This window comes from Schaalia naturae (assembly GCF_042665795.1).
GTDB classification, from domain to species: domain Bacteria; phylum Actinomycetota; class Actinomycetes; order Actinomycetales; family Actinomycetaceae; genus Pauljensenia; species Pauljensenia naturae.
In genome coordinates this window covers 1033091-1494463 of the sequence record NZ_JBHTEF010000001.1, presented here as the reverse complement: position 1 = coordinate 1494463, position 461373 = coordinate 1033091, and the positions used below count along the sequence as shown (strand labels likewise).

389 protein-coding genes, 7 tRNA genes, 3 rRNA genes, 1 other RNA gene and 20 pseudogenes (2 of these 420 only partly in view) are annotated in these 461373 nt (G+C 71.2%); 281 read left to right on the top strand and 139 right to left on the bottom strand.

Going from position 1 to position 461373, the window contains the following annotated elements; translation table 11 throughout:
• The 4 genes from ACFQWG_RS06605 to ACFQWG_RS06590 form a co-directional block, all read left to right on the top strand.
• Positions 1-2142 carry the 3' portion of a DNA translocase FtsK gene (locus ACFQWG_RS06605; RefSeq protein ID WP_380973412.1) on the top strand. The gene continues 462 nt to the left of window position 1, outside the view, so only the last 2142 of its 2604 coding nucleotides appear in the window; its start codon lies beyond the left edge, outside the window; it ends in the stop codon at positions 2140-2142.
• Positions 2143-2194: 52 nt separating this feature from the next.
• Positions 2195-2833: a CDP-diacylglycerol--glycerol-3-phosphate 3-phosphatidyltransferase gene (gene pgsA, locus ACFQWG_RS06600; RefSeq protein WP_380973409.1), complete on the top strand. Its 639-nt coding sequence runs from the start codon at positions 2195-2197 to the stop codon at positions 2831-2833.
• A 239-nt stretch (positions 2834-3072) separates the two neighbouring features.
• Positions 3073-3390 (top strand): helix-turn-helix domain-containing protein, encoded by a 318-nt coding sequence (locus ACFQWG_RS06595; protein ID WP_380976266.1) that lies wholly within the window; start codon positions 3073-3075, stop codon positions 3388-3390.
• A 17-nt stretch (positions 3391-3407) separates the two neighbouring features.
• The gene (locus tag ACFQWG_RS06590; RefSeq protein WP_380973406.1) at positions 3408-3635 is read left to right on the top strand and encodes a DUF3046 domain-containing protein; all 228 of its coding nucleotides are present in this window, start codon (positions 3408-3410) and stop codon (positions 3633-3635) included.
• Positions 3636-3689: 54 nt separating this feature from the next.
• On the opposite strand, the gene ACFQWG_RS06585 is transcribed toward ACFQWG_RS06590, so the two are convergent.
• Both ACFQWG_RS06585 and ACFQWG_RS06580 read right to left on the bottom strand, forming a co-directional pair.
• Positions 3690-3893 (bottom strand): helix-turn-helix transcriptional regulator, encoded by a 204-nt coding sequence (locus ACFQWG_RS06585; RefSeq protein ID WP_380973403.1) that lies wholly within the window; start codon positions 3891-3893, stop codon positions 3690-3692.
• A gap of 4 nt (positions 3894-3897) precedes the next feature.
• Positions 3898-4284 (bottom strand): hypothetical protein, encoded by a 387-nt coding sequence (locus ACFQWG_RS06580; protein ID WP_380973400.1) that lies wholly within the window; start codon positions 4282-4284, stop codon positions 3898-3900.
• 387 nt (positions 4285-4671) lie between these two features.
• Between ACFQWG_RS06580 and recA the strand changes: the two genes are divergently transcribed.
• From recA to miaB, 4 genes are read left to right on the top strand one after another with little or no spacing between them, the layout of a single operon-like run.
• On the top strand, positions 4672-5793 hold the full coding sequence (gene recA, locus ACFQWG_RS06575) for a recombinase RecA (protein ID WP_380973397.1): 1122 nt from the start codon (positions 4672-4674) through the stop codon (positions 5791-5793).
• Between the two features lie 13 nt (positions 5794-5806).
• The gene (locus tag ACFQWG_RS06570) at positions 5807-6406 is read left to right on the top strand and encodes a regulatory protein RecX (protein ID WP_380973394.1); all 600 of its coding nucleotides are present in this window, start codon (positions 5807-5809) and stop codon (positions 6404-6406) included.
• Between the two features lie 4 nt (positions 6407-6410).
• Positions 6411-6893: a CinA family protein gene (locus ACFQWG_RS06565; RefSeq protein ID WP_380973392.1), complete on the top strand. Its 483-nt coding sequence runs from the start codon at positions 6411-6413 to the stop codon at positions 6891-6893.
• 45 nt (positions 6894-6938) lie between these two features.
• Positions 6939-8495: a tRNA (N6-isopentenyl adenosine(37)-C2)-methylthiotransferase MiaB gene (miaB, locus tag ACFQWG_RS06560; protein ID WP_380973389.1), complete on the top strand. Its 1557-nt coding sequence runs from the start codon at positions 6939-6941 to the stop codon at positions 8493-8495.
• A gap of 28 nt (positions 8496-8523) precedes the next feature.
• Here miaB and ACFQWG_RS06555 read toward each other — a convergent pair whose 3' ends face one another.
• Both ACFQWG_RS06555 and ACFQWG_RS06550 read right to left on the bottom strand, forming a co-directional pair.
• A complete protein-coding gene (locus tag ACFQWG_RS06555) occupies positions 8524-9075 on the bottom strand; it encodes a histidine kinase (protein WP_380973386.1) in 552 nt (183 codons plus the stop codon).
• On the bottom strand, positions 9068-9514 hold the full coding sequence (locus tag ACFQWG_RS06550; RefSeq protein WP_380973383.1) for a YbjN domain-containing protein: 447 nt from the start codon (positions 9512-9514) through the stop codon (positions 9068-9070). The genes ACFQWG_RS06555 and ACFQWG_RS06550 overlap by 8 nt, the downstream gene beginning before the upstream one ends.
• 81 nt (positions 9515-9595) lie before the next feature.
• On the opposite strand from ACFQWG_RS06550, the gene ACFQWG_RS06545 reads away from it, so the two are divergent.
• Genes ACFQWG_RS06545 through ACFQWG_RS06535 form a run of 3 tightly spaced genes read left to right on the top strand, consistent with a single transcriptional unit; the run spans position 9596 to position 12764 of the window.
• Entirely contained in the window at positions 9596-10819 is a 1224-nt protein-coding gene (locus ACFQWG_RS06545) for a GNAT family N-acetyltransferase (RefSeq protein ID WP_380973380.1), read from the top strand.
• Positions 10816-11811, top strand: coding sequence for a tRNA (adenosine(37)-N6)-dimethylallyltransferase MiaA (gene miaA, locus ACFQWG_RS06540; protein ID WP_380973377.1), 996 nt, complete (start codon positions 10816-10818; stop codon positions 11809-11811). The genes ACFQWG_RS06545 and miaA overlap by 4 nt, the downstream gene beginning before the upstream one ends.
• Positions 11808-12764: a diaminopimelate epimerase gene (locus ACFQWG_RS06535; protein ID WP_380973374.1), complete on the top strand. Its 957-nt coding sequence runs from the start codon at positions 11808-11810 to the stop codon at positions 12762-12764. The genes miaA and ACFQWG_RS06535 overlap by 4 nt, the downstream gene beginning before the upstream one ends.
• 302 nt (positions 12765-13066) lie before the next feature.
• On the opposite strand, the pseudogene ACFQWG_RS06530 reads toward ACFQWG_RS06535, so the two are convergent.
• Both ACFQWG_RS06530 and ACFQWG_RS06525 read right to left on the bottom strand, forming a co-directional pair.
• A pseudogene (locus ACFQWG_RS06530) lies at positions 13067-13123 on the bottom strand (hypothetical protein); the annotation flags it as partial.
• Positions 13124-13141: 18 nt separating this feature from the next.
• The gene (locus tag ACFQWG_RS06525) at positions 13142-13774 is read right to left on the bottom strand and encodes a class I SAM-dependent methyltransferase (RefSeq protein WP_380973371.1); all 633 of its coding nucleotides are present in this window, start codon (positions 13772-13774) and stop codon (positions 13142-13144) included.
• Between the two features lie 95 nt (positions 13775-13869).
• Between ACFQWG_RS06525 and hflX the strand changes: the two genes are divergently transcribed.
• The 3 genes from hflX (at position 13870) to ACFQWG_RS06510 (ending at position 18527) form a co-directional block, all read left to right on the top strand.
• Complete coding sequence (gene hflX, locus ACFQWG_RS06520; protein ID WP_380973368.1) at positions 13870-15402, top strand: GTPase HflX; 1533 nt, start codon at positions 13870-13872, stop codon at positions 15400-15402.
• 76 nt (positions 15403-15478) lie between these two features.
• Positions 15479-17392, top strand: coding sequence for an ATP-dependent DNA helicase (locus ACFQWG_RS06515; protein ID WP_380976265.1), 1914 nt, complete (start codon positions 15479-15481; stop codon positions 17390-17392).
• Positions 17393-17534: 142 nt separating this feature from the next.
• Positions 17535-18527, top strand: coding sequence for an L-lactate dehydrogenase (locus ACFQWG_RS06510; RefSeq protein WP_380973365.1), 993 nt, complete (start codon positions 17535-17537; stop codon positions 18525-18527).
• 93 nt (positions 18528-18620) lie between these two features.
• Here the strand turns inward: ACFQWG_RS06510 and lexA are convergent, their stop codons facing one another.
• On the bottom strand, positions 18621-19295 hold the full coding sequence (gene lexA, locus ACFQWG_RS06505) for a transcriptional repressor LexA (protein WP_380973362.1): 675 nt from the start codon (positions 19293-19295) through the stop codon (positions 18621-18623).
• Positions 19296-19507: 212 nt separating this feature from the next.
• Here lexA and ACFQWG_RS06500 point away from each other — a divergent pair, with 212 nt between their 5' ends.
• Positions 19508-20008 carry a LysM peptidoglycan-binding domain-containing protein gene (locus ACFQWG_RS06500; protein ID WP_380973359.1) on the top strand — a complete coding sequence of 167 codons (501 nt, stop codon included), beginning with the start codon at positions 19508-19510 and terminating at the stop codon, positions 20006-20008.
• A gap of 4 nt (positions 20009-20012) precedes the next feature.
• The gene (gene nrdR / locus ACFQWG_RS06495) at positions 20013-20648 is read left to right on the top strand and encodes a transcriptional regulator NrdR (protein ID WP_449329131.1); all 636 of its coding nucleotides are present in this window, start codon (positions 20013-20015) and stop codon (positions 20646-20648) included.
• A 14-nt stretch (positions 20649-20662) separates the two neighbouring features.
• Here nrdR and ACFQWG_RS06490 read toward each other — a convergent pair whose 3' ends face one another.
• The 3 genes from ACFQWG_RS06490 to ACFQWG_RS06480 all read right to left on the bottom strand — a co-directional run bounded on the left by ACFQWG_RS06490 (position 20663) and on the right by ACFQWG_RS06480 (position 26158).
• Positions 20663-22519: an AMP-binding protein gene (locus ACFQWG_RS06490; RefSeq protein WP_380973356.1), complete on the bottom strand. Its 1857-nt coding sequence runs from the start codon at positions 22517-22519 to the stop codon at positions 20663-20665.
• A 110-nt stretch (positions 22520-22629) separates the two neighbouring features.
• Positions 22630-23835, bottom strand: a complete 1206-nt coding sequence (serA, locus tag ACFQWG_RS06485; protein ID WP_380973353.1) for a phosphoglycerate dehydrogenase — start codon at positions 23833-23835, stop codon at positions 22630-22632.
• Positions 23836-23839: 4 nt separating this feature from the next.
• Positions 23840-26158: a HelD family protein gene (locus tag ACFQWG_RS06480; protein WP_380973351.1), complete on the bottom strand. Its 2319-nt coding sequence runs from the start codon at positions 26156-26158 to the stop codon at positions 23840-23842.
• A 237-nt stretch (positions 26159-26395) separates the two neighbouring features.
• Here ACFQWG_RS06480 and ACFQWG_RS06475 point away from each other — a divergent pair, with 237 nt between their 5' ends.
• On the top strand, positions 26396-27562 hold the full coding sequence (locus ACFQWG_RS06475; RefSeq protein WP_380973348.1) for a PAC2 family protein: 1167 nt from the start codon (positions 26396-26398) through the stop codon (positions 27560-27562).
• Positions 27563-27589: 27 nt separating this feature from the next.
• A complete protein-coding gene (locus tag ACFQWG_RS06470; RefSeq protein WP_380973346.1) occupies positions 27590-28867 on the top strand; it encodes an MFS transporter in 1278 nt (425 codons plus the stop codon).
• On the opposite strand, the gene ACFQWG_RS06465 is transcribed toward ACFQWG_RS06470, so the two are convergent.
• Entirely contained in the window at positions 28836-29774 is a 939-nt protein-coding gene (locus ACFQWG_RS06465) for a spermidine synthase (protein ID WP_380973343.1), read from the bottom strand. The genes ACFQWG_RS06470 and ACFQWG_RS06465 overlap by 32 nt on opposite strands.
• 89 nt (positions 29775-29863) lie before the next feature.
• Between ACFQWG_RS06465 and dinB the strand changes: the two genes are divergently transcribed.
• From dinB to dnaE, 22 genes are all read left to right on the top strand, one after another.
• Positions 29864-31147, top strand: a complete 1284-nt coding sequence (gene dinB, locus ACFQWG_RS06460; protein ID WP_380973340.1) for a DNA polymerase IV — start codon at positions 29864-29866, stop codon at positions 31145-31147.
• A gap of 25 nt (positions 31148-31172) precedes the next feature.
• Positions 31173-31556, top strand: a complete 384-nt coding sequence (locus ACFQWG_RS06455; RefSeq protein ID WP_380973337.1) for a DUF3040 domain-containing protein — start codon at positions 31173-31175, stop codon at positions 31554-31556.
• 444 nt (positions 31557-32000) lie between these two features.
• Positions 32001-32432 carry a division/cell wall cluster transcriptional repressor MraZ gene (gene mraZ, locus ACFQWG_RS06450; RefSeq protein ID WP_380973334.1) on the top strand — a complete coding sequence of 144 codons (432 nt, stop codon included), beginning with the start codon at positions 32001-32003 and terminating at the stop codon, positions 32430-32432.
• 114 nt (positions 32433-32546) lie between these two features.
• A complete protein-coding gene (gene rsmH / locus ACFQWG_RS06445) occupies positions 32547-33527 on the top strand; it encodes a 16S rRNA (cytosine(1402)-N(4))-methyltransferase RsmH (protein WP_380973332.1) in 981 nt (326 codons plus the stop codon).
• Positions 33524-33922 carry a hypothetical protein gene (locus ACFQWG_RS06440; RefSeq protein ID WP_291496121.1) on the top strand — a complete coding sequence of 133 codons (399 nt, stop codon included), beginning with the start codon at positions 33524-33526 and terminating at the stop codon, positions 33920-33922. Before rsmH ends, ACFQWG_RS06440 begins: the two co-directional genes overlap by 4 nt.
• 16 nt (positions 33923-33938) lie before the next feature.
• A complete protein-coding gene (locus ACFQWG_RS06435; protein WP_380973329.1) occupies positions 33939-35702 on the top strand; it encodes a peptidoglycan D,D-transpeptidase FtsI family protein in 1764 nt (587 codons plus the stop codon).
• 46 nt (positions 35703-35748) lie between these two features.
• Positions 35749-37149 (top strand): UDP-N-acetylmuramoyl-tripeptide--D-alanyl-D-alanine ligase, encoded by a 1401-nt coding sequence (locus ACFQWG_RS06430; RefSeq protein WP_380973326.1) that lies wholly within the window; start codon positions 35749-35751, stop codon positions 37147-37149.
• Entirely contained in the window at positions 37146-38231 is a 1086-nt protein-coding gene (gene mraY, locus ACFQWG_RS06425; RefSeq protein ID WP_380973323.1) for a phospho-N-acetylmuramoyl-pentapeptide-transferase, read from the top strand. The genes ACFQWG_RS06430 and mraY overlap by 4 nt, the downstream gene beginning before the upstream one ends.
• Positions 38213-39685, top strand: a complete 1473-nt coding sequence (gene murD / locus ACFQWG_RS06420; protein WP_380973320.1) for a UDP-N-acetylmuramoyl-L-alanine--D-glutamate ligase — start codon at positions 38213-38215, stop codon at positions 39683-39685. The genes mraY and murD overlap by 19 nt, the downstream gene beginning before the upstream one ends.
• Positions 39682-40980 carry an FtsW/RodA/SpoVE family cell cycle protein gene (locus tag ACFQWG_RS06415; RefSeq protein ID WP_380973316.1) on the top strand — a complete coding sequence of 433 codons (1299 nt, stop codon included), beginning with the start codon at positions 39682-39684 and terminating at the stop codon, positions 40978-40980. Before murD ends, ACFQWG_RS06415 begins: the two co-directional genes overlap by 4 nt.
• Entirely contained in the window at positions 40977-42092 is a 1116-nt protein-coding gene (locus tag ACFQWG_RS06410) for a UDP-N-acetylglucosamine--N-acetylmuramyl-(pentapeptide) pyrophosphoryl-undecaprenol N-acetylglucosamine transferase (RefSeq protein ID WP_380973313.1), read from the top strand. Before ACFQWG_RS06415 ends, ACFQWG_RS06410 begins: the two co-directional genes overlap by 4 nt.
• On the top strand, positions 42089-43495 hold the full coding sequence (gene murC, locus ACFQWG_RS06405) for a UDP-N-acetylmuramate--L-alanine ligase (protein ID WP_380973310.1): 1407 nt from the start codon (positions 42089-42091) through the stop codon (positions 43493-43495). Before ACFQWG_RS06410 ends, murC begins: the two co-directional genes overlap by 4 nt.
• Positions 43492-44478: a cell division protein FtsQ/DivIB gene (locus ACFQWG_RS06400; RefSeq protein ID WP_380973307.1), complete on the top strand. Its 987-nt coding sequence runs from the start codon at positions 43492-43494 to the stop codon at positions 44476-44478. Before murC ends, ACFQWG_RS06400 begins: the two co-directional genes overlap by 4 nt.
• A gap of 135 nt (positions 44479-44613) precedes the next feature.
• Complete coding sequence (gene ftsZ, locus ACFQWG_RS06395; protein WP_380976261.1) at positions 44614-45900, top strand: cell division protein FtsZ; 1287 nt, start codon at positions 44614-44616, stop codon at positions 45898-45900.
• Between the two features lie 9 nt (positions 45901-45909).
• Positions 45910-46656, top strand: a complete 747-nt coding sequence (locus ACFQWG_RS06390) for a polyphenol oxidase family protein (protein ID WP_380973304.1) — start codon at positions 45910-45912, stop codon at positions 46654-46656.
• Between the two features lie 132 nt (positions 46657-46788).
• Positions 46789-47256 carry a cell division protein SepF gene (locus ACFQWG_RS06385; RefSeq protein WP_380973302.1) on the top strand — a complete coding sequence of 156 codons (468 nt, stop codon included), beginning with the start codon at positions 46789-46791 and terminating at the stop codon, positions 47254-47256.
• Positions 47257-47259: 3 nt separating this feature from the next.
• Positions 47260-47574 (top strand): YggT family protein, encoded by a 315-nt coding sequence (locus tag ACFQWG_RS06380; RefSeq protein ID WP_380973299.1) that lies wholly within the window; start codon positions 47260-47262, stop codon positions 47572-47574.
• A gap of 192 nt (positions 47575-47766) precedes the next feature.
• Positions 47767-48363, top strand: coding sequence for a DivIVA domain-containing protein (locus tag ACFQWG_RS06375; RefSeq protein ID WP_380973296.1), 597 nt, complete (start codon positions 47767-47769; stop codon positions 48361-48363).
• Between the two features lie 72 nt (positions 48364-48435).
• Positions 48436-48945, top strand: coding sequence for a signal peptidase II (gene lspA, locus ACFQWG_RS06370; protein WP_380973293.1), 510 nt, complete (start codon positions 48436-48438; stop codon positions 48943-48945).
• The gene (locus ACFQWG_RS06365) at positions 48938-49858 is read left to right on the top strand and encodes an RluA family pseudouridine synthase (protein ID WP_380973290.1); all 921 of its coding nucleotides are present in this window, start codon (positions 48938-48940) and stop codon (positions 49856-49858) included. Before lspA ends, ACFQWG_RS06365 begins: the two co-directional genes overlap by 8 nt.
• Complete coding sequence (locus ACFQWG_RS06360; protein WP_380973287.1) at positions 49855-50367, top strand: GNAT family N-acetyltransferase; 513 nt, start codon at positions 49855-49857, stop codon at positions 50365-50367. Before ACFQWG_RS06365 ends, ACFQWG_RS06360 begins: the two co-directional genes overlap by 4 nt.
• A 9-nt stretch (positions 50368-50376) precedes the next feature.
• The gene (gene dnaE, locus ACFQWG_RS06355; RefSeq protein WP_380973284.1) at positions 50377-53928 is read left to right on the top strand and encodes a DNA polymerase III subunit alpha; all 3552 of its coding nucleotides are present in this window, start codon (positions 50377-50379) and stop codon (positions 53926-53928) included.
• Here the strand turns inward: dnaE and ACFQWG_RS06350 are convergent.
• Together ACFQWG_RS06350 and ACFQWG_RS06345 are read right to left on the bottom strand one after the other, a co-directional pair.
• On the bottom strand, positions 53915-54178 hold the full coding sequence (locus ACFQWG_RS06350) for an RNA-binding S4 domain-containing protein (RefSeq protein WP_380973281.1): 264 nt from the start codon (positions 54176-54178) through the stop codon (positions 53915-53917). The two genes, dnaE and ACFQWG_RS06350, sit on opposite strands and share 14 nt — an antisense overlap.
• Before the next feature lie 36 nt (positions 54179-54214).
• Entirely contained in the window at positions 54215-55102 is an 888-nt protein-coding gene (locus ACFQWG_RS06345) for a fructose bisphosphate aldolase (RefSeq protein WP_380973278.1), read from the bottom strand.
• Positions 55103-55244: 142 nt separating this feature from the next.
• On the opposite strand from ACFQWG_RS06345, the gene hisD reads away from it, so the two are divergent.
• From hisD to thiL, 12 genes are all read left to right on the top strand, one after another.
• A complete protein-coding gene (gene hisD / locus ACFQWG_RS06340; protein ID WP_380973275.1) occupies positions 55245-56561 on the top strand; it encodes a histidinol dehydrogenase in 1317 nt (438 codons plus the stop codon).
• On the top strand, positions 56558-57709 hold the full coding sequence (locus ACFQWG_RS06335; RefSeq protein ID WP_380973272.1) for a histidinol-phosphate transaminase: 1152 nt from the start codon (positions 56558-56560) through the stop codon (positions 57707-57709). The genes hisD and ACFQWG_RS06335 overlap by 4 nt, the downstream gene beginning before the upstream one ends.
• The gene (gene hisB / locus ACFQWG_RS06330) at positions 57706-58311 is read left to right on the top strand and encodes an imidazoleglycerol-phosphate dehydratase HisB (RefSeq protein ID WP_291496163.1); all 606 of its coding nucleotides are present in this window, start codon (positions 57706-57708) and stop codon (positions 58309-58311) included. The genes ACFQWG_RS06335 and hisB overlap by 4 nt, the downstream gene beginning before the upstream one ends.
• Positions 58312-58341: 30 nt before the next feature.
• Complete coding sequence (locus ACFQWG_RS06325) at positions 58342-59013, top strand: hypothetical protein (protein ID WP_380973269.1); 672 nt, start codon at positions 58342-58344, stop codon at positions 59011-59013.
• 7 nt (positions 59014-59020) lie between these two features.
• The gene (hisH, locus tag ACFQWG_RS06320) at positions 59021-59659 is read left to right on the top strand and encodes an imidazole glycerol phosphate synthase subunit HisH (RefSeq protein WP_380973267.1); all 639 of its coding nucleotides are present in this window, start codon (positions 59021-59023) and stop codon (positions 59657-59659) included.
• 46 nt (positions 59660-59705) lie between these two features.
• The gene (priA, locus tag ACFQWG_RS06315; protein WP_380973264.1) at positions 59706-60434 is read left to right on the top strand and encodes a bifunctional 1-(5-phosphoribosyl)-5-((5-phosphoribosylamino)methylideneamino)imidazole-4-carboxamide isomerase/phosphoribosylanthranilate isomerase PriA; all 729 of its coding nucleotides are present in this window, start codon (positions 59706-59708) and stop codon (positions 60432-60434) included.
• Positions 60431-61174 carry an SseB family protein gene (locus tag ACFQWG_RS06310; protein WP_380973261.1) on the top strand — a complete coding sequence of 248 codons (744 nt, stop codon included), beginning with the start codon at positions 60431-60433 and terminating at the stop codon, positions 61172-61174. The genes priA and ACFQWG_RS06310 overlap by 4 nt, the downstream gene beginning before the upstream one ends.
• A gap of 419 nt (positions 61175-61593) precedes the next feature.
• Positions 61594-62256 (top strand): translation initiation factor IF-3, encoded by a 663-nt coding sequence (infC, locus tag ACFQWG_RS06305; protein ID WP_380973259.1) that lies wholly within the window; start codon positions 61594-61596, stop codon positions 62254-62256.
• 45 nt (positions 62257-62301) lie between these two features.
• Complete coding sequence (gene rpmI / locus ACFQWG_RS06300; RefSeq protein ID WP_291496173.1) at positions 62302-62496, top strand: 50S ribosomal protein L35; 195 nt, start codon at positions 62302-62304, stop codon at positions 62494-62496.
• Positions 62497-62529: 33 nt separating this feature from the next.
• Positions 62530-62913: a 50S ribosomal protein L20 gene (gene rplT, locus ACFQWG_RS06295; protein ID WP_291496175.1), complete on the top strand. Its 384-nt coding sequence runs from the start codon at positions 62530-62532 to the stop codon at positions 62911-62913.
• 15 nt (positions 62914-62928) lie between these two features.
• On the top strand, positions 62929-63870 hold the full coding sequence (locus ACFQWG_RS06290; protein ID WP_380973255.1) for a TrmH family RNA methyltransferase: 942 nt from the start codon (positions 62929-62931) through the stop codon (positions 63868-63870).
• A complete protein-coding gene (gene thiL / locus ACFQWG_RS06285; RefSeq protein WP_380973252.1) occupies positions 63857-64843 on the top strand; it encodes a thiamine-phosphate kinase in 987 nt (328 codons plus the stop codon). Before ACFQWG_RS06290 ends, thiL begins: the two co-directional genes overlap by 14 nt.
• Positions 64844-64929: 86 nt before the next feature.
• Here thiL and rpmB read toward each other — a convergent pair whose 3' ends face one another.
• Positions 64930-65121: a 50S ribosomal protein L28 gene (gene rpmB, locus ACFQWG_RS06280; protein WP_380973249.1), complete on the bottom strand. Its 192-nt coding sequence runs from the start codon at positions 65119-65121 to the stop codon at positions 64930-64932.
• Between the two features lie 225 nt (positions 65122-65346).
• On the opposite strand from rpmB, the gene ACFQWG_RS06275 reads away from it, so the two are divergent.
• The 8 genes from ACFQWG_RS06275 (at position 65347) to ACFQWG_RS06240 (ending at position 73023) form a co-directional block, all read left to right on the top strand.
• On the top strand, positions 65347-66933 hold the full coding sequence (locus ACFQWG_RS06275; protein WP_380973246.1) for a hypothetical protein: 1587 nt from the start codon (positions 65347-65349) through the stop codon (positions 66931-66933).
• On the top strand, positions 66930-69110 hold the full coding sequence (locus tag ACFQWG_RS06270; RefSeq protein ID WP_380973243.1) for an ATP-dependent DNA helicase RecG: 2181 nt from the start codon (positions 66930-66932) through the stop codon (positions 69108-69110). Before ACFQWG_RS06275 ends, ACFQWG_RS06270 begins: the two co-directional genes overlap by 4 nt.
• Before the next feature lie 52 nt (positions 69111-69162).
• Positions 69163-69747 (top strand): 16S rRNA (guanine(966)-N(2))-methyltransferase RsmD, encoded by a 585-nt coding sequence (gene rsmD / locus ACFQWG_RS06265; protein WP_380973240.1) that lies wholly within the window; start codon positions 69163-69165, stop codon positions 69745-69747.
• Between the two features lie 9 nt (positions 69748-69756).
• Positions 69757-70275 carry a pantetheine-phosphate adenylyltransferase gene (gene coaD / locus ACFQWG_RS06260; protein ID WP_380973237.1) on the top strand — a complete coding sequence of 173 codons (519 nt, stop codon included), beginning with the start codon at positions 69757-69759 and terminating at the stop codon, positions 70273-70275.
• 1 nt (position 70276) lies between these two features.
• The gene (locus tag ACFQWG_RS06255) at positions 70277-71014 is read left to right on the top strand and encodes a hypothetical protein (protein WP_291496229.1); all 738 of its coding nucleotides are present in this window, start codon (positions 70277-70279) and stop codon (positions 71012-71014) included.
• Positions 71001-71591 (top strand): YceD family protein, encoded by a 591-nt coding sequence (locus ACFQWG_RS06250; RefSeq protein ID WP_380973235.1) that lies wholly within the window; start codon positions 71001-71003, stop codon positions 71589-71591. The genes ACFQWG_RS06255 and ACFQWG_RS06250 overlap by 14 nt, the downstream gene beginning before the upstream one ends.
• The gene (rnc, locus tag ACFQWG_RS06245) at positions 71591-72319 is read left to right on the top strand and encodes a ribonuclease III (protein ID WP_380973232.1); all 729 of its coding nucleotides are present in this window, start codon (positions 71591-71593) and stop codon (positions 72317-72319) included. The genes ACFQWG_RS06250 and rnc overlap by 1 nt, the downstream gene beginning before the upstream one ends.
• Before the next feature lie 89 nt (positions 72320-72408).
• Positions 72409-73023 carry a response regulator gene (locus tag ACFQWG_RS06240; protein WP_291496231.1) on the top strand — a complete coding sequence of 205 codons (615 nt, stop codon included), beginning with the start codon at positions 72409-72411 and terminating at the stop codon, positions 73021-73023.
• Positions 73024-73067: 44 nt separating this feature from the next.
• Here ACFQWG_RS06240 and ACFQWG_RS06235 read toward each other — a convergent pair whose 3' ends face one another.
• The 5 genes from ACFQWG_RS06235 to ACFQWG_RS06215 form a co-directional block, all read right to left on the bottom strand.
• On the bottom strand, positions 73068-74750 hold the full coding sequence (locus tag ACFQWG_RS06235; RefSeq protein WP_380976259.1) for a sensor histidine kinase: 1683 nt from the start codon (positions 74748-74750) through the stop codon (positions 73068-73070).
• Complete coding sequence (cydC, locus tag ACFQWG_RS06230; RefSeq protein ID WP_380973230.1) at positions 74750-76510, bottom strand: thiol reductant ABC exporter subunit CydC; 1761 nt, start codon at positions 76508-76510, stop codon at positions 74750-74752. Before cydC ends, ACFQWG_RS06235 begins: the two co-directional genes overlap by 1 nt.
• Complete coding sequence (gene cydD / locus ACFQWG_RS06225) at positions 76507-78294, bottom strand: thiol reductant ABC exporter subunit CydD (RefSeq protein WP_380973227.1); 1788 nt, start codon at positions 78292-78294, stop codon at positions 76507-76509. Before cydD ends, cydC begins: the two co-directional genes overlap by 4 nt.
• Positions 78295-78388: 94 nt before the next feature.
• Positions 78389-79510: a cytochrome d ubiquinol oxidase subunit II gene (gene cydB / locus ACFQWG_RS06220; RefSeq protein WP_380973224.1), complete on the bottom strand. Its 1122-nt coding sequence runs from the start codon at positions 79508-79510 to the stop codon at positions 78389-78391.
• A 14-nt stretch (positions 79511-79524) separates the two neighbouring features.
• Positions 79525-81063, bottom strand: coding sequence for a cytochrome ubiquinol oxidase subunit I (locus tag ACFQWG_RS06215; protein ID WP_380973222.1), 1539 nt, complete (start codon positions 81061-81063; stop codon positions 79525-79527).
• 389 nt (positions 81064-81452) lie between these two features.
• On the opposite strand from ACFQWG_RS06215, the gene ACFQWG_RS06210 reads away from it, so the two are divergent.
• The 10 genes and pseudogenes from ACFQWG_RS06210 (at position 81453) to ACFQWG_RS06165 (ending at position 89861) form a co-directional block, all read left to right on the top strand.
• Complete coding sequence (locus ACFQWG_RS06210; protein WP_380973220.1) at positions 81453-83891, top strand: Rne/Rng family ribonuclease; 2439 nt, start codon at positions 81453-81455, stop codon at positions 83889-83891.
• A gap of 209 nt (positions 83892-84100) precedes the next feature.
• Complete coding sequence (rplU, locus tag ACFQWG_RS06205; RefSeq protein WP_291496197.1) at positions 84101-84421, top strand: 50S ribosomal protein L21; 321 nt, start codon at positions 84101-84103, stop codon at positions 84419-84421.
• Between the two features lie 34 nt (positions 84422-84455).
• A complete protein-coding gene (rpmA, locus tag ACFQWG_RS06200; RefSeq protein ID WP_291496199.1) occupies positions 84456-84716 on the top strand; it encodes a 50S ribosomal protein L27 in 261 nt (86 codons plus the stop codon).
• A gap of 80 nt (positions 84717-84796) precedes the next feature.
• Positions 84797-86338, top strand: a complete 1542-nt coding sequence (obgE, locus tag ACFQWG_RS06195) for a GTPase ObgE (RefSeq protein ID WP_380973215.1) — start codon at positions 84797-84799, stop codon at positions 86336-86338.
• Positions 86335-87437 (top strand): annotated as a pseudogene (gene proB / locus ACFQWG_RS06190) (glutamate 5-kinase). The gene obgE and the pseudogene proB overlap by 4 nt, the downstream one beginning before the upstream one ends.
• Before the next feature lie 83 nt (positions 87438-87520).
• Positions 87521-88120 carry a nicotinate-nucleotide adenylyltransferase gene (gene nadD, locus ACFQWG_RS06185; RefSeq protein ID WP_380973212.1) on the top strand — a complete coding sequence of 200 codons (600 nt, stop codon included), beginning with the start codon at positions 87521-87523 and terminating at the stop codon, positions 88118-88120.
• A 119-nt stretch (positions 88121-88239) separates the two neighbouring features.
• A complete protein-coding gene (rsfS, locus tag ACFQWG_RS06180; protein WP_380973209.1) occupies positions 88240-88638 on the top strand; it encodes a ribosome silencing factor in 399 nt (132 codons plus the stop codon).
• Positions 88635-89330 carry a histidine phosphatase family protein gene (locus ACFQWG_RS06175; RefSeq protein WP_380973206.1) on the top strand — a complete coding sequence of 232 codons (696 nt, stop codon included), beginning with the start codon at positions 88635-88637 and terminating at the stop codon, positions 89328-89330. Before rsfS ends, ACFQWG_RS06175 begins: the two co-directional genes overlap by 4 nt.
• Before the next feature lie 88 nt (positions 89331-89418).
• Positions 89419-89491, top strand: a tRNA-Ala gene (locus tag ACFQWG_RS06170).
• A gap of 130 nt (positions 89492-89621) precedes the next feature.
• A complete protein-coding gene (locus ACFQWG_RS06165; RefSeq protein WP_380973203.1) occupies positions 89622-89861 on the top strand; it encodes a hypothetical protein in 240 nt (79 codons plus the stop codon).
• Positions 89862-90104: 243 nt separating this feature from the next.
• On the opposite strand, the pseudogene ACFQWG_RS06160 reads toward ACFQWG_RS06165, so the two are convergent.
• From ACFQWG_RS06160 to ACFQWG_RS06125, 8 genes and pseudogenes are all read right to left on the bottom strand, one after another.
• Positions 90105-91091, bottom strand: a pseudogene (locus ACFQWG_RS06160) (recombinase family protein); the annotation flags it as partial.
• 236 nt (positions 91092-91327) lie between these two features.
• A complete protein-coding gene (locus ACFQWG_RS06155) occupies positions 91328-91555 on the bottom strand; it encodes a hypothetical protein (RefSeq protein WP_380973201.1) in 228 nt (75 codons plus the stop codon).
• Positions 91556-91559: 4 nt separating this feature from the next.
• A complete protein-coding gene (locus ACFQWG_RS06150) occupies positions 91560-92117 on the bottom strand; it encodes a hypothetical protein (protein WP_380973199.1) in 558 nt (185 codons plus the stop codon).
• A 19-nt stretch (positions 92118-92136) separates the two neighbouring features.
• Complete coding sequence (locus ACFQWG_RS06145; protein ID WP_380973197.1) at positions 92137-92577, bottom strand: single-stranded DNA-binding protein; 441 nt, start codon at positions 92575-92577, stop codon at positions 92137-92139.
• Positions 92578-92657: 80 nt separating this feature from the next.
• Positions 92658-94412 (bottom strand): type IV secretory system conjugative DNA transfer family protein, encoded by a 1755-nt coding sequence (locus ACFQWG_RS06140; RefSeq protein WP_380973194.1) that lies wholly within the window; start codon positions 94410-94412, stop codon positions 92658-92660.
• A gap of 20 nt (positions 94413-94432) precedes the next feature.
• Positions 94433-94984, bottom strand: a complete 552-nt coding sequence (locus tag ACFQWG_RS06135) for a hypothetical protein (RefSeq protein WP_380973192.1) — start codon at positions 94982-94984, stop codon at positions 94433-94435.
• Complete coding sequence (locus ACFQWG_RS06130) at positions 94981-96465, bottom strand: ATP-binding protein (RefSeq protein WP_380973189.1); 1485 nt, start codon at positions 96463-96465, stop codon at positions 94981-94983. Before ACFQWG_RS06130 ends, ACFQWG_RS06135 begins: the two co-directional genes overlap by 4 nt.
• Entirely contained in the window at positions 96462-97295 is an 834-nt protein-coding gene (locus tag ACFQWG_RS06125) for a hypothetical protein (RefSeq protein ID WP_380973186.1), read from the bottom strand. The genes ACFQWG_RS06130 and ACFQWG_RS06125 overlap by 4 nt, the downstream gene beginning before the upstream one ends.
• Positions 97296-97402: 107 nt before the next feature.
• On the opposite strand from ACFQWG_RS06125, the gene ACFQWG_RS06120 reads away from it, so the two are divergent.
• Complete coding sequence (locus tag ACFQWG_RS06120) at positions 97403-98620, top strand: hypothetical protein (RefSeq protein WP_380973183.1); 1218 nt, start codon at positions 97403-97405, stop codon at positions 98618-98620.
• Between the two features lie 10 nt (positions 98621-98630).
• On the opposite strand, the gene ACFQWG_RS06115 is transcribed toward ACFQWG_RS06120, so the two are convergent.
• The 16 genes from ACFQWG_RS06115 to ACFQWG_RS06040 form a co-directional block, all read right to left on the bottom strand.
• Complete coding sequence (locus ACFQWG_RS06115) at positions 98631-100100, bottom strand: PrgI family protein (protein ID WP_380973180.1); 1470 nt, start codon at positions 100098-100100, stop codon at positions 98631-98633.
• 3 nt (positions 100101-100103) lie between these two features.
• Positions 100104-101402 carry a conjugal transfer protein TrbL gene (locus tag ACFQWG_RS06110; protein WP_380973178.1) on the bottom strand — a complete coding sequence of 433 codons (1299 nt, stop codon included), beginning with the start codon at positions 101400-101402 and terminating at the stop codon, positions 100104-100106.
• A 102-nt stretch (positions 101403-101504) separates the two neighbouring features.
• Positions 101505-101825 carry a DUF6112 family protein gene (locus ACFQWG_RS06105; protein ID WP_449329130.1) on the bottom strand — a complete coding sequence of 107 codons (321 nt, stop codon included), beginning with the start codon at positions 101823-101825 and terminating at the stop codon, positions 101505-101507.
• Positions 101826-102021: 196 nt separating this feature from the next.
• Entirely contained in the window at positions 102022-102288 is a 267-nt protein-coding gene (locus ACFQWG_RS06100; RefSeq protein ID WP_380973175.1) for a DUF6112 family protein, read from the bottom strand.
• Between the two features lie 269 nt (positions 102289-102557).
• The gene (locus tag ACFQWG_RS06095) at positions 102558-104213 is read right to left on the bottom strand and encodes a M23 family metallopeptidase (protein WP_380973173.1); all 1656 of its coding nucleotides are present in this window, start codon (positions 104211-104213) and stop codon (positions 102558-102560) included.
• A gap of 20 nt (positions 104214-104233) precedes the next feature.
• Positions 104234-104944, bottom strand: coding sequence for a hypothetical protein (locus tag ACFQWG_RS06090; protein ID WP_380973170.1), 711 nt, complete (start codon positions 104942-104944; stop codon positions 104234-104236).
• Positions 104945-104988: 44 nt separating this feature from the next.
• The gene (locus tag ACFQWG_RS06085; RefSeq protein ID WP_380973168.1) at positions 104989-106008 is read right to left on the bottom strand and encodes a ParB N-terminal domain-containing protein; all 1020 of its coding nucleotides are present in this window, start codon (positions 106006-106008) and stop codon (positions 104989-104991) included.
• Positions 106009-106014: 6 nt separating this feature from the next.
• A complete protein-coding gene (locus ACFQWG_RS06080) occupies positions 106015-106905 on the bottom strand; it encodes a hypothetical protein (protein ID WP_380973165.1) in 891 nt (296 codons plus the stop codon).
• A gap of 6 nt (positions 106906-106911) precedes the next feature.
• A complete protein-coding gene (locus ACFQWG_RS06075; protein WP_380973162.1) occupies positions 106912-107304 on the bottom strand; it encodes a hypothetical protein in 393 nt (130 codons plus the stop codon).
• Positions 107301-108080 carry a helix-turn-helix domain-containing protein gene (locus tag ACFQWG_RS06070; RefSeq protein WP_380973159.1) on the bottom strand — a complete coding sequence of 260 codons (780 nt, stop codon included), beginning with the start codon at positions 108078-108080 and terminating at the stop codon, positions 107301-107303. Before ACFQWG_RS06070 ends, ACFQWG_RS06075 begins: the two co-directional genes overlap by 4 nt.
• Positions 108080-109033 carry a bifunctional DNA primase/polymerase gene (locus ACFQWG_RS06065; protein WP_380973157.1) on the bottom strand — a complete coding sequence of 318 codons (954 nt, stop codon included), beginning with the start codon at positions 109031-109033 and terminating at the stop codon, positions 108080-108082. Before ACFQWG_RS06065 ends, ACFQWG_RS06070 begins: the two co-directional genes overlap by 1 nt.
• Positions 109033-110151, bottom strand: a complete 1119-nt coding sequence (locus ACFQWG_RS06060; protein WP_380973154.1) for an ArdC-like ssDNA-binding domain-containing protein — start codon at positions 110149-110151, stop codon at positions 109033-109035. The genes ACFQWG_RS06065 and ACFQWG_RS06060 overlap by 1 nt, the downstream gene beginning before the upstream one ends.
• A 251-nt stretch (positions 110152-110402) precedes the next feature.
• Positions 110403-111311 carry an AraC family transcriptional regulator gene (locus tag ACFQWG_RS06055; RefSeq protein ID WP_380973151.1) on the bottom strand — a complete coding sequence of 303 codons (909 nt, stop codon included), beginning with the start codon at positions 111309-111311 and terminating at the stop codon, positions 110403-110405.
• A 296-nt stretch (positions 111312-111607) separates the two neighbouring features.
• Complete coding sequence (locus ACFQWG_RS06050; protein ID WP_380973148.1) at positions 111608-112390, bottom strand: MerR family transcriptional regulator; 783 nt, start codon at positions 112388-112390, stop codon at positions 111608-111610.
• 13 nt (positions 112391-112403) lie between these two features.
• Positions 112404-113180, bottom strand: coding sequence for an ABC transporter permease (locus tag ACFQWG_RS06045; RefSeq protein ID WP_380973145.1), 777 nt, complete (start codon positions 113178-113180; stop codon positions 112404-112406).
• The gene (locus tag ACFQWG_RS06040; RefSeq protein WP_380973142.1) at positions 113177-113998 is read right to left on the bottom strand and encodes an ABC transporter ATP-binding protein; all 822 of its coding nucleotides are present in this window, start codon (positions 113996-113998) and stop codon (positions 113177-113179) included. Before ACFQWG_RS06040 ends, ACFQWG_RS06045 begins: the two co-directional genes overlap by 4 nt.
• A gap of 1106 nt (positions 113999-115104) precedes the next feature.
• Here ACFQWG_RS06040 and ACFQWG_RS06035 point away from each other — a divergent pair.
• From ACFQWG_RS06035 to ACFQWG_RS06015, 5 genes are all read left to right on the top strand, one after another.
• Positions 115105-116022 carry an ATP-binding cassette domain-containing protein gene (locus ACFQWG_RS06035; protein WP_380973139.1) on the top strand — a complete coding sequence of 306 codons (918 nt, stop codon included), beginning with the start codon at positions 115105-115107 and terminating at the stop codon, positions 116020-116022.
• Positions 116019-116822: an ABC transporter permease gene (locus tag ACFQWG_RS06030; RefSeq protein WP_380973136.1), complete on the top strand. Its 804-nt coding sequence runs from the start codon at positions 116019-116021 to the stop codon at positions 116820-116822. The genes ACFQWG_RS06035 and ACFQWG_RS06030 overlap by 4 nt, the downstream gene beginning before the upstream one ends.
• A gap of 365 nt (positions 116823-117187) precedes the next feature.
• The gene (locus tag ACFQWG_RS06025) at positions 117188-118012 is read left to right on the top strand and encodes an ArsR/SmtB family transcription factor (RefSeq protein ID WP_380973128.1); all 825 of its coding nucleotides are present in this window, start codon (positions 117188-117190) and stop codon (positions 118010-118012) included.
• 430 nt (positions 118013-118442) lie between these two features.
• Positions 118443-122054, top strand: a complete 3612-nt coding sequence (gene mobF / locus ACFQWG_RS06020; RefSeq protein WP_380976255.1) for a MobF family relaxase — start codon at positions 118443-118445, stop codon at positions 122052-122054.
• 198 nt (positions 122055-122252) lie between these two features.
• Positions 122253-123251, top strand: coding sequence for an AAA family ATPase (locus ACFQWG_RS06015; RefSeq protein WP_028707539.1), 999 nt, complete (start codon positions 122253-122255; stop codon positions 123249-123251).
• A gap of 80 nt (positions 123252-123331) precedes the next feature.
• On the opposite strand, the gene ACFQWG_RS06010 is transcribed toward ACFQWG_RS06015, so the two are convergent.
• The 4 genes from ACFQWG_RS06010 to arsD all read right to left on the bottom strand — a co-directional run bounded on the left by ACFQWG_RS06010 (position 123332) and on the right by arsD (position 128949).
• Positions 123332-124660 (bottom strand): integrase core domain-containing protein, encoded by a 1329-nt coding sequence (locus ACFQWG_RS06010; RefSeq protein WP_449329129.1) that lies wholly within the window; start codon positions 124658-124660, stop codon positions 123332-123334.
• Positions 124661-124972: 312 nt separating this feature from the next.
• Positions 124973-125905, bottom strand: a complete 933-nt coding sequence (locus tag ACFQWG_RS06005; protein WP_380973124.1) for a helix-turn-helix domain-containing protein — start codon at positions 125903-125905, stop codon at positions 124973-124975.
• A 41-nt stretch (positions 125906-125946) separates the two neighbouring features.
• Complete coding sequence (gene arsA, locus ACFQWG_RS06000; protein WP_380973121.1) at positions 125947-128490, bottom strand: arsenical pump-driving ATPase; 2544 nt, start codon at positions 128488-128490, stop codon at positions 125947-125949.
• A 12-nt stretch (positions 128491-128502) separates the two neighbouring features.
• A complete protein-coding gene (arsD, locus tag ACFQWG_RS05995) occupies positions 128503-128949 on the bottom strand; it encodes an arsenite efflux transporter metallochaperone ArsD (RefSeq protein ID WP_286265602.1) in 447 nt (148 codons plus the stop codon).
• 89 nt (positions 128950-129038) lie between these two features.
• Between arsD and ACFQWG_RS05990 the strand changes: the two genes are divergently transcribed.
• The 6 genes from ACFQWG_RS05990 to ACFQWG_RS05965 all read left to right on the top strand — a co-directional run bounded on the left by ACFQWG_RS05990 (position 129039) and on the right by ACFQWG_RS05965 (position 133382).
• A complete protein-coding gene (locus ACFQWG_RS05990; RefSeq protein WP_380973117.1) occupies positions 129039-129413 on the top strand; it encodes an ArsR/SmtB family transcription factor in 375 nt (124 codons plus the stop codon).
• A gap of 149 nt (positions 129414-129562) precedes the next feature.
• Positions 129563-130540: a thioredoxin-disulfide reductase gene (trxB, locus tag ACFQWG_RS05985; protein ID WP_380973114.1), complete on the top strand. Its 978-nt coding sequence runs from the start codon at positions 129563-129565 to the stop codon at positions 130538-130540.
• On the top strand, positions 130537-130860 hold the full coding sequence (gene trxA, locus ACFQWG_RS05980) for a thioredoxin (protein WP_286265596.1): 324 nt from the start codon (positions 130537-130539) through the stop codon (positions 130858-130860). The genes trxB and trxA overlap by 4 nt, the downstream gene beginning before the upstream one ends.
• On the top strand, positions 130857-131972 hold the full coding sequence (gene arsB / locus ACFQWG_RS05975; RefSeq protein ID WP_380973111.1) for an ACR3 family arsenite efflux transporter: 1116 nt from the start codon (positions 130857-130859) through the stop codon (positions 131970-131972). Before trxA ends, arsB begins: the two co-directional genes overlap by 4 nt.
• Entirely contained in the window at positions 131969-132961 is a 993-nt protein-coding gene (locus tag ACFQWG_RS05970; RefSeq protein ID WP_380973109.1) for a metalloregulator ArsR/SmtB family transcription factor, read from the top strand. Before arsB ends, ACFQWG_RS05970 begins: the two co-directional genes overlap by 4 nt.
• 16 nt (positions 132962-132977) lie before the next feature.
• Complete coding sequence (locus tag ACFQWG_RS05965; protein WP_286265590.1) at positions 132978-133382, top strand: arsenate reductase ArsC; 405 nt, start codon at positions 132978-132980, stop codon at positions 133380-133382.
• Here ACFQWG_RS05965 and ACFQWG_RS05960 read toward each other — a convergent pair.
• Positions 133379-133696: an ArsR/SmtB family transcription factor gene (locus ACFQWG_RS05960; protein ID WP_380973107.1), complete on the bottom strand. Its 318-nt coding sequence runs from the start codon at positions 133694-133696 to the stop codon at positions 133379-133381. The two genes, ACFQWG_RS05965 and ACFQWG_RS05960, sit on opposite strands and share 4 nt — an antisense overlap.
• A 231-nt stretch (positions 133697-133927) precedes the next feature.
• On the opposite strand from ACFQWG_RS05960, the gene ACFQWG_RS05955 reads away from it, so the two are divergent.
• Positions 133928-135352 (top strand): IS1182 family transposase, encoded by a 1425-nt coding sequence (locus ACFQWG_RS05955; protein ID WP_380976253.1) that lies wholly within the window; start codon positions 133928-133930, stop codon positions 135350-135352.
• 151 nt (positions 135353-135503) lie between these two features.
• On the opposite strand, the gene ACFQWG_RS05950 is transcribed toward ACFQWG_RS05955, so the two are convergent.
• Both ACFQWG_RS05950 and ACFQWG_RS05945 read right to left on the bottom strand, forming a co-directional pair.
• Entirely contained in the window at positions 135504-135761 is a 258-nt protein-coding gene (locus ACFQWG_RS05950) for a hypothetical protein (protein ID WP_380973104.1), read from the bottom strand.
• Positions 135762-135836: 75 nt separating this feature from the next.
• Positions 135837-136295 (bottom strand): annotated as a pseudogene (locus ACFQWG_RS05945) (transposase); the annotation flags it as partial.
• A 162-nt stretch (positions 136296-136457) separates the two neighbouring features.
• On the opposite strand from ACFQWG_RS05945, the gene ACFQWG_RS05940 reads away from it, so the two are divergent.
• Genes ACFQWG_RS05940 through ACFQWG_RS05930 form a run of 3 tightly spaced genes read left to right on the top strand, consistent with a single transcriptional unit; the run spans position 136458 to position 139605 of the window.
• Entirely contained in the window at positions 136458-137678 is a 1221-nt protein-coding gene (locus ACFQWG_RS05940; protein ID WP_380973072.1) for a site-specific integrase, read from the top strand.
• Entirely contained in the window at positions 137675-138616 is a 942-nt protein-coding gene (locus ACFQWG_RS05935; protein ID WP_380973075.1) for a tyrosine-type recombinase/integrase, read from the top strand. Before ACFQWG_RS05940 ends, ACFQWG_RS05935 begins: the two co-directional genes overlap by 4 nt.
• The gene (locus ACFQWG_RS05930; protein ID WP_380973077.1) at positions 138613-139605 is read left to right on the top strand and encodes a tyrosine-type recombinase/integrase; all 993 of its coding nucleotides are present in this window, start codon (positions 138613-138615) and stop codon (positions 139603-139605) included. The genes ACFQWG_RS05935 and ACFQWG_RS05930 overlap by 4 nt, the downstream gene beginning before the upstream one ends.
• Before the next feature lie 81 nt (positions 139606-139686).
• On the opposite strand, the pseudogene ACFQWG_RS05925 reads toward ACFQWG_RS05930, so the two are convergent.
• Positions 139687-140502 (bottom strand): annotated as a pseudogene (locus ACFQWG_RS05925) (IS256 family transposase); the annotation flags it as partial.
• Positions 140503-140612: 110 nt separating this feature from the next.
• Here ACFQWG_RS05925 and ACFQWG_RS05920 point away from each other — a divergent pair.
• The 4 genes and pseudogenes from ACFQWG_RS05920 to ACFQWG_RS05905 all read left to right on the top strand — a co-directional run.
• Positions 140613-141325, top strand: a pseudogene (locus tag ACFQWG_RS05920) (transposase); the annotation flags it as partial.
• Positions 141326-141749: 424 nt separating this feature from the next.
• Positions 141750-142921: pseudogene (locus ACFQWG_RS05915) on the top strand (IS30 family transposase).
• A gap of 35 nt (positions 142922-142956) precedes the next feature.
• Positions 142957-143415 (top strand): annotated as a pseudogene (locus ACFQWG_RS05910) (IS3 family transposase); the annotation flags it as partial.
• 57 nt (positions 143416-143472) lie between these two features.
• The gene (locus ACFQWG_RS05905) at positions 143473-144666 is read left to right on the top strand and encodes a zinc ribbon domain-containing protein (RefSeq protein WP_380976251.1); all 1194 of its coding nucleotides are present in this window, start codon (positions 143473-143475) and stop codon (positions 144664-144666) included.
• A 2-nt stretch (positions 144667-144668) separates the two neighbouring features.
• Here ACFQWG_RS05905 and ACFQWG_RS05900 read toward each other — a convergent pair whose 3' ends face one another.
• Positions 144669-145040 carry a sulfate permease gene (locus ACFQWG_RS05900; protein WP_380973102.1) on the bottom strand — a complete coding sequence of 124 codons (372 nt, stop codon included), beginning with the start codon at positions 145038-145040 and terminating at the stop codon, positions 144669-144671.
• Positions 145041-145236: 196 nt separating this feature from the next.
• Here ACFQWG_RS05900 and ACFQWG_RS05895 point away from each other — a divergent pair, with 196 nt between their 5' ends.
• Both ACFQWG_RS05895 and ACFQWG_RS05890 read left to right on the top strand, forming a co-directional pair.
• Positions 145237-146229 carry a DNA-processing protein DprA gene (locus ACFQWG_RS05895; protein ID WP_380973100.1) on the top strand — a complete coding sequence of 331 codons (993 nt, stop codon included), beginning with the start codon at positions 145237-145239 and terminating at the stop codon, positions 146227-146229.
• Positions 146230-146364: 135 nt separating this feature from the next.
• Positions 146365-147738, top strand: a complete 1374-nt coding sequence (locus tag ACFQWG_RS05890; protein WP_380973098.1) for an IS1380 family transposase — start codon at positions 146365-146367, stop codon at positions 147736-147738.
• A gap of 113 nt (positions 147739-147851) precedes the next feature.
• Here the strand turns inward: ACFQWG_RS05890 and ACFQWG_RS05885 are convergent, their stop codons facing one another.
• From ACFQWG_RS05885 to chrA, 3 genes are read right to left on the bottom strand one after another with little or no spacing between them, the layout of a single operon-like run.
• The gene (locus ACFQWG_RS05885) at positions 147852-148349 is read right to left on the bottom strand and encodes an FAD-dependent oxidoreductase (protein ID WP_380973095.1); all 498 of its coding nucleotides are present in this window, start codon (positions 148347-148349) and stop codon (positions 147852-147854) included.
• Complete coding sequence (locus ACFQWG_RS05880; protein WP_380973093.1) at positions 148346-148987, bottom strand: aquaporin; 642 nt, start codon at positions 148985-148987, stop codon at positions 148346-148348. Before ACFQWG_RS05880 ends, ACFQWG_RS05885 begins: the two co-directional genes overlap by 4 nt.
• Before the next feature lie 38 nt (positions 148988-149025).
• Positions 149026-150195, bottom strand: a complete 1170-nt coding sequence (gene chrA, locus ACFQWG_RS05875) for a chromate efflux transporter (RefSeq protein WP_380973091.1) — start codon at positions 150193-150195, stop codon at positions 149026-149028.
• Between the two features lie 101 nt (positions 150196-150296).
• Here chrA and ACFQWG_RS05870 point away from each other — a divergent pair, with 101 nt between their 5' ends.
• Positions 150297-150968, top strand: coding sequence for an arsenate reductase/protein-tyrosine-phosphatase family protein (locus ACFQWG_RS05870; protein ID WP_380973089.1), 672 nt, complete (start codon positions 150297-150299; stop codon positions 150966-150968).
• 114 nt (positions 150969-151082) lie between these two features.
• On the opposite strand, the gene ACFQWG_RS05865 is transcribed toward ACFQWG_RS05870, so the two are convergent.
• Entirely contained in the window at positions 151083-152033 is a 951-nt protein-coding gene (locus ACFQWG_RS05865) for a TetR/AcrR family transcriptional regulator (protein ID WP_380973087.1), read from the bottom strand.
• Between ACFQWG_RS05865 and ACFQWG_RS05860 the strand changes: the two genes are divergently transcribed.
• From ACFQWG_RS05860 to ACFQWG_RS05845, 4 genes and pseudogenes are all read left to right on the top strand, one after another.
• On the top strand, positions 151916-152584 hold the full coding sequence (locus ACFQWG_RS05860; RefSeq protein WP_380973084.1) for a Crp/Fnr family transcriptional regulator: 669 nt from the start codon (positions 151916-151918) through the stop codon (positions 152582-152584). The genes ACFQWG_RS05865 and ACFQWG_RS05860 overlap by 118 nt on opposite strands.
• Positions 152585-152838: 254 nt before the next feature.
• Positions 152839-153075, top strand: coding sequence for a heavy-metal-associated domain-containing protein (locus ACFQWG_RS05855; RefSeq protein ID WP_146836307.1), 237 nt, complete (start codon positions 152839-152841; stop codon positions 153073-153075).
• A 100-nt stretch (positions 153076-153175) separates the two neighbouring features.
• Positions 153176-155089: a heavy metal translocating P-type ATPase gene (locus ACFQWG_RS05850; protein ID WP_380973079.1), complete on the top strand. Its 1914-nt coding sequence runs from the start codon at positions 153176-153178 to the stop codon at positions 155087-155089.
• A 518-nt stretch (positions 155090-155607) separates the two neighbouring features.
• A pseudogene (locus ACFQWG_RS05845) lies at positions 155608-156438 on the top strand (IS256 family transposase); the annotation flags it as partial.
• An 81-nt stretch (positions 156439-156519) separates the two neighbouring features.
• On the opposite strand, the gene ACFQWG_RS05840 reads toward ACFQWG_RS05845, so the two are convergent.
• From ACFQWG_RS05840 to ACFQWG_RS05830, 3 genes are read right to left on the bottom strand one after another with little or no spacing between them, the layout of a single operon-like run.
• Positions 156520-157512, bottom strand: coding sequence for a tyrosine-type recombinase/integrase (locus tag ACFQWG_RS05840; protein ID WP_380973077.1), 993 nt, complete (start codon positions 157510-157512; stop codon positions 156520-156522).
• Positions 157509-158450, bottom strand: coding sequence for a tyrosine-type recombinase/integrase (locus ACFQWG_RS05835; RefSeq protein ID WP_380973075.1), 942 nt, complete (start codon positions 158448-158450; stop codon positions 157509-157511). Before ACFQWG_RS05835 ends, ACFQWG_RS05840 begins: the two co-directional genes overlap by 4 nt.
• Entirely contained in the window at positions 158447-159667 is a 1221-nt protein-coding gene (locus ACFQWG_RS05830) for a site-specific integrase (protein ID WP_380973072.1), read from the bottom strand. Before ACFQWG_RS05830 ends, ACFQWG_RS05835 begins: the two co-directional genes overlap by 4 nt.
• Positions 159668-159829: 162 nt before the next feature.
• Between ACFQWG_RS05830 and ACFQWG_RS05825 the strand changes: the two are divergent.
• A pseudogene (locus ACFQWG_RS05825) lies at positions 159830-160276 on the top strand (transposase); the annotation flags it as partial.
• A gap of 58 nt (positions 160277-160334) precedes the next feature.
• On the opposite strand, the gene ACFQWG_RS05820 reads toward ACFQWG_RS05825, so the two are convergent.
• Complete coding sequence (locus ACFQWG_RS05820; RefSeq protein WP_380973070.1) at positions 160335-160649, bottom strand: recombinase family protein; 315 nt, start codon at positions 160647-160649, stop codon at positions 160335-160337.
• Here ACFQWG_RS05820 and ACFQWG_RS05815 point away from each other — a divergent pair.
• Positions 160595-160801 carry a hypothetical protein gene (locus ACFQWG_RS05815; protein ID WP_380973069.1) on the top strand — a complete coding sequence of 69 codons (207 nt, stop codon included), beginning with the start codon at positions 160595-160597 and terminating at the stop codon, positions 160799-160801. The two genes, ACFQWG_RS05820 and ACFQWG_RS05815, sit on opposite strands and share 55 nt — an antisense overlap.
• 626 nt (positions 160802-161427) lie before the next feature.
• On the opposite strand, the gene ACFQWG_RS05810 is transcribed toward ACFQWG_RS05815, so the two are convergent.
• Entirely contained in the window at positions 161428-162417 is a 990-nt protein-coding gene (locus ACFQWG_RS05810; protein ID WP_380973067.1) for a LacI family DNA-binding transcriptional regulator, read from the bottom strand.
• Positions 162418-162733: 316 nt separating this feature from the next.
• Here ACFQWG_RS05810 and ACFQWG_RS05805 point away from each other — a divergent pair, with 316 nt between their 5' ends.
• The 4 genes from ACFQWG_RS05805 to ACFQWG_RS05790 all read left to right on the top strand — a co-directional run bounded on the left by ACFQWG_RS05805 (position 162734) and on the right by ACFQWG_RS05790 (position 167693).
• Positions 162734-163921, top strand: coding sequence for a Gfo/Idh/MocA family protein (locus ACFQWG_RS05805; protein ID WP_380973064.1), 1188 nt, complete (start codon positions 162734-162736; stop codon positions 163919-163921).
• 48 nt (positions 163922-163969) lie between these two features.
• Positions 163970-164971: a sugar phosphate isomerase/epimerase family protein gene (locus tag ACFQWG_RS05800; protein WP_291497125.1), complete on the top strand. Its 1002-nt coding sequence runs from the start codon at positions 163970-163972 to the stop codon at positions 164969-164971.
• Positions 164972-165116: 145 nt separating this feature from the next.
• Positions 165117-166724, top strand: coding sequence for an MFS transporter (locus ACFQWG_RS05795; protein ID WP_380973061.1), 1608 nt, complete (start codon positions 165117-165119; stop codon positions 166722-166724).
• A 102-nt stretch (positions 166725-166826) separates the two neighbouring features.
• Positions 166827-167693, top strand: a complete 867-nt coding sequence (locus ACFQWG_RS05790; RefSeq protein ID WP_380973058.1) for a sugar phosphate isomerase/epimerase family protein — start codon at positions 166827-166829, stop codon at positions 167691-167693.
• Positions 167694-167908: 215 nt separating this feature from the next.
• On the opposite strand, the gene ACFQWG_RS05785 is transcribed toward ACFQWG_RS05790, so the two are convergent.
• From ACFQWG_RS05785 to ACFQWG_RS05765, 5 genes and pseudogenes are all read right to left on the bottom strand, one after another.
• On the bottom strand, positions 167909-169105 hold the full coding sequence (locus ACFQWG_RS05785) for an aminotransferase class I/II-fold pyridoxal phosphate-dependent enzyme (protein ID WP_380973056.1): 1197 nt from the start codon (positions 169103-169105) through the stop codon (positions 167909-167911).
• The gene (locus ACFQWG_RS05780) at positions 169102-170019 is read right to left on the bottom strand and encodes a 2-dehydropantoate 2-reductase (protein ID WP_380976249.1); all 918 of its coding nucleotides are present in this window, start codon (positions 170017-170019) and stop codon (positions 169102-169104) included. Before ACFQWG_RS05780 ends, ACFQWG_RS05785 begins: the two co-directional genes overlap by 4 nt.
• A gap of 47 nt (positions 170020-170066) precedes the next feature.
• On the bottom strand, positions 170067-170582 hold the full coding sequence (locus ACFQWG_RS05775; protein ID WP_380973054.1) for a YbaK/EbsC family protein: 516 nt from the start codon (positions 170580-170582) through the stop codon (positions 170067-170069).
• 127 nt (positions 170583-170709) lie between these two features.
• Positions 170710-170781 (bottom strand): annotated as a pseudogene (locus ACFQWG_RS05770) (hypothetical protein); the annotation flags it as partial.
• 250 nt (positions 170782-171031) lie between these two features.
• Positions 171032-171358, bottom strand: a pseudogene (locus tag ACFQWG_RS05765) (PhzF family phenazine biosynthesis protein); the annotation flags it as partial.
• A gap of 94 nt (positions 171359-171452) precedes the next feature.
• Between ACFQWG_RS05765 and ACFQWG_RS05760 the strand changes: the two are divergent.
• Positions 171453-171938, top strand: a complete 486-nt coding sequence (locus tag ACFQWG_RS05760; RefSeq protein WP_449329128.1) for an Lrp/AsnC family transcriptional regulator — start codon at positions 171453-171455, stop codon at positions 171936-171938.
• A 49-nt stretch (positions 171939-171987) separates the two neighbouring features.
• On the opposite strand, the gene ACFQWG_RS05755 is transcribed toward ACFQWG_RS05760, so the two are convergent.
• The 6 genes from ACFQWG_RS05755 to ACFQWG_RS05730 form a co-directional block, all read right to left on the bottom strand.
• Complete coding sequence (locus ACFQWG_RS05755) at positions 171988-172149, bottom strand: hypothetical protein (RefSeq protein WP_380973049.1); 162 nt, start codon at positions 172147-172149, stop codon at positions 171988-171990.
• Positions 172150-172206: 57 nt separating this feature from the next.
• Positions 172207-172479, bottom strand: a complete 273-nt coding sequence (locus ACFQWG_RS05750) for a metal-sensitive transcriptional regulator (protein ID WP_291497109.1) — start codon at positions 172477-172479, stop codon at positions 172207-172209.
• On the bottom strand, positions 172476-174203 hold the full coding sequence (locus ACFQWG_RS05745) for an FAD-dependent oxidoreductase (protein ID WP_291497107.1): 1728 nt from the start codon (positions 174201-174203) through the stop codon (positions 172476-172478). The genes ACFQWG_RS05750 and ACFQWG_RS05745 overlap by 4 nt, the downstream gene beginning before the upstream one ends.
• 145 nt (positions 174204-174348) lie before the next feature.
• A complete protein-coding gene (locus ACFQWG_RS05740) occupies positions 174349-175374 on the bottom strand; it encodes a zinc-binding dehydrogenase (protein WP_380973045.1) in 1026 nt (341 codons plus the stop codon).
• 11 nt (positions 175375-175385) lie between these two features.
• Entirely contained in the window at positions 175386-176486 is a 1101-nt protein-coding gene (locus ACFQWG_RS05735) for an NADH:flavin oxidoreductase/NADH oxidase (protein ID WP_380973042.1), read from the bottom strand.
• A gap of 69 nt (positions 176487-176555) precedes the next feature.
• Positions 176556-177251, bottom strand: a complete 696-nt coding sequence (locus tag ACFQWG_RS05730; protein ID WP_380973039.1) for a type 1 glutamine amidotransferase domain-containing protein — start codon at positions 177249-177251, stop codon at positions 176556-176558.
• 155 nt (positions 177252-177406) lie between these two features.
• Here ACFQWG_RS05730 and ACFQWG_RS05725 point away from each other — a divergent pair, with 155 nt between their 5' ends.
• Positions 177407-178354, top strand: a complete 948-nt coding sequence (locus ACFQWG_RS05725) for a LysR family transcriptional regulator (RefSeq protein WP_380973036.1) — start codon at positions 177407-177409, stop codon at positions 178352-178354.
• On the opposite strand, the gene ACFQWG_RS05720 is transcribed toward ACFQWG_RS05725, so the two are convergent.
• Positions 178330-178764, bottom strand: a complete 435-nt coding sequence (locus ACFQWG_RS05720; RefSeq protein ID WP_380973033.1) for a hypothetical protein — start codon at positions 178762-178764, stop codon at positions 178330-178332. The two genes, ACFQWG_RS05725 and ACFQWG_RS05720, sit on opposite strands and share 25 nt — an antisense overlap.
• Positions 178761-179456 (bottom strand): TetR/AcrR family transcriptional regulator, encoded by a 696-nt coding sequence (locus tag ACFQWG_RS05715; protein WP_380973030.1) that lies wholly within the window; start codon positions 179454-179456, stop codon positions 178761-178763. Before ACFQWG_RS05715 ends, ACFQWG_RS05720 begins: the two co-directional genes overlap by 4 nt.
• A 543-nt stretch (positions 179457-179999) precedes the next feature.
• Between ACFQWG_RS05715 and ACFQWG_RS05710 the strand changes: the two genes are divergently transcribed.
• Positions 180000-183722, top strand: coding sequence for a DUF7927 domain-containing protein (locus ACFQWG_RS05710; protein ID WP_380973027.1), 3723 nt, complete (start codon positions 180000-180002; stop codon positions 183720-183722).
• Between the two features lie 116 nt (positions 183723-183838).
• Here ACFQWG_RS05710 and ACFQWG_RS05705 read toward each other — a convergent pair whose 3' ends face one another.
• Entirely contained in the window at positions 183839-184744 is a 906-nt protein-coding gene (locus tag ACFQWG_RS05705; RefSeq protein ID WP_380973024.1) for a hypothetical protein, read from the bottom strand.
• A gap of 335 nt (positions 184745-185079) precedes the next feature.
• Between ACFQWG_RS05705 and ACFQWG_RS05700 the strand changes: the two genes are divergently transcribed.
• The 4 genes from ACFQWG_RS05700 to ACFQWG_RS05685 are packed head-to-tail and all read left to right on the top strand — an operon-like array spanning position 185080 to position 192491.
• Complete coding sequence (locus ACFQWG_RS05700) at positions 185080-186399, top strand: helix-turn-helix transcriptional regulator (RefSeq protein ID WP_380973021.1); 1320 nt, start codon at positions 185080-185082, stop codon at positions 186397-186399.
• 59 nt (positions 186400-186458) lie between these two features.
• Positions 186459-189902 (top strand): ATP-binding cassette domain-containing protein, encoded by a 3444-nt coding sequence (locus ACFQWG_RS05695; RefSeq protein WP_380973018.1) that lies wholly within the window; start codon positions 186459-186461, stop codon positions 189900-189902.
• Positions 189903-189927: 25 nt separating this feature from the next.
• Entirely contained in the window at positions 189928-190395 is a 468-nt protein-coding gene (locus ACFQWG_RS05690; protein ID WP_380973015.1) for a GNAT family N-acetyltransferase, read from the top strand.
• 53 nt (positions 190396-190448) lie between these two features.
• Positions 190449-192491 carry a S9 family peptidase gene (locus ACFQWG_RS05685; RefSeq protein ID WP_380973012.1) on the top strand — a complete coding sequence of 681 codons (2043 nt, stop codon included), beginning with the start codon at positions 190449-190451 and terminating at the stop codon, positions 192489-192491.
• A gap of 23 nt (positions 192492-192514) precedes the next feature.
• Here the strand turns inward: ACFQWG_RS05685 and ACFQWG_RS05680 are convergent, their stop codons facing one another.
• A complete protein-coding gene (locus ACFQWG_RS05680) occupies positions 192515-193039 on the bottom strand; it encodes an NUDIX hydrolase (protein WP_380973009.1) in 525 nt (174 codons plus the stop codon).
• A 57-nt stretch (positions 193040-193096) separates the two neighbouring features.
• On the opposite strand from ACFQWG_RS05680, the gene ACFQWG_RS05675 reads away from it, so the two are divergent.
• The 3 genes from ACFQWG_RS05675 (at position 193097) to ACFQWG_RS05665 (ending at position 194312) form a co-directional block, all read left to right on the top strand.
• A tRNA-Leu gene (locus ACFQWG_RS05675) sits at positions 193097-193178 on the top strand.
• A 62-nt stretch (positions 193179-193240) separates the two neighbouring features.
• Positions 193241-193831, top strand: a complete 591-nt coding sequence (locus tag ACFQWG_RS05670; RefSeq protein ID WP_380973007.1) for a DUF805 domain-containing protein — start codon at positions 193241-193243, stop codon at positions 193829-193831.
• A 4-nt stretch (positions 193832-193835) separates the two neighbouring features.
• Positions 193836-194312, top strand: coding sequence for a peroxiredoxin (locus ACFQWG_RS05665; protein WP_380973004.1), 477 nt, complete (start codon positions 193836-193838; stop codon positions 194310-194312).
• A gap of 19 nt (positions 194313-194331) precedes the next feature.
• On the opposite strand, the gene ACFQWG_RS05660 is transcribed toward ACFQWG_RS05665, so the two are convergent.
• Both ACFQWG_RS05660 and ACFQWG_RS05655 read right to left on the bottom strand, forming a co-directional pair.
• Entirely contained in the window at positions 194332-194889 is a 558-nt protein-coding gene (locus tag ACFQWG_RS05660) for a hypothetical protein (RefSeq protein WP_380973001.1), read from the bottom strand.
• Positions 194890-194972: 83 nt separating this feature from the next.
• Positions 194973-195045 (bottom strand) — tRNA-Lys (locus ACFQWG_RS05655).
• 106 nt (positions 195046-195151) lie between these two features.
• On the opposite strand from ACFQWG_RS05655, the gene ACFQWG_RS05650 reads away from it, so the two are divergent.
• On the top strand, positions 195152-195907 hold the full coding sequence (locus ACFQWG_RS05650) for a metal-dependent transcriptional regulator (RefSeq protein WP_380972998.1): 756 nt from the start codon (positions 195152-195154) through the stop codon (positions 195905-195907).
• Here the strand turns inward: ACFQWG_RS05650 and ACFQWG_RS05645 are convergent, their stop codons facing one another.
• Positions 195908-196354, bottom strand: a complete 447-nt coding sequence (locus ACFQWG_RS05645; protein WP_380972996.1) for an HIT family protein — start codon at positions 196352-196354, stop codon at positions 195908-195910.
• Between the two features lie 146 nt (positions 196355-196500).
• On the opposite strand from ACFQWG_RS05645, the gene leuS reads away from it, so the two are divergent.
• Positions 196501-199461 carry a leucine--tRNA ligase gene (gene leuS, locus ACFQWG_RS05640; protein ID WP_380972993.1) on the top strand — a complete coding sequence of 987 codons (2961 nt, stop codon included), beginning with the start codon at positions 196501-196503 and terminating at the stop codon, positions 199459-199461.
• Positions 199454-200359 (top strand): Fpg/Nei family DNA glycosylase, encoded by a 906-nt coding sequence (locus tag ACFQWG_RS05635; protein WP_380972990.1) that lies wholly within the window; start codon positions 199454-199456, stop codon positions 200357-200359. The genes leuS and ACFQWG_RS05635 overlap by 8 nt, the downstream gene beginning before the upstream one ends.
• On the opposite strand, the gene ACFQWG_RS05630 is transcribed toward ACFQWG_RS05635, so the two are convergent.
• From ACFQWG_RS05630 to ACFQWG_RS05615, 4 genes are all read right to left on the bottom strand, one after another.
• Positions 200356-200889, bottom strand: a complete 534-nt coding sequence (locus ACFQWG_RS05630) for a GNAT family N-acetyltransferase (protein ID WP_380972988.1) — start codon at positions 200887-200889, stop codon at positions 200356-200358. The genes ACFQWG_RS05635 and ACFQWG_RS05630 overlap by 4 nt on opposite strands.
• A gap of 49 nt (positions 200890-200938) precedes the next feature.
• The gene (cysE, locus tag ACFQWG_RS05625) at positions 200939-201547 is read right to left on the bottom strand and encodes a serine O-acetyltransferase (protein WP_380972986.1); all 609 of its coding nucleotides are present in this window, start codon (positions 201545-201547) and stop codon (positions 200939-200941) included.
• Positions 201547-202479, bottom strand: a complete 933-nt coding sequence (cysK, locus tag ACFQWG_RS05620) for a cysteine synthase A (protein WP_380972983.1) — start codon at positions 202477-202479, stop codon at positions 201547-201549. Before cysK ends, cysE begins: the two co-directional genes overlap by 1 nt.
• Before the next feature lie 195 nt (positions 202480-202674).
• A complete protein-coding gene (locus tag ACFQWG_RS05615) occupies positions 202675-203364 on the bottom strand; it encodes an IMPACT family protein (protein WP_380972980.1) in 690 nt (229 codons plus the stop codon).
• A gap of 162 nt (positions 203365-203526) precedes the next feature.
• Between ACFQWG_RS05615 and rpmF the strand changes: the two genes are divergently transcribed.
• Together rpmF and ACFQWG_RS05605 are read left to right on the top strand one after the other, a co-directional pair.
• Positions 203527-203697 carry a 50S ribosomal protein L32 gene (gene rpmF, locus ACFQWG_RS05610; RefSeq protein ID WP_291497061.1) on the top strand — a complete coding sequence of 57 codons (171 nt, stop codon included), beginning with the start codon at positions 203527-203529 and terminating at the stop codon, positions 203695-203697.
• 190 nt (positions 203698-203887) lie between these two features.
• On the top strand, positions 203888-204733 hold the full coding sequence (locus tag ACFQWG_RS05605) for a siderophore-interacting protein (protein WP_380972978.1): 846 nt from the start codon (positions 203888-203890) through the stop codon (positions 204731-204733).
• Positions 204734-204830: 97 nt separating this feature from the next.
• Here the strand turns inward: ACFQWG_RS05605 and ACFQWG_RS05600 are convergent, their stop codons facing one another.
• On the bottom strand, positions 204831-205631 hold the full coding sequence (locus ACFQWG_RS05600; protein WP_380972976.1) for a PfkB family carbohydrate kinase: 801 nt from the start codon (positions 205629-205631) through the stop codon (positions 204831-204833).
• 206 nt (positions 205632-205837) lie between these two features.
• Here ACFQWG_RS05600 and ACFQWG_RS05595 point away from each other — a divergent pair, with 206 nt between their 5' ends.
• The 3 genes from ACFQWG_RS05595 (at position 205838) to ACFQWG_RS05585 (ending at position 208240) form a co-directional block, all read left to right on the top strand.
• Positions 205838-206566 carry a GNAT family N-acetyltransferase gene (locus ACFQWG_RS05595; RefSeq protein ID WP_380972973.1) on the top strand — a complete coding sequence of 243 codons (729 nt, stop codon included), beginning with the start codon at positions 205838-205840 and terminating at the stop codon, positions 206564-206566.
• 101 nt (positions 206567-206667) lie between these two features.
• Positions 206668-207591 carry a DUF4357 domain-containing protein gene (locus tag ACFQWG_RS05590; RefSeq protein ID WP_380972970.1) on the top strand — a complete coding sequence of 308 codons (924 nt, stop codon included), beginning with the start codon at positions 206668-206670 and terminating at the stop codon, positions 207589-207591.
• Positions 207592-207838: 247 nt separating this feature from the next.
• Positions 207839-208240, top strand: coding sequence for an arsenate reductase ArsC (locus tag ACFQWG_RS05585; protein WP_380972968.1), 402 nt, complete (start codon positions 207839-207841; stop codon positions 208238-208240).
• A gap of 15 nt (positions 208241-208255) precedes the next feature.
• Here ACFQWG_RS05585 and ACFQWG_RS05580 read toward each other — a convergent pair whose 3' ends face one another.
• Positions 208256-208645, bottom strand: a complete 390-nt coding sequence (locus tag ACFQWG_RS05580) for a DUF1304 domain-containing protein (RefSeq protein ID WP_380972965.1) — start codon at positions 208643-208645, stop codon at positions 208256-208258.
• A 100-nt stretch (positions 208646-208745) separates the two neighbouring features.
• On the opposite strand from ACFQWG_RS05580, the gene ACFQWG_RS05575 reads away from it, so the two are divergent.
• The gene (locus tag ACFQWG_RS05575) at positions 208746-209330 is read left to right on the top strand and encodes a TetR/AcrR family transcriptional regulator (protein ID WP_380972963.1); all 585 of its coding nucleotides are present in this window, start codon (positions 208746-208748) and stop codon (positions 209328-209330) included.
• Between the two features lie 608 nt (positions 209331-209938).
• On the opposite strand, the gene ACFQWG_RS05570 is transcribed toward ACFQWG_RS05575, so the two are convergent.
• Positions 209939-210011: transfer RNA gene (locus ACFQWG_RS05570), tRNA-Arg, on the bottom strand.
• Positions 210012-210305: 294 nt separating this feature from the next.
• Here ACFQWG_RS05570 and ACFQWG_RS05565 point away from each other — a divergent pair.
• The 8 genes from ACFQWG_RS05565 to ACFQWG_RS05530 all read left to right on the top strand — a co-directional run bounded on the left by ACFQWG_RS05565 (position 210306) and on the right by ACFQWG_RS05530 (position 219731).
• Positions 210306-211235 (top strand): methylenetetrahydrofolate reductase, encoded by a 930-nt coding sequence (locus ACFQWG_RS05565; protein WP_380972961.1) that lies wholly within the window; start codon positions 210306-210308, stop codon positions 211233-211235.
• Positions 211236-211297: 62 nt separating this feature from the next.
• Positions 211298-213727 carry a 5-methyltetrahydropteroyltriglutamate--homocysteine S-methyltransferase gene (gene metE / locus ACFQWG_RS05560; RefSeq protein ID WP_380972959.1) on the top strand — a complete coding sequence of 810 codons (2430 nt, stop codon included), beginning with the start codon at positions 211298-211300 and terminating at the stop codon, positions 213725-213727.
• A gap of 148 nt (positions 213728-213875) precedes the next feature.
• Positions 213876-214325, top strand: coding sequence for a winged helix-turn-helix domain-containing protein (locus ACFQWG_RS05555; protein ID WP_380972956.1), 450 nt, complete (start codon positions 213876-213878; stop codon positions 214323-214325).
• Between the two features lie 338 nt (positions 214326-214663).
• Positions 214664-215545 carry a MurR/RpiR family transcriptional regulator gene (locus tag ACFQWG_RS05550; RefSeq protein ID WP_380972953.1) on the top strand — a complete coding sequence of 294 codons (882 nt, stop codon included), beginning with the start codon at positions 214664-214666 and terminating at the stop codon, positions 215543-215545.
• A gap of 57 nt (positions 215546-215602) precedes the next feature.
• Complete coding sequence (gene murQ / locus ACFQWG_RS05545; protein WP_380972950.1) at positions 215603-216532, top strand: N-acetylmuramic acid 6-phosphate etherase; 930 nt, start codon at positions 215603-215605, stop codon at positions 216530-216532.
• Positions 216533-216568: 36 nt separating this feature from the next.
• Positions 216569-218038: a PTS transporter subunit EIIC gene (locus ACFQWG_RS05540; protein ID WP_380972947.1), complete on the top strand. Its 1470-nt coding sequence runs from the start codon at positions 216569-216571 to the stop codon at positions 218036-218038.
• The gene (locus ACFQWG_RS05535) at positions 218035-219216 is read left to right on the top strand and encodes a MupG family TIM beta-alpha barrel fold protein (protein WP_380972945.1); all 1182 of its coding nucleotides are present in this window, start codon (positions 218035-218037) and stop codon (positions 219214-219216) included. The genes ACFQWG_RS05540 and ACFQWG_RS05535 overlap by 4 nt, the downstream gene beginning before the upstream one ends.
• Positions 219213-219731: a PTS sugar transporter subunit IIA gene (locus ACFQWG_RS05530; RefSeq protein WP_380972943.1), complete on the top strand. Its 519-nt coding sequence runs from the start codon at positions 219213-219215 to the stop codon at positions 219729-219731. Before ACFQWG_RS05535 ends, ACFQWG_RS05530 begins: the two co-directional genes overlap by 4 nt.
• Before the next feature lie 30 nt (positions 219732-219761).
• Here the strand turns inward: ACFQWG_RS05530 and ilvA are convergent, their stop codons facing one another.
• On the bottom strand, positions 219762-221072 hold the full coding sequence (ilvA, locus tag ACFQWG_RS05525) for a threonine ammonia-lyase IlvA (RefSeq protein WP_380972940.1): 1311 nt from the start codon (positions 221070-221072) through the stop codon (positions 219762-219764).
• A 135-nt stretch (positions 221073-221207) separates the two neighbouring features.
• On the opposite strand from ilvA, the gene orn reads away from it, so the two are divergent.
• The 3 genes from orn (at position 221208) to ACFQWG_RS05510 (ending at position 224154) form a co-directional block, all read left to right on the top strand.
• Positions 221208-221816 (top strand): oligoribonuclease, encoded by a 609-nt coding sequence (gene orn, locus ACFQWG_RS05520; RefSeq protein ID WP_380976247.1) that lies wholly within the window; start codon positions 221208-221210, stop codon positions 221814-221816.
• 237 nt (positions 221817-222053) lie between these two features.
• On the top strand, positions 222054-222662 hold the full coding sequence (locus ACFQWG_RS05515) for a single-stranded DNA-binding protein (protein WP_380972937.1): 609 nt from the start codon (positions 222054-222056) through the stop codon (positions 222660-222662).
• Complete coding sequence (locus ACFQWG_RS05510; protein WP_380972936.1) at positions 222610-224154, top strand: Cys-Gln thioester bond-forming surface protein; 1545 nt, start codon at positions 222610-222612, stop codon at positions 224152-224154. The genes ACFQWG_RS05515 and ACFQWG_RS05510 overlap by 53 nt, the downstream gene beginning before the upstream one ends.
• Before the next feature lie 48 nt (positions 224155-224202).
• Here ACFQWG_RS05510 and acpS read toward each other — a convergent pair whose 3' ends face one another.
• The 5 genes and pseudogenes from acpS to ACFQWG_RS05485 form a co-directional block, all read right to left on the bottom strand.
• Positions 224203-224673 (bottom strand): holo-ACP synthase AcpS, encoded by a 471-nt coding sequence (gene acpS, locus ACFQWG_RS05505; protein ID WP_380972933.1) that lies wholly within the window; start codon positions 224671-224673, stop codon positions 224203-224205.
• Positions 224670-234013 (bottom strand): annotated as a pseudogene (locus tag ACFQWG_RS05500) (fatty acid synthase subunit beta domain-containing protein). Before ACFQWG_RS05500 ends, acpS begins: the two are co-directional and overlap by 4 nt.
• A 56-nt stretch (positions 234014-234069) precedes the next feature.
• Positions 234070-235683, bottom strand: coding sequence for an acyl-CoA carboxylase subunit beta (locus ACFQWG_RS05495; protein ID WP_380972931.1), 1614 nt, complete (start codon positions 235681-235683; stop codon positions 234070-234072).
• Positions 235680-237509 carry an acetyl/propionyl/methylcrotonyl-CoA carboxylase subunit alpha gene (locus ACFQWG_RS05490; RefSeq protein ID WP_380972929.1) on the bottom strand — a complete coding sequence of 610 codons (1830 nt, stop codon included), beginning with the start codon at positions 237507-237509 and terminating at the stop codon, positions 235680-235682. Before ACFQWG_RS05490 ends, ACFQWG_RS05495 begins: the two co-directional genes overlap by 4 nt.
• Positions 237510-237562: 53 nt before the next feature.
• Positions 237563-238423, bottom strand: coding sequence for a biotin--[acetyl-CoA-carboxylase] ligase (locus ACFQWG_RS05485; protein WP_380972927.1), 861 nt, complete (start codon positions 238421-238423; stop codon positions 237563-237565).
• Between the two features lie 441 nt (positions 238424-238864).
• Here ACFQWG_RS05485 and ettA point away from each other — a divergent pair, with 441 nt between their 5' ends.
• Entirely contained in the window at positions 238865-240547 is a 1683-nt protein-coding gene (gene ettA, locus ACFQWG_RS05480; RefSeq protein ID WP_380972925.1) for an energy-dependent translational throttle protein EttA, read from the top strand.
• Positions 240548-240593: 46 nt separating this feature from the next.
• Here ettA and ACFQWG_RS05475 read toward each other — a convergent pair whose 3' ends face one another.
• Complete coding sequence (locus ACFQWG_RS05475) at positions 240594-241544, bottom strand: acyl-CoA thioesterase (RefSeq protein WP_380972922.1); 951 nt, start codon at positions 241542-241544, stop codon at positions 240594-240596.
• Between the two features lie 125 nt (positions 241545-241669).
• Between ACFQWG_RS05475 and ACFQWG_RS05470 the strand changes: the two genes are divergently transcribed.
• The 4 genes from ACFQWG_RS05470 to ACFQWG_RS05455 all read left to right on the top strand — a co-directional run bounded on the left by ACFQWG_RS05470 (position 241670) and on the right by ACFQWG_RS05455 (position 244932).
• Positions 241670-241951, top strand: a complete 282-nt coding sequence (locus ACFQWG_RS05470) for a PTS transporter subunit EIIB (RefSeq protein ID WP_291497347.1) — start codon at positions 241670-241672, stop codon at positions 241949-241951.
• A 41-nt stretch (positions 241952-241992) separates the two neighbouring features.
• Positions 241993-244143 (top strand): 4-alpha-glucanotransferase, encoded by a 2151-nt coding sequence (gene malQ, locus ACFQWG_RS05465; protein WP_380972919.1) that lies wholly within the window; start codon positions 241993-241995, stop codon positions 244141-244143.
• A gap of 88 nt (positions 244144-244231) precedes the next feature.
• Complete coding sequence (locus ACFQWG_RS05460; protein ID WP_291497351.1) at positions 244232-244477, top strand: PTS glucose/sucrose transporter subunit IIB; 246 nt, start codon at positions 244232-244234, stop codon at positions 244475-244477.
• A gap of 2 nt (positions 244478-244479) precedes the next feature.
• On the top strand, positions 244480-244932 hold the full coding sequence (locus tag ACFQWG_RS05455) for a PTS sugar transporter subunit IIA (protein WP_380972916.1): 453 nt from the start codon (positions 244480-244482) through the stop codon (positions 244930-244932).
• A 22-nt stretch (positions 244933-244954) separates the two neighbouring features.
• Here ACFQWG_RS05455 and pepN read toward each other — a convergent pair whose 3' ends face one another.
• On the bottom strand, positions 244955-247540 hold the full coding sequence (gene pepN / locus ACFQWG_RS05450) for an aminopeptidase N (protein ID WP_380972913.1): 2586 nt from the start codon (positions 247538-247540) through the stop codon (positions 244955-244957).
• Between the two features lie 189 nt (positions 247541-247729).
• On the opposite strand from pepN, the gene ACFQWG_RS05445 reads away from it, so the two are divergent.
• The gene (locus ACFQWG_RS05445) at positions 247730-247927 is read left to right on the top strand and encodes a hypothetical protein (protein ID WP_380972910.1); all 198 of its coding nucleotides are present in this window, start codon (positions 247730-247732) and stop codon (positions 247925-247927) included.
• A gap of 45 nt (positions 247928-247972) precedes the next feature.
• Here the strand turns inward: ACFQWG_RS05445 and ACFQWG_RS05440 are convergent, their stop codons facing one another.
• Complete coding sequence (locus ACFQWG_RS05440) at positions 247973-249985, bottom strand: M13 family metallopeptidase (RefSeq protein ID WP_380972907.1); 2013 nt, start codon at positions 249983-249985, stop codon at positions 247973-247975.
• A 39-nt stretch (positions 249986-250024) separates the two neighbouring features.
• A complete protein-coding gene (locus ACFQWG_RS05435) occupies positions 250025-251815 on the bottom strand; it encodes a cation:proton antiporter (RefSeq protein ID WP_380972904.1) in 1791 nt (596 codons plus the stop codon).
• A 263-nt stretch (positions 251816-252078) separates the two neighbouring features.
• Here ACFQWG_RS05435 and glpA point away from each other — a divergent pair, with 263 nt between their 5' ends.
• The 6 genes from glpA to ACFQWG_RS05405 all read left to right on the top strand — a co-directional run bounded on the left by glpA (position 252079) and on the right by ACFQWG_RS05405 (position 258618).
• A complete protein-coding gene (gene glpA / locus ACFQWG_RS05430; RefSeq protein WP_380972901.1) occupies positions 252079-253683 on the top strand; it encodes an anaerobic glycerol-3-phosphate dehydrogenase subunit GlpA in 1605 nt (534 codons plus the stop codon).
• On the top strand, positions 253680-254990 hold the full coding sequence (gene glpB, locus ACFQWG_RS05425) for a glycerol-3-phosphate dehydrogenase subunit GlpB (protein ID WP_380972898.1): 1311 nt from the start codon (positions 253680-253682) through the stop codon (positions 254988-254990). The genes glpA and glpB overlap by 4 nt, the downstream gene beginning before the upstream one ends.
• The gene (locus ACFQWG_RS05420) at positions 254987-256228 is read left to right on the top strand and encodes an anaerobic glycerol-3-phosphate dehydrogenase subunit C (protein WP_291501270.1); all 1242 of its coding nucleotides are present in this window, start codon (positions 254987-254989) and stop codon (positions 256226-256228) included. The genes glpB and ACFQWG_RS05420 overlap by 4 nt, the downstream gene beginning before the upstream one ends.
• Positions 256229-256412: 184 nt before the next feature.
• Complete coding sequence (locus ACFQWG_RS05415; RefSeq protein ID WP_380972895.1) at positions 256413-256598, top strand: hypothetical protein; 186 nt, start codon at positions 256413-256415, stop codon at positions 256596-256598.
• 41 nt (positions 256599-256639) lie between these two features.
• The gene (locus ACFQWG_RS05410) at positions 256640-257566 is read left to right on the top strand and encodes an isoaspartyl peptidase/L-asparaginase family protein (protein WP_380972892.1); all 927 of its coding nucleotides are present in this window, start codon (positions 256640-256642) and stop codon (positions 257564-257566) included.
• A 113-nt stretch (positions 257567-257679) separates the two neighbouring features.
• Positions 257680-258618, top strand: coding sequence for a VOC family protein (locus tag ACFQWG_RS05405; protein WP_380972889.1), 939 nt, complete (start codon positions 257680-257682; stop codon positions 258616-258618).
• Between the two features lie 72 nt (positions 258619-258690).
• Here the strand turns inward: ACFQWG_RS05405 and ACFQWG_RS05400 are convergent, their stop codons facing one another.
• The gene (locus tag ACFQWG_RS05400; RefSeq protein WP_380972887.1) at positions 258691-260325 is read right to left on the bottom strand and encodes a DEAD/DEAH box helicase; all 1635 of its coding nucleotides are present in this window, start codon (positions 260323-260325) and stop codon (positions 258691-258693) included.
• Here ACFQWG_RS05400 and ACFQWG_RS05395 point away from each other — a divergent pair.
• The gene (locus tag ACFQWG_RS05395) at positions 260324-261493 is read left to right on the top strand and encodes an ATP-binding response regulator (RefSeq protein WP_380972884.1); all 1170 of its coding nucleotides are present in this window, start codon (positions 260324-260326) and stop codon (positions 261491-261493) included. The genes ACFQWG_RS05400 and ACFQWG_RS05395 overlap by 2 nt on opposite strands.
• On the opposite strand, the pseudogene ACFQWG_RS05390 reads toward ACFQWG_RS05395, so the two are convergent.
• A pseudogene (locus tag ACFQWG_RS05390) lies at positions 261409-261693 on the bottom strand (anaerobic glycerol-3-phosphate dehydrogenase subunit C); the annotation flags it as partial. The gene ACFQWG_RS05395 and the pseudogene ACFQWG_RS05390 overlap by 85 nt on opposite strands.
• A 208-nt stretch (positions 261694-261901) precedes the next feature.
• Between ACFQWG_RS05390 and ACFQWG_RS05385 the strand changes: the two are divergent.
• Positions 261902-262657, top strand: coding sequence for an SDR family NAD(P)-dependent oxidoreductase (locus tag ACFQWG_RS05385; protein WP_291500643.1), 756 nt, complete (start codon positions 261902-261904; stop codon positions 262655-262657).
• A gap of 85 nt (positions 262658-262742) precedes the next feature.
• Positions 262743-263045, top strand: coding sequence for a DUF2249 domain-containing protein (locus ACFQWG_RS05380; protein ID WP_291500642.1), 303 nt, complete (start codon positions 262743-262745; stop codon positions 263043-263045).
• A gap of 22 nt (positions 263046-263067) precedes the next feature.
• On the opposite strand, the gene ACFQWG_RS05375 is transcribed toward ACFQWG_RS05380, so the two are convergent.
• The gene (locus tag ACFQWG_RS05375; RefSeq protein WP_291500850.1) at positions 263068-264339 is read right to left on the bottom strand and encodes an MFS transporter; all 1272 of its coding nucleotides are present in this window, start codon (positions 264337-264339) and stop codon (positions 263068-263070) included.
• A 109-nt stretch (positions 264340-264448) separates the two neighbouring features.
• On the opposite strand from ACFQWG_RS05375, the gene ACFQWG_RS05370 reads away from it, so the two are divergent.
• The 7 genes from ACFQWG_RS05370 (at position 264449) to ACFQWG_RS05340 (ending at position 273543) form a co-directional block, all read left to right on the top strand.
• Complete coding sequence (locus ACFQWG_RS05370) at positions 264449-265378, top strand: DUF4349 domain-containing protein (RefSeq protein WP_380972880.1); 930 nt, start codon at positions 264449-264451, stop codon at positions 265376-265378.
• Positions 265379-265397: 19 nt separating this feature from the next.
• On the top strand, positions 265398-266030 hold the full coding sequence (locus ACFQWG_RS05365) for a TetR/AcrR family transcriptional regulator (RefSeq protein ID WP_380972877.1): 633 nt from the start codon (positions 265398-265400) through the stop codon (positions 266028-266030).
• Positions 266027-266644 (top strand): NAD(P)H-dependent oxidoreductase, encoded by a 618-nt coding sequence (locus ACFQWG_RS05360; RefSeq protein WP_380972875.1) that lies wholly within the window; start codon positions 266027-266029, stop codon positions 266642-266644. Before ACFQWG_RS05365 ends, ACFQWG_RS05360 begins: the two co-directional genes overlap by 4 nt.
• Positions 266645-266945: 301 nt before the next feature.
• Positions 266946-270200 carry an isoleucine--tRNA ligase gene (gene ileS, locus ACFQWG_RS05355; RefSeq protein ID WP_380972871.1) on the top strand — a complete coding sequence of 1085 codons (3255 nt, stop codon included), beginning with the start codon at positions 266946-266948 and terminating at the stop codon, positions 270198-270200.
• A gap of 85 nt (positions 270201-270285) precedes the next feature.
• Complete coding sequence (locus ACFQWG_RS05350) at positions 270286-270975, top strand: TetR family transcriptional regulator (protein WP_380972868.1); 690 nt, start codon at positions 270286-270288, stop codon at positions 270973-270975.
• Positions 270972-271892 carry an ABC transporter ATP-binding protein gene (locus ACFQWG_RS05345; RefSeq protein ID WP_291501159.1) on the top strand — a complete coding sequence of 307 codons (921 nt, stop codon included), beginning with the start codon at positions 270972-270974 and terminating at the stop codon, positions 271890-271892. Before ACFQWG_RS05350 ends, ACFQWG_RS05345 begins: the two co-directional genes overlap by 4 nt.
• A gap of 82 nt (positions 271893-271974) precedes the next feature.
• A complete protein-coding gene (locus ACFQWG_RS05340; RefSeq protein ID WP_380972865.1) occupies positions 271975-273543 on the top strand; it encodes an ABC transporter permease in 1569 nt (522 codons plus the stop codon).
• Between the two features lie 25 nt (positions 273544-273568).
• Here ACFQWG_RS05340 and ACFQWG_RS05335 read toward each other — a convergent pair whose 3' ends face one another.
• Together ACFQWG_RS05335 and ACFQWG_RS05330 are read right to left on the bottom strand one after the other, a co-directional pair.
• The gene (locus ACFQWG_RS05335) at positions 273569-274267 is read right to left on the bottom strand and encodes a response regulator (RefSeq protein ID WP_380972862.1); all 699 of its coding nucleotides are present in this window, start codon (positions 274265-274267) and stop codon (positions 273569-273571) included.
• A complete protein-coding gene (locus ACFQWG_RS05330) occupies positions 274264-276771 on the bottom strand; it encodes a sensor histidine kinase (protein WP_380972859.1) in 2508 nt (835 codons plus the stop codon). The genes ACFQWG_RS05335 and ACFQWG_RS05330 overlap by 4 nt, the downstream gene beginning before the upstream one ends.
• A 449-nt stretch (positions 276772-277220) precedes the next feature.
• On the opposite strand from ACFQWG_RS05330, the gene ACFQWG_RS05325 reads away from it, so the two are divergent.
• The 25 genes from ACFQWG_RS05325 (at position 277221) to ACFQWG_RS05205 (ending at position 303131) form a co-directional block, all read left to right on the top strand.
• Complete coding sequence (locus ACFQWG_RS05325; RefSeq protein WP_380976245.1) at positions 277221-278891, top strand: bifunctional folylpolyglutamate synthase/dihydrofolate synthase; 1671 nt, start codon at positions 277221-277223, stop codon at positions 278889-278891.
• A 94-nt stretch (positions 278892-278985) separates the two neighbouring features.
• Positions 278986-279978, top strand: coding sequence for a dihydroxyacetone kinase subunit DhaK (gene dhaK, locus ACFQWG_RS05320; RefSeq protein ID WP_380972857.1), 993 nt, complete (start codon positions 278986-278988; stop codon positions 279976-279978).
• Between the two features lie 12 nt (positions 279979-279990).
• The gene (gene dhaL, locus ACFQWG_RS05315) at positions 279991-280641 is read left to right on the top strand and encodes a dihydroxyacetone kinase subunit DhaL (RefSeq protein WP_380972854.1); all 651 of its coding nucleotides are present in this window, start codon (positions 279991-279993) and stop codon (positions 280639-280641) included.
• Positions 280638-281426 (top strand): dihydroxyacetone kinase phosphoryl donor subunit DhaM, encoded by a 789-nt coding sequence (gene dhaM, locus ACFQWG_RS05310; RefSeq protein WP_380972852.1) that lies wholly within the window; start codon positions 280638-280640, stop codon positions 281424-281426. The genes dhaL and dhaM overlap by 4 nt, the downstream gene beginning before the upstream one ends.
• A 113-nt stretch (positions 281427-281539) precedes the next feature.
• Positions 281540-281998: a nucleoside-diphosphate kinase gene (ndk, locus tag ACFQWG_RS05305; RefSeq protein WP_291495888.1), complete on the top strand. Its 459-nt coding sequence runs from the start codon at positions 281540-281542 to the stop codon at positions 281996-281998.
• 64 nt (positions 281999-282062) lie between these two features.
• Positions 282063-285569: a chromosome segregation protein SMC gene (smc, locus tag ACFQWG_RS05300; protein ID WP_380972849.1), complete on the top strand. Its 3507-nt coding sequence runs from the start codon at positions 282063-282065 to the stop codon at positions 285567-285569.
• A gap of 87 nt (positions 285570-285656) precedes the next feature.
• Positions 285657-285992, top strand: a complete 336-nt coding sequence (locus tag ACFQWG_RS05295) for a hypothetical protein (RefSeq protein ID WP_380972846.1) — start codon at positions 285657-285659, stop codon at positions 285990-285992.
• 77 nt (positions 285993-286069) lie between these two features.
• Positions 286070-287284: a signal recognition particle-docking protein FtsY gene (gene ftsY / locus ACFQWG_RS05290; protein WP_380972844.1), complete on the top strand. Its 1215-nt coding sequence runs from the start codon at positions 286070-286072 to the stop codon at positions 287282-287284.
• Positions 287285-287380: 96 nt separating this feature from the next.
• Positions 287381-288643: an ammonium transporter gene (locus ACFQWG_RS05285; RefSeq protein WP_291495883.1), complete on the top strand. Its 1263-nt coding sequence runs from the start codon at positions 287381-287383 to the stop codon at positions 288641-288643.
• Positions 288644-288654: 11 nt separating this feature from the next.
• Positions 288655-288993, top strand: a complete 339-nt coding sequence (locus ACFQWG_RS05280; protein WP_291495881.1) for a P-II family nitrogen regulator — start codon at positions 288655-288657, stop codon at positions 288991-288993.
• A gap of 18 nt (positions 288994-289011) precedes the next feature.
• A complete protein-coding gene (locus tag ACFQWG_RS05275) occupies positions 289012-290817 on the top strand; it encodes a [protein-PII] uridylyltransferase family protein (protein WP_380972840.1) in 1806 nt (601 codons plus the stop codon).
• A 123-nt stretch (positions 290818-290940) separates the two neighbouring features.
• On the top strand, positions 290941-292545 hold the full coding sequence (ffh, locus tag ACFQWG_RS05270) for a signal recognition particle protein (protein ID WP_380972837.1): 1605 nt from the start codon (positions 290941-290943) through the stop codon (positions 292543-292545).
• Position 292546: 1 nt separating this feature from the next.
• Complete coding sequence (locus tag ACFQWG_RS05265) at positions 292547-293665, top strand: amidohydrolase family protein (protein ID WP_380972834.1); 1119 nt, start codon at positions 292547-292549, stop codon at positions 293663-293665.
• A 199-nt stretch (positions 293666-293864) separates the two neighbouring features.
• Positions 293865-294302 (top strand): 30S ribosomal protein S16, encoded by a 438-nt coding sequence (gene rpsP, locus ACFQWG_RS05260; RefSeq protein ID WP_291495873.1) that lies wholly within the window; start codon positions 293865-293867, stop codon positions 294300-294302.
• 2 nt (positions 294303-294304) lie between these two features.
• A complete protein-coding gene (locus tag ACFQWG_RS05255) occupies positions 294305-294544 on the top strand; it encodes an RNA-binding protein (RefSeq protein ID WP_291495871.1) in 240 nt (79 codons plus the stop codon).
• 105 nt (positions 294545-294649) lie between these two features.
• The gene (rimM, locus tag ACFQWG_RS05250) at positions 294650-295189 is read left to right on the top strand and encodes a ribosome maturation factor RimM (protein ID WP_380976243.1); all 540 of its coding nucleotides are present in this window, start codon (positions 294650-294652) and stop codon (positions 295187-295189) included.
• Complete coding sequence (trmD, locus tag ACFQWG_RS05245; RefSeq protein ID WP_380972830.1) at positions 295189-296595, top strand: tRNA (guanosine(37)-N1)-methyltransferase TrmD; 1407 nt, start codon at positions 295189-295191, stop codon at positions 296593-296595. The genes rimM and trmD overlap by 1 nt, the downstream gene beginning before the upstream one ends.
• 178 nt (positions 296596-296773) lie before the next feature.
• Positions 296774-297133, top strand: a complete 360-nt coding sequence (gene rplS, locus ACFQWG_RS05240) for a 50S ribosomal protein L19 (protein ID WP_380972827.1) — start codon at positions 296774-296776, stop codon at positions 297131-297133.
• Between the two features lie 77 nt (positions 297134-297210).
• Positions 297211-297942 (top strand): signal peptidase I, encoded by a 732-nt coding sequence (lepB, locus tag ACFQWG_RS05235; RefSeq protein WP_380972824.1) that lies wholly within the window; start codon positions 297211-297213, stop codon positions 297940-297942.
• 62 nt (positions 297943-298004) lie between these two features.
• A complete protein-coding gene (locus tag ACFQWG_RS05230; RefSeq protein ID WP_380976241.1) occupies positions 298005-298625 on the top strand; it encodes a ribonuclease HII in 621 nt (206 codons plus the stop codon).
• A complete protein-coding gene (locus ACFQWG_RS05225) occupies positions 298622-298924 on the top strand; it encodes a DUF2469 domain-containing protein (RefSeq protein WP_291495860.1) in 303 nt (100 codons plus the stop codon). Before ACFQWG_RS05230 ends, ACFQWG_RS05225 begins: the two co-directional genes overlap by 4 nt.
• A 108-nt stretch (positions 298925-299032) precedes the next feature.
• Positions 299033-299437, top strand: coding sequence for a YraN family protein (locus tag ACFQWG_RS05220; protein ID WP_380972821.1), 405 nt, complete (start codon positions 299033-299035; stop codon positions 299435-299437).
• A complete protein-coding gene (locus tag ACFQWG_RS05215) occupies positions 299434-300999 on the top strand; it encodes a YifB family Mg chelatase-like AAA ATPase (protein WP_380972818.1) in 1566 nt (521 codons plus the stop codon). Before ACFQWG_RS05220 ends, ACFQWG_RS05215 begins: the two co-directional genes overlap by 4 nt.
• Positions 300983-302185: a DNA-processing protein DprA gene (gene dprA / locus ACFQWG_RS05210; RefSeq protein WP_380972816.1), complete on the top strand. Its 1203-nt coding sequence runs from the start codon at positions 300983-300985 to the stop codon at positions 302183-302185. The genes ACFQWG_RS05215 and dprA overlap by 17 nt, the downstream gene beginning before the upstream one ends.
• Positions 302169-303131 carry a tyrosine recombinase XerC gene (locus tag ACFQWG_RS05205; RefSeq protein WP_380972813.1) on the top strand — a complete coding sequence of 321 codons (963 nt, stop codon included), beginning with the start codon at positions 302169-302171 and terminating at the stop codon, positions 303129-303131. Before dprA ends, ACFQWG_RS05205 begins: the two co-directional genes overlap by 17 nt.
• A gap of 20 nt (positions 303132-303151) precedes the next feature.
• Here ACFQWG_RS05205 and ACFQWG_RS05200 read toward each other — a convergent pair whose 3' ends face one another.
• From ACFQWG_RS05200 to ACFQWG_RS05190, 3 genes and pseudogenes are all read right to left on the bottom strand, one after another.
• The gene (locus tag ACFQWG_RS05200; protein ID WP_380972811.1) at positions 303152-303655 is read right to left on the bottom strand and encodes a M23 family metallopeptidase; all 504 of its coding nucleotides are present in this window, start codon (positions 303653-303655) and stop codon (positions 303152-303154) included.
• Positions 303656-303751: 96 nt separating this feature from the next.
• Positions 303752-304573: a DMT family transporter gene (locus ACFQWG_RS05195; RefSeq protein ID WP_380976239.1), complete on the bottom strand. Its 822-nt coding sequence runs from the start codon at positions 304571-304573 to the stop codon at positions 303752-303754.
• Positions 304549-304704 (bottom strand): annotated as a pseudogene (locus tag ACFQWG_RS05190) (DMT family transporter); the annotation flags it as partial. The pseudogene ACFQWG_RS05190 and the gene ACFQWG_RS05195, both read right to left, overlap by 25 nt.
• Positions 304705-305039: 335 nt before the next feature.
• Between ACFQWG_RS05190 and rpsB the strand changes: the two are divergent.
• The 14 genes and pseudogenes from rpsB (at position 305040) to ACFQWG_RS05120 (ending at position 319485) form a co-directional block, all read left to right on the top strand.
• Positions 305040-305957 (top strand): 30S ribosomal protein S2, encoded by a 918-nt coding sequence (rpsB, locus tag ACFQWG_RS05185; RefSeq protein ID WP_380972809.1) that lies wholly within the window; start codon positions 305040-305042, stop codon positions 305955-305957.
• A 30-nt stretch (positions 305958-305987) separates the two neighbouring features.
• The gene (gene tsf / locus ACFQWG_RS05180; protein WP_380972806.1) at positions 305988-306818 is read left to right on the top strand and encodes a translation elongation factor Ts; all 831 of its coding nucleotides are present in this window, start codon (positions 305988-305990) and stop codon (positions 306816-306818) included.
• Between the two features lie 96 nt (positions 306819-306914).
• The gene (gene pyrH, locus ACFQWG_RS05175) at positions 306915-307682 is read left to right on the top strand and encodes a UMP kinase (RefSeq protein WP_380972804.1); all 768 of its coding nucleotides are present in this window, start codon (positions 306915-306917) and stop codon (positions 307680-307682) included.
• Positions 307683-307684: 2 nt separating this feature from the next.
• Positions 307685-308242 carry a ribosome recycling factor gene (gene frr, locus ACFQWG_RS05170; RefSeq protein ID WP_380972802.1) on the top strand — a complete coding sequence of 186 codons (558 nt, stop codon included), beginning with the start codon at positions 307685-307687 and terminating at the stop codon, positions 308240-308242.
• Positions 308242-309132: a phosphatidate cytidylyltransferase gene (locus ACFQWG_RS05165; RefSeq protein WP_380972799.1), complete on the top strand. Its 891-nt coding sequence runs from the start codon at positions 308242-308244 to the stop codon at positions 309130-309132. Before frr ends, ACFQWG_RS05165 begins: the two co-directional genes overlap by 1 nt.
• 7 nt (positions 309133-309139) lie before the next feature.
• The gene (gene rlmN, locus ACFQWG_RS05160) at positions 309140-310444 is read left to right on the top strand and encodes a 23S rRNA (adenine(2503)-C(2))-methyltransferase RlmN (RefSeq protein WP_380972796.1); all 1305 of its coding nucleotides are present in this window, start codon (positions 309140-309142) and stop codon (positions 310442-310444) included.
• Entirely contained in the window at positions 310441-310992 is a 552-nt protein-coding gene (locus tag ACFQWG_RS05155) for a DivIVA domain-containing protein (RefSeq protein ID WP_291495835.1), read from the top strand. Before rlmN ends, ACFQWG_RS05155 begins: the two co-directional genes overlap by 4 nt.
• Before the next feature lie 2 nt (positions 310993-310994).
• Positions 310995-312271: pseudogene (gene dxr, locus ACFQWG_RS05150) on the top strand (1-deoxy-D-xylulose-5-phosphate reductoisomerase).
• Positions 312268-313512 carry a M50 family metallopeptidase gene (locus ACFQWG_RS05145; protein WP_380972793.1) on the top strand — a complete coding sequence of 415 codons (1245 nt, stop codon included), beginning with the start codon at positions 312268-312270 and terminating at the stop codon, positions 313510-313512. The pseudogene dxr and the gene ACFQWG_RS05145 overlap by 4 nt, the downstream one beginning before the upstream one ends.
• Positions 313513-313617: 105 nt before the next feature.
• A complete protein-coding gene (locus ACFQWG_RS05140; RefSeq protein ID WP_380972790.1) occupies positions 313618-314715 on the top strand; it encodes a 2-hydroxyacid dehydrogenase in 1098 nt (365 codons plus the stop codon).
• A 3-nt stretch (positions 314716-314718) separates the two neighbouring features.
• Positions 314719-315558 (top strand): class II fructose-bisphosphate aldolase, encoded by an 840-nt coding sequence (locus ACFQWG_RS05135; RefSeq protein ID WP_380972788.1) that lies wholly within the window; start codon positions 314719-314721, stop codon positions 315556-315558.
• A 134-nt stretch (positions 315559-315692) separates the two neighbouring features.
• Positions 315693-317027: a GntP family permease gene (locus ACFQWG_RS05130; RefSeq protein WP_380972786.1), complete on the top strand. Its 1335-nt coding sequence runs from the start codon at positions 315693-315695 to the stop codon at positions 317025-317027.
• Between the two features lie 40 nt (positions 317028-317067).
• A complete protein-coding gene (locus tag ACFQWG_RS05125) occupies positions 317068-318591 on the top strand; it encodes an FGGY-family carbohydrate kinase (RefSeq protein ID WP_380972783.1) in 1524 nt (507 codons plus the stop codon).
• Positions 318592-318666: 75 nt separating this feature from the next.
• Positions 318667-319485: a DeoR/GlpR family DNA-binding transcription regulator gene (locus ACFQWG_RS05120; RefSeq protein ID WP_380972780.1), complete on the top strand. Its 819-nt coding sequence runs from the start codon at positions 318667-318669 to the stop codon at positions 319483-319485.
• Positions 319486-319535: 50 nt separating this feature from the next.
• Here the strand turns inward: ACFQWG_RS05120 and upp are convergent, their stop codons facing one another.
• Positions 319536-320174 (bottom strand): uracil phosphoribosyltransferase, encoded by a 639-nt coding sequence (upp, locus tag ACFQWG_RS05115; RefSeq protein WP_291495820.1) that lies wholly within the window; start codon positions 320172-320174, stop codon positions 319536-319538.
• A gap of 82 nt (positions 320175-320256) precedes the next feature.
• Between upp and ACFQWG_RS05110 the strand changes: the two genes are divergently transcribed.
• The 7 genes from ACFQWG_RS05110 to ACFQWG_RS05080 all read left to right on the top strand — a co-directional run bounded on the left by ACFQWG_RS05110 (position 320257) and on the right by ACFQWG_RS05080 (position 326955).
• On the top strand, positions 320257-321528 hold the full coding sequence (locus tag ACFQWG_RS05110; protein WP_380972777.1) for an alpha-amylase family protein: 1272 nt from the start codon (positions 320257-320259) through the stop codon (positions 321526-321528).
• A 154-nt stretch (positions 321529-321682) separates the two neighbouring features.
• The gene (gene ispG / locus ACFQWG_RS05105; protein ID WP_380976237.1) at positions 321683-322819 is read left to right on the top strand and encodes a flavodoxin-dependent (E)-4-hydroxy-3-methylbut-2-enyl-diphosphate synthase; all 1137 of its coding nucleotides are present in this window, start codon (positions 321683-321685) and stop codon (positions 322817-322819) included.
• Positions 322820-322877: 58 nt separating this feature from the next.
• Entirely contained in the window at positions 322878-323507 is a 630-nt protein-coding gene (locus tag ACFQWG_RS05100; protein WP_380972775.1) for a hypothetical protein, read from the top strand.
• A 44-nt stretch (positions 323508-323551) separates the two neighbouring features.
• Positions 323552-325393 carry a proline--tRNA ligase gene (locus tag ACFQWG_RS05095; RefSeq protein ID WP_380972772.1) on the top strand — a complete coding sequence of 614 codons (1842 nt, stop codon included), beginning with the start codon at positions 323552-323554 and terminating at the stop codon, positions 325391-325393.
• 4 nt (positions 325394-325397) lie between these two features.
• Positions 325398-325889, top strand: coding sequence for a peptide deformylase (def, locus tag ACFQWG_RS05090; RefSeq protein WP_380972769.1), 492 nt, complete (start codon positions 325398-325400; stop codon positions 325887-325889).
• A 132-nt stretch (positions 325890-326021) separates the two neighbouring features.
• Positions 326022-326522, top strand: coding sequence for a DUF3145 domain-containing protein (locus ACFQWG_RS05085; RefSeq protein ID WP_380972767.1), 501 nt, complete (start codon positions 326022-326024; stop codon positions 326520-326522).
• 22 nt (positions 326523-326544) lie between these two features.
• Positions 326545-326955, top strand: a complete 411-nt coding sequence (locus ACFQWG_RS05080; RefSeq protein ID WP_380972765.1) for an acyl carrier protein — start codon at positions 326545-326547, stop codon at positions 326953-326955.
• 42 nt (positions 326956-326997) lie between these two features.
• On the opposite strand, the gene ACFQWG_RS05075 is transcribed toward ACFQWG_RS05080, so the two are convergent.
• Both ACFQWG_RS05075 and aceE read right to left on the bottom strand, forming a co-directional pair.
• On the bottom strand, positions 326998-327912 hold the full coding sequence (locus ACFQWG_RS05075) for an SDR family oxidoreductase (RefSeq protein WP_380972762.1): 915 nt from the start codon (positions 327910-327912) through the stop codon (positions 326998-327000).
• A gap of 64 nt (positions 327913-327976) precedes the next feature.
• Positions 327977-330721 (bottom strand): pyruvate dehydrogenase (acetyl-transferring), homodimeric type, encoded by a 2745-nt coding sequence (gene aceE, locus ACFQWG_RS05070; protein ID WP_380972760.1) that lies wholly within the window; start codon positions 330719-330721, stop codon positions 327977-327979.
• A 301-nt stretch (positions 330722-331022) separates the two neighbouring features.
• Here aceE and ACFQWG_RS05065 point away from each other — a divergent pair, with 301 nt between their 5' ends.
• The 7 genes from ACFQWG_RS05065 (at position 331023) to ACFQWG_RS05035 (ending at position 338460) form a co-directional block, all read left to right on the top strand.
• Positions 331023-331421 (top strand): DUF3052 domain-containing protein, encoded by a 399-nt coding sequence (locus ACFQWG_RS05065; RefSeq protein ID WP_291495806.1) that lies wholly within the window; start codon positions 331023-331025, stop codon positions 331419-331421.
• Positions 331422-331491: 70 nt separating this feature from the next.
• Positions 331492-331568: transfer RNA gene (locus ACFQWG_RS05060), tRNA-Val, on the top strand.
• Positions 331569-331870: 302 nt separating this feature from the next.
• The gene (locus ACFQWG_RS05055) at positions 331871-332089 is read left to right on the top strand and encodes a hypothetical protein (RefSeq protein ID WP_380972757.1); all 219 of its coding nucleotides are present in this window, start codon (positions 331871-331873) and stop codon (positions 332087-332089) included.
• Between the two features lie 341 nt (positions 332090-332430).
• Entirely contained in the window at positions 332431-334851 is a 2421-nt protein-coding gene (locus ACFQWG_RS05050; protein WP_380972754.1) for an AAA family ATPase, read from the top strand.
• Positions 334852-335741: 890 nt separating this feature from the next.
• A complete protein-coding gene (locus ACFQWG_RS05045; protein ID WP_380972752.1) occupies positions 335742-335987 on the top strand; it encodes a DUF2200 family protein in 246 nt (81 codons plus the stop codon).
• The gene (locus ACFQWG_RS05040; protein ID WP_380972751.1) at positions 335987-336853 is read left to right on the top strand and encodes a DUF4232 domain-containing protein; all 867 of its coding nucleotides are present in this window, start codon (positions 335987-335989) and stop codon (positions 336851-336853) included. The genes ACFQWG_RS05045 and ACFQWG_RS05040 overlap by 1 nt, the downstream gene beginning before the upstream one ends.
• Positions 336854-336948: 95 nt before the next feature.
• Positions 336949-338460: a C69 family dipeptidase gene (locus ACFQWG_RS05035; protein ID WP_380972748.1), complete on the top strand. Its 1512-nt coding sequence runs from the start codon at positions 336949-336951 to the stop codon at positions 338458-338460.
• 15 nt (positions 338461-338475) lie between these two features.
• Here the strand turns inward: ACFQWG_RS05035 and ACFQWG_RS05030 are convergent, their stop codons facing one another.
• Together ACFQWG_RS05030 and ACFQWG_RS05025 are read right to left on the bottom strand one after the other, a co-directional pair.
• Positions 338476-339816, bottom strand: coding sequence for an NAD(P)/FAD-dependent oxidoreductase (locus tag ACFQWG_RS05030; protein WP_380972745.1), 1341 nt, complete (start codon positions 339814-339816; stop codon positions 338476-338478).
• A 66-nt stretch (positions 339817-339882) separates the two neighbouring features.
• Positions 339883-340986, bottom strand: a complete 1104-nt coding sequence (locus ACFQWG_RS05025; protein WP_380972742.1) for a lactonase family protein — start codon at positions 340984-340986, stop codon at positions 339883-339885.
• Between the two features lie 136 nt (positions 340987-341122).
• On the opposite strand from ACFQWG_RS05025, the gene ACFQWG_RS05020 reads away from it, so the two are divergent.
• Together ACFQWG_RS05020 and rnpB are read left to right on the top strand one after the other, a co-directional pair.
• Entirely contained in the window at positions 341123-341860 is a 738-nt protein-coding gene (locus tag ACFQWG_RS05020; protein WP_380972740.1) for a zinc ribbon domain-containing protein, read from the top strand.
• A 23-nt stretch (positions 341861-341883) separates the two neighbouring features.
• Positions 341884-342260, top strand: an RNA gene (gene rnpB, locus ACFQWG_RS05015) — RNase P RNA component class A.
• A gap of 22 nt (positions 342261-342282) precedes the next feature.
• On the opposite strand, the gene ACFQWG_RS05010 is transcribed toward rnpB, so the two are convergent.
• From ACFQWG_RS05010 to panB, 4 genes and pseudogenes are all read right to left on the bottom strand, one after another.
• Complete coding sequence (locus tag ACFQWG_RS05010; protein ID WP_380972738.1) at positions 342283-342942, bottom strand: hypothetical protein; 660 nt, start codon at positions 342940-342942, stop codon at positions 342283-342285.
• A 281-nt stretch (positions 342943-343223) separates the two neighbouring features.
• Positions 343224-343976, bottom strand: coding sequence for a polyphosphate--glucose phosphotransferase (gene ppgK, locus ACFQWG_RS05005; RefSeq protein WP_380972735.1), 753 nt, complete (start codon positions 343974-343976; stop codon positions 343224-343226).
• 86 nt (positions 343977-344062) lie between these two features.
• Positions 344063-344948, bottom strand: a pseudogene (gene map / locus ACFQWG_RS05000) (type I methionyl aminopeptidase).
• A gap of 67 nt (positions 344949-345015) precedes the next feature.
• Positions 345016-345876: a 3-methyl-2-oxobutanoate hydroxymethyltransferase gene (panB, locus tag ACFQWG_RS04995; protein ID WP_380972732.1), complete on the bottom strand. Its 861-nt coding sequence runs from the start codon at positions 345874-345876 to the stop codon at positions 345016-345018.
• Between the two features lie 194 nt (positions 345877-346070).
• Between panB and pheS the strand changes: the two genes are divergently transcribed.
• From pheS to ACFQWG_RS04950, 9 genes are all read left to right on the top strand, one after another.
• Entirely contained in the window at positions 346071-347156 is a 1086-nt protein-coding gene (pheS, locus tag ACFQWG_RS04990) for a phenylalanine--tRNA ligase subunit alpha (RefSeq protein WP_380972730.1), read from the top strand.
• 1 nt (position 347157) lies between these two features.
• The gene (gene pheT, locus ACFQWG_RS04985) at positions 347158-349818 is read left to right on the top strand and encodes a phenylalanine--tRNA ligase subunit beta (protein WP_380972727.1); all 2661 of its coding nucleotides are present in this window, start codon (positions 347158-347160) and stop codon (positions 349816-349818) included.
• 96 nt (positions 349819-349914) lie between these two features.
• The gene (locus tag ACFQWG_RS04980; protein WP_380972724.1) at positions 349915-350418 is read left to right on the top strand and encodes a flavodoxin domain-containing protein; all 504 of its coding nucleotides are present in this window, start codon (positions 349915-349917) and stop codon (positions 350416-350418) included.
• Between the two features lie 68 nt (positions 350419-350486).
• Positions 350487-351548 carry an N-acetyl-gamma-glutamyl-phosphate reductase gene (gene argC, locus ACFQWG_RS04975; protein WP_380972722.1) on the top strand — a complete coding sequence of 354 codons (1062 nt, stop codon included), beginning with the start codon at positions 350487-350489 and terminating at the stop codon, positions 351546-351548.
• Positions 351545-352726, top strand: a complete 1182-nt coding sequence (argJ, locus tag ACFQWG_RS04970; RefSeq protein ID WP_380972720.1) for a bifunctional glutamate N-acetyltransferase/amino-acid acetyltransferase ArgJ — start codon at positions 351545-351547, stop codon at positions 352724-352726. Before argC ends, argJ begins: the two co-directional genes overlap by 4 nt.
• Positions 352723-353637, top strand: coding sequence for an acetylglutamate kinase (gene argB, locus ACFQWG_RS04965; RefSeq protein ID WP_380972717.1), 915 nt, complete (start codon positions 352723-352725; stop codon positions 353635-353637). Before argJ ends, argB begins: the two co-directional genes overlap by 4 nt.
• Positions 353634-354869 carry an acetylornithine transaminase gene (locus tag ACFQWG_RS04960; protein WP_380972715.1) on the top strand — a complete coding sequence of 412 codons (1236 nt, stop codon included), beginning with the start codon at positions 353634-353636 and terminating at the stop codon, positions 354867-354869. Before argB ends, ACFQWG_RS04960 begins: the two co-directional genes overlap by 4 nt.
• Positions 354866-355408, top strand: coding sequence for an arginine repressor (gene argR / locus ACFQWG_RS04955; RefSeq protein ID WP_380972712.1), 543 nt, complete (start codon positions 354866-354868; stop codon positions 355406-355408). Before ACFQWG_RS04960 ends, argR begins: the two co-directional genes overlap by 4 nt.
• Positions 355409-355445: 37 nt before the next feature.
• Complete coding sequence (locus tag ACFQWG_RS04950) at positions 355446-356684, top strand: argininosuccinate synthase (RefSeq protein WP_380976235.1); 1239 nt, start codon at positions 355446-355448, stop codon at positions 356682-356684.
• 90 nt (positions 356685-356774) lie between these two features.
• Here the strand turns inward: ACFQWG_RS04950 and ACFQWG_RS04945 are convergent, their stop codons facing one another.
• The gene (locus tag ACFQWG_RS04945) at positions 356775-357992 is read right to left on the bottom strand and encodes an arginine deiminase (RefSeq protein ID WP_380972710.1); all 1218 of its coding nucleotides are present in this window, start codon (positions 357990-357992) and stop codon (positions 356775-356777) included.
• Positions 357993-358081: 89 nt separating this feature from the next.
• On the opposite strand from ACFQWG_RS04945, the gene argH reads away from it, so the two are divergent.
• The 5 genes from argH to rrf all read left to right on the top strand — a co-directional run bounded on the left by argH (position 358082) and on the right by rrf (position 366470).
• Positions 358082-359539: an argininosuccinate lyase gene (argH, locus tag ACFQWG_RS04940; protein WP_380972707.1), complete on the top strand. Its 1458-nt coding sequence runs from the start codon at positions 358082-358084 to the stop codon at positions 359537-359539.
• A 62-nt stretch (positions 359540-359601) separates the two neighbouring features.
• On the top strand, positions 359602-360864 hold the full coding sequence (gene tyrS, locus ACFQWG_RS04935) for a tyrosine--tRNA ligase (protein WP_380972705.1): 1263 nt from the start codon (positions 359602-359604) through the stop codon (positions 360862-360864).
• A 466-nt stretch (positions 360865-361330) separates the two neighbouring features.
• A 16S ribosomal RNA gene (locus ACFQWG_RS04930) occupies positions 361331-362883 on the top strand.
• A 224-nt stretch (positions 362884-363107) separates the two neighbouring features.
• Positions 363108-366219: ribosomal RNA gene (locus tag ACFQWG_RS04925) — 23S ribosomal RNA — on the top strand.
• 133 nt (positions 366220-366352) lie between these two features.
• Positions 366353-366470, top strand: a 5S ribosomal RNA gene (gene rrf, locus ACFQWG_RS04920).
• The 16S, 23S and 5S rRNA genes sit together here, the layout of an rRNA operon.
• 332 nt (positions 366471-366802) lie before the next feature.
• On the opposite strand, the gene ACFQWG_RS04915 is transcribed toward rrf, so the two are convergent.
• A complete protein-coding gene (locus ACFQWG_RS04915) occupies positions 366803-367345 on the bottom strand; it encodes a hypothetical protein (protein ID WP_380972702.1) in 543 nt (180 codons plus the stop codon).
• Positions 367346-367474: 129 nt separating this feature from the next.
• Between ACFQWG_RS04915 and ACFQWG_RS04910 the strand changes: the two genes are divergently transcribed.
• The 16 genes and pseudogenes from ACFQWG_RS04910 to ACFQWG_RS04835 all read left to right on the top strand — a co-directional run bounded on the left by ACFQWG_RS04910 (position 367475) and on the right by ACFQWG_RS04835 (position 384043).
• A complete protein-coding gene (locus ACFQWG_RS04910) occupies positions 367475-369403 on the top strand; it encodes an HAD hydrolase-like protein (protein ID WP_380972699.1) in 1929 nt (642 codons plus the stop codon).
• Positions 369384-369536 carry a hypothetical protein gene (locus ACFQWG_RS04905; protein ID WP_380972697.1) on the top strand — a complete coding sequence of 51 codons (153 nt, stop codon included), beginning with the start codon at positions 369384-369386 and terminating at the stop codon, positions 369534-369536. The genes ACFQWG_RS04910 and ACFQWG_RS04905 overlap by 20 nt, the downstream gene beginning before the upstream one ends.
• A 1-nt stretch (position 369537) precedes the next feature.
• Positions 369538-370377 (top strand): TlyA family RNA methyltransferase, encoded by an 840-nt coding sequence (locus tag ACFQWG_RS04900; RefSeq protein WP_380972694.1) that lies wholly within the window; start codon positions 369538-369540, stop codon positions 370375-370377.
• Positions 370374-371228, top strand: a complete 855-nt coding sequence (locus ACFQWG_RS04895) for an NAD kinase (protein WP_380972692.1) — start codon at positions 370374-370376, stop codon at positions 371226-371228. Before ACFQWG_RS04900 ends, ACFQWG_RS04895 begins: the two co-directional genes overlap by 4 nt.
• The gene (gene recN, locus ACFQWG_RS04890; RefSeq protein WP_380972690.1) at positions 371228-372901 is read left to right on the top strand and encodes a DNA repair protein RecN; all 1674 of its coding nucleotides are present in this window, start codon (positions 371228-371230) and stop codon (positions 372899-372901) included. The genes ACFQWG_RS04895 and recN overlap by 1 nt, the downstream gene beginning before the upstream one ends.
• On the top strand, positions 372898-374082 hold the full coding sequence (steA, locus tag ACFQWG_RS04885) for a putative cytokinetic ring protein SteA (protein WP_380972687.1): 1185 nt from the start codon (positions 372898-372900) through the stop codon (positions 374080-374082). Before recN ends, steA begins: the two co-directional genes overlap by 4 nt.
• A gap of 9 nt (positions 374083-374091) precedes the next feature.
• Positions 374092-375033, top strand: coding sequence for a copper transporter (locus ACFQWG_RS04880; RefSeq protein WP_380972684.1), 942 nt, complete (start codon positions 374092-374094; stop codon positions 375031-375033).
• A gap of 59 nt (positions 375034-375092) precedes the next feature.
• Positions 375093-376838, top strand: coding sequence for a CTP synthase (locus tag ACFQWG_RS04875; protein WP_380972682.1), 1746 nt, complete (start codon positions 375093-375095; stop codon positions 376836-376838).
• A complete protein-coding gene (locus ACFQWG_RS04870) occupies positions 376835-377485 on the top strand; it encodes an NUDIX domain-containing protein (protein ID WP_380972679.1) in 651 nt (216 codons plus the stop codon). Before ACFQWG_RS04875 ends, ACFQWG_RS04870 begins: the two co-directional genes overlap by 4 nt.
• Positions 377486-377597: 112 nt before the next feature.
• On the top strand, positions 377598-378293 hold the full coding sequence (locus ACFQWG_RS04865; protein WP_380972676.1) for a helix-turn-helix transcriptional regulator: 696 nt from the start codon (positions 377598-377600) through the stop codon (positions 378291-378293).
• 48 nt (positions 378294-378341) lie between these two features.
• On the top strand, positions 378342-379790 hold the full coding sequence (gene sufB / locus ACFQWG_RS04860; RefSeq protein ID WP_380972673.1) for a Fe-S cluster assembly protein SufB: 1449 nt from the start codon (positions 378342-378344) through the stop codon (positions 379788-379790).
• 1 nt (position 379791) lies between these two features.
• Complete coding sequence (sufD, locus tag ACFQWG_RS04855) at positions 379792-381012, top strand: Fe-S cluster assembly protein SufD (RefSeq protein ID WP_380972670.1); 1221 nt, start codon at positions 379792-379794, stop codon at positions 381010-381012.
• Positions 381013-381102: 90 nt separating this feature from the next.
• A complete protein-coding gene (gene sufC, locus ACFQWG_RS04850; RefSeq protein ID WP_380972667.1) occupies positions 381103-381855 on the top strand; it encodes a Fe-S cluster assembly ATPase SufC in 753 nt (250 codons plus the stop codon).
• 7 nt (positions 381856-381862) lie between these two features.
• Positions 381863-383163: pseudogene (locus tag ACFQWG_RS04845) on the top strand (SufS family cysteine desulfurase).
• On the top strand, positions 383163-383633 hold the full coding sequence (sufU, locus tag ACFQWG_RS04840) for a Fe-S cluster assembly sulfur transfer protein SufU (protein WP_380972664.1): 471 nt from the start codon (positions 383163-383165) through the stop codon (positions 383631-383633). Before ACFQWG_RS04845 ends, sufU begins: the two are co-directional and overlap by 1 nt.
• A gap of 2 nt (positions 383634-383635) precedes the next feature.
• On the top strand, positions 383636-384043 hold the full coding sequence (locus ACFQWG_RS04835) for a metal-sulfur cluster assembly factor (protein WP_380976233.1): 408 nt from the start codon (positions 383636-383638) through the stop codon (positions 384041-384043).
• A 16-nt stretch (positions 384044-384059) separates the two neighbouring features.
• Here ACFQWG_RS04835 and ACFQWG_RS04830 read toward each other — a convergent pair whose 3' ends face one another.
• The 3 genes from ACFQWG_RS04830 to ACFQWG_RS04820 form a co-directional block, all read right to left on the bottom strand.
• Positions 384060-385874 carry an AMP-binding protein gene (locus ACFQWG_RS04830; RefSeq protein WP_380972662.1) on the bottom strand — a complete coding sequence of 605 codons (1815 nt, stop codon included), beginning with the start codon at positions 385872-385874 and terminating at the stop codon, positions 384060-384062.
• A 111-nt stretch (positions 385875-385985) separates the two neighbouring features.
• The gene (gene tgt / locus ACFQWG_RS04825) at positions 385986-387263 is read right to left on the bottom strand and encodes a tRNA guanosine(34) transglycosylase Tgt (RefSeq protein WP_380972660.1); all 1278 of its coding nucleotides are present in this window, start codon (positions 387261-387263) and stop codon (positions 385986-385988) included.
• Positions 387260-387946 carry a queuosine precursor transporter gene (locus ACFQWG_RS04820; protein WP_380976231.1) on the bottom strand — a complete coding sequence of 229 codons (687 nt, stop codon included), beginning with the start codon at positions 387944-387946 and terminating at the stop codon, positions 387260-387262. Before ACFQWG_RS04820 ends, tgt begins: the two co-directional genes overlap by 4 nt.
• A gap of 113 nt (positions 387947-388059) precedes the next feature.
• Between ACFQWG_RS04820 and ACFQWG_RS04815 the strand changes: the two genes are divergently transcribed.
• Entirely contained in the window at positions 388060-389673 is a 1614-nt protein-coding gene (locus tag ACFQWG_RS04815) for an ABC-F family ATP-binding cassette domain-containing protein (protein WP_380972658.1), read from the top strand.
• A 34-nt stretch (positions 389674-389707) separates the two neighbouring features.
• On the opposite strand, the gene ACFQWG_RS04810 is transcribed toward ACFQWG_RS04815, so the two are convergent.
• From ACFQWG_RS04810 to ACFQWG_RS04790, 5 genes are all read right to left on the bottom strand, one after another.
• Complete coding sequence (locus tag ACFQWG_RS04810; protein WP_380972656.1) at positions 389708-390514, bottom strand: amino acid ABC transporter ATP-binding protein; 807 nt, start codon at positions 390512-390514, stop codon at positions 389708-389710.
• A complete protein-coding gene (locus tag ACFQWG_RS04805) occupies positions 390511-391458 on the bottom strand; it encodes an amino acid ABC transporter permease (protein ID WP_380972654.1) in 948 nt (315 codons plus the stop codon). Before ACFQWG_RS04805 ends, ACFQWG_RS04810 begins: the two co-directional genes overlap by 4 nt.
• A gap of 75 nt (positions 391459-391533) precedes the next feature.
• Positions 391534-392487, bottom strand: coding sequence for an ABC transporter substrate-binding protein (locus ACFQWG_RS04800; protein ID WP_380972652.1), 954 nt, complete (start codon positions 392485-392487; stop codon positions 391534-391536).
• A 130-nt stretch (positions 392488-392617) separates the two neighbouring features.
• The gene (locus tag ACFQWG_RS04795; RefSeq protein ID WP_380972649.1) at positions 392618-393325 is read right to left on the bottom strand and encodes a DUF4191 domain-containing protein; all 708 of its coding nucleotides are present in this window, start codon (positions 393323-393325) and stop codon (positions 392618-392620) included.
• Between the two features lie 7 nt (positions 393326-393332).
• Positions 393333-394583 carry an MFS transporter gene (locus ACFQWG_RS04790; RefSeq protein WP_380972647.1) on the bottom strand — a complete coding sequence of 417 codons (1251 nt, stop codon included), beginning with the start codon at positions 394581-394583 and terminating at the stop codon, positions 393333-393335.
• A gap of 198 nt (positions 394584-394781) precedes the next feature.
• On the opposite strand from ACFQWG_RS04790, the gene ACFQWG_RS04785 reads away from it, so the two are divergent.
• Positions 394782-395960: a protein kinase domain-containing protein gene (locus ACFQWG_RS04785; protein ID WP_380972645.1), complete on the top strand. Its 1179-nt coding sequence runs from the start codon at positions 394782-394784 to the stop codon at positions 395958-395960.
• An 82-nt stretch (positions 395961-396042) separates the two neighbouring features.
• Here ACFQWG_RS04785 and sucB read toward each other — a convergent pair whose 3' ends face one another.
• Together sucB and lpdA are read right to left on the bottom strand one after the other, a co-directional pair.
• Positions 396043-397794, bottom strand: a complete 1752-nt coding sequence (sucB, locus tag ACFQWG_RS04780) for a 2-oxoglutarate dehydrogenase, E2 component, dihydrolipoamide succinyltransferase (RefSeq protein WP_380972642.1) — start codon at positions 397792-397794, stop codon at positions 396043-396045.
• 26 nt (positions 397795-397820) lie between these two features.
• Positions 397821-399194 (bottom strand): dihydrolipoyl dehydrogenase, encoded by a 1374-nt coding sequence (gene lpdA / locus ACFQWG_RS04775; protein WP_380972639.1) that lies wholly within the window; start codon positions 399192-399194, stop codon positions 397821-397823.
• A gap of 200 nt (positions 399195-399394) precedes the next feature.
• On the opposite strand from lpdA, the gene ACFQWG_RS04770 reads away from it, so the two are divergent.
• A complete protein-coding gene (locus tag ACFQWG_RS04770; RefSeq protein ID WP_380972636.1) occupies positions 399395-399895 on the top strand; it encodes a hypothetical protein in 501 nt (166 codons plus the stop codon).
• Positions 399896-399906: 11 nt separating this feature from the next.
• On the opposite strand, the gene ACFQWG_RS04765 is transcribed toward ACFQWG_RS04770, so the two are convergent.
• The 3 genes from ACFQWG_RS04765 to ACFQWG_RS04755 form a co-directional block, all read right to left on the bottom strand.
• Positions 399907-400368 carry a tRNA (cytidine(34)-2'-O)-methyltransferase gene (locus tag ACFQWG_RS04765; protein ID WP_380972634.1) on the bottom strand — a complete coding sequence of 154 codons (462 nt, stop codon included), beginning with the start codon at positions 400366-400368 and terminating at the stop codon, positions 399907-399909.
• Positions 400369-400424: 56 nt separating this feature from the next.
• The gene (locus ACFQWG_RS04760; RefSeq protein ID WP_380972631.1) at positions 400425-401261 is read right to left on the bottom strand and encodes a Pr6Pr family membrane protein; all 837 of its coding nucleotides are present in this window, start codon (positions 401259-401261) and stop codon (positions 400425-400427) included.
• A gap of 173 nt (positions 401262-401434) precedes the next feature.
• A complete protein-coding gene (locus tag ACFQWG_RS04755) occupies positions 401435-401974 on the bottom strand; it encodes a YbhB/YbcL family Raf kinase inhibitor-like protein (RefSeq protein ID WP_380972628.1) in 540 nt (179 codons plus the stop codon).
• Positions 401975-402244: 270 nt separating this feature from the next.
• On the opposite strand from ACFQWG_RS04755, the gene ACFQWG_RS04750 reads away from it, so the two are divergent.
• The 5 genes from ACFQWG_RS04750 (at position 402245) to ACFQWG_RS04730 (ending at position 408950) form a co-directional block, all read left to right on the top strand.
• On the top strand, positions 402245-402679 hold the full coding sequence (locus ACFQWG_RS04750; RefSeq protein WP_380972626.1) for an iron chaperone: 435 nt from the start codon (positions 402245-402247) through the stop codon (positions 402677-402679).
• Positions 402680-402736: 57 nt separating this feature from the next.
• The gene (locus tag ACFQWG_RS04745; RefSeq protein ID WP_380972624.1) at positions 402737-403288 is read left to right on the top strand and encodes a hypothetical protein; all 552 of its coding nucleotides are present in this window, start codon (positions 402737-402739) and stop codon (positions 403286-403288) included.
• A gap of 2 nt (positions 403289-403290) precedes the next feature.
• The gene (locus ACFQWG_RS04740; RefSeq protein WP_380972621.1) at positions 403291-405036 is read left to right on the top strand and encodes a Y-family DNA polymerase; all 1746 of its coding nucleotides are present in this window, start codon (positions 403291-403293) and stop codon (positions 405034-405036) included.
• A gap of 82 nt (positions 405037-405118) precedes the next feature.
• Complete coding sequence (locus tag ACFQWG_RS04735) at positions 405119-405742, top strand: thymidine kinase (protein WP_380972619.1); 624 nt, start codon at positions 405119-405121, stop codon at positions 405740-405742.
• A 43-nt stretch (positions 405743-405785) separates the two neighbouring features.
• Positions 405786-408950, top strand: a complete 3165-nt coding sequence (locus ACFQWG_RS04730; protein WP_380972616.1) for a DEAD/DEAH box helicase — start codon at positions 405786-405788, stop codon at positions 408948-408950.
• 63 nt (positions 408951-409013) lie between these two features.
• On the opposite strand, the gene ACFQWG_RS04725 is transcribed toward ACFQWG_RS04730, so the two are convergent.
• Both ACFQWG_RS04725 and ACFQWG_RS04720 read right to left on the bottom strand, forming a co-directional pair.
• Complete coding sequence (locus tag ACFQWG_RS04725; RefSeq protein ID WP_380972614.1) at positions 409014-411956, bottom strand: choice-of-anchor M domain-containing protein; 2943 nt, start codon at positions 411954-411956, stop codon at positions 409014-409016.
• Positions 411957-412073: 117 nt separating this feature from the next.
• A complete protein-coding gene (locus ACFQWG_RS04720; protein WP_380972611.1) occupies positions 412074-412766 on the bottom strand; it encodes a hypothetical protein in 693 nt (230 codons plus the stop codon).
• Between the two features lie 594 nt (positions 412767-413360).
• Here ACFQWG_RS04720 and ACFQWG_RS04715 point away from each other — a divergent pair.
• Complete coding sequence (locus ACFQWG_RS04715) at positions 413361-416687, top strand: error-prone DNA polymerase (protein ID WP_380972609.1); 3327 nt, start codon at positions 413361-413363, stop codon at positions 416685-416687.
• A gap of 13 nt (positions 416688-416700) precedes the next feature.
• Here ACFQWG_RS04715 and ACFQWG_RS04710 read toward each other — a convergent pair whose 3' ends face one another.
• Positions 416701-418023, bottom strand: coding sequence for an AI-2E family transporter (locus tag ACFQWG_RS04710; RefSeq protein ID WP_380972606.1), 1323 nt, complete (start codon positions 418021-418023; stop codon positions 416701-416703).
• 110 nt (positions 418024-418133) lie between these two features.
• On the bottom strand, positions 418134-418802 hold the full coding sequence (locus ACFQWG_RS04705) for an HAD hydrolase-like protein (RefSeq protein WP_380972604.1): 669 nt from the start codon (positions 418800-418802) through the stop codon (positions 418134-418136).
• A gap of 134 nt (positions 418803-418936) precedes the next feature.
• On the opposite strand from ACFQWG_RS04705, the gene ACFQWG_RS04700 reads away from it, so the two are divergent.
• A complete protein-coding gene (locus tag ACFQWG_RS04700; RefSeq protein WP_380972601.1) occupies positions 418937-419401 on the top strand; it encodes a MarR family winged helix-turn-helix transcriptional regulator in 465 nt (154 codons plus the stop codon).
• Positions 419402-419498: 97 nt separating this feature from the next.
• Here ACFQWG_RS04700 and ACFQWG_RS04695 read toward each other — a convergent pair.
• Positions 419499-419585, bottom strand: a tRNA-Leu gene (locus tag ACFQWG_RS04695).
• A 169-nt stretch (positions 419586-419754) separates the two neighbouring features.
• Between ACFQWG_RS04695 and ACFQWG_RS04690 the strand changes: the two genes are divergently transcribed.
• The 5 genes from ACFQWG_RS04690 to ACFQWG_RS04670 all read left to right on the top strand — a co-directional run bounded on the left by ACFQWG_RS04690 (position 419755) and on the right by ACFQWG_RS04670 (position 425193).
• Entirely contained in the window at positions 419755-420441 is a 687-nt protein-coding gene (locus ACFQWG_RS04690; RefSeq protein ID WP_380972599.1) for a DsbA family oxidoreductase, read from the top strand.
• A complete protein-coding gene (locus ACFQWG_RS04685) occupies positions 420441-421502 on the top strand; it encodes a GNAT family N-acetyltransferase (RefSeq protein ID WP_380972596.1) in 1062 nt (353 codons plus the stop codon). Before ACFQWG_RS04690 ends, ACFQWG_RS04685 begins: the two co-directional genes overlap by 1 nt.
• 69 nt (positions 421503-421571) lie before the next feature.
• A complete protein-coding gene (locus ACFQWG_RS04680) occupies positions 421572-423665 on the top strand; it encodes a M3 family metallopeptidase (protein ID WP_380972594.1) in 2094 nt (697 codons plus the stop codon).
• Positions 423666-423697: 32 nt separating this feature from the next.
• Positions 423698-424795 carry an FAD-dependent oxidoreductase gene (locus tag ACFQWG_RS04675; RefSeq protein ID WP_380976229.1) on the top strand — a complete coding sequence of 366 codons (1098 nt, stop codon included), beginning with the start codon at positions 423698-423700 and terminating at the stop codon, positions 424793-424795.
• A gap of 77 nt (positions 424796-424872) precedes the next feature.
• Entirely contained in the window at positions 424873-425193 is a 321-nt protein-coding gene (locus tag ACFQWG_RS04670; protein WP_380972591.1) for a DNA primase, read from the top strand.
• Positions 425194-425215: 22 nt separating this feature from the next.
• Here ACFQWG_RS04670 and ACFQWG_RS04665 read toward each other — a convergent pair whose 3' ends face one another.
• Positions 425216-426163, bottom strand: a complete 948-nt coding sequence (locus tag ACFQWG_RS04665; protein ID WP_380972589.1) for an aldo/keto reductase — start codon at positions 426161-426163, stop codon at positions 425216-425218.
• A gap of 88 nt (positions 426164-426251) precedes the next feature.
• Here ACFQWG_RS04665 and ACFQWG_RS04660 point away from each other — a divergent pair, with 88 nt between their 5' ends.
• Both ACFQWG_RS04660 and ACFQWG_RS04655 read left to right on the top strand, forming a co-directional pair.
• Complete coding sequence (locus ACFQWG_RS04660; RefSeq protein ID WP_380972586.1) at positions 426252-427124, top strand: undecaprenyl-diphosphate phosphatase; 873 nt, start codon at positions 426252-426254, stop codon at positions 427122-427124.
• A complete protein-coding gene (locus ACFQWG_RS04655; protein WP_380972583.1) occupies positions 427121-427837 on the top strand; it encodes an HAD family hydrolase in 717 nt (238 codons plus the stop codon). The genes ACFQWG_RS04660 and ACFQWG_RS04655 overlap by 4 nt, the downstream gene beginning before the upstream one ends.
• 62 nt (positions 427838-427899) lie before the next feature.
• On the opposite strand, the gene ACFQWG_RS04650 is transcribed toward ACFQWG_RS04655, so the two are convergent.
• Entirely contained in the window at positions 427900-428799 is a 900-nt protein-coding gene (locus ACFQWG_RS04650; RefSeq protein WP_380972580.1) for a RecB family exonuclease, read from the bottom strand.
• Between the two features lie 128 nt (positions 428800-428927).
• On the opposite strand from ACFQWG_RS04650, the gene ACFQWG_RS04645 reads away from it, so the two are divergent.
• From ACFQWG_RS04645 to ACFQWG_RS04570, 16 genes and pseudogenes are all read left to right on the top strand, one after another.
• A complete protein-coding gene (locus tag ACFQWG_RS04645) occupies positions 428928-429998 on the top strand; it encodes a tRNA (adenine-N1)-methyltransferase (protein ID WP_380972578.1) in 1071 nt (356 codons plus the stop codon).
• Positions 429999-430060: 62 nt separating this feature from the next.
• Complete coding sequence (arc, locus tag ACFQWG_RS04640) at positions 430061-431614, top strand: proteasome ATPase (protein WP_380976226.1); 1554 nt, start codon at positions 430061-430063, stop codon at positions 431612-431614.
• Positions 431611-433175 (top strand): annotated as a pseudogene (gene dop / locus ACFQWG_RS04635) (depupylase/deamidase Dop). Before arc ends, dop begins: the two are co-directional and overlap by 4 nt.
• 59 nt (positions 433176-433234) lie before the next feature.
• Complete coding sequence (locus ACFQWG_RS04630) at positions 433235-433417, top strand: ubiquitin-like protein Pup (RefSeq protein WP_291497859.1); 183 nt, start codon at positions 433235-433237, stop codon at positions 433415-433417.
• 1 nt (position 433418) lies between these two features.
• Positions 433419-434807: a Pup--protein ligase gene (gene pafA, locus ACFQWG_RS04625; RefSeq protein ID WP_380972575.1), complete on the top strand. Its 1389-nt coding sequence runs from the start codon at positions 433419-433421 to the stop codon at positions 434805-434807.
• Positions 434804-435823 (top strand): FKBP-type peptidyl-prolyl cis-trans isomerase, encoded by a 1020-nt coding sequence (locus tag ACFQWG_RS04620; RefSeq protein WP_380972572.1) that lies wholly within the window; start codon positions 434804-434806, stop codon positions 435821-435823. Before pafA ends, ACFQWG_RS04620 begins: the two co-directional genes overlap by 4 nt.
• A gap of 9 nt (positions 435824-435832) precedes the next feature.
• A pseudogene (gene hisF, locus ACFQWG_RS04615) lies at positions 435833-436605 on the top strand (imidazole glycerol phosphate synthase subunit HisF).
• A 72-nt stretch (positions 436606-436677) separates the two neighbouring features.
• Positions 436678-437037, top strand: a complete 360-nt coding sequence (gene hisI / locus ACFQWG_RS04610) for a phosphoribosyl-AMP cyclohydrolase (RefSeq protein WP_291497867.1) — start codon at positions 436678-436680, stop codon at positions 437035-437037.
• Positions 437034-438671, top strand: coding sequence for a chorismate-binding protein (locus ACFQWG_RS04605; protein WP_380972568.1), 1638 nt, complete (start codon positions 437034-437036; stop codon positions 438669-438671). Before hisI ends, ACFQWG_RS04605 begins: the two co-directional genes overlap by 4 nt.
• A 36-nt stretch (positions 438672-438707) precedes the next feature.
• Entirely contained in the window at positions 438708-439553 is an 846-nt protein-coding gene (gene trpC, locus ACFQWG_RS04600; protein WP_380972566.1) for an indole-3-glycerol phosphate synthase TrpC, read from the top strand.
• Between the two features lies 1 nt (position 439554).
• Positions 439555-440862: a tryptophan synthase subunit beta gene (gene trpB / locus ACFQWG_RS04595; protein ID WP_380972564.1), complete on the top strand. Its 1308-nt coding sequence runs from the start codon at positions 439555-439557 to the stop codon at positions 440860-440862.
• Positions 440859-441668, top strand: a complete 810-nt coding sequence (trpA, locus tag ACFQWG_RS04590; protein ID WP_380972561.1) for a tryptophan synthase subunit alpha — start codon at positions 440859-440861, stop codon at positions 441666-441668. Before trpB ends, trpA begins: the two co-directional genes overlap by 4 nt.
• Positions 441665-442639 carry a prolipoprotein diacylglyceryl transferase gene (lgt, locus tag ACFQWG_RS04585; RefSeq protein WP_380972559.1) on the top strand — a complete coding sequence of 325 codons (975 nt, stop codon included), beginning with the start codon at positions 441665-441667 and terminating at the stop codon, positions 442637-442639. Before trpA ends, lgt begins: the two co-directional genes overlap by 4 nt.
• Positions 442640-442728: 89 nt before the next feature.
• On the top strand, positions 442729-444174 hold the full coding sequence (gene pyk / locus ACFQWG_RS04580) for a pyruvate kinase (protein ID WP_380972557.1): 1446 nt from the start codon (positions 442729-442731) through the stop codon (positions 444172-444174).
• Positions 444175-444496: 322 nt separating this feature from the next.
• The gene (locus ACFQWG_RS04575) at positions 444497-444724 is read left to right on the top strand and encodes a hypothetical protein (RefSeq protein ID WP_380972554.1); all 228 of its coding nucleotides are present in this window, start codon (positions 444497-444499) and stop codon (positions 444722-444724) included.
• A gap of 193 nt (positions 444725-444917) precedes the next feature.
• Complete coding sequence (locus ACFQWG_RS04570; RefSeq protein WP_380972552.1) at positions 444918-447029, top strand: heavy metal translocating P-type ATPase; 2112 nt, start codon at positions 444918-444920, stop codon at positions 447027-447029.
• Positions 447030-447210: 181 nt separating this feature from the next.
• On the opposite strand, the gene ACFQWG_RS04565 is transcribed toward ACFQWG_RS04570, so the two are convergent.
• Positions 447211-447284, bottom strand: a tRNA-Leu gene (locus tag ACFQWG_RS04565).
• Between the two features lie 64 nt (positions 447285-447348).
• On the opposite strand from ACFQWG_RS04565, the gene ACFQWG_RS04560 reads away from it, so the two are divergent.
• Positions 447349-447939, top strand: a complete 591-nt coding sequence (locus ACFQWG_RS04560; RefSeq protein ID WP_380972550.1) for an ANTAR domain-containing response regulator — start codon at positions 447349-447351, stop codon at positions 447937-447939.
• A gap of 74 nt (positions 447940-448013) precedes the next feature.
• Here the strand turns inward: ACFQWG_RS04560 and ACFQWG_RS04555 are convergent, their stop codons facing one another.
• The gene (locus ACFQWG_RS04555) at positions 448014-448484 is read right to left on the bottom strand and encodes a PaaI family thioesterase (protein WP_380972547.1); all 471 of its coding nucleotides are present in this window, start codon (positions 448482-448484) and stop codon (positions 448014-448016) included.
• Positions 448485-448503: 19 nt separating this feature from the next.
• Between ACFQWG_RS04555 and polA the strand changes: the two genes are divergently transcribed.
• From polA to ACFQWG_RS04525, 6 genes are all read left to right on the top strand, one after another.
• A complete protein-coding gene (gene polA, locus ACFQWG_RS04550) occupies positions 448504-451260 on the top strand; it encodes a DNA polymerase I (protein ID WP_380976224.1) in 2757 nt (918 codons plus the stop codon).
• A gap of 131 nt (positions 451261-451391) precedes the next feature.
• Entirely contained in the window at positions 451392-452852 is a 1461-nt protein-coding gene (rpsA, locus tag ACFQWG_RS04545) for a 30S ribosomal protein S1 (protein ID WP_291497883.1), read from the top strand.
• A gap of 95 nt (positions 452853-452947) precedes the next feature.
• Positions 452948-454279, top strand: a complete 1332-nt coding sequence (gene coaE / locus ACFQWG_RS04540) for a dephospho-CoA kinase (RefSeq protein WP_380972545.1) — start codon at positions 452948-452950, stop codon at positions 454277-454279.
• 67 nt (positions 454280-454346) lie between these two features.
• The gene (gene uvrB, locus ACFQWG_RS04535) at positions 454347-456458 is read left to right on the top strand and encodes an excinuclease ABC subunit UvrB (protein WP_380972542.1); all 2112 of its coding nucleotides are present in this window, start codon (positions 454347-454349) and stop codon (positions 456456-456458) included.
• 205 nt (positions 456459-456663) lie between these two features.
• Positions 456664-457689, top strand: coding sequence for a TerC family protein (locus ACFQWG_RS04530; protein WP_380972540.1), 1026 nt, complete (start codon positions 456664-456666; stop codon positions 457687-457689).
• Positions 457690-460086, top strand: coding sequence for an HAD-IC family P-type ATPase (locus tag ACFQWG_RS04525; protein WP_380972538.1), 2397 nt, complete (start codon positions 457690-457692; stop codon positions 460084-460086).
• Here the strand turns inward: ACFQWG_RS04525 and ACFQWG_RS04520 are convergent.
• On the bottom strand, positions 460034-460318 hold the full coding sequence (locus ACFQWG_RS04520) for a YciI family protein (RefSeq protein WP_380972535.1): 285 nt from the start codon (positions 460316-460318) through the stop codon (positions 460034-460036). The two genes, ACFQWG_RS04525 and ACFQWG_RS04520, sit on opposite strands and share 53 nt — an antisense overlap.
• 42 nt (positions 460319-460360) lie before the next feature.
• Between ACFQWG_RS04520 and ACFQWG_RS04515 the strand changes: the two genes are divergently transcribed.
• The gene (locus ACFQWG_RS04515; RefSeq protein ID WP_380972533.1) at positions 460361-461167 is read left to right on the top strand and encodes an alpha/beta fold hydrolase; all 807 of its coding nucleotides are present in this window, start codon (positions 460361-460363) and stop codon (positions 461165-461167) included.
• Between the two features lie 36 nt (positions 461168-461203).
• On the opposite strand, the gene ACFQWG_RS04510 is transcribed toward ACFQWG_RS04515, so the two are convergent.
• On the bottom strand, positions 461204-461373 hold the 3' portion of the coding sequence (locus tag ACFQWG_RS04510; protein WP_380972531.1) for a YciI family protein. The gene runs 151 nt beyond the window's last position; 170 of the gene's 321 nt are visible here — the last part of the coding sequence; its start codon lies beyond the right edge, outside the window; its stop codon occupies positions 461204-461206.

The following is a 461373-nucleotide window of genomic DNA, read 5'->3' as shown; positions in this document are numbered from 1 at the left end:
ATCGAGCGCGCCGGGGGGGTGGCGGGGTGGTTCGTCGGCCGCCCGCTGGCCAATCTTCTGTCCCCCTGGGGCGCGGCCGCGGTCCTTGTGCTGCTGCTCGTCTACTCGGTGCTGCTGGCGACCCGCACGCGCGTCGCCGACATCCCGGACCGGTGCCGTGAGGCCCTCGCCTGGTTCCGCCGGCGGCCAGCCGGGAAGGCGGATGCGGGCGAGGGGGGCGCCGGGGCCCGCAGGCGGCGCCGCAACCGCGAGCAGCTGGCGACCGGGGACGATCCTGTCCTGGACGCCTATGACGCGGACGAGGCCTTCCGCCGGGCCCACGACACGACCGCCGTGTGGGAGGGAGACGCGCATCCTGCCGCGCCCGAGGAGCCGGCGCCGCCCTCGTCGGCAGACGAGGCGCCCACGGAGGCGATCGAGGCGGTGGGGGAGGTGCTTCCCATCCCTCCGACCAGCGCAGATCCTGGTCTGCCGACCCAGCCGGAGCTGGACGAGTCGATCGCCTACCAGCTGCCCGACGAGGATCTCCTCGTCCGCGGCGCCCCGCACAAGACGCGCTCGGCGGCCAACGACCACGTGGTCGAGGCCCTCCAGCAGGTGCTCTCCGAGTTCAACGTCGACGCCCGGGTCACGGGCTTCTCCCGCGGGCCGACGGTCACGCGCTACGAGGTCACGCTGGGACCGGGCGTCAAGGTCGAGCGCATCACGGCGCTGTCGAAGAACATCGCGTACGCCGTGGCCAGCGCCGATGTCCGCATCCTCAGCCCCATCCCCGGGAAGTCGGCCATCGGCATCGAGATCCCCAACACCGACCGGGAGACGGTCGCCCTGGGCGACGTCCTGCGCTCCGGGGCGGCCAGGCGGAACCACCATCCGCTCATGGTCGGCGTCGGCAAGGATGTCGAGGGCGGCTACGTGGTGACGAACCTCGCGAAGACCCCGCACCTCCTGGTCGCCGGCCAGACCGGCTCCGGCAAGTCGAGCTTCGTCAACTCGATGATCACCTCGATCATGATGCGGGCCACCCCGGCGCAGGTCCGCATGATCCTGGTCGACCCCAAGCGCGTCGAGCTCACCGTCTACGAGGGCATCCCGCATCTCGTCAGCCCGATCATCACCGATCCGAAGAAGGCCGCGGAGGCGCTGGAGTGGGTCGTGCGGGAGATGGACGCCCGCTACGACGATCTCGCGACCTACGGGTTCAAGCATGTCGATGATTTCAACAAGGCGGTGTCCTCCGGACAGGTGAAGGCGCTGCCGGGCCTCAACCGGGAGCTCCACCCCTACCCGTACCTGCTGGTGGTCGTCGACGAGCTCGCGGACCTCATGATGGTCGCCCCGCGCGATGTCGAGGCCTCCGTCCAGCGGATCACGCAGCTGGCGCGCGCCGCCGGCATCCATCTCGTGCTCGCCACCCAGCGGCCGTTGGTGGACGTGGTGACGGGGCTGATCAAGGCCAACATCCCCTCGCGCCTGGCCTTCGCGACCTCGTCGCTGGCGGATTCGCGCGTCATCCTCGACCAGCCGGGCGCCGAGAAGCTCGTCGGACAGGGCGACGCGCTGTACCTGCCGGCGGGCGCCGCCAAGCCGCTGCGCGTGCAGGGGGCCTGGGTCACGGAGTCGGAGATCCACGCCGTCGTCGCCCACGTGAAGTTGCAGATGGAGGCTCATTATCGGTCCGATGTCGTGGCCCCGGCCAAGCAGGCGAAGGTGGCGGAGGACATCGGGGACGATCTCGACGACCTGCTCCAGGCCGCGGAGCTCGTCATCTCCACGCAGCTGGGCTCGACCTCGATGCTCCAGCGCAAGCTGCGGGTCGGCTTCGCCCGCGCGGGCCGTCTCATGGACCTGTTGGAGTCGCGCGACATCGTCGGCCCCTCCGAGGGGTCGAAGGCCCGTGAGGTGCTGGTTCCCCCCGAGTCGTTGCCCGAGGTGCTGGCGATGCTGCGCGGGGAGACCCCGCCGCCCGAGGCGCCTGCGGGAAACGAGGCCGGCGCTCCCCGGGACGCGCAGGACGAGGCGGGCGGCGTCCCTTCGGCGGGCGACCCGTACGCGGGGCACGACTTCGGAGGGCAGGGGCCGCGGTTCGAGGACGAGGAGTCCGAGGACGGCGAGGACGCCTGGCAGCTGACCGGCCGATGACGCCGGCGCCGGGCCGGCGGGTCGGGCCTGCGCGGCGGGTAGGATCGACGGGATGAATGAGTCGAATGTGTCCAGGCGCCAGGAGCCCGGCGTTCCGGTGGTGAACGTGCCGAACGCCCTGACGGTGCTGCGCCTGGTGCTTGTGCCCGTCTTCGTGTGGCTCATGGTCCGCGACGGCGAGGGCGCCCGGTGGTGGGCCCTGGGGGTCTTCTGCGTCGCAGCGGCGACGGACCAACTCGACGGGCACATCGCACGGGCGCGGGGTCTCATCACCGATTTCGGGCGCATTGCGGACCCGATCGCGGACAAGGCGCTGACGTTGGGCGCCTTCGTCATGCTCAGCGTCGACGGTCTGGTGCCCTGGTGGTTCACCGTCCTGGTCGCCGTGCGCGAGCTGGGGATCACGGCGCTGCGTGCCGTCCTGCTGCGCCGGGGGATCGTGGTCTCGGCGAACAAGGGCGGCAAGCTGAAGACGGTCCTGCAGATCCTGTTCATCACCCTCATGCTCGTGCCCTGGGCCGCGTGGCTCGCGCACGCGGGCCTGGGGGTGCGCGGCGGCCTGCCGGAACCCGTCTTCTGGATCGCCTGGGCCGTCGGGGCGGCGGCGCTGGCTCTCACGTTGTGGTCGGGCGCCGTGTACTGCGCCGAGGGCGTCCGCCTGTCCCGGGCGGGCGGCGGGGCGCGGGCGTGACCGTTCGCCGGGCGGATCCTGCTCGCGGCGGGTTAGACTTGAGCCATGGAGACGCAACTTACACGGGTCCGGATGTCGGACGGTGGAATAGCGCCGATGGAGGGGACGTTGAGATGGTCATGACGAACAGGACTCCCTCCAGGAACATGTCGGTCCGGGCCACCCGGCCCGCGCCGAACCGGCCCGTCGGGGATCTGCGCATCCGGGCCCTCAACACGAAGAAGGAGGACGCCCGGACGATGGCCGCGACCGATCCGACTGCGCAGCCTCTCCTGCGCCGGGAGATCGGCGACGTCCTACGCACCGTGCGCCAGCAGCAGCGGAGGACTCTGCGCGAGGTGTCCTCGCAGGCCCAGGTGTCGCTGGGATACCTCTCCGAGGTCGAGCGCGGGCAGAAGGAGGCGTCTTCGGAGCTGCTCGAGGCCATCACCGGCGCGCTCGGCGTGCCGCTGTGGTTCGTGCTGCGGGAGGTGTCGGACCGCATGGCCGCCGCCGATCGCGCACTGGTCCCGGACACCGTTCCGGACGACCTCATGCCCGTCGCCCTCATCGGCTGAACGGCCGGGCCGGGTCGGTGACGCTCTCCGAGTTCTGGGACGCCCTGGAACGGGTCTTCGGATCCGTTCTGGGGCGTTCTCTCGTCGCCGACCTGTACCTGCCGGGCCTGCGCGCCACGGCGCAGGAGGCTCTGGATGCCGGGCGCGCCCCGGACGAGGTCTGGGAAGCGCTGGTGCGCGAGTCCGGCCGGGGCGAGGAGGCGCGCTGGGCCCATCGCCGCCCCCTGAGGAAGGGGGGGCGCTGACGGTTCCCGGCCGCGTTTCCGGCACCGGCGGACCGCAGTGGGGCGGCCGGACCCTCACGGTCCGGGCGGATCCGGGGTGAAGACGTCCTCGACGCGCAGGCCGAAGGCGGCGGCGATCTGGAAGGCCAGGGGAAGGGAGGGATCGAAGCGCCCCTTCTCGATGGAGATGATCGTCTGCCGGCTCACGCCGAGGATCTCGGCGAGCCGCTCCTGGGAGAGCCCCTCGTCCTGGCGCAGTCGGCGCAGCCGGTTCCTCATCGTCTCACCGGTGCGTGCGGATGAGGTAGCTGACGGCGAAGAAGAGCGCCGCGATCGCGAACACGGCGACGAACGTCCACGACACCGGTTCCGGGGCCCACAGGCCCGCCGTGGCCGCTCCGAGTCCGCAGAGGACGAGGGCAGCGTGGAACGCGTCCTCCGCGGCCCGCGAGTACCAGGGGCTCTCCACGCTCGCCTCCGGGTGGGGGAGAGCGCCGGGCAGCGTCGACCTGTCGACGATGAGCGCCCAGACCAGCGGGATCGCGCAGGGGGCCAGGGACGCCGCCAGGATCGCGACGGCCATCCACGTGGCGGGCCCCTCGGGGTTGCCGAGCACGACCTTCGGAGCTGCGAGGCCGAGGGCGAGGAGCAGGCCGACGGGCACGGCCACGCGCAGCGCTGGAACGCCGCCCGCCTTCGCGCGCCCGAACCGGTTCGCGTCGTGCCGTCTGCGTGGGGGACATCGTCCGCCTCTCGTGCGGGTATGCGTCCGGCCGAATCTGTCAAGCGAGCTTTACGTACGCGCCCATGTGATGTCAAACGTCCTTGACGTCGCGCCGTGTCTGCGGCGTGTCGGGGCGCATCGAACAAGCGTTCCATCTACGCTGTCCACCAGATGCGACTGGGGCGCGTCCCGTCCACAACCGGATGAGGCGCGCGACCCAGGTGCCGATGGTCGGGCATACCGTCATCCATGCGCCCCGGAGAGGGGACCGCATGACACCAGACCAGCCAAATCGGGTGGGCCGGAGAGGCCCCAGGACGCGAGGAGACCACAATGGCCAAGGCGATGGCGCGCGCGGGCGCGAACGGGACCACGGATCGGAACAAGGCCCTGGAACTGGCCCTGTCCCAGATCGACAAGCAGTTCGGCAAGGGCTCCGTCATGCGCCTGGGGGACGAGGTCCATGCCGGCATCGAGGTGATCCCCACGGGCTCCCTGGCCCTCGACGTGGCGCTGGGCATCGGCGGGCTGCCGCGGGGCCGCATCGTCGAGATCTACGGTCCCGAGTCCTCCGGCAAGACCACGCTGGCCCTCCACGCGGTGGCCAACGCGCAGAAGGCCGGGGGCAACGCCGCCTTCATCGACGCAGAGCACGCCCTGGACCCCACCTATGCGAAGGCGCTGGGGGTGAACACGGACGACCTCCTGGTCTCCCAACCCGACACCGGCGAACAGGCCCTGGAGATCGCGGACATGCTCATCCGGTCCGGCGGCATCGACATCATCGTCATCGACTCGGTGGCGGCCCTGGTCCCCAAGGCGGAGATCGAGGGCGAGATGGGCGACTCCCACGTCGGCCTCCAGGCGCGCCTGATGAGCCAGGCCCTGCGCAAGCTCGCGGGCGTGCTCTCCTCGACCAGGACGACGGCGATCTTCATCAACCAGCTGCGCGAGAAGATCGGCGTCTTCTTCGGCTCGCCGGAGACGACCACAGGGGGCAAGGCCCTCAAGTTCTACGCGTCGGTGCGCATCGACGTGCGCCGGATCCAGACCCTCAAAGAGGGCGACCAGGCCGTCGGCAACCGCACGCGGGCGAAGGTCGTGAAGAACAAGATGGCCCCGCCCTTCAAGCAGGCCGAATTCGACATGCTCTACGGCAAGGGAATCTCCCGCGAGGGCTCCATCATCGACATGGGAGTCGACAACGGCATCATCCGCAAGTCCGGTTCCTGGTTCACCTACGGGGACGACCAGCTGGGGCAGGGCAAGGAGAACGTCCGTCAGTTCCTCGTCGACAACCCCGCGCTCGCCGATGAGATCGAGCACAGGATCCTGGTGGCCGTCGGCATCGCCGCAGACCCCGAGCAGAAGGGCGGGGACGAGCCGTCATCGGCGGCGGGGACCGCGGGCGGCCCGGGCGCGGAGGCCGATCCGTCCGAGGATGCCGGTTTCTGAGAGGGAGGAGCCGGTGGTCCGCTACGTCGATCCGGAGACCCATCCCGAGGGGCAGGAGGAGGCCGACCGGAGGCGCACGACGCCCGGGGAGAGACTCGCCCGGGCGCGTGAGCGCAATGCGGCGCTGACGGGCGCCGCGGCGGTGGAAGCGGCCCGAGAGGTGGCACTGCGCCGGCTCGACGCCCGGTCCTGCTCGCGCGGGGAGCTACGCCAGTTGATCCTCCGGCGGGGCTTCGCGCCGTCCGTCGCCGAGGACGTCCTGGACAGGCTGGAGCGCGTCGGCCTGATCGACGACACCGCCTATGCCGCGGCCCTGGTGCGCGACCGGTTCCGTTCGGGCAAGGTGGGGCAGGCCGTCGCCGAGGAGCTGCGTCGCAGAGACGTCGGCGACGGCGACATCGCCCGAGCCATGGCCCAGGTGGGCCGCGACGACCAGTATGCCCGTGCCGAGGCCCTCGTGGCGGCCCGGCTGCGCTCGATGCGCGGGATCGGCCGCGACGCCGCCTTCCGGCGCCTCACCGCCATGCTCGCACGGAAGGGATACCCGGGCGACGTGTGCGTCTCAGTCGTCACCGAGGCGCTCAACGGCCGCGATGCGGAGGATCTAGCCTGAGGTCATGTCCGTCGATGCCACCGCGCTGGTCCGTCTGCTGATCCGCCGCCGCCTCACCATCGCGACCGCGGAGTCCCTGACGGGCGGCGCGCTGTGCGCCCGGATGGTCGACGTGCCCGGCGCCTCGGAGACGGTGCGCGGAGGGGTGTGCGTCTACGCGACCGAGCTCAAGGCGCAGGTGCTGGGCGTGGACCCCCGGCAACTGGCGCGCACCGGCCCTGTCGACCGGGAGGTCGCCCTACAGATGGCGCGCGGGGCGCGCCGCCTGATGGGCGCGGACGTCGCGCTGTCGACCACCGGCGTCGCGGGGCCCGGTCCCTCCGACGGCCGTCCCGCAGGCACGGTGCACATCGCCTGCGTGACCCCCGAGCGCGAGGTCCACCGCGAGCTGCGTCTGCCGGGCGACCGCTCCTCGGTCCGCGCAGGCAGCGTGGAGGCCGCCCTCAGCCTGCTCGCGGACGCGCTCGGCGTCGAGGGGCGGGCCTGAGGAGGGCGGGACGCCCTCGTCCATCCCCCGGGTAGAATCTCGCGGGTGAGCGACACCGCTATCCCGACGACCCCTCGCCTCCGCGCCTCGTCCGGCTCCCCCGTTCGCACCTACGCGGTGCGCACGCTCGGCTGCCAGATGAACGAGCACGATTCCGAGCGCATGGCGGGCCTGCTTGAGGCCGAGGGCCTGCTCCCCGTCGAGGAGGTCCCGGACGCGGCCGCCCGCGCGACCGAGGCCGGAGACATGGGCGCCGACGTGGTCGTCATCAACACCTGCTCGGTGCGCGAGAACGCCGCCACCCGGCTCTTCGGCAACCTCGGCCAGCTCGCCGCCGTCAAGCGCGCGCGGCCGGGCATGCAGATCGCGGTCGGGGGATGCCTCGCCCAGCAGATGCGCGACGGGATCCTGGAGAGGGCGCCGTGGGTGGACGCCGTGTTCGGCACGCACAACATCGACGTCCTGCCCGCCCTGCTGCGCCGGGCCGCGCACAACCGCGAGGCCGCCGTCGAGATCGAGGAGTCGCTCAAGACCTTCCCCTCGACGCTGCCGACGCACCGGGAGAGCGCCTCCTCGGCCTGGGTGTCGATCTCCGTGGGGTGCAACAACACCTGCACCTTCTGCATCGTGCCGCACCTGCGCGGACGGGAGCGCGACCGCCGTCCCGGCGAGATCCTCGACGAGGTGCGCGCCGTCGTGGCCGAGGGAGCCCTCGAGGTGACGCTGCTCGGGCAGAACGTCAACTCCTACGGGGTGGGCTTCGGCGAGCGCGGCGCTTTCGCGCGGCTCTTGCGCGAGGTCGGGGCGACACCCGGACTGGAGCGCGTGCGCTTCACCAGTCCCCATCCGGCTGCCTTCACCGACGACGTCATCTCCGCGATGGCCGAGACTCCCGCCGTCATGCCGAGCCTGCACATGCCGCTGCAGTCGGGGTCGGACGCCGTGCTGCGCCAGATGCGCCGCTCGTACCGCCGCGCCCGGTTCCTCGGCATCCTGGAGCGCGTGCGCGCCGCGATCCCCGACGCCGCGATCACCACGGACATCATCGTCGGCTTCCCCGGCGAGACCGAGGACGACTTCCGCCAGACCCTCGAGGTCGTCGAGCAGGCGCGTTTCTCCGGCGCCTTCACCTTCCTCTACAGCCCCCGGCCGGGCACGCCCGCCGCCGACAGAGCGGATCAGGTGCCCCCCGAGGTCGCCTCCGAGCGCTACCAGCGCCTCGTCGCCCTCCAGGAGCGCATCTGCGCCGAGGACAACGCCGCCCTCGCGGGCCGCGAGGTCGAGGTGCTCGTCGCCGAGGGCGAGGGGCGCAAGGACGCCGGCACCCACCGGATCTCCGGTCGCGCGCGCGACAACCGGCTGGTCCACGTCGCCCTGCCGGCCGGACTCGATCAAGAGGCCCGGCCCCGGCCCGGCGACGTCGTGCGGGCGGTCGTCACCCACGGCGCCCCGCACCACCTCATCGCCGACTCGGCGCTGACGCCGGGGGGCCTGTTCGCCGTGCGCCGCACCCGCTCGGGCGACGCCTGGCAGGCCCGCCAGTCCCGCGAGGAGGATCCGCGGGTCGCCCTGGGCATGCCGCGGCTGCGCGCGGAGGCCTGACTCGGCCCGCCGGCGCCGGACAGGCGGGTCAGGCGTCCTCGGGCGGCGTGACCAGACCTGGCAGCTGACGCGCGGCCTGGAGCGTGACGACGATCCCCCGCGCGATCATGAGGTGGATCTGGCGGTCCGAGAGCCCCTCGCCGACGAAGAACCGCGTCGAGAGATGGAAGAAGAACCGCTCGTCGCTGCGCGCCGGGATGACCGTGGGCTGCAGATGCTGGGAGTTCCAGGTGTTCGCGGTCTGCTGGAGGTCGAAGGGATCCGGGGCGCCCTCCTCCATGCCGTCGGGCAAGGGCACGCGCGCCTCGAACTGGGCCCAGGGGGCGTCGGCTGGCTCCCGGTGGAGGCGCATCGGCAGGGAGTTGATGAGCACTCCGATCGCCGCCTCGTCACGGGTCACGGGGAATCCGTCGCCCTGCACGACCCGGGCCGCGCGCTCCAGGGTGAAGGGCGTGACCTCCGTCCCCCATCTCTCGGCCGCATCAGGAGGCAGGGGCCTCCCTGGTTCGTCGCCGCCCCCGTCCCCGTGCGGCTCCTTCCCGGATGCTCCCCCCAGCGACCAGGTCTTCCACTCAGCCATCGCTGTCCTCCTTCGCCCAGGGGTCCGGGAACTTCGCGTCGAGCGTGTTGAACGCGGCCAAGCTGGCGAGGATGAACTGCCGGACCTCGGCGGAGGCCTGCGCGTCGGTGGCGCCGCCGCCCCAGTTGAAGGTGTGCTGGAGCAGGACGCGGATCTGGCCGCGGTCAGTGACGGTCGTCGTCATCTTGGGCAGGTAGGTCGTCGCGTTGAACTGGCGAACGACCTCGGCGATGGCGGGCGCGTGGCGGATGGCGAGCGAACGCGGCCACTCGGCGACACCCTGCGGAGGGCGTCCCTCGGGCACCACGATGCGCACGACATGCCGCGGCACGATGGCCGCCACCTGGTCGGAGTCTCCGAGGAAGGGGATGAGCCCAGCCCCGCGCACTGCCGTCGCCACCCGGTCGCGGGTCATGGGGGCGGGGATGCTGGCAGTCATGCCTCCACCCTAGATGATCCCCTCCAGGCGGTTCGGCGCGGGTGGGCGTGGCGGCCGGAGGGAGGCCCCTACACTGTGGCCATGACCGCGACGATCCGCTTGGCGCGCCTGCCCGATGCCGGCGAGGCGGAGGCTCCGAGGGTCTTCTCGGAGGGCCTGGAGGGGCTGAGCCGGGCGCATTCCCTGCGCCTGGTGGGCCGAGAGGACCTCACGACCTCGGCTCAGGAGTACCGAGCGCTCGCTTCCGATGCGGACACCAGGCGCCTCCGCGTGGTGGCGGTCCTCGACGGGGGAGGACGGGGCGTGGACGAGTGGCTCGCCCGGGTGGGTGGCGCCGGTGCCCCGTCCCCGGACGAGGCCGTCCCCGCTTGGGATCCCGGATCGGCGGCGCCGGAAACGCCGGCCGCGGTCGTCGGCGGCGTGGAGGTCAGCGCGTCGTTGATCAGCGATCCCCGCAGGGCCGAGATCGACGTCATGGTGGCCCCGGGCTGGGGCGGTTCCCGGCTCCCCGACCTGCTGACGGCCCTCGGCGAGACGATCGCGGCGGCATGGGGGCGCCCGGTGCTGCAGGTGTGGACGGACTGCCCCGGCTGGGCGCAGACCGGCTCGCCCCAGGCCGTCTCCGGGGTGGCGACACCGGTTCCCGGCGACGGGGACGTGGCCTCTCCGATGCGCACGGGGTTCACCGACCTGCTGCGCGCGCGGGCCTACCGCCCGGTGCACGCCGAGTGGGTCACCTGCCTCGACGTCGCCGGGACGGAGGAGCCTGAGGGGGACGGAGCGCCCTTGGGCGAGGCGAGCGGCTACGAGGCCGTGTCCTGGTCCGGGCCGCGCAGCCCCGAGCATCTCCTGGACCAGCTGGCCCGCATCTACGCGCTCGCAGCCACGGACATGCCCTCGGGCGAGATGACGGTGGAGCCGGGAGCCTGGGATGACGGGCGTGTCATGCGCAGGGAGGCCCTGGCCGAGCGATGCGGCCGCGAGTGGGTGACCACGGCGGTGCGCCCCGTGGGCGGCGAACTCGTGGGCTGGACGACGCTCATGGTCCCGCCGGGCCTGCCCGAGGTCGTGTTCCAGCAGGGCACCCTGGTGCGGGTCGACCACCGCGGGCACGGGCTGGCCGGATGGATGAAGCGCGTGAACCTCCGGGAGCTGCTCGCCCGTCATCCCGGCGTCCGCCGGGTCTACACGTGGACCGAGGGCGAGAACACGCCGGTCATCGCCATGAACACGCGGATCGGTTTCCGGCCGGTCGCCGTGAGCGTGTGCTGGGAGAGGACCGCCGCCGGGGAGGCCGGGGGATGACGGAACCGCGCGACCTCATCGTCGCGGTGGTCGGGCCGACGGCCTCGGGGAAGTCGGGCCTGGCGCTCGACCTCGCCGGCATGCTGCCGGGGACGCTGGGCGCATCCGCCCCGGCGGAACTCGTCGGCGCCGATGCGATGCAGCTCTACCGCGGCATGGACATCGGCACCGCGAAGACCCCTCCCGACGAGCGCCGCGGCATCCCCCACCACCAGGTCGACGTCCTCGACGTCACCGACGAGGCCTCGGTGGCCGCCTACCAGCGCGAGGCCCGGCACGACGTCGGGGCCATCCACGGGCGCGGCGGCGTCGCCCTCGTCGCCGGGGGATCGGGACTGTACCTGCGCGCCCTCCTCGACGTCATCGACTTCCCCGGCACCGACCCCGGGGTCCGTGCGCGCCTGGAGGCCGAGGCCGAGGGACCGGAAGGGCCCCGGGGCCTGCACGCGCGCCTGGAGGTCCTGGACCCGGATTCGGCCGCGCGCATCGACCCCCGCAACGCGCGCCGACTGGTCCGGGCGCTGGAGGTCATCGAGCTCACCGGGCGGCCCTACTCCTCGCACATGCCGCGTCGGGAGTTCCAGGCCCCCGCCGTCATGATCGGGGTGCGGCGCCCCTGGGAGGAGCTGGACCGGCGCATCGGCGCCCGAGCCGCCGCGATGTTCCGGGACGGGCTGGTCGAGGAGACGCGAGGGCTGATCGCCGCTGGCCTGCGGGAGGGGCGCACAGCGCGCCGGGCCACCGGGTACGCCCAGGCGCTCGCGGTCATCGACGGCGAGATGGGCGAGGACGACGCGGTGGGCTCCGTGGCGCTGTCCACCCGGCAGCTGGCCCGCCGCCAGGCCAAGTGGTTCCGGCCGGATCCCCGCATCGTGTGGCTCGAGGCCGGCGAGGGCGCGGGAGGCGCCGACGCCCGGGGACGCGCGCTGGCCGACCGCGCGGTGGACGTCGTGCGCTCCGCCGCCGAGGGGCTCGGTAGCGTGGGGGCATGACCGCGCACTTCGGGCTGCCCGCGGGCACCCGTCTGACGAAGGCCCACGGCACGGGGAACTGCTTCCTCCTCCTGGACGATCCTGACGGCAGGCTGGACATCCCGGCCTCCTCGGTGGCGGCGCTGTGCGCGGTGTCGACCGGCATCGGGGCGGACGGCCTCATCCGCTGCGTGCGCGAGGGCGGCACCTGGTTCATGGACTACCGCAACGCCGACGGATCGATCGCCGAGATGTGCGGGAACGGCATCCGCGTCTTCGTCGACCACCTGCGCCGTACGGGCCTCGCGCCGTTGGAGACGGGAGAGGCGCTGCCCGTCCGCACGCGCGGGGGGATGCGCCGGGTGAGGGTTCTGGGGCCCGGGGGGATCCGCGGGGCCGGGGGCGCACGCGGCGACTGGTACAGCGTCGACATGGGGCCCGCGGCGACCTCGGGGGTCGCTGACATGCGGGTCGGCGTGGTCGGGCTCCGCGGCGCGTTCGACGCGATCCGCGTCGCCCTGCCGAATCCCCACGCCGTCATCGACGTGCGCACGCGCGAGGCGCTCGAGGCGGCGGTGCTGCCGGGCGCCGACGTCCTCGCGGCCCCCGCGGGCCTGCGGCCGTCCTACGACCCGTGGCCGGCGGAGGGCGTGAACCTGGAGCTGACGGTGGACGTCACGGAAGGCCGGGCCGGCCGGGGCGCCGGCTCCCGGGCGGGGGGCCATGCGGAGCAGGGCCATCTGGTGATGCGCGTCCTCGAGCGTGGCGTGGGGGAGACGCAGTCCTGCGGCACCGGGTGCTGCGCGGCGGCCGTGGCGGCCGCGATCCGGCGCGGGGGCGTGGAAAGGGGCGCGCCGGCCGACTGGCGGGTCGACGTCCCGGGCGGCACCGTGGGCGTCCGGCTCCCCGCGGAGCCGGACGGATCCGTGATCCTCTCGGGTCCCGCGGTCGAGATCGCCGAGATCCGGCTCTGATCCGCCGTGCTCCCCGCCGGTCGCGGCGGCACGCGCGAAACGCCGGCCGGGCACCAGCCGCACGGCCCCCATCGCGGCGTCGACGACGACCGATGCCACCGGTGCCGTCCAAGAGAGGGCCACTCCCAGCGCATCGAGCGCGATCGAGATCCAGGACTTCCGATCGGGGCCCAGCACCTGGCGGATGCGGTCCGTGGGATCGGCGAGGGCGAGGGCGTGCTCGAGGATCCGCCAGAGGTCCCCGACCCCGCGAGGTCCGGCCGCGACGAGCCCTCCGGCGGGCGGAGCTCCAGCACCATGATCGTGAGCACGATGGCGAGCACGCCGTCGGTGAACGCCTCCACGCGTGAGCTCTGCATGGCGTGAAGCGTCGTCCGTCACATCTGCCGGACAGGTCCGCCCGGGCGGACCTCGAGGATGCGATAGCCCTTCTTCGAGGCGACGGTCCGCGTGGGCAGCCCGCTCCCGTCCAACCAGGCTCTCAGCGAGTCCGCGCCGAGGTTGCGCTGGACGACGAGGTAGGCCGCGCCGCCCTCGGCCAGGAGCGCCAGCCAGTCGGCGAGCATCCGGTGCAGGGCGGCCTTCCCGATCCGCACCGGCGGGTTCGACCAGATGAGGTCGAAGCGCAGGCCGTCCCGGCGGGCCCGCTCGAACGCCTCCGCGGCGGGGAGGGCCCGCACCCCCGACGCGCCGTTTGCCGCGGCGTTGCGCGCGGTGAGGTCGACGGCCCGAGAGTTGACGTCGACGGCCCAGATCTCGGCCTGGGGCGCCTCGAGGGCGAGGACGACGGCGAGCGGGCCCCACCCGCATCCGAGGTCCAGGAACCGGCCCGACGGGGGAGGAGCCGGCGCCTTGTCCAGGAGCTGCGCCGTGCCCAGGTCCAGCCGGTGGCTCGAGAAGACCCGTCCGGAGGTCTGCATGCGGAGCTCGCGGCCCCGCGTGCGCACGGTCAACGTGCGCAGCTCGTCCTCGTCCGCCGGCGCCGAATCGGTGAAGTACTGGTCGTCCACAGCCCTGAGCGTACTGGAGCGGGGGACGGGGGCTCGCCGTGACAGACTGGGGGCACCCTCGCGACAACGGCGGGGCGGGGCATCCGGGAGGACCGATGGACGACGACACGACGGCACCGCGCACGACCACGGGCGGCGGCGAGGACGGACTGCGTCGCGCGGAGGACGTGGTCGCGCGGATCCTCGCCCGACGGGGGACGGCCCTCGCCTCGACGGAGGGGCAGGACCACGCCCACGACGCCGGGGAGCTGGAACGCGAGGCGCGCGAGGGGACCCGGCGCGTCCAGGGGCTGTCCACGGAGCTCGAGGACGTCTCAGAGGTCGAATACCGGCAGATCCGCCTGGAGCGCGTGGTGCTGGTGGGCCTGAGGACGTCGGGGAGCGAGGAGGACGCCGAGGTCTCCCTGCGCGAGCTCGCCGCGTTGGCCGAGACCGCGGGATCGCAGGTTCTCGACGGCCTCATCCAGCGTCGCCCCGCTCCCGACCCGGCCACCTACCTGGGGTCCGGCAAGGCGCGGGAGCTCGCCGAGACCGTGGCGGCGAACGGGGCGGACACTGTCATCGTCGACGGAGAGCTGGCCCCCTCGCAGCGGCGCGGGCTCGAGGACGTCGTCAAGGTCAAGGTCGTGGACCGCACGGCCCTGATCCTCGACATCTTCGCCCAGCACGCGAAGTCCAGGGAGGGCAAGGCCCAAGTGGAGCTCGCCCAGCTGGAGTACCTGCTGCCGCGGCTGCGCGGATGGGGCGAGTCGATGTCGCGTCAGGCCGGCGGCCGCGTCGCCGGGGGCGAGGGCATCGGCTCCCGCGGCCCGGGCGAGACGAAGATCGAGCTGGACCGGCGCCGCATCCGCACGCGTATGGCGAGGCTGCGCGCCCAGATCCGGGACATGGAGCCCTCGCGGCGGACCCAGCGCGCCTCGCGGCGGCGCGGGGGCGTGCCCTCCGTGGCGATCGCCGGATACACGAACGCCGGGAAGTCGACGCTTCTCAACCGCCTGACCGGTTCCGACGCCCTGGTCGAGGACGCGCTCTTCGCGACGCTGGATCCCACGGTGCGGCGCACGACGACCCCGGACGGACGGGTGTACACGCTCACCGACACCGTCGGATTCGTCCGCAACCTGCCGACGCAGCTGGTCGAGGCGTTCCGCTCGACACTGGAGGAGGTCGGCGAGGCCGACGTCATCCTCCACGTCGTCGACGCCGCGCACCCGGATCCCACCGGGCAGGTCCAGGCCGTGCGCTCCGTGCTTGACACGATCCCAGATGCCGGCGGCATCCCCGAGATCATCGTCCTCAACAAGGCGGACCTGGCCGCGCCCGAGCAGCTCGCGGTTCTGCGCACCGCCTATCCCGAGGCGGTCCCCGTGTCGGCGTGGACGGGCGAGGGCATCGACGCGCTGCGCTCGCGCCTCCAGGAGGTCCTGCCGCGCCCGCGCGTCCTCGTCGATGTCGTTGTGCCCTATTCCCGCGGCGATCTGGTCCACCAGGTCCACGAGGACGGCGAGGTGGCCTCCGAGGACTATGCCGACGCCGGAACGCACCTGGTCGCCCGCGTCGACGACGCCCTGGCGGCGCGCCTGGGCGAGGTCAACGCCGCCCCGGCACCGGACCTCGACGGTGAGTGAGGAGGCTGCCGCGCCCCCGTCCGAGCAGTCCGCCCCGGACCTGCCCCGCCGCGTGCTCGCCCGCGTCGTCGTGGCGATGGGCGGGGGAGACCGCGAGGGGCAGCAGCGCATGGTGGACGAGGCCGCCGCAGCCCTCGGCTCCGGCGCGCATGTCATGGTGCAGGCGGGCACGGGCACCGGCAAGTCGATCGGATACCTCGTCCCGGTGCTCACCGCCTGCGCGACGCAGGGCAGGCGGGCGCTGGTCACCACCGCCACGCTCGCGCTCCAGCGCCAGATCCTCGTCAAGGACGCTCCGGCCGTCGTCGACGCCGTCGAGGCTGAGTGCGGCGTCCGACCCGAAGTCGCGCTGCTCAAGGGCTGGAACAACTACGTGTGCCTCCACCGCGTCAGCGGCGGGTATCCGGAGACCGGCACGCTCTTCGACGCCGCGGAGGCCCCAGGCGGCGGGAGCGGAGCGGAAGCCCCCGCCACGGACCTGGGGCGGGAGGTGATGCGGGTGCGCGAATGGGCTGCCTCCACCGACACCGGCGATCGCGACGACCTGGTTCCCGGCGTCTCCGACCGCGCGTGGCGGCAGGTGTCGGTGACCAAGCGTGAGTGCCTGGGGCGGGCGTGCCCGGTCGCCGACGAGTGCTTCGCCCAGCGCGCGCGCGACCGGGCCTCGGAGGCCGACCTCGTCGTCTCCAACCACTCGATGCTCGGCATCCAGTCGATGGGTGCCCTCGACCTCTTCCCCGACATCGACGCGGTCGTCGTCGACGAGGCTCATGAGCTCGCCTCCAGGGTACGCGACCAGGCCAGCTGCGAGGTCTCCCAGCCCCTCGTCCAACGTGTCGCGCGCTCTGCTCGGGCCCACGCGAAGGTCGACACCGCCGCGCTGGACACGGCCGGCGCCGCACTGGGAGCCGCGATCGCGGGCCTGGACGACGGCCTGCTCCTCGACCGGCCGCATCGGCTGGGCGCCGCGATGGCGGCATTGGACGCGGCCGTGCGCGACGCGCTCACCCAGGTCGAGGGCTCGTCCGCCGACCAGGCGTCGAAGCTCCTAGCCAAGGGGGCCCTTGACGAGCTCTCGGGCGCGATGGACGCCTGGTCCCGCCCGCCCGAGCAGTCGATCACTTGGGCCTCGCGTCCGGCGCCCTCCGCCCGGGACGCCACGGAGCGGCTGATCATCGCGCCCCTCGACGTCGCGGCCGGCATCGGGACGGTCGCGCTGGGCGCCCGGCCCGCCGTGCTCACCTCGGCCACCCTGGCGCTTGGCGGGTCCTTCGACGCGCTGGCGCGCGAGACCGGTCTCATGGTCTCGGGCGTCCCCTGGCACGGGGTGGACGTCGGCTCGCCCTTCGACGCCGCCAGCCAGGGCATCCTCTACACCGCGGCCCACCTGCCCGTCCCCGGGCGCAACGGCCCGGAGCCCCAGGCCCTGGAGGAACTGGTCGCGCTCGCGGAGGCCTCCCGGGGCGGCGTGCTCGCCCTGTTCTCCTCCTGGCGCGGGGCGCAGGCGGGGGCCGAGGCCCTGCGCGGGGAGACGGACCTGGAGGTCCTCCTCCAGGGCGAGGAGACGACCTCCGCGCTGGTCGCGCGTTTCCGGGACCGGCGTGACTCGTGCCTGGTGGGAACGCTGTCCCTATGGCAGGGGGTGGACGTGCAGGGCCCCTCGTGCCGGCTGGTCGCCATCGACCGGATTCCCTTCCCCCGCCCGGACGACCCTGTCGCGAGGGCCCGGGCGATCGACGCCGAGCGGCACGGGCTGTCAGGATTCCGCGCCGTGTCCCTCTCCCACGCCGCCCTGCTCATGGCCCAGGGGGCTGGGAGGCTGCTGCGCTCGCGGGAGGATCGCGGCATGGTGGCGGTCCTGGACCCGCGCCTCGTCACGAAGGGGTACGGATCCTTCATCCGCCACTCGATGCCCGCGATGTGGCCGACCACCGACCCCGCCGTCGCGCGGGCGTCCCTGGAGCGGCTCGCGGACGCCCTCGACGGGTGAGGGGATCCACAGGGGGCCGCGGGAGGCGCGGAATCCGGCCCGGGGGCGGGCAGGCAGGGACCGAAGCACCTCGTCCGTCGGCCGCCCGTCTGGAAAGATGGGGGCATCGGCCAGAGCACAAGCCCACATCTAGGAGGACATCGTGCCGGAGTCACATGCGAAGAGTCTCTACCCCGCCACATCGGCGGGCCACCCATCGAAGATCGCGATCATCGGGGCGGGCGCCGTGGGAACGGCGGTGGCCTACGCCTGTGCGATGAGGGGGGACGCCCGCAGCATCGTCCTGCAGGACATCAACAAGGCGAAGGTCGAGGCCGAGGCCCTCGACATCGCCCACGGCATCCAGTTCACCCCCACCGGCTCCGTCGAGGGATCGGACGACGTCGAGATCGTCTCCGGGGCCGACCTGGTCATCGTCACGGCGGGCGCCAAGCAGAAGCCGGGCCAGAGCCGTCTGGAACTCGCCGAGTCGACCGTCGCCCTCATGAGGAACATCGTCCCGAGCCTGCAGAGGGTCGCGCCCGATGCGCGCTTCATGTTCATCACGAACCCGGTTGACGTCGTCACCTACGTCGCCCTCAAGCTGACCGGCCTGCCGCGCAACCAGGTGTTCGGGTCGGGGACGGTCCTGGACACCTCGCGCCTGCGCTACCTGGTCTCACTGCAGACGGGGGTCGCCACCCAGAACATCCACGCCTATGTCGCCGGCGAGCACGGCGACTCCGAGGTCGCCCTGTGGTCCTCGGCCGAGATCGGCAACGTCCCCGTCCGCCACTGGGGCCCGACCCTGTCCGGGCGGCTCTTCGACGCCGAGCTGCGGTCGGAGATCGCCCAGGAGGTCATCCAGTCCGCCTACAAGATCATCGAGGGCAAGGGCGCGACGAACTACGCGATCGGCTTGGCGGCGTCGAACATCGCCGGCGCCGTGTTGCGCGACGAGTCCCGCGTGCTGACGATCTCCACCCTGCTGGAGGACTGGGAGGGCATCTCCGACGTCTGCATGGCGGCGCCGACGATCGTCGGCCGCCCGGGGGCCGGTCGCGTTCTCAACCCGCCGCTGACGCTGGCCGAGCGCGACGGGCTCACCGCCTCCGCCCAGCGCCTCCGCCAGGTCGCGCGCGACCTGGGCTTCTGAGGAGCCGCGCCCGCACCGACGGCGCCGCCCTCGTCCATCCCGACGGGATCGACGAGGGCGGCGCCGGATCGCGGGGAGGAACAGGCTCCACCGTCACAGGGATCGCAGGACGGTGACCACCCGGCCGAGGATGACGGCCTCATCGCCGGGGATGGGGGAGTAGCCCGCGTTGCGCGGCAGGAGCCAGACGTGCCCGTCGGCACGGGAGAGGACCTTGACGGTGGCCTCGCCGTCGATCATGGCGGCGACGATCTCGGAGTCCTCGGCCGTGGGCTGGGACCGCACGACCACGTAGTCACCGTCGAGGATGCCGGCCTCCACCATGGAGTCGCCGTGGACCTCGAGCATGAACAGCGTTCCGCGTCCCGTCAGGCGCGTGGGGAGTTCGAAGACGTCCTCGACGTACTGCTCGGCCGTGATGGGGGCTCCCGCGGCGATGCGTCCGACGAGGGGCACGGCGGCCGCGCCCTCGCCCTCGGCGAGGGCGACCGGCAGCTCGATGGTGGTCACGGTCGAGGCGGGACGCGCCTCGGGGGCGGCGGGCGCCGCGGGAGTGACCTCCAGGGCGCGGGGCCGGCCCGGGACGCGCTGGAGGTAGCCCGCTTTCTCGAGGGAGTCGAGGTGGTGCTTGACGGTCGAGGGCGACGCCAGGCCGACGGCGTCGGCGATCTCGCGCACCGAGGGCGGGTAGCCGTGCTCCCCGACGCTGGCGCGGACCAGCTCGAGGATCTGCTGCTGGCGTGCCGAGAGCGGCGGACGGTCGCTCATCGTGGTCTCCTCCTGTCGCCCGGGGAACGCCGCCGGCGCGAGGGGCCGCGTCCGCAGATGCACATGGGTGCTGTTCCACTGGTCTCAGGCTAGGCGACGAACCCGCCGATGTGAAACACATGTTCGAGCGGGTCTCGACAACGGGCCCCAGATGGCGATATCGTACAGGTGTTCGACGAACGTGTGTGCGACTGAGTGGCAAGGAGACAGCAATGAGCGCTCTGATCATGGCATCCGGAGGCGCGCCGGCGCGCGCCCCGCGTCCGCGTCGTCTCCGGGCGGTTCCCGACGCCCCGTTGGCCGACGTGCGCGACATCTCCACGGCGCCCTCGGCCGCGCGTCGGCGCGAGGCGGTCCTCGCCGAGGATCCCGCCGCCCAGCGCCGTCCGGCGGGCGGGGCGTCCGTCCGCGTGGGGGCGGGCGCGCGGGAGGCGGCGGGCCGTCGCTCCCCCGTTCTGCGCATCGTGACGGGGATGGCGGCGGTGGTCGCCGCGACAGGCGTCGCCGTGGCCGCCGGCATTGCGGCCCAGCCGGACCCGTATGCCGGACCGACGTTCACGCACTCGGTGAGCGCGGGGGAGTCCGTGTGGGGCCTGGCCGCGCAGCTGGGCTCCGACCGTCCCCTCGACGAGGTCGTCCACGACATCGAGCGGCTCAACGACCTCGACAGGGGACTCTCCGCCGGTCAGGAGGTCACGCTGCCGGTGGAATGAGCCCGTGGCCCCTGTGGCCAGTGTTGCACGTGGGCAGGTCGAAACGTACCGTTGGGGCGGTCAACCCCTGGAGGCCCACGTGCACTGCCCCTACTGCCACAACGCGGATTCCCGCGTCGTCGACACCCGGATCGCGGACGACGGCGCCTCCATCCGCCGTCGCCGTGAGTGCACGGCCTGCAAGAGACGGTTCACCACGCTGGAGACCTCGTTGTTCCAGGTGGTCAAGCGCTCCGGGGTCATCGAGCCCTTCTCCCGGGACAAGGTCGTCAACGGGGTGCGCCGGGCCTGTCAGGGGAGGCCGGTGTCGGAACAGGATCTCGCCCTCCTCGCCCAGCAGGTCGAGGAGACGCTGCGCGCCAGCGGCGTGTCCATCGTGTCCTCGGAGGAGGTCGGCAAGGCGATCCTGCCCTACCTCTCAGACCTCGATCAGATCGCCTATCTGCGTTTCGCCTCGGTGTACCGCGGCTTCAAGACCCTCGACGACTTCGAGGCCGCCATCGCGGAGCTCCGAGGGCGCCGGGACGCGCCGGACCCGGCTCCCGACGGGGACTCGAAGGCTCCGGGGGCGCGCCAGGCGCGCCGCCGCCCGCGGCGGACGGCCGCGGCCCCCGAGGAGCCCACGCTGCTTGACGGATGACATCGGCCCCATCTTCAGTCCGCGGTCCCGTCGCCCCGGTCGCTCTCGGAGCCGGCGGCGTCCGATCCCGTCGTGCCGGAGGGGGAGGGGCCGCGCTCTGACTGCTCGCGGAGGTCCCGCAGCCCCTTGAGGCGTTCGGCGGCCTCGGCGGCCACCGCGTTGACGGCGATCTGGGCCTGGTCGGCGAGGCCGGCGACCCGCTCCTGGACGCCCAGGATCTCCTCGCGCACGCGGCGGCGCATGACCTTGCCGATCTGGCTGCGCGGCAGTTCCTTCATCACCACGATCTGACGGGGGAGCGCATAGTGGGCGAGGGACTTCTCCGCCCAGGTGCGCACGTCCTCCAGGGTGACCGACGCGCCGGCTTCCAGGACGATGGCGGCCACGACGCTCTCGCCGGAGGCGCCGGCGGGGACGCCGACCACGGCGATGTCGCGCACCCCCGGCATCGAACGGACAGCGTCCTCGACCTGGCTGGGATAGACGTTGAAGCCCTGGGCGTTGATCATCTCCTTGCGGCGGTCGGCCATGACGAGGAACCCGTCGTCGACGCGGGCCAGGTCACCGGTGCGCAGCCAGCCGTCGCGCAGGGCCTCGGCCGTCTCCTCGGGGCTGTCCCAGTAGCCGGAGAAGACCTGGGGCCCGCGGGCGATCAACTCGCCGACCTCGCCGGGAGCGACGTCGCGGGACGGATCCTCGGGGTCGACGAGGCGGACCTCGGTGGAGGGGAAGGGCACTCCCAGGGCTCCGGGGCGGCGCTCGGGCGACACGGGATTGCCGACGATGACGGGCGAGGCCTCCGTCATCCCGTATCCCTCGATGATGAGCCCCTCCGAGGCCTTCTCCCAGCGGCGAGCCAGGTCGCGGTCCAGGGCCATGGCCCCCGAGAGCGTGTAGCGCATGGAGGTGAGGTCGGCGCCCAGTTCATCGGCGCCGGCCAGGAGGCGCTCCAGCATCGGGGGGACCCCGACGAAGAACGTGCACGGCAGACGCTTCTGGGAGGTGAGGACCATGGCGACGTCGAACTTCGGGAAGAGGGCGATGGTGGCGGCCAGGCGGATCCCGGCGAGCATCGAGATCCCGAAGCCGAAGGCGTGGAACAGGGGGAGGGCGCAGTCGAAGACCTCTGCGGCCTCGTGGAGCTCGGGCACCCACGCGATGTCCTGGGCGACATTGGCGCACAGGTTGCGGTGGGTGAGGGTCGCCGCTTTGGGCACGCCCGTTGTGCCGCCCGTGTGGATGAGCAGGGCAGGGTCGTCGGGTCCGGCCGGGCAGCTGCCCTCCCACCGGGACGCTCGGGCGACGCCGTGGTCCCAGGAGCGCACTTCCGGAGGCGTCGGCGCCGACAGGTCGGCGCGACGGCGCCGGGCGGCGGGCAGGGGCAGGCGGAGCAGGGCGCGGGAGGCCAGGGGGAGGGCGTCGGCCAGGGACACCCCGAAGACCACCACCCCGGGGTCCAGGAAGCCGAGCTTCTCCACCGAGTTCTCCCAGGCCACGACCACGCGCGCGCCGTGACGGCGGAACTCGGCTTCGAGCTCCCGCGCGGGGGCCAGGGGGTTGTGCTCGACAGCGATGGCGCCCAGCATCATGGCGGAGAAGACGGCGGTGACGTGCTGCGGGCAGTTCGGCATGACCAGCGCCACGCGATCGCCGGGACGCACCCCCGCCTGGGCCAGCAGCGCGGCACCGCGCCGGACCTGGTCCGCCAGCTGCCGGTAGGAGGTCGTGCGGGAGAAGAAGTCCAGGGCAGCGCGATCGGGGTGGCGACGGGCCGAGTCCTCAAGAAGATCCGGGACCCGCTGGTCCGTGACGTTGACGGTGAAGGGAACACCGGGCGCGTACCCGGCGCGCAGCTCATCCGTGAGGGACATCTGACCTCCAGCCTCGTGACGCGTGGTGACGGAATCCTACGGTAGCGTAGGTCGCTCTCCTGCGTTCGCCCGGGGCGCGAGGACGTCCCCCGCCGGGCCGCGGCGGCGGCTCACAGCGGGGTGACGGTCAGGCGGACGGTGTCGGGCATCGTCGAGATCGCCTCGAGGGCCTCCATCGGGAGCTCGGAGGAGATGTCCGTGATCGCATAGCCGATGCCGCCAGCCGTGGAGAGGATCTGACCGTCGATGTTCGCGCCGGACTCGGCGAAGGTCTGGTTGACCAGGGCGAGCACGCCGGGGGTGTTGCGATGGATGAGGCGGATGCGGTAGCGGCTGGAGGCAGAGGGCCGCAGCTGCAGGTCCGGCAGGTTCACGCTCATCTCCGTGGATCCCGTGTCAAGGTAGTCGGCGAGCTTCGTGGACACGAACCGGCCGATGTCGAGCTGGGCCTCCTCCGTGGAACCCCCGATGTGGGGGGTGAGGATCACATTGTCCAGCCCGGTGAGAGGGGACTCGAAGGCTTCCCCGTTGGCCCGCGGCTCCTCGGGGAACACGTCGATCGCGGCTCCGCCCAGATGCCCGGAGACCAGGTGGTCGTACAGGGCCGTAATGTCCACGACGAACCCGCGGGACAGGTTGATGAACAGCGCTCCCTTCTTCATCTGCGAGAACTCGCGATCCCCGAAAAGGTTCGTGTTGCGGGACGACCCGTCGACATGGATGGAGACGATGTCCGCCTCGCGCAGCACGGACTCCATGGTCGGCATCTGGGTCGCGTTGCCCAGCGAGAGCCGCTCCACGGTGTCGAAGTAGATGACGTTGAGGCCCAGGGCCTCGGCCAGCACCGACAGCTGGGTGCCGATGTTCCCGTAGCCGATGATCCCCAGGGTGTGCCCGCGGACCTCGTGGGATCCCTCCGCGGACTTGTCCCACACTCCGCGGTGCATCCGCGAGTTCTTCACCGTCACGCGCCGGGTGAGGTCGATGATCTCCCCGACGGCCAGCTCCACGACGGAGCGGGTGTTCGAGTAGGGGGCGTTGAACGCGGCGATGCCGTGCCGGGTCGCCGCCGCCAGGTCGATCTGGTTCGTCCCGATGCAGAAGGCGCCGATGGCGGCGAGATGAGGGCGGGCGTCGAGGACGCGGGCCGTGACACGCGTCTTCGAGCGGATCCCCAGGACATCGACGCCGTCCAGGGCGCCGATCAGCTCATCCTCGTCGAGGGCGCCGCGGACCCGCGTCACCTCGATCCCCCGGGAGGCCAGGATGCGATCGGCATCCGGATGCGGGTTCTCCAGGAGCAGTGCGCGCGTCATGGTCTCATCGTGCCAGAGCCCGGATCTGAGGATCGGCCGTGTCCATCGCCGAGGGGAGTGCCCCGGCGGCCACCACGTGGAGGCGCCGGGTGGACCGGGTCATCGCCACGAAGAGGTCGCCGGTGCCGTCCTCGAGGATCTCGGAGGGCTCGATGAGGATCACGTCGTCGAACTCGAGGCCCTTGACGCTCACCGCGGACAGCAGCGACACCCGCTGGTCCAGACCCGAGTAGCCGACCGAGTCGGCCCCCCAGGCGCCGGCGCGCCGCGTGGCGACGACGACCGCCAGGCGCCCCCGTCCCGTGCCCGCCGTGGCGTCGAGGCGTCGGGTCTCCTCGGAGAGGACGCGCTGGACGTGCCCCCACATCGGGTCCTTCTCGCGGGGCGCCGCCTCGCGAACGCCCCCGGGCACCCGGGTGAGCGCGTAGGCGTCGGGGACGTCGCGCACGGCCCGGACGGGGTGGCGCACGGGATCCCCGACGTCCGCCATCGTGCGCTCCGCCAGCTTGATGAGGGTGGCCGGGGTGCGGTAGGAGATCGAGAGCACCTTCTCATCGGCGAGCGCCCGCGCGGCGGGGCCCAGCGCCGCACGCCACGTGCGCGGACGGCGATGTCCGCGACGCTGATCGAGGTCCCCGACGACCGTGAGGCTGAGAGAGGGGCACCGGCGCAGCAGCGCGCGCCAGGCCATGGGGGAGAGCTCCTGGGCCTCGTCGACGATGATGTGGCCATAGGTCCACGACCGGTCGGCCGCGGCGCGTTCGGCCAGGGGCGCCACCGTCCCCGCCTCCTCGACGGTGGCGGCCAGCGCGTCGGCGGTGACGGGGCTGTCCTCGAGCCCCATGTCCTCCAGCGTCGCCTGCGCGCGCCCGAGCTCGAGGTCCCGACGCCGGGCGCGCTCGGCAGCCTCGCGGGCGCCCACCGCCGCCGAGGGGCCGAGCAGCTCCTCCAGCTCGTCGACCAGAGGGATGTCGGAGACCGTGAGCGGCGCCCCCTTCGGGCGCGCGACCAGGGCGAGCTGCTCCGCGGACAGCCGCGGGGACGCCGAGGCATTGAGCCGGGCCAGACGGTCCGGGCGCGCGTAGAGGCGCTCGAGCAGGGCCGTTCCCGAGGTCGGCATCCACGCGAGGTTGATCGCGCGGCGCGCATCCACGGACTCGCGGACCTCCTGGCGCCACAGTTGGAGCTCCTCGGGATCGCGCTGGACCTGGGCGGCGTCGTCCTCGTCTGCGGCCTCCGTGAGCACCCGCTGGGCGAGGAGGTCCACGAGGCCCAGGGCGAAGGACTCCCGGGCGACGTTGTGCGGCTTCCCGCTGCGGCGCGCCCGCGTGCGGGCCGCAGCGACGTCGGAGACCGCCAGGGTGACCGGGTGCCCCCCGATGTCGAGCACCTGGTCGCGGTCCGGGAGGCGCTCGAGGTCGCGCACGGCGGCGGCGAGGACCCCCGCCCAGGCGGGATCCCCCTTCGCCCGGTCGACGTCCTCGGGGTCGACCGCGCCCGCGTGGACCCCCGGGACGAGGTCGCCGAGCGTCGTCGCCACCACGCCGGACTCGCCCAGGGAGGGGAGGACCTGCTCGATGTAGCGGAGGAAGACGCGCGAGGGGCCGACGATGAGGACACCGGAGCGCTCCAGGCGTTCGCGCTCCGCGTAGAGCAGGAACGCCGCGCGATGGAGGGCCACCGCCGTCTTGCCGGTCCCGGGCCCGCCCTCGACGACCAGGAGCCCGCGCCCGGGGGCGCGGATGACGCGGTCCTGCTCCGCCTGGATCGTGGAGACGATGTCCGTCATGCGCCCCTCGCGGGCCTGGGACAGCGCCGACATGAGCGCGCCCTCGCCCTGCAGTTCCAGCCCCTGCTCGCGGGCCGAGTCGGTGTCGAGCAACTCGTCCTCCAGCCCGGTGACCACCCGGCGTCGCGTGGCGATGTGGCGGCGCCTGGCGATGCCCTCCGGATGTGCGGCGGTCGCCTGGTAGAAGGCGCGTCCGGCCGGCGCCCTCCAGTCGATGAGCAACGGCGCCCCGTCCTCGTCCGAGATCCCGATGCGGCCGATGTAGCGGGATCCGCCCTCGCGCGGGTCGAGGCGCCCGAAGACCAGGCGCTCCTCCACCAGCCCCAAGCGCTCGATCAGCTCCCCGAAGTGGGAGGCGATGACGTCACGCTCGCGGTCGCCCTGCCCGGTGCCCACGCCATGGGAGGCGTTGACCTCGCGCAGGCTCGATCGGTACCCCTCGCGGATGCCGTCGAGCCGGGCGTACACCCGGTCGACGATCTCCTGCTCGATCCGCACCTGGTCCCCGAAGCCTGCGCTCCGCTCCTCGTCCACGCGATCGCACCCTTCCTCACCGGAAAACCGGTCCACTATTCTGCCCCATCGCGGCCGTGCCGCGCGCCGCGCGTTCCAGGACGGACGTTCCGGTCGGACGGGGGACCGCCCGATTCCACCCGTGGCGCAATCCGCGGGCCAGGCCTCGCCGCGGGTGCGCCCGCCGGGTACCGTGGGCATCGGGGACGGCAGTCCCCGCAGACAGCGACATGCGGGGCGACAGGGAGGAGGCGCGTGATGGGCAACACGGCACGGACAGGACGGGGAGTCGGGTTGTACCGCGAGGGGCCCGCCTCGGGCGCCCACGCCCCGATCCTGGTCACGCACTTCGACGGCGCGATGGACGCGGGCGCGGCGGGCGGCCTGGCGATCGAGCAGATGATGCGCTCGCTAGGCTCCCAGCGCGTCGCGACCTTCGACTCCGACCTGCTGATCGACTACCGCTCCCACCGGCCGGTCATGTCCGTGGAGAAATGGGTGACGACGGACATCGAGATGCCCGAGATCGCGCTGGACCTCATCCACGACGACATGGGGCATCCCATCCTGCTGCTGCACGGCCCCGAGCCCGATGCGCGGTGGGAGTCCTTCGGCGACGCGGTGACGGCCCTGGCGCGGGCGGCCGGCGTCGAGATCAGCTTCTCCCTGTACGGCATCCCGGCCGGCGTGCCGCACACGCGCCCGACCCCGGTCCACGTCCAGGCCACGGACGACTCGCTGATCCCGGATCAGCCGCAGATGCCGGGCACCATGCAGTTCCCCGCGCCCGTGTCGGGCTACCTCCAGGACCGGCTCGCGGGCGAGGGGATCGAGGGCGCGACCCTCATCGCGGCCGTCCCCTACTACATGGCGGAGAACTCGTATCCGCGCGCCGCGTCCGCCCTGCTCACCCGCCTGTCCGACTACGCGGACCTGTCGCTGCCGGTCGGCGACCTGGAACGCGGGGCCGCCGAGGAGATGGAGCAGGTCGCCTCCCTCATCGAGGGCAACGCGGAGGTCACGCGCACCGTGGAGGCCCTGGAGCACCACTTCGACGCCCTCGAGGGCGGCGACGACGCGGGGTCGGCCCCGACGCTGCCCGAGGACGCCTGGGACGGGTCCTCACCGGAGGACATCGGCGACGTCATCGAGGCCTACCTTGCGAACCGGGACCGACGTGAGCGAGAGTCTGACGGTGATCAGACGAGCGAGGCGAGCCAGGGGCAGACGGAGGACGGCGCCCGCACGGGCGGCGGGACGGCGATGGAGGAGCCCCGCCGCGAGCCCGCCGGGACGGAGCCTCGCCGCCCCGAGACGATCGAGGACGTGCTGCGGCGCCTCGGCGGCGCAGGCTCCGACGGGTTGCGTCGTGCCCGGCACCGCGCCGAGAACCCATGGGACCAGACGGGGTCCGAGCAGCCCTGAGCAGGCGGCGCGCGGGCGGCGCGCCCGGTGAGCGCCGCACCTGCGCGCCCCGCGCCGGCGTCGCGGGCGCTGGCGGTCTGGCTGGGCGCGATGACGGCCTACGTCTGCGCCGTGGCGGCCCGCACCTCCCTGGGCGTGGCCGGCGTCGAGGCGATGGACCGTTTCTCGATGTCGGCCGGCGTCCTCGCCTCCTTCTCCACCCTGCAGATCGGGGTCTATGCCGCGGCCCAGATCCCGGTCGGCATCGCCCTGGACCGGTGGGGTGCGCGCCGGCTGCTGGCCACCGGCGCCGTGCTCGTGGCCGTGGCCCAGACCGGGATGGCCCTGGCCACCGGCCTGCCCGCCGCCCTGTCCGCCCGCGTCCTGCTGGGGATCGGGGACGCGACGGCCTTCGTCTCCGTGCTGCGCCTGCTGCCCTCCTGGTTCTCCCCCTTCCGCATTCCCCTGTTCACGCAGCTCACCTCCATCATCGGCCTGCTCGGGCAGGTGATCTCGGCGGTCCCCTTCGTCTGGGTGCTCCACCGGGCGGGCTGGTCCGCGGCCTTCGCGATCATGGCGGGACTGGGCCTCGCCGCGGCGATGGCCGTCGGGGCGCTGGTCCGTGACGCGCCCGCCCCGGAGGCGGCCGGGGACGGCGCCGCCCGCGCGAGGACGAGGGAGCCGGTGCTCCTCACCGTGCGCCGGGTGCTGTCCTCCCCCTGGACATGGCTGGGGTTCTTCACGCACTGGAGCGGGGCCGGCCCCTCGACGGTGTTCACGCTGCTGTGGGGCGTGCCGTTCATGACGCTGGGCATGGGGATGACGAAGGCGCAGGCCTCCGCCGTACTCGTGGCCAACACGGCGGCGGGCATCGTCCTGGGGCCGCTGGTCGGCCAGCTCACCGCGCGCCACCCCCGCGGGCGTGTTCCCGGCGTGCTCGGCGTCGCCGGCGCGGTCGCCGTGGCCTGGAGCGCGGTCCTGGCGCCGGCCGCTCCCGCTCCCGCATGGGCGGCGCCGGTCCTGGTCGTCGTGCTGGCCGCGTCGGGCTGCGCGTCCTCCATCGGGTTCGACTTCGTGCGCCAGGGCGTCGAGCCGCATCGGCTGGGCACCGCGACGGGCGCGACGAACATGGGAGGCTTCGCGGCCGCGCTGCTGAGCGTCCAGCTGATCGGATGGCTTCTGGACCGCGGGTCGGCGGACCGCGCCTACGCCTGGCCCGACTTCCGGCTCGCGATGGCCGTCCAGGCGTTGGCCTGGGCGGTCGGCGTCGTCGGCGTCGCCGTCTCCGCCACCCTCATCCGGCGCCGGGCAGGCCGGGTGGTGTGAGCCCCGGGCCTGGGCCCGTCGGCGCGTCCTCGCGCGGTCGGGCACCAGCCAGCCAGCGCTCCAGGGCGGGACCCCGGACGGCGCGCGCGGGCAGGGGCAGTCGGCGCAGGAGCCGGTCCAGCTCCTCGGGGTCCATCCGGGGAGGACCCGCCCGACCCGGATCCGGGTGCGCCCCGGCGCCGGGTTCCCACGAGGGATCCGGCTTCTGGGCGACGATGACGACATTGCCCTGACGGGCGGCCCGCCCGACCTTCGGATCCCACACGGCGCAGGCGCCCGGAAGGACCGAGCAGACGGCTGCCACGTCGGGGCGCGCGTCGCGCGGGCCGCCATGGACGGCATTGGCCAGGTAAAGGCCGCCGGGACGCAGCGCCCGCGCCGCCGCGCGCACCGCTCCGGCGGTGAGGAGGGAGCCGGGCACCCTGCCGTGGTCGAAAGCGTCGCGCACGACGACGTCGCAGGAGCCCTCGCGGGCGGCCTCCAGCACGCCGCGACCGTCCCCCACCCGGATGCGCAGGCGAGGGCTTCGCGGCAGGGGGAACCATTCGCGGACGGCGACGGCCAGCGCGGCGTCGACCTCGACGGCGACCTGACGGGAACCGGGCCGTCGAACGTCCCAGGCCCAGGGCAGGGCGCAGGCGGCCGCCCCCAGGTGCAGGGCGCGCACCGGGGCGGGTTCGGGCAACCAGGCGCTCAGGGCCTGCGTCATCTGCTGCATGTACTCGAACTCGAGCTGGCCGGGATGGTCGACATCCACGCAGGAGGACTCGACGCCGTCGAGGAACAGGGTCGCGCGCGGCCCGTCCCACCACAGGGAGGCCGTGCCCGAGTCGACGGTTCGCTGCGCCTCCGCGGCATCGTCCCGGTGGGCGTCCCGGCCTCGCCCTCGTCCCTGTCGCGTCGTCACAGGGGAACCCTAGAGGACGGGCCCGGCCGCGGGGGCGAGGACGACTCCCGCCGCGGCCCGTACGATGGAAACGAGCGGAGGTGGGGCGCATGTCGAAGGCGCCACGGGATGGGCGCGCCCGTCGCGATTGGGGGGCGGATGACTCCGCGACGCCCGTGCTCCACGTCGACATGGACTCCTTCTTCGCCTCCGTCGAGCTGGCGGAGGATCCGTCTCTTGCCGGCCGCCCGCTGGTCGTGGGCGGAATGGGCACGCGGGGCGTCGTCACCTCGGCCACCTATGAGGCCCGCGCCGCAGGCGTCCACGCCGGCATGCCGACGGGCCGGGCGCGGGCGCTGTGCCCGGCGGCCCGATTCGTCCCGGTGCGTCACGGCGTGTACGGCGAGTACTCGCGCCGCGTGATGGCGATCCTGGGCCAGGTCACGCCCCTGGTCGAGCAGGTCAGCATCGACGAGGCGTTCCTCGACGTCTCCGGGTCGCGCCTTCGGCTCGGGCCGCCCGTCCGGATCGGCCGGGAACTGCGTCGCCGCATCCGCGCCGAGGTGGGCCTGCCGGCCTCCGTGGGCATCGCCGCGACGAAGGGGGTCGCGAAGATCGCCTCCTCCCATGCCAAGCCGGACGGACTGCTGCTGGTCCCGGCCGGGGCGACCGTCGACTTCCTGCACGGTCTGCCCGTCGGCGCGCTGTGGGGCGTCGGGGGACGCACCGGGCAGGTGCTCGAACGTGAGGGGATCGACACGGTCGGCGATCTGGCGCGCGCCGATGTCGGGCGCCTCACCCGGCTGTTCGGACCGGCACTGGCGCATCATCTCCACGACCAGGCCTGGGGGATCGACCCGCGCCGGGTGACGCCGGGCCGCGCCGAGAAGTCGGTGGGAACGGAGTCCACGTTCGACGTCAACGTCTCCGATCGCGCCCAGATCGAGCAGTTCATCCTCGGCGCCGCACACCAGTGCGCGAGGCGCCTGCGCGCCTCGGGGCTGGTCGCGTGGACGGTCGGGATCAAGATGCGCGACGCCGACTTCCACACGGTGACGCGCTCGACCACTCTGGCCGCGCCCACGGATGTCGGCCGCGAGATCGCGCGCGCCGCCGCCGCGCTGTTCGCCCGCGAGCCGATGCCCACCGGCGGCGTCCGCCTGTTCGGCGTGCGCGCGGAGAACCTCCAGGCCCGCGCCGGTGGCATCGCCGTGACCCTGGACGATGATCGGCGCCCCTTGGCGGCCGAACGGGCGATGGACGCGGTAGTGAGCCGCTTCGGAGGGGGAGCGATCCGTCCGGCGTCGCTGCTGGGCGAGTCGGATGGGGCGGGGGAGACCGCGACGAATGGTCCTGGGTCTTCCCGGGGCACTAGAATGGAACCGACTCGTTGACCGGTCCCGGCGCAGGAGGTGTGACGTGGCACTCTCGGAGCATGAGAGGGAGGTCCTCCAACAGATGGAGGACGACCTCCGCCGCGCGGACCCGGATCTGGCCTCGACGATGTCCTCCCATCCGTCCGACGGCACCCGGGCGCCCGCCTCCGGCGGACGGCTGGATCCGCGTCGCGTCGCGGCGGGCGCGGTGCTGGCCGTCGCCGGTCTGGGCGTCGTCCTGGCAGGGGTCGCCATCGGATACTCGATCTGGTCGATCCTCCTGGGGATCCTGGGCTTCGCGATGATGGTCGGCGGGGTCATGCTCGCCCTCCACACGGACGGCGGCCGCCGATCGCGCCGGGGCGGCGGATGGTCGCGTTTCGTCGCCCGCCAGGAGGACCGCTGGGACAAGCGCCAGGATTCCTGACGCCTTCCTCCGCCGGCGTGCCGCGTCTGAGGCCGCGCTGACGGCCTTCCCTCGCGCTGACCGCGGTCAGGGCCGAGAGCGGCTCGCGCCGGGCGGCGAGCCTTCCCCACTTCGCCCCACCCGTGGCTCCATCTCATCGGCCGCTCCGGTCGGCCACGGACGCCCGTCACGATCGGAATGGGATCCGACCTGCGAAGACGCGGGATCCTCGCGTGGCGGCCGCTACCGCCTGACGGCGGGCGCATCGCCCCGATGAGGCGGGCGCGGCGACGCGCCGGCACCGTCCCCGCCGAATTCCCTCCACCACGCTCCACCGGGTAGATCTGTGGGAATTCCAGGGAATTCTCCGGACGAGCCACGCCGAATTCCGCTCTTTGCGCGATCTGGTGGGGGGAAGTGGGTTAAAGTGGGGCAACCGGCCACGGAGTGGGGGAGGTGTGGCGCATGTTCCTCGGCACGTACGAGCCCCGGCTCGATGACAAGGGGCGTGTGATCCTGCCTGCCCGGTTCCGTGACGACATGGAGGGAGGGATCGTCCTCACCCGCGGTCAGGAACGCTGCGTCTACGCGTTCCCGGCCCAGGAGTTCGAGTCCATGACCGCGGACCTGCGCCGCGCGCCGCTGTCCTCGAAACAGGCGCGCGACTGGATCCGCGTGATGCTCTCGGGCGCCTACAAGGAGGTTCCGGACAAGCAGGGGCGCATCGTCGTCCCCGCCGATCTCCGTGCCTACGCAGGGCTCGACCGCGACCTCGCCGTCATCGGCGCAGGCTCCCGAGCCGAGATCTGGAACGCCGAGTCCTGGCGCGAGTACCTCGCCGTCCAGGAGGACGTGTTCTCCAACACCGCAGAAGAGATCATTCCCGGCATGTTCTGAGCGCCGACCGGGGTCTCCGCCCGCTGCCCTGACGTCACTTCCCCGACGGCAGGTCGCGGTGGGGGACCCCGGTCCGCGTCCCGGCCGGCCCGACGGACACCCAGGAGGTGAGGGATGGGCGCAGAGCGCACCGCGCGGGACCTCCACGTCCCCGTCCTCCTCGAGGAGTGCCTGGATCTCCTGGCTCCGGCTCTGGCCTCGTCGGACGCCGTGCTGGTGGACGCGACGCTGGGGATGGGCGGACACGCCGAGGGGGCGCTCCGGCGCTTCCCGGGCCTCAGGGTCGTCGGCATCGACCGCGATCCCGAGGCCATCTCGCTCGCCTCACGCCGTCTCGCCCCGTTCGGGGAGCGCTTCGCCGCCGTGAGGACCACCTACGACCATGTCGACGAGGTCGCCGCGGCCCACGGACGCGAGGGTGTGGTGGACGGCGTGCTCATGGACCTCGGCGTCTCCAGCCTCCAGCTCGACGAGGCCGAGAGGGGGTTCTCCTACAGCCATGACGCCCCGCTGGACATGCGCATGGACCCGACCGGCGGCCCGTCGGCCGCCGACCTCCTCGCCTCGGCGGACGAACGCGAGCTGACGCGCATCCTGCGCGACTACGGCGAGGAGCGCTTCGCGCAGCGGATCGCCCGGGCCATCGTCTCCGAACGCCGTGAGCGCCCGCTGACGCGGACCTCGCAGTTGGCGGACCTGGTGCGCGGCTCGATCCCCGCCCCGGCCCGGCGCACCGGCGGCAACCCCTCGAAACGGACGTTCCAGGCGCTGCGCGTGGCCGTCAACGACGAGCTGCGCCTCCTCGAGGACGCCCTCCCACGCGCGCTCGCCCATGTGCGCGTCGGCGGGCGGGTCGTCGTCGAGTCCTACCAGTCCCTGGAGGACCGCATCGTCAAGACGGTGTTCCGACAGGGTTCCGAGGACCGCGCGCCGGCCGGCCTCCCGATCGTGCCCGAGGGACTCGAACCGCCCCTGCGGCTGCTCACCCGGGGCGCCGCGCGCGCCGATGAGCGCGAACTCGCCCGCAACCCCCGTTCCGCGTCGGTCCGGCTGCGCGCCGTCGAAGTGGTCTCACCCTGGAGGAGTCGCCCATGAGCGCCAGCTCCGCGGCGCGGACGCGCCCCACATCGCGCCCCGACCATCTGCGCGCCCCGGCCGTCCCCGAGCTCCGGGTCGTCGAGGGCACGCTTCCCGTCAGGTCGGCGGTCCCGCTCGCCGTCGTCGCGCTCCTGGTGCTTCTCATCTCCATCATCGCGCCGATGGTCATCAACACCCAGATGGCGGAGACCTCCTTCGAGATCCGCGATCAGCAGCTCCAGCTCAATGAGCTGGACGCGGAGGCCTGGTCCCTCCAGTCCCAGCTCCAGCAGGTGAGCTCCCCCGTGGCCCTGGAGGAGGCGGCCCGCGCCCACGGGATGGTGCCCGCCGGACCCACCGGCTTCATCTCGCTGGAGGCCGGGACCGTCGAGGGCGGCGAGGCCGCGCAATGAGCGGGGGCCGACCGTCATGACACAGGCCAGGCGCGCCCGGTGGATCCTGGTGGTCGTCACCGTGGCGCTGCTGGTGTGCGCGGCACGGCTCTTCCAGCTCCAGATCGTCGAGGGGCCGACGCTCGCCGCAGAGGGGCAGGCCGTGCGCACCTCGGCCACCCAGGTCAATCCCCGCAGAGGCTCCATCGTCGACGCGACGGGAATGGTGCTGGCCGACTCGATCCAGACCTACCATATCGCCGTCAACCAGCGGAACATCCGTCAGTACGTCCACACCGAGACCCAGGAACAGGCCGACGGCACGACGGCGACGGTCACGGTGGGGCGCGGGCCGGCGGAGGCGGCCCGCCAGCTGTCCTCCCTGCTCGGGATCGACGCCGTCGAGCTCGGGGGGATGATGGTGGGCGACCAGACCTACGCCTACCTCAAGAAGAACGTGGACGCCGTCACCTACCGGAAGATCCGCGCCCTCGACATCTACGGGATCGAGTGGGAGGCCGTCTACCAGCGCACCTATCCCAACGGCAACACGGCAGCGCCGCTCATCGGGACCGTCGACGCGGAGGGGAGCGGCTCCTCCGGCCTCGAAGCGTCGATGGAGGACCTCCTCACCGGGACCCCGGGCGAGGAGGCGTTCGAGATCGCGCCCAATGGGGCGATCATGCCCGGCGGCAAGCAGACCACGGTCGAGCCCACGGACGGGGCCACCGTGGCGACGACGCTGCGCGGAGATCTCCAGCACTCCGTCCAGGAGATCCTCGACAACCGGGTCGCCGAGCACGACGCGGACTGGGGCGCCGTGGTCATCACGGACCCCTCGACGGGGCACATCCTCGTGATGGCGGACTCCGACTCCGTCGAGCCCGACAACGCCGCGCCCCAGACGGCGCGCGCCGTCCAGTACGCCTTCGAGCCCGGCTCGGTCGGCAAAGTGATCACCATGGCGACGGCGCTGGAGAAGGGCACCGTGACCCCCACGACCGTCTTCACGGTCCCGTACGCCCTCACGGACCTGCCCGACCAGGGGGAGCCCATCACGGACTTCCACGAGCACGAGACCGAGCAGCTCACCGCGACGGGAATCCTCGCCGAGTCCTCGAACACAGGGTCCGTGCTGGTCGGCCAGACCGTCACCGACCAGGACCGCTACGAGATGATGCAGGCCCTGGGCCTGGGGCAGTCCACCGGCGTCGAGCTGGCGGGCGAGTCCGCCGGGGTCCTCCAGACTCCCGACAAGTGGGCGGGGCGGGACCGCTATGTCTCGATGTTCGGGCAGTCCTACATGATGACGGCCCTCCAGGAGGCGACGCTGATGGCGACGATCGCCAACGGCGGAGTGCGCGTCCCTCCCAGGCTGGTGACGTCGTGGACCCTGCCCGACGGCACGGTCGGCACCCCCGACCCGGTCACGCCCGTCCAGGCGATGTCGGCGACGACCGCCTCCGAGTTGATCCGCATGATGGAGTCGACCGTGGACACCGACACGGGCACCGGACAGGCCGCCCGGGTGGACGGCTACCGGCTCGCTGTGAAGACCGGCACAGCCGACATCGTCGTCGACGGGCAGTCCATCGTGGTCTCCACGGTGGCGGGGATCGTGCCCGCGGAGTCGCCGAAACTGGCGGTCGCCGTGGTGCTCTACAATCCCAAGGTCGGAACGCTGTCCTCGGACTCGGCCGCGCCGCTGTTCAGCGAGGCGGTGACCCAGGCGGTGCGCAGCCTGGCCATCCCGGCCTCGACGACGCCTGCGGATCTGTATCCGACCAGCCCCGATGAATGAGCGGAGATCCGCACCAGGGGACCCTTTGGCCCCCGGAGGGAGGACGATGGACAGGCGCGCGAGCTGGATCGCCACGGCAGTGGGCGGCCGGTTGCTCGGAGACGACGTGACGGTGGGCGGCCCCGTCGTCACCGACTCCCGCGAGGCGTCCCCCGGCAGCCTCTATGTCGCGCGCCGCGGCGAGCGGGCCGACGGCCATTCCTTCGTCGCCTCCGCGGCCGGACGCGGCGCGGTCTGCGCGCTGGTCGAGCACGAGGTGCCCGGAGCCGGCCTCGCCCAGATCGTGGTCCCCGGGTCCACGGCCGCGCTGGGCGCCCTCGCCCATGCCCATCTGGAGGACCTGCGCCGCGAGGGCCCCCTCGACGTCATCGCGATCACCGGCTCCGCCGGGAAGACGACGACGAAGGACCTCCTGGCCCAGGTCCTCACGCGCCGGGCCGCCACCGTGTGGCCCCGGATGTCCTTCAACAACGAGGTCGGCGTCCCCCTCACCGTGCTCGGGGCGGACGCCGCCACCCGCCACCTCGTCCTCGAGATGGGCGCCTCAGCTGCGGGCGACCTCGCCTCCCTCACCCGCATCGCCGCTCCCGACGTGGCCGTGGAGCTCATGGTCGGCACCGCCCACCTGGGCGGGTTCGGGTCCCGCGAGGGCATCATGGCCGCGAAGGCGGAGCTGGTCGAGGGGCTCCGGCCCGAGGGCACGGCCGTCCTCAACGCCGACGACGACATGGTCATGCGCATGGTCCCCCTCGCCCCCGGCCCCGTCGTCCGCTTCTCCGCCTGCCAGGGGGTCGCCGCCGAGATCCGGGCGCGCGCCATCGACGTGGACGAGGACGACCGGGCCTCCTTCACGCTGGAGGCCCCCGACGGGACGGCCCGGGTGCGGCTGCGTCTCGTCGGCCGCCACCACGTCCGCAACGCGCTGGCCGCGGCGGGCGCCTGCCACGTCCTGGGGATCGGTGTGGAGGAGGCGGCCGCGGGCCTGTCCGCCGCAGGCCCACTCTCCCCCCACCGCATGGCCGTCTCCGACCTGGTCCTCGACGGGCGCCGCGTCACCCTGGTCGACGACTCCTACAACGCGAACCCGGACTCGATGAGGGCCGGCCTGGAGGCGCTGCGTTCCCTGTCGCGAGGACGGCGGATGGTCGCCGTGCTCGGCGAGATGTTGGAGCTGGGCCCCGACGCCGATCGGCTGCACCGCGAGGCGGGGCTGCGCGCCGCGGAGCTCGGCATCGGCGTGGTGGTCGCCCTCGGCCCGGGCGCCGGAGCGCTCGCCGGCCCGGAGCTCGGAGGCAGGCGCACCGCGCATGTCGACACCCCGGAGGCGGCGATCGATCTCGTCGGCGGAATACTGGAGGATGGGGACGTGGTCCTGGTCAAAGGATCGAACGGATCGGGCGCCTGGCGGGTCGCCGACGCCCTCGTGCAGGCGGGGGGTGCGCGATGATCGGCGTCATCGTCGCCTTCGCCGTGGGCCTCGTGCTCTCTCTGGGGCTCACCCCGCTCTACATCCGTTTCCTGGTCGCCCACCACTTCGGACAGTTCATCCGCCAGGACGGCCCCACGGAGCACCTGGCCAAACGCGGCACGCCCACGATGGGCGGCGTGGTCTTCATCCTGGCGACCGTGTTGGCTTGGCTGGCGGGCTCGCTGCTCAACGGGCACTGGCCGGACTGGTCGTCCACGCTCCTGGTCCTCCTCTTCGTCGGCCTCGGCGTCATCGGCCTGCTCGACGACGGCATCAAGATCCGCCAGGAGCGCTCCCTGGGCCTGCACGCCGGGGCGAAGGTCATCCTCCAGATCGCCGTCGGCACCGTGTTCGCGGTGCTGGCGCTCACCCGGCCGAACGCCCACGGGATCACCCCTGGATCCACGTCCGTCTCCGTGGCGCGGCCGACATCGGTGGATCTCGCCTGGGCCGGCGCGGCCGTGGGCGCCGTGCTCTTCGTGATCTGGGTGAACTTCCTGGTCGCGGCCTGGTCGAATGCTGTCAACCTCACCGACGGTCTGGACGGGCTGGCCACCGGGTCCTCGATCTTCGTGTTCGTCGCCTACATGCTCATCGCCCTGTTCCAGAACACGCAGTCGTGCTGGGGGCCCACGATCAACCAGGCGAACTGCTACGCGACGCGCGACCCCCTGGGGCTCGCCGTCTTCTGCGCGGGCCTGGTCGGGGCGCTCGCCGGGTTCCTGTGGTGGAACGCCTCGCCCGCCCAGATCTTCATGGGCGACACGGGATCACTGGCCCTGGGAGGGGCCGTGGCGGGTCTGTCCGTGCTGACCAACACCGAGTTCCTCGCGGTCGTCATCGGCGGGCTCTTCGTCGTCACGACGATGTCCGACGTCATCCAGATCGGCGTCTTCAAGCTCACGCACAAGCGCGTCTTCCGAATGGCCCCGCTCCACCACCACTTCGAGCTCAAGGGGTGGAAGGAGATCACCATCGTCATCCGGTTCTGGCTGATCGCCGCCTTGTTCGCCGTCATCGGCATCGGGCTGTTCTACGCGGAATGGGCGTCACAGCTGTGAGCGCGACGATGGAGGGCATCGCGGGACCCGTCGCCGTCGTCGGGTGGGGGCGCTCCGGCCGGGGGGCGGCCCACGCGCTGGCGTCGCGCGGGTACGAGGTCGTCGCCTTCGACCAGCGCGAGCGCTCCGACTCGGACGGGGAGGAGATCACGGACGTCGAGGTGCGCGTGGTCCCCGGGGACCGGGAGATCGCGGACGCCGTGGTGGCGATGGGCCCGGCGCTCGTCGTGGTCTCCCCGGGCGTCGCCCCGCACACGCCCGTGTGGCGGGCGTCCCTCGCCGCCGGCCTCCCCCTGTGGGGCGAGGTCGAGCTGGCCTGGCGGCTCCAGGAGTCGGGCCCCCACGCGGGGCGCCCCTGGCTGACCGTGACGGGCACGAACGGCAAGACCACCACCGTGGGGATGCTGGGCTCCATGCTGCGCGCGGCTGGGGAGGACGCCCTGGAGGTCGGCAACATCGGGACGCCGATCACCCGCGCCGTCGACTCCGAGGCGGCCGTCTTCGCCGTCGAGCTGTCGAGCTTCCAGCTGGCGACGGCCCTGACGGTGTCCCCGCAGGCGTCCGTGTGCCTCAACGTCGACGCCGACCACCTGGACTGGCACGGCAGCGAGGAGGCCTACGCGCAGGCGAAGGCCCGCGTCTACGAGCGCACCCGCCTCGCGTGCGTCTACCCGGCGTCCGACCCCCGCATCGAGCGCATGGTCGAGGAGGCCGACGTCGTCGAGGGCGCTCGAGCGATCGGGACGACGTTGGGCGCGCCGGATGTCTCGCAGGTCGGGATCGTCGAGGACGCCCTCGTCGACCGCGCGTTCCTGGACAACCGGCGTCACGAGGCCCTCCACCTCGCCTCGTTCGCCGACCTCGCCCACATCGCGGGCGCCGATCCCTCACCGGCCCTCCTGGCCGACGCCCTGTCCGCCGCTGCCCTGGCGAGGGCCCACGGCGCGGCCCCGGACGCCGTCTCCCAGGGCCTGAGGGACTTCCACCCGGCGGCCCATCGCCGCGCCGTCATCGGCCGGGCCGCGGACCTGCTGTGGATCGACGACTCGAAGGCGACGAACGCCCACGCCGCCGCCGCCTCCCTGGCGGGCATCCGGCCGGGCACGGCCATCTGGGTGGCGGGAGGGGACGCGAAGGGCCAGGACTTCGACCGGCTCGTCGAGCGCGTCGCGCCGCTGCTGCGCGGCGTCGTCCTGATCGGCGTCGACCGGGAGCCCCTGCGCTCATCCCTGGCGCGTTTCGCCCCGTCCGCGCCGGTCGTCGAGGTCGGGGCCCATCCCGACTGGATGTTCTCCGTCGTCAACGAGGCCGTGGGCCTCTCACGCCCGGGGGACACGGTGGTCCTCGCGCCCGCCTGCGCCTCCTGGGACCAGTTCGACGACTACGGCCAGCGCGGGGACGCCTTCACGGGAGCGGTCCGCCGCCTGGCCGAGCAGTGGGGGGAGCGGACGTGAGCGGCTTGCGCCGGCGTCCGCGGCTTCCGCGCGTCGAGTTCGGGACAGCGCATCCCGCTGCCGCGTCTCCGGTGGCGACGTTCTACCTGATCGTCATCCCCGCCCTCATCCTGTGCGGCTTCGGGCTGCTCATGGCGTTCTCCGCCTCGGCCGTCACGAACATCGCGGCGGGGGCGAGCCCCTATGAGGCCTTCCTGCGCCCGCTCCTCATCATCGTGGTGTCGCTGGCCTGCGCCGCCGTCGTCCAGCTGGTGCCCGAGCGGATCTGGTCGCGCGGAGCCCCCTGGGTCTTCCTCGCGGCGCTGATCATCCAGTGCCTGGTCGTCACGCCGCTGGGCGCCACGGAGGGGGGCAACCGCAACTGGATCCACATCCCCGGCGTGCCGACGCTCCTCCAGCCCTCAGAGTTCCTCAAGCTGGCGCTCGCCTTGTTCCTCGCCGCCTCGCTGGCCCGGCCCGGCGCCCGCCTGCGCGACTGGCGCCAGATGGCGGCCACCGCGGGGCTCCCGGTCCTGGCGGCGCTGGGCGCCGTGATGCTGGGGCACGACCTGGGGACCGCGCTGGTCGTCTTCGCCTGCGCGCTTGGCGCGTTGTGGGTGGCTGGGCTGCCCGGCGGGTGGTTCGCCGTGCTGGGGGGCGCGTCCGTGCCCGCCCTGGCCTTCTTCATCGTGCAGAACCCGACGCGCCTGCAGCGCGTCATCGACGTCCTGCCCGGACACGGCGCCTCCCGGTCGACCACGGCTCCGGAGCAGATCGACCACGCCCTGTGGGCCCTGGGATCGGGAGGTCTCCTGGGCCTGGGCCCCGGGGCCTCCCGGGAGAAGTGGGAGTACCTCCAGGCCGCCCACACCGACTTCGTCCTCGCGATCATCGGCGAGGAGTTCGGCCTGCTGGGGACGTTGACGGTTCTCGTGTGCCTGGGGCTGCTCGTGTGGGGGATGATCCGCGTGTGCCGGGAGAGCACCTCCGGGTTCGCGCGCGTGACCAGCGGCGGAGTAGCCGCATGGATCGGCGCGCAGGCCCTGCTCAATATCATGTCCGTGACGGGGATCGGCCCCGTCATCGGGGTCCCGCTGCCGCTGGTGTCCTACGGCGGATCCTCCTTCCTGTTCACGGCGTGCGCAGTCGGGATCGTCGCGTCCTTCGCCCGCGCCGACGCCGGGATGCGGATGATCGGCTCGCCCGCTGAGGGACCTGCCGGCCGCGACCCGCGCCGCCCGCCCCGACGCAGGAGCCCGGGACGCCCCGGCGCGCACCGGGCCGCGCCCGCGACACCGAAGGAGGCACGCCCATGAGCCCGAGAGTCGTCCTGGCGGGCGGGGGAACCGCAGGCCACGTCAACCCGCTGCTGGCCACCGCCGGCGAGCTGCGCTCGCGCGGGTGCGACATCGTCGTGCTGGGCACCGCGCAGGGGCTGGAGTCCGAGCTGGTCCCCGGTGCCGGGTACCCTCTGGTCGCCATCCCCCGCGTGCCCCTGCCGCGCCGCCCGACGCCGGCCCTGCTCACGCTGCCCGCGCGCTTCCGCGGCGCCGAGAGGCAGGCCCGCCAGGCGATCCGCGGCGCAGACGCCGTGGTGGGCTTCGGCGGCTACGTGTCCACACCCGCCTACCGTGCGGCGCGGGCCGAGGGCGTCCCCGTCGTCATCCACGAGCAGAACGCCCGCCCCGGCCTGGCCAACCGGTTGGGGGCCCGGACGGCCGCGGTGGTGGCCCTCACCTTCGCCTCGACGCCGCTGCGGGCCCGCGGCGGACGGACCGTCACCGTCGGCCTGCCGCTGCGCCCCGCGATCGCCTCCCTGGCCCGCGCCCGGGCGACCCCCCAGGGGAGCGCGCGGGCGCGCCGGGAGGCGGCCGCCCGGCTCGGCCTGGACGCCGGGGCCCGGACGCTGCTCGTGACGGGCGGGTCCCTGGGAGCCCAGCACCTCAACGAGGCGGTGACGCGGGCCGCCCCGGCGCTGCCGCCCGGCGCGCAGGTCCTCCACCTCACCGGGCGCGGCAAGGATCGGGAGGTCCGCGAGGCCGTCGCCCGGGCGGGCGCGGGCGAGCGTTGGAGGGTCCTCGACTACCTCGTGACCATGGAGGACGCGCTGGCCGTCGCCGACCTGGTGGTGTGCCGCTCGGGGGCGGGGACCGTCGCCGAGCTGCAGGCCCTGGGGCTGCCGGCCGTCTATGTGCCCCTGCCCATCGGGAACGGGGAACAGCGCCTCAACGCCGCGGACCACGTGGCGGCCGGCGGAGCCGAGCTGGTGGCGGACGCCGACCTCACGCCGCAGGTCGTCGTGGAACGCGTGTTCGCGCTGCTGGCGTCCGACAAGCTGGGCCGCATGGCGCGGGCGTCGGCGGCGCTGGGATGCACCGACGCCGCGGGCGCCCTCGCGGACCTGGTGCTGGGCCTGATCGGGGCATGACGACGGAGGGAAGAGGACAGATGACGGACCGGGCGTTCCATTTCATCGGCGTCGGGGGGGCGGGGATGTCGGTGGTCGCCGAACTGCTGGCGGACCGCGGGATGAGGGTGAGCGGCTCCGACCAGGCCGACGGCCCCGCCCTCGACCACCTGAGATCCCTGGGCGTCGACGTCCACGTCGGCCATGACGCGGCGAACGTGCCGCCCGGGGCCGTGGTCGTCGTCTCGAGCGCCGTGCGCGACTCGAACGTGGAACTGGCCTGCGCGCGGGGACGGGGGCAGCGGGTCCTCCACCGTTCCCAGGCCCTCGCGCTGGCGGCCTCCGGGATGCGCTTCGTCGCCGTGGCCGGCGCCCACGGGAAGACGACGACCTCGGGGATGCTGGTCATCGCGCTGCGCGAGGCCGGCATGGACCCCTCGGCCGCCATCGGCGGCGTGGTCCCCCAACTGGGGGCCGGGGCCCTCCTGGGGCGCGGCGACGTGTTCGTCGCCGAGGCCGACGAGTCGGACGGGTCCTTCCTCAACTACAGCCCCGCGGTGGAGGTCGTGACGAACGTCGAGCCCGACCACCTCGACCACTACGGCACGCGGGAGGCCTTCGAGCAGGCCTTCGCGGACTTCGCCGACCGTCTGGGCCCCGGCGGCGTCCTCGTGTGCTGCGCAGAGGATGCGGGCGCCCGGCGCCTGGCGCTCGCGGCCGCCGCGAGCGGACGCGCGGTGCGCACCTACGGCCGGCCCGAGCGCTGCGATCCCGCTCCCGACGTGCGCGTGGAGGAGGTCCGGGAATCCTCCTCGGGGTCCCGGGCGGCGCTGGTCGACGGCGCCGAGCGCGTCGGGCTCACCGTGTCGGTCCCGGGCGCGCAGAACGTGCTCAACGCGGCGGGGGCGTGGACGGCCGGCGTGGCGCTGGGCGTGGCCCCGGAACTCATGGCCCGCTCGCTGGCCGCCTTCCGCGGGACGGCCCGGCGCTTCGAGGCGCGTGGGCGCGTGGGCTCGCGGCGCCTCTTCGACGACTACGCGCACCACCCCACCGAGGTCGCCGCCGCCCTGGCGGAGGCCCGGCTGGTCGCCGGGGACGGGCCGGTGACCGTCGTGTTCCAGCCGCACCTGTACTCGCGGACCCGCGCCTTCGCGGACCGCTTCGCTCGCGCCCTGGGCGCCGCGGACGCCGTGGTCGTCACCGGCATCTACGGGTCGCGCGAGGACCCGATCGAGGGCGTCGACTCCTCCCTGATCACGGACCGGCTGCCCGGCGCGCGGCTCGTGCCCGACCTTCACGAAGCCGCCCGGGCGGGCGCGCGCCTGACCGGCGACGGAGGGATCCTGGTGACCATGGGCGCCGGCGACATCACGACGGTCGGCGACGACGTCCTCGACGAGTGGCGCAGGGAGGACCAGGCGTGAGGCAACCGCCCCGTCCGAGGAGCACGGCCTCCCCCGAGGGGACCGGACGGTCCGCGGGGGAGCAGGCCGAGCGCGGGCGGGCCCCCGGAGTCGGGGACGGAGCCCCGCAGCCGCGCACGCGGACGGAGGAGAAGAAGGCGGCGGGGCGCCGGCGCGTTGAGGTCGCCCGCGTCCGCCACCCTGTCCGGATGGAGGGGCCGGTCGGCGCCGCGGACGCCGCGGAGATCCTGGGATCCCACGAGGAGGGCGTCTCGGAGGGTCTGCCCGCCCGCCTGGAGGAGCGCCGCCGGGCCCGCCGGCACCTGAGGGCCGTCCGCGCGGCGGTCCTCGTCGCCATGCTCGGCACCGTCGCGGTCGTGGTGTGGGCGGTGTTCGCCTCCCCCCTCCTCCGCCTGAGCGGGGACGCCGTCGAGGTCCAGGGTGCGACGGGCGCCCTGTCCGCCGACGAGGTGCGCGCCGCGGTCGAGCCCTTCGAGGGCACCCCGCTGGTCCTCCTGGACACCGACGAGGTCGCCCGCGCCGTCTCGGCCCTGCCCCTGGCGCGCGACGTCACGGTGGCGCGTGACTGGCCGGACGGGGTGAGGGTCGGCGTGACCGTGCGGACCGCTGCCATGGCCGTGTCTGCGGACGGCGGCGTCCAGCTGGTCGACGACCAGGGGGTCGTGGTGGGCGAGCAGGCGGAGAGGCCCGACGGGCTGCCGCTGGCGGTCCTGCCCGACGACGGGCAGGCGCAGGCGCGGACCCAGGCGGCCGGTCAGATCGGGACCGTGTGGGCGGCCCTGCCCGAGGACCTGCGCGCCCAGGTGGGCACGATCTCCTCCGACGGCGCGCAGGTCACGCTCTCGTTGGCGGGCGGGCAGACGGTGCGGTGGGGGACCGAGGAGGACTCCGACCTCAAGGCCCGCGTGCTGGCGGTGCTGCTCGCCCAGCGGCCGGCGACGACCTATGACGTCTCCGTCCCGACGCGCCCGGTGACCTCATGAGGCGCGGTGTCCCGACACGCCCGGGGCTGGCCTTGAAGGACGGGCCGGGCTTCCCTACCTTCTTCCCGGCAGAGGGCAGGCTCAACCTGAACCGTGAAGCAGAGCTTGAAGGTTGACGAGGCGTTGGGGGATGACGTGGCGACACCGCAGAACCATCTGGCAGTGATCAAGGTCGTGGGCGTCGGCGGCGGCGGCGTCAATGCCGTCAACCGGATGATCGAGGTCGGCCTCAAGGGGGTCGAGTTCATCGCCGTGAACACGGACGCCCAGGCGCTGCTCATGTCCGACGCCGAGACGAAGCTCGACATCGGGCGGGACCTCACCCACGGCCTGGGGGCCGGCGCGGACCCGGCCGTGGGCCGCCAGGCCGCGGACGACCACTCCGATGAGATCGCCGACTCCCTGGAGGGGGCCGACATGGTCTTCGTCACCGCCGGGGAGGGCGGCGGCACGGGCACGGGCGGCGCCCCGATCGTCGCGAAGATCGCCCGCACCGCGGGGGCACTGACCGTCGGCGTCGTCACGCGGCCCTTCTCCTTCGAGGGCAACCGCCGCGCCGCCCAGGCCGACGCCGGGGTGGAGGCCCTGCGCTCCGAGGTCGACACCCTCATCGTCATCCCCAACGACCGGCTCCTGGAGATCTCGGACCAGAACATCTCGGTGCTGGACGCCTTCCGCGCCGCCGACCAGGTGCTGCTCTCCGGCGTCCAGGGCATCACCGAGCTCATCACGACCCCCGGCCTGATCAACGTCGACTTCAACGACGTGAAGTCCGTCATGAAGGACGCGGGATCGGCGCTCATGGGCATCGGCTCCGCGACCGGCGAAGACCGCGCCCTGCGCGCCGTGGAGACCGCGATCTCCTCCCCGCTGCTGGAGGCCTCGATCGACGGGGCGCATGGCGTGCTGCTGTTCTTCCAGGGCGGCTCGGACCTGGGGCTCCAGGAGATCTTCCAATCCTCCCTGCTCGTGCGCGAGGCCGCCCACCCCGAGGCGAACATCATCTTCGGCAACGTCATCGACGACTCCCTGGGCGACGAGATCCGCGTGACGATCATCGCCGCCGGTTTCGACGACTCGGGCGAGCCGCCCGCACCCGCCGCCCAGTCCTCGGCCGCGCCGGCCCCGGCCGCGGTCCCCGCCCCGGCCCCCTCCGCGATGGAGCCGGCGCGCCCGGCTGCCGTCCCGCAGGAGTCGCGCCCACTGGGCACGCTGCCCCAGACGGGCAGCGGACACGGGATCCACCGCGCGGTGCCCGAGGTGCCCACCCGCACCGGGTCCCTGCCCCTGGGTCATGTCCCCCCGCCCGCCCCGCCGCGCCGGGAGGCCCGCGAGGAGGACAAATCCCTTGAGGTGCCGCGCATCTTCGACGAGGACGAGGCCGGCGGCGACGATCTCGACATCCCGGAGTTCCTCCGCTGACCGGCGGACATGGACACGCGTCTTCTTCTCGGCGCCGCTCCGGCCCTTCTCACCGCGGCCGGACCGGGCGGCGGCTCCCTGCGCGCGAACCTGGCTCTGAACGTCGGCGACGATCCGGCCCTGGTGCACGGCCGGCGGGCCGGCCTCTCGCGGCGCCTCGGCCGGGCGGTCGTGTGGATGGCGCAGACCCACTCGACGCGCGTCGACGTGGTGTCCGGCTCTGACGCCGGACGGTGGGAGGGCCCGGAGTGGGGCCCCTTGGAGTGCGACGGGGTGGTGGTCGACGCGCGCGACTGGCCCGGCGCGCCCGCTGTGGCCGTGGTGGTCGCGGACTGTCTACCGGTGCTGCTGGCCACCGCCGACGGGATGACCGTCGCCGCCGTGCACGCCGGGCGCCGGGGGCTCGCCGGGGGCATCCTCACCGAGGCGGTCGCCCGTCTGCGCTCCCTGCGCGGGGAGAGCGCCGAGGTGCACGCGGTGATCGGGCCCGCGATCTGCGGGCGCTGCTATGAGGTCCCCGACTCGTTGCGCGCCGAGGTCGCCCGCACCCATCCGGCCGCGTGGGCGACGACCTCATGGGGCACGGCCTCCTTGGACCTGCCCGCCGCGGCGCGCGAGGAGCTCGCCGGGCTCGGCGTGGACGTCCGGGCCGTCCGGGCCGTGGGGGCCTGTACGCGCGAGACCCCGGTCCTGCACTCCTACCGGCGCGACCCCGCCTGCGGCCGCCAGGCCGGGGTGATCGCGCCCGCGCGGTGACAGCGGAGCGGATGACGGGCGTTCGCCGGGCGGCGCGCCCGACCAGCGACATGCCGAGCGCGCCGCCCCGAGCGGCGCCCGCCGGTGCGTTAGCGTGACACCACGGGATCTCAGGCAGGTGAGGAGACGCAGATGGGTGACTCGTTCGGCAACAGGGCGCGGAGGTTCATGGGCTGGTACTCCCCCGAGGACGTCGAGTCCGAGGAGGAGGGCTTCGGGGCCTTCGACGAGGTCGCTGAGGAGGACCCGGCGGACTCCGGCGTCGTCAGCCCCCTCAGGCGCGAGGCCGATCGCCCGCGCGCGGCGGCCGCTCCGGCGGCGGACCTCAGCCGCATCGTCACGGTGCATCCCGGCTCCTACAACGACGCGCTGCCCATCGGGGAGTCATTCCGCAAGGGCGTGCCCGTCATCATCAACCTCACGGACATGTCCGAGGCCGAGGCCCGCCGTGTCATCGACTTCGCCGCCGGCCTGACCTTCGGCCTCCACGGCGTCATCGAGCGCGTGACGAACCGCGTGTTCCTGCTCTCGCCGCACACCGTCGAGGTGAGCGGCGACATCACGGGCGCGCGGCGCGGCGCGCTGTTCAACCAGGGCTGAGCCATGGCCCTGGTCATCCTCGGCGGTCTGATCCGCGCGGCCGCCGGCCTGTACCTGCTGGTCATGCTCGTGCGGATGGTCATCGACTGGGTCCGCATCCTGTCCCCGCAGTGGCGTCCCTCCGGAGTGATCCTGGTCGTCGCGAACGTCGTCTACGCCCTGACCGACCCGCCCCTGCGGGCGTTGCGCCGCCGCATCCCTCCGCTGCGCCTGGGGGGAGGGATCGCCCTCGACGTGGGGTTCATGGTCCTCTTCCTCGCGGTGATCGTCGTCCAGTGGCTCGGCGGGCTGCTGCAGGTCATGGGGCAGACCGGCTGATCCGGGGGCGGATCTCCCCCGGCACGGGCCGTGTCGGTGTGACGCGTGTGAAAGCAGTTGCCGAAGGTGCACACGTGTCGACTATCATTCGAATAGTCTGACTGAAAGTCATCGGTCCCAACCGGTGAGCCGGACGCCTGGGTCCCTGTCCCGAGCAGGGCTCGGGCCCAGTGAGCAGCGAAGGGTGAGGCAATGGATCTTCTCACGACAGAGGACGTCCTGAACAAGAAGTTCACGTACGTCAAGTTCCGCGAGGGGTATGACCAGGTCGAGGTCGACGAGTTCCTCGACCAGGTCGTCGGCACGATCTACGCCCTTCAGGTCGAGAACCAGGATCTGAAGGAGAAGCTCGAGGCGGCCGAGCGCCGCATCGCGGAGCTCTCCTCGGGCGCTCCGGCTCCCCAGGAAGCCCCGGTCCCGGTCCCGGCCCCGGAGGCCGAGCCGGCGCCCGCCGTCGTCCAGGCTCCCGCCCCGCAGGAGGTACCGGCCTCCGAGTCGGAGTCGGCGACCTCGATGCTGGCCCTGGCCCAGCGCGTCCACGACGAGTACGTGCGCGACGGCCGCGAGGAGTCCGAGCGCATCATCGCCGAGGCCCGCTCCAAGGGGGACGAGATCGTCGCCGACGCCCAGCGCCAGCACGAGCGCATCCTGGCCCAGCTCGACCAGGAGCGCGGCCTGCTCGAGACGAAGATCAACGAGCTGCGCAACTTCGAGAGCGACTACCGCACCTCGATCCGCGAGCATCTCCAGAGCCTCCTCGCCCAGGTCAACCAGGGCCCGGAGAACTGACGAGGCGGCCGGCCGAGCCGCGCCCAGCAGCACAGTGTCCCACGGGCCTGCGCCCGTCACCCGGAGGTGCCCGTGACTGAGGTTCCCGCGCGTCGGCGCGGATGGCCGGTGATGCTGGTCGTCGCGGTGGCTGCGGCCGCCGCCGACCAGGCGACGAAGCACTGGGCCGTGGGTGCGCTCGCGGAGGGGGAGACCCGCCCGCTCGTCGGGGACGCCCTCACCCTCCAGCTCGTCCGCAACTCCGGCGCGGCCTTCTCGCTGGGAGCGAACGCGACCTGGATCTTCACGATCCTCTCCGCCGCGATCGTGGCAGGCATCGCCGTGTGCGCCCCGCGCATCGCCCACCTGCCCACAGCCGCGGCGCTCGGCCTGTTGGGGGGCGGAGCCGTGGGGAACCTCATCGACCGCCTGATCCGTCCCCCGGCCTTCGGACGCGGGCACGTCGTCGACTTCATCAACTACAACGGGTGGTTCGTGGGCAACATCGCCGACGTCTGGATCGTCGTCGCCGCCCTGTGGCTGGCCGTGATGTACGCGACCGCCGGCCCGCGTGGGGGGCGCGAGGGCGCCGACGATGAGTGACGCCCGCCTGCTGCCCGTGCCCGAGGGACTCGCGGGCGAGCGCGTCGACGCCGCCCTCGCGCGCCTCCTCGGGCTGTCGCGCAGCAGGGTGGAGGACCTGGTCGCCTCCGGGCACGTGCGCGTCGGCGGCCGGGTCGTGCGCAAGTCCGACCGCCTGGAGGCTGGCTCCCTGGTCGAGGTCGTGATCCCCCCGCCCGACCGCACGCCCCCGCCCGTGACCGGCATGGCGATCCTCTACGACGACGAGGACATCGTCGTCGTGGACAAGCCGGTCGGCGTGGCCGCCCACACGGGTCCCGGATGGTCCGGCCCCACGGTCCTGGGCAACCTCGAGGCGGCGGGCTTCAGGGTCTCGGCCTCGGGGCCGCCCGAGCGCCAGGGGATCGTCCACCGGCTGGATGTCGGCACGTCCGGGGCGATGATGGTCGCGAAGTCTGAGCTCGCCTACTCGGTGATGAAGCGCGCCTTCAGGGAGCGCACGGTCACGAAGATCTACCACGCGGTGGTCGCGGGCCATCCCGACCCGGACTCGGGCACCATCGACGCGCCGATCGGGCGCCATCCCTCGCGCGAGTGGCGCATGGCGGTCATCGACGGCGGGAAGAGGGCGGTGACGCACTACGACACCCTGGAGCTCGTGCCCGGCGCCGCGCTGCTGCGCGTCCACCTGGAGACCGGGCGGACCCACCAGATCCGCGTCCATATGGCCGCGATCCGCCACCCCTGCGTCGGTGACGTGTTCTACGGGGCGGACCCGGTCCAGGCCCGCCGCCTCGGACTCGGCCGCCAGTGGCTGCACGCCGTCGAGCTCTCCTTCGCCCATCCGCGCACCGGGCTCCCGCTCACGGTGCGCTCGCCGTACCCTGAGGACCTCCAGCATGCGTTGGACCTGCTGAGGAGAGGACCGGCGTGAGCGCCGTGCATGTCGTGGAGGCGACCTCCCGGGAGTTGCGGATGGCGGAGATCGCCATCCGCTGGGACGTGTTCGTCGTCGAGCAGGGAGTGGAGCCGGTCCTGGAGATCGACGCCCGGGACTTCCGCGACGACGTCGTCCACCTCGTCGCCCTGGAGGACGGCACCGAGCGCCCGCTCGGCGTCGTCCGCCTGATCCCCGACGGAGACGACCACTACCACCTCGGGCGCCTCGCGGTGCGCATCGAGGCGCGGAGGAGCGGGGCGGGGGCCGCGCTGGTCCGCGCCATCCACGACCTGGTGGCGCGTCGCACACCGGCGGGGCGGGAGGGCCTCATCACCCTGGACGCCCAGATCCAGGCCATGGGCTTCTATCGGCGCCTGGGATACGCGGAGGCGGGAGGCGAGCCGTTCCTCGACGCCGGGATCTGGCACCGAACCATGTCGCGCATCGTCCAAGGGCAGGCGTCGCCCTCGTCCGCCCGTGCCCCCGGGGTGGCGCTCCTCTAGGATCGGGGCATGGGCTCCAGTGACTCCTTCGTGCACCTGCACAATCACTCCGAGTACTCGATGCTGGACGGCGCCGCGAAGATCACGCCGATGGTGCAGGAGGCGGCCCGGCTGGGGCAGCCGGCCCTCGGGCTGACGGACCACGGGTACCTCTTCGGGGCCTACGAGTTCTACACGGCCTGCCAGAAGGCCGGAATCAAGCCGATCATCGGCCTGGAGGCCTACGTCACGCCCGGCACCTCCCGATTCGACCGCCACAAGGTCCAATGGGGAGAGGCGTGGCAGCGTGGCGACGACGTCTCGGGCGGCGGCGCCTACAACCACCTCACGCTCCTCGCGTACTCCACGGAGGGCATGCTCAACCTCTTCCGGCTGGGATCCCGCGCCTCCACGGAGGGACAGTTCGGCAAGTGGCCGCGCGCGGACAAGGAGCTCCTGGAGGAGTACCACAAGGGTCTCATCGTGTTCACGGGCTGCCCTTCGGGCGCCGTCCAGACGCGCCTGAGGCTCGGCCAGTGGGACGAGGCCGTGCGCGAGGCCTCCGAGCTGCGCGACATCTTCGGGCCCGAGAACTTCTATGTCGAGGTGATGGACCACGGCATCGACTTCGAGAGGCGCACGGCCAAGGACCTGCTGCGCCTGGCCCGTGAGCTCGACGCCCCCCTGGTGGCCACCAACGACGCCCACTACGTGAAGAAAGAGGATCGCGACATCCAGGACGCGCTCCTGTGCATCAACTCCGGCTCCCGCCTGGCGGACCCCGACCGTTTCCACTTCGACGGCGACGGCTACTACATCCGCCCCTCCCAGGAGATGCGCGCGGTGTGGTCGGAACTGCCCCAGGCGTGCGACTCGACCCTGGAGATCGCCGAACGCTGCGACGTCCACTTCACCACGACCGACGAGGGCGCGAACTACATGCCCGACTTCCCCGTGCCCGAGGGCGAGGACAAGACCTCGTGGTTCATCAAGGAGGTCGACCTCGGGCTGCGCGGGCGGTTCCCGGAGGGGGTCCCCGACGCCGTGCGCAAGCAGGCGGAGTACGAGGAGAACGTCATCGTCCAGATGGGCTTCCCCGGCTACTTCCTCACGGTGGCCGACTACATCAACTGGGCGAAGTCCCAGGGCATCCGCGTGGGACCTGGACGAGGCTCCGGCGTCGGCTCGATGGTCGCCTACGCGATGAACATCACCGAGCTCAACCCGATGGAGCACGGCCTGATCTTCGAGCGCTTCCTCAACCCCGAGCGCATCTCGATGCCCGACATCGACGTCGACTTCGACGAGCGTCGGCGCGAGGAGGTCATCGAGTACGTCAAGCGCCGCTACGGCGAGGACCGCATCAGCCAGGTCGTCACCTACGGCCGGATCAAGACGAAGCAGGCCCTCAAAGACTCCGCGCGCATCATGGGCAAGGACTTCAAGATGGGCGAGCAGCTCACGAAGGCGCTCCCGCCCTCCGTCATGGGCAAGGACATCTCCGTCAAGGGCATCTTCGACGAGTCCGACCCCCGCTACGCCGAGGCCGCGGAGTTCCGCAAGCTCTACGAGGAGAACCCCGACACCCATGAGGTCGTCGACATGGCCCGCGGGCTGGAGGGCCTGACCCGCCAATGGGGCGTCCACGCCTGCGCCGTCATCATGAGCTCCCACACGCTCACGGACATCATCCCCATCATGAAGCGCCCGCAGGACGGCGCGATCATCACCCAGTTCGACTACCCCACCTGCGAGGGGCTGGGGCTGCTCAAGATGGACTTCCTGGGGCTGCGCAACCTCACGGTGATCTCCGACGCGCTGGAGAACATCACGCTCAACGGCAAGGAGCCCCTGGACATCGACCACGTCGCCCTCGACGACGCGCGCACCTACGAGATGCTCGCCCGCGGGGACACGCTGGGCGTCTTCCAGCTGGACGGCTCCGGCATGCGCGAGCTCCTCAAGCTCATGCGGCCCGACAACTTCGAGGACATCACCGCGACCAACGCGCTGTACCGCCCCGGGCCCATGGGCGCGAACTCGCACACGAACTACGCGCTGCGCAAGAACGGGCGCCAGGAGATCACCCCGATCCACCCCGAGCTCAAGGACTCGATCAAGGACATCCTGGAGACGACCTACGGCCTCATCATCTATCAGGAGCAGGTGATGCAGATCGCCCAGCGGGTCGCCGGGTACTCGCTCGGACGCGCAGACATCCTGCGCCGCGCGATGGGCAAGAAGAAGAAGTACATCCTGGACCAGGAATTCGAGCCCTTCAAGGCCGGCATGATGGAGCACGGGTACTCCGCCGAGTGCGTCCAGACCCTGTGGGACGTCCTGGTCCCCTTCTCCGGCTACGCGTTCAACAAGTCCCACGCCGCCGGGTACGGCCTCGTGTCCTACTGGACGGCCTACCTCAAGGCGAACTACCCGACGGAGTACATGGCGGCGCTGCTCACCTCCACGAAGGACAACAAGGACCGGCGAGCCCTGTACCTGGCCGAGTGCCGCCACATGGGCATCACGGTCCTGCCCCCGGACGTCAACACGTCGATGGGCACCTTCGCGCCTGTCGGCAGGGACATCCGGTTCGGGCTGTCCGCCATCCAGAACGTCGGGCAGAACGTCGTCGACGCGATCGTCCGGGCGCGCAAGGAGAAGGGGCCAGCGACCTCCTTCCAGGACTTCCTGGACAAGGTCCCCGCCGTCGTGTGCAACAAGCGGACCATCCAGTCCCTCATCAAGGCGGGCGCCTTCGACTCCCTGGGCCACACGCGCCGCGCGCTGCTGGCCCGCAGCGACGAGGCCGTCGACGCCGTCACGGACGTCAAGCGCAATGAGGCCGTGGGCCAGTTCGACCTCTTCGGAGGGCTCGGCGGGGACGCGGGCGAGGTCGCAGCCGGCTTCGCCATCGAGATCCCGGACCTCCCGGAGTTCGACCGTCGCCACAAGCTCGCCGACGAGCGCGAGATGCTCGGCCTGTACGTCTCCGACCACCCGCTGCGCGGTGTCGAGAGCGCCCTGGCGCGCTTCCAGGACGTCGAGATCGCCGCGATCGTGGGCGGCGAGGAGTCGATGGGCGACCGGGTCGTGCGGATCGCCGGCCTGGTGTCGGGCGTCCAGACGAAGGTGACGAAACAGGGCAATCCGTGGGCGATCGCGACCGTGGAGGACCTGTCCGGGTCCATCGAGGTGCTCTTCTTCCCGCGCTCCTACGAGACCATCCAGTCGGTCCTGGCCCCCGACATCATCGTCCAGGTCGAGGGCAAGGTGAACATCCGCGACGACCAGGTGTCCGTGTACGGGCAGTCGCTGACCGTCCTCAACCTGCGCGACGACCAGGACGTGCCCCTGGACCTGGAGCTGGCGGCGAGCCGGTGCACGACCGACCTGCTGACGGAGCTGCGCGGCTGCCTGGAGGCCTTTCCCGGGGCGTCGCCGGTGCGGCTGCACCTGCGCCAGCCCGGACGCACGACCGTCGTGGAGGTGGATCCCCGGCTGCGCGTGTCCCAGACCAGCGCGTTCTTCAGCCAGGTCAAGGCGATCGTCGGGGTGGGGGGCGTCCTCACGCAGAGGTGACCCGGGCGCGGAGGACCCCTGCCGGGGTCGCGACCTCGATGAGGTCTCCTGCGCTCAGCTGGCGGCCGCGCCGCGCCTCGGGGGCGCCGTTGACCGACACGTCGCCTCCGCGCACGATCTCGCGGGCCTGCGCCCCGTCCTCGGCCAGGCCGGCGAGCTTGAGGAACTGCCCGAGCCGGATCACCCCGGTCACGCCGACGCCCGGCACGGCCTCTCCGCCGCTGGTCCCGCTCCCGCGCTCATCCCCCATGGACCCAGTGTGGGCCATGGGGGAGGCGGGCGCGAATCAGCTGGCCGACGCCCGGGCGATCGTCTCGATGGAGGCGCCCAGCGTCTGGGAGAACTCCTCATCCGACTGGTCCGCCCGCAGGCCCTCAAGCAGGGCCCGGGAGAAGGAGGCGATGAGGCCGTGGTTGAGGGCGAGACGCTCGCAGGCCTCGTCGCGGCTGTAGCCGCCCGACAGCGCCACGACGCGCACGACGCGCGGGTCGGCGATGAGCGGGGCGTAGAAGTCCGGGCGCGCGGGGATGGTCAGCTTGAAGATCACCCGCTGGCCGTCCTCGAGCGTGTCCAGGCCCGCGCGGATCTCGGTGAGCAGGACCGTCTCGGCGACCTCGCGGTCTGGGGCGTGGATGTCGACCTCGGGCTCCAGGATCGGGACGAGATCGTGGGCCAGCACCGTGCGGGCGAGGTCGAACTGCTGCTCGACGATCGAGCGGATCCCGAGGGTCTGCGGTTCGAGGATGACCGAGCGCTCCTTCGTCCCGAAGATCCCGCCCTCCGCGGCGTGGCCGAGGACCGCGTCGACGTCGGGGATCGGCTTCATCAGCCGCACGCCGCCCTGGGCGTCCTGGAGCCCCTTGTCGATCTTGAGGATCGGGACGATGCGCTTGCGCTGCCACAGGTAGGCGGCCGTGGGCAGGCCCTCGACCTCGGAGTCCATGGTCCGCTGGAACAGGATCGCGGCGAGGATGTGGTCGGCGGTGAAGGCGGGATCCGTGATGACGCGGGTGCGCATCCGGTGGACGAGATCGAACATCTCGTCCTCGGTCTGCCACGCCCCCTCCGTGATCCCGTAGTTCGCCAGCGCGCGCGGCGTCGAACCGCCGGACTGGTCGAGGGCCGCGATGAACCCAGCTCCGTGGCCCATCCGGGTGAGTTGTTCGTCGTTCACGAGTCACTCCCTCCCAAGCGGTGGCGCCGGATGCGTCATCGCCCTTCCAGTGTAGGGGCGGCGCCTCCGCGCGGAGAGGGCATCGGCGTCCGGTTCCCGGCCCTGCCCGCTCCCGATGGCGCCGAGCCCCTAGGCTGGGCGCATGAGACGCATCGACCTGCGGGGGAGCACCCCCCAGACCTCGGAGTTGCGCACCGTCCTGCCGCGAGCCGCCGTCGACACCGCCGCGGCCGCGCAGGTGGTCCGCCCGCTCATCGACCGGGTGAGGGACGAGGGCGCCCCCGCCCTCTACGACCTGGCTGAGCATTTCGACCATGTGCGTCCTCGCCGGCTGCGCGTGCCCGCCGAGGAGATCGAGCGGGCGCTGGCCGAGCTGGACCCGCGGGTCCGCGCGGCCCTGGAGCTGTCCATCGCCCACAACCGCGTCGGGCACCTCCAGCAGATGCCCCGCCCGGGCTCGGTCGAGGTGGTCCCCGGCGGCGTCGTCTCCCAGCGGTGGGTCCCCGTGTCGCGCGTGGGCCTGTACGTGCCGGGCGGGTTGGCGGTGTACCCCTCCTCCGTCGTCATGAACGCCGTGGCAGCCCAGGTCGCGGGCGTCGGCTCGATCGCGCTGGCCTCCCCGCCCCAGGCCGCATTCGGCGGTCTGCCCCATCCGACGATCCTCGCCGCCTGCGCGCTGCTGGGCGTCACCGAGGTGTGGGCCGTGGGAGGCGCCCAGGCCATCGCGGCGCTGGCCCTGGGCTTCGAGGACGGCGGCGACGTCTGCGAGCCGGCGGACGTCATCACCGGCCCGGGCAACATCTACGTCGCGGCCGCCAAACGGCTGGTCAGAGGCATTGTTGGGATCGACGCGGAGGCGGGCACCACCGAGATCGCCGTGCTCGCCGACGGCTCAGCCGACCCGGCGCTGGTCGCGGCGGACCTCATCAGCCAGGCCGAGCACGACCCTGCGGCCGCCTCGGTCCTCATCACCGACTCCAGCGCCCTGGCCGACGCCGTCGAGGCCCGGATCCCGGGCCAGGCGGCCGCGACGCGCCACACCGAACGGATCCTCCAGGCGCTGTCGGGCCCGCAGTCGGGGATCGTCCTGGTCGACGACATCGACGCGGGCCTTCGGGTCGTCGACGCCTACGCGCCGGAGCACCTGGAGGTCCACACCCGCGCCGCCGCAGACGACGCGAGCCGGGTCCGCAACGCCGGGGCGGTCTTCGTCGGCCCATCCTCGCCGGTCCCGCTGGGCGACTACATCGCCGGGTCCAACCACGTCCTGCCCACGGGGGGAACCGCCCGCTTCTCAAGCGGGCTCAACGTCATGCAGTTCCTGCGCTCCCAGCAGGTCGTCGAGTACTCGCCCGACGCCCTGGCCTCCGTGGCAGCGCCCCTGGAGGCCCTGGCCGAGGCGGAGGATCTGCCGGCGCACGCGGCGGCGGTGCGCATCCGGACGGGGAGGGAGTCATGAGCTCGCCGGCCACCCCGCCCCTTCCCCTGCGCGAGGACCTCGAGGGGCTGGAGCCCTACGGCGCCCCCCAACTGGATGTCCCCGTGCGGCTCAACGTCAATGAGAACCCGTACCCCCCCTCCGACGCCGTGGTGGCGGACATCGCGCGGGCGGTGGAGGAGGCGGCCCGCGGCCTCAACCGCTACCCGGACCGGGACGCGCCGGAGCTGCGGGCCGCGCTCGCGGACTACCTGGCAGTGGAGTCCGGAGTGCGGGTGGACCCCTCGCTCGTGTGGGCCGCGAACGGGTCGAATGAGGTGATGGTCCAGCTGCTCCAGGCCTTCGGAGGCCCCGGGCGCACGGTTGTCGGCTTCGCCCCCACCTACTCCATGTACCACGAGTACGCCCGCGACACGAACACCCGATGGGTGCAGGGGCAGCGCGGGGACCGCTTCGCGCTCGACCTCGACGAGGTGGAGCGGGTGCTCAGGGCCGAGCGGCCCTCGGTGGTCCTGCTGGCCAGTCCCAACAACCCGACGGGCACCTCCCTGGAGGCGCCGGACCTGCGGCGCGTCCTCGACCTCGCGCGCGACCTGGGCCCGCAGGTCGCCGGGACGCGCCGGGCCGCCGTGGTCGTCGTCGACGAGGCCTACGGGGAGTTCCGGCGCGAGGGTGTCCCCTCGGCTTTGGAGCTCCTGGCCGGGAACCCCCACCTGGTGGTCTCGCGCACCATGTCGAAGGCCTTCGGGATGGCGGGCCTGCGCCTGGGGTACTTGGCGACCGCCAGGGAGATCGTCGACGCCCTCATGCTGGTGCGCCTGCCCTACCACCTGTCGGCGACCACACAGGCGACGGCCCTGGCCGCTCTGCGACACCGGGAGGAGCTCATGGCCCAGATCGCCGGCCTGCGCGGGGAGCGCGACCGGCTGGCCGCGTGGCTGCGCGGCCGTGGTCTCGAGGTGGCGGACTCGGACGCGAACTTCGTCCTCTTCGGGACGTTCGCGGATCGCCGGGCGGTCTTCCATGCTTTGCTGGACCGGGGTGTGCTCATCCGCGTCGTCGGGCCCGAGGGCTGGCTGCGGGTGTCGGTGGGCACGCCGGAGGAGATGGAGGCCTTCCGCGTCGCCCTGGACGACGTGGCGGCACGACAGTCAGGAGGGGCGCTGTGAGCGGGAACCGGGTGGCAGTCATCGACCGGGCGACGTCGGAGTCGACGGTGCACATCGAGATGGACCTCGACGGGAGCGGGGTCACCGACATCCAGACCACGGTGCCCTTCTACGACCACATGCTCAACGCCCTCGGCAAGCACTCCCTCATCGACCTGACGGTGCGCGCCCACGGGGACACGGACGTCGACGTCCACCACACGGTGGAGGACACGGCGATCTGCTTGGGCCTGGGCCTCAAGGAGGCCCTGGGGGACAAACGCGGGATCCGCCGTTTCGGCGACGCCACCGTCCCGCTGGACGAGGCGCTGGCCCGGGCCGTCGTCGACGTGGCAGGCCGGCCCTACATCGTCCACGAGGGCGAACCGGCCGGTCAGGAGTACCACCTGATCGGCGGCCAATTCACCGGATCGCTCACCCGCCACGTCCTGGAGTCGCTGGTCTTCAACTCGGGGATCTGCCTGCACATGACGGTCCTCGCCGGACGCGACCCCCACCACATCGTGGAGGCCCAGTTCAAGGCGCTGGCCCGCGCCCTGCGGGCCGCGGTGGAGCCCGACCCCCGCGTCAGCGGCATCCCCTCGACCAAGGGCTCGCTGTAACATGGTCCGGTTCGCCGGGAAGGAGCGGTCATGAGCGAGCGCGACGACGACATCGACCGGGAATTCCAGGACCTCATCGCCCAGTTCGACGAGCCGGCGCTGGTCCCCCCCGGAGAGGACCTCTCGGATCTCGGGCGCCTGCCGGGGAACGGGGAGGATCTGGACACCCCCGTCGACGAGTCCCTGCACCTGGAGGGCGGTCGCCTCTCCGTGGGTCTCGTCCTGGCCCCGGTGTCCTCGCCGGAGGCCCTGCACGCGCTGCTGGGGCTGGCGGGATTCCGCGAGACGGTGGTCCGCCTGCGCCCCTGGACGGCGGTGTGGCTGCGCGTCGAGACGGTTCCCGCACCGGAGGACGAGTTGGAGGAGCTGTTGGGCGGCGGCCGGACGATGCCCCCGGCGGTCGACCGCGTGGCCCGCGTCGTCTCGCGGCTGTCGAGGTTCGGCGCCGTCGCCATGATGTCGTGGCTCGTGGAGGGCGAAGGGGTGGAGCCCGGGGTCTCCGGGCAGATCAGCGCGCGACGCTACGTCCGGGGCGAGCCCGAGGACGACATCCCGGCCGGTGTGCTCCTGGGCGCCATGCCGCCCGCCACGGAGGACCTGCTGCTCGGGCGCACCGAGCCCCGCGACTACCCGGACTCCGTGACGTCCGACGGGGCGACCCGGCGCCGGCGCGGGCCTCTCGACTGGTTCCGGAGGAAGTGATCACGCGATGACACCGCCTCGCGTCGTCGTCCTCGACTACGGGTCGGGCAATGTGCGTTCCGCGTGCCGCGCGCTCGAGCGCGTCGGCGCGGAGGTGTCCCTGAGCGCCAGCCCCGGCGAGGTCCTCGCCGCCGACGGGCTCGTCGTCCCGGGGGTCGGCGCCTTCGCAGCGGTCATGGACCAGCTGCGCGCCGTCGGCGCCCCACGGCTCATCGAGCGCAGGCTCGCGGGCGGACGCGCGGTGCTGGGCGTGTGCGTTGGCCTGCAGGTGATGTTCGAACGCTCCACCGAGAAGGGGGAGCACGCGGGCCTGGGCGAGTGGCCCGGCACCGTCGAGCGGCTCGACGCCCCCGTCGTGCCCCACATGGGGTGGTCCGAGGTCGCTCCGCCCGCCGGGACCCGGTTGTTCCGCGGCGTGGAGGACCAGCGCTTCTACTTCGTCCACTCCTTCGGCGTCCTGACGGATCCCGCGGCCGGGGCCGCGGACGGGCCCTCCGCGCCCCCGCTGACGACCTGGGCCGAGCACGGGTCGCGTTTCGTCGCCGCCGTCGAGGACGGGCCCCTGTGCGCGACCCAGTTCCACCCGGAGAAGTCCGGGGAGGCCGGCGCCCGGCTGCTCACGAACTGGCTGGGCATGCTGGCCTGACGCCCGCTCCGCCCTCGTCCACGCCCGCCCCCTGGAAGGACACCCGATGACCACGCCCCTGACCCTGTTGCCCGCCGTCGACGTCGTCAGGGGGCAGGCTGTGCGCCTCACCCAGGGGGAGGCGGGGACCGAGACCTCCTACGGGTCGCCCCTGGAGGCCGCCAGCGCCTTCGCCCGGGCCGGCGCCTCCTGGCTGCACCTGGTGGATCTGGACGCGGCCTTCGGGCGCGGTTCCAACGCGGACCTGCTGGCCGGGATCGTCGCCCGCGTGCCCCTGGACGTGGAGCTCTCGGGCGGGATCCGCGACGACGCCTCGCTGCGCCGCGCCCTGGACGCCGGCGCCCGGCGCGTCAACCTGGGGACGGCCGCCCTCGAGGACCCCGATTGGACCGAGCGGGTTATCGCCGAGTTCGGGGACCGCGTGGCCGTCGGCCTGGACGTGCGCGGCGAGACGCTGGCGGCGCGCGGGTGGACCCACGAGGGCGGCAACCTGTGGGAGGTGATGGAGCGCCTGGACGCGGCGGGGTGCCGGCGCTACGTCGTCACCGACGTCACGCGCGACGGGATGCTGGCCGGTCCCAACCTGGGGCTCCTCGAACGCGTGTGCCGGAGGACCCCGGCGGCGGTCGTCGCCTCCGGGGGAGTGTCCTCGCTGGCCGACATCGCCGCCCTGCGCGGGCTCACCGGCATCGGCGTCGAGGGCGCGATCGTGGGCAAGGCGCTCTATGCCGGGGCCTTCACGCTGGAGGAGGCGCTGGAGGTGGCGCTCGGATGATCTCCGAGGAGCAGCGGGCGCGGCTGGCGCAGCGGCTGTCGCGCCGCGTGGACACGACGGACCGGGGCGATGCGCTCCCGTTGACTCGGCAGGCGTTGGCGCTGGGCGAGGGGACCCCCGAGGCCGAGCGCGCCCGCCTGGAGGGCCTCGTCGAGGCGCTGTCCGCCGAACGCGTGATCCTTCCCGTCGAGGTGGAGGTCCTCCCCGACCCCGGCGCGGCGGGCGCGGTGCATGCGGGAGGCCGCTCGGAGGCCTCCTTCACGCGCTCGGAGACCCCCGTCGGACCGGCGCTCGCCGTGTACTCCTCGGCGCGCCGCCTCCTGGCGGACCGGCCGGACGCCCGACCGATGCCGGCGCCCGTCAGCCGGGCGGCGCTGGCCGCCCTCGTCGACACCGGGGGGCACCTGGTCGTCGACCCCGGCGGCGCGGCGGTGGTCCTCCCTCGGCCCGCCACGGCGGCGCTCGCCCAGGGGGACAGATGGCTGCCCGCGTGGCGCGACGCCGAACTGCGTGAGGACCTGCTGGACCGGGCCGCGCAGGCAGGCCCCGTCGCCGACGTCCGCGTCGTCTTCGGAGGAGGGGTCCTCACCCGCGTCGAGCTCGCGGTGCCCGTCGGGGGCGACCCGGGCGAGGTCCGGGCGCGGCTCGCGCTGGCGCTGCGGCGCGTGGGAGCCTCGCCGCGGCTTCGGGCGGCGGCGGACCGCGTCGAGCTGGTCCCCGTCCCGGCGTCCCCGGTCTGAATCCCGGCCGTTGAGGAGTGAGTAGCGCCGAGTGCGCGGTTCGGCGGTCCAATCGGCCTGCAGACTCCTCCGGGGGACGTCGAACCTTGCGCTGGGCGCTCGCCGTCGCCTTGAGCCGGCCCGCGTGAGCGAGCGCACCCCGCAGATCGGAGGCGGAGCTGGAGGGCGGCGCGGCGGGGATGGTATCCTGGACGCCGACCGTCCGGGCACATGCCCGGGACGCAAGCGGAGATCCTCCCACCTGGATGCCCGTCGGTGTGCGACCACTTCGCCGCACGCGGATGCGCGCAGGCGACATGCCGGCGCAGGGAATCGGGTCAGACGGTCCCTCCACCACAGGTGGCGGGGTGCCGGATCGGACAGGCCTTCGCGCGCGTCGCCGCACGGGGGCCTTCTCCCGTTCCGGCACACCGATCACATTGTGGAAGTGGAAGGAGTCACCCATCAGCGAGCCTCGCATCAACGATCGCATCCGGGTCCCCGAGGTGCGCCTCGTGGGCCCCGGCGGGGAGCAGGTGGGCATTGTCCGTGTGGAGAATGCCCTGCGTCTGGCCGAGGAGGCCGGACTGGACCTGGTCGAAGTCGCGCCCGACGCCAAGCCCCCGGTCGCCCGGCTCATGGACTACGGCAAGTACCGCTATGAGGCCGCCCAGAAGGCCCGCGACGCCCGCCGCAATCAGGCGAACACGCAGCTGAAGGAGATCCGCTTCCGGCTCAAGATCGATGACCATGACTTCGCCGTGAAGAAGGGCCACGTCGAGAGGTTCCTCGGCCAGGGCGACAAGGTGAAGGTCATGATCATGTTCCGCGGCCGCGAGCAGTCGCGTCCGGAGGCGGGCGTGCGCCTGCTGCAGCGCCTGGCCGAGGAGGTCTCGGAACTGGGGACCGTCGAGTCGATGCCCCGCCAGGACGGCCGCAACATGACCATGGTGCTGGCCCCGACTCGGCGCAAGGCCGATGCGGTCAACGAGCAGCGCAAGCGCCGCGAGGCCGAGCGCGCGGCGCGACGCGGCAAGCAGGCCGAGCGCTCCAGCAGGGACCAGGCGCGTGGCGCGGGCTCCGCTGAGCAACAGAAGGACTGAGGCACCGGCCGCTGGCCGGCGCCGAGAGATGAGGAACGAAGAGACATGCCGAAGAACAAGACGCACTCCGGGACCAAGAAGCGCTTCCGCCTGACCGGGTCCGGCAAGATCATGCGCGAGCAGGCGGGCGGACGGCACCTGCTGGAGCACAAGTCCAGCCGTAAGACCCGCCGGATCGCCTCCGACCAGGTGGTCGCCCGCGCCGACGCCAAGCGGGTCCGCACCCTGCTGGGCAAGTGACCGGCACGTTCTGAGACATAAGGAGCACTGGAAATGGCACGTGTCAAGCGTTCCGTCAACGCGAAGAAGAAGCGCCGGGTCGTCCTCGAGCAGGCGTCGGGCTACCGCGGTCAGCGTTCGCGCATGTACCGCAAGGCGAAGGAACAGGTCACTCACTCCTTCACGTACAACTACCGTGACCGCAAGGCCCGCAAGGGCGACTTCCGCCGGCTGTGGATCCAGCGCATCAACGCCGCGGCCCGCGCCAACGGCCTCACCTACAACCGCTTCATCCAGGGGCTGAATCTGGCGGGCATCGAGGTCGACCGCCGCATCCTCGCCGAGCTCGCGGTCAGCGATCCTGGCGCCTTCACGGCCCTGGTCGAGGCGGCGAAGACGGCTCTGCCCGACGACGTCAACGCCCCGAAGCCGGCCTGACCCTTCCGGGCACCCGTGTCTGCAGGGAACTCCTCCGAGCGCCCGCCTCTCCTGGACAACCCGCGCGCCGAACGCGTGCGGCGGGTCCGCGGACTGGCCGGGCGCTCGGCGCGCGAGCGGAGCGGGCGGATCCTGGTCGAGGGCCCGCAGGCCGTGCGCGAACTGGTCCGCCACCGCGCCCCGTGGGTCCTCGACGTCTACCTGACGGCTCAGGCCCGGGAGCGCCATCCAGAGATCGACGAGGCCGCGCTCTCCGCGACCCGCTGGGTCCATGAGATCTCAGAGGACGTCGCCCACGTGATGTCTGGCGAGGCGCAGGGCGTGGTCGCCGTGGCGGACGCCGGGGCGATCGGGGGGGCGGTGCCAGGCCGCGGAGCCCTGGCCGCGCGGGTCGCGGGGGCGGCGCCCGTGGCCGGAGCCGTCCCGGACCGGGGCGCCCCAGGGGTTCTCGCCGTCCTGGCGGAGGCCCAGGACCCCGGCAACGCCGGGACGATCATCCGCACGGCGGATGCGATGGGGGCGGCGGGCGTCGTGGTCGCCGCCGGATCCGTCGACGTGCGCGCGCCGAAGGTCATCCGCTCCTCAGCGGGATCCGTCTTCCACCTGCCCATCGTCACCGGGTGGCCCCTGGACGAGGCGGTTCGAGCGCTCCACGAGCAGGAGTGCGTCCTCGTCGGCACCTCCGGCTCGGACGGCTCCCTCGATCTGGCGGAGCTTCTGGAGGACGGCCTGGTCCGTGCCCCCTCCGTCCTGGCGGGCCCGGTCGCCTGGATGATGGGCAACGAGGCCCGGGGCCTGTCCGCCGACCAAGAGGCCCTGTGCGACCTCCTCGTGCGCATCCCCATGACCGGGCAGGCGGAGTCCCTCAATGTGGCCTCGGCGGCGGCCATCTGCCTGTTCGCGTCCCAGACGGCGGGTTCGCGAGCCCGATACGCTGGTGGGCATGCGCATCCGTGAGCTCGACGAGACTCAGCTGATCGAGAGCTTCCAGCGCCTGCTGCCGTCGGGCGGACGCACGGTGGTGGGCCCCGGCGACGACTGCGCGATGGTCGCCGCACCCGAGGGGGCCTTCCTGGTCACCACCGACGTGCTCGTGAGCGGGGAGCATTTCCGCCTGGACTGGTCCGCCCCGGATGAGATCGGAGCCCGGGCGGCCGCCCAGAACCTGGCGGACATCGCCGCGATGGGCGGGCGGACGTCCTCGCTGGTCGTCTCCCTGGTGCTGCCGCGCGACCTCGACGTCGACTGGCTGCTCGCCCTGGTCGCGGGCTTCGGGGAGCGGGCGCGCGCCGCGGGCGCAGGCGTGGTCGGAGGCGACCTGGCGGCGGGGGAGCAGCTGACCATCGCGGTGACGGCCCACGGGTGGGCGTCCGCGGCGCCGGTGCTGCGGACGGGCGCCCGTCCCGGCGACACGCTGGCGGTGGCCGGGACGCTCGGGCGATCGGGCGCGGGACTCGAGCTGCTGGGCCGGGGCCTGGTCGCCGGGAGCGAGCACGACCCGACGGTGCTCGGGGGTCTCTCCGAGGCGATCCAGGTCTACCGCGCGCCCGTCCCTCCGCTGGAGGCGGGCCCCGCGGCCGCGGCCCATGGGGCCCACGCCATGCTCGACGTCTCCGACGGGCTCGTCATCGACGCCGGACGGATGGCCAGGGCCTCCGCCGTGGTGGTGGAGCTGGACTCCTCGTTGCTGGGGCCCGATGTCTGGGCCCTCGAACCCGCCGCGCGCCTGTGCGGGCACCCCGCACTGGACTGGGCCCTGTTCGGGGGGGAGGACCACGCGATGCTGGCGGCCTTCCCGCCCGCCGTCGTCCTGCCCCAGCCCTTCCGCCCCATCGGCGTCATCGGGGCGGTCGAGCCGGCGGCCGCGCCGCGCGTGCGGCTGGATGGCCGGGAGGTCTCCGGCGGGTGGGACCACTTCCGCCGATCGTGACGGAGGCCCGGAGCGGGGGACGCGAGAAAGAGGGCCCGCGAGGATCTCTCCCCACGGGCCCCGCCGGTCCCGGGCCGGCCCGGCGATCAGATCGCGCGGATGACCTTGTCGGATTTCAGGCAGGTGGTGCACACGTTGAGGCGCCTGGGGGTCCCGTTGACCAGGGCGCGCACGCGCTGGATGTTCGGGTTCCACCGGCGGTTCGTGCGCACATGAGAGTGCGAGACGCTCTTGCCGAAGCCCGGCCCCTTGCCGCAGACGTCGCAAACGGAAGCCACGATGTTCTCCTCGATGACAGTGTCGGTGATCCCGCCGGGGCGAGATGGTCGGCCCGCGTGGAGGATCCAGCACGGGCAACCACAACAGGATAACGGACAGGAGGGCGCCGGTCCAAGCAGCTGGGCGCCTTCCCGCGTGTCAGGTGGCACACAGCGCGGCCCCCGCCGACAATTGGCGGGTCGCGGGCCGCACGGTCCGCCGTCCGACGACTCCCGGAGGGGACCGTGCCACTGACCGCAGCCACGTGGGCGGCGACGCTGCGCCTCGCCGCGGAGGAGCTGGGCCGGATGCGCGTCTTCATCGACGACCTGGACGGGTGGGATGGTGAGGACGGCGACACCGGGTCGAACGCCCACCTCACGGTCGCGGCGATGGAGCACGCGGTGGCGTCCCTGGATCCGTCGGCCCCGCTGGACGCCGCGCTGGAGGCGTCGGCCGTCGAGGGCCTGCGCGGGGGCGTCGGGCACGTCGGCGTGCTGCTCGCGATCGTCGTGTCGGCCTGGGCGCGCGCCGTCGGCGCCTCCCAGCCCGTCACCCCCGTCTCGCTGCGCCGGATGCTGCGGGCGCTGCCCTGGGAGGTCCCGGACGCGCACCTGGAGTGGACGGTCGCCGTGGAGGCCATGTTCGACGAGGCCACGTCCGAGCTCGACACGTTGGGGGAGACCCTCCCCGATGAGGCGGGCATCGTCTCCCGGTTCTCCGCCCAGTCCCAGTACGGCCTCGTCAACGCCACCTCGGAGCGGACGGGGCGGGTGGATGCGGGCGCCGCGGTGCTCGCCGTGCTCGTCGCCTGCCTGGACGCCGCCGTGAGGGAGGACCACGCGATGCTCGACTCCCTGGCCAGGATGCTCGCGGAACTCGCCGGGTCGAACGCGCCGCCCTCACCGCGCCCGCAGGCGCCGGCCCCCGGGCGCGCGTTCACCGTCGACATCCTCCTCCAGGGATCCCGCTCCGACGCCGGCTCCGCCCGCGCCGCCCTGGACGCCCTCGGCGTGCGCTACTCCTGCGCCGGGCACATCGACCTCTTCGGAGTCGGCACCTGGCGTCTCCATGTCGACACCTCCGCGCCGCTGGCGGTGAGGCCGCGCGCGGGCGCGGTGCGGCGCTTCCAGGTCCGTGACGCGCGGCCGGACGAGATGATCGGCCAGGACGCCCTCTCCGATGGGGTCACCCACCGTGGGGTGCGCCTGCTGGAGCGGCGCACGCTGCGCCGGGTCGAACGCGCCGCCGTCGTCGCCCTCACCCGCGCGCCCGGTCTGGTCGAGGACCTCGCTCAGGCCGGGGCCGTGGTCCTGCTGGATCCCGATCCCGCCGACCTCGGGGTCGTGGACGCGCTGGCCCGCAGGTCCTCCGCAGGCGTGTGCCTGGTCGTGCCCGGGTCGGGCGTCCTCCCCGGGATCGACGAGAGCGACCCGGCGCGCATCGTCGTGGCCGGCAGCCGGGACGACCTCTCGGCGCTGGCGGTCGCCCAGGCCTGCGGCCCCCTGTTCCTCCCCCAGCCCGGCGGGCCGGAGGCCGCCGCCCTCGTCGCCCAGATGCTGCGCGGCACCGCCGACCAGGCCCTGGCCCGGTCCACGGTGGTCCCTCTGCCCGGAGACGCCGACGGCCCCCGGGTCCAGGCGGCCGTCCGGGAGGTGCTCGCCGTCCAGCCACGCGCCTGCCGCGTGCTGGTGGCCGCGGGCGACGGGCCGATGCTCGTGGCCGTGCTCCGGCAGGTCCTCGCCGGCGCCGGGCCCGAGCCGCCGGCGCCCGACCTCGAGGTCATGGACGGAGGCCAGGAGGGGCCCAGCCTCCTGCAGGGGATCCGATGAGCGCGCTGGACATCCCCCTGTCCCTGCGTCTGCCCCGGGCGACCGCCCGGAAGCTCGACGCCGTCGGGATGCGGACCGTCGGCGACCTCCTGTCCCTGCCTCCCCGGCGTTACGACCACTGGGGGGCGCTCACCCGGATGTCCGGCCTGCGCGAGGGCGAGGACGTCACCCTCCTCGCCGAGGTCGTCTCGCAGCGCCTCATCCCCAACCGGTCGCGCGCCGGCGTGCGTCTGGAGGTCACGCTGACGGACGGCGCCGACCAGATGGCCGCCACCTTCTTCGCCCACTCCGAGTACCGCCTGGCCCCGCACCGCCGCCTCCTGATCCCCGGATCCACGTTCCTCTTCGCCGGCAGGGTCGGGTCCTTCCGCGGAAACCTCCAGCTCACCCACCCGCAGTTCGAGGGCGCCGAGGACGAGTCCGAGGACGACATCCGCCGCCGGCAGGAGCGCCCGATCCCGATCTACCCGGGAGGGTCGGGACTGACCTCCTGGGTGATCGCGCGCGCCGTCGCCATGGTGCTCGACCAGCTGGACGACGCCGACGTCCCCGACCCGGTGCCGGAGGAGGTCCGCACCCGTCGGGACGTCCTGGCGCACGCCGAGGCCCTGCGGCTGCTCCACGCCCCGAGCAGCGACCTGGACCATCGGCGAGCCCGCCAGTCGCTGGCCTTCGAGGAGGCCTTCGTCCTGGAGGCGGGTCTGCTGGCCGCCCGGGCCGGCGTCAGCGGCGAGCAGGCCCCCGCCTGCCCGGTCTCGGACAACGCCGTCCTGGAGGCGCTGCTCGGCCACCTGCCCTTCACTCTCACCGAGGCCCAGCGCTCGGCTCTCGCTGAGATCCAGGAGGATCTCTCCCTCACGCGCCCGATGCAGCGCCTGCTCCAGGGGGACGTCGGCTCCGGGAAGACGGTCGTGGCGCTGGCGGCGATGTGCCAGGTCGTGGGCGCCGGCCACCAGGCGGCCCTGCTGGCCCCCACCGGCATCCTCGCCCAGCAGCACGCGGAGTCCCTGAGACGCCTCCTCGAACCGGTGCGGCAGGCGGGCCGGGAGGTCCCCCTGCGCGTCCTGACGGGCGCGTCGGGTGCCCGGGCCCGGCGCGAGGTCGACGAGGTGGTGCGCGGGACGGATCCCGCCATCGTCGTGGGCACGCACGCGCTGCTCCAAGACACCGTCCGCTTCGCGGACCTGGGCCTGGTCGTCGTCGACGAGCAGCACCGCTTCGGCGTGGCCCAGCGCGACCGCCTGCGCCGCCCCTCGGGGGCGGACGGGGACTCCCGACGGGTCGCCCACCAGCTCGTCATGACCGCCACCCCGATCCCCCGGACCGTGGCGATGACGGTCTTCGGCGACCTCGATGAGACCCGCATGACGGGGCTGCCCCCCGGCCGGACCCCTGTGCGCACCTATCTGGTCGATGCCGCGAACGCCGCCTGGATGGACCGCGTGTGGGCCCGCGCACGGGAGGAGGTCGCCTCCGGCGGGCGCGTGTACGTCGTGTGCCCCCGCATCGACGAGGACGACGCCGTCGCCGACGCCGACGCGGAGGCGCCGGGGGGCTCGCGCCCCCCGCTGGCGAGCGTCGCGGCCGTCGCCCAGAGCCTGCGGGCCTCGACGCCGTTGGCGGGGCTGGGGATCCAGGAGCTGCACGGGAAGATGCCGCAGGCGCGCAAGACTCAGGTCATGGAGGACTTCACGTCGGGTCGCGCCCCGGTGGTCGTGGCCACCACCGTCGTCGAGATCGGCGTCGACATCCCCGAGGCGTCGCTGATGGTCATCCTCGACGCCCAACAATTCGGGCTCTCCCAGCTCCATCAGCTGCGAGGGCGCGTCGGACGCTCCGAGCGCGAGTCGGTCTGCCTGGCCGTGCACCGCCACGAGGCCGGAGCCGCGACCATGGAACGGCTGCGCGCCTTCGAGGGCACCACGGACGGCTTCGAGCTGGCCAACGAGGATCTGCGCCTGCGCCGGGAGGGCGACGTGCTGGGCGCCGACCAGTCGGGGCACACCTCTGGCCTGCGCTTCCTGTCCGTGCAGCGCGACGAGGCCCTCATCCGCGTCGCCCGGGAGGAGGCCGCGGACGTGGTGGCCCGGGACCCGCGCCTGGCGGGCCACCCGGACCTCGCCGCATCCGTCCGGGCTCGCTCCGGAAGCGACCTCGTGTGGATGGAGCGGTCATGACGGGCGGGGACGCCCTCGTCGATGTCTGTGGAGGACCCCGTACAGTGGAGCCATGACGCGGATCGTGGCGGGTGAGGTCGGCGGGCGCACCCTCAAGGTCCCCCCGCGCGGGACGCGTCCCACCTCCGAGCGCGTGCGCGAGGCCCTGTTCTCCCGGCTCGAGCACCAGGGCGCCGTGGATGGGGCCCGCGTGCTGGACCTCTACGCGGGATCCGGCGCGCTGGGCCTCGAGGCCCTCTCCCGGGGCGCCGAGCGGGCGGACCTCGTCGAGCGTTCGCGCGCGGCCGCCCAGGTGGTGGCCGCCAACATCCGGACGACGGGATTCGGCGACCGCGCCCGCGTCCACACCACCGACGTCCGGACGTACCTGCTCTCCCGGTCCGGGGAGACGATGCTGGGCGGCGACGTGGACCTCGTCCTGGCGGACCCGCCCTACGACATCGGGGATCAGGAGCTGGCAGAGGTCCTGGACCTCCTGGCCGCCTGGATCGGGCCGGAGGCCCTAGTCGTCGTCGAGCGCTCGACGCGCAGCCCCGAGCCCCAGTGGCCCGGCCACCTGGTCCTCGAGGACCGCCGCACCTGGGGGGAGACGGCCGTCTGGTCCGCCTCACCCGCGCCGGGCGCGGGCCCTGCCTAGACTGGGCCCATGACGACCGCCGTGCTGCCGGGCTCCTTCGACCCGATCACCCTGGGGCATGTCGACCTGGCGCGACGCGCCACGCGCCTGGCCGACCACGTCGTCGTGGCCGTCGGCGTGAACGCGGGCAAGCGCGCGCTGCTGCCCGTGGATCTGCGCGTCGACCTGGCGGCCCAGGCGGTCGCCGGCATCGAGGGCGTGAGCGTGCGCGGTTTCGACGGGCTGCTCGTCGACCTGTGCCACGAGCTCGGGGCCGACCTCGTCGTCAAGGGAATCCGCGACAGCGCGGACGTCGCCTGGGAGACGACGCAGGCGAGCGTCAACCGCGAGATCGGCGGCGTCGAGACGGTGTTCCTGCCCACCCGGGGAGAGCTCGCCCACGTCTCGTCCTCGATCGTGCGGGAGCTGGCCTCCTTCGGAATGGACGTCTCCCGGTATGTCCCCGCCGCCGTGGCGCGCGCCCTGGCGGACAATGGGCCATGGGACGGACGGGACGGACACGGGTCGCAGGGAGTGGACGATGACTGAGATGGCTGAGCAGCAGCAGGACGCGGGGCCCGACGGCGCCGCCGCAGGAGGGGACCAGGACTGGTCGGGCGACCAGACGGTCTACGGCCCCTCGACGGTCATCGCCGCGCTCGACCAGATGGAGGATCTCATCAGCCAGGCGCGGGCGGTGCCCCTGTCCGCCACGGTGATGGTGAACCGCGCGGAGTTCGTCGACCTCATCGAGCAGGCCCGGGAGGCCCTCCCGGAGGACCTCGTGGCGGCCGACGCCGTCGTGGCCGACGCCGACGCCGTGCTCGGCCGAGCGGACTCCGCCGCCGAGGTCACGATCGCGGAGGCGAACGCCCGGGCGCGCGCCACGATCGACGCGGCGCGGGAGAAGGCCGAGCAGATGCTCGCCGAGGCCCGTGAACAGGCCGACCACCTGGCGGCTCGCGCCGCCGAGGACGCGGAGAACACGCGCGCCCAGGCGCGGGCCGACGCGGAGTCCGCCCTGGCCGACGCGAGCGCGCAGGCCGAGCGCCTCGTGTCCTCGGCGACGATCACGCAGATGGCGGAGGATCGCGCCCGCCAGATCGTCTCGGAGGCGAAGGATCGCGAGCAGAGGATGCGCAGTGGCGCCGACGAGTATGCCGCGACCTCGTTGGGCGAGCTCTCCCGGCTGCTCTCCGACCTCCAGCGGCGCACGGACGCGGGCCGGCACGCCATCGCCGAGCGCAACGGAATCGACCAGACGGACATCAGCATTGACCACGACTGACACCCCCTTGCTCCTCACCCTGACCGATCTGCCGCGGGCGATCGGCTCCACGGTCCACCGGTCGCTCGCCTGGACCGCGCCCGATGACCTCGGCACCTCCTCGATGCGCGTCGAACCCGGGACCGAGCTGGCTCCCGAGGTCGACCTCACCTCCGTCGACGACGGGGTTCTGGTGCGCCTGACCATGGCCGTCGACCTGATCGGGGAGTGCGTGCGCTGCCTGGACCCGGTGCGCGCCCACCACGACGTCGAGGCGGCCGAGGTCTACTTCGAGCCCGGCGACCCCCGCCACCGCCGCGCACGCCAGCAGGCGGAGGACGAGCCGGAGGAGGACGACGTCGCCCGGATCGGGCCGCACGACACGATCGACGTGGAGCCGTTGGTCCGCGATTCCGTGGTCACGCTCGTCGATCCGCTGCCCCTGTGCCGCCCGGACTGCCCCGGCCTGTGCCCCGTGTGCGGCGAGAGGCTCGCGGACCTGCCCGCCGGCCACCGCCACGAGGACGTCGACCCGCGCCTGGCGGGCCTCGCCGCCCTCCTGGAGGACGCCCCCGGCTCGGAGGGGGACGCGCGCTGATGCCACGCACGCCGCGACTGCCCGTCCCCCCCAACGACGACCCCGCGCAGCTTCTCGCGCGGTGGGGAGCCGACATCGATCCCGAACTGCTGGAGCTCGCCCTCACGCACCGCAGCTACGCCTACGAGGCGGGCGGCATCCCGCACAACGAGCGCCTCGAGTTCCTCGGCGACGCCGTCCTGTCGATCGTGGTCGCGGACAGGCTCTTCCGCGACCACCCGGACCTCCCCGAGTCCGATCTGTCGCGGATGCGCGCGGCGACCGTCTCCCAGGAGCCCCTGGCGATGGTCGCGCGCTCCATCGGGCTGGGCGACTTCATCCGGCTGGGGCGCGGCGAGGGGCTGACGGGAGGCCGCGACAAGGACTCGATCCTCTCCGACACCGTCGAGGCCCTCATCGGCGCCACCTACCTGTCCCACGGCCTGGAGGCGGCGCGCTCCGTCGTCCTCCGCCGCCTCGCCCGCCTGCTCGACCACGCGGTCGAGAGGGGCCAGACCCAGGACTGGAAGACGATCCTCGTCGAGTACGCGCACGCCCAGGGGCTGGAGGAACCGGTCTACGCGGTCGAGGGGGAAGGGCCCGACCACGAGCGCGTCTTCACGGCGCGCGTGTCCTTCGGCGAGGGCGAACCCGCTGGCCGTGCCACCGAGACCTCGAAGAAGCACGCGGAGAACATGGCCGCGCGCGACGCCATGAAACGCCTCGACCCGCAATGGCTGCCCTCATGAGCGGTCCGGCGTCAGCACTGGGACCTTCGCCCCGGTACGATGGGGGAGTGATCGAGAACGTGAACCAGCCTGGCAGCCCCGTGCGCGTCATGATCGTCGACGACCACGAGATCGTGCGCCGGGGCATCGCCGAGATCGTCGACCGCTCGGACAATCTCGAGGTCGTCGCCGAGGCCGGCACCGTCGCCGACGCCCTGCGCCGCGCCGACCTGGTCCTGCCGGACGTCATTCTCATCGACCTTCAGCTGCCCGACGGCACGGGCATCGACATCATGGACGAGCTCAGCCACAGCCATCCGGAGATCAAGCCGATCGTCCTCACGTCCTTCGACGACGACGAGGCGCTGGCGGAGTCCCTGCAGAAGGGGGCCCGCGCCTACGTTCTCAAGACCGTGCGTGGGGCGGAGATCACCGACGTCATCAAGGCGGTGGCGGCCGGACGCGTCCTGCTGGACGAACGGACGGTGACGCGCCGGCGCGCCGATCACGACGACCCGACGGCGGATCTCACCCCTTCGGAGCGCAAGGTCCTCGAGCTCATCGGGGACGGCCTGAGCAACCGCGAGATCGGGGAGAAGCTCGGCGTCGCGGAGAAGACCGTCAAGAACCACATCACCTCGCTGCTGTCCAAGATGGGCCTCCAGCGCCGCACGCAGGTCGCCGCATGGGTGGCCGGCCAGCGCGCCGCCGCCTGGCGCAACTGACCGGATCCCCGGAGCCGCTCGCCCCCGCAGGCGGGGCCCGCGGGTCACGGTTTCGCCAGAGGCGCCCTCCACGCGATCTCCGTGCCGAGCCCGTTGATCCCGGGGTGGAACTCGAAGGTGCCGCCATGGCGGCGCGCGCGGGCCGCCAGGTTGCCCAGCCCCGAGTTGCGCGTGCGGTCCGGGTCGATGCCGGTGCCGTCGTCGGCGATGGCCACGGTGAGGGTCCCCGTCTCCTCGTGGCCCTCGATCTCGACCGTCACCCGCGCGGCGGTCGCGTGGGCGTGGCGGGCGATGTTGGACAGCCCCTCGCGGACGACGGCGACGACGTCGTCGGACAGGTCGTCGTCCACCCGGCCCTCCGCCTGCTCGGTCATCGTCTCCTCGCGGTCCTCCACGGCGTTGATGGCCTGGCCGTCCAGGGAGATGACCAGGGAGGGGGCGAAGCCCAGGAAGTTGCGGGCCAGCGACGCCTCGCGCCGGATGCGCTCGACCACCCCGACGTTCTGGTCGCGTTCGCGCAGATTGTGGACGATCGCCCGGATCTGGCGCACGGCCTCGTCGACGGAGGCCAGGGAGTCGTCCAGGGAGGAGATGATCTCCTCGCGGGTGAGTTCCCCGCCGGCGACCTTCTGCTTCGTGGCGTCCAGCTGCATGCCGGCGGCGAAGAGCTGCTGGATCGCGAAGTCGTGGAGGTCCCGCCCGATCCTGTCGCGCTCGTCCAGAAGGTTCGCGACGTCCTCGGCGTGGCGGGCGGACGCCAGCTCCAGCGCCAGGGTCGCCTGGGAGGCCAGGGACTCGGCGAGCGGCAGGTCGGAGGAGCCGAACTCGGAGCGGCCTTGGCGGCGCAGCAGGATGAGGACGCCGATCGACTTGCCCCGGGTGCGCAGCGGCGCGTAGAGGGCGGGCCCGAACTCGGAGAGCTCGGGCACCCGCATCGTCTGGGCGCGGGCCAGGGAGTCGACGATCATGCCAGTGCCCTCATGGAGGACGGACATCGCGCGGCCCTCCGGCGGGAAGACGACGCCGACGAGGCGCTCGGAGTGGTAGCCGTCCGCGATCTCCCCCGCCCAGGCGTCGCCGACGGAGGGGAGCACGATGAGCGCCGTGTCCGCCTCGGAGACCTCGCGCACCGAGTGCGCGATGAGGGCGAGGGCCTCCTCCTCGTCGGCGCCCTCGAGCATCGTCGTCGTGAGGTTCTGGGAGGCCGCGATCCACCGTTCGCGGTTGCGGGCCTCCGCGTAGAGCTCGGCGTTCTCCACGGCGACGCCCGCTGCCGAGGCGAGGGCCGTGACGATCTCGACATCGGTCTGGTCGAAGCCGCCGAATTTGTCGGTGAGGTAGAGGCGGCCGTAGACCTGCTCGTGGACCAGGACGGGCACGCCCAGGAAGTTCTCGATGCGGGGGTGGCCCGGGGGGAGGGGCACGGGCGAGTGGTCCGAATGGGCGACGTCGTTGACGATGAGCGAGCCCTCGGTGGGGATCTCCCCGATGAGCCCCAGCCCGACGGGCGGGTGCCCCATCTGGGCGGCCCGGCCGGTCGAGAAGCCGTGCTGGATGAACATCGAGGTCTCGCCCCAGTTGTCCAGGACGGACAGCGCGCCGTAGCGGGCGCCCGTCTGGCGGCAGGCCTGGTCGACGAAGTTCTGCAGGGCGGGTCGCAGGTGCAGGTTCGAGGTGAGGTCCAGGGCGGCTTCCAGCAGCCGGAAGTCCTGGCGGTCCGTGGTCATCATGCCTCCTGTTCGACAGCCCAACGGTAGCGGTCGCTGCGCCGCGTGAGCTCCTCGTGGGTCCCGCGGGCGACGACCCGGGCGGGGGCGCCCGGCGCGGGGCGGTCGAGGACGAGGACGAGGTCGGCGCCGCCCAGGGCGGACAGCCGGTGGGTGGCGACGACGACGCCGCGCCCGCGGGATCCGGTCGCCAGCAGGACGCGCATCAGCGCGTCGGCGGTGGGGGGATCCAGGTGCTCCGCGGGTTCGTCCAGCAGCATGAGCGGCGCCGGGGCGGCAACGGCCCGCGCCAGCAGGAGACGCCGACGCTCGCCCCCCGACACGGCGGTGCCGCCCGGGCCCAGCAGCGTGTCGAGGCCGCCGGGCAGTCGGTCCAGCCACTCGCCGAGGCCCGCGGTCGCCAGCAGCCGCGTCGCCTGTTCGGCGGTGAGCCCGGGGTCGGCGACGCGGAGGTTCTCCAGGACCGTCGTGTCGAAGACGTGGGCGTCCTCGGCGGTCATCGTGACCCGGGCTGTGACGTCGGCGCGGTCCCCGCCCCACACGTCGCACCCGTCCAGGGTCACCGTGCCCTCGACGGGCGCGAGCAGGCCGGCCAGCGTGGCGAGCAGCGTCGACTTCCCGATCCCGGAGGGGCCGACGAGCGCCAGGCGGGATCCGGGGCCCACCTCGAGGTCGATCCCGCGGGCGACGACGGGACCGCCGGGCCATCCGACCGCGAGCCCGCGCGCCACCAGGCGGGGGCCGTCCGGGCTCGCGGGGACGGGGTGGGCGGCCACCGGCGTGTCGTGGCCCAGCAGCTCGTCGATGCGCACGGCGGCCGAGGCCGAGCGCACGAGCTGCGTGGCCGCCCCGGACAGCTCGGCCGTGCCCTCGAAGGAGGACAACGGGGTGAGGACCAGGACGGCCAGGGCGACGGCGGCGACCTGGCCGGAGGCGGTCTGGGGGACGCCGACCAGCAGGGCGCCGACCACGGCCGCGCCCATCGCGATGCGGTCGATGCCCGAGGCCGCGCCGGACAGGCGCGCCGCGCGGGAGGCGGATCGGCTGAGGGCGTCCTCGACGTCGCGCAGGTGGCGGTGGAGGCGGGGGAGGGCCCCCGAGATCTGCAGTTCCGCCGCCCCGTCCATGACCGACATCGCCGTGGCCGCCAGGTCCGTGCGCGCCGAACGGGACTCCTCCTCGGCGACGCGGGCCGCTCGCATGAGGAGGAGGGGGGTGAGGACACCGGACACGACGAGGCATCCGGCCAGGATCAGGGCGCTCGCCGGGGACAGGAGCGCGATCCCGGCGACGGTGCCCGCTCCCACGATGGCGGTGACCGCGGCGGGCAGGAGAGCCTTGACCACGAGGTCGCCGACGTCGTCGACGTCGGCCCCGGTGCGGGCCAGGAGATCCCCGCGGCGCAGAGCGGCGACGCGGTCGACGCGGGCGGAGGCCAGGGCGTCGTAGAGGTTCTGGCGCAGCGCGTCCATGCCGGTGAGCGCCACGCGGTGGCTGGCGAGGCGCTGGAGGTAGCGCATGAGGGCGCGCGAGATGCCGAACATCCGCACGGCGACGGCGGCCACGGTCAGCGAGAGCACGGGGGGCTGCTGGGAGGCGCGGGCGATGAGCCAGGCGGAGGTCGCGGCCAGCCCGATCGCGGAGCCCAGCCACAGGACGCCGAGCAGGACGGACACGGCGACACCGCGGGCGTCGATCTCGAGGAGCCGGAGGACGCGGCGCAGGGCCCGGCGTTCGGCGCCGGTGAGGAACAGGGTCATCGCCGGGCGCTCCCCTGCTCGTGCGCCTTGTCCGCAGCGGCCTGGTCGGGATCCAGGAAGCCGGGGAGGCTGACGGAGACGTCGCCGAGGCGCTCCACGCGGGACAGCTGCGGCCACCGGCTCTCCTCCTGGGGGGTCGCCGCCCGCCAAGGCACGTCGATGATCTGGTCGGCGGCGGCGACGACGGCGGCGCGGTGGGCGATGACGATGACGATCCGCCCCTGGTCCCGCAGTCGCGCGAGCGTGCGCACCACGGTGGCCTCGCTCATGGCGTCCAGGTGGGCGGTGGGCTCGTCGAGGACCACCAGGCGCGAGTCGTCCAGGAGGGCGCGGGTGAGGGCCAGGCGCTGGCGCTGTCCGACGGACAGGCCGACGCCTCCCTGGCCGACGGGCGTGTCCCATCCCTGCCCGAGGCCGTCCACGACCGTGTCGAACCCCGTGGCCTGGGCCGCCTCGGCGAGAGTCGCCGGATCGGCGTCCCCGGGGAGGTTCGACCGCGCCGTCCCGGGCACCAGCTGCGGCGTCTGGGGCACCCAGGTGACGCCCGCCCACCACGAGGCCGGGTCGATGTCGGCCAGGCCGGTGGGCGTGCCCTCGGCGCGCGGGCGCACGAGGACCCGTCCGCGCGTGGCGGGCTCCAGCCCCAGCAGGACCATCGCCGTCGTGGACTTCCCCGAGCCGGACGGGCCGCGCAGGGCGGTGACGGTGCCGGGGGAGAGCACGGCCGACAGTCCCGCGGGCGCCCACGCGCCCCGCGCGGCCACCCAGAGGTCGTCGAGGACGATGTCGGCGTCGGCGAGACGGGGCGCGGCCGACGAGCCGCGCGGCGGCTCCTCAGCCTCCAGCACGTCGAAGGCGGCGGCCGCGGCCGCCACGCCGTTGGCGGAGGCGTGGAACTGGGCGCCCACCTGGCGCAGCGGCTCGAAGACCTCCGGGGCGAGCATGATGATGACCAGCCCGGTGGCGAGGCCGACGTGGCCGTAGACCAGGCGCATACCGACCTCGACGGCCACGAGCGCGACGGACAGCGTCGCCAGGAACTCCAGGACGCCGCCCGAGAGGAACGCGACGCGCAGGGTCGCCATCGTGGTCCGGGTGTTGTCTCGGCCCAGACGGCGGATGTGATCGCGGGGGGCTCCTTCGCGCCCCAGCGCCCGGAGCGTGGGCAGCCCCGACATGAGGTCCAGCAGCTGGGAGCCCAGGCGCTCCATCGCCAGCAGCTTCTTCTCCGAGGATTCCTGTGTGAAACGCCCGATGAGGATCATGAACACGGGGATCAGCGGGACGGTGAGCGCCGAGATCAGGGCGGACCAGAAGTCCTGGAGGAGGATCGTGACGAGGGCCAGCGGGGTGACGGTGACGACCAGCACCAGCTGGGGGAGGAACTTGACGAAGTAGGGCTCCAGGTCGTCGAGCCCGCGGGTGACCAGGGTGGCTGTGTCGGCGCCGTGGCGGGCCCGCCACCGCGGCCCCAGGCGCTCGGCCTTCTCGACGAGGGCGGATCTCAGCTCGCGGATCGTCCCCTCCGCGGCGCGGCGGCCCCAGGCCTCCCGCAGGCCGACCGTGAGGCCGCGGGCGAGGACGATCGCGGCCAGCGCCGCGATGGGGCGGCGCACGTCGCCCAGCGTGGCGGTGCCCTCGATGACGGGGCTGGCCGCCCGGGAGATGAGGAAGGCCTGGACGATGACCAGGACGGCGGTGAGGAGCCCCAGGACGGCGATGGTGAGGATGTAGCGGCGCGCGGAGCGCGCGTACGTCATCAACCGCGGGTCGAAGGGCTTCACGTGACCATTCTGTCAGGGTCTGCCTGCCGGGGTGCGGGGCGGGGGCGGGGCCGGGCGTCCGGCCCCGCCCCCGGCAGGTGGGAGGGCGGCGGTCTCAGCCGACCAGGAAGTTGCGGCCGAGCCGGATGGAACGGGGCGGCAGCCCCGCGTTCTCCTCGACGTCCTGGGCGGACACGCGGCGGCGGAACGTCCAGTAGGACCAGGCCGTGTAGACGAGGACGACGGGGACGAGGACCAGCGCCACGACCGACATGATCCGCAGCGTGGGACCGGTGGCCGAGGCCTGGTCGATGGTCAGCGAGTAGGCCGGATCGATGCTGGACTTCATGACGGCGGGAGCCATCGCGCAGAAGATCCAGGAGACCACGCCGGCGATGCCCACGGCGGACAGCGCGAAGGACGGGCCTTCGCGTCGCGTCGCCCGCTGCGCGAGAGCCGCGGAGGCGATGAGCGAGAGGGCCGCGATGACCAGCGGGATCCACGCGTAGACGTTGCTCGCGTAGGCGAACTGCCCCCACAGGGCGACGACCGCCACCAGGGCGACGGCCACGACGGAGACGGGAGCGGCCAGCGTGTTCGCCCGCTCGCGCACCGGCCCCTGCGTCTTGAGCGCCAGGAACTGGGCGCCCAAAGAGACGCACAGGGCGACGACGGCCACGCCGGTGAGCAGCGTGAAGGGGGTGAGCAGGCTGAAGAACCCGCCGGTGAGCTGGTGGGCGGAGGTGGCGGTCGCAGCCTCGACGTCCGCCGTGGGCACGACCTGCTGGGTCGCCCGGTCCACGACCTCGATCCTCATGCCCTGGGCGAGGTTGCCGAAGGCGACCCCCAGCAGGAGGGGCACGCCCACCGCGGCGGCCGTGTGGAACCCGTCCCACACCGCGCGCCACTTCTCCGTGGCGATCTTCGAGCGCCACTCGAGGGCGGAGATGCGCAGGATGAGCAGGACGAGGATGAGGAAGAGGGCCAGGTACATGCCCGAGAACATCGTCGCGTACCACTCGGGGAACGCGGCGAAGGTCGCCCCGCCGGCCGTCAGCAGCCACACCTCGTTGCCGTCCCAGTGCGGGCCGATGGTACGCACGACGGAGGTGCGCTCGCGGTCGTTCTTCGCCACGACGTGCAGCAGCATGCCGACGCCGAAGTCGAAGCCCTCGAGGACCAGGTACCCGGTCCACAGGACGGCGATGAGGATGAACCAGAGGATGCTCAGTGTCATGGGAGTCTCCCTGCTCAGTAGCCGAAGGACAGGGCGCCCACGGACTCGTCGTCCGGCGTCGTGTCGGCGGTGGAGGAGTGGATGCCCTCACGGGCGTAGCGCCGCATCAGGCCGATCCAGACGACGGCGAGCGCCAGGTAGAGCAGCGTGAACACGATGAGCGTCGCGAGCACCTGCCCGGCGGGCACCGCGGTCGAGATGCCGGCCTGGGTGAGCATGAAGACCGACCCCCCGCTGGCCAGGTCCTCCAGGTTCGGCACGACGACCCACGGCTGGCGTCCCATCTCGGTGAGGATCCAGCCCATCGAGGCCGCGATGAAGGGCGTGGGCACGGTGATGAGCGCGAACGTGCCGAGCTTGCGGTCCGTGGGCACGCGGCCCCGTCGCACGGCCCACAGCCCCCACGCGGCCAGGACCGCGGCGAAGGCGCCGAGGCCGATCATGAGTCGGAACGACCAGAAGGTGACGGTCTGGGGCGGGCGGAAGTCGTAGTCGGCGGCGTCGCCGTACTTCGCGACGAAGTCGGGGTTCGCGTTGAGCGTGTCGACGAGGTCCCGCTGGATGTCGGCCACGCCCTGGATCTCGCCGTGTGGGTCGTTGGTGAACAGGATCGAGGACACGTAGGGGATCTCGATGAACTTGGTCGGCTCCCCCGAGTCGTCGGTCGGGCAGGACCCGAATTGGGCGACCGTCATCGCGACCTCGGTGTCGGAGACGCACACGCCGTCGGCGGCGGCCATCTTCATGGGCTGGACCCGGGCCACCTCCTGGCCCTGGATGTGGCCCGTCCCGATGGTGAGCACCCCGGAGACCAGCATGATGACCAGTCCGAACACGGCGACGGGACGCCACGTCTCCTGCGCCTCCGCGTGGCCCGCCTTCCCGCCCTCGCGGGCGGCGCGGGTCATCCACCAGATTGAGATGCCGGCGACGAAGGTCGCGGCGATGAGCCACGCGCTGACGATGACGTGCGTGAACTCCCAGACCAGGACCGAGTTGGTGATGACCTCGAGGAATCCGCCGACGCCGTCGAGCTCGGCGCGGCCGGTCTCCGCGTTGTACACGGTGCCGACCGGGTGCTGCATCCAGGAGTTCGCCGCCAGGATCCACAGGGCGGAGAGCATCGTGCCGATGGCCACGAACCAGATGCACGCCAGGTGCCAGCCTTTGGACAGCCGGCCCCAGCCGAAGATCCACAGTCCCAGGAACGTCGACTCCAGGAAGAAGGCGAGGAGAGCCTCGACGGCCAGGGGGGCGCCGAAGATGTCGCCGACATAGCGGGAGTACTCCGACCAGTTCATGCCGAACTGGAACTCCTGGACAATGCCGGTGGCCACGCCCAGCGCGAAGTTGATGAGCAGCAGCTTGCCGAAGAAGCGCGTGGCTTGGAGCCAGGCGTCCTTGCCTGTGCGGTGCCAGATCGTCTGCATGATGGCCACCAGCAGGGACAGCCCGATGGTGAGCGGCACCAGGAGGAAGTGGTAGACGGTCGTGATCCCGAACTGCCACCGCCCCACGGCCACCGCATCGAGTGCCGCAGGAACCAACGTCATGGTGACGGCCTTTCGTGTCGGAGGGGATGGACGAGCGCACCGTCCCGGACCGGGGACCAGGATCGTGGCGCGATGTCACCAACCTATCGCACCGACCGAACGGTCAGGAACTGTTTGGGGCGTGTCCTCGCGATGAGGTGTGGGCAGACGCTCAGCGGCGCTCCGGGACCGCGCGCGATGTCTGTGCCACAATGAGAGGACAACGGACGTCGCGGGCGCACCCCCGCGGCGGGAACCGGGTGAGCCTGTGGGCCGGAGACGGCCCTGGCCCCGTGTGTCGCCGCGAACCCCGCGGTCCTGGAGGATTTCCGCCCCGAGCGGGCGAGCCGCGGCGCAGGCCGGTGCGGGCCCGGCGCCCACACAATTGGAGAACTGTGAGTACTTCCGACATGACATCGGCACCTGAGACCCCGGCGTCCTCGTTGCTGTTCCAGGCGCCGGCTTTTCAGGCCCCTGCCTTCGCCGAGCCGTCCTTCGACGGCGAGTCCTCCTCCTCGCGCGGCCCGGGCCGCACCCGCACGGAGGACGATGGGGACCGCGAGGAACCCGCTCCGCGCGGGCGGCGGCGCAGGCGCGGGGCAGGATCCGCCCAAGAGGACGCGCCGGCCCCCGCCCCGGCCTCAGACGCATCCGACCCCGAGCAGGGCGAGCCGGAGGAGCAGGAGGCCGCGCCCAAGCGCCGGTCGCGCCGCTCGCGCCGCGCCCGCTCCGCCGAGCAGGAGCCCGCCTCCCAGGAGTCCCCGGCGGAGGAATCCTCCTCCGAGGGGGACAGCGGGGCGGAACCGGAGGCGGGACAGCCGGAGGAGGAGCCCGCGGGCTCGTCCTCGTCCGCCCCGGCTGAGGAAGAGGAGGGCCAGGGCTCGGCGACGCGCAGGAGGCGCCGCCGCCGTTCCCGCTCCTCCTCCCCGGACGCGGAGCCGGAGGACCTATCCGACCAGGTCAAGGCCCTCAAGGGCTCGACCCGCCTGGAGGCGAAGAAGCAGCGACGCAAGGAGGGGCGCAAGGAGGGGCGGCGCCACCACGTCATCACGGAGTCGGAGTTCCTCGCCAGGCGTGAGTCCGTGACGCGCGAGATGGTCATCCGCCGCCGCGATGGCCTGGACCAGATCGCGGTGTTGGAGGACGGGCTCCTCGTCGAGCACTATGTCGCCCGCCACACCCAGCAGTCGGCGGTCGGCAACATCTACCTCGGCCGCGTCCAGAACGTCCTGCCCTCGATGGAGGCCGCCTTCATCGACATCGGGCGCGGGCGCAACGCCGTGCTCTACGCCGGCGAGGTGAACTGGGACGCCGTCGGACTGGAGGGTCGCCCCCGCCGCATCGAGAGCGCGCTGAGGTCCGGCGACGCGGTGCTGGTCCAGGTGACGAAGGACCCGATCGGCCATAAGGGCGCGCGCCTGACCAGCCAGATCACGCTGGCCGGACGCTACCTCGTCCTGATCCCACACGGCTCGATGATGGGGATCTCCCGCAAGCTCCCGGAGAACGAGCGCCAGCGTCTGAAGAAGATCCTCAAGAAGGTTGTGCCCGGCCACGCGGGCGTCATCGTGCGCACCGCCGCCGAGGGCGCGTCGGAGCAGCAGCTGTCCGACGATGTCGCGCGGCTCACGCGGCAGTGGGAGGACATCGAGAAGAAGCAGCAGAGCACGAAGGGCGCGCCGAAACTGCTGCGCGGCGAGCCGGAGCTCGCCGTGCGCGTCGTGCGCGACATCTTCAACGAGGACTTCACGGAGCTCGTCATCCAGGGCAAGGAGACCTACCAGACGGTCGCCGACTACGTCGCCGAGCTGTCCCCGGAGCTCTCCGACCGCGTCCAGCTGTGGACCGGAACGGACGACGTCTTCCACGCCCACCGCGTCGACGAGCAGCTGGCCAAGGGCATGGACCGCAAGGTGTGGCTGCCCAGCGGCGGCACGCTGATCATCGACCGCACCGAGGCGATGACGGTCATCGACGTCAACACCGGCAAGTACATCGGCAAGGGCGGCACCCTGGAGGAGACCGTCACCCGCAACAACCTGGAGGCCGCGGAGGAGATCGTCCGCCAGCTGCGCCTGCGCGACATCGGCGGCATCGTCATCGTCGACTTCGTCGACATGGTGCTGGAGTCCAACCGCGACCTCGTGCTGCGCCGCCTCGTCGAGTGCCTGGGACGGGACCGCACGCGCCACCAGGTCACGGAGATCACGTCGCTGGGCCTGGTCCAGATGACCCGCAAGCGCGTCGGCGAGGGCCTCGTCGAGGCCTTCTCCACCCCGTGCGAGGTGTGCGAGGGCCGCGGGTTCATCGTCCACGACCACCCCGTCGAGCACGCCGGGTCGGAGGAGCCCGCGGGGGAGTCGCGCCCGAACCGCCACTCCCGCAAGAAGGCGGCCGAGGAGCCTCGCCGCATCGACGAGGGCCCGGAGCGCGAGAAGGCCCGCGAGGCCATGTCCGCCATCGCCGCCGCGTCCGGTCACGGGCACAGGGACGAGGGCGACGCCGCGGGGGAGGGCGCCGCAGCTGACGGGGCCGCCGAGCCGGGGCAGATCCAGAAGGGGACCGCCCAGGCCGCGGGGCCGGAACCGGAGAAGCCGGCCTCGTCCTCGTCCTCCCGGCGTCCGCGCCGGCGCCGCGCGGCCACGGCCAGCGTCGTCGAGCCGCCCGCGGAGGCGGCGCCCGCCGGGGTCCAGGAGACGACCTCCGGGTCGGCCCAGGCGCACCGGGTGACCTCCCTCGAGGAGATCGCGCTGCCGGATTCCCACGCCGAGGAGCCCCGCGCGCCCCAGACCCGCAGGCGCCACCGCCGCGCGGTCTCCTCCGGGGTCGTGGACACCGACCAGGGCTGAGGCCTCTCCTCCCCGCCCCTCCCCGGGCGCGGGCGCGTGTGGAATCGCACAGGTCCCAGGGCCGGCGCGGACTCCTCGCGGCTTGCCCGGGCTCGGGGCCATCGACTAGATTGGATCGTCGGCGCACACAGGCGCCAACGGGAACCGCCCCTCCTCCGGGTCCACCCTCGGCCGATGTCCGGGGAGCTCCCGTTCCGAACAAGACAGAGATGAGCTCCAACGTGGTCTACGCGATCGTCAAGGCCGGCGGCCGGCAGGAAAAGGTGTCCGTCGGTGACGTCGTCGTCGTCGACAAGCTGGCCGACGAGATCGGCTCCAGCATCGAACTCCAGCCGCTGATGCTGGTCGACGGTGGCACGGTCACCACCGACAGGTCCGCTCTGGAGAAGGTCACCGTCCGCGCGGAGGTCGTCGACTCCGCCAAGGGGCCGAAGATCTCCATCATCAAGTTCAAGAACAAGACCGGTTACCGCAAGCGCATGGGGCATCGTCAGAAGATGTCGGTCGTCAAGGTCACCGAGATCGCCTGATCCACCTCCCCCCGAGCAGAAAGCATCCACTGAAATGGCACACAAGAAGGGCCTCGGGTCCTCCCGCAACGGCCGTGACTCGAACGCACAGCGCCTCGGCGTCAAGCGCTTCGGTGGCCAGGTGGTCAACGCCGGCGAGATCATCGTCCGCCAGCACGGCACGCACTTCCACCCCGGCGACGGCGTGGGCATCGGCAAGGACGACACGCTGTTCGCGCTGCGCCCCGGCGCGGTCCGTTTCGCCACCCGCCGCGACCGCCGCGTCGTCGACGTGGTCGAGCCCGTCGAGGCCTGACCCGGTCCGCGCACTCGGGCAACGGGGCGTCCGGCTTGTGCCGGGCGCCCCGTTCGCACACCGTCCCACAGGAGTTGACAATGGCCAGTTTCGTCGATCGGGCGATCGTCCACGTCGCAGGCGGCGACGGAGGCAATGGAGTGGCGTCGGTGCACCGTGAGAAGTTCAAGCCGCTGGGCGGGCCCGACGGCGGGGACGGCGGGAATGGCGGATCCGTCGTGCTGGTTGTCGACCCGCAGGTCACGACCCTGCTCGGCTACCATCACCGTCCCCACCGCCGTGCCGGCAACGGCACGCCCGGCATGGGCGACTTCCGCCAGGGACGCACGGGCGGCGACGCGGTGCTCCCTGTCCCCGAGGGCACCGTGGTGAAGTCGGTCGACGGCGAGCTGCTGGCCGACCTCACGGGCGAGGGCGCCTCCTTCGTCGCGGCGCAGGGCGGGCGCGGCGGCCTGGGGAATGCGGCGCTCGCGTCGAGGAGGCGCAAAGCGCCCGGATTCGCGCTGCTGGGGGAGCCCGGCGAGGAGCGCGACATCGTCCTGGAGCTGAAGTCGGTGGCCGATGTCGCCCTGGTCGGCTTCCCATCCTCGGGAAAGTCCTCCCTCATCGCCGCCATGTCCGCGGCGCGTCCGAAGATCGCCGACTACCCGTTCACGACCCTGGTGCCCAACCTCGGCGTCGTCGAGGCGGGGGAGACCCGCTACACCGTGGCGGATGTGCCGGGGCTCATCCCCGGGGCCTCCCGGGGCAAGGGACTGGGACTGGAGTTCCTCCGCCACATCGAGCGCTGCGCCGTCATCGTCCACGTCGTCGACACGGTGGCCGTGGAGTACGAGCGCGACCCCGTCTCCGACATCCGGGCGATCGAGACGGAGCTCGGCGCCTACCAAGGGGACCTCGGCGAGGTCGAGGGATACGTCCCGATCATGGACCGGCCCCGCGTGGTCGTCCTCAACAAGGTGGACATCCCCGACGGGCGCGAACTGGCGGAGCTCATGCGCCCGGCGCTCGACGAGTTCGGATGGCCGGTCCTCGAGGTCTCCGCCGTCACACACGAGGGGCTCAGGGAGTTCTCCTTCGAGCTCGCCGGGCTCGTGCGCCGCCAGCGCGAGCTCCTGCCCTCCCTTCCCCAGCGGCGCCCGGTCATCACGCCCCGCGCGGTGGGGGCGCTCGACGCGATCACCGTGGAGCGCCGCAGCCTCGGAGGCGAGGCCGTCTACCAGGTCCGCGGCGAGAAGCCGGAGCGCTGGGTGCGCCAGACGGACTTCTCCAACGACGAGGCGGTCGGCTACCTGGCGGACCGCCTGGCGGCCGCCGGCGTCGAGGAACGGCTGATGGAGGCGGGCGCGGCGGCCGGCGACACCGTGGTCATCGGGCCCCTGGAGGGCGGCGTCGTCTTCGACTGGGAGCCGACGCTGACCACGGGGCCAGAGCTGCTGGGGTCGCGTGGGACCGACCTGCGCCTGGACCAGTCCGATCGGCCCTCGCGCAAGGAGCGCAAACACCAGCACCACGAGACGATGGATGCGAAGACCGCGGCCCGCGAGGAGCTGTGGAACGAGCGCGAGGCCGGGCTGTGGACGGACGCCGGGCAGGATGAGCCGGGGAGAGGGACGCGATGAGCGCCGGTCTGGCCCAGGCCCGGCGCGTCGTCGTCAAGATCGGGTCCTCGTCGCTGACACGCGAGGACGGAGGCCTGGACCTCAACCGGATCGACGTCGTCGCGCGGACGGCGGCCCAGTGGTGCCGCGGAGGCCGTGAGATCGTCATCGTGTCCTCGGGAGCCGTGGCCGCGGGACTGGAGCCTCTGGGCCTCGCCGCCCGCCCGAGGGACCTGGCCACGATCCAGGCGGCCGCCGCGATGGGGCAGGGGCTTCTGGTCGCGCGCTGGTCGTCGGCCTTCCAGTCCCATCACCGTCACGTCGCCCAGGTGCTGCTCACGACGGATGACGTCATGCGGCGCGAGCACTACACGAACGCGCGTCAGGCGCTGGAGAGGCTGCTGGGATTCGGCGTGGTGCCCATCGTCAACGAGAACGACACGGTGGCCACGCGCGAGGTCCGCTTCGGCGACAACGACCGCCTGGCCTCCTACGTCGCGCAGATCATCGCGGCGGACGCGCTGATCCTCCTCACCGACGTCGACGGGCTGTACACCCTGCCGCCCGACCGCCCCGGCGCCCGGCTGATCCCGGTCGTCGAGGACGCCGAGGCGCTGCGCCCCGTCCTCGTCACGGGCGCGGGATCGCGGGTGGGGTCGGGCGGCATGGTGACGAAGGTCCAGGCGGCCACGATGGCGGCGGCCTCGGGCGCGGGCGTGCTGCTCACCCGGGCCGACGCCCTGGAGGCGGCGCTGGCCGGCGAGCAGGTGGGCACGTGGTTCCCCCCGACGGAGTCGCGCCCGGCCTCGCGGACCCTGTGGATCGCCTACGCCGCGCCCTCGCGGGGGAGCTGCTGGTGGACCAGGGGGCGGCCGACGCCCTCACAGGGGGCAAGAAGTCGTTGCTGGCCGCCGGCGTCCGCCAGGTCATCAGTTCCTTCGAGTCCGGGGACGTCGTCGACATCGCGGGTCCGTCGGGGCTGGTGGGGCGTGGGATCGTCGCCTACGACTCCGACTCCGTGGCGGCGATGGCGGGGATGTCGGCCCGCGACCTCCTCGCCCAGGGATGGGAGAACCCCAGGCCCGTCGTCCACCGCGACGACCTGGCGATCCTGGCCTGACCGGCCAGTACAGCGGTACCCTGTCAACCCGTGAGTGGGCGGCCGACGCCGTCCGTTCGACCCACCCGTGTGAGGAGGCCCTCATGGACGCCATCACCCGCCGCCCGTCCATCGGCATCATGGGCGGCACCTTCGACCCGATCCACCACGGGCACCTGGTCGCGGCCTCGGAGGCGATGAACGTCTTCAACCTGGACCAGGTGATCTTCGTGCCCGCCGCCATGCAGCCCTTCAAGGCGGGGCGGCGCGTCACCCCCGCGGAGCACCGGTATCTCATGACGGTCATCGCGACGGCCTCGAACCCGCGTTTCGACGTCTCCCGGGTGGACATCGACCGCGGCGGCTGGACCTACACGATCGACACGCTCACGGACATCGGGCGGCAGTACCCCGATGCGGACCTGTTCTTCATCACGGGCGCCGACGCCCTGGCCCAGATCGCGGAGTGGAAGGACTCGGACCGGCTCTTCGAGATGGCCCACTTCATCGGCGTGACGCGCCCCGGCCACGTCCTGCGCGCCACCGGCCTGCCCAGCCGGTCGGTGTCGCTGCTGGAGGTGCCGGCCATGGCGATCTCCTCCACGGACTGCCGCGACAGGGTCCGCCGGGGCAAGCCCGTGTGGTACCTGGTCCCCGACGGGGTCGTCCAGTACATCGCGAAGTACCGGCTCTACCAGATGTAGCGGCGGCGCCCGTGAGGTCGGCGGGTCGGGAGACCGGGCGCCGTGCCGTGTCATTCCGGCGTGCACGAGCGGGGCGTGGCAAACTGGGGGTGAGGGATCACCGACGGACGGGAGACACCGTGACAGTGGGCCGCGACACCCTGGACATCCTCTCAATCGCCGCGGAGGCCGCGGCCGACAAGCTCGCCACCAAGCCGGTAGTCGTCGATGTGTCAGGGCGTCTGGGCATCTCCGACGCCTTCCTCATCGCCTCGGCCCCCACAGATCGCCAGGTGAGGGCCATCGCGGAGGAGGTCATGGACCGCGTGAGCCGCGACCGCGGCGTTCTTCCCCTTCGCATCGAGGGCCGCGTCGACGCCCGGTGGGTCCTCCTGGACTACGGGATGGGCGTCGTCCATGTCCTCACCGAGGAGGACCGCGAGTACTACGCCCTGGAGAAGCTGTGGGGGGACTGCCCGCAGGTGGCCGCGGAGGAACTGGCGTCGGCGGATCTGGCCTGGTCGCGGGCGGCCGTGTGAGGACAGCGACAGCGGCGCGTGTCGTCCTGCTGCGGCACGGCCAGACAGACTTCAACGCCCAGGGACGGTTCCAGGGCGCCTCCGACATCCCCCTCAATGACACCGGCCGGGCCCAGGCGCGCTGCGCGGGCCGACTGCTGGCGCACCGGCTGGGGAGCGGGGGCACACGCGCGCGCATAGCGTGCTCACCGCTCGCGCGAGCGCGGGAGACCGCGCGGATCGTCGCGGGGGAACTGGAGGCCGCGGGGATCCGGCCCGTGGACGAGGGCGGCGCCGTGATGCCGGGGCCGGCTGTCGACGACCGCCTCATCGAGCGTTCCTATGGGCTGTTTGAGGGATTGACCCGGGCCGAGATCGAACGGGAGATGCCGGACGCCTTCGCGACGTGGAGACGGACGGGGGAGTGCGCGGAGGCGGACATCGAGTCCTCCCAGTCGGCGGGGGAGAGGATGCGCGCGGCCGTCGAGGCCCACGCTCGCGGCTGGGCGGGCGGCACCCTGGTCATCGTGTCCCACGGGTCCGCGATCGTGCGGGGGGTCGAGATGATGATCGGGCTGGACCCCTTGACGTTCACCGGCCTGCGCGGCCTGGACAACTGCCACTGGTCGGAACTGGTCCCCGGCCAGGCGGGCGACGGCTGGCGGCTGGCCGCCCACAACCTGGGGCCGATCGAAGAGGTTCTGCGCGCGTGAGCACCCGCACATCACAGCGGTTTTGCCGCTCGGGTCGGGTGTCGGTATAGTTGACGGGTCGCCGCGGCAACGCGGGGACGCTCGGCTTGGGGCTATGGCGCAGTTGGTAGCGCGCTTCCATGGCATGGAAGAGGTCGGGGGTTCGAATCCCCCTAGCTCCACCCCACGCACAAGGCTCGAACCCTTGCCAACGGAAACGTTGGTTGAGGTTCGGACCTTGTCGGCGTCTGCGGCCCAGGTCAGGGCGTTGGCGTTGACCTGCGGATCGAGGAGCATCTCGAAGGGCCGGTTGTGCTCGACGCGCAGCTCGTTGTCCTCGTCGATGAAGACCTTGGTGAAGAACGCCTGGTTGCACAGCCGCCGGTTGGTGTCGTCGCAGCGGGTGTAGATATCGGCGCAGTTGGCGAGCAGGCCGAGGGCGTCGTCGAGGTGGGCGCGGGCGTCGGCGTAGTCGCCGTGGTGGGCGTCGATGCGGCGGGTCACTTGGTCGAGTTCGGCGACGATCCGATCCTGTTCGCGCTTGAGCACTGAGAGCGGGATCGCGTCGGCGTAGTGCGCCTGCATGAGACGGTCCTGCTCGCCTTCGAGCCGGTCGCGGTTGGTGGTGAGTCGTTCCAGTTCTTCGGTTTCGGCGGCCATGAGTCGGTCGAACTCGTGGTGGAGCATCGCTGCGAGGGCGTCTTGCTGGGCGGGCGTGATCTGGACGCGGGTGTAGTAGTCCTCGACGAGCTTCTCGACGTCTTCGATGAGCATCGCCTGGCGCGTGCAGTCGGTGCGCTTGGAGTGCCGACCCGAGCACACGAAGTAGCAGTAGACGTTGCCGTGCCGGTTCTTCGCGTTCGAGACGATGAGCCGGGACCCGCACTGGCCGCAGTGGACGGTGCCTTTGAGGTAGTGGCCGTGGACTTGGGTCGCCTCGACGGCGCACTGGTGCGCGGTGAGCACGGACTGGACCTGGTACCAGACCTCGGCAGGCACGAGCGCCGGGTGGTTGCCCTTGTAGCGGGTGCCTCGGTAGATGACATCGCCCTTGTAGTACGGGTTGGTCAGGAGCCGATGGATGGTAGACACCGCCAACGGCTTCGCCGGCCGCTTCGGCGTCGGCAGGCTGCGCAGCCCCCGCGAGGTGAGTTCGTCGTGGAGCTGGCTCACGCTCCAGTTACCTGAGGCGTACGCCTTGAACGCCCACTCGATCATCGGCGCCCGCTCAGGATCGAGCTCGATGGTGCGGACTTCACGCCCGAGCTCGTCGCGCTTGCGGACGTTCAGATAGCCGATGGGCGCGCGCCCGTTCGTGCCGCCACCGATGGCCTTCTGGGTCATGCCCTTGGCGACCTCGGTGGCGAGGTTCCGAGAGTAGAACTCGGCGATGGTGGACATGATGCCGTGCAGCAGCATCCCGGAAGGGGTCTCGTCGATGTTCTCCGACGCGGACACAAGCATGACCCCGCACTGTTGGAGTGCGAGGTGGATGCTCACGTCGTCGGCGCGGTTCCTGGCGAGCCGGTCGACCTTGTGAACGATGCAGTACGCGACCTTGTTGGCCTTGACGTACTGGATCATCCGCATCAGCTCGGGCCGGTCGGACGACTTGGCTGAGGCTCCCGCGTCGACGAACTCCTCAACGATGCCGGCACCGAGCTGTTCGGCCTTGCGCCGGGTCGCTTCGCGCTGGGCCGGGATCGAGAAGCCCTCGTCGGTCCCGCCCTTCTCGGCCTGCTCGCGGGTCGAGACCCGCAGGTACGACACGGCGGCGGCCATTGTCCTGGGCGGGTCGATGAGGCTGGCAGCCGGATCATCGGCAATGGTGGTCATCGGGGGCTCACTCTCACGCGGTTCGACCCTCGCGCTCCCAACTGTTCGTGGGAGGGGTGTTGATCGTGAGAGCAGCCGATGAAGGCTGTAGGGCGAGACCCGATGATCTCGGTGCGTGTTGCCCGCCGAGCGGCGAGGTTTAGGCCACAACACCCCGCATCGCGAGGCTTGCACGGTTGATTCTACCGGGCGGCTTCTGGGGCGGCCAGGACATCCGTCGGCGCCCGGTAGGTGTCGGGGACCCGATCGGCCGCGCGGGCCGCGCGGCTCTCGCCGGTCTCCTGCAACGTCAGCCGGATGAGAACCTCGGCGAGCTTGTGCAGGTCGGCGCGTTCGCGGTGGATGGCACGTACGGAGAACGACCGCTCCTCATACGGGCGTCGATCGGTCTTCTTGGCGTAGCGGCTCATCGGTCTACGGCGCTTCGTCGTCGGCCAGGCTGGCGTAGAACTCGTCTTCGGCCTCCTGGCGCTTGCGGACTTGGGCGATGACGAACTCGGCGAACTCGGTGTCCCGGTCGGTGAAGGTGAAGTCCTGGATCGCGGGTGCCGGGTCCTCACCGGGCCAAGCAGCTTGCCGGGTCGGGCGGTCACGATCGCCACGCGTGCCGCAGGCGGTGACCCAGTAGCGAAGGCGCTCTCGTGCGTCGGCGAAGTCGCGGTGCCAGCCGAGCGGCGCGGATGCGTTCTGCTCGGGGTCGTAGGCCCCCAGCCAATGCAGGTGCAGCGCCGACAGCTCCCAGACCATCTCCGGGTGGTGGTGCCAGAACGGCGGCACCACCGCGACGGTGAGGCCGTAGGTGCGCCGCAGCCAGTCAACCCACCGGTTCAGCGCGAGCCATTCCTGCTCCAGTTCGTGCGCCGTCAGCAGGTTCCAGTTCACGGGGTGAGGCGGCTCGGGCATGTCCGCGTTCGTGACGCGGGGCGGTCCGTCGAAGACGTCCGGCTCATCCATCTCATGCTGATCGCTCATGGTGCTTCGGCTCCCGAACTCACATGCTGACCGGGGCGTGCGCCGCGGTCGCTGCTCGTTGCGTCGGCTCGTACGCCGCTGCGCCCCGGCCGACTCCGCTACGCGGCGTGCGATCCACTTCGTAGCGGGTTCGCGCGGCGTCATGGCCGATCTTCTTGGCGACGAACTCTTCGCCTTCGATCGCCTGACCGTTGCGCTCGTAGTTGACTGGCCGCGTGTAGCCCTCGGCGACGAAGTTGTCGCCCTGCGCGAAGTTCGCGTGCGCATGCTCAGCGGAACGCCCGAACATTACCAAGTGGTGGTAGGTCGTCTCGGTCTGCGTGAAAGAGCCGTCGTCCTCGCGGCGGAAATGCTCCTTGCCGATACGGGCGAAGAACCTGGCGTCTCCCTTGGCCGTCTCGGTGAGCAACGGCTCCGACGCGATGAAGCCTGACAGCGATTCCTGCGTGTGAATGGCCATGATGGCCTCCTCCTGACTCGGGCGACCAACTGCGTGTGGGTCGCTCTGTCAGGCAGGTGCACCCCGATTCCCAAGCGCCGTCAGGCTGAGGGACGGTGGCGCAGCAGCGCTTCGAGTTCGTCGCGATCGCTGCGGAGCTGCGCGGCGTCGGGCCGGGTCGGCCAGGCGCGCAGGTCGGTGACGATGGGTGGCGCGGAGCGCAGCATCGTGATGCCGGTGCCGAATGGCAGGGTGCGGATGCGGTCTGGCGGCAGGATCGGGACGCGGCGGATCGAGCGCTGGTTGGAGCGGGTGCCGTGGTCGCCGAGGGTCACGCTGTCGGTGTACTCGTCGCGTTCTCCGATGAGGGTGGAGAGGTCTTGGAGGTCGCGGCTGTTGGATGCGCCGCCGAGGATGATCTTGACGATGCTGGCGTCCCAGATCGCGCTGGCCTGGTGCTCACTCCACCGGTCACGGGCTTGGGCGAGGGATTGCAGGACGGGCATTGTTGTGATCCCGGTGCCTCCGCCTTCGGCCATGAGTGTCGGCAGTGACGGCAGCGGGGCCAGGTTCCCGATCTCGTCGAGCGCGAGCAACAGTGGCGGGTCAAGCCGGGCTCCGGGTGAGCGTGCGGCGAGTCGCCGGGCGGTTTCGATGAGGTCTTCGACGAACGCCGCGACCAGCGATGCGGAGGCTCCTGCTCCGGCACCGGTGGCGAGCAGGTAGAGGGTGCCTTGTTCGGTGAGGAAGGTTTCGGGGTCGAAGTGTTCGTGCGGGTCTGGTGTGACGGCATCGAGCACGCGGGGGTCGGCAAGTGCGGCGAGCGCGAGGGAGACGCCTTGCCAGATGCTGTCGCGGGTCTTGGGGTCGGCGTCGATCATCGCGGCCAGGGAGTCGTCCCAGCCCATCGCCGCGTTCGGGTGGGAGTTGAGGATCGCGACGGCCTCCGACGCCGCGCTGGGGTCGAGGGTCCACCTGAACAGCTCGGCCGGCTGGCGGCCGTCGAGCGCGGCAGCGTGCAGCAGGCTCTGGAGTGCGGTGCGGGTCTTGCCCTCCCAGAACCCGCCGGACTCGACCCCTCCGGTGGACAGTCCCGTGGCGGCGGCGAGTCCGTTGGCGCGGATCATCGCGGTCAGCGGATCATCGCACCCGCGTATCGGTGACCACCGGAGCCCGGCGGGGATGCCTTCGGCGAGGTGTTGGGGGTCGAACACGGCGACCGGTCCGCCCTTGCGGCGTCGGGCGCGAAGGGTCGCGGTGAGGTTGTCGGGCCTCGTGCTGGTCGTGACGACTGCGCCGGGTGCGTCGAGGATCGCGTTGATGACGACATGCAGGCCCTTGCCGGAGCGGGGCGGGCCGATCAGCAGGATCGAGTCCTCCACCGACGCCCAGACCTTCGTGCCACGACTGGCACCGAGCAGGTAGCCGACATCCTGCGGTGCTGGCGACTCCAAGGAGGGCCGTAGCGTGGTCGCGCGGTGAAGTAGCGCCTTCGCGGATGCTGCGGTCTTGACCTCATGGCTGGTCGCGATCCCGGCCAATCGGTGTGGGTCGGTCTCGGTCTTCCGCGTGTGGCGGCGCAGCACGATCCAGACCCAGACGATCCCGGCGGCGAGTCCGCCGAGCAGTGCCGTGCTGACGAGCCAGTACACGAGCGGGTCGAGCCCGTCGGCACCGAGCGCGGTCGCAGGGTCGCCGGGGTTGAACAGCGCGGCGAGCCCTGCCGCTGCGCCGGCGTCCGGCTGCGTTGTGCCGGTGAGGTACGCGGCGACGCTGCCAGCGGCGCGGAGGACGAGAGCGATCCCGAACATGCCGATCAGGCCGATGAGGGCGGCGTTGGTGGGTTCGTCGCCCATGCCTCCGGCTTGCCGCTGGTTCATGTCAGCCGCCGCACCGCGAGCGTGCCCGAGATGCGCCCGAGCAGGATCACCTCGGGCGTGCTTCCGTCGGGTAGGTCGTCGAGGTCGATGAGCGCACGGGCCTCCCCGGTCCCGGTGGCGTCGGTATGGGAGACGATCGTCGCGACAGCGACATCCTCGCCCGGCACGAACCCGCCCGCGGTGACCTCCGCCAAGCGCGGCACCCGGCGGGCGTGACGACTCCGACGAGTCTCCGGCACCGGGGTCTCGGACGGGGCCGCTGAGCGTCGGGGCTTGCGGGTGCGGAGGATGTCGGTGAAGACGCTCCCGTCGCTCTCGCGCACCTCGACCCGGACCGCGATGGTGCGGTCCCGGGTGATGGCATCCATGAGCGGCCCGAACGTCGCCCGCGTCCACGCGCCCGCGTCCGGCGACGGGAACGGTGTTCCATCGACTGTCGCGGTGAGGGTGCCGTCTGCGGCGACAGTGACAAGGACGTGCGGCAGCTCGACGGGAGTCATCGCCTCGTCATCGTTCGGACCGGATCGGCGCAGGCCAGTGAGGTTCATCGGTGACCTCCCGCTGCGCGGCTGCTGGTGTCGAACAGGGCGAGTTCGTCGGGGTGGAGCTGGTGCTGGCAGACGAAACTCCTGGCCTTGATCCGCCACAGGCCCTGGCCAACGCCAAGGTTCGGCAAGAGCTGCTGCTCCGTCCCGGTCAGACCGAGCGCGGTCGCGGTCGGGCCGAGCTGGTCGGACTCCTGCCGATACACGATCCGCGTCTCCGCATTCGCCAGCAGCGAGTTCGCTAGGGAACGCATGGCGGAGCCCTGGTCTCCCACGTTGTCGAGGTCGGTGAGCTTGTGGAAGATCAGCATGTTCGCGATCCCGTAATGCCGCGCGAGCCGCCAGTGCGCATCCATCCGCCGTAACAGCGCCGGGTGGGACATGAGCCGCCATGCCTCGTCGTAGATCACCCACCTCTGCCCACCGTTCGGGTCGAGCAGTGCGGACTCCATCCACGCCGACGAGCACGTCATCAGCACCGAGATCAGGGTCGAGTTCTCGGTGACCCGCGAGAGGTCGAGCGAGATCATCGGTAACGACGGATCGAACGCGACCGTCGAAGGCCCGTCGAACAGCCCGGCCAGGTCGCCGGCGACGAGACGGCGAAGCGCGTGGCCGACGAGCCTGCCGTCCTCGGCCAGCCGGCCGTCGGCATCCGCGCTCGGGGCGAGGATGCGGTCAACGACCATCGGCAGGATCGGCACATCGTTCTCCCGCACCGTCTGCGTCAGGGCGATGTCGATCGCGGTGTGCTCCAACGGCGACAAGCCGCGCGCGAGCACGGTCTCCGCGAGAGCGCCGATTAGGTCACGCCGCCGGGCTGCGACAGTGGACGCCCATTGCCCGTCCGAGAGACCGCTGGGCCGGTGGCCTTCGTCGAGTGGATTCAGGCGCGTGTTGAGGCCGTGGCCGAGGACGATGGCGCGTCCGCCGACGGCGTTAGCGACGGCGGTGTGTTCGCCCTTCGGGTCGCCGGGCACGTACACGCGCCGCCCGAACGGCAGCGACCGCGTGTAGAGCGACTTGGCCAGACTCGACTTGCCGGAGCCGACGATCCCGGCCAGCACCACGTTGGGGGCGGTGATGATCCCGCGCGCGTAGAGCACCCACGGGTCGTAGACGAAACTGCCGCCCGAGTAGAGGTCTTGGCCGACGAACACGCCATCGGCACCGAGCCCGCCCTCGGCGACGAACGGGTACGCGCCCGCCAGCGTCGCCGATGTGTCCTGATGCCGCGTCAGATGGAACCGGCCCGGAGTGCGCAACTGCGCGGCACCCGGTTCTCCCGACTTCGGCAGGTAGATCGTGGCGCGCCGCTCGGCACGCTCCTCCTCGGCCTTCGCCTTCGCGGTGGCGAGCGCGGTTCTTCGCTGCTCGGCGTGGAGTCGGGCCTCGGCTTTGCGGCGCTGCTTGCGGAGCCTCCGCCGCTCCTTCCACGGTGCCACCAGAACGGCAGTGTGCAGCCGCGCGCGATCCTCGGTCACAGCACCAGCCCCCGCGACTGCTTGGCCGCCGTGATCTTCGCCGGCTCGAACCACGACCCATCCCGCTTCGCCGCAGGTAGCTCGGCCCGCTCCGGGACACCCGGCGACGAGTACGACACCAGCAGCTCCGGCCCAGCCTGCACCGGAGAGATTCCGACTGGTTTGGCGGCCTGGGTCTCTGCCTCCGGTTCGGTGTAGCGGCGCAGCAGCGAGACGTAGCCGACGTGCGGGTTGACGACCAACGCGTAGTCGCCCGAGAGCGCCACCCGGTCGTTCGTGCCCTGGCTGGGCTCGTCGTAGACGTACCCGTTCTCCAGCGCAGCCTGTGTGGTCTCGTCGCCGTAGTCCCACTGGACGAGGAAGTCCACCGCATCGACATGCCCCAGCTCGCCGAGGATGCGCAACGGCCGGTCGGCCTCCTCGCCCTGGAGGAACACCACGCTGACCCACCGCGACGGCGCGGCCTCCTCGACGGCGGGCTCAGGATGCCAGGCGATCCGCCCAGCCGCGATGAACCCATCCGAGAGTCGGTCGTACGCCCGGTCGACGAGAGTCGCCGCTTGACGCAGCTCCTCCGCAGCGGCGAGCGCGTCGCGCATTCCTGCCTCGTGGCTCCCGTCATCGTTGAAGGCATGCGCGGCCTTGCGCTCGTGAACATCGGCGATCTGGTCGAGCGCCTGTCGCAGCGAGCGCATCCCCGAGGACAGATCACCGATCACCCCGTACATCTCGGCGGGCTGATCGAATCCACGGCTCGCGTGGGCCAACGCGCGCAGCGCCTCGGACGCCTCAGCGGCATCGGCAGTCGAATCGAAGAACGTGGGCATCATGGACCTCCTGGCGCGTCGTGTGTCTTGGAGGTGCGCAGGACTCCCACCCGGCTGTCGGCGGTCACGAATACTCTTGAGGTAGGAAGCAGACAGAGGAGGAGCGGCAGGTGGCTGACGAGATCGAGTTGATCCATGACGGCGAAGGGCTGGCTGTCATCGGCAACCCGTCGGCCGTCGAGCGCTTCCTTGATTCAGTGGGGCTGTTGCCCTTCTCCCGTGAGCTTCGTCTCGACAGGCTCGGATCAGCGCTCGACACGGGGTCGAAGATCGCGGAAGCGGCGTCCAACATCGCGGAGAACGCTGGCCGGTACGTGAGATTCACCAAGGAGTCGGCCGAGCAGGTCAAGGAGTTCGGCCTGATGCCTACAAAGACCAAAGGCATCAGTCACGCGATGCTGGGCGACCCCGGCTCCATCAGCAAGTGGATTCAGATCGAGGATGGTCCGGCGTCTCTTCTCATGAACCCCGCGATCCTCTCCGGTGCTGCCGGAGTAATGGCTCAGCTTGCTCGGAAGCAAGAGGCACAGGAGCTGAAACAGCTCCTCGTCGCCATCGACGGGAAGCTCGACGACGTACGCCGTAGGCAAAGAGACGAAGTCCTCGCCAAGATGGATCGAGTCAGCTTCGTCATCGACGAAGCGATGGCGATACGGGAACACGGAGGGGATCGCGAAACCGCTTGGGACAAAGTCAAGACCGAGGTGGGCACAATCGCCGAGGTTCAAGCAGACGCACTACGTGCTATGGAAGCACTCGCCGACAAGGCCAACGACCAGTCAGGCGTGGGCGCACTCGCAAGGGCGACCCAGGATATTGAGGCAGAGGTCGGCGTCTGGCTCGCTGTGCTTGCGCGATGCTTCCAGTTGCAGAACGAGTATGCGGTGCTGGAGTTGGATCATGTCTTCGACACAGCGCCGGCTTCGCTGGATGGACATCGGATCGGTCTCGATGCTGCACTCCAGCAACGGCGCAGCAAGATCGTCCTGAAGACAGGGCACCTCATGACTCGCCTCGATCAGGCTGGTGGTGTCGCGCGCGAGAATGTCGTGCTGCATGCCCGCGCCGCACGCAAGGTAATCAACTCGATCAACACCGTCAGCGACTCCATTGATGACTTCCATATGCCATTCGCGATCGAGTCTGACCGGGAAGCGCTGACCAGCACTCGTTGGAGAGACGCAGTGCGCGATCCGCAGCAGTTGCGAAACGCCGCAGCAGAGGCTGGGCCGAAGGTTGCTGTGGGTGTCCTGGGCATCGGGACCCTCGTCGTCGGGGCGGTCCTCAAGAACGGCGACTCGAAGGGATCATCTGGCGGAGACGCCTGAATGACTGAAGTCACACCCTCCGGCACAGCGGGAGCGCGGCGGCGGTGAACGCGGCTGCTTGCTGGCCGACGAGCAGCCGGGTCTCGCACGAGGCTTGGATCGCGGCTTGCTCGATGGCGGCGACGGCGGCGTCGAGTTCCTCGATGGTGGGTGCGGAGACGGCGATGAGGCCCGTGTAGCGGAGGATGCCGTGTCCGGCGGTTAGGTCGGCTTCTTGCTGGAGCACGTCGTGGTACTCGGCGGTCTGTGAGGCGTCTTCGATCTGGCCGATCTTCGCGCGCTGGGCGTGGTCGGAGATGTGCTCGACCTTCTTCTTGCGGATGTCACGTGCGGCCTGGTCGGAGCGCATCGGGGTGCAGATCAGCGAGAACGACCGCTGGATGCCGGTGGACAGCAGTACCGGTGACAGGAACCCCGGATAGACCAGCGACCTGGGCCACTCGCTGACCCAGAGCACCGCGTGATGGGCGGAGTCGGTGCGTAGCCTGCCCCAGGTCTCGGTGACGGCGACCGGCCCCGCAGTCGCGAGTGACTGGCCGAGCCTTCCGTGGCGCTCCAGGGTGGCGGCGATAGCGGGGTCGTAGGCGGAACGCAGCATCACCGCGATCTGCCCTGGTGTTAGCCAGCCCGACGGCGAGAGGTCGGCGGAGCGGAGCGCGGCGACGAGGGTGTTCATTTCCTGGCGCAGCACGGCGGCGGCCCCGCGTATCCCTCCTCCGGCGGTTCTGGTCTGCCGAGCGCTGGTCTTCATGTCCAGTGACAGCGAGAGTGTGGTGGCGTGGCGTTCGCCGGCGGGTCCGGCGCGGTCGATGAGTTCGGCGTATGTGTTGGCGGCCCACGAGCCGTCCGGGGTGCCGTGGGTGGCCCACCATTCGGCCAGTCCGGTGCCGGAGTCAGGGAGGGTGCGTTCGAGGACTTGCAGCGTCGCGATCCGCCCCGAGCGGCAGACGGTGGCCAGAACGCGGCCCCAGGAGCTGACCCGGCGTTCCTGCTCGCCGGGATCGAGGAGCACGAACGCGGGATGGGTGACCTCGCACACCACGGTCAAGGTGGCGGCCTGGGGGTCGTGGATCATCCCAGCTCCGGTGTCGGGGTCGGTGTACTCGCGCAGGCGCGCCATGTCGCCGGGCAGCGCGAGGGTGCCGACGGGGCGCGGGACGACGATCCTGCGCCGGTACAGCAGTTGCCCTCCGGTGGTGCGCCACAGCCACCAGCAGGCGACGGGCAGCCACTCCACGCTGGGCCGGCCCGCGATGGGTATCCAGGTCAGCGCGGCGGCGAGTACCCAGATGGGGGCGGTGTAGGCGAGCAGCATCCCGCCGCCGGCGTAGAACGCGCCGATGAGTGTGGCTCCGCCGATGGCGAGCATGATGAGCTGGGTCAGCGACAGGCCGAGGAGGACACCCCGGCGGGTGAGGCGGGAGAACTTCACCGGCACGAGTTCGCCCGCGGTGGGACGGTCGTGGTTCGTGCTGCTCATCGTCTACTCCTTCGGTGGGCGTGGCGCGGGCGGCGGGGGCTGCTTCGGCGGCTGTGACGGGTCGGTGCTCGGCGGTCGTGGTGCCGGGCTCGACGGCGGTGCCGCAGGTGAAGCGGCGGGCGGTGGCGGTGTCTGCGCGGCTGCGTCGGCGGCGTGCTCGCCCTGGGCTCCCAGCGCGGTTCCGGCCTTCGGCCCGGCGGTCGCGGCGCCCTTGGCGACACCCGCGCCGATCACGACCCCGGCGGCCACGGGTCCAGCTGCGGCTGCACTGCCTCCGCTTGCTGCCGCCCCTCCGCCGCTCGCGGCGAGTGCCGGTGCCGGGGTCTTCGGCGGTGGCGGGGCGCTGCTTCCTCCACCGGAGCTTCCGCCCGTGTTCCCGCCGCCGCTGCTGGTTCCGTCGAGGACCTTCTTCGGCTCACCGCCGCCGTTGCCGCCGGGCTTGGACGGCACCGGGACGGGACGGTTGAGAGCGTTCTTCGCGTCCTGCTCGGAGCCGATCGCGTGGTACATGTCGAACCCGACGAACGCGATGAACTTGTACGTCAGATACGGCGCGAACGCGGCCATCGCCATCAGTACGATCCCCGCAATCGGATCACTGACTGAGGCCAGGTCCCCATCGATCGCCGCGGACACCTGGGTGACGGCGACGAGGAACATCACGACCAGGACGAGCTTGGAGCAGATCAGGGCGATGACGAACATCGCCCACTTGCTGATCCACCCCCGACTGGCGTCCCAGGAGGCGCCGGAGAACGCCAGCGGGGCGAACACGATCGCCACGAGCAGCAGCGCCTTACGGACCAGCAGGGAGAGCCAGACGATTGCGGCGGCGGCGATGGCGAGGCCGGCGAGGAAGATGGTGATGATCGCCCCGACGCCCGGGGCGGCGATGTTGATCCCGACCAGGCCGGCGGCGAGCAGGGCGATCTTGTCGCCCATGCTCTCGGTGGTCTCTCCGGCGGCTTGGATGATCCCGATGCAGAGCTGGTCCACGATCTCCAGCAGCAGGGCGGTCAGGGTGATGACCACGAACGACCCGAGCACCGATTTCGCCAACCCCAACGCCGCTCGGGAGAGTGCGGTGGGGTCTCGGCGGATGAGGCCGGTGATGAGCTGGAGGCAGAAGAAGATCAGCATCACGAACACGGCGATGCCGAACAGGATGTTGTAGACGCTGACGTACTCCTCGCTGGTGACATCCACGAGGGTGGTGGTGTCGAACACCGCCCAGACGGCCTCGAACAGCCAGCCGGCGGCCGCGCCCATCGCTTGGGCGAGCCAGTCGAACGGTGCCGCCACCAGACTGGCGGCGCCTTCACCGACCGCGTCGCAGACGGAAGAGATGACAGGGACGTCGCAGACGCCCATCACAAGACCTACTTCCTGACGTATGGATGGGTGCTAGACCTGCTGGCCGACGTTCCAGAAGAAGTTGATGAGCGTCACCGATGCGCCGCAGATCACCGCGGCGCCGCAGGAGACGAGGACGCCGACCTTGCCCCTGCCCGCGAGATGGGGATTGCTGGAGTTGGCGCCGAAGCCCCACACGATCGCGCTGATGATGAGCGCGAGGACGGAGAGGATGAGGCCGACCGTCATGACGGCGCCGACGATGGTGCGAAGCTGCGCAATGCCGGGCAGGCCGTCGCTGTTGGGGTCGATGTCGATGTCCATCGGCAGCACGAGCGGTGCGGTGAGAAGGGTGGTGGCGAGGTCGAACACGATGGGCTCCTGACAGATGCGGACCCGCCGGCGAGGGCGGGGGAACACGGACGGGTTCACGTGTCAGGTGCGCCCACACATCCACTCGCCGAGTCCCACCGCTCAGAGACCCGCAACACGCCGATGCCGCCCTGCCCCGGAGCAGGGCAAGATGGCACCGGTAGCAATGACGATGACGACGAACGACGGGCGGGGGTCAGAACTGGTCCCCGAGGGCGATGAGCCAGTTCATCCAGGCCACCCCGCAACCGGCCAGTGCGGCGGTGCACACGGCGACGAGCACGCCGGTGCGGGCCTTACCGGCCATCGCGTGGTTGCCGTTCGCGGCGGTGATGGCCCACACGATCGCGGAGACGATCAGCATCAGCACCGCGACGATCAGTACGAACGTGAGCAGCGCGCCGATCACGGCCCGGAGGTCGCCGATGCCGCCGAGCCCGTCGAAGTCCGGGAACACGTTCATGCCGCATCACCACGGGCGCGTTCTTCGCGGGTGCAGCGAGTGAACGCGATGCTGGTGGTGTCCGATGATCGAAGTGACGCAATAGCCCTCATACCGGGAGGTGCGACCCGCTGACCCAGCCACGCCGGGACCGCCCACCTGCTCCGGCGGAACGCCACGGTCTTCGCTCGGATTACCGGCGCCACCTCAGCGGCCGCTGTGACCGGGACGGTGACCGATCCGCCGCCTACATCCGATGCATGATTCGTGCATCAGATGTAAGCGAATAATCACGGATTCTGAGACACGGTGACGTGCAGGTGGTCGTAGTGTCCGCCGGTCACGTCGCCGGGGTCGTGCATGCCGCCGCCGTCGTAGGGACGCCAGCCCTCGGCGTCGCGGGCGAGGGACCAGATGCGGCCGTCCCAGATCAGGTACTCGACGCCCAGGGCTTCGGCGTGGGTCTTCATCCAGTTGGTGACGTCCCAGCCGAGCTCGCGCTGTGCCGGGGTGGGGTGGGAACCGATGGCGTTGCCGAACGTGCCGTCGCAGGCCCGGCCGAGGGGGTGCTCGGAGAGGGTGCCGGGGCGCGGTGAGTAGCAGACCCAGCTCGTGTTGGGGAACGCGGCGATGGTCTGGGTGTACAGGTGCAGCATCCGGGCGGTGATCTGCCCGCCTGTGGTGGGGTCGTCGACCATCTGGTTCGGGTCACCCTCGAACGGCTCCGGCGCCCCACCAGGCGCACCTCCGTTCTCGGGCTCACAGTCCTGGCCCGGGGTGCCGGTCTCGGGTTCGGGCAGGTCGGCCGCGTCATGGGAGTTGAGCCAGGCGGCGGGATCGGTGTGCGAGCCATCGGTGCCGCCGAGGCGGACCTCGAAATGCAGGTGCGGACCGGTCGAGTTGCCGGAGGAGCCGATGTCGCCGATGTGCTGCCCGGCGGTCACGGTGTCGCCGGCTTGGACGTGGATGCCGTGCTCCCACATGTGCGCATAGGCCGTCGCGACGGTCTGGCCGCCGATGGTGTGCTCGATGACGATGAGCCCGCCGTAGCCGCCGGAGAACTCCGCCACCGTGACGGTGCCATCGGCTGCCGCGAGCAGCGGAGTGCCGTCCGGGGCGGCGAAGTCGGTGCCGGTGTGGAAGGAGTTCTCTCCGGTGATCGGATGCACTCGCGGCCCGTACTCGGAGGTGAGGACCCAGGTGCCCTCCGGGACCGGGAACACCACCCGTGACGACTCCGGCCCGCCGGTCTGCGCGACCGGAACGACCCCAGCGTCACCCGTACTGGCCGTCGTGGTGGTGAGGGTGCTGAGGATGGTCTCAGCGACCGGCTCGTAGTTGCGATACCGGTCCGGGTACGCGCTGACTTCGACGGCTTGGGCGGCCTCGCCCTTATCCATCTCCTCCGAACCGGGGATGTCCAGCAGCCCCCTGGGGCTCGGGTGGTTGGGTCCGGTGGGTCCGCCGAAGAACGCCTGCGTCTGGTAGACGGGGTCCATCAGCTCGGCGACGGTTCCCCACCCGGACTGTGGCCGCATCTGGAACAGGCCCAAGCTGTCGTTGTCCGAGCCGTCGCCGTCGTTCGGATAGTCCGCGCTCTCGGGATAGGCGCTGGTGTTGGACAGCATCCGCAGGGTGGACTCGGTGAGCGCGGCCATCAACGCGATCACCAACCCGTCGCGACTCACGCCGTCGATGCCGGAGCCGGTCTCGATGATCGTGGCGGCGTGGGTGAGCTGGGTCTGGTTCAGGGTGAAGGTCTCACCGTTGGCGGTGGTGACCTCCAGCTCGTCGGGGACGTCTCTGACCGTGACTCCGCCCCCGTTGACGGTGCAGGTGGCGGTGGCGGTTGCGGCGGGGTTCATCAGCACTCCGACTGAGAGCAACGCCAAGGCGGGTCCGAAGAACACCAGGATCAGTGCGGCGACGGCGACCTTCTTCAACATGAGCACTCACCCCCAGGCGGCTATCGGAGGGGGTTGTCGAGCTGGGACAGCCGCAGCAGATGGCAGGTGTCATATGTGGGGCCGCAGACGATGAACACGGTGAACGACACCGCATGCTCGGAGGTCACTTGCTCGTCGTTCCAGACGCCGGTGCGGTGGCGGGTGCCATCGATCGTGTAGGCGATGGTGCCTTCGGCGAGCTGGCCAGGTTGGGCCTGTTCCACCGCGGTGTCCCACGCCTCGGGGACGAAGGCGTTCTCGATCGTGAGGCGCTGGGTGGTGGCGTACTGCCTCAGCTCCAACCACGCATCTCTGGTCGGGAGGTAGGCGGCGACATCGGAGGCGAGTCCGGCCTGCTCCGCACCCGAAGGGTCGCCCATGCCGAGGACCACCGCGCTGTAGTCCAAGGGCATCAACCCGGAGGCGGTGTCCCAGGCGAACAAGGTCTCGGCGACGTTGCGGGCGAAGGTCTCCGGGTCCTCCGACGCCTCGACCTCCGGCAGAGCTGGGAGGGACGGGGTTCCGGTCGGCGTCGGCTCGCCAGGAGTGGTGACGACCGGCCCCGGCCGCGTGTCGCCGCTACGGTCGGGGCTGTGATCGCTCGTGGGCGGTCCGGTCAGGAGCCCGTAGACCCCGACCCCGGCGAGCACCACGATCGCGACGAGAGCGGCGACCAGGGCGATGAGCCGGTGACGGGAACGAGGATCAGAGACGGCGAGGGGAGTCTTCATACCCGAGAGGTGCGCGCACCTTTCCCTCACCCTCAGTGCGACAGTCAGAGGGCGCGCAGATGACCGCGCGCCGAGGGGGCGTCGTCGGCTGCCCGGCGATCACAGGCGGCGCGCAGTTCCTCGGCGAACCCGCTTGTACCCTCGGCCGTGTCCAAGAAGCCAGCGATCTGCTCCTCGCTCAGCTCGGCGGCGAGCTGAGCGGCGTCGTAGTGGGTCCACCACTCGGTCAGCTCGCCCCAGGTGTGGATGAACGCCCGCACCGGATACCGCACCGGCTCCCCATCGGTACCGGTCAACGGCACCGGTCGGCGCGCCGACGTCTTGCCCTTCTGCTTCTTCGCGGCAGTGGCGCGGGCGACAGCCTCATCCGCCATCTGGTGCAGGTCGGCCTCCCGCACGTCCTGCGCAGCGATCGCCGCGTCGCGAACCGTCTGATAGATCGGGTGCACCGGGGCGCCGTTCTCGATCCGCTCCAGCCCTGCCTGTGCCTCAGTGCGCAGGCTCTCGGGCTGTGCGGGGTCGGCGACGATCTGTTCGAGGTAGCCGACCTTCTCCACCGTCTTGTAGGACGCGCCGCCGGGGATCATCGCGGCCGCCTGCTCGCGGGCATCACCGTGCGCGGTTGACGGTCCCGGAAAATTTCCGGGACCGTCACTCCCCGGCTGGTAGTCGCTGCTGAACTGCGTGGAGGCTTTGCGCCGGGTGGCGTCTTCGGCCATCACCTGCTTCAGCTCCCGATACAGGGCGGCGGTTTCGCGTTGGGTGAGCGGCTTGTGGAGCATGTTGTCGTCCTGCTCGGCCAACAACTGCCCGAGCCGGTCGGAGAGGCCGGAGCGGACCCACACGTTCACCTTCTTCTCCCCAAGCCTCTTGATCGCTGCGAGCCTCCTCGCGCCGCAGACGAGCACGCCGTCCGGGGTGACGGTGATGGGCTGCAACAGTCCGTCGCGTTCGATGGAAGCGGCGAGTTCGTCGATGTCGCCCAGCTCGGTACGGTGCCGGCGGCCGACCCGGATGGAATTGACCGTCCACTCCAGCTCGATATGTCCTGGATCGAAACTCACCGCCGCTCACCCCCCCGCGGGACGGCGCCGCGGTGCGGCCAGCGACAGGGAGAGCACGAGGTCGTCATCGCGCAGCAGCACCGGCAGCGTCTCGCCGATCAACAGCCGCAGCAGCACCCCCTTGCCCGCACTCGTGGCGGCGTAGGCGGGATGCGGGTTGCCGAGCAGCGCCCGCAGCAGCACCGTCCACGAGGCGCGGGGCAGGTCGAGCAGGGCGCGCGCGTGCCGGTCCCGCCTCAGGCCCTCATAGGCGGACTGCCGGGTACCGGCCCGCATCAGCGCCCCGCAGACATGCTCCACCGACGCGCGCGCGGTCTCCGGCGCCCAGCCCAGCAGGCACAACAGCCCGATCGCGTCCTCGCTCGCCGACTCAGCCGACATGCACGCCCGATCCGAACCGCCGGAACCGCCACCGTCGCCCGCATCGGCGCTGGTGCCCGTCTCGGCGTCTGCCGAGCTGGGGTCGGTGACGTGGAAGGCAGGGTGATAGTCCGTCAGCGGGTTGTCCCGGTCGCCGAACCGCTCCGGGTCGTGGAACGCCGACACATGCGGTCGCCGTGCTTGGTGGACCGAGCAGAGCAGTCCCTGGGCGCGTTCCTCGAAGATGCAGGTGATCCGCACTCCGTGGGTGACCATCGCCCACGGATCATCCGCCCTCCGGGTGGAGGCGTACTGCATCGCGTCAAACGCCGCCGATGCCGCCTCCCACGGATCGAGACCGTGCTTGCGCGCCAACGGGGTGTACTTCTCCGCCGCGAAGGCCATCAACTCTCGTGCGGCCGGGTCGGAGGCCCACGCTCCCTTGCCCGCCTCGTACAGCCGGTTCAGCAGGGCACGCAGGCCCTCTCCGGTCGTGAAATCTGCGCCATCGTGGTCTTGGTTTGTTGTGGTGCTCATGGCCGGTCACCTGTTCATCCCGAGACCAGAGCGCACCGGCCGCGTGGGGCTGGTGGTGCTGCGGCCGAAGGCGGACAGCGGCGGCAACCGGCGCGCCCGGTCGGCGAGGTCGTGGACACGGTTCGTGATCGGGGCGCGGGCGCCGCGGGCCAGCTCGGCCTCGAAGTCGATACCCCGCCCCGACAGCGTCGCCCCATGCCGCGCGATCAGATCGGTGGGGCGCACCCACTCCGCACCCCTCGCCCGCATCCCAGTGGGAGTGTGCTCATGGTCGTCGCGGCGAACAGTGGCGACTTCCACCGCATCCGGCGTACTGGTCGCGTCGACCGGTCCGCGCTCACGTTCGGGCTCGGGGACCGGCCGTCGCTGCTCGTGCTGTTTGTGTAAGTTCCCGTTCATCGGGTCGCCTCCTCACCATCGTTGCTGTCAGGAAGGTGCGCATCGGCGAACCAGCGCCCGACCGTGGACGGATGCACGCCGAGTTCGCGGGCGATGCGCTTGTTCGACCAACCGTGCCGGCGCAGCTCAGCCGCCCGGTTCCTGCGCTTCAGAACTGCTGTGCGCCCCAGAGCCCCTATTGCTGTGGGGCTGTCGGGCGCGTTCGCGCCCACCACCTGCGCGAGGTCGTGGCCACCACGTCGCTCCGTCAGCTCTCGCGGCTGTGACGGCGCCGGTGCGTCGAGGACCGCACGACGTGGTGCCGCGAGGCCGGGTGACGCCTCATTGGGACCGGCGGTGCCGGGCGCCGGGCGGGTAAGGATGACGGTCAGGTGGGTGATCGCGAGCAGCACCACCGGCGGCACCGCCGCCACCGACGCGGCCAGTACCCCGGGCACATCGGCATCGGCAGCGACCACAGCGTGGATGGCGTTGGCGGTCACCGACACCGCGGCACCGCCGATCAGCAGCACCCACGGATACCACGCGGCCTTCTGACCGGCCAGCGCGACGACCGCGACGGTGGCCACGACGATGATGCCGTCCACGATCAGCGGCCACGCCCACGCTTGCCCCGCACCGACACCGCTTCGCGCGGCGAGGTCCGCGAGCGCCGTGAAGGACAGCCAGAACGCGCCGGCGGCGATGAACACCGTCCCGGATACCGCCGTCACCACCGCCCACCGACCCCCCGTCGCCCTGTTCGCGACCGTGCTGCTCGTGATCGGGGTGGTCATCACAGCCCCCGCACCTTCGATGTCCCCCGTGTCCTGCTGGCGTCCCGGCGGAACCAGCCGTCCGCGGACAGCGGCGAGTCACCGCGTGCCGGGGACGACGATGGGCCGCGTCGGGCTGGTTCGCCGCGGACCGTGCGGTAGGCGGACCGGACTGTGGCGGTGATCTCCCGTGGCCCGAAGTCCGACTTCGCGGCCGTCAGCACGGCGTCGAGGGCATCGGTGAGCGGGACGCCGCCCTCGGCGAGACGGCAGGACGCCCAGAACAGCTTCAAGTTGCGGTCGGTCTCCTGCCGGTCCAGCCACTCCGCCAACCGCTGCGCATCCTCCCGTCCTACCGGCTGCCAGGTCTCGGGCAGGGGTCGAGGTGCGGGGCGGGGGTCGAGGAAATCCCGCAGCGTGTCGGAGTCGAGCAGGCCGGCGGGGCGGGTGTTGATCGTCTCAACCTCGTAGCCGACCGTGGTGCCCTCGATGGAGCGCAGCGAGGGTGGGACGATGATGTAGCCGCCGTCGCCGCGGAAGTCGATCCCGGCCCGACCGGCCTGCCACGACCGCTGCTCCGTGCCGGGGGTCGCCGGGTAGTAGGCGTGCAGCCCGCCGGTGGGCGTGCGCACCAGCAACTCCCACCTGTTCACCAATCCGGCGCGGGCGGCGCGGTCAAAACCGGTCCGGCCATCAACGGGGCCGTGCAGGTCAACATCGACCACGATCGCGCCCGAGGCTGCCCCGGTCGGGACACCGATGTTCGCGCCCGGTGACTGCCGCCACCAGGCCTCGATCTGATCCAGGTTCGTGGTGGCGTCGTGGAAGCCGTGTCCGGTGGCCGGCCGCTTCCCATACGCCGCACAGGGGAAGACCGGCACTCCCGCCGACGCGAACTCCCGCGCGGCCGCCGACAGCGACCGCGTCCCGGTCATCCGCAGCAGGACTGAGGAGACCGTGCCGTGCTCGGCCATCAAAGCCCCCGTCCCTCGAACGCCGGCACCGGGACGGGTCGCGCACCTGGTTCAGGCAACGACGCCACCCGCCGCGACGGCGCTGGCTCCGCTGCCGGTACCGGTCGAACGTGCGCGGGCGCAGCACGGCGGGTCGTGTCCCGCTCCAGACCCGGCGGGGTGCCATCGCCGATCTGCGCGGTGTCGAGCTGGTCCAGGATCGCGAGGGCGGTCTTGCGGACCTGCTCACCGGTCGCCTTGACCACCTCGACCGGGTCCTTGCCGTCGACGCGGGCCGCCCAGGTCGAGACGTACGGGATCGTGTAGCTTCTGGTGTCCATCCCGTGTGCGGCGCCGACCATCAGCGCGACAGACTCGGCTTCGACCTCCCCGATGCCGCGATGTTGCCGCGCCTCGTCCTGATCGTGCCCGTGAAGCAGGACGTGACCGAGTTCGTGGGCGAGGGTCTTGACCTGCGCGGCGCGGTCCATGTTCTCTCGCACCGCCACGGTGTTCGCGGTGTAGTCGGTCATCCCGTTCGCGCCGTGGATCAGGCCCTCGTGCGGCACACGCAGCACCGCAAACCCGCGCTCCTCAATCTGCGCGGCCAGGCCGTCCCACAACCCCGCGGGCGATTCGCCTTCCAGTAGACGTGGTGCCGGGGGTTCGGGGATCGGGTCGCCGGTGGTCTGGCTCGCGTCCCACACATACGCCGGTCGGACGCCTACCATCTTCGAGCGCACCACCTCACCGGCACGCGGCTTCTCACCCTTCCCGAGACGGCGCCACGACTCCGCGTCCGCGGGGTTGGCCGAGGCAAACCGGCCGGTCACCGGCGCGAGAATCTGGTAGCCGGGCTGGCCCTTCTCCACCTGCCGGCCGAGGGCCTGCCACTGCTTGTAGCCGGCTACGTACGACGGGAAGGGCTCCGGTACCCGGCCCTGCTCGAAGGCGCCCTGGTGCTGCTCCCAGATCAGCAGCGTGTTGGAGAACGATCTGGCCCTGAACCGTGCCGCGAATGCGAGCGCACGTGCCCAATCCGGACCGGACACGAGCCGTTCGACCGCGCCGGTCAGGCGCTGGTGCAGTTCATCGAGCTTCGCCTCGCGTGCTTCGCGGGCTTCCTGCCTCGTTGCCATCTGGTCTGGCCTCCTCCCGGCGTGGACCGCGCCCAGGAGCGGGGGCGGTGCACCAACGAGGTGCGCCAGGAGAACCAGCAGGTGTGTCGAGACGGTCAGTGGACTACGAGGTCGGTAGGTTGGCCGTCAGGAGAACTCGTGGTGCGCCTGACGTAGGACATACCGGCCTACCAGGAAGCTCGTGATCAGTGGGGTCCGGTGCCGGGATGCTCCCGATATCCCACTCGTGATGCTCAGATCGGGAGCGGGGTTCAGCTCGGTCGAAAGGTCAGTTGCCGGTACCGCGCGGGGGTGAGCCCGACGTACTTGCGGAACTGCTGTGCGGCGTGCCCGCGACTGCGCCAGCCGACTTGCCGCATCGCGTTCTCGATTGGCAGGTCGGTCTCCCGCAACGACTTGGCAAGGTGCTCAGCGCGCAGCATCGTCAGGTACGCCAAGGGCGTCTTGCCGTAGGCGTCGGTGAACACCCGGCTGAGTTGCGAGGGCGACAGATGCACTCGTGTGGCCAGACCGTCGAGGGTCCAGTGTTCCTCCGGTGCCTGGTGCAGCAATTCGGCGGCCCGGCGGGCCTCGGCACGCAACGGCGCGAACTGGCGATGCCGCGGGAGTGTGGGCCGGATGTGGGCACGCTGCGACGCCGTAATCCGTACCGGGGAGACCTTGACGAACGGGGCGACCACGTGGGCGATGCTGAACCAGAGCGCCTGCATCCGGTAGAAGTTCCGGGTGAAGCCGCCCTTGATGCTGCGCTCGACCAGCTCATCCAGCCACGGCATCAGCATCCCGGCGCGGTCCTCACCCAGGTGCAGTATCTGGGCCGGCTCGGAGTAGACCATTTCGGCGAGTCCCTGGGCTTCGAGCCGGTCCTGCAGCTGCCCGGCGTGCTGCCAGAACACCTGATCGATGACGTAGTCGGTGTCCAGGTAGATCGTGGTGACGGTGATGTGTCCCTCGGGCTCCGAGCCGCACAGCACGTTCGCGCCGAGGATCACCGCGTCGCCGACGTTGACGGGCTTCTGCCCGAACTCGCTGAACAGAATCGCCGATCCCGACCTGACGACGATCACCTTGACACAGTCGTACGCCACCGGGCCGACCGGGGAACGGATCGTCCACGTCCGCGCCAGGATCGGCTGATGACGGCTCGATCGGGACGGCATCTGGCCTCCCTCGCTACGATGGATCGATCCTTGTGGTGGTGAGGGCTGCGCGCGATCGTCACGAGTGCTCAGTCCTGCCCTCGCCACGAGGCGTCTAGGACCTCGAACGCCTTCAGGTCACTCGGGGATTCAGCGGATCAACGCCGTAATGTTCCGCATTCCCATCCGGCGCCCGGCGCTTACCGAGCATCGCAAGGACGCGCCCTGGGTGCTGGTTCTGCTCTCTCGCGAATCTGGCTCTGTATCCTGAGCTTTCGTGGCCGCGCCATATGCGGACACCGCTACATTTGGTGGGGCTAATCAGGGGGGCGTGCGGAGGGGGTTGGTACGCGCTCGACGCGATTCCAGCCCTGCCAGCCCCGCTGTTCAAGAAGCGCCATTAGCCGCCCTGCCGCAGGTGCAGAGGCACGCATGGTGTCGTCGAGGAGGTCGACGAATTGGTCGTCGAGACCATCAACGTTGAGCGTGTTGGACTGCGTCGCCTTCGTGTACAGCCGGCTCAGGATGTCAGCCGCTTCGACGACGCGGGGATCGTCGGGTGAGACATCTGGGGCGTCGTTCACGAGCGCGTAGAGCCGTCGCACGTCGGGGTCGTCCAGATCCTGATGTTTGCGGGCAATGATGGTGTCGATTCGATCGGGCACCTGGGCTGCGATCATGATCCAAGCGTCACGTTCCATCGCGAGGTAGCGCTCTTCAACCCCCAGACCTCGGAGCCGGTCAAGGTAGCCCACCACACTCGCAGGGAGGGCCATCTGGTCCCCGGCGGCAAGCTTCGCCAGGCGTTTCCTGCTGCGTTGCATCCGCCCGATCTCTGCGCGGAGATTCTTGTCGATTTCCTGAACCGTCTCCGTGAGCTTCTCGGCACTCGCGTCGAGGACCTCCTTAACTTGCGCCAGTGGCACGCCCGAGCTGGCCAGCACGTTGATGCGGATAAGCCGCACCACCGCTGCAGCGTCATAGGTGCGATAGCCCGAGTGGTTGCGACGGGGTTCGGGTAACAGTCCGAGCTTGTGGTAGTGACGGACTGCTTTCACCGTTACTCCGGCGTAGTTGGCGAGTTGACTGATCGTTAGCATTGGTTGGATCCACTCACATGATTTTGCGTCGGTAGACGGCCATCGCGATGAGGTATGCGGCAAGGAGGATGCCGAGGCACCACGCGAGGGCAACCCAGATTTCATCTCCGATTGGCTGCTGCTCAAAGAGGTTTCGGATCGTGTTGACAATGGAGGTGACCGGTTGGTGCTCGGCGAACCACCGCACCGGCCCGGGCATTGTGTCGGTCGGGACGAACGCGGAACTGATGAACGGCAAGAACAGGATCGGATAGGAGAAAGCAGTTGCTCCGTCCGACGTTTTCGCCGCCAGGCCCGCGATGATCGCGATCCACGTCAGTGCGAGTGTGAATAGCAGCAGGATGCCTACTACGGCCAGCCACGCAAGAACGCCCGCTCCTGTCTTGAAGCCAATGAGAAGCGCGATCGCCACGACGATCGCCAGAGATAGCACGTTCCCTGCCAGCGAGGTTAACGCGTGCGCCCATAGCGCGCTCGATCGCGCGATCGGCATGGACTGGAATCGCTCGAAGATCCCGCCTTTCATGTCTGCGAAGAGCCGGACCGCGGTGTAAGTGATCCCCGAGCCGACTGTGAACAGCAGCACACCGGGCAGCATGTAGTTCACATATGAAGATGCTCCCGCACCGGCGCCCGTATCAACGGCGCCGCCGAGGACATAGACGAACATCAGCATGAGCGCGATCGGGATGAGGGCGGTCGTGATGATGGTGTCGAGGCTGCGAGTGATGCGTCGCATGGACCGTCCCGTAAGAACCGCCGTGTCTGAGAAGAAGTGCGTGGTGGTCACGGTCCCCCCACCTCCGATCCGACCCTGCCCGCAACGTCGGCGTCACGGTCGCCCCCTCGCGCGCCGACGACGGCGAGGAAGACCTCTTCCAGGCTGGGCTGCTTCTTGACATACTCCACTTTTGCTGGTGGCAGAAGCTTCTTCAGTTCGGCGAGGGTGCCGTCCGCGATGATGCGTCCCTGATGCAGGATCGCGATCCGGTCGGCCAATTCTTCCGCTTCCTCCAGGTACTGCGTTGTCAGCAGTACCGTCGTGCCGCGAGAAGCAAGAACCTTCACCGTCTGCCACACCTCGATACGCGCCTCGGGGTCGAGCCCCGTAGTCGGCTCGTCAAGAAAGATGACCGGCGGACTCCCGATCAAACTCATCGCGATATCCAAACGGCGCCGCATGCCACCCGAATATGCGGCCACCCGCCGCCCTTCCGCAGCGGTGAGCTGGAAACGAGCGAGCAGATCATCGGCGATCTTCCCCGGGTCTTTCATGTGGCGAAGCCGGGCGATGAGGATCAGGTTCTCTCGTCCGGTGAGGACGTCGTCCACTGCGGCGAACTGCCCGGTCAAACTGATCGACTCCCTCACCCGCGCTGCCTGCGCCACGACGTCCAACCCGTTCACCATCGCCGTCCCCGCATCCGCCTTCAGCAGTGTCGCAAGGATCTTCACCGCCGTGGTCTTGCCGGCACCGTTCGAGCCGAGCAGAGCAAACACGGTGCCCGGCTCGACGTCCAAGTCGACGCCACGCAACACCTCCAGCGTGCCGTACGACTTCTTCACGGCCCGCATACGGATCGCAGCATCCACCGCAGGAGCCATCATGCTCGTGACCTCCCGTCCTCAACGCACCCGGGCGCTGCCAGCACCCAGCTCGCAGCATCTCTGAAACCGATAGACCATCCTCGGCTCGTCTCGTCACCTGTTGTCATCGTCAGTCGCTTCCTTGATGGGGCCCTTACACACCGCGTGAGAGAGACTCCACCACCAGGATGCAAGGTTGACCCTAGGGCAATGTCAAGGCAGGCGGTTCCGCAACGAGACCCGGACGGTCTGGCCCTCCGCTGGGGGAGTCCGGGCGTTGACCAGCGCGCGAGAGGTATTCGACGCGTGCCGCGGACGACTCTGCTCCGCCTAGCCGGCAGAAATTGATCCTCGGATGGCAGTGCGGTGCGGGCTGAGCTGAGGGCGTGGAGGGACCGGAGGGTCGCTCGCAGGCCTAGTTTCCAATGCCGCATCGGACTTCTCTCCCGCGACTAGGGGCACCCACGGAAACAACCTCCAGGGACTCGCCGCGCACGATATCGAGACGCGAACAACCGCACTCGGCCAGGACTATTCGCGTTCGAGGCGGGGGCAGACACCCGGAGCCATCATGGCGGTTTCCGGCTGCACCCGGCACAGTCGAGGGGACAGCCGGGTCTGACGGCCGGGGCAGGAGAGCGAGTTTGTTAGCAACCCGATTCCTTGCGCAAGACGCTTGACCCTGACCCAGGGTCAAGCTCGCACACTGTGATCGGGCTCCTGCCTGCTTGAGGGTGAGGTCCCGCAGACTAAGAGTGCATCGTGCCCACGCAGGCAGGACAGGAGCAGTATCGAGTGTTTGTAGCAGCATCCGACTTAAGAAGCGATATGGCGCCGGGAGCGTCACGCGTGTTCACCGCGGTGGGTGTCGGCTTCGAGCCCAAACCGAACCGCGTCGGCGTGATCCTGGGGAATGAGCCGTGGCTCGCCCAGGCGTCACAACACGGCCCGTCCGAAGCCATATCCGGCCAAGAGGCCATGCTGCACTCGATGCCGCCGTCGTCTCGGCCAGATCCCGGTCACCGCCATGGGTCAGGCACAGGTCATCACCCCGACGACAGCCGCACAGGTCATCACCTCGACGACAGCCGCAGCAGCGGCACCCACAGGCAAAGGAGGCAGATCCCATGATTGAGGTGAGGGGAGTGACGAAACAGTTCACGGAGACCAAAGCACTCGATGACCTGACCTTTTCGGCGAAGCCGGGCAGGGTGACTGGCTTCCTTGGCCCCAACGGCGCCGGCAAAACCACGACGCTGCGCGTGATCCTCGGCCTGGTCGCCCCCACTCACGGCACGGCCACCATTGGTGGCCGCCACTTCACCGACCTTCCGTCCCCGATGCGGGAGGTCGGCGCATTGCTGGACGCGCATGCCCTCCACGGAGGTCGACGCGTCCAGGACCACTTGCGCTGCCTCGCCACGAGCAACGCGATCCCGCCTCACAGGGTCAACGAGGTGCTGGATCTGGTCGGACTGGGTGATGTCGCGGACCGTCGGATACGGACCTTCTCCCTGGGCATGTACCAGCGGCTCGGCATCGCGGCAGCGCTGCTGGGCGATCCGGCCACGATCATCTTCGACGAGCCGAACAACGGGCTGGACCCCGAGGGAATCCTCTGGGTCCGCACACTCATCAGGTGCTTGGCCGATGAGGGACGCGCGGTCCTGGTGTCCAGTCACCAGATGAACGAGATGGCATTGACCGCAGACCGACTGGTGATCATCGGCAAGGGGCGACTGCTCGAAGACACCAGCACCGAGGCCCTCCTGGCATCGCGTCCAGTCTCCAGCGTGCTTGTCCGCTCCGCACAGACCGCGCATCTTGCGTCCCTGCTCACGGAGGCCGGCGCCTCGGTCCAAGCCGCCCCGGATCGTTCCTTGCGGGTCACTGGCATGGACTGCGCAACGATCGGACAGATCGCCGCTGGTCACAGCGTTGCGCTCTCCGAGCTCGCCCCCCGGCGGGCAACCCTTGAGGACGTGTTCATGCAGCTGACCCGCAACAGTGTCCAATTCGGCGGAACACAGGGAGCGGCACGATGACCACCCACACCACGCCTGTCCCCCTCACGGATCAGGTCACGCTCGCTGACGCGTTCCGTGCCGAGTGGGTGAAGTTTCGAACCCTCCCGTGGTCGCGCTATGCCCTGCTGTCGACAGTCGTCCTTGGATTGGGCATGGCCGTCTTGTACACGGCTAGCGTCGGTGAGGGATACAAAGAGCTGACAGCGCACGAGCAAGCCGAGTTCGATCCCACACAGGTTGCCCTCCTCGGCGCAACGATGTTCGCCCATCTCGTGATCGGAGTGATCGGGGCGCTCGTGGCTGCGGGCGAATACGCCACCGGGATGATCTCCACCAGTCTAACCGTCATGCCGCGCCGCACCCGACTATTCACCGCCAAGGCAGTCCTTACCGGGACGGTCGCTCTGGCGCTCGGACTCGTCATCGCCTTGCCAGCATTCCTGCTTGGCCAGTTCGTCCTCACCAAGCTGCGCGTGCCACACGCGACCCTCGAGCATCCTCACGTGCTTCGGGCGCTGCTGGGCGCCGGGTTGTACTTCGCGTTGGTGGGATTGCTCGGACTCGCCCTCGGCTTCCTCGTCCGATCCACTACGGCCGCCGTCATCCTTCTGATCGCGACGACGCTCATCGTCCCGTACTTCCTCGGACCCTTCCTGCCCGCTGTCGTCAGGATGTCCTGGCCAACGGTCGCCGGCACCAACATTCTGGTCGGTAGCACCGGCGGTCTTGCACCGTGGGCCGGACTCGGGGTCATGGCCGCAGAAGTGGCCGCCGCCCTTGCCGCAGCGTTCACGCTGTTCCGACACCGAGACGTCTAGCAGGCCAGCTGCTCGCCCTGGCGTGGCTGGCGGGAGGAACAAATAGGTCGCGCAGGGCAAAGGTCTCGCCATCGTTCACCTCCCACACCAGCCCAGCGGCTGATCACCGGGGCCCCCGCCGGCTCGACATGCGCTTCGCTGCACAGCGGGGCCCCCAGAGGCCGGGAACAGGCGACTGACCACACGTCCTTGGCAGCTGGGCAACGTGCCCTACCGTGACCTGCTCACCGACCCGTGTCCACCACGACCGGCCCGAGACGCAGACACTCGTCGGTTCTGCACGATGGCTTCTGGTCGAGCAACCTGAGATATGGCACCTGGGGGCCCGGTTGCATAGGCAGGCGCGCGCCTGCATAATGGTCTTCGTGAGTTCCGAGGACGTGTTCAGGGCGCTGGCAGATGCCGGAAGGCGTCGACTCCTTGACATGCTGCACGAGCGGTCAGGGCAGACGCTCGGTGAGCTGTGCGAGGACATGGACATGCGCCGCCAGTCGGTGAGTCAGCATCTGGACGTCCTGGAGGTCGCGGGACTCGTAACTTCGGTGCGAGACGGTCGGCGAAAGCTGCACTACCTGAACCCTGTTCCTATTCACGACATCCAGCGGCGCTGGATCTGGAAGTTCGAGGCGCCACGCCTGGCCACCATCGACGCCATCAAACAACGAGCTGAGGAGTACGCGATGAATGAATCAGGCCCCGAGACGATTCCCGATTTCGTCTACACGACTTACATCCGGGCTACAGCTGATCAGGTTTGGGAAGCGCTCACCAGCGCAGAACTCAGCGCCCGATTCTGGGGCCATTCGCAGGTTTCTGATTGGCATGTAGGTAGCAGAGTCGACCATGTACGAGTGGACGGATCCGGCGTCGCCGACGCCTCCGGCACGGTGATCGAAGTCGATCGGCCACGCCGCCTCGTGTTCGGATTCGACGCTCCAGATCGCCTGGACGACCCGTTGTTCGAGCCTAGCGTAGTCACGTTCGACATCGAGCCGGGCCGCGACATCGTCAGACTCACAGTGACCCACGCCTCGTTGGCCACGATGGGCGACCGTGAAAACATCGCCGATGGCTGGGCTGCCGTACTTGCGAACCTCAAAACCCTGCTGGAAACCGGTGACGTGCTGCCCGAGGAGCCGTGGGGCCTCCAAGCAGACAACCGCGATGATGTGCTGACGGAGAGCGACTAACCCCGACTAACCCGCCGAAGAGCACCTCGACGGGCTCAACCAATGCCACTCGACAGACCTGATTTCGACCAGGTTCAGCACGAACCAGCCAGTGAAAGGCGAGCACGCGAGCAACTGCCCGACTGAACTCAGAGAACTCACGCCGTGCATCCATAGCCAACAGCTCGGCTGGGGGCACGACGACTCTGGCAGATCGGTGCACCCTGGCCGAAACACTCGCCGAGACTCCGGAGCGGGCTAATCACCCGTCGGGTGCATGATCTGTCTCCACTCGACCAGTCCCTGCCCTCGCCCATCTCGACGTCACATCGTCCGTGGAGCCGCGTCTCGGAGCCACCACGCGTCTTGCAGATCGAGGTTGACCGAGCATTCCCGCGGCCGAGATCACCGGGTGCGGGTGCTCACCTGCCCGGCAGGAGCGGAGGTGAGCATGACGGTTTCGATGCGTGTGATGTCGGCGGGTGATGGCTACAAGTACCTGCTCAAGACGGTTGCGGCAGCCGACGGGAACAGACCACTCTCCACGCCGCTCACGCGCTACTACATGGAGGAAGGCACCCCGCCTGGTCGTTGGCTCGGCGCGGGCGTAGCGGCCCTCGGCAAGGGCGAGATTCAGCTGGGCGACCGAGTATCGGAGCACCAGCTCCAGCTCCTGATGGGGACTGGCCATGATCCGATCACCGACGAGCCGCTCGGTCGTGCCTTCCCGACCTACAAGAGCCAGGAGCAGCGAATCGAAGCGCGGATCGCCGACCTCGACCCGACGATGACGCCTGGGGCCAAGGGTGAGGCTGTCGCGCAGATCGTGGCCGAGGAGACTGCCCGGAGCACGCGACGTGCGGTGGCGGGCTTCGACTTCACCTTCTCCATCCCGAAGTCCGCATCAGTGCTGTGGGCAGTCGCCGATGCCGGAGTGCAGGCACTGATCGCCGAGGCGCATCATCGCGCGGTTGCGGAGGTGGTTGCGTTCATGGAACGTGAGGTTGCAGCCACCCGCACGGGCGCAACCGCCGGGGACGGCGCGGTTGCACAGGTCGATGTCACCGGGCTCATCGCGACCGCGTTCGATCACTTCGACTCCCGCGCCGGCGACCCTCACCTCCACACGCACGTCGTCATCAGCAACAAGGCCAAGACCGTCCTCGACGGGAAGTGGCGCTCGCTTGACGGCAGACCGATGCACGCCGCCGTCGTCGCGCTCTCCGAACTACACGAAGCTGTGTTCGCTGACCACATGACCCGCACCTTCGGCGTCTCCTGGGAGGCGCGCGAGATGGGCCGCGACCGGAACCCAGCGTGGGCGATCACCGGCGTGCCGGAGAAGCTGGTCGCGGAGTTCTCCACCCGCGCCCGCCACATCGACGCAGAGAAGAACCGGCTCATCGACGAGTACGTTGCCCAGCACGGACGCCAACCATCGAACGCGACGATCCTCAAACTGCGAGCCCAAGCCACACTCGCGACCCGCCCCGAGAAGCAGGTCCGATCCCTTGCTGACCTGACCGCCGAGTGGCGAACGCGAGCGAGCAAGACCCTGGGCCAGGACGCGACGTCGTGGGCGCGCGAGGTCACCGACAACGACAAGCCGATGCTCCTGCGTGCCGACGACGTGCCGCTCGACGTGATCGGCGAGCTGGGGCGTACGGTCGTCGAGGTGGTCGGTGAGAAGCGGTCGACCTGGCGGCGATGGAATCTCATGGCCGAGGCGTCCCGGCAGACGATGGGGTGGCGGTTCGCCACCATGCAGGACCGGGAAGCGATCGTCGCGATGATCGCCGACGCCGCCGAGCTCGGCTCGCTGCGGCTGACGCCACCTGAGCTCGCCACCTCGCCGGTCGTGTTCCGTCGCCCCGACGGCACCTCGGTGTTCCGTCCGAAGAGCTCGACCGTGTTCACCTCCGAGTCCCAGCTCGCGGCCGAGGACAGACTCCTCGAACGAGCCGCCAACCTCGGCGGACCGACGGTGACGCTTGCCACGGTCGAGAAGATCACGTACAGACCCGACGCGGACGGTCGGATGCTCGGCGATGACCAAGCCGATGCCTTGACCCGGATCGCGGTGTCGGGTCGGATGCTCGATGTCCTCGTCGGTCCCGCGGGGGCGGGCAAGACAACCGCTATGAACGCGCTCCGCCGCGCGTGGGAAGCCGAGCACGGCTCCGGGGCCGTCGTCGGGCTCGCGCCGTCAGCGGTCGCTGCCCAGGTTCTCGCCGACGACCTTGGAATCGCGACTGAGAACACGGCGAAGTGGTGGCAGAACCACCTCGTCCACGGCACCACGTTCGAGGCGGGACAGCTCGTCATCATCGACGAAGCATCCCTCGCCGGCACCCTGTCACTGGACCGCATCACCCACCTCGCCCAAGACGCTGGCGCGAAGGTGCTGCTGGTCGGCGACTACGCCCAACTGCAATCCGTGGACGCCGGCGGTGCGTTCGCGATGATCGCCAGAGACCGGGCCGATACCCCCGAACTGGTCGATGTTCACCGCTTGACCCACGCCTGGGAGAAGACCGCTTCACTCGAGCTTCGTCACGGGCGTACGGCGGCTATCGACACCTACCTCGCCCACGAGCGCATCACCGACGGCGGCGTCGAGGCCATGACCGATGCCGCCTACAACGCCTGGCGCGCCGACCGCGACGCGGGACTGGTCTCGGTACTGATCGCCGAAACCCACGAAGACGTGACCATGCTGAACCGACGCGCCCGAGCCGACCTGATCCTCAACAAGACCCTGAAACCCGACCGCGAAGTCGAGCTGCGCGACGGCACCGCCGCCGGCGTCGGGGACACCATCATCACGCGCCTCAACAACCGGAACCTCCGCACCCTGGCCGGACGGGACTGGGTACGCAACGGCGACATCTGGACCATCACCGCCGTCGGCGACGACGGGACCATCACCATCGCACGCGACTACGGGACCGGCACCACCGTCCGCGACGACGGAACCATCAGGGCTCGCAGGCGTGGGCGCAGGTTCGGCGGCAGCATCGTCCTCCCAGCGGCGTATGTGGATGAGCATGTCGATCTCGGCTATGCAGTCACCGCCTACCGCGCCCAAGGCATCACGACCGACACCGCGCACGTCCTGGTCGAACCGACCTCGACGAGAGAGACCTTCTACGTCGCGATGACCCGAGGACGGCACGCGAACCACGCCTACGTGACCCTCGACCGCGCCGACGACCACGCGCAGCCACACCCCGGCGACGACCCGCACGCCACCGCACGAAGCGTGCTCTACGGCGTCCTGCAGCACAGCGGGGCCGAACTCTCGGCGCACGAGACCATCGTGGCCGAACAGGAACTTTGGGGCTCGATCGCCCAACTCGCCGCCGAGTACGAGACCATCGCAGCCGCAGCCCAACACGACCGCTGGGCCACCCTCATCCGCGCCTCCGGGCTCACCGACGAACAGGCCGAGAGCGCCATCGAGTCCGAAGCGTTCGGCCCGCTCGCGGCAGAACTCCGACGCGCCGAAGCCAACCACCACAACGTCGAAGCGCTGCTGCCGCGCCTCGTCGCCGCGCGTGGGTTCGGCGACGCCGACGACATCGCCGCTGTCCTCCACTACCGGGTTGAGCGGGCGACCGCGCGTCCCGCAGGCTCAGGCAGGACACGCAAGCCATCGCGGCTCATCGCCGGCCTCATCCCGCAGGCGCATGGAGTCATCGACGCCGAGATGCGAGCCGCTCTCGACGAGCGAGAAGCACTGATCGAGGCGCGCGCCGACGCCGTACTCGATGGCGCGCTGACCGTGAGCGCGCCGTGGACGAATGCTCTTGGGGCGCCGCACGCCGAGCGACGACGAGCCGCGACCTGGCGCAAGGCTGCCCGGGTGGTCGCGGCCTACCGAGACCGCTACCGCCTCACCGACGACACACCCTTCGGCACCGCGCCAGAGTCTGCCGCGCAGAGGATCGACGCTGCGAGGGCGCGATCCGCGCTGACGCAGGCGACCGAAGTCGCAGGTACGCGCACAGGACGTAGCATGCCCCAGCCGGTCGAGCACAGATCGCCCGGCCGCTCGCTGTAAGTCCTGTGGCAGGCGGGCGACCTGCGGAGGATAGCGTCGTCCACCTGCCTGGAACTGACCCGTGTCGTGGGTGGAGGGAGCATCTGGCACGACCTTGTCTCTCTCGGCAGGTACTCCCCGCAGCGAGAGGTCGCTACCGGTACGCTTAGAAGATCACCACCCGGCTTTGGAGGCGTGCCAATGAGAGGAGGTCCCCTGATGGCGACCAACGATCAGCTCAAGGCACTCGTAAAGAGCCACGCCGACGGGGACGACCCGCAGTTTTACGCGGTGGCCATGCAGGTCGCAGCCAAAGCCGCACGCGCCGGGCAGTCGAAGTTCGCCCAGGAGCTTCGCGACCTCGTCAACGACCTCCGTGAGCGATCTGGTCAACGCGCCCGCATCGCCGCCGTGGTTCCGTTCGCTCAGCCGAAGGGTGAGCTCGGGGCGCTGCTGAACGTCTCGTACCCCGAGGCCAGACTGAGCGATCTTGTGCTCACGGACAAGCTTCACGAACGACTGACGCACGTACTGCTGGAACAGCGACAGCGTGACGCGCTGGCACGACATGGCCTGACCCCTGCCCGGCGTCTTTTGCTCACGGGGCCGCCAGGCACCGGGAAGACATCTACTGCGCGCGTGATCGCGGGCGAACTAGGACTTCCGCTGTTCTCGATCAGACTGGATACAGTGCTGACGAAGTTCATGGGAGAGACTGCCGCGAAACTGCGTCTTGTATTCGATGCGCTCGCCGAGACTCGTGGTGTCTACCTCTTCGATGAGGTTGACGCGCTCGGTGGCGACCGCGCCGCACAGAATGACGTAGGGGAGATTCGTCGAGTACTCAACTCGTTCCTACAGTTCCTCGAAGAGGACACGTCAGACAGCGTCATCATTGCTGCAACGAACCACCCCAGCCTGTTGGACAACGCGCTGTTCCGCAGGTTCGACACCGTGATGGACTTCGCTCTGCCGGACGACGCGGCAGTGGAGTCAGTTATCAAGAACCGGCTCGCGTCATTCCACATCTACAACCTGAGCTGGACACGAATCATCCCGGCAGCTCGTGGTCTGAGCCACGCTGAGATCGCGACAGCAGCCGAGAATGCCGCTAAGCGAACCGTCCTTGGTGGACGCACCCAAGTGCGTACCGATGATGTTGTCATCGCTTTGGAAGAACGTCCCCGCTCCAAGCGTCGGACTGACGGGGCAAACTAGCGGAGATGGCTGAGCGAGACTGTGATGTCTCGGGACTTCGGTGACAGTTCTGTGTCAGGACATCGGTGACATTCGATGTCTCAGGACTTCGGTGTCACTTGCGTGGGGTGGGGGTTCTTGCGGGGTCGTCCTCCGCGGTTGGTGGTCTCCCCGGGCGGGTGGGTGGAGACGTAGGTGACGCCTGTGGGGGGCCAGTCGTGTTCGACGAGGACGATGGCGTCACTGTCGCAGAAGGTGACCCCGTGAGTGTCCCATGCGGCGTGGATGACGTGTCCGGCTAGGGGATGGGCGATCAGGAAGTTGACTCCCCTGAGACTGACAGTCCCGTTGGCGCCGACAGTGATCTCGCGAGTCCCCTTCTCGGGGAAGCGCCGCGGGTGCGGGTTCCTCGCCCGGCGGGGCTCCTGGGGTGAGGTGGGCATCGGTCGAGGTACCGGGGGATCGGTGGGGGCAGGCTGGGGTCGTGGGGCCGGGGCTGGGGGTGTGGCATCCCAGGCCTGCTGGGGGGTGAGGCGTCCGGGGAGTCCTTGGTGGGGGCGCTGGGTGTTGTAGACACGATCGAAGTCGTCGACTTGGGCTTGAAGTTCCTGGAGGGTGTGGGCCAAGGGCTGCTTGTCCAGCCACCGGAGGAGTGTCTGGTGGAATCGTTCGTTCTTGCCTTGAGTCTGGGGGTGGTAGGGCTTGCCCGTGATCGCCTCCACTCCCAAGGAAGCGGCGTGTGCGGCGAGCTGGCCGACCCAACTGCGGCGATGGGGGTTCAAAGCCATCCCATTGTCGGTGAGGAGACGCTGGGGTACTCCTCGCGCTGCCACGCCCTTGTCGAAGACTGCCAGGGCCCCCTCACTGGTCTCAGCGTCTGCGACGTGGGAGGCGACCGCCACCCTGGAATGGTCGTCTTCAAGTTGGAAGATCACGCACTTGCGTCCCGCGACGAGGACGTACTCGGTGGCGTCAAGTTGCCAGCAGCAGTTGGGCGCGGGGTAGACGAAGCGACGGTAGGAGGAACGGGGACGCTTCTTCGGTTCTGACCTCGCCACCCCTCGTTGTCTGAACAAGCGCGCCAAGGACGCCACGGATGGGGCATCCAGGCCCATGGAACGCATCCGCTCGAACACACTGATCGGGCCGTGATCCAACCCGGAGGCCTCCAAGGTGGCTCTCACATCCAGGGCCTGGGTCTTGACGTCATCACTGATGCGGCTCGGACTGGAATGGGGGCGCCTGGACTTCGGTTCCAGCACCGCTGCTGGGCCTTCAACTTCGGCTCGCTTGCGCAGGGCGTAGAACGTCTTGCGCGAGATGCCCACCTCCAGGCAGAAGGAGGACACCGTGCCGCGAGGCGCGTCATCCCTCCACTGCGAGATCGCCAGGCGGATACGAGGGTCAACGGGCTCATTGTTCTTCTTCACCCGCCAAGTCGACCCGAGCCCACCCACTCAGCATTCAGCCCGCGACGACGTCCTCACAAGTGTCACCACCAACACCCCCAGAAGTGTCACCGATGTCCTGACACAGAACTGTCACCGAAGTCCAGCGACATGACACTCCGGGATGGAGGCGGTGTCCGGAAGGTGCGCCAAGGCAACCTGGAGGGGACGGTCAGCAACACAGAGAAGGGGTGCCGAGAGTCGTGGCGGCAGGGAACCTGGCGTCATCCCTGCCTATCCGACGCGTGGACCAGGCGGCGAGACGGCGGGCGTCACGTTGGCGCGATACCGACGCTACGCGTCGTGATCCCGACCACGCACCATCTGCCGGTACCCTTCGGGTGTCATTCCCGTTGACATCGCGAACACTGACCGAGCGTGGCTCCGGCTCCGCCAACCTACGGCTCTGCTCATTTCGCCGACTGTCATCTCGGTGTCACGAAGCATTCGGGCCATCTCCTTGGTGCGCAACAGGCCCAGGAAGGTGATCGGGGACACGCCCAGCGACTCAGCGAACACTCGCTGTAGTTGCCGCACCGATAGATGTGCCGTCGTGGCCATCTCCGCGACGAGCCAACGGTGGGCTAGATCACACTGGATGGCGTTGCGGACCTGTAGCACCTCGCTGCGCACGGGCCGCGTGGCGGTGCGACGGGCCACCATCGCCGCGATCCCGTGTGTCAGGATTCGTAGCGACGGCGCCGGGCTCCACGGCAACAACTGCCCGAGCAGGTGCAAGACCTCGGCAAAGGCGGCCTGCATCCGATGGAACTCTCTCATTGTCTGCGCCCGCTCGATCTCATCGATTCTCGCGGCGAAGGTGGCTGCCAGCGGGCCGTTCAGACGGATCATGATTGCGCCCGTCCCGAACGCGCGTTGCATCACGGTCTCGGCTGCCGTCCGGTCCTGCAACACATCGGCGTAGCGCCAGTACACCTGATCCATTACGTAGTCTTTGTCGGCAAAGATTGTCGAGGTCGTTGCCGTCCCGTCCGGCGCGCCACCGATAGCCAAGCCTGAGCCCACCAGCATCAGATCGCCCATGCGGAACCGACGCTCGCCCCAGTCACCGGTGATAGTCCCTGAGCCCTCGCGGGCTAGCAGGAACTTCACACAGTCATATACCTCCGGCGCTACAGGGTGCGCGTAGTGGCCGGTCTCGACGCGCACCGGCCACCGAACCACGCCGCTCGCTGCGCTGTCGATCTCACCGCTGCTTGCCTCCATGGCTCATCCCCAGCGAGCTCACTCTTCGAAGGTTCCGGAAGCTAACGCACCAACTTCGTCGCGCGGATGATCGCTGAGTGCATGTCATCGGCGACTTGGTGGGTGAACTCGACGGTAGGGTCGGTGAATCCGGCTGCGGCGAGGCCCTGAAGGTATTCACTCTTGGAGAGCGCGCCGGCGATGCACCCCACGTATGAACCGCGCTCGGCTCGTTCGGCCGGGGTGAGATGGTCTTCGGCGACGACATCGGAGATGCCGATTCTTCCGCCGGGAGCGAGCACACGGAACATCTCCGCCAGGGCGGCCGGCTTGTCTGTGGACAGGTTGATGACGCAGTTGGAGATCACGACGTCGACTGCGCCGTCGGGTAGGGGTACATCCTCAATAGTGCCTTTGAGGAACTCGACGTTGGTCGCTCCCGCGTTCGCGGCGTTGGTGCGTGCCAGGTCGAGCATCTCGTCGGTCATGTCAACGCCGTAGGCGAATCCGGACTGGCCGACACGGCGTGCGGAGAGCAGGACATCGATTCCGCCCCCGGAACCGAGGTCTAGGACGCGCTCGCCCTCGCACAGCTCTGCGACCGTGGTTGGGTTGCCACATCCCAGACTCGCCTCGATCGCCTCCAGCGGCAACTCGGCAGCCTCCGTCGCGTCGTAGAGCCCGGCCCCGAAGCCACCGATGTCAGCGTTGGGATTGCCGCAGCAGGAAGCGTGTGAGCAGCAGGTACTGTCCGCCAGCAGGTCGGTGTTGTGAGCGCCGGCGCGGACTGCCGTTGCGGCTTGCGCGTAGCGGAGGCGTACCTGCTCACGGACAGCGTGACCGGCGTCCCGGTCCGAGGCGGTGGAGAGCTGGCGAAGTTGGTTCACACCCACGGGAGGGGTGTCGCTGTAGGGCACGACGGCGACCCGGCCGGTCTGCGCCTGGGCCTCTCGCAGAGGTGTTTGTTCGGCGTTGATCCGTTCGGCCAGCAGGGGGCTGGTGGTGTCGGTCGGGGTGAGGGAGCGGTTGACGATCCATCCCCAGGTGGTGATGTTGGCTCGGGTGAGGTCGGCGGCCAGGCCGGTGGCCTCGAGGACGGGGGTGGTCTCGGGCAGTGTGACGACGATGACGCTGGTGTTGTCGGGGTCCTGGAGTCGGGCCAGCGGCGTGAGCCCGGCCTGCTCGGGCAGGTTGCGGACGACCTCGCGGTGGTAGGAGCCGGTGGCGTCCATGAGGAGCAGGGTGTGTCCGGTGGGGGCGGTGTCCATGACCACGAACCGGTGGGCGGATTGCTCGACGGCTGCGGCGAAGGCCTGGAAGACGGCCACCTCTTCGGTGCAGGGCGAGCGAAGGTCCTCGGCGAGGTTGGCCCGACCGTCGGCGTCCAGGCCCGCGCCCTTGGTGTCCATGACGTGGCGCCTGTAGTCGGCCACCGCCTGGACGGGATCGATACTGGAGACCTCGAAGGGCGCCGCTTCGCCGACCGTCCAGGCGAGATGCGCGGCCGGGTCGGTGGTGGTCAGCAGCACGTCCTTGCCGCGGTCGGACAAACCGACGGCGATCGCCGCAGCCATCGTCGTCTTCCCGACGCCGCCTTTCCCCACGACCATGATCAATCCGTGGTCCTTGGCCGCCAGCTGCTCGATCGTCGCGGCCAGAGAATCCGACGAGCCGGCGGGGGCGTTGGCGCGCGGTGCGGCTAACGCCGGGGTGTGGTCCGGGGCCTCGGAGAGCAGCGTGGTGAGGGCGTCGAGGCCCATCACGTCGCGGGAGCGCAGCGGGAGCCGGTCGATCGCCAGCCCGGCGAGGTTGACGGGCATGGCGGCGATGGCGGCGGTCTCCTCGGCGCGGATCGCGTCGGCCAGGACATCGGAGATGGGTTCGCTGGGGAGGATGCCGTTGATGACCAGGTGGGTGGCGTGGACGCCTGCTTCGGCAAGTTCGTCGGCGGTGCGGGACGCCTCGGCCAGCGACGAGGTTTGTGGGCGGGCAACCAGGCCCAGTCTCGTCACGGACGAGTCGGCCAGGGCGGTGAGCGCGTCGGCGTAGGTGGTGCGGGTCTTGTCAAGGCCGGCCATCGGACCGAGGCAGGACGCATCGCCGAGCCCGTCTTCGAGGAAGGAGGTCCATTCGCCGGGGAGCTTGAGCAGCCGGACGGTGTGGCCGGTCGGGGCGGTGTCGAAGACGATGTGGTCGTAGCCTCGCGCGATGTCGTTGCCGGCCAGGAAGGCGGTGAACTCGTTGAACGAGGCGATCTCGGTGGTACAGGACCCGGAGAGCTGCTCGGTGACGTCGGCGAGGTCCTTGACCGAGAGGAAGTCCCGGATCGGGGCGAGTGCGCGTTGGCGGTACTCCTCGGCGGCGGCCTCGGGGTCGATCTCCAGCGCGTCGAGCCCGGCAACGCCGACAATCGGGGTGATCGCGTACCCGACCCGCTGGTCGAAGACCTGGCCGACATTCGAGGCCGGGTCGGTGGAGACCAGCAGGACCCGGTTGCCCCGGCGGGCGAGGTCGACCGCGGCGGCGCAGGCGATGCTCGTCTTCCCGACACCGCCCTTCCCGGTCAGGAACAGGAACCTCGGCGGGTTGTGCAGCAGTTCGATCATCTCCGATCAGCCCTACGCCTGAGAACCGGACTGGATGGTCACCGACTGGTCCGAACCGCAGCATCCCGACGACACCGGGGCCTCGTCGCCACAGCACACCGACGCTGCCGGGGTGGACGGTGCGCTACCGCAGCACCCGGTCGCCGTGTTCTCGGCGGGCGCCTCGACGCCGGCGATCCGGGCCAGCTCGGCGCGGGAGGGGTAGCGTCCGGTGGCAACCGTCACGTCGTCGGCCACGATCAGCGGCAGCCCGGACGCGCCGACCTTCTGCACGAACGCCCGCGCGACGGCGCTGTCAGCGAACGCGGCGGGGTCCTGGGCCAGGTTCGCCCGGCGCACCGACACGCCTTGCCGGGTAAGCCAGTCGAGGTCGGCGGTGAAGTCGACCAGCGCCTGGTCGGGGTCGGGGCCACACACCCCGGTGTTGCAGCACAGCGGGCCTTCGAAGACCTGGATCATGAGGACGCCTCTCTCGGATTGATGTTCGTCAATATGAAGGCTAGGGCTCATATCGACGTCTGTCAATTTGAGGTGGTAGGCTGGCGCGCATGGTTCAGCACCTCCCGATCATCGACTGCGCCCCACGGGGCGCGTCGGCGCTCGCCGACGAGGAGGCCGAGCGGGTCGCCGCCACCTTCAAGGCACTCTCCGATCCGGTCCGGGTCAAGCTGCTGCATCACATCTCGGCGAACTGCTGCTCCAGCGTGTGCGCCTGTCACATGCCCGACAGTCTTGGCATCAGCCAGCCAACCCTCTCCTACCATCTGGCCCGGCTGGTCAAGGCCGGGCTCATCAGCCGGGAGATGCGCCACAAGTGGGCGCACTACCACGCCACGCCGCAGGGCCTGGCGACCGTGCGAGCGTTCCTCGCCGGACTGCCGGACCCGGACAACTGCTCGGCGGACCCGTCGATCACCTACTGACCCACCAGGCCCACGACATCCCTCCCAACCGACTCCGCCTCGAAAGCCGCGACGCCGGGGCGGGGCGACCAGCCTGCCCATGGCGTCCGAACAGCACCCGCCGCCGCTCCCGGGTTGCATCTTGCTTCGATCTCCTTCAATATAGATACATGTCGATGCAAGATGTGGAACTAGTGATCGTAGGGTCCGGCCCAGCCGGATACACCGCAGCTGTCTACGCCGCGCGAGCAGGCCTCGCGCCGGTCGTCCTGGCTGGATCGGTGACGGCCGGCGGAGCGCTGATGACGACCACGGAGGTCGAAAACTTCCCCGGCTTCACCGACGGCATCCAAGGCCCCGAGCTGATGGAAGCGATGCGCGCCCAGGCAAAGCGCTTCGGCGCCCGCATCATCTATGACGACGCGACCTGTCTTGCACTCACCGAATCCACGAAGGTCATCGAGACCAGCAGCAGCGGAACCTTCCAGGCGCGCGCCGTGATTCTGGCGATGGGGTCCGCATATCGCAAGCTCGGTCTCCCTGAGGAAGCGCGACTCTCGGGACATGGCCTGTCATGGTGCGCGACCTGCGACGGCTTCTTCTTCCGTGACCGGGAGATCGCGGTCATCGGCGGTGGCGATTCCGCGATGGAAGAAGCACTGTTCTTGACGCGCTTCGCTGCCAAGGTCACGCTCGTCCACCGGCGCGGCGAGTTCCGGGCGTCCCGGATCATGGCCGAGCGGGCATTGGCCGACCCCAAGATCGAGGTCGCATGGAACAGCGAGGTGGCCGCGATCCTCGGCGAGGCGAACGTCACCGGTCTGCGCCTGCGCGACACGATCACAGGCACCGAACGCGTGCTGGATGTGTCGGGCACTTTCGTCGCAATCGGGCACGACCCGCGCTCCGAGCTTGTCGCCGAGCAGGTGTCCACCGACGCCGAGGGGTACGTCATCGTGGCCCATCCAACGACACGCACCAACGTGGCCGGCGTGTTCGCCGCCGGTGACCTGGTGGATCACAACTACCGGCAGGCGATCACGGCCGCTGGCACCGGCTGCGCCTCTGCCTTGGACGCGCAGCACTATCTGTCGACTCTCGATCTGCCCACCCAGATCGAGAGTCCCACTCTGGAGGTTTCCGCATGAGCATCACCCCCGTCACCGACGCCACGTTTGTCAGCGAAGTGCTCGAATCAGAGCTTCCGGTCGTAGTTGATATCTGGGCTGCGTGGTGCGGCCCATGCAAGGCCATCGCTCCGATCCTGGAGCACTTGGCCGCCGAGTATGCGGGCCGGGTCAAGATCGTCAAGATCGACGCGGACGCCAATCCCGAGACCGTGACCACAGTTGGTGTCACCTCGATCCCCACTCTTTCCTTCTACCGCGACGGCGAGCGGGTCGACATGCTGATCGGCGCGCACCCAAAGCCGTCCATCGCCGCGAAGATCGACGGACTCCTGGCATGACCGTGACCGCAACGGCGCCCACACGCGCCACTCCGAAGCGCCTGTCCGCCCTCGACCGTTGGCTGCCGCTGTGGATCGGACTGGCGATGGTCGCGGGCCTCCTACTCGGTCGTCTCGTCCCCGCCGTCTCCGATGTGCTCGCTCACCTGGAGGTGGGAGGCATCTCGGTACCGATCGGGCTGGGGCTGCTCGTGATGATGTACCCCGTGCTCGCAAAGGTCCGCTACGACAAGATCGCGGCCGTCACGGGCGACAAGCGTCTCCTCGTCTCATCCCTGGTGCTGAACTGGATCATCGGCCCGGCAGTCATGTTCGCCCTCGCCTGGCTGTTCCTGCCTGATCTGCCGGAGTACCGAACGGGGCTCATCATCGTGGGACTGGCCCGCTGCATCGCGATGGTCGTGATCTGGAACGACCTGGCCTGCGGCGACCGAGAGGCCACCGCCGTGCTGGTTGCGATCAACTCCATCTTCCAGGTCGTCGCATTCTCGCTGCTCGGCTGGTTCTACCTCACCGTACTGCCCGGCTGGCTCGGCCTCGATACCCAAGGTCTGGAAGTGTCAGTGGGGCAGATCGCGCTGAACGTCCTGGTCTTCCTCGGCGTCCCGCTCATCGCAGGGTTCGCCTCGCGGTGGATCGGCGAGAAGCGCCGGGGACGCGACTGGTACGAGAACCGATTCCTCCCCAGAGTGGGGCCGTGGGCGCTCTATGGGTTGCTGTTCACCATCGTGCTGCTCTTCGCACTCCAAGGCGAAGCGATCACATCCAGTCCGTTCGATGTCGCCCGGATCGCCCTGCCGCTACTGGTCTACTTCGCGCTGATGTGGTTCGTCGGGCTCTTGCTCGGCAAGGGTCTCGGACTGGGCTATGCCCGCTCCACCACACTGGCGTTCACGGCGGCGGGCAACAACTTCGAACTCGCCATCGCGGTCGCGATCGGCACCTTCGGCGCGGCATCCGGACAGGCCCTCGCAGGGGTCGTCGGCCCGCTTATCGAAGTTCCCGTGCTCGTCGGCCTCGTCTACGTCTCGCTGTGGGCCGCACGCGCCTGGTTCCACACCGACCCCTACGCTCCGGACACCGCTACGACCGACCTGAGGAGGACACCATGACCGAAACACCCACAACGGTCGAGACGTGCGCACCTGCCGAGGCGCGCGCAATCGGCCTCGACGTCGCTACCACCGTGGCCAACACGTTGAAGGCGCTGGCCGACCCGCTCCGGCTCCGGATGCTGTCGGCCATCGCCACCGACCCGCGCGGCGAGTCCTGCGTCTGCGACCTCGCCGAACTCGCCGACGTCTCCCAACCCACCATCTCCCACCACCTGAAGGTCCTGAAGGACACCGGCCTGCTCAGCTCCCAACGGCGCGGCACCTGGGTGTACTACCGCCTCGTCCCCACCCGACAGGCGGCCGTCACCGCCCTCCTGGACGGCTTCGCATCCACGGTCGCCGCCGATCCTGCAGAGGATCGGCCCGAGTCGCCGCGTGAGGTCGACTCGCACGTCATCGATCGCCTCGCCGAAGAACTGGCCGACGAATACGACACGCTGAGTCGCGACCTGGTGGTCACGATGGTGCGGGAGTCCTACGCCGGTCTCCTCCGATCCGCGAAGATCGCCCGACACCTGGTGCCGCTCACCGAGCGCTTCGCCCGCCAGCGCCTCACCGACCTCACCCGCGACCGCGGGACGGGTGTGCCGCAGGTGTTGTTCGTGTGCGTACAGAACGCCGGCCGATCACAGCTCGCGGCCGCGCTGGTCAACCAGATGGCCGATGGCAAGGTCGTCGCCCGCTCCGCCGGATCGCGACCGGCGCCAGACGTCCACCCGCACGTGCGCTCGCTGCTCACCCAGATCGAGGGCGAGGACGCCGCTACCGAGCGATTCCCCAAGCCGCTTACCGACGACGCGGTCCGCGCCGCCGATGTCGTCATCACCATGGGCTGCGGCGACGTCTGCCCGATCATCCCCGGCGTCCGCTACGAGGACTGGGCGGTCGGAGACCCGGCCCTCGCCTCTGCCGAGGGCGTCGAAGCCATCCGCGACGACATCGCCGCCCGCGTCCGCACCCTGCTCGACTCCCTCACCACCCACTAACGAAAGAGACCCGACCATGACCGACCCCAAGCCGTCCGTGCTGTTCGTCTGCATCCACAACGCCGGCCGCTCCCAGATGGCAGCCGGCTACCTCCGCCACCTCGCCGGCGACCGGATCGAGGTCCGCTCCGCCGGCTCCATGCCCGCCGACCAGATCAACCCCATCGCCGTCGAAGCCATGCGCGAAGAGGGCATCGACATCGCCGCGGAGCAGCCCAAGGTGCTCACGCCTGAGGCCGTCCAGGCCTCGGATGTGGTGATCACGATGGGGTGCGGCGACGCCTGCCCCTACTACCCGGGCAAGCGCTACGAGGACTGGAAGCTCGACGACCCCGCCGGGCAAGGCATCGATGCTGTGCGGCCGATCCGCGACGACATCCGTGCCCGTATTGAGGGGCTGATCGCCTCTCTCGCCAGCTAGGAATCGCCCGCTCCCGTTGGCGGGCAGCAGCGTGCAAGGAAGTCGCCCAGCACCTCCAGCTGGTCACTGATCCGGCTCGGGTCCGCCCGATACCGCACCTGCTTGCCCGCCCGCGTTAAGGTCACCAGACCCCCCTGTCTCAGGATCGTCAACTGCTCCGAGGCGGTGGACTGCCCGATCCCACACCTCTCAGCGATCTCACCGACCGTCAGTGCCGCGCCGGTGGCGAACTCCTGCATGATCTGCTGTCGCGTCTCGCTGGCCAGCGCCTTCAGGAACGCCTGCGTCTCCGCCAGGAACAACGAACCACTCATGACTTCATTCTAGTCTCGTATCGTCACTTCGGGAAATGACGATACGATGCGATCGTGGACATGACGACGACAGACACCTTGGTGATCGGCGCCGGGCAGGCCGGCCTAGGTGTGTGGGTCAGAATCTGTTTGTTGGCGCGCCGGGGGTGGGTTGGGGGTGGTGGGTGGGGTTCTGGGTGAATTTCGTTTATGACGCTCAGTGGTGGCGGGGGCTTGTTCGGGGTTGAGTCTGTGGGGTCGGTTCCTGGTGGTGGGGCGGCCCCGGTAGGGGCGGGGAAGACGTTTCGTGCCTATGACCAGCATCAGTCCTTCTTGTTGCCCCCGAGTCTGGATGAGTGGCTGGGGGAGGATGACGAGGCTCGGTTCGTGTCCGAGATCGTTGATGATGTCCTGGACCTGTCCGCGGTGTATGCCTCGTATGGGTCGGCGTCGGGTGCCCCGCCGTATGACCCGCGGATGATGCTGAAGGTGTTGTTGTTCGCGTACTCGACGGGGGTGACGTCGTCGCGGGAGGTGGAGCGGCGGTGTCGGCGGGATGTCGCGTTTCGGTGGCTGTCGGGCAATCAGACACCGGACTACCGGTCCCTCGCCCGGTTCCGGCGTCGTCACCTGGAGGTGTTGCCTGGGTTGTTCGCCCAGGTGCTGGGGGTGTGCGCGCAGGCGGGGCTGGTCAGCTTGGGGCGGGTGGCGTTGGATGGGACGAAGCTTCACGCTGCCGCGTCCAAGCACAAGGCGATGAGCTATGACCGGATCGTGCCCAAGATCAGCGAGCTTCAAGCCGAGGTGGATGCTCTGCTTGCCGAGGCGGAGCAGGTCGACCGGGCTGAGGACGCGGAGCATGGCCCGGATCGGCGTGGGGATGAGATCCCCCAAGAGCTGGCGCGCCGCCGGGGCAGGTTGGCGAAGTTGCGGGCCGCGAAAGAACAGATCGAGGCCGACGCCGCCGAGAGGGCGGCCGCGGCGGAGCGGGAGAAGGCCCGCAGCAAGGGCAACAGCCATCAGGACACTGAGCAGGCCGCGGCCCAGGCGGGCGCGAAGGCGCAGCCCAAGCCCGAGGCGCAACGCAACTTCACCGACCCGCAGGCACGGATCATGAAGACCAACCATGGGTTCGATTACGCGTTCAACGCGCAGGCCAGCGTCGATGAGGACCACCAGGTGGTGCTGGCCGCGCAGGTCACCCAGCAGGCCACCGACGTGCAGCAGTTCGAGGCGATGATGACCCAGACCGCGGGCAGTCTCGCCGCCGCGGGTATCGAGCAAGCTCCCAGTGTTGTGCTCGTGGATGCGGGGTACTGCTCGGAGAGCAATCTGGCCGCAGCTGAGGGAATGCCGTCAACGGTGCTGATCGCGACGGGCAGGCAAAGACACAACGAGACCTTCCCCACGGGCGTCGCCGATGGTCCGCCCCCGCAAGAGGCCAGCCGCCGGGAGCAGATGGCCCACCTGCTGCGCACCCGCGAGGGGCACGCGGATTACGCGCGCCGCAAAGCGATCGTGGAGCCGGTGTTCGGGCAGATGAAGACCCGCCAGAACGCTGGACGGCTCCGGCTGCGTGGCTTGGTCGGCGCGCAAGGCGAATGGCTCCTCCACGCGCTGGTCCACAACCTCCGCAAGCTCCGAAACGCGAAGATGGCAGGGATCGCTCCCGCGTGACACCCCCCGGGGGGCGCCTTCTGGCCAGCCCAAGACTCCCATGAGCGCACTCACGGCACTCCCATCCCGTGAGGCGCCACCACCAAGACCTCACCCACCCAACGCTCGAACCGGCCAGATGCTCAACCCCGAACACTCTCCACAACGCCAATCACCAAGTTCTGACCCACACACCTAGGAAAGCCTTGGCGTCGAGACGGTCGGTGAACTGTTCTGCGTATTGCCAGAACACCTGGTCGATCCCGTAGTCGCGGTCCAGGTACAGCGTCGTTGTCGTGACCCAGCCTTCGGGCTCCGCCCCGCAGAGCGTGTTCGCCGCGAGCACGATGAGATCGCCAACGTTGACGTGTCGCGTGCCGAACTCGCTGAACAACAGTGCGCCACCGGCTCTCACGACGACGACTTTCACACAGTCATAGGCGACCGGGTCGATCGTCGAGTGAGTAGGGGTCTGTCAAGCGAACGGTGTAACTGGGTTGGGGTGTTAGGCTCGGACGGCGCTGAGGCGGCCGTCGAATCGGATGTCGAACGCATTGAGTGCTTGCTTCCAGCGTTGGGTCCATCGGGCTCTGCCCTTGCCGGTGGGGTCCAGGGCCATCACGGCGAGGTAGACGCACTTGAGCGCGGCCTGCTCGTTCGGGAAGTGTCCCCGAGCTCGCACGGCCTTCCGGATCCTCGCGTTTACGGACTCGATCGCGTTCGTGGTGCAGACGATCCGGCGGATCTCGCGGTCGAAGCCGAGGAACGGTACGAACTCAGCCCACGCGTTCTCCCAGAGCCGCATGATCGCGGGATACTTGCCGCCCCATGCTTCGGCGAACTCGAGGAACCGTTCTTCGGCCTCGGCGACAGTCGCGGCCTGGTAGACCGGCTTGAGGGCCCGGGAGATCGCGTCCCAGTCCTGCCGAGCGGAGTACTTGAAGCTGTTGCGGATCAGGTGGATGTTATGCCGATGTCGGCATAACGTGCATTATGCCGATGTCCGGGTTATGCCGATGGTGCGGGTGGTTCCCTTGGGGCGCGTGGGTTCCGCGCTGGCGAGGTCGGCATAATCCGGTGATCTGATCGACGCTCTTCTCATCCGTTCTTGGAGAGGAGAAGAGTCATGGTCAAGGTGTTGCGTTCGATCGTGTGCGGCCCGTTGGAGCCGTATGCGGCCGGGTTCGTGGGTGAGTTGCTTCGTCGCGGCTATTCGAGTGGTGGTGCCGATCAGCAGGTGTGTTTCGTTGCCCATCTGGATCGCTGGATGCTCGCCGAGGGCGTCGGCCTGGGCGGGTTGAGCACGCCGACGCTGCAGCGGTATCTGGGACAGCGGCGCGCGGCGGGGTATCGGGAGTACTTGTCGATGAAGGCGCTCGCGCCTCTGCTGGAGTATCTGTCGCCGTTGGGTGTGTTGCCGGTAGAGGAGCCTGCCGCGCTCGGTCCGGTCGAGGAGCTGCTGGAGTCCTACCGCAGCTACCTGCTCGTCGAGCGCGGAGTGACCGCAGGGACGGCTCGCGGCTACGTGGACAACGTCCGCCCGTTCGTGACCACCCGGCTGCGCGGCAGCGCGCTGGATCTTGCTGGGATCAGCGCGGCCGACGTCACCGGCTTCATTGGGACGGTCTGCCCGGGTAGGGCGATCGGTTCGGCGAAGCTGATCGTCTGCGCGCTGCGGTCGCTGCTGGGATGGCTGTACCTGACCGGGCAGCTGCCGGTGTCGCTGGCTGGGGCGGTGCCGTCGGTGGCGGGGTGGAAGCTCTCCAGTCTGGCGAAGGGACTGGAGCCGGGTCAGCTCGCGCGGCTGCTGGGCAGCTGCGACCGGCGCACGCCGACGGGTCGAAGGGACTATGCGGTGATGCTGCTGTTGTCCCGGCTGGGACTGCGTGCCGGGGAGGTCGCGCGGCTCGGGCTGGATGACATCGACTGGCGGCGCGGCGAGCTCACCGTTGTCGGGAAGGGCAACCGGAGCGAGAAGCTGCCGCTGCCACCCGACGTGGGGAGGGCGATCGCGGCGTATCTGCGTCACTGCCGCCCGGCCAGCGCGGAAGGGCGCAGCGTGTTCGTCAGGGTCCACGCGCCGCTACGCGGGTTGACCGCCGGCGGGATCACGATGATCGTGTTCGACGCTGCGCAGCGCGCGGGGCTCCCGAAGATGCACGCGCATCGGCTGCGGCATACCGCTGCGACTGCGATGCTCCGCGCCGGCAGCCCACTGCCGGAGGTCGGGCAGGTGCTGCGTCACAGGTCCGTGCTGAGCACCGCGATCTACGCCAAGGTCGACCGCGACGCGCTCCGCGCGCTGGCCAGACCCTGGCCGCGCATCGTCGAGGACGGTGTGTCATGACCGGGCCGTTGAGGGATCAGCTCGCCGACTACCTGACGCTGCGTCGCGCGCTGGGCTACCGGCTGGAGCGACCGGAGAAGCTGCTCAACCAGTTCCTGGAGCACCTCGAACACCATGGCGAGGAGGCGATCACCGTCGCCGGCGCGCTGGACTGGGCGCGGCAGCCGGCAAGTGGAGCGTCGAACTGGTGGGCCTACCGGCTGGGTGTGGTCCGCGGTTTCGCGACCTATCTGCATGCGATCAACCCGGTCCACGAGGTTCCCGCGCGAGGGCTGCTGCCGCAACGGCCGCTGCGCGCCAGTCCGTATCTGTACTCCGATGTCGAGATCGCGGCGCTGATCGCCGCCACCCAGGCGCTGCGCACCCCGCTGCGGCAGGCCACGTTCGCGACGCTGATCGGGCTGCTCGCGACCACCGGGATCCGGATCGGGGAGGCGATCGGGCTGGACCGTGGCGACGTCGACCTTGCAGACGGGCGGCTCACGGTGCGGTCCGGGAAGTTCGCCAAGACCCGGGAACTCGCACTGCATCCCAGCACGATAGACGCGCTGCGCGCCTACCGTCGGCTGCGTGACAGGTCCGCGCCGCGGACGGGAACACCGGCGTTCTTCGTCTCCACCGCCGGGACTCGGCTGATCTACTGCAACGTCCACAACACATTCCACCGGCTCGTCCAGGGCGTCGCCCTGACGCCGCGGTCGCCATCATGCCGGCCACGCATCCATGACCTGCGACATACTTTCACCGTCAACACGATGCTCGACGCCTACGTCGCAGGTGAAGACGGGCAGGCCCGGCTCACGCTGCTGTCGACATGGCTTGGTCATGTCCACCCCCGCCACACCTACTGGTATCTGTCCGCGGCGCCGGAGCTGATGGCCCTGGCCGGGCAACGCCTCGAAGCCCACCTGACCGGCGAATCGAGGGCACGATCATGAGCGCCCTCGCACCCACCCTGCAGGCGTTCTTCACCGACCGGCTGATCCGGCAACGAAACGCCAGCGATCACACCATCGCCGCCTACCGGGACACCATGCGGCTGCTGCTCGGCTACGTCACCGCGCAGACGGGCACCGCACCGTCACGGCTGGACATCGACCAGCTGGACGCACCGATGATCGGCAGCTTCCTGGATCACCTCGAGCACGAGCGCGCAAACAGCGTCCGCACCCGAAACGCCAGACTCTCCGCGATCCACTCCCTGTTCCGCTACGCGGCGCTGACCCATCCCGAGCACGCCGACAGCATCGCCCGGGTCCTCGCAATCCCGCCCAAACGGTTCGACCGGGCCGTGATCGCCTACCTCACCGAGGACGAGGTCGACGCGCTGTTGGCCGCCTGCGACGCGGGCACCTGGACGGGGAGGCGCGACCACGCCCTGCTGCTGCTTGCCACCCAGACCGGGCTGCGGATCTCCGAACTGCTCGCCCTCACACCACACGACGTGCACCTCGGCGCAGGGCCGCACGTCGCCTGCCACGGCAAAGGCCGCAAGGACCGGATCACCCCGCTCACCCAGGCCACCGTCACCGTGCTGCGCGCCTGGATCGCCGAACTCGGCGCGGACCCGGACGCCCCGCTGTTCCCATCGCGGCGCGGCACCCGGCTCAGCCGGGACGCGATCGAGCGCCGCCTCGCGCACTACACCACCCAGGCCAGCAGCGCCTCCCCGTCGCTGCGCGGCAAGACCGTCACCGCGCACGTGCTCCGGCACACCACCGCGATGCGACTCCTGCACGCCGGCGTCGACACCAGCGTGATCGCACTCTGGCTCGGACACGTCAGCGTCGAAACCACACAGATCTACCTGCACGCAGACATGACCCTGAAAGAGAAGGCCCTCGCCCGCACCAGCCCACCCGGCCGGCCGCGAGACAGCCGATACCGACCCCCAGACACCCTCCTGGCCTGGCTCGAAGCCCTCTGATTATGCCGACCTCGCCAGCGCGGAACCCACGCGCCCCAAGGGAACCACCCGCACCATCGGCATAACCCGGACATCGGCATAATGCACGACGCAGGTCTGCACGATCGTGTCGGCCCAGACCGTGTTCACGCTGTCGGGCAGGCCGCGCAGTCCGTCGCACACGACCATGAGGACGTCTTCGACGCCGCGGTTCTTGATCTCGGTGAGCACGCCCAGCCAGAACTTCGCGCCCTCGCCGCCGTCCCCGGCCCACAACCCGAGGATGTCCCGGTTGCCCTCGACCGTGACGGCCAGGGCGATGTAGATGGGCCGGTTGGCGACCTGCCCGTCACGGACCTTCACGTGGATGCAGTCGATGAACACCACCGGGTAGACCCGGTCCAGCGGCCGGTTCTGCCACTCGGTCATCTCCTCGATCACCTTGTCGGTGATCTTCGAGATCGTGTCCTTGCTGACGCTCGCGCCGTAGACGTCGTCGAAGTGCGCCGCGACCTCACCAGTCGTCAGCCCGCGCGCGGTCAGCGACAGGACAATCTCGTCGATCCCGTCCAACCGCCGCTGCCGCTTGCGCACGATCTTCGGCTCGAAGCTGCCCGCACGATCCCGCGGCACGTCAATCTGGACCGGCCCCGCCTTGGTGAGCACCGTCTTGGACCGGGTCCCGTTGCGCGCGTTCTCACCGATCGAGGACGCGTGCTTGTCGTAACCGAGGTGCTCGGTCATCTCAGCTTCCAGCGCGGTCTCCAGCACCGTCTTCGTGAGCCCGCCGAGCAGGCCTCCCGGCCCGACGAGGCTGACTCCCTGCTCCTTGGCCTGCGCGAGCAGCTGCTCGGCGATCTGTTGCTGATCGATGATCTCTCCTGTCACAGGATCGATCATCTCGATGGTCTGGCTCATAGCCCTTCCTTTCGGTCAGGCCAGTCCCAGATCCACCGTTCTCCTGACAGTCCCGGTTTGGTTGACTCTGAGAGTGCATGGTTTTCGGGCCGTGCGGGAGGATGTTGATCATGCCAAGGAAGTTCAGTGATGAGTTCAAGGCCGACGCTGTCGGGCTGGTGGAGTCGGGGATCGCTCAGAAGCAGGTGTGCGCGGATTTGGGGGTCTCGAAGTCTGCTCTGCAAGCCTGGATCCGCAAGGCTCGTTCTGCTGCTGTGGGCCTGCCGACGAGCGGTGACGCGGAAACGATGAAGGCGTCTGCTCAGGCGTTGAAACGGATCCGCGAGCTGGAGATGGAAAACGAGGTACTGCGCCGGGCTGCGGCCTACTTGTCTCAAGCGAACCTGAGGCTCCCAAAATGATGTACCCGCTCCTCCGCGAGCTGGCCGCGGTTGGTGCCCGCCTGCGGGTGACGGTCGCGGTGACGTGCAGGGTGCTGGGCTTTTCCAAGCAGGGCTACTACCAGTGGCTGGCCTCGCCGGTTTCGCAGCGGGACTGGGATGACGCTCACTTGGCTAACGCGGCCCTGGACGTGCATGCGGACGACCCGGAGTTCGGATACCGGCTCATCGCCGACGAACTCGAACACGATGGCTACCGTGCCTCCGAGAGGCGGGTCTGGCGGGTCTGCAGTATCAACGGGATCCGCTCGGTCATCACCGGTAAGAGCAAGCGAAAGGGATCGTGGGGCCCGCCGACCGCCACCGACAAGGTCCGCCGTGACTTCACCGCGGACGGCCCGAATCAGCTCTGGCTCACTGACATCACCGAGCATAGGACCGCTTGGATTCCAGCAGTCGTTGCAACACCAGCGGCGAGGAGCGGAGATGCCGGCGAGGAAGTACACGGAGCAGCAGAGGTTGGCGTTCTTGGGGTTGATCGATCGGGGCGGATCGGTGCGGGCAGCTGCGCTGGCCGTCGGCGTGAGTCCGGATCGCGGCTACCGATGGATGAAGCAAGCGGGGCTGTCGACGCCGCGGAGCACGCAGCGCAAGCACGCCCCGGAGGACAAGGCGGAGTTCTTCAGACGGCTCGCTGTGAGCGGCAACGTCTCGGCGGTCGCACGCGAACTCGGCTTCAACCGGGTCACCTGCTACGCCTGGGCGCATAAGGCGGGGATCTTCACGGGCGCTTACGCGGACGCGAAACGGCAGGAGTTCCTTAAGCTTCGACGTGAGGGCGTATCACGCCGCGAGGCCGCTCAACGGCTGGGCGTCGAATCCCACCAGGCGCTGGACTGGGACAAGGGCATCCGTGTGTTCTCGAAAGGCCGGATCTACCCTGACGGCAGAGTGGTGCTCTACCGGCCTGAGGAGGTCCTGGCGAACGTGAAGAATCCGAGAACTGCATGGGTCCAAGGCGAACGCGTCCCCGTTGCCCGTGTCGAGCAGGTCATCGATGCCCGCTACCTCAGCCTCCTCGAGCGAGAACGGCTGAAGGACCTGATGATGATGGGCCTGTCAAGATCGCGGCGATGATGGGGCGGGCGCCTTCGACGATTAGCCGTGAAGTGAGACGCAACACCGTCAGCAGGATCGGCTATCTGCCTCACACGGCGCATCGTGTCTCCGTGAAGCGGCGTGAACGCCCGAGGGCAGCAAAGCTCGCGGTCGATGGCCCTCTGCGGGATTACGTCGCCGCCAAGCTCAAGAAGCGATGGTCGCCGGAGCAGATCTGCCATCGGCTTCAGCGAGACTTTCCCCATGACCCGGGGATGCGCGTGAGCTGCGAGACGATCTACCAGGCCATCTATGTCCACGCGCATGGAGAGCTGAGACGCGAGTTGGCAGGCTCGCTGCGTCGCGGTCGTTCGCGCCGCAAACCCCACCGTGACCCGCAGATGCGCACGAGCAGGTTTATCGACGAGATGACACCGATCTCCCAGCGCCCCGCCGACGTCGAAGGTCGCACGGTCCCAGGGCACTGGGAAGGCGACCTGATCGTTGGCGCCGGCAGTGGTTCAGCCGTCGCGACACTCGTTGAAAGGACCACGCGCTACGTGGTCCTAGGTCATCTTCCGATCGAGCGTACTGCCGATGCTGTTCGCGACAGCCTCGTCTCCGCTTTGCAGGGGATGCCGCCCGCGCTGAAGAAGACCCTCACCTGGGATCAGGGCGCGGAGATGAGTGAGCACCGGGCCTTCTCCCTCGCCACGGACATGGCGGTCTACTTCTGCGATCGGGCTTCACCTTGGCAGCGCGGCACGAACGAGAACACCAACGGGCTGCTCCGGCAGTATCTTCCCAAAGGCACAAACCTCCGCACCCACGACGCCGGGGCCCTCGCCGCGATCGCCGACGAACTGAACGACCGGCCGCGCAAGGCGCTGAACTGGGACACTCCGATGGAGCGGATGAGTGCTTTACTGGGCTCGGGATAGTTCACACCGTTGCAACGACTGCTGGAATCCAAGCGAGCGAAGGCAAGATCTACCTGTGCGCGGTCAAGGACGTGTTCTCCAACCGGATCGTGGGCTACTCCATCGACTCCAGAATGAAAGCCCGACTGGCCGTCAATGCTCTGACTGACGCCATCACACGCCGCCAGCCAGCACCAGGCCTGGTGGTTCATAGCGACCGGGGCAGTCAATTCCGTTCACGGAAATACCGCCGGGTCCTGGCCGCTCACAGCCTCACCCAGTCGATGGGCGCGGTCGGGACTTGCGCGGACAACGCCGCCATGGAATCGTTCTTCAACTTGGTCCAGACCAACGTTTTGGATCGCAAGAAATGGGCCACCCGCCAGGAGCTGCGCCTCGCGCTCGTCCGCTGGATCAACGCCACCTACAACAGGCGCCGACGACAAAGAGCCCTCGGAAAGCTCACCCCACTCGAATACGAGATCACCTACCAGCCAGCTGCAACCGCAGCATAAGGAAAACAGTCAACCAAACCTTCAGCAGACCCATACGACCACTACCTCAAAGGCACCCTGTACTGCTCCTGCGGCGCCAAACTCATGATCGAACGCCCCCGCGACAAGGCCGGGGACCGCTACGAGTACTTCACCTGCTCCGGACGCCGCAAGAAGAAAGGCTGCACACGCAGTGCCGTCCTCGCCGAGCGCATCGAGGAACGCGTCGAGAACACTTATGGCACGAACGGGCTCACCCCCGCCCAGGCCGAGCAGGTCAAAGGCGTTCTCCACGAGGTCTTCGACCAGCTCGAAGCCTCCTCCAGCGACGAACGCGCCCTCCTGGAAGCCCAGAAGAACCGCCTCGAAGACGAACGACTCAAACTCATCCAAGCCCGCTACGCCGAAGCGATCCCCCTCGACCTCCTCAAGATCGAACAAGACCGCATCCAGACCAGCCTCATCACCATCACCAACCGGCTCGACTCACTGGCCACCACCTACACATCCGCCCGCAAGGGCCTCGACCAGATCACCGACATCCTCACCAACCTCGGAGCCCTCTACGCCAAATGCGACCCCGCCGAACGGCGCCTCCTCAACCGGGCACTGTTCACCAAGATCATCGTCGATGATGACGAGAACCTCACCTACGAACCCGTCCTCGCCGTCGCAGGCATCCACGCCCACCTCGACGCCATCCTGCCCGACCAGATCACCCCAGAAACAAAACTGCCCCGCCAGGAAGCGGGGCAAGTTTCGAATACGGCATCTTTGGTGGACCTCCGTAGAGAGTTTGAGAACCCCTGCCCACACCTGAAAACCTTGTCTTTGCGCAGGTCACGGCGCTACTACGATGAGGACCAGCGCTCCTCTGAGCCTACTGTGTCCGACTCCAGGGGGCGAGTGGTGCGATCACTTGGGATGGCTCAAACCCTCCTTCGCCCGGAGCAGGTCGACGATCTGGTGGCGCAGTACCGCGAGGGCGCAACGCTCGTGGAACTGGCATCCGTGTTCGGCGTGAACCGCCGCACGGTCGCCACCCACCTCACCCGGCGGGAGGTGACGATCCGCCGCGGACGGTTCGATCCCTCCCGCATCCACGAAGCAGCCGACCTCTACCTCAGCGGGTTGACGCTGGTAGAGGTCGGCTTGAAGGTTGGGACGGGGCCTCAGGCTGTCCGGCAAGCGCTCGCTTCGCACGGTGTCGTGATCCGGCCTGGCGGACGCCGTGGTTCTCGCATCACGGCAACCGCTGCCGTGAGCGGTTGAGCCTAGACACGAAGAGCTGGCTCACGGGGGCCTGCCTCGACAAGCGAGTCGCGGCGCTGGTGACGACGGATCGCGGCCTCGCGCAGGCGCGCGCGGATGAGCAGAACGACGCTCACGGGCCCCATGATGATGAACTTGAGCGCATTCCAGCATGCCCACAGCACGATGAGGTGGAGCCAGCCGGGGCCGCCGTCGGCTGCCGAGGTAGAGCAGATGCTGGCGATCAGCATGTACGGAAGCGCGACCAGCATCGCGGGTATCCCCCACTTGAGTCCGCGACGGGTGCGGATGGCAGCGAGCAGGCGGTTGCTCGGCATGTAGCGGTGTAGGTAGTCGCGGGTGCGAACGCTGAGCGTCCAGATAAGGCGGAACATGGCGGGCCTCTCGTCACACGTGTTACTCCGTCGAGGAGGCAGAACGTGTGTGAGTGCCCGAAGGCCGTCCCAGAGGACCCGCAATATGAGGAGAACCTGCCTCACCATCCACTGTACGCCGGGGTCGGCGTTCACGGAACCCTCCGGCTCCCGCGTCGCCGCGCGCACCTCTCTGTAGGAGTGAGAGGAGGCGGCGATGACGATCTTGAGCCAGGTAGTCCAGGACGAGCGCACGGCGCGGATGGCGCTGTCGATGATCGTCGAACCAGACGACGCCGTGACTGGCCGTCTCCTCCGCGAACTGGGGACGCTTGAGCTGTTTCGGCTCGCCGAGGGTGATGAGTCGATGCCGGGCCTCAGCGTCGTCGATGCTCAGGTGTGGCGTGCCCAGTTCCAGCGCTCAGATGCTCGGACACTTGAGCAGAACCTTGTCGCAGCTGAGCGCGCCGGTATCGGCACGCTGATTCCCGGCGACAACGAGTGGCCAACTGCGCTCGACGATCTTGGCGACCGACGGCCATACGTCCTGTGGACTCGCGGCACGACATCGTTCCTCGCGCGACCGCTCAGTGATCTCGTCACGATCACCGGAGCAAGGGCTTCGACTTCCTACGGCGAGCATGTGGCCGGGCAGCTTGCCTCCGACCTCGCCAACGCGGAACGGCTTGTCGTGGCCGGCGGTGCGTACGGCATCGAAGGGGCTGCCCATCAAGCGGCGTTGGCCTCCGGTGGCGACACGATCGCGGTCATGGCGAACGGCGTTGACCGCATGTACCCGATGGGTCACCGTGAACTGCTTGAGCGGGTGGCTGACCTCGGCCTCCTTATCAGCGAGGTTCCGCCAGGCGCCGTGCCGACGCGCCATCGCTTCATTGCTCGGGCGCGGTTGATGGCCGCGCTCTCCACAGCGACTGTCGTTGTCGAGGCCGGAGCTCGCTCAGGATCAATGAAGGTGGCGGAAAGCGCCCAAGAGTTGGGACGGATGGTTGGCGCGGTACCCGGTCCGGTGACCAGCGCGACAAGCGCAGGGCCGCACCGCCTGCTGCGCGACAAGGACTGCGCCGTCATCACCGATGCCACTGACCTCTACCTCGCGTTGGAGACCCGCGACGTCGAGCGCGGGAGTTCTGCATCTCTGTTGATGCCTGAACGCACAGTCTCCAGCGCTCGCGACGTTCGGCAGATGTAGGCCGCTGTCTCAGCCCTGATCCACCGTTGTGGGGGTGGTTTTGGGGTGTCGGAACAGAGAAGATGCCCCTTCTGATCTGGGACAATGGGTGTTGGTAGACAATCCATTTGACCAGGTCGAGGGGGCATCTTCGAGGTGCAATCGTCTCACACTCACACCCGCCGTTTCACGCCCGTCTTCGATGAGGATCACTTGGTGTCGGCTGGGGGCCTGCCTGCGGTGATGGGCCTGGCCGAGCGGGCAGGCTTCACAGGTCTGCTGAAGGCGCGCCTCACGGTGGCATCCCCCAACGCGCCCGTGAAGGTCCGCGCGCTGGTGTCGGGCATGCTGGCCGGGGCTGATGACATTGACGGCATGGATGTCTTGCGGTCAGGAGGAACAGCGAAAGTGCTGGGGGCGGTGCGTGCTCCTTCCACGTTGGGGACGCACCTCAGGTCCTTCACCCATGGTCACACTCTCCAGTTGGGGGCCATCAACCGGGATCTCCAAGCCAACCTCGCACACCTGGTCCCCACCCTCTTCGGCAGTGATGAGCTGGTGATGGTCGACCTCGATGACACCATTCGCGAGGTGCACGGGTACGCGAAGCAAGCGGTGGCGTATGGGTACAACCATGTCAAGCGTCTCAATGCCCTGGTTGCCACCATCAGCACCGAGCACTCTGCGCCCGTCATCGCTGGGGCCCAACTGCGTCGCGGCAACGTGAAGTCGGGGGATCATGCTGCCTGGCATGCCACGAGAGCCCTCACCCTGGCGAAGAAGGTCCGCCCCGCAGCCCAGATCATGGGTCGGGCTGACAGCGCGTTTTGCACCTGCACCTTCGTCCACGCCTTCCAAGACGCCGGGTGCTGGTTCTCCGTCACGGTGCCCCAATGGTCGAGCGTGATCCGAGCCATCACCATGATCGAGGAAGATGCCTGGGTGGGGATCCACTACCCGGACGCCATCTTCGAAGAAGACACCGGAGAGTGGATCAGTGACGCTGAGGTCGCTGAAGTCCCTTTCACCGCCTTCACCTCCCACCCCAAGAAGGACCAGGTGACGTGCCGCCTGATCGTGCGACGCGTCAAGCGGTTGAACACGAAGGCTCATACGGGTCAGGGGGAACTCTTCGACACGTACAGGTACCACCCCTTCATCACCAACTCCACCCTGGCCATGCTGGAAGCCGATGAGCGCCACCGAGGCCATGCCATCATCGAACAAGTCATGGCCGAACTGAAGGGCAACGCCTTGGCCCACCTGCCCTCAGGCCGCTTCACCGCCAACGCCGCCTGGCTGCAGCTGGCCATCCTCGCCTTCAACATCTCTCGCGCCGCAGCCCACAAGGCGGGCATGAACACCGCCCGCATGCCCACCATCCGCCAGCGCCTGGTCATGGTGCCAGCCCGCATCGCCCACCGCTCCAGGCGCCGATTCCTGCACTACCCCACCCACTGGCCCTGGCAGCAGGAGTTCATGGACCTGTGGGACCACGCCACCGGCAGCGACCCGCCCATCGCGGCCTGACCACCACCCACACAGCCCCACCGGGCCCAACCCCGAGGAACCCCAGGACAAGCCGACACCAGCGGTCGGAGAACCAGTCACACCCACACCCCTCCACGAGACCTCCCACGGGATCACTCGACCCACCCACCCCAAAACGGTGGATCAGGGCTCAGGCTGCCGGGTGTAAGGTCGCGGTGGAGAGCGAAGGTGTCGCCCATCGAGTGGATGACATGCACCCCATCTGCCGGAGTGAGCCGGTCGAGACCGGTGATGCCGACGCGGGAGGGCAGGGCGCCGGTGCCGACGATCAACTCGTCGTAGGCGATCTGCTCCGTCGCCCCGGCCGGGGTGCGGACCTCCAAGCGCTGCCCGGTCACGTCGATGCCGGTCGCGTAGGTGTTCAGCCGCAGCGTCATGCCAGTGGCTTCGAGATCTGCGCTCGTGCGGTGTGCGAGGGACCGCCAGGGGGCGACCTCGCCGGTGAAGTAGTACGGGATGCCGCAGATGGAGAAGTTCGGGTACTCGTCCGCCACGACCACGGTCACGTCGGTGGTGGGGTCGAGTTCGCGGGCGCGCAGGGCGGCGGAGATGCCGGCGTCGGAGCCGCCGATGATGGCGAGATGAGTCATGAACGGGCCTTTCGAGGAAGCGGGAACAGAAGCAGGACGAGACCGACGCCGAGCGCGGCGCCGACGAGCTGTGCAGCCAGGAACGGCCAGGCGGAGGCAGGGGCGATGCCGGCGAAGGTGTCGGTGAAGATCCGCCCGATCGTGACGGCCGGGTTGGCGAAGGAGGTCGAGGACGTGAACCAGTACGCCGCCCCGACAAAGGCCCCCACCGCAGGACCTACCAGGGCTGCCCGGCCGGTGCGGACCAGGGCGAAGATCAGCAGGATGAGGCCGGCGGTGGCGACGACCTCCCCGAGCAGATGCCCCGCCGTCGCCCGCTCGGTGGTGGAAAGCGCGGTCGCGGCGCCGAACATGGCGTTCGCGAGCACCCCGCCACCTATCCCGCCGATCACTTGCGCCGCGACGTAGGCGACGATCGTCCCGACCGAGCAGGAGGCGCCGAGCGTGCGGTCGGCGAGGGTAACGACGGGGTTGAAGTGTGCACCGGAGACCGGCTGGAAGATCAGTATGAGCACCGCGAGCCCGAGCGCCGTGGCGCTTGAGTTCTCCAGTAGTTGCAGGCCAACGTCGCCTGGTGAGAGGCGCTGGGCGGCGATGCCGGAGCCGACCACGACCGCCACGAGCAGCCCGGTGCCCAATAACTCGGCGGTCGCGCGGCGCCAGAGAGGTACAGAGGTCACAGTGCAATCCATCCGATGAGAGCGGCGGCGATGACTACGGCCCATGCCGGGGTCTTCCACATCGTCAGCGCGACGAATGCAGCCGCAGCCAAGGAGAGGGTCCCGGCTCCCGTGATGCCCTGGGTAAAGACGGGCGTGTAGAGGGCGGCGGCGAGGATGCCGACCACGCCCGCATTCACCCCGGCCAGGGCACGTTGCGCGTGGCGGGCATGGCGCAGACGCTCCCAGAACGGCAATGCACCGCTGATCAGCAGCGCCGAGGGGAGGAAGATCGCCACGAGCGCGATCGTGGCCCCGGCGATCCCAGTCGGGCCCGTGGTCGTGACCGCGCCCAGATACGCCGCGAAGGTGAACAATGGCCCTGGTACGGCCTGCGCGGCACCGTATCCGGCGAGGAATGCATCGTGTCCGACGAGGCCGGTCTGCACCGTCTCCGCTTCCAGCAGCGGCAGGACGACATGCCCGCCGCCGAACACGAGAGACCCAGCCCGATAGAACACATCCACCAGCCCGACCGCACCATTCCCGGTCACCGTGGCCAGGATCGGCAGGATCGCCAGCAGCAGTGCGAACACGATCAGACTCCCGATCGCCACCGTTCGCGGCACTCTGGCCGAAAACGCATCTGCCCCCTGCGCCGGCGCGATGGAAGGACGCAGCCATGCCCATCCGGCGATCGCGGCGGCGATGATCGCAGCGACCTGTGCCAGAACCCCCGGGATCAGCAGCACCAGGGTCAGCGCGCCGACCGCGATCGTCGCCCGCCGCGCGTCCGGGGTGAGGGTCTTCGCCATCCCAAGGACCGCGTGGGCGACCACCGCGACCGCAGCCGCCTTCAACCCGACCAGCCACCCGGACCCGATCGCGTCGCCAAGGGACGCTGCACCATAGGCGAAGCCGACCAACAGAATCGCCGACGGCAACGTGAACCGCGCCCATGCCGCGAGCAGTCCGAGCATCCCCGCCCGCTGCAGGCCGATCGCCATGCCGACCTGGCTCGAGGCTGGGCCGGGCAGGAACTGGCACAGCGCGACCAGATCCGCATATGCCCGTTCCGTCAACCACCGGCGGCGCTCCACGAACGCCTCCCGGAAGTACCCCAGATGCGCCACCGGCCCACCGAACGACGTCACTCCGAGACGCAGGAACACAAGGAACACCTCCATCACTGCACCCCAACGACGGGCAGCAGCAGAACGGGGCGCGGGTAACGTGTTCATCACGACCAGTCTTGACGACAACCAGTACCTCAGTCAAACTTGAGGCAATGAACACTGAGCAAATGTCCCTGGAGAGCAGAGTGGCGAGACACGCCGCCCTCGCCGACCCGGTGCGGTTACAGATCATCGATCTCCTCACACTCGGCGATCGTTCCCCGGGTGAGCTACAAGCCCAGCTTGGGCTGACCTCGAACCTCCTCGCCCACCACCTCGGCGTCCTTGACCGGACGGACTTGATCGCCCGATCTCGCTCGGAAGGTGACCGACGCCGCAGCTATATCCGCCTCCGGCCCTCGGCACTCGACGGACTCCTTACTGCACCGGCGCTCACCGCCCAACGCGTCGTGTTCGTCTGCACCGGTAACTCAGCCCGTTCCCCATTGGCTGCGGCGCTCTGGGCGCTGGTCAGCCCGATCCCCGCCACCTCGGCAGGCACGCACCCCGCCGCGGCGACATCCGTGAAGGCGATCACGGCGGCGGAGAGGCGAGGTCTCCCGTTCGACCCGCACACGCCGCGCGACCTCGACGGAGTCATCGGCGAAAGCGACCTCGTCGTCACCGTCTGTGACCGCGCTCACGAAGAACTCCACCATGCCGACGCGCTGCACTGGTCGGTGCCGAACCCCGGTCGCATCGGCACGGACGCCGCCTACGATGCTGCATTCGATGAGATCGCCAGGCGCGTCGCCCACCTGAGCCCGCAAGTATCCGCTAAGTGAGCGCCTAGTGGCAGGAGCCATCGACCGACACAAGCCACAGATCGCAATGCGGGAGTTCCCCATTTAGCCCTGACTAGCCCGACGTGGAGTTCACGCATGGACGACGGCCGGGGATCACTCCTGACTCTCCGAGTCGCTGCTCGCTGTCCCATATGCAACGGCGCTGAGCGTGGCGTGCACCAGATCGGCGTCGACCTCGCCGGGAAAGAAGTAGCGCTGCAGGGTCAGTCCTTCTCGCACCGCATTCAGGGCCCGGCCGTTGAGGCCGGGGAGCTGACGCTCGATAGCCGCTTGGGATCGCTCCGTCCATCGGCGCATCAGCGCCGCATACCGCTCATCGCGGAATGCCAGCACATACATCTCGGCCAGCAGAATGCGTTCCCGCGGCTGATCGTTGAACTCTGAGACCACCATCTGCGTCAATCGCTCCACCGGATCGCCCACCCCGGCAGAGGTGGCCGAGTCCAGATGGGAAAAGGACTCCTCGGCGAACCTCTCGAACGCCGCCAGCACCAGCTCGTCCCGGCTCGTGAAGTGATACGTCATCGACCCCAGCGGCACATCTGCGGCCTCGGCGATCAGCCGGTAGGTCGCACCGGCCACACCACGCGCGATGATCACCTCCAACGCCACCTGCAGCAACCGGTCACGCCGACCCGGCTCCGAACGCCTCTGACGCACCCTCACACCCGCCTTCGAACCGACGTCCTGAGGACTATCAGAACGTTTGGATATACTAGTGCTTGGACGAGGTGAGGGTCGACCTTCCCGTGACGACTGCCTGCACGTGCTTGCGGGGACCCGCGCCGCGTGGCGTCCGGCTGATCCGGGGCCTGCTCTAGCCTTGAGACAGACGAAAGGGGGCCGAGGTGGCACAGAGACGAAGCACACCCTTGGTGGTCCCCACCGCCGACCCTCATGTCTGCACACCGGGCGTGCGGTTGCGGATGCTGGCACGTGTGCCGTTGTTCGCGGACCTGGACGTTCACGATATCGCCCAGGTCGATCGGCGCTGTCAGGCTCATGCCTTTGAGGCTGGAGCGGTCGTGTATCACGCCGGAGCATCGGCGACAAGGATGTATGTCGTGGCCACGGGGGCCGTCAAGGCGGTACGCCCAGCCCTCGATGGCCGCGAGACGATCCTCGACCTGTGCGCTCCGGGCGACTTCCTCGGTGCTGTTCCCGCGTTGGGCGAGGACGTCTACTCAGACACCGCCTGGGCGGTCTCCGCCTCGTGCCTGTTGGGCCTAGAGGCTCATGACTTCGACGCGATCATGGAGAGGTTCCCCGCCGTGGCCAGGGCCACCCTCAGGGGTGTCTCCCGCAGGTTGAGCCAGGCACAACAGGCGGTCCATCTGTTGGCGGGCGCACCGTTGGAGCAGCGCCTAGCGGCCATGCTGCTGCTGATCGCGGACAAGATGGGCCGCCCCTGGGACGGCGGCACCCTGCTCGATGTGCCGCTGACACGTGAGGATTTGGCCTCGATGACCGGCGCTGCGCCTGAGTCGGTCAGCCGGCTGTTGAGCGGGTGGCGACGAGAGGGCCTCATCGACTCGGGCCGACGATGGATCGCCGTGCGCGACCCCAAGGCCCTCCACTCGCTGCGCGACGCCTGACCATCTCCGGTCGGACACCCGACCCTTCTCATGCACAACTGAGGTCAGTGCGGCTGCACGCGTGGGTGCAGAACCCTCCGCCAACCGAGCGGTCTCAGACGACTCGCCGAGTTCACCCGGAGCACGATGAACCCGATCCTGGGAGGAATCTGCGGTTACTTGATCTGCGTCATGGTGACCCTGCCGGACCGTTCGTAGCGTCATGAGTACCAGCCCAACTCCGGGCGGAACCGTCATCGAAAGGGATGATGATCATGACGACGAACGCTTCTTCCACACGCACCGTCCTGCGGGCCGAGGGCTTCTCCTGCCCCTCGTGCGTGGCCAAGATCGAGAAGCAGGTGGGGCGCTTGGACGGCGTGTCGGCGGTGAAGGTGCACTTCGCCTCGGCTCGCATTGAGGTCGACCACGATCCGGCGCTGGCGAGCGTCGAGGACTTGGTGGCTGCGGTGGCCAAGGCCGGCTACGTGGCACGACCGGCCACCTTCTAGCCCAGCCCTGATCCCGAAGTCGGCGCCTACGGATACCCCTGGGCGCCGACACCCATCGATCCGAAGTGAACCGCCACCCAAGAACGCGAAGGAAACCACCATGAGAACACTGACCGCACTCCTGCACCGCCGCTGGGCGATCCCCGGCGTCTCGGGTCTGCTGATCGTCGTCTCCATCCTGGCCGAGCGGCTGTTCGACCAGCAGCTCATCGTGAATGCGCTGATGGTGGCTGCGGCAGCCGTTGCAGGCACCCCCATCGTCATCAAGGCCACCCGCGCCCTGCTCACTCGCGCGATCGGGATCGACCTGCTGGTCAGCGTAGCCGCGATCGGAGCGATCATCATCGGCGAGTACTGGGAGGCTGCGGCCGTCACCTTCCTGTTCGCCGTCGGCCACGCACTAGAAGCGGCCACGCTGAACAAGACACGTTCAGCATTGGCCGAGCTGGTGGCCGTTGCTCCCGATGCGGCGGTCGTGCTGCGGGACGGCCATCAGGTCGAAGTCCCTGCCAATGAGGTCGCGATGGGCGAGATCGTGCTGGTCAAGAACGGCGCCAAGGTCCCCGTCGACGGCGAGGTCGTGGCCGGCACCGGGAGCATCGACGAGGCCTCGATCACCGGCGAATCGATCCCGGTGGAGAAGTCCGAGGCCGATCACGTCTTCGCCGGCACCGTCTCCCGTAGCGGCTTCTTGCAGGTGCTTGCCACCGGCGTCGGGGCCGACACCACCCTGGCCAGGATCATCCACCGGGTCGAGGAGGCCCAGGACGCCAAGGCCCGCACCGCCCAATTCATGGACCGCTTCTCAGCCTGGTACACCCCCGCCATCATGGTCGGCGCACTCGCCGTCGGCCTGATCACCTCCGACGTCGTGCTGGCGCTGACCCTGCTGGTCATCGGCTGCCCCGGCGCCCTGGTGATCTCCATCCCGGTCTCGATCGTCGCCGGGATCGGCCGCGCCGCCCGGGACGGCATCCTCATCAAGGGCGGGGAGTTCCTGGAGACCTCAGCCAAGATCGACACCGTCGCGGTCGATAAGACCGGGACCCTCACCGAAGGCCGACCCCAGCTCACCGACGTCATCGTGCTCAATCCAGCCCTCGACCGCACCGGCGTCCTGCGATGGGCCGCGCTCGCCGAGGCCGGCTCCGAACACCCCCTCGCCCGCCCGATCCTGGACGCCGCGGCCGACGCCGGCGTCGCCCCGGTCGGGCTCGCCGACCACACCGAGCCCGTGCCCGGCAAGGGCATCGCCGCCACCACCGGCCAGCACCGGGTCCTGATCGGCAACGCCGCGCTGCTGGAGCACTACGACCTGCCTGACACCCTCCAAGCAACCCGCGTCGCCGAAGAACTCGCCGCCGCCGGGCAGACACCGATGATCGTCGCCATCGACGACACCGTCGCAGGCGTCATTGCGGTCGCCGACGCTCTGCGGACCGATGCCGCAGCGATGGTCGACCGCCTGCACCACTCTGGCGTGCGCACCGTCGTCATGCTCACCGGCGACGCCCCCCAGGTCGCCCACGCCGTGGCCACCGCGACCGGCATCGACGAGGTCCACGCCGGTCTGCTGCCCGAGGACAAACTCGACGCCGTCGCCGCGCTGCAACGCCGCGGACACACCGTGGCTATGGTCGGAGACGGCGTCAACGATGCCCCCGCCCTGGCCACCGCCAACATCGGTGTAGCCATGGGCGCCGCCGGATCAGCCGTCGCCGTCGAGACCGCCGACATCGCCCTCATGGGCGACGACCTGCTCAAACTCCCCGAAGCGATATCGCTGGCCAAACGCACCGTCAACAACATGCGCCAGAACATCACCATCGCCATGATCACCGTCACCCTGTTGCTCGTCGGCGTCCTCTTCGGCGGCGTCACAATGGCTATCGGCATGCTCGTCCACGAAGCATCCGTCCTCATCGTCATCATCAACGCCATGCGCCTCCTACGCCGACGGGCCCCCACCACCCAGAAAGCATCGGTCCGGATCAGGGCCGAGCTCACGGGCTAAGCCCGGAAAGGCAGTATCCATCGCGGTGACTGCTGGAGCCTCGGCGGACCGAACGCTCTCGGCGCTACGCACCGCACACAGCATCGCAGGTCGGTATGAAGCGCGATCAGGACTCCACGACAACGTTCACGCCGGCCGCCGAACACAGTTCCTACTCGCACCTAAGCGCGCAGGGGCGCGTCGAGTCACCGAACTACCTGGTGCTGCACGGTCAGAACGGGCGCCCCTTGGATGGCTCGCCACAGCCGTGCACCTGAAGCTGGCTCGATCCAGAGTGTCTCTGACCGGATCAACTCGTCGCCCTGGCCCGAACTGGTCACCTCGGCGCAAAGTGCTTGATGCTCATTCGGGTCTGCCGTGAGCTGCGCATGCACTCGACGGCTGAGCTTAGCTCGCTCCAATTCAGCCCGCTCCTGGCGAGAACGCAGACTACTCACGGGACTGTACTTTCAACGGTGTAACTCCGATCAAGGAGGAACACGATGAGCAAGCAAGTGACGGCGGTCCCGGTGGCCGTGATGGAAGGGGTCGAGCCGAGCGTGGCGACGACAGTGACGGAGCCGGTGATGCCGGCGGTTGACAGAGGGCTGGTCGCGCAGCTCGTGGGCGACGCGCAGCGTCAGGGGCTCCCGGTCGATGGGGAGGGTGGTCTGCTGGCCGAGCTGACGAGGCTGGTTTTGGAGTCTGCGTTGGAGGGCGAGATCACCGATCACCTCGGCTATGACAAGCACGAGCGTGGCGGGTCGGCGGACGGGAACGCCCGCAACGGTACCCGGTCCAAGACGGTGCTCACCAAGGCGGGGCCGGTCCAGATTGACGTGCCGCGGGATCGTGCGGGCAGCTTCGAGCCGAAGATCGTGCGCAAGCGGCAGCGGCGGTTGGACGGGATCGACGAGATTGTCCTGTCGCTGACCGCGCGCGGGCTGACGACTGGTGAGGTCGCGGCGCACTTCGACGACGTCTACGGCGCGAGCGTCAGCAAGGACACGATCTCGAAGATCACCGACAAGGTGATCGAGGAGATGACCGAGTGGCAGAACCGGCCGCTGGACCGGGTCTACCCGGTGGTGTTCATCGACTGCATCCACGTGAAGGTCCGTGACGGGCAGGTCGCCAACCGGCCCATCTACATCGCCCTGGCCGTCACGGTCGAGGGCAACCGGGACATCCTCGGGTTGTGGGCCGGGGACGGCGGCGAGGGCGCGAAGTTCTGGCTGGGCGTGCTCACCGAGATCAAGAACCGCGGCGTCGAAGACGTCCTCATGGTCGTGTGCGACGGACTGCGCGGCCTGCCCGACAGCGTGAACACGGTCTGGGCCGACACGATCGTGCAGACCTGCGTCGTGCATTATGCCGATGTCCGGGTTATGCCGATGGTGCGGGTGGTTCCCTTGGGGCGCGTGGGTTCCGCGCTGGCGAGGTCGGCATAATCAGAGGGCTTCGAGCCAGGCCAGGAGGGTGTCTGGGGGTCGGTATCGGCTGTCTCGCGGCCGGCCGGGTGGGCTGGTGCGGGCGAGGGCCTTCTCTTTCAGGGTCATGTCTGCGTGCAGGTAGATCTGTGTGGTTTCGACGCTGACGTGTCCGAGCCAGAGTGCGATCACGCTGGTGTCGACGCCGGCGTGCAGGAGTCGCATCGCGGTGGTGTGCCGGAGCACGTGCGCGGTGACGGTCTTGCCGCGCAGCGACGGGGAGGCGCTGCTGGCCTGGGTGGTGTAGTGCGCGAGGCGGCGCTCGATCGCGTCCCGGCTGAGCCGGGTGCCGCGCCGCGATGGGAACAGCGGGGCGTCCGGGTCCGCGCCGAGTTCGGCGATCCAGGCGCGCAGCACGGTGACGGTGGCCTGGGTGAGCGGGGTGATCCGGTCCTTGCGGCCTTTGCCGTGGCAGGCGACGTGCGGCCCTGCGCCGAGGTGCACGTCGTGTGGTGTGAGGGCGAGCAGTTCGGAGATCCGCAGCCCGGTCTGGGTGGCAAGCAGCAGCAGGGCGTGGTCGCGCCTCCCCGTCCAGGTGCCCGCGTCGCAGGCGGCCAACAGCGCGTCGACCTCGTCCTCGGTGAGGTAGGCGATCACGGCCCGGTCGAACCGTTTGGGCGGGATTGCGAGGACCCGGGCGATGCTGTCGGCGTGCTCGGGATGGGTCAGCGCCGCGTAGCGGAACAGGGAGTGGATCGCGGAGAGTCTGGCGTTTCGGGTGCGGACGCTGTTTGCGCGCTCGTGCTCGAGGTGATCCAGGAAGCTGCCGATCATCGGTGCGTCCAGCTGGTCGATGTCCAGCCGTGACGGTGCGGTGCCCGTCTGCGCGGTGACGTAGCCGAGCAGCAGCCGCATGGTGTCCCGGTAGGCGGCGATGGTGTGATCGCTGGCGTTTCGTTGCCGGATCAGCCGGTCGGTGAAGAACGCCTGCAGGGTGGGTGCGAGGGCGCTCATGATCGTGCCCTCGATTCGCCGGTCAGGTGGGCTTCGAGGCGTTGCCCGGCCAGGGCCATCAGCTCCGGCGCCGCGGACAGATACCAGTAGGTGTGGCGGGGGTGGACATGACCAAGCCATGTCGACAGCAGCGTGAGCCGGGCCTGCCCGTCTTCACCTGCGACGTAGGCGTCGAGCATCGTGTTGACGGTGAAAGTATGTCGCAGGTCATGGATGCGTGGCCGGCATGATGGCGACCGCGGCGTCAGGGCGACGCCCTGGACGAGCCGGTGGAATGTGTTGTGGACGTTGCAGTAGATCAGCCGAGTCCCGGCGGTGGAGACGAAGAACGCCGGTGTTCCCGTCCGCGGCGCGGACCTGTCACGCAGCCGACGGTAGGCGCGCAGCGCGTCTATCGTGCTGGGATGCAGTGCGAGTTCCCGGGTCTTGGCGAACTTCCCGGACCGCACCGTGAGCCGCCCGTCTGCAAGGTCGACGTCGCCACGGTCCAGCCCGATCGCCTCCCCGATCCGGATCCCGGTGGTCGCGAGCAGCCCGATCAGCGTCGCGAACGTGGCCTGCCGCAGCGGGGTGCGCAGCGCCTGGGTGGCGGCGATCAGCGCCGCGATCTCGACATCGGAGTACAGATACGGACTGGCGCGCAGCGGCCGTTGCGGCAGCAGCCCTCGCGCGGGAACCTCGTGGACCGGGTTGATCGCATGCAGATAGGTCGCGAAACCGCGGACCACACCCAGCCGGTAGGCCCACCAGTTCGACGCTCCACTTGCCGGCTGCCGCGCCCAGTCCAGCGCGCCGGCGACGGTGATCGCCTCCTCGCCATGGTGTTCGAGGTGCTCCAGGAACTGGTTGAGCAGCTTCTCCGGTCGCTCCAGCCGGTAGCCCAGCGCGCGACGCAGCGTCAGGTAGTCGGCGAGCTGATCCCTCAACGGCCCGGTCATGACACACCGTCCTCGACGATGCGCGGCCAGGGTCTGGCCAGCGCGCGGAGCGCGTCGCGGTCGACCTTGGCGTAGATCGCGGTGCTCAGCACGGACCTGTGACGCAGCACCTGCCCGACCTCCGGCAGTGGGCTGCCGGCGCGGAGCATCGCAGTCGCAGCGGTATGCCGCAGCCGATGCGCGTGCATCTTCGGGAGCCCCGCGCGCTGCGCAGCGTCGAACACGATCATCGTGATCCCGCCGGCGGTCAACCCGCGTAGCGGCGCGTGGACCCTGACGAACACGCTGCGCCCTTCCGCGCTGGCCGGGCGGCAGTGACGCAGATACGCCGCGATCGCCCTCCCCACGTCGGGTGGCAGCGGCAGCTTCTCGCTCCGGTTGCCCTTCCCGACAACGGTGAGCTCGCCGCGCCGCCAGTCGATGTCATCCAGCCCGAGCCGCGCGACCTCCCCGGCACGCAGTCCCAGCCGGGACAACAGCAGCATCACCGCATAGTCCCTTCGACCCGTCGGCGTGCGCCGGTCGCAGCTGCCCAGCAGCCGCGCGAGCTGACCCGGCTCCAGTCCCTTCGCCAGACTGGAGAGCTTCCACCCCGCCACCGACGGCACCGCCCCAGCCAGCGACACCGGCAGCTGCCCGGTCAGGTACAGCCATCCCAGCAGCGACCGCAGCGCGCAGACGATCAGCTTCGCCGAACCGATCGCCCTACCCGGGCAGACCGTCCCAATGAAGCCGGTGACGTCGGCCGCGCTGATCCCAGCAAGATCCAGCGCGCTGCCGCGCAGCCGGGTGGTCACGAACGGGCGGACGTTGTCCACGTAGCCGCGAGCCGTCCCTGCGGTCACTCCGCGCTCGACGAGCAGGTAGCTGCGGTAGGACTCCAGCAGCTCCTCGACCGGACCGAGCGCGGCAGGCTCCTCTACCGGCAACACACCCAACGGCGACAGATACTCCAGCAGAGGCGCGAGCGCCTTCATCGACAAGTACTCCCGATACCCCGCCGCGCGCCGCTGTCCCAGATACCGCTGCAGCGTCGGCGTGCTCAACCCGCCCAGGCCGACGCCCTCGGCGAGCATCCAGCGATCCAGATGGGCAACGAAACACACCTGCTGATCGGCACCACCACTCGAATAGCCGCGACGAAGCAACTCACCCACGAACCCGGCCGCATACGGCTCCAACGGGCCGCACACGATCGAACGCAACACCTTGACCATGACTCTTCTCCTCTCCAAGAACGGATGAGAAGAGCGTCGATCAGATCACCGGATTATGCCGACCTCGCCAGCGCGGAACCCACGCGCCCCAAGGGAACCACCCGCACCATCGGCATAACCCGGACATCGGCATAATGCACGTTATGCCGACATCGGCATAATATCCACCTGATCCGCAACACGTTCCGCTTCGCGTCGCGCAAGTACTGGGACCAGATCGCCCGCGACCTGCGCCCGGTCTACACCGCGCCGACCGAGGCTGCCGCGAGAGCTCGGTTCGAGGAGTTCGCGGAGAAGTGGTGCACGATGTATCCCGCGATCCGCAAGCTCTGGGAGAACGCCTGGAGCGAGTTCATCCCGTTCCTGGACTACGACGTCGAGATCCGCCGCATCATCTGCAGCACCAACGCGATCGAGTCCCTCAACGCCCGCTACCGCCGCGCGGTCAGGGCACGCGGACACTTCCCGAACGACGCCGCCGCGGTGAAGTGTCTGTATCTCGTGACGAGGTCGCTTGACCCCACCGGCCGGGGTCGGGCACGCTGGGTGACGAGGTGGAAGCCCGCACTCAACGCCTTCGCGATCACCTTCGAAGGCCGAATCAACTGAAATGCGCCAGGCCAGATCCACCGTTAATCTGACACACCCACCAAACCCACAGCAGACCCTATTTTCGGGGCTTGTCTCCGCGGGCGTTTTTCGCGTCGAGCTCGGTCTGGACCTTCAGCCAGGTTTCCGCATCGACGAGTGGGGTGTGGGTGCCGTTGTAGGTGATGCCGCGGAACGTGACGGTGCCCTGGTAGTAGGGGTTGGTGAGGATCTTGTGCAGGGTCTTCGTGGAGACGGGTTTGGCGGGGCGCCTCGGTGTCGGCTTGCTCGTGAGTCCTTGGGCCTGGAGTTCCGCCGCGAGGGTGGACAGGGTCCAGTTTGTTCGGGCTCGCCGAGGGTGGGCACGCCCCGGCGGCGTTCGCGAAGGTCTCAAAGCGCGGCGTGCCGTGGGCGGCAGCGGCGGCCATGTGCGGGGCCCTGGGCGTCGGCGCGATCTTGAACGCCGCCGTGCCCGAGGGCGTCTTCGTCGTGGTTGCGTCATTGGCGACATTCGTGACCGTTCGGGTCTGGCGGATGGTCCTCTGATCGCACGTGAGGATGCGCTCCGAGATCCATCGCGGCGACCTGGCCGAGTCCGAGTTCCGGGTGCCGTCGAGACCGGAGGCGTCGCCAGCCGGATGAAGATGAGCAACAGCACAGAATACTCGACGGTCCGAGCGTGCAGACGCCGCGCGCCTCGGCGTTCGCGCAGGCCGCAGGGGAGAACGTGCAGGCATCCGGATTCTCGGCCCCGGCATTCTGTGTCGTCGGTCCCCCACGGCGCCGCCCTCGTCGGTGTCGCCTCCCCGGGGCAGCACACCGGCTCTCGCCACTCGCGCTCCGCCCGGGTCGAAGGCATGCGAGTTGTCATCCCCGGCGAGCGCCTCGTCGAGCGGCAGGGCCGACCCAAGGCCATCGATGTACGCCCCACAGCGGCGTGTCCACGGTGTTTTCGCCGCTCATGATCGTCGTCGTCCCACTGTCACGTGGTGTGACCGCGACGGCGGTCAGACTCGCGCGTCTCGCGCCCGCGATCGCCGCGAGGGGCGATGAGGGTCTCGAGGCTCCTCGGTGAGGAGCGCGATCGCCGACCGGGACGATGCCCGGGGCGAGGCGCGTTCCCCGAGATCGGGAAGGTGCCGGGGAGTCCGCCCGAAGCCGATTCCGGGCGGTCAGGAGGTGGAGCGCACTGTCAACGTGGGCGCGATGACCGTCTCGCGCCCATCGGCGGCCGGCGATCCCTGACGTGTCAGCAGCGCCTCCACCGCGGTCGTGGCCAGTTCATCAACGTCTTGACGAACCGAAGTGAGGCTCCATTCGGGCCTCGCCGCCATATGGGTGTCGTCGAAGCTGACGACGGCGACGTCGCGCCCGGGGATAAGCCCCAGGCTGTGGACCGCGGGGACGACGTCCATGGCGAGGAGATCGTTGTGCGTGATGATGGCGAGCGGCCGCTCGGCGTCGTCGGGGTCGAACCGGGCGAGGATCGGCGAGATAGGGGCGCCGTTCGGGACGCCGACATGCGAGAACGGCATCCCCGAAAAGGCTTCCGCGAGGGCCCGCCGCCGGCGTTCGACCCAGATCTCACCGGGTCCGGGCGAGCCCGACAGGTGGAGCACACGGGCCCATCCGCGCTCGCGCACGTGCGCGGAGACCAGGCGCGCGGCGGCGTCCTCGTCCATGTGGGCCACGTCGATGCTCCCGCCGAGGGGTTCTGTCCCGATGATGGTCAAGGGCAGGGACCGTGCGATCTGGACGAGGTCGCCGGCTGTCTGCACCGGTGAGACCGCGATGATCCCGGCGACGCGCTGTTCGTGGAGACGGTGCATGACCATCGACTCGCGCGCCGGGTCGTCCAGGGTGGTGACCATGAGCGGGAGGAGGTCGTGCCGGCTGGCGTGGGTCTGGACCTGGGCGACCAAGCCCTCGAAGAAGGGGTTGCGCAGGTCGGGGAGGACCACGCCCAGGGCCGTGGGAAAGTGTCCGGCCAGCGCCGCGGCGCCGAGGTTGCGGACGTATCCGATCTGCTCGGCCACGTCGCGGATGCGTTGCCGCGTGCGTTCGCTGACGCCGGGGGACCCCGACAGGGCGACAGAGACCACGCCGCGGGAGACACCCGCCATCCGAGCGACATCGGACTGTGTTGGGCGACGGTCCACCATGCTCCTCTCGGTCCCCGGCGGCCGAAACCACCTGCGCCAAGAGTAGATCGTGTCTGGCAGGCGGCGACGAGGGCGTCCGCTGCCGACGAGCCCGGGCTCCGGAGACCGGGCTCCAGACGGTACGCCTCGCGCCCGCGGCGGAGGCTGGACCGCCAAGCGGCCGACGGGGGAGTCGAAGCAGAAACAACCGTGATCATTTGATCAGACAAATTGAATCAAGCGGATTGCTTGACACGTTACCGACGCGCGTCGCATACTCGTCACCAACGTGCCGACGCGCGTTGGCTGATCCAATTCCGACCAATGGAGGTTCGAAATGAGCAGACAAACTCTCAATGTTGCGGTCATAGGGGCCGGGATGGCGGGCACGACACATGCCAATGCCTGGCGTCAGGTCGGGACCGTCTACGACCTCGGTCTTCCCCAGGTCCACCTGTCCGCCATCGCGGACGCCTACAAGCCCTTCGCCGAGGACGCGGCCGCCCGCTACGGGTACGACAGGGCGGTCACCGACTGGCGCGAGGTGGCGGACGATCCCAGCATCGACATCGTCTCGATCGTGGTGAGCAACGCCCTGCACCGCGAGATCGCGGAGGCCATGATCCGGGCGGGCAAGCACGTGCTGTGCGAGAAGCCCCTGGCCGACACATTGGAGAACGCCAAAGCCATGGCCGAGGCCGAAGCCGAGGCGAAGGTCGTCACCGCTGTCGGATTCACCTTCCGGCGCAACGCCGCCCTCGCCGAGATCGCCCGCTTGGTCCAGGAGGGGCATCTCGGGCGGATCGCCCATATCGACGCCCGCTACTGGTGCGACTACGGGGCGGACCCGAACACGCCGATCGCATGGCGTTACAAGGGGCCGATGGGCTCGGGCGCCCTCGGAGACGTGGGCTCCCACCTCATCGACGCCGCCGAACTGGTCGGCGGCCCCCTGAAGTCGGTCTCCGGCGCCGTGTTGTCGACCGTCATCACAGAGCGCCCGAAGGCCTCCGGACACGTCACCCGCGGGACGACCACCGACATGGCAGCCGCCGAGAAGGAGAAAGTAGAGAACGACGACATCGCCACGTTCACGGCGCACTTCGAGAGCGGCGCCGTCGGGACCTTCTCCGCGTCACGGATCGCGTGGAACCTGCCGAACTCGCTGCAGATCCAAGTCCTGGGGACGAGGGGCCGTGCCGGATGGGACTTGCACCGCACCGGTGAGATCCTGCTCGACGACGACTCCGCCCCGGCGGGCGTCGCCGGTCCCCGGCAGGTCCTGGTGAATCCCGAGTTCCCTTACTTTGCCCGGGGCTCGTCGATGGCCTTTGGCGGCGTCGGCCTGACCCAGATCGAGCAGTTCACCTACCAGGCCCACGCCTTCCTCCAGCAGGTCGCCGGGATCGCGGAGGGCGCGCTGCCGCCCTGTGCGACCTTCGCGGACGGCTACCGCGAACTGCGCATCGCTGACGCGGTCGCGCGTTCGGCCGCCGCCGGCGGCGCTGAGATCACCATCGCCTGATCCACCGATCCGATTCTTCGACAGAACAAGAACACAGGAGTCCACACCATGTCTTTCACATACGGCGCTTACACCGCCTGCCTTCAGGACCGTTCACTGGGCGAGGCGCTCGATGTCCTCAAGAGGATCGGCCTGTCCGGCGCCGAGGTCAATGCCGGGGGGTTCATTCCGTCCCCCCACATCCCTGTCGACGCCGTCATCGGCTCGAAGGCGGCCCGCGAGGAGTACCTGGGTGTCTTCGACGAGCACGGGATCAAGCTGACGGGCCTCAACACGTCGGGCAACCCGGTCTCCCCGCTGCCCAACGAGTCGATCCTGCATGCCCAGGATCTGCGCAAGGCCATCAAGGCCGCGGGCGCGCTGGGCGTCCGCGATGTCGTGGCGATGTCGGGGACGCCGGGAACCGATCCCTCGGCGAAGTACCCGACCTGGATCGTCAATCCGTGGAACGGGATCGATCAGGAGATCCTCGACTACCAGTGGACGGTCGTCGTGCCCTTCTTCAAGGAGATCGACGCCCTCGCCCGCGACAACGACGTGAACGTCAACCTCGAGTTGCACCCGCGCAACCTCGTCTTCAACGTGCCGTCTTTCGAGCGCCTGATCGAGGAGACGGGCGCGACCAACATCAAGGTGAACCTCGATCCGTCCCACCTGTTCTGGCAGCAGGCCGAGCCGATCGAGGCGGCCAAGAGGCTGGGCGCCTACGTCGGGCACGTCCACGCCAAGGACACGAGGCTGTTCCCGGGCGTCGCCTACCGGGGAGTGTTGGATACCGATTTCGGCCACGTCCCCGCCGACGTGCCCGGCCAGACCCCCGTCGCGGCCGGCTACTACGTGACGGCCTGGCCCCAGGACCCGGCGTGGCGTTTCGTGGCCTTCGGCCTGGGGCACGACACCGACTACTGGGCCGAGTTCCTCCGCACGCTCCAGGCGATCAATCCCGACCTGATCGTCAACATCGAGCACGAGGACGCCGAGTACGGCAACGTCGAGGGCCTGGAGCTCTCGGCGGGGAACCTGCTGGCCGCCGCCGCCAAGGTCGGTTGAGACCCCACGCGCTTCCCGGACCGCCTGAGGCGGCGCAACCGGTCCGGGAAGCGCCGGTCTCCCGCGCACACGCGTTTCCGATTCGCATTCCCGCTCGTCGATCCCACGACTTCGACGGGCCTCACGCACAACGCAAAGGAGCGTCATGCCATACGCACGACAACAGACGGATATCACGAAGCTGACCCCGCAGGAGATCAACGCCGTCGTGGAGGAGACTCCTCCCTCAGGAAAGAAACGCTCGCTGGCGGCCCTGGCCCTGGTGGCGACGTTCGGATCGCTGCTCTTCGGCTACGACACCGGCGTGATCGCCGGCGCCCTTCCCTACATGGGACTTCCCCACTCGGCCGGCGGCCTCGCGCTCAACCCCGTCGAGGAGGGTCTCGTCGGAGGCCTGGTGGCCATCGGTGCCGCCCTGGGCGCCTTCTTCGGCGGGCGCTTGTCGGACCGGTACGGGCGTCGGCACAACATCCTGCTCCTCGCCTTCGTCTTCTTCTTCGGCGCCCTGGGGTGCACGTTCTCGCCGAACGTGTGGGCGCTGTACGCCTTCCGTCTCGTGGTCGGCTTCGGCGTGGGCGGCGCCTCCGCCACCGTGCCGGTCTATCTCGCGGAGAACGCGCCGAGCAGGGTGCGCGGATCGCTGATCTCCGTCGATCAGGTGATGATCGTCTTCGGCCAGTTCCTCGCTTACTTCATGAACGCGGTCATCGCGCAGATCGGCGGCGGTCCCGCCGCCACCGTCGAGTCCGATGCCACCGGTGAGTTCGCCGCGGGCACCACGCATCCCTGGGACGACCTCCAGCACGCGGTCGGCCTGATCGTCTCCGATGGAAACGGCGATGTGTGGCGCTACATGCTGGTCCTGGCGAGTCTGCCCGCCGTGGCTCTGTGGATCGGTATGAGGCTCATGCCCGAGTCCTCCCGCTGGTACGCGGCGAACTCGCAGTGGGTCGAGGCCATCGGCGCTCTCAAGCGGGTGCGCGACGAGGACAGGGATGACGTCGCGGCCGAGATCCGAGAGATGGTCGTGCTGCGGGAGGCGGAGTCCACGCAACGCAAATGGACGCTCAGCGAATGCTGGAACATGAGATGGGTCCGTCATCTTCTCGTCATCGGGATCTTCCTATGCGTGTTCGATCAACTCACGGGCATCAACACGGCCATGTACTATCTGCCCACGATTCTGACTGCGGCCGGATTCACCTCGGCGACCGCCATCGAGCTCAACGTGATCACGGGCCTGGCCTCCCTCATCGGCATCACCGTGGGCGCGTTCGTGCTCATCCCGCGCCTGCCGCGCAGAGCCATGGGAATCTACCAGACAACTGCGGTGACGGTGTCGTTGTTCGCCCTGTCGATCATCTTCTTCCTGTTCATCGAACCTCACATGGCCGACGGCACGCTCACGTCGGCGATCCCGCCGTTCGCCCCGTGGCTGGTCCTCGCACTGGTCGCGTTGTTCCTCTTGTGCAAGCAGTCTGGAACGATCGTGTGGGTCTACATGGGGGAGCTGTTCCCAGCCCGGGCCAGAGGGGCGTGCCAGGGACTCGCCGTCGCTTGCCTGTGGATCATGAACGCGATCATCACCTTCGTCTTCCCCACGATGATCGGGGCGCTCGGCGGAGGCACGACCTATCTGATCTTCGGCGTGATCAACCTCGTCGCCATCTTCTTCTACGCCAGATTCGTGCCCGAAACCAAGTACCTGTCATTGGAGAAGCTCGAGCTGGAGTTCCAGAAGAAGTACTCCTGAGTCCCTTCGGTCCTCCGCCGGCCAGGGTTCCCCGCGTGTGCGGGCCCGTCCCGAGCGGTGGACCGGTCTTGCTCGAACCGACAGCATCCGAAGGACAAAGACATGGTGGATATCGCACTCGACCCGAACATGTACTACTCATCGATGTCGACGGTCGGCACCCTGCACAGAGCAGCCGACCTCGGGTTCCGTTTCGTCGAGCTCTCGCCGAACACGGAGTTCCATTTCTGGCACCGCTACCCCAAGGCCGACGACGAGTTCGTGGCGGAGCTCAACCGAGCGCAATCGGAGACCGGCGTCCGCATCCGCACGCTGAACCCCGTGTTCAACTGGTCGTCCGTGGACGAGCAGGAGCGCTGCGCGCAGGTGCGCAACTGGCGCCGCTTGCTGGAGGTCGCCGACCAACTGGACGTACGGGAGATCACGTCGGAGTTCTCGGGAGACCCGAACACCCCCCGAGCGTGCGAGCACCAGTGGTATCGCTCGATCGATGAACTCGCTCCGGTCTTCGAGAGGTATGGGATCCGCCTCAACATGGAGGCCCACCCCTACGACTTCGTTGAACGCCACGACGACGCCTACCAGATCGTGCGCGGGGCCAACCTGCCGTGGCTCGGCTACGAGTACTGCTGCCCCCACACGTTCCACCTCTCCGACGGCTTGGGCGATGCGGGGCGGATGATCCGGTCGGCGGCGCCGAAACTGCGCGAGGTCCACATCGCCGATGCGTACAACCACAAGGCCAATGACGGGAACCGCTACATCCTCAACCCACCCGGCGTCGACGCCCGTGTCCATCAGCACAACGAGATCGGACAGGGCGAGGTGCCGTGGGACGAGGTGTTCCAGGCGCTGCGCGACATCGGGTTCTCCGGCGTGCTCTCCGTGTGCGTGTTCGGCTGGCACGAGCACGCGGACGAGATCAACAGGCGGATGCTTGACCGTCTGACCGCGGAGTTCCCGGGCTGAAGGCGCCCACGCGGTCTGCGGCCGGGACGAGGGGGGCGGGTCCGAAGGCCAGCGCGCGCCTGGATGCGGTGTCCAGACGGCGCGCGCCTCCAGCCGCGTAGCACAAGCAGGAGGCCGGCGGTGTTGTGCCTCACGACTGCCAGAAGGGCCGGCCAGTCTGCGCCGCCGCTCCCGGAGGAAGGGCGCACGGACGCGGCCGGACGACCTCTGACCGCTCATGCGTTCCTCCCGCCCGGGCGGGCGTCTGCGAGGAGGGCGCCGAGCCGGGCGATGCCTTCGCGGAGCTCGTCGCGGGAGGCGGCGTAGGAGAGGCGGACGTGGGTGTGGGCGGTGGCGGGCCCGAAGTCGCGCCCGGGGGTGAGAGCGACGTGGGCGCGGTCGAGGGCTTGCTCACAGAAGTCCCAGGCGTCCAGGCCGGTGCCGCTGACGTCGAGGTAGACGTAGAAGGCGCCGTCGGGCCCGACAGGCACGGGCAGGCCGATCCGGGCGAGCCCGTCGAGGACCAGTTGCCGGCGGACGGCCAACTCGGCTCGCCGCCGCTCGCACAATGCCAGGGTCTCGGGGGCGAAGCAGGCGAGCGCCGCCTGCTGGGCGGGGTTGGAGGCGGAGAGGAAGTAGTTCATGGCGAGGCGTTCGAGGGCGGGGACCAGAGTCTCGGGGAGGACGGCCCAGCCGAGGCGCCATCCGGTCATCCCGAAGTACTTCGAGAAGCTGGAGACGACGATCGCCTCGGGATCGATCTCGAGGACCGTATGGGCGTGGGCGCCGTCGGAGGCCGGGTCGGAGAGCTCCAGGTAGATCTCGTCGACGATGCGCCACGCGTCGCGGGCGCGGGCGAGCCGGCAGATAGCCGCGAGCTGGGCGAACGGGATGGAGGTGCCGGTGGGGTTGGAGGGGGTGGCGACCATGACGGCCTTCGTGCGCGCGGTCCACGCCCGGCCGACGATGGCGGCGTCGAGCTGGTAGCGGGTGGCCGCTGTGGTGGGGACGGCCACGACCCGCCCGCCGAAGGACGTCACGAGTTCCCGGTTGCAGGGGTAAGAGGGGTCGGCGAGGATCACCTCGTCGCCGGGATCGATGGTGGCGGCGGTGGCCAGCAGCAGCGCGCTGGAGGCGCCCGAGGTGATGGCGATGCGCGCCGGGTCGATCTCCACGCCGTGCCGGTCGCGGTAGAAGCCGGCGATCGCCTGCCGCAGCGCGGGCAGGCCGAGCGCGGGCGTGTAGGGCAGGGGCCGGCCGTCCATGGCCTCTCGCATCGCCCGGCGCACGGCCGGAGGCGCGCCGAAGTCGGGTTCGCCGAGGCACAGCTGGACGACGTGATGGCCGGTGGCCTCCAATTCGGCGGCGCGCTGGGCGACCGCCATGGCGTGGAAGGGCTCGGCGTCGCGGGCGCGCTGGGCGGGTCTCGTCATCGTCCGGCCTCCCGCTCGGGGCGGATGGCGGCGATCAGGGCCAGGATCATGCGGTTGACGGGCACGTCCAGGCCGTGGCGTCCGGCGGCGCGGACCACCGCCCCGGTCAACGCGTCGTACTCGAGCGGGCGTCCGGCGAGACGGTCCTGCCGCATGGAGGTCGTCGCCCCGTCCGGCACGTGGAGCAGCCAGTCCATGGCCGCGCCCACGTCGTCCGGGGTCAGGGCCGCTCCCTCCGCCCGGGCCACGGCGAGGGCCTCGTCCATGATCCGGCGGGCGAGTCCGCCCACCGCCGGGTCGCGGATGACCTCCGCGCGCCGGCCGGTCAGCGCGGTCAGCGGGTTCGCCGTGATGTTGACGAGCAGCTTGCGCCACGCGGCCGTCGCGAAGTCTCCCTCCAGGGCGACGCGCATTCCGCCGGCCTCGAGTTCGGCGGCGATCGTCCGGCCTGCCGCGTCATCGGGGATGGCGAGGTCCCGGGTCCCGACGCGGCGCAGGATCGCCCGGCCCGGCTCAACGCGCTCCACATTGAGATAGATCACGGCGGGGACGATCCGGCTCTCACCCGCGTGGGGCGCGACCCGCTGGCGGTGCTCGATCCCGTTCTGGGCGACCAGCACCGTCGTGGACGGCCCGGACGAGGCGCGCAGCCACTCGGCCGCGGAGTCGGTCTGGTGGGCCTTGACCGCCAGGACCACCGTGTCGACGCCGGCGATGTCCGACGGGTCGTCGGTGTAGGCGACCGGCCACGTGCTCGCGGCGCCGTCCTCGGCGATCTCGATGCGGTGGACCGGGGCGCGCCCGCCGCACACGATCACCTGTCGGCCGGCTCGCAGCAGGGCCGACGCCACCGCCAGGCCGATCGCTCCGGCGCCGACCACGGCCGCAAGCCCTCGGGCCTCCGGTTGCGTCATGATGGCCTCCTCCTTCGGGGTTGGGGGCGCGGACTCGAGGTCCGGGCCTACTCGGTGGACAGCCGTCTCGTCACATCGACCCAGGTCGCGCCGGTGAGCTCGGCGATCTGGCCGGGGGCGACGCGGACCCCGTAGTAGGGGCTCCCGGCCGCCGGGAAGACCACGTCGTAGTCGCGCAGGGACTCGTCGCAGTAGACGTCGACATGGCCGGGATGGCCGAACGGCCCCATACCGCCGACGGGCTGGCCGGTGAGCTCCTCGGCCTCCTCGGCGGGCAGCATATGGGCCTTGGCGGCGAAGCGGTCGCGGAACTTGTGGTTGTCCAGGCGGGAGTCGCCGCGGGTGACCAGGATGAACCGGTGATCCCCGGCGCGCAGCGCGAGGGTCTTGGCGATCTGGCCCGGTTCGATGCCCAGCGCGCCGGCGGCCTCCTGGACGGTCGCCCCCTTGCCGCCCAGCGGGAAGACGCGCAGGCCGGTGCCGCGGACATCGAGGAACGCCTGCACCCGTTCCAGGCTCTCGGTCCGCTCCGGCGTCTGCGCTTCCGATGATTGCTCGCTCATGGGTCTTGACGGCTCCTTTACTGTGTGCAGTCGGTCGGTGGGCCGTCGGCGCGGGCGTCACGGCGGTGGCGCCGGCGACCTCCCCGGTGCGCACCAGCCACCGGCCGACCGAGGCGTTCATCGACCCGCACACCGGGCCCTCGGCCACGCCGGCCCCGGGCGCGAAGATGCGCATCTCGAACGTCGTTTCCGACACCATTGGACACGCGCCGATGGCGCCGACCATCGCGTCGGGGATGGCCGCCAGGTCCGTCCAGCACCTCCCGCGCGGTGCTCGGGCGCAGGACGGCCCAGCCGGGGCCGTTGTCGACCCACTGGTGGAACACCACCCGGGAGGGATCGACGCCGAACGCGGCCACCACTCGGTCCAGGAAGCCCTGCTCAAGAGCGCCGGTATGCGTCGTCGGCGGCTCGGTGAAGGAGAGGATGCCCCCATCGCGGCGGACCGGGATCAGACCCGCCCGGCGCTCCTGGACGGTCCGTTCCGGGTCGTGCGCCCTGCCGACGTTCTCCAGCCAGGCGCGCGCGGACCCCAGGGTGGGGTGCCCGGCGAACGGCAGCTCGCCGGCGGGCGTGAAGATCCGCAGCCGGTAGTCCGCCCGCACGTCGGTCGCCGGCAGCACGAACGTGGTCTCCGACAGGTTCGTCCAGCGCGCGATCCGCTGCATGTCGGCAGCCGGCATGCCCTCGGCGTCCAGGACCACGGCGACCGGGTTGCCCCCGTAGGGGACGGGCGAGAAGACGTCGACCTGGGCATAGGGGCGGGGACGGGGCACCGGGGCGGACCTTTCACGAGACGGGCAACACGCTGTCGATTATATCGCTCATGAAGGGCATCATTATTGCTATTTATGGCGTTATAGTGAATATATGAGCAATCAAGTGGTGATAGATCGCGTAGATCAGGCAATCATCGTTGCCTTGGTCGAGGATGGTCGGATGAGCAACGTGGATCTCGCCGCGCGCGTCGGCCTGACGCCCGCTCCCTGCCTGCGCCGGGTCAAGCGGCTGGAGGCCGAGGGCGTCATCACCGGGTACCGTGCCCGCATCGACCCCGTCGCAGCAGGGCGGGCGTTCTGCGTCTACATGCAGGTCGAGATCGTCGGCACCAGCCAGGAGATCGTCGAGCAGTTCGAGGCCGCCGTCGCCGCCTATGACGAGGCCACCGAGGTGCGCCGCCTCTATGGCCCCGTCGACTACCTCATCCGGGTCGAAGTCGCCGACGGCAGCGCCTATGAGCGGTTCCAGACCGAGAAGATGTACCCGCTGCCGGCCGTGCGCCGCATCGAGTCCTACCCCACCATGAGGGTCATCAAGAGCAGCGCCTACGACGCCGCGCCCTCAACCGTGCTGTGAGATCTCGCTCCACGGGGGGCGCCGGGACCGTGCGGGCGGCGCCCGGGCCTCAGTGCCCGAAGAGCTTGGCGAGGAAGCCGGGCCGGGGTTCGTCGTCATGGCCCGGGCAGCGCTGTGAGGCCGGGACATCGCGCATGACCTGGTCGACATGCCGGCCGCAGCCGGCCCAGGTGGTCTTGCCGCAGATCGGGCAGGTGACGGCTTGGCACATGGTGGGTCCTCCTTGGGGGGAAGGGGCGCGTGCGCCCCGGGAATGGCGGCCTGCGCATCAGGCCAGGGCGAGGAAGAGCCTCTCAAGCTCCTCGGTGGTGATCCCGTCGCGGTCCCTGGCCGCCTCGGGGTCGCTTAGACAGTTCTCCATGGCGGTGGCGACGACGACGAATCCGGCCCGGTTGAGCGCATGGGTGACGGCCGAGAGCTGGGTCATCACCTCACGGCAGGGCGCGTCGGACTCGACGGCCGCGATGACGGCGTCGAGCTGGCCTCGGGCCCTTCGGAGCCGGTTGAGGATCTTGCGCTGGGCTTCGTCATCGGTCGTCATCGCTGCTCGTTCTCCTTGTCCTTGTTCTTGTTCTGCGCGCCCTCGACGGGCGCGGCGTCGGCGAGGACGCCGTCGGCGCGCGCTCCGAGGGTCGCGCGGAGCGTGAGCATTCCGCCGGAGAGGGACGCCGAGTCGAAACCGGACTGGATGAGCACGCGGTGGGCGATCGCCGAACGCACCCCCGAGGCGCACACGACGCGCACGGGACGCCCCGCCGCGGCCGCGCGCACCTCCTCCAGGCGCCCGCGCAGCTCGGTGTGGGGGATGTGCAGGGCGCCGGGCAGCATGCCGGTCGCGACCTCGTCCGCGGTTCGCACGTCCAGGATCAGCGAGGATGCCCGAACGGCGTCGAGCTCGCGCGCGTCCCAGAGGCGCAGGGTGCCGTCGAGCACGTTCTCGCCGACCATCCCCGCCAGGTTGATCGCGTCCTTCGCCTGCCCGTAGGGCGGGGCGTAGGCGAGGTCCAGGTCGATCAGCTCGCCCACGCGCATCCCGGAGCGGATCGCGGCGGCGAGCACGTCGACGCGCGTGTCGACCCCGTCCGCGCCGACCGCTTGCGCGCCGAGGATACGCCCGTCGGCCGGATCGATATGGAGACTCAGGTGGATCTGGGAGGCGCCGGGGAAGTACCCGGCGTGCTGGTTCGGGTGCAGGTGCAACGTACGGAACGGCAGATGGGCGGCGAGGAGCGAGGCGCGGTTCGCGCCGGTCATTGCGGCCGTCAACTCTCCGACGCGCACGATGGCCGTGCCCAGCGGCTGGGGGAGAGGCCTGGCGGAGCCGGGACGAAGGATGGCGTCCGCGACGAGCCGCCCCGCCCGGTTCGCCGGTCCCGCCAGCGCGACGGGGCGCCGGGCGCCTGTGATCGGATCGGCGCTGACCGTCGCGTCGCCCACCGCCCACACACCCGGGAGGGATGTCCGCCCGTGCTCATCGATGCGGATCGCCCCTCGTTCGCACTCCACGCCTGCCTGCTCGAACACCGCTGTGTCCGGGCGCACCCCAGTGGCGAGGAGGATCAGGTCCGTCTCCACCCGGGCGCCGTCCGAGAAGATGACGGTGTCTCTGTCGGAGCCGCCGACGATGCGTTCGGCTGCGACCGAGGTGCGCACGTCCACCCCGAGGCGGCGCAGCTCCTCCGACACCAGCCAGGCGTGCTCGGCATCCAGCGGAGGGAGCACCTGGTCCGCGTACTCGACGAGTATCGTCTCCACACCCCGTCTGGCCAGCACCTCCGCCGTCTCCACGCCGATGAACCCGGCGCCGAGGACGACGACGCGCGTGAGGCCGGCATCGGCCCTCGTCCTCAGCGCGACCGCGTCCTCGACCGAGCGCAGCGTCCGCACACGAGGAGAGCCCAGGCCGGGTACGGGCGGACGAGCCGCCGTAGCGCCCGGGGCGAGCACGAGGGCGTCGTAGCCGATCCGTTCCACGCCGGCCGCGGTGCGGACGACGATCTCCCGCTCCGCCGCGTCGAGGCCGATGACGTCGTGGCCGGTGCGCACGTCCAGGTTCAGGGCGGCGCGCAGGGTCTTCGGGGTCTGCACCAGCAGCGTGTCCTGCTCCGCGATCTCGCCGCCCACGTAGTACGGCAGCCCGCAGTTCGCGAAGGAGACGTGCTCGCCCCGATCGAGCACGATGATCTCCGCGCTCTCGTCCAGGCGCCGCGCCCTGGCTGCGCAGCTCATGCCGCCTGCGACGCCGCCGACGATCACGAGCCTCATCGCATGGCCCCGTTCGCGCCGCGCCGTCCGGCGGTCGTCCCCTCGGGACGGCCCGCGATGGTCTTCTGTGTCTCCATGCCGCCAACAATACCCCCAGGGGTATATGTGTCAAGCGGCGGAGAACAGACGCTCCGGGGTCCGGGGCTCAGCGGCCGGAGGCGGCGTCTTCCGCATACACGGTCTTGCCGCGCCCGTGGCGGGTGGCGAGCCGCGCGAGCGCGGCGGGGACCCCGGCCAGCGGGACCCGTTCGGAGAGCATCGGGTCGAGCGACCCCTCCGCGACGAGGGAGAGCAGTACGGCCAGGTCGCCGGCCAGATGGGACCGCGCGACCGCGTCTCCGTGGCTGTGGGCGGCGCCGAGTGCGATCTCGTGGACGGACGGGGCCGTGGTGAACTCCGGGACGGCGTTCCAATCCGGTCTGCCGGCGATCGCCGCGAGGCCGCCGCCGTGCACGAGCAATAACAGCCCGGCGGTCGCCGAGTCCGAGCCGAGGGTGTCGACGATCGCGTCCACGCCGCGTCCGCCGGTGAGCTCCCGGATCCGGGCGGGGACGTCCTCGGCTCGGTAGTCGATGACCTCGTCGGCGCCCAGGTTCCGCACCGCGCCACGGTTGCCGGCCGAGGTGCTCGTCAGCACGCGCGCGCCGATCCGGTGGGCGAGCTGGACGGCGAAACCGCCGACGCCGCCGCTGCCGGCCGTGATGAACACGGTCTGGCCGGCGCCGAGGCGCAGGCGCCGGTGGATCGCCTGGTAGGCCGTCATCCCAGCGCACGGCAGCGCCGCGGCCGTCGCGGCGTCAACGCCATCGGGGATCGTCGCCACCACGTCCGCAGCGGTCACGACGTACTCGGCGAACCCGCCCTCGCGGCGGAGATCGCCGTGGAAGACGACACGCTGCCCGGGGGAGAAACCTCGGACGCCCGCGCCGACGACGTCCACCTCGCCGGCGGCGTCGAGTCCGGGGATATGGGGCCACCGCCAGGCGGAGTTCCCGGCGGAGGCCGTTCCGACGTCGACCGGGTTCAGACCGCAGGCGCGCACTCGGATACGAAGCTCCCCGGGACCCGGTTGCGGGATCGGCGCCTCGCCGACGCGCAGCGTCGACGGAGCGCCCGGGCGGTCGAGGAGCAGCGCCCTCATCGTCGTGGTCCCCGTCGTCGCATTCGCCATGACGATGCCTCCTAGAGGAGCTGCTGGTGCTGGCGGTAGGCCCGCGCGTACGGCTCCGGGATGTAGTCGACCTCGGCGCCGAGCGCGCGTGCGGCCCGCAGGGCGAAGCTGGGGTCGCGCAGGAAGGCCCGGCCGACCATGACGGCATCGGCGAGCCCAGTGGCGACGATCTGCTCGGCCTGCCACGGGTGCTCGATCATGCCCACCGCGGAGGTCGGCATCCCGGTCGAGTGCTTGACGGCGGTCGCGAGCGGCACCTGGTATCCGGGGCCGACCGGGATCGGAGCCCTGGCGACGTTCCCGCCGGAGGAGATATCCACCATGTCCGCGCCATGCTCGCCGAGCCACTTCACGACCGTGCAGGCCTCCTCGACATCGAAGCCGCCATCGACCCATTCCGAGGCGGACAGGCGCACCATGACCGGGACCGCGTCGCCGAGCTCGGCGCGGATCGCGTCCACGATCTCGAGCAGCAGCCGGGCGCGGTTCTCGAGGGAGCCGCCGTAGCGGTCGTCGCGTGCGTTGCTGAGCGGTGAGAGGAACTGATGCACGAGATAGCCGTGCGCGCCGTGCACCTGCACGAAGTCGAAGCCGGCGTCGACGGCGCGGCGGGCGGCGCCCGCGAACGCGGACACGATGCCGCGAATGCCGGCCTCGTCCAGCGCCTCCGGCTCGGCGAGGCCGGGGAAGGACGTTGCCGACGGTCCGAAGGTCTGCCATCCGCCATCACCCTCCGGCACGCTGCCGCCGGGGCGGGCGACGCCCCACTCCCGATAGGTGGAGGCCTTGCGCCCGGCGTGCTGCAACTGGATGCCGAGCCTCGCGCCGGCGGCGTGCACGGCCTCGACGACCGGGCGGAAGGCCTCCTGCTGCTCGCGGTTCCACAGACCCAGGTCGTTGGGGCTGATCCGGCCCTCCGGGACGACGCCGGTGGACTCGACGATGATGGCGCCGGCACCGCCGCGGGCCATGCCCGCGTAGTGGACCAGATGCCACGGCGTCGGGATCCCGTCCCGCTTCTCGACGGTGTACTGGCACATGGGCGGCACCCAGAGACGGTTGCGCACCTCCATGCCCCGGACGGTGATGGGCTCAAACAGTGTGGTGGTCATGCTCGCTTCTCATCTTCGTGCAAATACGGTTTCCGCTGGTGTGGCCGCGCGCCGGCTGGCGGCGCGGTGTCAGGCGCTGATGGCTTCGAGGACGGCGCGGGTGACAGCCCGGGAGGATTGCGGGTTCTGCCCCGTGATGAGGTTCCGGTCGATGACGACGTGGCTCGTCCAGGGGGCGCCGCCCTCGACGATGGCCCCGCGTTCGGCGAGACGCTGCGCGAGGAGCCACGGGACGCCCGGCACGCCTCCGGCCCTCTCCTCCGCGTCGGTGAACGCGGTCATCCGGCGTCCGGCGAAACGGAAGGAACCGTCCTGGCGGGTCGCGCTGAGCAGCCCCGCCGGACCGTGGCAGAACGGGGCGATGACAGCGCCCTTCTCGTCGGCCTCACCGAGGATCGCCCCCAGTGCCGGGTCGACGGCGAGATCCTCCATCGGCCCATGGCCACCGGGGAGCACGACGGTCGCGTAGTCTTCGACCCTCATGTCCTCGAGGATGGCGGGATGCTCCAGCTGGCCGCTGATGGAGCCGAGGTAGTCGCGGAGCTCCTCGGCCAGCCGCCCGCCGACCGCGGACGGGTCGATGGATGCCGGGTCGACGGGCGCGGGGCGTCCGCCCGGCGTGGCGATGGCGACGTCATGACCGGCTGCGGCGAGCCCTCGGTGGGCGACGACGAACTCCTCGGCCCAGAAGCCGGTGGGATGTCCGGTGCCATCGGCCAGAGTCAGGGAATCCGCAGCGGTGAGAACGATGAGGACGCGGGACATGGGGCCTTCCTTCACGCGACCGCGACCCGTCCGGGGTCGGGCCCGACATCGTCGGGCCACGAGCAGCGTAACGGCAGGAGCTGCGCATTCGCCAATTGAAAAGACGATCTCTGTGATAGGGAAACCTATGGCAAGACGCGCTAGTGTGGACTGTCGTGAGCGACGACGAGACCCCCGATCCCGAGCTGTCCGCAACCCGATCCGACCTGGACCTCAATCTGCTGCGCACCTTCCTGGCGGTGTATCGCGCGGGCTCCTTCACCGCCGCGGCGGCCCAACTGGGACTCTCGCAGCCGACGGTGACGACGCAGATGCGGTCCCTGGAGCGGCAGGCCGACCGTCGGCTCTTCCGTCGCCTGCCCCGTGGCGTGGAGCCGACGTCGTTCGCCCACGAACTCGCCGCGCAGGTGTCGGGTCCGCTCGACGCCCTCTCCGCTGTGGAGACGAGCGCCGGGCGCCTCTCCCCGAGGTCCGCGCCGGTGCATCTCGGAGGTCCCTCTGAACTGCTGTGCACGCGGGTGCTGCCGGCCCTCGCCGGTCTGGTCGCCGGCGGCGTGCGACTGCGCGTCACGCAGGGTCTGACGGATCCGCTGATCGACGAACTGCGCTCCGGCCAGCAGGATGTCATCATCGCGACGCGCCGGCCACGCGGGCGCGCGCTCGGCGCCGTGGCGCTGGCCGAGGAGGAGTACGTGGCGATCGCCGCTCCGGCCTGGGTGGCGCGCCTCGAGGAGCGGCCCGGCGGATCGCCCCCGTGCTCGGCACTGCGGTCCGTGCCGCTGATCAGCTACGCGGAGGACATGCCGATCGTGCGGCGGTATTGGCGCGCGGTGCACGGGAAGCCGCATCCGCCGGCCGCTCCGGCCCTGACGGTGCCGAACCTGCACGCCGTGGTCGCAGCCGTGGCGGCAGGCTCCGGCTACAGCGTGGTCCCCCGCTCGATCTGCCAGGAGCACATCCGCGATGGACGGGTCCGCCTCATCGAGATGCCCGAGGAGCCCCTGATGAACACGCTCTACCTCGTGCGGCGTCCTGGGGCCGAGGCGAATCCCGATGTGATGCGCGTGTGCGCGGCCCTTCAGGCTGCCTCGTCCACCTGGTGACCCGGGCCAGGCCCGCCGGCGAGCACCGGGACCAGCAGGCTCGCCAGGACGATCGTGGCCAGCCGGTTCTTCACCAGGTCCTCCCCGAGGGCGTCTGTGGGGAATCCGTAGCCCAGCACCGTGACGAACACGAGGAACCCGGCCATTCCCCACGCCGCTGGAATGGAGGCGCGACGAATCAAGATGCCGATGCCGCATGCGATTTCGAAGACCGCGAGCGCGATCGTGAGCCAGGCGATGTTCGACATGACGAACGACCCCCACAGCCCGTGCAGCCAGGGGAGGGCGGCGGTCGATCCGAATGCGCCGTAGCTTTGCGGCCAGAGCCTTCCGGCGACGAGGTGGACGGCGCCGCCGCCGATGAAGACCACGGCGAACAACGCTCGGATGACGACCCGGTACCGGCTCATCGGTCCTCCGCGAGATGGGTCTGCCGGAAGTGCCGGACGTGTCCGGTGAGGAGCCGGAGGGCCTCCTGCTCATCGCCGCCGTCGGCCAGGTCGACGAGCAGGTGGATCGGGCCGAAGAACGCCAGGGCGGTCTGCTCGGGGTCGAGGTCGTCGCGGAACTCGCCCGATGCGAGCAGACGCCGGAAGAGGTCGGTCTGGAAGGCCAGCGGGCGTCCGATGAAGTAGTCGCGGAAGCGGGCGGACGCGCCTGCGTCGTGATACCGCTCGATCGCCAGGAGGCGCCGTAATCGCGCGAACTCCTGGTCGTGGAGGACGAAGCCGAACATGCTGCGGGCGATCTGCAGCAGCCGCTCCTCGCTGATGCCCCGATAGGCGCCAGCGGCCTCGCCGCCCGTGGAGACCGCGATCCCGAGCGGCGCGGTGGCGGCGGCCAGACGCTCGTCGGCGCGCTTGATAAGCGCATCGAAGATCGCCTGCTTGGAGGCGAAGTGCTTGTAGACCGAGCTCTCGCGGATGCCGACCGCCCGCGCCAGGTCGCGGATCGAGGTCCCGCGATAGCCCGTGCGCGAAAACTGGTCGAGCGCGGCGTCCAGCAGGGAGTCCCGCGTGCTCGCCGACGTGCGCTGTTCACGATGCCCTGGGGGGAAGAGGTCGTCTCCTGTCCGAGAGGCTAACGAACGTTCGCTTTCCATGAGGCCAAGCTATCAGGGGAAGGAACCAGTCGGCAAGCCCGCGAGCCCGGACGAGGACGGAGGCGGCAGACGGACCGGCGGGCGCCGGAGCCCGCCCCGGGGTCGATCGTCTTCTGGCCGACGGACGGGTTGGGCGCGACGGGACCAGTCCGTCGAGGGGCGTGCCGCCTTCCTGCGCCGAACCTGCGTGGTAGGGCCGAGCCGGCGGACCAAACGGCGGACCAAAAGGGTAAAAACCGTGGTCAGCGGCTTGAAGGCGCTGATAGAAACGAGTTGCGGGTTGTCCCTGAACCGATGGAACCTCGAGCCTCCCGCCAGGGGCCCGAGGCCGCCGACGGACGATGACTGCCCGCATTCTCATGAACCCTGTTCCGCACAGCGCTCCGACTCGAGAAGGAGAAGCAGTTGAGATTGCAGCTGCGGCGTGGAGACGCCGCTTCATATCCCCAAGGCAGGACATCTGAGAGCCCGGGAGCCACCTTCGGTGTCCAGCCAGAGACGCCGGACGGACGGGTCGGACGCGACCGCCATCGCGGAAGTGCAATGAGGAAGGCGTCTGCCTTGGCTGTGGTGCCTGTATTGGCGCTGAGTGCCTTGTCGGGCGTTGCCCAGATAGTTGCGCCGCAACCGGCCCATGCTGAGGAGCCTTCCGCAGCGCTTGGGCCTCTACAATGGTTGACGGCGGTCGAGGGGATGACGGCTGAGGTTGGGCAAAGTTCAGAGCTCACCTTTGGTGATACCGGAGTCACCGCTACCAACACTCTGGTTGAGGCCTCGGGCGGTTACTGCGATGTCTTGGGGCGACAAGGTGGTGCGCTTCAGGGTCCTAATGCAAGCCAGTTCCTCACACCCAGCGTTCCAAATGATTCGGTTTCAATCGCGGGTTGCTCGGGTGCTTATTCGAGTGGAAACCCTGCAGAGGGACGCACGGTCGTTAGTACAGAGTTTAGTGAGCCGATGCCGTACGTGGTGGTGCATGTCCAGAATCTTGACGCTTCAAGGCTACGAATTCTCGGTACGAGCACAACTGGAGATCCTCTCAAGTTTCGTGCGTTGAGTCAAAACAACGCTCTTGGGAACTCAGATGAGTGGATCAATTCTGATACGAGACTCGCGAAGAACATCGGTTGTCAGCTCGACGGGGGTGAGAATCCCTCCGGAGGATGCGGCTCTTTCGTCGTATGGGCGGATTCCGGTGACGTGGTTGACCTCGTGTTTGAGAACGAGGGTGGATGGATGGGCGACGGGTGGGAATGGTCGCTTTCGATTCCTGCGACGCAGTTGAACGTCAAGAAATCTTCGAGCACGGAGTCAGCTGGGCCAGGGGATACAGTTGAGTACACGGTGATCGCGACAAATGTGGGTGACCGGGACTACACGAGCGAAAACCCTGCGGTTCTCCTCGATGATCTCTCCGGCGTCCTCGACGACGCGACCTACAACGGCGACGCGGCGGCGGACCAGACGGGTACCGTCGCGTTCGACTCACGGGTCCTGTCCTGGACGGGTGCTCTGCCGGCAGGGGAGACGGTCACACTCACCTACACCGTGACGCTCAAGGCGGGTGGAGACGGCGTCGCGCGCAACGTCGCCTGGGAACCGGACCCGGGCGACCCGACGCCGCCGGTCTGCGACCCGCCCGATGAAAACGGGCTCGACCCCGACACAGGGCAGCCCTGCGCGTTCACCGAGACCAAGCTGCCGCGGCTGTCCGTCCAGAAGACCGCGGACCGCACGGAGCTCCCAGTGGTCGGCGGGACGGTGACCTACACCGTCACCGTGAAGAACGTCGGACCCGGAGACTATTCGGACGACGCCCCCGCCACATTCGAGGACGACCTCGCCGACGTCCTGGACGCTGCGACCTACAACAAGGACGCCGCAGCGTCGACAGGCGCCGTGTCCTACGCGGAGCCGAAGCTCTCGTGGAGCGGGGCGCTGGCCGCGGGTGAGTCCGCGACGATCACCTACACGGCGACGTACACCGGCGGCGGCGACCAGAATCTGCGCAATGTCGCCTGCATCCCGGAAGACGAGGTGGCGCCCGGCCAGGAACGGTGCGACTTCGTCCAGATCCCCGGAGCCGCCCTCACCCAGTGGAAGAAGGTCTCCTCCTCGGATTCGCCAGCCGTGGCCGGGTCGGTCCTCACCTACACGTTGTTCTTCAAGAACACGGGCGGGGCGGCGGCCGACGTGGACGCCATCGACGATCTCACCCACGTGCTGGACGACGCCGACATCACCACCGAGCCCATCTCGCCCGACGGCCTCGCCGTCACGCGGGACGGGTCGCGGATCTCCGTGACCGGCCAGGTGCCCTCCGGCGAGACCTACCAGGTGACCTACACGGCGACGATCAAGGCTGACGGGCAGCGCGGGGACAACATCTCCTCGAACTTCCTCATGAAGAACCGTCCGGACGATCCGCCTGAGCCCCCTCGAGTGCCCACCTGCAAGCCGACCGACGCGCAGCTGCCGGACTGCACCGAGACTCCGATCGCCCAGGTCGAGTACGCGAAGTCGGTCTCCGCGTCCAGCGACCCCGTGGAGGCCGGCACCGTCCTCACCTACACGGTGACCGCGAAGAGCACCGGGGCGGACACCACCGCGGTCTCGCGCGAGGACGTCCTCGCCGGCGTGCTCGACGACGCGACGCTCACCGGGGCTCCCCGTTCCGACACGGAGACCGTCACGGTCTCCGACGGCACCGACGGCCGCATCCGGATCGGCGGCGAGCTCGTTGCCGGAAGGACCGCGACCATCACCTACCAGGTGACGGTCAGGGACGAGTCCGATCGCGGCGACAACCGCGCGGACAACTTCATCGTCCCTCCGGGAGAGGAACCTCCAAGCACCTGCCCCTCGGGCGACACGACGTGCACGTCGACGCCGCTGCCGAAGATCGACGTCACCAAGTCGGTCACCCCCGACGACGGATCGGCCGTGCAGGAAGGACAGGAGGTCACCTACACACTGACCTTCGCCAACACGGGCGCGGCCGCGGGCACCATCGACCACACGGACGATCTGGCAGGAGTCCTGGACGACGCCACGCTCACCACGGCGGCATCCAGCAGCGATCCCGCCCTGGTGGCGACCTCCGGCGAGGATGGGAAGGTCCGGGTGACCGGCACGCTCGACGTCGGCCAGACGGTGACCGTGAAGTACACGGTGACAGTGAGGGCCGACGGCGATCGCGGCGACAACCGCCTGGGCAACGTCGTCGCCCGCACCGACAATCCGCATCCGAAGTGCGGCGACGACGGGGTGTCCTGCACGGAGAACCCCATCGGCGAGCTCGACGACTGGAAGACCGTGGATCCCGCGATCGGCACGACCGTGCGCCCCGGTGACGTCCTGACGTACACGCTCCACTTCGAGAACACAGGCACCGCTCCCAAGGCGTTCAGCCGCGACGACGTGCTCACCGACATGGTGGACGATGCCGACGTGACATCCCAGCCGTCCTCCTCCTCCGACGCCCTCTCGGTCTCCGGGATCGCCGATGGCCGATTCACGGTCAACGGCACCCTGCAGGCCGGCGAGTCTGCCACTGTCACCTACCAGGCGACGGTGAGGGCCGAAGGGCAGCGCGGGGACGACAGGCTCGGCAACTTCCTCATCGGGCCCGGCGAGACGCCTGACGTCGAGTGCCGGCTCGAGGACGCGGACCACTCCGACTGCACCGTCAACCACGTCTCGGACATGCGCGTGACGAAGTCGAGCGACCCCGCCTCCGGCGAGGAGGTCGATCCGGGGCAGAAGGTCACCTACACGCTGACCTTCGTCAACACCTCGGCGAACCCCGATTCGGCCCCAGCCGAAGTCGACTACACCGATCACATGGACGACGTCCTCGACGACGCCGACCTCGTCGCCGGTCCGGACGCCTCCGAGGGCGGACTCGCGGCGGCCGCTGACGGGGGGACGATCCGCATCACGGGATCCGTCGCCTCGGGGCAGACCGCCACGGTGACCTACACGGTGAAGGTGAGGAGCTACGACAAACAGGGCGACCACTCACTGGGCAATGTCGTGGCCGCGACGGGGGAGGACCCGGTGTGCGCCACCGGCTCATCCCTGTGCACCCGCCACGACGTGCCCGAACCAAAGCCCGGGAACCCGCTCGCGTCCACGGGCGCGGAGGGGACGGCCCTGCTGCTCGGGTCGGTGTTCGTCCTGATGGCCGGCGGGATGGCGGCCACCGCCGTGCGCCGGCGCCGCGACCCCTCGGACCGGGAGGAGGCGACGAGCCCGCTGAAGTAGGGTGAGCGGCCGGTCCCCGGCGATCCGCCTCCCGGCAGGGATCCGGATCCCGGGGATCAGCCGCGTCCGCCCTCGTCCGCCCGTCGCCGCGCCCAGTGGAGGCCACATCCGTGAAGTCAATCCCCCTGACAACCGACGGCCAGGACGCGTCCGCGCCCCCAGCCGACGCCGTGCCCCGCGATGAGCTCCTGCGCCGGCTCGACGAGGGCGCCCCCGTCGCGCTCATCCACGGCCCCTCCGGAAGCGGGAAGACGACCCTCGCCTCCCACTGGGCGCGCCGGCGCCGCGAACAAGGGGTCCTGGTCACGTGGATCGATGCCTCCGAGGCCACCGGTCCCGATCTGGCCCGCCGTCTCCCGGCCGGGCGACCGGACATCCCGGGGCCAGAACGGGCCATCGTCATCGACGACGCGCAGGAACTGACGGATCCGGCTCTCCTGTCGGCGGCGGCGCGCCTCCCCGGTCTGAGACTCCTCGTGTGCAGTACCACCCCGGAGGCGGCCGCCGCCCTGAGGGAGGCGCATCCGACGGTGATCACCGGACGGGATCTCGCGGCCACACCTCCCCAGCTCGGTGCCTTCGCCAGGAGCTGGGGCCACCGCCTGTCCCAGGGGCTCGGCGACGCGCTCCACGCCCAGTGCGGCGGGCACCTCGGGGTGTTGCGCTGCGCTCTCGACCACGCGGGAACGGACGGAGACCCCCACGGGCTCCGGGCCGCCGGGGACTATCTGCGCTGTAGGGTCCTCGCCGGCATCCCCGGGGACCGGCTGGCGGCGATGGGCGCGCTGGCACTGGCCGGTCGGGTCGACGACGACCTCCTCCACGCGCTCTTCGACCCTCCGATCGCGCCGGAGCTGCCCGGCCCGGCGGGCGTGCGCCGGCTGCGCGCCGACCTGCGCTCGGCCGGCCTGCTCGTCGGGGACGGCGGGGACGCGCGGGCGCTCTGGTTCCCGCCGCTCGTCGGCGGGAACCTCGCCCAGACGCTGGAGGGATCCCGCCCGGAGCTCGCCCGCGCTGTCCACTCGGCCCTCGCCTCGTGGCACGCCGGCCGCGACCCGGACGATTCCGTCGACGACTGCGGGCCGGCGGCCGTCCACGCCCGCGCCGCCGGGGACTGGGGCCTTCTCGCCAGGACCTGGAACGAATGGGGCCTGTACCTGGCGATCCACCAGCCGCGACGATGCCACGCGGCATACGGCGCCCTCCCGGATGAGGCGGCCGCCGCGCATCCGGAGCTCGCGCTCGCGGCCTCGGTGACAGCGGCCCTCGGATCGGACCCGGACGACGCCACGTTCCCCAGCTCGGTCGACGGGGACTTCGAGTCCGGGTGGGCGCTGTGCCCGCCCTCTCCCCAACGGTGGAGACACTCCACATTGGAGGCGGCGGCGCACGTCATCACCGTCCGGCGCGGGGGCGACGTGGAGGAGGCCCGCCGCTTCGCCTCGTCCTTCGCCAAGCGGCTCCCGATTGGGGGCCGAGCAGGGCCTCGCTGGCCAACCGATCCTGGTTCGAGCTGCAGTGGGCGCTCGCCTCCCACGGGTCCTGCCGCACGGTCGAGGCCATCGCTCTTCTCGAGCAGTCGGCCCGCCACGCCCGGGCCGCGGGCGCCGGCCCCGTCGCCGTGGCCGCGAGGGAGCAGATCGCCCTCATGTACGCCGTCGCGGGCTATACCCAGACCGCGGTCGAGCACCTCGGGGCCGCGGGGTCCCGGCCGCGCGGCAGCGCAGTGGCTCGCCTCATCGAGGGGATCCTCCTCCTCGACCGCCTGGATCCCCGCGCATCGGACTGTTTCTCCATCCCCGGGGCGGACGACATCGAGGAGTGGGCGGTCGTCGCCTGGGCGCGGACACAATACGCGATGCTCTTCGGCGATCCGATCGTGGCCCTCGCCGAGGTCAACCGCATGGCGGTCCGCCACCTCCACACCAGCCGCCAGGGGAGCGCGAACCGCTACCTCGTCGACAGGGCCGTCGCCGACCTCGGCCTCGCGCTGGGGGAGCTCGACCGCGCTCAGCGCCATCTGGGGGAATGCGGATCGCTGGAGAGCCTCTTCGCCGTGCCCAGGGCGCGGCTCGCCTACATCTGCGGGGATCACGCGAAGGCGGGCGGGATCGCGGCCGCCCACGCGTGGGAGCCCGCCACGACCCTGCGCGACCGGATCGAGCTCGTCATGCTCCGCGCCGCTGCGGCGCTGGCGCGCAAGGACGCAGAGGGAGCGAGGCTCCAGTTCTCCCGCGCGCACAGGCTCGCGGCGGAGACCGGGACGCTCATCCCCTACACCGCGCTGCCCCGCGAGGCGTGCGACCGGCTCCTGGACCTCATCGGCAACCCGCTCGCCCCCAGCGTCGTCGAGCGCATCCACGAGCACCGCCAGCCCTACCCCGCACGCGGGAGGCTCATCACGCTGACGCCCCGGGAGAAGGTCGTCCTGGGGGCCATGGTGGAGCACGAGACCCTGGCCGACATCGCCGAGGAGCTGGTGCTCTCCCTCAACACGATCAAGAAGCAGGCGCATGCGGTGTATGCGAAGCTCGGCGTCCATGACCGTCAGTCCGCCCTGCTCGTCGCCAACCGCCTCGGTCTGCTCCCGGACCCCGCTCCCGATCCCTCGCCCGCGGGCCGCGCGGAGGAGGGGTCGCGTGCTTCGAGGCTCCCGATCCTGCCGAGGACGGCCTGAGACGGCGCACCCGGTGCGTCCCCGATAGCCTTGATGGGCCAGACGCCCCGGGAGGCCCCATGCTCGAGCTCCGCAATGTCCGCAAGACGTACACCGTCGCGGACTTCACCCAGGTCGCCTTGGACGACGTGTCGATCGCCTTCCGCGACAGCGAGTTCGTCGCCGTCCTGGGCCCCTCGGGGTCGGGCAAGACGACGCTGCTGAACATCGTCGGCGGGCTGGACCACTACGACGCGGGCGACCTGGTCATCGACGGCATCTCGACGAAGCGCTTCCGGGACCGCGACTGGGACGCCTACCGCAACAACCGCATCGGCTTCGTCTTCCAGAGCTACAACCTGATCCCGCACCAGACGGTCCTGTCCAACGTCGAACTGGCGCTGACGCTGTCCGGCGTGCCGGCTGCGCAGCGCCGCCAGCGCGCGGTGGCCGCTCTGGACCGGGTCGGGCTGGCCGACCACATCGGCAAGTTGCCGAGCCAGCTCTCCGGCGGGCAGATGCAGCGGGTCGCCATCGCCCGCGCCCTCATCAACGACCCGGAGATCGTCCTCGCCGACGAGCCCACGGGCGCCCTGGACTCGACGACCAGCCTGCAGATCATGGACCTGCTCACCGAGATCGCCCACGACCGGCTGGTCGTCATGGTGACGCACAACCCGGAGCTCGCCCAGCGCTACGCGACGCGCACCGTGACCCTGCGCGACGGGGTGGTGCGCGACGACACCGACCCCTTCGACGCGGCCGCGGCGGGAACGCGCCCAGCCCGGGCCGCCCGGCGCACCGCGATGTCCTTCCTCACCGCGATGTCCCTGTCCTTCCGCAATCTCATGACGAAGAAGGGCCGAACGCTGATGACGTCCTTCGCGGGCAGCATCGGCATCATCGGGATCGCGACGATCTTGGCGCTGGCCAACGGCGTGAACAACTACATCGCGAGCGTCGAGGAGGACACGCTGTCCGTCTACCCGCTCACGATCCAGAGCCAGGGCATGGACATGACCTCGATGATGGTGGCGTCCGCCGACATGGGCGGGACCGGGAGCGGAGAGGGCGACGAGGGCGACGCGGCCGCGTCGGGGGAGATCCCCGAGGCCTCGGTGGTCGGCTCGATGTTCTCCAGCGTGGGTTCCAACGACCTCGAGGCGCTCAAGGGCTACCTCGATCAGGACGGCGGCGGGATCCGCTCCCAGGCGAACTCGATCGAGTACACCTACGACGTGACGCCCCAGATCTTCCAGTCCGACACCTCCGACGGCGTGCGCCAGGTCAACCCGGACAGCACCTTCGCGCCCCTCGGTTTCGGCGCGGACGTCTCCACGAGCTCGTTGATGTCCTCCTACATGAGCACCAGCGTCTTCAGCCAGATGATGAGCGACCCGAGCCTGGTCGAGCAGCAGTACGACGTCGTGGCGGGATCCTGGCCCCGGGACTACGACGAGGCCGTCGTCGTCCTCATGCCCGGCGGAACGGTCTCCGACTACATGCTCTACGCGATGGGGCTGCGCGACGCCTCCGAGCTCGACGCGATGGTCGAGCAGCTGGCCGAGGGCAAGGACGTGGGCGCGACGACCGAGACCGCCTCGTTCACCCCCGAGGAGCTCATGGGCGTCACCTTCAAGGTCGTGGACGCCACGGGCTACTACGCCCATGACGACACCTACGACGTGTGGACGGACCGGAGCGGGGACGCGGCCTTCCTCAAGGACCTGGTCGACGACGGCGACGAACTGCGCATCTCGGGCGTCGTCGCGCCCAAGGACGGGGCCACGGCGACGGCCCTGTCCCCGGGGATCTACTACACGCCGGCGCTCACATCCCGTCTCATCGACCGCGCCTCCCGCACGGCGATCCTGCGGGACCAGATCGCCCACCCCGGCATCGACGTCTTCACAGGCCGATCTTTCACCGACGAGGCCGCGGGCGCCGACGGCGGCGAGGACTTCGACATGAGCAAGCTGATCAGCGTCGACGAGGACGCGATCGCGAAGGCCTTCACCTTCGACGGCTCCACGCTCTCCCTCGACGCCTCCTCCCTGGACCTATCCGGCATGGATCTGTCCGGGCTCGTGGGCGCGGGCGGCCTCGCCGGGCTCGACCTGTCGGGCCTGGACCTCTCCGATATCCGCATCGACCCCGCCCAGCTGCCCGAGCTCGACCTCGAGCAGGTCGCCCGCGACGTCGACCTCGGCCAGCTCATCGAAGGCGTGGACCTGTCGGAGGTGCTCAGCGGGATCGACTACGGCGCGATCCTCGAGGAGGCCGCCGGAGAGGTCGACCAGGAGGCGCTCGCGGAGGTGGCCACCAGGATCACCGTGGCCTTCGGCGAGTACTGCGCGAACGACCCGGAGGCGGCCTGCGGAGAGGACATCGGGGCGGCCTTCGCCGCGTTCCAGCAGACGGATGCCGGGAAAGCCGTCATGGCGGACAGCCAGGCGATCCTCGACGAGCTCACCTCCGCCGTGGACGGCGCGACCGCCGACCTCTCCGCACAGGTCATGGCGCGCCTCTCCCAGGCCGTCCAGGAGCAGGTCGCGGCCCACGCCGATGAGCTCCAGGCGCAGATCCAGTCCGCGATGGCGGACGACATGCAGCAGGCCACCCAGGCCTACCTCGCCCAGGTGTCGGCCCAGCTTTCCCAGCAGATCGCCTCCCAGCTGCAGACGCAGATGACGCAGATGTCGACGCAGATCGGGGACGCGCTGCAGACCCAGCTCACCTCCGCGGTGGGCGCGGCGATGACGCAGGCGATGTCCCAACTCGCCCAGAACATGTCGGGCGCCATGGGGATCGACCAGGACGCGTTCCTCGGCGCTTTCCGCTTCACCATGGACGAGGAGCAGCTCTCCCAGCTCCTCATGTCGATGATGACCACTCAACAGGCCTCCCTCGAGGGCAACTACGCGAAGCTGGGCTACGCGGATCTCGACAAGCCGTTCCAGATCGACATCTACCCGAAGGACTTCGAGTCCAAGGGGCGGATCCTCGACATCCTCGACGCCTACAACGCGGACAGGGAGCAGGCGGGGGAGGAGGACAAGGTCATCACCTACACGGACCTCGTGGGCACGCTGATGTCCTCGGTGACGACCATCGTCGACGTCGTCAGCTACGTCCTCACCGCCTTCGTCGCGATCTCGCTGGTCGTGTCCTCGATCATGATCGGCGTCATCACCTACATCTCGGTGCTCGAACGCAAGAAGGAGATCGGGATCCTGCGGTCCATCGGCGCCTCGAAACGCGACATCCGGCGCGTTTTCAACGCCGAGACGATCATCATCGGCCTGGTCGCCGGGATCATCGGCATCGGGGTGACGCTACTGCTCACCCTCCCGGCGAACGCGATCGTCGACGCGCGGTTCGGCATCCCCCAGGTCGCCCAGCTCCCGGTGACGGCGGGCGCCATCCTGGTGGCGATCTCGGTGGGCCTCACCTTCCTCGCCGGGCTCTTCCCCTCCTCGGCGGCCGCCCGCGCCGACCCGGTGGAGGCGCTGCGCAGCGAGTGAGCGCTCCGCGACTATCCTCGTCCCCATGCCCGACATCGTCTTCCGGCCGCTCGGCGCCGCGGAGTTCCCCCACTGGCGCGGCCGCTGCCTCGCGGGGCTCGCCGAGGAGCTGATCGCGGCGGGGGAGGCCTCGGCCCCCTCCGCCCCCGAGCACGCCCGACGGATCCTCCACGACCTGATGCCCCGGAAGCTGGACACCCCGGGCCACCGCGTGCTCGTCGCGCAGGAGGGGAGCCGACAGGTCGGGGCCATCTGGCTGGCGGTGCGCGGCGACCCACCCCGGGTCCACGTCCTGGACCTCCACGTCGAGGAGGACCTGCGCAGCCGCGGGTACGGTCGTGCCATCATGGAGCTCACCGAGCAATGGGCGCGCGACCACGGCGCCGCGGCGATCAGCCTGGACGTCTTCAGCACGAACACTGTGGCCCGCGGGCTGTACCTGTCGATGGGCTACACGACGACGAACGAGCGGATGACGAAGCCGCTCACCTGAGGATCCGCAGGAATCGCGCGGGCGACCGGCGCGAAGGGCCGTAGGCTGGGCCCATGACCATGGCGACCCCCGATGACCCCTCCTTCTCCGATCTGCCGTCCTTCACCCGTGCCACGCGCATCACCGGGGTCTCGGGCTCTCGGTCCGGCACGGTGATCGCCACCCTCCGCCACGTCGACGAGGCCGGCGCCGCCTTCATCGACCGGCTGGTCTCCGTCGAGGCGCCCGGCCGGTCGGGCGAGCCGGCCGCGTCCTCGTCCCTCACCGGCGGCGCCTCCGCGACCCTCCTGGCAGTGGGGGAGCGCGGCGAGGTCTATTTCACCCGGAAGGATCCGTCGGCGGAGGAGAAGGGCGACGCCGTGTGGATGCTGCCGCCGCGGGGCGAGGCCCGCGAGATCCTGCGCCACCGCGGAGGCGCGGAGTCCCTGGCCGCCGCCGGTGGGCGTCTGGTGCTGGTCCTCGGGCTGGCTCCAGGGGCGGACACCGCCGAGGACTCCGACGCGCGCCTCAAAGCGCGCTCCGACGCGAAGGTGAGCGCCGTCCTGCACGACGACTACCCGATCCGTTATTGGGACCACGACCTGGGCCCGGCCCGGCGCCGCCTCTTCACCGCGCCCCTGCCCGATCTCACGGGCGTCGACGACGCGCCGCTCCCGCTCACCCCCGTGGACCTGCCCGAGGCGCCCGCCGGCGTCGACCAGTGGGACCTCGGCGACGTCCTGCCCGCCCCGGACGGATCGCTCGCCGTGATCGCCATGAAGGCCCGCACGCGGATCGACACCACGTCCCAGACCTGGGCCGTGACGTTGAACGGGTCCGGTGGGCCGCGGCTGCTGGCCGCCGATCCTGCGGCGGACATGACCCCGCTGGCCGTGTCGCCCGACGGCACGTGGGCGCTGGTGGACCGCGAGCTGCCACCCCTGCCGGGGCAGGCGGCCGAGGACACGCTGTGGCGCGTCGACCTGGCGACGGGGGAGCGCACGCGCGTGGCGAGCACCTTCGACGATGCGGTCTCCGAGGTGGCGATCGGCGACGACCAGAGCGTGTGGTTCTGCGCGCCCCGGCGCGGCCGCGGAGGCGTGTACCGGGCTGAGGCGGACGGCACCGCCACCCTGGTCACCCCCGACGACGAGTGCGCCTACTCGTCCCTGACCTGGTCGGGCGGCCGTCTGGTGGCGCTTCGATCCTCCATCGCGCAAGCCCCGCAGGTCGTGTTCCTCGACCCCGGTCCGGCCGATCGCCGGCAGGCGGCCGTCACCGGCGTCCCGGGACTTGCGCCCGACCTGGAACTGCCCGGCGAGCTCACCGAAGTCGCCGCTCAGGCGCAGGACGGCACGCCGCTGCGCGCCTGGCTGGCCCTGCCCGACGCGGAGGGCCCGCACCCGCTCGTCGTGTTCGCCCACGGCGGCCCGTGGGGGACCTGGAACGACTGGACGTGGCGATGGAGTCCATGGCCCTTCGTCGCCCGCGGCTACGCGGTGCTGCTGCCCGACCCCGGCATCTCGCTGGGCTACGGGCGCGCGATGACGGCGCGGGGCCACGACGCGATCGGCGACGCGCCCGTCAGCGACATCATGGCGCTGGCGGACGCCGCCGTCGCCCGCCCGGACATCGACGCCAGCCGGCAGGGCTTCGCGGGCGGCTCGTACGGCGGGTACCTGGCGAACTGGACGGCCGGGCACGCCGGCACCCGCTTCCGCTGCGTCGTCACCCACGCGGGCCTATGGGACGTCGGAGCGATGGCCACGACCACGGACAACGGCTCGTGGTACCGGTGGATGACGGCTCCTGTGGACGGCGGGGCGCCGCAGGCCCGGCAGTGGTCGCCGCATCGGGCGGCGGCCGACATCCGGGTCCCGATGCTCGTCATCCACGGCGACCGGGACTACCGCGTGCCCTTCGCCCAGGCGCTCGAGCTGTGGGCGGACCTGCAGCGGCTCTCGCCGCAGCTCGGGCACCGCTTCCTCTCCTTCCCGGACGAGGGCCACTGGATCCTCAAGCCCGGCAACGCCCAGGTCTGGTACGAGACGTTCCTCGCCTTTCTCGACACCCACCTGCAGGGACGGGTCTTCGACCGTCCCGACCTGCTGGGCTGAGCGGCGGCGACGCCCTCGCCAGGTCAGTGGGGCCGGGCGACGCCGTAGCGGTCGATCACCTCGCCCGGGGCGAAACCGAAGGTCATCACCGGGGGGACCTGGCCGGACGCCACAGCCTCGAGCACTTCGCGCTCATGGGGCGGCACGGCCTCGGGCAGGTCGCCGAGCGGGAACCATCGCAGTCCGGCGTCCTTGCCCGGCTCCATGACCCGGGGCTCGCCGCTCCAGCGCCGGCAGGCGAAGAACCAGTCGACGCGCTGCTCGATGGGCTCGCTCCCTCCGTTCGTGCGATGCATGCCGGTCAACGGGGCGAGGTCGGCGGGGGACAGGCCGATGCCGAGCTCCTCCCGGGCTTCGCGCACAGCCGTGCCCACAACGGACTCGCCCGGCTCGACATGGCCGGCGGCACCGCAGGCCCAGTGGCCGTCCATGTAGCCGGTGTTGCGCCGCAGCTGGAGGAGGGCCTCGGTGGTGGGGCCCGTGGGGGAGGCTCCGCGCAACAGGATGACGTAGGCGGCGGGGACCAGGGCGAAGGAATGGATGGACACGCGGCCATCGTAGGCGGGACTGCCGGCGCGGGCCGCCCGCCAGTAGGATGGATATGCGCGCGAGTGGCGGAATCGGCAGACGCGCTGGGTTTAGGTCCCAGTGCCCTCGGGCGTGTGGGTTCGAATCCCACCTCGCGCACAACCGCTCTCGTCCATCGGGGCGCGGAGCGGTCCCCGAAGGTCCCCAGGAAGGACTGACCCATGTCGTACACGCCGCCGCAGTACCCGCAGGAACCCTGGCAAGGGCAGCCTCCGCAGGATCCCGGCCCGGCCGGACAGCCCGGTGGTCCGGGCCCCCAGCCCTACGCAGCAGGTCCCCAGCCCTACACGGGGGGCCCGCAGTTCGCGGCGGGCGCAGGGGAGCCCCCTCTCACCGAGGCCTGGTACGACGCGGACTTCAAGCAGTCCATCTCCCGCTTCGTCCAGAAGGCTGCGCATTTCCAGGGCTACGCCTCGCGTGCGGAATACTGGTGGGCGGTCCTGGCCGGATTCCTCCTGAACACCGCGTTCTCGGCCGTCCTGCGACTGCTCGGGGACGGGGCTCTCGAGACGCTGATCGCCGGCGTCTTCTCCGTGGCCTCCCTGCTCCTCGTCGTGCCGGGGCTGGCCGTCGCCTCGCGCAGGCTGCACGATGCCGGATTCTCGGCCCTGCTGCTCCTTCTCCTGCTGCTCCCCTTCCTCGGGTGGATCGCCCTGATCGTGTTGCTCGCCTTGCCGACCAACCTGGCCGCGCGCAGGATGGAGTGGACGGACGCCAACCCGACGCCGACGATCAACTGGACCTGGAGATGAGCGCATGAGCGAGCTTGAGGCGGGCCAGCAGGCCCCGGACTTCACACTGGAGTCGACCCAGGGGACCGTGACGCTGTCGCGGCTCCTCGCGCAGGCCGACCGCGGGGTCATCGTCTACTTCTATCCGAAGGCCTCGACCCCGGGCTGCACCACCGAGGCCTGCGATTTCCGGGACAACCTCAACACGCTCAAGGGGGCGGGCTACACGGTCGTCGGCATCAGCGCCGACCAGATGCCGGCCCTGGAGCGCTTCGCCGAGAAGCAGGGCCTCAACTTCCCCCTCGCCTCGGACCCGGATCGCATGGTCCTCGAACCCTGGGGCGCGTGGGGCGAGAAGACGAGCTACGGGCGCACGACGCTGGGCATCATCCGCTCGACGGTGGTCGTCGCCCCTGACGGGCGCGTCGCCCTGGCCCAGTACAACGTCAAGGCAACCGGGCACGTCCAGCGTTTGCGCCGCGACCTGGGGCTCGACGCCTGAGGACGGATAGAGCCCGCCCTCAGGCGCGCGACGCCGTCGCGATCTCCGGATCGTAGAGCGGACGATCTGACTGACGGTTCGCCTGCCGCTTGGCATAGGACTCGGCGGCGCGCACGACCGCGTGGATGTCGCGCTGGTCCGTCAGCCATCGGGCGGGCGTGGCGCCCTCCAGCGCCGCGCTCGCGGTCCAGAACCATCGGGCGGCCGTGAGCTGGTCGACCCGGTCGACCAGCCGCCCCAGCACCTGAGACATCTGGGGGACGACCGAGTGGTCGTCGAGCAGCTGCCAGGTGGGGTAGTACCACGTCGTCGAGGGCGACTGGATCGCGAGGATGCGGTTCTCGCGCACGGCCTTGTTGATGCCCTGACGGGTGATGCCCAGCCACTCGCCGACATCGGCCGTCGTGCACACGGGCCCCACCAGATCCTCCATCTGGGGACGGGGATCCGTCATCGAGCGCACCAGATGGGCGGCCTGGGCGATGGTCTCGGGCGTGATGGCGGAGGCCCTGCGCGACAACAGGGCATGCTCAATCGCATCGAGGAGATCACGTTCGGATGAGGTGAGGCGGCGCATCGAACCCCCTGGGGTGGCAGAGCGAACCAGGAACATGAGCCGCCCACAAGGGGCGGCGCCATCACCGCCGCCTCGACAATGGGTGCGCCATGAGGGAATTGAACCCCCAACCCGCTGATTAAGAGTCAGCTGCTCTGCCAATTGAGCTAATGGCGCGACGTCTCTCGACAAGAGAAGATGATACTCGGCCGGCGGCCGGATGCAAAATCCTCCACGCCGCTAGAGTGGTCACCGACCGTGACGCGCACAGAGAGGGACGGCAATGGCGAACCTGCAGGTCCTTCCTTCGGCGCCACCTCCGAAGTCCCAGGTCACGCAGGATTACCTCAAGGTCATCTACTCCGCCGAGGAATGGGGCGGCTCCGGCATCAGCGTGACGGATCTCGCTGCCCGGATGGGCGTCGTGGCCTCGACCGCCTCGGAGAACGTCCGCCGCCTCACCGACATGGGACTGGTCTCTCACGAGCCCTACCAGAAGGCTCGGCTCACCGACGAGGGGCGCAAGGTGGCGATCGGCATGGTCCGGCGCCACCGGTTGCTGGAGACCTACCTGCTCGAGCAGCTCGGCTTCTCCTGGGACGAGGTCCACCGGGAGGCCGAACTGCTCGAGCACGCGGTCTCCGACACGCTTCTCGAACATCTCGACCGGGCGCTCGGCTTCCCGCTGCGCGATCCGCACGGCGACCCCATCCCGGCCGCCGACGGCACGTGGTACGCCCCCCCGATGATGCCGTTGGACCGTCTGCCAGAGGGCGTGCCCGCCCCCGTCGTGCGCATCTCGGACTCCGACTCCGAGATGCTGCGCCACCTGGAGGAGATCGGCGTCGTCCTCGACGCCGTCGTCGAGGTGGTCCGCCGTTCGCCCTCGATCGGGACGACGCGCGTCCGGGTGACGGCGCCCTCGTCGCAGGCGGCGACGCCGGTCGACCTCGGGGAGATCGCCACGTCCTCGATCTTCGTGCGCGACCGGGACGCCCCCGGTGACGGTGCCCCGGAGGCGGCGGGCGCGGGCTCCTGATCAGGCGAGCTCGGGGGAGCCCAGCCTGGGCGGGACATGGCGGCCGTGCCCGTCCTCGGCCAGCGCGGCGCGCAGCGACTCCATCGCGCGATCGAGGTCCCCGTCGGAGGCCGGGCGGGCGTGGGAAAGCAGGACGTCGGCCTCGGAGCGCATCGGCACCACGTGGACGTGGGTGTGGGGCACCTCGAACCCGGCGACGATGAGCCCGGACCGGGCCACGCCGAAAGCGCGCTCCTGAGCGATGCCGATGATGCGGGCGACGGCCATGAGGCGGGTGAGGACCTCCTCGGGCGCGTCCGTCCATTTCGCGTACGGGTGGCGGGGGACCACCAGCACATGGCCCGGCGCGATGGGCTCGATGGTGGCGAAGGCGACGCAGGTGCCGTCCGCCCACACGAAACGTCCCGGCCAGACCCCGGCGATGATGTTCTCGAATGCTGTGGACATGGTCCCATTGTGGTCCACCGCTTCGGGTGAGGACAGGGCTCCGCCCGGCGGCGGGTCCCGGGTCCGGGCACCGGTCGGGCCCGGCTGGGCGCCAGGACGATGGGCTAGCCTGGTCCGGACCGGAACTTCAGGAGGGGGACACGCCGATGACGATTGCGGACGACGCCGAACCGGCTCACCGCTACTCGGCCCGCGTCGCGGGCGAGATCGAGTCGAGATGGCAGGGGCTGTGGGAGGAACGGGAGACGTTCCGCGCCGACAACCCGGTCGGTGACCTGTCGGGCCCGTTGGCCGAGCGTCCGCCGTTCTTCGTCATGGACATGTTCCCCTACCCCTCGGGTAAGGGCCTGCACGTCGGGCACCCGCTGGGCTACATCGCCACCGACACGGTGGCGCGCTACCACCGAATGCGCCGTCAGAACGTGCTCTACACGATGGGCTTCGACGCCTTCGGTCTGCCCGCCGAGCAGTATGCCATCGCCACCGGCCAGCATCCGGCCATCACGACGGAGCAGAACATCGCGAACATGCGGCGCCAGCTCGCGCGCCTGGGGCTCTCCCACGACACGCGGCGGTCCTTCGCCACCACGGATCCGGCCTACATGCGCTGGACTCAGTGGATCTTCCTCCAGATCTTCAACTCCTGGTACGACGAGACCGCGCCGAACCGCGAGGGCACCCTGGGACGCGCCCGGCCCATCGCCGAACTCGAGGCCGAGTTCGCCTCCGGCGAGCGCCCGACCCCGGATGGGCGGGCATGGGCCGACCTGTCCCCCACGGAGCGGGCCTCCCTCATCGACGGCCACCGCCTGGCCTACATCTCCGAGGCCCCCGTCAACTGGGCACCCGGGCTGGGCACGGTCCTGGCCAACGAGGAAGTCACCGCCGACGGGCGCTCCGAGCGCGGCGACTTCCCCGTCTTCCACACGACGATGCGCCAATGGATGATGCGCATCACCGCCTACGCCGACCGGTTGGTCGACGGCCTGGACGGCGTGGACTGGCCGGAGAAGGTCCGCTCCATGCAGCGTCACTGGATCGGGCGCTCCCACGGGGCGACCGTGCGTTTCGCCGTCCCCGGCGTGTCCTTCGCCGGCATCGACGAGGACGCCCCCGGCGTGGCGGATCCGCAGGCCTCCGCCGCGCTCGAGGTCTTCACCACCCGGCCGGACACCCTCTTCGGCGCGACCTTCATGGTGGTGGCGCCCGAGCACCCGATTCTCGGGGCCGCAGGCGCGCTGTCCGTCCCCGACGCGTGGCCCGAGGGCACGCGCGCGGCCTGGACGGGCGGGTTCGCCACCCCGGCCGAGGCGGTCGCCGGCTACCGCGCGGCGGCCGCGGCGAAGTCCGAGGAGGAGCGCACCGCCGAGGCCGGGGAGAAGACCGGCGTCTTCACCGGCCTCTTCGGCGTGAACCCGGTCACGGGGGGCCGGGTGCCGGTCTTCGTCGCCGACTACGTCCTCATGGGCTACGGCACGGGCGCGATCATGGCGGTGCCCGCCCACGACGACCGCGACTTCGCCTTCGCGAGGACGTTCGACCTGGACATCATCACGACCATCACCCCTCCAGCGGGCTTCGACTCCGATGCGGCCGCCTGGACGGGCGACGGCGTGCTGGTCAACTCCGCGCGCCCCGACGGGGCCCTGGACCTCAACGGCCTCGGCAGGGGGGCCGCCATCGCGGCGATGACGCGGTGGCTCGAGGAGCGGGGGCTCGGCCGCGCGACGACGACCTACCGCCTGCGCGACTGGCTGTTCAGCCGCCAGCGCTACTGGGGGGAGCCCTTCCCCGTGGTCTACGGCGACGACGGGCGCGTCCACGCCCTGCCCGAGGACATGCTTCCCATCACGCTGCCCGAGGTCGACGACTTCTCGCCGCGCACCTTCGACCCGGAGGACTCAGGCTCGACGCCCGAGACGCCGTTGTCCCGGGCCACGGAGTGGCTGACCGTCGACCTCGACCTCGGGGAAGGCCTGCAGACCTACCGCCGCGACACGAACACGATGCCGAACTGGGCGGGGTCGTGCTCCTACGAGATCCGCTACACGGACCCCGACAACGTCGAGCGGCTCGCGGACCCGGCGAACGAGTCCTACTGGATGGGGCCGCGCACCCCCGGCGCCTCCGGTGGCACCGACCTCTACGTCGGCGGCGTCGAGCACGCGGTGCTCCACCTGCTCTACTCGCGCTTCTGGCAGAAGGTCCTCTTCGACCTCGGACACGTCTCCGCGTCGGAGCCGTTCCACAAGCTGTTCAACCAGGGCTACATCCAGGCCTACGCCTACCGCGACGCGCGCGGCGCCTATGTGCCCGCCGACGAGGTCGAGGGCGACGCCCAGACCGGCTTCACCTGGCACGGCGAACCCGTCACCCAGGAGTACGGGAAGATGGGGAAGTCCCTGAAGAACATCGTCACCCCCGATGACTTCGCCGACCAGTACGGGGCGGACACCCTGCGCGTCTACGAGATGTCGATGGGGCCGCTGGACATCTCGCGCCCCTGGGACACGCGCGCGGCCGTGGGCTCCCAGCGTTTCCTCCAGCGTCTGTGGCGCAACGTCCTCGACGAGCAGACGGGCCGGGTCACCGTCACCGACGAGCCCGCCGACCTGGCCACGAGCCGGCTGCTGGCCCGCACGATCGCCGATGTCACGGTCGAGTACGAGCACATGCGCATCAACACAGCGATCGCGAAGCTCATCGTGCTCAACAACCACCTCACCGGGCTGTCCGCGGTGCCGAGGGAGGCGATCGAGCCGCTGGTGCTCATGGTCTCCCCCGTGGCCCCGCACATCTCCGAGGAGCTGTGGTCGCGCCTGGGCCATGGGGACTCGCTTGCGCGCGAGCCGTTCCCGGTGGCCGATGAGTCCCTGCTGGTCGAGGAGACGGTGACGGCGATCGTGCAGGTGGACGGCAAGGTCCGCGCCCGCCTCGAGGTCGCGCCCTCCATCGGCGAGGAGGAGCTGCGCGGGCTCGCCCTGGCGACGGATCCGGTGCGCCGCATCCTGGACGGGCGTGATCCCCTCAAGGTGGTCGTGAGAGCGCCGAGGCTCGTCAACGTCGTCCCCCCCGCGGGCGTGAGAGCCGCGCCGCCGCATGCCTGAGGGAGACGTCCTCCACCGACTCGCCGCCACTTTCGACCAGGAGTTCGCGGGCCGCGCGTGCCGCGTGTCCTCCCCGCAGGGACGGTTCGCGGCCTCGGCCGCCCGGATCGACGGGCGGACGGTGGCGGGGGCGCACGCCGTGGGCAAGCACCTCTTCGTCGGCTTCGTGGGGGCGCCCCCGGCGGAGCCGCTCTGGCTGCACGTCCATCTGGGCTTGTACGGATCGTGGCGCTTCGCGGGCGATGAGGACTTCGCGGCGCCGCCCTCCATCGGGGCGCCCCGCGTGCCGGTGGAGGCCGCCTCCCCGAGGGAGGGCGCCTGGCGCCCGCCCGAGCCCGTCGGCCAGGTCCGCGTGAGGCTGTCCACGGACCACGGGGTCGCCGACCTCTCCGGGCCCACGCGGTGCGAGCTGCTCTCGGACGCCGAGCGGCGGTCCGTCGAGGCGGCGCTCGGCCCGGATCCCCTGGCCCCGGGCGCCTCCACCGACGGGGCGGCCCGGCGGCGCTTCGTCGACGGTGTCCGCGCCCGTCGCCGCGCGGTGGGCGAGCTGGTCATGGACCAGTCGATCGTGGCGGGCGTGGGCAACATCTACCGGGCGGAGTCGCTGTTCCTGGCGGGCGTCTCCCCTCTGAGGCGCGGCGACCGGGTGTCCCGGACCAGGCTGGGCGCGCTCTGGGACATCGTCTGCCGGCTGATGGCGCACGGCCTGGAGGCCGGGCGCATCGAGACCGTGGACCCCGGGGACGCGCCCGAGCCGCCTCTGTCGGGCGATCCCGAGGCGTCGCGCTGGTACGTCTACCACCGCACCGGCCGGCCGTGCCTGCGCTGCGGGACGCCCGTGCGGGAGCAGGCCATGCAGGGGCGGCGCCTCTTCTGGTGCCCGTCCTGCCAGCGTTAGCCGGGTGTCCCGGAGCCCGTCGCGCCCTGGTCCGCCGGCGCGTCGTCGTCGAAGCCCACGAGCTCATAGAGTCTGGCCGCGCCGGGGGCGGTGCGCATGTCGACGTTGAGCGCGACCTCCTCGTAGCCCCACGCCCGGCAGCGCCTGGCCAGCTCGAGGACCAGCGCGGTCGCGATGCCGCGGCGTCGGTGGTCCGGTGCGACCATGGTGTCGATGATGTAGGGGCCGGGCGGGGCGTCCTCCAGGTCGGCATCCGTCACGCAGAGGACCGCGCCCACCAGCTCCCCGTCCTGCCAGGCCCCGATGAAGGAGTCGTCGCGGGGGGCGCCGAAGGCTCCGTCGAACGCCATGCGCAACTCGTCGGTGGCCTCCCACAGGTTCTCGGCGATCTCGGGGGAGTCGTAGGCGACCAGGTGCAGGGCGGCCAGGGCCGGGATGTCGTAGCGCGTCAGCGTCGCCAGCTCGAGGCCCGGGGGCCGCTCGGCCTCGGCCAGCGCCTCCAACCGCGCTCGTAACGTTCGCTGAGTCATGATCCCAGACTAGGTGATGTGGGACACATCAGGGCGGGCTTCGCGGGATTCAGATGTACAGCGAGGGATCCTCGGCGTAGAGGTTCGGGTCGACGATGAGGTCGGCGTCGGACTCCTGGGGGCGCGAGGTCGGACGCACGCGCGCAGGCACGCCCAGCGCGACCGAGCCGGCGGGGACATCCTTCGTGACGACGGCGTTCGCGCCGATCTTCGCGTCATCGCCGACGATGACCGGTCCCAGGACCTTCGCGCCGGCCCCCAGCAGGACGTGGCTGCCCACGGTGGGATGGCGTTTGCCTGGGCTCATCGACACGCCTCCCAGCGTGACGCCGTGGAAGATCACGACGTCCTCGCCGACCTCGGCCGTCTCGCCGATGACGACGCCCGTGGCGTGGTCGATGAACAGGCGGCGGCCCAGCTGGGCGCCCGGGTGGATGTCGACTCCCGTCAACACCCGGGCGCCCGCCGAGAGGACCCGCGCCGGCAGCCTCGCGCCACGGATCCACAACGAATGGGCCACGCGGTGGCTCCACAGGGCATGGACCCCCGGATAGGTGAGTGCGACCTCGACCTTCGAGCGGGCGGCGGGGTCGCGCCGCCTGGCCGTCTCCAGATCCTCCCGGAGGACGTTCCAGGCCCGGAGCGGGTTGGGCAGCATCAGTCGCGCAGGTCGTCGAAGAGCTTCGTCGACAGGTAGCGCTCCCCGGTGTCGGGGAGGATGACGACGATCGTCTTACCGGCGTTCTCGGGACGGGCGGACACCCGGGCGGCGGCGGCCAGCGCCGCGCCGGAGGAGATGCCGACCAGCAGCCCCTCCTCGGCCGCGGCCCGGCGGGCGAAGGCCAGCGCCGAGGGCGTGTCGATATCGACGACCTCGTCGACGACGGAGGGGTCATAGGTCTCGGCGACGAAATTCGGGCCGATGCCCTGGATCCCGTGGGGGGCGCCCGCGCCGCCGGTGAGCATCGGGGACTCGGCGGGCTGGACGGCGATGATCTGGACGCCGGGCTTGCGCTCCTTGAGGACCGAGCCGATCCCGGAGATCGTGCCGCCGGTGCCCACGCCGGCGACGACGATGTCGACGCCGCCGTCGGTGTCGGCCCAGATCTCCTCGGCCGTGGTCGCGCGGTGGATCGCGGGATTCGCGGGGTTCGTGAACTGGGAGGCGATGATCGACCCGGGTCGCTCGTCGCGGATCCGCTCCGCCGCGGCGACAGCGCCCTTGATGCCGTCCTTCGGATCGGTGAGGACCAGCTCCGCCCCGAAGATCCGCATGAGCATGCGCCGCTCGACGCTCATCGAGGAGGGCATCGCGATGACGATCTTGTATCCGCGCGCGGCGCCGACCATGGCCAGGGCCACTCCCGTGTTGCCGGACGTCGCCTCGATGACGGTGCCGCCGGGGGCCAGCCGTCCGGAGGCCTCGGCGGCGTCGATGATGGCGGCCGCGATGCGGTCCTTGACGGAGGCCGCCGGGTTGGTGGCCTCGACCTTGCCGACGACCGTGGCGGCGGGGTCGGTGAGGCGGTTGATGCGCACGAGGGGCGTGCGGCCGATGAGCTGGGTGACGTCGGCGGCGATGGAAGTCATGAGGGTCTCCTGTCGGGAACGGGAAGAGGGGAACAACGGATCGACTCGGCATGCGGGCGCGAAGGGCGGACGACGGAGAAGGAGTCGCGAAGGCCATCCGCCCTAGAGACAGACGACACACAGGTGGACCACGGGCGCGCAGGACCGCGTCCGACGTGGACGCGGCGCGGAGATGGTCGTGGTCACGAATCCACCCTACGGCCGGGGCGCGGCGGCGTCCACTTCGCAGACGGCCCGCTCTCCGAGGGCGCACCGGGCCTCGCCGCCGGTGAGCTCGAGGATGCGGGCGCGCAGGGCGGCGCCGTCCTCGTCGACCGGGCGGCCGGAGGATCCCGGTGCACCGCCGCCGGGGGCGGCGCGCAGGACGACGTCCTGGCCCCACGCGACGTCGAGGATGCGCGCTCCCGATGAGCGCAGCTCGGCCTCGACGCGGCCCGCCTGGGCGGGGGAGAGACGGGCGACGACGACGGGCAGATCCAGCAGCAGCACTTTCGGGGCTCGGGCGAGCGCCTCCGACACGCTGGAGGAGTAGGCGCGCACCAGGCCTCCCGTGCCCAGGAGGATTCCCCCGAACCACCGCGTCACCACGGCAGTGACATTGCACAGGCCGGAGGAGCGCAGGACATCGAGCATCGGCGTGCCGGCGGTGCCGGCGGGTTCGCCGTCGTCGCTGGAGTGAGCGGCCGGCTGGGCGTCCTCCTGCGCGACGATCCAGGCCGTGCAGTGGTGGCGCGCGCCGGGGGAGGCAGCGCGCACCGAGTCGGCCAGGGCGCGCGCCTGGTCAACGGTGTCGGTCCGCGCCAGCGTGGCGGCGAAACGGGATCGGCGCACCTCGATCTCGTGGGTGAGTTGCGTGCCGGCGCGCAGGGTCGTCAAGGAGGCCATCGGCGTCCATCCTGCCAGTGATAGACTCCTCCGGTTGCCGGTGCGCGAGCGATCTCACAGGCCCCAGGGGCCCGGGAGCTGGCCCGCGGACATTCCCGCGTGGCAGAGTTGGACATCGGCAAGTCGTCACGTCCACCACGAGAGTAGAGGAGCGGTAGGGCCATGGCAGTTCCCAAGCGCAAGATGTCCCGAGCCAACACCCGCACTCGCCGGTCCGCATGGAAGGCCGATCTCACCGAGCTGAACACCGTCAAGGTCGCCGGCCGGGAGATCCGCGTGCCGCGCCGCCTGGCGAAGGCATACAAGAACGGGCTGCTGACGGTCGAGGACTGAGCGTCCCGATCGCGGTCGCGGCCCGGTGCCTGTCAGGCACCGGGCCTTTTCCGTGCCCGCCGATCCGTGCCGGGGATCGGCGGAGAGGGCCGCCCTGGTGCTGGGAATGAGGTAAGGCTAAGCTTTCCCATGGTGCCGGCCTGGGACGAGGGCGGCGCCGCCGTCATGCGCCGAACGACAAGGACCACCGATGCCCCACCACAGTCGACGGGCTCTGCCCGAGACACAGGACCTGCTCCGGCTCACGGTGCTCGCGACGCACCGCCTGTCCGAGCACTGGATGCGCGTCACCCTGGGCGGCGGGGACATCGCCCGCTTCACCCCGATGGGATTCGACCAGTGGTTCCGGCTCTTCCTGCCCGTCCACGGCGGGGACGGACTGGAACGGGTTCCCGCCAAGGCGAACAAGATGCTCGGCTATCTCAAGCTCCTCCGCATCCCGGAGGGGCAACGCCCCGTCATGCGCAGCTACACGGTGCGCGCGTTCCGCGAGCTGGGGGAATCCGGGGGCGCGGAGATCGATGTCGACTTCGTCATCCACCGCGCTCCGGACGGCGGCCTGGGGCCCGCACCCGCATGGGCGCTCGCGGCCGAGCCCGGCGAGGACGTCGCCCTCATCGACGAGGGGACGGGCTTCAACCCCCGCCGACCCCCGGAGCGCGTCCTGCTGGTGGGGGACGAGACGGCCCTTCCGGCCATCGCCGGCATCTGCGCCTCACTGCCCGGCGGGACCCGCGGCTCCGCCCTCGTCGAGGTGCCCGCCCAGGAGGATGCCCAGGACCTCGCCCGGCCCGAGGGGCTGGAGGTGCGGTGGATCGTGCGGAACGACCCGCATGAGGTCCCCGGACGGGCGGCGGCCGAGGCGCTCGCGTCGACCGAGCTGCCGGAGGGGGACGGGCCGTTCTACGCGTTCATCGCGGGCGAACAGCAGCTCCCCACGGGCGCGCGCCGCCATCTGGTGGCCGAGCGCGGCGTGGACAAGGACGACATCGGCTTCTGCGGATACTGGCGCGTCGGCCGCGACCGGCGCGGCTGAGGGCCGACCGCCTGGAGCGCCGGTCCGCCGGGCACCCCGTTCGAGGCGGGCCGGCATCCGGGGATGGGGCCGTCGCCACCGTCCTCGCCACCCCGAGTCAACGGGCGGACTGCCACACGACGTCGAAAGGCGTCTTAGCCGAGATCCTGCGCCGGATGCCGTCGGTGACGAACTGCTTGGCGGACTCGATGGCCTCGCGCAGAGAGGCCCCGGAGGCCAGCCCCGCCGCGACGGCGGTGGCCAGAGAGTCCCCGGCGCCCGACACGGAGGCGCCCGCGACCTTCGGACGCGAATAGCGCACCAGTTCGGCCCCGTCCCACAGGACGTCGACGGCATCGTCGCCCGGGATCGAGAGTCCGCCCTTCGCCAGGACCGCCGTGCCGGACTCGTCGGCGATGCGCTTGGCGGCGTCCCCCAGAGCCTCGAGGGAGTCGATGGACGCCACACCCGCCAGCGTGCAGGTCTCGAAGTAGTTCGGCGTGATGAGATCCGCCAGCGGCAGGACCTCGGCGCGCAGCGCGGTGTCGATGTCCAGCGCGGCACCGGGCTCCTGCCCCTTGCAGATGAGCACGGGGTCGCACACGATGTTCGGCAGCTTCGCGGCGGAGAGGATGTCGCGGACGGTCCGGATGGTCTCCACGGTGCCGAGCATCCCGATCTTCACGCTGGCCGGCGTCCAGTCCGCCAGCGTCGCCTGGGCCTGGTCTCGGATCGTCTGGACGTCGACCGGGACGAAGCGGTGGTTCCAGCCGTCCTCGGGATCGAAGGACACCAGGCAGGTCAGCGTCGCCGCCCCATAGACGCCGTACTCCTGGAGCGTGCGCAGGTCCGCCTGCACGCCGGCGCCCCCGGTCGCCTCGGATCCGGCGATCACATAGGTCACAGGTGGCTGGGTCATGGCGGACTCCTTCGGGAAATGGGACAGAGACGGACGCGGACAGGACGGGGCCGGGAGACGGCCGCTCGTCGGGGACCACGGTAGGCCACTGGGCGCCGGGGAGCGCGCCCGTGCCCGACATCCGACGCCGCGTGACACGAGCCGACGCTCCCCAGCGGGACTCCCGGACGAGGGCAGCGGTGCCGGGACGTGCCACACTGACCGTCATGGGGCGGTCGACGCCGGCGGGCAGCCGGGAGGAGGCGCAGGCGTTCCTTGCCCGCAACCCCCTCGACCACGCGAAGGCGATCGAATCGCTGCGCCGGGGGAACGGCCGGATCGAGGCCGCGGGACCGCGGGGCGTCGTTGTCCATGACCTGCCCAGCGACACATGGTTCGTCATGGCTCGGAACGCGGAAGCGGTGGATCCCCTGGTCGTGGGGCTGCACGGCGTCAGCCAATGCGAGGTGTTCCCCGCGGAGGGGGAGCCCGCCATCGCACGCCGGTTCGGGCTGGAGGCCGATGCCCACTGTGTCATGGCCGTGGCCCGCACGGGCTGGCGGGCGCAGGTCCCCGCCGTGGCGGGGGCGGAGATCTCCCCGGTGGGTCCGTCCTCGCCCGATCTCGACCTCTATCCGGAGTCGGGGCGCGCCTACGCCCGCGCCCGCGCCCGGGACGGCGCACTGTGGGCCGCGCAGCTGGAGGGAGCGACCGCGGGGTTCGTGGGGCTGCACGACGACGGTTCGATGGGTCTGCTCCACGTGCTGCCCGACTGGCGCCGTCGGGGTCTCGGGGCGATGCTCCTCACCCGCATGACAGCCCGCGTGCTGGCCGGGGCGCCCGTCGCATGCTCACAGATCGAGGCGGGCAACGGGGCGTCGATCCGCCTGCACCGCCGGGCGGGCCTCCAGGTCGGGGAGGGGCTCACCGCCTGGATGGGGACGCCCGGCGCCTGAGAGGGGGCGGCGAAGCCGCACGTCACCCGTGCGATACTTCGAGGCGTGTCATCACAGGGCAGGGGAACGGCGCGCCCGACGCGCCCGACGGGGCCGCCGTCATGACGGGAAGGCGCATCGAGCTGTTCCTCGTCGACGGCGTGCCCGGCGGCATGACCACCGCGCGCGTCGCGGGGTGGACGGGCTGCGTGCTGGTGGCCCCGCGCGAGCGCCTCGACGAGGCGCTGCGCCGCCCGGAGGCGCGTGGCGCCGGTCTGTACCTGTTGGTCGGCGACCGCCAAGGCCTGCCAGGGGTTCCATCGCAGTCGTGCTGGGGGATCGGCCCGATCTCGGAGCTGACGGGCGGTTCCGGGGGCGCGGGGCCGGGCCTGCCGGGCGGCGGGCCATGGAACCGGATTGCCCTCGTCACCGCGGCGGACGACGCCCTCACCGATCTTCACTGGGCCTCCCTGCAGGCGCGCCTCGCGGAACGGGCCGCCGCCGCGGACGAGACGCTGATGGCCGGCACGCTGGTCCCCGGAGCGCCTCCCATCCCCGAGGCGCAGGTCTCCGACGTCGAGGCCTTCCTGGACCAGCTCCGCATCATCCTGCCCGTCCTGGGGATCACCGCCGTCGCCGCGCAGAGCGGGCCGGCGCCCGTCGATGCTCCGCCGCCCCGCGTAGGAGGGACGCCTTCGTCGCCGGTCTTCTCCCTGGTCGATCCCCGCCGCGGCGTCGACGCCCGCGCCCGGGTGGAGGGGGAGGACTTCGTGCTGCTCGCAGGATCCCGAGTGGTCCCCGAATGGGAGAACACCGGGCGCACCGCCGCGACGAAACGGTCCTATGCCGCCTACAAGGCCCAGTACGACGGTTTCGTCGCGGACGGTTCGATCCTGGTCGAGCGCGAGCGTGGGCGCCTCACCCGGGACATCGCCTTCACCACGCCCTCCGGCGCCGGCGCGATCGCCATCGGGCACTCGTGCAACGGGCCGACGGCCTGGACCTGGGAGGGCGGCACCTACGGCGAATGGGCGCGGAAGCGCTGACGGAGGTGCCAGGTGAGACAACGACTGAGAGCGTCCATCATCGTGCTCGACACCGGCGTGACGGGAGCCCTCGCCTCGGGCGACGACACCGGCGCACTGGCCGTCACCAAGGCGCGGTCGGGAGCGGCCCCGGACTGGGCAGCCGCCGCACCTCCCTCCGGCCGGGGCCTTGCTGTTCTGGGACGCCGGCGCGAAGATGGGCGGCATCAGCTCTCCGCCCATCCGTTCCCGCAACGAGTGAGGGGCCATGGCCGTCACCATTCCGAGTGTCCTGTTCGTCTGCGTCCACAACGCCGGGCGCTCGCAGATGGCCGCCGCCCTGCTCGGCCGCCTCGCCCACGGCCGGATCGACGTGAAGTCGGCGGGGACCGAACCAGCCGACCGGCTCCACCCGGCCGTGGTCGCCGCGATGAACGAGATCGGCATCGACCTCGCCCACGAGCGTCCCGCGCTGCTGACCCCCGACGCCGTGGGGACGGCCGATGTCGTCATCACGATGGGCTGCGGCGACACCTGCCCCGTCTTCCCCGGCAAGCGATATGAGGACTGGCAGTTCGAGGACCCCGCCGGACAGTCCCTCGAGGCCGTGCGCGCCATTCGGGACGGCATCGAGGCCCGTGTCCGGAACCTCGTCGCGCAGCTCACCTGAGGCCTGACACAAGTGTCACGACGTCACGCCCAGGACGAGGGCGACGACGGCCAGCAGGGGCAGAAGGCCCTGCTTGAGCGCCGCCGAGCGGTGCGGCGGGGAGGAGACGAAGAGCACGGTGGCGGCGGCGAGCATCGAGCCGGTGCCGGCCAGGGTGAGCGTGACGCCCGCCGTGGAGGCGCCGGCAGCGGTGGCGACGACGCCGATGGACGCCAGGAGGGCGAGGAACAGGTTGTAGAAGCCCTGGTTGAAGGCCAGGAATCTGGTCGCCTCGGCCTCCTCGGCGCTGCCGGTGCGGAACAGAGTCCGCGCTCGTTCACCCGCCCACGCGCAGGACTCCAGGTAGAAGATGACGATGTGCACCGCGGCGGCGAGGGCGGCGAACACCAGGCCTGCGACGATCATGGGGTGTCCTTTTCGGCGTTGGGCGCCTTTACTGTAGCGACTGATCCAGTATATATTGGAATGGTTGATACGAAAAATGAGCTGCGAGAGGAGTCGATCGATGGGCCGCCGACGGGCTTTCGACACGGAGGAGGCCATCCGCGCCGCCCGAGGGGTGTTCTGGTCGCAGGGGTTCGAGACGGCCTCCTTGCCCGCGCTCGAGGGAGCGACCGGGTTGAGCGCCTCCAGCATCTACAACGCCTTCGGAAGCAAACGCGGGTTGTTCGATGCGGCCGTGGCCAGCTACCTCGACGAGATCGCCCGGCCCCGCCTGCGCCCGCTGACCGGCGCCCATGTGGAACCCGGTGCCCTCGTCGGCTATCTCACGGGCCTGCGAGCGGCGCTGACGAGTCCGGATGCCCTTCCGGCGCGGGCGGGATGCCTGCTCATCAACTCCGCCGGCGCGCCGATCGGCGGCGACGAGGCGATCGCGGACGCGGTCGCGGCCTATTGCCAGGAGTTGCGCGCTGCCCTCGGCAACGGCGTCCGGGCGCGCCTGCCCGAGGGCGAGGCCGCGGCGTGCGAGACCCTCGCCGACGTCTGCGCCGGCCTCGTCGTGGCCGCATTCGCGGTGGTCCGCGTCGATCCCCGGCAGGCGGCCCGCTTCGTCGACGCCGCCTGCTCCCTCGTCGCCCAGAAGGGCTGAGGGTGAGGGGAGCGCGGCGCCCCTGGTGCGCATCCGCGCACGGTGCCTGACTTCGGGTGCGCACAGGACGGCCCCGATCGGCCGTGGCGACTGGAGCGAGCGGTGCTCGTGTGAGCGTGAAGCGACGGAGATCGCGTTCATCGCAAGCCTCGGGCCGATCGGGGCCGAGCCGGCCGCCACGTCTGCCTTCCGATCCAAAACGAGCGGCATCGCCTTCGAGGAGGCAAGCCCGGGCTACTGCCGTGCGTCGGATCTGGACGGCGCCAAGGGGTTCGCGCTGCGGCCGCTCGACCAGGCGGCGCAGGCGACGTTCGGGACCGATGAACAGCCTGCGGATCGAAGGGCTCCGCAGGCGCGGGACACGAGGTGGAGGCGACATCGCCGGACGCTGTCGCCGAGGCGGCCGAAGAGCTTCGGTCGAAGGGACGGGAGATCCTGACCGGCGCCCACGAGAAGCCGTGGGGGCAGACGACTGCCCGCCCGCCGAGCCCGGAGGGCCTCCTCGCGGGGATCTCCTCCCTGCCCTCGCTCCACTCGGACGAGCACGAGCAGGCACCGCCCGTTCTCCTCGCCTGCGTCGTTCTTATGAGCCGACAGGTCGTGAGAGGTGCCCCCGGCGAGACTCGAACTCGCAACCTACGGATTAGAAGGCCGGTGCTCTATCCATTGAGCTACGGAGGCGCGGAACGGACATGCGTCCGGACCGGGAACAAGGATATCCCGGCTGCCCGGCACGCCCCAACCGGGCGGGTCCGCTTTCACGACGTCACATGGTCCCATCTGGTGGACATCCTGTGCCGGGCGCAGCGTCCGTCGCCCATGATTGCCTCCATGACTGCTCGCACCGCCGCCACCGCCGCTCCGCGCGGCGACGTGCGCGTGCGAATGCGAATGTGCGCCTGAGGATCCTCTTCCCTCGTCCTCCGGCCGGTCTGCGCGGTGTTCACGCGCCCGGCCCCGCACATCGGACACCCCATGACCAACGCGCACTGTACCCGCGGGCACGAGCCCACCACCGTCTCCTTCGAGGTCATGCCCCCGCGCCACCCCGACGCCGCCCCGAGGTTCTGGGCGACCGTCGGCCGCCTCGTGGCCGCGCGCCCCGACTTCATGTCCGTCACGTACGGCGCGGCCGGCCGTGACCGCGCGAGCGCGCGCAGCGTCGTCTCCGAACTCGTCACCTCCACGCCCGTCCCGCCCATCGCGCACCTGACCTGCGTGGGGACGTCGCCAGGCGAGGTCGCCCGGGTGGTCTCCGACTACTTGGACGCCGGAGTGCGCGCATTCCTCGCGCTGCGCGGCGACCCGCCGGCAGGGGACCCCCGCTGGAGGCCCGCCTCCGGCGAGGTCGCGAGCGCCACGGAACTCGTCACCCTCATCCGCCGTCTCGAGTGTCGCCGCTGCGAGGAGCACCCCGGTGCGGCCCTGCGCGCCGCCGTCCGCCCGCTCACCATCGCCGTCGCCGCGTTCCCCGCCGGGAATCCGGCAGCCGGCACCACCGCCGACCAGGAGGTCGAGCGGCTCCTCGTCAAGCAGGCGGCCGGTGCCAGCTTCGCCATCACCCAGCTCTTCTGGGAGGCCGACACCTACCTCTCCTTCGTCGAACGGGCCCGCGCCAGCGGCGTCACCATCCCGATCGTGGCGGGTCTGCTCCCGCCCACCGATCCCTCCCGCCTGCGCCGCACCCAGGACCTCACCGGCATCGAGGCCCCGCGCGCCCTCCTCGACGCCCTCTCCGCCGCCGAGGGGACCGACGCCCTGCGCCTCGGCGTCGACGAGGGCGCCCGCCTGGCGGGCGGCATCCTGGACGGCGGAGCGCCGGGCCTCCATCTCTACACCTTCAACAAGGCCGAGCCCTCGCTGCTCCTCCTCGAACGGCTGCGGCTGCTCGACCCGGTTCCATGAGCGTGCCGCCGCTGCGCCCTCGTCCCCCCGCCTGCATCACCGACCACGCAAGGACAACCACGATGACCACGACCACACCCTTCCCCACCGCGACGATCCTGGGCTACCCGCGCATCGGACGCGGACGCGAGCTCAAACGGGCGGTGGAGGCCCATTGGGCCGGGCGGCTGGACGCGGACGGGCTCCGCACCGCGGAGGCCGAACTGCGCCACGCCACCCACGAACGGCTCATCGAGTTGGGCCTGGGGCGCGACGACGCCTCCATCCCGGAGACCTTCGCCCTCTATGACCAGGTGCTCGACGCGATCTCCCTCATCGGCGCCGTTCCCCAGCGTTTCGCCGGCCGAGAGGGCCTCGACCTCCACTTCGCGCTGGCCCGTGGCGACGCGACGGTGGCGCCGCTGGAGATGACGAAGTGGTTCGACACGAACTACCACTATCTCGTCCCCGAGATCGGTCCGGACACTCCGATCCGCCTCACGGACCGCACGGTGGTCGACCGTTTCGCGCAGGCGCTCGGATGGGGAGTCACCACGCGCCCCGTGCTGGTCGGGCCCGTCACGCTCCTCGCCCTGGCCAAGGCCGCCGACGGGGCCCCGGCGGGATGGTCGCCGCTGGAGCGCCTCGACGAGGTCGTCGCCGCCTACCGGGCGGCGCTCGCCCTCCTGGCCGAGGCCGGCGCGCCCTGGGCGCAACTCGACGAACCGGCGCTGGTCTCGGACAACCTGCCGACGCCGCGCGGCCTCCTGATCGAGGCCGCGGGTCGCGCCTACCGGCGGCTCGCCGCCCCCGACGCCGGGCCCCGGCCCGCGCTGCTGGTCACCACGCCCTACGGGGACGGCGCAGCGGCCCTGCCCGCCCTGGCGGCGGCGGGGGTGGAGGCGATCCACCTGGACCTCGTGCGAGCGGGGGTGCCCGAGGCGCCCGGACCGCGCGCGCTCGCGGGCACCACCTTGGTCGGCGGCGTCGTCGACGGGCGCAACATCTGGGCCGCGGATCTCGCGGAGGCGGCGGACCGCCTGGAGGCGCTCCGGCGGGTGGCGGAGTCCTCAGGGGCGTCGGGCACGGCCGTGGCGACCTCGACCTCGCTGCAGCACGTCCCCCACGACACCGCGCTGGAGCACTGGGATGACCCCGTCCTCGACACGGCGCTGCACGACTGGCTGGCCTTCGCCGACCAGAAGGTGGGGGAGGTCACCACGCTGGCGCGCGGACTGCGAGCCGGACGCAGCGCGATCGCCTCCGAGATCGCCCGCTCGCAGAAGGTCCTGGCCGAGCGGGCCGAGGCCCCCGGGGTGTGCGTGCCTGCCGTCCGCGCCCGCGTCGCCTCGCTCACGGAGGCGGATCGCGCTCGCGTCGGCTACCCGGTGCGCGAGGCGGCCCAGGCGCGGCGGCTGGGACTGCCGAACCTGCCCACCACCACCATCGGATCCTTCCCGCAGACCGCCGACATCCGCCGGGCGCGCGCCGCCCACGCCCGCGGCGAGCTCGACGACGCCGCCTATGAGTCGCGCATCAAGGCGGAGGTGGCCCGCGTCATCGCCCTCCAGGAGGAGATCGGCCTCGACGTCCTCGTCCACGGCGAGCCGGAGCGCAACGACATGGTCCAGTACTTCGCCGAGCAGTTCGCCGGATTCGCCGTCACCCGGGAGGGCTGGGTGCAGTCCTACGGCTCGCGGTGCACCCGCCCCTCGATCCTGTGGGGCGACGTCTGGCGGCCGGAGCCGATCACGGTGCCATGGACCGCCTACGCCCAGTCGCTCACCTCCCGCCCCGTCAAGGGGATGCTGACCGGCCCGGTCACGATCATCGCCTGGTCCTTCCCCCGAGAGGACATCCCGTTGTCCGAGGTCGGCGACCAGATCGCGCTGGCGCTGCGCGACGAGGTCGCCGACTTGGAGGACGCGGGCACACCCGTCATCCAGGTGGACGAGCCGGCTCTGCGCGAGCTCCTCCCCCTGGAGGCGTCGCGTCACGCCGACTACCTCGCCTGGGCGGTCGGCGCCTTCCGTGCGGCCACGGCGGGCGTGCGGCCCGAGACGCAGATCCACACGCACCTGTGCTACTCCGAGTTCGGGCAGATCCTCGACGCGATCGCGGGCCTGGACGCCGACGTCACGTCGATCGAGGCGGCGCGCTCGCGGATGGAGGTCCTCCCCGAGCTGGCCGCACACGGGTTCGCCCGAGGGATCGGGCCGGGCGTGTGGGACATCCATTCCCCGCGCGTGCCGTCCGTCGAGGAGCTCGCAGGCCTCATCGGGGCGGCTGCGCGCACCGTGCCCGTCCACCAGCTGTGGGTGAACCCGGACTGCGGTCTGAAGACCCGCGCCTACCCGGAGACGGAGGCGACCCTGCGCAACCTGGTGCAGGCGGCCCGCACGGTGCGGGAGCGGATCGGCGCCGCCGCTGCCCGCAGGCCCGCGTTCACGCAGTCCCACGATGCGGACCAGGCGTTGACCGGGGTCCGACCGGCGGGGAGCATTGACCTGTGAGTGATTTCGCGCTGATGGCATGCCGCCCCATGGGTGGCGTGTGTGCGCGAATGTGCCGCTGATTGGAAGCCCAGACCCCAATCAGACTGCCGCCTGAGTGAGCCCACCATGACGAGTGGGTGCGCGGCCCGACACATCGGATACTCACATGCCTCTCGTTGACACCCCTGCCCGTCCCGTCTCCGGCACGTCCCGCCCTCCGGCGGCCCCCACGTCGGAGGCCGCAGGCTCCCTGGACGACTTCCTCACCGTCCTGGACAACCTCCGTCTCTCCAATGCGGTGACCGTGAACCTGGACGAGGACACGGTGCGGATCGACCGCCGCCTCGTGGACCTGACCCGGCAGGAGTTCGCGCTCCTGGCGCACCTGGCCCGCAACGCCGACCGCACGGTGTCCCGTGAGGAGCTGTTCTCCACGGTGTGGCGCGACCGCGGGCTGGACGCGGAGTCCCGCACCGTCGACGCCCACATCCGCCGCCTGCGCCGCAAGCTCGACGTCGCCGATCTGCTGACCACGGTGCGCGGGGAGGGCTACCGCTTCAACTCCGCCCCCGGGGTGCGCGTCGTGCGCACCCGTCGCCACGCCCTCGCCGCCTGACTCCCGAGGAAGGCCAGGAGCCGCGCTGACGCGGTCGGGATCCGACCGCCAGGAGTTGGCGAGAAGGCGTGACGGAGATCCTGCGATGGCAAGGGATGTCCGACGGGCACAAGTCTCGGTGGCGGGCCGCGTCCTGACGTCACGATCCGGACACCAGATGTGAAGAAGAATTTCAGTCTGACTTCCATCAGATGAATTTCTGGGTCATACTGTGCCCGAGACCACCACGGCACCCGCCCGCGAGGATCGGCCGATCGACCCGATCGCCCGTCCGTTCCGGGCAGCGACCGGTCCGACCGGGCCGGCGCGGGCGCCTCTGGACGGCACGAGGAGCGACCATGGACACCCGACCGGCACCCGACGCGCTGGCCGCCGTCCTGCGCGAGGTCGCCACCAGCGGCCCCTCCTCCCTGGCCAGGGTCGCGACGTACCTCCTCGGCGCACCCGACTCCCACGCCACCGAGACGATCGGCTCCATCGCCGAGGCGACCGGGACGTCCACGGCCTCGGTGACGCGCCTCGCCCGGCGCCTGGGCCTGTCCGGTTTCAAGGAGCTGCGCGTCGCCCTCGCGACGTTGCCGACGGGCATGGGGCGCGGGCCGGGAGCGGATGACGGCGTGGTCCTGCCCGGGATCTCCTGGTCCGACACGACCACCGACCTCCTGCGCAAGCTCGCCGCGGAGGAGCGCCGCACCCTCGCGGAGGCCTCCCGGCTGCTGGACCCCGACCTGCTGGAGGCGGTGGCCGCCCGCATCCACGCGGCCCGCCGCCTGGTGATGTTCGGCGTCGGAGCCTCCCAGCTGGTCACCCGGGACCTCGCCGCCAAGCTCGACCGGATCGGCGTGCTGTCCCACGTCAGCGCCGACCGGCATGACGCGCTCGCGATCTCCGGGGCTCTGTCCGGCGACGACGCCGCGGTCCTCGTGTCCCACTCGGGCACCACGGAGGACGTGCTCGAGGTCGCGCGGGCGATGCGCGACAGGGGAGTGCCGGTCATCGGCCTCGTCTCCCGGTCGCACACCGCGCTCGCCGGACTGTGCGACTTCGTCCTGCGCACCTCCCAGGGGCAGGAGGCGGGCGTCCGGCCCGGCGCGACCTCCTCGCGCATCGGCCAGATGTTCGCCTCGGACGCCCTGTGCCTGGCCGTCATGCGCGTCGATCCGGCCCGCTCGCGCGCCCTGCTGGCCGCCACACGGGCCGTGGTCGACCCGCTCCACTGACGAGGGCGGGACCCAGATCCGACATCCGCAGAGAAGAGACGAGAGGAGAGGACCCCGATGACAGGCCCCACGCCCGAGGACATCGCCCGTCTGGAGACGGAGAAGGTCTCGGCCGAGTTCGCGGCCTTGGACCGCATGTCCGCCCTGGAGATCGTCACGACGATGAACAGGAAGGACGCGACCATCCCTCCGGTGATCGCCCGCGCGCTGCCCGAGATCGCTCAGGTCGTCGACGCCGCGACCGCCTCCCTGCGGGTGGGCGGACGGCTGGTCTACGCGGGCTGCGGGACGGCGGGACGCCTCGGCGTGCTCGACGCCTCGGAGTGCCCGCCGACCTTCGGCACGGACCCGTCCACGGTCATCGGCCTCATCGCAGGCGGCGACGCCGCGCTGCGCACCGCCGTCGAGGGCTCCGAGGACGACGAGCCGGCGGGGGCCGCTGACATCGCCGCCCTGGGGGTCGGGCCATCCGACACCGTGGTGGGGATCGCGGCGTCGGGCCGCACGCCCTACACGGTGGCGGCCGTGCGCCGCGCCCGCCAGCTCGGAGCCGCCACAGCGGCCCTCGTGTGCACCGCGGGATCGCCGCTGGCGCACGCGGCCGACATCCCCCTCGAGGTCGTCACCGGTCCCGAGGTCGTCGCGGGCTCCACACGGCTGAGCGCCGGGACGGCTCAGAAGCTCGTCCTCAACATGATCTCGACGGCCACGATGGTGCGGATGGGCAAGACCTTCGGCAACCGCATGGTCGACGTCCGGGCCACGAACGCGAAGCTCGAGGCCCGCGCCGTCACGATCGTCTCCGACATCGCCGACGTCGACCTGGGCGCCGCCCGGCGCGCGCTGGCAGAGGCCGGGGGAGAGGCGAAGACCGCCGCCCTCATGCTGATGGCCGGCGTGGACGCCCTCGCCGCCCGGGAACGGCTGAGATCGGCGGAGGGAAGCCTGCGGGCCGCCCTCGGCCCCGATCCCTCCCCGGCCCACTGACCCGTTTCCCCACCCACACCCAGGAAAGGACACACCATGGCAACCGACGCCAGGGAGCTGGCCCACGACATCGAGCGGCTGCTCGGTGGCGACACCAACATCGAAGACCTCGAGAACTGCATGACTCGCCTGCGCGTGACGGTCAGAGACCCCGGCTCCGTCGACGTCCCCGCGCTGAAGGCCCGCGACGGCGTCATCGGCGTCGTCGTCCAGGCGGACTCCCTCCAGATCGTCCTGGGACCGGGCCTGGTCGACCGCGTCGCCAAGGAGATGGGCGCTCCGGCCGCGCTCTCCGGCGGCGTCGACCTCAAGGCACGGTCCGAGGAGGTCCACGCGCAGACCCGCGCGAAGAACGACAACGCCGCCACGCGCCTGCTGCGCCGCATCAGCGCGATCTTCGTGCCCCTGATCCCCGCCCTCATCGCCTGCGGCCTCATCGCCGGCATCAACGGCATCCTGGGCAACCTGGTGACCAGCGGCGCCGCGCCCGGCCTGGCCGCCTGGACGCCGCTGATCGGCGTCCTCTCCGCCGGATTCATGGGCGCCCTGCCCCTCTTCGTCGCCATGAACGCGGCGAAGGAGTTCGGGGGCACGCCGATCCTCGGCGGCGTCATCGGCGCGATCATCATCTCCGCCGCCGTCGCCAATGTGACGGTCTTCGGCGTCACACTGGCGACCGGCCAGGGAGGCGTGCTCGGCGCCCTCGTCGGCGGCATCCTCATCGCCCACGTCGAGAGGTGGGCGCGCTCGTGGTGCCCCGACGTCATCGCGATCATCGTCGTCCCGCTGGTCAGCGTCGTCATCGCGGGCCTGCTGCAGGTCCTCGTCATCATGACGGTCACCGGCTGGCTCGCCTCCGTCATCGGCACCGGCGTGTCCTGGCTGCTCACACACGGCGGCGCGATCTCCGGCTTCGTCCTGGGCGGGTTGTTCCTGCCGGTCGTCATGACCGGCATGCACCAGGCGCTCACCCCGATCCACACCGCGCTCATCGAACAGCAGGGCATGACGATCCTTCTTCCCGTGCTCGCCATGGCCGGAGCCGGCCAGATCGGCGCCACCCTGGCCCTGTGGCAGCGTTTCCGGGCGAACCGCACCTTCACCCGCGCGATCAAGGGCGCCCTGCCGGCCGGGTTCCTCGGCATCGGCGAGCCGCTGATCTACGGCGTCACCCTGCCCCTGGGGCGCCCATTCATCACCGCGTGCGTCGGCGGGGCCTTCGGCGGCCTCACGGTCGGCCTGTTCAACCAGCTGGGCGTCACCGTGGGAGCGGTCGCCATCGGCGTGTCGGACCTGTCGCTGTTCCCGCTGCTGACCGGTTCGCACGGGTGGCCGGGCGCCGCCGCCGGCTACGGGGCCGGGCTGCTGGCCGCCTACCTGGCGGGCTACCTGGCCACGCGCCTCTTCGGTGTCTCCGACACCGTCGCCGCCGAGGTCGCGTCCTCGTTCCCGGCGGACGCGGATCCCGTGGCTCCCGACGCCGAGCCCGTTCCCGCCGCGCGATGACACTGGGAGTCAGCGTCTTCCCCGCCGAGCTCGACGTCGCCCGCGGCACCCTCGCGGCGGCGTCCGAGGCCGGCGCCGGCACCGTCTTCACCTCGCTCCACATCCCCGAGGACGACCCCGCGATGGTCCGCGAGCGTGCGGCCGCGATCGCGGGATTGGCCCACGATCGGGGCATGAACCTCATCGCCGACGTGGAGCCCCGCGTCACCGCCGCCTTCGGGGACGACCCCTGGACCGTCCTGCGCGACCTCGGCGTCACCCGCGTGCGCCTGGACGACGGCTACACCTTGGAGGAGTCGGCGCGCATCGCCCGCGTCCTCCCGGTGGCGTTCAACGCCTCGACCGTCGTCCCCGCGCAGGCCGCGCAGGCGGTCGTCCCCGGGTCATGCCCCGCCTCGGGGACCGGGGGAAGCGCCGAGCCGCGTCCCTCGGACCCGGACGACCCCTCCGCCGCGCTGGCGCTCCACAACTACTACCCGCGCACCTGGACCGGGCTGTCCGAGGAGGCGGTGAGGGACTCGGCGCGCGACTGGCATGAGGCCGGCCAGCTCGTCGGCGCGTTCCTCTCCGGCGACGCGCGACGCCGTGGACCCCTGCGCGCCGGACTGCCGACCATCGAGGACCTTCGCGACGCGGACCCCCTGGTCCAGCTGCTCGTCCTGGAGGACTGCGGCTGCGACCAGGTGCTCGTCGGCGACCCGGCGCTGGCTGCCGGCACCTGGCGGCGCATCGCCAGGTGGATCCGCCAGCGCGTGCTCGAGGTGCCCGTCGTCCTCGACACCGGGCAACCCATCGGCCCGGCCCTCGCGACGGCGCTGGCCGCCCCGGACGACACGCGCCCCGATGACGCCCAGTACCTCGTCCGCCTCCGGGGCTCGCGCGCCCGGCTGAGGGACATGGACCTCACGGGCCTGCGCGGAGGGGAGCCGCGGCCGCGGGGATCTCTCACCGTCGAGCTTGACGCCGCGGGCCGTTACCGCGGGGAGATCGCCCTGACCCGCGCCGACCTGCCGGGCGACCCCTGGGTCGCCGTCCTCGGCCGCGTCCCCGCCGCCAGCCGTCGCCTGGTCGACCTGGCCGGTGGGGACCAGCGTCTGGCGTTGTCGCCTCGATCGGCCTCGCCGACCGGCGCGACAGAGTGCCCTTCCCATGAGCAGACAGACAGGAGAACCCCATGAGCATCGTGCGGCGTCACCGCCCCGGCACCGGCCCCGCGGACATCGCGCCCGCGCCCGCGCCCGGCGACACGGTCCTCGCCCCCGTCGACGGCACCGTCGTGCCCCTCGCCGAGGTCGACGACGAAGTCTTCTCCTCCGGGATGCTCGGCCCGGGCGTGGGGATCGCACCGACCTCCGGGGAGGTGCGGGCCCCTGTCGGAGGCACGCTGACCACGGCGTTCCCCACCGGCCACGCCTTCGGCATCGTCGCGGAGGACGGGACGCAGGTCATGGTCCACATCGGCCTGGACACGGTCAGGCTGCAGGGCAGGGGCTTCACCCCCCGGGTCGAGAAGGGCGCCCGGGTGGAGGCCGGGGACCTCCTGGCCACGGTGGACCTCGCGACCGTGCGCGACGCCGGGTACGACCCCGTCACGATCGTGGTCGTCCTGGGCGGGACGGACCTCACCGCGGTGACGCCCACCGGGGCCGCGACGGTCTCCGCCGGCGACCCCGTGCTCCTCCTCCGTCACTGACACCGGGGGAGGAGCGGGGCCGGCGGCGCTTCAGATCAGCAGCCGGTAGGCGGCCGAGCCGGGCGGGATCTCCTCGACGTGCATGGGCGAGGCCTCCATGCGTCGGCGCAGGCCGTCGATGTCCTCCCGGGCGCCGAGGTCGATGCCCACCAGCGCCGGGCCGGACTCGCGATTGTTCTTCTTCGTGTACTCGAAATGGACGATGTCGTCGCCCGGGCCCAGGACGTCGTCGAGGAACATCCGCAGGGCCCCGGGCTGCTGGGGGAACGTCACCATGAAGTAGTGCCGCAGTCCCTCATGGCGCAGCGAGCGCTCCATGACCTCCGCGTAGCGCGTGAGGTCGTTGTTCCCCCCGGACACCAGACAGACGATCGGACCATCGGCCAGGTCCGGACCGAGGATCCGCGCGCGATCCCCCTGACTCGACAGGTGGAGGCGGGCGGCGGCGCTCGCCAGCGCCCCGGCCGGCTCCGCGATGATGCCGTCGGACTGGTAGAGGCTCACCATTTCGGTGCACACGGCGCCCTCCGGCACGGTGAGCACGTCGTCGACCAGACGCCGGACGACCTCGAACGGGAGACGGCCGGCCGTTCCCACCGCAGTGCCGTCGACGAAGGGGTCGACCGATTCCAGGGCCACGGGGGCTCCTGCGTCCAGGGCGGCGCGCATCGACGCCGCCCCCTCCGGCTCGACCCCCAGGATGCGCAGGCCTGGGCGCGCGTGGGCGAGCCATGTCGCGACGCCGGCGAGCAGACCGCCCCCACCGCACGGGACGAGGACGCAGGAGGCGTCCTCCGGCATCTGCTCGGCCAGCTCGACCCCGATCGTCCCCTGGCCCGCGATCGTCACCGGGTCGTCGTAGGGGTGGATGTAGACGCGGCCGGTCGCCCGCGCCGTCTCCTGGGCGAGAGCGTTCGCCCGGTCGAAGGGACCGTCGACGATGACCTGCTCGACCCGGCCGCGCCCGATGGCGGCGATGGCCTCGCGCTTCTGCCGCGGCGTGTTCGACGGCAGATAGATGGTGCCGTTGATGCCCAAGTGGGAGCAGGCGTAGGCGACGCCCTGCGCGTGGTTGCCGGCCGAGGCGGCGACGACGCCGAGCCGCCGCTCCTCCGGGGCGAGGGCGCAGATGCGCGCGAAGGCGCCGCGGACCTTGAAGGACCGGCATTTCTGCTGGTCCTCTCGTTTGAGGAGGACGTCGACCCCCAGATCCTCCGACAGGCGGGTGGAGCGGCCCAGGTGGGTTCGGCGCACGACGCCGTCAAGAGCAGAGGCGGCCGTCCGCACGTCGGCGGGCGTGACGGGCGGGGAGGACGGGGAAGCCGGGGAGGTGTCAGGCATGCGGGCAGTCTAGGTCGCTGGCGCACCCGTGCCGGAGGGCGGTCCACGCCTGCGCCTAGACTGGAGGGTGTGAGTGAGACAAGTGAATCCGTTGCCACGCCCCATGCCCCCGCGCCGCGCCCCCTGCGCGAACCGCTGGTGTGGATCGACTGCGAGATGACGGGCCTGGACATCCAGAGGGACGCGCTGATCGAGGTGGCCGTCGTCGTCACGGACGCCGACCTGCGGATCGTTGATCCGGGCCTGGACGTCCTCATCGCCCCTCCCCGGGAGGCCCTGGACCACATGGACGACTTCGTGCGCACGATGCACACCACGTCGGGCCTCCTCGACGAGCTCGCCGACGGCCTCACCCTGGAGGAGGCCCAGCGCCAGGTGCTCGCCTACATCCGGCGCCTCGTCCCCGAGCCGGGGAAGGCGCTGCTCGCCGGGAACTCCGTGGGAACCGACAAGATGTTCCTCGAGGTGGGTATGCCCGAGGTCATCAACCATCTCCACTACCGCCTCATCGACGTCTCCTCCGTCAAGGAGCTCGCGAAGCGCTGGTACCCCGCGGCCTACTACGAGTCCCCCGACAAGCATGGCGGGCACCGCGCGCTCGCCGACATCCTGGAGTCCATCCAGGAGCTCGAGTACTACCGCCGCGCGTTGTTCCCGCCGGCGGGGAAGGGCCCGTCCCGCTCGGACGCCCGCCGCATCGCCCAGGAGGTCAAGGACCTGGGCATCGTGACGCCTGGCGCCTGACCACCGCGCCCGCCCGCTTCCTCCTCTCTCGCGGCGGACGAGGGCGGCGCTGCGCCCGCCGGAGTCTCCGCAGGCGAGAGACGTGCGGCTTGCAGGCCATCCATCCACAGACCGACCAAGCGCGGTTGAGTCGTCCACAGGTACACCTTCCCTCGACGTCCTGACACGCGGCGTCCGCTCCATCCTGGTCCCCACATCCGGCACGAGGCCGGATGGGGACGGATGGAGAAGCGCGCGATGAGCGAGACGACGATCACCCTGCGCGGCAGGGTCGGCAGCATCCCGAAGGCCTACGACACCCGCGCCGGGACGGTCACGGTCCGGTTCCGGTTCGCGGTGTCCACGTGGCGCATGACGGACGGCAACCAGTTCGTCCAGGGCGAGGCCCATTGGTACACCGTGCGGTGCTGGGATCAGCTGGCGCGCAATGTCCTCATCTCGGTCCAAAAAGGGGATCCCCTGATCGTGACCGGCCGTGCGGGGGTCAACGCCTGGATCGACTCGGGCGGGGAGGCGCGCGGCGAGCTGGTCGTCACCGCGCAGGGCATCGGCTTCGACCTGGCCTACGGGCGGGGGACCCTGATCCGGCCCGAAAGGAGGAGCGCCCCGGAACCGGGCGGGGAAACGGGACGGGCGGAGGGCCAGGACGCCGCCGCGGCGCCGGGGGACGCCGCGGCGTCCGCACCGGGCGGCGTCCACGACCGCTGGGACACACGCGCGCGGTCTGGCGACGAGGACCCGGCGGTGGCGGCCGAGGAACAGGCGGCCGAGGAACTCGGGAGCCTCGACTCCGATGAGCGCGCGCTGGCCGATGCGGGGGTGCCCGATGCGGGGCAGGCGCTGTGAGCGGTGGGCCCGGGCGGTCGCGGTCCTGGCCGTCCTCGCGGCTCCGGCGGCTCCTGCGGGCGCGGCGGCCCCGGCGGAGACGGCACCGGCTCCGCCCGCCGCGGCGGATGCGCCGAGGATCGGCGCGGCCGGGGAGGCCCGGCCCGGGGAGAGCTTCTCTTTCGACCGGGGGAGCCTTGCGACCAAGCTGTTCCCGGTGCGCACGCGGGCGGACCGGGAGATCCCCGACGTCTACGCCTACTGCGTCGAGTCCCGCGTCGACGCGCGTTTCATGACGGAGGCGGAGCGAGTGGGATGGGACGAGTTCCCTGGCTCGAACCGATTCACGCAGCCGGAGGTGCGCGCCAAGGTCGGCTGGATCCTCACCCATAGCCATCCGCGCGTCGATCTCGATCGGCTGGGGGCGGCCGCCGGTGCCGCGGGACTGACGGAGGAACAGGCGATCGCCGCGACCCAGGGCGCGATCTGGCACTTCACGGACGACCGGCAGATCGGGGCGGCGAACTCGGCGAACGTGTCCGCCCTTTACGCCTATCTCACAGGGCCCGGCAACACGGGCCTGCCCGAGGACCAGGTGCGCCCCACCGTGGAGCTGACGGCGCCGGGCGGCGACGCGACGGCCGGAACCCCGGCGGGTCCCGTCGTCGTGTCGACGAACCAGGAGTCCGTCGCGGTCCGCGTCGAGACCTCCCCGTCCCTCGACCAGCAGCCGGGGCCGGGGACGCCGGAGGAGCCCCTCGTGGTCGGCGCCGACGGGGAGGCGGTGGACCTGGAGGCCGTCGGGGACGGGGAGGAGCTATGGGTCCGGGTACCGATCGACGCGCCGGCGGGATCCGCGACCTTCACCGCCACCGTGAAGGGCTTGGAGAACCAGGGGTCGCTGCTGGTCACACGTGATCGTTCGGGCGGGCACGGGCAGACGCTCATCCTGGTGGACGCGACGCCGGTGCGCGCGGACTCCGTGGCGGCCGTGTCCTGGGTGGCGGCGCCGGTGATCGGCGACGTGGCGTGGACGAAGACGGACCCGGACGGATCGGCGCTGGCCGGTTCGCAGTGGGAGATCTCCGGGCCGGGAGGATGGTCGATGTCCGTCTCCGACAACACGGGAGAGGGCGGCGACGCGGGGACCGACGCCGATCCCGCGCCCGGAGCGTTCCGAGTGGAGGGCCTGGCGGCGGGGGAGTACCGGTTGCGGGAGACCGCCGCCCCCGAGGGCTTCGTCCTGGACGGGCTCGCGCACGGGTTCGAGGTGGCCGAACGCGGGGTGACCGTGACCCTCGGGCCCTTCGCCAACACACCGTCGCCCCCGCCGGCGCCGCCGTCCCCCACGCCCGAGGGGCCGACGGCGTCGGCTCCCGGGTCCGTTCCCCCGGGGCCGCGTCTGGCGGTCACCGGAGCGGGTGGAGCGGCGCGGATCGCCGTGGCGGGCCTGATGGTCCTCGTCCTGGGCGGGGGAGCCGTGGCGGCCTCCGTGAGGGGACGGATGTTCTGAGGCCCGGGGCGCCCGGCTCCGGGTCCGCGCGGTCGCCGCGCCTGGCGCTCAGCGCCCCGCGGCCTCCGCTCCCGCTCCCGGCCGCTCCAGGATGGCGACGGCCTGGGCGAGCGACCCGTCGTGGCTCACCGACAGGTGCCAGGCCAGGCCGCCGCCGAGCGTGCGCTCGACCTCGGCCGCGACATGCCCGCGCAGGGCCACCGAGGGACGCCCCCAGTGGTCCTGGACGACCTCGATGTCATGCCAGTCCACGGACTCCGGGGCGATCGGCGGCGCGATGCCGGTCAGCGCCGCAGACCATGCCTTGACGACGGCCTCCTTCGCGGCCCACCGCGCCCCCACATGGGGAGCCAGCTCCGCCGGATCCTCGGGCGACGCCCCGCGGGCGAGGACGCGCGAACGGACGGCCCGCCGCTCGCGGGCGGTGAGCACACCGGCGAGGAAGCGCGAACCCGGCCGCCTCATCTGCTCCGCGAGGGCAGGCAGGGCCACGAGGTCCGTGCCGATCCCCAGGATCACCGTTGCGAACCCCCGGGCCGGTGGTACACCCCATCGGACCCCAGACGGGCCTGGGGATCCAGGAGCATCGCGGCCTCGATCTCATGGGGATCCGCGTCGGACGCGCCCCCCGTCCCGGTGTCGGCGCCCGGTTCGGGCAGGCGCCGGGACTCGATGGGCTCGAACAGGGCCTCGTGCCCCAGCATGCCGGACTCGCGGCGGCGGGTGCCGGCGCGCAGGCGGGCGTCGGAACGCTCGCGCCACTCCGCCAGCAGGCGCAGCCCCTCCTCGGGGGTGTCCGCGGAGGCCGCCAGCACGGCCTCGAAAGCCGCCGGGTGGACGAGCGCCACCAGGGAGGACACATGCCCGAACCCGAGGGATGTCGCGAACGCGGCGCGCACGGGCCCGGCCGCCGACACGTCCAGGGGCCGGCGCAGCCACACCAGATCGGGATAGCGCGCCATCTCCTCGTCGACGCAGTCCAGGGACACGTTGGCCGGGACGGTTCCCGTCCGGAACAGCTGGGCCAGTCCGCTGACCTGGAACACGCAGGCGCCGCCCTTCGCATGGCCCGTCAGGGACTTCTGCGAGATGACGAGCAGAGGGTTGCCCGGGGTCCGTCCGAGCGCCCGCGCCAAGCGCGTGTGCAGGTCCGACTCGTTCGGGTCGTTCGCGTTGGTCGACGTGTCGTGCTTGGAGACCACGGCGACGTCGTCGGGGCCCAGCCCCAGGTCGCGCAGGCTGCGCGCCAGCGGAGAACCGGCCCCGCCCCGGCCCGCGGCCAGGGCGCCGAGACCCGGCGCGGGGATCGACGTGTGCGCCCCGTCGGCGAAGCTTCGGGCGTAGGCGAGGACCCCCAGGACCGGCAGGCCCATTCTGGCCGCGACCGAGGCCCGGGCCAGGAGCACGGTGCCGCCGCCCTGGGACTCGACGAACCCGCCGCGCCGGCGGTCGTTGGCCCGCGAGACGAACCGCTCGGGGATGCCCTGGTCGAGCATCGCCTGGGAGTCGGCCGTCGCATTCATCGATCCGAAGCCCTCGATGGACTCCACCTGGATGTCGTCGATGGCGCCGGCGACCACGACATCCGCCTTGCGGCAGGCGATCTTGTCCAGCCCCTCCTCGATCGACACGGCGGCGGTGGCGCATGCCCCGACGGGGTTGACCATCGCGCCGTAGCCCCCGATGTAGGACTGCATGACGTGGGCGGCGACGACGTTCGGCAGGGTCTCCTGGAGGATGTCCTGCGGGTACCCCTCGCCGAGGAAACGGTCGACGAAGAGCTTGCGCATGCTCGTCATCCCGCCGAACCCGGTGCCCTGCGTGTCGGCCACGTCGGCCGGGTGGACGATGCTCAGCAGCTCGGCCGGGCTGAAACCCGACGAGATGAAGGCATCGACAGCGGTGACGAGGTTCCACACGGCGATCCTGTCGATGGAGTCGATCATCGACGCCGGGATGCCCCACTTCGCCGGGTCGAAGCCCGTGGGGAATTGGCCGCCGATGCGCCGGGAGAGCGTGGCGCGCCGTGGCACCCGCGCCCGCCCGCCGGCCAGGCGGGTGACGGTCCACTCCCCGCCGACCTCCTCGTGCGAGATCCGGGTGAAGCGCGGATCCGCCTCCAGGTAGCTGCGCGCCTCGGCCTCGTCGGCCACGGCGAAGCTGATGTCGCGGTTGAGGAACACCGCGGCGTCCTCCGGCGTGTGGCCGGCGTGCAGCGGCCCATCGTCGGTGAAGGTGCGCACCCCGGAGCGGGCCACGACCTCGTCGCGGTAGCGCTCGAAGATCTCGGACTCGGGCACCAGCTGGTCGTCGGCGTCGTACCAGCCGCCCACCGGCGAGTCCCGCCAGGTGAGCAGCCCGGTCATCCACGCGAGCTCGAGGACGCCGGCGGGCGTGAGATCGACGGTGCCATCGGAGCGGATGCCGAGTTCCGCCTCGAGCCGCGTGCGCGCCGAGCCCCACGGCCCGACCTCGCCGATGCCGACCACGACGACCGTGTCCTCCAGGGTGGCCCGGACCGGGCCCCAGGAGTCGGGATCGACGTGGGGCACACGCACCTGCGTGGGGGAGGGCAGGGCGGAGACCACTGCGGGGGACGAGGGCGACGCCGTGCCCGCCGGGGAGGTCTCCGCGGCGTGCGCGGCAGCCTCCGCCCGCAGGGCGCCCAGATCGATGTCGGCGCCCAGGCCGCCGGTGAGGTCGGCGTCGACGGGAGACAGGGCGGCGCGCCCGCGCACCTCGGGCGCGCAGAGGTCCAGCAGTCGGTCCGCCATCTCCTCCGTGGACCACGTGCGGACCCCCGCCCGCTCGACGGCGTCGACCAGGGGGTCGTTGGCGCCCATCAGCCCGGTGCCGCGCACCCAGCCGATCCTCGGGTGGGCGATCGACACGCGATCGGACCAATCGTGTTCGGAGCGCCAACGCGAGGCGATCGCGTCGAAGGAGGACTTGGCCTCCGAGTAGGCGCCGTCCCCGCCGAACATCCCGCGGTTGGGCGATCCCGGGAGCACCACGTGCAGGCGGTGATCAACCACGGTGTCCGCTCCGATCGCGGCCAGCCCGGTGAGCGTGCGTTCCACGCTCCACAGGAGCAGGCGCATCTGGTTCTCGCTGCGAGGGCCGGCGTCGCCCAGCGTCCCCGACACGCGCGGCGCGGCGAAGGGGAAGAAGAGGGTCGGCAGCAGCGCGGGCTTGACCTCCTGGGCCGTGCCGCCCACGGACTTCGACTGCGAGTGGCCCACCCAGTCGACCAGGGCGTCCACGTCGCGGTAGCTGGCCAGGTTCGCGGGGACGAGCCACAGCTTGGCGCCCGGAGCCGCGTGGGAGCGGTAGAGGTCCTTGGCGAACTGGAGGCGCGCGGCGTCGACGGCGGAGGCCGTCGCGACGACCGTGGCCCCGCCTGCCAGGAGCCCCGCGACGACGGCGCCGGCGATGGAGGACGGCGTCATCCCTGTCACGACCGCCACATCCCGCGCGAAGCGGGCCGCCGGGTCGGCGGCATCGGGGGTGCGCGCGGCCTCCGCCGCCAGCGACTGGAACCGGGCGGCCAGCTCCGGGTCGCCGGCGGCCTCGGCGCGGCGCGCATGCCAGGAGGCCTGGTCGGCGACGGCTCGCCCGGCGCCCGCGAAGACGGCGGTGCCCGGCAGCCCCTCTCCGGCGGCGAGCCGCGAGAGGTCCTCGCGGGCCGAGGCCCAGCGGTCGTCCAGCAGCACGGCGCGTCGTGTGTCGAAGCGCGGGGCCACCAGGTCCGGCCATCCCTGGCCGAGCTCGGCGGACACGGCGTCGAGGACCGCGGCGGAGGAGCCCTCCCCGTCCGCGGGCTCGGCGGGGAGGTCCAGGCCCAGCTGGGCCAGCACGTGGCGGGCCGTGGAGGCGAGGATCCCGTCGGGCCCGGTCACGCTGTCCGCGAGGGCGTCCAGGGCGGCGGAGTCGACGACACCGCCTCCGCCCGCGCCCGGGGCCGAGGGCAGGGACACGGACACGCCGTGGCGCGCGGCCGCCTCCCGCACGGCGGCGTCGATGAGGGCGTCGACGCCCGAGGCGTCGGCGGGGGCCTCGGCCCCCAGCGTCGCGAGATCGCCCTCGCGAGTGGAGGCGCCCTCGCGAGTGCCCAGCAGCAGGGCGATCGTCGCATGCGCCGCCCAGCCGCCGCCCAGCTGCCAGACGCCCGCCACTCGTTCGGCGATGTGCGACGTCCTCACGCCGGCGGAGCCGAAGAGGCGGCGGATTCGCTCGCGGATCGCATCGGTGAGGACAGGGCCGAAGGGCTGGTAGTTGTGGGCGAGCCGGTCGACGGTCGCGCACAGCGCGGTGACGTCGGCCTCTGCTGCGCCGTCGATGCTGGACAGCCCCAGCTCGGCGGAGAGGTCCATGAGGAGCTGGTTGCGCCGAGAGGACACACCGTTCGTCAGGGACTCCGTCGTGTCGTGATCGCCGACCTCCTCGGGGCGCACGCGGGCCGCCAGGGCCAGCAGGGCGCGGATCGCGTCCGAGGCGCCGAAGCGGAGGTCAGGCACGTCGGCGCCGCTGGGACCGCCCTCCGGGACGGGCTCGGGGGCCGGTGACGTCGGGGCGGACGGCTCCACGGGGGGCGTCGGCGCCGCCTCGGCCCGGGCCGGGGCATCGCCCTCGTCCGCCTCGGGCACCTCGGCCACGGCGACATCGGTGCGCAGGACGGCGGCCGCGTCGCGCTGGACGTTGCGCACGGCGACGGAGCGTCCCGCGTAGACGGGCTGACGGAGCGTGCGGTCGGCCAGGTTGGCGAGCGTCGGCGAGGCGCCCAGCCCGATCTCGACGACCTCCTCGACGCCCAGCCCCCCGTCGCGGGGCGAGCGCAGGAGCGCGTCCTGCGTCTCGATCCATCGCACCGGGGAGGCGAATTGCCAGCTCAACAGCTCGACGAGCAGCAGCCGGGCGAGCCCGGGACGGTCCTCGGCGGCCGCCGCCCAGGCCTGCTCGGAGGCGACCAAGGGCGCCAGGGCCTCGGACGGCACGACCTCCAGGATCGAGGCGGCGAACTCGCGGGTGAGCTCGAAGGGGCGGGCCACCAGGTTCGGGATGTAACGCCCGATGAGGGTGTCCGCGTCGATGTCGCGCGGGATGCGCTCCTCCAGCTTCCGGCGGAACTCCGGGACCCCGCGGCGCAGGACCGAGGAGTGGAAGGGGACGTCGATGCCGGGGACGAACATGAAGGGGTTCCGGCCCCCCGCGTCGCCCGACCGGCGGCGGGAGTCCTCCGCCAGGGCGTCCAGGCCCGCCAGGGTCCCGGCGATCGCGTACTGCTGGCCGGCCAGGTTGAAGTTGACGATCTCCAGGAACTCCCCGCACCGGCGGGCGACTCCGGCGACGTAGTCGACGACGTGGGCGTCGTCGACGCCGAACTGGTTGGGGCGCAGGACGCCCATGCGGTAGTTCGACCGGCCCTCGGCGTCGCGCTCCACGAGGTGGTGCATCGTCGACCCGCGGTGGAACACAAGCTCCAGGACGGTCTCCAGGGGGAAGACCTGCGCGTAGGCGGACAACGCGTCGTACTCGCCCAGGGAATGCCCCGCGAAGCACGCGCCCTCCACCAGAGCGCCCTCGTCGCGCAGGCGGGCCGTCTGGGCGAAGGCCAGGGTCGCGAGCGCCACCTGCGTGAACTGGGTGAGGTTGAGGACGCCGTCGGGGTGGCGGTAGGCCACGCCGCGGGCCGTGATCTGGGTCGGGTTGTCGCGCACGATGGCCAGGATCGAGAAGCCCAGCGCCTCGCGCGTGTGGCGGTCGGCGCGCGTCCAGATCTCGTCGACGGCGGGGGACTTCGCGCGCTCGTCGAGTCCCATGCCGCGCGCCTGGATGCCCTGGCCGGGATAGAGGTAGGCGGTCGCCGGCGCCAGGGTGGTGGCCGTGGCGCGGGAGACGATCTCGCGGCCGATGCGGCACGTCACCTCCAGCGCCAGCCCGCCGCCGACCACGCGGCCGGTCCGCTCGACGGCGATCTCCACGGTGGCGTCGAGGTCGACGGGGCCGTACATCTCATACGTCCACCCGCGCAGGACCTCGCGGCGGGAGCCGGACACGCTCGCGCAGACGGCGTGCTGGGCCACGGCGGACAGCCACATGCCGTGGACAAGGGGGGCGTCCATGCCGGCGACGTGGGCCGCGGTGGCGGAGGTGTGGATCGGGTTGAAGTCGCCGGAGACGACGGCGAAGGGCGTCATGTCATGCGGGGCGCGCACCGTGACGCGGCGCAGCACGGAACGGGGGGTGTCGCGGACCGCGCGGGGCGCCCCCCCGGCGACGGGCGCCTCGAGGGGAGGCGTGTCGCCGGAGGCCCGCCCGCGGATCGCGAAGCGCTCCCGTGTGGATCCGATCGCCTGCCCCCCGGCCGTCAGCCGGAGGGCGACCGTGACGATGCGCCCGGAGGAGGACTCCTCCACGGCGGCGACGTGGGAGACGACGTCGATCGAGGTGACGCCCCGGGCCAGCAGCTGCTCGGGCGTCTCTGGGAGCTCGATCATGTGGTCGAGGTGCACCGCGTTGAGCAAGCCCTCGATGACGGGGTAGCCGTCATGGACCGCGGAGCCCAGCGCCGCGTAGATGGCCGGCCAGCAGGGCCCGAGCAGGGCGTCGGGCGCCCAGCCGGCCGGGGCGAGGCCGTCGGGCAGGGCGTCGGCGGTGACGGCGGCGTGGTCGGGCCCCAGGGTCGGGGCCAGCGTGAAGCGCGTCCGCGCCTCTCCGAAGGGGGAGTCGCCGGAGGGGGCCATCTGCGGCAGCGCCCCGATGAGGTCGCCCGCCGTGGACGTCGAGCCGACGCCCGCGATGCCGGCCAGCAGGGCGTCCATGTGGGCGGGCAGGCGGGACTCGTCGACCACGGGGACCCCGCCCCTCGCCGTCGCGTCCGGCAGGGACAGGGGCACGACGAGTTCCCGCACGGCGTGCTTCGAGGCGCCCTCCGGGTCGTCGTCCCAGGCGGTGTCCAGGTGCAGGACCAGGTCCGCTCCCGGCGTCCCGTCCTCGCCGGGATGGTCGAGGATGTCCACCCTCTCTCCGGGCAGGATGTGCGCGGGGTTGGCGATGAGGTGCCCCGTCCACATGATGTGGGGCACCGCCCGCAGATACGCCTCCCTGGTCGACGAGGGCGTCCCCGCTCCCAGGCGTGACCAGGCCGCGAGGACCGGCGCGTCCGCCTCCTCGAGGCGCCGGACCCCGGCCTGTTCGAAACGGCCGAGGAGGCCGGCGACCGGCTCGTCGACGCGGTCGATGCCGGCGACGGACACCGGGCCCGGGATGATGCGCACGGAGTCGGCCGGGTACCGGGGGTCCTGGGACTGCCACAGACCGTCCTGGCCCCACCAGCGCAGCAGGTCGTCGTCGAGGACGGGCACAAAGGGCATGGGCTTGGGGAAGGAGCGGCACAGCGTGGGGAACCACGCCGTGTCGATGGCGGTGACCTCGGTGGTCTCGGCCAGAGGGTAGGCGGCCAGCAGCCGCTCGACGGCGCGGGGGGCGTCCCGGGCGTCCTCGACGGCGGGGAACAGTGTGGGGACGTCGCCGTGGTCCAGGGGGGACAGGCGAGCCTCCACCCGCTGGAGCAGCTGGTGGAAGCGGTCGGCGAAAGTGGGGTCCGCCCAGGGGAAGGACAGGTCCGCGAAGCGGCGCACCCACTGGGCGTACGTCATCGTGGCGAGGTCGCCGAAGTAGGGCTTGGCGGTCCGGTCGAGCGCCGCGACGACCTCCTCGCGGCGGGCCCGCACCGCGGCGCCGTCCCCGCCGATCTCGGCGATGAGCCGGGCGGCGGCGGCCGCGGAGTTGTCGACCTCGTGCATGTCGGCCCGCAGGTGGGACAGCCCCGAGGTCATGCCGCCGCGGGACTCGCCCACCGCGACCCAGCCCCCCTGCTCGTCCAGGACGCTGACGCCGGGAGTGGCGACCAGCAGGGCCTTGACCTCGGGCGTCGTCCGGGCCTCCTTCACCGTCATCGCGGCGGTGCCCACGAGGACCCCGTCGACGGGCATGAGGGGGCGGGCGTGGCGCAGCGACCACTGGCCCGACAGGTAGTCGGCGGCGCGCTCGGGCGTGCCGATGCCTCCGCCGACGCACACGACCATGTTAGGGGTCGCCCGCAGCGTCGCGTAGGTCTGGAGGAGCAGGTCGTCCAGGTCCTCCCAGGAGTGGTGGCCGCCGGCATGGCCGTCCTCGATGTGGATGATCACCGGGACGTCGGGCACGGCCCGGGCGATCTGGACGGTGCTGAGGATCTGGTCGACGGTGCCCGGCTTGAAGGCGACATAGGGGAAGCCGTCGGAGCGCAGCTGGGCGATGAGGCCCAGGGCCTCGTCCAGCTCCGGGATGCCGGCCGAGACGACCACGCCATCCAGGGGGGCTCCCTGGGCGCGGGAGCGCGAGACGATGCGCTGGGCGCCGAACTGGAGGTTCCACAGGTAGCGGTCGAGGAACATCGCGTTGAACTTCGCGGTGCGCCCCGGCTCCAGCAGCTCGCGCAGCCGCGTGAGATTGTGCGAGTAGACCTCCTCGGTGACCTGGCCGCCGCCCGCCAGCTCCGTCCAGTACCCGGTGTTCGCGGCGGCCGCCACGATCTCCGGGTCGACGGTGGTCGGCGTCATGCCGGCCAGCAGGACGGGCGAGCAGCCGGTGAGGCGCGAGAACGCGGTGTCGACGACGGTCGTTCCGTCGGGCAGGGTGGCCAGGCGAGGCTGGAATCCACTCCAGTCGGAGGGGGCCGGCGGCTCCCAGCCGGGGGTGGACAGATGATCGCGGTCCTCCGCGGTGCCGGCGGGCACGATGCCCACGCCGGCGCCCTCGACGAGGGGACGTGTGAGACGGGTGAGGGTCGTGCCCGGACCGCATTCGAGGAGCCACCTGGCGCCGGAGGCGACGACGGCGTCGGAGATCTGGGAGGGCCAGTCGACGCGGTCGGTGAGGACGCGCCGGGCGAGCGGCTCGGCCCACTCACGGTCCAGCCCGCAGGCGGCGGCCCAGGAGAGGGCCTGGGCGACGGCGTCCTCGAGCAGCCCGGAGTGGAAGGGGGCGAGGACGGGAAGGAACTCGCACACGGGGCCCAGGGGGCGCCGCCGCGGCGGCGGGCGGTGTGCTCGGCGCGGTCGCGGTCGGCGGCCCGCCCGATGGCGGAGACCACGAGGGCCAGGTCGGCGGGGTCTCCGGACAGCACATGGGTGCGCCGGTCGTTGCGCACGCCGACGCTCACCGGGTGGGCGAGGCCCAGGTCCCCCTCGAGGATGCGCGCGAGCAGCGACTCGGGGAACCGGCGCACGGAGAGCATGGCCGTGGCCTCCCCGCTGGGATGGAGGCCGCTGCGCCGCGTCGTGCGCGCGGCGGCCGCCCCGATGAGGCGCGCCAGCGCGACGACCCGGTCGACGGCGCCGGGCTCCCCGCCGGCCCAGGCCCGCCACATCTCGGCGCCGAGCACGCCCTGGGAGTGCCCCTCGACGGCGACGGGCTCCACGGTGCGGGTGTCCAGGCCGTCCAGCGCCAGCGCCAGGACGCTCGCGTACTGGGCCAGCACGATGCCCGGAACGGACAGTTCGGGGGCGTTCTCGCGCGCGGAGGACACGCGGGCGCGCGGGGCGGCGCCGCCCTCGTTCCCGCCCCCCTGGGGGGGCTCCGCGCCCGGCGCGGCGAAGGAGAAGGGCAGGGCGGCGGCTGACAGGCCCGCCAGGTCGAGGCGGACGGGGGAGAGCAGGGCGTCGGAGGCGGCCACGGCGCGGGCGAGCGGAGCCGCGAGGGAGGCGTCGGCGCCGGCCTCGGCCAGCGCGTCGCGCCACGGCGTCGCCTGCCCGGCGAAGAGCAGGGCGTAGGGCTCCTCGGACAGACGGGTGAGGAACGCGGGGGAAGCAGTCATGTGGAGATCTCGATTCTGGAGGGGCGCGCGGGTGGTCTCGGTGGCCATGGACGGCATCACATCGGCCCGTTGTCGTGATGCTTGGCGTGATCGGCTGGGCGGTCCTTGGAGGCGAGCAGCTCCAGGGAGTCGATGAGGACCCGACGGGTGTCTTCGGGCGCGATGATCCCGTCGAGGTCGCCGGTGCTCACCGGCAGGTCGGGGCCGATGGACTCCCGGCGGTAGACCTCGGTGAGGCGCTCCCTCTCGGCGGCCACGTCCTTGGCGGACTTCCCCGCCCGGGCCATGGCCTTAAACTCCCGGCGGTGGAGGATGGAGACGGCTCCCTCCGCGCCCATGACGGCGATCTCCGCCCTCGGCCATGCGAACGCCATGTCCGCGCCGATGGACTTCGAGCCCATGACGATGTAGGCGCCGCCGTAGGCCTTGCGCAGGATGACGGTCACCATCGGCACCGTCGCGTTCGCATAGGCGACGATGAGCTTCGCGCCGCGCCGGATGATGCCGGCCTGCTCCTGCTCGGTGCCCGGACGGTACCCGGGGACGTCGACGAGGGTGACGATCGGCAGCCCGAAGGCGTCGCAGAAGCGGACGAAGCGGGCGGCCTTCTCCGAGGCGTCGACGTCGAGCGTGCCGGCGTCCACCATCGGCTGGTTCGCGACGATGCCCACCGAGCGACCGTCGATGCAGGCCAGTCCGATGACGATGCGCGGGGCGAAAAGCGACTGGATCTGGACGAACTCGCCGTGGTCGACGAGGCGCTCGATGACGTCGACGACGTCGTAGGGCAGGCGCGGGGAGGCGGGGACCAGGTCGCCGACCTGGCGCGCGGAGACGAGGTCGGATTCCTCCGTCTCGTAGTCGTAGCGGGGGGCGGGGGACAGGCACGAGGAGGGCAGGTACGCCAGCAGCGAGCGGACGTAGTCGACGGCCTCCTGCTCGGAGTCGGCCATGTAGTGGGCGACGCCGGAGTGGAAGTTGTGGACGGCCGCGCCGCCGAGTTCCTCGAAGGTCACGGTCTCCCCGGTGGTCGCCTTGACCACGTCGGGCCCCGTGACGAACATGTGCGAGTTCTCCCGCGTCATGATGATGAAGTCGGTGAGGGCGGGGGAGTACACGGCCCCTCCCGCGCACGGCCCGAGGATCAGGGAGATCTGGGGGATCAGCCCCGAGGCGCGGCATGAGGCCCGGAAGATGCGGCCGTACTGGGACAGCGCGACGACCCCCTCTTGGATGCGGGCGCCGCCGGAGTCCTGCATGCCGACCACGGGGATGCGCAGCCGGATGGCGTCCTCGATGAGGCCGGCGATCTTGTCGCCCTCGACGCGTCCCAGCGTGCCGCCGTGCACGGAGAAGTCCTGGGCGTAGGCGGCGACGAGGCGTCCCTGGACCTTTCCGTACCCGGTGACGACGGCGGCGCCGGGAACGCCCTGGTGGATGTCTCCGCCGCGGAACTGTCCGGTCTCGGTCCACTGCCCGTCGTCGAAGAAGGCGTCCATGCGCTCGCGCGCCGTCTTCTTGCCCTTCTCATGCTGGCGCTGGGCAGCGCGCGCCTCCGCGTCCGCCGCCGTCCGCTCGTACAGGGCGAGGTCCTCCTCGCGGGTGGGACTCGGGTCCGCGCCGGGCGACCGGCCTGCGTGGCCCCTCAACAGCCTCGAGAGAGACCTCATGACTCCTCCTTCCCTCCCGGCCCATCGGCCGCGATGCGGGCCAGCGGGTCCCCGGGCGCGACGCTCGCGCCCGGGTCGGCGATGATCTCGGTGACGGTTCCGGGGCAGGGGGCCTGGATGTGCTTCTCCATCTTCATGGCCTCCAGCACGACGACCAGGTCGCCCGCCTCGACGTGGGTGCCCGCCGGCACGGCGTGGACGACGATCGCCTGCATGGGGGCGACGAGTGTGCCGTCGGCGCGCAGGGCGGCGTCCGGGCCGGCCGCGGCCCCGGCCGCGCGGGGGGCCTGGCGGGCGGCGCGCAGCGGCTGGGCGGGCCGGGCGTGCCCTCCGGCGCCGACCGCGGCGAGGAGGCCCTGGGGAAGGGTGAGGGTCCGTCGGCGCCCGTCCAGCTCGATCGTGTAGGCGCGGCGCTGGGCCGCGGGATCGGCGTGGGAGGCGCCGGAGGGGAGGGCGGCGGCCTCGGTGTCCCCGGAGTAGTCGTGGGCCGGCAGGAAGCGGGTCTCGAGCCAGCGGGTCGACACCGAGAACCCGGCGTCCTCGCCTGTGAAGGCGGGATCGTCGAGGATGTCGCGGTAGACGGAGACGGGAGTGGGCACCCCCGTGATCGAGAACTCGTCGAGCGCGCGTCGGGACCGGGCGAGCGCCTGCTCGCGGGTCGCGCCGGTGACGACGATCTTCGCGAGCATCGAGTCGAAGGCGGTCTGGACCTCGTCGCCCTCGGCGAGTCCCAGCTCGAGGCGGACGCCCGGGCCGGAGGGCCAGCTCACGCCGGTGGCGCGTCCCGCGGAGGGGACCAGCCCGTGGGCCGGGTCCTCGCTGGTGATGCGGAACTCGAAGGAGTGCCCGCGCGGGGGCGGAGGCACGGTCAGGGGCAGTCCACGGGCGATGCGGATCTGCTCCTCGACCAGGTCCACGCCCGCGACCTCCTCCGACACCGGGTGCTCGACCTGCAGGCGGGGGTTCACCTCGAGGAACCAGACACGGCCGTCGGGCTCGAGGAGGAACTCGCAGGTGCCCACGCCGACGTAGCCGACGCGCTCGAAGAGGCGGCGCGACCACTCGTCGAGCCGTCCGTCGACGCCGGGGGGCAGAAAGGGCGCGGGGGCCTCCTCGATGAGCTTCTGGTTGCGCCGCTGGATCGAGCAGTCTCGGGTGGACACCACGCGGAAGCTGCCCAGCGCGTCGCGCGCGCACTGGGTCTCGACGTGGCGCGCGACCTCGATGAAGCGCTCGATGAAACAGGCGCCCAGCATGTCGTCGTCCGCGTGGCGGGCGAAGAAGAGATCGACGTCGGCGGGGCCGGCGAGCACGGAGATGCCCCGCCCGCCGCCGCCGTCGGCCCGCTTGAGGACCACGGGGAAGCCGTGGGCGGCGATGAAGCCCTCGACGTCGGTGCGCGAGGAGAGCGGATCGGACAACCCCGGCACGGGAGGCACGTCCGCGGCCTCAGCGATCCGCCGGGCGCTGATCTTGTCTCCGAGGGCCCGGATGACCTTCGCGTCGGGGCCGAGCCACACGAGCCCCGCGTCCGCGACGGCGCGGGCGAAGTCCGGGTCCTCCGAGAGGAATCCGTATCCGGGGTGGACCGCGTCGGCGCCGGAGCGCCGGGCGAGGTCGAGGATCCGAGAGGCGCTGGCGTAGGTCTGCCCCGTCGTGGTCCCCCCCAGGGCCCAGGCCTCGGTGGCGGCGCGCACGAACGGGGCGTCGATGTCCTGGTCGGCGTAGACGGCGACCGTGTCGATCCCGAGATCGGTGGCGGTGCGGATGACGCGCAGCGCGATCTCGGCGCGATTGGCGATGAGGATCTTGTGGAGGGTTCGCAACGAAGTGGCCTCGGTTCATGGGGGTCGGGGCTGGGGAGCGGGGCGGGCGGTCGTCAGGGCGGGGACACCATCTCGACGTCGCCGGCGGTGACGGTCCTGGTCGAGCCGTCGGGCAGGCCGACGGCCAGCGAGCCGTCGGGCAGGATGTCGCGCGCGACCGCCCCGTCGGAGGGGAGGTCCCCGCGGCCGTCGGGGGCGCGCACCGTGACGGGGCGTCCCAGGGTCACGCAGTGGCCGCGCAGCTCGTCGAGCACGCCGGCGCGGCGGGCGTCCCCGTTGCAGGCGATGAGGGCACGGACCCGGCGTTCCAGGCCCGCCAGGTGAGCCTCCAGGATCTCCTGGGCCGCCTCGCGCGGGTCGGGGCCCGCCGTCTCGTCGCCCTCCAGGGACAGGGCGGTGGCCTGGGGCGTCGGGCGTTCGGCGGGCTCCATCGCGATGTTGAGGCCGACGCCGATGACGGCCCACAGCCCGTCGCCGTCGACATCGCCGGCCGCCTCGCCGAGCAGGCCCGCGATCTTGCGGGAGCCGTCGACGACGACGTCGTTCGGCCACTTGACGCCGACGCTGCGCCCGGTGCCCGCCAGGCGCGTGTCGACGGACTCGCGCACGGACAGGGCGGCGGCCAGGAGGGCCCAGGCCATGGCGCCGCGCATCGCGGGGGTGCCCGGCAGGCGCACGAGGGTCGAGGCGGTGAGCGAGCGGCCGGGCAGCGCCGTCCAGGTCCGTCCCAGCCGTCCGCGTCCGGCGACCTGGGCGTCGGCGATGACGGTGGTGAAGGGCGGGGTGGCGACGTCGGGGTCGCGGAGCAGGGCCGCCGCCAGGTCGTTGGTCGAGGTCGTGCGGTCGACGCGGAGGACTGGGGCGCGCGCTGGCCGCGACGTCCCGTTTTCTACAAAGTTTGTATAACTGAACATATGTGCCGCTCCCCCTTCCCGTCCTGTGTGATGCGTGTGGGGCCCGGGCGCATGCCGGGTGTGGCCGATGGTCGACCGGGAGGGTCAGGAACCTCTCGCGCCGTGCCGACTCTTCGTATTCTGAAACAACGTCAGGAGTATACCGGCGTGCGGCGTCTCGGGGCCCGGGTCCCGTCCCGGAGGGTGGTCGGGGCGAAGCGCCGGGAGGGCCGCCCATCGCGCGGACCTCTCCGAGGGGCGGGGGTTTCCCGGCGGTCAGTGTGATCTTCGTCATGGATCGGGATCGCTGGCGTGTCGCGGGCGCGAGGACGTGGCTGGCGCCGTTCGTCCGCGCGAGGGCGTCCCTGCCCCCCGGCCCGCCCTCCACTACCATGGACGCGACATCGGGGGTGGGCACGCCGCCCCCAACATGGGCGCGATCCGGAATTGGATTGGGGAGACGTGGCGGAGTACATCTACCAAATGATCAGGGCCCGCAAGGCCCACGGGGACAAGGTCATCCTGGACGACGTCAGCATGTCGTTCCTGCCGGGCGCGAAGATCGGCATGGTCGGCCCCAATGGGGCGGGGAAGTCCTCGATCCTCAGGATCATGGCGGGGCTGGACCAGCCCAGCAACGGGGAGGCACGGCTGAGCCCGGGATACACGGTGGGCATCCTCGAGCAGGAGCCCCGCCTCGACGACTCGCTCACCGTCATCGAGAACGTGAGGCTGGGAGCCCAGGCGACCTTCGGCAAACTCGCCCGATTCAACCGGATCTCGGAGGAGATGGCGAACCCCGACGCGGACTTCGACGCCCTCATGGAGGAGATGGGCCGCCTCCAGACGGAGATCGACGCCCTGGGCGCCTGGGACATCGACTCCCAGCTGGACCAGGCGATGGACGCGCTGCGCTGCCCGCCGGCCGACCAGCCGGTCGCCGAGCTCTCCGGAGGGGAACGCCGGCGCGTCGCCCTGTGCCGCCTGCTCATCGAGGCCCCCGACCTGCTCCTCCTCGACGAGCCGACGAACCATCTCGACGCCGAGTCCGTCGAGTGGCTGGAGAAGCACCTGAGCGCCTATCCCGGTGCGGTCATCGCCGTCACCCACGACCGCTACTTCCTCGACCACGTCGCGGGGTGGATCGCCGAGGTCGACCGCGGGCACCTCTACCCCTATGAGGGGAACTACACGACCTACCTGGAGACCAAGCAGAAACGCCTGCAGGTCCAGGGCAAGAAGGACGCGAAGCTCCAGAAGCGCCTCAAGGAGGAGCTCGAGTGGGTCCGCTCGAACGCGAAGGGGCGCCAGGCGAAGTCGAAGGCCCGCCTGGAGCGCTACGAGGAGATGGCCGCCGAGGCGGAGCGCACCCGCAAGCTCGACTTCGACGAGATCCAGATCCCGCCAGGGCCGCGCCTGGGATCCGTCGTCATCGAGGCGCGCCACCTGCGCAAGGGATTCGGGGACCGCCGCCTCATCGACGACCTGTCGTTCACCCTGCCGCGCAACGGCATCGTCGGCGTCATCGGCCCCAACGGGGTCGGCAAGACGACGCTGTTCAAGGCGATCGTGGGCCTGGAGCCGCTCGACGCTGGGGAACTGGTCATCGGCGAGACGGTGAAGATCTCCTACGTCGACCAGAACCGCGCCGGCATCGACCCGGACAAGACGCTGTGGGAGGTCGTCTCCGACGGGCTCGACTTCATCGAGGTCGGATCCGTGGAGATGCCCTCGCGCGCCTACGTCTCGGCCTTCGGGTTCAAGGGTCCCGACCAGCAGAAACCCGCGGGGGTCCTCTCCGGGGGCGAGCGCAACCGGCTCAACCTCGCGCTTACGCTCAAACAAGGCGGGAACCTGCTGCTCCTGGACGAGCCGACGAACGACCTCGACGTCGAGACCCTGGGCTCCCTGGAGAACGCCCTCCTGGAGTTCCCCGGGTGCGCCGTGGTCACCTCCCACGACCGCTGGTTCCTCGACCGGGTCGCGACCCACATCCTGGCCTGGGAGGGCACGGAGGACGACCCGTCCCGCTGGTACTGGTTCGAGGGCAACTTCGAGGCCTACGAGAAGAACAAGGTCGAGCGGCTGGGAGTGGACGCTGCGCGTCCGCACCGGGTGACCCACCGCAAGCTGACACGCGGCTGAGCGCAGGCCGAGCCGAGGGGCGGCGGCCCGGCGGACGCCCGGGCCGCTACTGCGCCGCGGCCGGACCGGCCTCCTCGCCGAATCCCCACCGCCCGGATCCCCCGTGCCCTTCCAGGGGGATGCGCAGCATGGCCTGCTGGGTGGCCTCGGCGACGAGGCGCCCCTGCGGGGCGAACACGCGGGTGTGGGTGAGGACGCGGCCGTTGCCCACCTGGGAGCAGACGCCGTCGAAGAGCAGCCACTGGTTGATGTCGATGTCGCGGTGGAACCACATCGCATGGTCCAGGGAGGCCGCCGACATGCCCGGCGTCATCCAGGACACGCCGGTGGCGCGCATCGCGGGCTCCATCATCACCTGGTCGATGGCGTAGGCCAGCAGAGCGCGATGGACGACCTGGGCGGCGGCCGGGGGGATCTCCGCGCGGGGGCGCATCCACAGCTGCTGGCGGGCCGAGGGCGCCTTGTCGGCGCGCGTGTAGAGCTCATGCTGGATGTGGCGTACGTCGAAGGCTGCGGTCTTCCCCAGGAACCGGCCGACCGGGTGGTCCATCGAGCGGAACAGCTCCAGCGCGGAGGGGAGGTCCCGGGGATCCGGGACCTCGGGCGCGGCGGGCTCGAAGCTCAGGCCGTGCTCGGTTCCCTGGAAGGAGCACAGCATCGAGAGGATCTCCCGGTCGTCCTGACGGCACGTCACCCGCCGGTCGGAGAAGGACCGGCCGTCCCGAAGGCGCTCGGCGCGCAGCTGGAAGGGCGCGCCCGGATCGCCGCCGCGCAGGAAGTAGGCGTGGAGCGAGTGGGGGAGCCGGGAGGGGTCCTCGAGAGTCGCCTGCGCGGCGAGCAGCGCCTGGGCGATCACCTGCCCGCCGTAGACCCGGCGCACCTGGGGCAGGGAGAGGGCCTCGAACAGGTCGTCGCCGCTCTCGCGGAGCCGGAGGATGCGCAGGACGGAGGCGACGGGCTCATCGGAGATCACGGGGACGTCGACGGGGAGGGTCATGGACCCATTGTGTCCGTCGGCCGCCGGGTGGCGCGACCCGGGTCCGCTCTTTGCCGACCACCGGCAGGGTCCCTACCATGTGGTGTGGTCCGCACTCGGCTGCGGACGGGCGGAGGGAGGCCAGGGTGGAGGACGCGGCGGTGCTGGTCGACGCCCTGGGCGGTGTCGGCAACGTCACCGAGGTCGAGCCCTGCTCCCCGCGCATCCGCATCGAGGTGCGCGACCCGTTCCTCGTCGACGAACCCGGCCTGCGCCGGCCTGGCGTGCTCGCCGTGGTGCGCTCGGGCGATGTCGTCCAGCTCGTCGTCGGGCGCGGGGCGGACGAGGCCGCCGCGGCCCTCGCGCGGTCGCTGTCCGCGGCGCGGGGCGCCGGCGGGTCCGCGCCGATGGACGCCGCCACCTCCTAGGATGGGTCGGGTCAAGGTCGGCGCGGCGAGGGGAGCGATGGATGGGCGGATCTGCCCCCGCTGCGGGTGACATGGAGTCGTTGCGGCGGTTGGCGGAGTCAAACGGCGTCGCGACGGGGTTCTGGGACTGGTACGGGAGGCGCCGCGATGTGTCCGCGGACTCCCTGCTGGCCGTCCTGGAGGCTCTCGACGTGCCCGTCGGCCGCGGCTCGACCGTCGACGAGGTCCGCGCCGCGCTCGCTCGCGCCGAGGACGGGGAATGGCGCTCGACCCTGCCCGACTGCATCGTCGTGAGGCAGGGCAGTGCCCGCGAGATCCCCGTCCACGTCCCGCACGGGGACTGGGTGCGCGTGTCCTACGTCCTGGAGGACGGATCCCGGGGGGACCTGGTCCAGTTGGGCCGATGGGTGCCGCCCCGGGAGATCGACGGTCACCTGGTCGGGCGCGCCACGATGCTGGTGCCCGACTGGCTCCCCCTGGGGTGGCACCGGCTGGTGGCCACCGTCGAGGGCGGGAGCGAGCACTGCGCGCCCCTCATCGTCGTGCCCGAGCGCCTGGAGCCGGCCGCCCTCTCCGACGGCCTCCGCCACTGGGGCGTGAGCGCCCAGATGTACTCCGTGCGGTCCCGGGGCTCGTGGGGCATCGGCGATGCCGTGGACCTGGCCGACCTGGCAGCCCTGTGCGCCGATCACGGAGCGGACTTCCTGCTGATCAACCCCGTCCACGCCTCGTCGCCCGCCCTCCCCATGGAGCGCTCCCCCTACCTTCCCGTCACGCGGCGATGGGTCAACCCCCTCTATATCCGCCCCGAGGCGGTCGAGGAGTACGCCGCGCTTCCCGACGACCAGCGACGGCGCGTCGAGGAGCTCCGGCAGGCCGCCCGGGGCCCCGAGGAATCCCCCCTGATCGACCGCGATCGCGTGTGGGGGGCGAAGCGCGAGGCCCTGGAGCTCCTGTACCGGGTGCCGCGCTCCTACCACCGCGAATCCGAGTTCCGCGCCTTCGCCGCCCGCGGCGGCCCGGACCTGGAGGGATTCGCCCTGTGGTGCGCGCTGGTCGAACGGGCCGGGGAAGACGGCCTGTCCCCGGATTGCGCGCGCGCCGACGCCCCCGGCGTCGGCCCGGCCCGCGTCGAGGCGTCGGACCGCATCGAGTTCTGGATGTGGTGCCAGTGGATCGTCGGCCTCCAGATGGGGGACGCCCAACGGGTGTGCACGGGCCTGGGCATGGGCATCGGCATCATGGGGGACCTGGCTGTGGGCGTCCACCGCAACGGCTCCGAGACTTGGGCGGAGCCCGGCATGTTCGCCCGGTCGATGTCCGTGGGCGCCCCTCCCGATATGTACTCCCAGCAGGGACAGGACTGGTCCCAGCCGCCGTGGTCGCCGCGGGCGCTGGCACGCTCCGGATACCGCCCTCTGCGCGACATGGTCCGCGCGGCCCTCGCCCATGCGGGTGCCGTGCGCCTCGACCACATCCTCGGGCTGTTCCGCCTGTGGTGGATCCCCAGGGGGACGCCGGCCGCACAGGGGACGTACGTCTCCTACGACCACGAGGCCATGGTCGGGGTCGTGCTGCTCGAGGCCCAGCGCGCCGGCGCCGCCGTCATCGGGGAGGACCTGGGCACCGTCGAGCCCTGGGTCCGCGGCTACCTGGCGGACCGGGGCGTCCTGGGCACCTCCGTCCTGTGGTTCGAGAAGGAGGGCTCGGGCTGGCCGCTGCACGCCGACCGGTACCGGCGCGATGTCCTGGCCACCGTCACCACCCACGACCTGCCCCCCACCGCCGGATACCTCGACGGCGTCCAGACGACGCTGCGGGACCGGCTGGGGCTGCTGGTCGACGACGTGGAGACCGTGCGCGCCGCCGACCGCGTCGAGCGGGAGCGGATGCTCCAGCGGCTGCGCGAGTACGGCCTGATCGGCGCCGACCAGGCCGAGCCCTCGACGCGCCAGGTCGTCGAGGCTCTCCACCGCTATATCGTGCGCACGCCCTCCCGGCTGGTCGCCGCCTCTCTCGTGGACGCCGTGGGGGACACCCGGCCGCAGAACCTGCCAGGCACCAACCGCGAGTACCCGAACTGGTGCATGCCGCTGTGCGACGCCCAGGGGAGGGAGGTCGCCTTGGAGGACCTGCCCTCCGACCCGCGTCTCACCGCGTTGTTCGACATCATGGGGCAGGTCCGCGCATAGGCCCGTCAGCCTGCGCCATCGCCCTCTGGCGGTGATGTGCCCCGTGTTACTCTCGATCACATGGCAAGCCGGCCAGACCACGACGAGCGTGAGGGAGCACACCATGAGTCAAGCTGAATCCGTCCTCGACGCGCTGGGCGGATGGGACAACATCGAGGACATCGAGGCCTGCATCACCAGGATCCGCGTCGAGGTCGACGACGACAGCCTGGTCGACGAGGCCGCCCTCAAGCAGGCCGGCGCCTTCGGCGTCGTCAAGGTCGGCACCTCCATCCAGGTCGTCATGGGCCCCCAGGCCGACGCGATCGTCTCGGACATCGAGGACCTGCGCTGACATTGGAGGTCGGAGCGCCGGTCGCCGGTCGCGTCATCGCTCTGCCAGACGTCGCCGACCCCGTGTTCGCCCAGGAGATCGTCGGGCCGGGGCTCGCAATCATCCCCACCCGGAAGGGGCGGCTCCCGGCACTCGCCCCCATCGACGGGACGATCGTCAAGCTCCACCCGCATGCCTTCGTCATCGCGACGCCGTCCTCGCCGGCGGTGCTCGTCCACCTCGGACTCGACACCGTCTCTCTCGCGGGGAACGGCTTCTCCCTGCTGTGCGAGGAGGGGCAGGAGGTGCGCGCCGGCGATGCCGTGGTCGCCTGGTCTCCCTCGGACATCCGAGGGCGGGGCCTGGACCCCGTCGTCCCCGTGATCGTCCTGGAGTCGGCCGGCCTGGCCCTCACAGCGCTCGCGGAACCCGGACGGCGGGTGAGGGCCGGGGAGCCTCTGCTGCGCCTGGGGTGACGCGCCCCGGGGAGAGCCCGGATCAGAGGTCCAGCAGCAGCGTCTCCGTCGCCCCGTCCGCGCGCTGGGCGGCCAGCTGGCGTTCGACCACGGCGATGCGCTCGCGGAGGATGCGCACGAGCGCCGCGGACGCCTCGGGGTGGGAGCCGATCCAGGCGCGGCCCTGGGCCGCGACGTCCAGATCGGCGGCGTAGCCGGCCAGAGCGGAGGGGAACATCAGGGTGACCAGATCCTCCGCGGTGTGGAACGTGTTGTCCGCCCACATCGCCTCCAGCGATTCGAAGTAGTCCGCGACGAAGGGCACGTACAGCTCGGGACGGGTGGGGGCCTGCGCCCAGAACCCCGAGGCGATGGCCCACCGCGTGTCATTGGGCAGGGACGGGTCGCGCAGGACCTGCTCCCACGCCTCGGCCTTGACGTAGGAGTCGCCGCGGGCGGCCCGCGCGCGGGCCGCGTTCTGGCGTCCCGTCATCGTCGGGTCCTCCGCCTCCAGGGCGGCGATCCGCTCCTCGTCGGCGACCCCGCCGCGGACCAGCGCCGTGAGCAGGTCCCACCTGAGGTCGACGTCCAGGTCCAGCCCGAGAAGGGTGTCGGTGCCGGTGTGGAGCGCCTCGATGGCCTGGAACTGCGCCGGGGAGACCGCCGCGCGCGCCGCGGCGCGCACCAGAATCTGCTGCTGGTCGGAGCCGGGTACGGCGGCGCGGGCCAGCAGGAGCAGCCGGTCGCCGATGGCGGCGAGCTCGGCCTCGCGCGCCGAGGGCGCGACGAAGGTCTGCGACGCCTGCGTGATGTGGCGCAGCGCCAGGTTGAGCATCGCCATGTTCGTCTCGACGGGCAGGGCGGAGATGGCGAGATCCAGGTAGGACCGCGCGTCCATCTCGGCGTCGCGCGTCATGTCCCAGGCCGAGGCCAGGATCACGTTGCGGGTCAGCGAGTCCGCGAAGGCCGTGATGTGGTCGACGGCGAAGGCCAGGGACTCCGGGTCCAGGCGGATCTTCGCGTAGGCCAGGTCCCCGTCGTTGACGAGCACCAGGTCGGGGCGGGCCAGGCCCCGCGCGGAGGGGACATCGGTCGAGGCGCCGTCGACGTCGAGCTCCTCGCGGAAGGTCCGGGTGACGGCGGCGCCGTCCTCGTCGAGGGCGTACCCGGCCACGGCGAGGCGGTGGGGGCGCAGGGACGACCCCTCGCTGAAGGGCTCCTGGACGACGGACAGGCGCGTGACGGCGCCGTCCCCACCCGTCTCCACGACGGGGCGCAGCAGCGTGACCCCGGCCTCCTCCAGCCAGACCCTCGACCAGGCCGCGAGGTCGCGGCCGGAGGCCTTCTCCAGCTCGCCGAGCAGATCGTCCAGCGTGGCGTTGCCGTGCGCATGCGCCGAGAGATAGGCGTGGAGCCCGGTGAAGAAGGGCTCGCGCCCGACATAGCTGACCAGCTGGCGCAGCACAGAGGCGCCCTTGGCGTAGGTGATGCCGTCGAAGTTCACCTCGACGTCGGCCAGGTCCCGGATCTCCGCCTTGATGGGGTGGGTCGTGGGCAGCTGGTCCTGCGTGAGCCCCCAGTCCTTGCGCAGCAGGAAACCGGTCCAGGCCTGCGTCCACTCGGTGCCCTCGGCCAGCGCCAGGTGGGACATGAACTCGGCGAAGGACTCATTGAGCCACAGGTCGTTCCACCACTTCATCGTCACGAGGTCGCCGAACCACATGTGGGCGAGCTCGTGGAGGACCGTGTTCGCGCGAGTCTCGAGCTGGGCCGCGGTGGGGCGCGTGCGGTAGATGTACTCGTCGCGGAAGGTGACGCATCCCGCGTTCTCCATGGCGCCGGCGTTGTACTCGGGCACGAAGACCTGGTCGTACTTCGCGAAGGGGTAGGGGATGCCGTACTGCGACTCGAAGAAGGCGAAGCCGGAGCGGGTGACGTCCAGGATCGCCCCGGCGTCCAGGTGCTCCGCCAAGGAGGCGCGGCACCACACGCCCAGGGGGATCTCCCGACCGTCCGTGGAGGTCAGCGCCGAGGTGGTCCCCTCGTACGGCCCCGCCACGATCGCCGTGATGTAGGTCGAGATCGGGTCCGTCGCGTCGAAGCGGTACGTCCAGGACTCGGGCCCCTCCTCCGGCTGCGGGGTCGGCGCGTTCGAGAACACCCTCCACCCCGCGGGCACCGTCACCGTGAAGGCGAAGACGGCCTTGAGGTCGGGCTGCTCGAAGGTGGCGTACACGCGCCTGGCGTCGGGGACCTCGAACTGCGAGTAGCAGTACGCCTGGCCGTCGGCGGGGTCGACGAAGCGGTGCAGGCCCTCCCCGGTGTGCATGTACTGGCAGTCCGCGTCGACGACCAGCGTGTTGTGCGCGGCCAGGCCCTCCAGGGCGATGCGGTTGTCCCGGTGAGCACCGACCCCCAGGTCCGCGCCGTTGAGCGTGATCGAGCGGACATTGGCCGAGACGAGGTCCGCGAAGGCGGAGGCCCCCTCCTGCGCATCGAAGGAGAGGGTCGTGACGGAGCGGAAGTCCCGGTCCCCGGTCGTCAGGTCCAGGTCCACGTCGTAGCGGGTGGCGGTGACGGCGGCAGCTCGTTGTTCGGCTTCGTCACGGGTGAGGTTCAGACCGGGCATCGACAGGCCTTCCTGGGCTAACGGGATGATGGGACCGCGCGCCCGAGGGCGCACCGGCCTCCAGTTTCCCACGTCAGCGCGCGAAACACACGTGCGCGCCAACGGATCGTGACGCGGCGTGCGAAAATCGGTGGCGATCGCCCCGCCGAAACCCGCGGGGGAACAGCCGCACCAGCAGGGAGCACGCCCATGACCGCACGCACCCGACGCGCCCCGGGGCTGCCCGGCCGCCTCCTCGCCGCCCTCGCGGCGGGAGCCTGCGCGATCGGGATGTCGGCATGCGAGATCGCCGAGAGGCCCTCCGACCAGCGCCCGGCCGTCCAGACCACCCCGGTGCCCGATCCCGGGGCGTCGACCCTGCCCGCCTCGCCGGCCCCGCCCTCGTGACCGCTCCCGATCCGGGGCGGGGCCGCGGGGCGCCGGGCCCGGCGGTCACCAGATGCGCACGCGCTCCTCGGGCTCCAGCCACAGGGCGTCCCCGGGACGCAGGCCGTAGGTGTCGGCGAAGGCGTCCAGGTTGCGCAGCACCCCGTTGCACCGGAACTCGACGGGCGAGTGCGGGTCGACGGAGAGCATCTGGACGGCGTACTCGTCACGCGACTTCCCCCGCCAGATGCGCGCCCACGAGAGGAAGAAGCGCTGCGGTCCGGTCAGGCCGTCGATGACGGGCGCGTCCGCCGGGGAGGCGATGCCGCGGTCCCGCAGGGTCGCCGCCCACGCCTTCCATGCGATGGCCAGGCCGCCCAGATCGCCGATGTTCTCGCCGATCGTCAGGGCGCCGTTGACGTGGAGGCCGCCGCCGCGGCCCTCCAGCTGGGCGGGCGTGCAGGCGTCGTACTGGGCGATGAGGGCTCTCGTGCGGGCCTCGAACTCCGCTCGGTCCTGGTCGCTCCACCAGTTCCGCAGGTTCCCGGCGGCGTCGAAGCGGCTGCCCTGGTCGTCGAAGCCGTGTCCGATCTCATGGCCGATGACCGCGCCGATGCCGCCGAAGTTGACGGCGTCGTCGGCCTCGGGGTCGAAGAACGGGGGCTGGAGGATGGCGGCGGGGAAGACGATCTCGTTCATCGTCGGGTTGTAGTAGGCGTTGACCGTCTGAGGGGTCATGAACCACTCGTCGCGGTCCACGGGCCGGCCGAGCTTCGACCACTCGTAGTCCGACTCGTGGGTCTCCGCGGCGCGCACGTTGTCCACCAGTGTCGCCTGAGCGGAGACCGCCAGGGCCGAGTAGTCGCGCCACTTCGGCGGGTAGCCGATCTTCGGGGTGAAGCTCGCGAGCTTCTCCAGGGCGCGCGCCTTCGTCTCCTCGCCCATCCAGTCGAGGCGGGTGATCGAGTCGCGGTAGGCGCCGAGAAGGCGGGCGACCAGGTCCTCCATGCGGGCCTTGGACTCCGGGGGGAAGTGCCGGGCCACGTAGAGGCGCCCGAGCGCCTCGCCGAGCGTGCCCTCGACGAGGGCGAGGCCGCGCTTCCACCGCGGGCGCAGCTCCTGCGTCCCGGCCAGCGTGCGGGAGTAGAAGTCGAAGTTCTCCTCGACGAAGGCGCGCGCCAGCAGCGGCGAGCGCGCGTCGATGACCTTGCGCGCGAGCCACAGTTTGAGGACGTCGAGGTCCGTGCGCTCCCACAGCGCGCAGGCGGCGGCCAGGAAGTCGGGCTGGTCGATGTTGACGGTGTCGACGGCCGTCGTGTCGAAGCGGGCGGCGAGCGCCCACCCGTCCCAGTCGAACCCGGGGTTCTGCTCGACGATCTGCGCCCAGGCGCGCGGGTTGTCCGCCAGCTGCGGGTCGCGGTTCTTCACGGAGTCCCAGTGGTGGCCGGCGAGCGTCGTCTCGAAGGCCATGACGCGCTCCGCCGCCTCGGCGGCGGCGCCCTCGTCCACGACACCGCCCAGCACGAGGGCGCGCGCGACGTGGCCCGTGTAGGCGCTTCGGGTCGCGGCGTGGTGGTCCTCGCGGTAGAAGGACTCGTCGGGCAGGCCGAGCCCGGCCTGGTGGAGGTAGGCGATGTAGCGCGAGGCGTCGCGCACGTCGTTGTTGACGTAAGGGGAGAAGAACAGCGAGACGGTCCCGCGGGAGAGCGAGCCGCCGACGCGGGCGAGCGCCCCGTGGTCGCCGGCCCGGGCGATGGCGTCGAGCTCCGGGGCCAGGGGTGCACCGCCGGCCTCCTCCACGGCTCCCTCGTCCATGAACTGCCGGTAGATGACGGCGATGCGCTCAGCGTCGGGATCCTCGAGGCGCCCGGCGGCCGCGTCCTCGACGATGGCGCGCCCACGATCCTCCGACAGGTCGCGCAGCAGGTAGAACGCCCCGTCGGTGGGGCGGTCCGCGGGAATCGGGTGCTCACGCAGCCAGGTGCCGTTGACGTGCCGGAAGAAGTCGTCCTGGGGGCGCACGTCGCGATCCATCAGGGAGGGATCCAGGACGCGGGCCTCGAGTGTCTGCTCAGTCATGGCTCAACCCTACAGACGCTCCGGAGACGGGCGGACGGGTCAGGCGTCGGCGTCGTCCTCCTCGTCCTCGGTCGTGATGACGGGACCACGTCGGGCGCGGATCTCGATCTGCTCCGCGTCGAGCTGGGCGAGCGCCTCGCGCAGGGTCCGCGAGGAGACCCTCCCGGCGTCGCGGGCGCGGGTCAGGGCCTCACGCTCGGCCTGGATGGCCCGCAGGCGCAGCTCGCGGTACTGGGCGAAGCGCTCGGGCGTGGTGGAGACGGCCTGGGCGTGCATCGCCTGGGCGTTGGAGAGGTCGCGCCGAGCCCGGGCGACGGCCACGGGGTCGTAGGCGGAGCCGTCGGAGCGTGCGAGCCCGGGTTCGTCGAGGCATCCCAGGGCGGCGGTGTCCAGCTCGGTGCGCAGCGCGGCGCGCTCGGCGTCCAACTCGTCCGTGCCGCGCGTGAGCGCGAGCCGCCGGGTCAGCCAGGGCAGGGTGGCTCCCTGGAGGACCAGCGTGCCGGCGGCGACGAGGAAGGCGACGAGGACCAGGAGGGCGCGCTGCGGGGTGCCGGTGGGCAGCGACTGGGCGGCCGCCAGGGTGACGACCCCGCGCATCCCGGCCCACACCAGCAGCACGCCCTCCCGCGGCCCCAGGCGCTGCTCCGTCAGGTAGTCGATGTCGGCCGCGGTGCGCGCGAGGAACAGCCGGAGCCGGTCGAGCCGCGCCTGGGGAAGCGGCGCCGCGCCGCGCCCGAGCTCCCACAGGCTCCCGTCCGGGTCGCGCAGCCGGTCGACGGCGGCCCGGGCGCGCTCGCGGCGCGCGGCGCGGCGTCGGGCGCGGCGCCCGAGCAGCCTGAGCAGCACGCCGATGAAGGCTCCGCGCACGGCGAGCACGACGAGGACGGCGAGGGCTGCGAGGCCCGCCGCCGACCACAGGCTCTCGTGGACGCGGCGGACCTCCTCGACCAGCCCGAACAGCTCCAGGCCCATGGCCAGGAACACCCCGCCCTCGAGGAGCAGGGAGACGGAGCGCCAGGTCGGCGCCTCCGCCATGCGGTCGGTGGGGTCCAGCTGCCGGGCGGCTCCGTTTCCGGCGACGAGACCCGCGGTCGCGACGGCGACCAGCCCGGACGTCCCGAGCTCCTCGGCGGCGAGGTAGGCGACGAAGGGCGCGGTGAAGGACACGAGGGTGGACAGCGGCGCGTTGTGCAGCCATCGGCGGAACCGGAGGCCGCCGGTGCCCACCAGGGCCCCGATGACGAGGGCGGCGGCGATGGAGTAGACGAGCTTCCACACGATCCCGCCGGCCGACACCGTGTCCGGTGACCCGGCCGCCGAGATGGCGACGCCCATGATGACGAGCGACGTGGCGTCGTTGAACAGGCTCTCCCCCTCCAGGACCGTCACGATGCGAGGGGACACCCCGAGGCGGCGGATGATGGTGGTCGCCACCGCGTCGGTGGGGCTGAGGATCGCGCCGAGCGCGATGCCGACGGACAGGGGGATGCCGGGGACCACGGCGGTGAGCACGCCGCCCAGCGCCAGCGAGCTGAGGATGACCAGGACCACGGACAGGCCGCCGATGGCGGTGAGGTCGCGGCGGAACTCCATGGCGGGGAGCCTGACGGCCGAGGCGTACAGCAGGGGCGGCAGGACGCCGGCCAGGATGAGGTCGGGGTCCACGGTGATCGCGGGAACGGCGGGGATGAAGGAGACGGCCACTCCCAGGGCCACGAGGACGAGGGGCGTGGCGACGCGCAGCCGCGGGGCCAGCTTCTCGCCCAGGACGATGGCCAGGACGCCGAGGACCGCGATGAGGGCGACGGGAACCGCGTCGATGTCGGCCATCCGGTCCTCCTCCGCTGCTCTCCGTGCGCGTTCGAGGCTGCCTGCGCGCGTCCGGGGCCGATCCTACCGGTCGGAGTGGCCTGGGCCACAGTCAGGGGCCGGGAAACGTCACGATGTCACCTCCAATGTGTGCACGTTTGTGCACGGAGGCTGAACGTGGCGCGCACAGGGGTCGGCGGGTGTGAGGATGGCATCGAGACAAGCGCTGGGCGCAGACGCCAGGTGACCGGCCGGCGTGGATGCCGGGGCAGGGAGGGACACGGATGAGAACCATACGCAGCGAGGTGGTCGTCGTCGGCGGCGGCTCCACGGGTGCGGGCGTCGCGCGCGACGCCGCCATGCGGGGGTTCCCCACGGTGCTGGTGGATCGCGCGGATCTCGGTCAGGGCACCACGGGGCGCTTCCACGGCCTGCTGCACTCCGGCGGGCGCTACGTGGTCTCCGATCCGGAGTCGGCCACGGAATGCGCCCAGGAGAACGCCATCCTCAAGAGGATCCAGGCCGACGCCTGCGAGGACACGGGCGGGCTCTTCGTCACGGCGCCAGTGGACGACGAGGCCTTCGCCGACGGCTTCGAGGCCGCATGCCGGGCGGCGCGCGTGCCCTGCCAGGAGATCCCCGTCTCGGAGGCGCTGCGCCGCGAACCCCGGCTCAACCCCGGCACGAAGCGCGCCTTCGAGGTGCAGGACGGATCCGTGGACGGCTGGAAGCTGGTCTGGGGCGCGGCCCGGTCGGCCGAGGCCTACGGGGCGAGGATCCTCACCTACCACCAGGTCACCCGCATCGAGCACGCCGACGGCCAGGTCCGCGCCGTCATCTGCCGCGATCTGCGGGCGGACGAGGAGGTGCGCATCGAATGCCGCTTCGCCCTCAACTGCGCGGGGCCGTGGGCCGGGAGGATCGCGGCGATGGCGGAGTGCCACGGCGTCGACGTCGTGCCCGGCGCCGGCATCATGATCGCGATGAACCACCGCCTCAACCACGAGGTCCTCAACCGCTGCATCCATCCGGCCGACGGGGACATCGTCGTGCCCGCCCACACCGTGTCCATCATCGGGACCACGGACAAGAAGACCGACGACCCGGACCGCCTGTCCATCCCCCACGACCAGGTCCAGCAGATGCTGGACGCCGGCGAGGAGATGATCCCGGGCTTCCGGCGGATGCGGGCGGTCCACGCCTGGGCGGGCGCGCGCCCGCTCATCCGGGACACGTCGGTGGCCGCCAACGACACCCGGCACATGCGCCGCGGGATGAGCGTCGTCGACCACCTCGAGCGCGACGGCGTGGCCGGCCTGCTCACCATCGGCGGCGGGAAGCTCACGACCTACCGGCTCATGGCCGAGCGCATCGTTGACGAGATGTGCGAGCAGATGGGCGAGGAGCGCCCCTGCCGCACCGCGGAGGAACCGGTCGTCGGCTCCGAGTCCGGGACGCTCTACACCCTGGGACGCCGCCTCCACGAGGTCGAGCAGCCCACCGCGGATCCGGGCACCGTCGACGCCCCGGGAGGGCGCCAGGTCGTCTGCGAGTGCGAGCTGCTCACCCGGGAGAAGCTCGAAGGGGCCATGGAAGGCCTCAAGGACTACACCCTCGACGACGTCCGCCGCCAGATGCGCCTGGGGATGGGGCCGTGCCAGGGTGGCTTCTGCGCCTCGCGCGCCGCCGGCATCGCCCAGCAGCGGGGGGACGTCGGAGCCGAGCGCGCCACCGAGCTGCTGCGCATGTTCCTCAAGAACCGCTGGATCGGACTGTGGCCGATCCTCTTCGGCGGACAGGCGCGCGAGACCGCGCTGGACTACTGGATCTACTGGGGCACGCTGGACCTCGAGCACCTGCCGGCCCCGACGCAGGAGGTCGTGCGATGAGGGACGCCGTCGTTATCGGAGCGGGGCTGGCGGGCCTGGCCGCGACGCTGCGCCTGGCCGAGCGCGGGCGGGCCGTCACCCTGGTCACCGGCGGCCTGGGCGGGCTGCAGCTGGGCCAGGGGACGATCGACGTCCTTGGCTACGACGGGGATCGCCGCGTCGAGGACCCGCTCACCGCGGTCGACTCCTGGACCGGGGACGACCCGGACCACGCGGACCACCCCTACGCCCGCTTCTCCGGGGAGCAGGTCCGCGAGGCGCTCGCCTGGCTGGCGGGCGTGGCGGGCCCCGACCTGCTCGAGGCCCCCGAGGGCCTCACGGTGGCCAACGTCTGCCTGCCCACGGCCGTCGGCGCCCTGCGCCCGACGGCGCTGATCCCGCCCTCGATGCGCGCGGGCGTCATCCGGTCCGACCGCGAGTACGTCTTCGTCGGGCTGCGCCGCCTCAAGGACTTCTACCCCGACTTGGTCGCCGGGAACCTCCAGCGCCAGAGCGCTCCGGACGCGGGCGCCGACGGGGCCCCGATCCGCGCGCGGGCCGTGTGGGTGGACGTCGAGGCGCGCCCCGGCGAGGTCGACACCTCCGGGGTGAATTGGGCGCGCGCGCTCGATCGCCCCGAGGCGCGCGAGCGGCTGTGCCGGGCCATCGCCCCGCAGCTGCGCGACGGGGAGGTCGTGGGCCTCCCCGCGGTCCTGGGGCTCGCCGACACCGGTGCCTGGCGCGACATCGCGGCGCGGCTGGGCCACGACGTCTTCGAGGTGCCGCTGCCGCCGCCCTCCGTGCCGGGAATGCGCCTGAACGAGCGCCTCACCGAGCTGGCCCGGCGCCGTGCGCGCTACGTGCTGGGATCGCGGGTCACCGGCATCGAGGGACTGGGCGACGAGGGCGGCCTCGGCCTGTCCGTCCGGGTGGCGACCGCCGGGCACGACACGCTGATCGAGGCCCGGGACGTCATCCTGGCGAGCGGCGGGCTGGAGTCGGGCGCCCTGTGGCTGGACTCCTACGGGCACGTCACCGAGACCGCTCTGGGCCTGCCGGTGCGCCTGCCCGAGGGCGTCGCGGAGGACGGTGAGGGCCTGACGGCCGGCGACTATTGGGGCGCTGACCAGCCGCTCTACCGCACCGGCCTGGACGTCGACGACCAGATGCGCGTCCTCGACGGCGGCGGCGCCCTCGTCGATGCACATGTGCGCGCGGCGGGGGGCATCCTGGCCGGGGCGACTCGGTGGCATGAGAAGTCGGGCGACGGCATCGCCCTGGCCAGCGCCCTGCGCGCGGCCGACTCGATCCTGGAGGGTGAGGAATGAGCAGCGAGACGATCCTGGACCTGGACGAGTTCGGGCTGCGCGCCAGCCTGGACGCATGCGTGAAGTGCACGATCTGCGAGACCCAGTGCCCGGTCGCGCGCGTCACGGACCTCTTCCCCGGGCCGAAGTTCGTCGGCCCGCAGGGCGAGCGCTACCGCGGGGGCGCCATCTCGGTCGACCACTCGATCGACTACTGCTCCTCGTGCGGCACCTGCACGCTCGTGTGCCCCGAGGGCGTCAAGGTCGCCGAGATCAACCACCACGCCCGCACCGCCATGAAGGAGCAGCAGGGCATCCCCCTGCGCGACAAGCTGATCTCGCGGACCACTCTCATGGGAGCCGTGATGACGCCGGTGGCGCCGCTGGCGAACTGGGCGCTCGCGAACAAGCCGATCCGGAAGATCGTCGAGGGCGTCGTCGGGGTGCACGCGGACGCCCCGATGCCGGTGGCGGAGGGCCGCTCCTTCGAGGCATGGTTCCGCAGGCACACGCCCCAGCCGGAGTCCGGCACGCGCGGCCAGGTGATCTTCTTCCACGGGTGCGCGGGGGAATACTTCGAGGTGCAGACCTCGATCCGGTCGGTGGAGGTCCTCGAGCACCTGGGGTACGAGGTGCTCGTGCCCCACCACGGGTGCTGCGGACTGGCGCTGCAGTCCAACGGCCTGTACGACGACTCCCGCAAGTACGTGTCGCGGCTCACCGAGCAGCTGCGTTCCGTGAACCGGGACGCCCCGATCGTCACGTCCTCGGGCTCGTGCGGCGGCATGCTCAAGCACGAGGCGCGCGAGATCCTCGAGATGGACACCCCCGAGCTGCGCGATGTGTCTTCGCGCGTCTTCGACATCTGCGAGTTCCTGCTCGCGCTGCACGACCGCGGGGAGCTGGACGAGGACTTCCAGCGCATGGACGTCACCCTGCCCTACCACGCGCCCTGCCAGCTCAAGAGCGCGGGGATGGGGCTGCCCGCCGTCCAGCTCATGGAGCTCGTGCCCGGGGTCCACGTCGTCGAGTCCGGTCAGCCGTGCTGCGGCATCGCCGGCACCTACGGCCTGAAGAAGGAGAAATACGAGGTCGCCCAGGCGGTGGGCAAGCCCGTCTTCGACTTCATCAAGGAGACGAACCCGGAGATCGCCGTGTGCGACACGGAGACCTGCCGTTGGCAGCTGCGCAAGGGCAGCGGCGCCCACGTCATCCACCCCATCGAGGTCATCCACGAGGCCTACGGCCTGCGCAGCTGACTCTGCGGGGAGACACGCGCCTCCCAGGGGCGAGGGCGCGCCACCGACGAGGGCGGCGCCGGAGGATCAGGTTGTCGACCGTGTGCAGGACGATGCCGGACTCCGGTCCGCCGCTGCGCACCGTCGGCCAGGCCGTCACCAGCGCGAACACGCTGACGTCCGGCAGCCCCTTCCACCCGTAGTCATGCTCGGCGGCGAAGACCGGGACCTGGGCCGCGACCGCGACCCATGCGGGAGGTGGCGGAGCTTCGCCGAGACCGGGACCGCGAACCGGGTCCAGTTGGCGATCGCGGTCCTGGAGTCGGGGGAGGAGGCCCCGGTGCGGTCGATGGGCGGATCGCGGGGATGGGCGCGCGGGACACCGGACTAGGCTCGCCCTGTCTCGGAGATGCGGACAGGAGATGGTCGGCGGTGCAGGTCACGCGGCTCGGCGGTGAGGGGAACCCGGTCAGGATCGTCGTCCATGCGGGTGCGGGCGGGGTTCCCGCCTCGTACGGCCCGGAGGAGCACCGGGCTTGTCTCGACGCGCTGGAGCGGGCGGCGCGCGCCGGGCAGGAGGTCCTGGACGGCGGGGGAGCGGCGCTGGATGCGGTGTGCGCGGCCGTGGTCGTCTTCGAGGATTTCCCGCTGTTCAACGCCGGGCGCGGCGCGGCCCTGACCACCGATCTCACGGCGGAGATGGATGCGTGCCTGATCGCCGGGGACGGACGCGCCGGGGCGGTGACCTGTGCGCGGTCCATTCGCAACCCGATCTTGGGGGCACGCGCTGTCATGGAGCGCACGCCGCACGCGCTGATGGTGGATCCGTCCGACGAACTGCTCGCGCAGTGGGGGGTCGAGCGCGCCGACGCGGGCTATTTCCTCACGCCGAGGCGCCTGGAGGACGCCCGGCGCGACCGCGCGCGGTTCGGCGGACCCGGCGGCGGGCACGGCACCGTGGGCGCAGTGGCCGTGGATGCGGGAGGGGCGGTGGCGGCGGCGACGTCCACCGGGGGCCTGAGCCACGGGAAGCTGCCCGGCCGCGTCTCGGACACCTCCCTGGTGGGGGCGGGGTCGTTCGCGCGCGACGGCGTCGTGGCCGTGTCCTGCACGGGCTATGGCGAGGGGTTCATCCGCGGCGTCGTCGCCCACGACATCTGGGCGCGGCTGCGTTACGGCGGCGCCGGTCTCGAAGAGGCGGTGACGGCGTCGATCTCGGAGAACCTCGTGCCGCCACTGGGCGACGGCGGCGGGATCATCGCGGTGCGCCCGGACGGCGAGGCGGTGGTGGCGTTCAGCACTGCGCACCTGTGGCGCGCGTGGGTCGACGACGGGCAGGTGATCGTCCCCGAGCAGTGAGCCCGGGCGTCCAGCGCACCGCCGTCCGCGCAAGTTGTGATTGACGAGTCAACTAAATATTGGCACACTTCTTGTCGGCGGTCGAAGGTTCAAGACCTGGAGGTCGATCGGCGATGGCGGATACGAAGGTTTCCGAGAGGGCGGGCCGCGCCTCGGTGATCCCGCGGTGGAGCCGTCTCCCGACGGCGACGTCGGGGGCTGCGCCGGACGGCACTCGGATGGACGCGGTCCAGCTGCTCGTGCGCGATCTGGATGCAATGACCGCCTACTATCGGCGGGCGGTGACCCTCGACGTGCTCGACCAGTCCGGTCCCGCGGTGACGCTGGGACGCGGCGGGACGCCGATCGTGGAGCTGCGGCAGGCGAGGGATCTCCCCTCCTTCGACCACGGCGGCGCGGGGCTCTACCACACGGCCATCCTCTTCGAGGACGAGCGCCGCCTCGCCTCGGCGGTGCTGTCGATGGCCCAGCGGGCGCCGCAGACCTTCATCGGATCGGCGGACCATCTGGTCTCCGAGGCGTTCTACTTCACCGATCCCGAGGGCAACGGCCTGGAGCTGTACCACGACCGGCCGAGCGGCCAGTGGAACGTCGGGGCCGACGGCCGGGTGGACATGACGACGCTGCCGCTGGATCCGAACCGGTTCCTGCGCCAGTGGCTCGACCCGGAGCCGGGGGATGCGGGAGTGTCGGCGGTGGTCGGGCACGTCCACCTCCAGGTCGGCGACATCGAGCAGGCGAAGCGGTTCTACGTCGGTGTCCTGGGCTTCGACGTCACCGCTGAGCTCGGTGGGACCGCGTTGTTCGTCTCGGCCGGCGGCTACCACCATCACATCGGCATGAACACGTGGCAGAGCCGGGGCGCGGGGCCCCGCGCGGCCTCCCTGGGGCTGGGTGACGTGCGGATACTGGTCCCCACCAGGGACGACGTCGAGTCGATTGAGGAGCGGCTGCGCGGCCATGGCATCGCAGCCGTCGACGACGGCCGCACGCTGCGCGTCGAGGACCCCTGGCGCACCCGGCTCGCGATCGCTCCCGAGATCGGCGGCTGAGCGGCCCGCCTGGTGGGCGTTCCCGTAGGCCAGGTGGGCGCGTCTCCCCGTCCCGTGCCCGGTTCCGCCGCGTCAGCGGCCGGTCCCGCGCCGTCCGCGCGAGGAGCTGGTCCCGCCGCGGCGAGGCTGGCGGGCAGCCGAGACCGCGGCCGCCGAATGCGTGGCGCGGCCCTGGCTCGCGCGGGTGGTCCATCCGCCGGCGGTGAGTTCTTTTGCACCGGCTCCCGACCCGCGGGTGCTCTGCGCGGAGTGAGCATTCCGCTGCGACGCCTGGCCGCCGCGCCGGCCGCCGCGTTGCGAGGTCTGGGCGCCTCCCTGCGGGCCTCGCCCGCCTCGCCGCGACCGGGCAGGGGCGGGCGCGGCCACCGGGGCTGGCGCCACGAAGGGGGCCATCGTGCCGACCAGCTCGGCGACCGACGGCGAGGCGGCCGTCACGCGCTCGGGGGTCACCCGGATCTTCGCCTTCCTCAGCACATCAGCCAGGTCCTTACGCTCCTCGGGCAGGCAGATCGTCACCACGTCGCCCGCGGCCCCGGCGCGCGCCGTGCGCCCGGAGCGGTGGAGGTACTCCTTGTGCTCCCGCGGGGGATCCGCGTGGATGACCAGTGCGACGTCATCGACGTCCACGCCGCGAGCGGCGACGTCCGTGGCGGCGAGCACCCGCACCTCGCCGGACTGGAACAGGGCCAGGTTGCGGTCCCGCGCGTTCTGGGACAGGTTGCCCTGCAGATCCACAGCGGGGATCCCGGAGGCGGTCAGCTGTTTGGCGGTGCGCTTGGCGCGGTGCTTCGTGCGGAAGAACACGATGCGCCGGCCCTCCCCGGAGGCGAGCCGGTCGATGAGGGCCTTCTTGGCGTCCGCGTCGGCGACCTCGAAGACGTGGTGCGTCATGCGCTCCACCGGCGATTCCGCAGGATCCACCGAGTGATGGACGGGATCGTGGAGGAAGCGCTTGACCAGCACGTCCACACCGTTGTCCAACGTGGCGGAGAACAGCAGACGCTGCCCGCGCTCGGGGGTGGCGCGCAGGATCCGCGTGACGGCGGGCAGGAAGCCCATGTCGGCCATGAGGTCGGCCTCATCGATGACGGTGATCGAGATGGAGGATAGATGGACGATCCCCTGGCCCATCAGGTCCTCCAGACGGCCCGGGCAGGCGACGACGATGTCGGCGCCGCGTCCGAGCGCGGCCTCCTGGCGGGCTTGTTTGACGCCGCCGAAGATCGTCGTCACGCGCAGCCCTTCGACGCGGGCCAACGGCTCGATGACCTCGGCGATCTGGGTGGCGAGCTCGCGGGTGGGCGCCAGCACCAGCCCGCGCGGGCGGCCCGGCACATTGGCACGGGCCCCGGCCTGGGAGGCGGCCGCAAGGCCGGCCACCAACGGCAGCGCGAAGGCCAGCGTTTTGCCCGATCCGGTGCGTCCGCGTCCGAGCACGTCGCGGCCGGCGAGGGAATCGGGCAGAGTCGCCGCCTGGATCGGGAACGCCCGGGCCTTCCCGTCGGAGGCGAGGACGCCGGCGAGCTCCGCGGGGACGCCCAGCTCCTGGAAGGCGGGATTCGCCTCACGAGGCGTGTCAGGTGTCGGGCGCCGCGCGGGCGCCGAAGACGCCCGCCTGCGGGGCCTCCGGTCGGGGGAGGCGGGCACGCCGCCCCCCAGCAGAGCGGAGGCGGGCGAGACCGGCTGGCGGTCATGGATCGAGGACATGTCAACTCCTGCGGGCGTGCACGGCCCGCGTGTCGGTGCCGCACGGAACGGAGAGTCCCGGGGCACGAAGGGGGCGAAGGCGCCGACAGGCGCATCCGTTCGCCGTCCGAAAGCAGTGGCCGCCCTCGCGAACCGGGAACCGGCGGGGGAGCGGGAGGGGCGGCCCGCGCGCAGGGCGCGGGACCCGTCAAGCGTTCAACGACGCGGGCGGTGTGCACCACCGCCGGAGTCAACGCTAGCACGCGGCCCGACCACCTCCTCCACGCTCGTCTGTGACATCGGGGACGGGACGGGGTCTAGGGAAGGATGGGGGGATCGGAGGACAGGCACGGGGCCGGTGGGCGGACAGGCGCTCATCGTGGACGACGAGGAGGCGTTCGCCGACGCCTGCGCGGAGTATCTGCGCGCGGCGGGCATCCGGGCGACGGCAGTGGGCTCCGCGGGGGAGGCGCGCCTCCGCCTGGGGGCCGGCCCCGTCTCGCTCGTGCTCCTCGACGTCAACCTGCCCGGCTCTTCCGGTTTCGACCTGTGTCGGGAGCTGCGGGCCACCTCGGACTGCCCGATCGTCTTCATCAGCGCGCGCGGCGGCGAGGACGACGAGATCCTCGCCCTAGGCATCGGCGGAGACGACTACCTCACGAAGCCGTTCTCCCTGGCCCTGCTGCTGGCGAAGGTGCGCAGGCTCCTCGACCGGTTCGCCTCCGCTGGCCGCGGCGCCGCCGGGGACCTGGAGGGCCCGCTCGCGATGGACCCCGGCAACGCCTTCGGCGCTTTCACCGAGAGCTTCGACCTCATGCGCACCGAACTCGCCGCCTTCCGCGAGCGAGAGGACCGGCTCACGCGCGAGCACCGCACCGTCATCGCCCAGCTCGGCCACGACCTCGGCACTCCGGCGGCGAGCATCTCGGCGGCGGCCGAGCTCCTGGAGGTGGACGAGGACGACCCGCGCCGAGTGGCGCGGCTGCGGGTGATCCGCACCAAGGCGCTGCAGATCGCGCGCCCGCCCCTGAGAAGGGTCCTCTTCGCCGGCTCCGACCTCTCCGGGTTCACCGAGGACGGCCTCGCGCGGTTCCGGCGGACCCACTCCGGGTTCGTCTCCTTGATGAAGTCGAAGACGGGCTTGCCCACCGCCTGGGCGACCTCGTACTTCTCCTTCTTCAGGCCGTAGGTGCCGGCGATGCCGCAGCACGGCTGACCGGACTCGACGACGTGGACCCCGGGCACGAGCTCCATGAGCTGGAAGTCCTCGTCCAGCTCCCCGCGGTCGTGCAGCGCGAGCAGGAACTCGCAGATGTCGAAGACGCGCGAAGACACATCACGCAGCTCGGGGCGGCGGCGGTCACACTCCTGCAGAACCCGGCGCTCGTGGCCGTCCTGCGCGGCATCGGGATCATGAAGGCGGACTTCTCCCTGCCGTGGTGGCTGCCCGCCGGCATCGCGCTGGCCGCCTCGCTGGCCGCCGCCGGCATGATCTGGTGGCGCTCCCGCTCCCGCTCCCTGGGACGGGTGGGGACGCGCTCGCTCCTCCGCGACGCCGCGTAGCCCGGCGGGGCGGTGATACGGCCATAATGGGGGCATGCAGACCAGGAGCGTGCGGCGGGCAGTGGTGACGGGAGCCTCGACGGGCATCGGCGAGGCCACGGTGAGGCGGCTGCGGGACCAGGGGTGGGCGGTCACCGCCGTGGCGCGGCGGGTCCTCAGGCTGAAGAAGCTCGCCGAGGAGACGGGCTGCACGTCCTTCGCCGCGGACCTCACGGACGACGAGCAGGTCCAGGCGATGGCCGACTACGTCCTGGGGCTCGGCCCGGTCGACGCCGTCGTCAACGTGGCTGGCGGGGCGCTGGGCGTGGACTCGATCGCCGGGGCCGACACGGAGCACTGGACCCAGATGTTCGACCGGAACGTCATCACAGCCCTCCAGGTCACCCGCGCCTTCCTGCCGGGCCTGCGCGAGCGCGGGGGCGACGTCGTGTTCCTGACCTCGACCGCGGCGCATGACACCTATCCCGGCGGTGGCGGCTACGTGGCGGCCAAGCACGCGGAGCGCATCATCGCGAACACGATGCGCCAGGAGCTGGTCGGCGAGCCGGTCCGGGTCATCGAGATCGCGCCGGGGATGGTGAGGACCCCGGAGTTCTCCCTGAACCGGCTGGGGTCCAAGGACGCCGCCGACAAGGTCTACGAGGGTGTCGCCGAGCCGTTGACGGCCGAGGACGTCGCCGACGCGATCGTGTGGACGCTCACGCGCCCGGCCCACGTCAACATCGACTCGATGGTCATCCGCCCCCTCGCCCAGGCGACGAACACCCTGGTGGCCCGCGCCGCCGAGTGAGGGACCCGGCCCGCGCGGACCGGGCCTGCGGTTGCGGCCGATCGCCGCTGTTCCCCTCCGACCGCTCTCGGAGTAGCGTGGCCGCATGACGCCAGACGAGCATGCTCCCGAAACCCTCAGCCTCCACCGCGACCGCGCTGAGGCGCAGGCCGCGGTCGACGCCGGCGCGCCGGTCCTGGTCGCGAAATCGATCCCGAAGGCGATTCGCCACGGCGCCGTGATCGGCGCCTTCGAGTCACTGGCGCCCGGACTGTCCATGATCGTCGTCGAGCCCCACGACCCGACGCCGCTGCTCGACCAGATCCGCGGCCGCTTCCCGGGCGGCGTCGATATGGAGTACGTCGTTGAGGGGCCCGACGAGTGGCGGGTGCGTCTGATCCGGAGGTAGAGGCGACGAGGCCGCCGGCGCGTCAGCGGGCCAGGGGACGCCCCCTGTCATCGATGCCGAGCCTCGCATAGGCGTGCGGCACGGTGGCGAGGAACCATACGACGCCGAAGAGGGACAGCGCGCCCGTCGCCCACGCCGAGACCCCGACCCCGAACGCCTGGACCAAGGCCGAGACCAGGAACGGTCCCGCCGTCATCCCAGCCTGCTGGACGGACTGCCACAGTCCGAGGAACCGCGAGCGCCCGACGTCGGGGGAGAGGTCGGCTCCCATCGTCATGACGATGCCGGCGCCGAATCCGTTGCCCAGCCCGATCAGGCATGCGCACACGACGAAGCCCACTGTCGTCTGCCACATCGCCAGCCCGATGAACCCCGCGCCCATGATCACCATCGTCGGCACGAGCGCCCACCGACGTCCGCGCACGTCCGTGACCTTCCCGACCGGATAGAACACGGCCGCGTCCAGCACGGCCGAGGCGCTGAAGGTCAGGGAGATCATGTGCTCGGAGATCCCCAGCTGGTGGCCCCACAGGGGGACGATGACCGCGCGGTTCGCCCGCACGATGGTCAGGAGGATCACGCCGACGGCGAGCAGAACCGTCGCCCGGGCGTCCGCGCGCTCGCGCCAGGGGGGCGCGGGGGCCTCGGAAGGGGCCTCCGACGAGGGCGCCTCCGCGGCCGACTCGAGGAGCTCGGGCGAGGGCAGGACGAAGGCGAGGACGAACCCCAGGGCGACGACGGTCGTGGCGATCTGGAGCCAGAAGGCGCCGGGATAGCTCCACAGGGCGAGCGCCAGCGATCCGATCCCGGGTCCGAACACCTGCCCCATCCGCAGCATCCCGCCCAACATGGACAGGCCCCGGGCCCGCCAGGAGACGGGCACGGACTCCGCGACATAGGACTGGCGGGCCAGGGACCAGATGTTTGCGGAGACGGACAGGGCGGCGATCGCCGCGACGTAGAGGACCTGCGACCAGGCGACGCCCGGGTGCGCCAGCGTGACCAGGGCACCGGCCAGGGAGACGACGGCCAGCGCGGTGCCGATGACGAACGCCGCGCGGTCGCCGACCCGCGTGATCCAACGGCCGACCCAGGGCCCCGTCAGGACCCCTGCCAGGCCGGACACGGCGGCGACCAGGGAGGCTCCGGACTCGGTGAGCCCCAGGGACAGAGCGGCCAGCACCATGACGGGAGCGAGGGCCCCCGATCCCGTGGACCAGATCAGCGAGGGGACGTACACCGGCAGCGCCAGCTGTGCGACGGGGGAACGGGGTCGGTCGGGGCGGGCGGTCATTGCCCCATTGTGCGCGTCCGCGCTCGGGCGGGGCCGGGCATGTCACGAAACCGTGACGATCTCTCCCCGGGTGGTGACGGGGGATGCGGGATCCGCCAGGATGTGGGACATGAGACACATCACGGCGCGAGCGGCGTCGCTCGCCCTGGTCGCGCTGCTCGCGCTGGCCGGCTGCTCCTCCTCCGAGGACGGGTCCGCGAGGACCGGATCGACCGGGACGGATCTGTCGGGGCTCTCCTCCGTCGAGGTCGCGCCCGAGGAGGCCGGCGGGGTCGCGGCCGACTCCGCCGACGCCGGAGCCTCGGCCGCCGGCAGCGAGGTCGATCCCGACCAGGGCAAGGTCGTGGTCACGGGATCGGCCTCGGTGCGTGTGGAGGATCCGCAGGCGGCGCTGGCGGCCCTCACCGCGACGGTGGCGGGTCTGGGCGGGCGCGTCGCCTCCTCCACCGTGACGGGAGGGGGATCCGTGCCCTCGGCGCGGGCGCAGGTGCGCGTGCCCACCGACGCCTATGATCGGCTCACCGACTCGCTGTCGGACCTGGGCCAGGTGGTCGACCTGTCCACCAGCACCGAGGACGTCGGCCAGCAGGTCGCGGACCTGGACGCCCGGGCCGACGCCCTGAGCGCGTCGATCGACCGGCTGACGCAGCTCGTCGAGCAGGCGGAGACCACGAAGGACCTGCTCGAGGCCGAGCAGGAGCTCACCGCGCGCCAGTCTGAGCTGGACTCCCTGACCAGCCAGCGGGCGTACCTGGCAGACCAGGTCGCCTTCTCGACGCTGGAGGTCTCCCTCGACCGGCGGGCCGAGGCCGCGGAGCCGGACCGCTCGGTCTGGCAGCGTTCCTGGGATGCGTTCGTCGCGGGGATGCGCGGGATCGGGGAGGCCGTCGTGTGGGTCCTGCCGTGGGCGCTGCTGGCGGCCGTCGTCGCCGTGCCGGTGACGCTGGCCGTTCGCCGCCGCCGAGGGAGCGCGGGCGTGGCGGGCGGCACGGGCGGGACCTCCGAGGAGCCGGAGAGGCCCGTGGACCACATAGGTTAATCATGTTAACCTATGTGTTGTGAGCAGCGGGAAAGACGTCGATGCCCGGCGCACGGACACGCGCGCGCGACTGATCGACGCGACGATCGACCGGATCGACCGGGCGGGCTACGCCTCCCTGTCCGCCGCCGATGTGGCGCGCGCCTGCGGGGTCTCCGCGCCCGCGATGTACAAGCACTTCCCGGACCGCGACGCCCTGCTGCTCGCGGCGCTGCGGGAGCTGTCGACGCGGGCCGCGGCCGACGCGGGGTGGGCGGGGGAGGCCCCGCCGAAAGCGGGCCGGGAGGACCCCCACGGGACCTTGCTGTCGGTGGGCGCCTGGATGATGCGGTGGGCGCGGGACCACCCGCGCCTCCACGACTTCCTTCTCCACAGCCCCCTCGCCCTGCGCGCCAGCGCGGAGCCCGGCGATGGCTGGGAGTTCCCGCTCCTCGGCGTGGTGCGCCACTCGATCGAGGAGCTGCGCGGGCGCCTCGGGCTCGACGTCGAGCCCAAGCGGTTCCTCGCCCTCGTGTGGGCCACCGTGGAGGGGGCCGGCGCACTCGCCGCACGCGGGGTCGACGGGGCGGACCCCGGACTGCTCTCCGACGGCCTCGACGCCTATATCGAGCACTTCTCCACGACCCCCGCCAGGAAGGACCCCCGGCCATGACCGGTCAGACATCCGCGCCCCCGACGCCGCTCACCGTCATCGTCTACGCCCATCCCTACCCGGGCAGCTTCTCCCGCGCCGTGCTCGAGGCCGCCACGGCGGGCGCCGCAGACGCCGGCCGAGAGACGGCGGTCATCGACCTGTGCGCGGACGGCTTCGCCCCGGCCTACGACGAGTCGGAGCTCGCGCTCTTCCACGAGGGCGGGACGCGGGATCCCCTGGTGGAGCGCTACCAGCGCCTCCTCGAGCGCGCGGACGCCCTCGTGCTCATCGCTCCCGTGTGGTGGAACGACATCCCGGCGATCCTCAAGGGCTTCATCGACAAGGTGATGAAGCAGAAATGGGCCTATGAGCCCACCGCGACCGGCACCCGGGGCGTGCTGGGCACGTGGATCCGCTCCGTGACGGTGCTGACGACCTCGACCTCGCCCACCTGGTACCTGCGGGCCGCCTGCGGCAACCCGATCGGCAGCGTCCTGCTGGGCTCGACGTTCCGCCAGCTCGGCGTGCGGCGCAGGCGCTGGCTCAACCTCGGGCGGATCTCCGGCGGGGGAGCGCAGCGCCGCGGGAAGCACCTGGCGCGGGTGCGCCGCGAGATCGCCGCCCTCGCCTGAGACTCGGGCCACGCGGGGACAGGGCGGGCGCTCCGTCGGCTATCATGGGCCCCGACGCAGATCCGGCCCGTCCCCCTCCAGAAGGGGACGGGGCATCGCCGGGGAGTCTCCGGAAGAACAGGCCGCCCTCGGGCGCCCCCACTAGACCCGGACGGGCGGGCCCGACACAGCCCATGACGAGAGGCCGCACGGCGGCCCGGTCCCCGGGGCCGGGCAGCGGCGCGGCAAGCGGGGTGGTACCGCGGGTCTCGGCGCAGGCCGGGAGTCGTCCCTGTGACAGGTCGACGACACCGAGGACATCATGAGCACACACGGGTTCTACCCCCGCCACCGTGACGGCGAGGTCCGGGCCGCAGCCTCCTTCCCGGACATGGAGCGCGAGACCCTGGCCTACTGGGACGCCGACGACACCTTCGCGAAGTCCGTCGAGGAGCGGCCCGCGGGGCGCCACGGCGACAACGAGTTCGTCTTCTACGACGGGCCGCCCTTCGCCAACGGGCTGCCCCACTACGGGCACCTCCTCACCGGGTACGTCAAGGACGTCGTCGGGCGCTACCAGACGATGCGCGGACGCCACGTCGAGCGCCGCTTCGGGTGGGACACCCATGGCCTGCCCGCCGAGCTCGAGGCCGAGCGGGCACTGGGGATCACCGACAAGTCCCAGATCGAGGGCGAGGGCGGGATCGGCATCCGCGCCTTTAACGAGGCCGCCCGCGCGGGCGTCCTCCGATACACCCGGGAATGGCAGGAGTACGTCACCCGGCAGGCGAGGTGGGTGGACTTCGACCACGACTACAAGACGCTGGACCCCACCTACATGGAGTCCGTGATCTGGGCGTTCAAGACGATGTACGACAAGGGGCTCATCTACGAGGGCTTCCGCGTGCTGCCCTACTGCTGGCACGACCAGACGCCGCTGGCCAACCACGAGCTCAAGATGGACGACGACGTCTACCAGGACCGCACCGACCAGACCGTGACGGTCGGCGTGCGCCTGGAGACCGGGGAGCTCGCGCTCATCTGGACGACGACGCCGTGGACGCTCCCCTCCAACCTTGCCATCACGGTGGGGCCGGACATCGACTACGTCACCGTCCGGCCCCGCGAGGGCGGGCTCGCGGGGGAGAGGGTCCTCCTGGCCGAGGCCCTGGTCGGCTCCTACGCGAAGGAGCTCGGCGAGGACCCCGAGATCGTCGGGCGCCTCACGGGCGCCGACCTGGTGGGCCGGCGCTACACGCCGATGTTCGACTACTTCGACACGCCCCAGCGCCGCGAGCCGGGCGCAGCCCCCGGCCCGGCCGGGTGGACGATCATCGCCGGCGACTTCGTGACGACCGAGGACGGCACCGGCCTGGTCCACACGGCTCCCGCCTTCGGCGAGGACGACATGGACGTGTGCGACGCCGCCGGCATCCGCCCGGTCATCCCCGTGGATGACGCCGGGCGGTTCACCTCCGAGGTCCCCGACTACAGGGGCGTCCAGGTCTTCGACGCGAACCGCCTGGTCATCGCGGACCTGAGGGAGGGCACGGGCAACCTCGCCCATCGCGATCCCGCCGATCGACCGGTGCTGGTGCGCGTCGCCTCCTACACCCACTCCTACCCGCACTGCTGGCGCTGCCGGCAGCCCCTCATCTACAAGGCGGTCGGCTCCTGGTTCGTGCGCGTCACGCAGTTCCGGGATCGCATGGTCGAGCTCAACCAGCAGATCACCTGGGTGCCCGAGCACATCAAAGACGGGATCTTCGGCAAATGGCTCGCGGGGGCGCGCGACTGGTCGATCTCGCGCAACCGCTTCTGGGGCTCCCCGATCCCCGTGTGGAAGTCGGACGACCCTGCCCATCCGCGCGTCGACGTCTACGGCTCCTTCGAGGAGCTGCGCCGCGACTTCGGCGTCGACATCCAGGACCTCCACCGCCCCGCCATCGACGAGCTGGTGCGGCCCAACCCCGACGACCCGACCGGGCGCTCGATGATGCGGCGCGTCCCGGAGGTCCTCGACACGTGGTTCGACTCCGGGTCCATGCCCTTCGCCCAGGTGCACTACCCCTTCGAGAACCGCGAGTGGTTCGAGAACCACTACCCGGGCGATTTCATCGTCGAGTACATCGGGCAGACGCGCGGGTGGTTCTACACCCTCCACGTCATGGCGACGGCCCTGTTCGACCGCCCCTCTTTCACGCACTGCGTCTCCCACGGCATCGTGCTGGGCGACGACGGGCGCAAGATGAGCAAGTCCCTGCGCAACTACCCGGACGTCACGCGCGTCTTCGACGAGTACGGCTCCGACGCCATGCGCTGGTTCCTCATGAGCTCGCCCGTCGTGCGCGGAGGCAACCTCATCGTCACCGAGGACGGCATCCGCGACACCGTGCGGCAGGTCCTCCTGCCGATCTGGAACACGTACTACTTCTTCACGCTGTACGCGGGGGCCTGCAACGGGGGCGCGGGCTACGAGGCGAGTCCCCTGGACCTGTCCGACCGGGAGGCGGTCGGGCGCCTGGACGTCATGGACCGCTACCTGCTGGCCCACACGAGGTCCCTGGCCGACGGCGCCCGCGCCGACCTGGACGCCTACGACATCGTCGGTGCCTGCGAGCGGGTCGGGAGCTTTCTCGACATCCTGACGAACTGGTACGTGCGCACCCAGCGCCAGCGGTTCTGGGACGAGGACGCCCTCGCCTTCGACACCCTGCGGACCGCACTCGTCACCCTCACCGAGGTCGCAGCCCCACTGCTCCCGCTGCTGGCCGAGGAGATCTGGCGCGGGCTGACCGGCGGGGAGTCGGTCCATCTCACCGACTGGCCGTCGCTTCCCGACACGGTCGCCGACGACGCCCTGGTGCGGGCCATGGACGAGGTCCGCGACGTCGTCTCGGCCGCCCACAGCCTGCGCAAGACGCACGCGCTGCGGGTGCGCCAGCCGCTGACGGCCCTGGCGGTCGTCTCCGAGCAGGCAGGCGCCCTGGCCCCCTTCACGGGGCTCATCGCCTCCGAGGTCAACGTCAAGGAGGTGCGCCTGCAGACCCCGGCCGAGTCGGGACTGGCGGTCCATCAGGAGCTCTCCCTCAACCCCCGCGCCTTCGGGCCCGCCGTGCGCCGCTCGACGTCGGCCCTGTTCGCCGCCCAGAAGGCAGGCGCGTGGAGCCTGGCCCCGGACGGCCGCTCGGTCGTCTTCCCCGGCGTGGCCGTCGACGGCGCGCCCGTGGTGCTCGCCGGCGACCAGTTCCGCGTCTCCACGAAGGTGGACGCCTCCGACGGCCAGGTGGCCGCCGTGCTCGCGGGCGGCACCTTCGTGGTGCTCGACACCGAGCTGACGCCCGGGCTGCTGGCCGAGGGCTATGCCCGCGACGTCATCCGGGCGGTCCAGGACCGGCGTAAGGCCGAGGACCTGCACATCGCCGATCGCATCGATCTCGCGTTGGGCGTGCCGGCCGGTCACGTCGAGGACGTCCGGAACTTCGCCGACATGATCTCCGCCGAGACCCTGGCCCTGTCGCTGACGGTGTCCGAGTCGCCCGAGCTCACCGTCTCGGTGTCCAGGCACCCGTCCTGACACGGGCCGGCCCCGGTCTGGGGCGACACGCGCGGGAGGGCGGCGGGGAGGACAGTGGACTGGTCGCGCGTATAGCATGCTGTACATGGGTACAACGGGCTTGCGGGGCAGACGCCGCGCCGACGACCTGACCGCCCGCGCGCAGATCCGCGATGCCGCCATCGAGTGCTTCGCCCGATCCGGTTTCCGCGCCTCGTTCCGGGAGATCGCCGCCCGGGCCGGCGTCTCCCCCGCGCTCATCACCCACCACTTCGGCTCCAAGGCCGCCCTGCGCGGGGAATGCGACTCCGAGGTGCTGGACCGCTACCGGGCGACCGAGACAGGGGCGCTCGCCCTGCTGCCCGCTGGCTTCACCGAGCTCACCCGTACCGTCCCCCATGACGAGGCCGTCATGGTCGTCTACATCCTGCGGGTCGTGGCGGCCGGAGGCCGGGCCGCGGACGTCTTCATGGACCGCCTTACCGAACAGGTCGCCGGTGTCCTCGCCGAGTACGAGCGGGCCGGCCTCGTGCGTCCCTCGCGCGACGGGGCGGCCCGCGCCCGCTTCTACGGACGCCAGATGCTCGGCTCCGTCCTCGTCCAGTTCCTCACGACCGCCTGGACCACCCCCGAGGAGTTCGTCTCGGTCCTGCTCGACCGCGACGGCGGCTTCCTCCTGCCCATGCTCGAGCTCTACTCCGAGGGCCTGCTCACCTCGACGGCGTTCCTCGACCAGTATCTGGAGGAGGCGGGGGACCCGCCCCGCGCTTCCTCCCCTTCCAAGGGAGCCCCATGACCACCACCGATGCCGCCGTCCGCGTCGAAGGGCTGACGAAATCCTTCGGCCGCGTCCGCGCCCTGAAGGGCCTCGACCTCGAGGTCCCCCGAGGGCAGGTGACCGGGTTCCTCGGCCCCAACGGAGCCGGCAAGTCCACCACCATCCGGATCCTGCTCGGACTGCTGCGCGCCGACGGGGGGACCGCCGCGCTTCTGGGCGGGGACCCCTGGCGCGACGCCGTCGACCTGCACCGGCGCCTGGCCTACGTCCCCGGCGACGTCACCCTCTGGCCCGACCTGACGGGCGGGCAGGCGATCGACGTCCTCTGCCGGCTGTCGGGTCCCCTCGACCGGGCCCGGAAGACGCGCCTCCTCGAGCGCTTCCAGCTCGACCCCTCCAAGAAGGCCCGCTCCTACTCCAAGGGGAACCGCCAGAAGGTGGCTCTGGTGGCCGCCCTGTGCGCGGACGCCGAGCTGCTGCTGCTCGACGAGCCCACCTCCGGGCTCGACCCCCTCATGGAGGAGGCCTTCACCGAGTCGATCCGCGAGGCCACGGGCCGCGGGTGCTCCGTCCTGCTCTCGAGCCACATCTTCGCCGAGGTCGAGAGACTCGCCGATCGCGTGACGATCATCAAGGACGGCGCCGCCGTCGAGTCGGGCACGCTCGCCGAACTGCGGCATCTCACCCGCACGGAGGTCAACGCCGTCGTCGACGGCGGGGCCGCCGGCCTGTCCGGCCTCCCCGGCGTCCACGACGTCTCCGCGGAGGGCCGCGCCGTGCGCTTCTTCGTCGACGACGCCGACCTCCCTCCGGTCCTCGCCCGGCTCGCGGAGCTCCGCCCCCAGGCACTGAGGGCGAACCCGCCCTCTCTGGAGGACATCTTCCTGCGCCACTACGGCGCGCGACCCGCCCCCTCCACCCAGGAGGGGCGCTGAGATGCCGGCGGCTGCCGCGCGGACCCGCCCCGCCCGCCCAGGCGCCCGCCGGCCCCTCCGCCCGCTCGCGGGCACGGGAACGATGGTCCGGCTCGTCGTGCGGCGCAACCGGGTGCGCCTGGCGGCGTGGTGGGCCTACGTCGTCGTGATGCTCGCCTATGTCGCGGCCTACTACCGCGAGAGCCTCCCCACCCAGCGGGCCCTCGACGACTTCGCAGCCGTGTCGGCCACCCCGGGGATGCGGGCGCTGACCGGAGTGGCGGCCGAGCCCGCCACCCTGGGAGGGGCGGTGTGGACGAAGATCTGGATGACCCTGGCCCTCGGGCTCGCCTTCGGGATGGTCTTCCTGGTCACGCGCAACGGGCGCGCCGACGAGGAGGAGGGACGCTGCGAGCTCCTGCGGTCCCGGGTGCTCGGCATCCACGCCGGCTCGGCCGCGACGTGGACCGTCATGGCCGCGCTGTGCGCGCTGGCGGGAGCGGGAGCCGCCCTCGTCTGCCTCCAGCAGGGGCTCGACCCGCAGGGGGCCGGGCACTCGGGGTCCTGGCTGTTCGGCCTCTCGGTGGCCGGCGTCGGCCTGGTCGCCATCGGCGTCTCGGCGCTCGCCGGGCAGGTCGCCTCCACGTCGCGGGGCGCCAACGGGCTGGCCAGCGCCGTCATCGGCGTCTTCTACGCCCTGCGCATGGCCGGCGACCTCGGCAACGGGGCGCTGACATGGGCCTCTCCCATCGGCTGGGGGCAGGAGGCCCGGCCCTGGGGCCAGGAGCGGTGGTGGCCGCTGCTCCTCCAATGCGGGCTTGCCCTCATCCTGCTCGGGGCGGCGGCCGTCCTCGAGGAGCACCGCGACCACGGCGCGGGCCTGCTGCCCGATCGCCCGGGCCCGAGCGGCGCGCCCGCCCGGTGGGCCTCGCCGCCGGGCCTGGCCCTGCGCCTCGAACGCGGGGCGATCCTCGGGTGGACCGCCGCCATCGCGGCGACGGCCGTGATTCTCGGCTCGGTCACGCAGCCCATGGAAAACCTGGTCGCCGACGCGTCCCCCGAGGTGGCGGCGCGGCTGGGCGGCGAGGGGATGGACGCCCTCGTCGCCATGCTCGTGCGGATCGTGGCCCTGGTCGTCCTCGCCTTCGCCCTCCAGGCCACTCTGCCCCTGCGCGGGGACGAGGCCTCGGGCCTCCTGGAGGCCCAGCTCTCCCGGGGCCTCTCCCGGACCCGGTGGGCGCTCGGCCGGCTTGCGGTGCCCGTCCTGGGCGCCGGTGCCCTCCTGGCGCTGGCCGGGGCCTGTATGGGCGCGGCCTACGGGGCCGTCGTCGGCGACGCGGGGCAGATCCGGCTGCTGGCGGGCGCGGCGTTGGCCTACTGGCCGGCGACGATGACGCTCGTCGGGGCGGCGGTCGCCGTGTTCGGGTGGTTCCCCCGGGCGGCGACGGCGACCACGTGGACGCTGCTGGCCGCCGTCTGGGTGGTGGAGATGGCCGGGGTGACCACCGGACTGCCCAGGTGGGTCCTCGACGCCACCCCCTTCCATGCCACGCCGCCCCTGCCCTCGGAGCCCATGGCGTGGACGCCCCTGGCCGCGATGACCGTCCTCGCCGTGGCGTTGGCGGCGCTGGGGGTCGGACGCCTCGCCCGCCGCGACCTCGATGCCGGGTGAGGGGCGCGGGACGGGAACGGCGGGTTCAGGCCGTCCCCGTGGGGACGAAGCGGTACCCCATGCCCTGCTCGGTGAGGATGAACCGCGGGCGGGCCGGGTCGGGTTCGAGCTTCTTGCGCAGCTGGGAGACGTACAGCCGCAGATAGCCTGTGTCGGCCACGTGCTCGGATCCCCAGACCTCCTTGAGGATCATCTCGCGGGTGACCAGGCGCTCGGGATGGCGGGCCAGGACCTCCAGGACGCGCCACTCCGTGGGAGTCAGCGCGATGGGGCGGGACCGGCCCTCCGACGAGCGGGTGATCGTGTGCGTCGACAGATCGACGACGACCTCCCCGAGGGTGAGGACGGGATCCGCCTCGGAGCGTGGGGCGAGTCGGCGGGACAGCGCCCGGATCCGGGCGAGCATCTCGTCGATCGCGAACGGCTTCGTCATGTAGTCGTCGGCGCCCGCGTCCAGCGCCTCGACCTTGTCGTGGGAGCCCGTGCGTCCCGAGACGACGAGGATCGGGGCGTCGGACCACCCGCGGATCGCCTCGATCAGCTGGATGCCGTCCGGGGCGGGCATCCCCAGGTCGATGATGTAGAGGTCCGGGCTCCGATCCGCGGCGAGGGCGAGCGCACGCACTCCGTCGCCGGCGGTGAGCAGCTCGTAGCCGCGCGCGGCCAGGGTGATGCGCAGGGCGCGCAGGATCTGCGGGTCGTCGTCGGCGATGAGGATCCTCATGGGCCGTCCTCCTGGACGCAGGGGAGGCTGACGACCATGGTGAGGCCGCCGCCGGGCGTGTCCTCCGCCTCGAGGCCGCCGCCCATCCCGTCGACGAAGCCCTTGGACAGCGCGAGGCCGAGCCCCAGGCCGGACGTGTTGTCCGTGTCGCCCAGGCGCTGGAACGGCCGGAAGACGTCCTCGCGTCGGCCCTGCGGGATCCCCGGGCCATGGTCGACGACGCGGATCTGGCCCGTGCCGCCGAAGGAGCTGGTCGTCAGCAGCACCGGGACGCCCGGCGGTGAGAAGCGCCGGGCGTTCGCCAGCAGGTTGACGAGGACGCGGCGCAGCAGCGCGGCGTCGGCCCACAGCCGCGGAAGAGCGGGGTCGAGGGCGAGCTCGACCCCGTCGGGCCCCGCATGCAGCTCGTCGAGGGCGGGGAGGATCGCATCGGCGGCGTCGACGGGCCCGAGGCCGACGGGGATCGCGCCGGCCTGGACGCGGGAGACGTCGAGCAGGTCCGTGACCAGGGAGGTGAGGTCGTCCAGGCTGTCGCGCGCCAGACCGAGCAGTTCCGCGCGATCGTCCTCTCCGAGCTCGGCGCCCATACTCGACAGCCCCGTGACGGCGGCCGTCGCGGCGGCCAGCGGGCGCCGGACGTCGTGGGAGACGGCGGACAGCAGCGCGGAGCGGACCTTGTTCGCCGCCTCCAACGGCCCGATCTCGCGGGCCTTCGTCTCGAGGTCGCGATGGTCGAGGACCGTGCGCAGCTGGGTGGCGACGACGCCCAACAGGCGCTGGTCGGAGGCGTCGAGGTCCCGGCCGACCACCGTCAGATCGGCCCCCTCGCCGACGGGGACCGTCGTGCGGGGACCCAGGGCCCCGGGATCTCCGTCCCGGCCGAGGACGGAGGCGCGGCCGGAGGATCCTCCGCCCGGTCCGCGCAGGCACACGGCCTCGACTCCGAAGGCCTCGCGGGTCGTCGACAGGATCGCGCCGAGGGCGTCGTCGGCGCGCAGGACGGAGTCAGCCAGGCTGATGAGGATCTCCGACTCGGCCGCCGCCCGTCGGGCCTGGCGTCCCCGCCGCGCCGACCGGTCGACGACCAGGCTGACGAGGACCGCGATGAGCACGTCGAGCATGAGGATGACCAGGTGGCGGGGCGCGGACACGGCGATCGTGCGATACGGGGCGATGAGGAAGAAGTCGAGGGCGAGACCGGAGGAGAGCGCCGCGAGGAGGGCGGGCCACAGGCCGCCGACGAGGGCGACGACGACCACGATGAGCTGGAACGCCAGCGCGCACACGGTCAGCGTGTCCGCGTCGACGGTGGTGCCCGCGATCCACGCCATGGCGGGGACCAGGATGAACGCCAGAAGGAACCCGAGCGCGCGGCGTCGCGGGGACAGGGCGCCGCGCGGGGCGGGAAGACGCGGCCCGGAGGCGCGTTTGGGGCGCGAGACGATGTGGACGTCGATCGGGCCGGCGGCGCGGATGACCTCGGCGCCGACCCCCGCCCCGCCGAGGACCTGGCCGAGCCGTGTCCGCCGGCTCGCCCCGAGGACGAGCTGCGTGGCGTCGTGGGATCGGGCGAAGCCGAGGAGCGCCTCGGGCACGGACTCCCCGACGAGCTGGTGATAGGTGCCCCCGAGCTTCTCGACGAGTTCGCGCTGGCGGGCGAGCGCTCCCGGGATGGCCGAGCGCAGGCCGTCCTGGGACGTCACGTGCACCGCCAGGAGGTCGCCCCCGCCCGACCTCGCCGCGATCCGCGCGCCACGCCGGGCCAACGCCTCCCCCCGGGAGTCCCCGGCGAGGGCGACGACGACGCGTTCGCGCGTCTCCCAAAGGGCCTCGATGTGGTGGGCGCTGCGGTAGTCGCGCAGAGCCCCCTCGACGTCATCGGCCAGCCAGAGCAGGGCGAGCTCCCGCATCGCCGTCAGGTTGCCGAGCCGGAAGTAGTTCGACAGGGCCGCGTCGATCCGCTCCGGGGGGCAGACCTTGCCCTCAGCCAGCCGCGCGCGCAGGGCCTCGGGCGCGAGGTCCACGAGCTCGATCTCGTCCGCGCGGCGCAGGACCTCGTCGGGCACCGTCTCGCGCTGGGGGACGCCGGTGATCTGCTCGACGACGTCGTTCAGCGACTCGATGTGCTGGACGTCGACCGTCGTGACGACGCAGAGCCCGCCCTCCAGGAGGTCCTCGACGTCCTGCCATCGTTTCTCATGGCGCGAGCGCGGGGCGTTCGCGTGGGCGAACTCGTCGACGAGGACGAGGTCGGGCGCGGCGGCCAGGATCGCGTCCGTGTCCATCTCCCACAGCTCGACGCCCCGGTGGGAGACGCGCCGCCTCGGCGCCACCGCGAGCCCGTCGGCCAGGGCCGCGGTCTCCGACCGTCCGTGGGCCTCCACGACGCCGATGAGGACGCGGCGGCCGGCGTCCGCCAGCCGGTGCCCCTCCTCGAGCATGGCGTAGGTCTTGCCGGCCCCGGGCGCGGCCCCGAGAAGCACATGAAGCCGTCCTCGCGTCATGGGTGCCAGTGTGGCAGAGCGTCGAGGGCCAGGCAGATCGGGCCGTCCATCTCTTCCTCTCCCGTCCCCGCGGGTGGCCGGCGGACTCGGGGACCGGCGTCCGCCATCCGACGATGCTGCGCGCCGCGGAGGCGCCGGGAGGGGATCCTCACGGAATCCATACGAGGATCGGGCGGAGCCTCACGGGGTCCTCACACCGTGGCGGGACGGTCGTCCGACCGGCGCCGTGTTCACGCTGGGCGCAGGGCGCGCCAGACCAGCGGACGGCGGGCTCATCTACACTGAGGCCTCGCAACAGGGCCGGCGCCGCCGGCCGTCCCGTCCCGACTGGAGGCCACATGGCCAGCGATCACCCCGCGTTCTTCGGCAACGGCGAGTCCTCCGGTCCCACCCGGCCCACGTCGTTCGACCGGGTCCTCGCCGACGCCCGGCGGTCGGAGGGGACGGGCATGGGGCGGGGAGTCCCCGCTGACCTGATCCCCTATCTGGAGGAGGCCGACCGGCCCTCCCAGGAGCAGGAGGAGGCCCGGGCGAAGGAGCGCGAGGAACAGGACGCGGCGGAGGCCGCCGAGGCCGAGCGCACCGAGGCCCTGCGGCAGCTGGTCGCGAACTCGCTGCTCGTGGGGCCCGATCCCGCGATCCTGCGCGAGGTCGAGGGCGAGGACACGGACTGGGACGACGACGATGCCACCGACGGGGTCTCGCAGCGGGACGGCGCGGGGGCGGGGACGCCCTCGACCCACGCCGAGGCGCTGGACGAGGCCGAACGCGGGCTCGCCCTGGACCGACGGGTCGACGCCATCTACCGCTCCATCATCGCGCGCGCGCCGGAGCACCGGGTCCAGCCCTCCCTGGATCGCGTGGAGGAGGCCCTGGACATCCTCGGAGACCCCGAGGACGACTACCCGAGCATCCACATCACCGGCACGAACGGCAAGACCTCGACGGCGCGGATGATCGACTCCGTGCTGTCGGCGATGGGAATGCGCGTGGGGCGTTTCACCTCCCCGCACCTCGTCAACGTGCGCGAGAGGATCTCGCTGGCGGGACGCCCGATCTCCCGGGAGGACTTCGTCGCCGCATGGGAGGACGTCGCCCCCTACATCGACATGGTCGACCGGCGCTCCCAGGAGCGCGGCGGGCCCCGCATGTCGTTCTTCGAGGTCTTCACCGTCATGGCCTTCGCCGCCTTCGCGGACCACCCGGTGGACGCGGCGGTGGTCGAGGTCGGGATGGGCGGCCTGTGGGACGCGACGAATGCGATGGACGGGGACGTCGCGGTCATCATGCCGATCGACCTCGACCACCAGAGGTGGCTGGGCTCGACGGTGGAGGAGATCGCCACCGAGAAGGCGGGGATCATCAAACCCCGTCAGACCGTCGTCGTCGCGCGGCAGCCCGAGGCGGCCCGCGACATCCTGCTCGCCCGCGCCCGCGAGGTCGACGCGGTCGTCCGCCTGGAGGACCGCGACTTCGAGGTGCTCGCCCGCCAGATGGGGGTCGGCGGGCAGCTGGTGACCATCCGCACGCCCGCCGCCGTGTACGAGGACGTCTTCGTGCCCCTGCTGGGGGAGCATCAGGCCCACAACGCCGCCGCGGCGCTCGTGGCGGCCGAGGCGTTCCTGGGCGGGCGCGAGCTGGACGGGCGCATCGTCGAACAGGGCTTCATGACCGCGACGTCCCCCGGGCGGCTCGAAGTGGTGCGGACGTCGCCCGCCATCGTCGTCGACGCCGCCCACAACCCGGCGGGCGCCCGCACCCTGCGCGCCGCCCTGGACCAGGGGGTCTTCGACTTCGCACACGTCGTCGGCCTGTTCTCGGCGATGGGCGACAAGGACGTCGAGGGGATGCTCGGCGAGCTCGAGCCGGTCATCGACGACCTGGTGGTCACCACCATGCCGGGAGAGCGCGCGATGCCGGGGGAGCGGCTGATGGCGATCGCGACCGAGGTCTTCGGGGAGGACCGCGTGGAGCTGCGCGAGGACCTCGTCCAGGCGGTGGACCGGGCGGTGGAGCTGGCCGAGGCGCGCACCGTGCCGGGGGAGAGCACCGGCGTCGTGGCCTTCGGATCGATCGTCCTGGCCGGCGCGGTCTCGACGCTGGTGCGCGGCGCGAGGTGAGTCCGGACCGGATCGCGCGACAGCGGGGCCCGCAGGGTGGCACGATGGCAGTCGTAGTCACCCACCTGTCCCGCCGGATGCGAGGAGGCACCCCATGAAGAAGCTGATCAACGACGTCCACCAGGTCGTCCGGGAGTCCCTGGAGGGATTCGCGCTGGCCCATGCCGACCTGGTCGACGTGCACCTCGACCCCGATTTCGTCACGCGCCACCACCCCAAGGCCGATGGGCTGGTCGGCATCGTCTCGGGCGGAGGCTCGGGGCACGAGCCGCTGCACGCCGGATTCGTCGGCGAGGGCATGCTCGACGCCGCCGTCCCGGGTCCCGTGTTCACCTCCCCGACGCCCGATCCGATCCTCGAGGCCACCCGGGCCTCGGACCACGGCGCCGGCGTGCTCCACATCGTGAAGAACTACACCGGCGACGTCCTCAACTTCGAGACGGCCGCCGAGATGGCCGAGATGGACGACATCGAGGTGACCTCGGTCGTCGTCAACGATGACGTCGCCGTCGAGGACTCCCTCTACACAGCGGGCCGCCGCGGCGTGGCGGGCACGGTGCTCGTGGAGAAGATCGCGGGGGCCGCGGCGGAGCGCGGGGACGACCTGGCCGGCGTCACCGCGATCGCCACGCGCGTCAACGACGAGGTGCGCTCGATGGGGCTGGCGCTGGGCCCGTGCACGGTGCCGCACGCCGGCACGCCGTCCTTCGAGCTCGGCGACGACGAGATCGAGCTGGGCATCGGGATCCACGGGGAGCCCGGCTACCGTCGCGGCCGCATGGAGAGCGCGGACGTCCTGACGAAAGAGCTCTATGAGCGCGTGCGCGACGACCTGGGCCTGGCCACGGGGGAGCGCGTGGTCACGCTGGTCAACGGCATGGGCGGCACGCCCCTGTCCGAGCTCTACATCGTGCACCGCGCCCTGGCGGCGCTGCTGGACGCCGACGGCGTCACCATCGAGCGCTCCCTGGTGGGAAACTACGTGACGAGCCTGGAGATGCCCGGCGCCTCCCTCACGCTGCTGCGTGTGGACGACGAGCTGCTCAGCCTGTTCGATGCGCCGGCGAGCACGCCGGCCTGGAAGTGAGTGGGGGGACCGATGGCACTGGACGCCGCGTGGGCGCGCGCCTGGATGGCGGGCGTCGGCAGGTCGATGGCCGACAACCGCGAGCGGCTCATCGACCTGGACCGCCAGATCGGGGACGGGGACCACGGGGAGAACATGGACCGCGGCTTCGCGGCCGTCGAGAAGGCGCTGTCCGCCGATGACGCGCCCGACACGGCGGCCGGGATCCTCAAGACGGTGGCGCGCACGCTGATGTCCACGGTCGGGGGCGCGGCGGGCCCGCTGTACGGCACGGCCTTCCTACGCGCCTCCAAGGCGGCGCCCGCGGGCGCGTTCTCCGCGCACGACGTCCACGACGTGCTCGCCGCCGCCTTGGGCGGCATCCAGGCGCGCGGCAAGGCGGAGCGCGGCGACAAGACCATGGTCGACGCCTGGATCCCGGCCGTCGAGGCGGCCGGGATCCAGGCGGAGGCGGGATCGTCCCCCGAGGAGGCCCTGAACGCCGCCGCCCGCGCCGCCGAGGAGGGGGCCGCGGCCACGGAGCCCCTCCAGGCGCGCAAGGGCCGGGCCTCCTATCTGGGAGAGCGCTCGATCGGCCACCTCGACCCCGGGGCGGTGTCCACCTCCCTCATCCTCGCCCAGGCCGCCGAGGCGGCTCGGGCGAGGGAAGCGGATCCCTCATGAGCGCGCGCGTCGCCCTGGTCGTCGTCTCCCACTCCGACCTGCTTGCCCGCGGCGTCGCCGAGGTCGCGGGTCAGATGGCTCCCGACGTGCTCGTGGAGGCCGCCGGCGGCACCGACGACCTCTCATTGGGCACCTCCTACGACCGCGTCGAGCACGCGGTCGACGCGGCGCTGGAGTCCGTGGGCGGAGATGACGCGCCCGCGGGGGCCGGCGTCGTCGTCCTGACGGACCTCGGCTCGGCCACGATGACGGTGGAGTCGGTCCTGGACATGGCGGACGACGCGGGCCGGCTCGTCTTCGCGGACGCGCCACTCGTCGAGGGCGCGGTGGCGGCGGCGGTGAGGGCGCAGCTGGGCGACGACGTCGCCGCGGTCGCCCGCGCGGCGCGCGGTGCCGCCGGCGCCTTCGCCGCCGCAGCGCCCTCCTCCTCCCCGGAGCCCGCGGGCCCGGTCCTCCGCGACCCCGTCGCCGTGATCCGCGCGGCCCCCGCGCTCGACGCGGCCGACGCGGTCGAGGGCGAGGCCACGGTCGCCGACCCGGTCGGCCTCCACGCGCGCCCGGCGGCCCAGCTGGCCCGCCTGGCGGGGACCTTCGACGCGGAGGTGACGGTCGACGGGGCCAGCGCGGACTCGGTGCTGGAGCTCATGGCCCTGGGCGTGCGGCGCGGCGACGTCGTCCGGATCTCGGCGACGGGCCCCCAGGCGGCTGAGGCCGTCGAGGCCCTGACCCGTATGCTCGAGCAGGGCGGCGAGCCGGCGGGAACCGTGGGCTCCGCGCAACTGTGAGCCACGGCCTCCCCACGGCGGCGACCGTCCGCGGGGGCCTATGCTGGAGCGGCGTCAGCCGATGACGTCTGCCGACGAGATGACACGATGGCCTCTGTGAAAGGTGATTGCCCATGCCCACCCCCGAGCTGCTCGATCCCGACAAGGAGCACACTCTGGTCCTCATCAAGCCTGACGCCTACGAGCGGGGGCTCACCGGTGAGATCCTGCGCCGCATCGAGGTCAAGGGATACCGGCTCAAGGGCCTCAAGGTGAAGAAGGCCTCCCGGGAGCTGCTCACCGCGCACTATGTCGAGCACAAGGACCAGCCGTTCTTCCCCGCGCTCCTCGACTACATGTCCTCCGGCCCGCTCGTCGCCGTCGTCGTGGAGGGCGACCGGGTCATCGAGGGCTTCCGCACGATGATGGGCCAGACCAATCCGACGCTGGCGGCTCCCGGCACGATCCGAGGCGACCTCGGCCGCGACTGGAAGACGCCGGCCGTCCAGAACGTCGTGCACGGATCGGACTCGCCGACCTCGGCGGACCGCGAGATCGCGCTGTGGTTCCCGGAGCTCGTCTTCAAGGACTGACCGCTTCGGGGACCGGCCGTCCCGAGGGCCCCGCCGGGGACCGCCCGACCCGTATTGTGGGGCCGTGCATCTCAAGACCCTGACGCTCCGCGGATTCAAGTCCTTTGCCTCCTCCACCACGCTGCGCCTGGAGCCGGGCATCACGTGCGTCGTCGGCCCCAACGGATCGGGCAAGTCGAACGTGGTGGACGCGCTGGCCTGGGTGATGGGGGAGCAGGGCGCGAAGACCCTGCGCGGCGGGCAGATGGCGGATGTCATCTTCGCGGGCACGAGTGCCCGTGCGCCGCTGGGCCGCGCCCAGGTCGAACTGACGATCGACAACGCGGACGGCACGCTGCCCATCGAGTACTCCGAGGTCACGATCAGCCGGACCCTGTTCCGCGGGGGCGGATCCGAGTATTCGATCAACGGGGCCTCCGCCCGTCTGCTGGACGTCCAGGAGCTTCTGTCCGACACGGGCATGGGCCGCCAGATGCACGTCATCGTGGGCCAGAACCAGCTCGACACGATCCTGTCCGCCACACCCGAGGAACGGCGCGGCTTCATCGAGGAGGCCGCCGGGGTGCTCAAGCACCGCAGGCGCAAGGACCGGGCGCTGCACAAGCTGGCGGACATGGACCAGAACCTCGTGCGGGTCCTCGACCTCACCAACGAGATCCACCGCCAGCTGCGCCCCCTGGCCCGCCAGGCGGAGGCCGCCCGCAAGGCGTCGGCGATCCAGACCCGCGTGCGTGACGCCCGGGCGCGCCTGCTCGCCGACGACGTGGTCTCCCTGAGGACCCGCCTGGACGAGCAGCAGGCCAGCGACCGGGCGGCCCAGGCGCGGCGCGAGCGTCTCGAGGGCCGTCTGCGCGAGGAGCGCGCGGCGCTGGAGCGCCTGGAGGACCAGGAGCGCGCCGCGGGCCCCGAGGTCGAGCGGGCCGCCGCCGTCTGGCGGGAGCTCACGACCCTCCACGAGCGCCTGCGCGGCACGGCGATGCTGGCCGCCGAACGCGTCGAGGCGCTGTCCCGCCCCGCGGGCGCCCCCCAGGGCGAGGACCCCGAGGAGCTCGAGCGCCGCGCCGAAGAGGCGGGGACGGAGGACGCGGACCTGCTCCGCCGCGTCGAGCAGGGCCGCACCGAGTTGGAGCGCGCCTCCCGCGCACGCGCCGACGCGGAGGAACGCGACGAGCGGGCCTCCCGCGAGCTGGCCCGCGTCAACAGGCTCCTCGCGGACCGCCGCGAGAAGGTCGCGCGCCTGACGGGGGACGTGGCGGCGAGCCGCTCCCGCCTCGAGGCGTCGCGCAGCGAGGCCGAGCGCGCGCGGGGCCTGGTGGAGGCGGCTGAGAAACGTCGGCGCGAAGCGGAAGAACGCGCCGCACAGGCCCCCTCGCCTCCCCCGGCCGAGGGGGACACGGGCGCGTCCGCCCACGAGCGGGCGGTCCGGCTGCGCGACCGGGCGCGGGCCCGGGTCGACGCCCTGCTCACCGAGGAGCGCGAGGCCCGGGCCGAGCGCGCCCGCTGGGAGTCCCGCCGGGACACGTTGGCCGAGAGCCTCACGCCCGACGACGCCACGGCGGACCTCGCCGGCAGGCCGGGGATCGTCGCCGACCTGCCCTCTCTCCTGAGCGTCGAGGAGGGATGGGAGGACGCGCTTGCCGCGCTGCTCTCCCCGCTCGCGGACGCCGCGGTGGCCGAGGACCTCGGCTCCGCCGTCGACCAGGTCCGCTCGACCCGTTCGGAGGGCGGCGGACGGGTGCGGATGATCCTCTCGCGCGCGCAGCCGGGATCGGGCTCCGGCGACGGCGGGCGCGCCGGGCTCCCAGAGGCGGGCCGGTGGGCCCTGGACGTGGTGCGCGTCGACGAGCGGGTCGGCCCCGCCATGGCCGCGGCCCTGGACGGATGCGTCGTGTGCGAGGACCTCGATCAGGTCGCCGGGCTGGTGGCGCTCCCCGGCGTCCGCGCGGTCGCAACCCTCGGGGGCGATGTCGTCACGGCGACCTCGGTGGTCGGGTCGGGGCGCGGGGGGTCCTCCGTGCTCACGCTGCACGCGCAGTACGAGCACGCGGTCGGCCGGGCCGCCGACGCTGAGCAGCGGGAGTCGCAGGCCGCTGCCGCCCTCGTCACCGCGAACGGGGAGTACGACGCCGCCGTGAAGGCGGCCAACGAGGCGCTGCGGGCGCTGCGCGAGGAGGACGCGGGCCGCGCCCGTCTGGCGGAGGAGGCGGCGCGGGCGTCGTCGGCGTCCGCGGCCGCCGCCGCCGAGGCCGACCGGTCTCGGGCGGCGCTCGCGCGCGTCGAGGAGCAGGTGGCGTGGGCCCAGGAACAGGTCGAGGCCGCCCGGCAGCGGCTCGAGCAGGCCGAGGGCCTCGAACCCGCCGAGGACCTGGCCGCCTCGCAGCGGGCGGCGGAGGAGGCGTCGTCGGCCGCCCGGCGCGCCCGCGAGGAGGAGACCGCGCAGCGCCTGTCCCTGCGCACCGACGAGGAGCGCTCCCGTCAGGCGCAGGGCCGGGCCCGCTCCCTGCGCCAGGCCGCGGCCCGCTCCCGCGAGGAGCGGGAGCGCCACGCGCGCGCCGAACGCCTCCGGCTCGCGCGCCTGGACTCGGTGGGGCGGATCGCGCAGGGAGCCGAGATCGCCGTGGAGGCGGCGGCCCGCGCGCTCGCCCGCGCCGAGGAGGCCCACCGGCACGCGGAGGAGGCCCGCGCGGACTCGTCGCAGGCCCTCAGTGAGCGGCGCCGGCGCATCGACGAACTCACGCGGGAGCTCGGCGAGGTCACCGGGGCCTCGCACCGCGACGAGGTCGCCCGCGCCGAGATGACGGCGCGGATGGAGAACCTCGAGCGGTCGTCGGTCGGGGACCTCGGCCTGGAGGCCGACCAGCTGGTCGAGGAGTACGGGCCGCACAACCTCGTGCCGGACCCCGACGGCGGCGCCGCGCCCTACGTCCGCTCCGAGCAGGAGCAGGAGCTCCAGCGGGCGACCCGGGAGCTCGAACGGCTGGGCCGGGTCAACCCCCTGGCCCTGGAGGAGCATGCCGCTCTGTCCCAGCGCCACGAGTTCCTCGTCTCCCAGGTCCAGGACCTCAAGAAATCGAAGGCGGACCTGCTGCGCATCATCGACGACGTCGACGCCCTCGTGCGCGAGGCATTCTCCCGAGCCTTCTCCGACATCCAGGAGCAGTTCGTCCACACCTTCGAGGTCCTCTTCCCAGGAGGGGAGGGCCGCCTGGTGCTCACCGACCCGGAGGACATGCTCGCCACGGGCATCGAGATCGAGGCCCGACCGGCGGGCAAGAAGGTGCGGAGGCTGTCCCTGCTCTCCGGCGGCGAGCGGTCGCTGGCGGCGCTGGCGTTCCTCGTCGCGATCTTCCGCGCGCGCCCCTCCCCCTTCTACGTGATGGACGAGGTCGAGGCGGCGCTGGACGACGTCAACCTCTCGCGCCTGCTGCGCATCTTCGAGGAGCTGCGGCGCACCAGCCAGCTCATCGTCATCACCCACCAGAAGCGCACGATGGAGCTCGCCGACGCGCTGTACGGGGTGACGATGCGCGACGGCGTCACCTCGGTCGTCTCCCAGAGGCTGGCGTCCTGACGGCGCGTGAGGCGTCCCATTGTCACGATTCGATCGCGATGGGCGTCTCCTGTTGGCGTCTCCCGGAGGACGTGCGACCGTGGAGGCATGTCCGAGGGAATCGCCGTCATCGCGCTCACCACCATCGTCCTCGTCGCCCTGGCGATCGCCGTGGTCGTCGCCGTGGCCGTCTCCCGGCGCCCGGCCTCCTCGTGGCAGGAGCGCCTGCGCGAGCAGACCGCCCTCCTGAGGGACCCCGAGCCTGACGCGGAGCCTCCGGCGCGGGTGACCCCCTCCGAGACGACGCTGAGCGACCTGCTGGCCACCGATGAGCACGGGGGCAACGCCTACGTGGATCCGAGGGCGATCCCCGGGTTCGATCGCCTGGAGTCCGTCGCCCAGACGGTGAGGGCGGGGGAGCGCCAGTCCTCCCGGCGCGGCTGACCGCAGCAGGGGCGCCCCGGCTCGGCGGTCGCGGGCCGGTGTGGAGAGCCCCGCGCCCCGTGGGGGATGATGGGGGCATGGATGCAGTGCTGAGTCTCCTCCAGTCGCCCGTGGGCATCGCGCTCGCGGTGCTCGTCGCGGTCGCCGTCCTCGCCCTCGTCGTGTGGGGGGTGCGGCGCGGGCGCGCCGGGCGGGACGAGGCCCCTCTTCCCCGCCGCGAGGAGGAAGCCCCGGAGCGTCCCCCCCGCGCCCCCGAGGAGTCCATCCCCGCGGAGCCCGCCCCCGCCGTCGACGAGGGCGTCCCGGCCTCCCCGACGGTCGCGCAGGCCGGCGCCGGGGCCGTCGAGGCGCCGGAGTCCGTGCCGTCGCGCATGCAGCGGCTTCGGGCCCGCCTGGCCGGGGCCGGCACGATCGGCGCCACCCTGCTTGGCGTGCTCTCCCGGGCGGACCTCCAGGCCGCCGACTGGGAGGAGATCGAGGACACCCTGCTGATGGCGGACCTCGGGGTCCCCGCCACCGAGCGGCTCATGGGCGCCCTGAGGACCCGCGTCAAGGTCGAGGGCACGCGCGACCCGCAGGCGGTCCGCCAGATCCTCGCCGAGGAGCTGCTGGCCCTCGTCGACCCGGCGATGGACCGTGCCCTGCACCTCGATCCCGCGCCGGGCGGGGACGCGCGCGTCCGGCCGGCGACCGTCCTCATGGTCGGCGTCAACGGAACCGGGAAGACGACGACGGCGGGGAAGCTCGCCCGCGTCCTCGTCGCCGAGGGGAAGTCCGTGCTCCTGGGTGCGGCGGACACGTTCCGGGCGGCGGCGGCCGACCAGCTGGCCACATGGGGCGCCAGGGTCGGCGTCGACGTGGTGCGCGCGGACCGGGAGGGCGCCGATCCCGCCTCCGTGGCCTTCGACGCCGTGCGGGAGGGCGCCGAGCGGGGCATCGACGTCGTCATCGTCGACACGGCCGGGCGCCTCCAGACCAAGACGGCCCTCATGGACGAACTGGGCAAGGTCAAACGCGTCATCGAGAAGCAGGTCCCCGTCTCCGAGGTGCTACTGGTCCTCGACGCCACCACCGGGCAGAACGGCCTGCGCCAGGCGGAGGTCTTCGCCCAGGCCGCCGACGTCACGGGCATCGTGCTGACCAAGCTCGACGGGTCGGCGAAGGGAGGCATCGTCGTCTCCGTCCAGCGCGAGCTCGGCGTCCCGGTGAAGCTCGTCGGACTGGGGGAGGGGCCGGACGATCTCTCTCCCTTCGATCCTCATGACTTCGTCAACGCGATCATCGGAGAGTAAAGCGCTTCCCCGTCCACATCGTGGATAGGTAAAGTCAGGGTCAAAAGCTGGCTTGTACTGTTCGAGAGTCAGTTTTCCGACTCGGAAGGCAATCCCGTGGACACACTCGACACAGGCGCCACAGCCTGGATGCTCACCTCAGCGTCTCTGGTCCTCCTGATGACACCCGGGCTCGCCCTCTTCTACGGGGGCATGAGCCGCACGAAGTCCGTCCTCAACATGATGATGATGTCCTTCGGGGTCATCGCCGTCGTGGCGGTCGTCTACCCGCTGTGGGGCTACTCGATGAGCTACGGCCCGACCGACATCGGGGGGATCTTCGCGAACCCCTTCGAGTGGTTCGGGCTGCGCGGCAGCTTCGACGGCGCCGCGGTCGACGGCTACGGCGTGCCCGGATGGGTGGGCGTCGCATTCCAGATGACCTTCGCCATCATCACCGTCGCCCTGATCTCCGGTTCCCTGGCCGAACGTGTCCGGTTCTCGACGTGGCTGGTCTTCGTCCTGCTGTGGGTGACCTTCTCCTACTTCCCGATGGCCCACATGGTGTGGGGCGGCGGCTTCCTGTCGGCCGACGGGCCCATCGCCTCCCTCACCGGGGTCGCGCCCATCGACTTCGCCGGCGGCACGGTGGTCCACATCAACGCCGGCATCGCCGGGCTCGTGCTGGCCCTCATCATCGGCAAGCGCCCCGGCTTCGGCAAGGAGCCGATGCGGCCCCACAACCTGCCCTTCGTCATGATGGGCGCCGCCCTGCTCTTCTTCGGCTGGTTCGGATTCAACGCGGGCTCGGCCTTCACCGCCGACGACCTGGCGGGCCTGGCCTGGGTCAACACCACGGTCGCCACCGGCGCCGCCGTGCTCGGCTGGATGCTGGTCGAGCGCCTGCGCGACGGACACGCCACCTCCCTGGGCGCCGCCTCCGGCGTCGTCGCCGGCCTGGTGGCCGTCACCCCCGCAGCCGGGTCCATCGACCCGATCGGGGCCGTCGTCCTCGGCCTGATCGCGGGCGCCCTGTGCGCCGCGGCGGTGAGCCTGAAGTTCCGCTTCGGATACGACGACTCGCTGGACGTCGTCGGCGTCCACCTGGTCGGCGGCCTCACGGGCACGGTGCTCATCGGGTTCCTCTCCACGGAGACCGGACTGTTCTACGGCGGGGGCGCGGGCCAGCTGCTCACGCAGATCCTCATCGCCCTGTGCGCGCTGGTCTTCTCCGGCGTCATCACGGCGGTGCTCGGCCTCGCCCTGCGTGCGACGATGGGCTGGAGGATCTCGCCCGAGGACGAGGTCCGCGGCATCGATCTGGCCGAGCACTCCGAGACGGCCTACGACAACCCCACCGCGTCGGCGCGGCTGGCCTGAGAGGAACTCCCATGAAGCTCATCACCGCCATCATCCAGCCCTACCGCCTCGATCCGGTCCGCGAGGCCCTGGAGGCCCTCGGGCTCACGGGCGCCACGATCTCCGAGGCCTCGGGCACCGGCCGGCAGAAGGGGCACACCGAGGTCTACCGGGGCGCCGAGTACGCCGTCACCGTGGTGCCCAAGATCCGCCTCGAGACCCTGGTGCGCGACGAGGAGGTGCCCGCCGCGGTCAACGCGATCTCCACGGCGGCCCGCACCGGCAACATCGGCGACGGCAAGATCTGGGTCACCCCCGTCGACGACGTCGTCCGCGTGCGCACGGGCGAGTCCGGACCGCAGGCCCTGTGAGAGGGGAGCGCTGCCGTCGTGACGCGACTCGGTGAGGCCCTGCTCGACCTCGATCCGCCCCACCCCCTCGCGGGAGGGGAATGGGACCCGGGGCCGGGCAGGGCGTTCCGTCGTGTCATCCGGGGCTTGGTGACGAGCGCGCTCGCCGAGGTCTGGGCGGGGGCCACCCGCGACACGACGATCGGCCCCCTCTCCCTCTGCCTCGTCGGATCCTTCGCGCGCGCCGAGGGCGGCCCCGTCTCCGACATCGACCTGGTCCTCCTCCACGAGATGCCCCACCGCCTGGAGGGCCGTGTCCTGGACCTCGCCCGCGACGTCCTCCACCCGCTGTGGGACGCGGGAGTGTCCGTCGACCACTCGGTGCGCACCCCGGCGCAGTGCCGGCAGGTCGCCGCCGACGACCTTCCCGCCCTCACCGGGCTCCTCGACCTCCACGTCGTCGCCGGCTCTCGGGAACTCACGGACGCAGTGCGCGCCTCGGTCGGCTCGGACCTGCGCCGCGCCGCGCCCACGCGCGTCGACGAGCTGCTCACCGGCGCGCGCGAGCGGTGGGCGGACGAGGGCGATCTCGACCGTGTCAACGAGCCGGACCTCAAGGCCTGCCGCGGCGGGCTGCGCGATCTCGACCTCATGAGGGCGCTCGCCGCGACCTGGCTGACTGACTATCCCCACGACCGCGTCGAGGACGCGGCCTCGTTCCTCCTCGACGTGCGCGACAGCCTCCAGCGGGTGACGCGCCGCCATACGGCGAAGTTGCTGCGCGTCCACCAGGGCGCGGTCGCCGCGGACCTCGGGTTCGCCGGCATCGACGCGGAGGCCGACCTCATGCGCATGGTGGCCCGGGCGGGCGGGGAGATCGCGGCCGCCACCGAGGCGGCCGTCCACCGGGCCCTGGGCGCGCGCGAGGCATGGGGTCCGGGCGGGCTGCGCCGCCGGATCTCCCGCCCCAGGTCCCCGCGCCTGCCCCATCCCGTCGCCCACCTCGATCAGCTGGGCTTCGGGGTGGCCGTCTCCGACGACGCGCTGGTCTTCACCGACGCCGCGCTGGCTCGCGACCCCTCGGCCGTCCTCGAGCTCGCCGGGACCTCGGCGCGCACAGGGCTCCCGCCCTCCTCCGCGACGCTCGACGACATCGCCTCCGGGGTGCGCGCGGGGGCGCTGTCCGGGACCGGGGCCTGGAGCTCCCATCGCGCCCACCTGTTCCTCGACTTCCTGGGCGCCGGGAAGGGGGTCATCCCGACATGGTTCGCCCTGGACCGCGCGGGTGTGCCCGCCGCGTGGATCCCGGAGTGGGAGGCCCTTCGATCGCGACCCCAGAGGGCGGAGTTCCACCGGTGGACGGTCGACCGCCACTGCGTGGGGACCGTCGCCGAGATGGGCGTGATGCTGGACGGGCGGGCCGACTGGCTCCCCCCCTTCGACCGCTCGATCATCGACCGGCCGACGGCCCTGCTGGCCGCGCTGCTCCATGACGTCGGGAAGCGCCCGCCCGACGGGGGCGTCGACCACCCGCGGATCGGGGCCTCGCTGGTCGGGGGGATCCTGGAGCGCATGGGCATGGGCGAGTGGGCGCCGGCGGTGGTCTCGCTGGTCGCCCGCCATCTGGTTCTCGCCCAGGCCGCGACCACGCGCGACCCGGACGACCCGGCGACCGTGGCCGAGGTGCTCGACGCCGTGGACCGCGATCCGGCGCTGCTGGCCGCTCTGGTCGCGCTCACCCGGGCGGACTCGGTGGCCGCGGGGGAGAAGGCGTGGAACCCGTGGCGCGCCAGCCTCGTCAACACGCTGGCGCGGACATGCTGGGAGACCCTGGCCCGCGAGTAGGGCCTCAGTGGTGCGCCGGGCCCCGGCTGGGGGCGGCCTGCGCCCGTGCGGTAGTCTGGGCGGCAGCAATTCCGGCCCGTCCAGGCCGTCAGTCCGCCGCCCTCGAATCGGAAGTGGGGAAGAGTGTTCGGCAATCTCTCGGACCGTCTCAGCCAGTCCTTCAAGCAGTTGCGCGGACGCGGCGTGCTCACCGAGGCCGACGTGGACAACACCATCGGCCAGATCCGCCGCGCGCTGCTGGACGCCGACGTCGCGCTGCCCGTGGTCCGACAGTTCACGACCGACGTCCGCGAGAAGGCCTACGGCGCGGCCCGTTCGAAGGCGCTGAACCCGGGCCAGCAGGTCGTGCGCATCGTCCACGACGAACTGGTCGAGATCCTGGGCGGGGAGACCCGAGAGCTCCACTTCGCCAGCCGCGGGCCGACGGTCTTCATGCTCGCCGGCCTCCAGGGCGCCGGCAAGACGACGCTGGCGGGGAAGCTCGGCAAATGGCTGCGCGAGGAGGGGCGCTCGGTCCTCCTGGTCGCCTCCGACCTCCAGAGGCCGGGCGCCGTCCACCAGCTCCAGGTCGTCGGCGGCCGCGCCGGCGTGGGGGTCTGGGCCCCCGAGCCAGGCGACGGGGTCGGCGACCCGGTCGAGGTCGCCCGCTCCGGTCTCGCCCATGCCCTCGAGTCGGGCATCGACGTGGTCGTCGTCGACACCGCCGGCCGGCTGGGCGTCGACCAGGAGATGATGGACCAGGCCATCGCCATCCGCGAAGCCGTCCACCCCCACGAGATCCTCTTCGTCCTCGACGCGATGGTCGGCCAGGACGCCGTGAGGACCTCGACCGCGTTCCGCGACGGCGTCGGCTTCACCGGCGTCGTCCTCTCGAAGCTCGACGGCGACGCCCGCGGCGGCGCGGCCCTCTCGGTGCGGGGCGTGACGGGAGCGCCCGTGCTCTTCGCCTCCACCGGCGAGGGCCTCGATGATTTCGAGCGGTTCCACGCCGACCGCATGGCGGGGCGCATCCTCGACATGGGCGACGTCATGACGCTCATCGAGCAGGCCGAGAAGCGGATGGACCAGGCCGAGGCCCAGAAGGTCGCGGCCAAGGCGATGTCGGGGGAGCTCACCCTCGACGACTTCCTCTCCCAGCTCCAGCAGGTCCGCAGGCTCGGCTCCATGAAGAAGGTCCTCGGGATGATCCCCGGGATGGGGCAGATGCGCGACCAGCTGGAGAACTTCGACGAGCGCGAGGTCGACCGCGTCGAGGCGATCGTGCGCTCGATGACGCCCGCCGAGCGCACCGATGTCTCGATCCTCAACGGGTCGCGGCGCGCGCGCATCGCCCGCGGCTCCGGCACCACGGTGACCGACGTCAACGGCCTCGTCAAGCGTTTCGAGGCCGCCAAGGCGATGATGGGGCAGATGGGCCAGATGTCGGGCATGCCTGGCATGGGGTCGATGCCCGGTCAGGGCGGCAAGGCGAAACAGCGGGCCCAACAGCGTCAGGCGGCCGCGCGCGCTGCCCGGGTGAAGAAGAAGGCCCGTTCCGGGAATCCCGCGAGGCGTCGCCAGCAGGAGCTCGAGGCGCTGCTGCCCAAGGACCAGCGCGGGGGCGAGGAGGCGCAGGCGCCCGCCGGATCCGCCTTCGGCCTGACGAGCGCCCCGGCGGTGCCTCCCGCCGCCCGCCCGGGCCTGGAGGACCTGCCCGACGACATCAAGCGCATGCTCCAGGGCCGCTGAGGTGGCGCTGGAGGGACGTGCTCTGTGGCGCGAGGCGCCGGGGGAGACCCCGGTATGGGTGGACGGGACGTGGACGTGGGAGGACGGACGCCTCCACCGCGTGACCGGCCCGGGAGAGGGACGGGATCGCGACGAGGCCGTCCCCGCCTGTTGGATCGTGCCCGGCATGGTCGACGTCCACTGCCACATCGGCATCGGGCCCTCGGGCCCGGTGGGCCGCGAGGAGCAGGAGCGCCAGGCCCTGGCCGACCGCGACTCCGGCGTCCTGGCCGTGCGAGACTGCGGGGTGCCCGTGGACGACTCCTGGGTCCAGGGCCGCCCCGACCTGCCGGTTCTCGTGCGCTCCGGGCGCCATATCGCGCGGCCGAAACGCTACACGCGGGGTCTCGCCGTCGAGTTGGAGGACCCGGGCGACCTACCCGGGGAGGTCCTCCGGCAGGCCCGGGCGGGCGACGGCTGGGTCAAGCTCGTGGGCGACTGGATCGACCGAGCGGGCGGCGCCGAGTCCGACCTCGATCCCCTGTGGCCCCGGGAGATCCTCCGGGACGCGGTGGCCGCCGCCCACGAGGAGGGCGCCCGCGTGGCCGTGCACTGCTTCTCTCACCGGGTGGTCGACGATCTCCTGGAGGCCGGCGTCGACGACATCGAGCACGGCACCGGCATGGACGACGACCAGATGGCCGAGGCCGCTGCGCGCGGCGTCATGGTGACCCCCACGCTCGTCCAGGTCGAGCTCTTCGGCTCCTTCGCCGACCAGGCCGGCCGGCGCTACCCGCGCTATGCGGCGACGATGCGCGCGATGCACCGGGAGCGGCGCGCCCACGCCGAGCGGCTCTTTGGCTCCGGCGTGTGGATCCTGCCCGGCATGGACGCCGGCGGCTACCAGCCGCACGGCGAGCTGGCGCGCGAGCTCGCGCTGTGGTCGCGTGCCGGCATGTCTCCGGACCGCATCCTCGCGCATGCGACATGGCGGGCCCGCGACGCCCTGCGGGTGGACTCGCTCCAGGAGGGGGCTCGCGCCGACCTGCTGGTCCTGGACTCGGACCCGACGGCGGATCCGGGAGCGCTCGCCCGGCCGCGCGCCGTCGTCCTGGGCGGGCGGGTCGTCGTCGGCGGGTGACGGATCGCACGGGGGCGTCGGCGCGCGGGGCGGCGCCGATGCTTGGGGCCCCGCGGTTTCCGTGGCACAATGAACTCTTGTACCCGGCGCGTGCGGACCCTCTCTCCGCCCGACGTCGTGTCCAGGAGCGCTCACCGATCCGTGACCCACCGGTGACGTGCGCGGTCCACCCGAACACGAAACAGGAGTGACCACACCAGTGGCAGTTCGCATCCGTCTCAAGCGCATGGGCAAGATCCACGCGCCTTTCTACCGTGTCGTTGTCGTGGACTCGCGCAAGAAGCGCGATGGCCGCGTGATCGAGGAGGTGGGCGTCTACGATCCCACCCGTGACCCCTCGGTCATCCGGATCGACTCCGACCGCGCCCAGTACTGGCTGTCGGTGGGCGCCCAGCCCTCCGACCAGGTCCGCAACCTGCTGGTCCTCACCGGCGACATCGCCAAGTTCCACGGCAAGAAGGACGCGGTCTCCCGCGTCAAGGTCTCCGAGGCCGACAAGGCCGCGCAGGCCGCCGACGCGGTGAAGGCCGCTGAGGACGCGGCGGAGAAGCGCAAGGCCGCCGAGTCCGCCAAAAAAGCCGAGGAGCAGGCTTCCGCCGAGCCCGCCGAGGCCGAGTCCCCGTCCGAGGACGCCTGACCATGCTGGTCGACGCGCTGGAGCATCTCGTCGGCGGCATCGTCGACCACCCGGAGGACGTCCGCGTCTCGTCGCGCAACCAGCGGCGCGGCGAGCTCCTCGAGGTCCGCGTGAATCCGGAGGACCTCGGGCGGGTGATCGGGCGCGGCGGGCGCACGGCCCGCGCGCTGCGCACCGTCATGGGCGCGCTCTCCACGCACGGGCCGGTCCGTGTCGACGTCGTCGACACGGACCGCGAGTGACCGGCGGAACACGAACCAAGAGAAGGGGCCCGGGAGCGATCCCGGGCCCCTTCCGCGCGCGCCGGTAGGATGGACCGGATGGACGGAATCGAACGTGGGGGTGCCATGGAACTGAGGGCGGCTGTGGTCGGGCCGGCGCACGGGCTGCACGGCGAGGTTGTCCTGGATGTGCGCACCGACTCCCCGGGGCGCCTCAGCCCCGGATCGGAGCTGCGCACGTCGGATCCCCGGTGGCCGACCCTGACGGTGGCATCCCTGCGCACCCAGAAGAGCCGCGTCTACGCCGGCTTCGAGCAGGTGCTCACCCGCGAGGACGCCGAGTCGCTGCGCGGAGCGGAACTCCTAGTGGAGGCCGTCACGGAGGAGGACGCGTGGTACCCCCATGAGCTCCAGGGGCTGCGGGCCGTCACCCCGCGGGGCGAGGAGCTCGGAGAGGTGGCCGGGCTGCAGGCGGGGGCCGCCCAGGACCTGCTGCTCGTGCGCCGCGACGGACGCACCATCATGGTGCCCTTCGTCCGCCAGCTCGTCCCCGTCGTCGATGTCGAGGGCGGGCGCGTCGTCATCGACGCGCCCCCCGGGCTCTTCGAGGACGAGGAGGGTCCCGCCGACCTCGGGACGTCCCGGGGCCCGGGAGACGCCCGCTGATGCGCGTCGATCTGGTGACGATCTTCCCCGCCTACTTCCATGTCCTGGACTTCTCCCTGATGGGCAGAGCCCGGGAGGCGGGACTGCTCGACGTCGTGGTCCACGACCTCCGGGGATGGACCGCGGACCGGCACCGCACCGTCGACGACGCGCCCTACGGCGGGGGAGCCGGCATGGTGATGCGCGCCGACGTCTGGGGGCGCGCCCTCGACGAGGTGCTCGCCGCCCCTCCCACGCCGCCGGAGGCGGATGAGGAGGGCGGGGACGCCCCCGAGCCCGTCCTCGACCCCCACGCCCCGCCCCGGCGTCGCATCCTGGCCTTCCCCACGCCCAGCGGCGTGCCCCTCACCCAGGCGATCGCCCAGGACCTGGCCGGAGCGGACCAGCTTGTCATCGCCTGCGGGCGCTATGAGGGCATCGACCAGCGGGTCGCCGACCACTACCGCGACCAGGAGGTCGAGGTCCTCGAGTACTCGATCGGGGACTACGTGCTCAATGGCGGCGAGGCCGCCGCCCTGGTCCTCGTCGAGGCGGTCGCCCGCCTGCTTGACGGCGTGCTGGGCAACCCGGAGTCCCTCGTCGAGGAGTCCTACTCGGCGGCGGGGCTCCTCGAATATCCCGTCTACACCCGTCCGCGCTCCTGGCGGGGGATCGAGACGCCAGAGGTCCTTCTGTCGGGGGACCACGCGCGCATCGCCCGATGGCGACGCGACCGCTCGCTGGTGCGCACCGCGCGCCGACGCCCCGACCTCATCGACGCCCTCGACGCGAAGGACCTCGACGGGCGCGACCGGGAGGTCCTCGCCGGCGCCGGACGCGTCCTCGTCCCCCGACGGGCGGACGTGTCGCTGCGCCCGGCCCGCCGCGACGAGGCGTCGGAGCTGGCCCGTCTGGCGCGCGACACCTTCCCCCTGGCCTGCCCGCCGCACCTGGGGGAGGCGGACATCGAGGCGTTCCTCGGCCGGCACCTCTCCGAGGAGGTGTTCGACCGCTATCTCGCAGATCCCGGCGATCACCGGATCCTCGTCGCCCAGCTGCGCGAAGAGGACCCCCAGCTCATCGGGTACACGTGCACGATCCTGGGAGGGACCGACGGCATGCCCGCCGACCTGGTGCGGCCCGGGCGCATCGAGCTCGGCGCCGCCTACCTGTCGAAGTGCTACGTGCGGGCGGAATGGCACGGCTCGGGCGTGGCGGGCGCGCTCCTGGAACGGGCCGTGGCCGACGTCGAGGCGCGGGGGCGCAACTCGCAGGTCGTCCTGGGCACGAACATCGCGAACCGGAGGGCGCGGCGCTTCTACCGGCGCCACGGGTTCTCGGTCGCGGGACGGCGCACCTTCATGGTCGGGGACACGCCGAACATCGACGACGTCCTCGTGCGCAACGTCACGCCCTCCGTCGCCTGAGCGCGGGGCCCCTCCCTTGGGACGAGGGCCCGAGGTGTGGCAGACTTGGCCGTCGGGCCCGGCGCGGCGCAGCCTGCCGCAGGGGGACGCCGAGGCGTCGGACCCGCACATGAGGAGCAGGCCCCGAGCCTGCCGGATCGACGTGGCTGGCCTGCGGCAGACGCGTTGAGGAGTGAACATGCAGAAGCTCGACGCGGTCGACGCGGCCTCGCTGCGCGACAACATCCCGAACTTCCGTGCCGGCGACACCGTCAAAGTGCACGTCAAGGTCGTCGAGGGCAACCGGTCCCGTATCCAGATCTTCCAGGGCGTCGTCATCGGCCGCCGGGGGCACGGGGTGTCGGCCACCTTCTCCGTCCGCAAGATCTCCTTCGGCGTGGGCGTCGAGCGCACCTTCCCGGTGCACTCGCCCTCGATCGACCACATCGAGATCGTCTCCCGCGGCGACGTCCGTCGCGCGAAGCTGTACTACCTGCGCGATCGCCACGGCAAGGCCGCGAAGGTCAAGGAGTACCGCGACTACGCGACCGAGGAGTGATCTCAGCCGGGTCCGGCGCCTCAGGCGCCGGACCCGGTCCCAGCATCCGGGAGGCACCGGGGGAAGGGCGGGCGCACATGGTGGACGGGGCGCGGCACGCCGCCGGTCCGCGCAGGGAACCGGCCGGGGAGGGCGGGGGCGCCCTGTCTTGGCTGCGCGAGCTCGGGCTCGTCGTCCTCATCGCCGTCGTCATCTCCTCCCTGCTGCGGGCCTTCGTCGTGCAGGTCTTCTGGATCCCCTCGGAGTCCATGCACGACACGCTGGTCGAGGACGACCGCATCGCCGTCCTGCGCCTGCCGCACTGGACCGGCGACATCCAGCGCGGCGACGTGGTGGTGTTCAACGACTCCCTCGGCTGGCTGCCGGCCGTCGACTCCGGGGGGATCGCGGGCGCGCTGCGCTCAGCGGGGGAGTTCATCGGCTTCGTGCCCGCCAACGGGGAGCAGACCCTGGTCAAACGCGTCATCGGAGTGGGCGGCGATCGCGTGGCCTGCTGCACGGCCGCCGGGCGCCTCACGGTCAACGGCGTCGCCGTGGACGAGCCGTACCTGGCGGACGGCCAGGCGCCCTCGACGATCCCCTTCGACGTCACCGTCCCCGAGGGCACCCTGTGGGTGATGGGGGACAACCGCGGGCACTCCGCGGACTCGCGCTACCACATGGGCGAGGGCGAGACGCCCTTCGTCCCGGTCGGCGATGTCGTCGGTCGGGCTCGCTGGGTGATCTGGCCGATCGGGCACTGGACGGGCCTGGGCGGACGCGAGGCCTTCGACGAGGTGCCGGACGCCGAATCGGGCGCGGCGAGGTGAGGAGCACCGCCGGACGCGAGGTCGAGCTCTCCCTGGCCGCCCGCTTCGGCGCGGTCGCCGGCATGGACGAGGTCGGCCGGGGCGCGCTGGCCGGGCCGGTCGCCGTCGGCGTGGCCGTGGTCGACGCCGGATGCTGTGCGCCGCCGGAGGGCCTCGCCGACTCGAAGATGCTCACGCCCAGACGCCGTGAAAGGCTGTGCGAGCCCCTCACGCGGTGGCTGCTGGGGTCCGCGGTGGGCTGGGCGGACTCCCGGGAGGTCGACGCCCACGGCATCGTCGTCGCGCTGCGGCTGGCGGGCAGGCGGGCCCTGGCCAGCGTGCGCGAGGCGGGGCTCTCTCCCGGCGTCGTCCTGCTGGACGGCTCCGCCGACTGGCTGAGCGCCCCCGGATGGGAGAAGCTGGGCGTCCCCGTGGTCACCCGGGTCCGCGCGGACGCCACCTGCGCCGTCGTGGCGGCGGCCTCCGTGCTCGCCAAGGTGGCCCGCGACGCGTGGATGCGCGACGTCGACGATCCCGGGTACGACTGGGCGCGCAACAAGGGATACGCCTCTCCCGCGCACGTTCAGGCGCTCTCCGAGCTCGGCCCCAGCCCGCTCCACCGCGTGTCCTGGCACCTGCCGGGCGCGGCTCCCTCCCCGTCGATGACCCCCGGGGCCTCCGGATCGGGCATGATGGTCCCGTGAGCAGTGAGGACATCGAGGGCTACGAGAATGCGCTGGAACTGGAACTCTTCCGCGAGTACCGCGACGTGGTGGGCCTGTTCAGCTATGTCGTGGAGACGGAGCGCCGGTTCTACCTGTGCAACAAGGTCGATGTGCAGGCCCGCCCCGTCGGGCAGGACGTCTTCTTCGAGCTGACGCTCACCGATGCCTGGGTCTGGGACATCTACCGTTCCTCGCGCTTCGTGAAGTCCGTCCACGTCATCACCTACAAGGACGTCAATGTGGAGGAGCTGTCCAAGCCGGAGCTCGATATCCCCTGACGCCCCGTCCACAAGCGGCCCGGAAGGCCCCGATCCGTCCACATCCGAGACGCCGGTCGGTGGCCCGCGGCCCGGCGGGACTGCGAGGGTGTGCGCGGAGGTGACGCCATGCGCACAGAGCGCAGACGAGAACTGGGACAGGCGGGCGAGGCGCTGGCAGCGAATCTGCTGACGGCCCGCGGCCTGCGCATCCTCGATCGGAACTGGCGCGACGGACGGCGCGGCGAGCTGGACATCGTCGCCTTCGACGTCGCCGTCGGGCAGGTCGTCGTCGTCGAGGTGCGCACCAGGACGGGCGACCGGTACGGCTCGGCGCTGGAATCCGTCGGCCCGGCGAAGCTCGCCCGCGTGCGGCGTCTCGCCGCCGCCTGGCTGGCGGCCCACGACGTCCATGGGAACGTCCGCTTCGACGTGGTCGCCGTGACCGTGCCCTGGCGGGGAGGGGCCGCTCCGGCGTCCGGGGACGCGCTGGCGCAGGCCACGATCGACTGGGTGAGGGGCGTGGCCCCGTGAGCGCCGCATCGGTGGCGGCGACCCTCGCGGTCAGCCTCGTCGGGCTCGAGGGCCATCTCGTCGAGGTGCAGACCCATGTCGGGCGCGGGCTGGTCGCCTTCACCCTGGTCGGGCTGCCCGACGCCTCGGTCAGGGAGGCGCGCGAACGCGTCCGTGCGGCGCTGCAGTCATGCGGGACGGAGGTGCGCGACCGGCACATGACCGTCAATCTCTCCCCGGCGGGACTCCCCAAACACGGATCAGGCTTCGACCTCGCGATCGCGATGAGCGTGCTGGCCGCGAACGGCGGCATCTGCGCGGCGGCCGCGGCGGACGCCGTCATGCTGGGCGAACTGGGTCTGGACGGGGCGCTCAGACCGGTGCCCGGCATCCTCCCGTCACTCATCGAGGCCGCCCGCGAGGGCGTGAGGCGTGCCGTCGTCCCTGCGGCCTGCGTCGCCGAGGCGCGCCTGGTGCCCGGGATCGAGGTCCTCGGGTTCGACCACCTGGCGGAGGTCGTCACCTGGGCGGGAGGGCGGGCCGAACGCCCGCGCCTGCTCGGACCGCCCGGCGGGCCCGCGGAGCCCAGGGACATCGCCCCCGCGCAGGTCGGGCCGTCCCTGGACCTCGTGGACGTGCGCGGACAGGCTCTCGGACGGCGGGCGCTGGAGGTGGCGGCGGCTGGCGGGCACCATCTCTTCCTCATCGGGGAGCCCGGGGCCGGCAAGACGATGCTGGCCTCCCGGCTCGCCACCGTCCTGCCGGAACTGGACGACCAGACGGCCGTCGAGGTCACGGCGCTGCACTCCGTGGCCGGGGCTTTCGACCCCTCCGGGGGGCTCATCCGCACGCCCCCGGTGGAGCGCCCCCACCATTCGGCCACGATGCAGGCCCTCATCGGAGGCGGAGGCGGCGTGCCCCGGCCGGGCGCCGTGTCCCTCGCCCACGGCGGCGTCCTGATCCTCGACGAGGCGGCCGAATTCCCGGCGAAGGCGCTCGACGCGCTGCGCCAACCCCTGGAGCAGGGAACCGTGACGATCCACCGGGCGCTGGCCACAGCCCGTTATCCGGCCGCCTTCCAACTGGTCCTGGCCACGAACCCGTGCCCATGCGGATACCGGGACTCCCGGAGGGGGTCGTGCACGTGCACCGCCCTGCAGCGCCGACGCTATCTCTCGCGCCTGTCGGGTCCGTTGCTGGACCGCATCGACATCCAAGTCGCCATGCGCGCGCCCACGCGCGCCGACCTGGCCCTGGACCGGGCGGACACCTCGGCGCGCGTGCGCGAGCGGGTCACGCGGGCGCGTCGGCGGGCCGCCCGGCGGTGGGCGGGCACCCCGTGGGCCCTCAACAGCCGTCTGCCCGGCACCTGGATCCGGGAGCACGCGCCCTTGGAACCGTCGCTGGCGGCCGACCTGGACCGGTGGGTCGACCGGGGCAGGATCAGCCTGCGCGGAGCGGACCGGGTTCTGCGGCTCATGTGGACCCTCGCCGACCTCGACGGACGGGACCGACCCGACGACCGCGACCTGGGAGAGGCCATGACGCTGCGAACAGGGGACCGCGATGAGCGCGCCGCCTGAGGATCCGAGGCTGGCCTGCGCGTGGTGGTGCGCGGTCGCCGAGCCGGGAGACGCCCATGCGAGTGCCCTGCGCGCCGCGCTGGGAGATCCCGCGGCCATCGAGTGGGCGCTGCGCCCGGAGCCGGGGCCTCTGCCCGACGGCCTGGCGCGCGACGGGCGGGGAGGCTCCCGCAGATTCGAGGAGGCCTGGGCGCGCTGGAATCCGCGCGCCCTCGTCGCGGACCCCCTGGGCGACCTGGAGGCCCTCGAGCGCCTGGGCGGCAGGATCGTCATCCCCCAGGACGCGGAATGGCCCGCGTCGCTGGACGACCTGGGAGGGCTGCGCCCCCATGCCCTGTGGGCCCTCGGGGCGCCCGTCGGCGGCGGGGACGCGGTCGCCGTCGTCGGGTCCAGGGCGGCCACCGACTACGGCGAGCACGTCGCCGCCGACATGGGCCTGGAACTGGCGGAGCAGGGGATCGATGTGGTCTCGGGCGGAGCCTTCGGCATCGACAGCGCCGCCCACCGCGGGGCGCTCGCGGCGCGGGGAGGGCGCACCCGTGCGGTCATGGCGGGCGGTCTGGGCCGCCTCTACCCGGCGGCGCACGCCGACCTGTACGACCGCATGGTCGCGGCCGGGGGAACGATCCTCTCCGAGGTCCCGCCGTCATGGCGGCCCGCGAAATGGCGTTTCATCGGGCGCAACCGCGTGATCGCCGCGATGGGCTCGGCGACGGTCGTCGTCGAGGCCTCCGAACGCTCCGGGGCGCTGTCCACGGCGCGCCGCGCGATGGAGCTGGGCCGCCACGTGGGCGCGGTACCCGGGCCGGTGACCTCCGGGTCCTCGCGCGGATGCCACCTGCTCCTTCGGCAGGGGGCGGCACTGGTGCGGGATGCCCGCGACGTCATGGAGCTCATCAGCTCCTTCGCCCTGATCGGACAGGAGCCGGTCCCCGGGGCCCCGGTGGCGGGGGACCGCGGGTCGGACGCCCTTCCCACCGGTCAGCGCCGGGTCTGGGAGGCGCTGCCGGCGCGCCGCGCAACCTCGGTGGACCGCCTGATCCGTGCCTCGGGAATGTCCCAGCGGGACGTCCTCTCCGCCCTGGGCCGCCTCGAGGTCGAGGGGTGGGTGGAGTCCGGTCCCTCGGGGTGGGCGCGTCTCCCGGGACACGGCGCCTACCATGGGCGCCATGACGACGTCACCTGAGCGCGCGGAGCGCACCGGGGACGACGGGGCCGCGGTCCTGTCCCGATGGATCCGCCATCTCCGCGACGGGCGGGGCCTGTCCCCGCACACGGTGGCGGCCTACTCCGCAGATGTCGAGTCCCTCTTCCGGCACCTCGGCCTGGACCCGTCGCCGACGGCGGAGGACCTCCGCGCCCGCGTGACGACCAGGTCCCTGCGGTCGTGGCTCGCTGCGCTGTCGGAGGGGGGAGCCGCCCGCTCCACGGTGGCCCGGCACATGGCGTCGCTGCGCGCGTTCACCTCCTGGGCGCATGAGCACGGTGTGCTGTCCCGGGATCCGGCGCTGCTCCTGTCGGCGCCCCGGCCGGACCAGCGCCTGCCGGAGGTCCTGGATCGCACCTCCGTCGACGGGCTCCTGGACCGCGCCCGGGCGGAGGCCCTCGAGCAGCCCGGCCGGGCGGACCCGGTGAAGGTGCGCGACTGGTCGATCGTCGAACTGCTCTACGCCACCGGGATCCGGGTGGCAGAGCTGTGCGCCCTGGATGTCGGCTCTCTCATGCCGCAGACGCAGACCCTTCGGGTCATCGGGAAGGGCGACAAGGAGCGCGTCGTCCCCTATGGGGATCCGGCGGCGCGCGCCCTGGAGATCTGGCTGGAGCGGGCCCGGCCCGCGCTGGTGACCTCCGGCAGCGGCGCGGCCCTGTACCTTGGCGCCCGCGGAGGCCGTGTCGACCAGCGCGTCGTGCGCGGCGCGCTGCACCGGCTGGCGGCCCGTGCCGGCGTCCGCGACCTGGCCCCCCATGGCCTCCGGCACACCGCGGCCACCCACCTGCTCGAGGGGGGCGCCGACCTGCGCGCGGTCCAGGAGCTGCTGGGGCACGCCTCGTTGCAGACCACGCAGCGCTACACGCATGTGGACGCCCGGAGGCTGTCGGAGGTCTACCGGCGGGCCCATCCGCGCGCCTGAGCGGCTCCCCCGCGCTCCGCTCACCCCTCCCAGGGTTTGAGGACCACGCGGGAGACCAGCATCCGCAGGGGATCGACGTAGCGCTCGCGGCCGATCCTGGCGCCCCAGTGCAGGGCCCCGGGGGAGTGGCCGGCTGCGACCGTGGCGATCGCCTGCCCTCGCGACACGTGCTCGCCCGCGGAGACCAGGGGGTCCACGGGCTCGAAGGTCGAGCGCACCTGGCCGTGCTGCAGGGAGACGACACCGCGGTCGACGACCGTGCCCGCCTGGACGACGGTGCCCTCTGCCGGGGCCCGCACGGTGGCGCCCACCGCGACATCGAGATCGACGCCGCGGTGGCCGGACAGCCACGGCTGCTCCGGCGGGTCGAAGGAGCGGACCACGGGGACCGGGCCGTCGGTGGGCCAACTCCACGGCTGGTGGGCGTCATCAGGTCCTCCGGCGCCCGCGGGCTCGGCGGCGGCCGCCAGCGCGAGCACGCACGCGGCCATCGTCAGGCTGATCAACCGTACCGGTGTGCGCATGCGGACATGGTCGCGGAACGCGCCTCCCGGCGCCAGCGCCGCGGTGCGGACTGTGGAGAGCCCGGCGGGCCCCCAGGTCCTGTGGACGGGAGAAGGTCAGCCGAGCCGCGTGAGCGCCGCCCCCGCCAGCATGACGAGCACGGCGGCCACCTGGATGGGACGGGTCCGCGTGGGAGCGGTCCCGAACCACCCGAAGCGGTCGACCAGGAGACCGCCGATGATGGACCCGGTCAGCGTGAGGAGCACGGTCAGTCCGGTGCCGACCCGCCCGGCGAGATAGACGTTCCCGAGCACGAAGGCCCCTCCCAGGAGGCCGCCCATCCACATCCACCACGGGTTCGCCGCCCCCTCGGGTCGGGAGAGCCTCAGCGGCGTGCGCAGGACCGCCACGATGACGGCCAGGACCAGCGAGCCGACGGCGAAGGAGGTGAACGCCGCGGCGACGGGCGAGCCGAGGACCTGACCCAGGTGGGCGTTGATCGCCGTCTGGCAGGCCGAGAGCATGCCGGAGACCAGGCCCAGCCCGCGGGCCGACCATGTGGCGGCCGGACCGCCGCGCGGGCCCCGCCCGTCGTCGCCGCCCCGTGCGGGGAGAGGGGACGCCCTCGGCGTGAGGACGACGGCCCCCACGACGCCCGCGGCCACCAGGAGCGCTCCGACCGACCGCGGGACGCCGAGGGGCACCACCCGACCGTCGAACCACCCGTTGGCGTCGATGAGCAGCCCCATCGCGATCTGCCCGAACACGGGGATGACAACGGTCTGGACGGCGCCGAGGACGGGGAGGAGCAGGAGGTTCCCGGTGAGGAAGACGACGCCGAGGATGCCTCCGGCCCAGATCCACGCGGGCTGGTCGGAGAGGACGCCGACGGCGGGTCCGGGGAAAAACGCGAGGCCAGGGTGACGACGCCCAGGCAGGCGGCGCCGACCGTGAAGGACGCCAGCGAGGCGACGAAGGGAGACCCCGTCGATCTGCGCAGGCGCGCGTTGATGCTCGTCTGGACGGGCAGGCCCATCCCGAGCGCGATGCCGATCAGCGCTGTGAGCACGGATCCCCCTTCCTCGATGTCCCCGCACACAGTACGGGGCGCGGAGGCGGGCCGCCGTGGGGACCCGGGTCACATGCGGTGGCGGAGGGGGAAGGCCTCCGCGTGGACTACACTTGACGCGGCGTCCGCCCTCGCGGCGGATGACTTCGCGCGTCATTTCCGTTCCCGACCCGGTGCGATCCGGTCCCACGGGACGGGGCGCGGCCGCCTGGGTCCCCTCGGGGTGGCGGTCGGCCATGGCGCCAGGATCCGGCGCGGGACCTCCGCCCGGGTGACAACCGAAAGCGGGCACGATGTGCCCATGGCCTGCGCATCCGCGCAGGGAGAGGACGATCATGGCAGTCGTCACCATGCGTCAGCTGTTGGAGGCGGGTGTCCACTTCGGGCACCAGACCCGCCGGTGGAACCCGAAGATGAAGCGGTTCATCCTCACCGAGCGCAACGGCATCTACATCATCGACCTCCAGCAGACGCTGGCCGATATCGACATCGCGTACGACTTCGTCAAGGAGACGGTGGCCCACGGCGGCACCGTCCTGTTCGTCGGCACGAAGAAGCAGGCGCAGGAGGCCGTCGAGGAGCAGGCCCGTCGCGTGGGCATGCCCTACGTCAACCACCGCTGGCTCGGCGGCATGCTGACGAACTTCAACACGGTCTCCAAGCGCCTCCAGCGCCTCAAGGAGCTCGAGCAGATCGACTTCGACGACGTGGCGGCCTCCGGGCGCACGAAGAAGGAGCTGCTCATGATGCGCCGCGAGAAGGACAAGCTGCAGCGCACCCTGGGAGGCATCCGTGACATGGCGAAGGTCCCCTCCGCCGTGTGGATCGTCGATCCGAAGAAGGAGCACCTCGCGGTCTCCGAGGCCCGCAAGCTCTCGATCCCGATCGTCGCGATCCTGGACACCAACGCGGACCCGGACGAGGTCGACTACCGCATCCCGGGCAATGACGACGCGATCCGCGCCGTCTCGCTGCTCACCCGCGTCGTGGCCGACGCCGTCGCAGAGGGGCTGCTCGCCCGCTCCGAGGCCCGCAAGCCCGCTGCTGAGGGCGTCGAGGACGAGGGCGCCCAGGAGGGCGCCGCCGAGCCGCTTCCCGAGTGGGAGCGCCAGCTGCTCGAGGGTGCCGAGGCCGCCGAGGGATCCTCGCCGGCCGGGGACGCCGCCTCCGAGACGGAGCCGGTCCCCGAGCCGGGCACGGCCACGGCTGAAGAGCCCGCCGAGGACGCCGCCCCCGAGACTGCTCAGGACTGAATGACTTCCCTCCCGAAAGGAGACAGATCGATGGCGAACTTCACCGCCGCCGACGTCAAGGCGCTGCGCGAGCAGACCGGCGCCGGCATGATGGACGTCAAGAAGGCCCTCACCGAGGCCGACGGGGACAAGGACAAGGCGCTCGAGCTCATCCGGCTCAAGGGGCTGCGCTCGCTGTCCAAGCGTGAGGACCGCGTGGCCTCCGCCGGGCTGGTCGCCGCCACCGTCGTCGACGGCACGGTGGGCGTCATGGTCGAGGTCAACTCCGAGACCGACTTCGTGGCGAAGAACCAGAAGTTCATCGACTTCGCGCAGAAGGTCCTCGACGCCGCTGTGGCGTCCGGGGCCGCGGACCTCACGTCCCTGCTGTCCGCGCCCTCGGGCGAGGGAACCGTGCAGGACCTCGTCAACGGCATGGGCGCGGTCATCGGCGAGAAGATCGAGGTGCGCCGCGTCGTGCGCGTCGAGGGCGGCCACGTCGACCTCTACCTGCACCAGACGAGCCCGGACCTGCCCGCGCAGGTGGGCGTCTTCGTGGTCACGGACGCCGCCGGCGCCTCCATCGCCCACGACGTCGCGATGCATATCGCCGCCTTCCAGCCCGCCTACCTCGATCGCGACCACGTCCCGGCCGAGGTTCTGAACAAGGAGCGCGCGACGCTGGAGAAGCTGACCCTCCAGGAGGGCAAGCCGGAGAAGATCGTCCCGAAGATCGTCGAGGGTCGCCTCAACGCCTACTTCAAGGACAACTGCCTGGTGGACCAGGACTTCGCCCGCGATCCGTCGAAGACGGTGGGCCAGGTCCTCAAGGAGGCCGGCGCGACGGTCACGGACTTCGTCCGCGTCCACGTCGGAGCCTGAGGCGCCGGTGATGGCCCCGCCCCTCAAGGGGCGGGGCCATCACGACACCGACCACTCATCACGACACCGACCACAATGCGGGCGAAGGAGCAATCGATGACCCCCAGGACGGACCGACGGGTCCTGCTGAAACTGTCCGGCGAGGCGTTCGGGGGCGGGCACGTCGGCCTGGACCCCGTCGTCGTGCGGGGCATCGCCGAGCAGATCGCCACCGCGGTGCGCGGCGGCGTCCAGGTCGCCGTGGTCGTGGGCGGCGGGAACTTCTTCCGCGGGGCGGAGCTCTCGCGAGCCGGCATGGACCGCGCCCGCGCCGACTACATGGGCATGCTGGGCACGGTGATGAACGCGCTCGCCCTCCAGGACTTCGTCGAACAGGCGGGCGTGCCCTGCCGCGTGCAGAGCGCGATCGCGATGCAGCAGGTCGCTGAGCCCTACATCCCCCTGCGCGCGATCCGCCACATGGAGAAGGGGCGGGTCGTCGTCTTCGGCGCCGGTGCCGGCATGCCGTACTTCTCGACGGACACCGTATCCGCCCAGCGCGCGCTGGAGACCCACTGCGATGAGCTCCTGGTCGCGAAGAACGGCGTCGACGGCGTCTACGACGACGACCCGAACGCGAACCCCCAGGCCCGCAGGCTCGACTTCGTCACCTATGCCGACGCCCTGGCCCAGGGGCTCAGGGTGGTCGACGCCGCCGCCTTCGCGCTCAGCCAGGACAACGGCCTGACGATGCGCGTGTTCGGCATGGCGGAGCCCGGCAACGTGACCCGCGCCCTCATGGGCGACAGAATCGGTACGCTGGTGTCCGCCGCACCCGCACCGCGCGGGTCCGCGCACGGCGATTCGGCACAGGCGAAGGAGTAACGGTGATCGACGACATCCTGCTCGAGGCAGAGGACAAGATGGACAAGGCGGTCGAGGTCGCGCGGTCCGACTTCGGCGCGATTCGCACGGGGCGCGCGAACGCGGCGATGTTCCAGCAGATTCCCGTGGAGTACTACGGGGTCCCCACGCCGATGCAGCAGCTGGCCTCCTTCCAGATCCCCGAGGCTCGCACCGTGCTGATCTCCCCCTTCGACCGCACCGCGACCCAGGAGATCCTCCGGGCGCTGCGGGAGTCGGATCTGGGCGTCAACCCCACCGATGACGGCAGCGTCGTGCGCGTGGTCCTCCCGGCTCTCACCGAGGAGCGCCGCCGCGAATACGTCAAGCAGGCCAAGGCCAAGGCCGAGGACGCTCGCGTCTCCGTGCGCGGCGTGCGCCGCAAGGCCAAAGAGCAGCTCGACCGGCTCAAGAAGGACGGCGACGCCGGAGAGGACGAGGTCGACCGCGCCGAGAAGCATCTCGAGTCGATCACCAGGGAGCACATCGACACCATCGACGGGCTCCTTGCCGGCAAGGAGAGCGAGCTGCTGACGATCTGATGGCCGACGACTCCGCCAGGTCCCTCCTCGACCGCGTTCTGCGGCCGGGTCCCAGCCGGGACCATACGCCGCTAGCCGCGACGGGACGCGCCGGGCGGAACCTCCCCGCCGCCGTGACGACCGCGGTGGTGCTCGTGGCCGCCGTGGTGCTCACCCTGTGGCTGTTCCAGCCGGGGTTCATCGCGCTCGTCGTGGTCCTGGCGCTGGGGGCCGCCTGGGAGCTGGGCGGCGCCTTCGCCCGCATCGGCGTGTCCGTGACGATGCCCCCGATCTACGTCGGGACCATCGGGATCCTCGTGTCGGCGTGGACGCTGGGACTGGAGGCGACGCTGATCGCGATGTACCTGACGGTGTTCGTCGTCATCGCCTGGCGCCTGCTGGACGGCTCGGCCGACGGACGCGTGCGCGACGTCGTCACCTCGGTGTTCACCGTCGTCTACGTGCCCTTCCTCGCTTCCTTCGTCGTGCTCCTGCTCGCCGCCTCGCGCTCGGCGTGGATGGTGGCGGCCTTCATCGCGGTGACGATCTCGAACGACATCGGCGGATGGGCGGCGGGCGTGCTGTTCGGGCGGCACCCGATGTCGCCGGGGATCTCCCCGAAGAAGTCGTGGGAGGGCTTCGCGGGCTCCGTGCTGGCCTGCTGCGCGGTGGGGACGGGCGCGATGGCGCTGCTGGGCGCCGACTGGTGGTGGGGCCCGGTCCTGGGGGTGGCCTCGGCGCTCGTCGGCACGGTCGGCGATCTCACGGAGTCGACGATCAAGCGTGAGGTCGGTCTCAAGGACATGTCGAACATCCTGCCCGGGCATGGCGGGATCCTGGACCGTCTGGACTCGCTGCTGATGACGGCGCCCGTGTCCTACCTCGTGCTGCGCGCGGCGATGGGGGGATGATGGGGCCATGGCGCTGACGAATTCACCGGTGCGGCCGCAGACCGCCCGTGGGCGGGCCCTCGAGGCCCCCCGCGGCCCGGCGCGGCCCGAGGTGCGCCCGAGCGACCAGCCACCCGAGGGGGCGAGCGCCCCCGGGGCGCGCCCGGTCCTCTCCTTCACGGCGGCACGACGCGGCAAGGCGCCCGCCCATCTGGCTGACCTGGATCTGGCGGGGCGCAAGGGTGCGCTGCGCCGGGCGGGCCTGCCGGCGTTCCGCGCCGATCAGCTCTCCCGCCACTACTTCGACCGCTACGTCGCCGAACCCGGGGAGATGAGCGACATCCCGGCGTCGATGAGGACCGCGGTCGCGCAGTTCCTCCCGCCGCTGGTCACCGAGGTGACGGCGCTGCAGGCGGATGAGGGACGGACGGTCAAGCACCTGTGGCAGCTCTTCGACGGCGCCCGGGTCGAGTCCGTGCTGATGCGCTACCCCGAACGGACGACGCTGTGCGTCTCCTCCCAGGCGGGCTGCGGCATGGCCTGCCCCTTCTGCGCCACCGGGCAGATGGGGCTCGCGCGCAACCTGTCGACCGCGGAGATCATCGACCAGGTCCGCTTGGCCCATCGAGCCTGCGCGGCGGGTCGGCTCGCCGGCGGGCCGACCCATTTGTCCAATGTCGTGTTCATGGGCATGGGGGAGCCTCTGGCCAACTACCGCAATCTCATCCAGGCCCTCCACCGCCTGGTCGACCCCGCCCCCGAGGGCTTCGGGATGTCAGCCCGCGGCATCACGGTGTCGACCGTGGGCCTCGTGCCCGCCATCGGCAGGCTCGCGCGGGAGGGTCTGCCCGTCACGCTCGCCGTGTCCCTGCACGCGCCGGACGACGACCTGCGTGACGAGCTGATCCCGATCAACTCCCGTTGGAAGGTCGGCGAGCTGCTCGACGCGGCGCGGCACTACTTCGTCGCCACCGGACGCCGGGTCTCCATCGAGTACGCGCTCATCAAGGACATGAACGACCAACAATGGCGGGCACAGCTCCTGGCGGACGAGCTCAACGCCCGCGGCCACGGCTGGGTCCACGTGAACCCGATCCCGTTGAATCCCACGCCTGGATCCATCTGGACGGCGTCGACGCGCCACGCACAGAATGTGTTCGTGGAGACGCTGCGTGCCAGCGGCATCCCCACGACGATCCGCGACACCCGCGGATCCGACATCGACGGCGCCTGCGGCCAGCTGGCCACGGCGGTGCAGGACCGAGAGCGCAGGCGCGCGGGCCGGGCCCCGACCCCCGCAGGCACACCGGCGGACACACAGGAGGCACGATGAACGACGCGTTCCCGGGCGTCAGCTTCTTCCGGAAAGGGTACGACCCGGACCTGGTCGACCAGTTTTTCGAGGAGGCGCGCCGCGCCTACGAGGGAGGCGTGCCGGCCGAGCGCTTCAGCGCGGAGCAAGTGCGCCAGGCGACGTTCCCGCTCAAGCGGCACGGATACCGCATCGACGCCGTCGATGCGGCGATGAACCGGCTCGAAGCGGCCTTCGTCCAGCGCGACCGCGCGGACCACATCGCGGTCAACGGGGAGTCCGCCTGGTACGAGCGGGTCGCCGACCGCGCGACGACGCTCTACCCGCGCCTCCTGCGGCCCCGGGGGGAGCGCTTCGCGCATCCGGAGCGCGGTCGCGGCTACGACGCGGAGCCGGTGGACGATCTGCTGGACCGCCTCGCGGACTACTTCGACGACCGCGCCGAGATCACCGCCGACGAGATCCGCCACGCGGTGTTCCCCGCGCGCAAGGGATCGCGCGCCTATGCGGAGGGCGCGGTGGACGCCTACCTGGGTCGCGCCGTCGAGATCCTCCTGGCGGTCAGCTGACGATGCCCCGGACCGCGCCCCGGCAGGGGGACCTGCCCGGCGGGACCCCCCGCGACGTGGTCCTGCTCGGGTCGACGGGCTCGATCGGCACGCAGGCGCTCGACGTCATCGCCTTCCATCCCGGACGTTTCCGGGTGCGCGGGCTCGCCGCCGGGGGTGGGCACCTTGAGCGTCTCGCGGACCAGACGGCCAGGTGGCGCCCCGAGGTCGTGGCGCTGGCGGCGGGGACGCCCTCGTCGCTGCGCCAGCTGCTGGGCGCGCGCCACCCGGGGCTCGCCGTCGAGGGCTATCATCCCGAGATCCTGGTGGGGCCGCAGGCGGCGACCCAACTGGCGGGCTCCTTCCCCCGTGCGACGGTGCTCAACGGGATCACCGGGGGAGTGGGCCTGGAGCCGACGCTGGCCGCGCTGCGCGCGGGGGCCACGCTCGCGCTGGCCAACAAGGAGTCGCTGGTGGTGGGCGGGGCGCTGGTCCGGCGCGCGATGGTGCGCCCAGGCCAGATCGTGCCCGTCGACTCGGAGCATTCCGCGATCGCCCAGTCCCTGGCCGCGGGCGTCCACGAGCGGGGTCTGACCTCGCCCGTCGTCAGCGGGCGCAGCGAGGTGGCGTCCCTGGTCCTCACCGCCTCCGGGGGCCCGTTCCGCGGACGGACGAGGGCGTCCCTGGCCGAAGTGACGCCGGGGGAGGCGCTCGCGCACCCGACATGGTCGATGGGCCCGGTGGTGACGATCAACTCCTCGACCCTGGTGAACAAGGGTCTGGAGCTCATCGAGGCCCACCTGCTCTTCGACCTGGATCCCGAGCGCATCCTCACGGTCGTCCACCCCCAGTCGGTGGTCCACTCGATGGTGACGTGGCGCGACGGGGCGACCATCGCCCAGGCCTCCCCCCCGACATGCGTCTGCCGATCGCCCTGGGCCTCGCCTGGCCGGAACGCCTCGCCCACGTCGAGGACCCGCTGCGCTGGGACGCCGCGCAGGCGTGGACCTTCGAGCCGGTCGACGCCGAGACCTTCCCCGCGATCGGGCTGGCGCGGCACGCCGTCTCCGCCTCGGCCACCCACCCCGCGGTGCTGAACGCCGCCAACGAGGTCCTGGTCGACGCCTTCCTGGGCGGACGGCTCCCGTGGCTGGGGATCGTCGACGCGCTGACGGAGGTCGTCGAGGCCCATGAGGGCGTGGCGGATCCGACCCTGGAGGAGATCCTCGCGGTCGAGGACTGGGCGCGGGCGCACGCCAGGGAGGCCGCGGGCCGCCGCCGGGAGGGACGGGGCGCGTGAACTCGCTGGTCGGGATCCTCGTCGTCGTGGCCGGGGTCCTGGCCTCGATCGCCCTGCACGAGCTCGGGCACCTGATCCCGGCCCGGCGCTTCGGCGTCCATGTCCCCGAGTACTCGGTCGGCTTCGGGCCGGCGCTGGCCCGGCGACCGTGGCGCGGAACAACCGTCGTGCTCCGGGCGATCCCGCTGGGCGGATACGTCCGCATCTCCGGCATGTTCGCCCCCGCGCGCCCCGGCACCCGCGTGACGAACCGCAGGAGCCGACCGACCCTGGCCGAGCAGGCCCGCCGGGCCAGCAGCGAGGAGATCCCCGAGGGCGCCCGCGCCTTCCACGAGCTGCCCGCCTCCCGCAAGGCGGTCGTCATGCTGGGCGGGCCGGCGGTCAACCTCTTGATCTGCGTCGCGCTGGTCGCGGCGGTCCTGCTGGGCATCGGCCGGGCGACGCCCTCGACCACCCTGCAGGGCGTGGAGGACGCGGTCGCCACGGCATCGGGGGAGACTATCCCGGCTCCTGCCCGCCAGGCCGGGATGCGCGCGGGGGACACGGTCCTTTCGTGGTGCCAGACGGACACCCCGACCTGGGACGACGTCCGCGGGGCGATCGCCGCCTCGGAGGGAGCGCCCTGCCCGGTGGACGTCTCCCGGGACGGGGATCCCGTGGAGCTCACGGTCACTGCGGTGCGGGGCGCGGACGGCGGATGGGTGGCGGGCATCGTCGCGGGCGAGGACTATGCGCCAGCGACGCTCGCGCAGGCCGGCGAGGCCGTGTGGGAGCTGTTCACCGGTACCCTCGGCGTCATCGCGCGGCTCCCGCAGGCGATGTGGGACGTCGCGGTGTCGACGGCGACCGGCGCCCAGCGCGACCCCGCGGGCGTGATGTCCGTGGTCGGGGTCGGTCGGCTGGCCGGCGAGATCACGGCGACGGGTGCGGCGGGCACGGGCGCCGCGGCGGGCGGCTGGCGGCAGACCGCCAGCGCGCTGGCCTCGCTCCTGGCCTCGCTCAACATGGCCCTGTTCGTCTTCAACCTGATCCCTTTGCCGCCCCTGGACGGAGGACACGTCGCGGGCGCCGTCCACGAGGGCGTCCGCCGGACATGGGCGCGCTTGCGCGGCACGCCGGATCCGGGGCCGTCCGACACGGCGCGGCTCATGCCGCTGTCCTATGCGGTCGCGGCGGCGCTCATGGCGATGACCGTCCTCCTGATCGTCGCCGATGTGATCGACCCGCTCACTCTCACCTGAGGAGGACCGACCGCCTCCCCAAAGAATGATTGACATAGTCAGTCTTGGCAACATAAGATGACCACGTTCGTCAGTTTATGTTGCTGAGTGTGTGGAGGAACGTCAATGAAGACCGTCAAGGCGCTGCTGCTGGGCGATGCCATGATCCCCGTCGGAGGCTTCGAGGCCGCGTGGGCGAAGCATCTGTCCGGGTTGGGCGACCAGATCGTCGCCGATGACTGGGAGTCGGACTGGGGCGAGCTCCAGCACCGCCGCCTCGAGGTCGAGAAACGGGGGCCGGAGATCGAATCCGTGCCCGAGGCCGCCCTCGGCGCCGGATCGGATGCGGAGATCCTCGCCGGGCTGTTCGTCCCCGTCTCCTCGACGCTCCTCGACGCGATGGCGCAGCTGCGGCTCGTCGGCGTGTGCCGCGCCGGAGTGGAGAACGTCAACGTGGAGGCGGCGACGCGACGGGGGATTGCCGTCTTCCACGTCATGGGGCGCAACGCCCACGCCGTCTCCGACTACGCCATCGGGATGATGCTGGCCGAGGCGCGCAACATCGCCCGAGCCCACCAGGCGGTGAAGTCGGGGACGTGGAGGAAGACCTTCTCCAACTCCGACATCGTCCCCGAGCTCCACGGCCGCACGATCGGGCTGGTCGGCTTCGGGCACATCGGCGCCCTGGTCGCGCGGAAGCTGTCCGGGTTCGACGTCGACATCATCGTCCACGACCCCTTCGCCGACGAGACGGCGCTGAGGTCGGCCGGCGTGGAGCCCGTCGGGCTGGACGAACTCCTGGAGCGCTCGGACATCATCTCCCTGCATGCGCGCCTGAGCGACCAGAACAAGGGGATGATCGGCGCCGCTCAGATCGCGCGGATGAAGCCGACCGCCATCCTCGTCAACACGGCGCGCGCGGGTCTCATCGACGAGGGCGCCCTGGCGGCCGCCCTTTCGGACGGGAGGATCGCCGGAGCCGCCCTGGACGTCTTCGAGACCGAGCCGATCCCGGAGGACAGCCCGCTGCTGGGCCTCGACAACGTCACCCTCACCACTCACCTCGCGGGCACCACCGCCGATGCGCTGACGAACTCGCCCTACCTGCTCATGCAGGACATCGCGCGCCTGCTCGCCGGGGACGCCCCCCAGGGCCTGGTGAACCCGGGGGTCCTGGACGATCCGCGCTTCGCCGAGTGGCTCAGCGCCGTCAGGGAGGGCTGAGCCATGGTCCGCAACCTGACGCCCCTGCTCGACGAGGCCCGCACGGAAGGGCGGGCGATCGGCAGCTTCAACGTCTACTCCTATGAGACGGTCCGCGGCGTCCTCGAGGCCGGGGCCTCCACGGGAGCGCCCGTCATCGTCGCCTTCGGCGAACGCTACCTCGCGCAGCTGGATCTTGAGACCGTCGTCGCCATGTGCCGCGCGGTCGCCCGCGTCGTGCCCGCCGACCACGTCATCCACCTCGACCACTGCAAGTCGGAGGACAACGTCTACCGCGCGATGCGGGCGGGCTTCACCTCCGTGATGTTCGACGGGTCCGCCCTGCCCTTCGAGGAGAACCTCTCCCGCACGAGGCGGGTCGTCGAGGTCGCGCATGCGCTGGGGGTCAGCGTCGAGGCCGAGCTCGGCTCGCTCTCGGCGGCGGCCGACTCGCAGGAGGGCGATCGGGACTCCCGCCAGATCTACACGGATCCCGGACAGGCGGCGCTGTTCGCCGGGGAGACGGGCGTCGACGCGCTGGCGGTCTCCATCGGGACGGTCCACGGCTCCTACAAGGGCACGCCCAAGATCCGGGTCGACGTCCTGAAAGAGATCCGCCGGAGCACGCCGGTCCCCCTCGTCCTCCACGGGGGGTCGGGCACGCCGCCGGACGTCCTGCGCGAGTGCATCGCCGAGGGCATCACGAAGATCAACGTCAACACGGAGATCTCCGCCTCGGCCGTCCAGCGCCTCCGGGACAGCCTGGCCGGGCAGCGGGCCCCGCATCTCTCGACGCTGTCCGGGGTCGTCGTCGATTCGGTCCGGGGAACCGTCGAGGAGCAGATCGGCCTGTTCACCCGCTGACCGGCCGGCCGGGCCGACGACGACCCGCCCGAGCCCCCTCGCGCCGCCGCGAGCGGGGACGGGGTGCGGCGCCCCGATGGGCGCCGCACCTGCAAGACCAGAAGAGCAATGGAGCTTGTGAAAGGTATGAGCCAATGAATGTCACCTACCTGATGGCGATCCTCCTCCTGTCGATCGTCCTCATCGTCTTCCTCATCATGAAACTGAGGCTCAACGCCTTCGTCGCGCTGACGATCGCGGGCCTGGCGCTGGGCATCGCGGCGGGGATGCCGCTGTCAGACGTGGCGGTCTCCTTCCAGAACGGCATGGGGAGCACACTGGGCTTCCTCGCCACGGTCCTGGGCCTGGGCACGATCCTCGGCAAGATGCTCGAGGTCTCCGGCGGAGCCCAGCGGCTCGCCCAGACGCTCGTGCGGGTCTTCGGAGAGAAGCGGGCGCCCTGGGCCATGATGGTCGTCGGCTTCCTCTGCGGCATCCCCGTGTTCTTCCAAGTCGGGTTCGTCCTGCTGATCCCCGTGATCTTCAGCATCGCCAAGCAGGCGAACATGTCGCTGGTGAAGATCGGCATCCCGGTCGTGGCCTCCCTGATCACCGTCCACGCGATGGTGCCCCCGCACCCCGCGGCGCTGGCGGTCGTCAACCAGCTCGGCGCCGACGTCGGGACCGTCATCGTCCTCAGCCTGCTCGTGGGCATTCCGGCCGTCATCATAGCCGGTCCGGTCTATGGGAACTGGGTCTCCCGGAGGACGGTGACCGATCCGCCCGCGGACCTCGTCATCGACGAGGTCATCCCCGAGGAGAAGCTCCCCGGCTTCGGGATCACGCTGTTCACGATCCTCCTGCCGATGATCATCATGGTGGTCAAGACCATCGTCGACCTGCTGGCGCCCGAGGGCGCCGCCTACCTCGGCTTCGTCGACTTCGTCGGCAACCCGATCACGGCCCTGCTGCTCTCGGCGCTGTTCGCCTACTGGTCTCTGGGACTCGCGCGCGGGATGAACATGGAGCGCATCGGGAAGCTCACGGAGGAGTGCTTCAAGCCGGTCGCCTCGATCCTGCTGATCATCGGCGCCGGCGGCGCATTCAACCAGGTCCTCCAGGACTCCGGCGTGGGCGATGCGCTGGCGGAGGTCCTCACGGACATCCACCTCAGCCCGATCGTCATGGCATGGCTCGTCGCCCTGGTCATGCGCTTCGCCGTGGGCTCCACCACGGTCGCGATGGTGACGTCGGCGGGCATCGTCGCGCCGCTGATCGCCAGCAGCGGCGTGAGCCCCGCCGTGATGTGCCTGGCCGTGGGGGCCGGCGGCATCGGGCTGTCCCACGTCAACGATTCGGGGTTCTGGATCGTCAAGGAGTACTTCGGCATGCCGCTGAAGGACACCTTCAAGACGTGGACGGCGGCGACGACGATCGCCTCCGTCATGGCCCTGCTGGGAACGCTCCTCGTCGGCCTGGTCGTCCGATGACGGCGGCGTGCGCGCGATCCCGGAGAGAGGACACACACCGATGAGCGGCGAAGATCATGTCATCGCGCTGGACGTCGGCACGATGAGCATCAGGGCGATCATCTACACCACGGACGGCAGGGCCCTGTTCGAGTCGTCCTACGAGTACGAGGCGAAGTTCACGCCCCCCGGCCTCGTCGAGCAGGACCCCGCCGACTGGCGCCTGGGGCTCCTCAACGTCCTCGCGGAGGCGGGCGCCTACGCCAGGGAGCACACCCTGGCGATCGCCTGCCTCGCGATCACCTCCCAGCGGGCCTCGGTCATCCCCGTGGACGCCACGGGGTTCCCGTTGCACCACGCCGTCACGTGGCAGGACAAGCGGAGCGCGCCTCAGGTCGGGACCCTGGTCGAGGCGATGGGGTTCGGCGAGCTCTACCGGCTCACCGGCCTCCGCCCGAACCCGTACTTCTCGCTGCCGAAGATGATGTGGTTCCGCGAGGAGCGTCCCGACGTCTACCGGAGCGCGGAGAAGCTCCTGGGCGTCCAGGACTACGTCGTCTATCTGCTCACCGGGCAGTTCGTCACCGACTGGACGCAGGCGGCCCGCACGATGCTCCTCGACATCGAGACCTTCGAGTGGGAGCAGTCGATCCTCGAGGCCTCGGGCATCGACTCCTCGAAGCTGCCCGACCTCGTCGCGCCGGGATCCAGCGTGGAGGGGGGGCTCCGCCGCAGCATGGCCCGCCCCGTCAACCTCCCCGAGGGCCTCCCCGTCATCGTCTGCGGCGGCGACCAGCAGTGCGCCGCCCTCGCGCTCAACGTCTTCTCGGCCGGCCACGCCGAGGCGAACACCGGGACGGGCACGTTCACGATCGCCCACTCGGAGCGCCCCGCCCACCACGCGGAGGCGAAGATCCTGTGCAGCGCGTCCGCCGTGCCCGGCAAGTGGATCCTCGAGGCCGGCGTCTTCAACACCGGCGCGATCTACCGGTGGCTTCGGGGCCACTACGGCGGGCCGGCCGCGATCGGCTACCCGCAGATGGACGCCCTGGCCGCGGAGTCCCCGATCGGCGCCAACGGGGTCGTCCTGCTCCCGCACTTCGAGGGCTCGGCGGCTCCGAACTGGAACGACCTGGCCAAGGGCGTGCTCTTCAACCTCTCGATCGGCACGTCCCGCGGCGACATCTGCCGGGCCGTCCTCGAGGGAATCAGCCTGGAGATCGCCGAGAACCTCGAGATCATCGAGGGGGCCGCAGGCCCCGTCGACGAGCTGACCGTCGCCGGCGGCATGTCGACGTCGCCGGTGTTCAACCAGATCCAGGCCGACGCGACGGGGCACGCGGTCATCCGGTACGAGAACCCCGAGGCGACCTCCCTGGGCGCGGTGATGTCGTCCCTGGTGTCCCTGGGGGCCGCCGGCACCTACGAGGAGGCGTTCCGCACCGTCTGCCCGGGAGAGGGCGCCCGGTTCGTCCCGGAAGCCCACGCCCACCAGACCTATCGGGAGATCCTCGACAGGAGGCGCGTCCTCTATACGGCGCTGGACCGGGGAGGGGTCTACGAGCGCTTCGCCCCGGCCCTGTGAGCGCCGGGCCCGACCTCGATGATCTAGATTTGGGGCGATGCCCCCAGACATGTCTGTCCCAGGATGAGGTCGAGAATGCCAGTCGAGAACGCTCCGCGCGCCTCCTCCCGACGCACGAGCAGGAAGACGAAGGAACGCCGCGCGTCGATGGCGGCGTGGCTGCGCGAACGTGAGGGAAGCGCCTCGGTCGCGGACCTCACCGAGGAGTTCGGCGTCTCGGAGGCGACGATCAGGCGCGACCTGCGCACCCTGGAGGGGTCGGGGGAGCTCCTCAGGGTCTTCGGCGGGGCCGCCGCGTCGCGGCCGGTCGAGTTCGGGTGGAGGGAGAAGGGCGAGACCCATGCGGCGGCGAAGCAACGCATCGGGGACTTCGCGGCCGAGAACCTGGTGAGCGACGGCGACACGGTCTACATCGACGCCGGCACGACGCCCGCGGCGGTCGCCCGGGCGCTGAGCGGGCGGCGAGACCTCACGGTGGTGGTCGGTGGGCTGGCCGCACTGCTCGAGCTCGCCGAGGGGGAGCCCAAGGTGATCGTCCTCGGCGGCGTCCTGCGTCGCCGGAGCGCGAGCTTCCTGGGCGCGCAGGCCGACTCCGTGCTCGACCACCTCACCCCGGACGTCTCGTTCCTGGGAACGGAGTTCCTCGACGGGGTCAGGGGGGCGAACTACCCCGAACTCGAGCAGGCGATGTTCAAGAGCCGGATCCTCCAGCGCTCGCGTCGCAGCTGGATCGTCGTCGACGAGTCGAAGTTCCGTGCGGAGCAGGCCTTCGCGAACTGGGTGCCGGTCATCCCCCCCGCCGGCGTCGTGACGGAGGTCCCGCATCGCGCGGCGACGCGGGCGGCGATCAACCAGCTGCGGGCCGCGGGCTGCCTCGTGCACCTCGCCGGCTGAGAGAGGGCCGGGTCCTCGGCGGACGCCGGCCGCCCGCCGAGGGTGTCCGGCTACTTGACGATGCCGTACAGGCGGTCGCCGGCGTCGCCCAGGCCGGGGACGATGTAGTTGCGCTCGTTGAGCTCGGGGTCCACCGCCGCGACGACGATGGTGACGTTGGCGCGATGGCCGACGGCCTCCTCGACCGCGGTGAGCCCGGGCGCGGCCGCCACCAGGGACACGACGGTCACGTCGCGTGCCCCCATGCCCAGCAGGAACTCCACGGCGGTGATGATCGTGCTCCCCGTGGCGAGCATCGGGTCCAGGATGAAGCACTGGCGGTCGGCGAGGTTCTCGGGCAGCCGGTTGGCGTAGGTCGTGATCTTGAGCGTGTCGTCGTCGCGCTGCATCCCGAGGAAGCCGACCTCGGCGGTGGGCAGGAGCTCCGTCATGCCGTCGAGCATCCCCAGGCCGGCGCGCAGGATCGGGACCACGACCGGACGGGGCCCCGCCAGCGTGCGTCCCTGCGCGGTGGCGATCGGGGTCTCGATCGTGACAGGCTCCACGGTGACGGTTCGGGTCGCCTCATAGGCCAGGAGAGTCATCAACTCGCTGACGATCGCGCGGAAGGTCGCCGAGTTGGTGCGCCGGTCCCTGAGGACGGACAATTTGTGGGCGATGAGCGGGTGGTCCGGCACGATGATCTCCATGCCGCCATCGTATCAGCGGGCGCCCGGCCGGATTCCGGGGTCGGGGCCCGGACATGCGGAGCGTCTGAGGAGAGGACGGATCGTGGAGGCTGACAGGATCCCCGGGGCGATGCGCCATGCGATCTGGTGGCACCTGTATCCACTGGGGTTCACGGGCGCCCCGCCGACGATGGACCCGGGGGCCCCTTCCGCCCACCGCCTGGGCCGGGTCGAGGCCTGGCTGGACCACGCGCGATCGCTGGGGGCCAACGGCATCCAGCTGGGCCCCGTCTTCCGATCGGCCACCCACGGATACGACACGCTCGACCACTTCCGCGTGGATCCCCGCCTGGGGGACCAGGCGGACTTCTCGCATCTGGTCGACCAGTGCCACCGGCGCGGAATGCGCGTGATGTGCGACGGGGTGTTCAACCACATCTCGCGGGACCATCCGCTGGCGCGCCGCGCCCGCTGCGAGGGACCCGACTCCGACGCCGGACGCATGATCGCGTGGGACGCCGGGGCGTCCGGGGGGCCGCGGCCCCGGGTGTTCGAGGGCCATGACATCCTCGTCGAACTCGACCACTCGAGCCCGGCGGTCGTCGACCTGGTCGCGCGGGTCATGGAGCACTGGTGCTCCCTCGGTGTCGACGCCTGGCGGATGGATGCCGCCTACGCGGTGCCCCCCTCGTTCTGGGCGCGGGTCCTCCAACGGGTGCGCGGCCGGTTCCCGCGGGTCCTGGCGATCGGCGAGGTCATCCATGGCGACTACGCGGCCATCGTGGAGGAGTCCACCCTCGACTCCGTCACCCAGTACGAGCTGTGGAAGGCCATCTGGAGCTCCATCGAGTCGCGGAACCTGTTCGAGCTGGACTGGGCGTTCCAACGGCACAACGCCTTCCTGGGCTCTTTCGTCCCCACGACCTTCGTGGGCAATCACGATGTCACGCGCATCGCCTCTCGGGTGGGCGGCGAGGGCGCGGCCGTCGCCGCGGCGATCCTCCTGGCGTCGGGCGGGATGCCGGTGATCTACGCGGGCGACGAGCTGGCGATGACCGGCGTCAAGGAGGACCGCCCCGGGGGCGACGACGCCGTGCGGCCCGAGTTCCCCGACCGCCCGGCGGCGATGCCCCCCGACGCGCAAGGAGCCCGCATGATGCGCCGCTACCAGGACATGGTCGGCCTGCGACGACGCCACCCGTGGCTCGTCCGCGCCGCGACGGTCTCCCGTGAGCTCGCCAACGAGCACGCCGTATGGGAGGTCTCAGGGTCCGGGGAGGGGCAGCGTCTTCTCCTCGAGGTCGACCTCGGCGGGCCGGAGCCCCGGGCCCGCGTGCTCGACGCGGGCGGGGTCCTCTTCGACACCGCGCGCTGAGCGCGAACGTGCCGCCGCGGCCCGGCCGCGCCGACCGCCGCCGTCGGGGCGCCCCCCGGGCCGTCGGCGACGAGGCGCACGCCACCGCCCCTGCCCGGGCGGGGGACGGGCCTCGGGGGATAATGGGTGCGTGAGTGCACCTGTGTCGCTTGGAATGCCGACCGTCAAGGAACCGCCGTTCCCGCGGAAGAGGACCCGCCGCATCATGGTGGGCGACGTGCCCGTGGGGGGCGGCGCCCCCGTGTCCGTCCAGTCGATGACCACGACGAAGACCCATGACATCGGCGCGACCCTCCAGCAGATCGCGGAGCTGACCGCCGCCGGCTGCGACATCGTGCGCGTGGCCTGCCCCACCGACAAGGACGCGGAGGCGCTGCCGGTCATCGCCCGGCAGTCGACGATCCCCGTCATCGCGGACATCCACTTCCAGCCCCGGTACGTCTTCCAGGCGATCGAGGCCGGGTGCGGCGCGGTGCGCGTCAACCCGGGCAACATCCGCAGGTTCGACGACCAGATCGAGGCCATCACCAAGGCCGCCCGCGACCACGGCACGTCCCTGCGCATCGGCGTCAACGCCGGATCCCTGGACAGGCGCATGTACCAGAAGTTCGGCGGGCCCACCGCCGAGGCCCTGGTCGAGTCCGCTGTCTGGGAGGCCTCCCTGTTCGAGCAGTACGACTTCCACGACTTCAAGATCTCCGTCAAGCACCACGACGTTCCGACGATGATCAAGGCCTACGAGCTCCTCTCCGAGAGGGGGGACTGGCCCCTCCACCTCGGGGTCACCGAGGCCGGTCCGGCCTTCCAGGGGACCATCAAGTCCGCGACCGCCTTCGGGGCGCTGCTGCGGAGCGGTATCGGGGACACGATCCGCGTGTCCCTGTCGGCCCCGCCCGTGGAGGAGGTCAAGGTCGGCATCCAGATCCTGCGGTCGCTGGGCCTGCGCGAGCGGAGCCTGGAAATCGTGTCCTGCCCCTCGTGCGGGCGCGCCCAGGTCGACGTCTACACGCTCGCCGAGAACGTCACCGAGGGTCTCAAGGACCTCACGGTTCCCCTGCGCGTGGCCGTCATGGGCTGCGTCGTCAACGGGCCCGGAGAGGCGCGCGAGGCCGACCTCGGCGTGGCCTCCGGCAACGGCAAGGGGCAGATCTTCATCCGGGGCGAGGTCGTCGACACGGTCCCGGAGGACCAGATCGTGGAGACCCTCATCCGCCGCGCCAACCTGCTGGCCGAGGAGATGGGCCTGGAGGCCGGAGACGGCCAGGTCGAGGTCGTCCCCGCCGTCGGCTGATCCCCTCCCGCCGCCGGCGCCGCCGGGCGGTGCCGCCCCGTCCCCTGGAAGGAACCACATGCGACGCTCCACCCCCTTCGTCCTGGCCGGGGCCGCGGCCGCCGGGCTGCTGTCCGCGGGCTTCCCGGTGCGCACCGGCCTCACGCGCTCCGAGGCCGCGGTGTCCCTGCCAGGCGATCTCCTGGTGCCTACTGCCACGATCGTCGCGGACCGCGCCGTCCGGATCGGGGCGGGCGCCGGCGCGGTGTGGCCGTGGCTCACCCAGATCGGCCAGGACCGGGGCGGGTTCTACTCGTGGACGCCGGTCGAGAACGCGCTCGGCTGCGAGATCGAGGACGCCCGCGATCTGCGTCCCGAGTGGTCCGAGCGTGAGGTCGGCGACGAGGTCTCGCTGGCGCCCGGGATGACGCTGCGCGTGGCCGTGTCGTCTCCCGGACGCGCCCTGGTCCTCACCTCCGAGGGCGGGCGGGTCCCTGAGGAGTCGGCGGGCTCGGCCTCGATGCGTTTCGCGTTCACCTGGGCATTCGTCCTCATCGACGAGGGCAGCGCCTGCGTGCTGCATGTCCGTGAGCGCTATCTTCCGGACAACCGGTCGGCCGACCTGATGATCCGCGCGGTCCTGTCCGCGTCCGCCGTGATGACCGCCCGGATGCTGCGCACGATCAGGAGGCTCGCCGAGGGGCGTTGAGCGGCTGCGGGCGCCGGGCCCCCGGGACCGACTATCCTCGAGGGGTGCTGAAAACACTCTCCTCCTACTTCGTGCGCACGCTGCGCGAGGACCCCGCCGATGCCGAGGTCCGATCCCACAGGCTCCTGGTCCGGGCGGGCTACATCCGCCGGACGGCCCCCGGCATCTACACGTGGCTGCCGCTGGGGCTGCGTGTCCTGCGCAAGGTGGAGGCCGTCGTGCGCGAGGAGATGGAACGCATGGGCGGCCAGGAGGTCCTCTTCCCGGCCCTGCTGCCGGCCGACCCGTACAAGGCGACGGACCGCTGGGACGAGTACGGGCCCACGCTGTTCAAGCTCCAGGACCGCAAGAAAGCGGACTACCTCCTCGCGCCGACCCATGAGGAGATGTTCACGCTCCTCGTCAAGGACCTGTACTCCTCCTACAAAGACCTCCCGCTCACCCTCTTCCAGATCCAGACGAAGTACCGCGACGAGGCGCGTCCGCGCGCCGGGCTGATCCGCGGGCGCGAGTTCGTGATGAAGGACGCCTACAGCTTCGACCTGGACGAGGAGGGGCTGGCCGCGTCCTACGACGCCGAGCGCGCCGCGTACCAGGCGATCTTCACGCGCTTGGGCCTCGAGTACGTCATCGTCACCGCGATGTCGGGTCCGATGGGGGGGTCGCGTTCGGAGGAGTTCCTCCACCCCAGCCCCATCGGGGAGGACACCTTCGTGCGCTCGCCCGGCGGGTACGCGGCGAATGCGGAGGCCGTGACGACGCCCGCCCCCGAGCCGCTGCCGATCGAGGGGCTGCCCGAGGCGGTGGTCCTCGACACCCCGGACTCGACGACGATCGCCACGCTGGTCGACCGCGCCAACGAGTGGCACCCCCGGGCCGACCGGCCGTGGAGGGCCTCGGACACGTTGAAGAACGTCGTCGTCGCGTTGACCCATCCCCACGGGGAACGCGAGCTGCTGGTCGTCGGCGTGCCCGGCGACCGCGAGGTCGACATGCGGCGCCTGGAGGCGGCCGTCTCCCCGGCCGAGGTCGAGATGGCCACGCCCGAGGACCTGTCCGCCCACCCCGAGCTCGTCCCGGGCTACATCGGCCCGCAGGCCGTCGGCCCGAACTCGCCGGAGCGCACGACGGACGAGGACGGGAGCCCGACCGGTTCGATCCGCTACCTCCTCGATCCGCGCGTCGTCGACGGCACCGCCTGGATCACGGGTGCCAACGCCGTCGACCGGCATGTCTTCTGGCTGGTCAAGGGCCGGGACTTCGAGGCTGACGGCACCGTCGAGGCCGCGGAGGTCCGAGAGGGGGATCCCGCCCCCGACGGGTCGGGCCCGCTCCACCTGGAGCGCGGCATCGAGATCGGCCATATCTTCCAGCTCGGCCGCAAGTACGCGAAGGCCCTCGGGCTCACGGTGCTCGACCAGGACGGCAAGTCCCGCGTCGTCACGATGGGCTCTTACGGCATCGGCATCTCGCGCGTGCTCTCGGCTCTGGCGGAGTCCACGAGCGACGACAGGGGGCTCGCCTGGCCCGCCGGCATCGCGCCCTTCGACGTGCATGTCGTCGCCACCGGCAAGTCGGGCGATGTCTTCGAGGCGGCTGCCGGCCTGGCCCGCCGACTGGACGCCGCGGGTCTCGACGTCCTGTCCGACGACCGGCCGAAGGTGTCGGCCGGAGTGAAGTTCGCCGACGCGGAGCTGATCGGCATCCCGATCACCGTCGTCGTCGGGCGCGGCCTCGCCTCCGGCGTGGTGGAGGTCCGCACCCGCGCGACCGGGGAACGCGAGGAGGTCCCCGTCTCTGAGGCGGCGGACCGCATCCGGGCGCTCCACGCCGACCTGCTCCGGGCGTCCGGCGCGCTCGCGGCCGGGACCACGAAGGAGGCGTAACCCCATGGCGATCCGTGACATCCGCATCATCGGAGACCCGGTTCTGCGCACCCCCTGCGAGCCGGTCACCACGATCGACGACCACGTCAAGGCGCTGGTGGAGGACCTGCTGGAGACGGTCGACATGGACGGGCGGGCGGGGCTCGCCGCGAACCAGATCGGCGTGGGACTGCAGGCGTTCTCGTGGAACATCGACGGCGAGCTCGGCTACGTCCTCAACCCGCGGCTCGTGGAGGTCTCCGAGGACGAGTACCAGGACGGCGAGGAGGGCTGCCTGTCCGTGCCCCAGCTGTGGTATCCGACGAAGCGCGGCTGGTACGCCCGGGTCGAGGGTATCGACCTCGATGGGAGGCCGGTCGTCGCGGAGGGGGAGGAGCTCATGGGGCGCTGTCTCCAGCACGAGTACGACCACCTCCAGGGCATGATCTACATCGACCGGCTGGACCGGGCGACCCGCAAGAAGGCTCTGCGCGAGATCCGCCGACGGGGCATCTGACGCGGGGCTCCGGGCGACGCGGACTGGCGCTCGCGCCCGTGCCCGGGCATACTGGGGACGACGCCGCGAATCATGGTGACCGGGTTGTGAGGACGTAGGGGAAGACGCTCCTCAACCGAACCGGAGGTCACGATGAGAGGGACATACACCCGTGGTGTGCTTTTCGTGCACTCGACGCCCCCCGCGCTGTGCCCGCACATCGAGTGGGCGGTGGGCACGTCGCTCGGCCAGGAGGTCCACCTCCAGTGGACCGACCAGCCTGCGGCGCCCGGCATGGTGCGCTCGGAGTTCTCGTGGGTGGGGGAGACGGGGTCGGGCGCTCGTCTCGCCTCTGCGCTGCGAGGCTGGGAGCATCTCCGCTACGAGGTGACCGAGGAGCCCACCGGGCAGACTGACGGCGGCCGTTGGTCGCACACCCCCGAGCTGGGGATCTTTCATGCCCAGATGGACTCCGCCGGCAATACCGTCGTCCCGGAGGACCGCATCCGGGCCGCGCTGGAGGGGGCCGCCGGCGAGGCCTCCCTGCGCGAGCTCCTCGACCTCGCGCTGGGCCAGGCGTGGGACGACGAGCTGGAGCCCTTCCGCTACGCCGGAGCCGGGGCGCCGGTGCGCTGGCTGCACCGGGTCGGCTGAGCCCGCCCGATAGGCTGGCCCCATGGGAACCATCGCGGAACTGCTGGGTATCGACCTCTCCGGTGAGGAGCCGTCGGAGCCGGCGGGGGCATCCGGTGACGAGGACGGCGCCGCCTCCGGGGAAGGGGAAGCCCCGGAGGCGGCGGCTGCGGCTGCGTCGTCGGACCCCGTCGGCGAGGCGGTGATGGCCGCGGTGCTGGCGGAGGCGGCACTGGATCCCGCCGACGCCCGCGCCGACCTCGCCCTGGACGGGCCGGAGTTGGACCTGGACCGCCTGGGGCGCTACAGCGTCGTCACCGCGATCGAACACGGTCTCGGAGTGCGCGTCCCGGACGTGGACGTGGAGGCCATGGGGACCCTCGGCGACCTGCTGGAGACAGCCCGGGCGCTGGCCGGGCACTCGGACGGGCGGCGGGGGCGCACGCAGCGGTGAGACCTCGGGCGGCCCCCCTGCCTGGCAGCCGACGGCTCCCGGTCAGGCCAGGCCGAACCCGCCGTCGCTCGTGAGGACCTGCCCCGTGATCCATGAGCCGGCCGGGGAGGCCAGCCATCCGACGAGACGCGCGACGTCGGCGGGCGCGCCCCACCGGCCGAAAGGGGTGCGGGACATCAGATCGTCCAGGGGCGCGAGGTCGCGGTCGGCGCTCCCGGGGTCGAGATATCCGGTGTCGACGGGTCCGGGGTTGATCGTGTTGAGCGTGATGCCGAGGTCCCCGAGCTCCGCGGCCACCGTCGCCGTGACCCCGGCCAGCGCGGCCTTCGAGGTCGCGTAGGCGACCTCGCCGCGCATGGGACCGTCCTGCTGGCCCGAGGTCATCCAGACGACCTTCCCGGCGCGGGCGGGGTCGGGGAGAGGCCTCCCGACTCGGATGCGTCGGGCGCCGGGGCGGGCCGGCTCCCGGTCCCCCGCGCCGTGGAAGCGCTCAGCGAAGCGCCGGGTGAGCAGCAGCGTCGATCGCGTGTCCGTCTCCCAGAAAGCGTCGAGCGCCTCGGGGGTCATGTCCAGGATCGAGCCGTCCCCGCCGCTGCGCGCGTGGTTGCACACGAGGATGTCCAGCCGTCCCGTCAGCGCACAGGCACGATCGACGAGGGCGCCGCAGGCGGACGGGTCGCGCAGATCCGCGCCGATGGAGTCGAAGCCGGCGCCGGGCTCGAGCGCTTCGCGGACACCGGCCTCGACGGCCGGCAGATCGTCGGCGCCCCACGGCTGGTCGGCGTCGTGCGGGGCGAAGTGGTGGATGACGACGCCGGCTCCCAGGCGCGCGAGCTCGCAGGCGATCGCATACCCGATGCCGCGGCGCCGCGAGGCGCCGGTGACCAGAGCCGTGCGGCCGGACAGGGGGCGGGCGGCGGTCCCAGCGGCGGAGGCCCGGGAGTCATCGGTGCGCATGGTCAGAGGGTAGCCGCCGACCATGCGCGCAGGCAGGTACGCCCTCGTCGGCGCCGGGGGAGGATCACTCCTCGCCGGCGTGGTCCTCCGCGGAGATCGTGTAGTCGAACATCCCGTAGCGGTCGGCCGCCTCCCTGACGACCGAGCGGTCCAGGCGCCCCTGGTCGGCGAGCGCCTGCAGGGTGCGCACGACCATCGACTCGGCGTCGATGTGGAAGAAGCGGCGGGCAGCGCGCCGGGTGTCGGAGATGCCGAAGCCGTCGGCTCCCAGCGTGTGGTAGGCGCCGGGCACCCAGGCGCGGATCTGGTCGGGGATCAGCGCGTCGTAGTCGCTCGTCGCGACGAACGGCCCCTCCGCCCCGGACAGCTTGTCGGTGAGGTAGGCGGTGCGCGCCTGCTCCCCCGGGTGGAGGAAGTTGTGCTCGTCGGCCTCCACCCCGTCTCGGCGCAGCTCGTTCCATGAGGTCACCGACCACACGGCCGCATCCACGCCCCAGTCCTCGGCCAGCAGGCGGCGGGCCTCGCGCGCCCACGGCACCGCGACGCCGGAGGCCAGCAGCTGGGCGCGAGGGCCGCCGGTCCCCGTGTGCTCGTCGAGCTTGTAGATGCCCCTGAGCAGGCCCTCGACGTCCAGGCCATCCGGCTCGGCGGGCTGGTGGATCGGCTCGTTGTACACGGTGAGGTAGTAGAGGACGTTCGGGTCGCGCGTGTCTCCCTCCCCGTACATCCGCTGGATGCCGTCCCACAGGATGTGGGAGATCTCGTAGGCGTAGGCCGGATCGTAGGTGACGAAGCCGTGGTTCGCCGCCGCCAGGATCGGGGACTGCCCATCCAGGTGCTGGAGGCCCTCCCCCGTCAGCGTCGTGCGCCCCGCCGTGGCGCCGATGACGAAGCCACGTGTCATCTGGTCGGCGGCCGCCCAGAACTGGTCACCGGTGCGCTGGAACCCGAACATCGAGTAGAAGATGTAGAACGGGATCATCGGCAAGTTGTGCGTGGCATAGGCGGTGCCCGCGACCTGCAGGGCGGCGGCCGAGCCAGCCTCGGTGATGCCGGTGTGCAGGACCTGCCCCTGCGCCGACTCCTTGTAGGACAGCATCATGTCCGCGTCGACGGCCGTGTAGTTCTGGCCGTGGGTGTTGAAGATCTTCGCCGTCGGGAAGATCGCGTCCAGGCCGAAGGTGCGGGCCTCGTCGGGGATGATCGGCACGATGTAGCGGCCGATCGCCTTGTCCTTGATGAGGTCCTTCATCAGGCGCACCAGCGCCATGGTCGTGGCGACCTCGAGGGGGCCCGATCCCTTGCGCAACGACTCGAAGGACTTGGGGGAGGGGACGGGCAGCCTCGGGTCGCGGTCGTCGCGGCGCTCCGGCACCCACCCGCCGAGCCTCTCGCGTCGCTCCCTCATGTAGATGAGCGCCGGATCGTCCGCCGGCGGCATGTAGTAGGGGGGCATCGAGGGATCCCGCTCGAGCTCCTCATCCGCGATCGGGATGCCCAGCCGCGTGCGCAGGGCCTTGGCGTCCTCCAGGGTCAGCTTCTTCATCTGGTGCGTCGAGTTGCGCCCGGCGAAGTGGCTTCCCAACGCGTACCCCTTGATCGTGTGCGCGAGGATGACGGTGGGCTGGCCCGTGTGCTCCATCGCGGCCTTGTAGGCGGCGTAGACCTTGCGGTAGTCGTGCCCGCCGCGCTGGAGCGACCAGATCTGGTCGTCGGTCCAGTTCTGGACCATGGCCTTCGTGCGGGGGTCGCGCCCGAAGAAGTGCTCGCGCACGTAGGCGCCATCGTTGGCCTTGAACGTCTGGTAGTCGCCGTCGAGCGTCTCGTTCATGACGTTGACCAGGGCGTGGTCCTTGTCGGCCGTCAGCAGCTGGTCCCAGCCGCGGCCCCAGATCACCTTGATGACGTTCCAGCCGGCGCCCTTGAAGAAGGCCTCGAGCTCCTGGATGATCTTGCCGTTGCCGCGCACCGGGCCGTCCAGGCGCTGGAGGTTGCAGTTGACGACGAAGGTGAGGTTGTCGAGCCCCTGCTGGGCGGCCAGCTGGAGCATGCCGCGCGACTCCGGCTCGTCCATCTCCCCATCGCCGAGGAACGCCCAGGTGTGCTGCTGGGAGGTGTCCTTGAGGCCGCGCAGCTGCAGATAGCGGTCGAACCAGGCCTGGTAGATGGCCTCGGCGGGCCCGAGCCCCAGCGACACCGTCGGGTACTCCCAGAAGTCCCGCATCTGGCGCGGATGCGGGTAGGAGGGCAGGCCGCCCTCGACGGAGACCTGCTGACGGAAGCCGTCCATCTGCTCCTCGGTGAGGCGGCCCTCAAGGAAAGCGCGGGCGTAGGGGCCGGGTGAGGCGTGTCCCTGGAAGAAGACGTGATCGCCGCCGCCGGGGTGGTCCTTGCCGCGGAAGAAGTGGTTGAGGCCGACCTCGTAGAGGGTGGCGACGGAGGCGTAGGAGGAGATGTGCCCGCCCACCTTGACGCCGGCGCGCTGGGCGCGCGTGACCTGGACGGCGGCGTTCCACCGGATCCACTTGCGGTACTGGCGCTCCGTGGCCTCGTCGCCGGGGAAGTAGGGCTCCTGGTCCACGGGGATCGTGTTGACGTAGGGCGTCGTGTACTCGGATGGGATCTGGACGTCGCGGCGGCGGGCCTCCTCCAGCATGTGGAGCAGGATGTAACGCGCCCGGGGCCCGCCCTTCTCCTCGATGAGACCGGACAGAGAGTCCACCCATTCCGCGGTCTCCTCCGGGTCGTTGTCCGGGACCTGGCTGAGCAGCCCGTTGACGACGGGGTGGTTCTCGCTTGACTGTGTCACGGATGTCCCTCTTCCTCGTGGCGATACGTGTCGGCCGCCCGCGGGCGCCGGATGGGTTCCATTCTGGCGCGTGAGGGTCGCCTTGGCGAGCGCGTCAGGGACTTCCGACCCATGAGACGCGCCTCAATTGTGCGAGATTGGCGACGTTCTCGGGGGCTGCGGACGTCCCGGAGGACGCCGCATGTCACACGGGCCTCCGGTATGGCGCGGGGCCCCGGATGAGGGACTCGGTGCCTTACGATGGGGAGGTGTCAATCGAGGACGCGCCGAGGGCGCACGTCATGGAAGGTGGTCGCTGATCGTGGCGCAGGGCCTGGGGTTCGCTCAGGGACAGGTGGTCCAGGAGTTCTACGCAGACGAGGACAGCGATGAGGCGCTGAGGGCGGGCGTCGAGGCGCAGACGGGCCACGAGCTGGTCGATCCCGAGTACGGAGACGTCGTCGACGGCGCGATCGTGTGGTGGCGCGCCGAGGACGCGGAGGACGGCGATCTGGCCGATCTGCTGGTCGATGCCCTGACGAACCTCGATGACGGGGGTCTGATCTGGGTTTTCATCCCCAAGCCGTCGCGTCCGGGCTCGGTGCCCGTGGCCGATGTCGAGGACGCCGCGAAGGTGGCGGGCCTGCACTCGACCTCCGCCGCCTCGGTCGGGCCGGACTGGGCGGGCATCCGCCTCACCGCGCGTCCCCGCACGCGCTGATCCCCGCCGCGGGGCGTGCCGGCCCGTGGGGCGCGTTGACTATGCTGTGGGGGTTGTGCCGCCAGGCACGGGGCCTGTAGCTCAGTTGGTCAGAGCGCTGCGCTTACACCGCAGATGTCGTCGGTTCGAACCCGGCCGGGCCCACCAGTTCGTCGTGGCTCAAACCGGTGACTTTCCCGGTTTGAGAGCCATTTGTGTTGGTCAGTGGTCATTTGCCTATTGGCTAGGACTTGAATGTCCGGGTTGAAGAACAGGTCGAAGGGTTCTTCGGGCTGGCTGTCGATGGTGTCGCTGTCGGCTTTGACGTAGAGCTTGTCGAAAAATTCCTGGTTCGAGTCTGTACGTTTAACGGGTGCTCTTATAGTTTTCGGGCGGCGGTTTGGGGGTGCCGTGGTCGGTAAAGTAGTCGCGGTATCGGGTGATAACTCCTGATTGAGGAGTTTACGCTGATGAGCACGCTGATTGGTGCGGCCGTTGAGGTCGCTGAGAAGAAGACTGAGGATGTTGTGACGACGACGAGTACGCCGCCGCCTGTGGTGGACAGGGACCCGATTGCCCGATTGGTGGGCGGTGCCCGAGAACAGGGCGCGAGCGTGGACGGCGAGGACGGTCTGCTCGCCCAATTGACCGAGCTCGTTGTCAAGTCCGCGCTGGAAAGCGCTTCATAGAACTTGTCGAGCTTGGCTTCACGCGCGGCTCGTTGGTCTTGTCTTGTCGCCATTGCCGGGGCCTCCCTCCGTCGAGGAACTACCCCTCGCAGACCGGTGGGGTGGTCGTGCGACCATGAGGTGTGCCAGGCCCATCACGACGAATGACAAGGGCCGGCCCGGGGTGAGGTTGTCCAAGGTCTTCGGATGGTTGGAACTTAGGCTGCGGCCTGGCTGGTTGCGGCGTCTTGTCGTGCTTCGATCTCGACGGGCGCCTGATAGCCGATTGCTAATGTGGATAAAGTTTCAAGTGTGAAAAAGAGGTGTACAGCTTATGCCTCGGGCCGCAAGGGGAGCATACGATGGGTAGACATGTAGTACCGGCAGCAGAGGCAGCGCCCGGCTGGGACAGTGGCATCCATCCCGGACTCACCCTCACCCCCGAGTTCGTCGCCGGGCTGGAACTGCTCGACAGCGGCAGCAACATGTTCCTCACCGGCAGGGCCGGCACTGGCAAGTCGACGCTGATCCGACTCTATCTGGAGCACACCGACCGGCGCACGATCACCGTCGCCCCCACGGGCATCGCGGCACTGAACGTCGATGGGTACACGATCCACCGGCTATTTTCATTTTCGAAGGATGTGTGCGAACAATACGTGCGTAGCACTGCCTACTACCCGGGGCGGTTCGCGAAGGCGCTGGGCGGGCTCGACACCCTCATCGTCGATGAGGCGTCGATGGTGCGCGCCGACCTGTTCGACGCGATGGTCGCGGCGCTGGAACGCTTCGGCCCACACCCGGGCGAGCCGTTCGGCGGTGTGCAGTTGGTGCTGGTCGGCGATCTCTATCAGCTTCCGCCGGTGGTGACCGACGCCGAGAGCGCCTTCATTGAAGAGCAATTCGGCACACCCTACTTTTTCTCCGGGCATTCCTTTACCCGTGAGGCTTTTCCCACGGTCGAGCTGACCACGGTGTTCCGTCAGGTCGGCGACGATCAGTTGGTCAGGCTGCTGAACGGGGTGCGCGAGGGTGCGCTGCTCGATGACGCCCGTGCCCAGCTGAACGCCCGGGTCGACTTAGACTTCGAACCCGATCCGGGCGAGTTCTGGCTGACGCTCGCGACCACGAACCGCATCGTCGGCGCGCGCAACCGCAGAATGCTGGAGCGGCTGGGCAGCGAGACAATCACGTTCGCCGCGACGGTGAAAGGAGAGACCGACGGTTTCGAGCATCCTGCCGAAGACGCACTGCAGCTGGCCGTCGGAGCACAGGTCATGCTGCTGAACAACGAACCTGCCGGCCGGTGGGTGAACGGCAGCATCGGCCGTATCGAGCACATCCGGGAGAATACGACTGACCCTGTCGTCGACGTGCGGCTACGCGATGGCGCGCTAGTGGAGGTACGGCGGCACGTCTGGGAGATCACCCGCCCGGTGGTGCGCGGCAGCAGCCTGGTGCACGAGACGGTCGGCACGTTCGCGCAGCTGCCGATGAAGCTGGCCTGGGCGATCACCATCCACAAGAGCCAGGGACAGACGCTCGATCACGTGGTTGTCGACCTCACCGGAGGAACGTTCGCCAATGGCCAGCTGTATGTCGCACTCAGCCGCTGCACTAGCCTCGACGGGCTCGTACTTAAACGCCCAGTGCTGCCAAAAGACCTGAAGACAGACGTGCGGGTGCGCCGATTTTTGAACGCCGCATCCAATGAAGATAAAGGAGATGGCCAAGGCCGGGCCTATGTCTCGGCCCTGCTCATCGGCACCGAGGGCGACCGCTATCGACCCCGCCCGGTGGAGATCGCCGTGGCCACTGCAGATGGTAAAGGCGACGGCGACGAGGCGACGACCGTGGTAAATCCGACGATGGATCTTTACTCCGCCCAGACCGAGTACGGCATCACTACGCGGGACGTGCAGCTGGCCCCGTTACTGACCGAGGCTTGGGCGGCGCTGTCGCCGCTGCTCGCCGGGCGCACGCCGGTGGGGGTTGGCATCGACCGAACGCTCGGGCTGATCGACTCGGAGCTCAAGCGCAACGGAGTCGTGCGGCGGGTGCCGCTTGGTGCGGAGCTGCCTGAAGATGCGCTTGCGGGTCTCGCAGCCGCTGCTCCGGGTGGCTCTGGTAGTGGTTCTGGCGGGGCGACCGCGCTCACGCGGGCCCGCGCGATGCGGGAGGCGGGGGAGCGGCTGTTGCAGGAACATCCGGATGCGCTCGCAGCGACTGGTGCATCGACATTCCCGGCTCGTGCCTGGGGGCACGGCTATCTGCTCGCCCGCACGACCGGCGTCAGCGGCTGCCGGGACGCGTCGGGCTTCACTGTGGGCGGCAACCTCTCGGCGGAGGACGATCCGGCTCAGGTGCTCGCGGATGCGCTGGCCGGCGCGTGGACGCGCGTGGTTGACCGGGACGCCGAAGTTGTCTCACGGCTGCGCGATGCCGAGCAGTATTTCGGTGTGCGGATTCTGCCGGAGGGGTTCGAGGCGAAGGATCCATTGGATGCGCAGGCCGTGCTGGTGCCCGGTGCCCGGGTTTGCTTCACCGGCGAGGTGGTCTCGCGCCGGTACGGGGCGTTCGACCGTGGTGCGATGCAGCAGCTGGCGCTTGATCGCGGGCTTGCCATCTCGGAGAATATGACGAGGACTAGGACGAATGTGCTAGTGGTCGCCCAGCGCGGCACGCAGTCGGGCAAGGCGAAGAAGGCGGTGCAGTGGGGCAAGCCGGTGCTCGCGGCGGAGGAGTTTCTGGAGTGGGCGCTGGGGGAGCGAGTTGCGCAGTGATCCTGCTTCGTTCGTACGCCCCGTTCTTCAGATCGCAGCCCTCGCATTTCGAACAGCCAAAACTGGTGGATATATGAAGTCGGGGGGCTGACGGCTTGTTGCAACGCTTCCAGCACTCGTGCGGATACTATCCCGATAGTTGTGTTCCTACGAGGCCAAGCAGAGCAAACGTCCTGGAGGCACTAGAGCCTGTGTTTGTGCTCTCGATCATGGATCAGGAGAGAGTCGGAGCTGGAGATTCTCTGGTGAGCATAACTAAGCCCCGCGGTGCTGCTAGGCGTCGCTGGCTCAGTAGCCCACGTCACGAACGTTGAAGACGGCAGGTGGAGACCACGAGACTTGACCGGTACTCAGCGAGCAGTTCCGTTCGATCCGAGTCTCTCAAACGGGTTCGATACTGAATCGGACTTCCCCGTACGGGACCGCGTTGATCGACCGACGGGTTGACCTCGGCGGCCCTCTCGGACCTCCGGGAACCCGTGAGGATACGTGAGATGAGCGTCTTGAGGCGAGCTCTCGGATTGGACACGTGCCGGGAAAAGCCCACCGCCGATGCGCGCAGGCTTGTGCGCCGGGGAAGCGATCCCGCTCCGGGCCCAGTCCGGCTGCCGCCCGTCGAGGACCACGCCGCCGAGCGCCGTCACGACCGAGGCGCCCGCGGCCGGCGGAACGCCGAGCAACAGCACCGTCGCCGCGGAGACCGCGAGGTGGTTGCCCATCGCCGTGAAGACGACGCGGTTGGGGATCGTGTGCGCGCCGATGCGGCCGGGGGAGTACAGCGAGGGGAACATGCGGATGAGCGTGGGGGCTGGCCGAACCGTCGGGTTCGACCTTCGGTCCCGACTAGGCGCGCCTTACCCGGCGCCCGGCGCACGCGCCACAATGGGGGCATGGCGAAACCGCGGATCCTCATCACGCCGATGGCCCGCGTGTCTCCGCTCCACGCCGCGAAGGCCGGGCGCGGGGGCCGCACCCGCGGCGAGGTCGACCAGATCATCACGTGGCGCGCCGGTGGCACCTCCGACCGGCTCCACGACGTCCTCGAGGCGGGCGTCGACCTCGAGGCGCTCCTCCTGGATAAGCTCGTCGACGAACTCGCCCGGGGACGTGCGATGGAGAGGACCCTGCGAGGCTGATGGGCGCTCCGTCCGGTGGCTCCGCGGCCCCCGTCCCTCCCGGCCCCGCCGCGCCGCGCCGGACCGCGGGCGTGTCCCGGGCGCTCCTGGCGGCTCTGGCGCTGGTCGTCGCGCTGGCGGCTCTCCTCGTCTGGAGGGGAGCGATCGGCGGTGAACGCGGAGCGGGATCCCAGCCGCGCCCCGGATCGTCCTCGCCCTCCGTGAGGCTCCTCCCCGACGCCCCCCAGTCCGTCGGCGAGCCCTCGGAGCCGGAGCTCGGCCGGGACTGGGACCGGGCCCCGGACGCTCCGGTGCCGGATCCCGCGAGCCTGTCGGCCGACCAGCGCCGCGCGCTCCTCCGCCTCGACGCGACGGCCGCAGGGACGGCCGAATCCTGCACCGCCGGGGATGTCGTGCTCTTCCTCCAGGGGTTCGACGTGGCGCTGGGGCACCGCTTCTCTCATCTCGTGGTCGCCAACACCTCCGATGAGCCCTGCACGGTCCAGGGGTATCCCGGGATCGGAGGTTATGGAGAATGGGGATCGACGTTCCTGTGGGAGGCCGAGCAGAGAGCGCCGGCCGGATCGCAGGCGCCCGGCGGGGACGGCCAGCCGCTCCTCACCTTGCAGCCCGGGGCCTCGGCGGCGGCCGGCCTGGAATGGACCGGAGGGCTCGCCGGCGCGCAGTCCGAGGCCCTGCGGGCATTCGCCGTCCAGCTCGCTCGCGATCAGGACCCGGCGCTCCTCGTCCCGCCTGGCGACGACCCGTTCGCAGGCGCCCGCGCCGGCGGCGACCCGTCGTTCGCTGAGGCCCGCGAGCAGCTGGAGAACCCGGATATCGGGATGCTCTCCACCGTGAGGGTCGGACCGTGGAAGCCCGGCGGGTGAGGACACACGGGGAAGGGACGCGATGTCCGCCCTTGTCCACAGCGTGCCTACGATGGGGCGCGGTACCGACGACCGACGACTCCGAGGGGGCACCTGTGGGCTGCACGACGATTCTGGTGGGCAGGAAGGCGAGCTGGGACGGATCGCCTCTGGTCGCTCGCAATGAGGACTCGGCCAACGGCGAGTGGAACCCGAAGAAGGTCGTCGTCGTCCACCCCGGGGACCAGCCGCGCACCTACACCTCCGTCATCTCCCGCCTCACCGTCGAACTGCCAGAGGAGCCCCTGCGCTACACGGCTGTGCCCAACGCGATCCCGGACGAGGGCGTGTGGGGCGAGGCCGGCATCAACGCCGCCAACGTCGCGATGAGCGCCACCGAGACCCTCACCACGAACGAGCGCGTGCTGGGCGCCGACCCCCTCGTCGAGCGCCGGCCCGCGCAGGGCGCGCCGGAGGATCCGGACTTCGCTCCCGAGCGGCCCGGCGGCATCGGCGAGGAGGACTTCCTCACCCTGGTCCTGCCCTACATCCGCTCCGCGCGCGAGGGCGTCCTGCGTCTGGGCGCCCTGCTGGAACGCCACGGCACATATGAGATGAACGGCGTCGCCTTCAGCGACGCCGACGAGATCTGGTGGCTGGAGACGGTCGGCGGCCACCACTGGATCGCCCGGCGCGTCCCCGACGACTGCTACGTCACGATGCCGAACCAGTTGGGCATCGACAGCTTCGACCTGGACGACGCGCTGGGGGAGGGCCGGGAGCATCTGGCCAGCTCCGACCTGCGCGAGTTCATCGGGGACAACTTCCTCGACCTCTCCCTGGATGGCCGCCTCAACCCGCGCGACGCCTTTGGCTCCCATTCCGACGCCGACCACGTCTACAACACGCCGAGGGCCTGGTACATGCAGCGCGCCCTCAACCCCGTCAGCGAGGACTGGGACGGGCCGAGCCCGCGCCACACGCCCTTCTCCGACGACCTGCCGTGGGCGCGCGTCCCCGAGCGCCGTCTCACCATCGAGGACGTGAAGGACGTCCTCAGCTCGCACTACCAGGGCACGCCCTATGACCCCTACGCGCGCGAGGGCGCCGACGCCGGGCGCCCCGCGCTGCGCCCCATCGGCATCAACCGGCACTCCGAGCTGTCCATCCTGCAGATCCGCCCCTACCGCCCCGAGGGCTCCCGGGCCGTGCAGTGGGTGGCCTTCGCCTCCAACCCGTTCAACACGCTGATTCCGCTCTACACCAACGTCGACGAGGTCCCCGCCTACCTGGCCGGCACCACGGGGCGGGTGACGACGGAGAACCTCTACTGGGCCAGCCGCATCGTCGCCGCACTGGCCGACGCGCACTTCGCGGAGACCCTCCCCGAGATCGAGCGCTACCGGGAACGCACCCTCGCCGCGGGGCACGCCCTGCTCCGGACGACGGACGCTCGTCTCGCCCGGGAGGGGGCGGGGTCCGACGAGGGCGACCTCCGCGCCCGTCTGGCCGCCGCGAACCAGGAGATCACAGACGCGGTGCGCGCCCAGACCGACGCGCTGCTCGGGTCCGTGCTCGTCACGGCCAGCAACGGCATGCGCAACCGGTTCTCCCGCTCGGACAACTGAGACCGCGCGCCGGGCTCACTCCTCCCCGGCGATCAGGCGGCCCGAGGAGCCCGCTCCGAGGCGCTCCAGCGCCAGGCGGCCGACCATCTGCTGGTTCGTCGTCGTGCGCTCGGAGCGCCTCGTGGAGGCGAAGCTGATGAGCCAGTGGAGGAGCGTGTTGATGCGGGCCTTGAAGCCGACGATGTAGAGCAGGTGCAGGAAGCACCACGCGAACCAGGCGGGGAACCCGCCGAAGCTCACCCGCCCCATGGAGACGACCGCGTTGAAGCGGGCGATGGTCGCCATCGAGCCCTTGTCATGGTAGGAGAACCGCGTGCGGCGCGGCGGACGGCCCTGGACCCGGGCCGCGATGACGTCGGCCGCGAAACGAGCGGACTGGATGGCGCCCTGGGCGACCCCGGGCACCCCCGGCACGGACATGAGATCCCCGATGACGAAGATCTCCGGATGGCCGGGGACCGTGAGGCCCTCGTCGACGACGACACGGCCGGAGCGGTCCAGCGGCGCGCCCGCGCGCTCCGCCAGGACCCGCCCCAGGGGCGATCCCTGGACGCCCGCCGCCCAGACCTTGCACGCCGAGGGGATCGTCTCCTCGACGCCGCCGGCCCCGCGTACGGTCACCGACGCCTCGTCGACGTCCGTGACGATCGTGTTCGCACGCACCTCCACGCCGAGCCCCTCCAGGGTGCGCTGGGTGCGCTCCCCGAGCTTCTCCCCGAAGACGGGCAGGGGATGGTCCGCCCCGTCGACCAGGATGACGCGGGCCGTCGAGGGGTCGATGGAGCGGAACTCGTGGCGCAGCGTCTTCGAGGCGAGCTCGCGGATCTGGCCCGCCATCTCCACGCCGGTGGGTCCCGCTCCGACCACGATGAAGGTGAGCAGCTGGGCGATGCGCGCGGGATCGGTCTCGAGCTCGGCGAGCTCGAAGGCGCCGAAGATGCGGGCCCTCAGCTCCAGGGCGTCGTCGATGGTCTTCATGCCCGGCGCGAAGGTGGCGAAGCGGTCGTTGCCGAAGTAGGACTGGCCGGCGCCGGCCGCCACGATGAGCGAGTCGTAGGGGGTGGTCTCGAGGCGGTTGTGGGTGCGCCAGCGCACGAGACGGCGCTGCGGATCGATGTCCTCGACCAGTCCGAGCAGCACGCGGGCGTTGGACTGGGAGCGCAGGATCTCGCGGGTGGTCGGGGCGATCTCGCCCTCGGAGAGGATGCCCGTGGCCACCTGGTAGAGCAGGGGCTGGAACAGGTGGTGGCCGGTGCGCGCGATGAGCGTGACCTCGACATCGGCCCGGGCGAGGGCGCGGGCGGCGAACAGCCCGCCGAACCCGGATCCGATGATGACGACGCGGTGGGTGGACATGGCTCCTCCTGGATTTCGGCATCGCCATGTTATCTAATTCGAGTTCCGGCGGCGAGGCCGGCTCCCTCACCCAGGCAGCACGAAGGCGGGGGAGGGCACCGGCGTCCCGAACTCCTCGGGAAGCAGGCGCGGCAGCGCCTCCGCGGCGTCGCGCACCAGGACGTGGAGTCGCCCCGCTTGCTCCCCGGCGACGACGATGAACTCGCGCCCGCCGCGACCGGGGACGACCGCCAGGTGCCGCGGCCACGCCGACCCGGCCGGGACCTCGCCCAGGGGCGCGGGGCCGGCGAGGGCGGTGCCGCCGGCCGGATCCGGCAGCGCGAACACGGAGATCGTTCCCGGTCCCCTGTTGCCGACGTAGAGCAGCCTCCCGTCCGCGGAGGGCGTGACATGGGAGGGCAGGTCCTCCTGGCCCAGGGTCGTCACCTGGGCGGGGCGCCGGGCCGTCTCGGCGGCTGACTCGCCGTCCCAGGTCAACGTGACGAGCTCCGCCGAGAGCTCCGTGACGACGTCCAGGACGCGCCCGCCCCGCCGGAACGCGGCGTGGCGGGGCCCGGAGCCCGGGCGGAAGCGGAAGGCCACACCGTCCTCGCGCGCGCCCGGCCTCGCCGGGGGCCTCAAACGGAGCCTCCGCAGCTCGTCAGTTCCCAGGTCGCAGACGAGAGCCGTGGCGCCATCGGGCGTGAACGTCGCCGAATGGGCGTGCGAGCGCTCCTGACGGCCCAGCACGGGGCCGCCCCCGTCGTGGCGCAGGGCATGGGAGGGCCGCCGGGGCAGGCCGTCCTCGTCCAGCCCCACCGCGAGGACCGTCCCGTCCCCGTAGTTGCAGGCGAGGAGCAGCCCGCGGGCGACGGCGACGTGGGTGGGGGAGTCCCCCAGGGAGGGGATCGAGGACAGGGGCCGCAGCGCGTCGCCCTCGACGGCCCAGGTGGTCACCACCCCCTCGGGCGAGGCCTCACCCGTCGCGTGGAGCACGTCGCGGCCGGGCACGCGGGCGAGGAAGGAAGGGGCCGGCGTCCGGCACGCCTGGACCGCGGGGGAGAGGCGCCCGGAGGCCAGATCGATCCTGGTGTGCCAGATCCCCTCGCCCCTCCCGGCCGGCGTCCCGATGCCGGCGACCGGGAACGTGCCGATCCACAACCGGCGGAAGACAGGGGGATCGGTGGCCATGGGCCCACCGTAGCCGGGGCGGACCTGCGAGGGCGGCGCGGCCCGCCGCCCCGGTCGGTGCACGGCGCCGCCGGAGGAGTCCCTACGATAGGGGCAGCACGCACGGCACCATCACAGGATCCAGGGGAGGACATCGGTGAAAGCTGCGCACGAGGACCAATTGCTCCTGCTCGACCTCCAGAAGCTCGACCAGCAGGAGTCGCGGCTCCGCCACCAGAGGGACTCCCATCCCGCCCATGCCACCCTCAAGGAGCTCGCCGGGAGGGCCGACGACCTCCGGCGGGCGGCCGTCACCCAGACGGCTGTGATCTCCGACATCCGACGCGAGTCGGAGAAGCTGGAGACGGAGGTGGACAAGGTCCGCACGCGCCGGACGACCCAGCAGGGCAGGTTGGACGGGGGAGAGGTGCCGCTGCGCGACATGAGCGCCATGGAGCACGAGATCGCGCGGATGGACCAGCGCATCTCGGACCTCGAGGACGCGCAGCTGGACGCCGAGGAGCGGCTGGAGGCCGCGGAGGGGGCCGAGCGCGCCATGCGGGACGAGGCCGTGGCCATCGCCGCCGACGTCGAGGCGACTCGCGCGCAGTTCAGCGAGGACATGAGCGGCGTCGAGGCAGAGCTCCGCCGGATCATGGCCGAGCGCCGGGAGCTCGCCGAGCGCGTGCCGGAGGACCTGCTGGCCGAGTACGAGAGGTCGCGGTCACGCAACGGCGCCCTCGCGGTCATCGAGGTGCGCGAGGGCGTCGCCATGGGCGCCGCGACCGATCTGGCGCCCGCCGAGCTGGGCGTCATCGCGCGCATCCCCGACGACGAGGTCTACTGGGCGGAGGAGACCGGTCAGCTGGTCGTGCGCACCGGGGCATCCCGCTGAGCGGGTAGACTCACCCCTGCGGATGAGTCGGTCGGGCGGCCGCGGGGGGCCTGAGGGCCCCGTGAGGAACGTCCGGGCTCCATCGGGCAGGGTGGTGGCCAACAGCCACCCGGGGTGACCCGCGGGACAGTGCCACAGAGAACAGACCGCCGGGGCCGTCTGGCGCCGGTAAGGGTGAAACGGTGGGGCAAGAGCCCACCAGCGGCGCGGGCGACCGTGCCGGCTCGGCAAACCCCACCCGGAGCAAGACCAAGCAGCAGGCGAATACGGGCGGCCCGTCCAATGCCTGCGGGTAGGTTGCTGGAGGCCTGCGGCAACGCAGGTCCTAGATGGATGGTCGCCGCCGCGAGCCCGGCAACGGGACGCGGTACAGAACCCGGCGTACAGACCGGCTCATCCGCGTCCCGCCTCGCAGCGCGACCTCACCCGACGTCCATGTAGACAGGGGAGGACCCCCCGTAGCTCCCGGAGGGCGAGACCTCGACGACGGGATCCACGGGGATGTCCCACCGGGGGATCGCGAACACGTACTCGTCGTCGCGCTCCGCGGTGGATTCCGCGAAGTCGAGCGTCTGGCCGAGGTACCAGCGCCCGGACTGGCCCTGCAGACGCAGGTCGGCGCGCTGGGCATAGTCGTCGGCGCCGTACCCGTGGGGGATGACGTGGACGCGGACGAGCATCCAGGCCTCGTCCGCGTACAGCTCGTCCTCCATCCACGGGTCCACCGCGTCGCCGCCGCTCGTGAGCGGGGAGAGCACAAGATCGGAGTACTGGCCCTGGTAGTAGTCGGGGAGCCGCACGGTCCACTGGCGGGCGCTCGCGGGGGCGCCGGGCGAGAACCCCGCTCCGGGCTTGGGCTGGCCGGAGCCGAGGAGCTCCGGGGCGCTCTGCCCCGCGGACACGCTGCCCCTCAGGGCGGACGGCGAGGGGGCGGCCGAGGGATCGATGGACCGCGCCGCTCCGCGGGCAGGAGAGGCCGGGGACGAGGGCGAGGCGTCCTCGTCGGCTCCGGTGCCGGAGCGCGAGCACCAGGACAGGAGGAGGGCGGCCGCCACGATGACGGCGAACAGGGCGATGGACACGGCTGTGACCCGGGGGGAGCTCCGTTTCGCGCGGCCGGTCGGGGACCGCGGGGTGGATCCCCGGCTCGGCGTTCGCGTCCGGCGGGTCCGGCGTCTCCTGGGGGGCCGCGGGGAGGCGGGCGTGGGCGTGCGGCCGTCCGCGCCGGGAGCGAATTGCGGGTAGGCCCGGGCGGCGTCGGAGAGGTCCGGTGCCGCGGGGAGGCGAGGCGCGCCGGGCGTGTCCGGCTCCCCCGTCCAGTCCTCGGAGGGGTCCTCGGACGAGCCGGGGGCGAACCGGTCGGTCATCGGGTCCGGCGCGCCGCCTCGTAGGCGGCCCCGACGATGCCGGCTGTGTTGAGAAGCCGGGCGGGCACCATCGGGGTCCTCAGGCGCAGGAGAGGCATCCACTTCTCGTGGTTGGCGGACACACCGCCGCCGACGACGAACAGGTCGGGGGAGAACAGCATCTCGAGGTGGGAGTAGTAGCGCTGGAGGCGGCCGGCCCATTCCTCCCAGGACAGGCCCTGGAGCGTCTTCTGCCCGGCCGAGGCCTGGGACTCCGCGTCATGGCCGTCCAGCTCGAGGTGCCCGAGTTCCGTGTTGGGCACCAGGACGCCGTCGACGATGATGGCCGAGCCGATGCCGGTGCCCTGTGTGGTGACGACCACCTCGCCGGAGACGCCCTTCGCGGCGCCGAAGGCGACCTCGGCCAGGCCCGCGGCGTCGGCGTCGTTGAGCGCGGTGACGGGACGCCCGAGGTGGCGGAGCATGAGCGCGTTGACGTCGACCCCGGTCCAGGACTTGTCGAGGTTCGCGATGAAGGCCACGACGCCGTGGATGATCGGGGCCGGGAAGGTGACGCCCACCGGGACGTCCGATCCCGCCCCCAGGCGGTCGAGGATCTCCCGGCAGGCCTCGGCGACCGCGTCGGGGGTCGAGGGCGTCGGGGTGTCCAGACGGACCCGGTCGCCGACGAACTCACCGGTGCCGAGGTCGACGAGGGCGCCCTTGACGCCCGATCCGCCGATGTCGATCCCGCAGGCGTGCGCCGCCATGGTTCCTCCCTGAATCGCAGCTCGTTGCGTGTGCGCGCCCAGCGTAGCCCAGCGGGCGGGCCTGCGGCCCGGCCGTCCGGGCCGCGTCAGGGCAGGGTGAGGATCTCCGGCCCGTCCTCGGTGACGACGATCGTGTGCTCGAACTGGGCGGTGCGCGAGCGGTCCGCGGTGACGACGGTCCAGCCGTTGTCCCACTGCTCCCACTCGACCGTTCCCAGGGTGAGCATGGGTTCCACGGTGAACACCATGCCCGGCTCCATGACGGTCGAGTACAGCGGAGCCGCGTCGTAGTGGGGGACGATGAGCCCGGAGTGGAAGGCCTCCCCCACGCCGTGCCCGGTGTAGTCGCGGATGACGCCGTACTCGAAGCGCTTGGCGTAGGACTCGATGACGCGGCCGATGACGTTGATCTGTCGGCCGGGACGGCAGGCCCGGATGCCGCGCATCATCGACTCCCGGGTGCGCTCGATGAGCAGATGCGACTCGGGATCGACGGCCCCGACCTCGTAGGTGGCGTTGGTGTCGCCGTGCACGCCGTCCTTGTACGCGGTGACATCCAGGTTGACGATGTCCCCCTCCTCCAGGGGGCGGTCGTCGGGGATCCCGTGGCAGATCACCTCGTTGACCGAGGTGCACAGCGATTTCGGGTAGCCCATGTAGCCCAGGGTCGAGGGGTAGGCGTCATGGCTGATCATGTACTCGTGGGCGATGCGGTCGAGCTCGTCGGTGGTCACGCCCGGCCGGATCGCGGCGGCTGCGGCCTCCATGGCCCCAGCGGCGATGCGCCCTGCCCGCCGGATCCGCTCCACCGTGTCGGCGTCCTTGACGTCGGAGGCGGTGACGACCTGGGCCGTCGTGGAACATGTACTCGGGGCGCTCGATGTGCTCGGGGACTGAGCGGCGCGGGGACACGCGGCCCGGAACGGCCGTGCCCAGGGGGGCGCGGGTGGCCAAGGGGGATGCAGCGATCATGGATCCCACCCTAGACCGACCGGGCGGGCGCGATCGCCCCGGCGGCCCGGGGGCCGGCGGCGTCGCCTCAGTGGCGGTGGAAGTTCTCCTCGGCGGGGAAGGCTCCCTCGGACACCGCCCGGACGTAGCTGGAGGCGGCGCGCCTCAGATCCTCGCCGAGCTCTCCGAAACGGCGGACGAAGGACGGGGTCCAGGCCGTCATCCCCGCCATGTCGGCCCACACCAGGACCTGGCCGTCGGTGTCCGGTCCCGCGCCGATCCCGATCGTGGGGACGCTCAGGGCGCGTGTGACCTGTGCGGCGACGTCGGCCGGGACCATCTCCAGGACGACGGCCACCGCGCCCGCCTCCTCCAGCGCCCGGGCGTCGTCCAGCATCGGCTGGGCCTGGTCGCCGCGTCCGCGCAGGCGCGGCCCGCCGATCGCGTTCTCCGACTGGGGGGTGTAGCCCAGGTGCCCGACCACCGGGATGCCGCCGTCGGTGAGGAGCCGGACCGCGGCCGCCCGGGGTGCGCCACCCTCGAGCTTGACGGCGTGGGCCCCCGCCCGCATGAGCCGGACCGCCGAGGCGAAGGCCTGCTCGGGGGAGGCCTCGTAGGTCCCGAAGGGCATATCGGCCACGACCAGGACTCGGGAGGTCGATCGGGCCACCGCGCCGGTCGCGCGTTCCATGTCCTCCAGGGTGACAGGCAGGGTGGAGCCGTGCCCGAGGACGACGTTGCCCAACGAGTCGCCCACGAGGAGCATGTCCACTCCCGCCGATTCCAGGATCGGAGCGGTCAGCGCGTCGTAGGCCGTGAGCATCGTCAGGCGGCGCCCCTCCCGCTTCGCGCGGGCGAGGTGCTGGACGCGGACGCGGCGGGCGGGGGCGTCGGCGGGCGACGAGGGTGCCGCCAGCCGGGCGGGCTGGGGTGAGGGTGTGGAGGGCATCGGTGCTCCTGTGCGAGAGATCGCGGTTGCGCCCATAGCCTAGATGATCGGCCGGAGTCCCACGCGGGCGGCGCGGTCCCGACGGATGGGGCTGCCAGGTGGATGGCGCATCGGTGCCATTCGGGCCACGCACTATCATGGGGTGCTGGCGCGCCCGGCGCGCCGCACACGATTCCCGACCGAGGAAGCAGGACATGGCTGACACTGTCCCCGAGCTCAACCCGCTGGACACGGACGCCGTGACCGCCCTCGTCGACGAGGCTCTCGCGGCGATTGCCGCCGCCCCGACCCTGGCCGGCCTCTCGCAGGTGCGTGCCCGCGTGCTGGGGGACAACGCGCCCCTGGTCCGGGCGAACCGGGCGATCGGATCGCTCGACCCGAAGGATCGCGGGGCGGCGGGGCGCGCGGTCGGCGGGGCGCGCCACCGGCTCGCCGAGGCGCTCGAGGACCGCCACGCGGTGCTCGAGGCCGAGCGGGAGGCGCGCGCCCTCGTGGAGGAGGCCGTCGACGTCACCGTCCCCACGCGGCGCCGGCCGGTGGGGGCGCGGCATCCGCTGGAGACCCTGATGGAGGAGGTCGCGGACTTCTTCATCGCCATGGGCTGGGAGATCGCGGAGGGTCCCGAGATCGAGCACGAGTGGTTCAACTTCGACTCCCTCAACTTCGACATCGACCACCCGGCGCGCCAGATGCAGGACACGCTCTACGTCGACGGGCGCAGCGCGGGCGGTGAGCACGAGGAGGACGGTCACCTCGTGATGCGCACCCATACCTCGCCCGTCCAGTCGCGCGCGATGCTCTCCCGGGGCGCGCCGCTGTACGTGGCCTGCCCGGGCAAGGTGTTCCGCTCCGACGCCCTGGACGCCACGCACACGCCCGTGTTCCACCAGTGCGAGGGGCTCGCCGTGGACCGCGGCCTGACGATGGCGCACCTCAAGGGCACACTCGACCACTTCGCCCGCGCGATGTTCGGGCCCGAGGCCCGCACGCGCCTGCGGCCCTCGTTCTTCCCCTTCACCGAGCCCAGCGCGGAGATGGACCTGTGGTTCCCCCAGAAGAAGGGGGGCGCCGGATGGATCGAATGGGGTGGATGCGGCATGGTCAACCCGAATGTCCTGCGGGCCAGCGGCATCGACCCGGACGTCTACTCGGGGTTCGCCTTCGGCATGGGGATCGAGCGCACGCTCATGCTGCGCCACGGGATCGCCGACATGCACGACATCGTCGAGGGCGACATCCGCTTCTCGGAGCAATTCGGCCTCACCGGAAGGGGGAACTGACATGCCGATGGTCCCGCTGTCCTGGCTGTCCGACCACGTCGAGGTCGCGCCCGGCACCACGGCGAGGGATCTCGCCGCCGCGCTGGTGCGCGTCGGGCTGGAGGAGGAGACGATCCACCCGGCCCGCGTGACGGGCCCGCTCGTCGTCGGCCGCGTCCTCACACGCCACGAGGAGTCCCAGCACAACGGCAAGGTCATCAATTACTGCCGGGTCGACGTCGGCGCGCACAACGACGCGCCGGGCACCGGCAAGGAGCCCAGCGACCTCCCCAGCCGCGGCATCATCTGCGGCGCCCACAACTTCGAGGTCGGCGACCTCGTCGTCGTCTCCCTGCCCGGCGCGGTACTGCCGGGCCCGTTCCCCATCGCCGCCCGCAAGACCTACGGACACGTCTCGGACGGCATGATGTGCTCGGCGCGCGAGCTGGGGCTCGGCGACGACCACTCGGGCATCGTCGTGCTCACCCGCGCCTACCCCGGCCGCGAGATCCCCGCCCCGGGCGCCGACCTCGTGTCCTTCCTCGGCCTGGGCGAGGAGGTCCTGGAGATCAACGTCACCCCCGACCGGGGCTACTGCTTCTCGATGCGCGGCGTCGCGCGCGAGTACTCCCATTCCACGGGCGCGGCGTTCACGGATCCGGGGCTGGCCTCGGCGCTGCCGGAGCCGGTCCCCGCGACCACGGCCGACGGGTTCCCGGTGGAGGTCGCCGACGCCGCGCCGATCCGCGCGCACGCGGGCTGCGACCGCTTCGTGACACGGATCGTGCGCGGGGTCGATCCCTCGGCCCCGACTCCCGAGTGGATGCGCGACCGGCTGGAGATGGCCGGGATGCGGTCGATCTCCCTGCCGGTGGACGTGACGAATTACGTCATGCTCGACCTGGGCCAGCCGATGCACGCCTACGACCTGGCGACGCTCTCCGCGCCGATCATGGTGCGCCGGGCGGCGGACGGCGAGCGTCTGGAGACCCTCGACGGCGTGGACCGGGCCCTGGACCCGGAGGACCTCCTCATCACGGACTCCCCGGACGGCCGCGGCTCGCGGATCATCGGCATGGCGGGCGTCATGGGCGGCGCAGACACCGAGGTGTCGCCGTCCACCACGGACATCCTGCTGGAGGCGGCGCATTTCGACGCCGTCTCCGTCGCGCGCACCGCCCGGCGCCACCGGCTGCCGTCGGAGGCCTCGAAGCGGTTCGAGCGCGGCACGGATCCGCTGCTGCCTCCCGTCGCCTGCCAGCGCGCGGTCGACCTGTTGGTCGAGTACGGGGGCGGCCAGGCCGCCCCCGCCGTCTCGGACTGGGACACGGTCCGCGCGCACCCCCCAGTGCGGATGCGCGTGGGCGAGCCCCGGCGCCTGACCGGAGTGGACTACGGGCCGGCGCGCGTGCGCGAGCTGCTCCAGATGGTCGGCTGCACGGTCGCCGGGGAGGAAGCCGACGCCGAGTGGCTGGTCACGGCGCCCAGCTGGCGGCCCGACCTCGTCGGCCCCGCCGACCTCGTGGAGGAGGTCGCACGCCTCGACGGCTACGGCAACATCCCCTCGCTCCTCCCGGCGGCGCCTGCGGGACGGGGCCTCACCGGCGCGCAGCGGGCCAGGCGCCAGGTCTCCGACACGCTCGCCCAGGGGGGGCTGGTCGAGGTCGAGTCCTACCCGTTCGTCTCCGACTCGCATGATCGGCAGCGCCTGCCCGAGGGCGACGTCCGCCGCCGGACTCTGCGCCTGCGCAACCCCCTGGCCGAGGACGCGCCCCTGCTGCGCACCTCCATCCTGGACACGCTCCTCGACACGGCGGGCCGCAACGCTTCCCGCGGCGCGCCGTCGATCGCGGTGTTCGAGACCGGTATGGTGGCGCACCCCGACGGCACCCGGCCCTCGGGCCTTCCCTCCGCGGAGAGACGGCCCAGCGAGGAGGTGCTGGATGGGCTGCGCGCCGGCGTGCCCGCCCAACCCTGGCATATCGGCGCGGTGCTCGCGGGGGCGGCCACCGCTCCCGGCGTCCTCGCCGCCCCGAGGCCGTTCGACTGGTCGGATGCGGTGGAGGCCGTGCGGCGCGCGGCCACGGTCCTGGGCGTGCGCGTGGAGGTCACCCGCGCCTGGGAGCCCGATGCCGAGGCCCGCACCGGCCGGGGCGCGCCGCCGATGCCGGTCGCCGCGACCGATCCGTCGGAGGTGGCGCCGTGGCATCCCGGGCGTGCCGCCCGGGTGTTCGCGCGGCGCGGACGCGATCTGGTCGGCCTCGCCATGGCCGGCGAGCTCCATCCCGAGGTGTGCCGCGCCTTCGGCCTGCCCGCCCGCTCCTGCGCGTTCGAGCTGGATCTCGACGCCCTCATCGCCCAGATGCCTCAGCAGCCGGTGCAGGTCAGGCCCGTGTCCACGTATCCCCTGGCGAAGGAGGACATCGCCCTGGTCGTCGACCGGGGGGTCCCGGCGGCCCGCGTCGAGCAGGTGGTCCGCCAGGCGGCGGGGCCACTGGCGGAGGACGTCACCCTCTTCGACATCTACGAGGGCGACCAGGTGCCGGAGGGGCATCGGTCTCTGGCTTTCGCCCTGCGGCTGCGCGCCCCCGACCACACGTTGACGGCGGAGGAGTCCGCCCAGGTGCGCCACGCCGTCGTCAAGCGCGCGCACAAGCTGCTCGGGGCCGAGCTCCGCTCCTGAGGAACCAGGTCCCGCGCCGAGCGCGCCCTGTGTCGCTCGACTCATGGGGACCTTCGATGCCCTCGGCGCGGGCCCGGATCTGCCACACTGGGAGACATGAGAATCCTCGTCACCGCATCCTCCAAACACGGGGCCACTGCCGAGATCGCCGACGCCATCGCCGAGCGGCTGCGCGGGACCGGGTGGGAGGCCGTCCGCCAGAACCCGGAGGACGTCGTCTCCCTGGACGGGATCGACGCGGTCGTGTGCGGGTCCGCCGTCTACATGACCCAGTGGATGCCCGGGGCCACGGCGTTCCTCCAGCGCTTCGAGACCCAGCTGGCGCAGATGCCGGTGTGGGCCTTCTCGGTGGGCCTGTCGGGCGTCCCGAAGCACTCCCCCCAGGATCCCTCGCGGATCGGCCCGGTCCTCCTCAAGGTCCACGTCGTGCACCACCAGGTGTTCCCGGGCCGCTACGACCCGGAGCTGTTGTCTCTGCGTGAGCGTTCGATCGTCCGGCTCGCGGGCGGCGTCGAGGGCGACTTCCGTGACTGGCAGGCCGTCGGCGAGTGGACCGACTCGATCATCGCGGAGCTGCGCAGGACCCTCCCCGCCGCCTGACCGGGGCGCATCCGTCCACATGGAGGACATCGCCGCCATTCTATGCATGTGCCCGTATGATTATGCACATGTCATTCACAGCGGCTGTGGCCGGCGCGTCAGGCTACGCGGGCGGTGAGGTCCTGCGGCTGCTCGCGACGCATCCGGACATCCGGGTCACGACGGTCACGGCGGCCTCCTCCGCGGGCCGTCGCCTCGGCGACGTGCATCCCCATCTGGCGCCCCTGGCCGAGCTGGTCATCGAAGAGACCTCCCCGCAGACCCTGGGCGGGCACGACCTCGTGTTCCTCGCCCTTCCGCACGGGCACTCCGCACAGGTCGCCGAGGCGCTCGAGCGCGCGGGCGACGACGCCCTGATCATCGACCTCGCGGCCGACCACCGGCTCGCCGACCCCGAGGAGTGGCGACGCTACTACGGCGGAGAGCCCGCCGACCCCTGGACCTACGGCATGCCCGAGCTGCTGCACGCCGGCGAGGACACGGCCCGCGCCCAGCGCGCCGGCCTCGCGCGCACGAGGCGCGTCGCGGTCCCCGGGTGCAACGTCACGGCCGTCACCCTGGCGCTCCAGCCCGCAGTCCTCGCCGGGCTCGTCGACGCCTCCTCGACGTGCGCCACGCTGGCCGTGGGCTACTCGGGCGCCGGACGCGCGGCGAAGCCCCACCTGCTGGCCTCCGAGGCGCTCGGGAACCTCGCCCCCTACGGAGTGGGAGGATCGCACCGCCATATCCCGGAGATCCTGCAGAACCTCCGGACCGCGGGGGCGGCGGACCCGCAGGTCGCCTTCACCCCGGTCCTGGTCCCGGTCTCACGGGGGATCCTCGCGACCGTCGTCGCGCCCCTGGCCGCAGGCGCGGACGCCGACGCGATCGCCGACGCCTACCGCGTCTACGACGACGAGCCGCTCCTCGAGGTCCTCCCGACGGGGGTGTGGCCCGCCACCGCGCCCGTCATCGGCACCGGCCGCGCGCTGGTCTGCGCCGCCGTCGACCGGCGCAGCGGGACGCTCATCGCCCTGTGCGCCCTCGACAACCTCGGCAAGGGCACGGCCGGCGCCGCGATCCAGTCCGCCAACCTCGCCCTGGGCCTGCCGGAGTGCACGGCCGTCCCCACGATCGGAGTCGCCCCATGACCGCCCTCGCCGTCGGAGTCACCGCGCCCCGGGGGTTCGCCGCCTCCGGTGTGGAAGCGGGCCTCAAGCAGCATGGGGGGCGCGACCTCGCCCTCGTCGTGAACCGTGGGCCGCGCGCGGCGTCGGCCGGCGTCTTCACCTCGAACCGGGTCGTCGCGGCGCCCGTCACCCTCACCCGCTCCCACCTGGCCGCGGGGACTCTGCGAGCCGTCGTCCTGAACTCGGGCGGCGCCAACGCCTGCACCGGCCGCCCCGGCGCGCGGGACGCCCAGGCGACCGCCGCGCGCGCCGCCGCTGCGCTCGGCCTGGAGCCCGGGCAGGTCGGCGTGTGCTCGACGGGGCTCATCGGCCAGAGGCTGCCCCTGGACCTCCTCCTGCCGGGCATCGACCAGGCGGCCGCCGCTCTGGAGGAGGACGACGAGGCCGCCCTGGCGGCCGCCGACGCGATCCGGACCACCGACACCGTGCCGAAGACCGCGGTGGCGACCGGCGACGGGTGGAGCATCGGCGGAATGGCGAAGGGCGCCGGGATGCTGGCCCCCGGTCTCGCCACCATGCTCTGCGTGCTCACCACCGACGCCGTCCTCGACGATGCCGGGGCCGCTTCCGCTCTGGAGGAGGCCGTGCGGACGACTTTCAACCGCACCGACTCCGACGGCTGCATGTCGACGAACGACTCGGTCATCCTGCTCTCCTCCGGCGCGTCCGGGACGGCGCCGGATCCGGCCGCCTTCACGGAGGCTCTGCGCGAGATCTGCGCCCGGCTCGCCCGCCAGCTCATCGCCGACGCGGAGGGCGCCACCCACGACATCGCCGTCACGGTGGCCGGGGCCAGCGACGAGGCCGCCGCCGAGGCTGTGGCGCGGGCCGTCGCCCGGTCGAACCTGTTCAAGGCCGCCGTCTTCGGCAACGACCCGAACTGGGGCCGCGTCGTGGCGGAGGTCGGCACCGTCCCGGCCGAGGTCGCCCCCTTCGACCCCTCGCAGCTCGACGTCTCGATCAACGGCGTCATGGTGTGCCGTCAGGAGGGCGTGGGCGAACCCCGCGAGCGCGTCGACATGACCGCGCGCGAGGTCCGCGTCCTCGTCGACCTCCACGCCGGGGAGGCCCGGGCCACGGTGTGGACGAACGACCTCACCCACGGATACATCCACGAGAACAGCGCGTACTCGTCATGAGCGACCGGATCAGCCCCCAGGACAAGGCGGGCATCCTCCTGGAGACGATGCCATGGCTGCGCCGCTACTCCGGCCAGATCGTCGTCATCAAGTACGGCGGCAACGCGATGGTCGACGAGTCGCTGAAGAGGGCCTTCGCCCAGGACGTCCTCTTCCTCCACCAATGGGGCGTCCGCCCGGTGGTCGTCCACGGCGGTGGCCCGCAGATCAACGCGATGCTCGCGCGGCTCGGCCTGGAGGCCCCCTTCGAGCACGGGCTGCGCGTGACCACGCAGGAGGTCATGGAGATCGTCCGGATGGTGCTGCTCGGCAAGGTCCAGCGCGAGCTCGTCTCCCTGCTCAACCAGGAGGACTACCAGGCGATGGGACTCGCGGGAGAGGACGCCGGCCTCTTCCGCGCCCGCCGCACGCCCGCCTGGGTGGACGGCGAGCCCGTCGACGTCGGGCTGGTGGGCGAGATCACCCATGTCAACGCCGCGCCCGTCCTCTCTCTGCTGGACGCGGGCCGGATCCCTGTGATCTCCTCGGTCGCCCCCGACGAGGACCAGCCCGGCGGCGTCCTCAACGTCAACGCGGACCTCGCCGCCAGCGCCCTGGCTGGCGCGCTCGGCGCGGAGAAGCTCCTCATGCTCACCGACGTCGAGGGCCTCTACGCGAACTGGCCCGACCGCTCCACCCTGATCTCCCGTCTCACCGACGAGGAGCTGCGCGAGATGCTCCCCTCCATGGAGTCGGGGATGGCCCCGAAGATGCGAGCGGCCCTGGCGGCCCTCGACGGCGGGGTCCCGATGGTCCACATCATCGACGGCCGCCGCCCGCATTCGATGCTGCTGGAGATCTTCACGGACGACGGGGTCGGCACGATGATCACGGCGGCGCACGCGGAGGCGTTCCCGGAGGTGCTCCGATGAATGGACGGGAATGGGGCAGCCGCTACGCGGACGCCCTGATGAACACGTTCGGGGCGCCCCAACTGGTGCTCGTGGAGGGATCGGGCGCCCGCGTGACGGATGCGGACGGACGGGAGTACCTCGACCTGCTGGGCGGGATCGCGGTCAACCTCCTCGGCCAGGCGCACCCGGCGGTCGTGCGCGCCGTGTCGGACCAGGCGGGACGGCTCGGACACGTCTCGAATTTCTTCGCCACGCCCCCTCAGGTGGCGTTGGGCGAGCACCTCCTGCGCATCGTCGAGCCCGGCGGAGCGCCCGGGGGATCGCGCGTGTTCCTGACGAACTCGGGCACCGAGTCCAACGAGTGCGCCCTCAAGATGGTCCGGGCCCACGCCAACGCCCTGACGGCCGGGGACGGCCGCCCGCGTCCGCGCATCCTCGCCCTCGAGCACGCCTTCCACGGACGGTCCACCGGGGCGCTTGCCCTCACCTGGAAGCAGGCCTACCGGGCCCCCTTCGAACCGCTCATGCCCGGGGTGGAGTTCATCCCCGTCGGGGACATCGCAGCCCTGGAGCAGGCGATGGGCGAGGACGTCGCCGGCGTCTTCGTCGAACCCGTGCAGGGGGAGGCCGGCGTCCACGAGGTCGACGACGACTTCCTCCTCGCGGCGCGCCGGCTCACCCGCCAGGCGGGCGCTCTGCTGGTGTGCGACGAGGTCCAGTGCGGGCTCGGGCGCACGGGCGACTGGATGGCCCACCACCGCAGCGGCATCGTGCCCGATGCCGTGACCCTCGCGAAGGGCCTGGGCGGCGGCATGCCGATCGGCGCCTGCATCGGGATCGGCGCGGCCGGATCCATCCTGGGCCCTGGCATGCACGGCACGACCTTCGGCGGGAACCCCGTGTGCGCGGCCGCCGCGAACGCCGTGCTCGACACCGTCGAGTCGGAGGGCCTCCTCGATCACGCGGAGCGCCTCGGACGGCAGTGGCGGGCCGAGCTGAGGGACCTGGATCTGCCGGGCCTCACCGAGGTCCGCGGCCGCGGGCTGCTCATTGGCGTGGAATTCTCCGCCCCCATCGCCCCCCTCCTGGTCTCGGCCGGCAGGGAGGCGGGCTTCATCCTCAACGCCGCCACCCCCACCACGCTGCGCCTGGCGCCCCCCCTCGTGCTCACGGCCACTCAGGCGCGCAGCTTCACCGAGGCGCTGCCAGGGCTCGTCGCCAGCGCCCAGCGACAGGAAGGACATCGATGACCACCACGACACCGTCGATCCCGGCGACCCGCACCGCGCGGCACGGCGCCATTGTCGACATCCTCGCGGAGCAGGCAGTCGCCTCCCAGGAGGAGCTGCGCAGGGCGCTCGCACGGCGGGGCATCGAGACCACGCAGGCGACGCTCTCCCGCGACCTCATGGAGCTGAGGGCCACCAAGGTCCGCAACCAGTCGGGCGTCCAGGTGTACTCCGTGCCCGATGCGGACGGCGGGCACACCCACGAGGCGGAGGCCGCCGGCGCGCGGCTGGTGCACTGGTGCCAGGAGCTCCTCGTCGCCACCGACGTGGCGGGCAATCTCCTGGTGCTGCGCACACCGGTGGGAGCGGCGAACCTGCTCGGATCGGCCATCGACGCGGTGCGGATGGACGGCATCGTCGGCACGATCGCGGGGGACGACACGATCCTCCTCGTGTGCCGCACCGCGCAGGAGGCCGAAGGGGTCCGGGACCGGCTCCTCCGCCTGGCGGACGCGGGGACCGCCGGATCCCCCGGGGACGGCGATCCGGACCATGACTGACACAGGCATCCATCCACTCACGGAGAAGAGGACACAGATGACGCAGGGCAAGGACCGTGTGGTTCTCGCGTACTCAGGGGGGCTCGACACCTCGGTCGCGATCGGCTGGATCGGGGAGCAGACCGGGATGGAGGTCATCGCGGTGGCCGTCGACGTCGGCCAGGGCGGGGAAGACCTCCAGGTCATCCGGCAGCGCGCTCTGGACTGCGGCGCCGTCGAGGCCTACGTCGCCGACGCCAAGGAGGAGTTCGCCGCGGACTTCTGCATGCCCGCCCTCAAGGCGAACGCGCTCTACCAGGGCGCCTACCCGCTGGTCTCCGCGATCTCGCGCCCGCTGATCTCGAAGCATCTTGTGCGCGCGGCCCGCCAGTTCGGGGCGACGACTGTCGCCCACGGGTGCACGGGCAAGGGCAACGACCAGGTGCGTTTCGAGGTGTCGATCACCTCGATGGCCCCCGACCTCAAGACGATCGCCCCCGTGCGCGACCTCGCGCTCACCCGCGACGTCGCCATCGACTACGCGAACAGGCACCACCTGCCCATCGAGACGACGAAGAACAACCCCTTCTCCATCGACCAGAACGTCTGGGGCCGCGCCATCGAGACCGGCTTCCTCGAGGACCTGTGGAACGCCCCCACCAAGGACGTCTACAACTACACGGACGATCCCACCTATCCGCCGCTGCCCGACGAGGTCGTCCTCACCTTCGAGAAGGGCGTGCCCGTGGCCATCGACGGCCGCCCGGTCACACCGTTGCAGGCGATCCAGGAGATGAACAGGCGCGCCGGGGCCCAGGGCATCGGCCGCATCGACATCGTCGAGGATCGCCTGGTCGGCATCAAGTCCCGCGAGGTCTACGAGGCCCCGGGCGCTGTCGCCCTCATCGCGGCCCACCAGGAGCTCGAGCGCGTCACCATCGAGCGCGAGCTCGCCCGGTTCAAACGCCGGGTCGACGAACGCTGGGGCGAACTGGTCTACGACGCGCAGTGGTTCTCCCCGTTGAAGAAGTCCCTCGACACCTTCATCGAGTCGACGCAGGAGTACGTCTCCGGCGAGATCCGCATGAGTCTGCACGGGGGCCGCGCGACGGTGACGGGGCGCCGCTCCGACGCCTCGCTCTATGACTTCAACCTCGCGACCTACGAGACGGGCGACTCCTTCGACCAGTCCCACTCCCGCGGATTCATCGAGATCTACGGCATGACGTCGAAGCTGGCCACCGCGCGCGACGTCCGTTTCGGCAAGGGCCTGGAGGTGGGGGAGGGAGCGCTGTGAGCGTCTGACCCCGTCTGCGGCGAGGGCGGCGTCCCGATGCCCCGGCGTGCCCGCTGGGCCGGCGCCATCGCCCTCGCCGGACCCGGATCCTCACGAGGCGATGGGATCGCGCAAGACCGGGCATGTCATGCACCGGGGGCCGCCGCGCCCGCGTCCGAGCTCCGCCCCGTGCACCTCGATGACCTCGATGCCCGCGTGGCGCAACGCCTCGTTGGAGAGGGGGGACCGGTCGTAGACGACGACTCGGCCGGGAGCCAGGGCAAGCGCGTTGCAGCCGTCGTTCCACTGCTCGCGATCGATGTCGGAGAAAGCTCCGCGGGGTGAGATCACGCGGATGGGGCGGTCGAGGACGCGCCTCAGGGCCGCCACCAGGTCCGTTCCGGAGTCGTCGATGACCAGATGGTCGTCGCGCTGCGTGAGGACCATCGTGCGCACGGCGCCGAGCCGGGGGTAGAGGAGGAAGGCATCGCGGTCCACCTGGGTGAGCACGGTGTCCAGGTGCATGAAGGCCCGCGTCTGGGGAAGGACGACGGCGAGGACGGTGTGCGCCTGACCGGCGCGGAACAGCTTGAGGGAGAGCCTTTCGACGCCCTGCGGCGTCGTGCGCTCCGAGACGCCGAAGGCCACGACGCCGTCGCCCAGCACCAGGGCGTCACCGCCCTCCGCGGAACGGATCGCCCCGGAGGTCCCGGTCGACCACGTGTGGAAGCGGGCCCTGGCGAAACGCGGGTGCCACTGGTAGATCGCCGAATAGTGCAGGGACTCCCGCTGGCGCGCCAGGCTGCTCATCGAGTTGACGGCCGCCCCGCCGTAGATCCACGCGGAGGCGTCGCGGGCGAAGAGATGATTCGGCAGCGGGCGGATGAGGAAGTCCTCATCCTCCAGCGTGCGAGTGACCAGGGAGCGGACCGGGGACTGCGCCTTCCACTCCTCGACGGTGAGCCCCTCCAGGCACAGGCTCGCCAGCCGGTCGACGTCCAGACCCGCCGTCCACTCACGCAGCGCCGGTGTGAGCACGGGCCCCAGGCGCCTCTCGTTGAGGGTGCGGTCCAGGACGGCCGCCCGGGCGTCGGGGACCGCGAGCGTCTGCGCGAGGAGGGCGCGCAGGGGGAGGACTTCGATGCCGTGCTCCTCCATGACGGCGGTGAACTCATCGTGCTCCGCGCGGGCCCGCCCCGGATCCAGGAGGTCGTCGAAGAGCAGCTCCTGATGGTTCGAGGGGGTCAGCCGTTCGATCTCGCGTCCGGGACGGTGGACGATGACCTGGCGGAGGCGCCCGATCTCGGAGTCGACGTGCGGATCGGTCATGGCGCTGCCTTTCCTCGGATCAGGGACAGACTAGCGCCGATCCGTGGGCACGCTGGCGTGCCGGGTCCCGATCGGGGCATCATCGGGGCATGTCTGAGCCAGAGGAGACCGCCCGCGCCGACACTCCGATCAGCCTGTGGGGAGGCCGGTTCACCGGCGGTCCCTCGCGGGCGCTGGCCGCGCTGTCGGTGTCGACGCAGTTCGACTGGCGGCTCGCCCACGTCGACATCCGCGGGTCCCATGCGCATGCGAATGCGCTCCACGCCGCCGGCCTGCTCACCGATGAGGAGCTCGCCGCGATGCACGCCGCGCTGGACCGGCTCGACGCGGACGTCGCCTCGGGCGCCTTCCTCCCCGGACCCGGGGACGAGGACGTCCACACCGCCCTGGAACGCGGGCTGCTGGAGCGCGCCGGCGAGCACCTGGGGGGCAAACTCCGCGCCGGGCGCTCCCGCAACGACCAGATCGCGACCCTGATCCGCATGTACCTGCGCGAAGAGGCCCGGCATCTCGCGGGCCTGACCCTGGACACCGCGGACGCCCTGCTCGCCCAGGCGCGGGGAGCGGGGGAGTCGGTGATGGCCGGGCGCACTCACATGCAGCATGCGCAGCCGGTGCTCGTCGCCCACCATCTCGCGGCCCACGTCTGGCCCCTGCTGCGCGACGTCGACCGCCTGCGCGATTGGGACCGCCGGGCGGCGATCTCGCCCTACGGGTCCGGGGCGCTGGCCGGCAACACGCTCGGCATGGATCCCCGGTCCGTCGCACGTGAGCTCGGCTTCCGGGACTCGGCGGCCAACTCCATCGACGCGACGGCGTCGCGCGACGTGGTGGCCGAGTTCTCCTTCGTCATGGCGATGACCGGAGTGGATGTCTCGCGCCTGTGCGAGGAGATCGTCATCTGGAACACGAAGGAGTTCGGCTACGTCACCCTCGACGACGCCTTCTCCACCGGGTCCTCGATCATGCCCCAGAAGAAGAACCCGGACGTGGCTGAGCTGGGGCGGGGCAAGGCGGGACGCCTCATCGGGGACCTCACCGCTCTGCTCACCGTGCTCAAGGGCATCCCCCTGGCCTACGACCGCGACCTCCAGGAGGACAAGGAGCCGGTCTTCGACCAGGTCGACACCCTTGGCGTGCTCCTCCCCGCGGTGGCGGGGATGGTCGCCACCATGTCTCTGCACCTCGATCGGATGGCGGAGTGGGCCCCCCAGGGGTTCTCGCTGGCCACCGACATCGCGGAATGGCTGGTGAGGCGCGGGGTGCCGTTCAGGCAGGCCCACGAGATCTCGGGCGCCTGCGTGCGCGCCGCCGAAGAGCGGGGCGTCGAGCTGTGGGATCTTGACGACGAGGAGCTGGTGGCGGCCTCGCCCCTGCTCACCCCCGAGGTGCGGGAGGTGCTCAGCGCCCAGGGGTCGGTGGGCGCGCGGCGCGGACGGGGCGGGACCGCGCCTGAGAGGGTGGCCGAACAGCTCGACGAGGCCGGGGCCCTGGCCGCGGACCTCAGACGGTGGGCGGCGGACGCCGCTTCGGCAGACGGTCGGTAAGCTGGGCGGCGTCCCCGGGGCCGCCGGGGCGCCATGACACCGACGACATAAAGGACAGCACCGTGACCGACCTCCTCGACGAGCTCCAGTGGAGGGGCCTCATCGCCCAGCACACGGACATCGATGCGCTGCGCGCGCACCTGGCTCGGGGACCGGTCACGTATTACTGCGGGTTCGACCCCACGGCGGCGTCCCTGCACCACGGCCATCTGGTCCAACTGATCCTCATGCGCCACCTGCAGCGCGCTGGCCACCGTCCCCTTGCTCTGGTGGGAGGGGCGACGGGCCTGATCGGCGATCCGAGACCCTCGGGCGAGCGCCAGCTTCAGGACGCCGAGACCGTTGCCGGGTGGGCGGGGAACCTGCGCCGCCAGATCGAGGCGCTCCTCGACTTCGAGGGCCCCAACGCGGCGCGCATCGTCAACAACCTCGACTGGACGGGACAGATGTCGGCGGTCGCGCTGCTGCGCGACGTCGGCAAGTACTTCCGGGTGGGCACCATGCTCTCGAAGGACATCGTCGCGCGCCGGCTGGAGTCCGACGAGGGACTGTCCTACACGGAGTTCAGCTACCAGGTCCTCCAGGCCAATGACTTCCTCGAGTTGCACCGGCGCTTCGGATGCACCCTGGAGACCGGGGGCAACGACCAGTGGGGCAACATGGTGGGCGGTGTGGACCTCATCCGCAAGGTCGAGGGCGCCGAGACGCACGTGATGACGACCCCGATCATCACGAAGGCGGACGGGACGAAGTTCGGGAAGTCCGAGGGCGGGGCGATCTGGCTCGACCCATCGCTGATGAGCCCTTACGCGTTCTACCAGTTCTGGCTCCAGACGGCCGACGCGGATGTGGCCAAGCTCCTCAAGATCTTCACCTTCCTGTCCCGCGAGCGGATCGCGGAGTTGGAGACCGCGGTCGCGGAACGGCCTCAGCACCGCGAGGCCCAGAAGGAGCTCGCGGCGCGGGTGACGGAGATGGTGCACGGGGCGGACCAGCTGGCCCGGGTGCGCGCCGCCACCGACGCCCTGTGGGGGGCCGGGGACCTGCGGGCGGTGGACGGGCAGACGCTGCTCGCGGCCGTGAAGGACCTTCCCGCGGGTGACATCCGCGTGGGCCGGTCCACGATCGTCGACGCGCTGGTGTCCACCGGGCTGGAGAAGGGGCGCTCGGCGGCGCGGCGCACGGTTGCCGCGGGCGGCGCGTCTCTCAACAACGCCCGCGTCACCGACGAGGACGCTCCGATCCTGGCGACGGACATGCTGGCGGGCGGGGTCGCCCTGGTGCGCAAGGGGCGGAGGAACCTCGCGGTCGTGCGCGCTCAGTGAGATCCCCCGCATCCGGAGCCGGCGTCCCCTGGGCCCGTGCGCACGGGACGCCGGCCCTTCCCAGGGTCGCGCCTCCTCCCTCCTCCAGCCGAGGCGGCCGAGCAGGACATCGAATAGGCGCAGGTCAAAAGCTGTTTCGGGGTAATCCCGCTGTCCTGTGGGGGGGGGTCCGGATCGCCGCGGCGAAGACCCGCGGGACTGCCCAGACCCCCTTGGTTTGACAGGGCGGCCCGGACCCCGTAAAGTTCTTCTTCGCCGCCGGTGAGGAGCGCAGGCTCCGGGCCGGACGTGCAGACGCCTCCAGCGCCTTTTTGTGGTTGTTGGTGTGTGGGTGTTGTTTGTGAACTCGATAGCGTGTTTGTTTTTGATGCCTGTTTTTTGTTTTTTGGTTGGGGTTGTCTTTGGCTGGCTTGCTGCTGTTGTTGTGGTGGTGGGTTGGTTGGGGGTTTCTCTGGATGTTTGGTTTTGTTCGGAGAGTTTGATCCTGGCTCAGGACGAACGCTGGCGGCGTGCTTAACACATGCAAGTCGTACGGGCTGCTTGGGGGTTTTTCTTCTGGGTGGTGAGTGGCGAACGGGTGAGTAACACGTGAGTAACCTGCCCTCTTCTTTGGGATAACGGCTGGAAATGGCTGCTAATACCGGGTGTGGCCTCGTGCCTGCATGGGTGTGGGGTGATAGGGCCATCGTTTGGTGGTTTGGTGGGGGATGGGCTCGCGGCTTATCAGCTTGTTGGTGGGGTGATGGCTTACCAAGGCTTTGACGGGTAGCCGGCCTGAGAGGGTGACCGGTCACATTGGGACTGAGATACGGCCCAGACTCCTACGGGAGGCAGCAGTGGGGAATTTTGCACAATGGGCGAAAGCCTGATGCAGCGACGCCGCGTGAGGGATGGAGGCCTTCGGGTTGTGAACCTCTTTCGCTCATGGTCAAGCCGCGGGTTTGCTCGTGGTGAGGGTAGTGGGTAAAGAAGCTCCGGCTAACTACGTGCCAGCAGCCGCGGTAATACGTAGGGAGCGAGCGTTGTCCGGAATTATTGGGCGTAAAGGGCTTGTAGGCGGTTTGTCGCGTCTGCCGTGAAATTCCTTGGCTTAACTGGGGGAGTGCGGTGGGTACGGGCAGGCTTGAGTGCGGTAGGGGAGACTGGAATTCCTGGTGTAGCGGTGGAATGCGCAGATATCAGGAGGAACACCGGTGGCGAAGGCGGGTCTCTGGGCCGTTACTGACGCTGAGGAGCGAAAGCGTGGGGAGCGAACAGGATTAGATACCCTGGTAGTCCATGCTGTAAACGTTGGGCACTAGGTGTGGGGGCCGCCCTTGGTTTCCGCGCCGTAGCTAACGCTTTAAGTGCCCCGCCTGGGGAGTACGGCCGCAAGGCTAAAACTCAAAGGAATTGACGGGGGCCCGCACAAGCGGCGGAGCATGCGGATTAATTCGATGCAACGCGAAGAACCTTACCAAGGCTTGACATGCACCCTGGGTGGCCTGAGAGGGTCGCGCATTTGGTTGGGGGTGTGCAGGTGGTGCATGGTTGTCGTCAGCTCGTGTCGTGAGATGTTGGGTTAAGTCCCGCAACGAGCGCAACCCTTGCCCTATGTTGCCAGCACGTTGTGGTGGGGACTCGTGGGGGACTGCCGGGGTGAACTCGGAGGAAGGTGGGGATGACGTCAAATCATCATGCCCCTTATGTCTTGGGCTTCACGCATGCTACAATGGCTGGTACAGAGGGTTGCGATGCCGTGAGGCGGGGCGAATCCCTTAAAGCTGGTCTCAGTTCGGATTGGGGTCTGCAACTCGACCCCATGAAGGTGGAGTCGCTAGTAATCGCAGATCAGCAACGCTGCGGTGAATACGTTCTCGGGCCTTGTACACACCGCCCGTCACGTCATGAAAGTTGGTAACGCCCGAAGCCCATGGCCCAACCACTGTGTGGGGGGAGTGGTCGAAGGCGGGATTGGCGATTGGGACGAAGTCGTAACAAGGTAGCCGTACCGGAAGGTGCGGCTGGATCACCTCCTTTCTAGGGAGTGCTGCCACGGTTTGTTTGGGGTTCCGGGTGGTCCGGGGTCTTGGTTGTGGTGGGGCTGGGTGTCGGGGGCTTGCACGCTGTCGGGTTCACTTCCAACGCCTGTTGGGGGTGGTGGCCTGCTTGTGGTCCTGCGTGGTGTGGGGTTGTGGGTGTGGTGGGTTGTTTGTGTACTGCATAGTGGTTGTGAGCATCTTATTTGCTGTGATTGTGTGTTTTGTTGAGTTTTGTTGGGCATTCGGTGGATGCCTTGGCATTGGGAGCTGATGAAGGACGTGGCGGCCTGCGATAGGCCTCGGGGAGTTGGCGAGCGAGCGTTGATCCGGGGGTGTCCGAATGGGGGAACCTGGCTGGGGTTGTGCCTGGTCACCATCACTTGAATTGATAGGGTGGTGGGGGGAACGCGGGGAAGTGAAACATCTTAGTACCCGTAGGAGAAGATATTCCGTGTGTAGTGGCGAGCGATAGCGGATGATGGCTAAACCTTGTGCGTGGATAAGTCGGCGGGCGTTGCGTGTGGGGGGTTGTGGGGCTCATTTGTCTGTCCTCTGCCGGGGGTGGGCATGCTTGCGCGTGTGGAGTTGAATCGTCTGGGATGGCGGGCCGTAGACCGTGAGAGCCGGGTAGGTGGACGTGCGTGTGGGTGTGTGGGGTGGGTGCCCGAGTAGTGCGGGGCTCGTGGAATCTCGTGTGAATCTGCCAGGACCACCTGGTAAGCCTGAATACTACCCAGTGACCGATAGTGCATAGTACCGTGAGGGAATGGTGAAAAGTACCCCGGGAGGGGAGTGAAATAGTGCCTGAAACCGGGTGCCTGTAAGCCGTCGGAGCCTTGTGGGGTGACGGCGTGCCTTTTGAAGAATGAGCCTGCGAGTCAGTGGCATGTGGCGTGCTTAACCCGTGTGGGGGAGGCGTAGCGAAAGCGAGTCTGAAGAGGGCGTGTGTCGCGTGTCCTGGACCCGAAGCGGGGTGATCTACCCATGGCCAGGTTGAAGCGGTGGTAAGACGCCGTGGAGGACCGGACCCACCGGGGTTGAAAACTCGGGGGATGAGCTGTGGGTAGGGGTGAAAGGCCAATCAAACTCCGTGATAGCTGGTTCTCCCCGAAATGCATTTAGGTGCAGCGTTGCGTGGTGCCTGGTGGAGGTAGAGCGACTGGATGGTTGATGGGCCCGTTGGGTTACTGGCGCCAGCCAAACTCCGAATGCCGTCAGGTTAGCGTGGCAGTGAGACTGCGGGGGATAAGCTTCGTGGTCGAGAGGGAAACAGCCCAGATCATCGGCTAAGGCCCCTAAGCGTGTGCTGAGTGGGAAAGGATGTGGGGTCGCGTTGACAACCAGGAGGTTGGCTTAGAAGCAGCCATCCTTGAAAGAGTGCGTAATAGCTCACTGGTCAAGTGGCCGTGCGCCGACAATGTAGCGGGGCTGAAGTGCACCGCCGAAGCCGTGATGCCTTGATGTGCTGTCCTTTTTGGGTGGTGTGTTGGGGTGGGTAGGGGAGCGTCCTGCTTGCGGTGAAGCCTGGGGGTGACCCGGGGTGGAGCGGGTGGGAGTGAGAATGCAGGCATGAGTAGCGAGATCTGGGGTGGGAATCCCCAGCGCCGATAGACCAAGGGTTCCAGGGGCAGGTTGATCCGCCCTGGGTTAGTCGGGTCCTAAGGCGAGGCCGACAGGCGTAGTCGATGGATGACCAGTTGATATTCTGGTACCGCCTACCAACCGGCAAGGGCTGCTGCTTTGGGGTAGCTGGGCTGTCCTGGTGCTCTTGTCTCCTTCGGGGGGTGGGGGTGTTGGGGTCGCTGGGTGTGTCCTGGGTGGTGGTGAGCGTGTTGACAGGGGTGACGCAGGGAGGTGGCTGCCGCGCACCGGTGGTTGTGTGCGTCTAAGGTTGTGGCCCGTCCGCCAGGTAAATCCGGTGGGTGTTGTGGGTGAGGACTGATGGGGCTGCCCGTTTGGGTGGCTGGTGGTGTGCCTGTACTGTCGAGAAAAGCCTCGACGCGAGGGTGGTGGGCGCCCGTACCCTAAACCGACTCAGGTGGTCTGGTAGAGGATACCGAGGCGTTCGAGTGAATCATGGTTAAGGAACTCGGCAAAATTCCCCCGTAACTTCGGGATAAGGGGGACCTCTTGCGGTGGCGCGCCCGTGCGGTGTGGCTGCGGTGGGGGGTCGCAGAGAATAGGGAGAAGCGACTGTTTACTAAAAACACAGGTGCGTGCGAAGTCGTAAGACGATGTATACGCACTGACGCCTGCCCGGTGCTGGAAGGTTAAGAGGAGGGCTCATCCCCACGTGTGGGGTGCAGGCTTGAATTGAAGCCCCAGTAAACGGCGGTGGTAACTATAACCATCCTAAGGTAGCGAAATTCCTTGTCGGGTAAGTTCCGACCTGCACGAATGGCGTAACGACTTCTCCGCTGTCTCGACCGTGAGCTCGGTGAAATTGCAGTACGAGTAAAGATGCTCGTTTCGCGCAGCAGGACGGAAAGACCCCGGGACCTTTACTGCAGCTTGGTATTGGTGTTCGCTTGTGCTTGTGTAGGATAGGTGGGAGACTGTGAGGCCGCGGCGCTAGTCGTGGTGGAGTCGTCGTTGAAATACCATTCTGGTTCAAGCGGTCATCTAACCTCGGCCCGTGATCCGGGTTGGGGACAGTGCCTGGTGGGTAGTTTAACTGGGGCGGTTGCCTCCTAAAGAGTAACGGAGGCGCTCAATGGTTCCCTCAGCCTGGTTGGTCATCAGGTGGCGAGTGCAAGTGCACAAGGGGGCTTGACTGTGAGACCGACGGGTCGAGCAGGTGCGAAAGCAGGAACTAGTGATCCGGCCATGGCATGTGGGTGCGTGGTCGCTCAACGGATAAAAGGTACCCCGGGGATAACAGGCTGATCTTGCCCAAGAGTCCATATCGACGGCATGGTTTGGCACCTCGATGTCGGCTCGTCGCATCCTGGGGCTGGAGTCGGTCCCAAGGGTTGGGCTGTTCGCCCATTAAAGCGGTACGCGAGCTGGGTTTAGAACGTCGTGAGACAGTTCGGTCCCTATCCGCTGCGCGCGTAGGAAACTTGTGGAGGGCCGTCCCTAGTACGAGAGGACCGGGATGGACGAACCTCTGGTGTGCCAGTTGTACCGCCAGGTGCATGGCTGGGTGGCTATGTTCGGGAGGGATAACCGCTGAAGGCATCTAAGCGGGAAGCCTGCTCCGAGATGAGGTTTCCGGGCCCCTCCTTGTGGGGGGTGTGAGGCCCCCGGTGGATGACCGGGTTGATAGGCCAGGAGTGGAAGCCCTGTAAGGGGTTGTGAGCTGACTGGTACTAATGGGCTGATACTCAACAATTCGCGCCCGCCCCCTTTCGTGGGGGTGGCGGCGGTTTTGGTGCTCACAATCACTGTGCGGTTCACGACCAACCCGCCCACGCTCGCCCGACCTTCCTCTTGGAGGGTTGGGGGTGTGGGGGTCGAGATAGTCGTGCGGGGGTCATGGCGCGGGGGAGACGCCCGGTCTCCTTTCCGAACCCGGAAGCTAAGCCCCGCAGCGCCGATGGTACTGCACCCGGTGGGGTGTGGGAGAGTAGGACGCCCCCGCGCATTACTGGCCTGCCCCCCCCTTGGGGGCCGGCAACAGTTTTGGGGGGCCCCGCCAACTGGCAGGACCCCCCAAAACCACACCAAAAACAAACAACGCATGCGGCGTACCGTGAGAAGTCGAAGACGCCAGCCGAAGAACTGCACAGTGACGGACCGACCCCGGCCCGACGATGACATAGGGAGCACAGGCGATGGCGGACAGCGGCCACGAGGGTTCGGGATCCTACCGGCAGGGTGGCAAGGGTGATCGCCGGTGGCGCGAACACGGGGACCGGTCCTGGCGTGGACGCGAGTCCGGCGACGGCGGAGATCGCCGCGGTGGAGGATCGTACTCATCGCATGATCATGCAGATCGCGGCGGCGAGGGCCGGAGCGCTTTCGCCGGTCGGGATGACCGACGCGGCGGATACCAGCGTCGGGACCGTGATGACCAGCGGTTCTCCGGTGGTCGGGATGACCGGCGCGGGGGTGAGCGGCGCTCCTTCGGCGAGCGCGACGACCGACGCGGCGGGTACCGGGGTCGGGACCGTGATGACCAGCGGTTCTCCGGTGGTCGGGATGACCGGCGCGGGGGTGAGCGGCGCTCCTTCGGCGACCGCGATGACCGGCGTGGCGGGTACCGGGGTCGGGACCGTGATGACCAGCGGTTCTCCGGTGGTCGGGATGACCGGCGTGGGGGTGAGCGGCGTTCCTTCGGCGAGCGCGATGACCGACGCGGCGGATACCAGCGTCGGGACCGCGATGACCAGCGGTTCTCCGGTGGTCGGGATGACCGGCGCGGGGGTGAGCGGCGCTCCTTCGGCGAGCGCGACGACCGACGCGGCGGATACCAGCGTCGGGACCGCGATGACCAGCGTGGCGGCGCTCGTCGGCACTCGGCTGATCGGGACGCCCGCCGCGGCGCGGGAGCAGGCAGGGACCAGGGCAAGGAAGCCCCGGCGTTCTTCTCCAGTACCGAGGAATACGTCTCGCCCAACGGCGACGAGCCGACGATTCCGGCGGGCGTGTCGGCGGAGGAGCTCGATGCGGCTGTTCTGCGAGGACTGAACACTCTGTCTGGTCCGAACCGGGACATCGTGGCCCGGCACCTCGTGATGGCGGGCCAGCTCATCGATCTCGATCCGGAGCAGGCGTACCAGCATGCGCAGGCAGCGGCAAGGCGTGCCGGGCGGGTCGACCTCGTCCGCGAGGCCGCGGCGTTGACGGCATACGCCTCCGGGCGCTACGAGGAGGCTCTTCGCGAGGTCCGAGCCGTTCGGCGGATGCGCGGCGACAACTCTCTGAGAGCGATCGAGGCGGACAGCGAACGCGGGCTCGGCCGGCCGGAAAAGGCCGTCGAGATCATCGACGCCACGGACACCCATGGGATGGAACTGGCCGAGCAGGTGGAACTCGTGCTCGTCTCATCCGGCGCGCGGGCGGACCTGGGCCAGAACGAGGTCGGCCTCGTGCTGGTCGACGACGCGCTGGCCGCGCTTCCCCCGGACACGGATCCAGAGCTCGTGCGCCGCCTGATGAGCGTCAAGGCGGACCGTCTGCGCGAGCTCGGGCGCGACGAGGAGGCCGACCAGACGGAGGCCGGGATGCCGCCCGAGGACGACGCCCCTGACATCATCGACATCGAGCTGTTCCAGGACGCCGACGTGGATCGACGGGGATCGGACTTGCGCGGGAGCGACTCGCCGCTGTGCGAGGCCTTCGATGCGGCGCTCCTCGATCTCGACGGCGTCGCCTACCACGGATCATCGCCGGTCGAACACGCCGCCGAGTCGGCTGCGGCGGCCCAGGCGGCTGGGATGAAGATCGCCTTCGTGACGAACAACGCCTCGCGTGCCCGAGAGGCGATGGCCGACCAACTCGTGTCACTGGGCTTCGACGCGACGGCGGAGATGATCATGACGTCGGCGCTCGAGGTCGTCTCCGTGATGTCCGGCCAGGTGGAGCCCGGCTCCCCGGTGCTGGTCATCGGTGGCGAGGGGCTCACTAGAGCCGTCGAGGACGGCGGGTTCCGGATTGTGGCCTCGGCCGACGACGATCCGGTCGCCGTCGTCCAGGGGTTCACCCCGTCGATCGGATGGGCCGAGCTGTCCGAGGCGGCCTACGCCATCGCCAAGGGAGCGCTCTACTTCGCCACGAATCTGGACATCACGCTGCCGACCGAACGAGGATTCGCGCTCGGAAACGGTTCGCTGGTGAGGGCGGTCGAGGCCGCAGCCGGAGTCCGCGCCCAGGCGGCCGGCAAGCCGAGGCCGGGCATCTTCGCCCATGGCGCGGAGCTCATCGGCGCGGAGCGCCCCCTGGGGGTCGGGGACAGCCTGGCGACCGACGTGGCGGGCGCGATCGGGGCGGGCGTGCCCTCGTTGCACGTGCTGACGGGCGTGAGTTCTGCGCGTGACGTGATCCTGGCTCAGAAGGGTCAGCGCCCCTCCTACCTGGCACGGGATCTCCGCGGACTGATCGAGGTCCATCCGCGGCCGAAGCACCACACCGACGGAACATGGACCTGCGGCTTCTCGCAGGCCGCGAAGGTGAGCAACCGCGGCGTGCTCTCGCTGGACGGCATCGAGCTGGCGGACGGCGCCACCGTCACCCTGGACTCATATCGGGCGCTCGCCGCGGCGGCATGGGACTTCGCGGGCGCCGAGGTGGCGTGCCCGGAGATCACCGTGGTCGACAACGACGACCCCGCGGGAATCGTCGAGGCGCCCGAGCCCGCGGAGGCGTCGGAGGCCGACGACGCACCCGGCACCGGCGAGGACGCGCAGGCCTTCACGGACGACGACCTCGCGCTGGGGCGGGGGGCCGATGCCCTGGACGAGGCGGAGAACACGCCGGCGTTCCTGCCGGGCGAGGAGGAGCTCGAGCGACTGCTCGCCGCCACGGACGACGAGGCGGAGGATCCGGAGGAGTCCGATGACGACTCCCGAGCCTGACGCCCTCCCCGACGTCCCGGATGTCGTGGGGCGTCTGAAGGGGATGGAGGGTCTTCCGGTCGATCTTCAGATCCGCACGCTCGCCGGCGTGGAGGCGGACCTGCGTTCGGCACTGGACGCGACCAGAGGCTGACGTGCACCTCCGGCGCATCGATTCCGAACTGGTCCGACGCGGCCTGGTCCGGTCGCGGGTCCAGGCGCGCGAGCTGGTCGAGACGGGGCGGGTCCGTCTGGACGGCGTGGTCGTCACCAAACCGGCCCGGCAGATGGATCCGGCCCAGGCGATCGAGATCGACCGCCCGGAGAGCCAGGAGTACGTCTCTCGGGGCGCCCGCAAGCTTCTGGGCGCCCTGGAGATCCTGGGGGAGGACGCGCCCCGCATCGAGGGGAGGCGCTGCCTGGACGCGGGGGCGTCCACCGGCGGCTTCACCGACGTCCTGCTGCACCGGGGAGCGGCGTCGGTCGTGGCCGTCGACGTGGGCTATGGGCAGCTCGCGTGGAACCTGCGCACCGATCCCCGCGTGGAGGTCCGGGACCGGACGAATGTGCGCGCGCTCGCCGCGGGGGACATCGTGCCGGCGCCGGAACTGGTGGTCGGGGACCTGTCGTTCATCTCCCTGACGCTGGTGCTGGGGGCGCTGTCCGCCGTCGCCCGCCCCGACGCCGACTTCCTCCTCATGGTCAAACCGCAGTTCGAGATCGGACGCGAGCGGCTGGGCCACGGCGGCGTCGTCCGGGATCCCGGCCAGCACGTGGAGACGGTCGAGGCCGTCGCGCGGTGCGCGCTGGGACTTGGGCTGGGCGTCCACGGGGTGGCGGCCTCGCCTCTTCCCGGACCCGCAGGCAACGTAGAGTACTTCTTGGCGATGCGCGCGGACCACCCCCGGGCGCTCGCCGGAGGTCAATTGCACGACGCCATCGTCGAGGCCGTGGAGCACGGGCCGGCGGGATCCGGGAGGAGGGCCGCCCCATGACGGAACGCGTGATGCTGGTGCGCCACGTGAACCGTCCTGATGCGATCGCCGCCGCGGAGGTCGCCGAGCGGGAGCTCGAGATGCGCGGCATCGAGGTGGTCCCCGAGGACGAGGACCGCGGACGCATCGACATGGTCCTCGCGATGGGCGGGGACGGGACGATCCTCGCCGCGGCGGACCACGCCCGGCGCCACGACGTCCCGCTGCTGGGCGTCAACATGGGCCATATGGGTTTCCTCGCCGAGGTCTCAGCCCGCGGGATCCCCAGCGTGGTCGACCGGCTGGCCCGCCACGACTTCGTCGTCGACTCGCGGATGACGCTCGACGTGACCCTCCGGTTCCCGGACGGGTCCTCGGTATCGGACTGGGCGCTCAACGAGGCGGTCGTCATGCACACCGATGTCGCCCACCCCGTTCACCTGGCGCTCGTCGTCGACGGGCAGGACGTCTCCACCTACGGCGCCGACGGCATCGTCCTCGCCACCCCCACCGGATCCACGGCCTACTCCTTCGCGGCGGGCGGGCCGGTGGTGTGGCCCGACACGGAAGCGGTCGTCATGGCTCCGCTGGCCGCCCACGGGCTGTTCACCCGCCCGCTCGTCGTCGGCCCGTCCTCGGTCCTGGAAGTGGTGGTCCTAGAGGACCATTGGTCAGCCCCCGAGGTGTGGTGCGACAGCCTGCGGCGCGCCACGGCCCCGCGCGGCACGAGCGTCGTGGCCACCGTCGGGCAGCGCCCCGTCCAGCTGGTCCGACTGGACGGGACGCCCTTCGCCACACGCCTCGTCACGAAGTTCGACCTGCCGGTGAGAGGATGGCGCTCCCGGCAGCATCCCCTGCCGGGACAGCCCTGATGATCACCGACCTGCACATCCGCAACCTCGGCGTCATCGAGTCCGCCGACCTCGAGTTCGATCCCGGCCTCACGGTGCTCACCGGTGAGACCGGCGCGGGCAAGACGATGGTGCTGACCTCCCTCCAGCTCCTCATCGGGCAGCGGGCCGACACGGGAGCCGTCCGGGTCGGTTCGGCGCGCGCCGAGGTGGACGGCGTGTTCGACCTCGACGCCCCGACGGCGCGGCGCGTGGAGGCGCTCGGGCTCGTCGCGGAGGAGGGGGAGCTCATCATCTCCCGGACGGTCGCCTCGCAGGGCCGATCCCGCGCCCACCTCGGCGGTCGCCCGGTGCCGGTGTCCCTCCTCGCCGAGGTCGGCGACGGACTCGTGACGATCCACGGCCAGGCCGACCAGATGAGGCTGCGCCGCCCCGCGGTCCAGCGCGAGACGCTAGACGCCTACGGCGGCGAAGTCCACGCCACGGCGCTCGGGACCTATCGCCGAGCCTGGGACGAGGCCGTCGAGGCACGCAAGGAACGCGATGCCGGTCATGCCTCGGCCGCGGAACGGGAGGCCGAGACGGCCTCGCTCACGGAGGCGCTCGACGCGATCACGGCGCTCGCCCCCCGCGAGGGCGAGGATGAGGAGCTGCTCGCCGAGACCCGTCGGCTGACGAACATCGAGGATCTCCGCCAGGCGCTCGAACGCGCCGGCCTGGCGCTGGGCGGCGCCGAGGACGCGCCGGGCGCGGTGGAACTGGTGCGCCAGGCCGTCGCCTCTCTGCGTGACGGCCTGGTCTTCGACCCCGATCTCGGCGGCCTCGCGGACCGGCTCGCCTCGACGGCGCTGGACCTGGACGCGGCCCTCGACGAGACCCAAGGCCGCCTGGACGGGCTGCGGCCCGATCCCCAGCGGCTCGCCGAGGTCCATGAACGCCGCGCCGCTCTGCGCGAGCTCATGGTCGGCCGGGCGTCGGACGCCGCCGGACTCATCGAATGGGCCCGGCGCGCCTCGGAGCGGCTGGAGGAGCTGACGTCGCCCTCGCTGGATCCCCGGGAGCTGGACGAGCGTCTGCGCCTGGCCCAGCAGAAGGTGCTGACGGCGGGCGCCGACCTGACGAGGTCCCGCGCCGGCCTGGCGGGGAGCCTCTCGGCGGACGTCGACACCGAGCTGCACGCCCTCGCCATGCGCGGCGCGCACCTGGAGGTCAGGCTCGCCTCGCGCAAGCCCGGCCCGCACGGCCTCGAGGACATCGAGTTCCTCATGCAGGCCCACCCCGACATGCCGATGCGCCCTCTCAGCCAGGGAGCCTCCGGGGGCGAGCTCTCGCGGATCATGCTCGCGTTGGAGGTCGTCCTCGGCCGCGGCACGGAGGGGGGCACCTTCGTCTTCGACGAGGTCGACGCCGGCATCGGGGGACGCACGGCGACGGAGGTCGGGGCGCGCCTCGCCCGACTGGCCCGCGGACGACAGGTCCTGGTCGTCACGCATCTGGCTCAGGTCGCCGCCTTCGCGGACCATCATTTCGTCGTGGACAAGCAGGGGGCGACGACCTCGGTGCGGCGTGTGAGCGGCGAGGAGAGGATCACGGAGCTGGCGCGGATGATGGGCGGCGGCTCGGACTCGGATGCGGCGCGCCGTCATGCCCTGGAGCTGATCGAGGGGGCGGTCGTGCCACCATGGGAGGCGTGACCTCTCTCGACCCGCCGCCGACCCCACCCGAACCGCGGGACGCGCCCACCGGACGCGTGCGCATCGACGAACGCCCGATGAGGGTGGCGGCCCGGATGGAGCCCGGCGACATCGCGGTCATCGACCGGCCCGACCTCGACCGGGCCACCGCCCAGGCGCTCGTCGCCTCCCGCCCCGCCGCCGTCCTCAACGCGGCGCGCTCGACGACGGGCCGCCATCCCAACAGGGGGCCCGGCCTGCTGCTCGCCGCCGGGGTCGTCCTCGTCGACGACCTGGGCCCCGACATCATGGCCCTGCGCGAGGGCGACCGCATCATCGTCGCCGGCGGGACGGTCACCCGCGGAGGGCACGTCGTCGCCACGGGCCGGCGCCTGACGCGCGAGGACAGCGAACGCGAGGTCGCGGAGGCCAGGCGCGGCGTATCCGCGCAGGTCGAGGCCTTCGCGGCCTCGACGGGCGAGTACCTGGAACGCGAGTCCGACCTCCTGATGGAGGGCGCGGGCGTCCCCGAGCTGCGAGCCGGGATCGCCGGCCGGCCTGCGCTGCTGATCCTGCCCGATCCGGGGACGGCAGCTGAGCTGCGCCGCCTGAGGCGATGGATCCGGGATACGGACCCCGTGATCGTCGCCGTCGAGGGAGCCGTCGAGACGGCCCGGTCCCTCAGGCTGCGTCCCGACGTGATCGTCGGGGACATGGACATGGTCCCGGAGGCCGCGCTCCGCTCGGGTGCGGATCTCGTGGTCCGCGCCGGGCACGACGGGGTGGCGCCCGGACGCACCCGGCTGGACAAGCTCGGCGTGCCCTACGAGGTGTTCACCGTCACCGGAGGCGCCGAGGACGCGTCGATCCTCCTAGCCGAGGCGGCCGGCGCCTCCGCCGTGGTGACGGTGGGTGCCCACTTCTCCCTGGACGACTTCCTGGACCGCGGGCGCGCGGGGATGGCGGCGGCCTTCTTCACGAGGCTTCGGGCCGGCGACCGGCTCGTGTCCTCCCAGACGGTGCGGGCGACCTACCGGCCGAGGATCTCCGCCTGGTGGCTCGTGCTGTTGGCGATCATCGCCCTGGCGGCCGTCGGCGCGGCACTGTGGTCGACCCCCTGGGGACGCGATGTCTGGGAGTCGATCGCCCTGCGCGTCTCCGACCTCGTCAACTCCGGGACCGGCACGGGATCGGCCGGCTGAGAGGAAACCATGATCAACTTCCGCTACCACCTCGTCTCCCTGATCGGCGTGTTCCTGGCGCTCGCCATCGGCGTCGTCCTGGGGGCAGGCCCTCTGCAGACGAGACTCGGCGACGCCTGGGCCTCACAGGGGGACGCGGGCTCCGCGGACGTGTCGGCACAGCTCGAGCAGGCCCAAGCCGATGCGCAGGCCCAGTCCGCGGCGCTCGACGAGCTCGGCCAGCGGGCGCTGCCGGGGACCCTGGACGGCGTGTCCGTCGCGCTGGTGACGCTTCCGGGGGCGGCGACCGACGACGCCGACGCGGTGTCCGCCGACCTGCGCACCGCCGGGGCGACGGTGGCCGGGAAGGTGTCGCTGACCGACAACTGGCAGTCCCAGTCGATGTCGCAGTACCGCGACACGCTGGCGGGTCCCGTGTCGACCCACCTCGCCTCCGCCGCGCCGGCCGACGCCACCGCCGACGCGGTCATCGGCTACGCGCTGGTCGAGGTCCTCACCTCGACGGGCAGCGAGCAGGGCCTCCTCTCTGACATCCTCACCGATCCGTCCACCCCGATCATGTCCCTCGACGAGGACCCGAAGGGCGCCGCGCAGGCCGTCGTGGTGGTGGGCCCCCGCGCGTCGGAGACCGACGGAACGTCCGGGACGCCCGCCCAGAGCGGAGGGACCACCTCGGCGGCGACGTCGGCCTGGGTGGGCCTGGCCCGTGCGGTCGCCAGCGCTCCCTCCGGCGCCGTGGTCGTGGGCGACGCCAGCACGCCGGACGCGTTGGTCGCGCAGATCCGCACGCAGGGCGTGGTGGTGACCACGGTGGACTCCGTGGGGACCGACCTGGGGGCGCTCGGCACGGCCCTCGCGCTGCCGGGGGCCGCCGGGGCCGGAGAGGCGCGCGCCTTCGGCGTGGGGGACGACGCCTCCCAGGTCCTGCCCCCGATCCCGGGGCTCGACTGAGCCCGGCGCGCCGGGCGCCCGCTCCGGGCCGGCCTCCGACGCTGATAGGATGAAGTTCCATGGTGAACTTCTCCGCGGGCACCACGGGTGCTGACCAGTCGATCCCCAAGCACATCTTCGTCACGGGAGGCGTGGTCTCCTCCCTGGGCAAGGGACTCACCGCCTCCTCCCTGGGAATGCTGCTGCGCGCGCGCGGCCTGCGCGTAGTGATGCAGAAGCTGGATCCCTACATCAACGTCGATCCCGGCACCATGAATCCGTTCCAGCATGGTGAGGTCTTCGTCACGGAGGACGGCACGGAGACGGATCTGGACATCGGCCACTACGAGCGTTTCCTCGACGTGTCCCTGTCCGGGGCGGCCAATGCGACGACCGGGCAGGTCTACTCGACCGTCCTGGCCAAGGAGCGGCGAGGGGAGTACCTGGGGGACACGGTCCAGGTGATCCCCCACATCACCAACGAGATCATGCGGCGGATGCGCGCCCAAGCCGCCCCCTCCGACGGGTCGGCCCCTCCCGACGTCATCATCACCGAGATCGGCGGCACCGTCGGGGACATCGAGTCCACGCCGTTCCTGGAGGCCGCCCGCCAGGTGCGCCAACAGCTGGGGCGGGAGAACTGCTGCTTCGTCCACGTCTCGCTCCTGCCGTTCCTCGCGGCCGCCGGCGAGCTCAAGACCAAGCCCACCCAGCACTCGGTGGCATCCCTGCGCTCAATCGGCATCCAGCCCGATGCGTTGGTGCTGCGCACCGAGCACGACGTCCCCGAGTCCGTGAAGAACAAGGTCGCGCTGATGTGCGACGTCGAACGCGACGCGGTGGTCGTGTGCAAGGACGCGCCGTCGATCTACGAGATCCCCCGGGTCCTCCACGCCGAGGGGCTGGACGCCTTCCTGGTGCGGCGCCTGTCGGTCCCGTTCCACGACGTGGACTGGACGCGCTGGGACGAGCTGCTCGAACGCGTCCACGAGCCGCGGTCCGCGGTGGAGGTGGCGCTGGTGGGCAAGTACATCGACCTGCACGACGCCTACCTGTCCGTGTCGGAGGCGCTGAAGGCCGGGGGATTCGCCCACCGCGCGCGCGTCAACATCCGGTGGGTGCCGGCCGACCTGTGCGAGACCCCGGACGGGGCGGGGAAGGCGCTGGGAGGCGTGGACGCCGTGCTCGTGCCCGGCGGGTTCGGGGTGCGCGGCATCGAGGGGAAGGTCGGGGCGCTGCGCTGGTCCCGCGAGAACCGCGTGCCGACGCTGGGCATCTGCCTGGGCCTGCAGTGCATGGTGATCGAGGCCGCCCGCGACCTGGCCGGGCTCGCGAACGCCTCCTCGACCGAGTTCAACCCCACCACCTCGGATCCGGTCATCGCGACGATGGACTCCCAGCGGCAGATCATCGCCGGCAAGGGGGACCTGGGGGGGACGATGCGCCTGGGCTCCTATCCGGCGGTCCTCGCGGACGGCTCGATCGTGGCGGCGGCCTACGGGACGGCGGAGGTCACCGAACGGCATCGTCATCGCTTCGAGGTCAATGGCGCCTACGTCGACCAGCTGGAGGCCGTCGGCATGCACGTCTCGGGACGCTCGCCCGACGGGGGGCTCGTCGAGTACGTCGAGCTGGACCGCTCCCTGCACCCCTACTACGTGGCGACCCAGGCCCATCCCGAGTTCAAGTCGCGTCCGACCCGCCCGCACCCGTTGTTCGCCGGGCTCATCGGCGCCGCGCTGGACCAGCAGGCCGAGCGCTACGCGGCCGCCCACATCCCCTCGATCGACGAGGTCGAGGTCGCCGAGGAGGCAGACGGACGGTGAGCACAGGAGTCTTCGAGTCCGCGGAGGCGGCCTCCCTGTCGGACGCGAGGTCGCAGCGCGCCGTCGAGTCCCACGTCCGGGTGTGGACCGGGCGGGTCTTCGGGCTGGATGAGGACCGCGTGCGGGTCGCCGCGCAGGGGGAGCCGGTCGTCCGCCAGTACGTCCACCACCCGGGTGCCGTGGGGATCGTCGCCCTGCGAGGCGCCCCCGGCGAGGAGGAGATTCTCCTGGAGCGCCAGTACCGCCATCCCGTGCGGGCCGAGTTGTGGGAGATCCCCGCGGGGCTGCTCGACGTGGCCGGCGAGCGGCCCGAGGAGGCGGCGCGCCGCGAGCTGCGCGAGGAGGCCGACCTCGAGGCGGCCCGCTGGGACGTCCTCGTCGACTACTTCACGTCCCCGGGCGGGTCGGAGGAGTCGATCCGGGTCTTTCTCGCCCGCGACCTGCGTCCGGCGGCCTCGGCCTTCCCCCGCGAGGACGAGGAGCGGGACATGACCCTGGTCTGGGCGGACCTGGACGAAGCCGTGTCGGGCGTGCTGGCCGGACGGTTCCACAACCCCTCGGCCGTCACCGGCATCCTGGCCGCCCACGCCGCCCGGGAACGCCGATGGGAGCCCCTGCGCCCGCTGGACGCCCCCTGGTTCCGGTGAGTGGCCGGCCTCGGGTGTGACCTTGGGCGCTGCGCTGATTTCGGTAAGACGCATGTTGTCATAAAGACGTACACTGGTTCCATCCGTATGAGCCGCGTCGGGGAGGGGAACCATGGTCGAGCCGAACGACGTCCGGACCCGCGAGCATGTCCTCGACCTCATCGTCGAGAAGGGGCCGATCACAGCCTCGGCGATCGCGCGCATGCTGGGCCTGACCGCCGCAGCCGTCCGCCGGCACATCACCGCGCTGGAGGAAGACCACGAGATCGTCGAGCACGAGCCCGGGCTCATCGGCAAACGGGGTCGGGGGCGCCCCGCCCGGCACTACGTGGTCACCGAACGCGGGCACGAGAAGCTCCCGGAAGGCTACTCCGAGCTGGCCATCAAGGCTCTGGGCTATCTGGGGCAGGTCGGCGGGGGAACGGCGATCGCCTCCTTCGCCGCCGCGCGCTCCCGCGAGATCGAGAGGCGCTACGCGCCTGCCGTCCGGGAGGCCGGGGGGGACACGCGGATGCGCGCCCAGGCCCTGGCCGACGCCCTCACCCAGGACGGGTACTCGGCCACGGTGCGCGACATCGGCTCCGGCACCTTCGCGGTCCAACTGTGCCAGGGCCACTGCCCGATCCAGCAGGTGGCCGACGACTTCCCGCAGCTGTGCGACGCCGAGACGCAGGCCTTCGCCCGCCTGCTCGACGTGCACATCCAGCGCCTCGCGACGCTGGCGGGCGGCGAGCACGTCTGCACGACCAACATCCCCGTGGGGCTTCCGGTCATCCGGCCCGCCGCCCGCGCGGCGATGCGCAGATGAGGCGTCCCCGCCCCACGATCCGCTCCCGTGATGGAGGAAAGGAATCCCATGACCCAGTCACCTCCCGTGATGACCTCGGAGGATCGCCGGCGGGCCGATGACCGCATCATCGAGTCCATCGGCGCCTACGAGTTCGGCTGGCGCGACAACGACGACTACTCGCGGGGCGTCCCCACGGGCATCAACGAGGGCGTCGTGCGTCACATCTCCGCGGAGAAGGGCGAGCCCGAGTGGATGCTCCAACGTCGCCTGAAGGCCCTTGAACTGTTCGAACGCAAGCCGATGCCGACCTGGGGCGCGGACCTGTCGGGCATCGACTTCGACGCCTTCAAGTACTACGTGCGCCCCACCGACCGCCAGGTCAACGACTGGGACGATCTTCCCCCCGACATCCGGGAGACCTACGACCGCCTGGGCATCCCGGAGGCCGAGAAGAACCGGCTGGTCGCCGGTGTCGCGGCGCAGTACGAGTCCGAGGTCGTCTACCAGCAGATCCAGGAGGACCTGGCGCGCCAGGGGGTCGTCTTCCTCGACACGGACACGGGGCTGCGCGAGTACCCCGAGATCTTCGAGGAGTACTTCGGCAAGTCCATCCCGGCCGGCGACAACAAGTTCGCCGCCCTCAACACGGCGGCCTGGTCGGGCGGATCCTTCGTGTACGTCCCCAAGGGCGTCCACGTCACGATCCCACTGCAGGCCTACTTCCGGATCAACACGGAGGCCATGGGCCAGTTCGAGCGCACTCTGATCGTCGCCGACGAGGGGTCCTACGTCCATTACGTCGAGGGGTGCACGGCGCCCATCTACGACACGAACTCGCTGCACGCGGCGGTCGTGGAGATCTTCGTCCGCAAGGACGCGCGCGTGCGCTACACGACCGTCCAGAACTGGTCGACGAACGTCCTGAACCTGGTCACCCAGCGCTCGATCGTCGAGGAGGGCGGGACCATGGAGTGGATCGACGGCAACATGGGGTCCGCGATCACCATGAAGTACCCGGCCTGCTACCTCATGGGCGACCACGCCCGCGGCGAGACGCTGTCCATCGGGTTCGCGGGCCCGGAACAGCACCAGGACACCGGCGCGAAGATGATCCACATGGCTCCCCACACGTCGTCCTCGATCGTGTCGAAGTCCGTGTCGCGCGGCGGAGGGCGGACGGCGTACCGCGGCCTGGTGGAGATCCACCCGCGGGCCCACCACTCGAAGTCCAGCGTGACTTGCGACGCGCTGCTGGTCGACCGGATGTCGCGCACGGACACCTACCCGTACAACGACATCCGCACCGACGACGTGGAGATGACCCACGAGGCCACGATCTCGAAGGTCTCCGAGGACCAGCTCTTCTACCTGATGTCGCGCGGACTCACGGAGACGGAGGCGCGGTCCACGATCGTGCGCGGCTTCGTCGAGCCGATCGCGAAGAAGCTGCCGATGGAGTACGCCCTCGAACTCAACCGTCTCATCGAACTCCAGATGGAAGGATCCGTCGGCTGATATGAGCACCCTCGACACGATGTCCCGTCCGCACTCCCACGAGGGAGAGGGGCTGGGGCCTCGCTCCTACTACTCGTCCCGTGCCGACCGGCCGACGTCCTTCGACATCGACGACATCCCGACGCCGACGGGCCGGGAGGAGGACTGGAGGTTCACGCCGATCAGGCGGGCGAGGGATTTCTTCGACCCTGCCGGCTACTCGGGCGTCGACGCGAGCGCGTCGGTGCGCGCATCCGGTCCCGTCCGCGTCGAGACGGTGGGGCGCGACGATCCGCGTCTGGGCCAGGTGCTGGAGCCCGGGGACCGTACGGCCGTCGTCTCGTGGGCGGCCTTCCACCACTCCACGGTGGTGACGATCCCGAAGGGCGCCGACATCGAGGAGCCCGTCGTCATCGACGTCACCGGGTCCGGGGAGATCCAGTCCCAGCACATCCTCATCCGCGCGGAGGAGCTCTCGCGGGCGACCGTCCTGCTCGACCACACGGGGAAGGGCGCGGTCAACCAGACCGTCGAGGTCGACGCCGGCGACGGCGCGAACCTGACCGTGGTGTCACTCCAAGAGTGGGACGCCACGGCGCGGCACACCTCGAACCAGCGGCTGCGGCTGGGCAAGGACACGGTCCTGCGCCACGTGGTCGTCTCCCTGGGAGGGGACCTGGTCCGCGTGTGCGCCGACACCGACTTCGCGGGCAGCGGCGGCGAGCTGACGATGCTCGGGCTCTACTTCGTCGACGCGGGCCAGCACCTCGAGCACCGCGTCTTCGTCGACCACGACCGGCCGAACTGCTACTCGCGGGTGACCTACAAAGGCGCGCTGCAGGGCAAAGGCGCGCACTCCGTGTGGATCGGGGACTGCCTGATCGGGAAGAACGCGGACAACACCGACACCTACGAGCTGAACCGCAACCTGGTGCTCACCGAAGGGGCGAAGGCGGACTCCGTCCCCAATCTCGAGATCGAGAACGGCGAGATCAAGGGGGCCGGCCACGCCTCAGCGACGGGGCGCTTCGACGACGAACAGCTCTTCTACCTGATGTCCCGCGGCGTCTCGGAGGAGGACGCCCGCGGCCTCGTCGTGCGGGGCTTCTTCGCCGAGGTCATCAACCAGATCGACGTGCCCAGCATCAGCGCCCATCTCACGGCGGCCATCGAGGCGGAGCTTCAGCGCACACGGGGCGAGGCGGAGGCGGAGCCAGACGCCGGTGCGGGCGATGCGAGTTGACAACGCCCCGCGGCAGGGGCCTGCTCGCATGCCCCCCGCGACCCACCACATGAATCTCGGCGACGGACGCCGACCAGGAGAGAGAAGAACATGTCGACCCTGAGCATCAAGGACCTGCACGTCTCCGTCGAGACCCAGGAGGGGAACAAGGAGATCCTCAAGGGCGTCAACCTGACGATCCAGTCGGGTGAGATCCACGCGATCATGGGCCCCAACGGATCGGGCAAGTCCACCATGGCCTACGCGCTGGCGGGCCATCCGAGCTACCACATCATCGGGGGGGACGCCTACCTCGACGGCCAGTCGATCTCGGAGATGACCGTCGACCAGCGGGCGAAGGCAGGTCTGTTCCTCGCGATGCAGTACCCGGTGGCGGTGGCGGGCGTGTCCGTGTCGAACTTCCTGCGCACGGCGAAGACCGCGATCGACGGGAAGGCGCCGCAGATCCGCACATGGGTCAAGGACGTCAAGGCGTCCATGGACAACCTGCGCATGGACGCCGACTTCGCCGACCGCGACGTCAACGTCGGCTTCTCAGGCGGCGAGAAGAAGCGGCTCGAGATCCTCCAGATGGAACTCCTCAAGCCGTCCTTCGCGATCCTCGACGAGACGGATTCCGGACTGGACGTCGACGCGCTGCGGATCGTGTCGGAGGGCGTCAACAGGGTCCACGGCCAGACGGGCTGCGGCGTCATGCTGATCACCCACTACACGAGGATCCTGCGCTACATCCACCCCAGCCACGTCCATGTGTTCGTCAACGGGCACGTCGCGGCCTCGGGCGGCCCCGAGCTGGCGGATCAGCTCGAGGACGAGGGCTACGACAAGTACCTGGGGCTGTGAGGCCGTGATGGGGGAGACGGCGAGCGCCCCGGAGAGGGACTTCACGAGGCGGGAACTGGACGCGATCCGGCGGGACTTCCCGATCCTGGCCCGGATCGGGCGGGGGGCAGGCCCATCGTCTACTTCGACTCCTCGGCGACCTCGCAGAAGCCGGAGTGCGTCATCGACGCGGAGGCGGAGTTCTACCGTCTCCACAACGGCGCCGTCCACCGGGGGACCCATCTGCTGGGGGACGAGGCGACCGCCGCGTACGAGGACGCTCGCGTCACGCTCGCGGACTTCATCGGCGGCTCCCCGGAGGAGATCGTCTGGACGAAGAACGCGACGGAGGGCATCAACGTCGTCGCCTATGCGATCGGCAACGCCTCGGAGGGGCGGGGGGGCGCTGAGGCCCGTCGGCTGCGCATCGGGCCGGGGGACCGCATCGTCGTCTCGCGCGCCGAGCACCATGCGAACCTCGTGCCCTGGCAGGAGCTCTGCGCACGCACCGGGGCGGAGCTGGCATGGCTGGACCTCACCCCGGACGGCCGTATCGACCTGGACACGCTGTCCGTCATCACGCCGTCCACGCGGCTCGTCGCCGTCACCCACGTGTCGAACGTCACCGGCGCGATCACGCCCGTCGAGCCGATCGTGAACGCTGCGCGCGACGTCGGTGCGATGGTGCTCCTGGACACCTGCCAGTCCAGCGCCCACCTGCCCGTGGACGTGGACGCCCTCGGCGTGGACTTCGCGGTGTTCTCCTCCCACAAGATGCTGGGCCCCACCGGGGCCGGCGCCCTGTGGGGCCGCCGCGAGCTGCTCGAGTCGCTGCCGCCGGTCCTCACGGGCGGGTCGATGATCGCCGACGTCACGATGGAGCGCACGGAGTACATGGCGCCCCCCGAGCGTTTCGAGGCGGGATCCCAGCCCGTGGCGCAGATCGCGGCCTGGGCGACCGCCCTCGGATATCTCGGGGACCTCGGAATGGACCGGGTCGCCGCCCATGAGGAGATCATCACGCGGGCGCTGCTCGAGGGCATCTCCTCCGTCCCGGGTGTGCGGGTGCTCGGCCCCGCGCAGGCCGTCGACCGCGTCGGCGTCGTCTCCTTCACCGTCGACGGCGTCCATCCCCACGACGTCGGCCAGGTGATGGACGCCGAGGACGTCGCCGTGCGGGTCGGCCACCACTGCGCCCTCCCGCTACACTCGTTCTTCGGAGTCAGGGCGTCAGCCCGGGCGTCGGCGGCGCCGACGACCACACTCGACGAGGTCGAGCGCCTGGTGACGGCCCTCTCCCACGTGAGGTCCTATTTCGGGGGAATGTGATGTCGAGTCTCGAGCAGCTCTACCAGCAGGTCATCCTCGACCACTCGCGCGAACGCCACGGCGCGGGGGCGGTTCCCTCGGGGATCGGCGCCGCCTCCCACCAGGTGAATCCGACCTGCGGCGATCAGGTGACGCTGGGGGTGTCGGTGGCCGACGGGCGGATCGCTGACCTCGTGTGGGACGGGGACGGCTGCTCGATCTCCCAAGCCTCCCTGTCGATGCTGTCCGACTTGGTCGACGGGCGGTCCACGGACGAGGTCGCGAGGCTGTACGCCGACATGGACCAGATGATGCACTCCCGCGGGCGGGGCGTCCCGGAGGAGACCCTTGACGGGCTCGGCGACGCCGCTGCCCTGGAGGGGACCTCCCAGTTCCCCAACCGCATCAAGTGCGCGCTGCTGGGGTGGTACGCCCTGCGCGACGCACTGGCCAAACTCGGAACCGACATCGCGGGAGGAGCACGATCATGAGCATGGGGAACCCGATGGCTCAGACGGACCCGGGAGCGCAGCGCTTCGGCGCGGCGCCCCCCGCGCAGCGCTTCACCGGGACGGACGTGGAGGACGGGGGATCCGTCGCGGGCGCCGACGTCCTCGAGGCCCTCAAGGACGTCATCGACCCGGAGCTCGGGATCAACATCGTCGACCTGGGCCTGGTCTACGGCATCCGCGTCGACGGACAGGACAATGTCGAGCTGGACATGACGCTGACCACGGCGGCGTGCCCGCTCACGGACATCATCGAGCGCCAGACGGACATGGTCCTGTCCGGCCTGGCGTCCTCCGTATCGGTGAACTGGGTGTGGATGCCGGCCTGGGGGCCGGAGCGGATCACGGACGACGGCCGCGACCAATTGCGCGCCATCGGCTTCAACGTCTGAGGCCCACGCGGCCTCGTCACTGCTGGGAGGCGTCCGGGTGATCGTCGCGGTCGGCGTCCCCGTCGCCGGGGAGGATGCGGCGCACGACGTCCGAGGCCTGGTCGACGGCTCCGGCGACGCTGCGAGAGGCCTGCTCGAACAGCTGGGACGTACGGTTGGCGAGCTGCTCCTTGACGGTGCGCCGCATGACCTTGCCGATCTGGTTGTGGGGGAGCTCGGCGATGACGGCGAGCTGGCGGGGCAGGGCATAGTGGGCGATGGACTTCTCCGCCCATTCGCGCACTTCAGACAGGGTGACGGGCCGGGCGGCGTCCTCCAGGACCACGGCCGCCGCGACCTCTTCGCGTTCGTCGCCGACGGGGAGCCCCACTACGGCGACGTCCTTGATGCCTGGCATCGAGCGGATCGCGTTCTCGACCTGGCTGGGGTAGACGTTGAAGCCGCCGGAGAGGATGAGCTCCTTGGCGCGGTCGGCCATCGTGATGTAGCCGTCGCGGTTGACACCGATGTCGCCGGTGCGGAACCATCCGTCGTCGGTGAAGACCCGCGCCGTCTCCTCCGGCATATCGAGGTAGCCGTCGAACACCTGCGGTCCCTTGACCAGGATCTCGCCGGGTTCGCCGTCCTCGACGTCGCGTGAGGGGTCGTCCAGAGCGGCCAGTCTGAGCTGCGTGGAGGGGAAGGGTACGCCGAGCACCCCGTGGCGTCTCCGGGCGGACAAGGGGGCGCCGCACAGCACGGGAGAGGTCTCCGACATGCCGTACCCTTCGACGATCATCCCGTCCGTGGCCTGCTCCCACTGATCGGCGAGCTCGGTGGACAGGGGCATCGCCCCGGCGACCCCGACGCGGATCGATGTGAGGTCCGTGTGCGTCTGGCGGGCGCGCCGGAGGATGCGTTCGAACATCGGGGGAACCCCGACGAAGAAGGTGACCGGACGGCGGCGGTGGGCGTCCAGCGCCATATCGGCGTCGAACTTGGGCAGGACGATCTGCGTGGCCGCCTTCCTGACGGCGGAGCACAGGCAGAAAGTGAGGCCGAAGGCGTGGAAGTAGGGGAGGAGGCTGTAGAACACCTCTGCGCCCTCGTGGAGCTTCCATACCCAGAAGACGCACTGATTGACGTTCGCCCCGATGTTGCGGTGGGTGAGCGGGACCGATTTCGGCACGCCGTTCGTGCCTCCGGTGTGGAGGATGACGGCGACGTCGTCCCCGCTGGCCTGCGGCGTCGAGGGGGCGACGGCGCGAGCGCGGAGGACGGCCCGGTCCCACGAGGCCGTGCCCGCCGGGCTCGGCGCGCGCAACTGCTCGCGGGTGCGGCGGGCCCGTTCGACGGGCAGGCGCAGCAGGGCGCGCTGGGAGCGCGGCATGCCGGCGGAGATGTCGACGGTCAGGACCTGGGCGAGCTCGGTGGATCCGTCCAGGGGGAAGGCTCCGGCGCATTTCTCCCATACGACGGCGATCCTCGCGTGGTGGCGTTCCAGTTGGCCCCGGATCTCGGCGGCCGGCGCCAGGGGGTTGTGCTCGGCGGCCACCGCCCCGATGCGCTGGCAGGCGTAGAACACGGTGAAGGCCTGAGGGCAGTTCGGCAGGGCGACGGCCACGACGTCGCCCCGCCGCACTCCGGCGTCGAGGAGCACTTGGGCGCCGCGTTCAGCCTGCTCGAGGATCTCGGCATAAGTGGTCGCGGCGCCGAAGTAGTCGATCGCGACACGATCGGGGTAGTGGGCCGCGGCATCGGACAGGACATCGAACAGGGACCCGTCGGGCACCGGGATCTCGGTGGGCACCGCGTCATAGAGCCGATGAGCCTGTTCGATGATGCTGGTCACAGGACCTCTCCTTCGTCTGGTCGTCCCTCCATCCAGGCTACTCCTACGGCACCGTAGGTTAAGGGCCGGGAACGAGGGCGGCACCGGTGAGCTGGGCCACCCAGTCCCGGCTCACCGCAGGCGGCGCGCGTGGAAGCGACCGAGCCGGTCCTCCCGGTAGGACCCGTAGCGGCCGTCCTCGATCGCGTGCCGGATGCCGTCGACCAGGTGCACGGTGAACCACTCGTTGTGGATCGTGGCGAGGGTGGAGGAGAGGATCTCCTTCGCGCGGAAGAGGTGATGGACGTAGGCGCGTGTGAAGTGCGTGCACGTGTAGCACCCGCAGCCCGGCTCCAATGGCGTGAAGTCACGGGCGAAACGCGCGTTCGTCACGTTGTACCGCCCGTCGGCGGTGTAGATCGCCGCGTTGCGGGCCACGCGCGAGGGATTGACGCAGTCGAAGGTGTCGACGCCCGCCTCCACGGCCTGGAAGACGTCTCCGGGCTCGGAGATCCCGAGCAGGTGGCGGGGCCGGTCCTCGGGGAGCTCCTCGCACACCCAGGAGACGATCGCGCCCAGGTTCTCCTTCTCCAGGGCGCCTCCCACGCCGAACCCGTCGAAACGCCGGCCGTCCTGCTCCATCTCCGCGAGGTCCCGCGCCGCGCGGCGGCGCAGGTCCTCGTGATTCGCGCCCTGGACGACACCGAACAGCTGCTGGTAAGGGCGATCCGCGCGCTCGGCGGTGAGGCGGTTGTGCTCGCCCAGGCAGCGCCTGGCCCACGCCCCGGTGCGCGCGAGCGACTCCTCCTGGTACTCGCGGGGATGGACGAGCGAGGTGAGCTCGTCGAAGGCGAACATGATGTCGGAGCCCAGCTGGTGCTGGATGCCCATGGAGACCTCGGGCGTGAAGCGGTGGCGCGTGCCGTCGATGTGGCTGCGGAAGACGACGCCGTCCTCGTCGACGACGGCGCGCGAGGCCTTCACGGCCTGCGCCCGCAGCGCCGGGTCCGCCGTGTCGACGGCGCCCGAGAACTCCGCTGAGAGGACCTTCTTGAATCCTGCGCCCAGAGAGAGCACCTGGAAACCGCCGGAGTCGGTGAAGGTGGGACCCGGCCAGTTCATGAAACGCCCCAAGCCGCCGGCCTCGTCGACGATGTCGGGACCGGGCTGGAGATACAGGTGGTAGGCGTTGGCCAGCACGGCCTGGGCGCCGAGATCGGACACCGCCTCGGGCAGGACCGCCTTGACGGTCGCCTTGGTCCCCACCGGGATGAAGGCCGGCGTGGCGATGTCGCCGTGGGCGGTGTGAAGGATGCCGGTGCGGCCCAGCCGGTGGCCGTTCCCGAGCCTCGCGCGGACCTCGAAGCCCCGATCGCGCCGGGGCCCGTCCTCGCCTCCCGGGACGCTCATGCGGCCACCGCGGCGCGGGGGGCGGACTCGCGGCGCCTCACCCAGCCGATGACCGGGTAAGTGACGGGGAGCATGACGACCTCGACTCCGACCTTGTAGACGTAGCCCGTCAGCAGGTAGTTGAGGAAGTCCGCCCCGGTGATGACCCCGTAGAACGCGATCGTGCAGAAGATCAGGGTGTCGGCGGCCTCGCCGACCAGCGTCGAGCCGATGAGGCGGGCCCACAGGTGGCGCTCGCCCCAGCGCTCCTTGATCCCCACGAGGACGCGGGAGTTGAGCAGCTGGCCCGCGAGGTAGCCGCACAGGGACGCCGCGACGATCCGGGGGACGAAGCCGAGCACCGCCTCGAAGGCCTGCTGGTTCTCGTAGCCGGGGCCGGGCGGGGCGAGCTGGACCAGCCAGAAGACGAGGGAGGCGAGGATCGACACGGCGAACCCCAGGACGATCGCGCGCCGGGCCCGGGCGAAGCCGTAGATCTCCGAGAGGACGTCGCCCAGGATGTAGGTGAGAGGGAACAGGATCGCTCCGCCGTCGAAGACGAGGAACGCAGGCCCCACGTGGACGCCGATGAGCTTCGTGGCGGTGATGTTCGAGACGAGCAGGAACGCGACGAATAGCACGGCGACGACGTCGTAGAGCCTCGGCGCGCGCGCGGGAGCGGGTTGGTCGATCACGGCGTCCATTGTCGCACCGCCCTCACCTGCGAGGGCGACGCCCCGGGCGTCGACGGCGTTCGTGGGGCGTGCCACGCCGCCGGGCCCGCGGAGGCGCCCCTGGCGCCGACTAGACTTCTCGGGTGATCTCGGTGTCTGGCTTCTCCCTGCGAATCGGCGCGCGCGAGCTCGTGCGCGACGTCTCCTTCCGCGTGGACAAGGGGATGCGCATCGGGCTGGTGGGGCGCAACGGGGCGGGGAAGACCACGACGATGCGCCTGCTGGCCGGCGAACCCGACCGCGGGGGCGCGGCCGAGCACACCGGGGCGATCTCCCGCACGGGGACCGTCGGCTACCTGGCCCAGGACACCCACATCGGCGATCAGGACCAGCCGGCGCGCGAGCGCATCCTCTCGGTGCGCGGCATCGACCAGCTCCTGGCGAGGATCCGATCGGCCGAGCAGGAGATGGCGTCGGCGCAGGGCGCGCGCCAGCAGAAGGCGATGGAGCGCTACGTCAGGCTCGACCAGCAGTTCACGAACGCGGGGGGCTGGTCGGCCAGCGCCGAGGCCGCCCAGATCGCCCATTCGCTCGGACTGGACGACCGCGTCCTCGAGCAGCCCCTCCATACGCTCTCGGGCGGCCAGCGTCGACGTGTGGAGCTGGCGCGCGTGCTCTTCTCCAACGCGGACGTGCTGCTGCTGGACGAGCCGACCAACCACCTCGACCACGACTCGGTGATCTGGCTGCGCGACTGGCTGCGCGCCTTCCCGGGCGGGTTCATGGTGATCAGCCACGATGTGCATCTGCTCGACGACACGGTCAACCAGGTCTTCTACCTCGACGCGACGCGCGCCCAGGTCGACATCTACCACCTGGGGTGGCGGGCCTATCTTTCCCAGCGCGAGGAGGACGAGAGGAGGCGCCGCAAGGAGCGGGCGAATGCGCTGCGGAAGGCCGAGCAGCTGCGTGCCCAGGGCGAGAAGATGCGCTACAAGGCGACGAAGGCGGTGGCCGCCCAGCAGATGCTGCGCCGCGCCGACGAGCTCCTCGCCCAGGCCGGCGAGGAGCACCGCGACGAGAAGGTCGCGCGCCTGCGCTTCCCCGAACCCGCCCCCTGCGGGCGTGTGCCGCTGGCTGCGGAGGGGCTGTCCAAGTCCTACGGATCCCTCGAGGTCTTCACGGGGGTCGATCTGGCCATCGACCGGGGGGCCCGGGTGGTCGTCCTCGGCCTGAACGGCGCGGGGAAGACGACGCTGCTGCGCCTCCTGGCCGGTATTGAGCAGCCGGACACGGGGCGCGTCGTGGAGGGGCACGGTCTCAGGCTCGGCTACTACGCGCAGGAGCACGAGACCCTGGACACCTCGCTGTCGGTCTACGAGAACATGGCCCACGCCGCTCCGGACCTGGACCGGACGCATGTGCAGAACGTCCTGGGCCAGTTCCTCTTCAGCGGGGAGGACGTGGACAAACCGACCTCGGTGCTCTCCGGCGGGGAGAAGACCCGGTTGGCGCTGGCGACGCTCGTGGTCTCCGCCGCCAACGTCCTGCTGCTGGACGAGCCGACGAACAACCTGGACCCGGCCTCGCGAGAGGAGATCCTCAACGCGCTGCGCACCTACGAGGGGGCAGTCGTCCTGGTCACCCACGATCCGGGAGCCGTCGAAGCCCTGGAGCCGGACCGCGTCCTGCTCCTGCCCGACGCCGACGAGGACCTGTGGGATCCCGGCTACATGGACCTCGTCAGCCTGACCTGACACGCGGCCGGGCCATCGGGACGCAGCGTCCGGCTCACAGCACCTTGGAGAAGAACTCCCGGGTGCGCGCCTCGCGCGGGTGGGCGATGACCTCGACGGGGGAGCCCTGCTCGACGATGACGCCCTGATCCATGAAGACGACCCTGTCGGCGACCTCACGGGCGAACCCGATCTCATGGGTGACCACGATCATCGTCATGCCGGAGGCGGCCAGGTCCTTCATGACGCCGAGGACCTCCCCGACCAGCTCCGGGTCCAGGGCGGAGGTGGGCTCGTCGAAGAGCATGATCTCAGGATCCATGGCGAGCGCCCGGGCGATGGCGACGCGCTGCTGCTGCCCGCCGGAGAGCTCCGAGGGGTAGTGGTCGGCCCGGTCCGCCAGGCCCACGCGGCTCAAGAGCTCCTGGGCGCGGGAACGTGCCTGGGCCTTCGACCGGCGGGCCACCTGGATCGGAGCCTCCATGACGTTCTCCAGGGCGGTCATGTGGGGGAACAGGTTGAAGCGTTGGAAGACCATGCCGATGCGGCTGCGCTGGCGGGAGACGATCTTGTCGGGCAGCTCGTGGAGGACGGCGGAGCCGTCGGGACGGGTCTCCTCGCGGTAGCCCAGCAGCTCGCCGCGCACCAGGATGCGCCCCGCGCTGATGGTCTCGAGCTCGTTGAGGCAGCGCAGGAGCGTGGACTTCCCGGATCCCGAGGGGCCGAGGACGACGCAGACCTCGCCCGGGTCGACGGTGAGGTCGATGCCGCGCAGCACATGGAGGTCGCCGAAGAACTTGTGGACGCCGACGACCTGGACCATCGACGTCGAGGAGGGGAGGGGTGCTTGGGCGGCGTTCATGGGGTGACCTCGAGGAAGGGATCGTCATGGATGGTGCCGGCGGAGTTGATGGCGTCCTGGCGGTCCGGGTCGCCGGGACGGCCGGCCTGCTCGCGCTGGTCGAACCCGCGGCCGTAGCGCCGCTCGATGCGGGCCTGGACGACCATGAGGATCGAGGTGATGACCAGGTACCAGATGGCGGCGGCGATGAGGAGGGGCACGGGGGCGAAGAGCTGCTGACCCTTGGTCTGGGAGACGAAGGTCAGCTCCGTCGTCACGGGGATCGCCGAGACGAGGGAGGTGGTCTTGAGCATGGAGATCGTCTCGTTGCCGATCGGGGGCACGATGACGCGCATGGCCTGGGGGAAGACGATGCGGCGGAAGATCTGGCCGCGGTGCATCCCCAGCGCCGTCGCGGCCTCCCACTGTCCCCTGTCGACGGAGAGAAGGCCGGCGCGGATGATCTCGGCCAAGTAGGCGCCCTCATTGAGGCCCAGGCCGACGAAGGCCATGAGCAGCGGCGTGAAATAGGTGTTGGTGTCGAAGGAGACGAACTCGGGCCCGAAGGGGATGCCGAGCGCCAGCGAGGGGTACAGCGAGGGCAGCAGCGACCAGAAGATCAGCTGCGTGTAGATCGGGGTCCCTCGGAAGAACCAGATGTAGAACGTGGCCACCCATCGCAGGATCGGGTTGGGCGACTGGCGCATGACGGCCATCGTGACGGCCAGGATCGTCCCGATGATCATGGCGACGACGGTGAGGAGCAGGGTGAACACGACGCCGGTGACGATGGTCCGGGAGAACAGCCACTGCCAGACGACAGGCCACTGGAAGTTCTTGTTCGTCACCAGCCCGTGCACCACCATCGCGGCGATGAGCGCCACCGCCGCCGCGGACGCCCAGCGTCCGGGGCGTGGAACGGGTTTGGCGTGGAGGATCTCCACACCGTCGCGGATCTCTGGCATGTCTGCTCGCTCCGAGGTCAGGAGCGCCCGGGGCGCAGTGGGGACCGCGCCCCGGGCGTTGGGGGTCTGGGGCCGTCAGTCGACGGCCGGGTTGAGGTCGGCGGTGGTCAGGGCCGCGTCCTCGGCGCCGTAGGCGCCCAAGATCTGGGTGAGGTAGCCGTTGTCCATGAGGTACTGGACGCCGGCCTGGACGGCCTTCGCCAGCTGCTCGTCGTCCTTGGCCACCGCGATGCCCTGCGGGGCGGATTCGATGACGTCGCCGACCTGCTCGAGCTTGCCGCCCGAGAGCTCGACGGTGTACCCGATGACGGTGGAGTCGGCCAGCGTGGCGTCGTACTGGCCGCCGATGACCTTCGTGGCCACGTCGGTCTGGAGGTCCAGCGGCATGATGCTGATGGCCTCCTTCCCGTCGGCAGTGCACTGGTCGGACAGGGTCTGGGCGTACTCCTGCTGGTAGGTGCCGTTCTGGACGCCGAGCGTCGTTCCGCAGGGATCTGTGGGATCGAAGCCCTTCGGGTTGCCGGCGGCGACCGCGTAGGCGGAGCCGACCTCGACGTAGGAGACCATGTTCGCCTGCTCCTCACGTTCCGCCGTGATGGTGAAGGAGGAGGCGCCGACGTCGAACTTGGAGCCCAGGGCCGGGATGATGGTCGGGAACTCCGCGTGGGTCGTCGTGCCCTCGTTGAGGCCCATGACGACGGCGAGGGCCTTGATCAGGTCGACGTCGTAGCCGATGGGGGTCTGGCCGTCGGTGTCCATGAACTCCCCGGGCGCGTAGTCGGCGGAGGCCCCGTTGCGCAGGACGCCCGACTCCTTGAGGGAGTCGGGGACCAGGGAGGAGACCTCGGGGACCTCGGAGAGGGCGGTGACGTCGAAGGGCGTGACGCTGGCGGCGGGCGTCGCCGCATCGGACTCCCCGGATGCGGCGACGGAGGAGGACCCCGATGCCGCGTCGCCGGGGTCGGAGCACCCGGCCAGGGCGAGGGCCGCGATGGCGGCGGGGACGAGAACGGCGGAACGGGTGCGCATGGCGGGCCTCTCAACTTCGACGGGAAGGAATAGGCCAATTATGCGTCGGGACGAATATTATGCGTCCTGTTGTCTCACCATGTGTCCGATCCGTGGGGCCGGACCGCGGGCGCCCGATGTCGCCGCGGGCTCAGCGCCCCCGCATCGCGCGCCGGTTCGGGCGCACCTTCATCGGATCGATGCCCTTCGGGATCGGGGCCGCCGTGGACTGGACCGCGTTGAGGCGCTGGCTGACCGCGGGCACCTCCTCCTTCGTGAGGACCTTCTTGAGGCGCTTGAGGTGGGACTCGACCTTCGCCAGGGGCACCTGGTCCTCGCCGTGGCCGACCTCGAGGACGGTGACGGGCACGTTCTGGGCGACGCGGCGGATGCGGCGGCGCTCCTGGTCGAGCAGGGGGCGCACCCGCGAGGTCGGGCCCTCGGAGATGAGGACGACGCCCGGGCGGCCGATGAGGCGCCAGACGAGGTCCTTGTCCTTGTTGGCGGCGATCGGCTGCTCGGCGACGATCCACCCGCGCTTGATCTGGCTGATGACGGCGTAGACGGAGCCGACGGTGCCGTCGATCTGCGTGTACATCGCCCGCCGTACGAGCAGTGACAGGATCGACATGTCCGCGAGGGAGGCGAGCAGGAGGCCGGTGATCGCCCACATGGCGATGGCTCCGGCGCCTGCCGAGCCCAGGACGCCGACGAGGACGCAGACGAGGACGATCGCGGCCCCGAGGCCAGCGAGCACCCATCCGACCCAGGGATAGGTGCGCGCCGTGATCCGGTAGGCGTCGGCGATGTTCTGGTACCAGCGCCTCTTCTTCTCCGAGGTTTCCTTCTTCTCAGCCATAGGGCTCCTATCCTACCTGGGTCCGGTGCCGTCCCGGGACTCCCCCGGAGGGGCGGTGCAGGGCCCATGCGACCAGGGGGGCGATCGCGATGACCGCACCGGTGACGGCGCCCATCCCGTAGGCGGCGGCGGGCCCGTGGGCGGCGGCGAGCGCCCCGCCCACGGCGGAGCCCAGTGACACGCCGACGGTGACCGAGGCGGACATGGATGTCATCGCGACGGAGACCCCTCCCCGGGGCGTGAGGCGCTCGGCGAGGGAGAAGGCGGTGACCATGGTGGGTCCGACGAATGCCCCCACGGCCGTCAGTCCGAGTCCGGTGGCCCACAGCCCCTCCTGGCGGGCGACCAGCGAGATGAGGAGGGAGATCCCGAGGCCGCCGGTGAGGATCCGGGCCGGCAGACGGAACGCCTCGGGCAGGACGACGACGAACAGCGACATGACCGCCGACCCGATGCCCATGAGGGCATAGACGAGTCCGGCGCTTCCGGGCGCTCCCAGGGCCTCGGCGCGCGCGGTGGTGGCGGCCTGCGTCGAGCCGAACAGGCACCCGATGCCGATCATCACGATGAGGGCGGGGGCCGCAGCCGCCAGGACCTGCGCGATCGCAGGCCGCGGGGTCCGCGACCGATCCGGGGCGTCGGCGTCCGGCGGGGGCGTCCCGGGCGCGGACGTCGCGAAGGGGAGCGTCGCGAGGAGGACCAGCGCGATGGCGATGAGGAGCGGAGCGTCGGGCGTCGCCGCAGAGGCGGCGACGCCGACCAGGGCGGGGCCGAGGACGAAGGTGAGCTCGTCGGCCATCGACTCATAGGAGAAGGCCGTGGCCAGCTCATGGGGCGTGCGGGTGATCCCCACCCACCGGGCGCGCGTGAAGGATCCGATGGGCAGCGTCGTCGCGCCGACGGCGACGCAGGCGGGGACGAGGGCGGGCAGCGGTCCTCGCAGATGGGCGACCGCGTAGAGGGCTGCCAGGGCGAACGCCGAGGCGGGCGTGAGGAGCAGGAGGACGAGGCGCTGCCCCCGCCGATCGGCCCAACGCCCGATGAGGGGGGAGACGAGGGCTGCGGACACCGAGATGATTCCGGTCGCCAGACCTCCGGTGGCGACGGACCCGCTGGAGGCCGTGAGGGCGGTCATGGCTCCCAGGGGGACCATGGCGAAGGGGGCGCGTGCTCCGAGGGCGATGAGGAGGGCGGGCCAGCCGACCATTTCGGGCAGCGCGCGGTAGCGCCCGAGGGCGCGCAAGGCAGGGGTGTGCACGGATGTGCTCCGGGAACGGCGGGCTCGCAAGGGTCCGGCGCGATCCGGCGCAGGAGCAGGCGAGCGGCCTGCCGCGCATGGACGCGGCCGACTCGGGCAGTCTACTCGGACAATACGGGACGTGGATGCCGGGCGCGCCGTCCACAGGCCGCCGAGAGGCCCTTGCCACCCGCGGCCGGTCCGGTGTGGGATATCTCCATGGATATCAATGGATATGAACTGGGATCGATTGCGTTCATGTCTGCGGGCGGTCCCCTGTGGGAGACCACGACGGCCCACGGCGCCGCCGCCTTGGCCTGCCTGCGTTCCCGGGACGAGGGCGACGGCCTCGTCGCGAGGTGGCGGGCCTGGTCGACCGTCGACAGCGCGCGCGTGGCGCGCCTCATCGACGTCGTCCGCCATGATGACGGGCGGTGGGCCGTGGTGTGCGAGAGGGTCCCCGGGGAGACGCTGGAGTCGGCCATGGCCCGCGGGTCCCTGCGCACGCGGCGGGAGCGCGAGCGCATCGTCGAGGACGTCCGGGAGGGTGTGCGCGCCCTTCACCGCGCGGGGATCGTCCATGGCGACCTCTCTCCCGCCAACATCATCCTGCGTCCGGACGGGCGCGCCGTCGTCGTGGACCTCATCGACGATCCTCTGACGCATACGGGCACCCGCGGATGGTCTCAGGGAGGAGGGGCGGGAGAGGAGGGGGACTGGCGGTCGGTGGCGCTCCTCGCCGAGGAGCTGGGAGCCGGCGGGAGGAGGGAGGCGGGGATCCCTGCCGCATCGGCCCCGTCCGAGGCTCTGCGTCGCGTCGCGGCCGCGCCGCGAACGGAACGGCAGGACGCGCCCGCGCGTCACCGCGGCGGGAGGCGCCGGCTGCCTCGGACCGCGGAGATGGCCGCGCTGGGAGCCGCGCTGGCTGGCGCCGCCGCGCTGGCGACGCTCACGGTCCCCTTGATGACGGCCGCGGTCACGGCCGGTGCCGGGACGGGCGAGACGGAGGCGCCGTGCCCGGCGGCCGCCGAGGTCCGCGCCGCTCTGGACGGGTTGGCGCGTGCGCGCGATGACGCCCTGGAGAGGCGGGACGCCGATGCCGTCGCCGCGGTGTCGGCCGCGACAGTCGCCCGGTCCGACCGCGGTCTGGTGGAGGCCCTGGCGGCCTCGGGCACGCGGGTGGAGAATCTGGGGACCAGAGTCGGACAGGTCGCCGACGTGACCTGCGAGGGAGGCCGCGTCTCGGCGGTGGCGACGATCCAGCAGCTGGCCCACCGCCGCTGCGATGCCCTCCGGACCTGCGCCGAGGTCCCCGCCCAGCGGGCGCACCGCGTGCGCGTCGACCTGGCGACCGGCCCCTGGCGGATCCTGTCGGTCCAGGTGGTGGACGGGCGGTGAAGGACGAGGACGACGACGCGGTCCGGGCCCCTCGGGGCCCGGACCGCGAACGAGGCCGGGGAAGGAGCCCGGCCCAGTGGGATCAGAGACCGAGCTCTCCGGCGAAGTCGCCCTCTTCGAGGCGCTTCTTCACCGTCATGAGGTATCGGGCGGCGTCGCCGCCATCGACCAGGCGGTGGTCGTAGGACAGCGCCAGGTACACCATGGAGCGAATGGCCACGGCGTCGGCCCCGTCGGCGTCCTTGACCACGACCGGGCGCTTGACGATGGTCCCGATCCCGAGGATCGCGGTCTCGGGCATATTGAGCACCGGGGTGTCGAACAGGGCGCCCCCTGAACCGGTGTTCGTGATCGTGAAGGTCGATCCGGACAGCTCGTCGGGGGAGACCTTGGAATCGCGCGTCCGGGCCGCCAGATCGTTGATCGAGCGCGCGATGTCCGCGATCGAGAGGCCGCCCGCGTTCCTGATCACGGGAACCAGCAGGCCGCGCGGCGTGTCGACGGCGATCCCGACGTTCTCGTGGTCGAAGTAGGTGACCTCCTTGCCCGAGATCGTCGCGTTGATCTTCGGGTGGTAGAGGAGCGCCTCGGTCGCGGCCCTGACGAAGAAGGGAAGGAACGTGAGCTTCGTTCCCTCCCGCTCCTGGAAGGACGTCTTCGCCCGGGCGCGCAGCGCGGCGATGCGGGTGACGTCCACCTCGACGACGGTGGTCAACTGGGCGGCCGTCTGGAGGGACTCGACCATGCGGGTGGCGATCGTCTGGCGCAGCCGCGTCATCTTCTCCGTGGTCCCCCGCAACGGCGAGGGCTCCAGGGCGGGAGCGGACGGCGCCGCTCCGGCGGAGCCCGCCTCCCGGGCGGCCTTCGCGGCCGCGGCGGCGGCTTCGACGTCCTCACGGCGGATGCGGCCGCCGATGCCGGTCCCCGTGACACCTGCGAGGTCGACGCCGAGCTCGCGGGCGAGCTTGCGCACGATCGGCGTGACATAGCCGGTCCCCGTGCCGAAGACCTGGGTGGGACCGGCGACGGGAGCACCGCCGGCGGCCACGCCGGTGAGGGCCGGGTGCGCCGGGCGGGGCGCCGCCGGGGGCTGGGCGGGAGCCGCAGGCGCAGGGGGAGCGGGCGCGGCGTGGACCGGAGCCGGGGGCGCCGGCGCCGCATGGACGGGAGCCGGCGGGGCGGCATGGGCCGGGGCGTGAACGGCGGGCTCCGGGGCCGGCGCGGCCGGCGCGGCCGGCGCGGGCGAGGACGCGCCGGTGGGAGCGGACTCCGTGATGACGGCCACGACCGTGCCGACCTCGACCGTCTCGTCCTCGGGCACCCGGATCTCAGCGAGGTAGCCGGAGGCCGGGGCGGGGACCTCGGAGTCGACCTTGTCGGTGGACACCTCGAGCAGCGGCTCGTCGATGGCGACCGCATCGCCGACCTTCTTCAGCCAGGTGGTGACCGTCCCCTCCGTGACCGACTCGCCGAGGGCGGGCATGGTCACCTCGGTACCGGAGGCGGGGCCGGCGGGCGCCGGGGCGGGCGCGGGCTCAGGAGCCGGTTCGGAGGCGGGGGCCGGCGTCTCGGGAGCCGGCGAGCCCCCGGCCTCGGAGGGCTCGCCGATGAGCGCGATCTGGGTGCCCACCTCGACGGTCTCGTCCTCGGGAACGGAGATCTCCAACAGCACGCCTGCGACTGGCGAGGGAACCTCGGAGTCGACCTTGTCGGTGGAGATCTCGACGATCGGCTCGTCGACGGCGACGGGGTCGCCGACCTTCTTCAGCCAGGTGGTGACCGTGCCCTCGGTCACGGATTCGCCGAGTGCCGGCATCGTCACTGCAGTTGCCATGGGTGTTCTCTCCTTGTCGGCGCGGGTCAGTTGTGGGCGTGCAGGGGCTTGCCGGCCAGGGCCATCGCGGCCTCGCCGAGGGCCTCGTTCTGAGTCGGGTGGGCGTGGATGAGCGCGGCGACATCATCCGGATAGGCCTCCCAATTGACGAGGAGCTCGCCCTCTCCGATCTGCTCGCCCATGCGGGCGCCGATCGCGTGGAACCCGACGATGGGGCCGTCCTCGACGGAGACCAGCTTGACGAAGCCCGTGGCGCCCAGGATGTTCGACTTGCCGTTGCCGGCGAGGTTGTACTCGACGGTCCGCACGGAGTCACCGTAGCTCTCGCGGGCCTGCTTCTCCGTGAGGCCCACCGAGGCGATCTCCGGCTCGCAGAAGGTCACGCGCGGGATCCCGGACTCGACGATCGGCGCGGGGTTCAGTCCGGCGATCTCCTCGGCGACGAAGATGCCCTGGAGGAACCCGCGGTGCGCCAGCTGGAGGCCCGGCACGATGTCGCCGACGGCGTGGATGTTCGCCACACCCGTGTGCAGGCGCTCGTCGGTGATGACGAAGCCGCGTTCCAGGGTGATCCCCTGCTCCTCGTAGCCGAGCCCCTGGGTGACGGGCCCACGGCCGACGGCCACCAGCAGCACGTCGGCGTCGACGGTGGGACCGCCCTCGGTGGACACATGCACACCGCCCTCGTCCTGCGTGGCGCCGGAGAACCGCGTGTTCGTGTGGAAGGCGATGCCGCGCTTGCGGAACTGGCGCTCGAGCTGCTTGGAGACGGCCTCGTCCTCGTTGGCGGCGAGGTGGGGGAGCGCCTCGATGATCGTGACCTCGGCTCCGAAGGAACGCCAGGCCGAGGCGAACTCCAGGCCGATCACGCCGCCTCCCAGGATCGCGGCGCGGCTGGGCACCCAGTCCATCTGCAGGGCCTGCTCGGAGGTGATGACGCGCCCCTCGATGGGCAGCGTCGGCAGCGTCTTCGAGTAGGAGCCGGTGGCGAGGACCACATGGCGGCCGGTGATGCGCCGGCCGTCGACCTCGACGGCGTCGGGTGCGACCAGGCGGCCCCATCCGTCGATGATGTCGACCTTGCGGGAGGCCAGCAGACCCTGGACCCCCTTGTACAGCTTCGTGACCGTCGCATCGCGGTAGGCGCCCAGCGCGCCCATGTCGATCCCCTGGAACGCGGATTGGACGCCGACCCTCGCGGACTCGCGGACCGCGTCGGCGGTCTCCGCGGCGTGCAGGTATGCCTTGGTCGGGATGCACCCGCGGTGCAGGCACGTGCCGCCCACCTTGTCGCCCTCGACGAGGGCCACTTTCAGGCCGAGCTGGGCGCCCCGCAGCGCGGTGGCGTAGCCGCCTGATCCCGCTCCCAGGATGACGATGTCGTAGCTGGGCTCGCTCACGTTCTTCACTCCTCGCCTCGGATCGGGACCGTCGTGGTCCAGTCTGGGCCTATTGTCCCACCCGGAGTGTGTTTTTTCCCGCTTCGCGGCGAGGCCGACGAGGTGGGACCGCCCACAGCGGGGCGGCGGTCGGCGACGCCGGCCGCGACTAGGATCGGCTCCAGTCAACCCATGGAAAGAAGAAGGAACAGGGGGGAACGATGTCCCGCGACATGCCGGACCGTGCTCCGGAGCTGGAGGACCAGATCGCCGACACGCGCGGTCCCTCGCTGGGGCTCGGACGCATCGTCCTGGTCGTCTACTGGCTTTTCGGAGCATGGACGACGGTGTGCGCCGTCCTCGACCTCCTCCATGTGGGCTCCGGCCCGCTGGGGCCCGCCTTGGTGGCCCTCGTCGCGGGGCTCGTGTACCTGGTCGCCGCCGTCGCCCTCACGCACAACGGCAAGCGGATGCGAGTGGTGGGGTGGACCGCCGTCATCATCGAGACCGTGGGGCCGGTGATCGTGGGTCTGCTGGGGGTGGGGATCCCCGATCTCACGCGGACGCGGTCGGCGTGGGGTGGATTCGGCGCGGACTACTGGTACCTGCCTCTCGTCATCGCCGTCGTGGGCCTGGTGTGGCTGTGGGCATCCAACCCGCGCCGCATCGTCGAGCGCGCCGAGCAGATCGACCGTCCGGGGTCCCGGCGCCGACACCGGTGAGAGGCGGGCCCTCAGACCCCGCCAGGGAAGCCGATCTGGCGCCAAGCCTCGTACAGGCCGATGGAGGCGGAGTTGGCCAGGTTGAGGGAGCGCACGCCCGGCATCATCTGGATGCGGACCTTCGAGGCGACGCGCGGGTGCGCCATGACCTCCTCGGGCAGCCCGGTGGGCTCGGGGCCGAACATCAGGCCGTCGCCGTCGCGGTAGGCGATGTCGGTGTAGAGGCGATCGGTGTGGCCCGTGAACGCCCAGATCCGACCCGGCACGGCGGCCAGGGCGTCCTCAAGGTCAGGGTGGACCCGGACGTGGGCGAGGTCGTGATAGTCGAGGCCCGCCCGGCGCAGCTTCGAGTCCTCCATATCGAAGGCGAGGGGCTCCACGAGGTGGAGCATGGACCCGGTGCAGGCCGACAGTCGGATGGCGGCGCCGGTGTTGCCCGGGATGCGGGGTTCGAAGAAGATCACGTGAAGCACGCGGCCCATCCTCCCACCCCGCGGCGGCGCCCGGCGCGGTCGAGGCGATCGTCGGCCTAGCGTTCCTCATCCGGGATCTGGGGAGGCGCCGGGGCGACGGGATCCCGGCGACCGGGAGCCAGAGCGCGGCCCAGCAGGCCCAGGGTCGCAGCGATGACCGGCAGCAGCACGGCGACCAGGGCGGCGTTGCGCGTGACCTGGGCGTAGCCGAGCGCGGGGACGTCGACGAAGGTGTAGGGGTACCAGTCGATCAGCGCGCCGCGCGCAAGAGTGGCCATGAGGTAGAGCGCGGGGAGGACGGGCGTGAGGGCGAGCTCGCGCCAGGAGGGGGGCCTGCGGACCGACACCATCCACGCGGCGACGGCGAACAGCGGCGTGAGGACGTGCTCGAGGGTGGTCTGGACGATGACGTGGACGGGGAAGTCTCCACCCAGGCTCGGTCCGGCCAGGACCATGGCGTAGACGAGCCCGGTGAGGAGGATCGACGTCAGCGCGCTCACCCGCAGGGCCCGCAGGAGGGCTGTGCGGGGATCGGGGCGCACGAGGAGCGCCAGGGAGACGGCTGCCACCAGGAGGTTGGACTGGGTGGTGAAGTAGGCCAGCCGGTTGAGCGAGCCGTCCCACCCGGGCCCGAAGGTCGTGGAGAATCCGGCGCCCGCCGGCAGCCACGAGCGGGTGGAGTAGGCGGCCCACAGGTCCAGGGCGACGCCGGCGAGGGCGGAGAGGGCCGTCAGCGCGTGGAGGACGCGCGCCGGCACCGCGTTCCCCGTCGGGTCGGGTACCGAGGCCCCGCCCGGGCGTGGGACGGCAGCGCGGCCGAGTGCCGTGTCCCGGCGCGCCGGAGCGGGCGCCGTCCGCGCCGTCTCGGCCGGGTGCGTGTCGACGATCGTCATGATGCCTCCCCGGGGCAGTGTGGATATCCGTGGACGTCTCCGACAATATATCGTTCCGATATCGAATCGTCACCGTATTGTGACATGAATTGGGGAGGTGGGGAAGGGGCTCTGAAGTTTTGATGCCCTGGTCTTTGTTGAGACTTGACGAAAGGTGGGTGGTCCCGATGGGCTCAGCGGGCGGGTTCCTGATATGTCACGGTCAGACGCGCCCGGGCGATCGTGTGGAAGAGGGCCTGGAAGGAGGCGGCGGCCGGGGTCGTCTCGTCGGTGAGCCCCAGCGTCTCGACATCGAGGGCGTGGACGGCGAAGACGTAGCGGTGCGGGCGATCTCCGGCTGGGGGAGCCGCGCCCATGTACGAGTGCTCGCCGTTGTCGCCGCGCAAGTGGAACGCGGCGCCCTCCAGCGTGAGGTCGGAGGCGCCCGCCCCCTGCGCGATCTCGGTCTGGTCGGCGGCGAGGTCGACGACGGCCCAGTGCCAGTACCCCGAGGGCGTGGGGGCGTCGGGATCGAAACAGGTGAGGACGAAGCCGCGAGTCGGAGGCGGGAAGCCGCTCCACCTCAGATGGGGCGAGGTGCTGCCGCCGGCCGCGGTGAATGGAGGGGGCATCGTCGCTCCGTCGCCCAGGTCGTCGGAGGCCAGCGCGAAGGCGGGGACCGGCGGGAGCGAGTCGTAGGGATCGGGAGCCTGGGGGCGGTTCTGGAGGTCCATCGTGTCTCCTTCCACATTGCCGCTCGTCGGACGGCGGCGACGTCGCCGGTGTGGCGGCGCCCACCGCCAGTGTGGGGCATCCCGCCTCGGGGCGCGCACAGCCGGAGCGGGGTGTCGTTCCGTCGAGCGGACGCCTCGGCCGAGCGTCCCGGGCGCGTCCGACCCGTGATTCCAATACGCTCTCACCGAGAGGACGCGTCAACGGCCGCCGCCCCGGTCGCGGGCTCGTCTCCATCCGGCCGATCCGGTAACAAGACCCCAGGAGCAGCCATGGCCCCCGACGACGAGACATTCACCCCCGAGGAGCGCGCGGCCATGAGGGAGCGCGCCCGCGAGATGCGCCGCGGACGCTCCGGGGGGCCGAAGGACCCGGGCGCCGACTTCGACGCGGCCGTCGCCGCCATGCCCGAGGGCGAGCGCGCCATCGCGCGGCGCCTGGCCGGCCTCGTCGCCGAGCACGCCCCCGAACTTGCCACCCGCACGTGGTACGGCATGCCCGCCTGGTCGAGGGACGGGAAGGTCATCTGCTTCTTCCAGCCGGCCTCGAAGTTCAAGGCCCGCTATTCCACGCTCGGCTTCCAGGACGGTGCGCGCCTGGACCGGGGGAGCATGTGGCCGACCTCCTTCGCGATCACCGCGCTCGGGGACGAGGACGAGGCCGCGGTGGTCGAGTTGCTGCTGCGGGCGCTGGGCCGGGCGCTCTGACCGGGATCCGGCCCGGCTTCATCTAGACTGTCGAACAGGTGTTCGATGGGGGTGAGGATGATGCGGGCCGACGCCGACGAACGGCTCAGGCGCGCCCGGGCCGTGCTGGCGCGGGCCGAGGCGCGCGCAGGAGTGCGCTCCGGCGCCCGCCTGGCCGTCGAGCACGCGATCTCCTCCCGTGGCGGCCCCGCCATCGACGAGGGCGGCGCTGCCGTCGCGGGGCGCGTCCTCGAGGTCGGGGCGGGAACGGGCGCGCTGCTCCGCGCGGCGGCTTCTGCGCTGCCCCCGGCCGGCTGGCTGGGCGTCGTCGCAGTGCCGGACATCGGCTGGGCGGCGGCCCGGCGCGAGGGGATCGACCTGGACCGAGTGGTCTGCGTGCCTGATCCCGGTCCGCTGGTCGCCGACGTTGTGGCGGCCCTCGCGGAGGGGACGGATGTGCTGTGCCTCGGCCCCGTGGAGCTCACGGGCGGGCAGCGGCGCCGTCTGGCCGCCCGTGTGCGGCGCGGGGGACAGATCCTGCTGACCGCGGCGCCATGGCCGGGGATCTCCCGTCCGTGGGCTCCGCCCGGGCGCGGAGAGCGGCGGGGGACGCGGCGGGAGGCGGGATGAGGATGGACGCGGAAAGAGGCGGACCGGGCCCCCACGCCCCCGCGGGGGTGCGGCGCGTCGTGCTGTGGGTGCCCGACTGGCCGACGACCTCCCTGGTGGTCGATGTGCCGCCCGGCGCCCCGGCGGCGACCGTGCGCGAGGCGCGCGTGGTCGTCCCCACCATGGCCGCGCGGCGGGCGGGAGTCCGCGCCCGCATGCCCGTCTCGACGGCGCAGTCCCTGTGCCCCGGGCTCATCGTGCTCGCAGACGACCCGGTGCGCCAGGCCTCGGCCTTCGAACCGGTGGCCCGCGTCTTCGACGCTGTCGCGGCGGGGGTCGTGTGTCTGCGTCCCGGCCTCGCCTGGGCCCCGGCGGCCGGGCCCGCCAGATGGCTTGGGACGGAGGAGGCCCTGGCGGAATGCCTGGTGGAGTCCGTGGCGGCGCAGACGGGTGCCGAGTGCCAGGTCGGCATCGCCACCGGGATGCTCGCCTCCCTGGAGGCCGCCCGGCAGGGCGTCGTCGTGCCCCCCGCGGACACCGGGGAATTCCTGGCCGACCTGCCCCTGGCCGGAGCCGGTCGGGTGCTCCCCCCGGAGCAGGCGGAGGGCGTCCTCCACGCCGTGGACGTGCTCTCCCAGCTCGGGGTGCGCACCTGCGCCGACGCGGTCGGGCTGGGGCGGGGCCCGCTGGCCACGCGTTTCGGGCGGGCGGGGGAGGTCCTGTGGTCGCTGTGCACCGGTGGGGACCTGCCGACGCGCGGCATGGCGCGTGCGCCCCGGGACGTGTCGGTGTCCCTCGACCACGACCCGCCCGTCGTCGACCTCGACCAGGTGGTCGTGGGGCTGCGGCGGCTCGCGGAGGAGCTGGCCGGAAGCCTGTGGCGTGCCGGCGCCTCCTCGCAGACGCTGACGGTGTGGATGGAGACGGAGACAGGCGTCCGACGCGAGCGGACGTGGACGGCGGTCGACTGCGCGTCACCGGCCGACGTGGTCGACCGGGCGCGGTGGCAGCTGCGGGGGTGGTCGCAGGCGTGCGGCAGCGCGGAACCCGGGGCGCAGGCACCGGACTCGGCGCTGGCGCGCGTCGGCATGGTGGCCCGCGGCCTCGTCGCCGCGCCCCCTGGTCCGCCCCTGTGGGGACGCGAGGACGGGCGGGTCCGGGCGGAGCGCGCCGTGCTGCGCCTGCAATCCCTCCTGGGGGAGGAGGCGGTCATCGCGCCGCACGCCCAAGGCGGCCAGGACCCCCGGTCCCGTGTGAGCGGAGGGGTATGGGGCGCACCGGTCCCCGATCTGGCGCCACTGGACGGGGAATGGGAGGGCGGGGTCGACGGGGAACCGGCCACGGTCCTGGACGCGCCGTGTCCCGCTCGCCTGTACGGCATGACAGAGAAGGGGCCGGAGCGCGGCGCCCCTCTGCTCGCCGTGGTGGCCTCCGAGGGCCAGACGGTGACGGGGGACGAGCGGCGCGGAAGGGAGGGGCTGCGTCCCCTCCACGTCGGCCCGCGCGGGGACCTGGACGCCAGGCCCACGGTCCTCGTGCCGGATCCCGCCCCGGGAGCGCGTCTGCCCGCCGGCCTCGAGGCGGGCCGCGCGGTGACGATCCGCGTCACGGGCGGGCCGTGGGCGGTTCTGGGGCGTTGGTGGGAGGGACCGGACTCGCCCCGCGCTCCGCGGGCCTACCTCCGCGTGGGACGCGAGAACGGGGAAGGGCCGGATCTGCTGCTCGTCCAGCGTCAGGGGAGTTGGGCGGTGGAGGGCGTCTACGACTGAGGAACCGCTGGCGTCCCCTACGCGGAAGCGCTTCTGCGCCCCGGGTAGGATCGCGCGGGGACCTTCGGGAAGGACGACGAGGATGGCGAAGCTGTACTTCCGTTACGGCGCGATGAACTCCGGCAAGTCGACGGCTCTGCTGCAGGTCGCCTTCAACTACGAGGAACGCGGGCAACGGGTGCTGCTGGTCAAGCCGCTCATCGACCGCAAGGGGGAGGCGGACATCGTCTCGCGCCTGGGCGTCACGCGGCGGGCGGACCTCCTGGTCGACGCCGACGACGACATCCGGGACCTCCTCCACCGTGCAGCCGTCCACGATCCAGCCTCCGGCGCGGCCACAGTGGCGCGTCCGGTCGCGGCCGTGCTCGTCGACGAGGCGCAGTTCCTCACCCCCCGCCAGGTCGACGACCTCATGCGCGTCGCCGTGCTCGACGGGGTCCCGGTCCTCGCCTATGGGATCCGCACGGACTTCCGCACCCGGGCGTTCCCCGGCGCCCAGCGGCTCCTGGAGATCGCCCACTCCCTGGAGGAGCTCAAGACGATCTGCCGGTGCGGGCGCAAGGCGATCCTCAACGGCAGGCGCATCGACGGGCATTTCGTCTTCGACGGCGACCAGGTGTCCATCGACGGCATCGACGCGGAGTACGAGGCCCTGTGCGCGGCCTGCTACCTGGAGGAGTCGGGCGGGCGGCTCGGTGACGACTGACACGTGCCGGTCCGCCTCCGGCGCACGCGGATAGACTGGGCGGATGGCCACCTCCCGCACCCTCGACGATGTGATCTCCCGCCTCACCGATGAGGATCTCATGGCCGCGGTCGGGCCTGCGACCTGGGCCAAGGGCCTCACCTACTTCCGTACCGGGCGGGTGCTCGAAGCCGAGGAGCATGATGCCGAGCGGGCCGAGGGTCGCGTGCGCGGGTCGGGAGTCGTCTACCGGACGTGGATCGAGGTCGTCGAGGGGCGGCTGGACCTCACCTGCGCCTGCACGGTGGGACGCGACTGCCGGCACTGCGTCGCCACCGTCCTGGAGCTGCGCGACCGCCTGCGCCGCGCGGTCCCCGAGGAGTCGACGTGGCGCACGGCGCTCCAAGCGGTCGTCGGCAAGTCGGGCGCGCAGGGCGAGGGCATGGCGCTCCTGGTCGACACGCACGATCCCTCCCAGCCGATCTGGCTCACGCCGCTGCGCCCCGGGACGCACACCCGCTGGGCCACCAGACGCGCCTCGTGGCCCGACATCACGAACACCCAGTGGACGTCGGTGACGGCCGACCTCAACCCGACCCATGTCGCGCTGCTACGTGAGGGGTACCGGATCTCCCGCCTCGGCGCCGCCTGGCGCTCCCCCCACGAGGTGAGCCTCGACGCGCTCGGGGACCAGGCCGCCGCCTGGCTGCGCCGTCTGGACCGCGCAGGCGTGCACCTGCTGGCCGGCACGGATCCTGAAACCCCTTTGGTGCTGGACACGCGGTCCTGGCAGCTCCGGCTCGACGCCAGCGCCGATGGGGAGGGGCTGGCCCTCGTCCCAGCGGCAACGGACGGGCACACGGTCCACCGGCACCCCCGCGTCGAGCCCGCCACGGGGCTGCTCCTCCTCGACGGCGGCACCCGCGTCGCGCAGGTGGGCGGGGCGGAGGACCTGCTCGACCACATCCCGTCCCGCGGACTGGTGGTTCCGGGGACCGACCTGGCCGAGTTCCAGACGCGGTGGGCCCGACGCCTGGACCACGCCGTCGGGCTCATGTCCACCGACGGCTCCTTCGACACGGCGGAGGCTCTGGACCCCGTCATCGTCGCCACCGTCCGCCCTGAGGGGCTCTCCGCCGTCACGGTGCGATGGTGGACCGAGTACGCGGTCGGGGACTCTGTCTCGCGCGCGCCGATCGAGCAGTCCCGTGAGGATCCCGACGTCCAGTCCGTGCGACGGCGGATCGAGGAGGCGGGCGGCGCGCTGCATGCGGCCCCCGAGCTGTGGCGCGGAGAGCTGCGCACCCTGCGATTCCCGGCGTGGCGGGCGCCGGAGTTCCTCCGCGAGGTCGTCGGCGCCATGGACGTGGACGGACTGGTCTGGGACATCGCCGCAGAGGTGCGCGAGGCCCGCGTCGACGAGCACGGCATGAGGATCGCAGCCACCCTGGGCCAGGCGGGCGACAGCGACTGGTTCGGCCTGCGGGTGCGCGTGGTCGTGGGGGGCCGCGAGATCGAGATGGCGGATCTGCTGGAGGCGCTCGCAGGCGGCGAGGACCACCTGCTCGTCGACGGCACGTGGGTCGCCCTCGACGGCGACCGCCTGACCCGGTTGCGGGAGCTCCTGGAGGAGGCGCGGCTCCTGGGCGATGCGGAGGACAGCGACGAGCCCCGTCTCAGCGTCCTCCAGGCCGGGTTGTGGGAGGAGGTGGCAGAGGTCGCCGACCACGCGGACGCCGCCCAGGAGTGGACGCGGCGGATCGGCGCGATCTCGGGGCGCGGAGAGCTCGCGGGCCTTCCCGTGCCCGCGTCGTCCCTCGCCCGACTGCGCCCCTATCAGGTGCGCGGACACCAGTGGCTGACGGCGCTGGCGGGTCTGGGGCTGGGCGGGATCTTGGCGGACGACATGGGGCTGGGCAAGACGCTGCAGATTCTCTCCGCCGTCCAGGCGCTCAAGGACGACGCGGTCGCGCGCACGGGGCGCGCCCCGGATCCGGTCCTCGTGGTCGCCCCCACGAGCGTCCTGGGCACGTGGGCCCAGGAAGCCGGCCGTTTCTTCCCCGATCTCGCGGTGCGGGTGGTTCCGGCGACCTCGCGGCGCCGCGACCTGGCGCTCACGGGCCTGACCCGCGGCGCGGACGTGGTGGTGACGTCTTACACGATCGTGCGCATGGAGCCCGAGGAATGGGCGGGGACCCGGCTGTCGGGGCTGGTCGTCGACGAGGCCCAGGCGGCGAAGAACCCGCAGACCGCGATCCATGCGGCCCTGATGGGCGTGGACGCGGGGTGGCGCGTGGCCGTCACGGGCACGCCGGTCGAGAATTCCGTGGGCGACCTGTGGTCGATCCTCCAGGTCACGGACCCGGGACTGCTCCCGGCGTGGCGCGTGTTCAACGAGCGCTTCCGCAGGCCGATCGAGTCCGAGGGCGACGAACAGGCACTCGGCCGGCTTCACCGTCTGACCGCCCCCTTCATCCTGCGCCGAACGAAGGAGCAGGTCGCTCCCGATCTGCCCGACAAGACGGAGACGGTGGTCGCGGTGGAGCTGGGGGAGGAGCACCGGCGGATCTACGATCAGTACCTCACCCGGGAGCGGACGAAGCTGCTGGGTCTCCTCGACGACTTCTCGGCCAACCGCATGCAGGTCCTCACCTCGATCATGCGGCTGCGCCAGCTCGCCCTCGACCCCGCCCTCGTCGACGAGCGTTACGCGTCGGTGGGTTCGGCGAAGGTCGAGCTGCTGGCCGACCAGCTGGACCAGATCGTCCCCGCCGGCCATCAGGTGCTGGTCTTCAGCTCGTTCACGTCCTTCCTCCAGCGCATCCGGGCGGTCTTGGAGCGCCGCGGGATGGCGGTGGCCTATCTCGACGGGGCCACGCGCGACCGGGGCTCAGTCATCGAGTCGTTCCGTTCGGGGGAACGGCCCGTCTTCCTCATCTCTTTGAAGGCGGGGGGAACGGGACTCACCCTCACTGAGGCCGACTACGTCTACGTCATGGATCCGTGGTGGAACCCCGCCGCGGAGGCGCAGGCCGTCGATCGGGCGCACCGCATCGGCCAGACGAAAAAGGTCAATGTCTATCGCCTGGCCGCCACCGGCACCATCGAGGAGAAGGTCCTCGAGCTCCAGGAGCGCAAGCGCGCGCTCGTCTCGGCGGTGGTCGACGGCGGCGGCGCCGGGGACGGGCGGATCTCGGCTGAGGATCTCCGGGGGCTGTTGACGGACTGAGAACATGGTTCCGCCCCATGGGGAGGACACCCATGGGGCGGAACCTGCTCAGGAGGTGAAGGGTCACTGCCGGGTGCGGCCGGAGCGTCCGCGTGCGGCGAGGATGAGGAGTCCCACGCCTGCGAACACGCCGATCAAGGTGAACAGGGCGTCAGACAGGCCGGTGTGGGCGAGATCGCCATCCGGATGCTGCTGATCCGACTGCGGCTGACCACCCGAGGGGTTCTGGTCGCCAGGCTGGTTGTGGTCCCCGGACTGGTTGTGGTCCCCGGACTGGTTGTGGTCCCCGGGGTCCGGGACGGGCGCGGCGTTCGGGTCGCGGTCAGTGAAGCAGTCCGCGGGGTTGACCTTCGTCACGTCGTTCTGCCCCACGGAGAAGGCCAGCGTGAAGTCGTCGGAGGCCGGAGTCCCATCGGCCAGCGTGGTTGAGCGGGTGAAGGCCAGACAATAGGTGCCCTCCGCGCTGAATGCCCAGGAGGCATGGACATGCGCATGCTTGGCGATCTCGAAGGAATCGGCCTCGGTGATGCCGTCACGCGTGGTGAACAGCTCCTCGACCGAGCCGAGCTGCGTCCCGCTGTGGTACAGGGCGAACTGACCGTTCTTCGGAGCGGACATCCGATCCAGTGCCCACTGCACCCCGGTCTGAGTGGCGTCCTCGGGGATCGTCTCGGTGGACCAGCCCGGCCACAGCAGCCCCTCCTGCTGGGATTCGGTGACCTGCCAGAGTGGAGTGTGCGGATCGCCCAGGAAGGCAAAGCGGGGATCGTCAGGCACGCTCGTCTCTGAGCCGGGCAGCAATTGCAGCACGACATCCTCAGGGTCGTGCCAGGAGGCTCCGTCGTGGGTGGCATTCTGGAAGCCCTCGGCCGTCGTGTCCTTCACCTGGGTGGCGAACACCCCGTCCTCCAGGGTGGAGGCGATGTCGATGTGGCCGTTGTTCAGGATGGTCGCTCCGGAGTCCGTCTTGGACCAGTTGGCCACGTCCCAGGGCTTCGCGGCGGGAGTGTCTCCGCCGTTGTCCGGCACGGGCACGTCCTCCGCCTTCGTCGGTTCGGCCCCATCGGCGCAGGTGCGATCCAGCGCGTTGTGCTCGGAGGCGAGCCACATCGGGCCGGTGGAGTGCGCATCCCCCTCGTGGTCGTTCGCATACCGCTCATAGTCGTCCGGATCGAGGGGGCCGTCGGCCACCAGAGTGAAGGTATGGTGGTCGCTGACCGCCTGCCCCCCGGCAGTCGTCCCGGACCACGTCATGGCCACGCAGTACACGCCCGGCCGCGTGACCGACCAATTGAGATCCTCGCGGCGGGAGCCCGTCCAGATCTGCTGGGACAACTGCCCCGTGGCGGTATCCCATCGCTGGTCCGCCGCCCACTCACCAATACTCCCGGCCTGGCCCGCGGACCCCTGCCCCACATAGAGGTCTCCCGGCCCCTGCACGCTGTCGAACGTCCAGGTGAGGTCACCGTCCAGATCAGAACTCTCGATCTGCGAGGTGTCCCACGTGATGGAGCGCCCGATGGCCTTTCCGGCTCGCGTCCCGAGCTGGAAGCGGTACGGATAGTTGATGCCGGCCTGCCCATAGAGGATGACGTCGTCAACATTATGGGCGATATTCGGGCCATCCCCATAATCGCGTTCCTGGTTGTAGGTGACCTGGAGGTCATCGCTGTCATCCAGCCGCGCGGTGAATGCGGCCGTCCCGCCGTTCGAGACATACGGGGAAGTGTCGTCCACATTCGTGATGGGCTCCTTCACCACACCCGGATAGTCCAGGTGGCGCCCGCAGGGCTCGATGGTGCTCGGGTCGTATTGCGAGCCCACGATCTGGGTGAGGATACCGTGGGTCTCCGCCCGGGTGCCATCGGGCATCTCCGTCTGCACGCTGAAGGCCATGCAGTAGATGCCCGAGCTCGTGAAGCTCCAGTTCTCATGCGTGTGCCGCTGGTTCGCAAAGGACCACACCGAGGGCTGAGCCTTCTTCGTGCTGAACTCCGTCTTCGCGCTTGCTAGGCCACCGTCCTGCCACAGCACCACGTCGCCCGGGGCCGCCCCACCGTCATAGCCGGTCACCGCATCCAAACGGAAGCTGAAGGGGTGATTAAAGTCCAGATCCCGCAGCGTCGGGGACTGGGTCGAGAATCCGATCCATGGCGAGCCGTCGATCGAGCCCGCCTCCCGCGAGCGGTACACGGTCGACCCCTCTGGGGCGATGAAGGAGTAGTCCGCGTCCGGGGTGTACGTCTCCGGCAGCGTCTCCTTCGCGTTGTCATTGTGGTAGATCACCAGATTGTTCAGATCCAACGGGTCATACCCGTCGAAGTGGGACCGCAGTGCCAGGGACTGGGTGCCGTCCTCACTCGTGTCGATCTCTGGATAGATCACGTCACCATGCCCGTACGGGGCAACCAGCCACTTCCCGGGCTGGCCGTACTCCACGTTGTCATTGTCCGGGTGTTGGTCCGTCTCCGGGCGGCGCAACCCGAAGCTCAGGTCTCCCTCGCTCGCCCCCGGTCGGGACAAATCGGTGGTGGTGTAGATGACGTACCAGCCCTGACTGTCGCGCGTCAGGCTGGGAGCCTCCCATTCATAGGGGTCGTCGTAGGAGGGATTGACGAAATAATGCACGGTGGCAGGGTCTCCGTCGAGGCCGCTCTCAGCCAGGAAATCGACCGTCGTGGACACTTCGATCGAGTAGTGTCCGTCAGCGTCCGTGACATCCTGAGCAGGGCTGTAGACATCGGGATCCGCAGTAGGATCGTTGAGTGCTCCCCAGTCGTCAGCTCCCGCGCCGACGGTGATGCTCGGGATGCCCTCTTCTCCCGCATCCTGCACGCCATTGCCATTGGCGTCGGTGAAGAGGGTGCCACTGAGTGTGACCGTGCTGCTCTCCTGCTCCTCGGCGTCCTCGGCGCGGGCGGAGCCGGAGGTCACCAGCGGGCCGACGAGCAATGCTGTGAGCGCCAGGGCGGCGATCGCAATCGGTGGTTGGTGTCGTGTTCTCATTCGCATGTGTTCCTCGGTCGGTTGTCTGTGCTGAGTTGATGGGAAGAGAGAAGAAAAAGGGGTGGGGCGGGAGGGAGATGGAGAGCCCCGTCCCACCCCACCCGGGTTCAGAGCCCGTCAGGGCTGGACGCGAAGATTCACGGGCGCAATGGTCGACCCGATCTGCGCGTTGGTGCCTCCCCGGTAGGCGGTGAAGCTCAGGGTGAAGTCGCCGCCCGCAGCGGGAGCGCTGAGGGTCCACGGACCGTGCTCATGGCTGGGCCTGTTCGCTCCGCTGCCCGGCTTCCACAGGGTCACGCGGCTGGTGTCACCGGTCGCGCTGCTCGTGGAGCCCGCGACCGCGTCGTTCGCGGTGAAGACGGCGTCCCCGGCGTTGGCGGCGCCGGAGACCTTCGCCACGTCGAAGGAGACGGATGCGGGGCAAGCCGGATTGAGAGCCTCCGTGTACTGGAAGCCGATGAACGGGAGGTTGTCTTCGTACTGCTCGATACCCGAGATCTGCCACGTCCCGTTGCTGTATGTGATGGCGTCGGCAGGCGAATTCGAGTCGTCGAAGAGGAACCTGTAGTTCCCGATGTTGGCCGGGCTGATGTGGCCGCCGTCCTCGCGGAAGGTGTCGACCGTGATCCGGTTGTTCGCATCGCAGGCGACGCTGACGATATCGGTGTGCCCGGCGGTGAAAGTCGTGGTCGCGGCGTCCGCTGCGGCGGTGGAGTCCGGGGCGGCGGTGGCGGCCACGGCGCCGCCGAGTGCGAGGACCCCGGCGGTCAACAGGCTTGCGCCCGTGCGGGCGAGGGTGCGTGTCTTCATGAGGCTTCTCCTTGAGAGTGACGTCAGATGAGAGAACAAGACAGGACTGTCGCACGCCCCGTCGTCATCCGCGGCCGCCGATGTTCACAGCGGCAACCGCGCCGACTGCAGGCACCTGGCAGACGGTCGGTACCCGTTTCGGGCGGGACGTACGTCGGGGCATCGATCGGAGAAGATGAAGTGGGTCCGGATGAAGGCGATGTGGCGGCGCCGGGAGAGAGCCGGCGCAGGAAGGGAGTGCTCCCGGACGGTCACCGGGGGAGCAGGGAGGACCTCGGGGCCGCACCCGCAGCGCGGGCGGCCGCCTGGAGCCAAGTGCCCGCGCCCGTGGACGTGGAGCCGACAGGCGCCGGCATTGGGATGCGCGGAGACTGGGTGAGCGGATCGGGCCATCCGATGCTGGTCGCTGCGTCGCATGCCGGCTCCTTCCGGTGATCCGCACACTCGTTATATGAGAATGATTCTCATATGACGTTGGTGAGGGTATTCCTTTCGGAGGGAGCGTGTCAAACATGGGGCATGCCGCCCCGGGAACATCTCGGGGCGCGAGCTCGCGCACCAGCGAGTCGAACACCTGTTCGATACACTGGCGGGGTGCCTGCACGACTCGGCTACGCCGAACTCCACGCCCACTCGGCCTTCACCTTCCTGGACGGGGCCGACCAGCCCTCCGTCCTCGTCGGGCAGGCGGGGGAGCTGGGGCTCGGCGCGCTCGCGGTCCTCGACGTCGACGGGATGTACTCCACGGTGCAGGTCGCCATGGCCGGACGGGAGACCGGCCTGCCCATCGTCTCGGGCGCCGAACTCACCCTGGCCCGCGGGCAATTCGGCGCGGGCTCGCAGAACCCCGGCTGGGGGCTGGCCCGGGGCGCCGAGGACCCCGGCATCCGCCTGCCCATCCTGGCGACCTCCCCCTCCGGCTATCGCGATCTGTGCGCTGCGATGAGCCGCCACGCGCTCGACCGGCCGGGTGAGCGCCGGGCCGCCCACCTCCTCGACGAGTTGGCCTCGGGCCGGGGCCGCCACGCCGACTGGCTGGCGCTGACGGGCACGGCCCGGGGGCCGGTCCGCCGGGCCCTGCGGGCGGGAGGATCCCAGGGTCTCGACGCCGCGCGCCGCGCCCTCGCGCACCTGACGGACAGCCTGGGCCGGGACCGCGTCGCCCTCGAGAGCGCCCTGAGACCCACAGATCCCCCGGCCCTGGCCGATGCGCTCGCGGACCTGGCGCACGAGGCCCGCATCCCCCTGGTCGCCACCACGGCGGCGCGGTGCGCGACGCCCGCCTCGGGACCGATGTCCGACGTCCTGGCCGCCACGCGGATGAACGCCTCGCTTCTCCAGGCCGAGCCCCACCTGCCGGCCCTGCGGTCCTTCCTGCGCGGCGCGGAGGAGATGCTGACCCTCCACCACGCCCACCCCGAAGGGGTGGACGCCGCGGCCGCCATCGGAGCCCAGGCCGCCTTCGACCTGCGCCTGGTCGCCCCGCACCTGCCGGGCACCGACGTGCCGGCGGGATTCACGGAGGCCACCTGGCTGCGCGAGCTGACCCGGCGCGGGGCGCTCGCGCGCTACGGGACGCGGGAGGAGGACCCCGAGGCGTGGAGGGTGATCGACCATGAGCTCGACGTCATCGAACAGCGTGGCTTCCCCGGCTACTTCCTCATCGTCAAGGAGATCGTCGACTTCTGCGCCTCCCGGCACATCCTGTGCCAGGGGCGGGGCTCGGCCGCCAACTCCGCGGTCTGCTACTCGCTGGGCATCACGGCCGTCGACGCCGTGCGCCACCACTTGATGTTCGAGCGCTTCCTGTCGCCCGGACGCTCGGGGCCGCCCGACATCGACCTCGACATCGAGGCGGTGCGCCGCGAGGAAGTCATCCAGCACGTCTATCAGCGCTACGGCCGGGACCGGGCCGCCCAGGTGGCCACCGTCATCAGTTACCGTCCGCGCTCCGCGGTCCGCGACGCGGCCCGCGCCCTCGGATACGCGCCGGGCGTCGCGCAAGCGTGGGCGAAGGGGACGCCGCGGCATCCGGGGAGCCGGGACGGGGAAGCGTCCTCGCCGCAGGAGGAAGGCGCCTCCCCCGAGCGCGTCCGCGCGATCGCCGAGGCCCTGCAGAGGCTGCCCCGGCACATGAGCATCCACTCCGGGGGCATGGTGCTCACCGAGGAGCCCGTCTCCGAGATCTGCCCCGTCATGTGGGCGGCGACGGAGGGACGCTCGGTCCTCCAGTGGGACAAGGACGACTGCGCGGACGCCGGACTGGTCAAGTTCGACCTGCTGGGGCTCGGGACGCTCACCGCGCTGCGCCGCGCCTTCGACTGGCTGGAGGCCGACGGGGTGCGCGGAACGGACGGGGAGACCCCGGGCCTGCACAACCTGGACCGCGACGCCGCAGACACACGCGTGTACGAGCTGCTGTGCGCCGCCGACACGGTGGGCGTCTTCCAGGTGGAGTCGCGCGCACAGATGAACACGCTGCCCCGCCTGCGCCCGTGCGAGTTCTACGACATCGTCATCGAGGTCGCGCTCATCCGGCCCGGTCCCATCCAGGGCCACGCCGTCAACCCCTATCTGCGCCGGCGCCGCGGGCGCGAAGCGGTCCCCCTTCTCGACCCCCCGCTGAGGAGGGCTCTGGGGAAGACGCTGGGCGTCCCCCTGTTCCAGGAGCAGCTCATGCAGATCGCCGTCGACGCCGCGGGCTTCACGCCCGCCCAAGCCGATCGGCTGCGCCGGGCGATCGGCTCCAAGCGCAGCCCCGAGCGCATGGCGGCCCTGCGCCCCCTCCTGCTCGCGGGCATGGCCGCGCATGACATCGCGGAGGACGTCGCGGAGGACGTCTACCGGCAACTGCTCGGTTTCGCCGACTTCGGGTTCCCGGAATCCCACGCCTTCTCCTTCGCCCACATCGTCTACGCCTCGGCCTGGCTCAAGGTCCACCATCCCGAGCACTTCTACGCCGGCATCCTGGCCTCCCAGCCCATGGGCTTCTACTCGCCGGCCACCGTGGTCCAGGACGCGATCCGCCACGGGATCGCCGTGGCCGGCCCCGATGTCTCTGATTCCGAGGTGGAGGCCTGTCCTCGCCCTCGTTCCGCGTCCCTCCCGCGTTCCGGGCCCTGGCAGGGGAGCGAGGGCGCGTCCGCGGGATGGTCCTGCGGGGATGCCGAGAGCGGCCTGCCGGCGGGTGCGACGCGGCTGGATGCGCACCCGGGGACGGTGGTGCGCCTGGGGCTGGAAGCCGTGCGCGGGCTGGGGGAGGCGGCCCGGCGCATCGTCGACGCCCGACGCGCGGGAGGCCCGTTCCAGAGTCTGGCGGACCTGGCGTCGCGGGCCCGCCTGTCAGCCGGGGACATGGAGGCCCTGGCGCGATCCGGCGCCGTCGAGTCGCTCGGCGTCTCCCGGAGGGAGGCCCTGTGGGCGGCGGAGGCCGTGGCCCAGGGATCGTGGATCCAGCCCTTCCTGCCGGGGACCGAGGTCGGGGCCGGCGCCCCGGAGTTGGAGCCGATGACGGAGCTGGAGACGCTGCGGGAGGACTACCGGTCGATGGGGCTCACCACCGGGGCCCACCCCTTCGAGATGGCCCGCCCGGCGCTGCGCGGCCGCGGGGTCCTCGCCGTCCGGGAGCTGGGGACCCGTGGGGACGGGGAGATCGTGTCGGTGGCGGGCATCGTCACCCACCGCCAGCACCCCCCCACCGCCCGCGGCACGACGTTCCTGTCCCTGGAGGACGAGACCGGTCTGGCGAACATCACCTGCTCGAAGGGTCTGTGGACCCGGTACCGGCGGGTCGCCATGACCGCCCAGGCCCTGGAGGTCCGGGGACGCTTGGAGCGCGGTGACGGCGTCGTCAACGTCATCGCCCTCCGTCTGGAGGAGGTGGCGTTGCCGGTGGCGGTGCGCTCGCGCGATTTCCGATGAGGGGGGCGGGGCCTCACCGGTCCCGTGAGAAGTCGGGCAGCGGGCCCTCGATCGGGGGGTCGAAGTCGTGGAGCTCGGTGAACACCGCCCAGATGACGCCGATGATCGGGGTCGCAATGACGGCGCCCAGGATGCCGGCCGTCAGGGTGCCCACGGCCACGCCCAGCGCGACCACCAGAGGATGGAGGGACACCTGGTGTCCCATGATGAGGGGTTGGAGGACATGGCCCTCCAGCTGGCCGATGGCCGCGATGCCGACGCCGACCAGCGCGGCCTGCAGGGCGCCGCCGCTGGCCAGCGCGACGATCATGGCGATGACCATGGCGGTCGGCGCGCCGATGAGGGGGATGAACGCGCCGATGAACACCAGGACGCCCAGGGCGGGGGCCAGCGGAACCTGGATGATCTGGAGGAAGATCCCGGCGAGCAGCCCGTCGGTGGCGGCGACGATCACAGTCCCGCGGGCATAGCCGGAGAAGGTGACCCATCCGGCGCTCGCCGCCCGATGGGTGACCTCGCGGTTGCGCGATGGGAGGAGGTTGAGGAACCAGCGCCACATCCGTGCGCCCGAGTGCAGGAAGAAGATCGTCGTGAAGATCACCAGCGCGAGGATCGTGAAGACCTCGGCCACGCCGGACACGTTCGAGAGCACGTCCCCGACCAGGGTCCCCCAGTTCTCCTGGAGATAGGCGGCCCCCTTGTCGATCGTCTGGCTCACCCAGGCGGTGACCTCCTCGTGGGTGAGCGTGATGTGGAAGGGCAACGACTGGAGGAACTCGATGATCATGTCGATGCCATTGCCGAACTGCGAGGCGACGTTCGTCCACTGCCCGGCGACGGAGGTGACGACCATGGTCATCAGCCCGCCGAAGATCGCGAGGAACGCCAGGAGCGCCAACGCCACCGCCAGCCACCGGTTCATCCACCGGTCGAGGAGGTTGACGACGGGGTTGAGCATGGCGGTGACGAGCAGCGCGATGAAGACGCCGACGAAGACCGCGGAGACGTGGACCACCAGGTAGATGACGCCCGAGACGACGATCGCGATGCCGATGACCGCCCACGACCCCCATCCCCATCGCTGCAGCCACTCGGGGAGGACCGCCGGCGGGCGGCGGTTCGCCGCGGCGCGCGGGAAACGGGAGGGGGAAGGCTGGAAGGCGGAGCCCATACGCCGTGTGCGGCGCGCGACCGGCTCGGTCTGGGCGAGGCCCCTCACCAAGGGCGAGGGCGCGGCCATGCGCGTGCTCATCCACCGGGCGGTCGCGCGCACGGACTGCGAGAGCCGCCCGCGAGCGGCGCCCAGCGAGGGCCTGCACGATGGGGTGTCGGACATGCGGCGTCCCTCCGTTCCTCATCCAGCGGGCGCCCGCAGGGAACAGATGCCCGCAGCCCTCAGGGTAGAGGAGTCGCCCTCGCGTGCCCCAGCGGACAGGCCGCGGGCAGCTACGCCGTTTCTGCGCCGAGGAGGAGCGCCCGCAGGGAGGCGACATCGGGAGCGAGGGCCCAGGCGCCGTCGAGCTCACCGGGCTCCCCGTATCCCCATCCGGCGCCGATGACGGGAACCCCAGCCTCCGCACCGCCCTCGACATCCCAGAAACGGTCGCCGACGAGGACGGGACGCGACACGTCGCGTCCGAGGGCGGTCAGCTGGGAGAGGGCATCGCGAATGACGGTCGCCTTGGTGCAGGCGGGGTCGGGGGTGGCGCCCGCGATGGCGTCGAAGTGGCGGGCCAGGTCGAGATGCTCGAGCTGGCCGCGTGCCATGTGCAGCTGCTTGGAGGTGGCGGTGGCCAGCGCCAGTCCCGCGGCGTCGAGGTCGGCCAGGAGCTCCGCGATGCCCGGATAGGGATCGGGCTCGAGGTAGAGGCCGCTGTAGACGCTGCGGTAGTGTTCGACCGCGCGTCCGAGCTCATCGCCGCGCAGGCCGAGCCGCTCGAAACTCGTGAAGAGCGGCGGACCGACGAAGGGCCGGTAGTCGTCGTCGGGCAGCGGCGGCAGACCGAGGTCCTCGGCGGTACGCTGGAACGAGCGGATGACGACGCCGGCGGAGTCCACGATTGTCCCGTCGACGTCGAGGAGCACGGTCGTCCAGGGGATTCGCGCAGCAGTCACGCGGTCACTCTACGGGATGGGCGCGCGGAGGTCGAAGGCGTCCCTCGCGGGGGACGCCTGCCCTATGATCGTTGAAAGATCGAAATTTCCGCACGGGGCACGGAAGTGGAGGAACGGTGGTCGACGGTCCGGGCATGAATCCCATCAGCGAGTCCGGCAACCAGCGGTCGGTCGCCTGGCGCGTGTTCTTCGAGGCATCCGGGCGGCTGCAGGGGATCCTCGAGACGCGGCTGAAGAGGAGGTTCGGGCTGTCCCTGCCCGACTACAACGTCCTGCTCGCCCTGTGGGAGGCGCCCTCGCACAGCCTGCGGATGGGGGAGTTGGCCGAACGCGTGGTGTATTCCCCGTCCCGCCTCACCTACCTCGTGACGAACCTCTCGCGGGACGGATGGGTCGAGAAGGTGCCCTCGGCCTCCGACGGGCGGGGATTCGACGCGGTTCTCACGGACGCCGGCATCGACACGGTCCTCAACGCGACCGAGCTGCACCAGCAGACGGTGCGCGACTATCTCCTGGACGACATGACGGACGCCGACATCGACCAGATCGTCCGGATCTTCGGCGCCCTGGACCGCCGCCTCAGGCTCGGCGGGGAATGACCTCCGCGGGCCGGTATCCGGGCGGCGTGCGCGCCGGGACTTTCGGGGCCAGCGAAAAAGCAGGCCACCAGCCATCCGACTGGTGACCTGCCACCTGTGCGCGGAGGGGGACTTGAACCCCCACCCCCGTTAAATGGGGACTAGCACCTCAAGCTAGCGCGTCTGCCTATTCCGCCACCCGCGCAGGTCGTCCACGACATCGCCGTGAGCGGGGAAACTCTAACACGGGGGAGGTGAGGGCCGCCAAATCGGTGCGACCGGCCGGTCCGCCCGCGCGGGCCGCTGGCGCCCCGGGGCGACCCCGCTACAGTGAGGGCAGTCGAGACCGAGGGCGAGCCGAGCAAGGGAGAGTCATGCACATCGACGTCTGGGCCGACGTGGCGTGCCCATGGTGCTATCTGGGCATCCGCCACTTGCGCGCCGCGCTGGAGCGCTTCGACCACGCCGACGAGGTCGACGTCGTCCTCCACGCCTACTTCCTGGACCCCGAGCTCTCCGAGCGTCCGCTGATCTCGGAGGCGGAGTACCTCATGGAGCACAAGGGCATCGAACGCGAACAGGTCGACCGCATGCACCAGCGGCTCATCGACCTCGGACGCGCGGAGGGCATCGTCTACGACTTCGCGCGACTCATCGTCGCGCCGACCTCGAACGCCCACCGGGTGATCGCCGCCGCCCACGAGCACGACCTCGCCCAGGACACGGTCTCAGGGCCCGACACCACCCAGCTCCGGCTCGTCGAGGCCATCGATCGGGCCCATTTCGAGGAGGGCCTCGACGTCTCGGACGCCAACGTCCTCATCGGCTGCGCGCAGGACGTCGGGATGGAGGCCCATGAGGCGGTGACCGCCCTGGCCGACGAGGGGCGGGCCTCCGAGGTCTTCTCGGACTACCAGATCGCCGTCCAGATGGGGGTGGACTCCGTCCCGACCTTCCTCATCGACCGCCGTTTCGTCGTCCAGGGCGCCCAGCCCGTCGCCGCCATGTCCAACGCCCTGGCCTCGGCCTGGGAGCAGACAGGGGAAGGGGGCGGGAACTGATGTCGGTCGAGCCCTTTGCCGTCCCCGGTGACCGCGTCCGGCTGGTCCCCCTGGCCCCATCCGACGCGGAGGACGTGGCGGTCGCGGTCCAGGATCCGGAGATTCCGCGGTGGACGACCATCCGCCTGCCGTACTCGATCGACGACGCGCGCCAGTGGACGGTCGCGGCGGCGGGGCAGTGGAGGGACGGTTCCCCGCACTGGTCGATCCGCACGGCCGACGGCGACCGCCTCGTCGGCGCCCTCACGCTCTTCGCCTCCGGTCCGAGCACGTGGGAGGTCGGCTACTGGATGGGCTCGGCGGACCGCGGGCGCGGGTACATGACGGAGGCCGTCCGTCTGGCGACCCGCACGGCATTCGACGAGCTCGGAGCCCATCGCGTCCAGTGGAAGGCGATCGCGGGGAACTGGGCCTCCTGGAAACCGGTGTGGCGCGCCGGTTACCGCCGCGAGGGCGTGCTCCGCGGCCTCACCGACCGCTCCGGCGCCGTCTTCGACCATTGGAGCGCCGCGATCGTGCGCGGCGACCTCATGCAGCCTGCGGCCCCTTGGGACGGGCCGGGCGCCCCGGGCGCGGAGGCCGCTCCCGCCCTCGACCCCTCGCGCCCCCAGCAGCTGGTCGCCCAGTTCCACCGCACCTACTCCATGCCCGACCGGCTCTCCGAGAGGGAGGCCCCGACCCTGGGCTACCCCCGCCTGGACATGCGCATGCGTCTCATCGCCGAGGAGTTCTCCGAGCTCGTGGGCGCGGTGTACGGGCCCGCCGCCCGGGCGCTGGTCGAGGACGGATATCGTCGGGGCGCCGACGCCGACGACTCCACGCGGGACGTCGTCGAGACGGCCGACGCGCTGGCCGACATGGTCTACGTCATCTACGGGATGGCGCTGGAGTCGGGCATCGACCTGGACGCCGTGCTCGCCGAGGTCCAGGCCTCCAACCTGTCCAAGCTCATGCCCGACGGATCGGTCAAGCTGCGCGAGGATGGGAAGGTCCTCAAAGGCCCGAACTTCTTCAGGCCCGACATCCGCCGCGCCTTGGGCCTGCCTCCGCAGACGCCCTGACCGGCGGCGTCGCCCTCGTCGACGTCCCGACATCCGCCCCCGCCCCCGCCCCCACGAGGAGAACCACCCGTGCCCGACCCCTCCAACCCCCTGTCGCTTCCCTCGGACCTGCCTTTCGGCCTGCCCGACTTCGCACGCATCACCCCCGCCCACCTGGAGGAGGCCCTGCGCGAGGGGATGGCCGCCCAACGCGCCGAGTGGGAGGCGATCGCCACGGACCCGCACGAGCCGACCGTGGAGAACACGGTCGTCGCCGTCGACGAGTCGGGGCGCCTCCTCGAACGCGCGCAGTCCGTGGCGTGGACGATGCTGGCCTCGGTGGGCGGGCCTGAGCTGGAGAGGCTCCAGGAGACCTTCGCGCCCCTTCTCGCCGAGCATGCCGGCGCCTTCACCCTGGATGCCCGGCTGTACCGCCGCTACCTGGCCCTCGCGGCCCGCGAGGATCTCGATGCCGAGACCGCATGGGCCGTCGAGCGCCAGGTCCGCGCATTCGAGCGGCTGGGAGTCGGCCTCGACGACGCCGACCAGGCCGCTCTGCGCCGGATCGACGCCCAGCTGGCCTCCGCCCAGGCCGACATGGACACGCGCATCACCCGCCAGCTGCGCGCCACCGGGCTCGAGGGGGACGACCCCGACGGGCTGGACGGACTGGACGCGGCTGGAGCCGAGCGCGCCCGGCAGGCAGGAGCCGCCCGCGGACACGCGTGGTTCATCCCGTGCCGCAACTTCACGACCCAGCTGGACCAGGCGGTCCTCACCCACCCGGAGACGCGCCGCGCCCTGCTGGCCCGTTCGGAGGAGCGCGGGAACGGGGAGGACCCCGGCACCGACACCCGTGCCACCGTGCTGCGCCTCGTCGGGCTGCGGGCCGAACGCGCGCGCCTGCTCGGTTTCGCCGACCACGCGAGCGTCGTCATGGACGGGGAGACGGTCCCGGGCCCCGAGGCGGCGCGCGAGCTCCTCCTGCGGGTCGGTCGGGCCGCCGCGTCCACGGTGGACGAGGACGCCGCCGACCTCGCCCGGCTGGCGGCGGACGACGCCGACGGGGACGGGCTGCAGGCCGCGGACTGGCCCTACTACGAGAACCTCCTGCGCCGCGAGCGCCTCGGGGTCGACGCCGAGGCGCTGCGCCCCTACCTCCAGCTGGACCGCGTCATCGAGGACGGCGTCTTCTGGGCGGCGGGCCGGCTCTATGGGATCACGATGACCCGACGCCCCGAGCTGCGCGGATGGTCGCCCGATGCCCGGGTCTGGGAGGTCCGAGACGCCGACGGATCAGCGCTGGGGCTGTTCGTGGGGGACTGGTTCGCGCGCCCCGGCAAGCAGGGCGGGGCGTGGATGAACGAGGTCGTCGCCCCGGCGGGCGAGGGGACGGGCCCCGAGGGAGGGCGGACCCTGCCGGTCATCGCGAACAACGCGAACTTCGCGCGTCCCGCCCCCGGGCAGCCGACGCTGCTCACATGGGATGAGGTCATCACCTGCTTCCACGAGTTCGGGCACGCGCTGCACGGCTTCTTCTCAGCGACGCGCTACCGCGAGGACGCGGGCACCAACGTGCCGCGTGACTTCGTCGAGATGCCGAGCCAGCTCAACGAGATGTGGGCGTACCACCCGGAGGTGCTCGGCCGCTTCGCCCGCCACGTCGACACGGGCGAGGCGCTGCCCGAGCAGTGGCGGGCGGCGCTGGAGGACTCCGCGTCCTTCGGCCAGGGCTTCCAGACGCTGGAGTTCGTCCAGGCCGCGCTCATCGACCACGCCTGGCACCGGCTCGCCCCCCAGGAGATCCCCACCGGACCGCGTGGGGTGCGCGCCTTCGAGGACCGCGTGCTCGCGGAGGCGGGCCTCGCCCACCCTCTGGTGCCGCCCCGCTACCGGTCGACGTACTTCGCGCACGCCTTCGCCGGAGGATACGACGCGGGCTACTACAGCTACATGTGGGCGGAGGTCCTGGTGGCGGAGCTCGAGCAGTGGTTCCGGGGGCCCGCCGCCCGCGGGGAGGACGGCGGCCTCAACCGCCAGGCGGGGGAGACGCTGCGCCGCGAACTGCTCTCGCGCGGGAATTCGCGTGACCCGTTGGCGTCGTTCCGCGCTGTGTGCGGCCACGACGCCGACCCCGCCTCGATCCTCATTCGCCGGGGTCTGAGGGGACCCTCCGTGAGATGATGGGCGGACACCGGATCGAAGGAGACATGACTGTGGCGAGAATCGTCGTTGTCGGCGGAGGGTACGGCGGCGTGACGGTGGCGAAGGGGCTCGATCCCCTGGCCGATGTCGTGCTGGTCGAGCAGAAGGACCAGTTCGTCCACCATGCGGCCGCCCTGCGCGCCGCCGTGGACGAGGTCTGGGAGCACGCGATCTTCATGCCCTACTCGAACCTGCTCGATCGGGGGACGGTGCTCCAGGGCACGGCCGCACGGGTGAGCGGCACCACCGTCGAGGTCTTCGGGCACGACCCGATCGAGGCGGACTACATCATCCTGGCCACGGGCTCGACCTACCCCTTCCCCGCGAAATACTCCTCGTCGCGGGCCACGGTGGCCAAGGCGCGCATCGAGCAGCTCCACCAGGACCTCGCCTCCGCCCAGTCGGTCATGCTGGTGGGCGGGGGGACCGTGGGCATCGAGATGGCCGGCGAGCTGTCCAACGCCTTCCCCGGGATCCAGATCACGATCGTGGAGAAGGGCCCCGACGTCCTGTCGACCCCGGGGTACTCCGACGCGCTGCGCGCCGAGCTGCGCCGCCAGCTCGACGATCTGGGCGTTCGCGTGGTGACGGGGGCGGAACTGTCGTACCTGCCGCCCCACAACGTCGGCGAGCTCGGGCACTTCACGGTCGCGACGAAGGCCGGCGAGCACATCGAGGCGGACATCTGGTTCCAGTGCCACGGCTCGCGGGCGAACACCGGATATCTGGACGGCACGGAGTACCAGGAGCTGCTCCACCCGGACGGCACAGTGCGCGTCGAGCCGACCCTGCAGGTGCAGGGCCACCCGACGGTCTACGCCATCGGCGACATCACCGACGTCAGGGAGTCCAAGCGGGCGGACGCGGCGCGCCAGCAGGCCAGGGTCGTCATCTCCAACATCTCCCGGCAGCTGGAGGGAGAGGCCCCCGACACGACCTACCAGCCGACGAAGGAATGGGTGGTCCTGCCGTTGGGGCCGACGCTCGGCGCCTCGCAGCTGGTCGACGCCGAGGGCCAGACCCGGATCGTCGGCCCCGAACAGACCGCGGAGATCAAGGGCACGGACCTGATGGTCTCGGTCATCCGCTCCCAGCTCAACCTGCCCTGAGCCCGGGCGGGACGAGCCCCCGGCGGACGCCCGCCACGGGGGTGCGGCGGGCCCCGGCGGGCGGGTAGTCTGTGGGTATGGCCACTGATCCGCGTGACGCGCTGAACCGCCTGATCGCCGCGTTCGAACATCACTTCGACATCGCGCAGGCGGGGGACCGCGTCGACGCGCGCACGATGGAGGCCGCGGAGGACCTGCTCCGCGACGCGTTCTTCACCTATGACGACCAGCTGTTCACGCGCTACGGGGTCGAGCTCCCCTTCGACCTGGTCGAGGACGACGACCTGGAGGACGAGGAGCTTGACGAGGACGCCGACGACGTCCAGGACGTGGACGAGGAGGACCTGGACGACCCCGACATCGACGACACGGAGATCGACGACATCGAGGCGGACTGAGGCCCCGGGCGGGCGGGCCGGGTCAAGGCCGCGAGACCTCGTCGAGGACCTGGCGGATCTGAGGGGGAAGCGGCGCCTCGCCGCAGGCGAGGACCTGGTCCATCTGGCGCGCCGTCCTCGGGCCGACCACCGCTGAGGAGACGCCGGGGGCGTCGCGCGCCCACGCCAGGGCGATGTCCAGCGGCGTGCGCTCAAGTCCCTCGGCCGCCCGGGCCACGGCCTCGACGACGCCGGAGGCCGGAGCCCCCAGGTGGGGCTCGACCAGATGACGCAGGTGCGGGGACGCGGCGCGCGAGTCCGGGGGAGTGACATGCCGGTACTTGCCGGTGAGGACGCCACCCGCCAGCGGCGAGTGCGCCAGCACCCCCAGGCCGCAGCGGGCGGCGGCGCGCAACAGATCGTCCTCCGCGCGCCGGGACAGGAGCGAGTACTCCTCCTCGATGACGCTGATCGGCGGCGTGCCGCCCCCGGGCAGGGCTCCGCGGGCGACGGCCGCCGACGTCTCCCACGTCCCGCGATGGGAGAGCCCGACGTAACGGGCGCGTCCCGTCCGCCGGGCGACGTCAAGCGCGTCGAGCGTCTCCTCCAGAGGGATGCCCGAGTCCGGGCCCGCGATCCACACGTCGACGTGGTCGGTGCCCAGACGCTCCAGAGCATCGTCGAGCACGTCGAGCATGTCCCCGCGCGCGGCGGAGGGGATCCACCGCCCGTCCGCGCCCAGGCGCGCCCCGCCGCGCCACGCCAGGACCAGGCGGTGGCGGCCCACCACGGGCAACAGGTCCCCCAGAACATCGACGGCCAGGCCCTCCCCGTGGGTCGGGGCGATCTCCACCAGAGTGCCTCCGGCGGAGACGAAGGCGCTCAGCATGTCCTGGGCCTCCTGGGCGTCCGTGTCGCGACCCCAGGTGAGGGTCCCCAGTCCGATGTCCGACACCCGCAGGCCGCTGGCCCCGCACTGACGAATCCGCATGGTCCCACCGTAGTGGGATCCGTCGCTGCTGGGCGTCGTCCGCGCGGGTCGGGAGGACGGCCGGGACCGTCCCCGTAGAGTGGGGCCCATGACATGGCTCGAAGCGGTGATCCTGGGTCTGGTCCAGGGGCTCACCGAGTTCCTTCCGATCTCCTCCTCGGCCCACCTGCGGATCGTGGGCGAGCTCACCGGGGCGGCGGACCCCGGAGCCGCGTTCACGGCGATCACGCAGATCGGCACGGAGACGGCGGTCCTCATCTACTTCTGGAAGGACATCGTCCGCATCGTCGGCCACTGGGCGCGGTCCCTGCCGGTCGTGGGACCGGCCAAGCGCGTCCCGTCCTCGGACCCGGATGCGCGGCTGGGGTGGATGATCATCGTCGGATCGCTGCCGATCGGCCTGCTCGGGCTGCGCTTGGAGGACTGGATCGACACGTCCTTCCGCAACCTGTGGATCACGGTGACCATGCTGGTGGTCTTCGGCCTGCTGCTGGGAGCGGCTGACCGATGGGGGCGCAGGGAACGCACCCTGGACCGCATGAGCTGGCGCGATGCGGTCCTCTACGGCCTCGCCCAAGCGCTCGCCCTCGTCCCCGGCGTGTCGCGCTCGGGCGGCACGATCACGATGGGCCGGGCGCTGGGCTACACGCGCGAGGCCGCAGCGCGCTACTCGTTCCTCCTGGCCATGCCCGCCGTGTTCGCCTCAGGCCTGTACAAGGCCGCGAAGGTCCTCACGGGCGGGGACCACGTCGACGTCGGCCCCACCGCGGTGGCGACCCTCATCGCGTTCGGCGTCGGGTACCTCGTCATCGTGTGGTTCCTCAAGGTGGTCTCCACCGGCTCCTTCGCCCCGTTCGTGTGGTACCGCATCGCCCTGGCGGCGCTGGTGACCGTGTTCCTGCTCACCGGCGTCCTGGACCCCGTCTCGGCCGCCGCCGCGGGCCCGGGGGCCGCGGCGTGAATCCCTCCCGCGGAGGAGGGCGGGCCGCGCCGCCCGGCGCCCTGCTGGTGGACCAGGACGGGACCACGGCGGATACGGAGCCGATCTGGATGGCGGCGGAGACGGACCTGGCCGGGCGCCATGGCGCCACGTGGACGCCGGAGATGGCGCGCGAAATGGTCGGGCGATCCCTTCTGGGATCCGCGCGACTCCTCATCGACCACGCGGGCCTGCCGATGGCGCCGGAGCAGACGGTGGAGGCGCTGCTCGACTTCGTGGGCGGCGCCATCCGACGGGACGGCGTGCCGTGGCTGCCCGGAATCCGCGAGCTCCTCGCCCGGATGCACGTCCGCGGGGTGCCCTGCGCGCTGGTGACCTCCACGTACTCGCGGGTCGCCCGCGAGGTCGTCGAGGCCTCCCGGTCGCTGCCCGGAGGCGGGTTCGACCTGCTGGTCGCCGGCGAGGACGTCGCGCATCCCAAACCCGCCCCCGACGCCTACCTCATGGCGGCCGCCCGGCTCGGGGCGGACATCGGGGACTGCCTGGTCCTCGAGGACTCGCCCTCGGGAGTCGCGGCGGGACTAGCCTCCGGGGCGCACGTCATCGCGATCCCCTGCGTGGTGCCGGTGGAGGCGCGTCCGGGCCTGTCCCGCCTGCGCTCCGCGGAGGAGCTCACCGACGAGGTGGTCTTCCGCGTGATGTCCGGGGAGGCCGTGGACACGGTCGGTCCCTGACCGCTCCCGGCCGACGAGGGCGGCCCCGCCGACCGGGACCGGTCCCCGAGAGGGCGCCGCGGTCACGCCACGGACTCGACCCGCGTCCCCAGCAGCCACTCGACGCGATCCTCCGGCAGATCGGGCGTCGTCCCGCCGAAGAGCGGGCACATCGACTGCACGTGGCACCAGTTGCACAACGGGTTCTTCCGGGGCTCGAAACGCCCGCCGCGCGCGGCGGCCTCGATCTGCTCCCACAGGCGCGCCACCTCCTGGGCGAAGCGGTCGATGTCAGCAGGATCCGGATCGAGCGTGAGCACCTGGCCGGAACGGAGGTAGAGCAGCTGCGTCCGGGCGGGCAGACGCGCGGAATCCCGCAGCAGGAGGGCGTAGAAGCGCATCTGGTAGAGGGCCTCGTCCACGAAGCGGGGCTGGGGCGCCCGGCCGGTCTTGTAGTCGACGACGCGGAGGTCCCCGGCGGGCGAGCGGTCGATGCGGTCGATGAACCCGCGCAGTCGGATGCCGCCCGCGATCACCACGTCGACCCGGCGCTCCCGGCCGGCGGGCTCCAGCCACCGGGGATCCTCGACCTGGAAGTACTGGCGCAGGATCTGGCGGACCTGGCCCATCCAGTCGTCGCGCCGGGCGTCGTCCTCGAAGAGGCCGAGGACGGTCGGATCGCGGCGCGCCTGCCGCTCGAAGGCGGGATCGACCATCGACTCGGCGCGCTCGGGCGTGCGCTCAGGGGCGGGGACGTCGAAGAGATGCTCGAGGACGGAGTGGATGAGCGTCCCCATGGCGGTCGCCGGCGTCGCCGGATCCCGGATCCCGTCGACGACGTGGAGCCGGTACTGGAGCGGGCACCGGAGGAACTCCTTGGCGCGCGACGCGGACAGCGCCGGGGCCCAGGAGCCGCCGCCCCGGTGCGCAGGCGGAGCGGCGCCAGCGGCGTCGGGGGACACATGGTCTGTCGTGGCATCCATGCCCCCACCGTAGCCGGGGCCGCCCTCATCCTCGTCGGCGCTCCCGGGACCTGTGGACACGCCGGACCCGCGGGTCGGGGGCGCCCTCGCCGACCGGAGGGCGCCGGTGGCGGGATAGAATCCGCGCGATGAGAGAAGCCACCCCGCACGACGCGTCCCTGCCCGCCGACCGCCCCCTGCCCGGCCCGACCGGCCTCGGCCAGGACCGGCGCCGCGGCCCGCTGCGTGAGGGCGACCGCGTCCAGGTCCGCGATCCGAAGGGGCGCCTCCACACGATCACCCTGGTCGCCGGCGGACGCTTCCAGACGAACCGGGGCACCCTGGACCACGACCGGGTCATCGGGCGGCCCGACGGTCAGGTGGTCCGCACCCCGGAGGGCCGGGAGTTCCAGGTCCTGCGCCCCCTCCTGTCCGACTACGTGATGTCGATGCCGCGCGGGGCGACGATCGTCTACCCCAAGGACGCGGGCACCATCATCGCGCGGGGGGACATCTTCCCCGGCGCGACCGTGGTGGAGGCGGGAGCGGGATCGGGCGCGCTGTCGATGTCGCTGCTTGACGCGGTGGGGGAGTCCGGCCGCCTGGTCTCCGTCGAGAGACGCGGGGAATTCGCCGACATCGCGCGCGCCAACGTCGACCTGTGGTTCGGGCGACGTCACCCGGCGTGGGACCTGCGGGTCGGAGACCTCGCCGAGGTCCTGGACGCGGGCCCCCGGGCATGGGCGGACCGGGTGGTCCTCGACATGCTGGCGCCGTGGGAGAACCTTTCCGCCGTCGCGCGCGCCCTCGTCCCCGGAGGGGTCCTCACCTGCTACATCGCGACCGTCACCCAGATGTCGCGCCTCGTCGAGGACCTGCGCGCCGCCGGGTGCTTCACGGAGCCGACCGCCTGGGAGACCCTCGAGCGCGAGTGGCACCTCGACGGCCTGGCCGTGCGCCCCGAGCACCGGATGGTCGCCCACACCGGCTTCCTCGTGACGGCGCGCAGGCTCGCTCCCGGGGCCTCCCCGCAGGAGCGGGCCCACCGGGCCGCGAAGGCCTCCGACGGGCAGCCCGGGCTGTGGGACGAGGAGGAGGGGTGGAGCGAGGACGCCGTGGGCGTGCGCGCGTCCAGCCCGAAGAAGGTCCGTCGCGTGCGCCGCGACGTCACCGCCCGGGCCGCGGCATGGGTGGAGGACCACACGGACGGACGGGCGTGACCCGCGGCGATCGTTCTACCGTGGGGGGACCGAGGGAAGGAGCCGGGATGGGCGAGCCGCACATGTCGTACCAGGACAGCCGCGCGGAGGACCTGCGGCGCACCGTCGTGTCCCTCGAGGAGAAGAACGAGCGCCTCACACGCGCGCTCACCACGGCGCGCGGCCAGCTCCTGCAGATGCAGGAGCAGCTGCGCCAGGTCAACCAGCCGCCCCTGACATTGGCGACCTTCGTCTCCGCGGACATCACGAAGCGGGAGCTCGAGGCCGTGGTGGGCGGGCGGCGGATGCGCCTGGCCGCGGCTCCCTCACTGGACCTGTCATCGGTGGCCCGCGGCCAGCTGATCCGCGTCGACGAGAAGATGGTGGCGGTCGAGCCCGACGGGTTCACCCGGTCGGGCATGCTCGCCTCGGTCCTCGAACTCGTCGGCATCGACCGGGTGCTCGTCGGCACGGAGGGAGGGGCGGAGCACCTTCTCGCCCTGGCTGGGCCCCTGCTCCACGGGAACCTGCGTCCCGGCGACTCCGTCCTGGTCGACCTGCGGGCGGGCTACGCCTTCGAACGCGTCGTGCGCTCCGACGTCGAGCAGCTGCTCACGCCGGAGGTCCCCGACGTCTCCTACGACGACATCGGCGGGCTCGACTCCCAGATCCAGCAGGTCAGGGACTCCATCGAGATGCCGTTCCGCCATCCAGAGCTCTACCGGTCCTACGGTCTGCGCCCGCCCAAGGGCATCCTCCTGTACGGCCCCCCCGGATCCGGAAAGACCCTCATCGCCAAGGCCGTCGCGAATTCCCTCTCGCGCGCGGAGACGGGGGCGCGCACCTACTTCCTGTCCATCAAGGGACCGGAGCTGCTCAACAAATTCGTGGGAGAGACCGAGCGGCAGATCCGCGCGATCTTCGCGCGCGCGCGGGCGCTGGCCGGCACCGACGTGCCCGTCGTCATCTTCTTCGACGAGATGGAGGCCCTGTTCCGCACGCGCGGCTCGGGCATCTCCTCCGACGTCGAGACGATGATCGTCCCCCAGCTGCTGGCCGAGATGGACGGGGTGGAGGCCCTCGACAACGTCGTCATCATCGGGGCGTCGAACCGCGCCGACATGATCGACCCCGCCGTCCTGCGGCCCGGGCGCCTCGACGTCCGCATCCGGGTCGACCGCCCCGACCGGGAGGGGGCGCGCGACATCTTCTCGAAGTACCTCGTCCCCACCCTGCCCGTGGCCCAGACCGAGGTGGCTCTCCACGGCTCCCTCGAGGGTGCGCTGGCCTCGATGGCCGAGTCCGCCGTCGAACGGCTCTACGCCCAGGACGAGTCCACGGCCCTCTTCGACGCGACGCTGGCCTCGGGGAGCACCCGCCGCATCCGCATCTGCGACATCGTCTCCGGCGCGCTCATCGCGGGCGTGGTGGAGCGGGCGAAGAAACACGCGATCACCGACTCGCTGGCCGGGCGCGGACCGGGCCTGACCACAGCGCACGTCCTGGCCGGCGTCGCGGAGGAGACGCGGGAGTCCGTCGAGCTCGCCGCCACCTCCACCCCGCAGGACTGGGCGCGCACCATCGGGCTGCGCGAGGAAGTGGTGGCCGTGCGGGCCCTCCAGGGGGGTGAGCGATGAGCGTGCGGCGCATCGTCGGCACGGAGACGGAGTACGGCGTCTACCGTCCCGGAGACCCCTGGGCGAACCCGATGGCCATGTCCGCGCAGGCGGTCCGCGCCTATGCGCGCGTCTCCCGAGCCGGGACGCCCTCGTCGGCCGCGCCCCCCGTGCGCTGGGACTTCCGCGGAGAGGACCCCCTCAACGATCTGCGCGGAACCCGGATGGACCGCGCCGCGGCGGACCCCTCGCTGCTCACGGACGACCCCTACCATCTGGCGCCGCCCCACGGCGTGGAGGAGATGGCCAGGCCCACGCCCGAGGAGCTCGCCCTGCCGGCGGCGACCACCGCCGTGCTGACCAACGGCGCGCGCCTGTACGTCGACCACGCCCATCCCGAGTACTCGGCGCCGGAGTGCACGAACCCGCGCGACGCCGTGCTGTGGGACCGCGCGGGGGAGGTCGTCGCGCGGCGCCTCATGGACGAGGTGGCCCGCGCCGGCGAGGAGCCGGTGGTCCTGGTCAAGAACAACACCGACGGCAAGGGGGCCTCCTACGGCGCCCACGAGAACTACCAGGTGGCCCGCGCCGTCGACTTGGACGACCTCATCCGCGGGCTGACCCCCTTCTTCGTGACCCGCCCCGTCCTGTGCGGGTCGGGCCGCGTGGGGCTCGGGCAGAAGTCGGAGGCGCCGGGATTCCAGATCTCCCAGCGCGCGGACTTCGTGGAGAACGAGGTCGGCCTGGAGACCACCTTCAACCGGCCGATCATCAACACGCGCGACGAGCCCCACGCCGACCCCGCGCGCTTCCGCCGCCTCCACGTCATCGGCGGGGACGCCAACCTCTTCGACGTCTCGACCTTCCTGCGCCTGGGCACGACCTCGCTGGTGCTGTGGGCGATCGAACAGGGCATCGGGCTCGAGTGGGAGGGGCTGGCGATCTCGGACCCGGTCCAGGAGACCTGGGCCGTCAGCCATCACCCGGACCTGGACCACCGCATCCCGGTCGCCTCGGGCCGCTCCCTGACCGCGCCGGAGCTCCAGCAGGTCTACCTGGACCTGGTCCTGGCGGCCTACGACCGGGCGGGGGAGGCGCCGGACGCCGCGACGCGCGAGGTCCTGGACCTGTGGCAGTCGGTCCTCGACCGCATGCGCCGGGACCTGTTCGACGTCGCCCCCGAGGTCGAATGGGTGTCGAAGTACCAGCTGCTGTCCCGCCAGCGCGAGCGCCTGGGGGCCGACTGGGGGGATCCGCGCCTGGCCGCGATGGACCTCCAGTGGTCCGACCTGCGCCCCGCCCGGTCGCTGGTGGCCAGGCTGGACGCCGCGGGCCGCGTGAGACGCCTGTTCGCCCCCGACGAGGTCGAGCGCGCCGCCGACACGCCGCCGCGCGACACCCGAGCCTGGGTGCGCGGACGCGCGGTGGCGCAGGTCCCCGCCCTCGTGAAGGCCTCGTGGACCTCTCTGGTGGTCGACGACCCGGCCGGGGGAAGCTGGTGCGCCGGCCGATCCCGGAGGCCACCGGGGTGGAGGAGGACCTCGCGCGACGGGTCGAGGGGGGCGACGTCCTCGCGACGTGAGGAGGCGAGGGCGGCCACGGCCTGGGACTCAATCCGAACACACACGAAGGGGGCAGACGATGCCGAGCACACAGGTCTTCGCCGGAGGCGGAGCGGGGGAGGACCCCGAGGAGCAGGGTGGGCAGGTCCAGGCGACCTCGTCGGCGGAGTCCATCGACGATCTGCTCGATCAGATCGACTCGGTCCTGGAGACGAACGCCGAGTCCTTCGTCCAGGGCTTCGTCCAGAAGGGCGGCCAGTGAGGTGAGGCGCCGCGTCGTCGGGATCGAGACCGAGCACGGGCTGACGGCGGCGTGGAGCGGACCCGGCCCTTCCCCGGTGGACGCCGAGCGGGCCGCCCGCTACCTGTTCGAGCCGCTGCTGGCCCGCGGCCGCTCCTCGAACGTGTTCCTGCGCAACGGGGGGCGGCTCTACCTGGACGTGGGCTCGCATCCCGAGTACGCGACGGCGGAGTGCGACCGGCTGGAGGACCTGCTGGCGCAGGACCGCGCCGGATCCCTCATGCTGGCCGATCTCGCGGAACAAGGGGACCGCGCGCTGGAGCGCGAGGGCGTCCCGGCCCGGCTCCACCTCTTCCGCAACAACCTGGACTCCGCGGGCAACTCCTTCGGCTGCCACGAGAACTACCTGCTCCACCGGCGGCGCGACTTCCGGGAGGTCGCCGACGCGCTGGTCGCCTTCTTCATCACCCGTCAGGTGCTGGTGGGATCGGGGCATGTGCGCGTCGAGTCGGGGCGGGCCGCCTACGTGTTCTCCCAGCGGGCCGACCAAGTGTGGGACGCGGTGTCCTCGGCGACCACGAGGGCGCGCCCGATCATCAACACCCGTGACGAGCCGCTGGCCGACTCCGGGTCCTACCGGCGCATGCACGTCATCGTCGGCGACACGAACATGGCAGAGCCGACGACCGCGCTCAAGACCGGCGCGACGGAACTGCTGCTGAGCGCCGTCGAGGACGGACTGCGCATCCAGGACCTGTCGCTGGCCGACCCGATGCGCGCGATCCGTGAGATCAACGCCGATCTCACAGGACGAGAGAAGGTGGAGCTGAGGGACGGGCGGACGATGAGCGCCGTGCAGGTCCAGAGCGAGATCCTCCGCCGGGTCCTCGACCGCACGGACGCCGCGGGCCTGGATCCCCTCCACCGCTACGTCGTGGACCTGTGGGAACGCGGGATCGCGGCGATCGAGTCGGGGGACTGGAGCGGCATCGACACGGAGCTCGACGTCGCCGTCAAGAAGCGGCTCATCGACTCCTACGTCGCGCGATCCGGCGCGGCGCTGTCCGACGCCCGCGTGGCGCGCCTGGAGCTCAGCTACCACGACATCACCGCGCAGGGGCTGCGCCCCCGGATGGAGCGCGCCGGACTCATGCGCCGGCTGACCGCGCCGGAGCAGGCCGCCGAGGCCGTCCACACCCCTCCGGCGACGACGCGCGCCGCTCTGCGCGGCCGTGTGATCGCCGCCGCCGAGGACGCCCGGCGCGACCTCACGGTCGACTGGGTCCACCTGCGGCTCGACGACCAGGCGAGCGCTCCGGTGTCGTTGCAGGACCCGCTGGCGAGCGAGGACCCGGCCGTGGACGGCCTGGTCCGGCTCATCCGCGGCAGGCATCCGGTGCTGCCGGCATGACGGCCGGCCTGGATCCGCCCTCGCACCGCAGGTCCGGGTCCGTCCCCCCTCGGCGCCGGCGTCCCCGCAGCGGGCGTCGGGGAGCCGGCCGGGGGCGGCGGCGCTGGATCCCGCTGCTGGCCCTCCTCGTCGTCGTGGTCCTGGCGGTGGCCGGTGCGATCGCGGTGGGAATCGCGCGTGGCGGCCGGACGCCCTCGGCGGGGCAGTCCTCCGCCCAGTCCGGCGGCGTCCTCGACCGCGTCGAGGTCTCCGGACGGCAGGGAGCCACCCCGGTCGTCACCGTGGACGGGCCGCTGGACGTCGTCGACGCGAAGATCCGGGAGGTGACCACGGGCAGCGGCCGGGAGATCACACCGGGATCCCCGGTGGTCCTGGCCATCACCGCCTTCGACGGCTCGGACGGCGCCATCCTCTCCCCGGGGGGCGTCCCCCGCATCCAGGCCGGGCGGGCCGACGAGGAAGAGCTCGGGGCGGAGCTGTCCGACCGGGTCGTCGGCCGCACCGAGGGCTCCCGTCTGCTCTTCGTCCGGCGCGTCGAGTCGTCGCAGTCCGATCCGGGAGGCGGCGGGATCGAGATCGACGTCGTCGACATCCTCTCCTCGGTGGCCACCGGCGTCGAGGAGGCGGGGGAGCAGTCGGAGGGGTCGCGGCCGCTGACCGTGACGCTCGGCGACGACGGGCCGATCATCAGCCATGGGACGACCCCGCCCACGGGCCTGACCACCCAGGTCCTCCTGAGGGGCGACGGGGCGCAGGTGGGCGACGACGACGCGGTGGTCGCCCAGTTCATCGTCACCGGCTGGTCCGACGGCTCCGTGCGCTCGTCCACGTGGTCGACGGGGGTCCCGCAGCTCATCGACCTCTCCACCGCCATGCCCGGTCTGCGCGACGCCCTGGTCGACCAGCGCGTCGGCTCCCGGATCGCGGTGACGATCCCGCCGGACCAGGCGGCGGGCGACGACACCCTGTGCGCGGTGGTGGACATCCTGGGGACCGAGCCCCGAAGGGGAGAATAGGATCGGGCCATGCCTGTCGCACTGCGCCTCATCCCCTGCCTGGACGTCGATGCCGGCCGCGTGGTCAAGGGCGTGAACTTCGAGCATCTGCGGGACGCCGGGGATCCGGTGGAGCTCGCCGCCCGCTACAGCGCGGAGGGGGCCGATGAGATCACCTTCCTCGACGTGTCCGCCTCGGCGCAGGGCCGCTCCACGATGCTGGACGTCGTCTCCGCGACGGCCGAGCAGGTCTTTGTGCCGCTCACCGTGGGAGGCGGGGTCCGCAGCGTCGAGGACGTCGCGACCCTGCTGGCCCGCGGCGCCGACAAGGTCGGGGTCAACACCGCGGCCATCGACGACCCGTCGCTGATCGCGCGCATCACCGACCGCTTCGGCGACCAGGTGCTCGTGCTGTCGGTGGACGCCCGGCGCTGCCCCCCGGGGTCTTCACGGAGTCGGGGTTCGAGGTGACCACCCACGGCGGACGGCGCTCCACCGGGATCGACGCCCTCGGGTGGGCGGAGCAGGCGCAGTCGTTGGGGGCCGGCGAGATCCTCCTGAATTCCATGGACGCCGACGGGGTGAGGAACGGCTTCGACCTGGAGATGCTGAGCCGGGTGCGCGAACGGGTCCACATCCCCGTCATCGCCTCCGGCGGGGCCGGCGCGCCCGAGCATTTCGTCGAGGCGGCGCGGGCGGGTGCCGACGCGATCCTGGCGGCCTCCGTCTTCCACTTCGGGACCGTGACGATCCCCGAGGTCAAGCGGGCGCTGGCCGACGCGGGGTTCCCCGTCAGGCTGTGAGCGCCGCCCGCGGGCTTTCGGGCGCGCGGACGCCCGGTGCCGTCGGGGCGCTCCGGGTGGGAGGATGGGGGCGTGAGCCTAGATCCCGACATCGCGACGCGCCTGAGACGAGACCCCGCGGGTCTCGTCCCCGCCGTCGTCCAGCAGTACGACACCGGAGAGGTGCTCATGGTCGGCTGGATGGACGACGAGGCCCTGCACCGCACGCTCACCACCGGACGGACCGTCTTCTGGTCCCGCTCACGCCGGGAGTACTGGCGGAAGGGGGACACCTCCGGCCACGTCCAGTGGGTGAAGGCGGTGTCCCTGGACTGCGACGGCGACACGCTGCTGGTCCAGGTCGACCAGGTGGGCGCCGCCTGCCACACGGGGACACGGACCTGTTTCCAGGCCGGAGGCGATCTGGGCGCAGTCGTGGGGGGACGGCCATGACGGGCGCCCCCGCCCCCGACGTGACCGGGCTCGAATGGGGGGCGACATGGCCCACGCGTGAGGGATTCCGCGCCCTGGCCCGCACGCGGCGCGTCATCCCGGTGGCTCGGCGGGTCCTCGCCGACGAGCTCTCGGCCGTCGGCGTGTACCGCCAGCTCGCCCAGGACCGGCCCGGCACGTACATCCTGGAGTCCGCCGAGCATGACGGCGCCTGGGGCCGGTGGTCGTTCATCGGCGCCGGGTCGGCCGGAGCGATCGTCGCACGGGACGGCCGGGCCTCCTGGCAGGGCGCGCATCCCGCGGGCGCGCTGCGCGAGGGCACGCTGCTGGAGGTCCTCCACTCGGCGCTGGCCACTCTCCGCGCCGACCCGCTGCCGGGTCTGCCCCCGCTCACCGGCGCCCTGGTGGGGTCGCTGGGATGGGGAATCATCCCCGAGTGGGAGCCGACGCTCGCCGCGGACGCGCCCCATGAGACCGACGTTCCGGACGCCGTGCTGTGCCTGGCGACCGAGGTCGCGGCGATCGACCATTCGGACGGGTCGATGTGGCTCATCGCCATCGCGTGGAACATGGACGGCAGCGCCGCCCGGGTGGATGCCGCCTACGAGGGGGCCCTCGCGCGGCTGGACGCGATGTCGGAGCGGCTGTCCTCCCCGCTGCGCCCCGCGGTGCTCGGCGTGCGCGGGCTCACCGGGCCCGCCGGGGGCGAAGGCGTCCCCGCCGAACCTCCGGTGGTCCACCACCGTTCGACGCGCGAGGCGTATGAGGCCAGCGTCCGCGCCGCGAAGCGGGCGATCCGGGACGGAGAGGTCTTCCAGGTCGTGGTGTCCCAGCGGGCGGATGTCGCCACGGACGCCTCGGGCCTCGATGTCTACCGGGTCCTGCGCACCGTCAACCCCTCGCCCTACATGTACTACCTCCGCCTGCCCGACGGGAGGGGCGGGGACTACGAGGTGGTGGGCAGCTCCCCCGAGACGCTCATGCGCACCGAGGGCGAGCGGGTGTGGACGTACCCGATCGCGGGGTCGCGCCCGCGCGGCGCCACCCGGGCCGAGGACCAGGCGCTCGCCGAGGAGCTCCTGGCCGATCCGAAGGAGCTCTCCGAGCACGTCATGCTCGTGGACCTCGCCCGCAACGACCTGTCGAAGGTGTGCGTCCCCGCGACCATCGAGGTGTCCACCCTCATGGAGATCAAACGGTACTCGCACATCCAGCACATCTCCTCGACGGTGACCGGCCTGCTGCGCCCGGGAGTGGACGCCCTGGACTGCCTGGTCGCGACCTTCCCAGCCGGGACCCTGTCCGGAGCGCCGAAACCGCGCGCGATCCGGCTCATCGACCAGATGGAACCCGCGGCGCGCGGCGTCTACGGGGGCGTCGTCGGCTATTTCGACCTGTCCGGCGACGCGGACCTGGCCATCGCGATCCGCACGGCGTGCCTGCGCGGGGGCGTGGCCTCCGTCCAGGCGGGGGCGGGGCTGGTGGCCGACTCCGTGCCCGCCACGGAGTACGAGGAGACGCGCAACAAGGCGGCTGCGGCCCTGTCCTCGGTCCTACGCGCCTCGATGCTCGCCACGGTTTGCGCAGATCCGGATGATGGCCCCGATTCGGGCGGGGGGCGGGACCGCGGCTAGCATCAGGGAACAGCTCCCGAGCGGAAGGACTGACGGATGACCGTCCTCGACGACATCATCGCCGGGGTCCTCGAGGACCTCCGCGAGCGGCAGTCGGCACTCTCCCTGGACGAGGTGAAGGCCCGGGCCCGGCGCGCCCCCGATGCGCGCGACGCCCTGGCCGCGCTGCGCGAGCACGACGGGGCCGTGTCGATCATCTCCGAGGTCAAACGCTCCTCGCCCTCGAAGGGCTTCCTGGCGGAGATCCCGGAGCCGGCGCAGCTGGCGGCCCTCTATGAGAAGGGCGGGGCCACCGCGATCTCGGTGCTCACCGAGGCCCGCCGATTCCACGGATCCCTGGCGGACCTGGACGCGGTGCGCGCGGCGGTGGACATCCCGGTCCTGCGCAAGGACTTCGTGGTCACGCCCTACCAGGTCCACGAGGCGCGCGCCCACGGGGCGGACATCGTCCTGCTCATCGTCGCGGCGCTGGAGTCGCAGGCGCTGGTCTCGCTCATTGAGCGGGTCGAGTCCCTGGGCATGACGGCGCTGGTGGAGGTCCACTCCCGCCTGGAGGCGCTGAGGGCGCTGGACGCGGGCGCGAGGGTCATCGGCGTCAACGCGCGCGACCTCACGACCCTCGACGTCGACCCGACGGTCATCGAGGAGGTCATCGACGTGATCCCGGAGGGGATCGTCGCGGTGGCCGAGTCCGGCGTGCGCGGCCCCCACGATGTCTTCGAATATGCCCGCTGGGGCGCGGATGCCGTGCTGGTGGGCGAGGCGCTGGTCACCTCGGGAGACCCCGAGGAGGCTGTGTGCGACATGGTGAGCGCGGGGCAGCATCCGGCCCTGCGCGCGAACAGGAGGGCGCGCATGCGCGCCGCCAGGCAGGGGGAGTGACGTGGGTCTGGCCGACAAGGGAGGTCCGTACTTCGGCGAGTTCGGGGGGCGGTTCGTCGCCGAGCCGCTGATGGGAACGCTGGAGGAGCTCGACGAGGCGTGGCAGCGGCTATGGCATGACGCCGGCTTCCGCGCCCGCCTGGACGACCTGCTGGTGAACTACGCGGGACGGCCGTCCCTGCTCACGGAGGTCCCCCGTTTCGCGGCGGACCTGGGCGGGGTTCGCGTGTTCCTCAAGCGCGAGGACCTCAACCACACGGGCTCCCACAAGATCAACAACGTGCTCGGCCAGGCGCTGCTCACCCAGGAGCTGGGCAAGACGCGCGTCATCGCGGAGACCGGGGCGGGCCAGCACGGCGTGGCCACCGCGACGGCGGCCGCCCTGCTGGGACTGGACTGCACGATCTACATGGGTCGCGAGGACACCGAGCGCCAGCACCTCAACGTCGCGCGGATGCAGATGCTGGGCGCAGAGGTCGTGGCCGTCACCCAGGGGTCGCAGACGCTCAAGGACGCCATCAACGAGGCGTTCCGGGACTGGGTGACCAACGCGGAGACGACGAACTACATCTTCGGCACCGCGGCGGGCCCTCACCCGTTCCCGACCATGGTCCGCGACCTGCAGCGGGTCATCGGCGATGAGGCGCGCTCCCAGATCCTCGGACGGATCGGGCGGCTGCCCGACATGGTCTGCGCCTGCGTCGGAGGAGGGTCGAACGCGATCGGCACGTTCACGGCGTTCCTCGACGATGCCGACGTGGAGCTCGTCGGATGCGAGGCCGGGGGCGAGGGCGTGGCGACGGGCCGTCACGCGGCCTCGATCACGGCGGACCAGACGGGCGTGCTGCACGGGGCGCGCACCTTCGTCCTCCAGGACCGCGACGGCCAGACCAAGCCGTCCCACTCGATCTCGGCGGGCCTGGACTACCCCGGCGTGGGGCCCGAGCACGCGTGGCTATCCAGAACGGGACGCGCCCATTATCGGCCCGTCGACGACGCGCCGGCGATGGACGCCTTCCTGCGTCTGTCGCGAACGGAGGGCATCATCCCCGCGATCGAGTCCTCGCACGCCCTGGCGGGCGCCCGACAATGGGCTCTCGAGCGGGTGGCGTCCCATGGCGGGCCTTTCGAGGACGACGAGGCGCCGATCGTCCTGGCATGCCTGTCGGGGCGCGGGGACAAGGACGTCGACACGGCGGCGGCATGGTTCCGCCTGGGGGACGCGACGCTCCAGGTCATCGACCCGAGCGCCGTGTCGGGCGCGTCACGGGGGTCGCAGCGCAGCGCAGACGGACAGGAGCGGGCATGACACGGGCGAGATCCAGCGCGGCCGCGATCGACGCGGCGGCGGGGCGCGGGGACGCCGCCCTCATCGGCTACCTCCCCGTCGGCTTCCCGAGCGTCCAGGACTCCATCCGAGCCGGCAAGGTCCTCGCTGACAACGGCGCGGACGTCCTGGAGCTGGGCTTCCCCTATTCCGATCCCGGGATGGACGGGCCCACGATCCAGCGGGCGACGGTCGCGGCGCTGGAGCACGGCACGCACCTGGAGGACCTGCTGCACGCGGTCGACGAGCTGACCTCCTACGGCATCGCGACGCTGTCGATGACCTACTGGAACCCGATCGAGTGGTACGGCGTGGAGCGTTTCGCCCGCGACTTCGCGGACGTGGGCGGCGCGGGGCTCATCACGCCGGACCTGCCTCCCGAGGAGGGCCAGGAGTGGGAGACGGCCGCGCAGGCCCACGGGCTGGAGCGGGTGTACCTGGTCGCGCCGTCCTCGCCGGAGCACCGCCTGCGCCTCATCGCCTCCCATTCCCGCGGATGGGTCTACGCGGCCTCGACGATGGGGGTCACGGGGGCGCGGACGGTCGTCGACGACCACGCCCGGACGCTCGTGGAACGCACGCGGGCGGCCGGCGCGCCGCGCGTGTGCGTGGGCCTCGGCGTGTCGACGGGATCCCAGGCCCACGACATCGGGGCCTATGCGGACGGCGTGATCGTCGGATCGGCGCTGGTGCGCACGCTCTTCGACGTGGACACGGACCGAGGGCTGGCCGAGTTGGGCCGCCTCGCCCGCGACCTGGCGCAGGGCGTGCGGGGAGCGCGCCCATGACGGGGCCGATCGCCGCGGTGGTGGCGGCCGCCATCCCCTCTCCTCCCCGGGGCGTGTGGCACCTCGGCCCGATCCCGTTGCGCGCCTACGGGATCCTCATCGTCATCGGGATGATCGTCGCGGTGTGGTGGACGGCGCGGCGCTACGCCGAGCGCGGGGGCGACGGCGAGATCCTGTACGACGTGGCTCTGTGGGCGATCCCCCTGGGGATCGTCGGGGCGCGCCTGTATCACGTCGTCACCTCCCCCGACCAGTACTTCGGCGAGGGCGGGAATCCGGTGGAGATCCTCGAGATCTGGAAGGGGGGCCTCGGGATCTGGGGCGGCGTGGCCGTGGGGGCGGTCGGCGCGTGGATCGCCATGCGGCGCGCGCACCAGCGTTTCGGCCCGCTCGCGGACTCGATCGCGCCGGCCCTGCTCGTCGCGCAGGCGATCGGGCGGTGGGGCAACTACTTCAACCAGGAGCTCTTCGGGGCGCCCACGACGCTGCCGTGGGGTCTGCGCATCGACGACGCCCATCTGCCCGCCGGCTACCCGTCGGGAACCCTGTTCCATCCGACCTTCCTCTACGAGTGCCTGTGGAACCTCCTCATGGCGGCGCTCATCGTCTGGGTCGACCGGCGCCGCACCTTCCGGGCCGGCCAGGTCTTCGCCCTCTACCTCATGGCATACACGGCCGGGCGCGTGTGGATCGAGATGCTCCGTATCGACACCGCCCAGCATGTCCTGGGCCTGAGGCTCAACGTGTGGACCTCCATCGCGGTCTTCCTCCTCGGCCTCGTCCTGTTCCTGGTCGCCGGGCGCGTCGGGGCGCCGACCCGGCTCACCCCCGCCGAGCATGAGGCCGCGATGGAGCGCCGGGCCAGTCGCGCCGTCCAGTCCTCCGGGCCGGACGCCGCCCCGCCCCAGACGCCTCTCCCGCGACTCCGTGACGAACCGGACACGGCGGGAGAGGCGTCGGGGGATCGGTGAGGATCCGCGCCGACTCGGGACCGGTGGGGGCCTGAGCGGGGACGGGACCTTTCTCCCAGAGGGCCCCCGGTACCGGTAGACTGAATGCCATGCGCCGAGCGAAAATCGTATGCACACTGGGTCCGGCCACGGAATCACCGGAACAGGTCCAGGCACTGGTCGACGCGGGGATGGACGTGGCGCGGATCAACCGCTCCCACGGCACGACCGAGGAGCAGGAGGTCGTCATCGAGCGCATCCGGCGCGCGGCCTCGACCTCGGGCCGGGCGGTGGCCATTCTCGTGGACCTCCAGGGACCGAAGATCCGCCTGGAGACCTTCACGGACGGTCCCCAGCAGCTCAATGTGGGCGATGTCTTCACGATCACCATCGAGGACGTCGAGGGCACGAAGGAGCGCGTGGGAACGACCTTCAAGGGCCTCCCCGGGGACTGCAGCCCCGGCGATCTCCTGCTCATCGACGACGGCAACGTCGCGGTGCGCGTCGTCGAGGTCACTGGCACGGATGTGGTCACCCGCGTGGAGGTGCCCGGAGTGGTCTCGGACCACAAGGGCCTCAACCTTCCCGGCGTCGCCGTGTCGGTACCCGCCCTGTCGGAGAAGGACCGCGATGACCTGCGCTGGGGGCTGCGCATCGGCGCGGACTTCATCGCCTTGTCCTTCGTGCGCTCGGCCACCGACATCAATGACGTCCACCAGATCATGGACGAGGAGGGCGTCCACCGCCCGGTCATCGCGAAGATCGAGAAGCCGCAAGCCGTCGACGCCATCGAGGAGATCGTCGAGGCCTTCGACGGCATCATGGTCGCCCGCGGCGACCTGGGCGTGGAGATGCCCCTCGAGGCGGTCCCCCTGGTGCAGAAGCGCGCCATCGAGCTCGCCCGCCGGGCAGCGAAACCGGTGATCGTCGCCACGCAGGTGCTGGAGTCGATGATCAAGAACCCGCGGCCCACCCGCGCGGAGGCCTCCGACTGCGCGAACGCGATCCTGGACGGGGCGGACGCGGTGATGCTGTCGGGGGAGACCTCGGTGGGCGCCTACCCGATCGAGGCAGTGCGCACCATGGCCCGCATCGTGGAGAACACCGAGGAGAACGGCGGGGAGCGCATCGCCCCCCTGGGCGCCTACGTCGTCGACCGGGCCTCGGTGATCTGCGAGGCCGCGGCCCACGTGGGGGAGCGCCTGGACACGAAGTTCCTCGTGACCTTCACGCAGTCCGGCTCCTCGGCCCGGCGCCTGTCGCGTCTGCGCAGCCCGATCCCGATGCTCGCGTTCACTCCGCTGGAGGAGACCCGGCGCCAGCTCGCCCTGTCCTGGGGGGTGCAGACCTACCGGGTCCCGGCGGTCCGCCACACCGATGACATGGTGTGGCAGGTCGACCAGGTCGCTCAGTCGGCGCATCTGGCGGACCGGGGGGACAACCTGGTGATCGTCGCGGGGATGCCGCCGGGGATCTCCGGATCGTCGAACCTGGTCCGCGTGCACACCGTCGGCGATCAGGTCGACTATGTGATCGGGGGCTCGCAGGCGGAGTGATCCGCGGGAGCCGGGGTGGCGTCCGAGGGGCGCCGCCCCCTCCCGGCTCTCGTCGACGAGGGCGTCCCCGGCCGTCACGCCGATGTGCCAGGCCGTGGTCGGCAGACGTGATCCGCAGTGCGGCGGACGGCGCGCTTGCCCGATGGCGGCGGGCATGGAATAATGAACTCTTCGGTTGCGTTCAACCGAATGGTGTCCCACTTCGAGGCCCGACGGCGAGAGCCTGGAGGCAGGACGCGAATAATGCGTGAGCTGCCGCTGGTTGCCTGTGCTCCATCTGCACATACCAGCGACGGCGTCCGAGGAAGAGGAAGGAGAAGAGATGATGATGAATACGATGGACATGCCGCAGACGGTATCCGTCCACGACCGCCACAGCGGGCGTCAGGCCAACAACGTGTTGGCCGACCATTTGGCGGACGCGGTGCGTCCCTGGTTCGAGGACTGGTCGGACGCTGATATCCGCAATGCGATCGAGGCCCTGCGCGAGCCGGGACGACGCGAGGCGGCCGCCGACTATCTCGGCCTGGAGCTGATTCCAGCGGCCTGAGGAACTGCGATCGCCACGCTCGTGGTGTGATCGCACGGGGAGAGGCCCGGCGCCGAAGGGCGCCGGGCCTCTCCCCGTGCGTCGAGGGAGTCCTCATGGCTGACGTCTGAGCGCATCCTCTCGCCATCAGATACCCCCTGGGGGTATAGTGGCGTCGGGTGCGGCGACCGATCGGCCCGAGGAGGAGAACGACGTGCACGACGAGGACGCTCACGATGGAACCGCCGGCCACGCCGGGATGGCGGACCACGCCCACATGGACCACGCCCACATGAGCCATGGGGGAGGCGAACACGGGAGCATGGGGCGCGTCGGTCACGGCGGGCACGTCGCCGGGTTCCGGCGGCTCTTCTGGATCATGCTCGCCCTCGCGCTGCCGGTCGTCGGGTTCTCCCCGGCATTCGCGATGATCGCGGGCTACACAGTGCCCGCCACGGGACCGATCCTCTGGATCCCGCCGGTCGTCGGCACGGCGATGTACCTGTGGGGCGGCCGGCCGTTCCTGACGGGCGCGGTCTCGGAACTCCGCTCCCGCCGGCCGGGGATGATGACGCTGATCGCATTGGCGATCACGGTCGCCTTCCTCGCCTCCTGGGGCGCGGACCTCGGCATCCTCGACGACGCGCTCGACTTCTGGTGGGAGCTCGCCCTCCTCATCGTCATCATGCTCCTGGGCCACTGGATCGAGATGCGCTCCCTGGCCCAGACGACGTTGGCGCTGGACTCCCTGGCGGCGTTGCTCCCGGACCAGGCGGAACGGATCGAGGGGTCGGCCACCGTCACGGTCCCCCCGGACGAGCTGGCTGTCGGGGATGTCGTGGTGGTCCGCCCAGGCGGCCGGGTACCAGCCGATGGCGTGGTCGTCGCGGGAACCGCCGCCCTCGACGAGTCGACGATCACCGGCGAGTCGCGCCCGGTCCGGAGGACGCAGGGCGATCCGGTGGTGGCCGGCACGGTGGCGACCGACTCGGGGCTCCGGGTGAGGGTCGGCGCGGTCGGCGACGACACGGCGCTGGCCGGCATCCGGCGCCTCGTGGCCGACGCTCAGAACTCGACGTCGCGCGCGCAGCGGATCGCCGACCGCGCTGCGGCGCTGTTGTTCTGGTTCGCCCTGGCCGCGGCGGCGATCACGGCGGCGGTCTGGGCGCTCGCCGGGCGGCCGGACGACGCGGTGATCCGAGCCATCACGGTCCTGGTCATCGCCTGCCCGCACGCCCTCGGGCTCGCCATCCCCCTGGTCGTCTCGATCGCCACGGAGCGGGCGGCCCGCGTCGGCATCCTCGTCAAGGACCGGCTGGCGCTGGAGCGGATGCGCACCGTCGACACCGTGCTCTTCGATAAGACGGGCACGCTCACCCTGGGCACGCCGGTGGTCACGGATGTCCTGGCGTCCCCGGGCGCCGACCTCGACGCCGGGGCCCTCATCGCGCTCGCCGCGGCCGCCGAGTCCGACTCCGAGCATCCGCTCGCCCGGGCGATCCTCGTCGAGGCCGACCGGCGCCGAGCGCGCCCGCACCCGGCCTCGGACTTCCAGTCGTCTCCGGCGCTCGGCGTCAGGGCCACGGTGGACGGGCGGGTCGTCGAGGTCGGGGGCCCCGCCCTGCTGGCGCGCGACGGTCTCGCGCCGCTCGGGGCGGCGGCCGGGTGGGACGCCAGAGGCGCGACGGTGCTGCACGTGGTCCTCGACGGGCGTGTGGCGGGGGCGATCGCGCTGGCCGACGGGGTGCGTCCCGAGTCCCGTCGTGCGGTCGGGTCATTGCGCGCCCGGCATCTCCGCGTCGTGATGGTCACCGGAGATGCGGAGGCGGTGGCGGCCTCGGTCGCCGGGGAACTCGGGATCGACCGCTACGCCGCGGGTGTGCGGCCGCAGGACAAGGCCTCCGTCGTGTCCGCCCTTCAGGAGGAGGGCCGTACGGTCGCGATGGTCGGGGACGGCGTGAACGACGCGCCCGCGCTGGCGACAGCCGATGTCGGCATCGCGATCGGGGCGGGCACGGATGTCGCGATCGCCTCGGCCGGGGTGATCCTGGCCGGCGACGACCCGCGATCGGTCCTCTCAGTCATCGAGCTGTCGCGCGCCGCCTACCGGAAGATGCGGCAGAACCTGTGGTGGGCGGCCGGGTACAACCTGGTCGCGGTGCCCCTCGCGGCCGGGGTGCTCGCGCCGATCGGGTTCGTCCTGCCGATGTCGGTGGGCGCGATCCTCATGTCGCTGTCCACGGTCATCGTCGCCCTCAACGCCCAGGTCCTGCGCCGCCTCGACCTGCGGCCTGACGCCGAGGCGGAGGGGGCGGCGGGCGAGTGAGAAACCGCACGATCCGCGCCCATCGGGGGCGGAGGGACGCGCGTTTTCGCTGGCCGGCCCGCGCAGCGCGAGATCGCGAGCGTGCCACGCCGCGTGCCGCACGTCCTGCGCGAGACCGATGGGTCCGTGCCTTGGGCCCACGTCTTCGCAGGTCATGAGCTGTTCTGATACTCTTGGGGGGTACCCCGGGTGGGATTCGAACCCACAACAAGCCGGGTTTGAGCCGACCGCCTCTGCCAGTTGGGCTACCGGGGCTGCACGTGAGCGCGGACCCAAGGATAGGATAGCGTCCGTTGAGCGAACAACTTGAGGATCACAGATGACTGCAGATGAGAGCGCACCCCGCAGGGTGCTGGTGGCTGAGGACGAGACCCTCATCCGCCTGGATATTGTCGAGACGCTGACGGGCGCGGGCTATGAGGTCGTCGCCGAGGCCGGGGACGGCGAGGAAGCCGTCAAGCTCGCCCTCGAGTTCGAGCCCGACCTGTGCGTCATGGACGTCAAGATGCCGAAGATGGACGGCATCACGGCTGCCGAGAAGATCCTCAAGGAGATCTCGTGCGCCGTGGTCATGCTGACGGCCTTCAGCCAGACGGAGCTGGTGGAGCGCGCTCGCGACGCGGGCGCGATGGCCTACGTCGTCAAGCCGTTCAGCCCGGCCGACCTGATTCCCGCGGTCGAGATCGCGGTGTCGCGCCACCAGGAGATCGAGTCCCTGGAGGACCAGATCGCCGACCTGCAGGAGCGCTTCGAGACCCGCAAGCGCGTCGACCGCGCGAAGGGCCTCCTCATGAAGAACATGGGGATGAGCGAGCCGGAGGCCTTCCGCTGGATCCAGAAGACCTCGATGGACCGCAGGCTGTCGATGCGCGAGGTGGCCGACGCCGTCATCGACCAGGTCAACGACTGACGCCGACACCTTCCGCGTCCGGTCGGGCGCAGCTGAGGGGGCTCCCCGGCCGATCCGGCCGGGGAGCCCCCTCGTCATGAGGGAGGAGCGGCGACCACGCGGTTCGACACGCGGGCGCTGGAGATGAGACGCCCCTCCTCGTCGGTGATGTCGACGAGGTGGACGGTGGAGGTGCGCCCGAGGTGGAGGGCGCGCGCGGTGGCGGTGACACGCCCGCCGGTCCCGGGACGCACGTGCGAGATCGAGAGCTCCACGCCGACGGCCCGCGCGGAGGCGCCGGAGACGCGCCGGGCGTGCTCGGCGGCGGCCAGCGACGCGGCCGTCTCGGCAAGGGCGGCCGAGGCCCCGCCGTGGAGGACGCCGGCGGTCTGGAGGTTGCCCTCCAGCGGCATGATGAGCACGGCGCGCTCCGGGGACACGGCGACGACCTCGACGCCCATGCGTTCCATGAGGGTGCCCCGCCATGCCCCGGCCAGGGGCGCGGGTCCGGGGCGCGGCGTCTGAGGGCCCGCCAGGGGGGTGTCGCGGGGATGAGAGCTTGCCATGGACCTTAGGGTGGCACATGTGGAGCACACCGACACGGACCACCCGGACACACTGCTGATCATCGACGGCCATTCGATGGCCTTCCGCGCCTTCTACGCCCTGCCGGCCGACACGTTCACGACGACCACGGGCCAGCACACGAACGCGGTGTACGGCTTCGTCACGATGCTCCTCAAGCTGCTGGAGATGGAGAGGCCCACGCGCGTGGCGGTCGCCTTCGACGTCTCGCGCCACTCCTTCCGCACGGAGGAGTACCCGGAGTACAAGGGCACGCGAGGTGAGACCCCGCCGGAGTTCATCGGCCAGGTGGAGCTCATCGGCGAGGTCCTGGACGCGATGGGGATCCGCCGGCTCACCAGGGACGGCTACGAGGCGGACGACATCCTGGCCACGCTGGCCACCGAGGCGGCCGCGCGCGGGTGGGACGTGCTGGTGGCCTCCGGCGACCGCGACTCTTTCCAGCTGATCTCCGATCGCGTCACCGTCCTCTATCCGGGCCAAGGGCCCGGCGACCTCCGCGAGATGACGCCCGAGGCGGTCCAGGAGAAGTACGGTCTGCCGCCGGCCCAGTACCCGGAGCTCGCGGCGCTGGTGGGGGAGACCTCCGACAACCTGCCGGGCGTTCCCGGGGTCGGGCCGAAGACCGCGGCGCAGTGGCTGGCCAAGTTCGGCGGCCTGGAGAACCTGCTGGCCCGCGCCGACGAGGTCGGGGGCAAGCGCGGCCAGGCGCTGCGCGACAACCTCGAGGAGGTGCGGCGCAACCGGAGGCTCAACCACCTCCTGACCGATCTGGACCTCGGCGTGGATGTCGAGGACCTGCGTCGGGGCCCCACGGACCGGCGCGCCGTCGAGGACCTCTTCGACGTCCTCGAGTTCACGGGGCTCCGCCGCAGGGTCCTGTCGGCCGCCGACATCGGGCTCGTCGCCGAGGAGGCCGCCGGGAACGGGTCTTCCGATGCCGCGGGGCCCCAGGAGGGCGACGGCGACGCGGAGGCGCGCGAGGACCTCTCCCTCACGGTCGTGGGCCCCGGCACCGACGTCTCGGAATGGACGGCGCGAGTCGTGGGTCCCGCGGGCCTGTGGATCGACGGATCGCGCCGCCCGGGCAGCGGGGACGCCGAACGCCTGGCGCTGGCCGACGGCACGCGGGTCCTCGTCGCCGAGACCTCCGACCTGGAACCCGGCCAGGAGGCCGTGGTGGGCGAGTTCCTCGCGGATTGTCCCGGTCTCGTGGTCCACGACGGCAAGGGCACGTGGCACGCGTTGCGCGGGCGGGGCTGGACCATGCACGCCCCGGCCTTCGACGTCGAGCTGGCCGCCTACCTCATCCGCCCCGAGCAGCGCGGCTACGCCATGGAGACCCTGGTCCAGCGCTATCTCGGCCGCGCGCCCGACCCGGCGGCCGCATCCGACGCGCTCTTCGAGCTGGGGGGCCCCGCCCCCGACGAGCCCGAGGCCCCGACCTCGGCCCAGACCGCGGCCGCGCGGGCGGCGTGGGCGTGCGTCGAGCTGTCGACCGCTCTGGCCGCGCTCCTCGAGGAGCACGAGGAGTCGCATCTCATGGGCGAGGTGGAGCTCCCGTTGCAAGGCGTCCTGGCGCGCATGGAGGACACCGGCATCGCGATGGACCCCGGGGTCCTCGACACGCTCCGCGGCGAGTTGTCCTCCGGGGTCGAGCGCGCCGCCTCCGAGGCGTACAAAGCGATCGGGAGGCAGGTCAATCTCTCCAGCCCCAAGCAACTGCAGGAGGTCCTCTTCGATCAACTGAAGCTGCCGTACACGAAGAAGACGAAGACCGGCTACACGACGAACGCCGAGGCGCTCCAGGAGCTCTGGGTGCGCACGCAGGAGCCCTTCCTCGAGCACCTCCTCACCCACCGGGACCGGATCAAGCTGCTTCAGATGGTCGAGAGCCTGCAGGCCGCGATCTCGCCGGACGGCCGGATCCACACGACGTTCTCGCAGGTGGTGGCCGCTACGGGGCGGCTCGCCTCCTCGGACCCGAATCTGCAGAACATCCCTGCGCGCACCGCCGACGGGCGGCGCATCCGTCACGCCTTCGTGGCGGGGAGGGGTTTCGAGTCGCTGCTGTCGGCGGACTACTCCCAGATCGAGATGCGGATCATGGCCCACCTGTCCCGCGACGCCGGCCTCATCGAGGCCTTCAACTCCGGGGAGGACCTCCACCGCACGATGGCCTCGATGGTCTTCGGGACCCCGGTCGAGGAGGTCTCGCCCGACCAGCGCACGCGCATCAAGGCGACGTCCTACGGCCTGGCGTACGGCCTGTCCTCCTACGGCCTGTCCCAACAGCTGGGGATCCCGGTGCCGGAGGCCGCCGAGCTCCGGGAGCGGTACTTCGAGCGGTTCGGCGGCGTGCGCGACTACCTCGCCGGCCTCGTCGCCCAGGCCAGGCGCGACGGGTACACGCAGACGATGTTCCATCGCCGGCGCTATCTGCCGGACCTGAGCTCGGAGAACCGGCAGCGCCGCGAGATGGCGGAGCGGGCCGCGCTCAACGCCCCCATCCAGGGTTCCGCCGCCGACATCATCAAGATCGCGATGGTGCGCGTGGATGCGGCGCTGCGTGAGGCGGGGCTCTCCTCGCGGCTGCTCCTGCAGATCCACGACGAGCTCATCGTCGAGGTCGCCCCCGGGGAGGTCGGGGACGTCACCCGCATCGTCTCGGAGGGGATGGCCTCCCCGGTCCATATGGACGTGCCGCTCGAGGTCGCGATCGGGGTCGGGCGCTCATGGATGGAAGCCGCCCACTGAACGGGTTCTTCGGGGACACGCCACCTGCTAGACTCAACCCGGTGTGCGCGCATCCGCCCGGTCCGCCCGCGCGGCGCGCGCCCGCTGGTTCTGTCCACCTACTACATCGTCCGTCCGGAGAACACAACTACATGACCACCTCCACCGCGCAACCGAGCACCGGCACTCCTCAGGTTGCAGTGAACGACATCGGGTCCGAGGAGGACCTGCTTGCCGCCATCGACAAGACCATCAAGTACTTCAATGATGGCGACATCGTCGAGGGCACAGTCGTCAAGGTCGACCACGATGAGGTCCTCCTCGACATCGGGTACAAGACCGAAGGCGTCATCCTCTCCCGCGAGTTGTCCATCAAGCACGATGTCGACCCCGACGACGTCGTCTCCGTGGGCGATGAGATCGAGGCGCTCGTCCTCCAGAAGGAGGACAAGGAAGGGCGTCTGCTCCTGTCCAAGAAGCGCGCCCAGTACGAGCGCGCCTGGGGCAAGATCGAGAAGATCAAGGAGGAGGACGGCGTCGTCACCGGCACCGTCATCGAGGTCGTCAAGGGCGGCCTGATCCTGGACATCGGACTGCGCGGGTTCCTCCCCGCCTCCCTCGTGGAGATGCGCCGCGTGCGCGACCTCCAGCCCTACATCGGGCGCGAGCTCGAGGCGAAGATCATCGAGCTGGACAAGAACCGCAACAACGTGGTGCTCTCACGCCGCGCGTGGCTCGAGCAGACCCAGTCGGAGGTCCGCACGAACTTCCTCCACACCCTGCAGAAGGGGCAGGTCCGCAAGGGCACGGTCTCCTCGATCGTCAACTTCGGCGCCTTCGTCGACCTCGGCGGCGTGGACGGCCTGGTGCACGTCTCCGAGCTCTCCTGGAAGCACATCGACCATCCCTCCGAGGTCGTCGAGGTCGGCCAGGAGGTCACGGTCGAGGTCCTCGACGTCGACCTGGACCGGGAGCGCGTGTCGCTGTCGCTCAAGGCCACCCAGGAGGATCCGTGGCAGGCCTTCGCCCGCACCCACGCGATCGGGCAGGTCGTGCCGGGCAAGGTCACGAAGCTGGTCCCCTTCGGCGCGTTCGTCCGCGTCGAGGACGGCATCGAGGGCCTGGTCCACATCTCCGAGCTGGCGCAGCGCCACGTCGACCTTCCCGAGCAGATCGTCAAGGTCGGCGAGGAGGTCTTCGTCAAGGTCATCGACATCGACCTGGAGCGCCGCCGCATCTCGCTGTCGCTCAAGCAGGCCAACGAGGGCGTCGATCCGAACTCCGACGAGTTCGACCCGTCGCTGTACGGCATGGCCACGGAGTACGACGAGAACGGCAACTACAAGTACCCCGAGGGCTTCGACCCGGAGACCCAGGAGTGGATGGAGGGCTACGAGGCCCAGCGCGAGGCGTGGGAGGCCGAGTACGCGGAGGCCCAGGCCCGCTGGGAGGCCCACAAGGCCCAGGTCGCGCGCGCACTGGACCGCGATCGCGAGTCGGTGGGCTCCGTCGAGGATCAGGCCTCCTACTCCACGCCGGTCGACAACACCGGGACTCTGGCCTCCGACGAGGCCCTGGCTGCGCTGCGTGAGAAGCTCACCAGCAACAGCTGATCCGGTGTCGGGCCAGCCGGGAGGCGGCGCCTGACGGACGCGGTCGCGGGCACCTCCCCTCGGGGCGGTGCCCGCGACCGTCTCGTCATGGCATCATGGGCGCCGGGTGGACGGACGATGGGAGGGCGGACGCAGTGCTGGTGCTGGTGACGGCGTTCGAGCCCTTCGGGGGGCTCGCGGCGAACGCCTCGTGGGAGGCGGCGTCGCGTCTCCCGGATGCGGTGCCCGACGGGTCGGGCGGCCAGGTCCATGTCAGCCGTGCCCGGCTCCCGGTCTCCTTCGCCCGCGCCGGGACGAGGATCGTCGAGCTCATGGACGACCTGCGCCCGGATGCGGTGGTCTGCGCGGGCGTCGCCCGGGGGCGGCGGACGGTGACCGTCGAGCGGCGCGCGGTCAACACGATGACGGGCCGGATCCCCGACAACGACGGGTTCCGCCCCGACGGGGAGCCGGTGCTCCGCGGGGAGGCGGACCGGCTGAGCGCGACGCTGCCGGTGGACGACCTGGTCGGCGCCGTCCGCGCCGTAGGCGTCTCGGCCGATCCCAGCGAGGATGCAGGCCTCTTCGTCTGCAACGCGACCTACTACCGCGCGCTCGCCCAGGCGGGCGTCCGGGCGGCCGAGGGCGGTGTCCGTGTCCCGGGCGTCGTCTTCGTCCATGTGCCCGGCGAGGAGACGCTGCCGCCCGGCCGGTGCGCTCGAGCGCTTCGGGCGGTGGTGGAGGAGACGGCCCGCGGTCTGCGGGCGGGCGCGTCGACGGGGTCCGGAGGAGCGAGCGCGGTGCTCGCGCGCGGCGGCGCTGCCGCCACGCGGCTGCGGTCCCTCTCGCGCGCCGAGGGCCGGGCCCTGCGCCTCGGGATCTCCGGCGGCGTGGGGGCCGGGAAGTCGACGGTCGCCGAGGTGTTCCGGCGTCGCGGCGCCGTCGTGGCCGACGCCGACGAGCTGTCGCGACGGGTCGTCGAACCGGGGGCACCGGGTCTCGCCCAGGTGGTCCGGGCCTTCGGCGGCAGGGTCCTGCGACCGGATGGGACGCTCGATCGGGGGGCCCTGGCGCGCCTCGTGTTCTCCGACCCACGGGCGCGGGCCCGCCTCGAGGGCATCGTCCACCCCCTGGTGGGACGCGCCGCGCGGGCGGAGCTCGCCGGGGCGCCCGCGGGGGGGATGGCCGTCTACGACGTCCCGCTGCTGGCGGAGACGGGGATGCAGGGCGTCTTCGACGCGGTCCTCATGGTCGACGCTCCGCTGGAGGCGAGGCTGGACCGGCTGCGCGCGCGGGGGGTGGAGCCCGGTGACGCCCGGCGCCGCATCGCCGCGCAGGCGGGCACCGATCGGCGCCGGGCGCTCGCCTCGATCTGGATCGACAACGCCGGCACCGCCGAGGACCTGGCCGCGGTGACGGAGGACGTCATCGACCGTTGGCTCACGTGAGGGGCCCGGCTTCCCGGCGGCGGGGCCGCCCTCGAAGATGCCCATGGCGTGGCCTACGGTGGGACGCATGAGCACGAACACGCGTGTCCTGCGCCAGGAGAACCCGTTCCAGGTCGTCTCGGACTACTCGCCCGCAGGCGACCAGCCCACCGCGATCGACGAGCTGGCCGAGCGCCTCCAGGCGGGGGAGCAGGACGTCGTCCTCATGGGCGCGACGGGGACCGGGAAGACGGCCACGGCGGCCTGGCTCATCGAACGCGTCCAGCGTCCGACCCTGGTCATGGAGCCGAACAAGACGCTGGCGGCCCAGCTCGCCGCCGAATTCCGCGACCTCCTGCCCCGCAACGCGGTCGAGTACTTCGTCTCCTACTACGACTACTACCAGCCGGAGGCCTACGTCCCCCAGACCGACACCTACATCGAGAAGGACTCCTCGATCAACGACGAGGTCGAGAGGCTGCGCCACTCCGCGACGAACTCCCTGCTCACCCGGCGGGACACGGTGGTCGTGTCCTCGGTGTCCTGCATCTACGGCCTGGGCACGCCCGAGGAATACGTCGCGCGCATGGTCGAGCTCTCCCGGGGGATGCGCATCGACCGCGACCACCTGCTGAGGTCCTTCGTCGACATGCAGTACGCCCGCAACGACCTGGCGTTCACCCGGGGCACGTTCCGGGTGCGCGGGGACACGATCGAGATCATCCCCGTCTACGAGGAGCTCGCGATCCGCATCGAGATGTTCGGCGACGAGGTCGACGGGCTCGCCGTCCTGCATCCGCTGACGGGCGACGTCATCCGCGAGGTCGACCAGGTCGACATCTTCCCCGCCTCCCACTACGTGGCAGGCGAGGAGCGCATGGCCCGAGCCATCAGCGGCATCGAGGAGGAGCTGACGGACCGCGTCGCCTGGTTCGAGTCCCAGGGGAAGCTGCTCGAGGCCCAGCGGCTGCGCATGCGCACCACCTACGACCTGGAGATGATGCGGGAGATCGGAACCTGCTCGGGCATCGAGAATTACTCCCGCCACATCGACGGGCGTGGGCCCGGCACCCCGCCCCACACGCTGCTCGACTACTTCCCCGACGACTTCCTGCTCATCATCGACGAGTCCCACGTCACCGTCCCGCAGATCGGGGGCATGTTCGAGGGCGACATGTCGCGCAAGCGGACGCTGGTCGACCACGGGTTCCGCCTCCCCTCCGCCATGGACAACCGGCCCCTGAAATGGGATGAGTTCCAGGAGCGCATCGGGCAGACCATCTACCTGTCCGCCACCCCCGGGCCCTATGAGCTCGAACGCTCCGACGGGGTCGTCGAGCAGATCATCCGGCCGACCGGGCTGGTGGATCCGAAGATCGTCGTCAAACCCACCGAGGGGCAGATCGACGACCTGCTCGAGCAGGTGCGCGCGCGCGCCGAACGCGACGAGCGGGTCCTGGTGACGACGCTGACGAAGAAGATGGCAGAGGACCTCACCACCTATCTCGCCGAGCGCGGCGTGCGCGTGGAGTATCTGCACTCCGATGTGGACACCCTCCGGCGCGTGGAGCTGCTGCGCGAGCTGCGCCAGGGCAAGTTCGACGTCCTCGTCGGCATCAACCTGCTGCGGGAGGGCCTGGACCTGCCGGAGGTTTCCCTTGTGTCGATCCTGGACGCCGACAAGGAGGGGTTCCTCCGCTCGACCCGTTCACTCATCCAGACCATCGGGCGCGCGGCGCGCAACGTGTCGGGCGAGGTCCACATGTACGCCGATGAGATCACCGACTCGATGCGGGCGGCCATCGACGAGACCGAACGACGCCGCGCCCGGCAGATCGCCTACAACACCGAGCACGGCCTGGATCCCCAGCCGCTGCGCAAGAAGATCTCCGACGTCACGGACATGCTCGCCCGGGAGCAGATCGACACCGAGGCGCTCCTCGCCGGCGGCTACCGGCGGGAGCGCTCCGGCCGTCCGATCGGTCATGCTCGGGCGTCGGAGGAGACGCTGGCCGACGCCCGGAGCGCCCGGGAGCGTCTGGGCCGCGCAGCCGAGGAGGATCTCGTCGCCCTCATCGAGGATCTGTCCGCCCAGATGCGAGCCGCCGCGGAGGACCTGCAATTCGAGGTCGCGGCGCGCCTGCGCGACGAGGTCGCCGACCTGAAGAAGGAGCTGCGCCAGATGCGCCGGGCGAATTGAACGGCCGGGCGTGCCCGGGAGGGAGGGGGCGGCCTGGCCGGGGTAGACTGGTGCCCCGAGGGGAGTAATCCCGACAAGCGCGACGCCGTCATCTCGGCTGATCGGTCCCGGCTCCGCCGGACACGGACTGCTCGGCGTCGCCACCCGGCACCTGGCGGGTGGGAACAGACCTCGATCAGGCTCCCACAATCCGAGAGGTTCTCCGTTGCAAGTACACGTGCTGGGCTGGATCGGCCTTGCCATCGTCGTCATCGCTCTCATCACCGTCGACATGGTCGGCCATGTCCGGAAGGCCCACGCCCCCACGATGAAGGAGGCGGCGACGTGGACGCTCGGCTACGTCGCACTGGCCCTGGCCTTCGGGCTCGTCATCTGGGGGGTTTACGGCGGCGCCTACGCCGGTGAGTACTACGCGGGGTGGATGACCGAATGGTCGCTCTCGCTGGACAACCTGTTCGTGTTCATCATCATCATGAACTCCTTCCGGGTACCCCGCGAGTACCAGCAGAAGGCGCTGATGTGCGGCATCATCATCGCCCTCGTTCTGCGTCTCATCTTCATCCTCATCGGCGCCGCCCTCATCGAGCGCTTCTCCTGGATCTTCTTCCTCTTCGGCGCCTGGCTGCTGTGGACCGCCTACTCCCAGGTGCGCCAGGGAACCGGGGTGGAGGAGCCGGAGGGAGAGGAGTACCGCGAGAACAAGTTCGTCCGCACGATCCGCCGCGTCTTCCCCGTCACGGACGGCTTCGTCGGCGACCGCTTCCTCCACCGCCACGGCGGCAAGACCTACCTCACGCCGCTGCTGCTCGTCGTGCTGGCGCTGGGCTCCGCCGACCTCATGTTCGCCTTCGACTCGATCCCCGCCATCTTCGGGCTGACCAAGGAGGCCTACCTGGTCTTCGCCTGCAACGCCTTCGCGCTGCTGGGGCTGCGCCAGCTCTACTTCCTCATCGACGGGCTCATGGAGCGCCTGGTCTACCTCCACTACGGGCTGGCCGTGATCCTCGCCTTCATCGGCGCGAAGCTGATCCTCCATGCGCTGCACGAGAACACGCTGCCCTTCATCAACGGCGGGCAGGGGCTGGAAGGGGTCCCCGACATCGGCATCCCCGTGTCGCTCGGCGTCATCGCGGGGACCCTCGTCATCACGGTCCTCGCCTCGGTGCTGAGATCGCGGTCCCTGCGGCAGTCGGAGGCGGCGGCGACCGAGGACGTCCTCACGGAGCGCTGAGTGGAGACCGGGCTCACCGCGGCGCAGGTCGAGGGACGCCGGCGCCTGGGACGCACGAATGCCGTGCGGTCCCAGACGTCGCGGTCGCTGGCCTCCATCGCGAGGGCGAACCTGGTGACGCTGTTCAACGCGATCCTGCTGATCGCGGTCGCCGTGGTGTTGGCCGTCGGCGAGCCCCAGGACGCCGTGTTCGGCTTCGTCATGGCGCTCAACGCGGTCATCGGGATCGTCTCCGAGTACCGGGCGGCCCGCACCTTGGACTCGCTGGCGATCCTCGACCAGCCCCGGGCGGCCGTCGTCCGAGACGGATCGGACGTCACGGTCCCGGTCGCCGACATCGTCCTCGACGACGTCGTCCACCTGGGACTCGGAGACCAGATCCCGGTGGACGGGACGCTCTTGGAGGCGCACGGCCTGGAGGTCGACGAGTCCCTGCTCACCGGCGAGTCCGCCCCCGTCCCGCATGCGGAGGGGGACCGGGTCCTCGCCGGGACCGCGGTGGTGGCCGGGCGGGCGCTGCTCCGCGCGACGGAGGTCGGCGAGGGCACCTACGCGCAGTCGCTGACCCGCCAGGCCCGGCGGTTCTCCCTGGCCGCATCCGAGATCCAGCAGGGCACGGATGCGGTGCTGCGCGTCATCTCATGGGCGATCCTCCCCGTCGTCGTCCTCATGGTGTGGTCCCAGACGCGGGTCGCGGGGGGAACGGACTGGCGCCACGCGCTGGTCCTGGCGGTGGCCGGTGTCGTCGGCATGATCCCGCAGGGGCTCGTGCTGCTCACGTCCATGAACTTCGCCCTGGGCTCGGCGACGCTGGCGCGCCGGGGCGTCCTCGTCCAGGAACTCCCCGCGATCGAGGTCCTCGCCCGGGTCGACGCCCTGTGCGTCGACAAGACGGGGACCCTGACGACGGGCGGCGTGCGGGTCCGCTCGATCACCGGCGCCGCGGGGGGAGGCGCTCCGTCCCCGTGGGCCAGGGACGCCCTCGCCCATCTGGGCGCGCCGCGGGACAACGCGACGTCGCGCGCGATCGCCGACGTCCTGGGGCCGCCGGACGTTCCGGCGCCCGGGTCGGGACGGGAGTGGTCGGTCGCCTTCTCCTCGGCGCACAAGTGGGCCGCCTGGGGGGACGGGCGCGCGGCGTGGGCGCTCGGAGCCCCGGAGATCGTGCTCGACGAGGCCGACCCGCGGGGCCGCGCGGCGCTGGAGCGCGCCGGATCCTGGGCGGGGGAGGGCCTTCGCGTCGTCGCGCTCGTGCGCGCTCCGGCGGCCTCGGCGCCCCAGGAGGCGCGCCTCCCCGGAGGGCGCGTCCCCGAGGCGCTCGTGGTCCTCGAGGAGGAGCTGCGCGCCGACGCTCCGCAGGCACTCTCCTACTTCGCGGACCAGGGCGTCGGCGTGCGCGTGATCTCGGGGGACAATCCAATGACGGCGGGGACACTCGCGCGGGCGGCGGGACTCAGACGAGGAGACGGGGGCGCCCTGCGGATCTGCGATGCGCGGACGCTTCCCGAGGACGCCGGGTCCGAGGCCTTCGCCGTCGCCGTGGAGTCCCACGACGTGTTCGGGAGGGTCACCCCGGAGCAGAAGCGCGCCATGGTGCGCGCCCTGCAGCGTCGGGGCCACACGGTGGCGATGACGGGCGACGGTGTCAACGACACGCTGGCGCTCAAGGACGCGGACCTGGGGATCGCGATGGGCAACGGGGCGTCGGCGACGAAGGCGGTCGCCCAGGTGGTGCTCGTGGGCAGCGAGTTCTCCGTCCTGCCCGGCGTCGTCGCGGAGGGACGGCGGATCCTGGCGAACATGGAACGCGTGTCGTCCCTGTTCCTGGCGAAGACGACCTATGCGGCGGTGATCGCGGTGCTGGCGGCGGTCGCCGGATGGACGTACCCCTTCCTGCCGCGCCACTTCACCTACATCGACGCGTTCACCATCGGAATCCCCGCGTTTGTCATCGCCCTGGGCCCCAACACACGCCGGTACCTGCCCGGTTTCCTGCGGCGGACCCTGTCGTTGGCGGTCCCGGCGGGACTGGCGCTGTCCGCGGCGGCGCTGGGAGCCTACGCCCTGGCTGGACCGGGAACCGCGGCCGGGCAGACCCTGGCTGCGCTGACGCTCATCACCGGGGCGCTGTGGCTCGTCTCGATCACGGCCCGGCCGCTGGTCCCCTGGCGCGCGGCGCTGCTGGCCGCGATGGCGGGCGGGGCCGTCGCGGGCGTGTCGATCCCGCTCACGCGGGGCTTCTTCGCCCTCGAATGGCCGGAGCCGGGGCAGTGGCTCGTCGTCGGCGCGCTCGGAGCGGCGGCCTGCCTGGCGATCGAGGTCTGCCACCGGCTCGGGGGCCGCCTCAGGCCAGGTCGCCCACGACGGGATCCCAGCCCCGGGCCTCCCGACGGGTGATCAGGCCGGCCACGTGGAAGGGGTCCTCGGCCACGGCGTCGAGCGCGTCCTGGGCGGACTCGGCCCGGATGAGGAGCAACGCGCCGGGGGCGCCGTCCGTCCACGGCCCCGAGGCGAGATCGACGCCCGCGCGGTGGAGGGCACCGAGATGGGCACGGTGCTCGGGGCGCAGGCGGGCGATCTCGTCGAGGCGCGAGGTGTCATAGGTGTAGGTGATCGCATAGAGTGCCATGGGCCCCACCGTACCCGCCCGGGGCCGGAGAGAAGGATCACGATGACCGCGGAACAGGCCCTCCGGCTGACGGTCGACGGACCCGGGGACGCGCCCGCCCTCGTGCTGGGACACTCGTTGGGATCCAGCCACATCATGTGGGACGACGTCGTCCCACTGCTGGCGCCGCATCTGCGCGTCATCCGCTACGACCTGCCCGGGCACGGCGGCTCCCCGGTGCTGCGCGGCGAGGGACCCCTCACGATGCGCCTGCTGACGGGGGCGCTGATGCGGGCCCTGGACGCGGCGGGCGTCGGCGCGTTCCACTTGGGAGGCCTGTCCCTGGGCGGCCTGACGGCGCTCGCCCTGGCGGAGGCCGAACCTGAACGGGTGCTCACCCTCTCGGTGATGAGTTCGGGACCGGTCAACCTGCCTCCCGAGGCCTGGTGGGACAAGGCGGCGCGGGTCCGCCGCGAGGGGACGGCGTCGCTGGCGGAAGCGACGATGGACCGCTGGTTCTCGCCGGCGTTCTCCCGGGGCGCGGGCGGGACATGGGTCCGGCGGATCCGGGAGGAGTTCCTCGGGTGCGACGACGAGGGATACGCCCAGTGCTGCGAGGTGCTCGCCGGCGCGGACGCCCGACCCGGGCTGGCCGCCCTGGCGATGCCGACGCTGCTGGTGGCGGCCGAGGACGACGCCGGCTTCGACTGGGCGGCGGCGGACGGGCTGGCGGCGCGGTTGCGGGCGGGCGCCTGCCCGGACGTTCAAGTGGTCCGGGTGCCGGGCGCGCGCCACATGTCGGCCGTGGAGCAGCCGGAACGTATCGCCCGAGCCCTGCTGGCCCGCACGGGCGCCGGCCCGCTCTCCTGAAGCGCGTGGGGCTTGGCGCCCGGGCGGCGCGTGCCCTCAGGAGATCGGGAACTCCGTGTCGAAGTCGTCGGCGTGCTCACCGATGGTCGGCGTCCATTCGCGCACGCGGCGCTCGACGATGAAGCCGGCCTGGTTGAAGGGGTCGCCGTCGAGCAGGCTGAGCGCCCTCCGGGCGTTCGGAGCGCGCAGCACCAGGAGGGCGCCCT

Bases quoted from the DNA above. Each gene is read 5' to 3' on its own strand.
- pgsA (WP_380973409.1), top strand. From the start codon at position 2,195: ATGAATGAGTCGAATGTGTCCAGGCGCCAGGAGCCCGGCGTTCCGGTG.
- ACFQWG_RS06595 (WP_380976266.1), top strand. From the start codon at position 3,073: ATGGCCGCGACCGATCCGACTGCGCAGCCTCTCCTGCGCCGGGAGATC.
- ACFQWG_RS06585 (WP_380973403.1), bottom strand. From the start codon at position 3,893: ATGAGGAACCGGCTGCGCCGACTGCGCCAGGACGAGGGGCTCTCCCAG.
- recA (WP_380973397.1), top strand. From the start codon at position 4,672: ATGGCCAAGGCGATGGCGCGCGCGGGCGCGAACGGGACCACGGATCGG.
- ACFQWG_RS06565 (WP_380973392.1), top strand. From the start codon at position 6,411: ATGTCCGTCGATGCCACCGCGCTGGTCCGTCTGCTGATCCGCCGCCGC.
- ACFQWG_RS06555 (WP_380973386.1), bottom strand. From the start codon at position 9,075: ATGGCTGAGTGGAAGACCTGGTCGCTGGGGGGAGCATCCGGGAAGGAG.
- ACFQWG_RS06550 (WP_380973383.1), bottom strand. From the start codon at position 9,514: ATGACTGCCAGCATCCCCGCCCCCATGACCCGCGACCGGGTGGCGACG.
- ACFQWG_RS06545 (WP_380973380.1), top strand. From the start codon at position 9,596: ATGACCGCGACGATCCGCTTGGCGCGCCTGCCCGATGCCGGCGAGGCG.
- miaA (WP_380973377.1), top strand. From the start codon at position 10,816: ATGACGGAACCGCGCGACCTCATCGTCGCGGTGGTCGGGCCGACGGCC.
- ACFQWG_RS06535 (WP_380973374.1), top strand. From the start codon at position 11,808: ATGACCGCGCACTTCGGGCTGCCCGCGGGCACCCGTCTGACGAAGGCC.
- hflX (WP_380973368.1), top strand. From the start codon at position 13,870: ATGGACGACGACACGACGGCACCGCGCACGACCACGGGCGGCGGCGAG.
- ACFQWG_RS06515 (WP_380976265.1), top strand. From the start codon at position 15,479: ATGGGCGGGGGAGACCGCGAGGGGCAGCAGCGCATGGTGGACGAGGCC.
- lexA (WP_380973362.1), bottom strand. From the start codon at position 19,295: ATGAGCGACCGTCCGCCGCTCTCGGCACGCCAGCAGCAGATCCTCGAG.
- ACFQWG_RS06500 (WP_380973359.1), top strand. From the start codon at position 19,508: ATGAGCGCTCTGATCATGGCATCCGGAGGCGCGCCGGCGCGCGCCCCG.
- ACFQWG_RS06490 (WP_380973356.1), bottom strand. From the start codon at position 22,519: ATGTCCCTCACGGATGAGCTGCGCGCCGGGTACGCGCCCGGTGTTCCC.
- serA (WP_380973353.1), bottom strand. From the start codon at position 23,835: ATGACGCGCGCACTGCTCCTGGAGAACCCGCATCCGGATGCCGATCGC.
- ACFQWG_RS06475 (WP_380973348.1), top strand. From the start codon at position 26,396: ATGGGCAACACGGCACGGACAGGACGGGGAGTCGGGTTGTACCGCGAG.
- dinB (WP_380973340.1), top strand. From the start codon at position 29,864: ATGTCGAAGGCGCCACGGGATGGGCGCGCCCGTCGCGATTGGGGGGCG.
- mraZ (WP_380973334.1), top strand. From the start codon at position 32,001: ATGTTCCTCGGCACGTACGAGCCCCGGCTCGATGACAAGGGGCGTGTG.
- rsmH (WP_380973332.1), top strand. From the start codon at position 32,547: ATGGGCGCAGAGCGCACCGCGCGGGACCTCCACGTCCCCGTCCTCCTC.
- ACFQWG_RS06440 (WP_291496121.1), top strand. From the start codon at position 33,524: ATGAGCGCCAGCTCCGCGGCGCGGACGCGCCCCACATCGCGCCCCGAC.
- ACFQWG_RS06435 (WP_380973329.1), top strand. From the start codon at position 33,939: ATGACACAGGCCAGGCGCGCCCGGTGGATCCTGGTGGTCGTCACCGTG.
- ACFQWG_RS06430 (WP_380973326.1), top strand. From the start codon at position 35,749: ATGGACAGGCGCGCGAGCTGGATCGCCACGGCAGTGGGCGGCCGGTTG.
- mraY (WP_380973323.1), top strand. From the start codon at position 37,146: ATGATCGGCGTCATCGTCGCCTTCGCCGTGGGCCTCGTGCTCTCTCTG.
- murD (WP_380973320.1), top strand. From the start codon at position 38,213: ATGGGCGTCACAGCTGTGAGCGCGACGATGGAGGGCATCGCGGGACCC.
- ACFQWG_RS06410 (WP_380973313.1), top strand. From the start codon at position 40,977: ATGAGCCCGAGAGTCGTCCTGGCGGGCGGGGGAACCGCAGGCCACGTC.
- murC (WP_380973310.1), top strand. From the start codon at position 42,089: ATGACGACGGAGGGAAGAGGACAGATGACGGACCGGGCGTTCCATTTC.
- ACFQWG_RS06390 (WP_380973304.1), top strand. From the start codon at position 45,910: ATGGACACGCGTCTTCTTCTCGGCGCCGCTCCGGCCCTTCTCACCGCG.
- ACFQWG_RS06385 (WP_380973302.1), top strand. From the start codon at position 46,789: ATGGGTGACTCGTTCGGCAACAGGGCGCGGAGGTTCATGGGCTGGTAC.
- ACFQWG_RS06380 (WP_380973299.1), top strand. From the start codon at position 47,260: ATGGCCCTGGTCATCCTCGGCGGTCTGATCCGCGCGGCCGCCGGCCTG.
- ACFQWG_RS06375 (WP_380973296.1), top strand. From the start codon at position 47,767: ATGGATCTTCTCACGACAGAGGACGTCCTGAACAAGAAGTTCACGTAC.
- ACFQWG_RS06365 (WP_380973290.1), top strand. From the start codon at position 48,938: ATGAGTGACGCCCGCCTGCTGCCCGTGCCCGAGGGACTCGCGGGCGAG.
- dnaE (WP_380973284.1), top strand. From the start codon at position 50,377: ATGGGCTCCAGTGACTCCTTCGTGCACCTGCACAATCACTCCGAGTAC.
- ACFQWG_RS06350 (WP_380973281.1), bottom strand. From the start codon at position 54,178: ATGGGGGATGAGCGCGGGAGCGGGACCAGCGGCGGAGAGGCCGTGCCG.
- hisD (WP_380973275.1), top strand. From the start codon at position 55,245: ATGAGACGCATCGACCTGCGGGGGAGCACCCCCCAGACCTCGGAGTTG.
- ACFQWG_RS06335 (WP_380973272.1), top strand. From the start codon at position 56,558: ATGAGCTCGCCGGCCACCCCGCCCCTTCCCCTGCGCGAGGACCTCGAG.
- ACFQWG_RS06325 (WP_380973269.1), top strand. From the start codon at position 58,342: ATGAGCGAGCGCGACGACGACATCGACCGGGAATTCCAGGACCTCATC.
- hisH (WP_380973267.1), top strand. From the start codon at position 59,021: ATGACACCGCCTCGCGTCGTCGTCCTCGACTACGGGTCGGGCAATGTG.
- priA (WP_380973264.1), top strand. From the start codon at position 59,706: ATGACCACGCCCCTGACCCTGTTGCCCGCCGTCGACGTCGTCAGGGGG.
- ACFQWG_RS06310 (WP_380973261.1), top strand. From the start codon at position 60,431: ATGATCTCCGAGGAGCAGCGGGCGCGGCTGGCGCAGCGGCTGTCGCGC.
- rpmI (WP_291496173.1), top strand. From the start codon at position 62,302: ATGCCGAAGAACAAGACGCACTCCGGGACCAAGAAGCGCTTCCGCCTG.
- rplT (WP_291496175.1), top strand. From the start codon at position 62,530: ATGGCACGTGTCAAGCGTTCCGTCAACGCGAAGAAGAAGCGCCGGGTC.
- thiL (WP_380973252.1), top strand. From the start codon at position 63,857: ATGCGCATCCGTGAGCTCGACGAGACTCAGCTGATCGAGAGCTTCCAG.
- ACFQWG_RS06270 (WP_380973243.1), top strand. From the start codon at position 66,930: ATGAGCGCGCTGGACATCCCCCTGTCCCTGCGTCTGCCCCGGGCGACC.
- rsmD (WP_380973240.1), top strand. From the start codon at position 69,163: ATGACGCGGATCGTGGCGGGTGAGGTCGGCGGGCGCACCCTCAAGGTC.
- coaD (WP_380973237.1), top strand. From the start codon at position 69,757: ATGACGACCGCCGTGCTGCCGGGCTCCTTCGACCCGATCACCCTGGGG.
- ACFQWG_RS06255 (WP_291496229.1), top strand. From the start codon at position 70,277: ATGGCTGAGCAGCAGCAGGACGCGGGGCCCGACGGCGCCGCCGCAGGA.
- rnc (WP_380973232.1), top strand. From the start codon at position 71,591: ATGCCACGCACGCCGCGACTGCCCGTCCCCCCCAACGACGACCCCGCG.
- ACFQWG_RS06240 (WP_291496231.1), top strand. From the start codon at position 72,409: ATGATCGTCGACGACCACGAGATCGTGCGCCGGGGCATCGCCGAGATC.
- ACFQWG_RS06235 (WP_380976259.1), bottom strand. From the start codon at position 74,750: ATGACCACGGACCGCCAGGACTTCCGGCTGCTGGAAGCCGCCCTGGAC.
- cydC (WP_380973230.1), bottom strand. From the start codon at position 76,510: ATGACCCTGTTCCTCACCGGCGCCGAACGCCGGGCCCTGCGCCGCGTC.
- cydB (WP_380973224.1), bottom strand. From the start codon at position 79,510: ATGACACTGAGCATCCTCTGGTTCATCCTCATCGCCGTCCTGTGGACC.
- ACFQWG_RS06215 (WP_380973222.1), bottom strand. From the start codon at position 81,063: ATGACGTTGGTTCCTGCGGCACTCGATGCGGTGGCCGTGGGGCGGTGG.
- ACFQWG_RS06210 (WP_380973220.1), top strand. From the start codon at position 81,453: ATGACATCGGCACCTGAGACCCCGGCGTCCTCGTTGCTGTTCCAGGCG.
- rplU (WP_291496197.1), top strand. From the start codon at position 84,101: ATGAGCTCCAACGTGGTCTACGCGATCGTCAAGGCCGGCGGCCGGCAG.
- rpmA (WP_291496199.1), top strand. From the start codon at position 84,456: ATGGCACACAAGAAGGGCCTCGGGTCCTCCCGCAACGGCCGTGACTCG.
- obgE (WP_380973215.1), top strand. From the start codon at position 84,797: ATGGCCAGTTTCGTCGATCGGGCGATCGTCCACGTCGCAGGCGGCGAC.
- nadD (WP_380973212.1), top strand. From the start codon at position 87,521: ATGGACGCCATCACCCGCCGCCCGTCCATCGGCATCATGGGCGGCACC.
- ACFQWG_RS06155 (WP_380973201.1), bottom strand. From the start codon at position 91,555: ATGAGCCGCTACGCCAAGAAGACCGATCGACGCCCGTATGAGGAGCGG.
- ACFQWG_RS06150 (WP_380973199.1), bottom strand. From the start codon at position 92,117: ATGAGCGATCAGCATGAGATGGATGAGCCGGACGTCTTCGACGGACCG.
- ACFQWG_RS06145 (WP_380973197.1), bottom strand. From the start codon at position 92,577: ATGGCCATTCACACGCAGGAATCGCTGTCAGGCTTCATCGCGTCGGAG.
- ACFQWG_RS06140 (WP_380973194.1), bottom strand. From the start codon at position 94,412: ATGGGCGACGAACCCACCAACGCCGCCCTCATCGGCCTGATCGGCATG.
- ACFQWG_RS06135 (WP_380973192.1), bottom strand. From the start codon at position 94,984: ATGAACCTCACTGGCCTGCGCCGATCCGGTCCGAACGATGACGAGGCG.
- ACFQWG_RS06125 (WP_380973186.1), bottom strand. From the start codon at position 97,295: ATGATGCCCACGTTCTTCGATTCGACTGCCGATGCCGCTGAGGCGTCC.
- ACFQWG_RS06115 (WP_380973180.1), bottom strand. From the start codon at position 100,100: ATGAGCAGCACGAACCACGACCGTCCCACCGCGGGCGAACTCGTGCCG.
- ACFQWG_RS06100 (WP_380973175.1), bottom strand. From the start codon at position 102,288: ATGAACGTGTTCCCGGACTTCGACGGGCTCGGCGGCATCGGCGACCTC.
- ACFQWG_RS06095 (WP_380973173.1), bottom strand. From the start codon at position 104,213: ATGTTGAAGAAGGTCGCCGTCGCCGCACTGATCCTGGTGTTCTTCGGA.
- ACFQWG_RS06090 (WP_380973170.1), bottom strand. From the start codon at position 104,944: ATGAAGACTCCCCTCGCCGTCTCTGATCCTCGTTCCCGTCACCGGCTC.
- ACFQWG_RS06080 (WP_380973165.1), bottom strand. From the start codon at position 106,905: ATGAGCACCACAACAAACCAAGACCACGATGGCGCAGATTTCACGACC.
- ACFQWG_RS06075 (WP_380973162.1), bottom strand. From the start codon at position 107,304: ATGAACGGGAACTTACACAAACAGCACGAGCAGCGACGGCCGGTCCCC.
- ACFQWG_RS06070 (WP_380973159.1), bottom strand. From the start codon at position 108,080: ATGACCACCCCGATCACGAGCAGCACGGTCGCGAACAGGGCGACGGGG.
- ACFQWG_RS06065 (WP_380973157.1), bottom strand. From the start codon at position 109,033: ATGGCCGAGCACGGCACGGTCTCCTCAGTCCTGCTGCGGATGACCGGG.
- ACFQWG_RS06060 (WP_380973154.1), bottom strand. From the start codon at position 110,151: ATGGCAACGAGGCAGGAAGCCCGCGAAGCACGCGAGGCGAAGCTCGAT.
- ACFQWG_RS06055 (WP_380973151.1), bottom strand. From the start codon at position 111,311: ATGCCGTCCCGATCGAGCCGTCATCAGCCGATCCTGGCGCGGACGTGG.
- ACFQWG_RS06050 (WP_380973148.1), bottom strand. From the start codon at position 112,390: ATGCTAACGATCAGTCAACTCGCCAACTACGCCGGAGTAACGGTGAAA.
- ACFQWG_RS06040 (WP_380973142.1), bottom strand. From the start codon at position 113,998: ATGATGGCTCCTGCGGTGGATGCTGCGATCCGTATGCGGGCCGTGAAG.
- ACFQWG_RS06035 (WP_380973139.1), top strand. From the start codon at position 115,105: ATGATTGAGGTGAGGGGAGTGACGAAACAGTTCACGGAGACCAAAGCA.
- ACFQWG_RS06030 (WP_380973136.1), top strand. From the start codon at position 116,019: ATGACCACCCACACCACGCCTGTCCCCCTCACGGATCAGGTCACGCTC.
- mobF (WP_380976255.1), top strand. From the start codon at position 118,443: ATGACGGTTTCGATGCGTGTGATGTCGGCGGGTGATGGCTACAAGTAC.
- ACFQWG_RS06015 (WP_028707539.1), top strand. From the start codon at position 122,253: ATGGCGACCAACGATCAGCTCAAGGCACTCGTAAAGAGCCACGCCGAC.
- ACFQWG_RS06005 (WP_380973124.1), bottom strand. From the start codon at position 125,905: ATGGAGGCAAGCAGCGGTGAGATCGACAGCGCAGCGAGCGGCGTGGTT.
- arsA (WP_380973121.1), bottom strand. From the start codon at position 128,490: ATGATCGAACTGCTGCACAACCCGCCGAGGTTCCTGTTCCTGACCGGG.
- arsD (WP_286265602.1), bottom strand. From the start codon at position 128,949: ATGATCCAGGTCTTCGAAGGCCCGCTGTGCTGCAACACCGGGGTGTGT.
- ACFQWG_RS05990 (WP_380973117.1), top strand. From the start codon at position 129,039: ATGGTTCAGCACCTCCCGATCATCGACTGCGCCCCACGGGGCGCGTCG.
- trxB (WP_380973114.1), top strand. From the start codon at position 129,563: ATGTCGATGCAAGATGTGGAACTAGTGATCGTAGGGTCCGGCCCAGCC.
- trxA (WP_286265596.1), top strand. From the start codon at position 130,537: ATGAGCATCACCCCCGTCACCGACGCCACGTTTGTCAGCGAAGTGCTC.
- arsB (WP_380973111.1), top strand. From the start codon at position 130,857: ATGACCGTGACCGCAACGGCGCCCACACGCGCCACTCCGAAGCGCCTG.
- ACFQWG_RS05970 (WP_380973109.1), top strand. From the start codon at position 131,969: ATGACCGAAACACCCACAACGGTCGAGACGTGCGCACCTGCCGAGGCG.
- ACFQWG_RS05965 (WP_286265590.1), top strand. From the start codon at position 132,978: ATGACCGACCCCAAGCCGTCCGTGCTGTTCGTCTGCATCCACAACGCC.
- ACFQWG_RS05960 (WP_380973107.1), bottom strand. From the start codon at position 133,696: ATGAGTGGTTCGTTGTTCCTGGCGGAGACGCAGGCGTTCCTGAAGGCG.
- ACFQWG_RS05940 (WP_380973072.1), top strand. From the start codon at position 136,458: ATGGTCAAGGTGTTGCGTTCGATCGTGTGCGGCCCGTTGGAGCCGTAT.
- ACFQWG_RS05935 (WP_380973075.1), top strand. From the start codon at position 137,675: ATGACCGGGCCGTTGAGGGATCAGCTCGCCGACTACCTGACGCTGCGT.
- ACFQWG_RS05930 (WP_380973077.1), top strand. From the start codon at position 138,613: ATGAGCGCCCTCGCACCCACCCTGCAGGCGTTCTTCACCGACCGGCTG.
- ACFQWG_RS05900 (WP_380973102.1), bottom strand. From the start codon at position 145,040: ATGTTCCGCCTTATCTGGACGCTCAGCGTTCGCACCCGCGACTACCTA.
- ACFQWG_RS05895 (WP_380973100.1), top strand. From the start codon at position 145,237: ATGACGATCTTGAGCCAGGTAGTCCAGGACGAGCGCACGGCGCGGATG.
- ACFQWG_RS05885 (WP_380973095.1), bottom strand. From the start codon at position 148,349: ATGACTCATCTCGCCATCATCGGCGGCTCCGACGCCGGCATCTCCGCC.
- chrA (WP_380973091.1), bottom strand. From the start codon at position 150,195: ATGGAGGTGTTCCTTGTGTTCCTGCGTCTCGGAGTGACGTCGTTCGGT.
- ACFQWG_RS05870 (WP_380973089.1), top strand. From the start codon at position 150,297: ATGAACACTGAGCAAATGTCCCTGGAGAGCAGAGTGGCGAGACACGCC.
- ACFQWG_RS05860 (WP_380973084.1), top strand. From the start codon at position 151,916: ATGCTGGCACGTGTGCCGTTGTTCGCGGACCTGGACGTTCACGATATC.
- ACFQWG_RS05865 (WP_380973087.1), bottom strand. From the start codon at position 152,033: ATGCTCCGGCGTGATACACGACCGCTCCAGCCTCAAAGGCATGAGCCT.
- ACFQWG_RS05855 (WP_146836307.1), top strand. From the start codon at position 152,839: ATGACGACGAACGCTTCTTCCACACGCACCGTCCTGCGGGCCGAGGGC.
- ACFQWG_RS05850 (WP_380973079.1), top strand. From the start codon at position 153,176: ATGAGAACACTGACCGCACTCCTGCACCGCCGCTGGGCGATCCCCGGC.
- ACFQWG_RS05840 (WP_380973077.1), bottom strand. From the start codon at position 157,512: ATGAGCGCCCTCGCACCCACCCTGCAGGCGTTCTTCACCGACCGGCTG.
- ACFQWG_RS05835 (WP_380973075.1), bottom strand. From the start codon at position 158,450: ATGACCGGGCCGTTGAGGGATCAGCTCGCCGACTACCTGACGCTGCGT.
- ACFQWG_RS05830 (WP_380973072.1), bottom strand. From the start codon at position 159,667: ATGGTCAAGGTGTTGCGTTCGATCGTGTGCGGCCCGTTGGAGCCGTAT.
- ACFQWG_RS05810 (WP_380973067.1), bottom strand. From the start codon at position 162,417: ATGGTGGACCGTCGCCCAACACAGTCCGATGTCGCTCGGATGGCGGGT.
- ACFQWG_RS05805 (WP_380973064.1), top strand. From the start codon at position 162,734: ATGAGCAGACAAACTCTCAATGTTGCGGTCATAGGGGCCGGGATGGCG.
- ACFQWG_RS05800 (WP_291497125.1), top strand. From the start codon at position 163,970: ATGTCTTTCACATACGGCGCTTACACCGCCTGCCTTCAGGACCGTTCA.
- ACFQWG_RS05795 (WP_380973061.1), top strand. From the start codon at position 165,117: ATGCCATACGCACGACAACAGACGGATATCACGAAGCTGACCCCGCAG.
- ACFQWG_RS05790 (WP_380973058.1), top strand. From the start codon at position 166,827: ATGGTGGATATCGCACTCGACCCGAACATGTACTACTCATCGATGTCG.
- ACFQWG_RS05785 (WP_380973056.1), bottom strand. From the start codon at position 169,105: ATGACGAGACCCGCCCAGCGCGCCCGCGACGCCGAGCCCTTCCACGCC.
- ACFQWG_RS05780 (WP_380976249.1), bottom strand. From the start codon at position 170,019: ATGACGCAACCGGAGGCCCGAGGGCTTGCGGCCGTGGTCGGCGCCGGA.
- ACFQWG_RS05775 (WP_380973054.1), bottom strand. From the start codon at position 170,582: ATGAGCGAGCAATCATCGGAAGCGCAGACGCCGGAGCGGACCGAGAGC.
- ACFQWG_RS05760 (WP_449329128.1), top strand. From the start codon at position 171,453: ATGAGCAATCAAGTGGTGATAGATCGCGTAGATCAGGCAATCATCGTT.
- ACFQWG_RS05755 (WP_380973049.1), bottom strand. From the start codon at position 172,149: ATGTGCCAAGCCGTCACCTGCCCGATCTGCGGCAAGACCACCTGGGCC.
- ACFQWG_RS05750 (WP_291497109.1), bottom strand. From the start codon at position 172,479: ATGACGACCGATGACGAAGCCCAGCGCAAGATCCTCAACCGGCTCCGA.
- ACFQWG_RS05745 (WP_291497107.1), bottom strand. From the start codon at position 174,203: ATGAGGCTCGTGATCGTCGGCGGCGTCGCAGGCGGCATGAGCTGCGCA.
- ACFQWG_RS05740 (WP_380973045.1), bottom strand. From the start codon at position 175,374: ATGGCGAATGCGACGACGGGGACCACGACGATGAGGGCGCTGCTCCTC.
- ACFQWG_RS05735 (WP_380973042.1), bottom strand. From the start codon at position 176,486: ATGACCACCACACTGTTTGAGCCCATCACCGTCCGGGGCATGGAGGTG.
- ACFQWG_RS05730 (WP_380973039.1), bottom strand. From the start codon at position 177,251: ATGTCCCGCGTCCTCATCGTTCTCACCGCTGCGGATTCCCTGACTCTG.
- ACFQWG_RS05720 (WP_380973033.1), bottom strand. From the start codon at position 178,764: ATGAGCCGGTACCGGGTCGTCATCCGAGCGTTGTTCGCCGTGGTCTTC.
- ACFQWG_RS05715 (WP_380973030.1), bottom strand. From the start codon at position 179,456: ATGGAAAGCGAACGTTCGTTAGCCTCTCGGACAGGAGACGACCTCTTC.
- ACFQWG_RS05710 (WP_380973027.1), top strand. From the start codon at position 180,000: ATGAGGAAGGCGTCTGCCTTGGCTGTGGTGCCTGTATTGGCGCTGAGT.
- ACFQWG_RS05695 (WP_380973018.1), top strand. From the start codon at position 186,459: ATGCTCGAGCTCCGCAATGTCCGCAAGACGTACACCGTCGCGGACTTC.
- ACFQWG_RS05690 (WP_380973015.1), top strand. From the start codon at position 189,928: ATGCCCGACATCGTCTTCCGGCCGCTCGGCGCCGCGGAGTTCCCCCAC.
- ACFQWG_RS05685 (WP_380973012.1), top strand. From the start codon at position 190,449: ATGACCATGGCGACCCCCGATGACCCCTCCTTCTCCGATCTGCCGTCC.
- ACFQWG_RS05670 (WP_380973007.1), top strand. From the start codon at position 193,241: ATGTCGTACACGCCGCCGCAGTACCCGCAGGAACCCTGGCAAGGGCAG.
- ACFQWG_RS05665 (WP_380973004.1), top strand. From the start codon at position 193,836: ATGAGCGAGCTTGAGGCGGGCCAGCAGGCCCCGGACTTCACACTGGAG.
- ACFQWG_RS05660 (WP_380973001.1), bottom strand. From the start codon at position 194,889: ATGCGCCGCCTCACCTCATCCGAACGTGATCTCCTCGATGCGATTGAG.
- ACFQWG_RS05650 (WP_380972998.1), top strand. From the start codon at position 195,152: ATGGCGAACCTGCAGGTCCTTCCTTCGGCGCCACCTCCGAAGTCCCAG.
- ACFQWG_RS05645 (WP_380972996.1), bottom strand. From the start codon at position 196,354: ATGTCCACAGCATTCGAGAACATCATCGCCGGGGTCTGGCCGGGACGT.
- leuS (WP_380972993.1), top strand. From the start codon at position 196,501: ATGACGATTGCGGACGACGCCGAACCGGCTCACCGCTACTCGGCCCGC.
- ACFQWG_RS05635 (WP_380972990.1), top strand. From the start codon at position 199,454: ATGCCTGAGGGAGACGTCCTCCACCGACTCGCCGCCACTTTCGACCAG.
- ACFQWG_RS05630 (WP_380972988.1), bottom strand. From the start codon at position 200,889: ATGACTCAGCGAACGTTACGAGCGCGGTTGGAGGCGCTGGCCGAGGCC.
- cysE (WP_380972986.1), bottom strand. From the start codon at position 201,547: ATGCTGCCCAACCCGCTCCGGGCCTGGAACGTCCTCCGGGAGGATCTG.
- cysK (WP_380972983.1), bottom strand. From the start codon at position 202,479: ATGACTTCCATCGCCGCCGACGTCACCCAGCTCATCGGCCGCACGCCC.
- ACFQWG_RS05615 (WP_380972980.1), bottom strand. From the start codon at position 203,364: ATGGCCTCCTTGACGACCCTGCGCGCCGGCACGCAACTCACCCACGAG.
- rpmF (WP_291497061.1), top strand. From the start codon at position 203,527: ATGGCAGTTCCCAAGCGCAAGATGTCCCGAGCCAACACCCGCACTCGC.
- ACFQWG_RS05605 (WP_380972978.1), top strand. From the start codon at position 203,888: ATGCCCCACCACAGTCGACGGGCTCTGCCCGAGACACAGGACCTGCTC.
- ACFQWG_RS05600 (WP_380972976.1), bottom strand. From the start codon at position 205,631: ATGACCCAGCCACCTGTGACCTATGTGATCGCCGGATCCGAGGCGACC.
- ACFQWG_RS05595 (WP_380972973.1), top strand. From the start codon at position 205,838: ATGGGGCGGTCGACGCCGGCGGGCAGCCGGGAGGAGGCGCAGGCGTTC.
- ACFQWG_RS05590 (WP_380972970.1), top strand. From the start codon at position 206,668: ATGACGGGAAGGCGCATCGAGCTGTTCCTCGTCGACGGCGTGCCCGGC.
- ACFQWG_RS05585 (WP_380972968.1), top strand. From the start codon at position 207,839: ATGGCCGTCACCATTCCGAGTGTCCTGTTCGTCTGCGTCCACAACGCC.
- ACFQWG_RS05580 (WP_380972965.1), bottom strand. From the start codon at position 208,645: ATGATCGTCGCAGGCCTGGTGTTCGCCGCCCTCGCCGCCGCGGTGCAC.
- ACFQWG_RS05575 (WP_380972963.1), top strand. From the start codon at position 208,746: ATGGGCCGCCGACGGGCTTTCGACACGGAGGAGGCCATCCGCGCCGCC.
- ACFQWG_RS05565 (WP_380972961.1), top strand. From the start codon at position 210,306: ATGACCAACGCGCACTGTACCCGCGGGCACGAGCCCACCACCGTCTCC.
- metE (WP_380972959.1), top strand. From the start codon at position 211,298: ATGACCACGACCACACCCTTCCCCACCGCGACGATCCTGGGCTACCCG.
- ACFQWG_RS05555 (WP_380972956.1), top strand. From the start codon at position 213,876: ATGCCTCTCGTTGACACCCCTGCCCGTCCCGTCTCCGGCACGTCCCGC.
- ACFQWG_RS05550 (WP_380972953.1), top strand. From the start codon at position 214,664: ATGGACACCCGACCGGCACCCGACGCGCTGGCCGCCGTCCTGCGCGAG.
- murQ (WP_380972950.1), top strand. From the start codon at position 215,603: ATGACAGGCCCCACGCCCGAGGACATCGCCCGTCTGGAGACGGAGAAG.
- ACFQWG_RS05540 (WP_380972947.1), top strand. From the start codon at position 216,569: ATGGCAACCGACGCCAGGGAGCTGGCCCACGACATCGAGCGGCTGCTC.
- ACFQWG_RS05535 (WP_380972945.1), top strand. From the start codon at position 218,035: ATGACACTGGGAGTCAGCGTCTTCCCCGCCGAGCTCGACGTCGCCCGC.
- ACFQWG_RS05530 (WP_380972943.1), top strand. From the start codon at position 219,213: ATGAGCATCGTGCGGCGTCACCGCCCCGGCACCGGCCCCGCGGACATC.
- ilvA (WP_380972940.1), bottom strand. From the start codon at position 221,072: ATGCCTGACACCTCCCCGGCTTCCCCGTCCTCCCCGCCCGTCACGCCC.
- ACFQWG_RS05515 (WP_380972937.1), top strand. From the start codon at position 222,054: ATGAGCGAGACGACGATCACCCTGCGCGGCAGGGTCGGCAGCATCCCG.
- ACFQWG_RS05510 (WP_380972936.1), top strand. From the start codon at position 222,610: ATGAGCGCGCGCTGGCCGATGCGGGGGTGCCCGATGCGGGGCAGGCGC.
- ACFQWG_RS05495 (WP_380972931.1), bottom strand. From the start codon at position 235,683: ATGAGGTCTCTCTCGAGGCTGTTGAGGGGCCACGCAGGCCGGTCGCCC.
- ACFQWG_RS05485 (WP_380972927.1), bottom strand. From the start codon at position 238,423: ATGTTCAGTTATACAAACTTTGTAGAAAACGGGACGTCGCGGCCAGCG.
- ACFQWG_RS05475 (WP_380972922.1), bottom strand. From the start codon at position 241,544: ATGACCCTCCCCGTCGACGTCCCCGTGATCTCCGATGAGCCCGTCGCC.
- malQ (WP_380972919.1), top strand. From the start codon at position 241,993: ATGGGCGGATCTGCCCCCGCTGCGGGTGACATGGAGTCGTTGCGGCGG.
- pepN (WP_380972913.1), bottom strand. From the start codon at position 247,540: ATGCCCGGTCTGAACCTCACCCGTGACGAAGCCGAACAACGAGCTGCC.
- ACFQWG_RS05445 (WP_380972910.1), top strand. From the start codon at position 247,730: ATGACCGCACGCACCCGACGCGCCCCGGGGCTGCCCGGCCGCCTCCTC.
- ACFQWG_RS05440 (WP_380972907.1), bottom strand. From the start codon at position 249,985: ATGACTGAGCAGACACTCGAGGCCCGCGTCCTGGATCCCTCCCTGATG.
- ACFQWG_RS05435 (WP_380972904.1), bottom strand. From the start codon at position 251,815: ATGGCCGACATCGACGCGGTTCCCGTCGCCCTCATCGCGGTCCTCGGC.
- glpA (WP_380972901.1), top strand. From the start codon at position 252,079: ATGAGAACCATACGCAGCGAGGTGGTCGTCGTCGGCGGCGGCTCCACG.
- glpB (WP_380972898.1), top strand. From the start codon at position 253,680: ATGAGGGACGCCGTCGTTATCGGAGCGGGGCTGGCGGGCCTGGCCGCG.
- ACFQWG_RS05420 (WP_291501270.1), top strand. From the start codon at position 254,987: ATGAGCAGCGAGACGATCCTGGACCTGGACGAGTTCGGGCTGCGCGCC.
- ACFQWG_RS05415 (WP_380972895.1), top strand. From the start codon at position 256,413: ATGCTCGGCGGCGAAGACCGGGACCTGGGCCGCGACCGCGACCCATGC.
- ACFQWG_RS05405 (WP_380972889.1), top strand. From the start codon at position 257,680: ATGGCGGATACGAAGGTTTCCGAGAGGGCGGGCCGCGCCTCGGTGATC.
- ACFQWG_RS05395 (WP_380972884.1), top strand. From the start codon at position 260,324: ATGTCAACTCCTGCGGGCGTGCACGGCCCGCGTGTCGGTGCCGCACGG.
- ACFQWG_RS05400 (WP_380972887.1), bottom strand. From the start codon at position 260,325: ATGTCCTCGATCCATGACCGCCAGCCGGTCTCGCCCGCCTCCGCTCTG.
- ACFQWG_RS05385 (WP_291500643.1), top strand. From the start codon at position 261,902: ATGCAGACCAGGAGCGTGCGGCGGGCAGTGGTGACGGGAGCCTCGACG.
- ACFQWG_RS05380 (WP_291500642.1), top strand. From the start codon at position 262,743: ATGACGCCAGACGAGCATGCTCCCGAAACCCTCAGCCTCCACCGCGAC.
- ACFQWG_RS05375 (WP_291500850.1), bottom strand. From the start codon at position 264,339: ATGACCGCCCGCCCCGACCGACCCCGTTCCCCCGTCGCACAGCTGGCG.
- ACFQWG_RS05370 (WP_380972880.1), top strand. From the start codon at position 264,449: ATGAGACACATCACGGCGCGAGCGGCGTCGCTCGCCCTGGTCGCGCTG.
- ACFQWG_RS05360 (WP_380972875.1), top strand. From the start codon at position 266,027: ATGACCGGTCAGACATCCGCGCCCCCGACGCCGCTCACCGTCATCGTC.
- ileS (WP_380972871.1), top strand. From the start codon at position 266,946: ATGAGCACACACGGGTTCTACCCCCGCCACCGTGACGGCGAGGTCCGG.
- ACFQWG_RS05350 (WP_380972868.1), top strand. From the start codon at position 270,286: ATGGGTACAACGGGCTTGCGGGGCAGACGCCGCGCCGACGACCTGACC.
- ACFQWG_RS05345 (WP_291501159.1), top strand. From the start codon at position 270,972: ATGACCACCACCGATGCCGCCGTCCGCGTCGAAGGGCTGACGAAATCC.
- ACFQWG_RS05340 (WP_380972865.1), top strand. From the start codon at position 271,975: ATGGTCCGGCTCGTCGTGCGGCGCAACCGGGTGCGCCTGGCGGCGTGG.
- ACFQWG_RS05335 (WP_380972862.1), bottom strand. From the start codon at position 274,267: ATGAGGATCCTCATCGCCGACGACGACCCGCAGATCCTGCGCGCCCTG.
- ACFQWG_RS05330 (WP_380972859.1), bottom strand. From the start codon at position 276,771: ATGACGCGAGGACGGCTTCATGTGCTTCTCGGGGCCGCGCCCGGGGCC.
- ACFQWG_RS05325 (WP_380976245.1), top strand. From the start codon at position 277,221: ATGGGGCGGGGAGTCCCCGCTGACCTGATCCCCTATCTGGAGGAGGCC.
- dhaK (WP_380972857.1), top strand. From the start codon at position 278,986: ATGAAGAAGCTGATCAACGACGTCCACCAGGTCGTCCGGGAGTCCCTG.
- dhaL (WP_380972854.1), top strand. From the start codon at position 279,991: ATGGCACTGGACGCCGCGTGGGCGCGCGCCTGGATGGCGGGCGTCGGC.
- dhaM (WP_380972852.1), top strand. From the start codon at position 280,638: ATGAGCGCGCGCGTCGCCCTGGTCGTCGTCTCCCACTCCGACCTGCTT.
- ndk (WP_291495888.1), top strand. From the start codon at position 281,540: ATGCCCACCCCCGAGCTGCTCGATCCCGACAAGGAGCACACTCTGGTC.
- ACFQWG_RS05295 (WP_380972846.1), top strand. From the start codon at position 285,657: ATGTCCGAGGGAATCGCCGTCATCGCGCTCACCACCATCGTCCTCGTC.
- ftsY (WP_380972844.1), top strand. From the start codon at position 286,070: ATGGATGCAGTGCTGAGTCTCCTCCAGTCGCCCGTGGGCATCGCGCTC.
- ACFQWG_RS05280 (WP_291495881.1), top strand. From the start codon at position 288,655: ATGAAGCTCATCACCGCCATCATCCAGCCCTACCGCCTCGATCCGGTC.
- ACFQWG_RS05255 (WP_291495871.1), top strand. From the start codon at position 294,305: ATGCTGGTCGACGCGCTGGAGCATCTCGTCGGCGGCATCGTCGACCAC.
- rimM (WP_380976243.1), top strand. From the start codon at position 294,650: ATGGAACTGAGGGCGGCTGTGGTCGGGCCGGCGCACGGGCTGCACGGC.
- trmD (WP_380972830.1), top strand. From the start codon at position 295,189: ATGCGCGTCGATCTGGTGACGATCTTCCCCGCCTACTTCCATGTCCTG.
- rplS (WP_380972827.1), top strand. From the start codon at position 296,774: ATGCAGAAGCTCGACGCGGTCGACGCGGCCTCGCTGCGCGACAACATC.
- lepB (WP_380972824.1), top strand. From the start codon at position 297,211: ATGGTGGACGGGGCGCGGCACGCCGCCGGTCCGCGCAGGGAACCGGCC.
- ACFQWG_RS05230 (WP_380976241.1), top strand. From the start codon at position 298,005: ATGGACGAGGTCGGCCGGGGCGCGCTGGCCGGGCCGGTCGCCGTCGGC.
- ACFQWG_RS05220 (WP_380972821.1), top strand. From the start codon at position 299,033: ATGCGCACAGAGCGCAGACGAGAACTGGGACAGGCGGGCGAGGCGCTG.
- dprA (WP_380972816.1), top strand. From the start codon at position 300,983: ATGAGCGCGCCGCCTGAGGATCCGAGGCTGGCCTGCGCGTGGTGGTGC.
- ACFQWG_RS05205 (WP_380972813.1), top strand. From the start codon at position 302,169: ATGACGACGTCACCTGAGCGCGCGGAGCGCACCGGGGACGACGGGGCC.
- ACFQWG_RS05200 (WP_380972811.1), bottom strand. From the start codon at position 303,655: ATGCGCACACCGGTACGGTTGATCAGCCTGACGATGGCCGCGTGCGTG.
- rpsB (WP_380972809.1), top strand. From the start codon at position 305,040: ATGGCAGTCGTCACCATGCGTCAGCTGTTGGAGGCGGGTGTCCACTTC.
- tsf (WP_380972806.1), top strand. From the start codon at position 305,988: ATGGCGAACTTCACCGCCGCCGACGTCAAGGCGCTGCGCGAGCAGACC.
- pyrH (WP_380972804.1), top strand. From the start codon at position 306,915: ATGACCCCCAGGACGGACCGACGGGTCCTGCTGAAACTGTCCGGCGAG.
- ACFQWG_RS05165 (WP_380972799.1), top strand. From the start codon at position 308,242: ATGGCCGACGACTCCGCCAGGTCCCTCCTCGACCGCGTTCTGCGGCCG.
- rlmN (WP_380972796.1), top strand. From the start codon at position 309,140: ATGGCGCTGACGAATTCACCGGTGCGGCCGCAGACCGCCCGTGGGCGG.
- ACFQWG_RS05155 (WP_291495835.1), top strand. From the start codon at position 310,441: ATGAACGACGCGTTCCCGGGCGTCAGCTTCTTCCGGAAAGGGTACGAC.
- ACFQWG_RS05140 (WP_380972790.1), top strand. From the start codon at position 313,618: ATGAAGACCGTCAAGGCGCTGCTGCTGGGCGATGCCATGATCCCCGTC.
- ACFQWG_RS05135 (WP_380972788.1), top strand. From the start codon at position 314,719: ATGGTCCGCAACCTGACGCCCCTGCTCGACGAGGCCCGCACGGAAGGG.
- ACFQWG_RS05130 (WP_380972786.1), top strand. From the start codon at position 315,693: ATGAATGTCACCTACCTGATGGCGATCCTCCTCCTGTCGATCGTCCTC.
- ACFQWG_RS05125 (WP_380972783.1), top strand. From the start codon at position 317,068: ATGAGCGGCGAAGATCATGTCATCGCGCTGGACGTCGGCACGATGAGC.
- ACFQWG_RS05120 (WP_380972780.1), top strand. From the start codon at position 318,667: ATGCCAGTCGAGAACGCTCCGCGCGCCTCCTCCCGACGCACGAGCAGG.
- upp (WP_291495820.1), bottom strand. From the start codon at position 320,174: ATGGAGATCATCGTGCCGGACCACCCGCTCATCGCCCACAAATTGTCC.
- ispG (WP_380976237.1), top strand. From the start codon at position 321,683: ATGCCGACCGTCAAGGAACCGCCGTTCCCGCGGAAGAGGACCCGCCGC.
- ACFQWG_RS05100 (WP_380972775.1), top strand. From the start codon at position 322,878: ATGCGACGCTCCACCCCCTTCGTCCTGGCCGGGGCCGCGGCCGCCGGG.
- def (WP_380972769.1), top strand. From the start codon at position 325,398: ATGGCGATCCGTGACATCCGCATCATCGGAGACCCGGTTCTGCGCACC.
- ACFQWG_RS05085 (WP_380972767.1), top strand. From the start codon at position 326,022: ATGAGAGGGACATACACCCGTGGTGTGCTTTTCGTGCACTCGACGCCC.
- ACFQWG_RS05080 (WP_380972765.1), top strand. From the start codon at position 326,545: ATGGGAACCATCGCGGAACTGCTGGGTATCGACCTCTCCGGTGAGGAG.
- ACFQWG_RS05075 (WP_380972762.1), bottom strand. From the start codon at position 327,912: ATGCGCACCGATGACTCCCGGGCCTCCGCCGCTGGGACCGCCGCCCGC.
- ACFQWG_RS05055 (WP_380972757.1), top strand. From the start codon at position 331,871: ATGAGCACGCTGATTGGTGCGGCCGTTGAGGTCGCTGAGAAGAAGACT.
- ACFQWG_RS05050 (WP_380972754.1), top strand. From the start codon at position 332,431: ATGGGTAGACATGTAGTACCGGCAGCAGAGGCAGCGCCCGGCTGGGAC.
- ACFQWG_RS05045 (WP_380972752.1), top strand. From the start codon at position 335,742: ATGGCGAAACCGCGGATCCTCATCACGCCGATGGCCCGCGTGTCTCCG.
- ACFQWG_RS05040 (WP_380972751.1), top strand. From the start codon at position 335,987: ATGGGCGCTCCGTCCGGTGGCTCCGCGGCCCCCGTCCCTCCCGGCCCC.
- ACFQWG_RS05030 (WP_380972745.1), bottom strand. From the start codon at position 339,816: ATGTCCACCCACCGCGTCGTCATCATCGGATCCGGGTTCGGCGGGCTG.
- ACFQWG_RS05025 (WP_380972742.1), bottom strand. From the start codon at position 340,986: ATGGCCACCGATCCCCCTGTCTTCCGCCGGTTGTGGATCGGCACGTTC.
- ppgK (WP_380972735.1), bottom strand. From the start codon at position 343,976: ATGGCGGCGCACGCCTGCGGGATCGACATCGGCGGATCGGGCGTCAAG.
- panB (WP_380972732.1), bottom strand. From the start codon at position 345,876: ATGCCCTCCACACCCTCACCCCAGCCCGCCCGGCTGGCGGCACCCTCG.
- pheS (WP_380972730.1), top strand. From the start codon at position 346,071: ATGGCTGACACTGTCCCCGAGCTCAACCCGCTGGACACGGACGCCGTG.
- pheT (WP_380972727.1), top strand. From the start codon at position 347,158: ATGCCGATGGTCCCGCTGTCCTGGCTGTCCGACCACGTCGAGGTCGCG.
- ACFQWG_RS04980 (WP_380972724.1), top strand. From the start codon at position 349,915: ATGAGAATCCTCGTCACCGCATCCTCCAAACACGGGGCCACTGCCGAG.
- argC (WP_380972722.1), top strand. From the start codon at position 350,487: ATGTCATTCACAGCGGCTGTGGCCGGCGCGTCAGGCTACGCGGGCGGT.
- argJ (WP_380972720.1), top strand. From the start codon at position 351,545: ATGACCGCCCTCGCCGTCGGAGTCACCGCGCCCCGGGGGTTCGCCGCC.
- argB (WP_380972717.1), top strand. From the start codon at position 352,723: ATGAGCGACCGGATCAGCCCCCAGGACAAGGCGGGCATCCTCCTGGAG.
- ACFQWG_RS04960 (WP_380972715.1), top strand. From the start codon at position 353,634: ATGAATGGACGGGAATGGGGCAGCCGCTACGCGGACGCCCTGATGAAC.
- argR (WP_380972712.1), top strand. From the start codon at position 354,866: ATGACCACCACGACACCGTCGATCCCGGCGACCCGCACCGCGCGGCAC.
- ACFQWG_RS04950 (WP_380976235.1), top strand. From the start codon at position 355,446: ATGACGCAGGGCAAGGACCGTGTGGTTCTCGCGTACTCAGGGGGGCTC.
- ACFQWG_RS04945 (WP_380972710.1), bottom strand. From the start codon at position 357,992: ATGACCGATCCGCACGTCGACTCCGAGATCGGGCGCCTCCGCCAGGTC.
- argH (WP_380972707.1), top strand. From the start codon at position 358,082: ATGTCTGAGCCAGAGGAGACCGCCCGCGCCGACACTCCGATCAGCCTG.
- ACFQWG_RS04905 (WP_380972697.1), top strand. From the start codon at position 369,384: ATGACGACTCCCGAGCCTGACGCCCTCCCCGACGTCCCGGATGTCGTG.
- ACFQWG_RS04895 (WP_380972692.1), top strand. From the start codon at position 370,374: ATGACGGAACGCGTGATGCTGGTGCGCCACGTGAACCGTCCTGATGCG.
- recN (WP_380972690.1), top strand. From the start codon at position 371,228: ATGATCACCGACCTGCACATCCGCAACCTCGGCGTCATCGAGTCCGCC.
- ACFQWG_RS04880 (WP_380972684.1), top strand. From the start codon at position 374,092: ATGATCAACTTCCGCTACCACCTCGTCTCCCTGATCGGCGTGTTCCTG.
- ACFQWG_RS04875 (WP_380972682.1), top strand. From the start codon at position 375,093: ATGGTGAACTTCTCCGCGGGCACCACGGGTGCTGACCAGTCGATCCCC.
- ACFQWG_RS04865 (WP_380972676.1), top strand. From the start codon at position 377,598: ATGGTCGAGCCGAACGACGTCCGGACCCGCGAGCATGTCCTCGACCTC.
- sufB (WP_380972673.1), top strand. From the start codon at position 378,342: ATGACCCAGTCACCTCCCGTGATGACCTCGGAGGATCGCCGGCGGGCC.
- sufD (WP_380972670.1), top strand. From the start codon at position 379,792: ATGAGCACCCTCGACACGATGTCCCGTCCGCACTCCCACGAGGGAGAG.
- sufC (WP_380972667.1), top strand. From the start codon at position 381,103: ATGTCGACCCTGAGCATCAAGGACCTGCACGTCTCCGTCGAGACCCAG.
- sufU (WP_380972664.1), top strand. From the start codon at position 383,163: ATGTCGAGTCTCGAGCAGCTCTACCAGCAGGTCATCCTCGACCACTCG.
- ACFQWG_RS04835 (WP_380976233.1), top strand. From the start codon at position 383,636: ATGGGGAACCCGATGGCTCAGACGGACCCGGGAGCGCAGCGCTTCGGC.
- tgt (WP_380972660.1), bottom strand. From the start codon at position 387,263: ATGAGCGTCCCGGGAGGCGAGGACGGGCCCCGGCGCGATCGGGGCTTC.
- ACFQWG_RS04820 (WP_380976231.1), bottom strand. From the start codon at position 387,946: ATGGACGCCGTGATCGACCAACCCGCTCCCGCGCGCGCGCCGAGGCTC.
- ACFQWG_RS04810 (WP_380972656.1), bottom strand. From the start codon at position 390,514: ATGAACGCCGCCCAAGCACCCCTCCCCTCCTCGACGTCGATGGTCCAG.
- ACFQWG_RS04805 (WP_380972654.1), bottom strand. From the start codon at position 391,458: ATGCCAGAGATCCGCGACGGTGTGGAGATCCTCCACGCCAAACCCGTT.
- ACFQWG_RS04800 (WP_380972652.1), bottom strand. From the start codon at position 392,487: ATGCGCACCCGTTCCGCCGTTCTCGTCCCCGCCGCCATCGCGGCCCTC.
- ACFQWG_RS04795 (WP_380972649.1), bottom strand. From the start codon at position 393,325: ATGGCTGAGAAGAAGGAAACCTCGGAGAAGAAGAGGCGCTGGTACCAG.
- ACFQWG_RS04785 (WP_380972645.1), top strand. From the start codon at position 394,782: ATGGATATCAATGGATATGAACTGGGATCGATTGCGTTCATGTCTGCG.
- sucB (WP_380972642.1), bottom strand. From the start codon at position 397,794: ATGGCAACTGCAGTGACGATGCCGGCACTCGGCGAATCCGTGACCGAG.
- ACFQWG_RS04770 (WP_380972636.1), top strand. From the start codon at position 399,395: ATGTCCCGCGACATGCCGGACCGTGCTCCGGAGCTGGAGGACCAGATC.
- ACFQWG_RS04760 (WP_380972631.1), bottom strand. From the start codon at position 401,261: ATGACGATCGTCGACACGCACCCGGCCGAGACGGCGCGGACGGCGCCC.
- ACFQWG_RS04755 (WP_380972628.1), bottom strand. From the start codon at position 401,974: ATGGACCTCCAGAACCGCCCCCAGGCTCCCGATCCCTACGACTCGCTC.
- ACFQWG_RS04750 (WP_380972626.1), top strand. From the start codon at position 402,245: ATGGCCCCCGACGACGAGACATTCACCCCCGAGGAGCGCGCGGCCATG.
- ACFQWG_RS04745 (WP_380972624.1), top strand. From the start codon at position 402,737: ATGATGCGGGCCGACGCCGACGAACGGCTCAGGCGCGCCCGGGCCGTG.
- ACFQWG_RS04740 (WP_380972621.1), top strand. From the start codon at position 403,291: ATGGACGCGGAAAGAGGCGGACCGGGCCCCCACGCCCCCGCGGGGGTG.
- ACFQWG_RS04735 (WP_380972619.1), top strand. From the start codon at position 405,119: ATGGCGAAGCTGTACTTCCGTTACGGCGCGATGAACTCCGGCAAGTCG.
- ACFQWG_RS04730 (WP_380972616.1), top strand. From the start codon at position 405,786: ATGGCCACCTCCCGCACCCTCGACGATGTGATCTCCCGCCTCACCGAT.
- ACFQWG_RS04725 (WP_380972614.1), bottom strand. From the start codon at position 411,956: ATGAGAACACGACACCAACCACCGATTGCGATCGCCGCCCTGGCGCTC.
- ACFQWG_RS04720 (WP_380972611.1), bottom strand. From the start codon at position 412,766: ATGAAGACACGCACCCTCGCCCGCACGGGCGCAAGCCTGTTGACCGCC.
- ACFQWG_RS04710 (WP_380972606.1), bottom strand. From the start codon at position 418,023: ATGTCCGACACCCCATCGTGCAGGCCCTCGCTGGGCGCCGCTCGCGGG.
- ACFQWG_RS04700 (WP_380972601.1), top strand. From the start codon at position 418,937: ATGAATCCCATCAGCGAGTCCGGCAACCAGCGGTCGGTCGCCTGGCGC.
- ACFQWG_RS04690 (WP_380972599.1), top strand. From the start codon at position 419,755: ATGCACATCGACGTCTGGGCCGACGTGGCGTGCCCATGGTGCTATCTG.
- ACFQWG_RS04685 (WP_380972596.1), top strand. From the start codon at position 420,441: ATGTCGGTCGAGCCCTTTGCCGTCCCCGGTGACCGCGTCCGGCTGGTC.
- ACFQWG_RS04670 (WP_380972591.1), top strand. From the start codon at position 424,873: ATGGCCACTGATCCGCGTGACGCGCTGAACCGCCTGATCGCCGCGTTC.
- ACFQWG_RS04665 (WP_380972589.1), bottom strand. From the start codon at position 426,163: ATGCGGATTCGTCAGTGCGGGGCCAGCGGCCTGCGGGTGTCGGACATC.
- ACFQWG_RS04660 (WP_380972586.1), top strand. From the start codon at position 426,252: ATGACATGGCTCGAAGCGGTGATCCTGGGTCTGGTCCAGGGGCTCACC.
- ACFQWG_RS04650 (WP_380972580.1), bottom strand. From the start codon at position 428,799: ATGGATGCCACGACAGACCATGTGTCCCCCGACGCCGCTGGCGCCGCT.
- ACFQWG_RS04645 (WP_380972578.1), top strand. From the start codon at position 428,928: ATGAGAGAAGCCACCCCGCACGACGCGTCCCTGCCCGCCGACCGCCCC.
- arc (WP_380976226.1), top strand. From the start codon at position 430,061: ATGTCGTACCAGGACAGCCGCGCGGAGGACCTGCGGCGCACCGTCGTG.
- ACFQWG_RS04630 (WP_291497859.1), top strand. From the start codon at position 433,235: ATGCCGAGCACACAGGTCTTCGCCGGAGGCGGAGCGGGGGAGGACCCC.
- ACFQWG_RS04620 (WP_380972572.1), top strand. From the start codon at position 434,804: ATGACGGCCGGCCTGGATCCGCCCTCGCACCGCAGGTCCGGGTCCGTC.
- ACFQWG_RS04605 (WP_380972568.1), top strand. From the start codon at position 437,034: ATGACGGGCGCCCCCGCCCCCGACGTGACCGGGCTCGAATGGGGGGCG.
- trpC (WP_380972566.1), top strand. From the start codon at position 438,708: ATGACCGTCCTCGACGACATCATCGCCGGGGTCCTCGAGGACCTCCGC.
- trpA (WP_380972561.1), top strand. From the start codon at position 440,859: ATGACACGGGCGAGATCCAGCGCGGCCGCGATCGACGCGGCGGCGGGG.
- lgt (WP_380972559.1), top strand. From the start codon at position 441,665: ATGACGGGGCCGATCGCCGCGGTGGTGGCGGCCGCCATCCCCTCTCCT.
- pyk (WP_380972557.1), top strand. From the start codon at position 442,729: ATGCGCCGAGCGAAAATCGTATGCACACTGGGTCCGGCCACGGAATCA.
- ACFQWG_RS04575 (WP_380972554.1), top strand. From the start codon at position 444,497: ATGATGATGAATACGATGGACATGCCGCAGACGGTATCCGTCCACGAC.
- ACFQWG_RS04560 (WP_380972550.1), top strand. From the start codon at position 447,349: ATGACTGCAGATGAGAGCGCACCCCGCAGGGTGCTGGTGGCTGAGGAC.
- ACFQWG_RS04555 (WP_380972547.1), bottom strand. From the start codon at position 448,484: ATGGCAAGCTCTCATCCCCGCGACACCCCCCTGGCGGGCCCTCAGACG.
- rpsA (WP_291497883.1), top strand. From the start codon at position 451,392: ATGACCACCTCCACCGCGCAACCGAGCACCGGCACTCCTCAGGTTGCA.
- coaE (WP_380972545.1), top strand. From the start codon at position 452,948: ATGGGCGCCGGGTGGACGGACGATGGGAGGGCGGACGCAGTGCTGGTG.
- uvrB (WP_380972542.1), top strand. From the start codon at position 454,347: ATGAGCACGAACACGCGTGTCCTGCGCCAGGAGAACCCGTTCCAGGTC.
- ACFQWG_RS04520 (WP_380972535.1), bottom strand. From the start codon at position 460,318: ATGGCACTCTATGCGATCACCTACACCTATGACACCTCGCGCCTCGAC.
- ACFQWG_RS04515 (WP_380972533.1), top strand. From the start codon at position 460,361: ATGACCGCGGAACAGGCCCTCCGGCTGACGGTCGACGGACCCGGGGAC.